At 67.2% G+C, this 458,979-nt stretch carries 421 protein-coding genes and 6 pseudogenes (2 of these 427 cut by a window edge); 204 read left to right on the top strand and 223 right to left on the bottom strand.

The window, feature by feature from the left end:
* The 4 genes from CJ179_RS17370 to CJ179_RS17355 form a co-directional block, all read right to left on the bottom strand.
* Nucleotides 1-676 carry the 5' portion of a LacI family DNA-binding transcriptional regulator gene (locus CJ179_RS17370; RefSeq protein ID WP_072946328.1) on the bottom strand. It extends 338 nt beyond the left edge of the window, so only the first 676 of its 1,014 coding nucleotides appear in the window; it begins with the start codon at nt 674-676; its stop codon lies off the left edge, out of view.
* A 101-nt stretch (nt 677-777) separates the two neighbouring features.
* Nucleotides 778-1,830 carry an alcohol dehydrogenase catalytic domain-containing protein gene (locus tag CJ179_RS17365; RefSeq protein ID WP_095862725.1) on the bottom strand — a complete coding sequence of 351 codons (1,053 nt, stop codon included), beginning with the start codon at nt 1,828-1,830 and terminating at the stop codon, nt 778-780.
* Complete coding sequence (locus CJ179_RS17360) at nt 1,827-2,855, bottom strand: Gfo/Idh/MocA family protein (protein ID WP_072946330.1); 1,029 nt, start codon at nt 2,853-2,855, stop codon at nt 1,827-1,829. Before CJ179_RS17360 ends, CJ179_RS17365 begins: the two co-directional genes overlap by 4 nt.
* Nucleotides 2,852-4,204, bottom strand: a complete 1,353-nt coding sequence (locus CJ179_RS17355; RefSeq protein WP_072946331.1) for an MFS transporter — start codon at nt 4,202-4,204, stop codon at nt 2,852-2,854. The genes CJ179_RS17360 and CJ179_RS17355 overlap by 4 nt, the downstream gene beginning before the upstream one ends.
* Before the next feature lie 380 nt (nt 4,205-4,584).
* On the opposite strand from CJ179_RS17355, the gene CJ179_RS17350 reads away from it, so the two are divergent.
* Nucleotides 4,585-5,637: a Dyp-type peroxidase gene (locus tag CJ179_RS17350; RefSeq protein ID WP_072946332.1), complete on the top strand. Its 1,053-nt coding sequence runs from the start codon at nt 4,585-4,587 to the stop codon at nt 5,635-5,637.
* A complete protein-coding gene (locus CJ179_RS17345) occupies nt 5,634-6,440 on the top strand; it encodes a family 1 encapsulin nanocompartment shell protein (RefSeq protein ID WP_072946333.1) in 807 nt (268 codons plus the stop codon). Before CJ179_RS17350 ends, CJ179_RS17345 begins: the two co-directional genes overlap by 4 nt.
* A 17-nt stretch (nt 6,441-6,457) precedes the next feature.
* Here CJ179_RS17345 and CJ179_RS17340 read toward each other — a convergent pair whose 3' ends face one another.
* The 4 genes from CJ179_RS17340 to CJ179_RS17325 are packed head-to-tail and all read right to left on the bottom strand — an operon-like array spanning nt 6,458 to nt 10,193.
* On the bottom strand, nt 6,458-7,792 hold the full coding sequence (locus CJ179_RS17340; RefSeq protein WP_095862359.1) for a hypothetical protein: 1,335 nt from the start codon (nt 7,790-7,792) through the stop codon (nt 6,458-6,460).
* Nucleotides 7,789-8,151, bottom strand: coding sequence for a hypothetical protein (locus CJ179_RS17335; RefSeq protein WP_095862358.1), 363 nt, complete (start codon nt 8,149-8,151; stop codon nt 7,789-7,791). The genes CJ179_RS17340 and CJ179_RS17335 overlap by 4 nt, the downstream gene beginning before the upstream one ends.
* On the bottom strand, nt 8,152-8,346 hold the full coding sequence (locus CJ179_RS17330; RefSeq protein ID WP_095862357.1) for a hypothetical protein: 195 nt from the start codon (nt 8,344-8,346) through the stop codon (nt 8,152-8,154).
* The gene (locus CJ179_RS17325; protein WP_095862356.1) at nt 8,343-10,193 is read right to left on the bottom strand and encodes a hypothetical protein; all 1,851 of its coding nucleotides are present in this window, start codon (nt 10,191-10,193) and stop codon (nt 8,343-8,345) included. The genes CJ179_RS17330 and CJ179_RS17325 overlap by 4 nt, the downstream gene beginning before the upstream one ends.
* A gap of 263 nt (nt 10,194-10,456) precedes the next feature.
* Here CJ179_RS17325 and CJ179_RS17320 point away from each other — a divergent pair, with 263 nt between their 5' ends.
* Nucleotides 10,457-10,969: a CGNR zinc finger domain-containing protein gene (locus CJ179_RS17320; RefSeq protein WP_095862355.1), complete on the top strand. Its 513-nt coding sequence runs from the start codon at nt 10,457-10,459 to the stop codon at nt 10,967-10,969.
* A 40-nt stretch (nt 10,970-11,009) separates the two neighbouring features.
* Here CJ179_RS17320 and CJ179_RS17315 read toward each other — a convergent pair whose 3' ends face one another.
* The gene (locus CJ179_RS17315; RefSeq protein ID WP_095862354.1) at nt 11,010-12,203 is read right to left on the bottom strand and encodes an LLM class flavin-dependent oxidoreductase; all 1,194 of its coding nucleotides are present in this window, start codon (nt 12,201-12,203) and stop codon (nt 11,010-11,012) included.
* Nucleotides 12,204-12,338: 135 nt separating this feature from the next.
* Between CJ179_RS17315 and CJ179_RS17310 the strand changes: the two genes are divergently transcribed.
* The 3 genes from CJ179_RS17310 (at nt 12,339) to CJ179_RS17300 (ending at nt 16,131) form a co-directional block, all read left to right on the top strand.
* Nucleotides 12,339-13,664, top strand: a complete 1,326-nt coding sequence (locus tag CJ179_RS17310; protein WP_072946340.1) for an MFS transporter — start codon at nt 12,339-12,341, stop codon at nt 13,662-13,664.
* A 107-nt stretch (nt 13,665-13,771) separates the two neighbouring features.
* Complete coding sequence (locus CJ179_RS17305; RefSeq protein WP_095862353.1) at nt 13,772-14,479, top strand: TetR/AcrR family transcriptional regulator; 708 nt, start codon at nt 13,772-13,774, stop codon at nt 14,477-14,479.
* A complete protein-coding gene (locus CJ179_RS17300) occupies nt 14,476-16,131 on the top strand; it encodes an FAD-binding dehydrogenase (protein WP_095862352.1) in 1,656 nt (551 codons plus the stop codon). Before CJ179_RS17305 ends, CJ179_RS17300 begins: the two co-directional genes overlap by 4 nt.
* A gap of 43 nt (nt 16,132-16,174) precedes the next feature.
* Here the strand turns inward: CJ179_RS17300 and sfnG are convergent, their stop codons facing one another.
* Nucleotides 16,175-17,290, bottom strand: a complete 1,116-nt coding sequence (gene sfnG, locus CJ179_RS17295; RefSeq protein WP_072946416.1) for a dimethylsulfone monooxygenase SfnG — start codon at nt 17,288-17,290, stop codon at nt 16,175-16,177.
* Nucleotides 17,291-17,390: 100 nt separating this feature from the next.
* On the opposite strand from sfnG, the gene CJ179_RS17290 reads away from it, so the two are divergent.
* The 3 genes from CJ179_RS17290 to CJ179_RS17280 all read left to right on the top strand — a co-directional run bounded on the left by CJ179_RS17290 (nt 17,391) and on the right by CJ179_RS17280 (nt 21,167).
* Nucleotides 17,391-18,656, top strand: coding sequence for an acyl-CoA dehydrogenase family protein (locus tag CJ179_RS17290; RefSeq protein WP_095862351.1), 1,266 nt, complete (start codon nt 17,391-17,393; stop codon nt 18,654-18,656).
* Nucleotides 18,653-19,876 (top strand): acyl-CoA dehydrogenase family protein, encoded by a 1,224-nt coding sequence (locus CJ179_RS17285; protein WP_095862350.1) that lies wholly within the window; start codon nt 18,653-18,655, stop codon nt 19,874-19,876. The genes CJ179_RS17290 and CJ179_RS17285 overlap by 4 nt, the downstream gene beginning before the upstream one ends.
* A gap of 79 nt (nt 19,877-19,955) precedes the next feature.
* On the top strand, nt 19,956-21,167 hold the full coding sequence (locus CJ179_RS17280) for an SfnB family sulfur acquisition oxidoreductase (RefSeq protein ID WP_095862349.1): 1,212 nt from the start codon (nt 19,956-19,958) through the stop codon (nt 21,165-21,167).
* A gap of 60 nt (nt 21,168-21,227) precedes the next feature.
* On the opposite strand, the gene CJ179_RS17275 is transcribed toward CJ179_RS17280, so the two are convergent.
* On the bottom strand, nt 21,228-22,700 hold the full coding sequence (locus CJ179_RS17275; RefSeq protein WP_072946346.1) for a DUF4185 domain-containing protein: 1,473 nt from the start codon (nt 22,698-22,700) through the stop codon (nt 21,228-21,230).
* Between the two features lie 220 nt (nt 22,701-22,920).
* Nucleotides 22,921-23,970 (bottom strand): AraC family transcriptional regulator, encoded by a 1,050-nt coding sequence (locus tag CJ179_RS17270; RefSeq protein WP_095862348.1) that lies wholly within the window; start codon nt 23,968-23,970, stop codon nt 22,921-22,923.
* A gap of 138 nt (nt 23,971-24,108) precedes the next feature.
* Here CJ179_RS17270 and CJ179_RS17265 point away from each other — a divergent pair.
* From CJ179_RS17265 to CJ179_RS17245, 5 genes and pseudogenes are all read left to right on the top strand, one after another.
* Nucleotides 24,109-25,163 (top strand): annotated as a pseudogene (locus CJ179_RS17265) (3-keto-5-aminohexanoate cleavage protein).
* 14 nt (nt 25,164-25,177) lie between these two features.
* Nucleotides 25,178-25,798, top strand: coding sequence for a carboxymuconolactone decarboxylase family protein (locus CJ179_RS52740; protein WP_072946348.1), 621 nt, complete (start codon nt 25,178-25,180; stop codon nt 25,796-25,798).
* 58 nt (nt 25,799-25,856) lie between these two features.
* A complete protein-coding gene (locus CJ179_RS17255) occupies nt 25,857-27,254 on the top strand; it encodes an MFS transporter (RefSeq protein ID WP_083395771.1) in 1,398 nt (465 codons plus the stop codon).
* Between the two features lie 14 nt (nt 27,255-27,268).
* A complete protein-coding gene (locus CJ179_RS17250) occupies nt 27,269-28,792 on the top strand; it encodes a long-chain fatty acid--CoA ligase (protein WP_095862347.1) in 1,524 nt (507 codons plus the stop codon).
* A gap of 17 nt (nt 28,793-28,809) precedes the next feature.
* The gene (locus tag CJ179_RS17245; RefSeq protein ID WP_072946349.1) at nt 28,810-29,634 is read left to right on the top strand and encodes an SDR family NAD(P)-dependent oxidoreductase; all 825 of its coding nucleotides are present in this window, start codon (nt 28,810-28,812) and stop codon (nt 29,632-29,634) included.
* Here CJ179_RS17245 and CJ179_RS17240 read toward each other — a convergent pair.
* Nucleotides 29,606-30,397: an MFS transporter gene (locus CJ179_RS17240; RefSeq protein ID WP_257015588.1), complete on the bottom strand. Its 792-nt coding sequence runs from the start codon at nt 30,395-30,397 to the stop codon at nt 29,606-29,608. The genes CJ179_RS17245 and CJ179_RS17240 overlap by 29 nt on opposite strands.
* Before the next feature lie 80 nt (nt 30,398-30,477).
* Between CJ179_RS17240 and CJ179_RS17235 the strand changes: the two genes are divergently transcribed.
* Nucleotides 30,478-30,792 carry a helix-turn-helix transcriptional regulator gene (locus tag CJ179_RS17235; RefSeq protein ID WP_095862346.1) on the top strand — a complete coding sequence of 105 codons (315 nt, stop codon included), beginning with the start codon at nt 30,478-30,480 and terminating at the stop codon, nt 30,790-30,792.
* A 33-nt stretch (nt 30,793-30,825) separates the two neighbouring features.
* On the opposite strand, the gene CJ179_RS17230 is transcribed toward CJ179_RS17235, so the two are convergent.
* From CJ179_RS17230 to CJ179_RS17220, 3 genes are all read right to left on the bottom strand, one after another.
* Nucleotides 30,826-31,905: a VIT1/CCC1 family protein gene (locus tag CJ179_RS17230; protein ID WP_095862345.1), complete on the bottom strand. Its 1,080-nt coding sequence runs from the start codon at nt 31,903-31,905 to the stop codon at nt 30,826-30,828.
* Nucleotides 31,906-31,973: 68 nt separating this feature from the next.
* Nucleotides 31,974-32,642 carry a vancomycin high temperature exclusion protein gene (locus CJ179_RS17225; RefSeq protein ID WP_072946351.1) on the bottom strand — a complete coding sequence of 223 codons (669 nt, stop codon included), beginning with the start codon at nt 32,640-32,642 and terminating at the stop codon, nt 31,974-31,976.
* Between the two features lie 20 nt (nt 32,643-32,662).
* The gene (locus tag CJ179_RS17220; RefSeq protein ID WP_095862344.1) at nt 32,663-33,697 is read right to left on the bottom strand and encodes a hypothetical protein; all 1,035 of its coding nucleotides are present in this window, start codon (nt 33,695-33,697) and stop codon (nt 32,663-32,665) included.
* Between the two features lie 97 nt (nt 33,698-33,794).
* Between CJ179_RS17220 and CJ179_RS17215 the strand changes: the two genes are divergently transcribed.
* Both CJ179_RS17215 and CJ179_RS17210 read left to right on the top strand, forming a co-directional pair.
* Entirely contained in the window at nt 33,795-34,394 is a 600-nt protein-coding gene (locus CJ179_RS17215; protein WP_095862343.1) for a TetR/AcrR family transcriptional regulator, read from the top strand.
* A 5-nt stretch (nt 34,395-34,399) separates the two neighbouring features.
* The gene (locus CJ179_RS17210) at nt 34,400-34,792 is read left to right on the top strand and encodes a hypothetical protein (RefSeq protein ID WP_257015587.1); all 393 of its coding nucleotides are present in this window, start codon (nt 34,400-34,402) and stop codon (nt 34,790-34,792) included.
* A 6-nt stretch (nt 34,793-34,798) separates the two neighbouring features.
* On the opposite strand, the gene CJ179_RS17205 is transcribed toward CJ179_RS17210, so the two are convergent.
* Nucleotides 34,799-36,211 carry an FUSC family protein gene (locus CJ179_RS17205; protein WP_095862341.1) on the bottom strand — a complete coding sequence of 471 codons (1,413 nt, stop codon included), beginning with the start codon at nt 36,209-36,211 and terminating at the stop codon, nt 34,799-34,801.
* 66 nt (nt 36,212-36,277) lie between these two features.
* Here CJ179_RS17205 and CJ179_RS17200 point away from each other — a divergent pair, with 66 nt between their 5' ends.
* Nucleotides 36,278-36,802: a MarR family winged helix-turn-helix transcriptional regulator gene (locus tag CJ179_RS17200; RefSeq protein ID WP_072946355.1), complete on the top strand. Its 525-nt coding sequence runs from the start codon at nt 36,278-36,280 to the stop codon at nt 36,800-36,802.
* A gap of 6 nt (nt 36,803-36,808) precedes the next feature.
* Here the strand turns inward: CJ179_RS17200 and CJ179_RS17195 are convergent, their stop codons facing one another.
* Nucleotides 36,809-37,864, bottom strand: a complete 1,056-nt coding sequence (locus CJ179_RS17195; protein ID WP_373560144.1) for an SDR family oxidoreductase — start codon at nt 37,862-37,864, stop codon at nt 36,809-36,811.
* A 91-nt stretch (nt 37,865-37,955) separates the two neighbouring features.
* Between CJ179_RS17195 and CJ179_RS17190 the strand changes: the two genes are divergently transcribed.
* The gene (locus CJ179_RS17190; protein ID WP_095862339.1) at nt 37,956-38,273 is read left to right on the top strand and encodes a helix-turn-helix transcriptional regulator; all 318 of its coding nucleotides are present in this window, start codon (nt 37,956-37,958) and stop codon (nt 38,271-38,273) included.
* 4 nt (nt 38,274-38,277) lie between these two features.
* Here the strand turns inward: CJ179_RS17190 and CJ179_RS17185 are convergent, their stop codons facing one another.
* Complete coding sequence (locus CJ179_RS17185; protein ID WP_095862338.1) at nt 38,278-38,751, bottom strand: hypothetical protein; 474 nt, start codon at nt 38,749-38,751, stop codon at nt 38,278-38,280.
* 62 nt (nt 38,752-38,813) lie between these two features.
* Nucleotides 38,814-39,629, bottom strand: a complete 816-nt coding sequence (locus CJ179_RS17180; protein WP_095862337.1) for a DUF72 domain-containing protein — start codon at nt 39,627-39,629, stop codon at nt 38,814-38,816.
* Nucleotides 39,630-39,712: 83 nt separating this feature from the next.
* Between CJ179_RS17180 and CJ179_RS17175 the strand changes: the two genes are divergently transcribed.
* The 3 genes from CJ179_RS17175 (at nt 39,713) to CJ179_RS17160 (ending at nt 42,649) form a co-directional block, all read left to right on the top strand.
* Complete coding sequence (locus CJ179_RS17175) at nt 39,713-40,033, top strand: GYD domain-containing protein (RefSeq protein ID WP_072946360.1); 321 nt, start codon at nt 39,713-39,715, stop codon at nt 40,031-40,033.
* A 237-nt stretch (nt 40,034-40,270) separates the two neighbouring features.
* Complete coding sequence (locus tag CJ179_RS17165) at nt 40,271-41,125, top strand: LLM class F420-dependent oxidoreductase (RefSeq protein WP_095862335.1); 855 nt, start codon at nt 40,271-40,273, stop codon at nt 41,123-41,125.
* A 117-nt stretch (nt 41,126-41,242) separates the two neighbouring features.
* Nucleotides 41,243-42,649: an AarF/ABC1/UbiB kinase family protein gene (locus CJ179_RS17160; protein ID WP_095862334.1), complete on the top strand. Its 1,407-nt coding sequence runs from the start codon at nt 41,243-41,245 to the stop codon at nt 42,647-42,649.
* A 14-nt stretch (nt 42,650-42,663) separates the two neighbouring features.
* Here the strand turns inward: CJ179_RS17160 and CJ179_RS17155 are convergent, their stop codons facing one another.
* From CJ179_RS17155 to CJ179_RS17120, 8 genes are all read right to left on the bottom strand, one after another.
* Complete coding sequence (locus CJ179_RS17155; protein WP_095862333.1) at nt 42,664-43,911, bottom strand: VWA domain-containing protein; 1,248 nt, start codon at nt 43,909-43,911, stop codon at nt 42,664-42,666.
* Between the two features lie 7 nt (nt 43,912-43,918).
* Nucleotides 43,919-45,493 (bottom strand): TerD family protein, encoded by a 1,575-nt coding sequence (locus tag CJ179_RS17150; protein ID WP_072946364.1) that lies wholly within the window; start codon nt 45,491-45,493, stop codon nt 43,919-43,921.
* Between the two features lie 9 nt (nt 45,494-45,502).
* On the bottom strand, nt 45,503-46,744 hold the full coding sequence (locus tag CJ179_RS17145) for a TerD family protein (protein ID WP_072946365.1): 1,242 nt from the start codon (nt 46,742-46,744) through the stop codon (nt 45,503-45,505).
* Between the two features lie 62 nt (nt 46,745-46,806).
* Nucleotides 46,807-47,685 (bottom strand): HAD family hydrolase, encoded by an 879-nt coding sequence (locus tag CJ179_RS17140; RefSeq protein ID WP_095862332.1) that lies wholly within the window; start codon nt 47,683-47,685, stop codon nt 46,807-46,809.
* Complete coding sequence (locus tag CJ179_RS17135) at nt 47,682-48,791, bottom strand: cysteine protease StiP family protein (RefSeq protein ID WP_095862331.1); 1,110 nt, start codon at nt 48,789-48,791, stop codon at nt 47,682-47,684. The genes CJ179_RS17140 and CJ179_RS17135 overlap by 4 nt, the downstream gene beginning before the upstream one ends.
* On the bottom strand, nt 48,788-50,071 hold the full coding sequence (locus tag CJ179_RS17130; protein ID WP_095862330.1) for a phosphoribosyltransferase family protein: 1,284 nt from the start codon (nt 50,069-50,071) through the stop codon (nt 48,788-48,790). Before CJ179_RS17130 ends, CJ179_RS17135 begins: the two co-directional genes overlap by 4 nt.
* Nucleotides 50,068-51,267, bottom strand: a complete 1,200-nt coding sequence (locus CJ179_RS17125) for an HpcH/HpaI aldolase/citrate lyase family protein (protein ID WP_072946369.1) — start codon at nt 51,265-51,267, stop codon at nt 50,068-50,070. The genes CJ179_RS17130 and CJ179_RS17125 overlap by 4 nt, the downstream gene beginning before the upstream one ends.
* Before the next feature lie 12 nt (nt 51,268-51,279).
* Nucleotides 51,280-52,401 carry a hypothetical protein gene (locus tag CJ179_RS17120; protein ID WP_072946370.1) on the bottom strand — a complete coding sequence of 374 codons (1,122 nt, stop codon included), beginning with the start codon at nt 52,399-52,401 and terminating at the stop codon, nt 51,280-51,282.
* Between the two features lie 258 nt (nt 52,402-52,659).
* On the opposite strand from CJ179_RS17120, the gene CJ179_RS17115 reads away from it, so the two are divergent.
* The 6 genes from CJ179_RS17115 (at nt 52,660) to CJ179_RS17090 (ending at nt 57,001) form a co-directional block, all read left to right on the top strand.
* On the top strand, nt 52,660-53,235 hold the full coding sequence (locus CJ179_RS17115; RefSeq protein ID WP_072946371.1) for a TerD family protein: 576 nt from the start codon (nt 52,660-52,662) through the stop codon (nt 53,233-53,235).
* A 117-nt stretch (nt 53,236-53,352) separates the two neighbouring features.
* Nucleotides 53,353-54,495: a DUF475 domain-containing protein gene (locus CJ179_RS17110; RefSeq protein WP_072946372.1), complete on the top strand. Its 1,143-nt coding sequence runs from the start codon at nt 53,353-53,355 to the stop codon at nt 54,493-54,495.
* A gap of 79 nt (nt 54,496-54,574) precedes the next feature.
* Nucleotides 54,575-55,198 carry an AIM24 family protein gene (locus tag CJ179_RS17105; RefSeq protein ID WP_072946373.1) on the top strand — a complete coding sequence of 208 codons (624 nt, stop codon included), beginning with the start codon at nt 54,575-54,577 and terminating at the stop codon, nt 55,196-55,198.
* Nucleotides 55,199-55,203: 5 nt separating this feature from the next.
* A complete protein-coding gene (locus tag CJ179_RS17100; protein WP_072946374.1) occupies nt 55,204-55,905 on the top strand; it encodes an AIM24 family protein in 702 nt (233 codons plus the stop codon).
* Complete coding sequence (locus tag CJ179_RS17095) at nt 55,902-56,657, top strand: AIM24 family protein (RefSeq protein ID WP_012689382.1); 756 nt, start codon at nt 55,902-55,904, stop codon at nt 56,655-56,657. Before CJ179_RS17100 ends, CJ179_RS17095 begins: the two co-directional genes overlap by 4 nt.
* Before the next feature lie 110 nt (nt 56,658-56,767).
* Nucleotides 56,768-57,001, top strand: coding sequence for a hypothetical protein (locus CJ179_RS17090; protein WP_095862329.1), 234 nt, complete (start codon nt 56,768-56,770; stop codon nt 56,999-57,001).
* A 159-nt stretch (nt 57,002-57,160) separates the two neighbouring features.
* Here CJ179_RS17090 and CJ179_RS17085 read toward each other — a convergent pair whose 3' ends face one another.
* A complete protein-coding gene (locus CJ179_RS17085; protein ID WP_072946377.1) occupies nt 57,161-57,643 on the bottom strand; it encodes a hypothetical protein in 483 nt (160 codons plus the stop codon).
* A gap of 53 nt (nt 57,644-57,696) precedes the next feature.
* Nucleotides 57,697-58,146 carry a PPOX class F420-dependent oxidoreductase gene (locus CJ179_RS17080; RefSeq protein WP_095862328.1) on the bottom strand — a complete coding sequence of 150 codons (450 nt, stop codon included), beginning with the start codon at nt 58,144-58,146 and terminating at the stop codon, nt 57,697-57,699.
* 239 nt (nt 58,147-58,385) lie between these two features.
* Here CJ179_RS17080 and CJ179_RS17070 point away from each other — a divergent pair, with 239 nt between their 5' ends.
* Nucleotides 58,386-59,726, top strand: a complete 1,341-nt coding sequence (locus CJ179_RS17070; protein WP_072946379.1) for a TrkA family potassium uptake protein — start codon at nt 58,386-58,388, stop codon at nt 59,724-59,726.
* Nucleotides 59,727-59,730: 4 nt separating this feature from the next.
* On the opposite strand, the gene CJ179_RS17065 is transcribed toward CJ179_RS17070, so the two are convergent.
* From CJ179_RS17065 to CJ179_RS17055, 3 genes are read right to left on the bottom strand one after another with little or no spacing between them, the layout of a single operon-like run.
* Complete coding sequence (locus tag CJ179_RS17065) at nt 59,731-60,135, bottom strand: RidA family protein (protein ID WP_005251231.1); 405 nt, start codon at nt 60,133-60,135, stop codon at nt 59,731-59,733.
* A 46-nt stretch (nt 60,136-60,181) separates the two neighbouring features.
* Entirely contained in the window at nt 60,182-60,931 is a 750-nt protein-coding gene (locus CJ179_RS17060; protein ID WP_072946380.1) for an IclR family transcriptional regulator, read from the bottom strand.
* Between the two features lie 3 nt (nt 60,932-60,934).
* A complete protein-coding gene (locus CJ179_RS17055) occupies nt 60,935-61,939 on the bottom strand; it encodes a sugar kinase (protein WP_143051451.1) in 1,005 nt (334 codons plus the stop codon).
* Nucleotides 61,940-62,159: 220 nt separating this feature from the next.
* On the opposite strand from CJ179_RS17055, the gene CJ179_RS17050 reads away from it, so the two are divergent.
* From CJ179_RS17050 to CJ179_RS17035, 4 genes are read left to right on the top strand one after another with little or no spacing between them, the layout of a single operon-like run.
* Complete coding sequence (locus CJ179_RS17050) at nt 62,160-63,482, top strand: amino acid deaminase (protein WP_095862326.1); 1,323 nt, start codon at nt 62,160-62,162, stop codon at nt 63,480-63,482.
* Between the two features lie 22 nt (nt 63,483-63,504).
* Nucleotides 63,505-65,124 carry an amidohydrolase family protein gene (locus CJ179_RS17045; protein WP_072946382.1) on the top strand — a complete coding sequence of 540 codons (1,620 nt, stop codon included), beginning with the start codon at nt 63,505-63,507 and terminating at the stop codon, nt 65,122-65,124.
* The gene (locus CJ179_RS17040; protein ID WP_095862325.1) at nt 65,121-65,750 is read left to right on the top strand and encodes a bifunctional 4-hydroxy-2-oxoglutarate aldolase/2-dehydro-3-deoxy-phosphogluconate aldolase; all 630 of its coding nucleotides are present in this window, start codon (nt 65,121-65,123) and stop codon (nt 65,748-65,750) included. The genes CJ179_RS17045 and CJ179_RS17040 overlap by 4 nt, the downstream gene beginning before the upstream one ends.
* 29 nt (nt 65,751-65,779) lie before the next feature.
* Nucleotides 65,780-67,171 (top strand): GntP family permease, encoded by a 1,392-nt coding sequence (locus CJ179_RS17035; RefSeq protein WP_095862324.1) that lies wholly within the window; start codon nt 65,780-65,782, stop codon nt 67,169-67,171.
* Here the strand turns inward: CJ179_RS17035 and CJ179_RS17030 are convergent.
* Nucleotides 67,168-68,019 (bottom strand): spermidine synthase, encoded by an 852-nt coding sequence (locus CJ179_RS17030; protein ID WP_095862323.1) that lies wholly within the window; start codon nt 68,017-68,019, stop codon nt 67,168-67,170. The two genes, CJ179_RS17035 and CJ179_RS17030, sit on opposite strands and share 4 nt — an antisense overlap.
* A gap of 120 nt (nt 68,020-68,139) precedes the next feature.
* On the opposite strand from CJ179_RS17030, the gene CJ179_RS17025 reads away from it, so the two are divergent.
* Together CJ179_RS17025 and CJ179_RS17020 are read left to right on the top strand one after the other, a co-directional pair.
* Nucleotides 68,140-68,466, top strand: coding sequence for a hypothetical protein (locus tag CJ179_RS17025; RefSeq protein WP_072946386.1), 327 nt, complete (start codon nt 68,140-68,142; stop codon nt 68,464-68,466).
* Between the two features lie 170 nt (nt 68,467-68,636).
* On the top strand, nt 68,637-69,302 hold the full coding sequence (locus tag CJ179_RS17020) for a TetR/AcrR family transcriptional regulator (RefSeq protein ID WP_072946387.1): 666 nt from the start codon (nt 68,637-68,639) through the stop codon (nt 69,300-69,302).
* 105 nt (nt 69,303-69,407) lie between these two features.
* Here CJ179_RS17020 and CJ179_RS17015 read toward each other — a convergent pair whose 3' ends face one another.
* Nucleotides 69,408-71,030 (bottom strand): transposase, encoded by a 1,623-nt coding sequence (locus CJ179_RS17015; RefSeq protein WP_095862724.1) that lies wholly within the window; start codon nt 71,028-71,030, stop codon nt 69,408-69,410.
* A gap of 117 nt (nt 71,031-71,147) precedes the next feature.
* A complete protein-coding gene (locus CJ179_RS17010; protein ID WP_095862322.1) occupies nt 71,148-72,224 on the bottom strand; it encodes a sorbosone dehydrogenase family protein in 1,077 nt (358 codons plus the stop codon).
* A gap of 97 nt (nt 72,225-72,321) precedes the next feature.
* Here CJ179_RS17010 and CJ179_RS17005 point away from each other — a divergent pair, with 97 nt between their 5' ends.
* The gene (locus CJ179_RS17005) at nt 72,322-73,722 is read left to right on the top strand and encodes a DUF2252 domain-containing protein (RefSeq protein WP_179377606.1); all 1,401 of its coding nucleotides are present in this window, start codon (nt 72,322-72,324) and stop codon (nt 73,720-73,722) included.
* Between the two features lie 42 nt (nt 73,723-73,764).
* Nucleotides 73,765-74,544 (top strand): IclR family transcriptional regulator C-terminal domain-containing protein, encoded by a 780-nt coding sequence (locus tag CJ179_RS17000; RefSeq protein WP_072946423.1) that lies wholly within the window; start codon nt 73,765-73,767, stop codon nt 74,542-74,544.
* Nucleotides 74,545-74,548: 4 nt separating this feature from the next.
* Here the strand turns inward: CJ179_RS17000 and CJ179_RS16995 are convergent, their stop codons facing one another.
* Both CJ179_RS16995 and shiA read right to left on the bottom strand, forming a co-directional pair.
* Entirely contained in the window at nt 74,549-75,427 is an 879-nt protein-coding gene (locus CJ179_RS16995) for a shikimate dehydrogenase (protein WP_095862320.1), read from the bottom strand.
* A 25-nt stretch (nt 75,428-75,452) separates the two neighbouring features.
* On the bottom strand, nt 75,453-76,808 hold the full coding sequence (gene shiA, locus CJ179_RS16990) for a shikimate transporter (protein WP_072946391.1): 1,356 nt from the start codon (nt 76,806-76,808) through the stop codon (nt 75,453-75,455).
* 257 nt (nt 76,809-77,065) lie between these two features.
* Here shiA and CJ179_RS16985 point away from each other — a divergent pair, with 257 nt between their 5' ends.
* A complete protein-coding gene (locus CJ179_RS16985; RefSeq protein WP_072946392.1) occupies nt 77,066-78,484 on the top strand; it encodes an amino acid permease in 1,419 nt (472 codons plus the stop codon).
* Nucleotides 78,485-78,592: 108 nt separating this feature from the next.
* A complete protein-coding gene (locus tag CJ179_RS16980; RefSeq protein ID WP_072946393.1) occupies nt 78,593-79,570 on the top strand; it encodes a Gfo/Idh/MocA family protein in 978 nt (325 codons plus the stop codon).
* A 10-nt stretch (nt 79,571-79,580) separates the two neighbouring features.
* Here CJ179_RS16980 and CJ179_RS16975 read toward each other — a convergent pair whose 3' ends face one another.
* The 7 genes from CJ179_RS16975 to CJ179_RS16945 all read right to left on the bottom strand — a co-directional run bounded on the left by CJ179_RS16975 (nt 79,581) and on the right by CJ179_RS16945 (nt 89,680).
* The gene (locus CJ179_RS16975; RefSeq protein ID WP_095862319.1) at nt 79,581-81,116 is read right to left on the bottom strand and encodes a phospholipase C; all 1,536 of its coding nucleotides are present in this window, start codon (nt 81,114-81,116) and stop codon (nt 79,581-79,583) included.
* 56 nt (nt 81,117-81,172) lie between these two features.
* A complete protein-coding gene (locus CJ179_RS16970) occupies nt 81,173-82,039 on the bottom strand; it encodes a TauD/TfdA family dioxygenase (RefSeq protein WP_072946395.1) in 867 nt (288 codons plus the stop codon).
* 272 nt (nt 82,040-82,311) lie between these two features.
* Nucleotides 82,312-83,073: an SDR family NAD(P)-dependent oxidoreductase gene (locus tag CJ179_RS16965; protein ID WP_072946396.1), complete on the bottom strand. Its 762-nt coding sequence runs from the start codon at nt 83,071-83,073 to the stop codon at nt 82,312-82,314.
* Nucleotides 83,073-83,555 (bottom strand): nuclear transport factor 2 family protein, encoded by a 483-nt coding sequence (locus CJ179_RS16960; RefSeq protein WP_072946397.1) that lies wholly within the window; start codon nt 83,553-83,555, stop codon nt 83,073-83,075. The genes CJ179_RS16965 and CJ179_RS16960 overlap by 1 nt, the downstream gene beginning before the upstream one ends.
* Before the next feature lie 43 nt (nt 83,556-83,598).
* Entirely contained in the window at nt 83,599-86,313 is a 2,715-nt protein-coding gene (locus tag CJ179_RS16955) for a glucosidase (protein WP_095862318.1), read from the bottom strand.
* Nucleotides 86,310-87,839, bottom strand: a complete 1,530-nt coding sequence (locus CJ179_RS16950; RefSeq protein WP_083395768.1) for an alpha-amylase family glycosyl hydrolase — start codon at nt 87,837-87,839, stop codon at nt 86,310-86,312. The genes CJ179_RS16955 and CJ179_RS16950 overlap by 4 nt, the downstream gene beginning before the upstream one ends.
* A complete protein-coding gene (locus CJ179_RS16945) occupies nt 87,836-89,680 on the bottom strand; it encodes a glycoside hydrolase family 15 protein (protein WP_255315003.1) in 1,845 nt (614 codons plus the stop codon). The genes CJ179_RS16950 and CJ179_RS16945 overlap by 4 nt, the downstream gene beginning before the upstream one ends.
* 463 nt (nt 89,681-90,143) lie before the next feature.
* Between CJ179_RS16945 and CJ179_RS16940 the strand changes: the two genes are divergently transcribed.
* Nucleotides 90,144-91,643, top strand: a complete 1,500-nt coding sequence (locus tag CJ179_RS16940) for an MFS transporter (RefSeq protein ID WP_095862317.1) — start codon at nt 90,144-90,146, stop codon at nt 91,641-91,643.
* Nucleotides 91,644-91,709: 66 nt separating this feature from the next.
* Here the strand turns inward: CJ179_RS16940 and CJ179_RS16935 are convergent, their stop codons facing one another.
* The 5 genes from CJ179_RS16935 to CJ179_RS16915 form a co-directional block, all read right to left on the bottom strand.
* Nucleotides 91,710-92,540: a mycofactocin-coupled SDR family oxidoreductase gene (locus CJ179_RS16935; RefSeq protein ID WP_095862316.1), complete on the bottom strand. Its 831-nt coding sequence runs from the start codon at nt 92,538-92,540 to the stop codon at nt 91,710-91,712.
* A gap of 2 nt (nt 92,541-92,542) precedes the next feature.
* Nucleotides 92,543-93,343 carry a mycofactocin-coupled SDR family oxidoreductase gene (locus CJ179_RS16930; protein WP_072946402.1) on the bottom strand — a complete coding sequence of 267 codons (801 nt, stop codon included), beginning with the start codon at nt 93,341-93,343 and terminating at the stop codon, nt 92,543-92,545.
* Between the two features lie 12 nt (nt 93,344-93,355).
* A complete protein-coding gene (locus tag CJ179_RS16925) occupies nt 93,356-93,610 on the bottom strand; it encodes a hypothetical protein (RefSeq protein ID WP_072946403.1) in 255 nt (84 codons plus the stop codon).
* On the bottom strand, nt 93,611-95,287 hold the full coding sequence (locus CJ179_RS16920) for an FAD-binding protein (RefSeq protein ID WP_095862315.1): 1,677 nt from the start codon (nt 95,285-95,287) through the stop codon (nt 93,611-93,613).
* A gap of 115 nt (nt 95,288-95,402) precedes the next feature.
* On the bottom strand, nt 95,403-95,921 hold the full coding sequence (locus CJ179_RS16915; protein ID WP_072946405.1) for a flavin reductase family protein: 519 nt from the start codon (nt 95,919-95,921) through the stop codon (nt 95,403-95,405).
* Between the two features lie 129 nt (nt 95,922-96,050).
* Between CJ179_RS16915 and CJ179_RS16910 the strand changes: the two genes are divergently transcribed.
* Nucleotides 96,051-96,788: a PadR family transcriptional regulator gene (locus CJ179_RS16910; RefSeq protein WP_095862314.1), complete on the top strand. Its 738-nt coding sequence runs from the start codon at nt 96,051-96,053 to the stop codon at nt 96,786-96,788.
* On the opposite strand, the gene CJ179_RS16905 is transcribed toward CJ179_RS16910, so the two are convergent.
* The 5 genes from CJ179_RS16905 to CJ179_RS16885 form a co-directional block, all read right to left on the bottom strand.
* Nucleotides 96,785-97,738, bottom strand: coding sequence for an alpha/beta hydrolase (locus tag CJ179_RS16905; protein WP_072946407.1), 954 nt, complete (start codon nt 97,736-97,738; stop codon nt 96,785-96,787). The genes CJ179_RS16910 and CJ179_RS16905 overlap by 4 nt on opposite strands.
* A 20-nt stretch (nt 97,739-97,758) precedes the next feature.
* A complete protein-coding gene (locus CJ179_RS16900) occupies nt 97,759-98,550 on the bottom strand; it encodes an IclR family transcriptional regulator (RefSeq protein ID WP_072946408.1) in 792 nt (263 codons plus the stop codon).
* 171 nt (nt 98,551-98,721) lie between these two features.
* Nucleotides 98,722-99,627, bottom strand: a complete 906-nt coding sequence (gene bphC / locus CJ179_RS16895; protein ID WP_095862313.1) for a biphenyl-2,3-diol 1,2-dioxygenase — start codon at nt 99,625-99,627, stop codon at nt 98,722-98,724.
* A 37-nt stretch (nt 99,628-99,664) separates the two neighbouring features.
* Nucleotides 99,665-100,846, bottom strand: a complete 1,182-nt coding sequence (locus tag CJ179_RS16890) for an acyl-CoA dehydrogenase family protein (protein ID WP_095862312.1) — start codon at nt 100,844-100,846, stop codon at nt 99,665-99,667.
* Between the two features lie 28 nt (nt 100,847-100,874).
* On the bottom strand, nt 100,875-102,035 hold the full coding sequence (locus CJ179_RS16885) for a Rieske 2Fe-2S domain-containing protein (protein WP_072946411.1): 1,161 nt from the start codon (nt 102,033-102,035) through the stop codon (nt 100,875-100,877).
* 227 nt (nt 102,036-102,262) lie between these two features.
* On the opposite strand from CJ179_RS16885, the gene CJ179_RS16880 reads away from it, so the two are divergent.
* Nucleotides 102,263-102,769 (top strand): hypothetical protein, encoded by a 507-nt coding sequence (locus CJ179_RS16880; RefSeq protein WP_095862311.1) that lies wholly within the window; start codon nt 102,263-102,265, stop codon nt 102,767-102,769.
* A 71-nt stretch (nt 102,770-102,840) separates the two neighbouring features.
* Here the strand turns inward: CJ179_RS16880 and CJ179_RS16875 are convergent, their stop codons facing one another.
* From CJ179_RS16875 to CJ179_RS16865, 3 genes are all read right to left on the bottom strand, one after another.
* Nucleotides 102,841-104,463: an NAD(P)/FAD-dependent oxidoreductase gene (locus CJ179_RS16875; RefSeq protein ID WP_179377620.1), complete on the bottom strand. Its 1,623-nt coding sequence runs from the start codon at nt 104,461-104,463 to the stop codon at nt 102,841-102,843.
* A gap of 155 nt (nt 104,464-104,618) precedes the next feature.
* Nucleotides 104,619-105,401: an RsiV family protein gene (locus CJ179_RS16870; RefSeq protein ID WP_095862309.1), complete on the bottom strand. Its 783-nt coding sequence runs from the start codon at nt 105,399-105,401 to the stop codon at nt 104,619-104,621.
* Between the two features lie 29 nt (nt 105,402-105,430).
* The gene (locus CJ179_RS16865) at nt 105,431-109,957 is read right to left on the bottom strand and encodes a non-ribosomal peptide synthetase (protein WP_095862308.1); all 4,527 of its coding nucleotides are present in this window, start codon (nt 109,955-109,957) and stop codon (nt 105,431-105,433) included.
* Between the two features lie 198 nt (nt 109,958-110,155).
* On the opposite strand from CJ179_RS16865, the gene CJ179_RS16860 reads away from it, so the two are divergent.
* Nucleotides 110,156-111,139 carry an LLM class F420-dependent oxidoreductase gene (locus CJ179_RS16860; RefSeq protein ID WP_072948110.1) on the top strand — a complete coding sequence of 328 codons (984 nt, stop codon included), beginning with the start codon at nt 110,156-110,158 and terminating at the stop codon, nt 111,137-111,139.
* 98 nt (nt 111,140-111,237) lie between these two features.
* A complete protein-coding gene (locus CJ179_RS16855; protein ID WP_095862723.1) occupies nt 111,238-112,233 on the top strand; it encodes an LLM class flavin-dependent oxidoreductase in 996 nt (331 codons plus the stop codon).
* A gap of 43 nt (nt 112,234-112,276) precedes the next feature.
* On the opposite strand, the gene CJ179_RS16850 is transcribed toward CJ179_RS16855, so the two are convergent.
* From CJ179_RS16850 to CJ179_RS16825, 6 genes are all read right to left on the bottom strand, one after another.
* Nucleotides 112,277-113,386 carry an NDMA-dependent alcohol dehydrogenase gene (locus CJ179_RS16850; protein WP_095862307.1) on the bottom strand — a complete coding sequence of 370 codons (1,110 nt, stop codon included), beginning with the start codon at nt 113,384-113,386 and terminating at the stop codon, nt 112,277-112,279.
* Nucleotides 113,387-113,410: 24 nt separating this feature from the next.
* Nucleotides 113,411-114,919, bottom strand: a complete 1,509-nt coding sequence (locus CJ179_RS16845; RefSeq protein ID WP_072948104.1) for an aldehyde dehydrogenase family protein — start codon at nt 114,917-114,919, stop codon at nt 113,411-113,413.
* Nucleotides 114,920-115,035: 116 nt separating this feature from the next.
* Complete coding sequence (locus CJ179_RS16840) at nt 115,036-116,673, bottom strand: sigma-54-dependent Fis family transcriptional regulator (protein WP_095862722.1); 1,638 nt, start codon at nt 116,671-116,673, stop codon at nt 115,036-115,038.
* A gap of 175 nt (nt 116,674-116,848) precedes the next feature.
* Nucleotides 116,849-117,991 carry a lipase family protein gene (locus CJ179_RS16835; RefSeq protein WP_095862306.1) on the bottom strand — a complete coding sequence of 381 codons (1,143 nt, stop codon included), beginning with the start codon at nt 117,989-117,991 and terminating at the stop codon, nt 116,849-116,851.
* An 84-nt stretch (nt 117,992-118,075) separates the two neighbouring features.
* Nucleotides 118,076-119,404: an MFS transporter gene (locus tag CJ179_RS16830; RefSeq protein ID WP_095862305.1), complete on the bottom strand. Its 1,329-nt coding sequence runs from the start codon at nt 119,402-119,404 to the stop codon at nt 118,076-118,078.
* Complete coding sequence (locus CJ179_RS16825) at nt 119,401-120,654, bottom strand: M20 family metallopeptidase (protein WP_072948096.1); 1,254 nt, start codon at nt 120,652-120,654, stop codon at nt 119,401-119,403. Before CJ179_RS16825 ends, CJ179_RS16830 begins: the two co-directional genes overlap by 4 nt.
* A gap of 128 nt (nt 120,655-120,782) precedes the next feature.
* On the opposite strand from CJ179_RS16825, the gene CJ179_RS16820 reads away from it, so the two are divergent.
* Both CJ179_RS16820 and CJ179_RS16815 read left to right on the top strand, forming a co-directional pair.
* A complete protein-coding gene (locus tag CJ179_RS16820) occupies nt 120,783-121,802 on the top strand; it encodes an Lrp/AsnC family transcriptional regulator (RefSeq protein ID WP_072948094.1) in 1,020 nt (339 codons plus the stop codon).
* A gap of 52 nt (nt 121,803-121,854) precedes the next feature.
* The gene (locus CJ179_RS16815) at nt 121,855-122,385 is read left to right on the top strand and encodes a DinB family protein (RefSeq protein ID WP_095862304.1); all 531 of its coding nucleotides are present in this window, start codon (nt 121,855-121,857) and stop codon (nt 122,383-122,385) included.
* A gap of 1 nt (nt 122,386) precedes the next feature.
* On the opposite strand, the gene CJ179_RS16810 is transcribed toward CJ179_RS16815, so the two are convergent.
* Nucleotides 122,387-123,148, bottom strand: a complete 762-nt coding sequence (locus tag CJ179_RS16810) for a class I SAM-dependent methyltransferase (RefSeq protein WP_095862303.1) — start codon at nt 123,146-123,148, stop codon at nt 122,387-122,389.
* 83 nt (nt 123,149-123,231) lie between these two features.
* Between CJ179_RS16810 and CJ179_RS16805 the strand changes: the two genes are divergently transcribed.
* Entirely contained in the window at nt 123,232-123,573 is a 342-nt protein-coding gene (locus tag CJ179_RS16805) for a TraR/DksA C4-type zinc finger protein (protein ID WP_095862302.1), read from the top strand.
* Here CJ179_RS16805 and CJ179_RS16800 read toward each other — a convergent pair.
* Nucleotides 123,570-123,842: an ANTAR domain-containing protein gene (locus tag CJ179_RS16800; protein WP_072948135.1), complete on the bottom strand. Its 273-nt coding sequence runs from the start codon at nt 123,840-123,842 to the stop codon at nt 123,570-123,572. The two genes, CJ179_RS16805 and CJ179_RS16800, sit on opposite strands and share 4 nt — an antisense overlap.
* 217 nt (nt 123,843-124,059) lie before the next feature.
* Between CJ179_RS16800 and CJ179_RS16795 the strand changes: the two genes are divergently transcribed.
* The 4 genes from CJ179_RS16795 to CJ179_RS16780 all read left to right on the top strand — a co-directional run bounded on the left by CJ179_RS16795 (nt 124,060) and on the right by CJ179_RS16780 (nt 127,500).
* The gene (locus CJ179_RS16795) at nt 124,060-124,542 is read left to right on the top strand and encodes a DUF4440 domain-containing protein (protein WP_095862301.1); all 483 of its coding nucleotides are present in this window, start codon (nt 124,060-124,062) and stop codon (nt 124,540-124,542) included.
* A 159-nt stretch (nt 124,543-124,701) separates the two neighbouring features.
* Nucleotides 124,702-124,920 (top strand): ferredoxin, encoded by a 219-nt coding sequence (locus tag CJ179_RS16790; protein WP_072948084.1) that lies wholly within the window; start codon nt 124,702-124,704, stop codon nt 124,918-124,920.
* On the top strand, nt 124,910-126,274 hold the full coding sequence (locus CJ179_RS16785; RefSeq protein WP_095862300.1) for an NAD(P)/FAD-dependent oxidoreductase: 1,365 nt from the start codon (nt 124,910-124,912) through the stop codon (nt 126,272-126,274). Before CJ179_RS16790 ends, CJ179_RS16785 begins: the two co-directional genes overlap by 11 nt.
* 14 nt (nt 126,275-126,288) lie before the next feature.
* Nucleotides 126,289-127,500, top strand: coding sequence for a cytochrome P450 (locus CJ179_RS16780; protein WP_095862299.1), 1,212 nt, complete (start codon nt 126,289-126,291; stop codon nt 127,498-127,500).
* Here the strand turns inward: CJ179_RS16780 and CJ179_RS16775 are convergent.
* Both CJ179_RS16775 and CJ179_RS16770 read right to left on the bottom strand, forming a co-directional pair.
* On the bottom strand, nt 127,397-128,938 hold the full coding sequence (locus tag CJ179_RS16775; protein ID WP_257015581.1) for an HNH endonuclease signature motif containing protein: 1,542 nt from the start codon (nt 128,936-128,938) through the stop codon (nt 127,397-127,399). The genes CJ179_RS16780 and CJ179_RS16775 overlap by 104 nt on opposite strands.
* Before the next feature lie 32 nt (nt 128,939-128,970).
* Nucleotides 128,971-129,918, bottom strand: a complete 948-nt coding sequence (locus tag CJ179_RS16770; protein ID WP_095862298.1) for an AraC family transcriptional regulator — start codon at nt 129,916-129,918, stop codon at nt 128,971-128,973.
* 241 nt (nt 129,919-130,159) lie between these two features.
* Here CJ179_RS16770 and CJ179_RS16765 point away from each other — a divergent pair, with 241 nt between their 5' ends.
* From CJ179_RS16765 to CJ179_RS16750, 4 genes are all read left to right on the top strand, one after another.
* Nucleotides 130,160-130,732, top strand: coding sequence for a flavin reductase family protein (locus CJ179_RS16765; RefSeq protein ID WP_072948073.1), 573 nt, complete (start codon nt 130,160-130,162; stop codon nt 130,730-130,732).
* 21 nt (nt 130,733-130,753) lie between these two features.
* Nucleotides 130,754-132,370, top strand: a complete 1,617-nt coding sequence (locus CJ179_RS16760; RefSeq protein WP_072948070.1) for a 4-hydroxyphenylacetate 3-hydroxylase family protein — start codon at nt 130,754-130,756, stop codon at nt 132,368-132,370.
* A gap of 22 nt (nt 132,371-132,392) precedes the next feature.
* On the top strand, nt 132,393-133,241 hold the full coding sequence (gene catA / locus CJ179_RS16755; RefSeq protein ID WP_095862297.1) for a catechol 1,2-dioxygenase: 849 nt from the start codon (nt 132,393-132,395) through the stop codon (nt 133,239-133,241).
* A 73-nt stretch (nt 133,242-133,314) separates the two neighbouring features.
* Entirely contained in the window at nt 133,315-134,109 is a 795-nt protein-coding gene (locus tag CJ179_RS16750) for an alpha/beta fold hydrolase (protein WP_095862296.1), read from the top strand.
* A gap of 4 nt (nt 134,110-134,113) precedes the next feature.
* Here CJ179_RS16750 and CJ179_RS16745 read toward each other — a convergent pair whose 3' ends face one another.
* The 6 genes from CJ179_RS16745 to CJ179_RS16720 all read right to left on the bottom strand — a co-directional run bounded on the left by CJ179_RS16745 (nt 134,114) and on the right by CJ179_RS16720 (nt 140,597).
* Nucleotides 134,114-135,349, bottom strand: a complete 1,236-nt coding sequence (locus CJ179_RS16745; RefSeq protein ID WP_095862295.1) for an acetyl-CoA C-acetyltransferase — start codon at nt 135,347-135,349, stop codon at nt 134,114-134,116.
* Nucleotides 135,342-137,048, bottom strand: coding sequence for an AMP-binding protein (locus tag CJ179_RS16740; protein ID WP_095862294.1), 1,707 nt, complete (start codon nt 137,046-137,048; stop codon nt 135,342-135,344). The genes CJ179_RS16745 and CJ179_RS16740 overlap by 8 nt, the downstream gene beginning before the upstream one ends.
* Complete coding sequence (locus tag CJ179_RS16735) at nt 137,045-137,893, bottom strand: alpha/beta fold hydrolase (RefSeq protein WP_095862293.1); 849 nt, start codon at nt 137,891-137,893, stop codon at nt 137,045-137,047. The genes CJ179_RS16740 and CJ179_RS16735 overlap by 4 nt, the downstream gene beginning before the upstream one ends.
* Nucleotides 137,890-138,693, bottom strand: a complete 804-nt coding sequence (locus CJ179_RS16730; RefSeq protein WP_095862292.1) for a hypothetical protein — start codon at nt 138,691-138,693, stop codon at nt 137,890-137,892. The genes CJ179_RS16735 and CJ179_RS16730 overlap by 4 nt, the downstream gene beginning before the upstream one ends.
* Nucleotides 138,690-139,883: an acyl-CoA dehydrogenase family protein gene (locus CJ179_RS16725; RefSeq protein ID WP_095862291.1), complete on the bottom strand. Its 1,194-nt coding sequence runs from the start codon at nt 139,881-139,883 to the stop codon at nt 138,690-138,692. The genes CJ179_RS16730 and CJ179_RS16725 overlap by 4 nt, the downstream gene beginning before the upstream one ends.
* Nucleotides 139,884-140,015: 132 nt before the next feature.
* On the bottom strand, nt 140,016-140,597 hold the full coding sequence (locus tag CJ179_RS16720; RefSeq protein WP_095862290.1) for a TetR/AcrR family transcriptional regulator: 582 nt from the start codon (nt 140,595-140,597) through the stop codon (nt 140,016-140,018).
* Between the two features lie 227 nt (nt 140,598-140,824).
* Here CJ179_RS16720 and CJ179_RS16715 point away from each other — a divergent pair, with 227 nt between their 5' ends.
* From CJ179_RS16715 to CJ179_RS16685, 7 genes are all read left to right on the top strand, one after another.
* A complete protein-coding gene (locus tag CJ179_RS16715; RefSeq protein WP_095862720.1) occupies nt 140,825-141,304 on the top strand; it encodes a nuclear transport factor 2 family protein in 480 nt (159 codons plus the stop codon).
* On the top strand, nt 141,301-141,648 hold the full coding sequence (locus CJ179_RS16710) for a DUF485 domain-containing protein (protein WP_095862289.1): 348 nt from the start codon (nt 141,301-141,303) through the stop codon (nt 141,646-141,648). Before CJ179_RS16715 ends, CJ179_RS16710 begins: the two co-directional genes overlap by 4 nt.
* Nucleotides 141,645-143,249 carry a cation acetate symporter gene (locus tag CJ179_RS16705; RefSeq protein ID WP_095862288.1) on the top strand — a complete coding sequence of 535 codons (1,605 nt, stop codon included), beginning with the start codon at nt 141,645-141,647 and terminating at the stop codon, nt 143,247-143,249. Before CJ179_RS16710 ends, CJ179_RS16705 begins: the two co-directional genes overlap by 4 nt.
* Nucleotides 143,250-143,391: 142 nt before the next feature.
* Nucleotides 143,392-143,862 (top strand): nuclear transport factor 2 family protein, encoded by a 471-nt coding sequence (locus CJ179_RS16700; protein ID WP_095862287.1) that lies wholly within the window; start codon nt 143,392-143,394, stop codon nt 143,860-143,862.
* A 20-nt stretch (nt 143,863-143,882) separates the two neighbouring features.
* A complete protein-coding gene (locus CJ179_RS16695) occupies nt 143,883-144,455 on the top strand; it encodes a TetR/AcrR family transcriptional regulator (RefSeq protein ID WP_095862286.1) in 573 nt (190 codons plus the stop codon).
* Nucleotides 144,456-144,496: 41 nt separating this feature from the next.
* Entirely contained in the window at nt 144,497-144,820 is a 324-nt protein-coding gene (locus tag CJ179_RS16690) for a putative quinol monooxygenase (RefSeq protein WP_095862285.1), read from the top strand.
* Nucleotides 144,821-144,872: 52 nt separating this feature from the next.
* Nucleotides 144,873-145,571, top strand: a complete 699-nt coding sequence (locus CJ179_RS16685; RefSeq protein WP_095862284.1) for an HAD family hydrolase — start codon at nt 144,873-144,875, stop codon at nt 145,569-145,571.
* Between the two features lie 32 nt (nt 145,572-145,603).
* Here the strand turns inward: CJ179_RS16685 and CJ179_RS16680 are convergent, their stop codons facing one another.
* Nucleotides 145,604-146,677 carry a diacylglycerol kinase gene (locus CJ179_RS16680; protein ID WP_072948030.1) on the bottom strand — a complete coding sequence of 358 codons (1,074 nt, stop codon included), beginning with the start codon at nt 146,675-146,677 and terminating at the stop codon, nt 145,604-145,606.
* A gap of 107 nt (nt 146,678-146,784) precedes the next feature.
* Here CJ179_RS16680 and CJ179_RS16675 point away from each other — a divergent pair, with 107 nt between their 5' ends.
* The 7 genes and pseudogenes from CJ179_RS16675 (at nt 146,785) to CJ179_RS16645 (ending at nt 151,859) form a co-directional block, all read left to right on the top strand.
* Nucleotides 146,785-147,669 carry an aminoglycoside phosphotransferase family protein gene (locus tag CJ179_RS16675; RefSeq protein WP_179377605.1) on the top strand — a complete coding sequence of 295 codons (885 nt, stop codon included), beginning with the start codon at nt 146,785-146,787 and terminating at the stop codon, nt 147,667-147,669.
* An 89-nt stretch (nt 147,670-147,758) separates the two neighbouring features.
* Nucleotides 147,759-148,109 carry a YrdB family protein gene (locus CJ179_RS16670; RefSeq protein ID WP_095862283.1) on the top strand — a complete coding sequence of 117 codons (351 nt, stop codon included), beginning with the start codon at nt 147,759-147,761 and terminating at the stop codon, nt 148,107-148,109.
* Nucleotides 148,110-148,377: 268 nt separating this feature from the next.
* A complete protein-coding gene (locus CJ179_RS16665) occupies nt 148,378-149,610 on the top strand; it encodes an alkane 1-monooxygenase (protein WP_095862718.1) in 1,233 nt (410 codons plus the stop codon).
* Nucleotides 149,610-149,777 carry a rubredoxin gene (locus CJ179_RS16660; protein ID WP_072948026.1) on the top strand — a complete coding sequence of 56 codons (168 nt, stop codon included), beginning with the start codon at nt 149,610-149,612 and terminating at the stop codon, nt 149,775-149,777. Before CJ179_RS16665 ends, CJ179_RS16660 begins: the two co-directional genes overlap by 1 nt.
* A gap of 1 nt (nt 149,778) precedes the next feature.
* On the top strand, nt 149,779-149,964 hold the full coding sequence (locus CJ179_RS16655; RefSeq protein ID WP_012689462.1) for a rubredoxin: 186 nt from the start codon (nt 149,779-149,781) through the stop codon (nt 149,962-149,964).
* A complete protein-coding gene (locus CJ179_RS16650; protein ID WP_095862282.1) occupies nt 149,961-151,223 on the top strand; it encodes an NAD(P)/FAD-dependent oxidoreductase in 1,263 nt (420 codons plus the stop codon). Before CJ179_RS16655 ends, CJ179_RS16650 begins: the two co-directional genes overlap by 4 nt.
* Nucleotides 151,224-151,233: 10 nt before the next feature.
* Nucleotides 151,234-151,859, top strand: a pseudogene (locus CJ179_RS16645) (TetR family transcriptional regulator).
* A gap of 32 nt (nt 151,860-151,891) precedes the next feature.
* Here CJ179_RS16645 and CJ179_RS16640 read toward each other — a convergent pair.
* The 3 genes from CJ179_RS16640 to CJ179_RS16630 all read right to left on the bottom strand — a co-directional run bounded on the left by CJ179_RS16640 (nt 151,892) and on the right by CJ179_RS16630 (nt 155,982).
* Complete coding sequence (locus tag CJ179_RS16640; RefSeq protein ID WP_072948020.1) at nt 151,892-153,070, bottom strand: 4-hydroxybenzoate 3-monooxygenase; 1,179 nt, start codon at nt 153,068-153,070, stop codon at nt 151,892-151,894.
* Nucleotides 153,071-153,161: 91 nt separating this feature from the next.
* Complete coding sequence (locus tag CJ179_RS16635) at nt 153,162-153,899, bottom strand: IclR family transcriptional regulator (RefSeq protein WP_095862281.1); 738 nt, start codon at nt 153,897-153,899, stop codon at nt 153,162-153,164.
* A 16-nt stretch (nt 153,900-153,915) separates the two neighbouring features.
* A complete protein-coding gene (locus tag CJ179_RS16630; RefSeq protein ID WP_072948014.1) occupies nt 153,916-155,982 on the bottom strand; it encodes an acyltransferase family protein in 2,067 nt (688 codons plus the stop codon).
* Between the two features lie 230 nt (nt 155,983-156,212).
* Here CJ179_RS16630 and CJ179_RS16625 point away from each other — a divergent pair, with 230 nt between their 5' ends.
* From CJ179_RS16625 to CJ179_RS16615, 3 genes are all read left to right on the top strand, one after another.
* Nucleotides 156,213-157,490 (top strand): aromatic acid/H+ symport family MFS transporter, encoded by a 1,278-nt coding sequence (locus tag CJ179_RS16625; protein WP_072948011.1) that lies wholly within the window; start codon nt 156,213-156,215, stop codon nt 157,488-157,490.
* 90 nt (nt 157,491-157,580) lie between these two features.
* Nucleotides 157,581-158,054 (top strand): VOC family protein, encoded by a 474-nt coding sequence (locus CJ179_RS16620; protein WP_095862280.1) that lies wholly within the window; start codon nt 157,581-157,583, stop codon nt 158,052-158,054.
* 25 nt (nt 158,055-158,079) lie between these two features.
* A complete protein-coding gene (locus CJ179_RS16615) occupies nt 158,080-158,472 on the top strand; it encodes a VOC family protein (RefSeq protein ID WP_095862717.1) in 393 nt (130 codons plus the stop codon).
* On the opposite strand, the gene aztA is transcribed toward CJ179_RS16615, so the two are convergent.
* On the bottom strand, nt 158,453-159,088 hold the full coding sequence (aztA, locus tag CJ179_RS16610) for a zinc ABC transporter ATP-binding protein AztA (protein ID WP_095862279.1): 636 nt from the start codon (nt 159,086-159,088) through the stop codon (nt 158,453-158,455). The genes CJ179_RS16615 and aztA overlap by 20 nt on opposite strands.
* A gap of 18 nt (nt 159,089-159,106) precedes the next feature.
* Between aztA and aztB the strand changes: the two genes are divergently transcribed.
* The 4 genes from aztB (at nt 159,107) to aztD (ending at nt 163,417) form a co-directional block, all read left to right on the top strand.
* Nucleotides 159,107-159,961 carry a zinc ABC transporter permease AztB gene (gene aztB, locus CJ179_RS16605; protein ID WP_095862278.1) on the top strand — a complete coding sequence of 285 codons (855 nt, stop codon included), beginning with the start codon at nt 159,107-159,109 and terminating at the stop codon, nt 159,959-159,961.
* Between the two features lie 12 nt (nt 159,962-159,973).
* Entirely contained in the window at nt 159,974-161,236 is a 1,263-nt protein-coding gene (locus CJ179_RS16600) for an ABC transporter (protein WP_095862277.1), read from the top strand.
* 5 nt (nt 161,237-161,241) lie between these two features.
* Nucleotides 161,242-162,153, top strand: coding sequence for a zinc ABC transporter substrate-binding protein AztC (aztC, locus tag CJ179_RS16595; RefSeq protein ID WP_095862276.1), 912 nt, complete (start codon nt 161,242-161,244; stop codon nt 162,151-162,153).
* A 76-nt stretch (nt 162,154-162,229) separates the two neighbouring features.
* A complete protein-coding gene (gene aztD / locus CJ179_RS16590) occupies nt 162,230-163,417 on the top strand; it encodes a zinc metallochaperone AztD (RefSeq protein ID WP_095862275.1) in 1,188 nt (395 codons plus the stop codon).
* A gap of 9 nt (nt 163,418-163,426) precedes the next feature.
* Here the strand turns inward: aztD and CJ179_RS16585 are convergent, their stop codons facing one another.
* Both CJ179_RS16585 and CJ179_RS16580 read right to left on the bottom strand, forming a co-directional pair.
* Nucleotides 163,427-163,846, bottom strand: a complete 420-nt coding sequence (locus tag CJ179_RS16585; RefSeq protein ID WP_095862716.1) for a carboxymuconolactone decarboxylase family protein — start codon at nt 163,844-163,846, stop codon at nt 163,427-163,429.
* A gap of 43 nt (nt 163,847-163,889) precedes the next feature.
* Entirely contained in the window at nt 163,890-164,630 is a 741-nt protein-coding gene (locus tag CJ179_RS16580) for a hypothetical protein (RefSeq protein ID WP_257015577.1), read from the bottom strand.
* Between the two features lie 233 nt (nt 164,631-164,863).
* Between CJ179_RS16580 and CJ179_RS52735 the strand changes: the two genes are divergently transcribed.
* From CJ179_RS52735 to CJ179_RS16550, 4 genes and pseudogenes are all read left to right on the top strand, one after another.
* Nucleotides 164,864-165,073 carry a hypothetical protein gene (locus tag CJ179_RS52735; protein WP_143548908.1) on the top strand — a complete coding sequence of 70 codons (210 nt, stop codon included), beginning with the start codon at nt 164,864-164,866 and terminating at the stop codon, nt 165,071-165,073.
* Nucleotides 165,074-165,250: 177 nt separating this feature from the next.
* A complete protein-coding gene (locus tag CJ179_RS54025) occupies nt 165,251-165,511 on the top strand; it encodes a hypothetical protein (protein ID WP_373560149.1) in 261 nt (86 codons plus the stop codon).
* 8 nt (nt 165,512-165,519) lie between these two features.
* Entirely contained in the window at nt 165,520-166,524 is a 1,005-nt protein-coding gene (locus tag CJ179_RS16560) for a transposase (RefSeq protein WP_257015576.1), read from the top strand.
* 580 nt (nt 166,525-167,104) lie between these two features.
* Nucleotides 167,105-167,977: pseudogene (locus tag CJ179_RS16550) on the top strand (SDR family oxidoreductase); the annotation flags it as partial.
* Here the strand turns inward: CJ179_RS16550 and CJ179_RS16545 are convergent.
* Nucleotides 167,956-168,558 (bottom strand): lipocalin family protein, encoded by a 603-nt coding sequence (locus tag CJ179_RS16545; protein WP_072948124.1) that lies wholly within the window; start codon nt 168,556-168,558, stop codon nt 167,956-167,958. The pseudogene CJ179_RS16550 and the gene CJ179_RS16545 sit on opposite strands and share 22 nt — an antisense overlap.
* Nucleotides 168,559-168,765: 207 nt before the next feature.
* On the opposite strand from CJ179_RS16545, the gene CJ179_RS16540 reads away from it, so the two are divergent.
* The gene (locus CJ179_RS16540) at nt 168,766-169,431 is read left to right on the top strand and encodes a fasciclin domain-containing protein (protein WP_095862715.1); all 666 of its coding nucleotides are present in this window, start codon (nt 168,766-168,768) and stop codon (nt 169,429-169,431) included.
* A 29-nt stretch (nt 169,432-169,460) separates the two neighbouring features.
* Here the strand turns inward: CJ179_RS16540 and CJ179_RS16535 are convergent, their stop codons facing one another.
* Nucleotides 169,461-170,528 carry an IS110 family transposase gene (locus CJ179_RS16535; protein WP_143548907.1) on the bottom strand — a complete coding sequence of 356 codons (1,068 nt, stop codon included), beginning with the start codon at nt 170,526-170,528 and terminating at the stop codon, nt 169,461-169,463.
* Between the two features lie 312 nt (nt 170,529-170,840).
* Here CJ179_RS16535 and CJ179_RS16530 point away from each other — a divergent pair, with 312 nt between their 5' ends.
* The 8 genes from CJ179_RS16530 (at nt 170,841) to CJ179_RS16495 (ending at nt 178,466) form a co-directional block, all read left to right on the top strand.
* Nucleotides 170,841-171,488, top strand: a complete 648-nt coding sequence (locus CJ179_RS16530) for an alpha/beta fold hydrolase (protein WP_072947968.1) — start codon at nt 170,841-170,843, stop codon at nt 171,486-171,488.
* Nucleotides 171,481-172,824 carry an NAD(P)/FAD-dependent oxidoreductase gene (locus CJ179_RS16525; protein ID WP_095862274.1) on the top strand — a complete coding sequence of 448 codons (1,344 nt, stop codon included), beginning with the start codon at nt 171,481-171,483 and terminating at the stop codon, nt 172,822-172,824. Before CJ179_RS16530 ends, CJ179_RS16525 begins: the two co-directional genes overlap by 8 nt.
* Nucleotides 172,821-173,561, top strand: coding sequence for a DUF1365 domain-containing protein (locus CJ179_RS16520; protein ID WP_072947963.1), 741 nt, complete (start codon nt 172,821-172,823; stop codon nt 173,559-173,561). Before CJ179_RS16525 ends, CJ179_RS16520 begins: the two co-directional genes overlap by 4 nt.
* On the top strand, nt 173,558-174,961 hold the full coding sequence (locus CJ179_RS16515; protein ID WP_083395765.1) for a class I SAM-dependent methyltransferase: 1,404 nt from the start codon (nt 173,558-173,560) through the stop codon (nt 174,959-174,961). The genes CJ179_RS16520 and CJ179_RS16515 overlap by 4 nt, the downstream gene beginning before the upstream one ends.
* Nucleotides 174,958-176,262 carry a cyclopropane-fatty-acyl-phospholipid synthase family protein gene (locus CJ179_RS16510; RefSeq protein WP_072947960.1) on the top strand — a complete coding sequence of 435 codons (1,305 nt, stop codon included), beginning with the start codon at nt 174,958-174,960 and terminating at the stop codon, nt 176,260-176,262. The genes CJ179_RS16515 and CJ179_RS16510 overlap by 4 nt, the downstream gene beginning before the upstream one ends.
* On the top strand, nt 176,259-177,059 hold the full coding sequence (locus CJ179_RS16505; protein WP_095862273.1) for a DUF1295 domain-containing protein: 801 nt from the start codon (nt 176,259-176,261) through the stop codon (nt 177,057-177,059). Before CJ179_RS16510 ends, CJ179_RS16505 begins: the two co-directional genes overlap by 4 nt.
* Nucleotides 177,060-177,157: 98 nt before the next feature.
* On the top strand, nt 177,158-177,736 hold the full coding sequence (locus CJ179_RS16500; RefSeq protein ID WP_072947955.1) for a sigma-70 family RNA polymerase sigma factor: 579 nt from the start codon (nt 177,158-177,160) through the stop codon (nt 177,734-177,736).
* Nucleotides 177,729-178,466, top strand: a complete 738-nt coding sequence (locus CJ179_RS16495) for an anti-sigma factor domain-containing protein (protein WP_072947952.1) — start codon at nt 177,729-177,731, stop codon at nt 178,464-178,466. The genes CJ179_RS16500 and CJ179_RS16495 overlap by 8 nt, the downstream gene beginning before the upstream one ends.
* Before the next feature lie 50 nt (nt 178,467-178,516).
* Here the strand turns inward: CJ179_RS16495 and CJ179_RS16490 are convergent, their stop codons facing one another.
* The 15 genes from CJ179_RS16490 to dctA all read right to left on the bottom strand — a co-directional run bounded on the left by CJ179_RS16490 (nt 178,517) and on the right by dctA (nt 198,912).
* Nucleotides 178,517-180,697, bottom strand: coding sequence for a malate synthase G (locus CJ179_RS16490; RefSeq protein ID WP_095862713.1), 2,181 nt, complete (start codon nt 180,695-180,697; stop codon nt 178,517-178,519).
* Between the two features lie 134 nt (nt 180,698-180,831).
* A complete protein-coding gene (gene pyk, locus CJ179_RS16485; RefSeq protein WP_095862272.1) occupies nt 180,832-182,304 on the bottom strand; it encodes a pyruvate kinase in 1,473 nt (490 codons plus the stop codon).
* A gap of 18 nt (nt 182,305-182,322) precedes the next feature.
* Nucleotides 182,323-185,166, bottom strand: coding sequence for a pyruvate dehydrogenase (acetyl-transferring), homodimeric type (gene aceE / locus CJ179_RS16480; RefSeq protein WP_095862271.1), 2,844 nt, complete (start codon nt 185,164-185,166; stop codon nt 182,323-182,325).
* 60 nt (nt 185,167-185,226) lie between these two features.
* Nucleotides 185,227-185,952 carry an aspartate/glutamate racemase family protein gene (locus CJ179_RS16475; RefSeq protein WP_072951021.1) on the bottom strand — a complete coding sequence of 242 codons (726 nt, stop codon included), beginning with the start codon at nt 185,950-185,952 and terminating at the stop codon, nt 185,227-185,229.
* 12 nt (nt 185,953-185,964) lie between these two features.
* Entirely contained in the window at nt 185,965-187,488 is a 1,524-nt protein-coding gene (locus tag CJ179_RS16470; RefSeq protein ID WP_072951018.1) for an NCS1 family nucleobase:cation symporter-1, read from the bottom strand.
* 206 nt (nt 187,489-187,694) lie between these two features.
* Nucleotides 187,695-189,038: an allantoinase AllB gene (gene allB / locus CJ179_RS16465; protein ID WP_095862270.1), complete on the bottom strand. Its 1,344-nt coding sequence runs from the start codon at nt 189,036-189,038 to the stop codon at nt 187,695-187,697.
* A complete protein-coding gene (locus CJ179_RS16460) occupies nt 189,031-190,428 on the bottom strand; it encodes an NAD-dependent malic enzyme (protein WP_072951014.1) in 1,398 nt (465 codons plus the stop codon). Before CJ179_RS16460 ends, allB begins: the two co-directional genes overlap by 8 nt.
* A 44-nt stretch (nt 190,429-190,472) precedes the next feature.
* Nucleotides 190,473-191,525 carry an allantoicase gene (gene alc, locus CJ179_RS16455; protein WP_095862269.1) on the bottom strand — a complete coding sequence of 351 codons (1,053 nt, stop codon included), beginning with the start codon at nt 191,523-191,525 and terminating at the stop codon, nt 190,473-190,475.
* Nucleotides 191,522-192,673: a glycerate kinase gene (locus tag CJ179_RS16450; protein WP_095862268.1), complete on the bottom strand. Its 1,152-nt coding sequence runs from the start codon at nt 192,671-192,673 to the stop codon at nt 191,522-191,524. The genes alc and CJ179_RS16450 overlap by 4 nt, the downstream gene beginning before the upstream one ends.
* Nucleotides 192,674-192,681: 8 nt before the next feature.
* Nucleotides 192,682-194,487: a glyoxylate carboligase gene (gene gcl / locus CJ179_RS16445; protein ID WP_095862267.1), complete on the bottom strand. Its 1,806-nt coding sequence runs from the start codon at nt 194,485-194,487 to the stop codon at nt 192,682-192,684.
* Between the two features lie 36 nt (nt 194,488-194,523).
* Complete coding sequence (locus CJ179_RS16440) at nt 194,524-195,408, bottom strand: 2-hydroxy-3-oxopropionate reductase (protein ID WP_095862266.1); 885 nt, start codon at nt 195,406-195,408, stop codon at nt 194,524-194,526.
* A 35-nt stretch (nt 195,409-195,443) separates the two neighbouring features.
* Entirely contained in the window at nt 195,444-196,265 is an 822-nt protein-coding gene (locus CJ179_RS16435; protein WP_095862265.1) for a hydroxypyruvate isomerase family protein, read from the bottom strand.
* Nucleotides 196,266-196,291: 26 nt separating this feature from the next.
* Nucleotides 196,292-196,699, bottom strand: a complete 408-nt coding sequence (locus CJ179_RS16430; protein ID WP_072951000.1) for a gamma-glutamylcyclotransferase — start codon at nt 196,697-196,699, stop codon at nt 196,292-196,294.
* A gap of 4 nt (nt 196,700-196,703) precedes the next feature.
* Nucleotides 196,704-197,486 carry an MTAP family purine nucleoside phosphorylase gene (locus tag CJ179_RS16425; RefSeq protein ID WP_072950998.1) on the bottom strand — a complete coding sequence of 261 codons (783 nt, stop codon included), beginning with the start codon at nt 197,484-197,486 and terminating at the stop codon, nt 196,704-196,706.
* The gene (gene dctA / locus CJ179_RS16420; RefSeq protein ID WP_095862264.1) at nt 197,479-198,912 is read right to left on the bottom strand and encodes a C4-dicarboxylate transporter DctA; all 1,434 of its coding nucleotides are present in this window, start codon (nt 198,910-198,912) and stop codon (nt 197,479-197,481) included. Before dctA ends, CJ179_RS16425 begins: the two co-directional genes overlap by 8 nt.
* A 226-nt stretch (nt 198,913-199,138) precedes the next feature.
* Between dctA and CJ179_RS16415 the strand changes: the two genes are divergently transcribed.
* The 4 genes from CJ179_RS16415 to CJ179_RS16400 all read left to right on the top strand — a co-directional run bounded on the left by CJ179_RS16415 (nt 199,139) and on the right by CJ179_RS16400 (nt 202,010).
* Complete coding sequence (locus tag CJ179_RS16415) at nt 199,139-199,909, top strand: IclR family transcriptional regulator (protein WP_072950995.1); 771 nt, start codon at nt 199,139-199,141, stop codon at nt 199,907-199,909.
* Between the two features lie 60 nt (nt 199,910-199,969).
* Nucleotides 199,970-200,185 (top strand): hypothetical protein, encoded by a 216-nt coding sequence (locus CJ179_RS16410; protein ID WP_087558768.1) that lies wholly within the window; start codon nt 199,970-199,972, stop codon nt 200,183-200,185.
* Nucleotides 200,182-200,673: a Clp protease N-terminal domain-containing protein gene (locus CJ179_RS16405; RefSeq protein ID WP_095862263.1), complete on the top strand. Its 492-nt coding sequence runs from the start codon at nt 200,182-200,184 to the stop codon at nt 200,671-200,673. The genes CJ179_RS16410 and CJ179_RS16405 overlap by 4 nt, the downstream gene beginning before the upstream one ends.
* 101 nt (nt 200,674-200,774) lie before the next feature.
* Nucleotides 200,775-202,010, top strand: a complete 1,236-nt coding sequence (locus tag CJ179_RS16400; protein ID WP_072951023.1) for a LuxR C-terminal-related transcriptional regulator — start codon at nt 200,775-200,777, stop codon at nt 202,008-202,010.
* A gap of 47 nt (nt 202,011-202,057) precedes the next feature.
* On the opposite strand, the gene fdhD is transcribed toward CJ179_RS16400, so the two are convergent.
* The 4 genes from fdhD to CJ179_RS16380 form a co-directional block, all read right to left on the bottom strand.
* Nucleotides 202,058-202,879 carry a formate dehydrogenase accessory sulfurtransferase FdhD gene (fdhD, locus tag CJ179_RS16395; RefSeq protein ID WP_095862262.1) on the bottom strand — a complete coding sequence of 274 codons (822 nt, stop codon included), beginning with the start codon at nt 202,877-202,879 and terminating at the stop codon, nt 202,058-202,060.
* 3 nt (nt 202,880-202,882) lie between these two features.
* Nucleotides 202,883-205,207 carry an FdhF/YdeP family oxidoreductase gene (locus CJ179_RS16390; protein ID WP_095862261.1) on the bottom strand — a complete coding sequence of 775 codons (2,325 nt, stop codon included), beginning with the start codon at nt 205,205-205,207 and terminating at the stop codon, nt 202,883-202,885.
* Between the two features lie 112 nt (nt 205,208-205,319).
* Entirely contained in the window at nt 205,320-205,952 is a 633-nt protein-coding gene (locus CJ179_RS16385) for an MBL fold metallo-hydrolase (RefSeq protein ID WP_095862260.1), read from the bottom strand.
* Nucleotides 205,949-207,034, bottom strand: coding sequence for an S-(hydroxymethyl)mycothiol dehydrogenase (locus tag CJ179_RS16380; protein WP_095862259.1), 1,086 nt, complete (start codon nt 207,032-207,034; stop codon nt 205,949-205,951). The genes CJ179_RS16385 and CJ179_RS16380 overlap by 4 nt, the downstream gene beginning before the upstream one ends.
* 317 nt (nt 207,035-207,351) lie before the next feature.
* Between CJ179_RS16380 and CJ179_RS16375 the strand changes: the two genes are divergently transcribed.
* The 5 genes from CJ179_RS16375 (at nt 207,352) to CJ179_RS16355 (ending at nt 212,337) form a co-directional block, all read left to right on the top strand.
* A complete protein-coding gene (locus CJ179_RS16375) occupies nt 207,352-208,848 on the top strand; it encodes an aromatic amino acid ammonia-lyase (RefSeq protein ID WP_072937265.1) in 1,497 nt (498 codons plus the stop codon).
* A 66-nt stretch (nt 208,849-208,914) separates the two neighbouring features.
* Nucleotides 208,915-210,024, top strand: coding sequence for an ABC transporter ATP-binding protein (locus tag CJ179_RS16370; RefSeq protein ID WP_095862258.1), 1,110 nt, complete (start codon nt 208,915-208,917; stop codon nt 210,022-210,024).
* Entirely contained in the window at nt 210,021-210,671 is a 651-nt protein-coding gene (locus tag CJ179_RS16365; protein ID WP_072937263.1) for an ABC transporter permease, read from the top strand. Before CJ179_RS16370 ends, CJ179_RS16365 begins: the two co-directional genes overlap by 4 nt.
* Nucleotides 210,668-211,417 (top strand): ABC transporter permease, encoded by a 750-nt coding sequence (locus CJ179_RS16360; protein ID WP_072937262.1) that lies wholly within the window; start codon nt 210,668-210,670, stop codon nt 211,415-211,417. Before CJ179_RS16365 ends, CJ179_RS16360 begins: the two co-directional genes overlap by 4 nt.
* An 11-nt stretch (nt 211,418-211,428) precedes the next feature.
* Nucleotides 211,429-212,337: an ABC transporter substrate-binding protein gene (locus CJ179_RS16355; RefSeq protein WP_072937261.1), complete on the top strand. Its 909-nt coding sequence runs from the start codon at nt 211,429-211,431 to the stop codon at nt 212,335-212,337.
* A 12-nt stretch (nt 212,338-212,349) separates the two neighbouring features.
* Here CJ179_RS16355 and CJ179_RS16350 read toward each other — a convergent pair whose 3' ends face one another.
* Both CJ179_RS16350 and CJ179_RS16345 read right to left on the bottom strand, forming a co-directional pair.
* Nucleotides 212,350-213,489: a serine hydrolase domain-containing protein gene (locus CJ179_RS16350; RefSeq protein ID WP_072937286.1), complete on the bottom strand. Its 1,140-nt coding sequence runs from the start codon at nt 213,487-213,489 to the stop codon at nt 212,350-212,352.
* A gap of 118 nt (nt 213,490-213,607) precedes the next feature.
* The gene (locus CJ179_RS16345; RefSeq protein WP_095862257.1) at nt 213,608-215,386 is read right to left on the bottom strand and encodes a CocE/NonD family hydrolase; all 1,779 of its coding nucleotides are present in this window, start codon (nt 215,384-215,386) and stop codon (nt 213,608-213,610) included.
* A gap of 166 nt (nt 215,387-215,552) precedes the next feature.
* Here CJ179_RS16345 and CJ179_RS16340 point away from each other — a divergent pair, with 166 nt between their 5' ends.
* Both CJ179_RS16340 and CJ179_RS16335 read left to right on the top strand, forming a co-directional pair.
* Nucleotides 215,553-216,227: a GntR family transcriptional regulator gene (locus CJ179_RS16340; protein WP_095862256.1), complete on the top strand. Its 675-nt coding sequence runs from the start codon at nt 215,553-215,555 to the stop codon at nt 216,225-216,227.
* A gap of 292 nt (nt 216,228-216,519) precedes the next feature.
* Nucleotides 216,520-217,587 carry an IS110 family transposase gene (locus tag CJ179_RS16335; RefSeq protein WP_143548906.1) on the top strand — a complete coding sequence of 356 codons (1,068 nt, stop codon included), beginning with the start codon at nt 216,520-216,522 and terminating at the stop codon, nt 217,585-217,587.
* 14 nt (nt 217,588-217,601) lie between these two features.
* On the opposite strand, the gene CJ179_RS16330 is transcribed toward CJ179_RS16335, so the two are convergent.
* From CJ179_RS16330 to CJ179_RS16315, 4 genes are all read right to left on the bottom strand, one after another.
* Complete coding sequence (locus CJ179_RS16330) at nt 217,602-218,060, bottom strand: hypothetical protein (RefSeq protein WP_095862255.1); 459 nt, start codon at nt 218,058-218,060, stop codon at nt 217,602-217,604.
* Nucleotides 218,061-218,065: 5 nt separating this feature from the next.
* Nucleotides 218,066-220,012 carry a primary-amine oxidase gene (locus tag CJ179_RS16325; RefSeq protein WP_095862254.1) on the bottom strand — a complete coding sequence of 649 codons (1,947 nt, stop codon included), beginning with the start codon at nt 220,010-220,012 and terminating at the stop codon, nt 218,066-218,068.
* On the bottom strand, nt 220,009-221,499 hold the full coding sequence (locus CJ179_RS16320; RefSeq protein WP_072937256.1) for an APC family permease: 1,491 nt from the start codon (nt 221,497-221,499) through the stop codon (nt 220,009-220,011). The genes CJ179_RS16325 and CJ179_RS16320 overlap by 4 nt, the downstream gene beginning before the upstream one ends.
* Before the next feature lie 169 nt (nt 221,500-221,668).
* Nucleotides 221,669-223,174 carry an aldehyde dehydrogenase family protein gene (locus CJ179_RS16315; protein ID WP_072937285.1) on the bottom strand — a complete coding sequence of 502 codons (1,506 nt, stop codon included), beginning with the start codon at nt 223,172-223,174 and terminating at the stop codon, nt 221,669-221,671.
* A 419-nt stretch (nt 223,175-223,593) separates the two neighbouring features.
* On the opposite strand from CJ179_RS16315, the gene CJ179_RS16310 reads away from it, so the two are divergent.
* Both CJ179_RS16310 and CJ179_RS16305 read left to right on the top strand, forming a co-directional pair.
* Nucleotides 223,594-225,048: an APC family permease gene (locus tag CJ179_RS16310; protein WP_179377604.1), complete on the top strand. Its 1,455-nt coding sequence runs from the start codon at nt 223,594-223,596 to the stop codon at nt 225,046-225,048.
* The gene (locus tag CJ179_RS16305; protein ID WP_095862711.1) at nt 225,045-225,800 is read left to right on the top strand and encodes an IclR family transcriptional regulator; all 756 of its coding nucleotides are present in this window, start codon (nt 225,045-225,047) and stop codon (nt 225,798-225,800) included. The genes CJ179_RS16310 and CJ179_RS16305 overlap by 4 nt, the downstream gene beginning before the upstream one ends.
* Before the next feature lie 2 nt (nt 225,801-225,802).
* On the opposite strand, the gene CJ179_RS16300 is transcribed toward CJ179_RS16305, so the two are convergent.
* Nucleotides 225,803-226,663, bottom strand: a complete 861-nt coding sequence (locus CJ179_RS16300) for an SDR family oxidoreductase (protein WP_095862252.1) — start codon at nt 226,661-226,663, stop codon at nt 225,803-225,805.
* 153 nt (nt 226,664-226,816) lie between these two features.
* Between CJ179_RS16300 and CJ179_RS16295 the strand changes: the two genes are divergently transcribed.
* The 3 genes from CJ179_RS16295 to CJ179_RS16285 all read left to right on the top strand — a co-directional run bounded on the left by CJ179_RS16295 (nt 226,817) and on the right by CJ179_RS16285 (nt 229,799).
* Complete coding sequence (locus CJ179_RS16295) at nt 226,817-227,674, top strand: SGNH/GDSL hydrolase family protein (RefSeq protein WP_095862251.1); 858 nt, start codon at nt 226,817-226,819, stop codon at nt 227,672-227,674.
* Between the two features lie 201 nt (nt 227,675-227,875).
* The gene (locus CJ179_RS16290; protein WP_095862250.1) at nt 227,876-228,181 is read left to right on the top strand and encodes a WhiB family transcriptional regulator; all 306 of its coding nucleotides are present in this window, start codon (nt 227,876-227,878) and stop codon (nt 228,179-228,181) included.
* A gap of 178 nt (nt 228,182-228,359) precedes the next feature.
* On the top strand, nt 228,360-229,799 hold the full coding sequence (locus CJ179_RS16285; protein WP_095862249.1) for an amino acid permease: 1,440 nt from the start codon (nt 228,360-228,362) through the stop codon (nt 229,797-229,799).
* 79 nt (nt 229,800-229,878) lie between these two features.
* Here the strand turns inward: CJ179_RS16285 and CJ179_RS16280 are convergent, their stop codons facing one another.
* Nucleotides 229,879-231,348, bottom strand: a complete 1,470-nt coding sequence (locus CJ179_RS16280) for a PucR family transcriptional regulator (protein ID WP_072937250.1) — start codon at nt 231,346-231,348, stop codon at nt 229,879-229,881.
* 131 nt (nt 231,349-231,479) lie between these two features.
* Between CJ179_RS16280 and CJ179_RS16275 the strand changes: the two genes are divergently transcribed.
* From CJ179_RS16275 to CJ179_RS16260, 4 genes are all read left to right on the top strand, one after another.
* Nucleotides 231,480-232,892 carry an FAD-binding oxidoreductase gene (locus tag CJ179_RS16275; protein ID WP_095862248.1) on the top strand — a complete coding sequence of 471 codons (1,413 nt, stop codon included), beginning with the start codon at nt 231,480-231,482 and terminating at the stop codon, nt 232,890-232,892.
* A 37-nt stretch (nt 232,893-232,929) separates the two neighbouring features.
* The gene (locus tag CJ179_RS16270; protein ID WP_095862247.1) at nt 232,930-233,277 is read left to right on the top strand and encodes a cupin domain-containing protein; all 348 of its coding nucleotides are present in this window, start codon (nt 232,930-232,932) and stop codon (nt 233,275-233,277) included.
* A gap of 35 nt (nt 233,278-233,312) precedes the next feature.
* Nucleotides 233,313-234,806 (top strand): CoA-acylating methylmalonate-semialdehyde dehydrogenase, encoded by a 1,494-nt coding sequence (locus CJ179_RS16265; protein ID WP_095862246.1) that lies wholly within the window; start codon nt 233,313-233,315, stop codon nt 234,804-234,806.
* A 93-nt stretch (nt 234,807-234,899) separates the two neighbouring features.
* Nucleotides 234,900-235,292: a tautomerase family protein gene (locus CJ179_RS16260; protein WP_072937246.1), complete on the top strand. Its 393-nt coding sequence runs from the start codon at nt 234,900-234,902 to the stop codon at nt 235,290-235,292.
* A gap of 166 nt (nt 235,293-235,458) precedes the next feature.
* Here the strand turns inward: CJ179_RS16260 and CJ179_RS16255 are convergent, their stop codons facing one another.
* On the bottom strand, nt 235,459-235,743 hold the full coding sequence (locus tag CJ179_RS16255; RefSeq protein ID WP_095862245.1) for a hypothetical protein: 285 nt from the start codon (nt 235,741-235,743) through the stop codon (nt 235,459-235,461).
* A gap of 289 nt (nt 235,744-236,032) precedes the next feature.
* On the opposite strand from CJ179_RS16255, the gene CJ179_RS16250 reads away from it, so the two are divergent.
* Nucleotides 236,033-236,728, top strand: coding sequence for a response regulator transcription factor (locus tag CJ179_RS16250; protein WP_095862244.1), 696 nt, complete (start codon nt 236,033-236,035; stop codon nt 236,726-236,728).
* Here the strand turns inward: CJ179_RS16250 and CJ179_RS16245 are convergent.
* Nucleotides 236,706-237,125, bottom strand: a complete 420-nt coding sequence (locus tag CJ179_RS16245) for a LytTR family DNA-binding domain-containing protein (RefSeq protein ID WP_095862243.1) — start codon at nt 237,123-237,125, stop codon at nt 236,706-236,708. The genes CJ179_RS16250 and CJ179_RS16245 overlap by 23 nt on opposite strands.
* A 54-nt stretch (nt 237,126-237,179) precedes the next feature.
* Nucleotides 237,180-238,721, bottom strand: a complete 1,542-nt coding sequence (locus tag CJ179_RS16240; RefSeq protein ID WP_095862242.1) for a DUF4118 domain-containing protein — start codon at nt 238,719-238,721, stop codon at nt 237,180-237,182.
* Nucleotides 238,722-238,977: 256 nt separating this feature from the next.
* Between CJ179_RS16240 and CJ179_RS16235 the strand changes: the two genes are divergently transcribed.
* The 3 genes from CJ179_RS16235 to CJ179_RS16225 all read left to right on the top strand — a co-directional run bounded on the left by CJ179_RS16235 (nt 238,978) and on the right by CJ179_RS16225 (nt 239,865).
* Nucleotides 238,978-239,211: a hypothetical protein gene (locus tag CJ179_RS16235; protein WP_095862241.1), complete on the top strand. Its 234-nt coding sequence runs from the start codon at nt 238,978-238,980 to the stop codon at nt 239,209-239,211.
* 151 nt (nt 239,212-239,362) lie between these two features.
* Nucleotides 239,363-239,611 carry a type II toxin-antitoxin system Phd/YefM family antitoxin gene (locus CJ179_RS16230; protein WP_072937240.1) on the top strand — a complete coding sequence of 83 codons (249 nt, stop codon included), beginning with the start codon at nt 239,363-239,365 and terminating at the stop codon, nt 239,609-239,611.
* Nucleotides 239,608-239,865: a Txe/YoeB family addiction module toxin gene (locus CJ179_RS16225; RefSeq protein WP_072937239.1), complete on the top strand. Its 258-nt coding sequence runs from the start codon at nt 239,608-239,610 to the stop codon at nt 239,863-239,865. The genes CJ179_RS16230 and CJ179_RS16225 overlap by 4 nt, the downstream gene beginning before the upstream one ends.
* Here the strand turns inward: CJ179_RS16225 and CJ179_RS16220 are convergent.
* The 8 genes from CJ179_RS16220 to CJ179_RS16185 form a co-directional block, all read right to left on the bottom strand.
* Nucleotides 239,862-240,461, bottom strand: coding sequence for a hypothetical protein (locus CJ179_RS16220; RefSeq protein WP_072937238.1), 600 nt, complete (start codon nt 240,459-240,461; stop codon nt 239,862-239,864). The two genes, CJ179_RS16225 and CJ179_RS16220, sit on opposite strands and share 4 nt — an antisense overlap.
* Nucleotides 240,458-241,120 carry a TetR/AcrR family transcriptional regulator gene (locus tag CJ179_RS16215; protein ID WP_095862240.1) on the bottom strand — a complete coding sequence of 221 codons (663 nt, stop codon included), beginning with the start codon at nt 241,118-241,120 and terminating at the stop codon, nt 240,458-240,460. Before CJ179_RS16215 ends, CJ179_RS16220 begins: the two co-directional genes overlap by 4 nt.
* 89 nt (nt 241,121-241,209) lie before the next feature.
* Entirely contained in the window at nt 241,210-242,352 is a 1,143-nt protein-coding gene (locus CJ179_RS16210) for an acyl-CoA dehydrogenase family protein (RefSeq protein ID WP_072937236.1), read from the bottom strand.
* A gap of 12 nt (nt 242,353-242,364) precedes the next feature.
* Complete coding sequence (locus tag CJ179_RS16205) at nt 242,365-243,558, bottom strand: acyl-CoA dehydrogenase (protein ID WP_095862239.1); 1,194 nt, start codon at nt 243,556-243,558, stop codon at nt 242,365-242,367.
* A gap of 11 nt (nt 243,559-243,569) precedes the next feature.
* The gene (locus CJ179_RS16200; RefSeq protein WP_095862238.1) at nt 243,570-245,249 is read right to left on the bottom strand and encodes a class I adenylate-forming enzyme family protein; all 1,680 of its coding nucleotides are present in this window, start codon (nt 245,247-245,249) and stop codon (nt 243,570-243,572) included.
* 25 nt (nt 245,250-245,274) lie between these two features.
* Nucleotides 245,275-246,009 carry an SDR family NAD(P)-dependent oxidoreductase gene (locus CJ179_RS16195; protein WP_072937233.1) on the bottom strand — a complete coding sequence of 245 codons (735 nt, stop codon included), beginning with the start codon at nt 246,007-246,009 and terminating at the stop codon, nt 245,275-245,277.
* Nucleotides 246,010-246,040: 31 nt separating this feature from the next.
* Nucleotides 246,041-246,835 (bottom strand): enoyl-CoA hydratase-related protein, encoded by a 795-nt coding sequence (locus CJ179_RS16190; protein WP_072937232.1) that lies wholly within the window; start codon nt 246,833-246,835, stop codon nt 246,041-246,043.
* A gap of 123 nt (nt 246,836-246,958) precedes the next feature.
* On the bottom strand, nt 246,959-248,110 hold the full coding sequence (locus tag CJ179_RS16185; RefSeq protein ID WP_095862237.1) for an acyl-CoA dehydrogenase family protein: 1,152 nt from the start codon (nt 248,108-248,110) through the stop codon (nt 246,959-246,961).
* A 153-nt stretch (nt 248,111-248,263) separates the two neighbouring features.
* Between CJ179_RS16185 and CJ179_RS16180 the strand changes: the two genes are divergently transcribed.
* On the top strand, nt 248,264-249,214 hold the full coding sequence (locus CJ179_RS16180; RefSeq protein WP_095862236.1) for a hypothetical protein: 951 nt from the start codon (nt 248,264-248,266) through the stop codon (nt 249,212-249,214).
* A gap of 161 nt (nt 249,215-249,375) precedes the next feature.
* Nucleotides 249,376-249,987, top strand: a complete 612-nt coding sequence (locus tag CJ179_RS16175) for a TetR/AcrR family transcriptional regulator (RefSeq protein ID WP_012689589.1) — start codon at nt 249,376-249,378, stop codon at nt 249,985-249,987.
* A gap of 284 nt (nt 249,988-250,271) precedes the next feature.
* Here CJ179_RS16175 and CJ179_RS16165 read toward each other — a convergent pair whose 3' ends face one another.
* From CJ179_RS16165 to CJ179_RS16135, 7 genes are all read right to left on the bottom strand, one after another.
* Nucleotides 250,272-251,435 carry a thiolase family protein gene (locus tag CJ179_RS16165; protein WP_095862234.1) on the bottom strand — a complete coding sequence of 388 codons (1,164 nt, stop codon included), beginning with the start codon at nt 251,433-251,435 and terminating at the stop codon, nt 250,272-250,274.
* Between the two features lie 30 nt (nt 251,436-251,465).
* Nucleotides 251,466-252,245, bottom strand: coding sequence for a crotonase/enoyl-CoA hydratase family protein (locus tag CJ179_RS16160; RefSeq protein WP_095862233.1), 780 nt, complete (start codon nt 252,243-252,245; stop codon nt 251,466-251,468).
* Nucleotides 252,242-253,006: an SDR family NAD(P)-dependent oxidoreductase gene (locus tag CJ179_RS16155; protein WP_095862232.1), complete on the bottom strand. Its 765-nt coding sequence runs from the start codon at nt 253,004-253,006 to the stop codon at nt 252,242-252,244. Before CJ179_RS16155 ends, CJ179_RS16160 begins: the two co-directional genes overlap by 4 nt.
* A 62-nt stretch (nt 253,007-253,068) precedes the next feature.
* Nucleotides 253,069-254,217, bottom strand: a complete 1,149-nt coding sequence (locus tag CJ179_RS16150; protein WP_095862231.1) for an acyl-CoA dehydrogenase family protein — start codon at nt 254,215-254,217, stop codon at nt 253,069-253,071.
* A gap of 47 nt (nt 254,218-254,264) precedes the next feature.
* Entirely contained in the window at nt 254,265-255,455 is a 1,191-nt protein-coding gene (locus CJ179_RS16145) for a CaiB/BaiF CoA-transferase family protein (RefSeq protein ID WP_179377603.1), read from the bottom strand.
* Nucleotides 255,452-256,771: an MFS transporter gene (locus tag CJ179_RS16140; RefSeq protein WP_095862710.1), complete on the bottom strand. Its 1,320-nt coding sequence runs from the start codon at nt 256,769-256,771 to the stop codon at nt 255,452-255,454. The genes CJ179_RS16145 and CJ179_RS16140 overlap by 4 nt, the downstream gene beginning before the upstream one ends.
* A 185-nt stretch (nt 256,772-256,956) precedes the next feature.
* On the bottom strand, nt 256,957-257,958 hold the full coding sequence (locus tag CJ179_RS16135; RefSeq protein WP_095862230.1) for a LysR family transcriptional regulator: 1,002 nt from the start codon (nt 257,956-257,958) through the stop codon (nt 256,957-256,959).
* A 119-nt stretch (nt 257,959-258,077) separates the two neighbouring features.
* On the opposite strand from CJ179_RS16135, the gene CJ179_RS16130 reads away from it, so the two are divergent.
* On the top strand, nt 258,078-258,734 hold the full coding sequence (locus tag CJ179_RS16130; RefSeq protein WP_095862708.1) for a histidine phosphatase family protein: 657 nt from the start codon (nt 258,078-258,080) through the stop codon (nt 258,732-258,734).
* Here the strand turns inward: CJ179_RS16130 and CJ179_RS16125 are convergent.
* The 15 genes from CJ179_RS16125 to CJ179_RS16055 all read right to left on the bottom strand — a co-directional run bounded on the left by CJ179_RS16125 (nt 258,721) and on the right by CJ179_RS16055 (nt 277,564).
* Nucleotides 258,721-261,438 (bottom strand): LuxR family transcriptional regulator, encoded by a 2,718-nt coding sequence (locus tag CJ179_RS16125; protein ID WP_179377602.1) that lies wholly within the window; start codon nt 261,436-261,438, stop codon nt 258,721-258,723. The genes CJ179_RS16130 and CJ179_RS16125 overlap by 14 nt on opposite strands.
* A 5-nt stretch (nt 261,439-261,443) precedes the next feature.
* Nucleotides 261,444-262,661, bottom strand: a complete 1,218-nt coding sequence (locus CJ179_RS16120; protein WP_257015569.1) for a cytochrome P450 — start codon at nt 262,659-262,661, stop codon at nt 261,444-261,446.
* Nucleotides 262,662-262,671: 10 nt separating this feature from the next.
* Nucleotides 262,672-263,688, bottom strand: coding sequence for a PDR/VanB family oxidoreductase (locus CJ179_RS16115; protein ID WP_095862227.1), 1,017 nt, complete (start codon nt 263,686-263,688; stop codon nt 262,672-262,674).
* 213 nt (nt 263,689-263,901) lie between these two features.
* Nucleotides 263,902-265,131, bottom strand: a complete 1,230-nt coding sequence (locus CJ179_RS16110; protein ID WP_095862226.1) for an acyl-CoA dehydrogenase family protein — start codon at nt 265,129-265,131, stop codon at nt 263,902-263,904.
* Nucleotides 265,132-266,205, bottom strand: a complete 1,074-nt coding sequence (locus CJ179_RS16105) for a phosphotransferase family protein (protein WP_095862225.1) — start codon at nt 266,203-266,205, stop codon at nt 265,132-265,134. It abuts the gene before it with no gap.
* Nucleotides 266,206-266,213: 8 nt separating this feature from the next.
* Nucleotides 266,214-267,260: an ABC transporter substrate-binding protein gene (locus CJ179_RS16100; protein WP_179377601.1), complete on the bottom strand. Its 1,047-nt coding sequence runs from the start codon at nt 267,258-267,260 to the stop codon at nt 266,214-266,216.
* Nucleotides 267,261-267,404: 144 nt separating this feature from the next.
* Entirely contained in the window at nt 267,405-268,403 is a 999-nt protein-coding gene (locus CJ179_RS16095) for an NADPH:quinone oxidoreductase family protein (RefSeq protein ID WP_095862223.1), read from the bottom strand.
* A 20-nt stretch (nt 268,404-268,423) separates the two neighbouring features.
* The gene (locus CJ179_RS16090) at nt 268,424-268,645 is read right to left on the bottom strand and encodes a biotin/lipoyl-binding carrier protein (protein WP_072937218.1); all 222 of its coding nucleotides are present in this window, start codon (nt 268,643-268,645) and stop codon (nt 268,424-268,426) included.
* Nucleotide 268,646: 1 nt separating this feature from the next.
* Nucleotides 268,647-270,023, bottom strand: coding sequence for an acetyl/propionyl/methylcrotonyl-CoA carboxylase subunit alpha (locus CJ179_RS16085; protein WP_095862222.1), 1,377 nt, complete (start codon nt 270,021-270,023; stop codon nt 268,647-268,649).
* 10 nt (nt 270,024-270,033) lie between these two features.
* A complete protein-coding gene (locus CJ179_RS16080; RefSeq protein WP_095862707.1) occupies nt 270,034-271,572 on the bottom strand; it encodes an acyl-CoA carboxylase subunit beta in 1,539 nt (512 codons plus the stop codon).
* A 23-nt stretch (nt 271,573-271,595) separates the two neighbouring features.
* Nucleotides 271,596-273,815, bottom strand: coding sequence for an acetate--CoA ligase family protein (locus tag CJ179_RS16075; protein ID WP_257015568.1), 2,220 nt, complete (start codon nt 273,813-273,815; stop codon nt 271,596-271,598).
* A 161-nt stretch (nt 273,816-273,976) separates the two neighbouring features.
* Nucleotides 273,977-274,879 carry a LysR family transcriptional regulator gene (locus tag CJ179_RS16070; protein WP_072937215.1) on the bottom strand — a complete coding sequence of 301 codons (903 nt, stop codon included), beginning with the start codon at nt 274,877-274,879 and terminating at the stop codon, nt 273,977-273,979.
* A gap of 123 nt (nt 274,880-275,002) precedes the next feature.
* Nucleotides 275,003-275,818 (bottom strand): SDR family NAD(P)-dependent oxidoreductase, encoded by an 816-nt coding sequence (locus CJ179_RS16065; RefSeq protein WP_072937214.1) that lies wholly within the window; start codon nt 275,816-275,818, stop codon nt 275,003-275,005.
* Nucleotides 275,819-275,822: 4 nt separating this feature from the next.
* Nucleotides 275,823-276,692 carry an ABC transporter permease gene (locus tag CJ179_RS16060; protein ID WP_072937213.1) on the bottom strand — a complete coding sequence of 290 codons (870 nt, stop codon included), beginning with the start codon at nt 276,690-276,692 and terminating at the stop codon, nt 275,823-275,825.
* Between the two features lie 41 nt (nt 276,693-276,733).
* Complete coding sequence (locus CJ179_RS16055; RefSeq protein ID WP_167372202.1) at nt 276,734-277,564, bottom strand: SDR family NAD(P)-dependent oxidoreductase; 831 nt, start codon at nt 277,562-277,564, stop codon at nt 276,734-276,736.
* 472 nt (nt 277,565-278,036) lie between these two features.
* On the opposite strand from CJ179_RS16055, the gene CJ179_RS16050 reads away from it, so the two are divergent.
* The 6 genes from CJ179_RS16050 (at nt 278,037) to CJ179_RS16025 (ending at nt 286,620) form a co-directional block, all read left to right on the top strand.
* Nucleotides 278,037-278,783, top strand: coding sequence for an ABC transporter ATP-binding protein (locus CJ179_RS16050; RefSeq protein WP_167372201.1), 747 nt, complete (start codon nt 278,037-278,039; stop codon nt 278,781-278,783).
* On the top strand, nt 278,776-279,582 hold the full coding sequence (locus tag CJ179_RS16045) for an alpha/beta fold hydrolase (RefSeq protein ID WP_072937211.1): 807 nt from the start codon (nt 278,776-278,778) through the stop codon (nt 279,580-279,582). Before CJ179_RS16050 ends, CJ179_RS16045 begins: the two co-directional genes overlap by 8 nt.
* Before the next feature lie 49 nt (nt 279,583-279,631).
* Nucleotides 279,632-281,536, top strand: a complete 1,905-nt coding sequence (locus tag CJ179_RS16040) for an NAD(P)/FAD-dependent oxidoreductase (RefSeq protein ID WP_072937210.1) — start codon at nt 279,632-279,634, stop codon at nt 281,534-281,536.
* A 47-nt stretch (nt 281,537-281,583) separates the two neighbouring features.
* Entirely contained in the window at nt 281,584-282,426 is an 843-nt protein-coding gene (locus CJ179_RS51375) for an alpha/beta fold hydrolase (protein WP_179377600.1), read from the top strand.
* Entirely contained in the window at nt 282,426-283,160 is a 735-nt protein-coding gene (locus CJ179_RS16030) for an SDR family NAD(P)-dependent oxidoreductase (RefSeq protein ID WP_072937208.1), read from the top strand. The genes CJ179_RS51375 and CJ179_RS16030 overlap by 1 nt, the downstream gene beginning before the upstream one ends.
* Nucleotides 283,161-283,326: 166 nt before the next feature.
* Entirely contained in the window at nt 283,327-286,620 is a 3,294-nt protein-coding gene (locus CJ179_RS16025) for a protein kinase (protein ID WP_072937207.1), read from the top strand.
* On the opposite strand, the gene CJ179_RS16020 is transcribed toward CJ179_RS16025, so the two are convergent.
* Nucleotides 286,591-287,463, bottom strand: coding sequence for an oxygenase MpaB family protein (locus tag CJ179_RS16020; protein ID WP_095862219.1), 873 nt, complete (start codon nt 287,461-287,463; stop codon nt 286,591-286,593). The two genes, CJ179_RS16025 and CJ179_RS16020, sit on opposite strands and share 30 nt — an antisense overlap.
* 128 nt (nt 287,464-287,591) lie before the next feature.
* Here CJ179_RS16020 and CJ179_RS16015 point away from each other — a divergent pair, with 128 nt between their 5' ends.
* Nucleotides 287,592-288,242 carry a TetR/AcrR family transcriptional regulator gene (locus CJ179_RS16015; protein ID WP_072937205.1) on the top strand — a complete coding sequence of 217 codons (651 nt, stop codon included), beginning with the start codon at nt 287,592-287,594 and terminating at the stop codon, nt 288,240-288,242.
* 80 nt (nt 288,243-288,322) lie between these two features.
* Here the strand turns inward: CJ179_RS16015 and CJ179_RS16010 are convergent, their stop codons facing one another.
* Both CJ179_RS16010 and CJ179_RS16005 read right to left on the bottom strand, forming a co-directional pair.
* Nucleotides 288,323-290,014, bottom strand: coding sequence for an IS1634 family transposase (locus tag CJ179_RS16010; protein ID WP_095862218.1), 1,692 nt, complete (start codon nt 290,012-290,014; stop codon nt 288,323-288,325).
* 122 nt (nt 290,015-290,136) lie between these two features.
* The gene (locus CJ179_RS16005) at nt 290,137-290,601 is read right to left on the bottom strand and encodes a DUF6069 family protein (RefSeq protein WP_095862217.1); all 465 of its coding nucleotides are present in this window, start codon (nt 290,599-290,601) and stop codon (nt 290,137-290,139) included.
* Between the two features lie 181 nt (nt 290,602-290,782).
* Here CJ179_RS16005 and CJ179_RS16000 point away from each other — a divergent pair, with 181 nt between their 5' ends.
* A complete protein-coding gene (locus CJ179_RS16000) occupies nt 290,783-291,322 on the top strand; it encodes a nitroreductase family deazaflavin-dependent oxidoreductase (protein WP_373560143.1) in 540 nt (179 codons plus the stop codon).
* On the opposite strand, the gene CJ179_RS15995 is transcribed toward CJ179_RS16000, so the two are convergent.
* On the bottom strand, nt 291,300-291,866 hold the full coding sequence (locus CJ179_RS15995; RefSeq protein ID WP_095862215.1) for a TetR/AcrR family transcriptional regulator: 567 nt from the start codon (nt 291,864-291,866) through the stop codon (nt 291,300-291,302). The two genes, CJ179_RS16000 and CJ179_RS15995, sit on opposite strands and share 23 nt — an antisense overlap.
* Nucleotides 291,867-292,113: 247 nt before the next feature.
* Here CJ179_RS15995 and CJ179_RS15990 point away from each other — a divergent pair, with 247 nt between their 5' ends.
* From CJ179_RS15990 to CJ179_RS15975, 4 genes and pseudogenes are all read left to right on the top strand, one after another.
* Nucleotides 292,114-293,352 carry a cytochrome P450 gene (locus tag CJ179_RS15990; RefSeq protein WP_095862214.1) on the top strand — a complete coding sequence of 413 codons (1,239 nt, stop codon included), beginning with the start codon at nt 292,114-292,116 and terminating at the stop codon, nt 293,350-293,352.
* Between the two features lie 26 nt (nt 293,353-293,378).
* Complete coding sequence (locus tag CJ179_RS15985) at nt 293,379-294,005, top strand: TetR/AcrR family transcriptional regulator (protein WP_095862213.1); 627 nt, start codon at nt 293,379-293,381, stop codon at nt 294,003-294,005.
* Between the two features lie 33 nt (nt 294,006-294,038).
* Nucleotides 294,039-295,748 carry an AMP-binding protein gene (locus tag CJ179_RS15980; protein WP_095862212.1) on the top strand — a complete coding sequence of 570 codons (1,710 nt, stop codon included), beginning with the start codon at nt 294,039-294,041 and terminating at the stop codon, nt 295,746-295,748.
* Nucleotides 295,745-298,967, top strand: a pseudogene (locus CJ179_RS15975) (carboxyl transferase domain-containing protein). Before CJ179_RS15980 ends, CJ179_RS15975 begins: the two are co-directional and overlap by 4 nt.
* A gap of 32 nt (nt 298,968-298,999) precedes the next feature.
* On the opposite strand, the gene CJ179_RS15970 reads toward CJ179_RS15975, so the two are convergent.
* From CJ179_RS15970 to CJ179_RS15925, 10 genes are all read right to left on the bottom strand, one after another.
* Complete coding sequence (locus CJ179_RS15970; protein ID WP_072937278.1) at nt 299,000-299,983, bottom strand: MDR family oxidoreductase; 984 nt, start codon at nt 299,981-299,983, stop codon at nt 299,000-299,002.
* An 88-nt stretch (nt 299,984-300,071) separates the two neighbouring features.
* Complete coding sequence (locus CJ179_RS15965) at nt 300,072-301,142, bottom strand: L-idonate 5-dehydrogenase (protein ID WP_095862211.1); 1,071 nt, start codon at nt 301,140-301,142, stop codon at nt 300,072-300,074.
* Nucleotides 301,143-301,177: 35 nt separating this feature from the next.
* Nucleotides 301,178-302,116 (bottom strand): sugar kinase, encoded by a 939-nt coding sequence (locus CJ179_RS15960; protein WP_095862210.1) that lies wholly within the window; start codon nt 302,114-302,116, stop codon nt 301,178-301,180.
* Nucleotides 302,116-302,730 (bottom strand): bifunctional 4-hydroxy-2-oxoglutarate aldolase/2-dehydro-3-deoxy-phosphogluconate aldolase, encoded by a 615-nt coding sequence (locus tag CJ179_RS15955; protein WP_095862209.1) that lies wholly within the window; start codon nt 302,728-302,730, stop codon nt 302,116-302,118. Before CJ179_RS15955 ends, CJ179_RS15960 begins: the two co-directional genes overlap by 1 nt.
* Nucleotides 302,727-304,106 carry an MFS transporter gene (locus CJ179_RS15950; RefSeq protein ID WP_095862706.1) on the bottom strand — a complete coding sequence of 460 codons (1,380 nt, stop codon included), beginning with the start codon at nt 304,104-304,106 and terminating at the stop codon, nt 302,727-302,729. The genes CJ179_RS15955 and CJ179_RS15950 overlap by 4 nt, the downstream gene beginning before the upstream one ends.
* 50 nt (nt 304,107-304,156) lie before the next feature.
* Nucleotides 304,157-305,689: a mannitol dehydrogenase family protein gene (locus CJ179_RS15945; protein WP_072937194.1), complete on the bottom strand. Its 1,533-nt coding sequence runs from the start codon at nt 305,687-305,689 to the stop codon at nt 304,157-304,159.
* A 5-nt stretch (nt 305,690-305,694) separates the two neighbouring features.
* On the bottom strand, nt 305,695-306,912 hold the full coding sequence (gene manD, locus CJ179_RS15940; RefSeq protein ID WP_095862208.1) for a D-mannonate dehydratase ManD: 1,218 nt from the start codon (nt 306,910-306,912) through the stop codon (nt 305,695-305,697).
* On the bottom strand, nt 306,909-307,913 hold the full coding sequence (locus tag CJ179_RS15935; protein ID WP_072937192.1) for a 2-hydroxyacid dehydrogenase: 1,005 nt from the start codon (nt 307,911-307,913) through the stop codon (nt 306,909-306,911). Before CJ179_RS15935 ends, manD begins: the two co-directional genes overlap by 4 nt.
* Entirely contained in the window at nt 307,914-308,930 is a 1,017-nt protein-coding gene (locus CJ179_RS15930) for a LacI family DNA-binding transcriptional regulator (RefSeq protein ID WP_095862207.1), read from the bottom strand.
* A gap of 113 nt (nt 308,931-309,043) precedes the next feature.
* Complete coding sequence (locus CJ179_RS15925; RefSeq protein ID WP_072937190.1) at nt 309,044-310,018, bottom strand: LLM class flavin-dependent oxidoreductase; 975 nt, start codon at nt 310,016-310,018, stop codon at nt 309,044-309,046.
* A 141-nt stretch (nt 310,019-310,159) separates the two neighbouring features.
* Between CJ179_RS15925 and CJ179_RS15920 the strand changes: the two genes are divergently transcribed.
* Nucleotides 310,160-311,287 carry a nitric oxide synthase oxygenase gene (locus CJ179_RS15920; protein ID WP_095862206.1) on the top strand — a complete coding sequence of 376 codons (1,128 nt, stop codon included), beginning with the start codon at nt 310,160-310,162 and terminating at the stop codon, nt 311,285-311,287.
* Here CJ179_RS15920 and CJ179_RS15915 read toward each other — a convergent pair.
* Nucleotides 311,275-311,745, bottom strand: a complete 471-nt coding sequence (locus CJ179_RS15915; protein ID WP_072937188.1) for a group II truncated hemoglobin — start codon at nt 311,743-311,745, stop codon at nt 311,275-311,277. The two genes, CJ179_RS15920 and CJ179_RS15915, sit on opposite strands and share 13 nt — an antisense overlap.
* Nucleotides 311,746-311,815: 70 nt before the next feature.
* Between CJ179_RS15915 and CJ179_RS15910 the strand changes: the two genes are divergently transcribed.
* Nucleotides 311,816-312,394 (top strand): TetR/AcrR family transcriptional regulator, encoded by a 579-nt coding sequence (locus tag CJ179_RS15910; RefSeq protein WP_095862205.1) that lies wholly within the window; start codon nt 311,816-311,818, stop codon nt 312,392-312,394.
* A gap of 7 nt (nt 312,395-312,401) precedes the next feature.
* Here CJ179_RS15910 and CJ179_RS15905 read toward each other — a convergent pair whose 3' ends face one another.
* Both CJ179_RS15905 and CJ179_RS15900 read right to left on the bottom strand, forming a co-directional pair.
* Entirely contained in the window at nt 312,402-313,814 is a 1,413-nt protein-coding gene (locus tag CJ179_RS15905; protein ID WP_095862204.1) for an MFS transporter, read from the bottom strand.
* Nucleotides 313,811-314,266 carry a MarR family winged helix-turn-helix transcriptional regulator gene (locus tag CJ179_RS15900; protein WP_095862203.1) on the bottom strand — a complete coding sequence of 152 codons (456 nt, stop codon included), beginning with the start codon at nt 314,264-314,266 and terminating at the stop codon, nt 313,811-313,813. Before CJ179_RS15900 ends, CJ179_RS15905 begins: the two co-directional genes overlap by 4 nt.
* Nucleotides 314,267-314,516: 250 nt before the next feature.
* Here CJ179_RS15900 and CJ179_RS15895 point away from each other — a divergent pair, with 250 nt between their 5' ends.
* Both CJ179_RS15895 and CJ179_RS15890 read left to right on the top strand, forming a co-directional pair.
* Nucleotides 314,517-315,713 carry an Ig-like domain-containing protein gene (locus tag CJ179_RS15895; RefSeq protein ID WP_072937277.1) on the top strand — a complete coding sequence of 399 codons (1,197 nt, stop codon included), beginning with the start codon at nt 314,517-314,519 and terminating at the stop codon, nt 315,711-315,713.
* A 9-nt stretch (nt 315,714-315,722) separates the two neighbouring features.
* Nucleotides 315,723-317,132 carry an FAD-binding oxidoreductase gene (locus tag CJ179_RS15890; RefSeq protein ID WP_095862202.1) on the top strand — a complete coding sequence of 470 codons (1,410 nt, stop codon included), beginning with the start codon at nt 315,723-315,725 and terminating at the stop codon, nt 317,130-317,132.
* Between the two features lie 12 nt (nt 317,133-317,144).
* On the opposite strand, the gene CJ179_RS52730 is transcribed toward CJ179_RS15890, so the two are convergent.
* Nucleotides 317,145-317,402 (bottom strand): lipase family protein, encoded by a 258-nt coding sequence (locus CJ179_RS52730; RefSeq protein ID WP_257015559.1) that lies wholly within the window; start codon nt 317,400-317,402, stop codon nt 317,145-317,147.
* Nucleotides 317,403-317,565: 163 nt separating this feature from the next.
* Between CJ179_RS52730 and CJ179_RS15880 the strand changes: the two genes are divergently transcribed.
* From CJ179_RS15880 to CJ179_RS15850, 7 genes are all read left to right on the top strand, one after another.
* Complete coding sequence (locus tag CJ179_RS15880; protein ID WP_095862201.1) at nt 317,566-318,546, top strand: zinc-binding dehydrogenase; 981 nt, start codon at nt 317,566-317,568, stop codon at nt 318,544-318,546.
* A gap of 54 nt (nt 318,547-318,600) precedes the next feature.
* Nucleotides 318,601-319,131, top strand: coding sequence for a MarR family winged helix-turn-helix transcriptional regulator (locus CJ179_RS15875; RefSeq protein WP_072937181.1), 531 nt, complete (start codon nt 318,601-318,603; stop codon nt 319,129-319,131).
* A gap of 225 nt (nt 319,132-319,356) precedes the next feature.
* Nucleotides 319,357-320,511: an acyl-CoA dehydrogenase family protein gene (locus CJ179_RS15870; RefSeq protein WP_095862200.1), complete on the top strand. Its 1,155-nt coding sequence runs from the start codon at nt 319,357-319,359 to the stop codon at nt 320,509-320,511.
* Nucleotides 320,512-320,537: 26 nt separating this feature from the next.
* On the top strand, nt 320,538-321,335 hold the full coding sequence (locus tag CJ179_RS15865; RefSeq protein WP_095862199.1) for an SDR family NAD(P)-dependent oxidoreductase: 798 nt from the start codon (nt 320,538-320,540) through the stop codon (nt 321,333-321,335).
* 153 nt (nt 321,336-321,488) lie between these two features.
* Nucleotides 321,489-322,811: a cytochrome P450 gene (locus tag CJ179_RS15860; RefSeq protein WP_095862198.1), complete on the top strand. Its 1,323-nt coding sequence runs from the start codon at nt 321,489-321,491 to the stop codon at nt 322,809-322,811.
* 68 nt (nt 322,812-322,879) lie between these two features.
* Nucleotides 322,880-323,197 (top strand): 2Fe-2S iron-sulfur cluster-binding protein, encoded by a 318-nt coding sequence (locus CJ179_RS15855; protein WP_095862197.1) that lies wholly within the window; start codon nt 322,880-322,882, stop codon nt 323,195-323,197.
* Nucleotides 323,198-323,201: 4 nt separating this feature from the next.
* The gene (locus CJ179_RS15850; protein WP_241031339.1) at nt 323,202-323,627 is read left to right on the top strand and encodes a DUF2834 domain-containing protein; all 426 of its coding nucleotides are present in this window, start codon (nt 323,202-323,204) and stop codon (nt 323,625-323,627) included.
* A gap of 63 nt (nt 323,628-323,690) precedes the next feature.
* Here the strand turns inward: CJ179_RS15850 and CJ179_RS15845 are convergent, their stop codons facing one another.
* Nucleotides 323,691-325,004, bottom strand: a complete 1,314-nt coding sequence (locus CJ179_RS15845; RefSeq protein ID WP_095862196.1) for an NlpC/P60 family protein — start codon at nt 325,002-325,004, stop codon at nt 323,691-323,693.
* A gap of 366 nt (nt 325,005-325,370) precedes the next feature.
* Between CJ179_RS15845 and CJ179_RS15840 the strand changes: the two genes are divergently transcribed.
* The 14 genes from CJ179_RS15840 to CJ179_RS15775 all read left to right on the top strand — a co-directional run bounded on the left by CJ179_RS15840 (nt 325,371) and on the right by CJ179_RS15775 (nt 340,815).
* Nucleotides 325,371-326,474 carry an NAD(P)-dependent alcohol dehydrogenase gene (locus CJ179_RS15840; protein WP_095862195.1) on the top strand — a complete coding sequence of 368 codons (1,104 nt, stop codon included), beginning with the start codon at nt 325,371-325,373 and terminating at the stop codon, nt 326,472-326,474.
* A 52-nt stretch (nt 326,475-326,526) separates the two neighbouring features.
* Nucleotides 326,527-327,321: an ABC transporter permease gene (locus CJ179_RS15835; RefSeq protein WP_095862194.1), complete on the top strand. Its 795-nt coding sequence runs from the start codon at nt 326,527-326,529 to the stop codon at nt 327,319-327,321.
* 141 nt (nt 327,322-327,462) lie between these two features.
* Complete coding sequence (locus tag CJ179_RS15830) at nt 327,463-328,239, top strand: ABC transporter permease (protein WP_095862193.1); 777 nt, start codon at nt 327,463-327,465, stop codon at nt 328,237-328,239.
* Between the two features lies 1 nt (nt 328,240).
* Nucleotides 328,241-329,404: an MCE family protein gene (locus CJ179_RS15825; protein WP_095862192.1), complete on the top strand. Its 1,164-nt coding sequence runs from the start codon at nt 328,241-328,243 to the stop codon at nt 329,402-329,404.
* Entirely contained in the window at nt 329,404-330,405 is a 1,002-nt protein-coding gene (locus CJ179_RS15820) for an MCE family protein (protein WP_095862191.1), read from the top strand. Before CJ179_RS15825 ends, CJ179_RS15820 begins: the two co-directional genes overlap by 1 nt.
* The gene (locus CJ179_RS15815; protein WP_095862190.1) at nt 330,405-331,406 is read left to right on the top strand and encodes an MCE family protein; all 1,002 of its coding nucleotides are present in this window, start codon (nt 330,405-330,407) and stop codon (nt 331,404-331,406) included. Before CJ179_RS15820 ends, CJ179_RS15815 begins: the two co-directional genes overlap by 1 nt.
* A 17-nt stretch (nt 331,407-331,423) precedes the next feature.
* Nucleotides 331,424-332,614 carry an MCE family protein gene (locus CJ179_RS15810; RefSeq protein ID WP_257015556.1) on the top strand — a complete coding sequence of 397 codons (1,191 nt, stop codon included), beginning with the start codon at nt 331,424-331,426 and terminating at the stop codon, nt 332,612-332,614.
* Nucleotides 332,611-333,750 (top strand): MCE family protein, encoded by a 1,140-nt coding sequence (locus CJ179_RS15805; protein ID WP_095862188.1) that lies wholly within the window; start codon nt 332,611-332,613, stop codon nt 333,748-333,750. The genes CJ179_RS15810 and CJ179_RS15805 overlap by 4 nt, the downstream gene beginning before the upstream one ends.
* Entirely contained in the window at nt 333,750-335,237 is a 1,488-nt protein-coding gene (locus tag CJ179_RS15800; protein WP_095862187.1) for an MCE family protein, read from the top strand. Before CJ179_RS15805 ends, CJ179_RS15800 begins: the two co-directional genes overlap by 1 nt.
* Nucleotides 335,213-335,809 carry a hypothetical protein gene (locus CJ179_RS15795; RefSeq protein ID WP_095862186.1) on the top strand — a complete coding sequence of 199 codons (597 nt, stop codon included), beginning with the start codon at nt 335,213-335,215 and terminating at the stop codon, nt 335,807-335,809. The genes CJ179_RS15800 and CJ179_RS15795 overlap by 25 nt, the downstream gene beginning before the upstream one ends.
* Nucleotides 335,806-336,342, top strand: a complete 537-nt coding sequence (locus tag CJ179_RS15790) for a hypothetical protein (RefSeq protein WP_072937166.1) — start codon at nt 335,806-335,808, stop codon at nt 336,340-336,342. Before CJ179_RS15795 ends, CJ179_RS15790 begins: the two co-directional genes overlap by 4 nt.
* Before the next feature lie 56 nt (nt 336,343-336,398).
* Nucleotides 336,399-337,439, top strand: coding sequence for an ABC transporter ATP-binding protein (locus tag CJ179_RS15785; protein ID WP_095862185.1), 1,041 nt, complete (start codon nt 336,399-336,401; stop codon nt 337,437-337,439).
* 61 nt (nt 337,440-337,500) lie between these two features.
* Nucleotides 337,501-338,946, top strand: coding sequence for an aldehyde dehydrogenase (locus CJ179_RS15780; RefSeq protein WP_072937164.1), 1,446 nt, complete (start codon nt 337,501-337,503; stop codon nt 338,944-338,946).
* A 201-nt stretch (nt 338,947-339,147) separates the two neighbouring features.
* Nucleotides 339,148-340,815, top strand: a complete 1,668-nt coding sequence (locus CJ179_RS15775) for an AMP-binding protein (protein WP_095862184.1) — start codon at nt 339,148-339,150, stop codon at nt 340,813-340,815.
* 123 nt (nt 340,816-340,938) lie between these two features.
* Here the strand turns inward: CJ179_RS15775 and CJ179_RS53775 are convergent, their stop codons facing one another.
* The 4 genes from CJ179_RS53775 to CJ179_RS15755 form a co-directional block, all read right to left on the bottom strand.
* Entirely contained in the window at nt 340,939-342,087 is a 1,149-nt protein-coding gene (locus tag CJ179_RS53775) for a LuxR C-terminal-related transcriptional regulator (protein ID WP_095862183.1), read from the bottom strand.
* Nucleotides 342,084-343,214, bottom strand: a complete 1,131-nt coding sequence (locus tag CJ179_RS15765) for a helix-turn-helix transcriptional regulator (protein WP_095862182.1) — start codon at nt 343,212-343,214, stop codon at nt 342,084-342,086. The genes CJ179_RS53775 and CJ179_RS15765 overlap by 4 nt, the downstream gene beginning before the upstream one ends.
* Nucleotides 343,215-343,371: 157 nt before the next feature.
* Entirely contained in the window at nt 343,372-344,436 is a 1,065-nt protein-coding gene (locus tag CJ179_RS15760; RefSeq protein WP_095862181.1) for an extradiol ring-cleavage dioxygenase, read from the bottom strand.
* 118 nt (nt 344,437-344,554) lie between these two features.
* Nucleotides 344,555-345,370 (bottom strand): IclR family transcriptional regulator, encoded by an 816-nt coding sequence (locus CJ179_RS15755; protein WP_072937160.1) that lies wholly within the window; start codon nt 345,368-345,370, stop codon nt 344,555-344,557.
* A 224-nt stretch (nt 345,371-345,594) separates the two neighbouring features.
* Between CJ179_RS15755 and CJ179_RS15750 the strand changes: the two genes are divergently transcribed.
* From CJ179_RS15750 to CJ179_RS15710, 9 genes are all read left to right on the top strand, one after another.
* Nucleotides 345,595-346,662, top strand: a complete 1,068-nt coding sequence (locus CJ179_RS15750) for an amidohydrolase family protein (protein ID WP_072937159.1) — start codon at nt 345,595-345,597, stop codon at nt 346,660-346,662.
* Nucleotides 346,646-347,629, top strand: coding sequence for an alpha/beta fold hydrolase (locus CJ179_RS15745; RefSeq protein ID WP_072937158.1), 984 nt, complete (start codon nt 346,646-346,648; stop codon nt 347,627-347,629). The genes CJ179_RS15750 and CJ179_RS15745 overlap by 17 nt, the downstream gene beginning before the upstream one ends.
* A gap of 17 nt (nt 347,630-347,646) precedes the next feature.
* Nucleotides 347,647-348,969, top strand: coding sequence for an MFS transporter (locus tag CJ179_RS15740; protein WP_083395754.1), 1,323 nt, complete (start codon nt 347,647-347,649; stop codon nt 348,967-348,969).
* Nucleotides 348,970-349,063: 94 nt separating this feature from the next.
* Nucleotides 349,064-350,260 (top strand): NAD(P)/FAD-dependent oxidoreductase, encoded by a 1,197-nt coding sequence (locus CJ179_RS15735; protein WP_095862180.1) that lies wholly within the window; start codon nt 349,064-349,066, stop codon nt 350,258-350,260.
* 11 nt (nt 350,261-350,271) lie between these two features.
* Nucleotides 350,272-350,550 (top strand): hypothetical protein, encoded by a 279-nt coding sequence (locus tag CJ179_RS15730; protein WP_072937155.1) that lies wholly within the window; start codon nt 350,272-350,274, stop codon nt 350,548-350,550.
* 46 nt (nt 350,551-350,596) lie between these two features.
* Nucleotides 350,597-351,910, top strand: coding sequence for a Rieske 2Fe-2S domain-containing protein (locus tag CJ179_RS15725; RefSeq protein ID WP_095862179.1), 1,314 nt, complete (start codon nt 350,597-350,599; stop codon nt 351,908-351,910).
* Between the two features lie 50 nt (nt 351,911-351,960).
* Complete coding sequence (locus CJ179_RS15720; RefSeq protein ID WP_095862178.1) at nt 351,961-352,464, top strand: aromatic-ring-hydroxylating dioxygenase subunit beta; 504 nt, start codon at nt 351,961-351,963, stop codon at nt 352,462-352,464.
* 44 nt (nt 352,465-352,508) lie between these two features.
* A complete protein-coding gene (locus CJ179_RS15715; RefSeq protein ID WP_095862177.1) occupies nt 352,509-352,844 on the top strand; it encodes a non-heme iron oxygenase ferredoxin subunit in 336 nt (111 codons plus the stop codon).
* Nucleotides 352,845-352,889: 45 nt separating this feature from the next.
* On the top strand, nt 352,890-353,672 hold the full coding sequence (locus CJ179_RS15710; protein WP_095862176.1) for an SDR family NAD(P)-dependent oxidoreductase: 783 nt from the start codon (nt 352,890-352,892) through the stop codon (nt 353,670-353,672).
* A 224-nt stretch (nt 353,673-353,896) separates the two neighbouring features.
* On the opposite strand, the gene CJ179_RS15705 is transcribed toward CJ179_RS15710, so the two are convergent.
* The 5 genes from CJ179_RS15705 to CJ179_RS15685 form a co-directional block, all read right to left on the bottom strand.
* Nucleotides 353,897-354,853, bottom strand: a complete 957-nt coding sequence (locus tag CJ179_RS15705) for an alcohol dehydrogenase catalytic domain-containing protein (RefSeq protein ID WP_257015662.1) — start codon at nt 354,851-354,853, stop codon at nt 353,897-353,899.
* Between the two features lie 55 nt (nt 354,854-354,908).
* Nucleotides 354,909-355,748: a mycofactocin-coupled SDR family oxidoreductase gene (locus CJ179_RS15700; RefSeq protein ID WP_095862175.1), complete on the bottom strand. Its 840-nt coding sequence runs from the start codon at nt 355,746-355,748 to the stop codon at nt 354,909-354,911.
* A gap of 60 nt (nt 355,749-355,808) precedes the next feature.
* Complete coding sequence (locus CJ179_RS15695) at nt 355,809-356,186, bottom strand: nuclear transport factor 2 family protein (RefSeq protein ID WP_095862174.1); 378 nt, start codon at nt 356,184-356,186, stop codon at nt 355,809-355,811.
* Between the two features lie 24 nt (nt 356,187-356,210).
* Nucleotides 356,211-357,803, bottom strand: a complete 1,593-nt coding sequence (locus tag CJ179_RS15690; protein WP_095862173.1) for an FAD-dependent oxidoreductase — start codon at nt 357,801-357,803, stop codon at nt 356,211-356,213.
* 304 nt (nt 357,804-358,107) lie between these two features.
* Nucleotides 358,108-359,394 carry a CdaR family transcriptional regulator gene (locus tag CJ179_RS15685; protein ID WP_095862172.1) on the bottom strand — a complete coding sequence of 429 codons (1,287 nt, stop codon included), beginning with the start codon at nt 359,392-359,394 and terminating at the stop codon, nt 358,108-358,110.
* A 247-nt stretch (nt 359,395-359,641) separates the two neighbouring features.
* Between CJ179_RS15685 and CJ179_RS15680 the strand changes: the two genes are divergently transcribed.
* The 4 genes from CJ179_RS15680 (at nt 359,642) to CJ179_RS15665 (ending at nt 364,942) form a co-directional block, all read left to right on the top strand.
* The gene (locus CJ179_RS15680; RefSeq protein WP_072937134.1) at nt 359,642-360,214 is read left to right on the top strand and encodes a VOC family protein; all 573 of its coding nucleotides are present in this window, start codon (nt 359,642-359,644) and stop codon (nt 360,212-360,214) included.
* A 64-nt stretch (nt 360,215-360,278) separates the two neighbouring features.
* Entirely contained in the window at nt 360,279-361,169 is an 891-nt protein-coding gene (locus tag CJ179_RS15675) for a fumarylacetoacetate hydrolase family protein (RefSeq protein WP_095862171.1), read from the top strand.
* Nucleotides 361,162-362,928 (top strand): FAD-dependent monooxygenase, encoded by a 1,767-nt coding sequence (locus tag CJ179_RS15670; RefSeq protein ID WP_095862170.1) that lies wholly within the window; start codon nt 361,162-361,164, stop codon nt 362,926-362,928. Before CJ179_RS15675 ends, CJ179_RS15670 begins: the two co-directional genes overlap by 8 nt.
* A gap of 31 nt (nt 362,929-362,959) precedes the next feature.
* A complete protein-coding gene (locus tag CJ179_RS15665) occupies nt 362,960-364,942 on the top strand; it encodes an acetoacetate--CoA ligase (RefSeq protein WP_072937131.1) in 1,983 nt (660 codons plus the stop codon).
* A 216-nt stretch (nt 364,943-365,158) separates the two neighbouring features.
* Here CJ179_RS15665 and CJ179_RS15660 read toward each other — a convergent pair whose 3' ends face one another.
* From CJ179_RS15660 to CJ179_RS52720, 3 genes are all read right to left on the bottom strand, one after another.
* Nucleotides 365,159-365,707 (bottom strand): RES family NAD+ phosphorylase, encoded by a 549-nt coding sequence (locus tag CJ179_RS15660; protein ID WP_241031343.1) that lies wholly within the window; start codon nt 365,705-365,707, stop codon nt 365,159-365,161.
* Between the two features lie 65 nt (nt 365,708-365,772).
* The gene (locus tag CJ179_RS15655) at nt 365,773-366,297 is read right to left on the bottom strand and encodes a hypothetical protein (protein ID WP_095862169.1); all 525 of its coding nucleotides are present in this window, start codon (nt 366,295-366,297) and stop codon (nt 365,773-365,775) included.
* 814 nt (nt 366,298-367,111) lie between these two features.
* On the bottom strand, nt 367,112-367,240 hold the full coding sequence (locus tag CJ179_RS52720; RefSeq protein ID WP_257015552.1) for a hypothetical protein: 129 nt from the start codon (nt 367,238-367,240) through the stop codon (nt 367,112-367,114).
* A gap of 108 nt (nt 367,241-367,348) precedes the next feature.
* Here CJ179_RS52720 and CJ179_RS15650 point away from each other — a divergent pair, with 108 nt between their 5' ends.
* Nucleotides 367,349-367,594, top strand: coding sequence for a hypothetical protein (locus CJ179_RS15650; protein WP_143548905.1), 246 nt, complete (start codon nt 367,349-367,351; stop codon nt 367,592-367,594).
* A gap of 376 nt (nt 367,595-367,970) precedes the next feature.
* On the opposite strand, the gene CJ179_RS15645 is transcribed toward CJ179_RS15650, so the two are convergent.
* The gene (locus CJ179_RS15645) at nt 367,971-368,348 is read right to left on the bottom strand and encodes a serine recombinase (protein ID WP_095862168.1); all 378 of its coding nucleotides are present in this window, start codon (nt 368,346-368,348) and stop codon (nt 367,971-367,973) included.
* A gap of 319 nt (nt 368,349-368,667) precedes the next feature.
* Between CJ179_RS15645 and CJ179_RS52715 the strand changes: the two genes are divergently transcribed.
* The 4 genes from CJ179_RS52715 (at nt 368,668) to CJ179_RS15625 (ending at nt 372,755) form a co-directional block, all read left to right on the top strand.
* Nucleotides 368,668-368,790: a hypothetical protein gene (locus tag CJ179_RS52715; protein ID WP_009476095.1), complete on the top strand. Its 123-nt coding sequence runs from the start codon at nt 368,668-368,670 to the stop codon at nt 368,788-368,790.
* A gap of 992 nt (nt 368,791-369,782) precedes the next feature.
* Nucleotides 369,783-370,703 carry an LLM class flavin-dependent oxidoreductase gene (locus CJ179_RS15635; RefSeq protein WP_095862167.1) on the top strand — a complete coding sequence of 307 codons (921 nt, stop codon included), beginning with the start codon at nt 369,783-369,785 and terminating at the stop codon, nt 370,701-370,703.
* A gap of 7 nt (nt 370,704-370,710) precedes the next feature.
* Nucleotides 370,711-372,045 (top strand): CdaR family transcriptional regulator, encoded by a 1,335-nt coding sequence (locus tag CJ179_RS15630; protein ID WP_095862166.1) that lies wholly within the window; start codon nt 370,711-370,713, stop codon nt 372,043-372,045.
* A complete protein-coding gene (locus tag CJ179_RS15625) occupies nt 372,042-372,755 on the top strand; it encodes an SDR family NAD(P)-dependent oxidoreductase (RefSeq protein WP_072937124.1) in 714 nt (237 codons plus the stop codon). The genes CJ179_RS15630 and CJ179_RS15625 overlap by 4 nt, the downstream gene beginning before the upstream one ends.
* 13 nt (nt 372,756-372,768) lie before the next feature.
* On the opposite strand, the gene CJ179_RS15620 is transcribed toward CJ179_RS15625, so the two are convergent.
* The gene (locus CJ179_RS15620; protein WP_095862165.1) at nt 372,769-373,566 is read right to left on the bottom strand and encodes an SDR family NAD(P)-dependent oxidoreductase; all 798 of its coding nucleotides are present in this window, start codon (nt 373,564-373,566) and stop codon (nt 372,769-372,771) included.
* 122 nt (nt 373,567-373,688) lie between these two features.
* Between CJ179_RS15620 and CJ179_RS15615 the strand changes: the two genes are divergently transcribed.
* On the top strand, nt 373,689-374,729 hold the full coding sequence (locus CJ179_RS15615) for a phosphotransferase family protein (RefSeq protein WP_095862702.1): 1,041 nt from the start codon (nt 373,689-373,691) through the stop codon (nt 374,727-374,729).
* A 10-nt stretch (nt 374,730-374,739) separates the two neighbouring features.
* Here the strand turns inward: CJ179_RS15615 and CJ179_RS15610 are convergent, their stop codons facing one another.
* Together CJ179_RS15610 and CJ179_RS15605 are read right to left on the bottom strand one after the other, a co-directional pair.
* Nucleotides 374,740-375,756 (bottom strand): NADPH:quinone oxidoreductase family protein, encoded by a 1,017-nt coding sequence (locus CJ179_RS15610; protein ID WP_095862164.1) that lies wholly within the window; start codon nt 375,754-375,756, stop codon nt 374,740-374,742.
* A gap of 20 nt (nt 375,757-375,776) precedes the next feature.
* A complete protein-coding gene (locus tag CJ179_RS15605; RefSeq protein WP_095862701.1) occupies nt 375,777-376,229 on the bottom strand; it encodes a MaoC family dehydratase in 453 nt (150 codons plus the stop codon).
* 151 nt (nt 376,230-376,380) lie between these two features.
* Here CJ179_RS15605 and CJ179_RS15600 point away from each other — a divergent pair, with 151 nt between their 5' ends.
* From CJ179_RS15600 to CJ179_RS15590, 3 genes are all read left to right on the top strand, one after another.
* On the top strand, nt 376,381-377,622 hold the full coding sequence (locus CJ179_RS15600; protein ID WP_072937121.1) for an acyl-CoA dehydrogenase family protein: 1,242 nt from the start codon (nt 376,381-376,383) through the stop codon (nt 377,620-377,622).
* 129 nt (nt 377,623-377,751) lie between these two features.
* Nucleotides 377,752-379,050: an MFS transporter gene (locus tag CJ179_RS15595; protein WP_072937120.1), complete on the top strand. Its 1,299-nt coding sequence runs from the start codon at nt 377,752-377,754 to the stop codon at nt 379,048-379,050.
* A 28-nt stretch (nt 379,051-379,078) separates the two neighbouring features.
* On the top strand, nt 379,079-380,095 hold the full coding sequence (locus CJ179_RS15590) for a hypothetical protein (protein ID WP_095862163.1): 1,017 nt from the start codon (nt 379,079-379,081) through the stop codon (nt 380,093-380,095).
* Between the two features lie 82 nt (nt 380,096-380,177).
* On the opposite strand, the gene CJ179_RS15585 is transcribed toward CJ179_RS15590, so the two are convergent.
* Nucleotides 380,178-380,726, bottom strand: a complete 549-nt coding sequence (locus CJ179_RS15585; RefSeq protein WP_072937118.1) for a TetR/AcrR family transcriptional regulator — start codon at nt 380,724-380,726, stop codon at nt 380,178-380,180.
* Nucleotides 380,727-380,771: 45 nt separating this feature from the next.
* On the opposite strand from CJ179_RS15585, the gene CJ179_RS15580 reads away from it, so the two are divergent.
* The gene (locus tag CJ179_RS15580; RefSeq protein ID WP_095862162.1) at nt 380,772-381,293 is read left to right on the top strand and encodes a thioesterase family protein; all 522 of its coding nucleotides are present in this window, start codon (nt 380,772-380,774) and stop codon (nt 381,291-381,293) included.
* Between the two features lie 127 nt (nt 381,294-381,420).
* On the opposite strand, the gene CJ179_RS15575 is transcribed toward CJ179_RS15580, so the two are convergent.
* From CJ179_RS15575 to CJ179_RS15555, 5 genes are all read right to left on the bottom strand, one after another.
* A complete protein-coding gene (locus CJ179_RS15575) occupies nt 381,421-382,215 on the bottom strand; it encodes an IclR family transcriptional regulator (RefSeq protein WP_095862161.1) in 795 nt (264 codons plus the stop codon).
* A 76-nt stretch (nt 382,216-382,291) separates the two neighbouring features.
* Nucleotides 382,292-383,305: a hypothetical protein gene (locus CJ179_RS15570; protein WP_095862160.1), complete on the bottom strand. Its 1,014-nt coding sequence runs from the start codon at nt 383,303-383,305 to the stop codon at nt 382,292-382,294.
* A gap of 31 nt (nt 383,306-383,336) precedes the next feature.
* Nucleotides 383,337-384,644, bottom strand: a complete 1,308-nt coding sequence (locus tag CJ179_RS15565; protein WP_095862159.1) for an MFS transporter — start codon at nt 384,642-384,644, stop codon at nt 383,337-383,339.
* Nucleotides 384,645-384,680: 36 nt separating this feature from the next.
* On the bottom strand, nt 384,681-385,226 hold the full coding sequence (locus CJ179_RS15560; protein ID WP_095862158.1) for a hypothetical protein: 546 nt from the start codon (nt 385,224-385,226) through the stop codon (nt 384,681-384,683).
* Nucleotides 385,226-386,470, bottom strand: coding sequence for a phosphotransferase family protein (locus CJ179_RS15555; RefSeq protein WP_095862157.1), 1,245 nt, complete (start codon nt 386,468-386,470; stop codon nt 385,226-385,228). The genes CJ179_RS15560 and CJ179_RS15555 overlap by 1 nt, the downstream gene beginning before the upstream one ends.
* Nucleotides 386,471-386,822: 352 nt before the next feature.
* Here CJ179_RS15555 and CJ179_RS15550 point away from each other — a divergent pair, with 352 nt between their 5' ends.
* The 4 genes from CJ179_RS15550 (at nt 386,823) to CJ179_RS15535 (ending at nt 390,688) form a co-directional block, all read left to right on the top strand.
* The gene (locus CJ179_RS15550) at nt 386,823-387,617 is read left to right on the top strand and encodes an enoyl-CoA hydratase-related protein (protein WP_072937114.1); all 795 of its coding nucleotides are present in this window, start codon (nt 386,823-386,825) and stop codon (nt 387,615-387,617) included.
* Between the two features lie 89 nt (nt 387,618-387,706).
* A complete protein-coding gene (locus CJ179_RS15545; protein WP_095862156.1) occupies nt 387,707-388,843 on the top strand; it encodes an acyl-CoA dehydrogenase family protein in 1,137 nt (378 codons plus the stop codon).
* Nucleotides 388,844-388,872: 29 nt separating this feature from the next.
* A complete protein-coding gene (locus tag CJ179_RS15540) occupies nt 388,873-389,769 on the top strand; it encodes an SDR family oxidoreductase (RefSeq protein ID WP_095862155.1) in 897 nt (298 codons plus the stop codon).
* 100 nt (nt 389,770-389,869) lie between these two features.
* A complete protein-coding gene (locus tag CJ179_RS15535) occupies nt 389,870-390,688 on the top strand; it encodes a PaaI family thioesterase (protein WP_095862154.1) in 819 nt (272 codons plus the stop codon).
* 266 nt (nt 390,689-390,954) lie between these two features.
* Here CJ179_RS15535 and CJ179_RS52710 read toward each other — a convergent pair.
* The 4 genes and pseudogenes from CJ179_RS52710 to CJ179_RS15515 form a co-directional block, all read right to left on the bottom strand.
* A pseudogene (locus tag CJ179_RS52710) lies at nt 390,955-391,088 on the bottom strand (4-hydroxy-2-oxovalerate aldolase); the annotation flags it as partial.
* A gap of 19 nt (nt 391,089-391,107) precedes the next feature.
* Nucleotides 391,108-392,595, bottom strand: coding sequence for an FAD-dependent tricarballylate dehydrogenase TcuA (gene tcuA, locus CJ179_RS15525; protein WP_095862153.1), 1,488 nt, complete (start codon nt 392,593-392,595; stop codon nt 391,108-391,110).
* Nucleotides 392,596-392,668: 73 nt separating this feature from the next.
* Nucleotides 392,669-393,838, bottom strand: a complete 1,170-nt coding sequence (locus CJ179_RS15520; protein WP_095862152.1) for a hydroxylase — start codon at nt 393,836-393,838, stop codon at nt 392,669-392,671.
* A gap of 25 nt (nt 393,839-393,863) precedes the next feature.
* A complete protein-coding gene (locus tag CJ179_RS15515) occupies nt 393,864-394,769 on the bottom strand; it encodes a VOC family protein (protein ID WP_095862151.1) in 906 nt (301 codons plus the stop codon).
* A 307-nt stretch (nt 394,770-395,076) separates the two neighbouring features.
* Here CJ179_RS15515 and CJ179_RS15510 point away from each other — a divergent pair, with 307 nt between their 5' ends.
* On the top strand, nt 395,077-395,949 hold the full coding sequence (locus tag CJ179_RS15510) for an alpha/beta fold hydrolase (protein WP_095862150.1): 873 nt from the start codon (nt 395,077-395,079) through the stop codon (nt 395,947-395,949).
* Nucleotides 395,950-396,056: 107 nt separating this feature from the next.
* Here the strand turns inward: CJ179_RS15510 and CJ179_RS15505 are convergent, their stop codons facing one another.
* Entirely contained in the window at nt 396,057-397,034 is a 978-nt protein-coding gene (locus CJ179_RS15505) for an IclR family transcriptional regulator (RefSeq protein ID WP_143548904.1), read from the bottom strand.
* Nucleotides 397,035-397,154: 120 nt separating this feature from the next.
* Here CJ179_RS15505 and CJ179_RS15500 point away from each other — a divergent pair, with 120 nt between their 5' ends.
* Both CJ179_RS15500 and CJ179_RS15495 read left to right on the top strand, forming a co-directional pair.
* Nucleotides 397,155-398,366: a flavin reductase gene (locus CJ179_RS15500; RefSeq protein WP_306454244.1), complete on the top strand. Its 1,212-nt coding sequence runs from the start codon at nt 397,155-397,157 to the stop codon at nt 398,364-398,366.
* A gap of 35 nt (nt 398,367-398,401) precedes the next feature.
* Nucleotides 398,402-399,781, top strand: coding sequence for an SLC13 family permease (locus CJ179_RS15495; protein ID WP_095862147.1), 1,380 nt, complete (start codon nt 398,402-398,404; stop codon nt 399,779-399,781).
* 78 nt (nt 399,782-399,859) lie between these two features.
* Here CJ179_RS15495 and CJ179_RS15490 read toward each other — a convergent pair whose 3' ends face one another.
* The 10 genes from CJ179_RS15490 to CJ179_RS15445 form a co-directional block, all read right to left on the bottom strand.
* Nucleotides 399,860-400,894, bottom strand: a complete 1,035-nt coding sequence (locus CJ179_RS15490; RefSeq protein WP_095862146.1) for a phosphotransferase family protein — start codon at nt 400,892-400,894, stop codon at nt 399,860-399,862.
* Between the two features lie 36 nt (nt 400,895-400,930).
* Nucleotides 400,931-401,782 (bottom strand): enoyl-CoA hydratase/isomerase family protein, encoded by an 852-nt coding sequence (locus CJ179_RS15485; RefSeq protein WP_095862700.1) that lies wholly within the window; start codon nt 401,780-401,782, stop codon nt 400,931-400,933.
* A gap of 5 nt (nt 401,783-401,787) precedes the next feature.
* Nucleotides 401,788-402,597, bottom strand: coding sequence for an enoyl-CoA hydratase/isomerase family protein (locus CJ179_RS15480; RefSeq protein WP_095862145.1), 810 nt, complete (start codon nt 402,595-402,597; stop codon nt 401,788-401,790).
* A gap of 84 nt (nt 402,598-402,681) precedes the next feature.
* Nucleotides 402,682-403,872 (bottom strand): CaiB/BaiF CoA-transferase family protein, encoded by a 1,191-nt coding sequence (locus CJ179_RS15475; RefSeq protein WP_095862144.1) that lies wholly within the window; start codon nt 403,870-403,872, stop codon nt 402,682-402,684.
* Nucleotides 403,873-404,844, bottom strand: coding sequence for an EamA family transporter (locus CJ179_RS15470; protein WP_095862143.1), 972 nt, complete (start codon nt 404,842-404,844; stop codon nt 403,873-403,875).
* A gap of 5 nt (nt 404,845-404,849) precedes the next feature.
* The gene (locus CJ179_RS15465; RefSeq protein WP_072937270.1) at nt 404,850-405,635 is read right to left on the bottom strand and encodes an enoyl-CoA hydratase-related protein; all 786 of its coding nucleotides are present in this window, start codon (nt 405,633-405,635) and stop codon (nt 404,850-404,852) included.
* A 116-nt stretch (nt 405,636-405,751) separates the two neighbouring features.
* The gene (gene menB / locus CJ179_RS15460; protein ID WP_095862142.1) at nt 405,752-406,609 is read right to left on the bottom strand and encodes a 1,4-dihydroxy-2-naphthoyl-CoA synthase; all 858 of its coding nucleotides are present in this window, start codon (nt 406,607-406,609) and stop codon (nt 405,752-405,754) included.
* A gap of 172 nt (nt 406,610-406,781) precedes the next feature.
* A complete protein-coding gene (locus CJ179_RS15455; protein WP_095862141.1) occupies nt 406,782-407,297 on the bottom strand; it encodes a hypothetical protein in 516 nt (171 codons plus the stop codon).
* A 10-nt stretch (nt 407,298-407,307) separates the two neighbouring features.
* Nucleotides 407,308-408,483 (bottom strand): phosphotransferase family protein, encoded by a 1,176-nt coding sequence (locus CJ179_RS15450; protein WP_179377597.1) that lies wholly within the window; start codon nt 408,481-408,483, stop codon nt 407,308-407,310.
* A gap of 4 nt (nt 408,484-408,487) precedes the next feature.
* Nucleotides 408,488-409,639, bottom strand: a complete 1,152-nt coding sequence (locus CJ179_RS15445; protein ID WP_095862139.1) for an NAD(P)-dependent alcohol dehydrogenase — start codon at nt 409,637-409,639, stop codon at nt 408,488-408,490.
* A 479-nt stretch (nt 409,640-410,118) separates the two neighbouring features.
* Here CJ179_RS15445 and CJ179_RS15440 point away from each other — a divergent pair, with 479 nt between their 5' ends.
* The 6 genes from CJ179_RS15440 to CJ179_RS15415 all read left to right on the top strand — a co-directional run bounded on the left by CJ179_RS15440 (nt 410,119) and on the right by CJ179_RS15415 (nt 416,595).
* Nucleotides 410,119-411,111: a hypothetical protein gene (locus tag CJ179_RS15440; RefSeq protein WP_095862138.1), complete on the top strand. Its 993-nt coding sequence runs from the start codon at nt 410,119-410,121 to the stop codon at nt 411,109-411,111.
* A 1-nt stretch (nt 411,112) separates the two neighbouring features.
* Nucleotides 411,113-412,351: a phosphotransferase family protein gene (locus CJ179_RS15435; RefSeq protein ID WP_095862137.1), complete on the top strand. Its 1,239-nt coding sequence runs from the start codon at nt 411,113-411,115 to the stop codon at nt 412,349-412,351.
* Complete coding sequence (locus CJ179_RS15430) at nt 412,351-412,875, top strand: hypothetical protein (RefSeq protein ID WP_095862136.1); 525 nt, start codon at nt 412,351-412,353, stop codon at nt 412,873-412,875. The genes CJ179_RS15435 and CJ179_RS15430 overlap by 1 nt, the downstream gene beginning before the upstream one ends.
* 26 nt (nt 412,876-412,901) lie before the next feature.
* Complete coding sequence (locus CJ179_RS15425; RefSeq protein WP_095862135.1) at nt 412,902-414,350, top strand: aldehyde dehydrogenase; 1,449 nt, start codon at nt 412,902-412,904, stop codon at nt 414,348-414,350.
* 110 nt (nt 414,351-414,460) lie between these two features.
* Nucleotides 414,461-415,534 (top strand): LuxR C-terminal-related transcriptional regulator, encoded by a 1,074-nt coding sequence (locus tag CJ179_RS15420; RefSeq protein WP_095862134.1) that lies wholly within the window; start codon nt 414,461-414,463, stop codon nt 415,532-415,534.
* Nucleotides 415,531-416,595, top strand: a complete 1,065-nt coding sequence (locus tag CJ179_RS15415) for a helix-turn-helix transcriptional regulator (protein ID WP_095862133.1) — start codon at nt 415,531-415,533, stop codon at nt 416,593-416,595. Before CJ179_RS15420 ends, CJ179_RS15415 begins: the two co-directional genes overlap by 4 nt.
* An 82-nt stretch (nt 416,596-416,677) precedes the next feature.
* Here CJ179_RS15415 and CJ179_RS15410 read toward each other — a convergent pair whose 3' ends face one another.
* From CJ179_RS15410 to CJ179_RS15380, 7 genes are all read right to left on the bottom strand, one after another.
* Entirely contained in the window at nt 416,678-417,436 is a 759-nt protein-coding gene (locus CJ179_RS15410; RefSeq protein WP_072937269.1) for an SDR family NAD(P)-dependent oxidoreductase, read from the bottom strand.
* Nucleotides 417,437-417,474: 38 nt separating this feature from the next.
* A complete protein-coding gene (locus CJ179_RS15405) occupies nt 417,475-418,398 on the bottom strand; it encodes a hydroxymethylglutaryl-CoA lyase (RefSeq protein WP_072937104.1) in 924 nt (307 codons plus the stop codon).
* 19 nt (nt 418,399-418,417) lie between these two features.
* A complete protein-coding gene (locus tag CJ179_RS15400; RefSeq protein WP_072937103.1) occupies nt 418,418-419,656 on the bottom strand; it encodes an acetyl-CoA hydrolase/transferase family protein in 1,239 nt (412 codons plus the stop codon).
* Nucleotides 419,656-420,849, bottom strand: coding sequence for a thiolase family protein (locus tag CJ179_RS15395; protein WP_095862132.1), 1,194 nt, complete (start codon nt 420,847-420,849; stop codon nt 419,656-419,658). The genes CJ179_RS15400 and CJ179_RS15395 overlap by 1 nt, the downstream gene beginning before the upstream one ends.
* Nucleotides 420,849-421,598, bottom strand: coding sequence for an SDR family NAD(P)-dependent oxidoreductase (locus CJ179_RS15390; protein WP_095862131.1), 750 nt, complete (start codon nt 421,596-421,598; stop codon nt 420,849-420,851). The genes CJ179_RS15395 and CJ179_RS15390 overlap by 1 nt, the downstream gene beginning before the upstream one ends.
* Entirely contained in the window at nt 421,598-422,764 is a 1,167-nt protein-coding gene (locus CJ179_RS15385; protein ID WP_005250871.1) for an acyl-CoA dehydrogenase family protein, read from the bottom strand. Before CJ179_RS15385 ends, CJ179_RS15390 begins: the two co-directional genes overlap by 1 nt.
* 72 nt (nt 422,765-422,836) lie before the next feature.
* Complete coding sequence (locus tag CJ179_RS15380; protein ID WP_095862130.1) at nt 422,837-423,916, bottom strand: acyl-CoA dehydrogenase family protein; 1,080 nt, start codon at nt 423,914-423,916, stop codon at nt 422,837-422,839.
* Nucleotides 423,917-424,033: 117 nt separating this feature from the next.
* On the opposite strand from CJ179_RS15380, the gene CJ179_RS15375 reads away from it, so the two are divergent.
* A complete protein-coding gene (locus tag CJ179_RS15375) occupies nt 424,034-424,795 on the top strand; it encodes a FadR/GntR family transcriptional regulator (RefSeq protein WP_174705440.1) in 762 nt (253 codons plus the stop codon).
* 65 nt (nt 424,796-424,860) lie between these two features.
* Here the strand turns inward: CJ179_RS15375 and CJ179_RS15370 are convergent, their stop codons facing one another.
* Complete coding sequence (locus CJ179_RS15370) at nt 424,861-426,816, bottom strand: AMP-binding protein (RefSeq protein ID WP_095862129.1); 1,956 nt, start codon at nt 426,814-426,816, stop codon at nt 424,861-424,863.
* A 2-nt stretch (nt 426,817-426,818) separates the two neighbouring features.
* Nucleotides 426,819-427,994: an acyl-CoA dehydrogenase family protein gene (locus tag CJ179_RS15365; RefSeq protein ID WP_072937097.1), complete on the bottom strand. Its 1,176-nt coding sequence runs from the start codon at nt 427,992-427,994 to the stop codon at nt 426,819-426,821.
* Between the two features lie 62 nt (nt 427,995-428,056).
* Here CJ179_RS15365 and CJ179_RS15360 point away from each other — a divergent pair, with 62 nt between their 5' ends.
* Both CJ179_RS15360 and CJ179_RS15355 read left to right on the top strand, forming a co-directional pair.
* Nucleotides 428,057-428,509 carry a MaoC family dehydratase N-terminal domain-containing protein gene (locus tag CJ179_RS15360; protein WP_095862128.1) on the top strand — a complete coding sequence of 151 codons (453 nt, stop codon included), beginning with the start codon at nt 428,057-428,059 and terminating at the stop codon, nt 428,507-428,509.
* Nucleotides 428,506-428,922, top strand: a complete 417-nt coding sequence (locus tag CJ179_RS15355) for a MaoC/PaaZ C-terminal domain-containing protein (protein WP_095862127.1) — start codon at nt 428,506-428,508, stop codon at nt 428,920-428,922. The genes CJ179_RS15360 and CJ179_RS15355 overlap by 4 nt, the downstream gene beginning before the upstream one ends.
* A 64-nt stretch (nt 428,923-428,986) precedes the next feature.
* On the opposite strand, the gene CJ179_RS15350 is transcribed toward CJ179_RS15355, so the two are convergent.
* Complete coding sequence (locus CJ179_RS15350) at nt 428,987-430,669, bottom strand: AMP-binding protein (RefSeq protein ID WP_095862126.1); 1,683 nt, start codon at nt 430,667-430,669, stop codon at nt 428,987-428,989.
* A 108-nt stretch (nt 430,670-430,777) separates the two neighbouring features.
* The gene (locus CJ179_RS15345; protein ID WP_072937093.1) at nt 430,778-431,557 is read right to left on the bottom strand and encodes an enoyl-CoA hydratase/isomerase family protein; all 780 of its coding nucleotides are present in this window, start codon (nt 431,555-431,557) and stop codon (nt 430,778-430,780) included.
* Between the two features lie 249 nt (nt 431,558-431,806).
* Here CJ179_RS15345 and CJ179_RS15340 point away from each other — a divergent pair, with 249 nt between their 5' ends.
* On the top strand, nt 431,807-432,931 hold the full coding sequence (locus tag CJ179_RS15340) for a LuxR C-terminal-related transcriptional regulator (RefSeq protein ID WP_095862125.1): 1,125 nt from the start codon (nt 431,807-431,809) through the stop codon (nt 432,929-432,931).
* Entirely contained in the window at nt 432,924-433,895 is a 972-nt protein-coding gene (locus CJ179_RS15335) for a LuxR C-terminal-related transcriptional regulator (RefSeq protein ID WP_179377596.1), read from the top strand. Before CJ179_RS15340 ends, CJ179_RS15335 begins: the two co-directional genes overlap by 8 nt.
* A gap of 20 nt (nt 433,896-433,915) precedes the next feature.
* Here CJ179_RS15335 and CJ179_RS15330 read toward each other — a convergent pair whose 3' ends face one another.
* Nucleotides 433,916-434,236, bottom strand: coding sequence for a 2Fe-2S iron-sulfur cluster-binding protein (locus tag CJ179_RS15330; protein ID WP_095862124.1), 321 nt, complete (start codon nt 434,234-434,236; stop codon nt 433,916-433,918).
* Between the two features lie 335 nt (nt 434,237-434,571).
* On the opposite strand from CJ179_RS15330, the gene CJ179_RS15325 reads away from it, so the two are divergent.
* The 4 genes from CJ179_RS15325 to CJ179_RS15310 are packed head-to-tail and all read left to right on the top strand — an operon-like array spanning nt 434,572 to nt 439,769.
* Nucleotides 434,572-435,894 carry a cytochrome P450 gene (locus CJ179_RS15325; RefSeq protein ID WP_095862123.1) on the top strand — a complete coding sequence of 441 codons (1,323 nt, stop codon included), beginning with the start codon at nt 434,572-434,574 and terminating at the stop codon, nt 435,892-435,894.
* Between the two features lie 4 nt (nt 435,895-435,898).
* On the top strand, nt 435,899-437,128 hold the full coding sequence (locus CJ179_RS15320) for an NAD(P)/FAD-dependent oxidoreductase (RefSeq protein WP_095862122.1): 1,230 nt from the start codon (nt 435,899-435,901) through the stop codon (nt 437,126-437,128).
* A 59-nt stretch (nt 437,129-437,187) separates the two neighbouring features.
* Nucleotides 437,188-438,294 carry an NAD(P)-dependent alcohol dehydrogenase gene (locus CJ179_RS15315; protein WP_095862121.1) on the top strand — a complete coding sequence of 369 codons (1,107 nt, stop codon included), beginning with the start codon at nt 437,188-437,190 and terminating at the stop codon, nt 438,292-438,294.
* Between the two features lie 38 nt (nt 438,295-438,332).
* The gene (locus tag CJ179_RS15310) at nt 438,333-439,769 is read left to right on the top strand and encodes an aldehyde dehydrogenase (RefSeq protein ID WP_095862120.1); all 1,437 of its coding nucleotides are present in this window, start codon (nt 438,333-438,335) and stop codon (nt 439,767-439,769) included.
* Nucleotides 439,770-439,927: 158 nt separating this feature from the next.
* On the opposite strand, the gene CJ179_RS15305 is transcribed toward CJ179_RS15310, so the two are convergent.
* The 11 genes from CJ179_RS15305 to CJ179_RS15255 form a co-directional block, all read right to left on the bottom strand.
* Nucleotides 439,928-440,758: a 5'/3'-nucleotidase SurE gene (locus CJ179_RS15305; protein ID WP_072937087.1), complete on the bottom strand. Its 831-nt coding sequence runs from the start codon at nt 440,756-440,758 to the stop codon at nt 439,928-439,930.
* Complete coding sequence (locus CJ179_RS15300; RefSeq protein WP_143051446.1) at nt 440,755-441,300, bottom strand: hypothetical protein; 546 nt, start codon at nt 441,298-441,300, stop codon at nt 440,755-440,757. Before CJ179_RS15300 ends, CJ179_RS15305 begins: the two co-directional genes overlap by 4 nt.
* A complete protein-coding gene (locus tag CJ179_RS15295; protein ID WP_072937085.1) occupies nt 441,297-442,529 on the bottom strand; it encodes a phosphotransferase family protein in 1,233 nt (410 codons plus the stop codon). The genes CJ179_RS15300 and CJ179_RS15295 overlap by 4 nt, the downstream gene beginning before the upstream one ends.
* A complete protein-coding gene (locus CJ179_RS15290; RefSeq protein WP_095862119.1) occupies nt 442,526-443,524 on the bottom strand; it encodes a hypothetical protein in 999 nt (332 codons plus the stop codon). Before CJ179_RS15290 ends, CJ179_RS15295 begins: the two co-directional genes overlap by 4 nt.
* A 47-nt stretch (nt 443,525-443,571) precedes the next feature.
* A complete protein-coding gene (locus CJ179_RS15285; RefSeq protein WP_072937083.1) occupies nt 443,572-444,330 on the bottom strand; it encodes an ABC transporter ATP-binding protein in 759 nt (252 codons plus the stop codon).
* Entirely contained in the window at nt 444,299-445,945 is a 1,647-nt protein-coding gene (locus tag CJ179_RS15280) for an ATP-binding cassette domain-containing protein (RefSeq protein WP_072937082.1), read from the bottom strand. Before CJ179_RS15280 ends, CJ179_RS15285 begins: the two co-directional genes overlap by 32 nt.
* Before the next feature lie 7 nt (nt 445,946-445,952).
* The gene (locus tag CJ179_RS15275) at nt 445,953-446,843 is read right to left on the bottom strand and encodes a branched-chain amino acid ABC transporter permease (RefSeq protein ID WP_095862118.1); all 891 of its coding nucleotides are present in this window, start codon (nt 446,841-446,843) and stop codon (nt 445,953-445,955) included.
* Between the two features lie 4 nt (nt 446,844-446,847).
* Nucleotides 446,848-447,957: an ABC transporter substrate-binding protein gene (locus CJ179_RS15270; protein WP_179377595.1), complete on the bottom strand. Its 1,110-nt coding sequence runs from the start codon at nt 447,955-447,957 to the stop codon at nt 446,848-446,850.
* A gap of 216 nt (nt 447,958-448,173) precedes the next feature.
* A complete protein-coding gene (locus CJ179_RS15265; protein ID WP_143051445.1) occupies nt 448,174-449,520 on the bottom strand; it encodes a CdaR family transcriptional regulator in 1,347 nt (448 codons plus the stop codon).
* Nucleotides 449,521-449,571: 51 nt separating this feature from the next.
* Nucleotides 449,572-450,462, bottom strand: a complete 891-nt coding sequence (locus CJ179_RS15260) for a PaaX family transcriptional regulator C-terminal domain-containing protein (protein ID WP_072937078.1) — start codon at nt 450,460-450,462, stop codon at nt 449,572-449,574.
* A gap of 59 nt (nt 450,463-450,521) precedes the next feature.
* Nucleotides 450,522-451,619 carry a CaiB/BaiF CoA-transferase family protein gene (locus CJ179_RS15255; RefSeq protein ID WP_072937077.1) on the bottom strand — a complete coding sequence of 366 codons (1,098 nt, stop codon included), beginning with the start codon at nt 451,617-451,619 and terminating at the stop codon, nt 450,522-450,524.
* Nucleotides 451,620-451,780: 161 nt separating this feature from the next.
* Between CJ179_RS15255 and CJ179_RS15250 the strand changes: the two genes are divergently transcribed.
* The 6 genes and pseudogenes from CJ179_RS15250 to CJ179_RS52160 form a co-directional block, all read left to right on the top strand.
* Nucleotides 451,781-452,953, top strand: a complete 1,173-nt coding sequence (locus tag CJ179_RS15250) for a 2-hydroxyacyl-CoA dehydratase subunit D (RefSeq protein ID WP_072937076.1) — start codon at nt 451,781-451,783, stop codon at nt 452,951-452,953.
* A 28-nt stretch (nt 452,954-452,981) separates the two neighbouring features.
* Nucleotides 452,982-454,322, top strand: a complete 1,341-nt coding sequence (locus CJ179_RS15245) for a 2-hydroxyacyl-CoA dehydratase subunit D (RefSeq protein WP_072937075.1) — start codon at nt 452,982-452,984, stop codon at nt 454,320-454,322.
* Nucleotides 454,323-455,300 (top strand): acyl-CoA dehydratase activase, encoded by a 978-nt coding sequence (locus CJ179_RS15240; protein ID WP_072937074.1) that lies wholly within the window; start codon nt 454,323-454,325, stop codon nt 455,298-455,300. It begins immediately after the preceding gene.
* Nucleotides 455,297-456,097, top strand: a complete 801-nt coding sequence (locus CJ179_RS15235) for an SDR family NAD(P)-dependent oxidoreductase (RefSeq protein WP_095862116.1) — start codon at nt 455,297-455,299, stop codon at nt 456,095-456,097. The genes CJ179_RS15240 and CJ179_RS15235 overlap by 4 nt, the downstream gene beginning before the upstream one ends.
* A gap of 189 nt (nt 456,098-456,286) precedes the next feature.
* On the top strand, nt 456,287-457,936 hold the full coding sequence (locus CJ179_RS15230; RefSeq protein WP_095862115.1) for an AMP-binding protein: 1,650 nt from the start codon (nt 456,287-456,289) through the stop codon (nt 457,934-457,936).
* A 45-nt stretch (nt 457,937-457,981) separates the two neighbouring features.
* Nucleotides 457,982-458,262, top strand: a pseudogene (locus CJ179_RS52160) (HIT family protein); the annotation flags it as partial.
* Between the two features lie 210 nt (nt 458,263-458,472).
* Here the strand turns inward: CJ179_RS52160 and CJ179_RS15220 are convergent.
* Nucleotides 458,473-458,979: the end of an acyl-CoA dehydrogenase family protein gene (locus CJ179_RS15220; RefSeq protein ID WP_095862114.1), read on the bottom strand. Its footprint extends 654 nt past the window's final position; 507 of the gene's 1,161 nt are visible here — the last part of the coding sequence; the start codon falls outside the window, past its right edge — the gene reads right to left on this strand; the stop codon is at nt 458,473-458,475.

Genomic DNA, 458,979 nt, shown 5'->3' with positions numbered 1-458,979 from the left:
TCCCGTCCGACGGCACCGCCGTCGCCTCGATCCCGAGCACCTTCGCCATTTCGATGGCCCGCCACCGCTCGCGGTTCTGCCAGGCCAGGTCCGAACCCTTGACGTAGACGATCCGGCGGTGGCCGAGCTTCGCGAGGTGCCCGCACAGCTCCATCATCGGGGTGAAGTTGTCGACCGCGACCATGGGGAGATCGACCCCCAGCTCCACCCGGTTGACGAGCAGGACGGGCGTCGACTGCCTGGCGAGTTCCTTCAGCCCGCTCGTCGGAATCCTCGACGAGAGCAGCACGAGACCGTCGACCTGGCCGAGCAGGTCGAGCGCGGTGGCGAGTTCGTCGGCCGCGTCACCGGAGTAGTCGGCGACGAGCATGCGGTATCCGTCGGCGGTGGCGCCGTGGTGCATCTGTTTGACGACGTCGAAGAAGTACGCGTTGGCCAGGTCGGGCAGGATCACGCCCATGTTTCTCAGCGACCCGAGGACGAGTCCGCGGGCGGCGCTGCTGGGCCGGTAGGACAGCTCGTCGGCGACCTTGTGCACCCGGGCCGCGAGGTCCGGGGTCACCGACGAGCTGCCGCTCATGACGCGGGAGACGGTGGCGATCGAGACGCCGGCGGCCTTCGCTACGGTGTTGATCGTGACGCGACGGCTCGCGGGCACTCGGGTCTGATCCGCCATCGTTGCCTCTGCATCTCTCGTCGCCATTGCCTCCGTCCACCCAGTGAAGGGTGGAAACGCTTACAGCGTAGCGCGAAGGCGGCCCCGGATCACGCGGACGCTCACTCCCCGTGCAACAACGCGCGCGTTCCGAGCAGTTTCCGCGACGTCAGCAGCACCTTGACGTGCCTGCTGCCGTTCGATTCGAGCTCCTCGACCGCGCGGCCGAACTCGTCCAGCGCGAACGTCGCGGTGTGCAGCGGCGACGCGTCCACCTGCCCCGACTCGAGCAGTTCGGCCGCGTCGACGAAGTCCTGCCGCACATAGTTCCGGCAGGCCACGACGGACAGTTCGCGGGCGTAGAGCGCGCTGTAGTCGAGCGTCAGTTCGTGCCCGGGTTTCGCGGACGCGATCGCCACGTACCGGCCGCCCGGAGCGAGGACCCGCAGCGCCAGCCGAGCGGATTCCTGGGAGCACACCGTGTCGTAGACGAGGTCGACCGATTCCGTCCGGTCCCGGAGCCAGCCCTCGAGCGCGTCGCCCGACTCCGTCGTGAAATCGCTCATCCCGCATGCCAGGGCGGGCCGCTCCCGTTCGGTGTAGCGATCGACGCCGAGCACCCGGACGCCCCGGCTCCGGGCCACCAGCGTGGTCGCGAGACCGATCGCCCCGGTCCCGACGACCAGCGCGGTGTCCCCCGCCGACACGCCGCCGCGGCGGACGACGTGAACGCCGACCGCGAGCGGTTCGACGAGGGCCCCGAAACGGTCCAGCACCGCGTCGCTGACGGGCACGCACTGCGTCTCGGGGACGACGAATTCCTCACTGAAACACCCGCGCGGATCGGACAGCCCGAACACCCGGATACTCGGGCAGTTGTTGATCCTGCCGTCGCGGCAGGCGCGGCATCGGCCGCATCCCGTCGTCGGGTAGACCATCACCGGCTGCCCGACCGTGAGACTCGTTCCCGGGCCCACCCGCGACACACGTCCGGCGCATTCGTGGCCCAGCACCGTGGGGTACGCGGCGACGGCGTTCCGGCCACGCAGATGCGACAGGTCGCCGCCGCAGATCCCCGCCGAGTCGAGAGCGACGAGCACCTCCCCCTCACCGGGTTCCGCGACGTCACCGCGGTCGAGACGATAGGAGTTCGGACCGTCGACCCGAATACTCAAGACTGACATGCACTTTCCCTTTCCTCGGAGACGATTTCCGGTGTCGTGCCGGCAGCGGCGGACCGGTAGGCGGCGTCGATCACCGACTGCACGCGCAACCCGGACCGGGCGTCGGACAGCGGCGCTGCCCCTGCCGCCCAACTGGTGAAGACGTCCTCGTACAACGACCGGAACCACGCCGACATCGACAACGGGTCGGGTCCGGACGCGTCGACGGTCCCATCGACGAGGGTGCGGGCACCGTCGCCGATCCGGACGAGCGAATCGCCCACCAGCCGAAGCTGTCCCGCGTCGCCGAAGAGGTGGATCGTCTCGGCCCCGCCCGGCCAGGCCGCCGTGCTCGCCGTCACCGACGCCGCATGTGTGCCCTGGTCGATCAGCAGGTGGATCGTGTCCTCGGCCTCGAGCCGCCCACGGCTGGTCGAGGACGCGGCCACGACACTGCGCGCCGGTCCGGTCAGCGACAGGTAGAGGTCGAGGGTGTGGATGGCCTGGGTGATCAGCGCTCCGCCGCCGTCGCGGTCCCAGGTGCCGCGCCCGGCCTCGGCGTAGTAGGAGTCCGGCCGCCACAGCGGGACGGTGACGGTCGCCGAGCGGAGCGTGCCGATCGCGCCGTCGGCGAGCAGTTGCCGTGCGCGGACGGCCGCCTCCTTGTAGCGGTGTTGCAGCGTGACCGCGGCCCGGACACCGGCCCGCTCCGCGACGTCCACGATCGCCTGCGCATCAGGCAGCGAGGCCGCCAACGGTTTGTCGATCACCAGGTCCAGACCGCGTTCGGCCAGCGCCGACGCGACCGCGAGGTGACTCGAGGGCGGCGTGACCACCACCGCCGTGTCGGCGTCCAGGGCCGCTGCCGCGTCGAGACTCGGGAGGATCCGCGCCTCCGGTGCCAGCCGGTGGGCGGCGGCCGCCCTCGTCTCGTCGCGCGTCACCACACCGACCACGTCGGCGCCGACCGCCCGCAGGGCCGTGAGGTGCGCGGCGCTCGCGAGACCGGCGCCGACCACCACGACACGACGGGTCACGATGCCGCCTCGACGTGGGTGCGCGCACCCACGCTCCGGCCGAGAGTCTCGGGGAGCAGGGCGATGCCGATCAGACCCACCACGCTCAGGCCCATGAGGTAGCTCGCGACGAGCCAGGGTGTTCCGCCCGCGACGGCGACGAGGGCCGTGGCGACCAGCGGGATCGTGCCGCCGACCACCGCGGCGGGGATCTCCCGGGAGATCGCGATACCGCTCCAGCGGATCTTGGTGGGGAACAGTTCGGAGAGCAGCGCGCCGCCCGGGCCCGACGTCGTGCCCTGGACGAGGCAGATACCGAGGATCAGCGCCAGCCCGACCATCCACGGCGACCGGGTGTCCAGCATCATGAACATCGGGAACGGGAAGACGATGCCGAAGACCGCGCCGGACAACAGGACCGGCTTGCGGCCGATCCGGTCGGCCAGGCGGCCGAAGCCGAGGATGACGGGGATGGCACAGAACTCGGCGACGATCAATCCGATCAGGGCCTGGGTGGAATCGACCCCCAGGGTCTTGGTCACGAACGACAGCGCGAAGACCTGCATGACGTAGGCCCACGGAATCACGAAGCTGAACAGGGCGAGTCCGCACAGGATCTGCCGCCAGTGGTTGCGGACCGCCTCGACCAGCGGTGCACGGTCGACCTCACCGTGCTGGGCGGCCTCCTCGAACACCGCCGTCTCGTTCACCTTCAGTCGCAGGTAGCCGGCGACGAGAACGATGACGGCACTGGCCAGGAACGGAATACGCCAGCCCCAGGACAGGAAGAGGTCGTCGGGCATCAGCGTGAGCAACGCGAAGATCGCGGTGGCGCCGCCGGTTCCGACGTAGATCGCGGCGCCTGGATACGCACTGGAGAGGGCTCGCCGGGAACTGTCGGTGGATTCGGTGACCATCGTGATCGCCCCGGCGAACTCGGCGCCCGCGCCTGCGCCCTGGAACAGGCGGAGGACGATCAGGAGAATCGGCGCCCAGATGCCGATCGCGTCCGCGGTGGGCAGTGCCCCGATCAGCGTCGTCGAGGCGCCCATCACGAGCAGGGTCATGAGGAGCATCGGCTTGCGGCCGATCCGGTCACCGAAGTGCGCGAAGACCAGCCCACCGATCGGGCGGGCGCCGAGGCCGACGGCGAACGTCCCGAAGGCGGCCATCGTGCCGGCGAGGGATCCCGCCCCGGGGAAGTAGAGGGGCCCGAAGACGAGGGCGGCCGCGAGACCGTAGAGCGTGAAGTCGTACCACTCGATCACGGTTCCCGCCGCGCTCGCCTTGATCACCCGGCGGCGTTGCTGTCCCGCCGACCCGTGCGGCACCGCGGTCGACCGCTCGGTGCCGAGTTCGGTCATGCCCATCGAGAACTCCTGACTGTGGAAAGGAACTGCCGGAACCCGACTACTATGACTCACGTCACCGAGTTTGTAAACGCTTTCTCAGCTCCGGCGGCGCAATTCCCGTTCACACAGTTCACAGCAATATGACCGATGTTTCCCGGCTACATGCGGGTAGATACCGCTTTCATTTCCGGTCGCGGGCCGGAACCGGCCTCGCGTTCAGGTGGGAGGCGTCGACCTTCTCCGGCGCGAGGTAGCACTCGGAGTCACCGCCGACAGATTCCGGAGGTCCGCGGCGGCGCGCGGGCCGATCGAATGGAACCTGGCGGTCCGAAACGGTTAGATGGGACCTGAGGTTCCGGACAGTGCAGCGTCGTACGTCGGAGTGAACGGAGACACAGATGCCAGGCCCAGTCGCGAGATTGGCACCCCAAGCAGTCCTCACTCCGCCCAGCCCTGCCGCCCTGTTCCTGGTGCTCCTCGCCGGCCCCTCCGACGAAGACCGCGCGACGGTGTGCGACGTGATCTCCGGCATCGACGGACCGCTCAAGGCCGTGGGATTCCGCGAACTCGCCGGCTCCCTGTCCTGCGTGGTCGGTGTCGGCGCGGAGTTCTGGGACCGCGTGAGCGCGTCGTCGAAGCCGGCCCACCTGCACCCGTTCGTCACACTGTCCGGACCGGCCCACAGCGCGCCCTCCACACCCGGTGACGTGCTGTTCCACATCAAAGCCTCGCGCAAGGACCTGTGCTTCGAACTGGGCCGCCAGATCGTCTCCGCGCTGGGGTCCGCCGCCACCGTCGTCGACGAGGTGCACGGCTTCCGCTACTTCGATTCCCGCGATCTCCTCGGATTCGTCGACGGCACCGAGAATCCCACCGAAGACGACGCATCCGACGCTGCGCTGATCGGCGACGAGGACCCCGACTTCCGGGGCGGCAGTTACGTGATCGTGCAGAAGTACCTGCACGACATGGGTGGGTGGAGCACGCTGAGCACCGAGGAACAGGAACGGGTCATCGGGCGCACCAAGCTCGACAACATCGAACTCGACGACGACGTCCAGCCGAGCAATTCGCACGTCACCCTCAACAGCATCGTCGACGAAGACGGCGTCGAGCACGAGATCCTGCGGGACAACATGGCATTCGGCAGCCTCGGCGAGGCCGAGTACGGGACCTACTTCATCGGGTACGCGAAGGACCCCGCCGTCACCGAGTTGATGCTGCGAAGAATGTTTCTCGGTGAGCCGCCCGGAAACTACGACCGCATCCTCGACTTCTCGACGGCGGCCACCGGCACGTTGTTCTTCGTGCCGAGCCGGGACGTGCTCGAATCGCTCGGCGACGCACCGGCCGTCGCGGAGTCGGCGCCCGAAGACCCGGTCGAGCCCGCCGCGGCCGACCCGTACGACCTGTCCCTGAAAATCGGTGGTCTCAAAGGAGTATCGCAATGAGTGATTCGAGCAATCTGCACCGCAACCTGGCACCCGTCACCGAGGCGGCCTGGCAGCAGATCGGCGAAGAGGCCACCCGCACGTTCAAGCGCCACGTCGCGGGCCGGCGCGTGGTCGACGTCGCGGGACCGTTCGGATACTCCTATTCGGCCCACAACCTCGGCCGGGTCAACCCGATCAAGACTTCCGACAGCAGGATCCGCGCCCAGCAGCGGCAGGTCGACCCGCTCGTCGAACTCCGGTTCCCGTTCACCCTGAGCCGCGCCGAGGTCGACGACGTAGCCCGCGGTTCCCTCGACTCCGACTGGCAGCCCGTCAAGGACGCCGCGAAGGCGGTCGCGTTCGCGGAAGACCAGTCGATCTTCCAGGGATTCGACGAGGCGGGCATCCGCGGACTCGGACCGTCCAGCGACAACCCGGTTCTCAGCCTGCCGGAGGATCCGCTGCTGATCCCCGACGCCGTCGCCTCCGCGCTGTCGGCGCTGCGACTCGCCGGAGTCGAGGGACCGTACTCGGTGGTGCTCGACGCCGACGCGTACACCGCGGTCAGCGAGACCCGCGACGAGGGACATCCGGTGTTCCACCACCTGCGCGACCTGGTCACCGGGGACATCATCTGGGCACCCGCGATCAGCGGTGGATACGTGCTGTCCACGCGTGGTGGCGACAACCAGCTGACCCTCGGCACGGACCTGTCGATCGGCTACGACAGCCACACCGCCGACGAAGTCACGCTCTACCTCGAGGAGACGTTCACGTTCGCCTCGCTCACCGCGGAGGCGGCAGTCGTCCTCGCACGCTGACGCACACTGGGGGGCCGTCAGCCACCGAACAGCAGGTACAGCCCACCGAACGTGTAGGTGACCATGGTGAGCAGCAGTGCCAGCTGCCCGGTCAGCTGATGGCCCCGCGGCAGGAGCCTCATGGATTTGTCGTGCGCCGCAATCACTCCCAGCACGTGCCCGGCGAGGACGAACAGCACCTTGATCGACGCCGAGGCGGCGGGGTGCTCGGACAGCACGTACCAGGCCTCGGCGTCGCCGAGTCCCAGCAGGTTCCAGCCCCGCCCCATCGGGTCGGCCAGCAGGATCACCGTCGCCTGCCCCTTCTCCACCAGATACGTCAGATAGTGCGCGAAGACGTAGCCGATGACGATCGGGATCAGCGAATGCGACAGCTGCCCCGGGAGAGCGGCGCGCTGCTCGGGCCGCAGTCCCCCGGTGGCCCGCGAGGCCACCCAGAACGACACCCCGACGAAGCCGACGAAGACCAGGAGCCCGGCCGTGCGCACGAGGGTGGCGCCGATCGGGGAACCGATCCCGTCCACCAGACGCGACCACCAGAGGAACGCGGAGAAACTGTCGAAGGCAGTGGACCCCAGCAGGGTTGCCGTCAATGCGACCGAGCCGGCCCGGACGGGCATCGACCCCAGGTGGTCCAGCGGGTTGCGCAGCACGATCCGTCCGCTCGGCCGGTCCCGGCTCAGCGGAGACAGCCGCGACGCCAGCGTGCTGTACACCTCGAACGGATCGCCCCGCTCGCACCAGCGCTCGCCGCACAGAAACGCCCCGGCCGTCGCGACCACGACGTACACGAGCAGCCACGTGCGCACCGCGGCCACGGAACCCGGGTCGCCGGAGGCGAGTTCGAGCCAGACGAAGGCGAACAGTCCCGCGACCGCGGGCCGGTAACCCCACGAGTTGCGGTACCGCGCATCATTTTCCGCCGGTGAGCGGCCGATCGCCGCGCACACCGACCGGTGCACGGTGCGGACCGGAGACAGCACCCGCCAGACCGGCCCGAACGCCAGCGACGCCGCGACCAGCCCCACCCAGAGCAGCACGTAGAACACGCCCCGCAGTGCGTTCTCCGACGACGCCGACGGTCCGAAGAAGGCGGCGAGGGCCACCCACACCGCGAACACCACACCGGCCGCGGCCAGCACGTTCCGCGTGACCGGCGCGTCGGCGAACCGGGTCACCCAGCGGGGCAGCTCGCGCCCCGGGTTGTCCGGATCCAGCTTCGGGGTGCGCCACGCGAACGCCAGCACAACGAAGGAGACGGTGAGCGCCCAACTCGCCCCGACCAGCGCATACGTGAACGGGATGGGAAGGTCGGTGGATCCGCCGAGCCCGTGCGCGAGAACAGCGGTCATGGACGCACGAGCAGGGTGGCCACCGTCTTACCCGTGTCGTGCAATTCCACCGCCACCTGACCCGGAACATCAACGGAGAACTGGGTTTCCTGCGTTCCGGGGTGAATCTCGAACGAGTGCTCCGGAACGGCGTGCACGTGCAACTCGTCGTCGGCGTCGCTGTCGATCCGCACCGTGACGGTCTCCCCCACCGTCGCCTCGATGCGTTCGTTGCCCGGTGTGACCGTGCCGTTCTCGATCACGACGTCGATCACGACGCCGTCCTCCGTGGCCGGTGTGTCGTCGTCGCCTCCGCAGCCCGATACCAGGGCGACGACGACAGCGGGTATCACTACAATTCCGGCCCACCGCCTGATCACCTAGTTCTCCTCTTCGTTCGCGCTCGGACCGTGCTTCGCGTTCTCGGCATTCTCGGCGGCTTCCGCCTTGCGGTCCCGGACCGCCAGGTAGATGACCAGTCCGGCCACCAGGAACGCCGGGACGAACGCCGGAATCGCCAGCAGCACCGAATGATCGGCGAGGTAGACGACGTCCGGATCGTGCACCGGGTTCATGTCACCGTCACGTCCTCGCGGGTGCCGGTGGCCGCCTGCCCCTGCGTGTACTTGCTGATCCGGCCCGCTCCCCACGCCAGCGCGGTGATCAGCGCCAGGGTGCACACGAGCACCACCAGCGATGCTGCGCCGAACAGCCAGGACGGGTGGTCGAAGTTCCGCTCCCGCTGCAGGATGGTGATCTCCGGGACGAAGTCGCGGGTCGAGGACGCGACTGCGGGCAGTTCCTCCGCGCCGATGCCCGGGTCGCTGGGCAGGTAGATCGGGACGGCCGTCATCGTGCGCCCGTCCTGCACGCGCAGCAACGTCTTCCATGTTCCGTGAACCGGGACCGGCTCGTGCGTCCGGTAGGTGCCGGGACCGGTGCGTTCGAGCCGGTCGACCGTGAAACCGTTGCCCAGTCCGGGGCCGCCCTGCCAGGACAGGATGGACACCCACGCCGGATCGTCGCTCGCGAGATCGGGTGGGTCGATGCGCACCTCCGCGTCGACCATGCGGCCGCCGTCCGGGGTGGCCTCCGTGAGAGCGATCGCCGCGGTGGCGTTGTCCGGGACCGTGGCGACGAGGCCGTTGGCCGTGGCGCCGGCGATCACCACGACGGTGGCGACGACGATGGTGCGGCTGATCGCCGGGCGCGGAAGCCCCTCGGATCGTAGCACCCGCCCGAGCAGGGCGCCGCAGGCTCCGGCCGCGATGGCGACGGGCACGGCCATGGCCAGGGCCTCCGGCCACATGCTGGTGGGCCAGGGGTAGATGTACACGGCGTCGATCCATAGCGACTCGAGCCACAGCCCGACCGTCGCGACGAGGAGTCCGCCGACGGCACCGAACGCCACCCGATTCTTGATCAGCGGTGTCAGAGCGAGCAATTCGATCACCACCGCGGCGCCGAGGCACAGTTCGAACACGTTGGTGGGGGCACCGAGAACCGGTCCGACGATCAGCGCCGTGATGGCGCGCACGACGCCCGCCACCGCCACGGCCACGATCGCCGCGAACGGTCCGAGAACGATGCGCGCCGCCACCAGGGTGAAGGCGGCCGCTCCGGCGATCATCATCGGTTGCAGGACGAGCCGGAACTGCTCGACGCTGAAGTCGTATTCGATCTGAAAGACGGACAGGCCGATGAGCAGGCCGCCGAACGTGCCGCACCGCAGGAACCAGATGAGCCTGCTGTCCGGCTTGACCTCCCCGGGGGTCGCCATCCGGCCCTCGTAGTCCAGGAGCAGGACGCCGATCAGCGACAGTCCCGCACCGCCGATCAGCATCAGGTGCGTCGGTCCCCACAGCGTGACGTCCTGACCGAAGATCCGGTGCCAGACGTCGTCGAGCGGGAACCCTATGAGGGCATACAGACCCGCTCCGGCCACGAGGACGCCGCCGACCGGGACGTACCAGGTGCGGGTGATCTTGATCGCCGCCGGACCGGGTTTCTCGTCGCGCGGCAGGATCATCGCCAGCATTCCGGTGATGAACAGCAGGAACAGCCCGACGAGGATGAAGTAGTGCGCGGGGTTCGCGAGCGGCCCGTCGTCGCGGCCCCGCCCGATGTGCAGGCTGACGTCCCAGATGAAACCGAAGAACGCCGTCAGGATGGTCCCGACGAACGTCACCAGGGGCAGGGCCACCCACGGGGGCCGGTCGAGTGCGCGCGACGCCGCGTCGGCAGTCGTCTGCAGCCACGTGATCTTGCGTGTGCGATGCAGGTACGCGATCCACAGCAGACCCACGGTGATGATCGCCGTCGCCACCGTGATTCCGATGATCTGGTCGAATGCCGCACCGCCACCCTCTCCGCCCGACTGGGCGAGAATGAGTGAACTCGGAGTAACAGTAACTTGGCTCACGGGGTGATTATGTGCGCCTCGTGCCGAAAATGCCAGACCCTCGACCCGGAAACCCGCGGACCGTATGCAAATCTATTCAGATCTGCGATCGAACGTAGATACGGCTAGATTCCCCTAGCGATGCCTCGACCAGCGACAACTGCCACCGGCCGCACGCGCAGCCGAGGTAGGTGACCACGCCCGTGCTCGTTCGATGCCGGGATACTTCCTGCCAGTCGTGTTCGTGATGTTCGCTCATGCACCCAGCGTGATGTAATGACATTGTGCATCTCAACCCTTACGGGGAGTATGCGGTCACGCTCGCCGCCGACCTCGCGAATCACCCGCCCGCCTCGACCGGCGAACTCGTCGGCCGATGCGTCGACGCCGGCATCGTCGTCGACTTCCCCGTCACCGACGCCGACCTCGCCGACGTGCTCGCCATGCTCGATCGGTGGTCGGCGATCGCCGACGCCACGAGCGACGAAACCCGGGCCGAACAGGTCAACCTCCTGCTCACGAAGGCGTCCGCCTACCCGCGGCTGACCAACCACGCCGGCGACGGCTGGCACCTCCACTACCGCGACGACCAGCAGTCCCTCGCCGGCGTCCTCGAGGCACTGTTCTCCGTCGGCACCGCGCTGCACCTCGTCGGCCGCGGCATGCATCGTCTCGGCCGCTGCGCGCTCGAGGAGTGCACCGCCATCTACGCCGACACCTCGCGCAACGGCCGTCAACGGTACTGCTCACCCAAGTGCGCGAACCGGGACGCCGTACGACGTCACCGGGCGCGCTGACTCGTGTGCGAGATCCTCCCCGTGTACTCCCGCTTCTCGACTACCGACTCGAGGACAGGAACGCCGTCGACCCCGACAGATCGCCGGGACGGTGGGTGCGGGACTGCACCAGCCCGCGGCGTTCGAGGATCGGCCGCACCCCTTCGCCGAAGTTGAAGGCCTCTTCGAGGTGCGGGTAGCCGGAGAGGACGAAGTGGTCGAGTCCGAGCGCCGCGTACTCGGCGATGCGGTCGGCGACCTCCTCGTGGGAGCCGACCAGCGCGGTGCCCGCGCCGCCGCGGACCAGGCCGACCCCGGACCACAGGTTCGGGGCCACCTCGAGGGCGCGTGCGCCGGCGTCCTTCGAGTAGGCGCTCCCACCGCTGCGCAAATAGGCGGCACCGCCGCCGTGCAGTTCGCGCATGCGCCGCTGGCCCTCGGAACCCGAGCGGGCCAGGCTCTGCTGCGCCTGCTCGACGGTTGCCGGGTCGAGAGCGGACAGCAGGCGGTCGGCCTCGGCCCACGCCTCCTCGGACGTGTCGCGGCTGATCACGTGCAGCCGGATGCCGTAGTCGAGGGTGCGGCCCTGGACGTCGGCGAGGTCGCGGATCCAGGCGATCTTCCCGGCGACGGCACTCGGCGGCTCGCCCCAGGTGAGGTAGGTGTCGGCGAACTGGGACGCGACGGTGCCCGCCGCCGGCGACGACCCGCCGAAGAAGATCGGCGGCACCGGGTCGGGGATGCGCTGCAACTGGGCGTTCTCCACCCGGATGTACTCGCCCGCGTAGTCGACCGGTCCGGTTCCCTCCCACAGCTTTCGGATGACGTCGAGGAACTCGCCGCAGCGGGCGTAGCGCTGGTTCTTGTCGAGGTAGTCGCCGTAGGTGCGCTGCTCGTGGTCCTCACCGCCGGTGACGACGTTGAGCAACAGCCGCCCCTGCGACTGCCACTGGAACGTCGCCGCCATCTGCGCTGCCAGGGTGGGGCTGAGCAGTCCGGGGCGCAGCGCGACCAGGAACTTCAGCGTCTCGGTGGTCTCCAGCATCATGGCCGTGGTGAGCCAGGCGTCCTCGCACCACGCACCGGTGGGCGTCAGGACCGATTCGAAACCGTTCGACTCCGCCGCTGCGCCGATCTGATTGAGGTATCGCAGCGTCGCGGGACGGTCTCCTGCCATGGAACTCCCGTGACCACCCGCCATCAGGTTGCGGGAATCACCGTAGGTGGGAAGGAACCAGTGGAAATGCAGAGACACGCGCGATCCTCTTGTCGACGACAGATGGGCAGCGCAGGCCAGTTCATCAACGACGGAGCCGGGCCGCGAGGGTTTCGATCACCGTGATTCAGAGTAGTGCTCGACCGCAGCCGGCAAGGTTACGGTCGCCGCGCTATGACTACGCTGTCCGACGCCCCGTACACATCCTCGAACGAATCCGACCTCGAACGGCGCAAGCGGCTCCGTACCGTCGTCGCCGCCAGCCTGCTGGGGACGACTGTCGAGTGGTACGACTTCTTCCTCTACGCGACGGCCGCCAGCCTGGTCTTCAACCAGCTGTTCTTCCCCGATCAGAGTTCGTTCGTCGGCACCATGCTGGCGTTCGCCACGTTCGCGGTCGGTTTCGTGGTCCGGCCGATCGGCGGAGTCGTCTTCGGCCACATCGGCGACCGCATCGGACGGAAGAAGACGCTCGCACTCACCATGTTCATCATGGGCGTCGCCACTGCCCTGATGGGTGTGCTGCCGACGGCCGCACAGGTCGGGGTGATCGCGCCGATCCTGCTGCTCCTGCTGCGCATCCTGCAGGGATTCGCACTGGGCGGCGAATGGGCGGGCGCCGTGCTCCTCGCCGTCGAACACAGCCCCGCGAAGAAGCGCGGCATCTTCGGCAGCATCCCCCAGATCGGCCTGGCGCTGGGCCTGGCCCTGGGCACCGGCGTCTTCGCCGCACTGCAGGTGATCTTCGACGACGGCCAGTTCCTCACCTACGGATGGCGAATTGCCTTCCTGCTGAGCCTGATCCTCGTCTTCGTCGGATTCGTGGTCCGCCTGAAGGTCGAGGAGACTCCCGCGTTCCAGGAGGTTCACGACCTCTCGAAGCGCTCCTCCGCTCCGCTGAAGGATGTGTTCCGCGGCCGGGTGCGCCGGGGCACCGTCCTCGGCCTGCTCTCGCGTTGGGGCGAGGGCGCCGCGTTCAACACCTGGGGCGTCTTCGCGATCACCTACGCCACCAAGAACCTGGAATTCGCCAAGATTCCCGTCCTCCTCGTCGTCACCGTCGCCGCGACGGTCATGGCGGTGCTCCTGCCCTTCTCCGGCCTGCTGGTCGACCGGTACGGGGCCAAGCGGATCTACCTCATCGGGATCGGGGCCTACGGACTCGCGGTCTTCCCCGCGTTCGCCCTGTTCGGGACGGAGAATCTGGTCCTGTTCGGCGTCGCGATGGTGCTGGTGTTCGGCGTCATCCATGCCCTCTTCTACGGCGCGCAGGGCACGCTGTACGCGAGCCTGTACCCCACCGAGATCCGCTACACCGGACTGTCCGTCGTGTATCAGTTCTCCGGGATCTACGCGTCGGGCGTCACGCCGATGATCCTCACCGCCCTCATCGCGGTCGGGGGCGGAACCCCCTGGCTGGCCTGCGGCTACCTCGCCGCCACCTCGGTCGTCAGCGTCGTGGCGACCGCCCTGATCCGAAAGCAGGACCTCTACCTCTGAGACCGCCCAACTTTCCGAACGGGCTCTGACGGCCATGTTCGATACACCAGTGTATCCGATACGCTAGTGTATCGACGGTTGCTGTCGACCCGATCGGAGGAGAGGCCATGCCGACGTCACCGGCGCACTCCTCCGAGCCTGCCACCAGCACACCCCGGAAGGTGACGAAACGGCGCGGCCAGACTCGGCGGCGACTGCTCGACGCCGCCGTCGAGGTGTTCGCCGAAAACGGGTTCGGACGGTCGACGGTCGAGCAGATCTGCGAACGCGGCGGCTATACCCGCGGCGCCTTCTACTCCAACTTCGCGTCGCTGGACGAGATGTTCTTCGCCATGTGGGAACAGCGCTCCAGCGCGATGCTCGCGCAGATCCGGCTGGCCGCCGACTCGTCGAGCATCGACCTCTCCGGGCTCACGCCTGCCGAAAAACTGCGCGCCGGCACCGAACTGGTGCTCGGCGTCGTCCCCGTCGACGACCAGTGGTACCGGATCAACGCGGAATTCACCGCCCACGCCCTGCGCAACCCGTCGCTGAAGAAGGCACTCGCAGCCCGCGAAGACACGATTCTCGACACCATCGTGCCCATCCTCGAGAAAGCTCTGCACAGACTCGGGCGCCGCATCGCCGGCGATCCCCGGGTGCTCGGCCGCGCGCTCGTGGCGCTGCACGACGGCACCAGCGTCCAGTGCCTGATCGAGGACGAGAACGCCGCCGCCCGGGAACTGCGCCTCGAACTGTTCACCCGAGTCGTAACCGCCTACACCGAACCCGACACCACCCACACCCACACACACCGGAAAGAGGGGTCCTCGTGACCGAACAGGCTGATGTGATCGTCGTCGGCGCCGGACTGGCCGGACTCGTCGCCACCTACGAGATGGTCAAGGCCGGCCGGAAAGTCCTCGTCGTCGACCAGGAGAGTTCGGCGAACCTCGGCGGCCAGGCCTTCTGGTCGCTCGGCGGCCTGTTCCTCGTCGACAGCCCCGAACAGCGGCGCCTCGGCATCAAGGACTCGTACGAACTGGCGATCCAGGACTGGATGGGCACCGCCGCCTTCGACCGCGAGCGCGAAGACCAGTGGCCGCGGCTGTGGGCGCAGGCGTACGTCGAATTCGCGGCCGGCGAGAAGCGGCAGTACCTCCACGACCTCGGACTGCGCCTGATGCCGAACGTCGGGTGGGCCGAACGCGGACGCGGATCCGCTCTCGGGCAGGGCAATTCCGTTCCGCGTTTCCACATCACCTGGGGTACCGGCCCGGGTGTCGTCGAGGTCTTCCTCACCCGCGTCGTCGCCGCGTCGAAGCGGGGACTCGTCACGTTCAAGCACCGTCACCAGGTCGACGAGATCGTCGTCACCGACGGCGCCGCCACCGGTGTGCGCGGCACCGTCCTCGAACCGTCCACCGAGGCACGCGGTGTGAAGAGTTCGCGAACCGCGGTCGGGGAGTTCGAATTCTCCGCGCAGGCCGTGGTCGTCACGTCCGGCGGCATCGGCGGGAACCCCGAACTGGTCAAGAAGAATTGGCCCGCACGACTCGGCAAGGCCCCCGAGAACATGCTCGCCGGTGTCCCCGCGCACGTCGACGGCCGCATGCTCGAGATCACCGAGAACGCCGGCGGCAACATCGTCAACCGCGACCGCATGTGGCACTACACCGAGGGCATCCAGAACTGGGACCCGATCTGGCCCAACCACGGCATCCGCATCATCCCCGGCCCGTCGTCGATGTGGTTCGACGGCAACGGCAACCGCCTGCCCAGCCCCAACTTCCCCGGTTTCGACACCATGGGCACCCTCGAGCACATCATGAACAGCGGCCACCACCACACCTGGTTCGTCCTCGACCAGAAGATCATCGAGAAGGAATTCGCGCTGTCGGGGTCCGAGCAGAACCCCGACATCACCGGCCGCGATTTCAAACTCCTCGCCGAACGACTCAAGAAGGGCGCCCCCGGCCCCGTCGAGGCGTTCAAGCAGCACGGCGCCGACTTCGTCGTCCGCGACAACCTCCGCGACCTCGTCGACGGCATGAACGCCCTCACCCCCGACGCACCGCTGAAGTACGAGGACCTCGAACGCGAAATCGTGGCCCGCGACCGGGAGGTGAAGAACTCCTACACCAAGGACTTCCAGGTCATGGCGATCCGCAACGCCCGGAACCTGCTGGCCGACAAGATCACCCGCGTCGTGAGCCCGCACGAGTTGCTCGACCCCAAGAACGGTCCCCTCATCGCGGTCCGGCTGCACCTGCTCACCCGCAAGACCCTCGGCGGCCTCGAGACCAACCTCGACTCGCAGGTGATCCGGCCCGACGGCGCCCCGTTCGAGGGCCTCTACGCCGCCGGTGAGGTCGCCGGATTCGGTGGTGGCGGCGTCCACGGGTACAGCGCACTCGAGGGCACCTTCCTCGGTGGCTGCATCTTCTCCGGCCGGGCCGCAGGTCGCGCGCTGGCCCGCCGGCTGTAGGCTGCTCCGCCGCCCGTGCGTGCGTAACGAGTCCCTGAACTCCTTAACCACTCACGGGCGCAAGCCTCTCGGACGCCTCCAGTTCGCGGACCAGCGGCAGGACGTTGGCCCCGAAGTATTCGATCTCCTCCTGGAAGTGCAGGAAACCGCCCAGGATGAGGTCGACTCCGCGACGGCGGTATTCGACGATGCGCTCGGCGACCTGCTCCGGCGTGCCGATCAGCTGTGTGCGGAAGCCGTCGTTGTACTGGACGAGATCCTCGAACGTGGAGTCCGCCCACATTCCCGACTTGTCGGCGGTGGACGCGCCCGCCTGCTGGACGGCGGACCGGAAGCCCTCGACCGCGGGCTTGTTGGCCTTCTCGATGATTTCGCGGAGGGTGTCGCGGGCCTCCTTCTCGGTGTCGCGGGCGATGATGAACCCGTTGAGCCCGAACTTCACTTCCCGGTCGTGTTCGCGCGCCACCCGTCGTACGTCGTCGATCTGTTCGGTGATGCCGTCGTAGTCCTTGCCGTTGCTGAAGTACCAGTCGGAGTACCGGCCCGCGTTCTGTCTCGCGGCGGCGGAGTTGCCGCCCTGGAACAGTTCGGGGTTCGGGCGGTCGGGCGTATTCAGCGGTTTCGGCTTGAGCGTGAAGTCGTGGATGCGGTAGAAGTCGCCGCGGAAGTCGACGTCGTCCTCGGTCCAGATCTTGCGGAGCACCTGCAGGAACTCGGCGCTGCGCCGGTACCGCTCGTCGTGCTCGAGCCACGGCTCCCCGAGGTGGGTGAACTCGTCCTTGAACCAGCCGCTCACGACGTTGACGGCGAACCGGCCGTTCGACAGGTGGTCGGCGGTGGCTCCCAATTTCGCCAGCACGGCGGGCTGCCACAGACCGGGGTGGACTGCGGCGATCACCTTCAGCCGCTCGGTGGCGAGCAGGAGCGCGAGGCTGAAGCTCGTCGACTCGTGCTGGAATTCGGCCCCGTAGCTGGCCTCGTACCGGACCTGGCTGAGCGCGTACTCGAACCCGTTGTTCTCGGCGGTCTGGGCGAGTTTCTTGTTGTACTCGTAGTCCCAGCTGGTGCGCTGTTCGATGTCGGACGTGACCAGCCCGCCACTGACGTTGGGCACCCAGTAGGCGAACTTGATCTGCTCAGCGATGTGTTCGGTTGACATACCCAGCATGGAACCCGCCGGCCCGGCAGACGCCCACCCTTCCAATCAGCGCGCGTCCAACCCTTCACCGGGCTCGCGGGACCGTGTGAGGTTCGACGGCATGACAGCCGTACAGGAACGAAGAGCTGCACAGCCCATCGCGAGCGAGACCGACTACGACACGCTCGCCGCCCGGTTCCGCCCCCTCTTCGCCGACATCGCCGAAGGTGTGGTGGAACGCGAACGCGACCACGTCCTCCCCTACGAGCAGATCGACGCCCTGAAGAAGGCCGGTTTCGGGGCGGTGCGCGTGCCGACATCCCACGGCGGGTCGGGCGCGAGCATCCCCCAGCTGTTCCGGCTGCTCGTCGAACTGTCCGCGGCGGATTCCAACGTCACGCAGGCCCTGCGCGGACATTTCGCGTTCGTCGAGGACCGCCTCGTCGCCGCCGACGGTCCCGACCGCGACACGTGGCTTCGGAGATTCGCGGACGGTCAACTGGTCGGCAACGCGTGGACCGAGATCGGCGACGTTCCGCTCGGCGAGGCGAACACCAAGGTGTCCCCCGTCCCCGGTGAGGCCCACTTCTTCGCGAACGGGACGAAGTACTACAGCACCGGTTCGATCTTCGCCGACTGGATCGACCTGTACTCGCAGCGCACCGACACCGGCGCGTTCGTGATCGCCGCGGTCGAGGCGCGTCAGCCTGCCGTCACGCACAGCGACGACTGGAACGGTTTCGGCCAGCAGACCACCGGTTCGGGCACGTCGACGTACGAGAACGCGATCGTCCAGCCGGAGAACATCTTCGACTTCTCCACCCGGTTCAAGTATCAGACCGCGTTCTACCAGTTGTTCCACCTCGCCACGCTCGCGGGCATCGCGCGGGCGGCGACGGACGCGATCGCCCGCCGGGTGGCGGCCCGCACCCGCACGTTCAGCCACGGCAACGCCCCCACCTATGCGCAGGACGCGCAGATCCAGCAGGTGGTGGGCGAGGTGTCGGCCGCGGCGCATGCCGCCGAGGCGATTGCGCTGCACGCGGCGGAACCCGCCCAGTGGGCGTACGAGGCCGCGTTCACCGGCAGCCCGGACGAGGAGAAGTCAGCCAACATCGCCGCCGAGATCGCGTCGGCCCAGGGCCAGATCTCCGCCACCGCGCTCGTCGTCCCCGCCACCGCCACGATCTTCGACGCACTCGGCGCGTCCGGGGTCAGCCGCGACTGGGACCTCGACCGCTTCTGGCGGAATGCACGCACCGTCGCCAGCCACAACCCCGTGGTGTTCAAGGCCAAGGTGGTCGGCGACTACGAGATCAACGGAACCGAACCCGTCTACGTGTGGGCCATCGGCACCGCACCGAGCGCAGAGGGAGACAAGGCATGACCGTCATCACCGAACAGAAGATCTGGTCGGACGCCCCGGCCACCGCCGACGGCTGGATCGCGCGTGCGCGTGAGGTGAGCGCGATCCTCGCGCGCGACGCCGTCGAACGCGACCGCGCCGGCGGTGCACCGTTCGACGAAGTCCGGCTCCTCAAGGACAGCGGGCTCGTCACCCTGCTCGGGCCCACCGAATTCGGTGGCGCCGGACAGCCGTGGGAGACCGCCTACCAGGTGGTCCGCGAGATCGCGCGCGGCGACGGCTCCCTCGGACAGTTGCTCGGCTACCACTACCTGTGGGCGTGGGCCGTGCGACTCGTGGGCACCGCACCGCAGATCGGGGCCGTCGAGGAGTTGTACACGAGCAACCGCTTCCTGTTCGGCGGGGCGGTCAACCCGCGCGACACCGACCTCACGATCGTCGACCGCGGGGACACGCTCGTCTACAACGGGGTGAAGTCGTTCTCGACGGGCGGCCGTGCCACCGACCTCACCGTGCTCGAGGGCATCATCGAGGGCACGGCCACGCACGTGTTCGCGATCGTGCCGACGGCGCAGGACGGCATCGTGTTCCGGGGTGACTGGGACAATCTCGGGCAACGCCTCACCGACTCCGGCACGGTCGAGATCAACGACGTCGAAGTGGACTGGTCGGGGGCGGCCGGGTTCGTGGACAAGGAGTTCCAGCCGCTGGTCTACAACACGCTGAACTTCCCCGCGCTCGAGATCGTGTTCGCCAACTTCTACGTCGGCATCGCCCGCGGCGCACTCGACACCGCGGCCGAATACACCCGGACCCGGACCCGTCCGTGGCCGTACGGCGGTGACGACAAGGAACTGGCGACCGACGAGTGGTACCTGCGCGAGGGCTACGGCGACCTGCAGTCGAAGCTGTGGGCGGCGGAGGCGTTCGTCGATCAGGTGAACCGCGAGGCGAACGCGGTACTGCACGACGCGCGGGAGAACCTCACCGAACAGGCGCGCGGGGACCTCGCCGTCCGTATCGCCGCCGCCAAGATCCGCGCCGCCGACGTCGCCCTCGAGATCGGCACCAAGGTGTTCGAACTGACCGGTGCACGTGCCACGTCCAACACGGTGGGTCTCGACATCTTCTGGCGGAACGTGCGGACGCACACCCTGCACGATCCCGTCGCGTACAAGCGGCGCGAGGTGGGCGGCCACCTGCTGGCCGGCGAACTTCCCGAACCCACCTGGTACACATAACGATTCCGAACCCCGAGTCCGGCCACCCGTCGACGGTGGCCGGATTCGGTGCGTCCGCACCACCGACCCACGGAGAACCATGACCGCCGTCCAGAACGCCCACCGCATCAGCGACGAGGCCGAAGCCCTCACCGTCGCCGCCGATCTCGCCGCACACCTCGCCGAGGAGGCGGCAGCGCGCGATTCCGGGCGACAGCTGCCGCACGAACAGGTGCGGGCGCTCGCCGCGTCCGGACTGCTCGCGCTCGGCGTTCCCCGCGAGCACGGCGGCATCGACGCGCGGACCGAAACCCTCGCCGAGGTGTTCCGGCTTCTCGCCGAGGGCGATCCGAGCATCGCCCAGATCCCGCACAGCCACTACACGTTCCTCGAGGTGCTGCGGCATCAGGGCACACCGGCGCAGCAGGAGTTCTTCTACTCCGAGGTGCTCGCGGGGCGCCAGTTCGCCAACGCCCAGAGCGAGCGCGGAACGAAGACCATCGACATCGACGCCACGACCCTCACCGAACAGGACGGGGATTTCGTCGTCGACGGCCGCAAGTACTACAGCACGGGCGCGCTGTTCGCCGACTGGATCGCGGTGCGGGCCACGGTCCCCGAGAAGACGACGCCGGCGGGGAAACCCGCGAAGGCCGTCGCCTACCTGCCGCGGACCGCCGCCGGACTGTCGATCGTCGACGACTGGGACGGCATGGGGCAGAAGACCACCGCGAGCGGAACCGTCACCCTCGACGCCGTCCGGGTGCCCGCGTTCCACGTCGTGCCGTTCTCCCCCATCTTCGACGCACCGACCACGTACGGCTCGCAGGCGCAGATCCTGCACGCCGCCATCGACGCCGGGATCGCCGCGGCCGCGTTGAACGAGGGCGTGCGCGCCGCCCGCCGGGCGAGGCCCTACTTCGAGGCAGGCGTCACCGACGCCGTCGACGATCCCCTGCTGATCCAACTGGCCGGAGAGGCCGCGGTCGGCGTCCGGTCCGCGGCGGCACTGCTCCGGGAGGGTGCCCGCAGCATCGACGCGGCGCGGCGGAATCTGACCGAGCAGACCGCCGCCGTCGCCTCGATCGACGCCGCCGCGGCCAAGGTCGCGGCCGCACGCGCGTCACTCGAGGCGTCGAGCGTGCTGTTCGAACTGGGCGGCACCCGCAGTGCGTCGGACACGTCCAACCTGTCGCGGTATTGGCGCGACGCCCGCACCCACACCCTGCACGACCCCACACGGTGGAAGATCCAGCACATCGGCCGGTGGACGCTGTCGGGCACCGTCCCGCCCCGGCACGGCCTGCTGTAGGCGGCTCCGCCGCCCGTGCGCCTTTCTGGTTGCGGGAGCTACCAAAAAGGCGCACGGGTGCTACGCGCCTAGATCCGCCTTCATCAGGAAGACGTTGTAGTCCGACCAGGTCGACATGGTGAAGTACAGTTCGTCGCCGCTGGACCACGGGTGGATGAAGCCGCCGTACAGTTCCGGGTATTCGGCGGCGCTGACCATCGGCGCCCCGCCGGACCAGGCGCCCTGCGGCGAGTCGGACTCACGGAGCACGATGGCCGCCTTGGACGTGTCGAGGTAGGTCATCTGCCACTTGCCGGTGGCTTCCTCGTAGCGCACGGACAGTTCGGCGGCGGGGGCGTCCACGATCGGCGTCGCCTCCGTGTAGCCACCGACCGGCGTCCAATTACCGTTCTGCCAGTACTGGTACGCGGACGTGTTGAGCACGTCGGCGGCCGGGACACGCGCCAGACCGATGGCGCCGAGCCTCGTGTTGGGGGTGCCGAACATGTACACGAAGTCGCCGGCGGGGACCATCGACGCGACCTGGAACTTGGTGACCCCGAAGATGTTGTCCCACTTCGCGTACGGGTCCTTGGTCCACGTCGATCCGCCGTCGTCGGAGTAAGCGATGCCGCCGTAGTTCGTCCACCACGTGGCGGGGATGCTGTTCCAGGTGCGGATCGACATGTAGCTCATGTATTGCCGATTCCCGACGGCGAAACCGGACGTCGGGATCGTGGTGATCTCGATGTTGTCGAGTTTGCGGCTGTCGAGCAGTTCCGCCGCGTGGCACCGGCTGTCCTGGACCATGCTGTCGAGGCTCATGCCATCGGACAGGTTGCGGTCGGAGCTGAAACCGAGGACGTTGCTGCGCCAGTCGTCGCCCTGGCCGCCGGGCGGCTGGAATCCCTTGCCGACGGTGTCACCGAACGCGACGGCGACCTGGTCGGGGGCGCTCTCCCAGATGATGCCGAGGTCGGTGCCGTTGACCTGGTAGCGCTTGTCGGTGCGGCTGACCGAGCCGGCGCCGGTCACCTTCGCCACGCGGGTCACGTCGCCGATCTTCGGGGTGGCCGGGGCCGCGCGGCGCGGTGCCTCCTCGGTCGCGGGGTGGACGAGGGGCGGCGGCGGGGGCAATTGGATGTCGGCGCCCGGCACGGGAATGCCGAAGTGGAAGGGCGTGAACTTCACGCTGACGTCCGGGATGTTCAGCTCGCTCGACAGGTTTCCCGGGGCATGGTCGGTCTCGTCGGTGAGATCGGGGCACGGATCGGTGCACGTGTCGGCGGGCAACGCCTGCGAGACGCGGACGGGGTCCGTGACCGGGGCGGGATAGGGCACCGTCGTGATCTTCGGGTACGGGATCGGGATCTCGAGCTTGTCCGGGATGAGCGAGTGCGTCTCGTTCGACACCTCGCTCGCGCAGGGTCCGCTGCCCGGAAGGCCGTTGGATACCCGCTCGGGTTCCGCGACGGCGGCGTTCTGGTTGGAGTAGGCGATCATGCCTGAACCGATCGCCACAGCCGCGACCGACGCGACCCACCTCTTCGACATTCCCCGACCCCTCCGTCAACTCCGGCCACACCCGGCGAGGGGAACATAACATCGCCCTTCTACGCTCGCCGGTTACCACACGCCATACCTGGCGGTAACATTTGCGTCCCGATCCGGAAACCGCTGTGACTCCATCCCCGGGTGCACGTTCACCGCGCCGCGATCCGCCCGAAGCCACTGCGGTTCAGTGGCTTCGGGAGTTCTCCTCCGGTGTCCGACATCACTGCCCGCCCGCGGGTGACCCGTCGTCCCGACGACCGCGGCGCCATTTCAGCGGCGGGATGTCGTGCCAACGCCGGAACGCGCGGCTGAACGCACTCTGGTTCCGGTACCCGAGCAGCCGGCTCACCTCGACGAGCGGCAGGTCCGTCTGGGACAGGAACTGTTCCGCGAGGTCGCGGCGGGTCTGATCGACCACCGCCTCGAACGTCGTTCCCGCGCGGGCGAGGTGCCGATACAGGGTGATGCGGTGGACGGAGAACAGCTGCGCCACCTGGTCGACGCTGCAGTCTCCGGCGTGCAGTGATTCCTCGACGGCCCGGCGAACCTGGCCCACAACGTCCTTCCCCGTCCCGGTCTGCAACTGCTGCAGATGCCCGTGGAAGAAGCGCTGCAGGGTGGGATCGGTTCCCGAGACCGGCTGCTGCAGCACTTCTTCCGGAAACAGCACCTCGTGCCGCGGTTCGTCGAAATGGATTGGTGCACCGAAGAATCGGCGATAGACGTCGGACGACGCCGGCTCACGGTACGAGATGCGGACCAACGTCGGCCGCCACGGCCGTGCGAGAAGGATTTCGAGGATCTTCACGTAGGCCGCGAGATACGCCGTCAGCAATTGCTCGCGCCCCGGGAACAGGCCGTCGAGAGTGAGCGACAGGCCGGCGTAGCCGCGCTCGACGGTCAGCGCCACGGTGATCCCCCGGTACCAGATGGGGCTGAACCGGGCCACCGCGTCGAGGGCCTGCCCGACAGTGTCGGCATTCGTGACGAGGAATCGCAGCGGCCCGGTGTTCTCGAGCGACGCGAACTGCCCCAGCAGCAGCCCGAGGTGGTCACAGCCCGTCTCGATCGCCGCGGCGTGCAGGATCCGGCCGTGTGTCTCGATCGGCAGCGACCGCAGGGGTTGCCCGGTCAGGAGTTCCGCGGTGACGCCGTACGACTCGAGCAGGGGCCACGCGTCCGCGCCGAAACTGCCCATCACCTTCGGCAGGTTGGCGAGCGCGCCCACGGGAATCGACCGGGCCCGCAGGCCCGTGTTCTCACCGGCCATGACTGCCCGTTCGCCAGCTGCAACGCATAGGTAAATAGTAGTTACGTAGAGATAAATAGTCAGGTGTGATGCGCATTACCTTGAGTTCTCGACAGGGCAGACGAGCAGGAGATCTGCCCCTGAACCCGAGGGATGAACATGCACTTTCTCGACGACAGCCTGTACCCCGAAAACCAGGAGAAGCTGGTCATCCAGGTCGCGCCGTACGGTCCGCAGTGGCTGCCGAGCGACTCCGACGACATCGCGGTCACCATGGACGCCCAGATCCAGAAGGCCGTCGACTGTTTCAATGCCGGCGCCTCCGTGCTGCACGTCCACGTCCGTGAGGAAGACGGCAAGGGCTCCAAGAAGCTGTCCAAGTTCAACGAGATGCTGGGCCTGCTCCGCGAGGCGGTCCCGGAGATGGTCCTCCAGGTGGGCGGATCGATCTCCTTCGCACCCGAGAACGAGGGCCAGGCCGCCACGTGGCTCGACTACGACACCCGCCACATGCTGGCCGAGCTGGACCGGCGCCCGACCAGGTGACCGTCGCCGTCAACACCAGCCAGATGAACATCGTCGAACTGCTCACCGAGGACGACGTCCAGGGCACGATCCTGGAGAACCCTCAGTACGTCCAGGCGTACACCGAGATGGTGTCGGACGCGCGCCCCTCCTTCTACATCGAACACCTCGAACGGCTGGCCAAGTCGGGGATCCAGCCCCACTTCATGCTCGGCCACGTCCACCAGCTCGAGTCGGTGGAACGGCTCATCCGGAAGGGTCTGTACCAGGGCCCGCTGATCCTCAACTACGTGGCGATCGGCGGCGGCGCGGCCGGGTTCAACCCGGCCGACCTCATGGAGTTCGTCCGCCGCACCCCCGACGGAGCCGTGCTCACGGTGGAGAGCGCGATGCGTGCGGTGCTGCCGATGAACGCGATGGCCATCGCGATGGGGCTGCACGTCCGGGTCGGCATCGAGGACAACCTGTGGGGCCGCAAGGGCGAACGCATCACGTCGGTGGAGCAGATCGAGCAGACCGTGCGCCTCGCCCGCGAACTCGGTCGTGACATCGCCGACGGCACGGAGGCCCGCAGGATCTACAAGATCGGCGAGACCTACGGCAGCACCGACGAGACGATCGCGAAGCTGGGCATGGCCCCGAACCGGCGCGTCGGCCAGCGGGGCTTCACCGTCCCCGGCGTCGCCTGAATCAGTAGGCAGCAATGGATCATTCCACGCTCGACCCGAAGCTTGCCGCCTTCGTCCGACTGAAGATCGACGTGTCGGCCACGCACCTGTACGCGCCCGGCGTCCGCAGGCACATCAAGACCGCGATCGAACTCGGCGCCACCCGCGAGGAACTGCTCGAGGTGATCAAGCTGTCGGCGGTGATCGGGATCCACTCCTGCGCAACCGGTGTGCCGATCCTGGCCCAGGAACTCGTCCACGCCGGTCGCCAGTCGGCTCCCCCGGAATCGACGCACCCGACACCCGTCTGCGACGGGCTGCGGGCACAGAACCAGTTCAATCCGCTGTGGGAAACCCTCTACAACTGGGACCGGGTCTGGCTCGAGAAGTTCCTCGCGATGGGCGCCGGCATCTGGCGCGACAACATCCTTCCCCCACTGTGGATCGAATTGCTCTGCATCGCCGGCGATGCCGCGCTGACCCACATGTACTCCCCGGGCACACGCAGGCACATCGCGACCGCGCTCGCGCTCGGCGCCGACCGCGCACAAATCGACGAGGTCCTGCGGATCGTCGCCGAGCAGGGCCAGGAGTCCTACGAATTCGCCCTGCCGATCCTGGAGCAGGAACTGCGCAACCAGGCCGTCGGCGTCTGACACGCCCACCGCCGTCCCCTCCCGACGCGCACGATTCCGTGCCAGTGAAAGAGACACCATGAGAATCACACGAACCCGCGGCGGTGCCGCCGCGAGCACGGAGTCGTGCGCCCCGGGCAGGGGTGACGGCCCACCGGCGACGAAGGCCGAACTCGACCGGCTGTACCGCAAGATCGCATTCCGCCTCCTGCCCTTCCTCTTCGTCGCCTACATCGTCAATTCGATCGACAGGGTGAATATCTCGTTCGCCAAACTCCGCATGATGGACGACCTCGGGCTCAGCACCGCCACCTACGGACTGGGCGCGTCGCTGTTCTTCGTCGGATACGTCCTGTTCGAGGTGCCGAGCAACCTCTACATGCAGCGCATCGGCGCCCGGGCGACCGTCATGCGCATCATGATCCTGTGGGGCCTGATCACGGTGGCCACCGGTTTCGTCACCGCCCCCACCCAGCTGTACATTCTCCGATTCCTGCTCGGTGCGGCCGAGGCCGGCTTCTTCCCCTGCATCATCCTGTACCTGACGTATTGGTTCCCGGCAGCGCGACGGGGCCGGATCACGTCGATGTTCGTCCTCGCCGTCCCCGCCGCCGGGATCCTCAGCGGACCCCTCGCCACCTGGATCATGAACACGTTCGACGGTGCGCACGGCCTGCACGGCTGGCAGGTGCTGTTCGTCTACGAGGGCATCCCGGCTGCGCTGCTCGGCGTCCTCGCCTGGTTCCTCCTGCCCGACGGGCCCGCCGACGCCAAATGGCTCACCCCGCGTGAACGAGACGTCACGGCAAGCGAACTCGTTACCGAGAACACCGCCCGGCACGCCGGCGAGCCAGCCGGTAGCGTTCTGCGCCGGCTCCTGACGGACCGGCGGGTGTACATCGCGGGCTTCGTGTTCTTCGCCATGTACGCGGGGTTCAGCGTGTTCTCGTACTGGACTCCCACCATCCTCGAGGGGCTCGGTGTCACCGACCTCACGACGATCGGCACCCTGAGCACGCTGCCCGCCGCGGGTGCCGTGATCGGAATGATCGTCAACGGCCGGAGTTCCGACCGCCGCCTGGAACGCCGGTTCCACGTCGCGGTGCCCCTGGTGGTCGCCGGATTCTGCTTCGCGGCCCTGCCACTGACCCAGACGAGTGTCCTGTGGTCGATGGCTCTCCTCACGGTGGCCGCCATGATGTGCTTCGGCACCCTGCCGGTGTTCTGGACGGTGCCGCCGTCGTACCTGTCCGCGGCCACCGCGGCCGGCGGGATCGCGCTCATCAGCAGCATCGGCGGTGTGGCCGCTTTCGTCACCCCCAACGTCATCGGGCAGATCACCACGGCGACGGGGAACCTCTACGACGCCCTGCTCGTCATCGCGGCCCTGCTGATGGTCGCCGCCGTCGTCATGGTGAAGGGAATCCCTGTCACCGTCCTGAAGGAGCACCGCTCCGCCGCCCCCTCCGAACTGTGAAAGGTCCGATTTCCATGCCTGTCTCGGCGCCCCATGCCACTCTCTCGCTGGCGGCGATCGTCGCCGAGTCCGCCCGGAAGTACCCGCACGACGTAGCCGTCGTCGACGGCGATACCCGGCTGACGTACCGGGACCTGTGGGACCGTGCCCGCCGGGTGGCCGCCGCCCTGCACGAGCAGGGGGTGCGGCCGGGTGACCGGGTCGCGCTGATGATCGGCAACGTCGCCGAGTTCCCGGTCGTGTACTTCGGAATCCTCGCTGCGGGAGCGGTGGTCGTCCCCGTCCACCTCCTCCTCACCGCCACCGAGGTGGCGTACGTGCTGCGCGACAGCGAAGCGAAGCTGATCGTCTGCCACGGCCCGACCACCGAGGTGGCCATCCTCGCCGCCGACGAGGCCGGCGTGGCGGTCGCGGCGGGTGGTGCGCTCTCCGAAGGAGGCACGGCCACAGTCGGTTACGAGTCTCGATCGCCCGAGGATGCCGCCGTCGTCTTCTACACCAGCGGCACGACGGGCGCGCCGAAGGGCGCGGTCCTCACCCACCTCAACATGGTCCTGAACGCCACGGTGTCGGCACTCGACGCGAACGACGTCCGCAAGTCGGACATCGTGCTCGGCTGCCTTCCGCTGTTCCACGCGTTCGGCCAGACGGCCACCATGAACGCCGCCTTTCGGATGGGGGCGACGATCGTCCTGCTGCCCCGCTTCTCCGGCGACACCGCGATCGAGATGATGGTCCGGAAAGGCGTCGACGTCTTCCACGGGGTGCAGACGATGTACATCGCACTGCTCGACGCCGCTCGGGCCGCGGACTGCGCCCTCCCGTCGCTGCGCACCTGCATCTCGGGTGGCGCGTCGCTGCCCGTGAACGTGCTCGACGAGTTCGCCGCCACGTTCGCGACGACCGTGTACGAGGGGTACGGTCTGTCGGAGACGGCGCCGGTGGCGTGCGCGAACCAGGCCGCGTTCGGCACCCGGCCGGGAACAGTCGGCAGGCCGGTGTGGGGTGTGGACGTCGAGATCGCCGACCCCGAACGGGAACTCACCGTCGAACTGCTTCCCGACGGCGAGGTCGGGGAAATCGTCATCCGCGGGCACAACATCTTCGCCGGATACCTGAACCGCCCGGACGCGACCGCCGAGGCCGTCGTCGACGGCTGGTTCCGCACCGGCGATCTCGGGACGAAGGACGCCGAGGGCTTCGTCACCGTCGTCGACCGCAAGAAGGACGTGATCATCCGCGGCGGATTCAACGTCTACCCCCGCGAGGTCGAGGATGTTCTCTCGGCACATCCCGCCGTGTCGCAGGTCGCGGTGATCGGCCTGCCCGACGCCACCCGCGGCGAAGAGGTCTGCGCGGTGGTCGTCCCGGCGGATCCGACCGCCGGAATCGATCCGACGACGTTGATCGAATGGAGCAGATCCCGTCTCGCGAAGCACAAGTACCCGCGACAGGTGCACGTCGTGGACGTGCTGCCGACGGGACCGAGTCACAAGGTACTGAAACGAGAGCTGCGCGAGACGTTCTCGCGCTCCTGACCCACGAGGAGAAGAACATGCGGATGAAGGACAAAGTGGCCGTGGTGACCGGCGCCGGACCGGGCCTGGGCAAGGCGATCGCCGTCACCCTGGCCCACGAGGGCGCGAAGGTCGTCATCTGCGATGTCAGCGACGCATCGTTGGACGAGGCCCGTCGCGAGATCGAGGAAGCCGGTGGCACCTGCCTCGCCGTGCGCTGCGACGTGTCGTCGAGTGCGGAGGTCCACGACCTGTTCGCGGCCGCGGTCGAGCAGTTCGGCACCGTGCACGCGCTCGTCAACAATGCCGCGCTGACGCCCAACCGGCCGATCGACACCGAGCGTCGCAACACGCTCTACGCCTACCTGCAGACCCCGGTGGAACGCGACTCGCTCCGGTTCACCAGCGAGATCACCGACGAAGAATGGTTGCGGTACTGGGACGTCAACGTGCACGGCGTGTTCTACTGCACCCGTGAGGCGCTGCGACTGATGGAACCGCAGCGGTACGGGCGCATCGTCAACATCGCGTCGATCGCAGGCATCTCGGCGCGCAGTGCGCACAGTCCGCACTACAGCGCCACCAAGGGCGCGGTGGTCGCGTTCACCCGCTCCGTGGCGTTGGAGGTGGCAGGCGCGAACATCTTCGTCAACGCGATGGCGCCCGGCGGCGTCGCGACGCCCGCCTTCAACGGCTACCTCGAGCAGATCGGCGAGACCGGCCGCAACCGGCTCTGGCAGAGTTGCCCGGCGGGGCGCTTCGGGTCGGTCGACGAATACGCCTCCACGGTGCTGCATCTCGCGAGCGACGAGCACTACCTCGTCGGGCAGGCCATCAGCCCGAACGGCGGCTCCGCGATCTGATCGCGCTCGCCCCGGGTCGCAGCAGCACCACGATGAGACCCGACAACCCGGCGACGACGACGGCCAGCACGACGAGCGTCGTGTGGAACGCGCTGTCGTAGGCGTCGACCGCGGTCAGCCCTTCGTCGACGCGGCGGGTGGCGAGGCCGGTGAGCAGCGCCGCGTACACGGCCACCGCGAGGGCCTCGCTGCCCAGCCGCATCGTGTTCACCACCCCCGCAGCCATACCCGCCTTTTCCTCGGGGACGAGTGCGAGTGCCTGACCGTCGACGAGACCGGCGGACAGTCCCATGCCGGATCCCGCGAGCAGCAGCGGCACCGCGATGACCGCGACCACCGTGTCGGGGCCCGCCAGCAGCAGCCCCAGGTCGCCGGCGATCAACGCTCCCAGGCTGATCCAGATCACGACGAGCGGGTTCACCCCGGCGCCGACGGCGCGGCCCGCCGCGAGCGGGCCCACCACGACCGGAATCGTGAGGAGCACGGTCACGAGGCCCGCCTTCGCCGAAGACTGTCCGGCCACGTACTGGAGGAAGGTCGGGAAGTAGGTGAGCAGCGTGACGAAGCCGAACGACGCTGCCACCGGAACGAGGCACAGTGCCATGAACCGCGGGTGGGTGAGCAATTCGAGATCCAGCAGCGGGGCCGGGCCTCGCGATTCTACGCGGGCGAACCCGGTAAGCAGCGCGACGGCGAGTACGAACGACGCCACGACTTCCGGGCTGCCCCAGCCCCAGGGCCCGCCCTGGACGATGCCCACCATCGCGGCGAGCAGATCCGTGAGGTTCGATGCAAGGCGAACCTTCGGTCTGGTGGTCGAAGACCCGAACCTGGAGGTGCGCGGTGCCCGACGCCGAGGGACATCCCGCAGTCGACGAGATCGAACTGGTCTCCGTGCTCGCCGCACTCGCCGACCCCCTGCGACTGGAGGTCGTGCAGAAGCTCCTGGTCGAGGCCGAAGGCGCGGAACGTCACTGCACGTCGTTCGGGCTGCCCGTGTCCAAGTCGACCCGCAGCCACCACTTCAAGGTCCTGCGCGAGGCGGGGCTGATCAAGCAGGTCGACCGCGGCAATTCCCGGATGGCACAGCTGCGCAGATCCGACATCGACGCCCGCTTCCCGGGGCTCCTCGACGCCGTGGTGACCGCACCCGCCTGAGCGGATTCCACACCCGTGGTGATGATGACGTTCTCAGGCGCCGGTTCCGAACAGCATGCCCAGCACGTAGGTGGCGGCGGCTGCGCCGTACCCGATTGCCAGCTGGCGTAGCGCCCGTTTGACCGGGGGTCCACCCGACAGCAACCCCACCACCAGGCCGGTTCCGAGCAGCGCGACGCCGACGAGCGCGGCGGCGACCACGAGCGCGGCGGTCCCTTCCATCCCGAAGAGATACGGCAGCACGGGGATCACCGCACCGGACGCGAAGAAGCAGAAACTCGCCGCCGCCGCACCTAGTCCGGTGCCGATGGCCTCGTGCTGGTCGACGGCCTCCGAACCCGAAACAGCCTCGGGCTGAACAGCTCTCTTCAACACGTCGGCGGCGCGTTTCTCGGCGTCTTCGGCGGGCATGCCCCGCGCCCGGTACACGAGTGCGAGTTCGTTCGCGTCGACATCGAGGAGCGGCACCGCCGCGCGGGCCCCCTCCCCCGGCGCCGACGCCTCGAGCAGTTCGCGCTGCGACCGCACGGACACGTACTCACCCGCACCCATCGACAACGCGCCCGCGAGCAGACCGGCGAGCCCGGTCAGCAGCACGATGTGATTGTCGACGCCGCTGCCGCTGATGCCGAGCACGAGGGCGAGATTGCTGACCAGGCCGTCGTTGGCACCGAACACGGCAGCACGAAACGTGCCGGACAGACGATTTCGCCCACGGGCCGCCAGCGCCCGCACCACTTCTTCGTGGATGCGCTCGTCCGCGCCCATGGCGACGGTGGCGTCGACGTCGGTCAGGTATGGCGACCGGGTCTCCGCGCGTTGCGCGAGGGCGAGCACGAACACCGATCCGAACCGCCGGGCCAGCACTCCGAGGATGCGCGTGCGGACGTCACCGCGAACGGGTTTGCCGACGTGCTCGCCGAGCAGTGCACGCCAGTGCGCCTCGTGCCGTCCCTCGGCGTCGGCGAGCGCCAGCAGAATCTCGCGTTCCTCACCGGTGCGGCGTTTCGCGAGATCGCGGTAGACGGCGGCCTCGGCGCGTTCGTCGGCGAGGTAGCGACGCCACTTCCGGACCTCGCGCGGACCGGGATCCGGTCGTGCACCCGCAACCATCGTGAGCCTCCCGATCGTCGACGGGTCGAAGCCTACCGACGCGACTACTGCACCGCGGCGGTTCGAGGTCAGTCCCCGGCGGCGAGGGCCTTGCCGAGCGAGTCCTCGGGTTCGGAGACCACCACCGGATCGCGCCGGGACAGCAGGTCGAGGACGGCCTTGGGCCGGGCCAGCGATTCGCGCACGGTGTTCCTGGCCATCGTGATCGGGCGGCATTCGCACCCGGCGTTGACGCCGGCGACATCGATCCCGGCGCCGCGGCACAGCGCGACCGCGCGGGGGACGTGGAAACCCTGAGTGACGATCAGCGCCTTGGTCACTCCGTATGTCTGGACGGCCCGAGCGCACGTGTCGTAGGTGTCGAGCCCGTACCGGTCGCCGACGATCCGGCTGCGGTCGATGCCCTTCTCGACCAGGTATTCCGTCATCGCCGCGATCTCGTCGCCGGACCTGCCCGCGCCGTCGCCCGAGACGAGCACCGCCCGCGCCCGCCCGTCCTGCACGAGGCGGACGGCGACGTCGAGGCGCCCGGCCAGATACTCCCGGGGTTTGCCGTCGCGTACCTGCGCACCGAGAACGATGACCACCGGGGCTTCGGGTGCGCCCTCGACGTCGTAGACGTGCCCCTCGGCCTCGCGCGAGATCCACACCGTCGAGGCCGCGACGACGAGGACCGCGAGCGCGCCGAGGCCCGCTCCGATGCCGACCAGTCGGCGGACGATCCGTCGTTCCCCCATGCCGCCATCAAACCACAGGGTCAGGCGACGGCCGGCTCTTGCGGGGCGCGCCGCTCACGCAGTCCGGATACCAGGCACAGTCCGAGCCCGAACAGGATCCAGCAGGTCAGCACGAGCAGGCCCGCGCCGGCTCCGTGTCCGTCGAAGAACGCCGTCGACCGCACCACGGTTCCCGCCGCTCCGGGCGGCAGGAGCTGACCGAACGCGCCCCACCCCGAGGGCAGCCACGCCGGGGAGGTCGCCAGTCCCGACAGCGGGTTGGCGAGGAACATCATCGTCACCGCTCCGAGCGCGAACCCCGCGATGCCCAGAACGGATTCGAGTCCGAGGACGGTCAGGGAAATGGCGGCGATCCCGAGGATGACGGCACCGGACGTCGTCCAGTAGTCGCCGTCGACGCTTCCGAGACCGAACTGCAGAATTGCGGTCAGCGCCAGTCCGGCGCTCACGGCGAAGAGCACCGCCCCCGCCACCCTGCTCGTGACGCTGTGCGGAAACAGTCGCACCAGCACGATCGCGGGGATCATGCCGCCGAAGACCAGCGGAAGCGCCATGCCGCCGAGGCCGGCCCCGGCAGGGTCGTCAGCCGTCAACGGAACGACGTCCTCGACCGGAACAGGCTGTCCCGCAGTCGCGCTCATACCCGCCGCGAGACCGTTCATCGTCTGCGCGATGGGCGCCCCGCCTGCGCCGGCGGACAGGACCTTCATGCCCTCCGGTGTCGCGACGATTCCGCCGACCACCTCCCGGTGCTCGATCGCCGTCCGGACCGCCTCGGCGTCCGCGAACCGCTCGGTGGCGAAGACCCCCGGGCGGCCCGCGTCGAGTGCGGCATCGATCCGGGTGACGGCCGCGTCGGGCCCGGCGACGCCCAGCCGCAGGTCGTGCGGGCCGCTGTGGACGGCGGGCAGCGCGAACGCCAGCAGCATCACGGCGATCACGGCGGTGAGTCCCAGCACGACGGCGATCATTTTCACCGGATCGGACGGGCCGTTGCTCGCCTGCCCGGCGGGTTCGATGCGCGGGTCGAGTGTCCCGGTATCCGCAACGCTCATCGGACTCCCCTTCAACTAAGTGGAGGAAATTCCTCCATTACTTGTGGAGAATATTCCTCCGGTTATGCTGGGTTGTCAAACGAGAGAGGTGCCCCCGATGCGAGCCGACGCGCTGGAACGCCGCAATACCCTGATCAAGGCAGCCCGGGCGGTGTTCGCCGACCGCGGGCACGACGCGCCGCTCGACGCCATCGCCGCGCACGCCGGCGTCGGAATCGCCACCCTCTACCGGAATTTTCCGAGCCGGGACGACCTCGCCCACGCCGTCGCCCGCACGACGCTCACCGAGGTCCGCGAACTCGCAGCCCGTGCGCTGGACGAGTGCGCCGACGACCCCGAGGCGGCATGGCGACGGTTCGTCGACGCGGTGGTCGATCTGCGGATGGGAGCGTTGGTGCCCGCGCTGGTCAACAGCCTCGACGAACTACCGCCCGACGTGCGCGACACGCGGGAGCAGACGAAGGCGTCGGTCACCGAGCTCATTCACCGGCTCCAGGAGTTCGGGCTCATCCGCGAGGACGTCGTGCCGCTCGAGATCATCATGGGGATCGCGATGCTCACCCGGCCGCACGTGCTGATGTTCGAGGACACGACGGCCAATCTCGTTCCGCGGCTGATCACGGTGTTCCTCGCGGGGTTGCGCCCGGACGGGTCACCGCTGCCGCCGCCGATCCCCCCGGACGCGGATGTACTGTGACGAACATGCAGCAAGGGGGGCCTCTGCCACAACCATGGAATCATCCACGCACCGGTGACGAACACCGCCCGTCACTGAACGGCTGGGACGTGGCGGTGTCGGCGGCAGCGATCGTCGTTGCGGTCGCGGTCGCCAGCATCTCCGCGGTCGCGGCGTTCTTCTGGCTGCTGTTCCTGGACTACTGCCCGCCCGAATCCTGCAGCGCCGAGAACGCGTGGATCGCGGTGTGCGTCGCACTCGCGGTCGCGGCACTGGTGACCGTGATGGGCGGCGCGGTCACGATCGCCCGCATCGCGCGCCGCACGCTCGCGTGGCCGGTGGCGTGCGGGACCCTCGTCCTCTGCGCGGGCGCATGCGCGATCGGATTCGCCGGTTACGTTTCCGCGACGGGAATCTGAGCGCCCTCAGGCCACGTGATGGTGGTCCGTCCGGCTGATCGCGACGGCCGAGACGATCACACCGACCACCACACCGACGAGCGTGTCGACGACGCGGCTCACCGCGATGTCCGGCGCCACCGCCGAGCCGAGACCCGTCAGCAGCAACGCCATGGGAGTGATGGCGACGGACGCGAACGCGTAGTTCTTGATGACCACCAGTTCGGTCACGGTCTGCAGCACCACGATCACCACGACGGTCTGCCAGTACCCCATCGCCGCGGCGATCAGCCCGGCGGCGAGGACGGCGCCCGCCACGTTGCCGACGAGACGTTGAATTCCCCGCTGCACCGTCTGACTGAAGTTGAACCCCTGCATCGCGGCCATCGCACCCATCGACGCCCACAGCGGATGTTCCAATCCCACTGCCACACAGATCCATCCGGCCAGCGCGGCAGCGGCGGCGATGCGGGCGGCATTGACGATCCCCTCACGCGACCGCAGCCCCCGGACACCTTCCGCGAGGAAGCCGACCGGCTTCGGCAGCGCCGCGGCCTCCGCAGCGAAAGACGGAAGGTCGCTGCGGCGCTTCACCTTACGAAGCTCCGACTCGTGGTCGACGAGCGCACGCAGGGTGTCGTGGTCACGCTCGTGCGCCCACCGATCGACCACTGTGTCCGCTTCGGCGAGGAGCGCGAACAACTGGTGGGAGTGACCGTCCCGGCCCCGGCCGCTGTGCGCGATCACGTCTCGCGCGTTGTCGATGGCCTTGCGGGCGGCCGCGATCGCGGAGACGTCGTGCGCACGTTCCAGCTTTGCGACGGCGGCGAGCGCCCGCGCCGCCGCCAGTCGCGCGGGACCGAGGGGAACGAACAGGCAGGGGGTCATGGCGGCGATCCAGCCCACGACGACACCGGTCGCCACGGCCACGACTGCCGGCCCGAGATCGGCGAGCCGCGTCGAGTACCCGGCCGCCGCGGTGGCCGCGAAGATCAGGATGACGGGACCGGGGCCGGCGATCCGGAACGCCGCCAGCAGCCATGCGGCGATCCCCGACGCCACGGCCATGAGCGCTATCTGCAGCCAGAGGGACAGTCCGGCCGCACCGAGGAGTGCTCCCCCGGCGACGAAGACGACGAGTGCGACACCGACGAGACCCGTCTTGCGGGCGAGCCGCGGGTACGGCTCGTATCGGCCGAATGCGGCGGTCAGCGCACCCAGCGCCGCGAAGCCGGCGAGGTTGCCGTGCCCGAGCAGGCCGCCGATCACCAGCACCAGAGCCGTCGCCGCACCCACCCGCAGAGCGGGAGCGATGGTGGCGTCCGCGGTCCGGACCTCGAACGCCCGGCGCCACGTCGACGGCGCCACCGAGTGGGCCAGCGCCCCACGGGAGTGATGGAGCCGGCTGAGGTCGGGTGCGTATCGAGGAGAAGCCTGCATGACCTCAGCGTACCGTATACTTCACTAGTAAAATAGTTGTGAAATAGTGTGAAGTTGATCGCTACGATGGTTTTCATGAGCCCTGCCCCACGTCCGGATGAGGATTTCACCGATCGCGTACGACGCGAATGGGCGGAGACCCATCCCGACGTGGACACGTCACCGATCGAGGTGATGGGTCGCATCACCCGGATCGGATCCCAGGCCCTGCAGCAACTCGACCGTGCCCTCGACGCGAGCGGGGTCTCGAGGGCCGAGTTCGACGTCCTGTGCGTGCTCGCCCGGAGCGATCGACCCCTGCGGGCCAGCGAGGTCACCGCCGTGACCATGCTCAGCGGCGCCTCCACCACCAAGCACGTCGACCGCCTGGGCAGGCTGGGGTTGGTGGAACGGCTGCCCTTCGAACGGGACGGCCGGGTCGTGCTGCTCCATCTGACCGAGGCCGGACGCGCCCTCGTCGACACCGAATTCCCGCAGCGCGTCGAACGCGACCGGCAATTCCTCGAGGGACTGGACGAGGACGAATGCGCGGTGCTGGCGGGTCTGCTCCGGCGGATCGCCGCCAACGTCGAATCCGGACTGCGCCCGTAGTCCGTGTCAGGGAATGATCTTCCGCGCCCGCAGGTCGCGGAAGATGTCGAGGAACATCTGCTCGGTCTCGACGTGACGGTGGAAACCGAACCTGCGCGCCTTCGACCCGTCCGCGATGACGTCGTAGTCCCAGCCGAAGACGAAGTCGCCGAACGCCCACGACGACACGTCCGAGTACGGCGTCGGCGCCAGTCCGTGCTTCGCGACCAGGTCGTTCCACACCCGTTCCTTGTCGGCCATGACGACGTCCATCGACATCGGCAGCGGCGGCGCGACGTCCAGTTCGAAGAAGTCGGCGATCTTCGGCAGCATCTCGTCCCAGCGGAACAGATCGCCATTGTTGATGTTGAAAGCCTGATTCGCGCACTCGGGCGTGGTCGCGGCCCAGACGGTCGCCTCTGCCAGCAGTCCGGCATCGGTCATCTCGATCAGACTCGTGTACGCGCCGGGCCTGCCCGGAAAGCGCAGCGGCACTCCGAGTTCCTTCGACATCGTGGCGTAGACGGCGATCACGAGCGCGAGGTTCATCGGGTTCCCGAGCGCGAATCCGCACACGACCGAGGGTCGGATCGCGGACCACGTCCAGCTCTTGCCGCGCTGACGGTCCTCGAGGAACTGCTGCTGATCGACGTTGAACTCGGGCGGCATGTGCGGCGGATCGCTCTCGCGCGCCGGCGTCTTGAACGGCCCGAGATGGGCGCCGTAGACCTTGTAGCCCTGCATCAGACTGATGTGCTCGAGCCCGGCGGCCACGGGTTCGAGCGCGTTCACCGTGTTGACGAGCATCGCGACGTTGGGCGCGACGAGCTCAGCCCACGACGAACGGTCCTGGTAGGCGGCGTAGAAGATGTGGGTCGCGTCGCGGAGTTCGGCCAGCTTCTCGGCGGCGTCACGCTCGTCGAGCAGATCGACCGCGATGTGCCGCACCCGGTCGGTGTCGGGTCCGCCTCGGCGCGACAGTCCGACGATCTCCCAGTCTCCGGTCGCCTCGAGGTGCTCGATCAGATTGCCGCCGATCACCCCGCGCGCACCGACGACCACTGCCACTCTGCGCTTCGACATCACTCGACTCCTATCGGTATATCGCGAAGTTGCGATATACCGAGTCAAGCACATATATCGAAAAATCGCGATATGACGGTACGATGGGCCTGTGAGCGAACTTCCGGACCCGACCGACCTGGCCCTGGTCTTCAAAGCGCTGTCGAACCCGACCCGCGTGCGCATCCTGCAGTGGTTGAAGGAGCCCGACAGCTTTCCCCCACAACTCGAACCCGCGGAAGAGGTGGGCGTATGCCTGAAGCACATTCAGGCGAGAGCCGAGGTCTCCCAGTCGACGGCCTCGCAGTACATGGCCGCCCTACAGAGCGCCGGACTGGTCACCAGCCATCGGATCGGCCAGTGGACCCACTACCGCCGCAACGAGGACCGGATCGCCCGGCTCGCCGACCACATCCGCACCGAACTCTGACGCCTCAGGGCATCTCCACGGTCTCGGCGCGCGCGATCTCGTCGAGCGCCCGGCGGACGTAACCGTCGGCGGGAACCTCAGCCGCACTCAGCAGATCGGCGATCACCAGGATCGCGGCCTCCACCGCACGCTCCGGTCTGCGCGGGTTCTCCTCGACATCTGCTACACCGAGGGCACCGGTCAGCACGGTGACCAGCGAGTCGACGTCGACGGCCGGAAACCAGAGTGCCGCCGCCCGCGCGCAGCGGGTGAGCACGTCCTGCACGTCCTCCCCCGTCAGACCGTCCGGGTGCAACGTCTCGAGGAGTTCCTGGATCACCCCCGCCAGCACCGCACCGACCTGCTCCGCAGGCAGGGCCGCCAATTCCTCCGTCGCCTCGGTCAGCGCCGCTGCATCCGACGCACGCGCCGCGACGATGGCGGCATCCAGCGCTTCGGCGATGTCACGCGCGACAGCGGGCCAGTGAGTGGGCCACATCCGGTAGATCCTCTTCTCGTATCCGTCGATCAGGCACTCACTGTGCCACGAGGCACCGACAGTCAGCGCAGCCGCTCGATCAGCCGGAGCGCGTCGAACGGGGCGTACCCCTTCATGTCGTTGTCGAAGTAGGCGAAACAGTCGAGCCCCTGCCCGCGCCACCGCTCGATCTTTCGCGCCCACTCGTCGAGGGCCTCGTCGGTGTATCCGCTCGCATACAGTTCCTTGTCACCGTGCAACCGCAGGTAGACGAAATCGCTCGTGACCGCCTCCATGAACGGGTACCGGCCCGCCGTGTCGGCGACGACGAACGCGACGTCGTGCGCGCGAAGCAACTCCTTCGCCTCCTCCGCCTCGAAGCTGTGGTGGCGAACCTCGAGCGCATGACGGACGGGGCGGTCGGCGTCGGTTTCGGTCCACGTCCGGTCTTCGGCGAGTTTGTCGTCGTGCCGCGCGGCGACTGTCGCGGCCTCCGCGGTCGTCCGCGGCAACTGGTCCAGGAACGCTGCGAGGCTCGCCGCGTCGAACGCGAGCGTCGGGGGCAGTTGCCACAGCAGCGGTCCGAGCTTGGGGCCCAGCGCGAGCACCCCGGAGGCGAGGAAGTTCGCCAGCGCCGCCTCGACACCGACCAGCCGCTTCATGTGCGTGATGTAGCGCCCGCCCTTGACGGCGAACACGAAATCGTCCGGCGTCTCGTCACGCCATTTCGCATAACTCGTCGGCCGTTGCAACGCATAGAAGGAACCGTTGATCTCGATGGACGTCAAACGCCCCGCGGCGTAGGCCAACTCCCTGCGATGCGCGAGGCCTTCCGGGTAGAAGTCGCCGCGCCACCCGGGATACGTCCAGCCGGAAATACCTACGCGGGCCTGCGCCATCTCCCGACCCTAGCGCCGGAACCTATTGCATGTGGCCCGTCCCGGGAGAACCATGAGAAGACCCCACAATCGAGGAGGCACCGATGCCGAGATACCTCTGGCAGGTCACGTACTCACCCGAAGGCGCGAAAGGACTGCTCACCGAAGGCGGCACCGCACGACGCGACGCGATCACCCAGATGGTCGAAAGCGTCGGGGGCACAGTCGAATCCTGCTACTTCGCACTGGGTGGCCGGGATCTGTTCGTGATCGGTGACGTGCCCGACGACGTGGCCGCCGCCGCGCTCGGCATCCGCACCACCGCCTCCGGGGCGGCACGGTCGGAATCGGTGGTGCTGTTGACACCGGAGCAGGTGGACGACGCGGTGCGCCGCGACGCCCAATACCGGGCGCCCGGCAGCTGATCGACCTCACCGCCTGCGGCGGCGAATATCGTTCTGCAGGATGATGTGCGGCCGCGGAGTCGGCCGATACCGTCGAGCCACGTCTGCCGACCAGACCTACTCGACCACGGTGAACCCGTTCACCACCGACTCCGTTCGCCGTGCCCTGTGCGCGCCGAGCGCGCTGCTGTTCCGGTCGTGGCTCCACCAGATCCGAGATGCCGGAATGAATGTCCGCGAGCGAAGGTTGCACGCCACATGACGGATACCTCAGGAGAAACCCCGCAGCTCGGACAGTTCGGCGTCTGGCGTCACGCCGGCGGATTGGCACCCGAAGTGGGTGTCGCGATCGAATCGGCAGGTTACGGCGCGATCTGGATCGGCGGCTCGCCGCCGGCCGACCTCGACGTCGCCGAACGCCTGCTCGACGCGACGTCCACCATCACCGTCGCGACCGGCATCGTGAACATCTGGACCGCACCCGCCGACGAGATCGCGACCTCCTTCCACCGGCTCGAGGCCCGTCATCCGGGGCGCTTCCTCCTCGGCATCGGCGTCGGCCATCCCGAACAACCCGGCCTGAACTACAGCAAGCCGTACGCCGCGCTCGTGGAGTATCTCGACGTCCTGGACGCCGCCGGGGTCCCGGCGGGGCGACGCGTGCTCGCCGCGCTCGGCCCGAAGGTGCTCGAGCTGTCGGCGGCCCGCGCCGCAGGCGCCCACCCGTACCTGACCACTCCGCAGCACACCCGGGAAGCGCGTGAGCTGCTCGGCCCCGGTGCGGTGATCGCACCGGAGCAGAAGGTCGTGCTGGACACCGATTCGGAACGGGCGCGCCCCGTCGGACGTGCGGCGGTCGAGAATCCGTACCTGCACCTGCGCAATTACGTCAACAACCTGAAGCGGCTCGGGTACACCGACGAGCAGATCGCGAACGGCGGCAGCGACGAGCTGATCGACGCCCTCGCCGCCCACGGCGACGCCCCCTATATCGCCGGCCGCCTCCGCGAACATCTGGACGCGGGCGCCGATCACGTCGCGATCCAGGTGCTGCCCGCCGGTGACGATCCCATCCCTGCGCTGCGGGAACTCGCGGGCGCGCTGGGACTCTGAGTTCTGCTAACGAAATAGTGTGATGGCGGGTACCGCATACTGAAAAGCGTTCGCCGAAACGGTCGGGGTATGGTCCCCTTCTGAACGGCAGGCAGGACTGAACGCAAGGTAGGAACTGTGCACGAGCCAACGCCACGTCCGGTCGGCCCATACGCTTCGGGGCCGCCACCTGCAGCCCTGACCGTGCATTCGGCGACTCTCGACCGGTTCCGCGCGGCGGAGTTGTGGCGGGCGCTGGTCATCGGCGTGGTCGTCGTCGCCTACACACTGCTCGCGCTCGTCACCTGGCCCGTCCGGCGTCGCGGCCGCACCCTCGCGGACGCGGCGTCGGAAGGCCTGGTCAACGGATTCGAGGTGCTCGGCCCGACGTTCGTCAAGGTCGGGCAGCTGATGGCGTCGTCCTCCGGCGTGTTCCCCGCCCCGCTGGCCAACGCCTGCCTGCGATGTCTCGACGACGTGCCGCCGGTGTCCGCGCAGGAAGCCCGCCGGGTGATCGAGGCAGACCTGGGACATCCCGTCGACGCGCTGTTCGCGTCGTTCGACGACGTCCCCCTCGCCGCCGCCTCCGTCGCACAGGTGCACGGCTGCGTGCTCCCCGACGGCCGGGAAGCCGTCATCAAGGTGCAGCGCCCCGACATCTTCCGTCGCATGGTGGTGGACCTGCGCACCGCGTACTGGGGTGCGCGGATCCTCGAGAAACTCTTCGAGTTCTTCCGCATCGCCAACGCCACCGCCATCATCCGCGATCTCCACGCGGCCACGATGACCGAACTCAACAGCGCGGTGGAAGCCGACCGGCAGGCCCGGTTCAGGACGAACATCGGGGCCTTCGGCGACAACAAGGGCGTCACCACCCCGGAGGTGTACTGGGACTACTGCGGTCCCCACGTCATCTGCATGGAACGCATGTACGGGCTGCCGCTCGACCGGTTCCCCGACCTCGTCCACATGGACACCCGCATGCTGATCCGCCGCGGTGTCAAGGTGTGGATCGAGTCGGTCATCCTGCACGGCCCGTTCCACGGCGACGTGCACGCCGGGAACCTGTGGGTCCTCGACGACGGGCGCATCGCGATGCTCGACTTCGGCATCGTCGGTGAGCTACCCGAATCGTGGCGGCAGATCCTGCGCGACATGTTCTACGCGACCCTGATCGACGGCGACTTCTCCCGGATGGCCCGCGGAATCCGCAGCCTCGGCTACGCGCAGGACAACGACGCCACCGACGACGAGATCGGCCTCCAGGTGGCCGCCGCCCTCGCCCCCCTGCTGGGCCGGGACCTCGGCGAGCTGCGGCTCAGCGAACTCATCATGGCGCTGATCGGCATCGGCAAGAAATGGGACGTCGCCAGCCCGGAGGAACTCGTCCTGTTCGGGAAGCAACTCGGCTACTTCGAGCGCTACGCCACCGAACTCGCGCCCGGCTGGGTTATCGGACAGGACTTGTTCCTGTTCCGCAACGTCTTCCCGGACGCCGTCGCCGCGAAGGCCCGCGAACTCGGAGTGGAACTACCCGACGAGTGACTCGTGTCGTTGCGTCACCCGACTACACCCGCCGACTTCGCGGCGCGCAGCCAGTCGGGGAACTCGCTGAGCAGGCGGCGGTACAGTTCGGCGTCGTCGATCCTGTCGAGGTCGTCGACGGCGAAAAACCCGGCGTTGTCGAGGGTCCGCCCGTCGAGGGTGTCGAGTTTCTCGAGCAGTCCGTAGTCGGCGCGGCCGATTCCGACGAACTGCCAGAACGCGGGCAGACTCGACGCCCGGCGCATGAGTTCGCTGATCTTGGCGCGCTGCTGGAATCCGCCGTCGGTGAAGAACAGCACGAGGGTGGGGGTCCCGCCCCGCGGCGGCAGACTGGAGACGATGTCGGTCATGATCGGCAGTTCGTCGTTGTAGCCGCCGATCGCCTTGTAGTCGATTCCGCCGTGGACGCCGCCGAGATGCAGGAACGTGTCGCACCAACTGTCGACCTCGTGGACGGCGATGTCGGGCAGGCGCGCGAAGTTCTTGGCGTAGAGATACGGTTCGAGGCGACCGTCGTCGTCGATCTGCGTGGCCACCGGCACCATCCGCTCGACCACCCGGTTGATCGCCCGGGTCGAATACTGACGCCGCATGCTGCCCGTCTTGTCGATCACCAGAACGACCCGGGCGCGCGTCTCACCTGCACCCTTGTGCAGCAACACCTTCGCGACTTCACGCTTGCGCATGTCGAGCTTCTGCCGCTTCTCGAACGTCAGACCCAGCTCGTCCGGCACCGTTCGCACGGCAACATCGTCGGCGGAGTCGGAATCCTTCACGTCGACGCCGTGCTCGGTGACGAGGACAGCGAGCCCGCCGTCCCACCCGGCCGAGACGTTGCGCACCTTCCATCCGGAACCACGCCGATACACCTCGACGAGTACGGCGGCGCGCTCGGTGCTCAGCCCGGACGCGTCCGCCCCCAGCGACACTCCGGAGTTCTCGATCACAACGCCCAACCCGACGCGATCGGCGAGACTGCCGGGCACCGAGTCGTCGAGGGCGACGGCGATACTGAGCTTGTCGATGTCGGCGGGCACCGCCGCGAGATCGAGGTCGACGCCGTCTGCCGCTGCCAACCGCACGGCCCCCTCGGGTGAACTGGGGTTGTTGAAGAAGACGAAATCCCCGTCGGACCGAACCCGTCCGTTCGCGCCGAGTTGGAAGACCATCAGGTCGACCTCGCCTCGGCGGGCACCGGCGACCGCGACACTCGTCGGCGAACAGACGATCTCGACGTTCTCGCCGCGCGCAAGACGTGTCACGGTGCACTCACCTTTCGTGGCCGGTCAGCGAATCCAGCACCGACGCCCGGTGGAGGGGGTGGTCCGGGAGCCGGTCGGGGGTCAGGATCCAGTCGTTGCCGGTCCACGGGTCGGAGACGGTGAGGACCCCCGACGTCGGAACCTGCTGGGCGATGCGTTCGAGCACCGCGACTCCCGGATCCGAAGCGGCGCCGGCGCTGTCACCGACGATGATCAGCGACGTTCCGACCGCGGGACCGTGGTCGGCGAGGTGCACGATGCGGGCGGCGTCCTCCGCGCCGTACCCGTGCGGGAAGTCGCCGAGGATCACCAGCCGCGGTTCCGGCAGGGTGCCCCGGATTCCGCTGCGGGCCGCCATCTCTGCGAGGTCGACACTCTCGGACAGCGCGGTGAGCCGGGCGGTGATGTCGGAGGCCGCGGACACGACGGGCGAGGCCAGGAGCGCCCCGAGGGGGTCGGTGAACGTGCGCAGCGAGCCGCTGAGGTCGACGACCTCCAGCCGCCCCGCCGCCGCGGGCGATGCCACCAGCATGCGCGCGGCCAGCGCCGCGACCACCGGTGCGGCCTCGGCCGGTTCGCCGACGATCCACAGAGGACGCCCCAGCGGGTAGTGGACGCAGAACGGAACCCGCAGTTCGCCGAGGTCGGGTGCGGACAACTCACCGAGCCTCAGGCCGTCCGGCACGGCGCTGCTCGTGACTGGGTTCGTCCACGCGGCGGATTCGAACGTCGCCAGCGACCGCGGCAGCAGCGGGTCGATGACGCGGAGTTCCTCGGCCAGTTGCGAAGTCTCGCCGTCGAATTTGCGTTGTGCCTCGGCGACGAGGGCGTCGGACCGCTCCTGCGCCCTGGCCTGCGACTGCGCGACCGCCGGACTGTTGCGGGTGGACGGGTCGGCCACCGACGCGGACAGTTCGTCGTCCAGCCGCGCCTGCGCGTAGTCGCGGGAGGACCGGAACGAGGCCGCCGACCGGGCGGCGTCCTCGAAGATCATCCACGCTCTCTCGAACGAGTGGGCCGGGTCGAGCGGGATGCCCGCCGGGCCGGCCGTCGCCGGAACCTCCTCGGCGACAGCATTCGCGGGTTCGTCCACGTCGACGCCGTGCCTGGTGACGAGTTCGGCGAGGCCGCCGTCGTATCCCTGCCCGACGGCACGGACCTTCCAGTCGGTGCCGCGGCGGTAGATCTCCAGGCAGATCGCGGCAGCCTCGGAGCCGACCAGAGGGACGTCGAAAACGACCACGGTAAGGCCGCTTTCATCGGTGAGCGTGGCCGACAGGCCCTCGCGGGCCAGCGTCGCCGGACCGGTCGGGGATGCCGGATCGACACTGACCACGCAGAGCACGCCCGCCGCGGCGGCGTCCACCTCGTCCATGTGCAGCCGGACCGTTCCATCCGCGTCGAGTTCCACGCCGGCGGCGCGCCGCTGGTTGTAGAACACGAAATAGTCCGAGGACAGCGCGCGGAGATCGCCGTCGACGATCAACGCCGAGACATCGACCGGTGTCGCGCCGACCGCGCGGAAACGCAGTACGCGCGACGGCAGCGGGGCGTTCTGCCCCGGAACGAGGTAGACCGTCACCAACCGCCCCTAGACGCCGAGGAACCGGGCGAGTTGAGGCGCGGCCTCACCGGCGTGCTTGGCCTGGATGCCCTCACCGATGGCCTGCAGCTTCCATTCGCCGCCCACCCGGTACACCTTGGCCATCACCATTCCCGTGAACGGCATCCCGCCCTGCAGCGTGAACCGGGCGAGTTCGGCGTTCGACGTGGTGTCCACCAGGCGGCAGAACGCGTTCTTCACCTGCTCGAACGTGTGCCCCCGGTACGACGTCACGATGAACACGATGGTCGAGACGTGCGGCGGAATGCGGGTGAGATCCACGAGGATCACCTCGTCGTCGCCCGCGCCCTCGCCGGTGAGGTTGTCGCCCTGGTGCCGGATCGACCCGTCCTTCGACGTCAGCTGACCGTAGTAGGCGACGTCGACCATGTTGTTGTCCGCGAACAGGACCGCCGACGCGTCGAGGTCGACGTTGGCGGAACGGTTTCCGAACATGCCGCGCTTCTCGATCGGATCCCAGCCGAGTCCCATCTGGATGTACGTCAGCGCGACGCCACCGTCCTTGCGGAGCGTGACCTTCTGGCCCTTGCTCAGGCTGACCGGCCGCGACTTGGTGAGACTGACCTCGGCCGGAGCGGCGGGGGCAGCAGGAGCCGGGGGTGCAGGCGGTGCCACCGGTGCGGCGGCCGGCGGCGGGTAGGCAGCAGCGGGGGCGGCCTGCGGTGCCGGCGGCTGCTGGACCGGGGCGGCCGCGGGTGCGGGTGCGTCGTCGACGGACACGCCGTGATCGGTGACGAGTGCGGCGAACCCGCCGGCGTAACCCTGCCCGACGGCCCGCACCTTCCAGGCGCCCTGGCGTCGGTACAGCTCGAGCGCGATGACGATCGACTCGGAGTTCAGTCCGTCGATCCGGTACTCGTACAGCGCGTTTCCGGCGCCGTCGGCGACCCGGGCCGTCGGCGGCGCGGAGCGGCCGAAGTTGCTGGTGGCGTCGTCGAGGGTGATGACCGCGCGCACCTGGGCGATGTCGGCGGGCACCGCGCCGAGGGACACCTTCAGCGACGCCGCCTGTCCGGGGGCCCCGGGCACGAGTTGCACACCGGGACCGGACGGCTGGTTGAAGAAGACGAAGTCGGCGTCCGAGCGGACCTTCCCCGAGTCCGTGACGAGCAGCGCGGACAGGTCGGCGGCGGCCGTCAGCTCCAGGGAGACGATGACGTCGTCGACGCTCAGTGGGCCGTTCTGGCCCTTGGCTAGCGGAGTGGACACTGCGGTGGTTCCTTCACTGTGGGAGCGTCGGGTTTGTCCCGTTTGGCCTGTTTGCCTACAACCTACAAAAGAGCGCCGGTGGCCGTCGTCCCCGCACCCCGCCCGACGCGGTCCGCGAACCAGCGCAGGATCTCCTCACCGGCGGCGATCCCGCTGCTTCCGGTCACGGACAGGGTCGGATGCTGCCAGCCGAGCGTTTCGAGTTCGCCGTGCCGGGGGCGGATGGCGGCGTCGGCGGCACTGAGCATGTTGGCGTCGAGCGCCCCGTCCCCCGCCGCGAGCACGGGCGCTTCCGGCTCGAGAACTCCGTCGTCGACGAGCCTCGACCGGACCTCCGCCACCGCACGGCTCTTGCACACCGCGTCGGGCATCGTGTAGATCTTGCGGCCCTGGCGGGACGCTCCCCAGCCCCGGTCGACGCACCAGTCGTTCCACTCCTCCACGAAGCCGGCCGGCATCGCGTCGAGGTCCACGACCAGGTAGGAGAACAACTCGTCGGCCACCCGGGACGACCGCACCCAGCTGTCGTCGATGCGACGACTCAGCTCGGCGCCGACCTCCACAAGAGAGGCTCCACCGTCGGCGATCGCGATGTCGACGCCCGACCGCCAGCCCGCATCGGGGACGCCGTCGACGAGGATGTTCCCGCCGTTGGTGGTGATCGCGTACCGCCACGGCGCCCCCGGCAGGTCGATGCGCTCGAACTGCGCGACGGTGCGCGTGGTGGTGGGCACGACCACCGCGGACGCGGTGAGCGTGCGCAGCATGGCCTCGGCGGCCGACGTGACGTAGGACAGCGGTTTGCCGTCGTACACCTCGACGCACAGAAGGTTCTCGTCGCCGGGCCGCTCGGCCACGTCGCTCTCGGTGACGGCGAGTTCCATCGCCGCGCGCGAGTAGATCATGGTGCGGTCGAGGTCGGTCGCGATCAGCGCGGTCATGTCACATCCTTGATCAGGCCCATGCACGAATACGCCAGGCCGGGAACCTCTTCGACGGGAACCGAACGCGCGGCGGCGAGTAGCCGGATGTGTGCGTGCTCGGGGGCGTCGAGGTCGCGGACGAGCACCCGCCACGGCACCCGGCGCAGCAGCACCCGCGTGGTTTCGCCGACGCCGGGCTTCACGAAGTTCACAGTCGAGATTCCGTACTGCTCCCGGACCGCCTCGACGGACTTCCAGCCGTCCCAGGTGGGTGTCCGGTCCGACCGCAGCAGTTCCTCGACGTCGCCGGGTACGTGCTCGCGCACGTCCGCGAAGGACGCGCTGACGGAGTCGAGGAGGTGATTGGACACGTCCTCGCCCGCGAGGTGCGCGTAGAACTTGGCGCCGTGGAAGTCGCCGGGGCCGATCAGCGTGTCGTTGAGGACGGTGCGCGACACCAGACCCGACACGGTGGAGTTCAGGCACGCCGACGCGATCAGGAAGTCGTCGCGGGTGCCGAACGTGCGGACGCAATGCCCGGGATCCGCGAGGACGGCGAGGTCGTCGTCGAACTCGGCGCCACCGGCATCGCGGTAGTCGGCAAGTGCCTGCGACAACTCGCGGGCGATGGCGCCCTTGCCCGTCCAGCCGTCGACGAACACCACGTTCTTCGAGTCGTGACGACGCGCAAGGTAGTCGAGCGCGACGGCGTCGATCCCCCGGTCCCGAACAATGGAGACGGCGTAGTGCGGCAGCGTCAACCCGTGGACGTCCCGCGCCCAGCGGCGCATGAGCACACCCACCGGGGTTCCCGCACGTGCCAGGGACACGAGGGTGACGTCGTGGCCGCGCTCGGCCAGCACGAGGTCGGTGACCGTCCCCACGGCCCGCGCCAGCCGGATGGAGCTGTCCTGCAGCACCTTCTCGAACAGCTCGCGGTACTCCGCGTCGGGCTGGTATTCGATGGGCAGCGTCTCCGCGTAGTGGGCTGCACCCGACTGGATGCGGCGCTCCCGCTCGGCGACATCGGCTTCCAGATCGACGTGCGACAGGTCCGTGAGTAGCCAGCCCACCTCGTCGGCGGCGTACGAACCGAATGCCGGACCGGTCAGCGGCGCCGTCACGTCGACGCTCCCGCACGTGCGGCCCGCAGCGACCGCGGGTCGGCGCCGGACACGACGGCCAGCAGCACATCGGTTCCCGCCGCGGTGAGGACGTCGAGGAGTCCGCCGCGCGCGGTGAGCCGGTCGGTGTCGGCGGCGGCGTCGATCACCGCGACCACGACGGCGTCCTCGTCCGGCCACTGCGCGTTGTAGACGAACCGCGGCTGTTCTTCCCCGTCCTCGGGGGCGGTGAAGCGGAATCCGCGGCGCAGCGGGTATCCCGGCTGGTCGAGCACGTAGGCGGGCGACCGGGACGTCGTCTGGAATCGAACCCGGAACCCGGATGCGGCGAGCGTGTCCGCGAGACGCAGCGGAAGGTACATCAGCTCTTCGTGTCCGACGACGATCACCGGACGCTGCGGGTCGAGCCGATCACCGAGCGCGGCGGCCGCCGACGCGACGGCCGCATCGAACCCCTCGGTGTCTTCCCGCAGGAAGCCGTGACGCCCGCCCTCCGGAACTGCCGCGGGCCAGGGAATGTCGGCCCGCTCCACGGTCCCGGTCCGCGCGCCGACAGGGTTGAGCACGGGATCCGGAAGCGCACCAACACTGTCGGTCAGCCCGTCGGGAAGCTCGGTGCGCCCCAGCGCCAGACTCACGCTGTCGATCTGCACCCCGAGTTCGGCGGCGGCGGCATCGACGGCGTCCCGGTGGCCCTGGTCGCGCATGTCGACGAGCGACGCCACGACGTACCGGCTGCGCGGGTTCTGCCGGTGCAGCGCGCGGATCGCGTCGACCGCGGTGGCGCCCGTGGAGATCTCGTCGTCCACGAGGACGAGCGGACGATCGCCCGCGAACAACTCGACGGACGTCGGCTGCAGCTGATGGCTGGTCGCGTGCGAGTGCCCCTCCTCGAACCCGGCGGACGTCCCGATCTCGGGGACGTCCCGGCGCGTGGAGTGCAGGTAGCACCGGGCGCGCAGCCGCGCGGCGACGCAATGGCCCAGACCTGTTGCGGTCTCCGCGAACCCGAGCACGACGGGGTCCGCATCCGGTCCGAGGACATCGGCGACCAGATCACCGAGGCGGTCGCCGGCGCCGATCACCGCAGTCGGGTCGGTGGGCACGTGCTTGCCGAGGACCGTCGAGACGAGCAGGTGGGCACGTCGAGGGTTGCGCCGCAGACCCGGCTCGACGAGTTCGGGGATCGTCAGCCCCGAACTCGAATCCACGTGGGCGAGCGTCAACCCCAGATGCTCCGTGGCCCAGGGCACCGCGCGGACGGCGGTGGGTGAACTCATCGGACGGCCAGTGCGGTCAGCAGATCCACGAACGTGATTCCTTCGTTGGTCACGCCGAACACCTTCGCCCGGACGAGTGTCTTCTCGGCCCAGCTGCGGTGCGGGCGCATTTCGTTCATCTTGTTGCGGTACCCCGACGCCTGGACGCCGCCGACGCCCTCGGCGCCGAGAATGTCGAGCGCGTCGTGGTACTCCTCGTGCGTCACCGCGGACAGCGCGTGCACGGCCGCGACGTGCGTCGGGTGGATGACCGTCTTGCCCTGGATGCCGTTGGCGCGGTCGAGGGCGATCTCCCGGAGCAGACCGTCCAGGTCCCGGCTGACCAGCTGCTGGCGGAACCGCACCTCGTCGTGTTCCTCGAACGGCGTGGCGCGCAGGGTCGGCCGGAACATCCGCTCGTGATCGGCGAAGTACTCCCACACCGGACCGGTGATGACGTGCCCGGTCTCGTCGGCGCGGCCCAGGAAATTCACGATGCCGGCGATCGCGTCCGCGACCACCCGCACGTCGTAGATCGTCAGGTCGCGGTCGCGGCGGATGCCGAACGTGGCACACATGTCGGTGGCGCCGATGCGCACGGCGAGAATCCGCTCGCGGTGTTCGACGAGCAGTGCGCCGATCTTCGCGAGTTCGTCGTCGCGGGACTCGCGGTGCACCAGAGCAGGCGATTCGAGCACCGGCATCGCATACAACTGCTTGCCGAGCCGCTCCGACGCCGCGGCCAGCTCGTCGAGGAACGCACCGCCCGTCGCACTTCCGAACTTGGGAAATACGAACCCGGACAACACCTCGACGCCTGTGGTCAGCAGGTCGGCGATCCGCCGAAGGTCCTCGGCGGCCCGCACCCGGACGAACAACTGCATCCGCGCACCACCGTGGACCGCGAGCCGATCGAGGGCGTCGACGGCATTGAGCAGCGCCGCTTCCACCTGGTCGTCGGCCACCGCGTCCTCGAGGTCCAGGACCATCGAGCAGACCCCGTCACCGGACCGGCGCAGGATGGTGTCCGCGAGGTCGGACCTCGTCGCAGGCACGTACAGCGTCGCGCCCAGCGCGACGGCCAGCACCGTTCGATCCTCGTCCGGCCCGAGCGCCTGCGGAGCGTGCAGGAACAGCCGGCCGTGCGTCTCGGTATCGAGGTGGTGGAAATGCCGAACGTGCCGCACCGCCGGCATGGTCTCTTCGCTAATGCTCATCGTCCCCCCGTGTCATCGCTGCGCTGTGTGTCCTCTCATCTTCTGAACCACCTCGGCAATGAACGCCGACACGGCATCGAGCTGGGTGACGTACGCCCAGTAGTCGGGATGCCGCCCGGTCAGTGTCCCTGCAATTCGGTCAATTCGCTCGAGCTGAGCGTCGAGGACCGACCCCCATTCCCTCACGAGCCCACGATTGACAGCCAACATCTGGGCGTCGCGGAGGCGAAATCTGATCTCGTTCTCCTTCGCCCGCGGGTTCTCCCGGACCTCCCGGAGCAACAGCAGACGATCGGTGACGCCGTCGACGTTCGCCTCCGCGTCGACGAGATGGGTCCGCGCCGCGGCCGTCAGATCCAGCGCTCCCTCGGGGTTTCCCGCGGTCAGAGCCTTCTGCGCCTGCTGCAGATCGGTCTGCGCCTGCTCGATGTGCGTGCGGCTCTCGCGGTCGTTGTGGACGAGATCCGCCGAACTGGCCGCGTTGAATTCGCGGAGCAGGGCCGAGTAGGCGGGCGCGAGCCGTTCGGCCCGAGTCTGCACCGCGGCGATCCTCGTCGACACCGACGACACGGCGTGCGCGGCATCCCGCTCCTTGGACGGAGCCGCGGCCAGCGCCTTCTCGAGCGCCGCCGCCTCCTCCCGCACCCGCGCCGCCGCGGCGCGGACCGGGTTGGCGCCGCGGGCACCCTGCAGCGCCACGACCGCGGCATCGAGTGCGGCTCCCCGGTCGCGCACCGACGGGTAGCCGGCGTAGGCGGCGCCCTCGGTCTGCACCCGGCGCTGCGCCGCAGCGGCGACCTGCAGTGCCTGCTGGGCAACCTGGGGTACGGCCGCCAGCATCGCGGTCGACTCCTCGAGATGGCCGCGATGTGTGCGATAGAACTCGTCGAGGGTCTGCGTCGCCGCCACCAACTGCCGCGTCACCTGCTCGTACGCGGCGGCGGCCGCCGGCGTCTCCACGTTCTCGAACCGGTCTTCCGCCGCGAGGTACGCCGTCGCGGCCTGGTAGCACCCGTCGCGGACCGGTTCCCACGCCCGGCGGATTCCGCGTTCCGGAGTCAGCTCTGCGGAGGCGTCCACGGCCGCGGCGGCAATGCTCTGCCGGTTGTCCATATCGAGAAACGCTGCGACCATCGTGTCGTGGGCGCGACGAGCCGAGTCGTCGCCCCGGGCTCTTCCTCGGAAGCGTCCCGCCCATCCGCTCGTCACGCCCTGAATCGTACTGGTCGGGGCGACAACTCCGAGTGGACCGGAATTGCCTGTGCACAAACCTGTGGACAGATCGACGGATGGGACAAGTCGGACAAATTCATTATCGTGGTGTCGCACGACGAACTCGGAACTTCGACAGCTGTCGAGGGTCCACCCACCTCCTCTCGAAAGGACCCCTGAATGGGCGTCAGCTTGACCAAGGGCGGCAATGTTTCTCTCACGAAGGAGGCGCCGAACCTGACGGCGGTGGCTGTCGGACTCGGATGGGATGCCCGCTCGACCACCGGCACCGACTTCGACCTCGACGCCAGCGCCATCGGTGCGGGTGCCGACAAGAAGGTCGTGTCGGACCAGCACTTCGTGTTCTTCAACAACCTGCGCTCGCCCGACGGCTCGATCGAGCACGTCGGCGACAACACCACCGGTGAGGGCGAGGGCGACGACGAGGTCATCAACGTCAACCTGGCGGCGGTCCCCGCGAACATCGAGAGCATCCTGTTCCCCGTCTCGATCTACGACGCGGAAACGCGTTCGCAGTCGTTCGGCCAGGTCCGCAACGCGTACATCCGCGTCGTCGACCAGGCCAACGGCAACGAGCTCGCCCGCTACGACCTGTCCGAGGACGCGTCGACCGAAACCGCTATGGTTTTCGGCGAGCTGTACCGCCACGGCGCGGAGTGGAAGTTCCGTGCCATCGGCCAGGGCTACGCGTCCGGGCTGGCCGGTATCGCCCGCGACTACGGCGTCAACGTCTGACAGTCGTTTCGTTCTTCAGCCGGGGGAGGGTTTCACGGCACCGACGTGAAACCCTCCCCCGGTGTTCGTCCCCTGCAGTAACCACCCTGCATGCCCACTAGAGAAAGGCCACGCTTCGTGGTTCTGCGAATATTCGGTCTCTCCTTCGCCGTGACGGTGATCTCCCTCATCATCGCCGCGATCTACGGGGGCCCCCAGGCCGTCCTCCTCGTGGTGATCCTCTCGATCCTCGAGATCTCGCTGTCCTTCGACAACGCCGTCATCAACGCCACCGTCCTGCGCCGCATGAGCGAGTTCTGGCAGAAGATCTTCCTCACCGTCGGCATCGTCATCGCGGTGTTCGGCATGCGCCTGGTCTTCCCCCTCGTCATCGTCTGGCTGGCCTCCGGCCTCGGTCCCGTCGCCGCCCTCGACCTGGCCCTCAACCCGCCCGCCGACGGCGCCGCGTACTTCCCCGACGGCAGCGCCAGCTACGAAACCCTGCTCACCGACGCGCACCCGCAGATCGCGGCGTTCGGCGGTATGTTCCTGCTGATGCTGTTCCTCGGCTTCATCCTCGAAGAGCGCGAGATCACCTGGCTGTCCTGGCTGGAGAAGCCCCTCGCCCGCGCGGGCAAGCTCGACCAGCTGGCCGTCATCCTCGCCGGCGTCCTGCTGCTGATCACCGCCGCCTACATCGCCCCCGAGGACACCGTGTCCACGGTGATGATCGCCGGCGTCCTGGGCATGGTCACCTACATCGCCGTCAACGGTCTGGGTGAACTGTTCAACACCCCCGAGGAAGACGAGGACGGCGAACCGATCGAAGGATCCACCGGTGGCCCGACCGCGCTGGCCAAGGCCACCGGCAAGGCCGGGTTCTTCCTCTTCCTCTACCTCGAGGTCCTCGACGCGTCGTTCTCCTTCGACGGTGTCATCGGCGCCTTCGCAATCACGTCCGACCCGATCATCATCGCCCTCGGCCTCGGCTTCGTCGGCGCGATGTTCGTCCGTTCCATCACCGTGTTCCTGGTCCGCAAGGGCACGCTCTCGGACTACGTGTACCTCGAGCACGGCGCCCACTGGGCCATCGGCGCACTGGCCGTGATCCTGCTGGTGTCCATCGGCTACCACGTCAACGAGAACGTCACCGGCCTCGTCGGTGTCGCCCTCATCGGCGCCGCGTTCATCTCCAGCATCGTCCGCAACCGCAAGGCCGCCGCGGCGGTCGGCGAAGCGGCAGACGACGTGGACGAGCAGAACCCGGTGTCCGTCGGCTAGGTTCTGCCTGTACTCACATCCAGCGGCAGTGCACGTGACTCGGTCACGGGCACTGCCGCTCGACACTGGAAAGGGCACCATGGGGCGGCTGCTCGGCAAGTCGAAGAAGGTGGTGGAGGCGCAGCTCGCCGGAACCACCATCCGGGCGATTCAGGGTTCGATGATCGCCTACGAGGGCAATGTCAGTTTCAAGTCGGCAGGCTTCGGTGGCGGCGACGGTGTCCTCGCCGGGATGAAGCGGCGTGCCACAGGCGAGGCGCTGTCGCTGATGGAGTGCTCCGGCCACGGTGTCGTGTATCTCGCCGTGGGCGGACAGTACGTCTCGGTCGTCGACCTGGCGAACGAGACCCTGCAGGTCGAATCGCAGCAACTTCTCGCGCTGAGCGGCAACCTGAACACCAACGTCACGTTCACCGGACTGCGCGGCGGGGTCGGCGGTCAGGGCCTGTTCACCACGACCGTCTCCGGTCAGGGTCAGGTGGCCCTGCTGTCGGCGGGCGGACCGCTCATCCACCTCGAGGTGTCGCCGCAGTACCCCCTCGTAGTCGATCCCGACGCGTTCGTCTCGGCGCGCGGGCAGGTGACGCAGTCGTTCGTGACCGACGTGTCGTGGCGCAACGCCGTCGGCCAGGGCAACGGTGAGGCCTTTTCCCTCAAGTGGGACGGTCACGGCGTCGTCTCCATCCAACCGGCAGAGCGGTGAGCCCCATGGTCTTCTCGAAAGTGAACTCGAAGGTCGTCAAGGTCGACGTCGGCGCCGCAGGCGGTGTGGTGGCCCGCACCGGCGCGATGCTGTTCTACACCGGTCAGGTCCAGTTCTCTCCGCACCAGGTGCCCGGTTCCCAGTCGATGGCGGGCATGGGTGGATTCACCCGGATGGCCGGACGCATGATGCAGGGCGAGCACGAACGCACGATGCTGGCGCAGGGGCAGGGCGAGGTGCACTACGGCCACGCCGGGCTCGAGGTGCACGTCGTCGACATGTCGCAGGGCGGCACCCTGTGCGTCGAGGCGTCCCGGCTCCTCGCCCACAACGCGGGACTGCAGAGTTCAGTGGTCTCGGTGGTGAGTCAGGGCGGCGGTGGCGGCGGGCGCGGCATGCTCGGCGCGCTGCGCGGCGCGGCGGCAGGAGCCCTGTCCGGCACCGGAATGTTCACGACGCAGCTGTCCGGGTACGGGTCGGCGGTCCTGCTCGCGCACGGCGGCTTCATCGAACTCCCGGTGGGCGGACCGAATCCGGTGTTCGTCGACCCCGACGCGTTCGTCGGCACGTACGGGAGCGTCCAGGTAGAACTGAAATCCGCCGTCGGCTGGCGCGAGGCCATGGGCCGCGGCGTCGGGGAAGCGATGCAACTGCAGTGCACCGGTCAGGGAATCGTCTACGTTCAGGCCTCGGAGGAGAAACTGTGACCGCCATCCACAATCCGTCGACGCTGGGCGCCAGCGACAACATTCCCGACAACAGCTACGCGTTCTGCATCGACCTCACCGCGCCCTGGTTCATCCGCAAGGGTGCGATGATCGCGTACTACGGCCAGATGCAGTTCCAGGCGCTGACCCACGGATTGCACGGCGCCGCACTGCACATGGTCGCCAACCAGTTCTCGGCGCCGCTGTACATGGGCGACTACGCGGTGGCCGAAGGATTCGGGAAACTGATCATCGGCGACCGTGGATACGACATCAACTCGTACGACCTCGACGACGGAAACCTCACGATCCGGGCATCGAATCTCCTTGCGTTCGAACCGGGTCTGTCGCTGAACCAGTCCATCGTGCCGGGATTCCTGACCCTCATCGGGACCGGGAAGTTCCTGGCGTCGTCCAACGGTCCGGTGATGTTCGCGGAACCGCCGCTGCGGATCGACCCCGAGGCGCTCGTCGGGTGGGCCGACTGCCCGTCCCCGAGCCACCATTACGACCAGGGATGGATCAGCAACTTCCTCGCGGCGGGCGCCCACATGATGGGCATCAACTCCGGGGAGGAGCGGCAGTTCGACTTCACCGGCGCCGGAACGGTTCTGATCCAGTCCAGCGAGAAGGTCCTCAGCGACACCCATGTCGTGCGCAGCATCGAGGGCCAGATCCACGGGATCACGCCGAGCGGTCTGCAGCGACTCAACGGGGTGATCGCCGCCAAGCTGGCGGAGCAGCCTCGCTGACGTGCAGGAGATTGCCAGGCTGAGCGAAGAGTTGTGGCAGGGACGGGGAGCAATCTGATCTGTGTCAGGAAGTTCTGACACCGCATCCGATACGTTCCAGGAGGAACCGCATGAAGTCCGTCGTGACCAAGGCCGTCGCAACCGGTGGTATCGCCCTCGCAGCCCTCGGCATCGGAGCCGGCGTTGCCAGCGCCGACCCGGTGGGCCACAACCCCGCCCCCGCCCAGCAGCAGCAGCAGGCACCGCAGCCCCAGCCGCAGCAGCAGCACGCTCCGCAGCAGCAGGCACCGGCGCCGAGCCCGCACGGATTCTGGTTCTTCGGCACCTGGGTTCCGCTGCCCTGATCTGCGTTTCCTCACAGGGCGAAGGTGCCCTTCGACGCTCCCACGGCGCCGAAGGGCACCTTCGTATTTCTACCGGCCGTATTTCTACCGGCCGTATTTCTACCGGCCGTATTTCTACCGGCCGTATTTCTACCGGCCGTATTTCTACCGGCCGTAGTGCTACCGGGTGGGCCGCATACTCGGATTGGGGCCGAGTGTGATCGTCCGGGTCCTCGGCAGCAGCCCGATCTCCTTCCACCCCGCGGTCAGCGTGATGGTTCCCGATTCCGGGTAGTCGCTGATCCAGTAGTGCGGCGCGGAGTGATATTCGGACGCGTCCGCGGCCGCGGTCGTCGACGTCGAATGCGGGTGCCGGGCGTCGGCGACGCCCTCGAGGTCGTCGACCCGGACGTTCACCGCGAGATACGACCAGCGCGCCGAGGGGTCGTCGGGATCGTCGAGCGGACGCGTCTCGTGACGCGCAAGATCAGCGGATCTGCCTCTCGCCGTCAGCTCGATGCGCAGCAGCATGCCCTTCGGGTGGGCGACGACCTCCGACAGACGCAGGCTCACATCGCGGCTCGTCACGAGCTCGACCGGCCCGTGGACCACGATTCCCTCCGTGGCAGGCGGTGGTGCCGCCGGCCACCGCCTCTTGCGCACGACTCAATCGTCCCACCGCCTCCGATCCGCTGCCACAGCTACGTTCCGCGCACTCAGGGCAGCTGGGCCATGCCGTACACATTCGTCGCGCGGACCCGGAGCACCTGCCTGCGCTCGGACACCATTGCGCGGCGGAAATCTTCCCAGTCGTCGTGCTCTTTCCCCGCTGCCTGCCGGAACACCTCGACGAGTTCGTCCGCCGCCGCGTCGTGCGGGTCCGTCACCACCGCGCTCAGTTCCGCGTCGCCCTCCACCACCGCGTAACTCCAGAAGTCGGTCGCGCTGACGTGCAGCGACACCCGGGGGTCGCGCGCGGCGTTGCGGGTCTTGGCCCGATCCGCCGTCACCGACACCCGCGCCGTCTGCGTGTCGGGATCCCAGGCATAGATCACGTTCGACAATTGGGGGCGTCCGTCGCGTTTGACCGTCGCGAGGACGGCCCGGTTGTGTGTGGCGACGAGGTCGAGAAGTGGACGCCGGTCGTCTTTCGCATCGAGGGTCATGTCTCACCCAACCACGGTCGCCGAGGCGGTGTTCCCGGCGGCCCTCGGCGGCCTCGTCCGGATCGGTGTGATCGGACTCGTCTGGCGATCCAGGGCGCTCCTACCGACGAGTAGGGTGGATGTATCGCAAACTCATTGGCCGATAACGTGTTCCGGCTACTCGTTGGTAGACGTTCTCGTGTGGGATCTGTGGCTTTTCTCGGGTACGCTCTCGTGATCCCGAGCCGGAAGGACCACACGTGAACGACTCATATCTCGTCATCGGCGAAACCACCGTGGCCCGACGGGTCTGTGCATCCCTTCGCGAAAGGGACTTCGACGTCCGCCATCTCGTCGCCCCCGACGACGACGAACTGCGCCTGGCGATGGCGGACGAACCGCGCGGGATGGCGATCCTGGTGCGCGACGACGTCGTCGCTCTGCGGTACGCGCTGGCCGCCGCGCACATCTCGGCGTCGATTCCGTTGGTGGTGACGATCTTCGACCGCACGGTCGCGGACCAGCTGTCCCACCTGCTCCCGCAGTGCACGGTGACGTCACCGGCAGACCTCGCAGCGCCGACGCTCGCCGGTCCGTGCCTGGACCCCGAACTCGTCGCGGCCCGGCACGCGGGCGAGCACATGCTGACGGTCCGGACGATCGACGGCCACCCCGAGGCTGCGCACGTCGACCTGCCCCGGCGGAACTGGTGGCGCACGGTGGCGACCGGCGCGACGGGTCTGCTGCGGTCGCACGATATCGGTACGCGCATCCTGCTCGGTGGGCTCGCCGGACTCCTCGCCGTCCTGTTCGCCGACTGGCTGTGGCTGATCCTCGGTCAGCACGTGGCGCCGCTCGACGCGTTCAACGAAGCGGTCCGCGTGGTGACCACCGTGGGCCCGGGAGCCGACACCCACGGCAGCCCCGCCTACGCCGTGTTCGCGTCGGTGGCGATGCTCTTCACCGTGGTGTTCACCGCCATGTTCACCGCCGGAATCATCGAGCGCCTGCTCGGCCCCCGGCTCGTCGGCCTGGTGGGCAGCCGGGTCCTGCCCCGGTCGGGCCACGTCATCGTCGTGGGTCTCGGCCAGGTCGGCCTCCGGTTGTGCCGGGAACTTCAGGCGCTCGGGGTCGCGGTGGTGGGGGTCGAGCGCGACCCCCACGCCAAGAACCTCCGACTCGTGCGGTCGATGAACATCCCGACGGTCGTGGGGCACGGTGGCGACCGCGAACTCCTCGAACGGCTGGGTGTGCGCCGCGCGCTGGCGCTGGCCGCGGTCGGCTCCGACGACCTCGACAACATCGCCGTGTCCGTGGCAGCGCAGGCCCTGTCCCCCGGACTGCGACTGGTCCTGCGGGCCGGTGAGCAGGAGGCCATCGCGGAGACGAGGTCGCTGCTGCGGCTCGGGATCATCCGCGACGTCACCAGCCTCAGCGCCACGTACGTGGTGGCCGAGCTGATCGGCCTGCATCCGCAGGGCGTCGTGGCGGACGGCAGCCACCTCTACCTGGAGGTGGCGACGGCGGACACGTCCGAGCCTGTCTTCACGGAGCTGCCCGTGTCGCCGCGGATGAGCTGCCGCCACCTCGTCACCGCGTAGCGACCTAGCCGGTCACGGCCAGCGCGTCGATCTCGACGAGCATGACCTCGTGCGGGAGGTCGACGAAAACCGTGGTGCGGCACGGCAGCTGACCGCTCGGGACGTTCTCCGCGATGAACTCGCCGTACACGTCGTTCATCGCCGCGAAGTCGTCCCGGGTGGTGAGGTAGACACGGAACATCAGCACGTCTTCCACGCTCGCACCGCCGGCCTCGAGGATCGCCTTGACGTTCTCGAGGGTGCGACGGGTCTGCTCGCGCACGTCGCCTTCGGCGATGTACTTGTTCGTGACGGGGTCCATCGGGCCCTGCCCCGACACCTGGAGCATGTTGCCCTTCTTGATGCCCTGGCTGAACGTGTGCGCGGGGGCGGGGGCGCCTTCGGTGCGGATGACGGTGGTGTCGGACATATCGATACTCCTGTGTGTCGTTACTTTTCGGGTGGACGGGGGACGGTCAGGGCTGGGCGCGGTATCCGCAGTCTCGGGAGATCCGCGCCCCCACGGCCTGGAGGGGTTCGAGCAGGTCGAGGACGCGTTCGTAGCTGAGAACGACGTCGGGCACCGAGACCGAGACGGCGGCGACGACGCGACCGGACGCGCCACGAATGGGCACTCCGATGCAGTTGACGGACGGCTCGTTCTCCTCCTGATCGTGCGCCCAGCCCTGCTCTCGGACCATACGGATCTCGTCGAGGTAGCGTTCGGGCGTCGTGATCGTGTTGGCGGTGCGGGAGGAGAAGTCCATCGAGTCGACGACGGTCCGCAGTTCCGAATCCGGCAGGTCGGCGAGAATCACCTTCGCGACGGCGGTCGAATTGAGATTGGCGCGCAGCCCGATTCGCGAGTACATCCGAATCTGATCGTGTGATTCGAGTTTGTCGATGTACACCACGTCGCCGCCCTCCATCGCCGCGAGGTGCGTGGTGCGCCCGTACTCGCGGTTGAACGCGACGAGGTGCGGTGACGCGATGCGCCGCACCTCCCGCTGATCGGTGGCCTGTGCGGCGAGTTCGAAGATGCGGGAACCGAGGTGGTACTGGTTGCTGTTGTCGCGGAACGTGAACCGCTCGTCGGACAGCGTCCGCAGCAGCCGCAGCACGGTGGTCTTGTGGACTCCGGTCGATTCGGCCAGCTGGTCGAGGTTGGCGGGGCCGTTGCCGAGTTGCACCAGCAGGTGCAGGGCGCGGGAGACACTCTGACTCATCGTTCACTCCACTTTCACGAGAGAGAAGCCGTCGGCGGTGACGCTCGTTGCCGCCCAGTCCGATTCGGAACAGCGCAGCATCGCGTCGAGCAGTGCGGCGGGCGGCGGGGGCGCCGAGTCGGCGGCGACGGTCAGGGTGGCGGCGGCACCGATGTGCCCGCGGCGCAGGCAGCGCGCCTGATCCTCGCCGCGCACCACACCACTGAGATATCCGGCGGCGAAGGCATCGCCCGCGCCGACGGGTTCGATGACGTCCACGCGGAGTGCGGGAACGGCGATGCTGCGACCACTCCGGTCGACGGCCAGGGCCCGGTGCGCGCCGTCCTTGACGACGACGGTGGCGGGCGCGGGCAGGATCAGCCGCAACTCGTGCGGATCCGCGGTGCCCAGCACGCGCAGGGCCTCGTCGGCGCCGACGAGCACCAGATCGGCGAGATTCGCCAGTTCCACGACCATCCGCGGATCGCCGTCCGGCCACAGTTGCTCACGCCAGTTGACGTCGAAGCTGACGACACCGGAGATCCCCGGCCTGTCGCGGAGCAGTCTCCGCATCAGGGCGAGGCACGAATCGGACAGGGCCGGTGTGATTCCGCTGCAGTGGACCACGGCGGCGCGGCCGAACAGTTCCGCGACCGCCGGCCGGTCGAGGAATCCGGGGTCCATCGCCGACGCCGCCGAACCCGCTCGGGAGTACAGGCTGTCGGTCCGCGGCTCACCGTGCTCGTCGAGGGCGGTGGTCTTCGAGTAGTGACCGGTGGGCCGCTCGGGGTCGATCTCGATCGCGCGGACGTCGACGCCCCGCGCCCGCAGTTCGGTGCGGATGAGGGTGCCGAACTCGTCGTCGCCGAGTCGTCCGACCCAGGCGGCCGGGACACCGAGCGCGGCGAGACCCGCAGCGACGTTCGCCTCCGCGCCTGCGAGGTGGAGTGTCGAGTCCGGGGCCACCAGCACCATCGCCTCACCGAGGCACGCGACACCGGACTCGGGGGTGGGGGTCGATTCCTGCACTTCTTACCTCTGCGACTGCTCGGACCGGCACGGGATTGGGTTTCGAGAGCCCTCGCCGCGGTGATGCATGCCGCATCGGACCGTTGACGATGACCCAGGCCAATGCTAGACATAGGAGACGCAAAAACGCAATCAACGTTGCATACAGCGCAACGTAGCACTTCACGGCCCTTCTTCTGATGACGGCCAGCCCCACAGAACCCGAACGACAGGATCGACGATGACGATCAGCGGAACGGACGCACTCGATTCCGGTGCCTTGGCGGAGCTCGACGAGCTGCGCCTGTCCGACGTGGACAAAGCCCTCCCCTCCGCGGCGAACGGCCATACCAAGGCCGAGTTCCTCGCCACCCGGCCGAGGCTGTCCGCCTTCAGCACGCCCGTGATGGTCCTCGACGAGACGGCCATCGCCGGCAACCTCGACACGATGGCGGCCTGGTGCGAGGCGCACGGAGTCGATCTCGCTCCGCACGGAAAGACGACGATGTCTCCGGTGCTGTGGGACCGGCAGATCCGCAGCGGCGCGTGGGGGATCACGCTGGCGAACTTCGGTCAGCTGCGGGTGGCGGTGCGATTCGGCGCGCGCCGGGTGCAGATCGCGAACTCGCTCGTCGACCCGACCGCCCTGCTGTGGCTGGCCCAGCAGATGGAAGCCGACCCGGAACTCGAAGTCCTGATGTGGGCCGACTCCCCGCAGACGGTCGACGCGATGACCGCGGCGCTGGCCGGCGTCACCGTGGTCCGGCCGCTGCCCGTGCTCGTCGAACTCGGCGGAGCGGGAGGCCGCACCGGCGCCCGGTCGGTGGCCGAGGCCGTGGCGGTCGCCGAACGTATCGGGGAAAGCCCCGCACTGCGGTTGGCCGGCGTCTCCGGTTACGAGGGGGCGCTCGCCCACGACGCGTCCGAGGAGTCCCTCGCCCGGGTCCGGGCGTACCTCCGGTCGATGGCCGAACTGCACCGCCGGCTCGAGGACGAGGGGCGCTACCCGGAAGGTCAGGACGTCTACGTGACCGCAGGCGGCAGTGCCTATTTCGACGTGGTCGCCGAGGTGCTCGCCGAACTCGCGGGCGGCAGAACCAAAGTGGTGGTCCGCGCCGGCGCGTACATCATCCACGACGACGGCTTCTACACCGGGATCACCCCGTTCGCCCGCGGCGGAGACGAGCAGGAACGCCGCCTCACGTCCGCGATGCACACGTGGGCCCGGGTCGTCTCCCGCCCCGAGCCGGGCCTCGCCCTGCTCGACGCAGGCAAGCGCGACGTCCCGTTCGACGAGGGACTCCCCACCGCGCAGGCCGTCGCCGGCGCGCTCGGGGCGGCGCCGCAACCCCTCGTCGGCGCCGAAGTGACCGCCGTCAACGACCAGCACGCGTTCCTCCGGCTCGATCCCGCACGGCCCGAACACGATCTGCGCGTCGGCGACGTCGTCCGGCTCGGTCTCTCCCACCCGTGCACCGCGTTCGACAAGTGGCGGTGGATACCCGTCGTCGGTGACGACTCCGACGATCCCGTCGTCGTCGACCTGATCCGCACCTTCTTCTGATCCCCCGCCGAGGACTCACACCATGACCACTCTGATCCGTTCCGCCACCGTCGTCGACGGGTCGGAGGCGCCGAGGTACCGCGCCGACGTGCTCGTCGACGGCGACCGGATCGCCGACATCCGGCCCGAGGCAGACCACTCCGCGACCGCACTCCCCGCCGCGGATCGTGTGATCGACGCCGACGGCCTGGTGCTCGCGCCCGGCTTCATCGACATGCACGCCCACTCTGACCTGCAGATCCTGCTGAATCCCGAGCACCCGTCGCGGATCACGCAGGGGGTCACCACCGAGGTACTCGGCCAGGACGGACTGTCCTACGCACCCGTCACCGACGACGTGCTCGCCGTGGTCCGGCGCAAGATCGCCGGATGGAACACCGATCCCGAGGGCTTCGACTTCTCCTGGCGGAGCGTGGGCGAGTACCTCGACAGGCTCGATCGCGGGATCGCCACCAACGTCGCGTATCTCGTCCCGCACGGGGTGGTCCGGGCGCTGGTGGTGGGCTGGGACGATCGTCCGGCGACACGGCCCGAGATCGAGGAGATGCAGCGGATCGTGGCGCAGTCCATGGTGGAGGGCGCCGTCGGGTTGTCCGCGGGGCTGACCTACACGCCGGGGATGTACGCGGACAACGAGGAGTTGCTGGCACTGTGCCGGACCGTCGCCGAATACGGCGGCTACTTCTCCCCGCACCACCGGTCGTACGGCGCCGGTGCCATGGAGGCCTACGCCGAAATGGTGGATCTGACGTCGCGGGCCGGGTGCGCACTGCACCTCGCCCACGCCACGCTGAACTTCGGACCCAACAAGGGCCGCGCCCCGGAACTGCTCGCCCTGCTCGACGCGGCCGAGTCCGCCGGCGCGGACATCAGCCTCGACACCTACCCGTATCTTCCCGGCGCCACCACACTGTCGGCGATCCTGCCGAGCTGGGCGTCGGCGGGCAGCATGGAGCAGACCCTCGACCGGCTCCGGGATCCGGTTGCGCTCGAACGCATCCGGGAGCATCTCGAGGTCACCGGATCCGACGGCTGCCACGGCGTGATCGCCGAGTGGCACACCCTCGAGATCAGCGGCGTGCAGAATCCCGAACTCGACGCCTACGTCGGGAAGACCGTCGCGGACATCGCCGTCGCCGAGAATCGCGACCCCTTCGACGTGTGCATCGACATCCTGGTCCGCGACCAACTCGGCAGCGGCATCCTGCAACACGTCGGCCACGAGGAGAACGTGCGCGCGATCATGCAGCACCCCCGGCACACCGGCGGCAGCGACGGACTGCTGGTCGGCGCGAAACCGCACCCCCGCGGGTGGGGAACGTTCGCACGCTACCTCGGGCACTACAGCCGCGACCTCGGCCTGATGTCCCTCGAGGAATGCGTCGGTCACCTCAGCGGCCGCGCCGCGACCCGGTTGCGGCTCGTCGACCGCGGATACGTCCGCCGCGGCTACGCCGCCGACCTCGTGCTCTTCGATCCGGACACGGTCGGCGACACCGCGACCTACGCCCGGCCGCGTCAGGCTGCGGCCGGTTTCTCTCACGTATTCGTTCGTGGCCGCCTCGCCCTCGAGGACGGCCGCCTCACCGGCGCGACCGCCGGAAGATCGTTGCGCCGCGAACAAGGAGGAGCAGTCCGATGACCGAGATCGACATCCTGCGTGCCGACCGGGTACTGACGGTGGTGCGTGCGGAGACCATCCCCGACGCCACCGACCTGTGCCATGCGCTCGCCGAGGGCGGAATCCGGACGGTCGAGTTGACATTCACCACCCCCGACGTGCTCCACCACCTCGGCCGCGCCGCCGACGCCGCCGCAGCGGCGGGCAGCATTCTCGGCGTCGGGACCGTGATGACGGGCGATCAGGCCGCGGCCGCGATCGACGCCGGCGCCCGGTTCCTCGTCACCCCCGGTATCCGCCCGGACGTCGCGAAAGTCGCTACGGGACGGTCGATTCCCGTCTTCCTCGGCGCGTTCACCCCCACCGAGGTGGCGATGGCCGTCGACCTCGGATCCGCCGCGGTCAAGATCTTCCCCGCCAAGCGGCTCGGCCCCCGCTACCTCTCCGACCTGCACGGCCCGTATCCCGGCGTGGAACTCCTGCCGTCGGGCGGGATCAACGATTCCAACGCCCGCGAGTTCCTCGACGCCGGCGCACTCGCCGTGTGCGCGGGCACCAGCGTCGTCCCACCGTCCAGTGTCGCGGCAGGCAACTGGACCGACATCACCGACCGCGCCCGCGCGTTCGTCACCGCGCTCTCGGCCTGAGCACCCTTCCCCTTCTCCCTGGAGACGCAATGACGTCGTTCGTCGACTGGCTGCAGCACGACACAGCCGGACTCCTCACTCTCGCAGCGATATCCATCGCCGTGCTGCTGGTCCTCATCATCAAACTCAAGCTCGAGCCGTTCATCGCGCTGATCGTCGTCGGCGTCGGCGTCGCTCTCATCGCGGGAGTGTCGGTGGTCGAACTGGTGGGCACCCCGACGTCGGCGGCCGACTCCATTCTGGAGAAGGGCTTCGGCGGGATCCTCGGGCACATCACCCCGATCATCGGCCTCGGCACCGTCCTCGGCGCGATGATGGAACGCTCGGGTGGCGCCGACGTGCTGACGGAGCGTCTTCTGAAGTTGTTCGGGCCCAAGGGCGCACCGCTGGCGATGGGTGTCACCGGTCTCGTACTCGGCATCCCCGTCTTCTTCGACATCGGCATCTTCATCCTCGCCCCGCTGGTGTACGTGGCGGCCAAGCGCGGCGGTAAGTCGCTGGTGCTGTACGCGATGCCGATGCTCGCCGGCCTGTCCATGACCCACGCGTTCCTGCCCCCGCACCCGGGCCCCGTCGCCGCGGCCGGTCTGCTGCACGTCGACATGGGCTGGATCATCATCATGGGCCTCGCCTGTGGCATCCCCGCCTGGTTCGTCAGCGGCGTGGTCTGGGGTAGCTGGATCGGCAAGCGCGTGATCATCGAGGTCCCCGACGAGTTCATCCCGGAGGAGAAGGAAGCCGACAAGAACCCGCCGCCACTCTGGCTGATCTCGTTCATCATCCTGGTGCCGATGGTGCTGATCCTCGGCGCGACGGTCGGCAACGTGGTCCTCGAGGAAGGCTCGACGCTGCTGTCGGTCCTCATCTTCCTCGGCACCCCCACGATCGCGCTGACCATCGCCGTCCTGCTGGCGCTGTACCTGCTGGGGACCCGGCGCGGGATCACGGCGCAGGAGATCGGTGCGATGTCTGCGGCGGCGCTGAAGCCGGTCGGCATGATCCTGCTGGTCGTCGGTGCCGGTGCGTTCTTCGGCGCGGTCCTGCGGGCCACCGGAGTCGGACAGGCCCTGGCCGACTCGATGGACGCGCTCGGTCTCCCGGTCATCCTGTCCGCGTACCTGATCAGCTGCGCACTCCGCATCGCCCAGGGTTCGGCGACCGTCGCCATCGTCACCACCGCAGGCGTCATCGAACCGTCGGTCGCGGCCGGGAACTACTCGTCCGCGCAGATCGCCCTGATCGTGATCGCCGTGTCGGCCGGATCCATCATCGCCAGCCACGTCAACGACGGCGGATTCTGGATCGTGTCACGGTATTTCAACATGTCGGTGAAAGACACCCTGAAGACGTGGACGGTGCTCGAAACCATCCTGTCGGTGGTGGGCTTCGCGATGGCCTCGCTGATCTGGGTGCTCGTCTAGGTGCCGGAATCCGCGTCGCGCAGCACCCGGGCGGCTCCGGCGAACGTCCGCACCTGCCGGTCGTCCCAGACATGGGCAGGCACACCACCACCCAGCAGTGTGCGGACGAGGGCCGGGTCGTCGCCGATCGGCACGTCGCTGCCCGCGATCACGATGTTGCCGTAGCGGCGTCCCTTGAGCATCGCGGGATCGGCGATGATCGTGGTGTGCGGGAACACGCTGCCGATGGTCGCCGCCTCCCGGCGCGCGAGGACGAGGTCGCGGGTGTCGCCGCAGTTCACCACGTAGATGCCGCCGGGTGCCAGCACCCGCCGCACGTGCCCGGTGAACTCCGTGGTCGTCAACGGTGCCGGAGTCGTGTTGCCGGCGAACACGTCGCGAACGATCAGGTCGCGGCTCGACTCCGTCAACGTCTCGGTGACCGCCCGCGCCTCCCCCACCCGCAGTCGCAGCAGTGGGGCCCGCGGCAGGTCGAACCATTCACGGACCAGTTCGGCGAGCTTGCCGTCGAGTTCGACCACCACCTGCCGGGCGTCCGGATAGCGGGCGGCGAGATGTCGGGCGAGCGAGCAGGCGCCGCCCCCGAGGTGCAGGGCACGCACCCGCCGATCCGTTCCCCAGTGCGAGGCGACCAGTTCGGCGATCCACCGCATGTACTCGAAATCCAGATACGTGGGGTCCGACAGGTCGATGTGGGAACTCTCGACGCCGTTCACCTTCAGCACCCAGCCGTGCGGGTTGAGGTTGTCCACGGCGAGTTCGCACGTCCCCGTGTCGATCGGGTACACACCGGGGACCGGACCCCCGTCGGATGTCCCGGCAGCCCGACCGCCGCGCTGCCTGCCCATCGTCCGTCTTCCCTACTGCTCGCGCCGCCCGCTCGCGTCTGCTGCGAGAATCGTCCTCCCACGATACCGGTCCGACACGCGGGTGCCCTACCGTGGAGACGCGCACGAGAAGGGAAGACGATGGAACCTCAGGAAGTCGACTTCGCGCACACCGAGGGCGCGGCGAAGCGGCGACGAGAGAAGGCGATGGGACTCGCGCGGTACGTGTGGGATCGCGGGATCAGCGGTCAAGAACTGCTCGACCTGACCGACAGCACGCTGCGCAAACTCGCCCGGGCGGCCGAGACGAACCCGCCGAGCACCATGGAAACCTGGCTCACCGTCGTCGAACTGCTCGATCAGAAGACGGCGTGGGCGCAGCGCCACCCCGACCATCCCGCCGCCACCCCGGCACACCGCGACGAGAAGATCATGTGGGTCACGCCGCCGGTCCAACCCTGGACCTGAACCGCTAGATCTCGCGCCGGCGTTCCCCTGCCTCACCTCACCCCTCCCCCTCCCCTCCCCTCCCCTCCCCTCCCGGACGAACGGGACGCTCGTTCGATCGAACGCAACGAGCGTCCCGTTCGTCGCGGCGGGCAAGGCGGCTGGGTGGAGGTTGATGGCAGGCTAGAGGTGTGAGCACCTCGGACTCGGTCGGCGGTGCCCGGGTGGGAAAACGCACCGGGCGTCCCCGATCGCTGTCCGAGGACGACATCGTGCAGGCGGCCCTCGCCGACAACCTCAGCACCCTGACGATGCCCGCGGTGGCGCGCCGGCTGGGGGTCAGCCACTCCACGATCTACCGCTACTTTCCCGACCGCGAGGCGCTGCTGCGGGCGTGCGTCGATCACGTGGCCCGGTCGATGGACTGGCCCGACCCCGAGTTGGACTGGCGGGAACTGCTTCTCGCGTTCGCGGACCGGTTGTGGGCGAGCTTCGAACGGTACCCGGGGCTGGCGCAGGTGGAGTTGACCGTCCCCGGCACACCGTCCGGGGTGGTGGACTGCATCGAAACACTCGTGCTGTCGCTGCACCGGCAGGGATTCTCCACACGGGACGCGTTGCTGGTCGTCGATTTCGTCGCCGAACTGACCATGACGCAGTTCTCGATGATGGGCGGTCTGGACGACACCGTCAGCCCAACCGATTCGCGGACCGCCCGGGAGGCGTATCAGGACAGCTGGGGCGGCTCGCCGGTGCTGGCGCAGGCCCTCGGCGACGAATCGACGTGGCAGGACCGCGGCTGGATGGAGGACAAACTCGCCCTCGTGCTGGACGGTCTTGCGCTCCGCCGCCTGTGAGTACTTGTCAACGTCCTGGGGGATGTTGCGGAATTGAGTGAGGGTGGTGTGGCCCTCTCGTGGCTTGTGGCGGGTGCCGGTGCGGGCGGGGGTGGCCCCGCCTGGTCAGGTGGTGGCCGGGAGGGTGTGTCCTGCGGTCAGGTGGGTGAGGATCTTGCCGATGTTGTGGACCGCGGCGTGGAAGGCCCATTCGCTGCGGGCCCGGTCGAGGCCGCGGCTGGTGAACCGGCGGAATCCGAGGTTGTGTTTGGCGTGCCCGAACACGGTTTCGGCGATGGGTGAGCGTTGGCGGTAGGTGGCGATGCCGGCCTCGGTGCGCAGTCGGTGGGTCATCGCTGCGATCGGATCGGCGTGTGGTGGTGGGGATCCGGTGACCGGGTTCTCGGCCGCCGCGGTTTCGAGATCACGGGCTTTGCCGGTGGCGATCAACCGGTCCGGGCCCGGGGCGGTCAGATTCTCGCGGGAACAGTAGCCGGCGTCGAAGAGCATCACCCCGATCAACTCCTCCGGAGCCGGAGCCGGAGCCGGAGCGGGGGCGGGGTTCGGGTTGGTGTGGCGGCGGGTGGTGTCGATCAGTTGCGCGGCCTTACCGGCCTTGTCGACCATCTCGGGGAAGTAGTCGTAGTCGGCGGGGCCGGTCCCGACCCCGGTGGCCAGGATCACCCCGTCCACGCTGGTGAAGGCCTGGCAGTTGTAGCCCTGCAGCCAGCCGCCGCCGCGTAGCGGCTGCAGCCGCGAGTCGGGGTCGGTGGTGTTGCGGCGACGCTGCCCGGCGGTGGCATCGCGTGCGGCCTGCTTGCGCAGGGCGGTGTCGAGTTCGGTGCGCCGCCGCCGGACCAGGTGGTGCTCGTCGACCGGTTTCGGGACGAACCCGCCCCGGGCCCCGGACGCGGTGCGCTCCTCGAATCGGTCGAGCACCGCCTGCTGGGCGGTGACCGCCTGGGCCAGTCGCCGCTCGGCGGCGGCGACCTCGGCCCCGACCGGGACCCGGCCCATCACCGTCTGGCCGGCGTCGAGCCGGGCCAGGTAGTGCCGTGACTTCCCGTCCCGCTCGGCCTGCTCGGCCCGCTTGTCCGCGTCGAGCTGCGCCAACGCCTCCGCGATCCGCGCCGACCGGGTGCCCGGATCGGCCAACTCCGCCGGCACCTGGCCCGGGCCCGGATCGTCCTCGCCGTAGAGGTCGTCCTCGGCATCATCGGTGGCCGCGTGCGCCGCCGCGGCGGCCGCGGCGATCCGCGCGGCCTCGGCGGCGGCGGCCTTGCGGAGCCCGGCCTCGGTGCGGTTGGCGTCCTTCGAGGCGTTCGAGGCGATCTTCACCCCGTCCAACGCGATCGTTTCGAGCCGCCCCAACCCCAGCGACGCCGCCAGGATCAGGACCTGCGTGAACAGGTCCTGACAGGCGGTGTGATTGTCCTTGCGGAACCGGGAGATCGTCACGTGGTCGGGGGTGTCGCCGGCGCAGATCACCCGGTAGGACACCACCTCGGTGCAGGCCCGCTCGATCTGCCGGGAGGACCGCATCCCCCGTGACCACGCCCAGATCAGCAGGGTCACCAGCATGTCCGGGTCGTACCCGGCCCGGCCGGCGCCCCCGGTGCGACGAGAAGCGTGGAACGCCGAGGTGTCGAGGTGCTCGTCGACGATCTCGATCACCGTCCACACCGGATGCGTGGGCGGCACCCACTCCCGCATGTCCGGCGGCAACAGGAACTGCTGATCACGATTCACCGGTCGATATCCCTTGGCCACCAACACATTATCCAGGAAACCCCAGGTCAGACCATGGTGACACGCGGACACCCCGACCCGGAATTTTGCAACAGCCCCCCTGCGGTTGACAAGTACTCACGGGATCTCCAGTATTTGATCGTCGGACGCTCCCGGATCGCCGCGGCCGTCGCGGTTGCTGGTGCTGAACCAGACGGTGCCGTCCGGTGTCGCGACGACGGTCCGCAGCCGCCCGTATTCGCCCTCGAACAACGACTGCGGTTCACCGACCGCACCGTCTGCGCCCACCGGGATCCGCCACAGCCGTTCGCCGCGCAGCGCCGCGACCCACAGCGCGCCGTCGTGGAACGCGAGACCAGACGGGGACGCCTCGCCGGTGGACCATTGGATCACCGGGTCGACGAAGCCCGCCTCGCCTGCCCGTCCCTCGACCTCCGGCCATCCATAATTGGCGCCGGGTTCGATCAGGTTCAGCTCGTCCCAGGTGTTCGCGCCGAACTCGGTGGCCCACAGCCTGCCTGCGTCGTCCCACGCCAGGCCCTGCACGTTGCGGTGCCCGAGCGACCACACGGGCGATCCGAGAGTCGGATTGTCGGCCGGGATCGATCCGTCGGGGTCGATGCGCAGGATCTTCCCGCCGAGCGACGACGGGTCTTGGGCGCGCGGCCTGTCGCCGGCTTCACCGGTGGCGACGTACAGCTTGCCGTCCGGGCCGAACGCGATCCGGCCGCCGTCGTGGATCGATCCGGCGGGGATGCCGGTGAGGATCGGGGCCGGCTCGCCGAGGCTGTTGCCGTCGAAGCGCAGGGAGACCACCCGGTTGTCGTCACCGGTGGTCAGGTACGCGTAGATCGTCCGATCCCTCGCGTAGTTCGGCGAGACGGCCAGGCCCAGCAGTCCCGATTCGCCCTGCGCCGACACACCGGGCACCTCGCCGATCACGGTGGCGCTCCCGTCCGCCTGCAGGTGCCGGATGGCGCCGCTGTCCCGTTCCGCGATCAGCGCCGTCCCGTCCGGCAGAAACGCTATCCCCCACGGCACGTCGAGGTCGGACGCCACGACGGCCGGCGCGGCTGCGGACGGCGCGGCGGCCGCGCTGGTCGGCGACACCTGCGCCGAACTCCCCTCGGACTGGCAGGCCGCGCACGCGACAACCAGCAGCGCCGCGGTGGCCGCGAAAAGTCGCTGTCCCATGGATGTCCTCCCGTCGCGCGACCGCACCCTGTCCATACTCCCCCACCGCGCAGCGCAAAGCGTCCTCCCGAGCGCGTCCGGTGCCTAGACTCGAACCATGGCCACGTCTTCCCGAGCCGGTAGGACCACGGTGATCGATGCCCGACGTTCGGCCGGTAAGGCCGCACGCGAAACACTCTCCCGCAAAGCGCAGGGTGCATTCGCCCTTCCCGAGCGCGACCCGGTGGCGGTGATCGAAGAGCAGAACACCACCCGGCTGCAGACCCTCGTGCCGATCCGGGTCGGACGGATGCTCGAATCACCGTTCGCTATGTACCGCGGGTCGGCCGCGATGATGGCACACGATCTCGCCGACTTACCGGTCACCGGCTGCCAGGTCATCGCCTCGGGCGACGCGCACCTCGCCAACTTCGGGCTGTTCGCCTCACCGGAACGCCGGATGCTGTTCGACCTCAACGACTTCGACGAGTCCTACCCGGCGCCGTGGGAGTGGGATGTGCGCCGCCTCGCCGCGAGCGTGTGGATCCACGGACGCGCCAACTCGTACACCGAGGCGCAGTGCGCCGACGCCACGGGCGCAGCCGTCCGCGCGTACCGCAACACTTTGAGTGCACTGTTTCAGCTGACCGCCACGGAGCGGTACTACTTCCAGGAGGAGACGGACGTCCTCGAGCACGACCCGCGCGCGCAGAAGCAGCGGATCCGCGCGATCGCCGAGAAGGCACGCAAACGGACGTCCGAACAGGTCCTCCGGAAGCTGACCACCATGGAGGAGGACGGCAAGCCCCACATCGTCGACCAGTTCCCCGTCATCCGACATTCGACGAAATACGACCTGGACCGCATCACCGAGTTGTACCTTCTGTACCTCGACACCCTGCGCGCGGACATTCGACTGTTGCTGACGCAGTACGAAGTGGTCGATTATGCGATGCGCATCGTGGGCGTGGGCAGCGTCGGGACCCGCTGCTGGTTGCTGCTGCTGCAGGGGCCGGCCGGCGAGCCGCTCTTCCTGCAGGCCAAGGAAGCACCGCGGTCGGTTCTGGAGACGCACGGGAAGGTCGCGACCGCACCGGACTCGATCATTCGTGCGGTCGCGAAGAACGGTCAGGGTTCCCGGGTCGTCGGCGCGCAGCGCATCCTCCAGGCGCAGTCGGACCCGTTTCTGGGGTGGGTGCGCGGCGTCGAGGGCGACGACGGACTTCGGCGCGACTTCTACCTGCGGCAGTTCCGCGACATGAAGGGGTCCGTCGACCTGCAGACCCTGGAACCGGCGCAGTCCATGAAATATGCAGCACTGTGCGGCACGATGCTCGCCCGTGCGCACAGCCAGAGCCCCGGATCAGCCTTCGTCGCCGGGTATCTCGGCAACGGGGAATCGTTCGACCTGGCGATCACCGCCTGGGCCCGACTGTATGCGGACCAGTCCGAGAAGGATTACGACGCGCTGCGGGCGGCGGTGAAGTCGGGGCGGCTTCCCGCGGAGACCGGTCTGTAGACCGGTACCATGACGGCGTGTGCGAAACAGGTGGCTGCTGAGGTGGCCGAGCAGCCGGCATCGGGTGAACGGTACTTCCTCGAGTCACTGGACCGCGGACTGAGCGTCCTCGAATGTTTCGACGAGCAGCACCGGGAGCGCACGCTGAGCGAGGTGGCGCAGAGCGTCGGGATCACCCGCTCCACGGCGCGCCGCATTCTGCTCACCTTGGTGGACAAGGGTTTCCTGCGTCTCGACGGCCGTAACTTCTCGCTCACGCCCCGGGTGCTGCGGTTCGGTTTCTCGTATCTTGCCGCGCTGCGACTGCCGCAGGTCGCCGATCCGCACATCGAGGCTCTCGCGAAGGAACTGGGCGAGACCATCTCCGTCACCATCCTCGACGGCCCCGACGTGGTGTACGTGGCGCGGGTCCGCTCACCCCGGATCATCCGCATCTCCATCACGGTGGGCATGCGGTTCCCCGCGTACGCGACGTCCACGGGGCGGGTGCTGCTGGCGGGACTGTCGGCCGACGCTCTCGGCGACTACCTGAAGACCACCACGTTCCAGTCGTTCACCCCGCAGACGATCTCGGACGTCGACCAGCTGCGCACCGCGGTCGGGCAGGTCGCCAGGGACGGCTGGTCGATGTCGGAGAACGAACTCGAGGTCGGCATCCGCGGCGCGGCCGTTCCCATCCGCGATCGGACGGGCGCCGTGGTCGCCGCCCTCAACTCCTCGCTGCAGGGCACCCAGTACACGCGCTCCGACGTCGAGGCGACGGTGGTGCCGAAACTCGTCGCGACGGCGGAGCGGATCGGTTCCGACCTGTCGCTGGGCTGACCGCCTACGCGGCGCGCCGGGACTGCTGGTCGACGAGCATCAGCACGTGCGCGTACATGCGCTCGAAATCCGGTGTGACACCGGTGAACAGCTGGAACGCGTCGGCGGCCTGAAAGACGTTCATACCGGCGCCGCCGAGGGTGGGCGCACCGAGCGCGCGGGCCGCCCGGATCAACGGCGTCTCGATCGGCCGGTAGATCACGTCGGCGACCCAGAGGTCGGGGCGCAGCAGTTCCACGGGCACGGGGGTGCCGGGGAATCCGACCATGCCGATGGGTGTGGCGTTGATCAGACCGGACGCCTCCGCGAGCGGCCCGGCGATCTCCGACGCCGGAACCGCGTCGACGACGCTGCCGGGAAACAACTTTCGCATCGTGTCCCGGCAGTGCTCGGCACGATCGGGATCGACATCCGTCACGGTGAGGTGCCCGGCGCCCCGGGTGAGCGCCGAGTAGGCAACGGCGACCCCGGCGCCGCCTGCCCCGATCTGCACAACCCGGTCGAGGCTCGCACCCGGCAGTTCGCGGCCCAGGCTGCTGCCGAACCCGGTCCAGTCCGTGTTGTGCCCGACGGCCCTGCCCGCGGTGAACACCACCGTGTTGACGGCCTCGAGTCGCGCGGCGTCCGGCGACAATTCGTCGAGGTACGCCATCACCTGCTGCTTGTACGGGTGGGTGACGTTGAGCCCGTCGAACCCCCACTGCCGTGCCAGGTCGATGATGCCCTCGACGGTGGCCGCCGCCCCGTGCAGACGCTCGAGGTCGAGGAGCCGGTACACGTAGTTCATCCCCTGCGCGTGCCCCTCGGCCTCGTGCAGTGCGGGCGAGAACGAACCGTCGATCCCGTCTCCGATGAGTCCGCAGAGCACCGACTGTGCAGCCATGACCGTCGTCTCCTCGTCTACCGGCTCAGTGCGCGTTCTCGAGCTTCGCGGCCGTGGCGGCGTCCGCCACGTCAGCAGCCGAATCGGGTTGCAGTCGCCACGCGATCAGGGCGCTGGCGACGCAGCCGCCTGCCAGGTACACGGCCACCAGGTGCCAGGACCCGCCGCTCGCGGTGACCAGGGCCGCCGCGATGAACGGGGTGAAGCCGCCGCCGATCGCGCTGGCCACCTGGTACCCGACGCCCGCACCGCTGTACCGGTACTCCGCTCCGAACATCTCGGTGAACAGCGGCTGCTGCACGCTGACGACCATGTCGTGGGAGATGTTGACCAGCAGCACGGCCAGGATGACGGTGCCGATCATCGACCCGTGCTCGAGGAAGATGAAGAACGGGAACGCGCACACCGCGCCGATCAGTGCGCCGAGGATGTAGACGCGGCGCCGGCCGTGCTTGTCGGACAGCCAGGCGAACAGCGGGATGGTGCCGATACCCACGGCGCCGACGAGCAGACCGACGTTGAGCATGAAGTTGCGCTCCATCCCCAGTTCCTGCGTGGAGTAGCTGAGCGCGAACGTGGTGACGATGTACATGGAGAACAGTTCGGCGAAACGCAGGCCGATGATCTGGAGGAACGCCTTCGGGTGGTTACGCAGTGCCTCCACGAGCGGGATCCGCTTCTTCTCCTCCGGGCTCTCCTCTTCGACCTTCTCGACCTTCTCGACGAATTCGGGGCTCTCCTGCACTCCAGCGCGGATCCACAGACCGATTCCGACCAGGACGACGCTGGCGACGAACGGAACACGCCAACCCCACTGGCTGAACGCGTCCTCGGTGGTCAGGTTGCTCATGAGCATGACGAATCCGGTGGCGAGGATGAGTCCGACCGAGTACCCGACCTGCACTCCGCTGCTGTAGAACGCCTTCTTCTTCGGCGGCGCGCTCTCGACGGCCATCAGCGCGGCCCCACCCCACTCGCCGCCGACGGCGAAGCCCTGGATGGCGCGCAGCGTGACGAGCAGCACCGGCGCCCACCAGCCGATCGACGCGAAGGACGGCAGCAGTCCGATCAGCGCGGTACTCGTGCCCATGATCAGCACGGTGAGGATCAGCATCCGCTTGCGTCCGATGCGGTCGCCGTAGTGGCCGAACACCACGCCGCCGAGCGGGCGGAACAGGAATCCGACGCCGAACGTCGCGAACGCGGCGAGGGTTCCGATCGCCGGGCTGACGTTCGGGAAGAACTCCGAGTTGAACACCAGTGCCGCGACCAGCCCGTAGAGCAGGAAGTCGTACCAGTCGATGACCGCGCCGACGAAGCTGCTCAGCGCTGCTCTTCGCGCCTGCTTCTCGGCCGCCGGGGTGAAGGCGTGATCGCTCATTCCGATGTCCCGTCTACGTTGATGCCGGACCCAGTGTGTTCGTATGCCGAACGCGTGTCCGCTGGTTGAATAATGTGACGGTAGCCATAGCGTTTCCGCCTTGTCAAGGCCGCATAGATGCGTGGTACTGCCGATTCGTCTATCCCGGCCGCTCCAAATTCACCGAATCGGCGGTTCCGCGGCCGTCGCGACTCGTCCACACTTTCTCGAATCAGCGACCCACATCACATCCGGAGTAGCGCCGAAGGGATTTCTCCATGTCAGGAACCACCGATCCGCAACTTCAGCACACACTGAAGAAGCGGCACCTCTCGATGATCGCTATCGCGGGGGTGATCGGAGCAGGCCTCTTCGTGGGCTCCGGGGTCGCGATCCGCGAGACGGGCCCCGGCGTTCTGGTCGCCTACGCACTCGCAGGCATCGTCGTCATCCTCGTGATGCGCATGCTCGGCGAGATGTCGACCGCCAACCCCGAGACCGGTTCGTTCTCCGCGTACGCGGACCAGGCGATCGGCCGATGGGCGGGATTCAGCATCGGCTGGCTCTACGCGTGGTTCTGGATCATCGTCCTCGGCATCGAGGCGACAGCGGGCGCCGTCATCATGAACCGGTGGATCCCCGACGTCCCGCAGTGGAGTTGGGCACTGATCCTGATGGTGCTGCTCACGCTGACGAACATCGCGTCCGTGAAGTCGTTCGGCGAGTTCGAATTCTGGTTCGCGTCGATCAAGGTCGCGGCGATCGTCATCTTCCTGGGACTCGGCATCCTCGCGATCTGCGGATTCCTGCCCGGTGTCGAAGCACCCGGACTCACCAACCTCACCGGTCACGGCGGGTTCTTCCCCAACGGGGCAGGTGCCGTCTTCGCGGCGGTACTCGTGGTCGTGTTCTCCTTCTTCGGCGCCGAGATCGCCACCATCGCGGCCGGTGAATCCGCGAACCCCGTCGCGGCGGTGCGCAACGCCGTGCGGTCCGTCGTGTGGCGCATCCTCATCTTCTACATCGGGTCCATCGCCATCGTCGTGACGCTGCTCCCCTGGGACGACGCCTCCGTCGCGCTGAGCCCATACGTCGCGGTCATGGATTCGTTCGGCATCCCGGCGGCAGGCAACATCATGGACGTCGTCGTGCTCACGTCCGTGCTGTCCTGCCTGAACTCCGGCCTGTACACGGCGAGCCGCATGATCTTCTCGCTCTCCCGCCGCGGCGACGCCCCGGCCTCGTTGTCGGAGATCGGCTCGTCCGGCGTTCCGCGCCAGGCCGTGCTCGTCTCGACGGTCGTGGGGTTCCTGACAGTGGGCCTCAACTTCCTGTACCCGGACACCGTGTTCCTGTTCCTCGTCAACTCCTCGGGCGCGATCGCCCTGTTCGTGTGGCTGGCGATCTCGGTGTCGCAGCTGCGCATGCGGCGCCGGCTCGAGGCCGAGGGCAAGGACCTCACGCTGAAGATGTGGCTGTTCCCGTATCTGACGTGGTGCACCATCGCCGCCATCATCGCGCTCTGCATCGGCATGCTCGTGCTGCCGGAGACCAGGAGCCAGATGTACGTCTCGATGGGCCTCGCCGTCGTGGTGGTCGGAATCGGGATCTACCGTCAGCGGACCCGTCAGGCCGGCGACGCGGCTCCGGATCCCACGACCTCCGGCGAAGAAACGGTCGACGCCCTCCGCCCCTGAGCCCGGTCCCGCATGTTCGTATAACGAACAGTAGTGCGCTCACTGAACTCGGCGTACAGTCCGCCGAGGGAAGGCCGGACCCACCGGCCCCAGGAAGGACCGAAGCTCATGAGGTGGGCGATTCTCGGCGCGAGCAACATCGCTGCCACCCGCGTGCTCCCCGCGCTGCGCGAGTGCGGGGAGACCGCGGCAGTCGTGCTCAGCGGTGACGCGGCGCGCGCAGAGGACTACCGGCGGACCCACGACATCGAGTCCGCCACCGACGACCTGCGCGAGGCGGTGGGCGGGGACGTCCAGGCCGCCTACATCTCCTCCACGAACGACAAGCACTTCGACCACGCCATGGCCGCGATCGACGCGGGTCTGCACGTGCTGTGCGAGAAGCCGCTCTCGTTCGACGTCACTCAGGCACAGAAGATGGTCGACGCGGCCGCGGCCGCGGGGGTCGTGTTCGCGACGAACCATCACCTCCGCACCCACCCCGTTCATCGAGCGGCGCGGAAGATGCTGGCGGAGGGCGCGATCGGCGACATCCTCTCCGTGCGCGTGAGCAACACGATCCTGCTGCGCCAGGCCCTGCGTGGGTGGCGCCTCGACGGCGTGGGCGGCGGCGTCGTCCTCGACCTCGCGGTGCACGACATCGACACGCTCCGCTTCGTGACCGGGATGGAACCGACCACGGTGACGGCGGTGGGGGTGTGCCAGGGGCTCAGTGACGGTCCGGCGGATGCCGCGATGACGAGCGGCGTCCTCGGCACGAACACCCTGTTCTCCCTCCACGACGCGTACACGGTCCCCGGTGGCGTCACCGGATTCGAGATCCACGGGAAGTCGGGCACTCTCGTCGCCACCGACTGCATGCGCCCCGATCCCACCGGGACGCTGCGCATGATCACGAACGGGCAGGACACGGCCGTCCCGCTCGAGGCCGTCGACAACCTCTACGCACCGGGGATCCGGGCGTTCGTCGACGCCGTCCGCGGGGACGGTGAACCCGTGGCGACGGGACACGACGGACTGCGTTCGGTGACCGCCGCGCTGGCGATCCTGCAGTCGATCGACGAGGGCCGGACGGTCCGACTCTGAGCGCAGGTTGCTACATGATCAGCCCGCTGGGCCGACGCCGCAGCGGCGACGGTTCCTGCACGGGCATCTGGTTCGGCGGAACCGGGTAGGGCGCACCGGCGTTGAGCGTCCCCGCGGCCACGTTCGGCCCGCACTGCGCGATCGCCGCCTGCAGGCGTGGCCCGGGGTCGGTCATCGCGGGAACACCGGAGTTCGGTGCCGACGAGAAGTCGAACGCGGACGTCATGTCGCCGACGGCGCCGCGGCGCCAGTCGGTGAGGTTGGGGACGGGCACGCCGAACCGCTTCTCCAGCAGCCGCAGCTGCGACGTGTGGTCGAACGTGTCGGACGCGACGAGGCCGCCGCGGCTGTACGGCGAGATGATCAGCGACGGTACCCGGAAACCGAGGCCGATCGGACCCGGATTGTTCTCGCTCTCCGACACCGTGTTCAACGGGACCGTCAGGTATTCGCCCGGGGTGCCCGGCGGCGGGGTGGGCGGGGTGACGTGGTCGAAGAAGCCGCCGTTCTCGTCGTAACTGATGATCAGCGCCGTCTTCTCCCAGATCGCCGGGTTGGACGTGAGGATGTCGAGCACCTCGACGATCCCGACCGCACCCGCGGCCGGGGGCAGCGCCGGGTGCTCGCACGTGAAGATGTTGGGGACGATCCAGGACACCGCGGGCAGGGTGCCGTTCGCGACGTCGGCCCGGAAGTCGTTCGGGTACGTCGGATCGAGGCCGCGGCGAGCGAGTTCCGAATTCGGGTCGCTATATTGCGTGAAGCAGCCGAGCATCCCGTCGAGCGCGACACTCGACACCGGCCCGAGGTCCTTGTTCGCGTACACCTTCCAGCTGACGCCGGCCTCCTGCAGGTTCTCCGGATAGGTGCGCCAGGAGTAGGCGAACCTCGGGATCACGGTCGGCGTCTCGACGAGCGGACCGCCCGCCAGCCCGTCCGGGTCGATCGTTCCCGTCATCCAGTAGAGCCGGTTCGGGTCCGTCGGCCCGAGCACGGAGCAGAAGTAGTGGTCGCAGATCGTGAAGGCGTCGGCGAGGTCGTAGTGCACCGGGATGTCGGCCCGCGTGTAGTAGCCCATCGTGGCGGGACCGTTGAGCGGCCCCTCGTGCGCGATGTGCACCGGCATCCACCGGTCCATCGCGCCGCCGTTCCACGCGTCGTGCTGCGGACCCCACGAATGGGTGGGGTCGTTGATGCATTCGCCGTCGAGGTGCGTGCCCTGCGTGGTGTCGAGCCGGAACGGGTTGAGAAACCCGGTCGGCGTCGGCCCGACGCCCGGCGTCCAGCCGTACTGCTGCCACGCCGGCGACGGGTCGTCGAAGCCGCGCACCCCCGACAGCGTGCCGTAATAGTGGTCGAACGAGCGGTTCTCCTGCATGAGGTAGACGAAGTGCTCGATGTCGTTCAGCGACCCGCTGCCACCCGGATCCTGCGCGTACGCCCGGTCGATCACCGGGCCCGCCCACGAACTGAGGAATGCGGCGCCGCCTGCCGCTGCGGCGGAGGCGAGGAACTTGCGTCGTGAGATGTCCGATGCCGGGGTCACGGATCGTGACGCTAGTCGCTGCGGACGCCGCCCGCCCGGTGAATGCGCACGTTGCCCTACTGCGGGCCCACCGGCACATCGCCTTCCAGCGTGATGCGGTGCATGACGCGGTGCTGGGTTCCGTAGTCGCGGTTCGCGTAGTGCGCGGTACTGCGGTTGTCCCACAGCACGAGGTCGCCGAGGCGCCAGCGGTGCCGCACGACGTGCTCCGGTTTGGTGAGGTGGGCGTACAGGAAGTCGAGGATCCCCCGGCTCTCCGCCTCGGAGACTCCGGCGATGTGGGACGTGAAGCCCGGGTTCACGAAGATGCCCTTGCGGCCCGTTTCCGGGTGAACCCGCACGACGGGATGCTCGACGGGCACGAGTGCGGTGACTTCCTCACCGTCCCAGACGTTTCCCTTGCCGCCGCGCTTCTGCGCGAGGTAGTACCCGAATTCGCGGTTGCCGTCGTGGACCGCGGTCAGCTGGTCGATCATCTGCCGGATCGGCAGCGACAGCGACTCGTACGCCAGTTGGCTGTCGGCCCAGTTGGTGTCGCCGCCGTGCGGTGGGAGGACGACGGGACGGAGGATCGACCCGAGCGGCGGCCGCTTCATGAACGTGACGTCGGTGTGCCACACGTCGGCGAAACCGTTGTCCTGGCTGTCGAGCGCGTACACCTCCCGGGCCACGTTGCCGCTGTCGTGGACGGGGTGGCCCGCGGTAAGCCGACCGAGCCGGCGACCGAACTCGATGTGGCCCGAGTCGTCGAGCGACTGGCCCCGCAGGACCAGCACCTTGTGCTCGGTCAGCGCCGAACGGATCGCGGCCACCTCGGCGTCGGTGGCGGACGCGACGTCCAGTCCGATGATCTCGGCCCCGAACGAGGGGCCGAACTTGTCGAGCGTCAGCGACGCTGTCCTGGTTTCGAATGCAGTGCTCATGATGTCTTTCCGCGAAGGTGGATCGTGCCTGGGTACGGGAGCACCGGCCCGGACCTGCGAACGCGGAGGATGCGTGAGGAATTACCGGATGCCGGAGCCTACCGAGGAATGGACAGCACGCGGTACGCGCGCCGGGGCCATCAGCAACAACAGATGTTGGCGCACGTACGGCACAGGTCGACGGTCAGGCGTCGCACCAGGTGAGTCGTATGCACGAAGCAATTCCTACCGGATGGGAGGGAAATGAGCAAGCTCGCGGCAATCGCGTGCGATCAGCTCCAGCGCGCCTGACCGCCGTCGAGCGGGATGGTGGCCCCCGACAGGTAACCGGCGTCGGGACCCACGAGGAAGACGACGGCGCGCCCGATGTCGCGTTCGCAATCACCGATCCGGCCGAGCGGAATCGACTTCACGAACTCGGCGGCCTCCTCCGGATTGGTCTCCGTCCACCACTTCAGCCCCGGGGACAGCGCGTGCGGCGCAATGGCGTTGACGCGGATGCCGTCCGGGCCCCATTCGCTGGCCGCGGTCCGGGTGAGCGAGCGCATCGCCTCCTTGGTGGCCGCGTACAGCCCGTAACCGCTCGTGTCCCAGCGCACCGCCGACGAGCTGACGAGATTGATGATCGAGCCGCCGCCGCGCGCCTTCAGGTGCGGGTAACACAGCTGCATCAGGAACAGGGTGGCCACCGGGCCGACGGCCATCGCGCGGTCGAGAAGCTTCGGCGTGATCTCCAGGAGCGGTCCGAGCGCGCTCGCGTTGGCGTTGTTGACGAGGATGTCGATCCCGCCGAACACCTCCACGACGCGGTCGACCATCGGTGCCAGCTGATCGCGTTTGCTGACGTCGCAGACGATCGGCTCGGCCACGCCGCCAAAGTCGGCGATGGCGGCGCACGTGTCGACGAGTTTCGCCTCCGTGCGCCCGACCACCGCGATCCGCGCACCCTCCTTGGCCAGCGCGAACGCCATCCCGGCGCCCACGCCCTGCCCGGCGCCGGTGATCAGTGCGACCTTGCCGTCCAATGTCCCCATCACGAGTCCCCTCGGTCCGATTGCGCGTCGGCTGCCCACCGGTTGGCCGTCAGCCGGAAGCTGGGAATGTCGGACAGCGACATCACCGCCTCGTACGTCCGCTCGTATCCGGTGTGGGCGATCCGCCATCGACCGTCCGGCCCGCGGACGTAGCGGTCGGAGTAGAACGCCGCCCCCCGCAGCACCATGTCGTGCTCCGGGATCAGCACGGTGTCGGAGAGGAACCACCGCCCCGTCGCCGTGTCGCCGTCGACGTCGATCTCCGGGTGACCGCAGTGATGCTCGGTGATGGTCTGCGGCCCCAGATTCGACTTCATGAACGCGACCAGGGCGTCCCGCGACTCGAACGCGAGATGCTCGCCGTAGTTCGCGGTCGCGTCGGGAAGGAGCGTGTCGGCGAACTCGTCCCAGCACTTCGTGTCCAGGGCCCGCAGATACGTGTACTTGAGCCTGCTGATCGCGGCGACGGCCTCGAGATCCACGGCATTCACCCTTCGTCCACCCCCGAAACTGACACCTGTTCTATCACGGATCGGCAGGATTGGCGTCGGATCCGACGATCCATGCGCTACGACCGGGCGGGTCGAGGATCAGATCGGCCACAAGCGCAGTCCAGCCGGTTTGGTGGGACGCGCCGAGACCGGCACCGTTGTCGCCGTGGAAGTACTCGTAGAACAGATGGTTGTACTTCCATGCGGGGTCGGTCTGGAGTAGTTTCTCGCCGCCGTTCACCGGCCGGTTCCCTTCGGCGTCCGGCAGCCAGATGCCGACGAGGCGGTCGGCTAGGTCGTCGGCGACCTGCCGGAGGGTGAGGCGTCGCCCCGAACCGGTGGGGTAGTCGATGGTGAAGTCGTCACCGAAGAACTGTGCGTACTGCAGCAACGCCCGGATCACGAGGTAGTTGACGGGGAACCAGACGGGGCCCCGCCAGTTCGAGTTGCCGCCGTACATCGAAGTGCGGGACTCGGCCGGCTGGTAGTCGATCACCGCGTCCGGTGTGCCCGGCAGGGTGTATGGCGACTCGAACTGCTTGGACAGCGAGCGCAGCCCGTGCGGTGAGAGGAAGGCGTCCTCGTCGAAGAGTGTCGCGAGCACGGTTCGAAGCTGCTGCTCCGTCAGCAGCGACAGCAGCAGTCGGCGCTCGGTGTCGGCGGTCCGCACCCGCCACGACTGATCCGAGCCCGTTCCCTTCGCGCGCACCATACGAGCGAAGCGCTTGCTCAGCCGTTGCGCCCGTTCCGAATTGCGCTCGGGAACAGACACAGCCACCAGGACCGGTATCACGCCGACCAGAGTCTGCACCCGGATCGGCGTGGCGTTACCACCGGCGTCGACGAGCCGATCGTAGAAGAATCCATCGTTCGGGTCGTACAGCCCCGACTCGTCGAGCGCCGCCGTGATCAACGCGAACTGCTCCAGGAACTTGACGACCATGTCCTCGTAGACATCGTTGTCGTCGGCCAGGGTCAGGGCGAGAACGAGCATGGCGGCGGAGTAATAGGCCAGCCACCCCGTCCCGTCGGCCTGTTCCAGCCGTACCCCCGGAGGGAGGTGGGAGCGGTCCAGGGGACTGATGTTGTCGAGCCCGAGGAAGCCGCCGCCGATGAGGTTGTTCCCGTCGGGGTCCTGGCGGTTGAGCCACCACGTGAAGTTGAGCAGGAGTTTCTGGAAGACACGTTCGAGGAACTCGACGTCCTCACCGCCGTCGATGAGGAATACCCGCAGTGCGGCCAGGGCGTGCACCGGCGGGTTCACGTCGTCGAAGCTCCATTCGTAGGCGGGGAGGGCGCCGTTGGGGTGGAGGAACCACTCTTTGAGCAGCACGATGAGCTGGTACTTGGCGAAGGCGGGATCGAGATGTGCCCAGGGGACCGTGTGGAATGCGAGGTCCCACGCGGCGAACCAGGGGTATTCCCACAGGTCGGGCATCGCCAGGAGGTCGAACGAGTCGAGGTGCCGCCACCCGGTGTTGCGACCGCTGCGGTGTCCCGGCGGTGGAGCCGGTTCGGCGGGATCGCCGTCGAGCCAGGTCGTCATCCGATACGGGTACATCTGCTTGCTCCAGATCAGACCGGCGCACGACTGCCGGAGGATCCGCATGCGTTCGGGATCGATGTCGCTCGGGGCGAGGGTGCGGTAGAACTCGTCGGCGTCCGCGTGCCGGCGGGCGAGGACGTTGTCGAACGCGGTCGTCGACCATATCGTCGATTGTGGTGCAGAGCCGGTCGGCTCGGGCCGCCACAGGCGCAGTCGCAGCTCCACGGTTTCCCCGGCGGCAACCGTCAGGTGATAGCGCCACGCCGCCTTCGTTCCCCGTAGGTCGGGGTTGACGGTGTCTGCGCCGGCGACGATGTGGTCGTTGATGCCGTCCTTCGGGAACGGGCTGATCGGTGCCGCACCGAACAGCCGGGCGGTGTTGGTTTCGTTGTCGCAGAACAAGGGTTCGGGCCGCGTCCCGTCGCTCGCGGGGGCCGCCTCGAGCCGATAGCCGCGCAGGCGCGGGTGATCGACGACGACGGCGTCCCCGTCGAGGGACAGGCCGGGGATCTCGGCGCTCCCGGACGAACGCCACGTGTTGCGGAACCATGCCGTGGGGAGGACGTCGATGTCGGCCTCTTCGGGTCCGTGGTTCCGGACAGTGATGCGGGCCAGCACTTCGGTGGGACCGGCCTTCGCGTACGTGACGTCGACGACCCAGAAGCGACCGTCGTCGAACACCCCGGTGTCGAGCAGTTCGAACTCGAATTCGCCGCGGCCGCGGCGTGCGTTCTCGTCGACCAGCTGCTGATAGGGGAACTCGGCCTGCGGATAGTGGTATCGCCACTGCAGGAGTGCGTGACTCGGAAGGCCCTCGAGGTACCACCAGTACTCCTTGGCGTCCTCACCGTGGTTGCCCTGCGGGCCCGTGAGACCGAACATCCGTTCCTTGAGGATCGGATCGGCGCCGTTCCACAGCGTGAGCGCCAGGCACAGGTCGTGGTGGATGTCGGACAGCCCGGCCATGCCGTCCTCGTTCCATCGGTAGGCGCGTGAACGGGCGTGGTCGTGGGGGAAATACTCCCAGGCGTCGCCGCTGTCGCTGTAGTCCTCGCGCACGGTGCCCCACGCCCTCTCCGACAGGTAGGGACCCCACTCATACCACGGGTTCGCCGCGAACAGGTCGTCCTCGGCACGGCCGGTGGCCTCGGCGAGGCGGGCGTGTTCCGCCGTGGTGCGTCCGTCGGATGCATGCTTGCTCATGTGTGCTCCTCTGCGGAGTCGATACGGAAAAGGTGCCACTGCCACGGACCGAGCTCGACGTACAGACCGTCGCAGAGGTCGGTGCCGGCACGGTCGAAGACCGCGTCGTGGGTGGGGTCGACGAGCCGGCAAGGCACGCCGCGCAGGTCGTGCCACGGCACGCGCACGTAGCCGATCGCGGTGTCGGGGCCCAGGTTCACCACGACCAGCCATCGACGGTCGCCGTCCCAGCACCACGCGACCAGATCCTCGGTGCGGTCGTTGCCAGGGCTGCCCGAGCGGTCGCACAGCTGCCACACGCCGGTGCGGAACGTGTTGTCGCCGAGTGCCGTCAGCAGCGAGCGGTAGAACAGGGACCGGTCGGTGTCGACGGGCTCCGTGGGGAAGCGCCCGAGGAAGACCGGCAGCCGTGCGCGTCGGCCCTCCATCTGGCCGTCGTGCACGAGACGCGCCCCGGTCTGGGTGAGTGTCGCCACCGCTGCAGCGTTCTCCCGTGCCGGGTCGAATACCGTCGCTGCCCTTGGCTCGTCATGATTTTCGATGAACCGCACCAGCTTCTCCTGGTAGTCGCGGTCGGCGAGGAGATGGCCGCCCACCTGCTCGGCATCCCCCTGGACCAGGCGGTCGTAGAGGCGCTTGTCGTAGCAGAAGTCGAAGCCCTGCTGTTGCAGCGCCCACTCCAGGTCCCAGTACGCTTCGGCGATGAAATGGAACGTCGGATGGCTCTCGCGCACCGCGGGAATCACAGTCGGCCAGTAGTCGTCGGCGGGAGCGTCGCCTGCCCGGGCGCCCCACGTTCGGCCGAACGTGTCGTTCATCATGAGCATCGCCATGTCGCATCGGACGCCGTCGCACTGCTCTGCGATCCGGCGGAGCGTGTCCACCACCGCCGACCGCAGGTCCGGGGAGAAGGCGTTGAGCTGCACGACATCGGGCCACGCCGGGAAGTAGGGATCCCGCCCGTTGGCCAGCACCCGGCCGGCGACATCGACGAACGACGTGGCGTCGTGTCGGAGATCCGCCGCGGTGCCCTGGACGAAACGCTCGGGATGAGTTGTCGTCCAGGGGTGGTCGGGTGCCACATGGTTCGGGACGAAGTCCAGGATCAGGCCGAGTCCCCGCCTCGCGAGGGCTGCCCGCGCCGCCGCGAGACCCGCCCGACCGCCCAGATTCGAGTCGACCTCGTAGTCACGGATGCAGTACGGCGATCCGACGACGTCGGACGGTGTGTAGTCGTCGAGCGTCGCCTCGAATGCGGAAACGAGTTCGCCGTCGGCCAACGCGATGGTCACACCCGCCGGGCTGCGCTCCCATACGCCCATCAGCCACACCGCGTCGAAACCGAGGTCCGCGATGGCGTCCCAGTGCTCGTCGGGCACGCTCCCGAGGTCGATGCGACGACCGGTGTCGGTGCTCAACCGGTTCAACCACGGCCAGGTGTTGATCTCGTACAGGAAGGGATGAGTCGCCGATCGCCAGCGCGAAGCCGCGGGCCCGCCTTCCTCGTGTGTGACATTCACGATCATGCCGGTGTCATCCTGCGCGTCGAAACACCTAGTGGATCGGAATCGGCCACTTGTGCGCCGCCTTCGGCACCGGCAATGGCATACGCCGCGCCGATGAGCGTGAGATGGCTGAACGCCTGGGGAAAGTTGCCGACCTGCCGGCGCCGGCGGACGTCGTACTCCTCCGCAAGCAGGCCCAGGTCGTTGCACAGGGCAATGAGCCGCTCGAACAGGGCCCGGGCGTGTTCGGTCCGCCCGTTCAAGGCCAGCGCGCTGACCAACCAGAACGAGCATGCCAGGAACTGCCCTTCGTCGCCGGCCAATCCGTCGTCGGTCTGCGCCGTCGAGTAGCGCGAGACGAACCCGTCGCGGCCGAGCCCACGGGTGATCGCGTCGATCGTTCCGCTCACGCGGGCATCCGAACCGGGCAGGAAGCCGACGAGCGGAATGGTGAGCACGCTCGCGTCGAGCTCCTCGGACCCGTAATACTGCGTGAAAGTGTTTCGCTGCCTGTCGAACCCATGGGCGCAGACATCGCGGTGAATTTCGTCGCGTACCTGCCTCCAACGCTCGATGGGGGCAGGGAGTTCGAACCGTTCGGCCAGGCGCACGGCTCGGTCGAAGACCACCCAGGCCATCACTTTGGAGTGGGTGAAATGCCGGCGAGGCCCGCGGGTCTCCCAGATGCCGTCGTCGGGTTCGCGCCAAATGGTTTCGATGTGCTCGATGAGCTTTTGCCAGCGCGGCCACCGCCGGGGGTCGATCCGGCCGAGGATCTCCGCACCGGCGAAGAGCATGCCGACGACCTCGCCGTAGACGTCGAGCTGGAACTGCTCGGATGCCGCGTTGCCGACTCGGACCGGCCGGGAGTCTTCATAGCCGGGGAAGCCGACGAGTTCGAATTCGGTGAGGCGCCGCTCCCCGCTGATTCCGTACATGATCTGAATCTTCGTCGGATCGCCGGTGCCGACGCGCGTGAGGAAATCCCGGAAGGCGAGCGCCTCGTCGGTATACCCGGCGGCGAGCAACGCCTCGAGGGCGAGCGCGGAGTCACGCAGCCAGCAGTAGCGGTAGTCCCAGTTGCGCACTCCCCCGACGTCCTCGGGCAGGGAGGTCGTGGGCGCGGCGACCATACCGCCAGTTTTTTCGTAGGTCATGGCCTTGAGCGCGATCAGGGAGGTCAGCACCTGATCGCGGTAGGGGCCCGAGTACACGCAGCGCCCACTCCACTCTCGCCACCACGCCTCGGTGCGGGCCAGCGCCGAGTCGGCGTCCTCCATCGTCGGCGCGTCTTCGAAGGAGGAGTGCCAGCACAGAGCGAACCGGGCACGGCCACCCTCGGTGACGACGAACCTGGCGCCGACCGTCCCCTTGTTGATCTGCAGGGGCACGGGTGTGCAGAGGCGGAAGGCGTCCGGTCCTGCGGTGGCGCGGATTCCGTCCGGTTCCGGCTCCACCCACGGGGCAATGGTCCCGTAGTCGGGGCGAATCACCAGTTCCATCTTCATCGGCACCCGGCCGCGCACACCTTGGACGATTCGCATCACCCGGGGTGGACCGTCGCCGCGCCGCGGCATGAAGTCGATGATGCGCACCATGCCGTCGGCGGTCTCGAAATCCGATTCGAGCACCAGCGTCCCCGGACGGTAGCGGCGAGCACTGACCCGCGCCTCGCCGACCGGGGACAGGCTCCAGCGGCCGTGCCGTTCGTCCCCGACCAGGGCGGCGAAGCACGACGCGGAATCGAAGCGAGGCAGACACAGCCAGTCGATGGCGCCATCGCGGCCCACCAGAGCGGCTGTCTGTAGATCTCCGATGAGTCCGTAATCCTCGATACGCATAACCGATCTCCCCATCCTCAGATGTTTCCTGCATGGTCGAAAAGAGTTGCCGTACTGTTTACTTGGTGTTCATCGACACGGTCGCGACACTCATGAAAGGTCCGCCGGATTCGACCTCGACGCGGCCCAGAGCCATCGCGGTCCCTTGTGCCACAACTTGTTTGACCGACAACTCCTCGGACATGGAGTTCCCTTCCCAGGACGAGCGAGAAATGGCCTTCGGGGCAAGTGTCCTCCGAACGAGTAGGCAATGGAGGTGAATTCACCACCCCGCAACATTGTTGCGGGGCCGAACCCGGGAACAACGGTCGCTGGGCCGCCGGCGTCGATTTCACTGGCCGACCAACTCGTCCGGCGGTAACATCACTCCATCACTCAACGTCTGATTCCCTGAGCACGGCGCGTATTCACGCGTAGGCGCACACTGCATGAGGCTGTGCGCCGGGAGACGAAGTCACGGCCGCCAACCCGGAACAGGTGCGAGATGGCTCCACGAAACGAGGCAGGTCACCGCTCGGCCGCTCTCCGCCGGGTTCTGATCCCGCTGGCGCTGGCCCAGTTCATCTGCAGCTTCGCCGGCTCCAACATGAACGTGATGATCAACGACATCAGCGAAGACCTGGACACCAGCGTGCAAGGTGTGCAGGTTGCGATCACCATCTTCCTGTTGGTGATGGCGGCACTGATGATCCCCGGCGGCAAGCTGACCGACAAGTACGGGCGGAAGCGTTGTTTCACCGTCGGCCTGGTCATCTACGGAGTCGGTGCCGTGATGAGCGCAGCAGCCCCCGGCCTGGGCATTCTCATCCTCGGCAATTCGATCCTCGAAGGAGTGGGCACGGCCCTGCTGATCCCACCCGTCTACATCCTCACCACGCTGTTGTTCACCGAGGTCACCTCGCGAGCCCGCGCCTTCGGTGCGATCAGCGCGATGGGAGGCATCGGCGCGGCCGCCGGGCCGCTGATCGGCGGCCTCATCACCTCGGCGATCAGCTGGCGGGCGGCATTCGTGTTCCAGGCCCTGGTCATCGCGATCATCGTGGTGCTGGCGCGGAACATCACCGATCCGCTACCGCCGGACCGCACACGTCCGTTCGACACCGGCGGGGCGATCCTCTCGGCGGTCGGCCTCGTCCTGATCGTCACCGGAATCCTCGCCGCGGACAACAACGCCTGGTTGATGATCACCCTCATCATTGCGGGCGCCCTGGTGCTGGTGTGGTTCTTACGCTCGGTGCGGGCCAAGGAACGCGCCGGCACGGAACCGATGCTGTCGACGGCGCTGTTCCGCAACCGCACTTCCAATCTGGGCCTGGTCACCCAGAACACTCAGTGGCTGCTGCTCACCGGAGTGTCATTCGTGGTCGCGGCCTACCTCCAGGTCGTGCGCGACTACGACGCGGTCGAGACCGGCGTCATCTTCACCGCGGAAACGGCCGGTCTGCTGGCGGCCTCCCTCGCTGCCGAACGGTTCGCGAAGCGGCACGCGCAGCGCACCCTGATCCTCGCCGGCTTCCTCGTCGTGATCGGCGGGACAACCGTGCTGCTGGCCCTGGTGAGTCGCACCCCGAACGTCTGGGCGTTCGCGCCGGGACTGCTGCTGATCGGACTGGGTCTCGGTGTCATGCTCACCCCGTCGGTCAACATCGTGCAGTCGGCCTTCGGCGAGCACCAGCAGGGCGAAATTTCCGGCCTGTCACGGAGCGTGTCGAATCTCGGCTCGTCCCTCGGCGCCGCGATCGCCGGCACTGTCCTCGTCGCCGGAATCACCTCCACCCCCGAGCGGTCGTACGCGCTCGCCATGGTCGTCCTGGCGGCGGTCGGCTTGGTCGGGCTCGTCGCGGCCACGTTCCTGCCCCGCACCGGGTCGCCGTCGGGCCCGGCGCAGCAGGCCATCTCGTCGGTGCAGACCGAATTCACGGCTCCGCCCCACAAGGATGTGAGTTCTCCGTTCCGGCGGCCGTGGCGAAAGCCTCGTCGGTGACGATCCCGGTCGCCGGTTCGGCCGGCGTCGCGACTGAGTGTTACCGGCTGACGCTGCCCGCGACAATCATCTGCTGACGCTGCCCGCGTCGACCGGCAGGGCGACCGCCGTGATGTACCGCGCCTCGTCCGAGGCCAGGAACAGCGCGGCGTTGGCCACGTCGACCGGCTCGATCCACGGAATCGGCAGCATGTTCATCGTCACCGCGGCCGCCGCGAACTCCTCCCGGGTGGGGTGCTCGAGGTCGGGCCGGAACGCCCGCCGCACCATGTCGTTCTGGATCATGTCCGTGTCGACGTTGGTGGGATGCACGCTGTTGACCCGCACCCGGTGCGGCGCGAGTTCCTTGGCCAGCGACCGCATCAGGCCCACCACCCCGTGCTTGGCCGCGGTGTAATGGGCGACGCCGACGAGACCGCGCAGGCCGGCGATGGAGCTCGTCAGGACCATCGCCCCGCCGCCGCGCTCGATCAGGTGCGGGGCCGCCGCCTTGCACGTCTGCCACACCCCCGTCAGATTGACGTCGAGCATCGTCTGCCACGTCTCGGAGTCGAGCTCCAGCGCGGCGCCCGAGGACGTGATGCCCGCCGTGGCGCACACGAAGTCCAGCCCGCCCAGTTCCCCGGCCGCCGCCGTCACCGCATCCGCGAGCGCCGTTCCGTCACGCACGTCCACCTGCGCAGTCACGATCCGGCGGCCCGTGTCCCGGACCAGTTTCGCGGTCACCTCGAGATCCTCCGGGCTCGCCGGTGGCGTCACCACCGTGCCGACCGGCCCGCACAGGTCGACGGCCACGACGTCCGCGCCCTCCTGTGCGAATCGCAGTGCCTGCGCCCGGCCGATCCCGCGTGCGGCACCGGTGACCAGGACGACTCTTCCGTTCACTCGACCTGTCATCTCTACACCTTCTGGGTCAGTCCGGCGTCGACCACGAGTTGTGTGCCGGTGATGTATCGCGATTCGTCCGAGGCCAGGAACAGCAGCGCATTGCTGACGTCCCGCGAGTCCAGCCACGGAACGGGCAGCATGTGGTTGGCCGCGAGGACGGGGACGACGTCCTCCCGGGACGGGTTCTCGAGGTCCGGCCGCAGCCGTGCCATCGTCTCGGGGTTCAGGGTCATGCGGGTGCCGACGGCACCGGGGTGCAGCACGTTGACCCGGATGAACTGCGGTCCGAGTTCGGTGGCGAGGGTCCGGGCCAACCCGACCACCGCGGTCTTGGACGCCGAATAGTGGGCGGCCCCGGCCACCGCCTTGATGCCTGCGGTCGAACTGACGATCACGACGGAACCGCCGCCGTCGCGCATCGCCGGGACCGCGGCGGTCGCCGTGTTCCAGACGCCGGTGAGGTTGACGTCGAGCGATCGGTGCCAGATCTCGTCGTCGATCGTCCAGGCCGGGCCGGGGTTGTCGCAGACACCCGCGTTCGCGACGACGACGTCGAGGGGTCCCAGCTCCGCGACTCCGGCGTCGACGGCCGCCCGCAGCGCCGCCGGGTCCCGCACATCGGCGTGGGCGACGACCGCTCGGCGTCCGAGTTCGACGACCAGCCTTCGGGTTTCGTCGAGATCGGCTGCGGCCGACGGAAGGTCGACGGCGATTACGTCGGCGCCCTCCTCCGCGAGCCGGACCGCGTGACTGCGTCCCATGCCGTTTCCGGCACCGGTGATGAAGGCGACCTTGCCTGCCATCCGTGACATCGGTTGTCCCCTCTAGTCCAGGCGGCCGGGGGTCGGGTAGCTGCGCAGGGAGATCCCCACCCGCCCGTCCTCCACCGCGTCGTCGATCGATCCGCGCAGCGCACCGCAGGTGGGGACGAACATCGAGTGCTCACCCTCCTGCGCACGCAGAGCGAATTCCGGGCAGGTCTGCTCGGCGTCGCCCAGCCACTGCACGCTCGTGTGCGCCTCGCTGTATTTCTCCACGAGCACCGCGTTACCGCAGCGCCGGCATTCGACGGGAAGCACTCAGCTCACCGCCCCTGCACTGGCTGCGGCGTGGCGTGCCCCGACCCAGCCGAACACCATCGCGGGGCCGATCGTCGCGCCGGCGCCCGCGTAATCGTTGCCCATCACGGACGCCGACGTGTTTCCGGTGGCGTACAGCCCGGGGATCGGTTCGCCGTTGCCGCTCAGCACCTGGCTGTGCTCATTGCACACGAGCCCGCCCTTGGTACCGAGGTCGCCGGCCTCCATCCGCACCGCGTAGTACGGGGCCTTGTCCACCTCGTCCAGGGTCGGGTTGGGCAGTCGCGGGTCGCCGTAGTAGCGGTCGTAGGCGCTGTCGCCGCGACCGAAATCGGCGTCGACACCTGCCCGGGCGAACCCGTTGAACCTTGTGATCTCGGCGGACAGCGCGTCGGCGGGCACGCTCATCTGTTGCGCCAGTTCCCCGAGGGTCTCCGCACGCAGCATCAGGCCCGTCTCGAACCATTCCGCCGGGAACTTCTGCCCGGGCATCACCCCGCCGAACTGGTAGCGGCTCTTCGCCTTCGAGTCGAATACGAACCACACCGGGTCGTGACCGCCTGCGATCTGGTCGTGGACGAACGACACGTACGGGGATGCCTCGTTGGTGAACCGCTTGCCGTTCTGGTCGACGATCAGCGACGGCGGGATCGACCGCTCCGACACCAGGACGTGCATGATTCCGTCCGGGCGCCGGAACGACGGCATCCACCAGGCGTCGTCCATCAGGTCGAGGGCGGCGCCGACCTGCTCACCGGCCACGATTCCGTCACCGGTGTTGTCGGGTGAGCCGGCGCTGTAGTTGTCCTTGCCGCCCTCCCGGAGGTACCGCTTCCGCATCTCCTCGCTCTGCTCGAATCCGCCGGTGGCCATCATGACGCCGCGGCGGGCGCGGATGCGCAGTTCCCGCGTCCCGGACTCGACGACCGCGCCCGTGACGGCCCCGGACTCGTCCGTGATCAGCCCCTTCAGTGGGGAGTTCAGCCACAGCGGGACGCCGGCCTCCTGAAGGCTGAGCCGCAGCCTGCCGACGAGGGCCTGCCCCAGGGTCTCCATCCGCCTGCGCCGCACCATCGCCACCACCGAACGCCAGCCGACGCCCAGCGCGGTCCGGCGTCCGGCCCAGGTGCGGAAGAACATGTTGAGGTGCCGGAACTCGGTGGACGTCATGTAGAGCCCGCCCGGCATAGCGAGGGAGTTCGGGCGCTGCAGCTCGCGGTCGGCGCCGAGCTGGTTCATGTCGAACGGCAGCGGTTCGACCGTCCGCCCCTTCGGCCGTCCGCCCACGTTCTCCGGGTGGTAGTCGGAATAGTCCTCGCACCAGGAGAACCGGAGATGCGGGCAGTGCTGTTCGAAGAACTGCATCATCGCCGGGCCCTGCTCGATGTACGCGTCGAGGCGTTCGGCGGGCACGCTGTCGCCGACGATCGACTCCAGGTACTTCCGGACGTCGCCGGGGTCGTCGGCGCGGCCTTCACGGACGAGGATCGGCGAGTTGGGGATCCACAGGGCGCCGCCGGACAGTGCCGTCGAACCGCCGTACACCGCGGACTTTTCGACGACGAGGGTGTCGAGCCCCCGCTCGGCGCCGGCAAGTGCGGCGGTCATGCCGCCCGCACCGCTGCCGATCACCAGGAGATCGACCTCCCGGTCCCAGTTCTGCTCGTCTACGCTCATCGTGCACACCTTCCGAAGTGGTCTCGATCACACCCTGCTGGTGTCAATTGCTTTTTCCCACAGCCCTTCCCGCGGAGTGGGAGACAGCGGCACCGCCGCCGAGCGGGAGACAGAGCTAGGTGGCGGCGGTGAAGATGCCGAGCCCGCCGCGGTACACCAGGAGCGGCGGCACATCCCTGAGCACGTCCAGTCCGGTCACGCGTGCGACGACGATCGTGTGGTCTCCGGCGTCGTGCTCGAATTCGACGGTAGCCTGCACCCGGGCCAGCACTCCGTCCAGCGCCGGGGCGCCGTTGCCGGCGTGCGACCACCCGACTCCAGCGAACTTGTCGGCGCCGCTGGTCGCGAACGTGCCGCAGACGTCCCGCTGATCGTGAGCGAGGACGTTGACGCAGACGTGTTCGCTCGCCCGCAGCCGCGGCCAGCTGGTCGACGTCCGTGCGGGGCTGAACGACACGTACGGCGGGTCCAGCGACAGCGACACGAACGACTGGCATGTGAAGCCGTGCGGATTCTCGCCGTCGTGTGCGGTGATCACCGTGACGCCGGTGCAGAAGTGCCCGAGCACCGACTTGAGGTCGGCAGGGTCGATGCGACGTGCCACCGGCGGCACGGGTTCTTCGGTTCGGGTCATCGTGTCTCCTCGGATCGACGGGTTGCGTTCAGCCTGGCCGCGGCTCCTGCAGGCGGGAAATGCCCCGTCCCGCCCAGCGGCAGGGTTTCACGTGTCCGACCGGCGGCGCACGGTTGATAGGCTCGGGAAATGCCTTCGTCCGACCCCACCCAGAGCTCCGGGTTCGCCGGCCTCCGATCCACGAGCTGGCCGGTGCTCGGCATCCTGTCGTTCGGCGAGGAACTGTCCGGCTACGACCTCAAGAAGTGGGCCTCGTACAGCGTGCGCTTCTTCTACTGGAGCCCGTCGTTCAGTCAGGTGTACTCGGAGCTGAAGAAGCTGGAAGACGCGGGATACGTGACGTCGCGAACCGTCGTGGACGACGAGGCGCGGGTGAAACCCAAGCGGCTGTACAAGATCACGGACGCGGGCATGACCGTCATGCGCAGCTGGGCGCGGGAGGCGCCGATCGATCCGCCCGTCCTCAAGCACGGGGTGATGCTGCGCATGTGGCTCGGCCACCTCACGGAGCCGGAGCAGCTCAAAGATGCCCTGAAGGAGCACATCTCGTATGTGGAGGGGATGAGCAGGCAGGCCGCGCTCGACGCCCGCGATTCGGACGTCGAACCCACGTGGGCGTTCGCGCACATGGTCAACAAGTGGTCCGAGCGCTACTACGCCGCCGAGAGCGAACTCGCGAAGCAGATGCTCGCCGACATCGACGAGGCCGTCGAACGGATGCACGGTGAGGGGACGCCGGAACATCCCGGTGTGCCGAAACCGACCGCATCACCGTCGATCCGGCGCTCCCGCGAGGCCCAGCAGGAGTACCAGGCCGCCATGAAGGCGGCGCGGGACTCCGGCGACGAGGCCGAGACGGAGAACTAGTCGGACGGGGTGCGCACGCGTTCGGCCACCAGATTCCGGAGCCGGGGCCACAGCGCCCGGCGTTCGGTCTGCGCCGCGGTCATCGCGTCGATCGTCAGGAATCCGTGGAACATTCCCCGGACCCGCTCGAGCTGTACCGGAACACCGGCGTCGGCGAGCGCCGCGGCGTACTTCTCCCCCTCGTACCGCAGCGGATCGCGTTCGGCGGTGATCACGATTGCGGGTGGGAGCCCGCCGAGGTCCTCGGCCCGGACCGGGGCGGCGTAGGCGGGTACGGCCTCGCGGTGCGTCGGCAGGTACTGATCCCAATACCATTGCATCGCAGCGCGGGTGAGGAAGTGATCCTCCGCGAACTCGTCGTAGGACTCGGTGTCGAAGGCCGGTTCGATGACGGGGTAGATCAGGAGCTGTCCGGCGACGGCAGGGCCCTGCCGGTCTCGGGCCATCAGCGCGGCGACGGCCGCGAGGTTGCCGCCGCTGCTGTCGCCGGCGACGAGCAGACGGTCCGGATCGGCGCCGAACTCGTGGGCGTGCTGCGCGACCCAGCGCGTCGCAGCGTAGGCGTCGTCCGCCGCGGCGGGCCATTGCGATTCCGGGGCCAGGCGGTAGTCGACGGAGACGACGACGGCGCCGATCCCGTTGCACATGGCGCGGCAGAAGCCGTCGTGACTGTCGAGGTCGCAGATCACGAACCCGCCGCCGTGGAAGAAGACGACGACAGGAAGGGGTCCCGCGGAGTTCCCCGCGGGCGAATAGATCCGTACCGCAATCGATCCGGCACCGCCGGGGATCTCCCGGTCGCGCACCTCACCGACCGGTTCGGGGTCGGCGACGGCCTTACGTCCCGCCTTCGTCTCCGCCCGCGCCTGGGCGCCCGTCATGGTTTCCACCCGGGGAAAGTTCTCGTTCAGTCCCCGCAGGATGGTCTCGGCCTGCTCGTCGAGCGGCATTCGTGCTCCTTCGTCCCGCCTCAGGCGGAGTATCGGTCGGCGCGTCCGGCGCCCGGTGTCGCGGTCGACATGTAGTTGCGCCAGGCGCCCTTGGCGGACATGCGAATCGGTGCGGTCAGACGGTGATCGAGCTTGATCTGACTGCTCGGACCGCACACGGAGATGGCCGCCACCACGTTGTCCTCGGTGCCCACCGGCACGGCGACGCAGCTGACGCCCACGAGATCCTCTTCCCGGTCGTAGGCCGCCCCGCGTTCGCGGGTCTTCTGCAACTCGGCGCGGAACGCGGCAGGTGAGTCGATGCTGAATCGTGTGCTGCGGGGCAGACCGGCCTCGACGACACGGTCGACCACGGACTCGGGCGAATGGGCCAGCAGCACCTTGCCGACGCTCGTGCAGTGCGCGGGCTGGCGGCCGCCGACGCGGGACGGCAGCCCGACGCCGAACCGTCCGGCGATCTTCTCCAGGTAGACGACGTCGATTCCCTCGAGCACCGCGAGGTGCACGGCGTGCCCGGTGAGCCGGTGCAGTTCGTGCAGGAACGGCAGCGCGGCCCGGTGCAGACGGTCCTGGTGCACGGCCAGCGACCCGAGTTCGAACAGCCGCATGCCGAGTTCGTAGTCCCGGCCCTCCCGGCGGAGCCACCGCAGCTGGACGAGACGCTCGAGCATTCGGTGCGCGGAGGATCGCGGGAGCCCCGTGCGGCGCACGATCTGCGCGAGCGTGAGCCTGCCCGGGCCGTCGAAGGCGTCGAGGAGAAGGGCGGCGCGATCGAGGCCGGCGGTGGGTGTGGGGCTGAGTGTCGTCGTCATGGGGACCTCCGTAGCGGCGCTGCTCGGTGCGGCGCCGCGTTGTGTGACTGGCGACACTTACTATAAATAGGCATATACCTATTTGCAATAGTGGGTGGCGGAACGGCCCCGAACAGCCGAAAGGCCCGGTGCACGCATCGAGTGGATACGCACACCGGGCCCGGACACCCCTTACATCGCCGCCAGCGGCTCACTCCCCGACCAGTCGTGGCCCCAGTAGCTGTCGGCGGTGATCTCCTCCGCGGAGTAGTACGTCTCGTCCACCTTCATGCCGTCGGTGCCGAACTCGATGTCCCAGCCGCCGGGGGCACGCACGTAGAACGACACCATCTTGTCGTTGGTGTGGCGGCCGAGCGTCGAGGAGACGGAGAACCCGTCCTTGACGACGCGGTCGAGGGCCTGCCCGACGGCGTCGAGCGTGTCGACCTCCACCATGATGTGCACCAGACCCGGCGCGCCGCCGTGCGGTGCGGGGCAGAGGGCCAGGCTGTGGTGCCGCTCGTTGACGCCCATGAAGCGCACCCGCATCGGACCGAACTCCGGCGGCGCCGGGATGCGGAACGCGCCGCGCGGCAGGAAGCCGAGCACCTCGGTGTAGAAGTCGAACGCCCCGCCGAAGTCCATCACCGGCAGCACGACGTGGCCGAGGCCCTGCGCCCCCGTCACGAACTTCGCGCCGAACGGGGTGACCACCGGGCTGTGGTCGAGGACGGCGCCGTGGAAGATCTCGATCGTCGCGCCCGTCGGGTCCTGGAACGTGACGACCTCCTCGACGCGGCGCGCGTCGGCCTCTTCCACCGACAGCGGCTTGACGGCGATGCCCGCGCCCTCGACGGCCTCCTGGACGCGGACCAGGCCCGCATGGTCACGGACCTCCCACCCGATGGTGACCACCTCGTCCGACTCGCCCGGCACGATCACGATGCGGGCAGCGCGCTCGTCCATGCGCAGGTACAGGGCATCCTCGTCCGGGCCCGACCCCTCGGCGAATCCGAGGACGTCGAACGCGAACGTGCGCCACCGCTCCAGGTCGTTGGTCTGGATCTTGACGTAGCCCAGGCCCTTGATGTCTGTCATGTGTTGTCCTTCTGGTGTTTTCGTGTTCGGACGGCGGTCAGATCATCGACTTGAGGTTGTCGGCCGGGTCGAGGCCGAGGGAACTGAGCGCCGATGCGTGGTACACGGTGCTCGGCACGTGGATCGCGTGCGCGAGGCCGGCGTGCGCGTCCCGCCAGTACCGCTGCAGGGGCTTGTCCATGCGCAGCGCGTTGCCGCCCGAGCGGGCGAAGATCTGGTCGACGGCGGTGACCGCCCGCCACGCGGCCCGCACCTGGGTGCGGCGTCCGGCGGCGCGGTCCTCGAACGTGACCTCCTTGCCCGACTCGACGAGGTCCCAGATCCTGTCGACGTTGGCGAGCAGTTCCTGGCGGGCGGCGTTGATGTCGGCCGCGGCCTCACCCACGGCGAACAGCACGTAGGGGTCGTCCTTGATCGCGGTGCCCTGCGCGCCGACGCGGTCGCGCTGGTAGTCGAGGTGGGCGGCCAGGGCGCCCTCGGCGATTCCCACCACGGCGGAGGAGATCCCGAGCGGGAACATCGTCGACCACGGCATGTTGTACAGCGTCTCGGTGCGGCCGAACTTCTGCACCGCGGTGCCGTTCATGACCTCGTCGGCGTCCATCACCCGGTAGTCGGGGACGAAGGCGTTCCGGACGATGATGTCCTTGGAACCGGTGCCCTTGAGCCCGACCACGTTCCACGAGTCCTCGACGATCTCGTAGTCGCTGCGCGGCAGGATCATGTGCAGCATCTTCGGCGGCAGCGCCATGGCGCCGTCCTTGTCGCCGAGCATCGCGCCGAGGAAGATCCAGTCGCAGTGGTCGGTGCCCGAGGAGAACTGCCAGCGTCCGCTGAAGAGGTACCCGCCGTCGACAGGGGTCGCGATCCCGGTCGGCGCGTACGGCGAGGCCATCCAGGTGTCGTTGTCGGCCGCCCACACCTCCTCCTGCACCTTCGGGTCGGCGAACGCCAACTGCCAGGGGTGCACGCCGACGATGCCGCACACCCAGCCGGTTGCCGGGTCGAGGGAGGCCGCGGCCATCACCGTCTCCGCGAACTCGCGCGGGTGAGCCTCGTGGCCGCCGTACTTGCCGGGCTGGAGCAGCTTGATCGGTCCGGCCTCGCGGAGCTTCTTCGCCGTGTCGTCGGGCAGCCTGCCGATCCGCTCGGCCTCGGGAGCCTGATCGCGGAGCTGATCCGCGATCGCCATGATGTTGTCGAGAACCTCGTGGGTCATCTGTCGTGTCCTTCTTTTGCGAGCGGGCTCAGGCGTTGGTGTCGAGCGGCACGACGCCGTTGGCGAGGTTGTCGGCAACCTCCGCCTCCCAGCTCTGCACCGCCCTGGTGGTGTCGATCTCGAATTCGAAGCGCTTCGTCATGTCTTCGGTGATGTCCTCGACGTCGACGTAGAACTGCTGGTACCAGCGGCGCAGCTGGTACACCGGCCCGTCCTCCTCCGACAGCAGCGGGTTGTCGATGCGCGACTTGTTCAGCCAGATGTCGACGTCCTGCTTGAACCCGAGCTCCACGCCCTCCGCGAACTGGGCCGCCATACCGTTCGCCACCTCGTCCGACAGCCCCTCGGGCTTCTTCACCATGGCGCCCCACTGCAGGACGAATGAATCGGCGCTGACCGGGTAGTGGCAGTTGATCAGCACCGTCTCGATCATCATGCCGTTCGCCTCGCTCCACAGCTTGTCGATCATGTAGGACGGGCCGAAGTACGACGCGTCCGAGCGCAGCGTCGAATTGGGGTCGTCGTAGCTGGTGCCCACCGAGATGTCGTGGCGGGGCGTCGACTGCATGTACTGGGTGGCCACGTGCCCCTCGAACACGTTCTTGAAGTAGCGCGGGAACGAGAAGTGGACGTAGTAGAAGTGCGCCATGTCGACCACGTTGTCGACGATCTCGCGGCAGTGCGAACCCTCGACGAGCAGCGAATTCCAGGTCCAGTCGGTCCATTCCGAAGAACCGAATCCCTCGATCTCGGGAATCGTCACGTCGGCGGGCGGCGGGTTGCCCTGCGGGTCGTTCCAGACGTAGAGCTGGCCGTTGCGCTCGATGGTCGTCCAGGCCCGGGTCCGCGCCAGCGGCGGGACGCGCCGCGCATACGGGATTCCCGTGCACTTGCCGTTGCCGCCCCAGCGCCAGTCGTGGAACGGGCAGGCGATGGAGTCGCCCTTCACGGTGCCGTGCGCCAGGTTGCCACCCATGTGGCGGCAGTAGGCGTCGAGCACGCTCAGGGTGCCGTCCGACGTCTCGAACACCACCAGCGACGTGCCGAACGCATCGATCTGATGCGGGGCGCCGTCCCTGAAGGTCTTCGCCAGACCCAGGCAATGCCACCCGCGCGCGAAACGCGTTGGTGCCGATCCCACTTCGATCATCCGGACTTCGTCGCCGTCAACGGCACTGTTGCGCGCCATGTCTACCTCCGCCTCGCTGTACGTCAAGAACACCCTCGGGGTGTGGTGTAGCTCATAGTCGGCGCATGCGGCGCGCAGCGGTACCCGACTCTCCCACTGAGCGAGAGGCTTTCGTATCAGCCCGTCTCGGCGGGTTTTCGGCGTCCCGATCACAGGGACCCACACCCCCCGTTTCCCCGCCGCGGCGACTACCGTGCGGATCACATACCCGGAAATTGGGAGGACCGATGGCCGCACTCATCTTTTCGCAGCCGCACACAGCAGAGATTCGCCGGCTGTGCGCCGACGCCGTCCCGAGCGGGGTGATCGTCGCACCCCAGCCGGGGGCGGCCGTCGAGCAGGACTTCCTCCTCCTGCGACCGCGCCGGACGCCGGACGACGCGCTGACGGCACAGGTCCGCAGGGTGGGCGACCACGACCTGCTGGTCCGCTTCCACAACCGCGACGAGCAGTTGGTCTTCGAGTTCTGGACGAACAGCTTCACCGGCGCCGCGACACCGGACGACCGGTCGGCAGATCTGCTCGAGCGCCACTGCGCCGAGCAGTTCCCCGGAACGCTCCGCAGGTTCCGCACCCGCATCCGGCGGGCCGTGCCGTCCGATGCGGACTTCACGTCCTCGCTGCAGCAGACGTACGTCCAGGACGGCGTGCGCATGACCGACGTCACCGTCACCTGCACGCTCGACGGCGACGTGCTCGCCCGGGCCTGGGCCACGTACGCGCAGCCCGACTGAGCTGCTCATTTTCCCACGAATTGGTCAGCCGCACAGGCAATTGCCTGTGCGGCTGACCAATATCTGGGCAACTACCCCACCGGGTCTGCCAGCCGCGTCCGGGACCGGCTGAACTCGAACCCGCGGAACCCCTCCTCCGCGACGTCCGCGCAGATCCGCCCATACGCGCCGAAGCCCCCGATGTACGGCATGAACACGCGGGGTTTGCCCGGAATGTTGGCGCCCATGTACCAGGAGTTCGCCAGCGGGAACAGGGTTTGCGCGGCAAGCTCGCGGCAGTGCTCCACCCACTGCTCGGTGGCCGGGACCGATGCCTCGACCGCGTCGTAGTCCTTCTCCCACAGGTGCTCGATGCAGTCCGCGATCCAGTCGACGTGCTGCTCGGCGCCGAGCACCATGTTTGCCAGCACCGATGGGCTGCCCGGCCCCGTCACGACGAACAGGTTCGGAAATCCCGGAACACCCAGACCGAGATAGGTTTTCGGTCCCTCACTCCAGTACTCGGCGAGGGACACGCCGTCCCGGCCGACGATCCGCATGCGGTCGAGGGCTCCGGTCATGGCGTCGAATCCGGTGGCGAACACCAGCGTGTCGAGGCCGTAGTCGGCGTCGGCGGTGGTGATCCCCGACGGGGTGATCGACTCGATCGGCGCCGCCTTCAGATCCACCAGGGTGACGTTCGGCCGGTTGTACGTTTCGAAATAGTGGGTGTCGGTGACGATCCGCTTGGTCCCGATGGGGTGATCGTTCGGGATCAGCTTGTCCGCGACCGCGGGGTCGTCGACGAGGCGGCGGATCTTGTTCTCCGCGAACTCCCGCGCGGTCGCGTTCGCGGCCTCGGTCTTCGTCTGGTCCGGAAAGGTTTTCGCGAACAGCACCCCGCCGAGCTTCCATCGCGTCTCGTAGGCGTCGCGGCGTTCCTCCTCGGACACCTCCAGCGCCGACTTCGGGTGCGCGTTGTACGGCGACCCGCCCCCGCTCTCCCGCGACAGCCGCCTGCGCTCGTCGTATCCCGCCTTGATCGCGCGCCGCATCTCGTCGTCCCACATCTCGTTGCCCGCGGGGACGCTGTAATTGGCGCTGCGCTGGAACACGTACAGGTGATCCGCCTGCTCGGCGATGACGGGAATCGACTGGATTCCCGAGGAACCGGTGCCGATGATCCCGACCCGGCGGCCGGTGAAGTCGACCCCCTCGTGCGGCCAGTGGCCGGTGTGATGCGTGTCGCCGGTGAAGGATTCGCGTCCCGGGATGTTCGGCATGTTCGCGGTGGACAAGGCACCGGTCGCGAAGATGCAGTACCGGGCGGACAGGACGTCGCCGCGGTCGGTGCGCACCTCCCACCGCAGCGTGTCCTCGTCCAGTTCCGCGGACGTCACGCGGGTGCCGAACAGGAAACGGTCGCGGAGATCGAACCGGTCGGCGACGTGATCGATGTACGCCAGGATCTCGGGCTGGGTGGCGTACTTCTCGCTCCAGTCCCACTCCTGCTCGAGTTCCCGCGAGAACGAGTACGAGTAGTCGACGCTTTCCACGTCGCACCGGGCGCCGGGGTAGCGGTTCCAGAACCACGTTCCGCCGACGCCGTCCGCGGCCTCGACACCCTGGACCGTCAGACCCAGGCTCCGCAGTTTGTGGACGGCGTACAGACCCGCGAATCCCGCGCCGACGACGACCGCGTCCACGTCGCCGATCCGATTCGCCCGAGCATCAACTTCGGTGCGTGCACTCACGGGCGCGCTCCTCTCCCATTCGACAGACACATTTCGGCAGCAAGGCCTGTCTGGGACGGTAGGTCGGAGCACCCGGGCAGCTACAGGTTCGTTCCCGGTGAGCGGTCGGGCAGCGCCTAACTCGACACGACGGGAGCCAGTTCGGGGTCGATCACGTCCGCGAGGTCGTCCCACGGCACGGTGACGGTGACGAGCCCGATGGCGTGCGGCCCCACCTGGTAGTCGTTGAAGTGGATCTCCATGCCCGCCGGGGTGGCCAGCCAGTTGGCGAAGTTCGCCTCGGTCGGCTCGATGCCCGATCGCTCGAAGTCCGGTCCGGCGACCGTCTCGGGGAGGAGGCGCGCGGAACTGTCCGACAGCGCCTGCAGCCCGGCAGGCAGGTCGGGGAAGAGGTCGCCCAGCGTGATCGGTGCGGCCGTATCGGCATTCACCACCACCGTCGCGACGATCGGCGTGGGATGCGCCCCGGGCGGATCGGCGTTCCAGGACGTCACGAGCAGCCCGCTGATCACGTGCTCACCGATGTGCGCCACGCTGTGTTCCTGGCTGCTCAGCGTGAACGCGTCGGTGCCCCAGCCGTCGATCTGGTCCTGGAGCGCGGCGCGCATCGATTCGTTGAACTCGGCGGTGACCGCCGGGTCGCCGCCCTCGATCTGCGGGATGAGCACGTCGTAGCGGACGCGTCCGGTGGAACCGGTGACCTGCAGTTCGGACTCCGTGTAGGGCACCCCCGCGGGTGTCGCCGGACCGGTCGCCGGGTCGGTCGTGGACGGACCCGCGTCGGACACGGTCGACGGCTCGCTCACCGCCGTGCCCGACGGGTCGGAGCAGGCGGCGGGCGCGAGGAGCACCGCGCCACCGAGCAATGACACCAGAATCGATCTCCGGAAGCCTCTCATCAGGCATCTCTACCACGTCCGATGCCCGGTCACCTACCGATCGGGTCGACGACGGTGTGCAGCAGGTCGACGAACCCCTGTGCGGTGGATGCATCGTAGAGGTCGGCGGAATACACCAGTTCGGCGTCGATCCCGGCGGGCCTCCCGTCGACGTCGTGACGTTCGGTGAAGTGGAAGTGCAGATCGCACTTCGCGATGTCGAGCGGACGCGGAGTGACCTCGAAGTCGAGCCCGGACACGTTCAGGGCGGCGGGAGCGAAGTTGTTCAGCGACAGCGCAACCTGGAACAGCGGGTGCAGGGACGGCGACCGAGGCGGGTCGAGTACCTGAACGAGTCGTTCGAACTGCACATCGGCATTCGCCAGAGCGCGAAGCTCCACGCCGCGGGATCCTTCGACGATGTCGCACAGCGTCATGCTCGGGTCGACCCGGGTACGCAGAACCAGCGTGTTGACGAACATGCCCACCACGTCGTCGAGCGCCGGGTCTCCCCGACCCGCGATCGGAGTGCCGATCGCGATGTCGGGATCTCCGCTGAGGCGGGCGAGCAGGATCGCCACTGCCGCCCTGAGCGCCGTGAACAGGCTGGCGTGGTGCTCGTGCGCGGTGGCCAGCAGGCCTCGATGCGCATGCTCGTCGAGCGAGAACGGAAGCCGCCCCGCCCGGTAGGTCCACCGCTCCGGCCGGGGGCGATCGGTGGGCAGCGCAAGCTCCCCACGCAGCCCCGACAGTTCCTTCGCCCAGTGGGCGATCTGCTTCGACGCGACACTCGCCGGGTCGTCCTCGTCGCCCAGCAGCGCCCGCCGCCACACGGTGTAGTCCGCGTACGTCGCGGTCGGCGGCTCCCAGCCGGGCGCCCTGCCCGCGGACCGGGCACCGTAGGCGTCCGCGAGATCCCGTGCCAGCGGCGCGAGCGACCAGCCGTCCGCGGCGATGTGGTGGACGACGCACGCCAGCAGGTGGTCGCGGTCGCCGAGCCGGAACAGCCGGGCGCGCAGCGGCGGATCCCGCCGCACATCGAATCCCGCGGACAGCAGGTTCGACGTCCGGGCTTCCGCTTCCGCCGCGCCGGTCACCACCGGGCTGAGGTCGGGCATCGCGTCGGCCACGTCGAGCACACGCTGGTACGGCCCCGACGGCGAGTCGGGGAACACGGTCCTCAGTGACCGGTGCCTGCCGAGGACGTCCGCCATCGCCGAGCGCAGGGCATCGACGTCGAACTCGCCGCGCACGCGCACGGTGAAGGGGATGTTGTGGAGAGCGGGTTCCACGACGGTGCGGTCGATGAAGAATTGCGACGGGGACAGCGGCACGAGGGCGGGCAGAGGTGTGGCACCCAGCTTCGGTCCGCGCTGCGGGCGGATGGCCGGCGAGTGTGCGCAGGCCTCCGCCACCGTCACAGCCAGTGCAGCGACCGTCGGTGCGTCGAAGAGGTCGCGCACGCCCATGCTGGTGCCGAGTTCGGCGTTGATCCGCGCGACCACCCTGATCGCCGACAGCGAGTCGCCGCTGAGGTCGAAGAACGAATCGTCGGCGCCTACCGCGTCCACACCGAGAACCTGGGCGAACACTCGCGCGACCCGACGCTCGGCCGGCGTCTCGGGGTCACGATGAGGCACCGAGTCCGAGCCGAACTCCGGCAGCGGCAGCGCTGCCCGGTCGAGTTTCCCCGTCGGTGTCAACGGGATCGAATTCAGGAGCATGATCGATTTCGGAACCATGTAGTCGGGCAGGAATCGTGCCAGCTGCGCTGTCAGCATTTCACGATCGATCGAGGCGCCCGGCTCGGCCATGATGTAGGACACCAGGTTCGGGTTTCCGGCCGAGTTCCGGTGCAGCACCGTCGCCGCGAACGTGACGCCCGGTTGCGCGGTCAGCGTGGCGTCGATCTCGCCGAGCTCGACACGGAATCCGCGGATCTTGATCTGGTCGTCCGCCCTGTCCAGGAACTCGAGGGTCCCGGTCGCCGTCCACCGGACGACGTCCCCGGTGCGGAACATCCGGGATCCTCGGCGGCCGAACGGGTCGGCGACGAACCGTGCCGCTGTCAGACCGTGGCGCCGGTGATAGCCACGCGCGAGTGCCGGGGTGGCGAGGTAGAGCTCACCGACGGCGCCCGGAGGAAGCGGACGCAGGCGGTGATCCAGAACCACCGCGTCCACGCCGCGCATCAGGGAGCCGATCGTCATTCGCTCGTCCGGTGAGATCGGATCGGTGAGGGTGACGCTGCACGTCGTCTCCGTCGGACCGTACGCGTTGCGCATGTCCTGTCTGCCGGCCCACCGCCGCACCAACTCCTGCGGGCACGCTTCCCCTCCGACCAGCACCAACTCCAGTTCGTTCGTCGCGCCGGGGTCGATCGCGGCCAGTGCGGACGGCGTCGTCAGGAGGTGCGTGACGTGTTCGTCGCGCAACAGTCGCGACAGCTCGTCACCGCCGAACACGCCGGGCGGGGTCACGACGAGCGTCGCGCCGCCGATACAGGCCGCGAGTACTTCGACCAGCGCCGTGTCGAAACTCGGTGAGGCGAAGTGCAGGATCCGCGAGCGCGCGGACACTGCATATTTGTCCCGGATTTCCTGCGCCAGGTTGGCGAGACCCCGGTGGGTGACGACGACCCCCTTCGGTGTTCCGGTCGAGCCGGACGTGTAGATCAGATACGCGGGATGGTCCACGAGCAGAGGGCGTGTGCGTTCCGCATCGGGGAGGGTTTCTTCACAGAGGCTGTCGAGTTCGTCGACATCGGCGGTCAGCCACGCGATGGCACCGGGCAGACGGGCGCGCTTCGAGCGGACCGTCAGCCCGACCGTCGCGCCGCAATCGTCGAGGGTGTACGCGATGCGAGCGCGCGGATGCGAGGGATCGATCGGGACATAGGCCGCACCGGCCTTCGCGACCGCCCACAGCGCCAGCACCGACTCGATCGACCGTGGGACGGAGACCGCGACGACGTCCTCGGGTCCGATGCCCCGAACTGCCAGAACGCGGGCCAACCGGGTGGCGAGTCGGTCCAGGTCGCCGTACGACAGTGTGCGTCCCCGGTCGGTGATCGCGATCGCTTCCGGGTCGTTCGCGACGGCTCCCGTCAGGAGACGGTCGAGCGTGACAGGGTCCGTATCCGGAAGACCCCGCGCGGGAGCGAATTCCGCGCGTTCAACCGCGAAGAAGACGTCGAGGTCGGCAACCCGTGCGTCCGACTCGGCCGATGCGGTGAAGCGGTCGAGAAACGCGAGGAAACGCGAGTGGTGTCCGGTCAGTTCGGCGTCGTCGTACAGTGCCGGATTTCCCTCGAAATCGATGCGGGCGGCGGCTCCGTCGGACCCGGGGTAGATGTTGACGGCGAGGTCCGCGACGGGACCGGTGGTGAGTACCCGGACCGTCCCGTGGACGGCGCCCAGCGTGATCTCCTTGGTGAACATCATGACGTTGACCACCGGCCCGAAATGCAGGAGTTCGACCCCACCCGAGGCGAGGTCCCGGCCGATGTCCTCGCGGCGGTAGCGTTGACGGCGCAGTGCCGCCGTCAACGCCGCCTCGGCCGTGTCGACCGCACGACTCACGGTCGCAGAGCCGATTCCGTTCAACCGCAACGGGATCACATTGGAGACCGAGCCGCCGGCATGCCTGAGGCAGGCCGTCGTCCGCGCCGACACGGGCAGGGACAGGACCACGTCGTCGGCGCCGGTCATCCTGGCGAGATAGGACGCGAAGGCGGCGACGGTCACGGCCGTCGGATTCCGCACACCGCCGCTCGCAGGCGTGTGCCCCGTCGCTGTCCGGGCGTCGACCTCCGGTCGTGCCGCGCGGCCGCTCAGGCTGAGGACCGAAGCCGGCCCGCTGCCCTGTTCTCGCCAAAAGTCGCGGTCGCGGGCGAACCGGGTGGAGGCGCGGTAGGTCGCGTCTTCCCGCACGAGACGTTCCGGTCCCTCGATCCGGCAATCCGGGGGCTCCGTGCCCTCGACCGCGGCGACGTACAGTTCGGCCGTGCGGCTCATCAGCATCATCGCGGCGTACCCGTCCGACACGATGTGGTGGGCGCGGGAATACCAATAGTAGTGATCGTCGCCCAGCCGCAGAATGTGCGAGACCAGGAGCGGACCGTCGTACATGTCGGTGCGTGCGGTCCGGTCGTTCCGCATCCAGCGGTGCGCTGCTTCGACGGGATCCACCTCGCCGCGCAGGTCGGTGGCGGGCACCCGATCGTCGACGGTCGGATCCACGACCTGATGCGGCTGTCCGTCGATGTCCACCAGGCGCACCGATCCCCAGCCGAATTCGCGGTTCGCGCGACGGGTGGCGTCGCGGAGAGCACCCAGTTCGACCGGCCCGTTCAGCTCGACGTAGTGGGCGATGACGTACGGGACCTCCGGCGTGAGCTGTTGCGCGAACCAGATGGATCGCTGCGCTGCGGTCAGCGGAAAGGCGCCGACGGTCGAACGCGTCGGCTGCGCGAGCGGACGTTCCAGGACGGCCACGTGCGGCCGGACGGGCGTGGGCCTCTCCGGGCAGGCGCATGCCGTGCCACCGGATTGCTGCGAATCGAAATACATGTTCAACTCCCCCCTCGGGCTCTGCTCTGCCTACTCCGCCTCCCCACCGCGCAGAATTGTCGCGGATGGCGGATCGGCGACGGATACGGCACTACCGTCAGCGTGCACCACCCACAGGTGGCGTAACAGGGACCCCAGGGTGATCACTTCCTACCCTCGAAATAAAAGAGGTGCCCCAGCCGGCATCCGAGTAGCGTCGATCGGGTGACTATTCGCCTTGGATACCAGATGCCGAATTTCAGTTACTCCACCCCGGTCGCGGACCTGTTTCCGACCGTGATCGCACAGGCCCGTGAGGCCGAATCCGCGGGCTTCGACACCGCATTCGTGATGGATCACTTCTATCAGCTGCCCGGCCTCGGTGAGCCCGACGAACCGATGCTCGAGGCGTACACCGCGCTCGGCGCCCTCGCCACGGCCACCGAGAACATTCAGCTGTCCGCCCTCGTCACCGGCAACACGTACCGCAACCCACCCATGCTCGCGAAGGCGGTGACCACCCTGGACGTCGCCAGCGGCGGACGCGCCGTCCTCGGGATCGGGGCCGGCTGGTTCGAACTCGAGCACCAGCAGTACGGCTACGAGTTCGGCACGTTCACCGACCGGTTCGAACGGCTCGACGAGGCGCTGCAGATCATCGCGCCGATGCTGCACGGTCAGCGCCCGACGTTCGACGGCAAGTGGTACCACGTCGAGAACGCGATCAACGAGCCGCGGATCCGCGACGACCTGCCGATCATGCTCGGTGGTGGCGGGGAGAAGAAGACGTTCGGTCTCGCCGCCCGGTTCGCCGATCACCTGAACATCATCTGCAACGCGAGCGAGTTGCCGCGCAAGCTCGAAGCCCTCGACGCGCGCTGTTCGGAGATCGGCCGCGACCGGTCCACGCTGGAGACCAGCTATCTGGCCTTCGTCATCATCGACGAGGACGGCGACCGCGCCCGCCAACTCCAGCACGAGTTCCTGCTCGCGCGGGGCGTCGACCTGTCGAAGGCGTCGGACGAGGAACGCGCCGCCGCCACCGACCGGCAGTTCTGCGGCGCCCCCGACGAGGTGGCCGAGCAGCTGAAGACCCGGGTCCTCGATCCGGGAATCGACGGCGTCGTCCTCAATCTCGTCGCCAACGGGCACGAACCCGGCATCGTGGAACTCACCGGCCGCACGTTGCGACCACTCGTCGAGGCCTGACACCGGCCAGGAATACGCGCACTGCCCCCGCGGTTGTACCCGGAGGTAGTGCGCGAGGCTAACCTCTCGCACCTCGGTGACGAAAGGTGAAGAAGCCCGTGAGTGCTGTTCTGTCGATTCTGGATCTGGCCTACATCCGCGAGGGCGACACGGCGCGGGACAGTTTCGACGCGAGCGTGAAACTGGCGCAACTCGCGGAGACCCGCGGGTACCGCCGCATCTGGTACGCCGAGCACCACAACATGCCGTCGATCGGCTCCTCGGCGACGAGCGTCCTCATCGCGCACGTCGCCGCGCACACCCAGAACATCCGGCTCGGCGCCGGTGGCATCATGCTGCCCAACCACGCGCCGCTGACGATCGCCGAGCAGTTCGGCACCCTCGCGACCCTGCACCCCGGCCGCATCGACCTCGGACTCGGCCGCGCCCCCGGCAGCGACCAGAAGACGATGTACGCACTGCGCCGCGACGCGGCGTCCGCGGACCGGTTCCCGCAGGACGTGCTGGAACTCCAGGCGTACCTCAAAGGCGTGTCACGGGTGCCCGGCGTCGATGCGATTCCCGGCAAGGGCACCAACGTTCCCCTGTACATCCTCGGATCCTCGCTGTTCGGCGCGCAGCTCGCCGCGAAATTCGGCCTGCCCTACGCCAACGCGTCCCACTTCTCCCCCGACTCGCTCGTGGACGCCGTCACGCTGTACCGGGAACGGTTCGAACCGTCCGAGGAGCTGTCCGAGCCGTACGTGATCGCCGGCGTCAACGCCATCGCCGCGGACACCACCGAGGACGCGCACCGGCAGTTCGAGGCCTCGCTGCGGCGACGGGTGGTGCAAATGGTTGGACGCGGTCAGAAGTTCACACCCGAGGAGGTCGACCTCATCATGACGTCCCCGGCGGGTCAGCAGGTCGCGCAGATGGTGCGGTACTCGGCTGTCGGCACACCCACCGAGGTCAAGACGTACCTCGACGAGTTCGCCGAGCACGCACAGGCCGACGAGCTGATCGTCGCCTCCCACGCCGAGAACACCGAGTCCTGGCTGAAGACGTACGACCTGCTCGCCGACGTGTGGCGCTCCGCACCCGTGCGCGGGTAACGAGTCTCCGGACTCGTTTGCCGCGCACGGGCGGCGAAGCCGCCTACGCGTGGACGATCACGCCACGCAGGTTCTTTCCGTCCCGCAGATCCTGGTAGCCCTCGTTCACCTGCTCGAGCGTGTACTTGGTGGTGATCAGCTCGTCGAGCTTGAGCTGACCCGCGTCGTACAGCCGCAGCAGGCGGACGATGTCGTACTGCGGATTGGCCGAGCCGAACAGTGAACCCTTGATCGTCTTCTGGTTCAGGGTCAGGTCGGTTCCCGAGATGTGCACCGTGAGCTTCGCGGGGTCGGCGAGGCCGGTGATGACGACGGTGCCGCCCTTACCGATGACGGCGGTCGCGTTCTGCACCACCTCTTCGTCGACGGTGCCCACCAGGATGAGGGCCTGATCGGCGCCCTGGCCCCAGGTCAGTTCGTTGACCTTCTCCGCCGCGGTTGCGGCGTCGGCGAACGCGTGGGTGGCGCCGAACTTCAGGGCGGCCTCCCGCTTCATCGCCACCGGGTCCACCACCACGACGTACTTGGCGCCGGCGCTGACCGCGCCCTGCACGGCGTTGATGCCGAGTCCGCCGATGCCGTAGATGACGACGGTGTCACCGGCGCGCACGCCGCCGGCGTACACCGCGGTGCCCCAACCGGACGGCACACCGCAGCCGACGAGGACGGCGGTCTCCAGCGGAAGCCAGTCGTCCACCTTGACCACCGAGTGCTGCGAGATCGTGGCCCGCTCCGCGAACGTACCGAGCATGCACATGGCGCCGAAATCCTGCTTGCCCGAGTGGAACCGGAACGAACCGTCCGGCATCGAACCCTCGAGGATGGTGGCACCCATGTCGCACAGGTTCTGACGGCCCGTGGCGCAGTAACGACACGTGCCGCAGTTCGGGATGAAGCTGCAGACCACGTGGTCGCCGGGCTTCACCTTGGTGACACCGGGGCCGACTTCCTCGATGATGCCGGACCCCTCGTGCCCGCCGACGATGGGGAAACGCGGCGGCAGATCGCCGTCGGTGAGGTGCAGGTCGGAGTGGCACAGGCCTGCCGCGACGTACTTGATGAGCACTTCGCCGGGACCCGGACCGTCCAGCTCGAGTTCCACGATTTCGAACGGCTTGTGCGTTTCGAACAGAACCGCTGCTTTGGTCTTCATGTCTTTCTCCTCGTTGAGTGACGGTCAGAGTGCGATGTTGACGGCTTTGGTCTGGGTGTAGAGGTCGATGGCGGTGGCCCCGAGCTCACGCCCCCACCCGGACTGCTTGTAGCCACCGAACGGCATGGCGGTGTCGAACCCGTTGTACTGGTTGATCCACACCGAACCGGCCTTGAGCTGGCGGGCCGTGAGGTGCGCCTTGGACAGGTCCTTGGTCCAGATTCCGGCGGCGAGGCCGTAGATGCTGCTGTTCGCCGCCTTCGCGACGCCCTCCTCCGCGTTGAAGGGCAGCGCGGCGACGACCGGGCCGAAGATCTCTTCCTCGACGATGCTGAATTCGGGCTTCACGTCGACGAACACCGTCGGCTCGACGTAGAAGCCGGTGTCGCCCCAGCGCTTTCCGCCGGTGAGGGCGCGGGCGCCGTCGGCGAGTCCGGCGGCCAGATAGCCAGTGACCTTGTCGAACTGTTCCTGCGACACGAGCGGTCCGAGCTGGGTGGTGGGGTCGAGTCCGGGGCCGATCTTGACCTGGCTCGCGGCCTCGGCGACCGCGGCGGTGAAGTCGTCGAAGATGCTGTCCTCGACGAACATCCGGGTTCCTGCGACGCAGCACTGGCCGTGGTTGAACAGCCAGGCGTTGAGCGATCCGGTGACGGCGGCGTCGAAGTCCGCGTCCGCGAACACGACGTTGGCGCTCTTGCCGCCGAGTTCGAGCGACACCTTCTTCAGGTTGCCGCGGGCGGCGTCGACGATCTTCTTCCCGACCTCGGTGGAGCCGGTGAACGCGATCTTGTCGACGTCGTCGTGAGCCGACAGCGCGGCCCCGGCGTCGCCGAAGCCGGTGACGATGTTGACGACGCCGGGCGGGAAGCCGGCCTCCTCGAACACCTCACCGAGCAGGATCGCGGTGAGCGGGGTCTGCTCCGCGGGCTTGAGGATCACCGTGTTGCCCGCCGCGAGCGCGGGGGCCAGCTTGAACGCGGCCATCAGCAGCGGGAAGTTCCAGGGAACGATCAGTCCACAGACGCCGACGGGCTCACGAAGCGTGTACGCGTGGAACTGGCCGCCGGGGACGAACGGCATGCTCACGTTGACCGTGCTGCCCTCGATCTTGGTGGCCCAGCCCGCGAAGTAGCGGAAGATGTCGGCCGACCAGGCGACGTCGACGGCCGCGGCGATGCCCGCCGACTTGCCGTTGTCCAGCGCCTCGAGCTGACCGAATTCCTCGGCGCGCTCGGAGAGGATGTCGCCGACCCGCCAGATGAGGCGTTCGCGCTCGTTGGGCTTCATGGTGGACCACGGGCCCTCGTCGAACGCCGTGCGTGCGGCCCGGACTGCACGGTCGACGTCCTCGGCGCCACCGCGTGCGACGGTGGTCAGCACCTGCCCGTTGGCGGGGTCGATGGTCTCGAACGTCTCGCCGCTGGCCGATTCCACCCACTGCCCGCCGACGAGGAATCGCTTGGTGCCGGACAGAAAGTTCCGTACCGACGGCAAGAGTTCCGCTTGGCTGGGTTCGATCGTCGCTGTCATCAAAACCTCCGAAGTTGTGAATGTGACGTGGCTCATAGTGCACTGATTGCCATATCACTAACTGTCCTGACTTCGGACACCTCCGGACGGTCGCGGATCGGTGGATGAAACTGCAGCTAGACGGTGATATCGAGGGCCCGCATCCGGACGTAGAGCGTGCTGCGGCTGATGCCCAGCGCGGCCGCGGCGTGCACCTTGTTGCCGCCACTTTCCTGCAGTGCGTCGACGATGGCCTGGCGTTCGGCGCGTTCGCGGCCCGCCAGCCGGGACACCCGCGGCGGCGTCCGATACTGGTCGGGCAGATCCGCGACAGCGAGGTGCGCACTGGTGCGCCCGCGCGCGGCCGCCTGCAACACGACGGACAGTTCCGCGATGTTGCCCGGCCAGTCGCGGGCGATCAGAGCGTCCAGCGCGCTCGCCGAGAGCCGGAGGCCCGGTTCGACGGAATCGAGGACCGCCTGCGCGATGTCCGCGAACTCGCGAGTGCGTTGCCGCAGCGGCGGCAGCACCACCTGTCCGGGGCACCGGCCTGCCAGACCGGCCACTCCCGGCGGCAGGTCACCGAGCGGCGAACTGGTCATCACGATCCGGGGACCCACGTCGGCCGCCAGCATCTTCACGACCAGCGGCAGCATCGATTCGGGCAGCAACTGCACCTCTTCGATCGCCAGGACCGCGGAAGGTCCCGCCACCAGGGCGAGCAGTCGATCGATCCAGGCCTCGGCGCCGTCGAGAGCGATCGTGGCAGCGTCCATACATACGAGCGACGGGTCGCCGGCCAGATCGCGGACCGCCGTGGTCCTGCCGGTTCCCGGTTCGCCGCTGATCACCACCGGATCCCGGGTCTCGCGCAGCCGCGACAACTCCGACCTGCTGCGTTCGACGACGGAACTCGACGGCGACTTGCCGCGCCGGATGGGGGTGCTCGTCCGGCGGTCTGGGCGGACGACGAACACCGCGCCGCCGTCGGTGCCCGCCACGTGGTCGGCCCGGACCAACGCCGGTTCGCCCGAGGACAATCGGATCCGCACCGTCTTCGACTGCTCCGGGCGCAGGTCCGCGGCAAGCCCCCGCAGCGTCGCGTGATCGGACACCTGGAGCAGGTCGAGCGCGACCCGGTTGCTGAGCAGGATGTCCTCGCCGATCGCGGTGACCGCCATCTGATTCTGCGGCGACACCCGCTGGAACGCGTCCACGAGCCGCTGCTGCGACACCCGGGACCCCTCGAGCAGCCGTCGCTCGATGTCGCCGGCCGCGCGGGCCAGGAACGGGGCGAACAGCGGGTTGGCCCGCGACGCGACGCCCGTCATGTCGAGGATGCCCTCGACGCGGCGCGTCACCGGATGCACGATCGGGTGTCCGTAACAGCTGAGGTCCTTGAACCGGTCGAGGTAGTGCTCCTCGCCGTGGATCACGACTCCGCGCCGGACTTCCAGCGGCGTCCCCAGCGCGGTGGTCCCGACGCAGTCCTCGCCGAACCTCGATCCCAGCACCGCCCCGGCGCCGTCGATCAGGCGCTCGAGTTTGCGGCCGTCGAACAGCCGGGCGACGATGCGGCAGTCGCGGTCGGCGAGCAGGACACAGAAACCGGTGCCCTGGATCTGCTGTTCCATCTCGTCGAGGACGGGCCGGGCCGCCTGCAGCAGCCGACTGGACTTGTCCAGGTCGGGGCAGGGATCATCGCTCGGCGTCGACGTCGGTTCCAGCCCGCTGAGCGCCGAACGCTTCCAGGACAATGCGATCTCCGGCCGCATCGCCGCGTGCCCGGTCGTGCCGCCAAACTCCAACCTCGACTCCTTGCCGCGCGCGGATCCGGTCGTGCACCGGTGCACGACTCACATCCGAACGTACCCACACCGTGTGACCCACGCCATAGTGCCCGCGGGCGCGGCGGGCAACTGTCCGGATTCTGGACAGTGCCCCGATCGATCAGCCGAACAGGCCCCGCACGAACGGGATGGTGTCGGCCTGCGAATCGACGAGCGTGCCGCTGTGGTCGGTGGGATACGTCGTGAACGTGACCGGTTCACCGTTCGCGGTGAGCGCGGCGACCAGCGAGAACGCCGACGGCGCGGGCACGTCGATGTCGGTGAGCCCCTGCCCGATGAACAGGGGACGGTCGTATCCGCTCGTCGGGACGCCCATGTAGTCCACGAGCAGGCCGTGGAAGTTCGGGATCTGGTTCAACGGCTTGCTGAACAGGTCGCCGACCACCACCCCTTCCACGGCGTCGTGAAGTTCGTTGACGCACAGTTGTTCCGCAGCGTCCACGTAGTGCGCGCCGAGGGGTGTGAGATACGAGTCGAGGTCGATTTCGGGGTGCGCCGACCGCAGTCCCGCGAGGATGTAGAACAGGTACGACGTGAGGCCGGCAGGGATCGCCGTGGGTGGCACCCCCGGCCCGAGCGGCAGCAGTGCCAGTTCGATGTTCGCGGGAACGCCCGTTCCCACGGCCCCGCGGTAGTCCAGCGTCTCCCCGCCGAACTCGGTGGCGTAGCGGGCGGTGGTGATCGCGGCCCCACCACCCTGCGACTGTCCGACGACCACCCACTTGTTCGACAGGGACTCGTCGACGGTGCGGGCGGCCTTCACCGAGTCGACGACGCTGTGCGCCTCGACCTTTCCGTCGAGATAGGGCATCACACCGGGTGTGCCGAGGCCGACGTAATCGGTGGAGACGACGGCGTATCCCTGCTCGAGCCAGCGTCCGAGGTACGGGTAGTCACGCTCGGGGAGCGCAGGACCGACGAGCGAGGGCGCGCAGTCGTCCGCGAGTCCGGACGTGCCGTGCGCCCACGCGACCACCGGCCAGCCCCCGTCGGGCGCGTCCCCCGGTGGCACGTACACGGCACCGCTGCTGAGTGCGGGACCTCCGTCGGACCCGATCGACCAGTACGTGATTCGCTGTGCGTCGGCGGTACCGGGGATCCAGAGGTCGGCGGGCAGCGGCTCGACGTCCACGACGCTCCCCGGCGTGCGGTCGGCCTCGTCGGCGAACGCGGCCGGGGAGACGAGGCACGTGCCGGCGACCGTCAGGGAGGCGATCGCGACGGTTGCCGCGGCTCGCGCCATACGTACCGAGTGTGTCTTCACCGCTTCAAGATCCCACACGTGAGCGGCAAAGCGTGCCGGAGCACTCTTTGCCGCTCACGTGGGCTAGTGCTGGGCGGCCAGATCCCGTCCCCTGGTTTCCGGGATCGTGACCAGCGCGACGGTCGAGACCGCGATGAGCGCGAGGGCGTACCACTCGAACAGTTCCGGCGACCCACGGTCGGCGAAGAACGTCTGGACGTACGCCGCCGTCCCGCCGATCGCCGCCACCCCGATCGAGTACGGCACCCCGACACCGGCGGCGCGCAGCCCGGTCGGGAAGAGTTCGGCCATCATCGCCGGCATGACCGACAGGAGCGCGCCCATCACGAACAGGGCGATCGCCATCGCGAAGAACAGGGTGAGCGCACTGTGCCCGATCATGGCGTTGAGCGGAAACAGCAGGGCCGCGATGCCGAGGTTGCCGATGTACAGCACCGGTTTGCGTCCGATCCGGTCCGACACCGCACCCCAGAAGGGCAGCGACGCAATCAGTACGAGGTTCGCGCCGACCCCCGCCCACAGTGCGCCGGACGGATCGATACCCCGGACCGTGATCGCGTACGCCGGCGCCGACACCGCCCACACGTAGTAGACGACGGTGCCGCCGACCGTGAAGAACAGGATTTGGAACACCTGCCGCCGATGCGCCACGAACAGTTGCCACATCGACTGCCTCGCAGTGTCCTCACCCGACTCCTCGTAGACCTCGGTCTCGCTCATCCGGGACCGCATCCACAGCACGAACAGGCCGAGCACGCCGCCCAGCAGGAACGGCACCCGCCAACCCCAGTCGGCCATCTGCTCCGAACTCAGTGTTGTCGTGAGCAATGCGCCGAGCAGCGTGCCCACCACTACTCCGGTGGTGTTGGAGATGTAGATGAGGCTGGACCAGAGTCCGCGCCGCGCCGTCGGCGCGAATTCCACGATGTAGGTCTGTGCGGACGGTAATTCGCCGCCGTGCGCGACGCCCTGCGCGAGACGCGCCACGACGAGGACCACCGCCGCCGCGACACCGATCGTCTGATGGGTCGGGGTCAGGCCGATGACCAGGCTGCCGATCGCGGCGAGGCCGACGGCGAGCGTCATGGACAGCTTGCGTCCCCGGCGGTCCGACAGCCAGCCGAACAGCAGACCGCCGAACGGCCTGGCAACGAATCCGACGGCGAAGACGCCGAACGACGCCAGCAGGTCGGAGACGGCGGACCCGGTGTGGAAGAACTGCGGGGCGAAGAACGCGGCGAACGTGGCGTAGACGGTCCAGTCGAAGTACTCGATCCCGTTGCCCGTGCCCACGCCGACGATCGCGCGAGCCTTCTCCCAGCGCTCGGACCGCTGACGGACGGTGGGCTGGCCTGCGTTTACGGACCCGCTTTCGGTAGCGATCCCGGTCATCGTGCGTCACCTCCGGCCGCGGCATTCTCGAGCCGGGCATCGCCGGACTGCGCCTTTTCCAGACGTCGAACGGCCAGCCCAGCGTAGATGGTGGCGGCGTCCGCGAGCACCGCGTCGTCGAATTGCGCCCGCGGCGAATGGTTCATGGGAGCCGCAGCGGGATCGGCGCCGGGCATGCACGCGCCCAGCCCGATGAACGCGCCGGGCACCTCCTGCAGGACGTAGGAGAAGTCCTCGGACCCGGCCATCGGATGCGTGACCGTCTCGTAGCGGTCCTCGCCCATGAGGTCGCTGACGACTTCGGCGCCGAACGCGACCTCGTCCACGTCGTTGATCGTCATCGGGAACTCCGGGGCCACGTCGACCTCGACGTCGACGCGTTGCGCGGACGCGACCCCCTCGAGCACCCTGCGCAGCGCTCCCGGCACCTTCTCGTACGTGGCGGGCGAATAGCACCGGACGGTCGCCTCGAACCGCGCATCGTCGGGAATGATGTTGTGCCGCGATCCGGCCCGCACGTTCGCGACGGTCACGACGACGGGGTCGAACACGTCGAACGTCCGGGTGATCATGGTCTGCAGCGACGTGATCATCTCGGCCATCGCGGTGATCGGATCCCGGGCGGTCGACGGGGACGAGCCGTGGCCACCCGCCCCGCGCACCGTCACGGTCAGTTTGTACGACGCCGCGAGCAGGGTGCCCGCCTTGGAGAAGAAGCGGCCCTGCGGCTTCTGGCAGGAGAAGACGTGCATGCCGTACGCGGTGTTCGCGCGCCGACCGGACGCGTCGAGGACGCCCTCGTCGACCATCACCTTGGCGCCGTCCCACCCCTCCTCGCCGGGCTGGAACATCAGGACGACGTCGCCCGCCAACCGGTCGCGGTGCCGGCTGAGCAGTTGCGCGGCCCCGACGAGCGCCGCGGTGTGCAGGTCGTGCCCGCATCCGTGCATGGCGCCGTTCTGCGCCGCGAAGTCGAGTCCGGTCTGTTCGGTGACCGGCAGTCCGTCCATGTCGGCGCGCAGCAGCACCGTCGGCGCGGCGCCCGCCGAGCGTCGGCCACCCCGGAGCACCGCGGTCACGGACGTCGTGCGGGTTCCCGTCGAGATCTCGAGCGGCAGTCCGTCCAACGCCGCGAGGACCGTTTCCTGCGTGCGCGGCAGGTCCAGACCGACCTCGGGTTCGCGGTGCAGTACACGCCGCAACTGCGCGAGGTCGCCCTGCAGAGCGCGGGCGTCGTCCAAGAGATCCATTGCTCTCCCTTATGTCGGTGGTCACGTTCGGGACCGAATGCGTCGGTGGTCATATGCTGTGAGCCACGGAACGACGGACCACCGATAACGTCGAAAACGATCATTCTCACCGAATCAGAAAGAGCTTTATGAGCGAGATGCTGACCGAATCCGAGCTTTCGCTCATTCACGCCCTGCAAATCCGTCCCCGGGCGACGTGGGCCGAGCTGGCCCCGATCCTCCGCGCGACGTCCGCGACCCTCGCACGGCGGTGGGAATCGGTCACCGAGCGCGGACTGGCCTGGATCACCGCCTATCCCGCACCGATGACGGGTGCGGGGGCGTTCACCGCGATGATCGAGGTGACGTGCGACCTCGCCGGCACGAAGGCACTGGTCGAGGCGCTCACCCGGGACCCGCGGGTGTCGTCGATCGAGCATGCGGCGCGTGGCCGGGACCTCATCCTGACCGTGCAGACGGGGTCGTTGCACGAGTTGTCGGACCTGGTGCTCGAGGAGTTGCCCCGCCACCCGAGCGTCAATTCGACCCGGACGCACACGTGCACCGCACTCCACGCGGAGGGCAGCCGGTGGCGCCTCGACTCCCTGGACACGGCGCAGTCCGCCGCGATCGCGGCACTGGAGAACACCCCTCTGCAGTCCGGATCGAGCCGGCCGGAGAGCCTGACGGACGAGGTCGCCCGCGCGCTCGTCCGCGAACTCACCCGGAACGGCCGGGCGTCCGCGCGCGAGATCGCCGCGGTGATCGACCGGCCCGCGTCCTCGGTGCGCAGGCAACTCGCCGGGTTGCTGCGCTCCCGCACGGTGGTGCTGCGCTGCGACGTCGCCCAGAACGCGACGCGGTGGCCCATCACCGTCACGTGGTGGTGCCGCCTGCCCGTGCGCGCGCACCGCGACGTCGTGGAGGTCGTCAACACCCGCCCCGAACTGCGCTTGTGCATGTCGATGACCGGACCCGCGAACTTCCTCGTCAGCATGTGGGTGTCTTCACTGCCCGACCTGCTGCGGGTGCAGGAGTGGCTGGAGACCCGCGCCCCCAGCCTCGAGATCATCGACTCCTCGGTGACGCTCCGGTCCCGGAAGCGGATGGGGTGGGAACTCGACACCCACGGCCGAGCGACCGGTTATGTCACCGCGCATGGCGGCTGACCGCTACGGTCGAATGCGCCATCATCGGACCGGCTGGAGCAGGTGATCCCCCGTGACCTCTACCGCGAAAACGTCGACTACCGGCGAGCGTGCCGACTTGCTGGAGTCGCTGGCGAAGCACCGGTACCTGCTCCGCCACACCGTCCGCGACCTCACCGACGAGCAGGCGGCCCGGCGCCCGACGGCGAGCGTGCTGTGCCTGGGCGGACTCGTCAAACACGTGTCGGACACCGAACGGGTGTGGGCCGATTTCATCGTGCGCGGCACGGACGCCGTCCGCGGCGGCCCCGTGGACGGCACCGGCACCGGCAATCGCGAGAAGGAATTCACCCTTCGCGCCGACGAGACCCTGGCCGGCGTCCTCGACCGTTACGCGAAGGTGGCGCACCGGACCGACGAGATCGTGGCCGCGCTGCCCGACCTCGACATCTCGCATCCGCTGCCGAAGGCGCCGTGGTTCGAACCGGGATCGCGCTGGTCCGCGCGCCGGGTGCTGCTCCACATCATCGGTGAAACGGCCCAGCACGCCGGGCACGCCGACATCCTCCGGGAGGCTCTCGACGGGTCGAAGACGATGGGCTGAGTCAGCCACGTTTGCGGGCCTCGATGAGGAACCGGGTCGAATGGGCCACAAACGGGCCGTCCGCCTCGATCCGGTCGTGGAGTTCCCGCAGACGGTCGCGGTACTGCGCGGCGGTGAAGCCGGGCACCATCCAGATCACCTTGCGCAGGAAGTAGACGACGGCGCCGATGTCGAAGAACTCGATCCGCAGAGATTCGAAACGGAGATCGACGACCTCGAGTCCCGCGGCTTCCGCATCCGCGCACTCGTCCTCGTAGTGGCGGCCGCGGCGCACGTTCTCGGGTTGCGGCCCCAGGAAGTACTCGACGAGTTCGAAGACGCTCGCGTGCCCGACGTGCTGGGAGAAGTACGTGCCTCCGGGTTGCAGGACGCGGGCGATCTCGTCCCACCACACCGTGGCCGGGTGCCTGCTGGTCACCAGGTCGAAGGCGCCCTCGGCGAACGGCAGCGGCGGCTCGTCCGCGTCGGCCACCACGACCGCACCGAGCGGATGCAGTAGCGCCGTGGCCTTCGCGACGTTCGGCGGCCACGATTCCGTCGCCACCATCACGCGAGGCATCGTCGCGGCGCCGGCGAGGACCTCCCCGCCCCCGGTCTGGATGTCCAGAGCGGCGTTCGCGCGCCCGAGCCGTTCACCCATCAGGCGCTGATACCCCCACGACGGCCGCTGTTCGGTGGCCCGGCCGTCGAGCCAGGAGAAATCCCAGCCGTCCACCGAGACGGATTCCGCCTCGGCCACCAGATCCTCGAATGTGCGCGCCATGCCGGGAAGCCTGACAGAAAGATCCGGATCGATCGAGCGGATTATCGGGGAAGCACCGGGCAGTCATCGATGTTGACCCAGACATGACCGTCCCGGAGCAGCGCACCCGAATCGCCGAGGAACGCGCCGACGCCGAGCGTCGCATCGCGTCGCTGACCGGGCGTTTCACCGCGATCGTGGAGGGTTCGGAATTCACCACGGACGACGACGAACACGATCCGGAGGGCTCGACCATCGCGTTCGAACGGGCCCAGGTGTCGGCGCTGCTGGCCGACGCCCGGCGCGAGGTCGAGGATCTGGCGGCGGCGCAGCAGCGGCTCGACAGCGGGACGTACGGCCTCTGCATCCGGTGCGGCCGGCCGATCGCCGAGATTCGGCTCGACGCGCTCCCCGCCGCCCAGACGTGTATCGACTGCGCCGGTTAGGGCAGAAAGGCTCCCCACTCGCGCGCAGCCACGTCGCGGGCCCGGCGGTGGTCGTCGGCCTCGGGACGGATCCCGTCGGCGAGGTCGGCGAGGGCTTCGGCCAGATCGCCGACATCGACCTGATGCCGCATGGAGGAGTCGAGGAGTTCGTCGAAGGCCTGGTCCGCGCTGTACGAGCTTCCGCGCGCGGTGGTCAGGATCTGAATTGCAGCGTCCAATGCGGACAGGTGCCGTGTCGCGCGGGTGTCGCGGTGAGCTTCGATCGTCAATATTCCGCCTCTGAGGTGTCGCCACTGGGCGTTGCCGGTCTGGTGTGACCACATCACATCACGATCCGGTGGTCTACGTTGCCGAATCGAGACCGTGTCCGAAAGTTGTTTCTCGACAGGAGGATACGAACTCCGGCAAGATACTTGTAACTCTCGTTACTACTCCCTGGTTCTACCCGTCGGTAGGGGACGGACGGTGCCACCGAACGGAGGCCGGATGGGCGCACGGCGCTTTCCTGCGGTCGCCGTTCTCGTCCTCGCGGCGGCCTCGGGTTGCGCCGACGAATACGCCGCGTCGCCGGAACCAGGCCGAGACGAGGCATCGATCGTGGACGCCCTGAATCAGTGGCCGCGCGACTTCGCGAACAAGGACGTGGCTGCGGTCTGCTCGCTGTTCGCCCCGGACGTCGTCGTGATCTACCCCGGCACCGAGGACCGCAACTACGACGCCACGTGCGCGCAGTTTCGGCAGGTACTCACCGTCCCCGACCGGACGTTCACCTATGCGGCGCCCGAGATCGCCGAAGTGCTCGTCGACGGCGACCTCGCCGCGGTGCGCCTGGTGTGGCCGCTCACCGTCACCGACGCTTCGGGCACTGTACTCGAGAGTGTCCGCGAATCGGGTGTCGACGTGTTCCGCCGCCAGCCGGACGGCAGCTGGAAGATCCACGTGTCGCACGCCTTCCCGTTGACCGAATAGCGCATTTCTGAATGGCTCCAGAACAGCGGATCGAAACCGAGCAGACCGGCCATTCCGGAATACTGGTTTTCGGGTGGAGGTCTCCGCCCGACGCGATCGGACGGCCGTGCGCCGCGCAGTCCCTGTGGACCCGTGTGACCAGAACTGTTCAGAATCGGGATGATTGACGTGAAACTCGTCGTCGACCTCAATCGGTGCCAGGGTTACGCGCAGTGCGTGTTCCTCGCACCCGACGTCTTCACTCTGCACGGCGAAGAGGCCCTCCTCTACGACGCGGGCCCCGCCGACGGCGAACGCGACCACGTGTCGCAGGCCGCCGCGGCCTGCCCGGTGCACGCCATCACCACGGACATCCCCACCCACCACGATGGGGAATGACGTGCGGATCGTCATCGTCGGCGCGTCGCTCGCCGGGGTGCGCGCCGCGGAGGCGCTACGGGCGCAGGGCTTCGACGGTTCGCTGACTCTGATCGGCGACGAACCCTACGAACCGTACGACCGGCCGCCGCTGTCGAAGGCCGTGCTCCTCGGGATCATGCCGCCCGAACACTCGGCGCTCCCCTACCATCCCGACCTCGACGCGAAGTGGCTGCTCGGCGTGCGGGCCACCACCCTCGATCTGGAGAACAACCGGGTGGTGCTCAGCGACGGCGACACCGTCGAGTTCGACAAGGTGCTGATCGCGACCGGTGTCCGCGCCCGGCCGTGGTCGAACTCGTCCGAGGCGGCACTCGACGGCGTCTTCACCGTCCGCACCTGCGACGACTCCCGCCGACTGAGCGAGCGACTGTCTGCCGGACCGCGCCACGTCCTGGTGATCGGCGCCGGCTTCACCGGTTCGGAGATCGCGTCGGTGTGCCGGGAGCGCGGGCTGTCCGTGACGGTCACCGAACGCGGCCCGGCACCGCTGGTCGGTGCGCTCGGCGGGGTGGTGGCGGCGGTCGCCGCCGACATGCAACGCGACCACGGCGTCGACCTGCGCACCGGGGTCACGGTGACCGGACTCGACGGCGACAGCGACGGACGGCTGTGCCGCGCGCACCTCTCGGACGGGACCGCACTCGACGTCGACGTCGCGATCGTCGCGCAGGGCAGCATCCGCAACACCGACTGGCTGTTCGGCTCCGGCCTCGCCGCCGGGCCCCGCGGGGTCACGTGCGACGCCGGCTGCCGGGCATTCGATATCAACGGCATCGTCACCGACAACGTGTTCGTCGCCGGGGACGTTGCGCGGCAACCGCATCCGCTCTACGACTACCAGTTGCTGGCACTGGAGCACTGGGGCAACGCGATCGGCCAGGCAGAGGTGGCGGCGCACAACATGATCCACGACGGCCTCCGCCGGCGACCGCACCTGGAGATTCCGGCGTTCTGGTCCAGCCAGTTCGGCGTCAACATCAAGTCCGTCGGCATCCCCACCTACTCCGATCAGGTGGTGATCACCCAGGGTTCGGTCGCCGACCGGCGCTTCGTGGCGGCGTACGGCTTCCGTGGTCGCGTCACCGCGGCGGTGGCGTTCAATCAGGGGAAGTGGCTCGACTTCTATCGGGGGCTGATCGAGTCGGCGGCGGAGTTCCCACCGGACTTCGACGTCATGGACCGGGCGGAGCCGTTCGAGGTGCGGCCGTCCGAGTTGCCGGACCCGGCCGTACTCAGCCACGGCCCGACCGTCGCGGTGACCGGTCATCTGCCCACCGAACGTCGTGTCGAGTTCGTCTCGCTACCGAAGTAACAGGGAGAGTGTCCATGTCGCGTGCTCAGTTGTTCGAGCGGATCACCGACCAGGCGAACCGGCCGAATCCGTATCCGCTGTACGAGGAACTTCGTGAGACGCGGGTGGCGCCACAGGATAACGGTTCCTTCCTCGTGGGCCGGTACTACGACGTGATGGCGCTTCTGCACGATCCGAGGATCAGCTCCGACCTGCACAACCGGGGGCCGGGGCTTCCCGGGGCGGATCGTGCCGGCGACGGGCCGGAGTCCTTCCTCAAACTCGATCCGCCCGAGCACGATCGGTTGCGCCGATTGACGACGCGACAGTTCGGTCCGCCGCACAGCCCCGACCGGATCGACTCCATGCGTGGCGAACTCGCAGAACTCGTCACGAGCCTCGTCGACGGGCTCGACGGGAAGGGTCGCATCGACATCGTCGACGACTTCGCGTACCCCTTCCCCGTCTCCGTCATCTGCCGTCTGCTCGGGGTGCCTCATGAGGAGGAACCCCGGTTCCACGTCTGGGCCGACGCGTTGGTGGCGGCCATCGACCCGCGGCGCAACAGCGCCGACAACGAGCAGGTGAAGGCGGCGCAGCAGGCCCAGATGGAAATGGCCATGTTCATGGCCGGTCTCATCGAGGACCGTCGCCGCAGTCCCGGCGACGACATGCTGTCGGGGCTGGCCAACGACTCGGGGCCCGACGGCCAGTTGAACACCGTCGAGTTGGTCACCAACTCCATCCTGCTGTTCATCGCCGGGCACGAAACGACCGTCAACCTCATCACCAACGGCATGCTGACCCTGCTGCGCAATCCCGACGTTCTCGCGCGGCTTCGCGCGGAACCGGAGTTGATGCCGCAGGCCGTGGAGGAATTGCTCCGCTTCGAACCGCCCGTGCACCTGCTGGGCCAGCGAACGCCGATCGTCGACATCGAGATCGACGGCGTCACCGTTCCGAAGGGGTCGCCGCTCGTCCTGGCCTTGGCGTCGGCCAATCGCGATCCCGAACGCTTCATCGACGCCGACCGGTTCGTCCCCGACCGCGAGGACAACCAGCACGTGGGTCTGGGCAGCGGCATCCACAGTTGCTTCGGCGCTCCCCTCGCCCGCCTCGAAGGGCAGATGGCGCTCGCCGAACTCATCCGCCGCCTCCCGAATCCGCGGCTCGTCGAGGATCCGCCGCCCTACCGGCCCAACCCGGTACTGCGGGGTCCCCGGCACCTGTTGGTGGACTGTGGGTGACAGGGGCTGACCGGCTCCCCCGCGCATGCGCGATCAACTCACCAGGATGATGCCGGTGGTTGATGCGCGGTCTTCGGGTGGGGTCGATGTGCGGCGGTGGGATCCATTCGGTCCGGCCCGCGTGAGTGGAATGCGCGGGCGCGGACCTCGTCGCCCAGCCGGCCGGTCCGTCGTTGACCTGGGCATGGCATGCGTCGCAGACCAGGGCCAGACCTTCGATGTCGGTGCGCCCGCCTTTGTGCCAGTCCGTGACATGGTGCACCGCACACAGACTCGCCGGCGCCGAACACCCCGGCCGGGTGCAGCCCCCGTCTGCCGCGATCAGCGCGAGCCGCTGGTCGGCACTGGCCAGACGACGCCGTCGACCCAGGTGCAACGGACGACCCGCATGGTCGAACAGTGCGAGCACCGGATGCGCTTTCTCTGCCAGGGCCAGTGCGTCCTCGATCGGGAGCAGGCCGCCGGTGGCCGTCGTGGCCAGCCCGCCGGTCGCCTTCTCCAACTGCTCGAGGGTCATGGTGACGATCACCGTCGTCGGCAGACCCCGGTGCCGGCCGAGCACCCCCGACTCGAGCAGCGTCCGGAACACCGCGCTGAACGCGTCGTGATTGCGCTGCGCCGCGGTGCGGGTATCGCGTGCGGCCGCGGCAGCCAGCACGTCACGATCGATCGCCGGGTTCTCGCCGTCGCCGGCCGGTGAGTCGGGATCGTCCGGGTTGTTCATTCCGGGTCGCGCCCACTTGGCGAGGATCGGATCGAGCATCGCCCGTGCGACGGGATCGAGTTCACCGGAGATTCTCGACATCAGTTCGGTGTCCTGCCGACCGATCGAAATGCCACGCCGGCGTTTCCGGTCGCGGTCGTCGCCGAGACTCCCGTCCGGATTCAGGTACGCCAGCAGCCGGTGCCCGGCCTGCTCCACGTCCTCAGGAGTTGCGCTTCGCGCCAAGGTGGCCAGGACGGCCTCGGCGTCGGCTACCGCGTCGTTGTCGACGGCGTGGGGAATCTTGCGCATCACTTTCGCGATCGCCCGCACATGATCCGCTCCGATGTCGCCATCACTCTGTGCCGCAGCGGTTTCCGGCAAGACGGGTGGCATCGGATCGCCCGCCAGGGTGTGCCACACCCCCAGCTCACGGGCGGCGGTGACCCGGGCGGACGCGTCCGCGCCCGAGATCCGGAGCGCCTCGATCAGCAGCTTCTTCGGCGAGGTATACCCCAGACTCGCCGGGACGGAGCGCTCCACGGTCTCCACCACCAATCGGTGGGAGACCGCCTCCGTGCGGCGAAGGGACTGCTCCACCCCGCGCATCACCTCGACCACCTCGCCGTCCGACAGCTCGGTCAAGCCTGCATCGAGCAACCCGTCCACCGCGGCAGCGAGCATCGACAGATGCTCCGCCACCCGGCTCCCCACCGACCCCCCAGTCGAACTCATGTGCGAATACTATCGCGAGGGTCCGACAAGTTTCAGAGGCCGCGGTCCCGCAGCGACTCGGACGGCGTCACACCGTACTTGCGGCGGTAGGCGGCGGCGAATCTGCCGGTGTGCATGATCCCCCAGCGGGTGGCGGCTTCGGAAACGGTTGCACAGGAAGCGCTTCCGGTCAGATCGGCGTGCACACGTTCGAGGCGCACGTCGACGAGGAACTCCATCGGCGTCATGCCCACGTATTCGCGGAACCCCTGCTGCATGCGCCGGACGCTCACGCCGACGAGTTCGGCCATCTCGCCCGCCGTCCAGGGGCGTGCCGGATCCTCATGGATCGCGTCGATGACCCGCTTGACGATGCGGGGGCGGATTCCCGACGAGCCGGTGTCGTCGTCCGGCATCGCGGTGAGCACGAGAGCGGTGGTCAGGGCACCACACAATTGCTGCGACACCATCTCACTGCGCAGGAGGACGCTGTCGTGCAATGCCTGGTCGGCGATGGAACGGACGAGTCTGAGCCACTCCGCTCCGGCGCCCGCGCGCAGGTCGAGTTGCCGCGGCAACACCTGACCCGGCCTGGCGAGCACGCGGTCCATCTCCCTCTGCAGGTAGCCCCGGTCCACCTTGAAGCCGATGATCTCGCAGGAACTGCTCCAGTTGGTGATCACGGTCCGGGTGTCGGGCGGACAGATTGTCGCCAGTCCCGGCGTCGACGTCACTTCCATGCCGCCGGTGACGGACACGATGTGACCGGTCAGGGGGATGTTGATGCCGTACGCGCCGGGATGGTCGGACTCGATGGCCACGGCTGCCCCGAATCCGATCCGGGCAAGCCGCGACGCCCCCACGTCGGACGATTCCAACGACGACCGCGCGGCGTTGTCACGCGACAGCGGACGCAGTTCGTGGGGGAAGTACGCGTCCGCAACCACCTCGTGAACCTCGTCCCAGTCGGTGAAACCGGGGCCCTCCAGCTGTCCTCGCATACGTACGTCCAGACCTCTCACCTCGCGCTTCGGCGGCGTTCGAGCAACTCCCGACCCTAGCATCGCCTGTGACTCACGTCACTGCAAGGCCCTGCGCCGCACCTCCGCCAATCCCGTTTCGCGTTCCGGATCGGCGGTTCGCAATGCGGATCGACGGACTGTGATGCCCGTCATACGTTGTGCAGGTGCCCCCAAACGCAGGGGTGATCGCACGAATCGTGCAGAAAGGCGGTCACGAAAAATGGATCAGCGCACTCTCCGTAACATTTTCGGTCAGTTCGCCAGTGGCGTCACCGTGATCACGTGCGCCAACTCCGACGGCGAGCCGCACGGGGCCACCGTCACCGCGTTCACTGCGATCTCGATCGAACCTCGGCTGTGCCAGGTGACGTTGACCCGGAAATCGAAGGCGTGCAGCTACCTGAGTGACGCGCCGTTCGCGGTGAACATTCTGGCCGCCGATCAGCTCGATACCGCCATGCATTTCGCAGGCAAACCACAACGGACGGAACCGGTGTGGGACGACTCCGGCATCGCTCCCGCACTGTCCGGCAACGCGGCGACGCTGACCTGCGCACCCTGGGCCTCCTACGATGGCGGCGATCACATCATCTTCATCGGGGAGATCGTCGACGCCTCTGTCGACTCGGCCAAGGACCCACTGCTGTTCTACCGCAGTACCTTCCACGATCTCGGCGCCGCGTCCGGCACCACGGCGTGGAACGGCTGCCTCGACGACCCCCACAGCGGATGGTTCGACGCCGCCGCGTCCTTCACGCCCCTCCACTTGCAGCTCGCCCAGGCTGCCTCGTAATCCTGACGAAAGGAAAACACCATGACCACCACCGAAGCTGCCCCCGAGAACGCCGTCGACCGTAGCAAGGTCAATGTCGCTGCGGACTGCGAGGCGAACCGCACCGCGAACTTCGCGTCGCGCCCGATGACGGGTGACGAGTACATCGAGTCGCTGCGCGACGACCGGGAGATCTACCTGCACGGCGAGCGTGTCAAGGATGTCACGACGCATCCGGCGTTCCGCAACCCGATCCGGATGACCGCCCGCCTGTACGACGCGATGCACACCGGCGAGCACGTCGAGACCCTGACGACCCCCACCGACACCGGCAACGGCGGGGTGACGATGCCCTTCTTCCGGGCGTCCAAGAACTCGGACGACCTGCTGAAGGACCGCGACGCGATCGCCACCTGGGCACGGATGACGTACGGCTGGATGGGCCGCAGCCCCGACTACAAGGCGTCGTTCCTCGGCACCCTGCATGCGAACAAGGAGCTGTATTCGCCGTTCCAGGCCAACGCCGAACGCTGGTACAAGGAATCGCAGGAGAAGGTCCTGTACTGGAACCACGCGATCATCAACCCCCCGGTGGACCGGCAGCTTCCCCCGGACGAGGTCGGCGACGTGTTCATGAAGGTGGAAAAGGAAACCGACGCCGGCCTGATCGTCTCCGGCGCCAAGGTGGTGGCCACCGGTTCGGCGATCACCAACTACAACTTCATCGCGCACTACGGGCTGCCGATCAAGAAGAAGCAATTCGCCCTGATCTGCACCGTCCCGATGGACGCCCCGGGGGTGAAGCTGATCTGCCGCACGTCCTACACCCAGCAGGCCGCGGTGATGGGCAGCCCGTTCGACTACCCGCTGTCGTCGCGGATGGACGAGAACGACACCATCTTCGTCTTCGACAAGGTGCTGGTGCCGTGGGAGAACGTCTTCATGTACGGCGATGTGGACAAGATCAATGCCTTCTTCCCGCAGTCGGGGTTCCTGCCGCGCTTCACCCTGCAGGGGTGCACGCGGCTGGCCGTGAAGCTCGATTTCATCGCCGGTCTTCTGATGAAGGCCCTCGACGCCACCGGAGCGGGCGGGTTCCGCGGCGTGCAGACCCGCGTCGGTGAGGTGATCGGCTGGCGAAACCTGTTCTGGTCACTCACCGAATCGATGATCCGCGACCCCGAGCCGTGGGTGGGAGACACCGTCATCCCCAAGCTCGAATACGGCCTCACGTACCGGATGTTCATGCAGCAGGGGTACCCGCGGATCAAGGAGATCATCGAGCAGGACGTCGCGTCGGGCCTGATCTACCTGCCGTCGTCGTCGGCGGACTTCAAGAGCCCCGAGGTCCGGCCGTACCTGGACAAGTACGTCCGCGGCTCCGAGGGCATGCCCGCCGTCGAGCGGGTGAAGATCATGAAGGCCCTGTGGGATTCGGTGGGCAGCGAGTTCGGTGGCCGCCACGAGCTGTACGAGCGCAACTACGCCGGCAACCACGAGGGTGTGAAGGCGGAACTGCTGATGTTCGCGGAGAACCGGGGAACGGTCAGTTCGATGAAGGGTCTGGCCGAGCAATGCCTTGCCGAGTACGACCTCGACGGCTGGACCGTGCCCGACCTCATCGGCAACGACGACGTCTCCTACTTCGGCCGCAGCTAGCCCCTCGAGACCAGGAGAATCCATGACCACCATCGAAAGCCCCACCGCGGTCGGCTCCGGCAACGCCGCCACCGACAAGTTCAAGGGCGCCAGATTCACCGCCGACACTTCGCCGGAACGCCTGTCCGCCATCGCCACCGAGGCGCTCGCCGGGTTCGGCGCGCTGATCCGAAAGCACGCCGTCACCTACCCGGAGTACCGCGTCCTCAAGCAGTGGCTCATCGACGTCGGCGAGGGTGGCGAATGGCCGCTACTCCTCGACGTGTTCGTCGAGCACGAGATCGAGGAGGTGAACTCCCGGAACTTCCAGGGCACCAAGGGGAGCATCGAGGGACCGTACTACGTGCCCGGTGCGCCCGAACTCCCCGCGCGGTGCGCCCTTCCGATGCGCGACGAGGATCGGGCTCACACCGCGCTCGTTCTCCGGGGCCAGGTCACCGACCTGGACGGCACGGGGCTCGGCGGCGCCATTATCGAGCTGTGGCATGCCGACGACGAGGGCTATTACTCGCAGTTCGCTCCCCACCTGCCCAAATGGAACCTGCGCGGAACCATCGTCACCGACGCGGAGGGTCGGTACGAGATCACCACCATCGAGCCTGCGCCGTACCAGATCCCGACCGACGGCCCCACCGGGCAATTCATCGACTCCGCCGGCTGGCACCCGTGGCGTCCGGCGCACCTGCACCTGCGGGTGACCTCCCCGGGCAAGCAGCCGATCATCACGCAGCTGTATTTCGCGGGTGGCGACTGGATCGATGACGACGTCGCCGGCGCGACGAAACCCGAGCTCCTCCTCGATCCGCAGCTCGACGACACCGGGCGTAAGGTCGTCACCTACGACTTCGCGCTCGATCCCGCCGTGGATTGAGCCACGGCCCATTCCCCCGGGCGACGCGAGAGATCGCGTCGCCCGGGGTCTCGACGTTTGTGGAGGAATCAACATGGCGAACACATCCGAAGCGCGGACGACGGAATTCGTGCACACCGCGTCGGCCGTGATCGAGGTCGTCGTCGAGGGCATCGGCCCCTCGGTGATCCTGCTGCCCTCGCTCGGCCGCGAGTCGTACGACTATGACGACGTCGCGAGTGGGCTCGCGCGCAACGGGTTCCGGGTCTCCCGTCCGCAACCGCGCGGCATCGGCCGAAGCACCGGTCCGCTGGAGGACATCACGCTGCACGACCTGGCCGCCGACGTCGGAGCGGTGATCGAGACACAGGACAACGGCGCGGCCGTCGTCGTCGGTCACGCCTACGGGCACTACGTCGCACGAATGCTCGCCGCCGACCGGCCCGACCTGGTGCGCGGCGTCGTCGTCGCGGCGGCGGGCGCCCGCAACTACCCGGCCGCGCTCACCGAATTGGCGGTGAAGTGCGCCGATCCCTCACTTCCCGACGCGGAGCGGATCGGCTACCTGCAGACCGGATTCTTCGCGCCGGGCAACGATCCGACGGAATGGCTCAGCGGCTGGTATCCGGAGGTGTCGAAGCGGCAGCTCGCAGCGTCGGCCGCCACACCCAAGGACGAATGGTGGGCGGTCGCGCACCAGCCGATCTTGGACCTGCAGTCCGCTCTCGACCCGTTCCGCCCACGCGAGACGGCGAACGAATTGCGGGACCGGTTCGGCGAATTGGTCACCGTGAGCGTCGTCCCGAACGCGAGCCATGCGCTGATGCCGGAAGCGCCCGCACAGGTTGTGCGGGCGCTCACCGACTGGATTCGGGGTCTCGACAGCTGAGGGGTCAGATCCTCTCGAAGATCGCGGTCAGCCCCTGGCCGCCGCCGATGCACATCGTCTCGAGACCGTAACGGACTCCACGACGGTCCATCTCGCGCAGAAGCGTGGTGAGGATCCGCACTCCCGTAGCGCCGACGGGATGCCCGAGCGAGATTCCCGAACCGTTGACGTTGGTGCGGTCGAAATCCTGTGCACCGAAATTCCATTCACGGGTGACGGCCAGCGCCTGCGCTGCAAAGGCCTCGTTCAGTTCGATGAGGTCGATGTCGGCGAGCGTCAGCCCGGCGCGCTTCAGGGCCCGTTCGGTGGACGGCACCGGTCCGATGCCCATCTCGGACGGCTCCACACCCGCCACCGCCCAGGTGACCAGGCGGGCGAGCGGCCGGAGACCGAGACGCTCCGCCTGCGCCCGGGTGGTGACGAGACATGCTGCCGCACCGTCGTTCTGTCCGCTGGCGTTGCCTGCAGTGACGGTCGCGTCGGGGTCGGTGACGCCCATGATTGGCCGTAGACGCGCGAGTGACTCGATCGTCGTGTCGGCGCGGGGATGCTCGTCCCGGTCGACGAGCCGCGGATCACCCTTGCGGACCGGGACTTCCACCGGCACAATCTCCTGCGCGAACTTTCCCGAGTCGATGGCGGCGACCGCCCGCTGATGGGAACTCACCGCGAGTTCGTCCTGTTCCCGGCGGCTGATCCGGTACTTGCGGCGCAGGTTCTCCGCCGTCTCGAGCATGCCGCCGGGCACCGGATAGTTGCGTCCGCCGGCGGTGACACGTCCGCGGGCGAGCCGGTCGTGGAGCGCTGCCGGGGCGCCCTTGGCTCCCCAGCGCATCGACTCGGTGTAGTACTCGGCGCGGCTCATCGACTCCACGCCACCGGCGATCACCAGTTCGGCGACCCCCGTCTGTACCCGCATCGCCGCGTCGAGCACGGCCTGCAGACCCGATCCGCAGCGGCGGTCGAGTTGCTGACCGGGAACCGTCACCGGCAGGCCCGCATCGAGGGCCACGACGCGGCCGATGGCGGGTGCCTCGCCGTTCGGGTAGCACTGACCGAAGATCACGTCGTCGATGCTGCCCGGATCCACTCCGGTGCGGTCGAGCAGTTCGGACACCACACGGGCGCCGAGGTCGGCGGCGGGAACGTCCGTGAACTGGCCGCCGTATCTGCCGACGGGGGTGCGGAGGGGCTCACAGACGACGACATCGGTCGCCTGGGCGTTCGAGTTTTCAGGCACTGCGGAAATCCCTTTCGTGATCGGTCCAGCGCTGCGCCCATTCGCGCAGTTCGACCGCTCGGATCTTGGCCCCGTTACCGCCCACGGTGGTCGGCATTTCCTCGATCATGTGCACGGCGGCCGGAACCTTGAACGCCGCCAACGACTCTGCGCACCACGACTTGAGTTCGGCGGCGTCGACGTCGGCGTTCTCGGCCGGGACGACGAACGCGACGGCTTCGGTGTATCCGCCGGTGCCGGTGACTCCGACGACCTTCGTGAGGTGGACGCCGTCGTGTTCGGCGATCCGGTGCTCGATCTCGGCCGGATCCACCAGGAATCCGCGCAGCCGGAGCACATCCCCCATCCGGCATACATACGTATAGCCGCCGTCTCCGGTCGCGACGGCGAGGTCGCCGCTGCGGAACCAGCCGTCCGACGTGAATGCTCGCGCGGCCGCATCCGGATTGCCGAGGTACGCGTCGACTACGTTCGGTCCGCGCACCTGAAGCTCGCCTTGCTCGCCGTCGGGGAGAACGGAATCGTCCAGTGGGTCGGCGATCCTGATCTCGATGGCGGGTTCCACCGGACGCCCGCCGCCGTTCCAGCGCACGGCTTCCGGATCGGTGACATCCCACAGCAGCATCAGGGCGAACACCTCGGAGGACCCGAAGACGCCCGTGGTGACGGCGTCGAATTCGTCCCGGACCCATGCGGCCACCTCGTGTGAACGGCCGAGGAAGTCGGCGATCCCGAGCCGCTTCAACGAAGAAAGGTCGGCGCGGTCACCCCCGTGCCACGTGTCGAGGAGGCGGGTGAAGAGGTCGTCGCCGCCGACCACGTGTGTCACCTTCAGCGACTGCATGCGGCCCAGCGTGGCCGCGGCCTCGAAGACGGGCTCCATCAGCAGGGCGCCACCGCCGGCGAGAGTCGCCAGGGCCGTGCTGAATCCGAACACTCCCGACACCGGCAGCACGCAGAGCGTGACGTCGCCGGGCTCGACGTCGAGGACGACGGCGTCGGCGCGGGCGTGCCGGACCACCGCGGATTCCCGATGGGCCGCGAGTTTCGGAACGCCGGTGGAGCCGGACGTGGTGAACGCGACCGCGAGCGGGTCGCCGGGGTCCGCCCGCTCGCCCGCGGCGGTCGTGGTGGCCATGTCGGGTGTCTCCGGCACCCGAACACCGCCGGTGTCCGCGCTGCCCGCGGTCCAGGCGCCGCCGCCGAGGTCGAACCGCGTCGGATCGGGAGCCTCGCCCCCGGCCGCCGGGCCGCGCACCACCGCGACCGCCGGTGCCGGAAGGTCGACGGACTGCTGCGCCTCGCCGAGTCGCCCGAACAAGTCGAGGCCGTGGAAGTGGTCGGCCACGGCCACGACCGCGGGTCGCGCGGAGGTGAGGATGTGCGCGATCTCGTGTGTGTTGTACCGGGTGTTGACGCCGATGACGTGTGCGCCGACGGCCGACGAGGCGAGCTGCCAGACGATGGCATCGGACCAGTTCGGCAACAGCACAGCCACGCACTGTCCGCGGCGCACACCGACCCTCGAGAGTTCCGATTTCAGTGCCTCGACGCGGTCGCGGAGGTCGGCGCGGCCCGAGACGATCGGTTCGCCGTCGACGACGTCGATCGTGGCGGGGGCCGTCGGGTCGGCCGTCACGAGTTCGTCGAGCAGCGCCGCGAGAGTGTCACGGCGCGTGGCCGTGTCGTGCGCCGTCACGAGAGCACCGCCGCGGTGCGCAGTTCCGTCAGCCAGCCGTCCGCCACCGACGCGAAATCGTCGATCTCCTCCATGGGGTAGTGGCCGATGTCGTCGAGCAGGGTGAACGTCGCCGATCCCGGCCGGGCGGCCTCGATTCTCGCTGCGGCCTGCTCGACGAGTCCGGCCCGGATCCACGGGTCCTGCGCTCCGGCGACGAGCCTGATGGGGCAGGTGATGTCGGCGAGACGGTCCCGCACGTCGTGCGTTCCCCAGGCGATGAGGTCCGAGGACGAGATCTCCGGATCCTCGCGCTTGTGCATCGTGGCGATCAGGCGTGCCTGCGCTTCGGGCACGGACCGCCCGATGGACGCCAGGGTGCCCAGGTACGTGCGGTCGGCGCGGCTGGGTCCGGCGACGTCCTCGAGTTCGCGGCGCAATCCGCCGACGTTGACGCGGCCAGGACCTGCCTCGGCCTCCATCGCGATCGCCCCGGCCAGCGGCCGCGACGGGCGGGTCGCGAGTTCGAGTGTCAGCTTGCCCCCGATGGAACATCCCATGACGAACGGCCGTTCGACGGCGAGGGCGTCGAGGACCTTCCCGAGCCAGTCCGCGAACACCACGATGCTGGTGATCGGGCCGTCGACCGCGGGCTCGGAACGCCCGTGGCCCGGAAGGTCGGGGACGATCACCCGGTAGCCACGGTCTGCCAGTGCGGACGCGGCGTGGCGCCACTGGACTCCGCTCTGCCCCGCGGTGTGCAGGCACAGGACGGTGGGTGTTTCGATGTCCCGACGATTGTCGGGAGTGACGATTTCGACGAAGCCGAGCGCGCCGTCGATTTCCAGGTACCGGGCCTCGATCACGACTGGGCCTCCCTTCCGCACGTGAGTGGCAAAGTGTGCCCCGACACGCTTTGCCACTCACGTGCGGCGGCGCGGGCATGGGCGATGACGATGTCGAGCGGCTTGGTGAGTCGCAGGTACTCGTACCCGTCGCCGCTGGAGGAGAATTCACCGCTGATCGCGCGGCGCATGAAGTCGTTGTGTTCGGCGACCACCAGGTCGACCCACGTCACGGCCGGGATGACGAGCGTGAACGTGGCCCCACCCGGGACGCGGCGCGCGACGTCGATGATCCGGCCGCGGTAGATCCGCAGGTGCACCTCGCGGGACCCGCCCGAGGCGTCGGTGCAGCGCAGGCCCACCGTGCCGTCCCACGTCGCCAGCGAGGACGCGAAGGCAGGATCGGCGGAGAGCGATTCGCGGAGAACCTCTCCCCAGGCGGGGGTGCAGAAGTCCACCGCCGGGTCGTATCGAACTCCGGCGGGGTCGGGCAGGCGCCACGTCTCGATACCCTGCTCGCGGACCGACCCGCCGTCGTCGACGAGCCGCACGTGGCGGTCGAGAACCGCTCCGTCCGCCGACTGTTCGACCCGGGTGACGACGGATTCGACGCGGACGACGTCGTCATCCGTCACCGCAGACTGCGAATTCCATTGCAGCCCGGTACGTGTGGCTGCGACCGCCGGTCGTGGGGCGAGCAGCCCCGCCACGGCGATTCCCGTCAACGATGCTTCCGGCAAGGCCAGTGCGAGTTCGGAGACTCGCCGGGCGTCGCTCACAGCGCGATCGCCGACGGCGATGCTTGTGATGAGTGTGCTCATTCGGCAGCCCTTCCCAGGAGTTCGTCGGAGATGATCCGCATCTGGATCTCGCTGGTGCCCTCGAAGATCTTCGTCAACCGGGCATCGCGCCAGTGCCGCTCCACCTGGAAGTCGGTGGTATACCCGGCACCGCCGTGAATCTGCACCGCCTCACTGGTCACCCGCTCGGCCATCTCCGTGGCCACCAGCTTGCACATCGACGCCTCCAACGAACACCGACGGCCGGTATCGATATCGGTGGCCACCGCATACATCAACTGCCGCGCCGCCTCGATGTCGGCGGCCATCGTCGCGATCTTGAACCGCAGATGCTGGAAGTCGGCCAACTCGTGCCCGAACTGACGGCGGGTGTGCAGGTACGCGATCGAATCCTCCAACGCACCCCGAGCCAGACCGATCGCCCGCGCCGCGGTGTGCGCCCGCCCGACCTCCAGACCGGAGACCGCCAGGTAGAAACCCTTGCCCTCCTCGCCGAGCATCGCGGACGCGGGCACCCGGAAGCCGTCGAACGACAACTCCCACGTGCTCCACCCGAAATACCCGATCTTGCGGATCTTCGTCCCGCTGATCCCTTCGGGGAAGCCTCCGCGCTGCTTGTCGATCAGGAACGCGCTGATCCCGCGGTGCGGTTTCGCCGGATCCTTGTTCGGGTCGGTGCGCGCGAACAACACCAGGTAGTCGGCCTCGTCGGCGTAGGTGCACCACATCTTCGTGCCACTGACCACCCAGTCGTCGCCGTCGCGGGTCGCGCGGCAGGAGATGTTCGCGACGTCCGAGCCGGCCTCGGCCTCGGACAGGGCGTACGCGCCGAGGTACTCACCGCGGGCCACCTTCGGCAGCAGCGCCGCCTCCTGCTCCGCGGTGAAGCCGCCGCCCATCCCGTTGCCGCGGGCCAGCAGCCCGGACACACTCATCCACGCCCGCGACAACTCCTCCGCGACCAGGCAGTACTCGAACACGCCCAAGCCCAGACCGCCGTGCTCCTCGGGGATCATGATCCCGAAGAACCCGACCTCGGCCATCGCCTTCTTCAACGTGTCCGGGATCGTGCCCTGCACCGGATCCAACTCGTTCGCGACCGGCAGCACCTGCGTCATCGCGAACTCGCGAGCCAGGTCCCGGATCGCCAGGCGGTCCTCGGTGAGATACCGCGGTGAATCTGTCCGCGGCTGCGACGGCCGATGCGTCATGGATACTCCTCCACTCGAACTACGGGGCGCGTGAAACGGGGAACTCGCGGTTCCGCACTCGAATCACATTAACGCTTGTTCACCCAGTAGAGCACGCCCGGGAGCGCACCGTCAATGCCGAACCCGCCCGATTCAGGCGGGGCGGTACCCCACCAGGTTGAGCGCGTAGACGCCGTACGAATCCGCTACCGCCTGCGCGGACAGGGGGCCGTCCGGCCGGTACCAGAGCGCGATGCCTGCACACATGGTCAGTACGGCGGTCACTGCCTGGTGGACGTGCGGGACGTCGAAGTCACCGCCCGCTACCCCCGCCTCGGCGATGGTGACGAACAGGTGCTCCTGGGCGTCGCGCGAGCCCACCACCCGTTTGCGATCCACCTCGTCGAGATATCGCAGTTCGGTGTTGGCCACCAGGCACGCACGCTGGTTGCGTGCGGTGTACAGCGAATGCGCGACCACCGCGGCCGTCCACTGCTCAGCGGGCGCGGCACCCGCCTTGCGCAGGGCGTTCCGGGTGGCGGTGAACTGCTCGTCGCTGGCCGCGCGCAGGATCTCGACGAGAAGTTCGTCCTTGTTGTCGAAGTGGTTGTAGACGTTGGCGGCGCTGCACCCGGCGCGTTTGGCGATGGTGCGCATGGTCGCGGCGTGGAAGCCGGCGGTGTAGAACTCCTCCAGCGCTGCGTCCAGAATCCGCTGCCTGACGTGGGGAATCACCGCACTGCTTGACCGAGTGTTCACCCCCCGGAGGGTAGAGGCATCGCGGTGAACGAGCAACGATCCGGCCGGAAATCGCAGTTCAGCAACCCTCAGTGGGAGGGAATCGCGTGAACGACGCTCGGCCTTGACCCGCGACACAACGTCGATTATGGTCCCCATCACATGAACGGTCGTTAATGACTGCTTCGCACATTCCGCACATCGCACCGTGGAGGTATGCCGCCTTGAGCACCCTCGAAGAACGAATTGGCCGTCTGGAAGACCTGGAGGCCATCCGATACCTCGATGCGCAGTACTGCCGCCATCTCGACGACGGCAACTGGGACGCCCTGATGGACCTGTTCACCGACGACGGCGAATTCGACGGGCTGTCCAACCCGAAGGGCAAGAGCGAGATGCGGGAGTTCTTCGCCGGACTCGCCCCCGGTGGGCTCACCGCGTTCTGGCACTTCATCACCAACCTGGAGGTCGATCTCGACGGCGACCGCGCCACCGTCCGCTCGTTCCTGTGGCAGCCGTGCGTGACCGACGGCACCGCCTCGATTGCCGCCGGCCGCTACACGGACGAAGCGGTGAGAGTCGACGGTCGCTGGTTGTATCGCGTCAAGCAGGTTCGTTTCCACTACTTCGGGCCGCTGGCCGAGGGCTGGGACGAGAACCGGTTCGCCCTGGATTCGGCACGGCGCGCGGCGGTGAACGCATGACCACCGAGTCGCCCACTACCGCGTCGAGAGCATGGTCGCCGATCCTCGCGCTGCCGGAGTTCGTCGAACTGCGGCGTCGGCGGCGTGCCGTCACCACCGCACTCGGCCTGATCGCCATCGCGATGTTCGCGGGCTTCCTCGCCGGATTCGCCTACTTCCCCGAGTTCCTGGGCCACAACACGGCATTCGGCATTCCGCTGTCGCTGTGGGTGGTGTTCTCCCAGTTCGCCGGCACCTGGGTGCTGGTGTACGCGTACTTCCGACTCTCCCGCACCTACATCCAACCCGCCGCCGATGCCGCCGTCCTGGCCATCGCACAACGTGATCAGGAGCATGCGTCATGACCGGCGACGCCGATTTCCTCGCCATCGGCATCTGTGCCGCCGTCATCTCCCTCACCCTGTGGGTGACGTTCGCCGCGTCGCGCCGAAGCCGCAGCGCCACCGGATTCTTCGCCGCGGGCCGCTCGATCACCGGGTGGCAGAACGGTTTCGCGATCGCCGGTGAGTTCATCTCCGCGGGCAGTTTCCTCGGGACCACGGGATTGATCTTCTACAAGGGCGTCGACGGTGCCGTCATTCTCTGCACGTCGGTGGTCTCGTTCCTCCCCGTCCTCTTCCTCCTCGCCGAGAAGATGCGCAACGTCGGAAAGTTCACTCTCGCCGACGTTCTGGTGTTCCGGACCGGTGCACGACGGGTCCGGGTGGTGGTCGCGCTCAGTACCATCGTCACCGGCACGTTCGTGCTGCTCGCCCAACTCGTGGCGGCGGGCGTCCTACTCGAATCAGTCTCGGGGATTCCGTTCGGCCTGTCCGTCGTGGTGGCCGGTTCACTCATGGGCATCTATGTCTTCGTCGGCGGCATGCTCGCGACCACGTGGGTTCAGGTGATCAAATCGTCCATCCTGTCGATCCTGGCGATCGTGGTGTGCCTGGGAATCCTGGCGAAGTTCGGTTTCAGCGTCCCCGGCATGCTCGGGGCGGCCACGTCGAACGCCGCCGCCGGTGACGCGATCCTCTCGCCGGGCCTGATCTTCGGGCAGACCGGTGCGATCAACCTGATCTCGTACTCACTGGCGTTCGCGCTCGGCACGGCCGGCATGGCGCACATCCTCATTCGCTTCTTCACCGTCCCCGAGGCCGCGACCGCGCGGAAGTCGCTCGGCTGGACCGTCGCGCTGTGCAGCGTCTTCTACCTGATCGTCATCGTGATGGGCTTCGGCACCGCAGCGCTCCTCGGCCCGGACGGGGCGGATCGTGTCGGCGCAGGCGGCAACCTCGCGGCACCCACACTGGTCACGGAACTCGGCGGCGGCGTCGGCACCATCGGCGGTTCCATCGCACTGGCCATGGTGGCGGCCGTGGCATTCGCGAGCATCGTCGCCGTCGTCGCGGGCGTGGTGATCTCGGCGGCGGGAACGTTCGCCCACGACGTGTGGCCCACCCTCACCCGCCGGAAGTCCTCCGACGCCGGCACGGAGACGGCGGATGCCCGCGAGGCGAAGGTCGCCCGGTACGCGGCGGTCGCGTTCAGCGTCCTCGCAATCGGACTGACGATGGCAATCGGCGACACCACGAACATCACCTACTTCATGGGAATGGCCTTCATGGTCGCGGGCAGTGCGCACCTGCCGAGCCTGCTGCTCAGCCTGGGCTGGCGCCGGTTCAACAGCACGGGCGCAGTGTGGGGCATCTCGGTGGGATTGACCTCCACCGTGGTCAGCCTGATGTTCACGGAGGCGCTCTGGCTGGGTAGTGGACCGGCACCGCTGACCATTCAGTTGCCGGTGATCATCACAATGCCGCTCGGGCTGGCCACGGCCGTGATCGGCTCGCTCGCCGCCGAACGCCGTCACGGACGGTCGGCGGACCGGGACGAGAAGTTCGCCGAAATGCTGGTGCGTGCCGAAACCGGTATCGGCGCGGAACTCGCCGAGAAGCACTAGGTTTCACGCTCGGCCGATGCCCTCGCCAAGCCGGCGGGGGCATCGGCCGTGAAGCGTGCCCGGCACGACCCTGGACAGCGCTTGTACCTATCGGTACAGTCTGTACCGAAAGGTACAGGACCTCCCCGAAGGAGCGCACCCCATGTCAATTCGCCCACCCGCCCCACCGTTCACACTCGACACCGCGATCGCGAAGGTTCGCGCCGCCGAGGACGGCTGGAATTCCCGCGATCCCGAGAAGGTCGCGCAGGCGTACACCGAGGACAGTTGGTGGCGCAATCGGTCCACCTTTCTGCAGGGACGCCGCGAGATCGTCGACTTCCTCGCCGGGAAATGGGACCGCGAGCTGGAATACCGTCTGATCAAGGAGCTGTGGGCGCACGACGGGAATCGGATCGCGGTCCGGTTCGCGTACGAGTTCCACGACAATGACGGGCAGTGGTTCCGCGCGTACGGCAACGAGAACTGGCAGTTCGACGACAACGGGCTGATGCGGTGGCGCCACGCCAGCATCAACGACGTGCCGATCGACGAATCCGACCGCAAGTTCTTCTGGGACATGTCCGGCGTGCGACCGTCGGATCATCCCGGGCTGAGCGATCTCGGCCTCTGACCGGCACACGAGGAGTAGTCATGCCACGAGCAGTAGCCGAGCGCGGCGACGTCGTCCCCGTGCTGGCGGAGGTGTTCCGATCCCACGGGTTCGACGGCGCGAGTCTGGCCGTCATCACCGAACACACCGGACTCGGCAAAGGCAGCCTGTACAACTTCTTCCCCCGCGGAAAGGACGAGATGGCCGAGGCCGTCCTCGACGAGGTCGACGCTTGGTTCCAGGCCGCCGTCTACCGGCCGCTGCGTGGGTCCGAGCCCGCCGCCGCCCGTCTCGATCGGATGTTCGACGAGGTCGAGACATACTTCCGGTCGGGTCGCCGAATCTGCCTGTTCGGCGCGTTCGCGCTCGGCCTCGAACGCGACCGCTTCGCCGACCGGGTCCGCGCCTACTTCACCGACTGGGTCGATTCGCTCGCGGGTGCCCTCTCCGACGCCGGCCACGGCAGGCAGTCGCGGCCACTTGCCGAGGAGGTCGTCGCGGGGATCCAGGGCGCGCTGATCCTGGCGCGTGCCCTGGACGACCCCGACAGCTTCACGCGCATCCTCACCCGGCTTCGCCGCGCGGTCGCGGATTCGACGCAATCGCGCGCGTAGGATTCGACCCGGAATACGGAAACTCGAGAGGTGAGGCAGCCGTGATTTTCATCGTCGTCAACTTCACCGTGAAACCGGACCACGCCGACGGCTGGCTCGACCTGGTGCAGCCGTTCACCGACGCGACCCGGAACGAACCGGGCAACCTGTGGTTCTACTGGTCGCGCGCGGTGGAGGATCCGAACCTGTACGTCCTCGTCGAAGCGTTCCGCGACGACGACGCCGCCGCCGCCCACGTGCAGAGCGAGCATTTCCGGAACGCGCTGCGCGAACTGAAGCCCGCCCTCGCACAGACGCCGCGGATCATCAACACCACGATCGACGGCACCGAGTGGTCGCTGATGGGTGAACTCGAAGTCGACTGACCCCGTCCGGCTTCACCCTGAAGTCGCGTGCACCGCGCGTTAGCCTGAACACGTGGCTTCCGATCTCACCGAACTCGACGCAGTGATCTTCGACTTCTCCGGCACGCTGTTCCGGTTGGAGGAGGACGACAGCTGGATGGCCGACCTCACCGACCACGAAGGTGAACCGTTCGACCTCCACCAGCAGGCCGAGTTGATGCGGCGCATGACGGCGCCGGTCGGTCAGACCGTCGAGATGGACGCCGCCGAGCACCACGCGTGGACCAACCGGGACCTCGACCCTCGGTTCCACCGGCAGGCGTACCTCGACGTTCTGCGCAAGTCCGGGGTCGCGCACGAGGTCCAGGCGGTCGGGCTGTACGAGCGGCTGATCGACCCGGGATGCTGGAGCGCATACCCCGATACCGCGGAAGTCCTTGCGTCACTGAGGGACCGCGGAATCAAGGTGGCGGTGCTGAGCAACATCGCATTCGACATCCGGCCCGCGTTCGCGGATCTGGGAGTCGAGCATCTCGTCGACGAGTTCGTGCTGTCGTTCGAGGTGGGTGCGATCAAACCGGACCCGAAGATCTTCGAGCACGCCCTCGCCGCACTCGGTTCCGCACCCGAACGGACTCTGATGATCGGCGACAGCGAGGAAGCCGACGGTGCCGCGCGAAAGGTGGGCTGCGCGTTCGCACTCGTCGAACCCGTTTCCATCGCCGAGCGCCCGGACGGTCTCCGAACTGCCCTCAGTGCCTTCGGCCTGTGAGTACTTGTTAACCACGGGCGGTTAACAAGTACTCACGGGTGCGAAGCGCGACCGGTGACGAGGGGCAGGTCGAGTGCGGTCACCAGCCCGGGCTTCGCCTCGACCACTGCGGGCACCGAATTCACCAGCCGCATCGCGGTGACGATCATCCCCGACACGTTGTGGTCGCCGTGCTCGCCGTGGTGGTTGAACTCGACGGACATCACGGGCTCGCCCGTGATGTCGATGCGGTAGCACCCGTCGCCGCGAGTGGGCTTCGGCCAGTCGGGTTTCTGTTCGGGGTGGGTGCGGGTGACGTGCTCGAGGACCACGCGCGGCACCCCGTCGACCGTGCCGACGACTTCGAACCGCACCGCCGCCGCAGTTCCCTTCGCGATGTGGCACGACAGAATGTCGAGGTCGTCGTCGGCGGGGATGCGTTCGAATTTCTCCACCAGCGGTTCGTCGAGTGTGAGGCCCAGTCCCGCGGCGATCTGGCGGACGACGCTCCCCCACGCCAGCGACAGCACGCCCGGCTGGAACAGCATCGGCGTCTCCTCGACGGGTTTGCCGAAGCCGAAGATCTCGCTCATCACCACCGGCTGGTAGTAGGTGGAGTAATCGGCGATCTCGGAGCACCGCACCTCGTCGATCCGCTGCGACAGGCTGGTCATGGCCAGCGGGAGAACGTCGTTCGCGAACCCGGGGTCGATACCGTTCACGTGGAGGCTCGCGCCTCCCTGTTCGCCGGCGCGGCGGATGCGGTCGACGAGTTCGTCCGGCACCACCCCGATCGGGTACTGCAACAGAACGGGTCCCGAAGACACGACGTTGATGCCCGCCTCGAGGAACGCGATCAGGTCCTCGATGGCGTCGAAGATGCGGTCGTCCGTCATCGCGGTGTGCACGATGCAGTCCGGTTTCAGTGCGAGAAGTGCCGCCCTGTCTTCGGTCGCCTTGACGCCGAGTTCTCTTCCGAGGCCCGCCAGTTCCCCGGCGTCCTTCCCGACCTTCTCGGGGTTGGACACCCACACGCCGACCAGTTCGAGGTCGTCGCGGGCGTCGATGCCTGCGATGGCGTGACGCCCGACCGTACCGGTGGACCATTCGACGACGCGGTAGCTCATGAGTTCTCTCTCCGAGTTTCAGAAGTAGTACCCCTCCCGCGAATGTAACAGGTTCTAGTTTGCGCCGGTGCGCGATTGCAGAACAGTTCGCGAGGCACAATGCGGGTGTGCCAGATCTGGAACTGCCGACGAACCTCGTGCGAGAGATGGCCGAGTTCGACTCCCCCGACGCGCCGCGCCGAACGTGGCTGGCCGACCTCCCTGCCGTCGTCGAAACGGTGAGTCGGGAGTGGTCACTGGACGTCGGTCGCCCGTTCCAACCCGGCGGCGTGACGTCCTGGACGGCGCCCGCACGCACAATCGCCGGCGAACGCGTGGTGCTGAAGATCGGCTGGCGACACGACGAGGCACTGCACGAGGCGGACGGACTCGCGGCATGGAACGGTGGCGGCGCCGTCCGACTGCTCGACTACCGCGTGCTCGACCACACCACGGCCTTGCTCCTCGAATCCTGCGAACCCGGCACCCCGCTGTCCGACGTCCGGCCGCCCGAGGCACAGGACGTCGTGATTGCCGGGTTGCTGCGCAGGCTGTGGATCGAACCAGCCGCCGACAACCCGTTCCGCCCGCTTGCCGGCATGTGCGACGTGTGGGCCGACGAGTTCGAGGAGAAGCTCGCCCGCGCACCACGCCTGGATCCGGGCCTCGCGCGAACCGGCATGGAACTGTTCCGCGAACTACCGCGGACGGCAACGCAGTCGCGGCTGCTGTGCACGGACCTTCACCCCGACAACGTGCTGTCCGCCGCGCGTGAGCCGTGGCTGATGATCGATCCCAAACCGCATGTCGGGGATCCGACGTACGACGTGCTGCAGCACATGCTCGACCATGTCGACCGCCTCGCCGCCGACCCCGTCGGACTCTCGAACCGGATGGCCGGCCTGCTCGACCTCGACTGCGAGCGGCTACGCCTGTGGCTATTCGCACGCTGCGTGGAGGGTTCGATCGACGAGCCCCGGCTCTCCCGCGTCGCCGTCATGCTTCGCCTGTGAGTACTTGTTAACCGCCCGTGGTTAATAACTACTCACGGGCCCCGATCTGCACCAGCCTCGCTTCCACCGCACGCATCTAAGCTGGATCGATGAGCGAAGCCGGCGCGCAACGAGTGGGCGCTCTCGACGTCGTGGCGTTCGCCTGTGAGATCGCGATGCTGGTCCTGCTCGCCGTCGCGGGGTGGTCGCTCGCGAACTCGACGGTCGTGCAGGTGGCACTCGCGGTGCTCCTCCCGGGGGCAGCGGCCGTGATCTGGGGTGTCGCGATGGCCCCGAAATCGACCCGACGACTACCCAACCCAGCGCGACTGGTCGCCCAGACCGTACTGTTCGCGGCGACCGGCGTGCTCGTCGCATTCGCCGGTCACCAATGGTGGGGGCTGGCCTTCGCCGTCGTGGCGACGGCGACGTTCGCGGCGCGCTCGCGCACGCCGGAGTAGAGGACTACCAGCGGTACCCGAGCAGGCCGAGAACGAATTCGAGCCAGTCGGGCAGTCCCGGGTCGCGGAACATCGAGTGCCTCCTCCGCACGGCGAAACAGTGTCGCACTTTCTATCGGCCGGGGTGACCCCGGTGTTAGAGCGCCGCCCATGTCGGGATTTACAAATAGCTAGTTTTGTCTAGACCCTGGATCGAAGTCCGTGTACTGTCCAACTGAGAGTGAGCTGGTTCATACCGCGACAGCTACTGGACGAGGAGGTTCGGACCGTGACGACGTCGGATATCGGCAGGACGACAGAGGAAGCACCCCCGGACGCTTGGCGCGACCGCAAGCGCTACCTGTGGCTGATGGGGTTGATACCCCCGACCGCGCTGTTCCTCGCCGCAGGGCTCGTGTGGGCCTTCAACCAACTCGGATGGTCGGCGGCGGCTCCGGTGTGGTGGTGGATCGGCGCGCTGTTGCTGTTCATCGTGCTCCCGGTCCTCGACAGGTTCTTCGGACCCGACGGCAAGAACCCGCCCGAGGAAGTGATGGAACAGCTCGAGAACGACAGGTACTACCGGTACTGCACGTACGTGTTCATCCCGTTCCAGCTGGCGAGCCTGGTGTTCGCGTGCTACCTCTGGTCGGCGGACAGCCTGTCCTGGCTCGGCATCGACGGCGGCCTCGGGCTGTGGTCGAAGATCGGTGTCGCGTTCAGCGTCGCCGTCATGGGCGGCATCGGCATCAACACCGCCCACGAGATGGGCCACAAGAAGACCGACCTCGAACGCTGGCTGGCCAAGATCACTCTCGCGCAGACCTTCTACGGCCATTTCTACATCGAGCACAACCGCGGCCACCACGTCCGGGTCGCGACACCCGAGGACCCGGCGAGTTCACGTTTCGGAGAAAGCTTCTGGGCGTTCCTGCCCCGCAGCGTGTGGGGAAGCCTGAAGTCGTCGTGGGAGCTCGAGAAGACTCGAATGCAACGACTCGGCAAGAGCACGTGGAGCATTCACAACGACGTTCTCAATGCGTGGCTCATGTCGGTGGTGCTGTTCGGCGCGCTCACCGCGATATTCGGTCCGGTCGTCATCCCGTTCCTGATCATCCAGGCCGTCTACGGTTTCTCGCTCCTCGAAACGGTCAACTACCTCGAGCACTACGGCCTGATGCGTCAGAAGACGGCCCGCGGCCGCTACGAGCGCTGCGCACCCGCGCACAGCTGGAACTCCGACCACATCGTGACCAACATCTTCCTGTACCACCTGCAGCGCCACAGTGACCACCACGCGAACCCGACGCGGCGGTACCAGACGCTGCGGAGCATGGACGGCGCCCCCAACCTGCCCAGCGGTTACGCCAGCATGATCACGCTCGCGTACTTCCCGCCGCTGTGGCGCAAGGTGATGGACCACCGGGTGCTCGACCACTACGACGGCGACATCACCCGCGTGAACATCCAACCCGGTAAGCGCGAGAAGGTTCTGGCCAAGTACGACGGCGGAGTTCGGTGATGGCCGCCTACCGGTGCCCGGTCTGCGACTACGTCTACGACGAAGCGTCCGGCGCACCCCGTGAAGGATTCCCCGCCGGCACCCCGTGGGCCGATGTGCCCGACGACTGGTGCTGCCCCGATTGCGGGGTCCGCGAGAAGATCGATTTCGAAACGAAGGTGGCATGACATGAGTACCGATTTCAAGCTTTTTCGCTGCGCCCAGTGCGGATTCGAGTACGACGAGGCCGAGGGCTGGCCGGAGGACGGTATCGAGCCAGGCACCCGGTGGGACGACATCCCCGACGACTGGTCGTGCCCCGACTGCGGGGCCGCCAAGGCCGATTTCGACATGGTCGAGGTCAGCCGGGCATGAGTCCTTCCACGGAACTGTCGACGGTCGTCATCGTCGGGTCCGGCATCGCCGGGGCGAGCGCCGCGCAGACGCTCCGCTCTGAAGGTTTCACCGGGCGCGTCGTCCTGATCGGCGACGAACCCGCGCCGCCGTACCGACGTCCGACGGTGTCGAAGGATCTCCTGTCGGGTGCCACGGCGGCGGAGAAGACGGCACTGAGGCCCGACTCGTTCTGGAAAGAACAAGACATCGAATTGGTCACCGGTGCAACGGCAGTCGAACTCGACGCACGACGGAAGGTGCTGACACTCTCGTCCGGCGAGACACTGCACTTCAGTGCACTGCTGCTCGCGACGGGCGGCCGGGCGCGCCGACTCGACGGCGTCTCCGGTGCGGACGTCTTCACCCTTCGGTCGATGGTCGATGCGGATTCGCTTCGGGAGTCGATTCGGCGCACCGGTTCGCTCCTCGTGATCGGCGGGGGTCTCATCGGATGCGAGGTCGCCGCGACGGCGCGGTCGCTGGGCGCGGACGTCACCGTTCTCGAACGGGACGCGTCGCTCCTCAGTCGCATCGTGCCCCCGGACGTCTCGACGATGATCGCCTCGCTGCACTCCGAGAACGACGTCGACGTCTGCACGAACGTCACGCTCGCCTCGCTGGACGTGGGCGACGACGGCGCCGCCCTGGCCACCGCGGCCGATGGTCGCACCTGGAGTGCCGGGACCGTCCTCGTGTCGGTCGGCACCGTCCCCGAGGTGTCGCTGGCCGTCGCGGCGGGACTGCGGGTCCACAACGGCATCACCGTCGACGGACTGTTCCGCACGTCGGCCGACGGCGTGTTCGCCGCCGGCGACGCCGCCAACATTCCCGGGGCGCGCGGCGACGAGCGGTATCGCTCCGAACACTGGAACGGCGCTCAGGCACAAGGGATTGCCGCCACGCACTCCATCCTCGGCAATCCCACACCGTTCACGGACGTTCCGTGGGGGTGGTCCACGCAGTACGGCCACACCGTGCAATTCGCAGGCGCAACCCGTGTCGACGACGACTACGTGGTCCGCGGTTCGATCGCGGATCGCGATTTCACGGCGGTCGCGGTGCGCGAGGACACCCCGGTCGGGGCCATCGCCGTCGGCCGTCCGAAAGACCTCCGGACCGTGCGCACGATGATCGCCCGGGGCGGCACGGTCGACCGCGTCGCGTTGGCTGACGAGTCGGTCGCCCTGGCGGACGTGCTCGCCGCCGAGCGGGAAGGCTTGGCAACACCCGCCCGCTAACATCGACCTCATGTCCGCACACGACCGCGCCGAACGACAGAGCCGGTACCGGGTCGCCGCGACGTCGCTGATGCGGGAGACGACCCTCGATGCGCTGCGGGAACTTCTCCTCGAACGTCCGTGGCCGACGATCACCATGACCGACGTCGCGGTCGCCGCCGGCATGAGCAGGCAGACGATCTACAAGGAGTTCCGCTCGCGGCGCGGCCTGGCGGAGGGATACGCCCTTCGGCTGACCGACAGCCTCGTCACCGTCATCGAGTCCGCGTTGTACGACAACCCCGACGACGTGACAACCGCTCTGCGGCAAGGCTATGCGACGTTCTTCGCACTCAGCGGCGCCGATCCCCTGGTGTTGTCGCTGCACCAGGGGCAGGCGCCCGAGGATCTGCTGCGCCTGATCACCACGGACAGCGACATCATCATCCGGCCCGCGGCCGAGCGGCTCGCCGAGACGTTGCAGCGGTCGTGGGTGAACGCCTCCCCCGAAGACGCGGACATCCTCGCACACGCCATCGTCCGGCTTGCCTTGAGTTTCATAGCCAACCCGCCGGAAGACACCGCGACGGCATCGGCGAACACGGCCCGGCTCTTTGCCCCCTTCTTGCGGCTCCGCCACCCGTGAGTACTTATTAACCGCCCCACGTTAATAAGTACTCACGGGTGCGTCAGCGCAAAGGAGTGCCGACGTAGTTCTCCGCGATGAGGGTGCGACCGGCGGCGGAGCGGGTGACCATGTCGAGTTCGGCGACCTGCCGCTTGTGGCCGAAGCCGGTGTCGTCGGGGAGGCGGTGCAGCATCGAGGACATCCACCAGGAGAAGTGCTGGGTTCGCCATACGCGCGGGAGGACGCTGTCGGTGTAGCCCTCGAGTCCGGCGCGGCTGCGGGTGGCGAAGTACTCGGACATCGCCTCGGACAGGAAGTAGACGTCGGCGATGGCGAGGTTCATGCCCTTCGCGCCGGTGGGGGGCACGGTGTGGGCGGCGTCGCCGGCGAGGAAGAGGTTGCCGTGCTGCATGGGTTCGCACACGAAGCTGCGGAACTGGAGGATCGACTTCTGGAAGATCTTGCCGTCCTTGATCTCTGCGCCTTCGCCGTCGACGCGGGCGTGCAGTTCGGACCAGATGCGGTCGTCGGACCAGTTGTCGACGGAGTCGTCGGGGTCGACCTGCAGGTAGTGCCGCTGGACGTCGGGGGTGCGGGTGCTGATGAGGGCGAAGCCGCGCGGGTGGTTGGCGTAGATCAGTTCCTCGGAGGACGGCGGGGCCTCGGCGAGGATGCCGAACCAGGCGAACGGGTACTGCCGGAAGTGGTCGGTGCGCACGGTGGTTTCGGGGATGAGGCCGCGGGTCGTGGTCCGCGAGCCGTCGCAGCCGGCGACGAGTGCGCACGTCAGGGTTTGCTCGTTGCCGTCGGCGTCGACGTACGTGATCTTCGGGTTGTCGGTGGTGTGGCCGTGCACCTGTACGTCGGAGACGCCGAAGCGGATGTCGCCGTCGTCTTCGAGACGCCGGGCGATGAGGTCCTTGAGGACCTCGTGCTGCGGGTAGACGGTGACGGCGCGGCCGCCCGTCAGTTCGTCGAAGTCGATGCGGTGGCCGCGGCCGCCGAAGCGCAGTTCGATGCCGTGGTGGGTGAGTCCTTCACGCTTGACGCGGTCGCCGAGTCCGGTGTCGACCATGAGGTCGACGGTGTTCTGCTCGAGCACACCGGCCCGGATGGTGCCCTCCACATCCTCGCGGGTGCGGCTTTCGAGCACGACGGAATCGATGCCCTTCAGGTGCAGGAGATGGGAGAGCATCAGTCCTGCGGGGCCCCCGCCGACGATCCCGACCTGTGTGTTCATGAGCAGACTCCTCGCGTAGTTCGTGACACCAGTCACTGTCCTTCGAAGAAACGGCCAGCAACACCCCCACTTTCACTGAGTGAAAGACGAGCTACGCGACGCCACGGGAAATGCCCCGCGCCGCCGCCCGCACGGCCGGGATCAGGGGCGCGGGATCCTTTTCCGCCGGAACCACGACGGAGACGGCGGCCACCACCTCCCCCGTCGACCGCGACACCGGCGCGGCCACGGCGAGCGTTCCGATGTTGAGGTGTTCGCGGCACGTGACCCACCCGGTCCGGCGGATGTCGTCGAGGGTGCTGCGCAGCCGATGTTCGGTGGTGATGGTCGACGGGGTGAAGCGTTCGAGGCCCGCCGCGAGGACCCCGTCGAGCAGGTCCTTGCCGCCGAACGCCAGCAGCACGAGACCGCCGCTCGACGCGTGCAGCGGCAGCCGGCCACCGGCCCTGCCGACGACGGTCACGGCCCCGCGCGCCGACAACCGCTCGATGTACAGCGCCTCGAGATCTTCCCGGACCACGAGCTGCACGTTCTCGCGTGTCGCCTCGTACAGGTCCTCGAGATACGGCAACGCCACCTGCCGCAGCCCGTGGGCGCGGGGCGCGAGCGCACCCAACTCCCACAGCCGCACCCCGATCTCGTAGTGCCCGTCGTCGACGCGTTCGAGCGCGCCGTTGGCGACGAGCTGACGGCACAGCCGGTGCACGGTGGGCAGCGGCAGCCCGGTGCGACGGCTCAGCTCCGACTGCGACAGCCGCGGACGTTCCGACGTGAACGACCCCAGCACCAGGAAGGCCCGTCCCAGCATGCTGCGGTCGTCTTCGGACATGCCGTCAGTATCCCGGTCACCACCAGCGGGTGGCCATGCCGACCTGCCGGTCCAGTTCGGGGGCGAGGCTCCGGACATACGTCGCCGAGAGGTGGTGCGAATCGTGGTAGACGAGGATGTTTCCCTGCACCGCACGGCAGATCGCCACGTCACAGACGGCGTCGGTGAGGTCGAGCGGATGCACCGACGGCAGGTCGCGGGCCGCCTCGACCGTCGGGTTGTCCGGGGCCAGCACGTCGTCGCGGGGCAGTCCGCAACTGTCGGCGTCGCCACCGTCGGCCAGGCAGTCGACCGCCGAATACGGGACGCCGTCGTGGTGCAGCCACGGGGTGTCGCGAATGCCGAGGAACGGGAGCCCGAAATCGGCGAGCCGCTCCCACAGGCCCACGTAGTCGGTGGGGGTGACGTCGCCGGCCCCCTCCTCGTTGGGACGCGAGGACGTCGAGAACACCCAGTCCGGCCGGTGGTCACGCAGCCGGTCCAGGACGTCGCGGGACCAGTCGCCGCAGTCGGGATACGGCTCGCCGGCGAGCAGCGGGACGTCCGCGACGGTCAGCGGGCACCCCATCTTCAGATACGTCTCGACACGGATGCCGCGCTGCTGCCCGATGCGGTCGAGCGCGGGCATCCAGTGCTCGGCGTGGGAACTGCCCACCACGGCGATCGTCCGATCGGCGGTGACGTCGCCGTACACGCAGGTCACGACGTCGCGGGTGCTCAGATCGGAGATACAGCCGTCGACGGTCGGCGGCGGAAGATCTCCCGGCGCCTCGAGCAGGGTGGGCCGCATGTCGGTGCGCGGCGCGAACGCGCCATCGGTCAGCGACGCCGCGCCCGGGTACAGCCACGGGTCCAGCTCGCCGACCCGCGCGGTGGTCTCCGGGTTGCGGACCAGATACACGTTCCAGCCGGACGCCGCGCCGACCACGGCAACGCCGAGGATCGCGATCAGCGCGGTGAGCGCCCGACCCGGACGGGCCGACCCCGTCTGGAAGCGCGCTTCGATCAGCCGCTGGGTGAGCCACGCCAGCACCAGCGACACGAGGATCACCGCGAGTCCGCCGAGCGCTCCGACCGCGGGCCGCTCCCGCCACGTGAGGTAGAAGATGAGGATCGGCCAGTGCCACAGGTACAGCGAATAGGCCAGGCCACCGAGTTCGACGAACGGCCGGGACGCCAGCATCCTCACGACCCCCGGCTGGTCGGACCGGCCGGTTCCGGCGAGGATCAGCGCGACCGCAGCGCCCACCGGGATCAGGGCCGCCGGTCCGGGGAACAGCGCGGCGCCGTCGACGAGGAATCCGCACCCGAGCACGACGGCGAACCCCGACACCGCGAGAGCCACCCGCCACCCGCGGGGCAGGTCGACCCGGTGCACGACGAGCGCGAGCAGTGCGCCCGCGAGCAACTCCCACAGTCGCGCGAACGTGTCGAAGTACGCCCACGACTGGCGGTCCTGCGACAGCGTCGCGGCGTAGCCGAACGACACCAGGAACCCCGCACCGAGGATGCCGCCGAGCAGGGGACGCACGAGACCGGTCCGGCGCCGGCACGTCCAGGCCACTCCCGCGACCACCGCGAGCGCGAGCACGTAGAACTGCCCCTGCACGGACATCGACCACAGGTGCTGCAGCGGACTGACGGACGCGTCGGCGGCGGCGTAGTCGGATGCGGTCCGGGCCAGTTGCCAGTTCTGCACGTACAGCAGCGACGCGAGGAGTTGATCGGCGATCCCGGACCACTGTGTGAAGGGCCGCTGCACGACAGTGACGACGGCCGTCGCGGCCGTCACCACCACCAGTGCGGGCAGCAGCCGCCGGGCCGTGCGCCGCAGGACGGCCGGGATCGACGGACCGGAGTTCGCACCCACTCGGCGCACGAGCATGCCGGTGAAGAAGAAGCCGGAGAGCACCAGGAAGATGTCGACGCCGCCGGACACCCGCCCGAACCACACGTGATAGACGACGACCAGGGCGATCGCGATGCCGCGCAGTCCGTCGAGGTCGTACCGGTAGCCGCCGGCCGTCGACGGTGACGCGGCGGCGCGCGGACGGCTGGTAGCCACCTGGTGGTTGGTTCTCACAGTCCGTCCTGGCTCATCGACTCGGTACCCGGTCGATTATCCACACGGGGTTTACCAAGCCTTGACCAACCGGCGGTGATTTTGGGCGCACGCCCAGGTCGGCGGACCGCCCACATGTGGAGTGGCCATGTTTGACAGGCAACTATGGCGCGCCACACAATGAGTGCGCCTACAGAACTAGGGTTCGCATCGCGAACACCCTGCGGAGATCACCGAATGTCGAGGACATCATGACCACTTCCCAACGAAGCGCCGCCCGCGCCTCCACCGCCCTCTGGGTCGCGCCCCTCTGCTGGGTGGCCGTGCTGCTCGACGGGTTCGACCTGGTCGTCCTCGGTGCCGTCATCCCCTCGCTCCGCGAGTACAGCGACTGGAATCTGTCGACGGGCGCGATCACGTTCATCTCGACGTTCGGCCTGGTCGGCATGACCATCGGCGCGCTCGTCATCGGCACGCTCACCGACGTCATCGGACGCAGGCGCGCCCTGCTGTACGCGGTGGCGGCGTTCTCGATCCTCACTCTCCTCTGCGCGGTCGCGCCTAACCCGTTCCTGTTCGGACTGTTCCGCTTCCTCGCCGGTGTCGGCCTCGGCGGCGCGCTGCCGACCGCGCTCGCCCTCGTCAACGAATTCTCGAAGAAGCAGGGCGGCGGATCCGCGTCGACGCTGCTGATGACCGGATACCACGTGGGTGCCGTCGCGACGGCGGCGCTGGCGATCGTCCTGATCGAACCGTTCGGCTGGCGTTCGATGTTCGTCGTCGGCGCCCTTCCCGCGGTGGTCCTGATCCCGCTGATGCTCCGCCACCTCCCCGAGTCCCCCTCGTACCTGCTGTCGCACGGCAAGCGCGCCGAGGCGGAGGCCATCGCGAAGCAGTACGGCCTGGAACTGGAAGCGGCCCCCGCCGCCGACGCTCCCGTCGCGGCGTCGGCGAACCCGGTGCGCGCCCTGTTCTCGCGGCCGTTCCTGCGCAACAGCATCGCCATCTGGGTCACCTCGTTCATGGGACTTCTGCTCGTCTATGGCCTCAACACGTGGCTGCCGACGATCATGCGCGAGGCGGGTTACGACCTCGGCGCGTCGCTGACGTTCCTGCTGATCCTCAACGCCGGCGCGGTGGTCGGACTGCTGATCGCGGGCGGCGTCGCCAACAAGATCGGTCCGCGCACCGCGGCCATCATCTGGTTCGCGGGCGCCGCGGTGTTCCTCGCCCTGCTCAGCGTCAAGGTGTCGTTCGGCATCTACGCCCTGGTGTTCCTCGCAGGCTGCTTCGTGTTCAGCGCACAGGTTCTCGTCTACGCCTTCACGAGCGCCAACCACCCGCCGCAGATCCGCGCGACCGCCCTCGGCTGGTCGGCGGGTGTCGGCCGGGTGGGCGCGATCTGCGGCCCGATCCTCGGCGGTGTCCTGCTGGGCGCCGGCTACGCGGTCCCGTGGGGGTTCTATGCCTTCGCCCTGGTCGGGCTGCTCGGAGCGATCGCCATCTCGTCCACCCGGACGGTGCACTGAACTCCTGACAGCGGTCCGATGAGTTTCGGGCGCAGGCGCGGTCTATATCGGCGAGGATGAACCGACGAGGACCCGCGAGAGGAATGCGCCATGAAACCCATCACCCCCTGTCTCTGGTTCGACACTCGAGGCGAAGAGGCCGCGAAGTTCTACACCTCCCTGTTCCCGAACTCGCGGATCACGGAGGTCACCCACTACGGTCCGAACACTCCCGGCCCGGAGGGACAGGTGCTGACCGTGTCCTTCGAGATCAACGGACAACCGTTCATCGCGCTCAACGGCGGCCCGCAGTTCACGTTCGACGAGGCCATCTCCTTCGAGATCCTGTGTGCCGACCAGGAAGAAGTGGACCGGTACTGGGACGCCTTCACCGACGGCGGCGAGGAGAGCCAATGCGGTTGGGTCAAGGACCGTTTCGGCGTGTCCTGGCAGGTGGTCCCGGAGCGGCTGTACGAACTCATGCGCGACCCCGACGACGCGAAGGTGCAGCGTGCCATGCAGGCGATGCTGAAGATGCGCAAACTCGACGTCGCCGAACTCGAGAAGGCAGCCGAGCAGGCGTGACGCCTACCGACGGGAGGTGGACGGCATGACCGAAGACGGCAAGACCCACATCAACGGGGTGCACACGGTGGCGGTTCCCGTGACCGATCAGGATCGGTCGCTCGAATTTTATGTGGGCACACTCGGTTTCGAGCGTCGCATGGATGCGGAGTTCAGCCCCGGTCAGCGGTGGGTGGAGGTGGCGCCGCCGGGTTCGGCCACGTCGATCGCGCTCGTGCCGACCCGTGACGGTGTCCCGGTGGGCGTCGAGACCGGCATCCGGCTCACCACCTCGGACGCCGACGCCGACCATGCCACCCTGTCGGCGAGCGGCGTCGACGTGGATGCGGAGGTCCTGCGGATGGGCGACTACGTGCCGCCCATGTTCTACTTCCGCGATCCGGACGGCAACAAACTCGTCATCGTCGAAGTGGGGTGAGCGGCATCCCCGCCGACAGGGTCAGCACCTGATCGGCGCGTTCCGCGTCGCCGGAGTCGTGCGTGGCCGTCACGACGATCGCACCCCGCGCGGCCTCTTCGCCGACGACGTCGCCGATCACCGCGCGGGCGTGCGCGTCGAGTCCGGTGGTCGGCTCGTCGAGGAGCAGCAGGTCGCCGCGTTGCACGAGTGCCTGCGCGAGCAGGGCGCGTTGACGCTGCCCGCCCGAGAGCGCGCCGATCGGCCGCGCGCCGAGATCCGCGAGACCCAGCCTGCTCAGCGCCCCGTCGACGGCGTCGCGGTCGCCGGGGGTGAGCCGCCGCCACAATCCGCGCCGTTGCCAGGCGCCCATGGCCACCACCTCACGCACGGTCAGCGGTAGCTGTTCGCTCACCGCATGTCGTTGCGGCACATACGCCGTGCGCAGCCCGTCCGTGCCGTCGATCCGCCCCGACGTGACACGCGCGATGCCGGCGAGGCACTGCAGGAGCGTCGACTTCCCCGAACCGTTGTGCCCCACCACGGCCGTGACGGTGCCCGGTGTGAGGCACACACTCACACCGTTCAACGCCGGGGTCACTCCGTATCGGACCGCGATTTCGCTTACGACAATCATTATCGTTAGATTAGCAGAGTGGAATGGCTACTCGACCCCCTGACGGTGTCCTTCATCCAGCGCGCCCTGCTCGCGGGCATGCTGGTGTCCGTCCTCTGCGGACTCGTCGGCACGTGGGTCGTGTTGCGGGGCATGGCCTTCATGAGCGAGGCCATCTCGCACGGCATGCTGCCCGGCGTGGCAGTCGCCTATCTCGCGGGCGCCAATCTCCTCGTCGGCGCGGCCGCCAGCGCGGTCGTCATGATTCTCGGCGTCGCGTGGGTGTCGAAGAACTCGCGACTGTCCGAGGACACCGGGATCGGCCTGCTTTTCGTCGGCATGCTCGCACTGGGTGTCGTGATCGTCTCGCGCGCACGATCGTTCGCGGTCGATCTCACCGCCTTCCTCTTCGGTGACGTCCTGTCCGCGACGCGCGGCGACCTGATCTGGCTCGCCGCGGCGGCCGCGGTCGCCGGGATCGTCTCGGTGATCGCGTACCGCCCGTTCGTCGCCCTCGTCTTCGACGAACGCAAGGCCCACACCCTGGGGCTGCGGCCCCGGTGGGCGCACCTCGCCCTGCTCGCGCTGGTGGTCCTCGCCGTGGTCGCGTCGTTCCGCATCGTCGGCACCCTGCTCGTGTTCGGACTCCTCGTCGCGCCGTCGGCCACCGCGGCGCTGTTCGGCAGGTCGATCGGCGCCACGATGGCCATTGCCGTACTGCTCGGCTGGTCCGCGACGCTCACAGGACTGATCGTGTCGTGGAACGCCGACACCGCCGCGGGCGCGACGATCGCCGGGCTCGCCGTTCTCCAATTCTTCGTCGCCGCCGTCATCCGGTCGGCATCGCGACGACTCCGACCTGCCATGTCACCCACTCCGATACCCGTTCGATAGATTGAGCCCCGAATGCCGAACACGACCCTCGCCCGCGCAGCGATTGCCGCGGTCGCCGCGCTGACCGTCGGCGCCTGCGCGTCCCCACCGGAGGAGGCGGCCTCCCCCGGCGGCCGGACCCAGCCGGGTAGCGACCTCGCCGCCGAGGCGGGATCCACCGAGGTGGAGGGGCCGGAACCCCGGCTCGTCGTGTCGGACGCCGACTCCGGCCGCGTGACCGTCCTCGACCTCGCGACCGCCGAGACGCTCCATTCGTTCGAGTTCGACAACCCGGCACACGTGACGACGGTGAAGGACCGCTACGCGTTCGCCGTCGACGGCACCGGCGGCGCCGTGCACGTCGTGGACGCCGGCACCTGGACCATCGACCACGGTGACCACACCCACTCGTACACCAAGGACCCGGTCGAACTCGGCGTTCTCGAGGGCGACGGCCCCGGGCGCGTGATCGAGGGCGACGACAAGGTCGCGACGTTCTTCGACGGCGACGGCGTTGCCCGCGTGATCGACTTCGCCGCGCTCCGCAAGGACAGCATCGACGTCGGCACGGTCGTCCGGGCCGACGCCCCGCACCACGGAGTCGCCCTGCCGATCGCCGACGGATTCGTGGTCTCACACTCGGCCGCGACCGGAACCGGCGCGCTCGAATTGCACACCGCAGACGGTGCGGTCCCGCAACGCTTCGACACCGCCTGCCCGAACCTGAACGGCGCGGCCGTATCCGACACGCATGTGCTGGTTGCGTGCGAGGACGGACTGTTCCTCTCGACCACCGGCGACGACACCTGGACGTCGGAGAAGGTTGCGTACCCGGCGGGCATCGGCGCCGCCACCCGTCCCACCGCGCTCCGCGGACACGACGGCCTGCCGCTTCACGTCGCCACCGCGGGGCCGGCCGCCACCAACGACGGGCTGCTGGTCTTCGATGCGCGCACCCGCGCGTGGGCGCACGTCCGGACCCCGGACCGGGCGCTGGACGTCGCGCTCGCGGGCGACGGACGCTCGGTGTTCGCCGTCCTCGCCGACGGCACCTTCCGCGTATACGACGCGCAGTCCGGCGCGGAGACCGCGTCGTCCCGCGTCCTGGCACACCCCTACGACCCGAGCCAGGCATCCTCGACCCCACCGGTGATCGTCGTCGGTGGCACCCGCGCGTACGTGTCGGATCCCGCGTCGAAGTCGGTGGCCGAGATCGACTTCCGGGACAATGCCCGGGTCGCGCGAATCCTCGACGTCAGCGTCTCGGCGTCCACCCTCGGCGTGGTCGGGCTGTGACGAGGATGCGGCGCCTGCTGCCGCTGGCCCTCCTGACCGCACTCGCGGCGCTGCCGGTGACCGCGTGCACGCCGGGCTCGTCCGACGGGCCCGTCGTCGTGGTGACCACGAACATTCTGGGTGACGTGGTGCAGAACGTCGTCGGCGACCGGGCCGACGTGACGGTGCTGATGCCGAGGGGCGCCGATCCCCATTCGTTCGAGATCTCCGCCTCGGATGCCGCGCGGGTGGAACGCGCCGACCTCCTCGTGTCGAACGGGCTCGGCCTCGAGGAGGGAATCGGCAAGACCGTCGACGCCGCGCGCGCGGAGGGAGTCCCGATCCTGCAGATCGGTGAGGCCGTGCGGCCGATCGAGTATCGCTCCGGAAAGTCCTCGGGCACCATGGATCCGCACGTCTGGACCGATCCTGACCGCATGCGGGACACGGTCGCCCTGATCCGCGACGCGGTGATCGAACACGTGCCGGACATCGACGCGGATGCCGTCCGCACGAACGCGGACGGCTACGCCCAGGAACTCGCGGAACTCACCGCCCGAATGACGGACAGGTTCGCGACCGTCCCGCCCGATCGACGCAAACTGGTGACCAACCATCACGTGTTCGGCTATCTGGCACAGCGTTTCGGCTTCGACACGATCGGGGCGGTGATTCCCAGCGGGACCACCCTGGCGTCGCCCAGCGCGTCGGACCTGTCGGACCTGGCCGCGACCGTCACGGCGGCGAGAGTGCCCGCGATCTTCGTCGACTCCTCCCAGCCCGATCGACTCGCACAGGTGCTGGCGTCGGAAGCACGCGTTCCGGTGGACGTGGTCTCGCTGTTCACGGAATCACTGGGTGAACCCGGCTCGGCGGCAGGCACGTACATCGAGATGATGGATTCCAATTCCCTGGCGATCGCGCAGGGGTTGTCGTAGTCGATGCATCGCCACATGCACACTTACGACTTTGACAACCGTTTGCAAAAAGGGTTACTTCTCATGGGTGACCCTTATGCGTAGACCCCGACCCACCGCCGTTGCCGCCGTGGCACTCTCGGCGGCACTTCTCACGTCCTGCTCCACCGACTCCGGCGCGGCCGAAGCGACCACCACCGACTCGGCCACGCCACGCCTGGCACTGAGCTACGACGGCGGGGTGCTCGTCCTCGACGCGCAGAGCCTCGACGTGGTCGGCTCGGCCGAGGTGGACGGCTTCACCCGGCTCAACCCCGCCGGCGACGACCGGCACGTGCTGATCAGCACCGGCAACAGTTTCACCGCCTTCGACACCGGAACCTGGACCGACGGCGGCAGCCACTACACCGCCGCACCCGCACTCACCGACGTCGCGTTCGAGGCGAAGACGCCCGGGCACGTTGTCCGGCACGACGGCAAGACCGTGCTGTTCGACGACGGCACCGGACTGGTGCGCGTGTTCGACCCGGCCGCACTCGCCCAGGGCACCCCGGACACCACCGAGTTCACGACCCCGGAAGCACATCACGGTGTGGCCGTGGAACTCTCCGACGGCAGCCTGCTCACCACCGTCGGCAACGAAGACGAGCGCACCGGCATCGTCGTACTCGACCGCGACCGTAAGGAGATCGCGCGCAACGAGGACTGCCCCGGCGTGCACGGGGAGGCCGTCGCCGCCGACGAGACAGTGGTCGTGGGATGCCAGAACGGCCTGCTGATCTACCGGGACGGCGTCATCACCAAGGTGACGAGCCCCGACCCTTACGGGCGCATCGGCAACCAGGCGGGCGACGAGAACTCCCCGATCCTGCTGGGCGACTACAAGACCGACCCGGACGCCGAACTCGAACGCCCCGAACGGGTCTCCCTCACCGACACCGCAACGGGACAGCTCACCCTCGTCGAGCTGGGCACCAGCTACACGTTCCGGTCACTCGGGCGCGCCCCGCACGGTGAGGCCCTCGTCCTCGGCACCGACGGCGCCCTGCACGTGATCGACCCGAACACCAAGGCCGTGAGCGGCACCGTCGACGTCCTCGATCCGTGGACCGAGCCGGACCAGTGGCAGTCGCCGCGTCCCGCGCTGTACGTGCAGGACCACACGGCCTACGTGACCGATCCCGCGAACAAGAAGATCCACACGATCGACCTCGACACCTGGTCCGTGTCCGGACACGCCGATCTGCCGGAGACCCCGAACGAGATCACCGGTGTGACAGGCTGAGTCGGGTCGTCAGTCCTGGGATTCGAGCGGTCCCAGTTCCGCGTCGAGCGCCTCCTGCACTACGGCCATCGCCGACAGACCGGCGGGGGCCCCGCAGTAGGCGCTCGCGTGGATCACCGCTTCGACGATCTCGGTGCGGGTCAGACCGTTGCGCAGTGCACCCCGCACGTGGCCCTTCAGCTCACCGTGCGCCCGCAGCGCGATGAGCATGCCGAGGTTGAGGAGGCTGCGGCTGCGACGGTCCAGCCCCGGCCGATTCCACACGGCGTCCCAGACGTGCTCGGTGACGAATTCCTGCAACTGCTCACTGTCGGTCCCCGCGGTCCGGGTGAGCGCCCGCTCGACGAAGTCGTGACCCATCACCTCACGCCGCACCGTCAGACCCGCCTCGACGGCCGGGCTCCGCTTGCCGGTTTCTTCACTGGTCATGGGTTCACTCCTGTTCACGGCGTCCGCGTATTCAGGGGTCACTCTACGAGTCGACTCGATCGGAGTGGACGACCGAGGTGACGCCGCGGGCGGAGTACGCGTGCGGGAGGTGCTCGAGCCCACCCTCGTACCGCAGTCTGCGCGGCAGGAGTCCGTCGGCGGGGTTGACGGTCGCGCGAGTCCGCGATCCGGCGACCCACGACCGCCGGCGTCCGGGCCGCGACACGGGCGCGGTCGCGTCACCCACCCTGACCACGTGCGGCGTGCCGCCGAACCGGATCCGCGCATAGCCGAGCGCGACTGCCAGGGCGTCGTGCACCCCGGCCGCCGTCGCAAGACCGCGCTTCCCGGTGCTCAGCCCGTGCCCGGGGAGATCCGCGACGACGACGTTCACGCCGCTCTCCGCCAACTCCACGGCGAGCGGAGTGAGATACCGCGCGTGGAGTCCGGGCGGCGCGGGCAGCACCACGGTGGCTGCGCCGCTCGACACCACGGTGGCTGCGCCGCCCGACCGTGCCGCGTGGACCTCGGCGTGCACGGCTCCGGTGGCCGCGGGAATCTGGACGTGTTCGAGGCCGCGGCCGTCGACTCCGACGAATTCGGACGCCGGCTCCAGCGCGGCCTCGCAGGCGATGCGGCGTTCCAGGGCATCCTCTCTGCGCAACAGGGGTTTCCCCTGCAGCAGGATCATGACGGCCGCCGACTCCCGGGCAGTCAGCGTCGGCGCCCAGCCGGTCGCCTCGGTGAGGCGCGTCGAATCGACGACGGTCTCGCCCGCCGTCACCCACTGTCCGGAGTAGATATCGCAGAGACACCGTTGACTGGCTGGTTGGTGGTGGATCAGCAGATGTACGTGATCGGCGTCGCCGTTGCACTCGCTCAGCGGTCACACCGAACTTGTCACACCCCTCTGCCATGATCTCCTCACAGTGAGTGAGCATCGGATCAGAGCGCCTCGCCGATACTCTTTGGACCACAAAATATTCGACCCGGCGCGCGGTGAAGGGGGGTGCGGGTGTGAAACGGGTGGTGAAGATCAAACTCGCACCCACCGACACGCAGGCGCGTGCCCTGCACGAGACTCTGGTGTTGTGTAACACCGCCGCCGACGTGGTGTCGCGAGTCGCGCAGGCGGTCGAGGATCGCCGAGGCCACCGGTTCCGGCGGCCCGACCTCGACACGGCGCTGCGCCACCAACTCGGCCGGTTCAGGACGGACGAGGGGTAGCGTGCCCCGCGTCGTACGCCGCCACGACCCGCTTCGGGGCGGTGAGACGCCACGCCTCCTGGATCGACGTCGTCCTCGTTCGCGATCACCACCTCGTGCGCTTCCGGCAACGCCAGCATCATCGCGCGCACGTCGTGTTCGGTGGGCGACCAACCGACGTTCCGGGTGCGCAAGAAGATGTTCGGCCTCGTCGGGTACGGCGCGCCCACCGTCTGCCTCAAGGCGACGAAGGAAACGCAGGCCGCGCTGCTGCAGGAGGATCCCGACGTGTTCCTGGTCGCACCGTTCTTCGGACGGTGGGCCCCGATCACCGACAGCCCGGACCGCGGCACGCTCAGACGAAGGCGAACTCGTCGCCGGCGTGGAACTTGGCGAGCGATTCGGAGACCGACCGCCGCGACGGCGGATGGAAGGCGAACGCGTGCACGGCGGCGGTGAGGTAACCGATGTCGGAGGACTTGGCGTTGGGGCTGTCGGCGCAACCAGCGGTCCGCACGATCAAGAAGGTCGCGGACGCCTACGCGACGCGAGCCGCGAACCTCGCAGCCGGGAATTACGGCCCGCGTGGCGGCAAGCGCGCCACGGATATCGCCGCCACGGCGATCGGGTTCCGCGCGTTGGCGGCGCAACCGTTCGATGATCGGTGCCTCTCCTGGCAACAGCAGGATTCGACGATCAGTATCTGGACGAGCGAAGGCCGACTCAAGGCGGTGCGGTACGTGTGCGCGCCGTGGCAGCGCGAACTGCTGGAGCACCGTTGCGGTGAAACAGATCTCGTGTTCCGCGACAACATGTGGTTCCTCTACGCGGCTGTCGACGTCCCGACACCCGAACCGGTGGTGGTCCAGGAGTTCCTCGGCGTCGATCTGGGGATCGTAAATCTCGCGGTGACCTCCGATGACACTGCTGCGTCGGCGGACTGGTCCGGTGGGGCGGTCACGGCGCGCCGCACCAAGTACGCGCGGACCCGGCGGGCCCTGCAGAAGGTCGGGTCGAAGTCGGCGAAGCGGAAGCTGCGACGGCGTCGTGACAAGGAGCATCGGTACGCCACCGATATCAACCATCAGATTTCGAAGACCATTGTTGCTCAGGCGCAACGCACCGGTCGTGGGATTGTCCTGGAAGACCTTTCCGGGATCCGCGAGCGGGTACGGCTGGCCAAGGCTCAGCGGCAACAACTGCACTCGTGGGCGTATGCACAGTTGCGGGACTTCGTGACCTACAAAGCCGTGTCGGCGGGCGTTCCCCTGGTGGTGATCGATCCACGTAACACCTCGCGGACGTGCTATCCGTGCGGACACGTCGACAAGGCGAACCGGACCACACAGGATCGGTTCGTGTGCCGGATGTGCGGGCATGCCGATCAGGCAGATCACAATGCCGCGTTGAACATCGCCTACCGCGGGTATGTCCAGTACACGATTACGACGCGAAGTCATCGGGCCGTCTAATCAACCGGCCTACAGTCGGCGGGTCCCTGACAGCCAGTCAGGGGCGCGACTGGCAAATCCGGCCCGGCAGGGCCGGATACGTTGATAGCCATCGATACCAATCTCCTCGCGGTGTGCACGATCGGGATACCTCCATTGGTCCGGAGCGTCGCCGATCCGATTTGGTGACCGACGCCGACCAGGCAGGTCTGATAGGCCATCGCTCGTGCCCCTGTGGATATTTCGGAATATCCGGATTGAAAACAATTCGAGGAGTGTCATGACCGCATTGATGGCCCGTGAACACGCAGCGCTGACGTCCTTTCTGCTCGACCTCGCCACCTACCTTGACGAGTCACACCTGCTCACCCTCGACAGCAGAGACAGCGGAGCGATCGGTCGCTTCGGGGCTCAGGCGGCACCGCACTGGCCATCTCCAAAGAATCCGGCGGGCTGGGGCCGTGCGAGTGCAGCGGGCGATCGGGAGCAGGGTCACCCTCATTGGGCGCGGCCACCACCATGCACCATGTGTCGCTCGCCACCCTCAACGGTTCGCGCAGGAAGCAATGGACGAGGACCGATCCTCGCCGGTGCCGAAAGCGACCGCACGTTCGACATCGGTGGCCCCGACGTCCTCCGCTACGGCGAGATGATGCAGACGTACGCCGAGGTCGCCGGTCTGCGTCAGCGTCGCATCCTCGTCCTCCCGGTGCTGACCCCGAAACTCGCGGGCCTGTGGATCGGTCTGGTCACCCCGATCCCCCGCTCACTCGGGCGGGCCCTGATCGAATCACTCCACAACGACGCCGTCGCAGGCGAGCACGACATCGACGACGTGATCCCGCCGCCGAAGGCCGGCCTGACGACGTACCGGGACGCTGTCCGATTGGCGTTGCGGCGCATCGACAACGGCGAGGTGGAGACGACGTGGGCCAGTGCGTCCCCGGTCGGCGCCCCCTCCGATCCGTTGCCGTCCGATCCCGACTGGGCCGGTGAGGTCGTCTACACCGACGAACGCACCAAGGGCTGCGACGCCGACGCCGCAACGCTGTGGACCGTCGTCGAGAGCATCGGCGGCGAGAACGGCTGGTACTCCTTCCCACTCGCGTGGTCCGTGCGCGGCTGGCTCGACCGCGTCGTCGGCGGCGTCGGGCTCACGCGGGGACGCCGGAACCCGAAGCAGCTCAACACCGGTGACCCCCTGGACTTCTGGCGGGTCGAACGCATCGACCGGGGGTCGCTGCTCCGGCTGCGCGCCGAGATGCGGGCACCGGGCGGGGCGTGGCTCGAATGGACCGTCCACAGTGTCGATCCCGACCGGTCCCGGCTCGATCAGCGCGCCATCTTCTTCCCGAAAGGGTTGGCCGGGCGGCTGTACTGGTACTCGATCCTGCCGTTCCACGGAATCATCTTCAAAGGCATGATGGAGAACATCACCGGGTCGGCGGCCCGTCAGACCGTGCAGAGCGGCTGAATCCCCTCTCTGCCACCGGTGGTCGGGGACGTCAGCAACAGGCACGAGTTGTAGCCCCGCGATTCCACCACCTGCCGGATCTGCTGCCACCCCGCGTCGTCGACCGCCGGAGTGCGGGAGAGCACGAAACCCGACACCCGTGCCGGGTCACCGACCAGCGCCCACGAATAGTCGTCGGCGATGTAGGTGACCACATAGTTGGTGGGACCGTCCGCCGCACTCTGGAACGGCACGTCCGGGAAACTCACGTGGAGTTGCGCATTGGTGACCGGATCGTTGACGCGCGCGTTGCCCGTGATCCCGTTCGTCCCACCCGCCCACGTGGTGCACCTGTTGGCGACGCTGACGTTCGACGGGTCGATCAGTCCGTACGTCGCCCTCGTGTCCCGCGCGCAGTCGAGATTGAACGGCTGTGGCACAGCGGCCAACTGATACCACGTGCCCAGGTACCTCTGGACGTCGAGGGATGGTACGGGGGCGAGCGCACCCGGTTGAGCGTGTGCGGGGCCGGCCGCCAGCAGCACAGCCGCGGCGGCGGCCGACAGCGCGGCGGCGATCCCACGGACCTTCGACGGTGTCATCTCGAATCCTTTCAACATCATGCGGTCGACGAAAACGGGCAGCCGAAACAGAGGGCCGGCGCAGCACCCTCTCTCGGGGTATTCGATGCCCATTCCGGATCGGATGGGTCGCTGCGAGAGAACTTTCGACCCATCCGTTCCGAAGACCGCTCCGAATGCCTGTCGATGGTGCTCCCCCGCACTCACACCGGAGAGAGGCAATTTCTGATGAAGATCACCACACGAGTCCTGGCAGTCGCCGCGAGCACGTCCCTGGTCCTGCTGGGCGCGGCGTGTTCGTCGGACGACAGCGGCTCGTCCAGCAGCGGCTCCGCTTCGGAGGCGATGACGTCCGAGTCGATGTCGTCCGGTTCGATGACCTCGTCCGCGATGGCCGATCCCGCCGCCAACCTGGTCGGCCCGGGCTGCGCCGAGTACGCGAAGACGGTTCCGGACGGCGCAGGTTCGGTCAGCGGAATGGCGCAGGATCCGGTCGCGACGGCCGCGTCCAACAACCCCCTGCTCACCACGCTCACCGCCGCGGTGTCCGGTCAGCTCAACCCGCAGGTCAACCTCGTCGACACGCTGAACAGCGGGCAGTTCACGGTCTTCGCGCCGGTGGATGCCGCGTTCGCGAAGGTCGACCCGGCCACGATCGAGACCCTCAAGACCGACCCGGCCCTGCTCACCAAGGTCCTGACGTACCACGTGGTCCCCGGCCAGATCGCGCCGAGTGACATCGCCGGCGAGCACACGACCGTCGAGGGCGGCACGGTCACCGTCACCGGTTCGGGTGACGACCTGAAGGTCAACGACGCAGGCGTCATCTGCGGCGGCGTCCAGACCGCCAACGCCACGGTGTACCTGGTCGACTCCGTCCTGATGCCCCAGTAGGCACCCCCCACGTGATGCTCCTATGAGTGTCAACCCGGGTTTGCGGGGTTGAGGAGGGCGAAGATTTCTCGGGCGACGGCTCGTTTGAGGCAGCGGATGATGTCGCGTTTGCTTTTGCTTTGGGCGAGTCGTTTGTCCCGGTAGGCGCGGGTGCGGTCGTCGTACTTGAGTCTGGAGAGCACGATCACGTGCAGTGCCCGGTTGGCTTGCCGGTCACCGCCCCGGTTGAGGCGGTGCCGGGTCGTCTGCCCGGACGACGCCGGGATCGGGGCGACCCCGCAGAGGTTCGCGAAGGCACCCTCGGAGGTGATGCGGCCCGGGTTGTCGCCGGCGGTGATCAGCAGCTGGGCGGCGGTCTCGACACCGACGCCGCACCGTTCGAGCAGCCGTGGTGCGGTGTGGGCGACCAGGGCCGCGATGTTCGTGCGCAGGGCCCGACCCTCGGCGGTGAGGGCGCGGATCCGGCGGGCGAGGGACCGCAACGCCGTCTTGACGGCCGCGGTCAGGTCGCCGGGGACGATCGGGCCGGGACGCAGCGCGGCACAGGCGGCGAACAGGGCGGGGTCGGACAGCCCGCGCAGGGCGGCGCGGAGGGGTTCGGGTGCGTTCACGATCATCGCCTTGAGGGTGGTGATCGCCTCGGCCCGGGACTTGATCACGCTGCGGCGGGCGTTGTGCAGGAACCGGATTGCCTCGACGTCCCCGCCGTGGGTCTTGGGGACGGTGGTGGCGCGTCCGGTCAGGGCCGCGGTGGCGGCGGCGTAGGCGTCGAGCGGGTCGGATTTGCCGTGCCGCCGTCGGGAACGACGGTCGGGGCGGTCGACCTCGACGACGGTGAGGCCGGCGTCGTGCAACACGTGGGTGAGGCCGGCGCCGTAGCTGCCGGTGCCCTCGACACCGACGGAGGCGATGATGCCGGTGCCGGCGAGCCAGCTCAGGAGTTGGTGGTAGCCGGCGTCGGGGGCGGGGAACTCGCGGTCGGCGAGGGGGCGACCGAGGTGGTCGACGATCGCGGCGTGGTGGGTGTGTTTGTGGGTGTCGACGCCGGCGTGGATGGTCAGGCTGACATCCGGCGGGGTTTCGGTCATGCTGGTCATGGCTGTCCCTTTCATCTGGTGGCCACGCACCGGTCGGGAACGGCGGACAACTCAGTGATGGGACTTGTCGAAGTCAGGCTCCTATCAGGTCACTCCGCCCGACCGGCCGCGTGTGTTCGTCGACGCGGTCGGTCGACACATCACGTGAAGGACAGTCCTTGCGGGCGTCAGAGTGGCAACGAGTCAGACCGGCCGCGTCAACGAACCCAACCAGTATCACTGAGTGGGAAAGCGTGGTCCGGCACGCTTTCCCACTCACGTGCGGGTGCGGGGTCCGCCCATCCGATGCACAGTCAGCTCCGAATAATTGATATGGAGAGAGGCTCACCCACCGCCCCGGCGTACGTGCTCGTGCTGCCCGGCGGCAAACCACGCAGTCAGGACCCGTCACGCTGCTGGCACCTGTCTAACCTGCGCATGATCTGGTTGGCCCGGTCCCTGAGGTCGACGCTCGGACCCCACGGCATCGCCGTGCAACGGCTGCAGTACCGGGTCCGCGGATGGAACGCCCCCGAGGCCAGCCCGTTGCACGACGCCCGGATAGCCCTCGAGCGGGCCCGACTGCGGTTCGGGGACGTCCCCGTCGCCGTCGTCGGGCATTCGATGGGCGGCCGCGTCGCCGCGCACCTCGCCGACCTCGACAACGTCCGGGCGATCGCCGCCCTCGCACCCTGGTGGCCCGAATCCGACGCCGATCTGGTGCCTGCCGACCGCAGCCTGATGGTCGCGCACGGAACCGCCGACCGCTGGACGGACCCCGTCGCCTCCCGGATCCAGACCGAACAGGCACTGGCGCGCGGAGTGAACGCCTCCTGGCATCCGCTCTCCGGAGCCGGCCATTTCATGCTCACCCGGCCGTGGTGGTGGCATCGCATCACCGCCGATTTCGTTCTCGACGCCTTCGCCGCGGAAGGCGTCGTCCCCGCACCGACAGACCGGAAGGCAGGTCGCCATGCATGATTCGGAGAAGCTCGGACGCAGGAACGTCGCCGTGATCGGCAGCGGCGTCGCGGGGTTGACCGCCGCCTACGTTCTGTCCCGCCACGACCGCGTCACCCTCTACGAGTCCGACGCCCGTCTCGGCGGCCACGCCCACACTCACCACCTGACGCTGGACTCGGGTGTGGAGGTGGACGTCGACACCGGCTTCATCGTGCACAACGACCGCACCTACCCCACCCTGCTGCGCCTGTTCGCCGAACTCGACGTGGCCACCCAGGATTCCGACATGTCGATGTCGATCCGATCCGATGCGAGCGGGCTCGAGTACGCGGGCGCGAAGGGCCTCCGCGGACTGTTCCCGACCGCCCGCAACCTGGCCCGGCCACGTTACTGGCGCATGCTCGGCGAGGTGCTCCGGTTCCACCGCCGTGCCCGGACCGTGCTCGACACCCCGGCCGGCGAGTCCGGCGCGCAGGAACCGCTGGGCGAATTCCTGGCCCGCAACGGTTTCAGCCCGTACTTCGTCGAAAACTTCATGACCCCGCTCGTCGCGGCCGTGTGGTCGTGCGATCCCGCGACCGCCGCGCGCTACCCGGCCCGCTACCTGTTCACCTTCCTCGACCACCACGGAATGCTCACCGTCTTCGGCTCACCCACCTGGCGCACCGTGACCGGCGGGTCCGCCCGCTACGTCGAGAAGGTGGCGGCACACGTCGACGAGATTCTTCTCGAAACCCCGGTGCAGCAGGTGGAGCGCACCCCGGACGGCGGCACGTGCGTCGTCGACGGCCGCGGCGACGTCCGGTACTTCGACGCCGTGGTGATCGCCGTTCACCCCCGCCGGGCGCTCGCCATGCTCGGCGACGCCTCCGATCTCGAGGCGGAGATCCTGGGCGCCATGCCGTATTCGGTGAACCACGCGCAGTTGCACACCGACGTGTCGCTGCTGCCCCGCGCCGAGCACGCCCGGGCCTCCTGGAACTACCTGACTCCCGCCGACGACAAGGACGACGCGGCGGGCGTCGTCGTCACCTACGACATGACCCGGCTCATGCGCCTCGACACGGTGCGCGACCGGCGGTTCCTCGTCACGCTCGGCGGGAAGCACCTCGTCGACCCGTCGAAGGTCGTCGCGGAGATGACGTACGAACATCCCGTCTACACCCCCGAATCCGTCGCGGCGCAGTCGCGGTTGCACGAACTCGGCTCCGGCACGTTCGCTTTCGCCGGCGCCTACCACGGCTGGGGGTTCCACGAGGACGGGGCGCTCTCGGGACTGCGCGCCGCCGAACGCATCGGCCGCTCGTGGGATGCGCAGACGGCACGACCCCACGAACGGGAGACGGTGTCGTGACCGCGCCGGCAATCTACTCGACGAGGATCCGGCACACGCGCATCGAACCGGTCCGCAACAGCTTCGACTACACGAGCTACAGCTGGTACGTCGACGTGGACGCCCTTCCTCGCCTCCCGCGGTGGCTCGGACCGTTCGCCCGCTTCCGCGCCGAGGACCACCTCGAACCGGATCCGGCCGCCGCCACGGACACGCTGCGCAGCAGGGTGGATGCGTTCCTCGCCGGACAGGGAGTCGACCTCTGCGGGGGCCGGGTGACGGCCCTTCTCAACGCGCGGGTGCTCGGCTACGTGTTCAACCCGCTCAGCGTGTACTGGTGCCACGACGCCGACGGCAGCCTGAGATGCGTGATCGCCGAGGTGCACAACACGTACGGTCAGCGGCACAGCTACCTGATCCGGCCCGACGGCGACGACCGCGCCGAGGTGGACAAGCAGTTCTACGTCTCACCGTTCAACGACGTGAGCGGTCGTTACACCATGCGGTTCCCCGAACCCGGCGACACCCTCTCCCTGAACGTGGTTCTCCACCGCGACGGGCACGGACCGTTCACCGCGACGGTGCGGGGGACGCGGCAACCGGCCACGAGCCGGACGGTTCTGAGGACTCAACTGCGCACTCCCCTGGCACCTCTCGTGGTGTCGGCTCGTATCCGCATCCAGGGAATCACGTTGTGGGCCCGTGGACTTCCCGTCATGGCCCGGCCCGACGGCCGTCAGAAGGAGACAGTTCAGTGAGAAGGAACAAGGACACCGACACGGACGGGTCGCCTGCCGTGAGCACGGCCGGTGAGGGGTTCGTCGACGAGGAGTTCACCGGCGAGGACCCGGGGATCGACAACCGGATCTGGCCCGGGCTGGCCGACGTGCCGACCGGTGTGCGTGCCGCGGCGTCGGCGAAGGTCGCCGACCGCCTGTTCCGCCGCGCGGCCGCCGACCTCGACGTCCGCATCGAGTATCCCGACGGCACCCTGGTGGGGGCACGCCGGGAGCAGGAGATCCTGCCCCGCATGATCATCCGCAATCCCGACGCATTCGCCCGGCGGGTCGGGACGGGGGGACTGATCGGATTCGGCGAGTCCTACATGGCCGGCGACTGGACGTCACCGGATCTCGCCGCGGTGCTCAGCGTGTTCGCCTCCCGGATGGCGACGCTCATTCCTCGCCCACTGCAGCGGTTGCGCGCACTGTATGTCGCCAAACACCCGGCGCAGGAACGTAACACCGAGCAGAACACCCGCTCCAATATCTCCCGGCACTACGACCTGTCCAACGAGATGTTCGAGACGTTCCTCGACGAGACGCTGACGTACTCGAGCGCGCTGTTCTCGTCGACGCCGACGCGTGTGGGGCAGGTCCGGGACGTGACCGTCCTGCGGGCACCCGTCCCGCAGGTCACCCCGAAGTGGGACGACTTCGCGGACGCGCAGCGCCGCAAGATCGATCGGCTGCTCGACGAGGCCGGTGTCGGCGCGGGCACCCGGTTGCTCGAGATCGGGACCGGCTGGGGAGAGTTGTGCATCCGGGCGGCGGAACGCGGCGCCGTGGTCCGCTCCGTGACGCTGTCCAGCGAACAGCAGAGCCTGGCCCGCCGGCGTGTCGCAGAGGCCGGACACTCGGACGCCGTGCAGATCGACCTGCTCGACTACCGCAACGTCGACGGCGAATACGACGCCATCGTCTCCGTCGAGATGATCGAAGCCGTCGGGCACCAGTACTGGGCCACCTACTTCCGGGTACTCGACAAGCTCCTCGCCTCGGGCGGAAGGGTTGCGCTGCAGGCGATCACCATGCCGCACGATCGGATGCTCCAGACCCGCAACACCTACACCTGGGTGCACAAGTACATCTTCCCCGGCGGGTTCCTCCCGTCGACCGAGGCGATCGAATCCGTCACCGCCGAACACACCGGGCTGCGGGTGCGGGAACGCCTGAGCATGGGACAGCACTACGCGGAGACGCTGCGGCTGTGGAAGGAGCGGTTCGCCGCGCACAGCACGCAGGCGGAGGAACTCGGATTCGACGAGACGTTCCGCCGGATGTGGCATTTCTACCTCTGCTACTCAGAAGCCGGGTTCCGCTCCGGCTACATCGACGTCCAGCAGCTCGTCCTCGACAAGACGGGAGCACGACCGTGACCGTGGCCGCCGAACTCGACAAGGCGTTGCGTCCGCTCGTCCGCGGCGAACTGCCCGTGCACCTGACCGCGTGGGACGGCAGCACCGCCGGCCCGGCGACGGCGCCGAAGGTGGTGCTGCGCAGTCCCGACGCCCTGCGCCGATTGCTGTGGAACCCGGGCGAACTCGGGGCAGCGCAGGCCTACGTGACGGGTGAGATCGACGTCGAGGGCGACCTGAGCGAGGCCCTGGCACACGTGTGGGCGGTGGCCCGCGAGCGCGGGCTGAGCGGAGTGCGGCCGAGCCCGTCGACGATCGCGAAGGTGCTGCGCGTCGCCGCGAAACTGGGTGTCGTGGGCGGCCCCCTCCCCGCACCCGCCACGCAGGCGAACATCCGCGGCCGGCTGCACAGCCTGCTGCGCGACCGCGCAGCGATCAGCCACCACTACGACCTCTCCAACGATTTCTACTCGTTGATCCTGGACCCGCAGATGGCCTACTCCTGCGCGTACTTCACCCGGAATGCGCCGGGCGCACCGCAGGATCCGGACTACCGGCTCGAGGACGCACAGCGGGACAAGCTGGACCTGGTGTGCCGCAAGATCGGGCTCGAACCCGGCATGCGGTTGCTCGACGTCGGCTGCGGATGGGGGTCGCTGAGCCTGCACGCCGCATCCGCGTACGGTGCCCGGGTCGTCGGGGTCACGATCTCCCGGGAGCAGAAGGCCTTTATCGACGAGCGGATCACCGAACGCGGGTTGCAGGACCGCGTCGAGATCCGACTGCAGGACTACCGGGAGGTCCCCGACGGGCCGTTCGACGCCGTCGCCTCCCTCGAAATGGGTGAGCACGTGGGCGAGAAGAACTACGCCCGGTACGCGCAGGCCCTCTACGACAACGCGAAGCCCGGTGCGCGGGTGCTGATCCAGCAGATGTCGCGCACCGGACGCCATCCCGGCGGCGGCCCGTTCATCGAGTCGTTCATAGCTCCCGACATGACCATGCGTCCGGTCGGCGAGAGCGTCGCGTACCTCGAACGAGCCGGGCTCGAGGTGCGCGACGTGCATGGCCTTCGCGAGCACTACGTCTGGACCGTCGACGCGTGGCTGGAGCAGTTCGAGTCCCGCTGGGACGACGTCGTCGCGATGGTCGGGCTGGAGATGGCCCGGGTGTGGCGGCTGTACCTCGTCGGCGGCGGGATGAGCTTCGCGCAGGGCCGCATGGGCGTCGATCAGATCCTGGCCGTGAAGCCGACCGCGGCGGGCCGGTCGCTGATGCCCGCGGTGCGGGTCGATTCCACAGGTTCCGGCGTGCTCCGATGAACGGGTTCGACTGGTCGGGTTTCGGCGCCGTCACCGCGGCGAGCCTGCTGGTGCTCGCAATCCTGCAGGCCGCGACGTTCCTCGTCGGCCGCCGGATCGGGCGCTACAACGTCGTCGACGTGACGTGGGGCCTCGGTTTCGTCCTGGTGGCGTTCGTGGCCGCCGTCCTCGGCGACGGCGACGCGCTGCGCCGGTGGCTGGTGTTCGTGCTCGTCGCGGTGTGGGGTCTGCGGCTGACCTGGCACATGTACACGAAGTCCGCCGGGAAGGGCGAGGACCCGCGGTACGAGGAGATGCTCGACCGGGCCGGCGGCGCGTCGCCGGGCGTCGTCATCAGGAAGATCTTCCTCACCCAGGGACTCGCGCAGTGGTTCGTCTCGCTGCCGCTGCAGGTGTCGGCCGTGCTCGGTCCGGCATCTGGAGTCGGCGCGGTGGCGGTGGTGCTCGGTGTCCTCCTGTGGGTGATCGGCGTCGTGTTCGAATCGGTCGGCGACCACCAGTTGAAGACGTTCAAGGCCGACCCGTCCCACAAGGGCGAGATCATGGACGTCGGCCTGTGGGCGTGGACGCGGCACCCGAACTACTTCGGCGACTCCTGCGTGTGGTGGGGGCTGTGGCTGATCGCGGCAAGCGTGTGGCCCGGCGCCGTCACCGTGCTGTCCCCCGTGGTCATGACGTATTTCCTGGTGTTCGCGACGGGTGCGCGGCTGCTCGAGAAGTCGATGTCGCAGCGTCCCGGCTACCCCGAATACCAGCAGCGAACCAGTTACTTCCTTCCCCTGCCGCCGAAGCGGTGAGCACCGTGCCGGCATCGCTCGCCCCTCCCCAGGTCCTGTCCTGGTCACACCGGCCGCAACCTGCTATTAGGCTGTGGATCGATGAACGGAATGGGCCGATGACCGGCGTCGACAGGGACACGGAGAACGTGACGCTGACGACATTGCTGGCGCGTATCTCGCGCGGCGAGCGGGATGCGTTCAGCGACTTCTACGAACGCACCAGCGCGCGGGTGTACGGCATGGTGCTGCGGGTGCTGCGCGATCCCGGATACAGCGAGGAAACCACCCAGGAGGTGTACCTGCAGGTCTGGAACAACGCGGCGAAATTCGATCCGAAGCAGGGGTCGCCGCTGTCGTGGCTGATCACCCTCGCCCACCGCCGCGCCGTCGACCGGGTGCGGTCCGAGCAGTCCGGATCCGAACGGGAAGCCGCCTACGGCGCCTCGAGTTGGTACGGACCGTTCGACGCGGTGTCGGAGGAAGTCACCCGGCGGGGCGACACCAGCGACGTCGTCGACTGCCTCGGCACGCTCACCGAAGTCCAGCAGCGAACCGTGGTCCTCGCGTATTACGGGGGGCTGACCTACCGGGAAGTGTCGGAGCGGTTGTCCGTGGCGCTTCCCACGGTGAAATCACGAATTCGAGACGGATTGATCAGGCTCAAGCAATGTCTGGGGGTGCAGTTCGATGGATGAGTCCCAGCACGACATCCTCGACCTCGCTCAGGTGTATGCACTCGACGCCGTCGACGATCAGCAGCGCCGAGAGATCGACACCGCGCTCCAGGGCGCACCGCCCCACCTTCGTCTGGAGTTCGACAACGCGGTGCGCGGGGTGCGCGAGACGATGGCCGCCCAGTCCGCGTCCACCGCGGTCGAACCGCCCGACTACCTGCTCGGGCGCATCCTCGATGCCCTGCCCGGCACTGCCTCGGCACCCGCGCCGGTGGCGCTGGACGAGGTTCGTGCGCGCCGGCGCAGGCGTCTCCTCGGCGCTCTGGGTGCGGCGGCCGCCGTGGTCGTCCTCGCCGTCGGTGGCATCACCGTCGCCCAGCAGTTGCAGAGCGACGAAACCCAACCCGTTCCCGCGCAGATCCTCGCGGCCGACGACGTCCGCACCGCGGCAGCGCCGATCGCCGGCGGCGGTTCGGCCACCGTCGTGTACTCCAAGGACGTCGACGCCGGACTGCTGGTCATGAACGACGTCCCACCGCCTGAGCCCGGTTCGGTCTATCAGATGTGGCTGCTCGGACCGTCGCACGAACCGGTGTCCGCCGGGATCATGGAGGCCGACGACGTGTCACCGTCGACGACCGCGGTCGTGAACGACATCGACCAGTCCACGGCACTCGGATTCAGTGTGGAACCGCCCGGCGGTTCGACCCAGCCCACCGGCGACATCTTCGCGACGGTGAACCTCACCTGACACGTGAGCGGCAAAGCGTGCGCGAGCACACTTCGCCGCTCACGTGGGGGTCAGGCGTTGGCGGCTTTGTATTCGCGGCGGCGGCGGTGCAGGATCGGTTCGGTGTAGCCGGAGGGCTGCGCGGTGCCGTCGAGGATGAGTTCCTTGGCGGCCTGGAACGCGATGTTGGTGTCGAAGTTAGGGGCCAGCGGCCGGTAGGTGGGGTCGTCCTGGTTCTGCCGGTCCACCACCGGCGCCATCCGTTGCAGCGAGGCCACGACCTGGTCGGCGGTGACGACGCCGTGCCGGATCCAGTTCGCCAGCAACTGGCTGGAGATGCGGAGGGTGGCGCGGTCCTCCATCAGGGCGACGTCGTGGATGTCGGGGACCTTGGAGCAGCCGACGCCGGCGTCGATCCACCGGACCACGTAGCCGAGGATGGACTGGCAGTTGTTGTCGAGTTCCTGCTGCTTCTGCTCGTCGGTCCAGTCGGTGTGCGGGGCCAGGGGGATGGTGAGGATCTGCTCGAGGGTGGCCCGCGGGGCCCCCTTCAACCGGTCCTGGACGGCGAACACGTCGACCTGGTGGTAGTGGGTGGCGTGCAGGGTGGCCCCGGTCGGCGACGGCACCCACGCGGTGTTCGCGCCGGCCTTCGGGTGGCCGATCTTCTGCTCGAGCATCTCGGCCATCAGTTCGGTCATCGCCCACATGCCCTTGCCGATCTGCGCCTTGCCCTGCAGGCCGGCGGCCAGGCCGACATCGACGTTCCAGTCCTCGTAGGCGGTGATCCAGGTCTGCTGCTTCATCTCGGCCTTGCGGATCATCGGCCCGGCCTCCATCGAGGTGTGGATCTCGTCGCCGGTGCGGTCGAGGAACCCGGTGTTGATGAACACCACCCGCTCGCGGGCCTCGTGGATGCAGGCGGCGAGGTTGACGGTGGTGCGCCGCTCCTCGTCCATGATCCCCACCTTCAACGTGTTGGCGGGCAGGTTCAGGACCTGTTCGACGCGGCCGAACAGGTCGGTGGTGAACGCGACCTCGTCGGGGCCGTGCTGTTTGGGTTTGACGATGTAGATCGACCCGGTGCGGGAGTTGACCAGCGGCCCCGACGCCTCCGACGTGCCGAGCCCGTGGACGGCGCAGAGGGAGGTGAGCAGGGCGTCGAGGATGCCCTCGGGGATTTCGGTGCCGTCCGGGTGCAGGATCGCCGGGGTGGTCATCAGGTGCCCGACGTTGCGGACGAACAGCAGCGACCGCCCGTGCAACGTGAGGTGCGTGCCGTCGGGGGCGGTGTAGGTGCGGTCCGGGTTCAGCCGGCGGGTGAACGACTTCCCGCCCTTGGTCATCTCCTCGGTCAGATCACCCCGGTTCAGGCCGAGCCAGTTGCGGTAGCCGATGACCTTGTCGTCGGCGTCGACGGCGGCGACGGAGTCCTCGAAGTCCATGATGGTGGTGACCGCGGACTCGAGCACCACGTCCTTGATCCCGGCCCGGTCGGTGGACCCGATCGGGGAGCTGGGGTCGATCTGGATTTCGGCGTGCAGGCCGTGGTTGCGCAGCAGCACCCCGGTCGGGGTGGCCGGGTCGCCGAGGTAGCCGACGAACTTGCCCGGCTCGGCCAGCCCGGTGATCGTGCCGTCCGCCAACTCCACCCGCAGGGTGTCCCCGTCGACGGTGTAGCCGGTGGCGTCGGCGTGCGAGCCCTCGGTGAGGGGGGCGGCGGTGTCGAGGAACGTGCGGGCCCAGGCGATGACCCGGTCGCCGCGGACCGTGTTGTACGAGGTGCCCGGCTCGGCGCCGCCATCCGTGGGGATGGCGTTGGTGCCGTACAGGGCGTCGTACAGCGACCCCCAGCGGGCGTTGGAGGCGTTCAGGGCGAAGCGGGCGTTGAGGACCGGGACCACCAGCTGCGGGCCGGCGGTCGAGGTGATCTCGGCGTCCACGTTCGCCGTGGACACCGCGAACGGGGCCGGCGCCGGCACCAGGTAGCCGATCGAGGTCAGGAACTGCTGGTACTCGGCCGGGTCGGGGGCGCCGGTGTGGTCGCGGTGCCACCGGTCGATCCGCGCCTGCAGATCGTCGCGGGTGGCGAGCAGGGCCCGGTTCTTCGGCGCCAGGTCCTCGATCACCTTCACCGCACCCGACCAGAACCCGTCGACGTCGATCCCGGTCCCCGGCAACGCCTCCTCGTTCACGAAGTCGTAGAGCACCTTCGCGACCTGCAGACCGCCGACCTCAACACGCTCAGTCATGAAATGACTCACCTTCCGCACTTGGCAAACTTCCACGATGCGAAAACACAGTTTCGTATCTTGACATAGAGAAAACCGTGTCCATCGAGTTCTGTCAATAGCGGACGGCCGTACGGTTACAACGTCACATCCGTTCAGTGGTCTTCCTCGCCGATTCGGTGGACGTGGATCAGGTTGGTCGAACCGACGGTGCCCGGCGGCGATCCCGCGACGATGACGACGAGATCGCCCCGCTGGTACCTGCCCAGGCCGAGGAGCGCGTGGTCGACCTGGTGGATCATTTCGTCGGTCGACGCGACGGGGTCGACGAGGAACGTCTCGGTCCCCCACGTCAGCGCGAGTTGAGCGCGCACTGCCGGGAGCGGAGTGAACGCCAGCAGCGGCAGCGGTGTGTGCAGGCGCGCCATCCGGCGCACCGTGTCACCTGATTGGGTGAACGCGACGAGCGCCGCGGCGCCCAATCGTTCCCCGATGTCGCGGGCCGCATAGGACAGGACTCCGCCCTTCGTGCGGGGTACGTGCCCCAGCGGCGGAACGTGCGTGGACCTCTCCTCCACCGCGCTGATGATGCGGCCCATGGTGCGGACCGTCTCCATCACATGCTTGCCGACGGACGTTTCGCCCGACAGCATCACGGCGTCGGCACCGTCGAGAACGGCATTGGCCACGTCGGACGCCTCGGCGCGGGTCGGCCGCGAATTCTCGATCATCGATTCCAGCATCTGCGTCGCGACGATCACGGGCTTCGCGTTCTCGCGGGCGACCTGGATGGCCCGCTTCTGCGCGAGCGGCACCTGTTCGAGGGGCAACTCCACACCCAGATCGCCGCGGGCGACCATCACCGCGTCGAACGCCAACACGATCGCCTCGAGGTTGTCGATCGCCTCCGGTTTCTCGAGTTTCGCGATCACGGGGACCCTGCGGCCGACCCGGTCCATCACGGCATGGACGAGTTCGATGTCCGCCGCCGACCGCACGAACGACAGCGCGATGAGGTCGACACCGAGACCCAGCGCGAACTCGAGGTCGGCGATGTCCTTGTCCGACAGCGCCGGAACCGACACATTCATCCCCGGCAACGACACACCCTTGTTGTTGCTGACCGGACCGCCCTCGGTGACCCGGCACACCACGTCGTTGCCGTCGACGCCGGTGACGATCAGTCCGATCTTGCCGTCGTCGACGAGCAACCGGTCGCCCGGCCTGGCGTCCTCGGCCAACTGCTTGTAGGTGGTCGACACGCGATCGTGGGTGCCCTCGCACTCGTCGACGGTGATCCGCACGAGGTTGCCGTCGGCCCAGTCGGTGCGGCCCTCCGCGAAGCGTCCCAATCTGATCTTGGGCCCCTGGAGGTCGGCCAGGATGCCCACCGCCCGGCCGGTGCGTTCGGATGCGTCGCGCACCCGGTTGTAGTTCGCCTCGTGATCGGCATGGTCGCCGTGGCTGAAGTTGAGCCGGGCGATGTCCATTCCGCAGTCGACGAGTTCGCGTATGCGATCGCCGGTTGCCGTCGCGGGCCCGAGGGTGCACACGATCTTCGCGCGCCGGGCCGACGCGGCATCCTGCCGGCCGGCTACCAGGAGATCTTCGGAAACTGTTGCTGTCATCGGATTTTCGATTCCGTTCTAGGCACTGCCGGTGTCGGCGTAGGAGACGGCGGCGGCGCGGACGTCGTCGATGCGGTACTTCGTGGCGGCTTCGACGGCCTTGGAGCGGTCGAGGGTGCCTTCGCCGGCGAGGGCGGACAGGACGGCGACGACGATGGATTCGGCGTCGACGTTGAAGTACCGGCGGGCGGCGGGGCGGGTGTCGGAGAACCCGAACCCGTCGGTGCCGAGGGTGGTGTACGAGCCGGGGACCCACTGGCGGATCTGGTCGGCGACGGCGCGCATCCAGTCCGAGGCCGCCACGAACGGGCCGGCCGCATCCGACAGCGCCTGGGTGACGTAGGGCAGCGGGGCGTCGGTGCCCGGGTCCCGCAGCGCCTGGCGTTCGGATTCGATGCCGTCGCGGCGCAGTTCACCCCAGGAGGTGACCGACCACACGTCGGCGGCCACACCCCACTCGTCGGCGAGCAGTTCCTGGGCCCGCAGGCCCTCGGGCATGGTGACACCGGAGACCAGGATCTGCGCCCTAGGCATGGAGCCTGCGGAGTGCCGGTGTTGAGGCGCGGAGCCGCCCGAGGCCTGGGACTTCTTGAACAGGTACAGGCCCTTGAGCAGGCCGTCGACGTTCAGGTCGGCGGGTTCGGCGGGCTGGGAGTAGGGCTCGTTGTAGAGGGTGATGTAGTAGAAGATGTCCTCACCACCGAACCCGTCCACCCCGTCGGTGCCGCCGTACATCCGGCGCAGCCCGTCCTTGACGATGTGCGCGATCTCGTAGGAGAACGCCGGATCGTAGGCCACCGCCGCCGGGTTGGTCGAGGCCAGCAGCAGCGAGTGCCCGTCGGCGTGCTGCAACCCTTCCCCGGTCAGGGTGGTGCGGCCGGCGGTGGCACCGAGCACGAACCCGCGGGCCATCTGATCGGCCGCCGCCCACAGGCCGTCGCCGGTGCGCTGGAACCCGAACATCGAGTAGAAGATGTACAGCGGGATCATCGGCTCACCGTGCGTGGCATAGGAGGTGCCGACCGCGGTGAACGAGGCCGTCGAGCCGGCCTCGTTGATGCCCTCGTGCAGGATCTGCCCGATCTCGGACTCCTTGTACGCCAGCATCAGCTCCGCATCCACCGCCGTGTACAGCTGCCCGTTGCGGTTGTAGATCTTGAGCGAGGGGAACCAGGAGTCCATCCCGAAGGTGCGGGCCTCGTCCGGGATGATCGGCACGATCCGCTTCCCGATCTCCTTGTCCCGCAACAGCTCCTTCATGATCCGCACCAACGCCATGGTGGTCGCGACCTGCTGCTTACCGGACCCCTTGCGGACCACGTCGTAGGTGGAGTCCGCCGGCTGCGGCAACGGCGCCGCCGTGGTCCGCCGCTGCGGCAGGAACCCGCCCAGCGCCTTGCGGCGGTCCAGCATGTACTGGATCTCCGGGGCATCGGGGCCGGGGTGGTAGTACGGCGGCATCTTCGGGTTCTTCTCCAACTCGGCGTCGGAGATCGGGATCCGCTGCAGGTCCCGGAAATTCTTCAGATCATCGAGGGTCAGCTTCTTCATCTGGTGGGTGGCGTTGCGGCCCTCGAAATGCTTACCCAACGTGTAGCCCTTGATGGTGTGCGCCAGGATCACCGTCGGCTGCCCCTTGTGCGCCATCGCCGCCGCGTACGCGGCGTAGATCTTGCGGTAGTCGTGGCCGCCGCGTTTGAGGTTCCAGATGTCCTGATCGGAGAGGTTCGCGACCAGCTCCTTCGTCCGCGGGTCCCGGCCGAAGAAGTGCTCCCGCACATACCCGCCGTCGTTCGCCTTGTACGTCTGGTAGTCGCCGTCCGGGGTGACGTTCATCAAATTGACCAGGGCGCCGTCCCGGTCCGCGTGCAGCAGGGCATCCCACTCGCGGCCCCAGACCACCTTGATCACGTTCCAGCCGGCGCCGCGGAAGAACGACTCCAACTCCTGGATGATCTTGCCGTTGCCGCGGACCGGGCCGTCGAGGCGCTGCAGGTTGCAGTTCACCACAAACGTCAAATTGTCCAGGCCCTCGGTGGCCGCCACGTGGGCGAGGCCGCGGGATTCGGGTTCGTCCATCTCCCCGTCACCCAGGAACGCCCACACGTGCTGGTCGGCGGTGTCCTTGATGCCGCGGTCGTGCAGGTAGTGGTTGAACCTGGCCTGGTAGATGGCGTTCATCGGGCCCAACCCCATCGACACCGTCGGGAACTCCCAGAAATCGGGCAGCAACCGCGGGTGCGGGTACGACGGCAACCCGCCGCCGGAGTCGGTGTGCGAGTGTTCCTGCCGGAACCCGTCCATCCGCTCCGCCGGGATCCGCCCCTCCAAAAACGCGCGCGCATAAATACCCGGGGAGGCGTGGCCCTGGATGAAGATCTGATCCCCACCGCCGGGATGGTCCTTGCCGCGGAAGAAGTGATTGAACCCCACCTCGTACAGCGCCGCGGAGGAGGCGTAGGTGGAGATGTGGCCACCGACACCCACCCCGGGGCGCTGCGCGCGGGTCACCATCACCGCCGCGTTCCACCGGATGAACGCCCGATACCGGCGCTCGACCTCCTCGTCGCCGGGGAACCACGGCTCGTTCTCCGTCGGGATGGTGTTCACATAATCGGTCGACGTCAACGCCGGCAGAGCGACGTGCTTCTCCCCGGCCCGCTCGAGCATCCGCAACATCAGATACCGGGCACGAGTCGGACCGGACCGGTCCAACAAACCATCGAACGATTCCAACCACTCCGTGGTCTCATCCGGATCGATATCCGGCAGATACGACGCAACACCCTCACGGATGACGTGGGAGCCCGCGCGGGGGCGGTCGGCGGAGGTGGTGGTCTGTTCGAGCAAGGGATACTCCATCGTTGCGGGCGCGGGGTCGGGCGCCTGTGTGTCCGCCCGGGGTGAGGGCGGTGTGAATGACTAGGGCTTCGCGAGCGGCCATCCCGTGATCCGCTTGGGACGCGGGGGCGCGTACGTGCGCACCTTCGAGGTCGAGAGTCCCAACCCTACAAGAGATTCCGCCAATTTCACAGCGGCACTGACTCCGTCGACCACGGGAACACCGGTGCGCTCACGGATTTTGTCGTCGAGTCCGGCCATGCCGCCGCAGCCGAGGCAGATCACCTCGGCCTTGTCTTCACGCACGGCGGCTTCGGCTTCGTCGACGATCGCCTCGATCGTGCGTTCGGGGTCGGTTTCCAGTGCGAGGACGGGCAGACCGCTGGCGCGCACGCTCGCGCACTTGGCGTCGAGACCCGCGAGCCGGAGCCGGTCTTCGATGAGCGGCACGGTTCGGTCGAGGGTGGTGACCACGGAGTACTTGTGCCCCAGCATCATCGCGATGCTCGCGGAGGCCTCGGTGATGTCGACGACGGGGACGTCGAGCAGTTCCTGCAGACCCTCCCTGCCGTGTTCGCCGTATCCGGCCTGGATCACCGCATCGTAGGGTTCGGGGTACGACCGCACCCGGTCCATCACCGCGATCGCGGCGAGGTAGCTCTCGAAGTTCCCTTCGACGGATTCGGCACCGATCTCCGGTGTGAGCCCGACGATCTCGGTTCCGGGTGCTGCCGCGGCCTCGGCCTGCTTGGCGATGGCGTCGGTGATGGACGTGGTGGTGTTGACGTTGACGACGAGAATGCGCATCGAAATCTCCTGTCAGTGGTCGCCGTGGCCGCTGTCCACGGCGATCGACTCGCCGGAAGCGTCCACGTAGTGCCGGGTCCGGTCGCCGACGACGGCGTAGATGGCTGCCGCGAGACCTGCTCCGATGAACCACGAGAAGGGGGCGACGAGATGGAAGGCGGGGACGATCGCGAACAGGGTGCTGACCACGGCGGCGGGAACGAGGGCATAGATCGCCCGCAGATTGAATCCCTTGCGGTAGTAATAGGTTCCGGTGGGGCTGTCCGAGTAGAGGGCGGGGACGTCGACCTTGGTGCGGCGGATGAACCAGTAGTCGACGAAGATGATGCCGAACAGGGGTCCGAGGACGGCGCCGAGGCCACCGAGGAAGTAGTTGATCACCACCGGGCTGTCGTAGAGGTTCCAGGGCAGCAGGACCACGCCGATGCAGGCGCTGATGATGCCGGCCTTCCGGAAGCTGATCTTCTCGGGGGCGAGGTTCGACAGGACGTACGACGGTGCGACGAAGTTCGCCATGACGTTGACGGCCATCGTGACGATGACGAGCGCGAGGCAGGCCAGCGACAGGAACAGGGTGTTCGGGATCGCGGCGACGATGTCGGTGGGGCTGTCGATGATCGTCCCGTCGATCTGGAACTGGGCGCCGCACAGGATGAACGCGATGACGGCGAACGCGAGGACGTTGACGAACAGGCCCCAGAAGTTGCCGCGCACGACGGCGGTCTTCGACGGGGAGCGTCGCGAGAAGTCGCAGAAGTTGAGGATCAGGGTGCCGTAGATCGACATCCACAGGGCCGCGCCCGCGAAGACCTGCCGCCACATCTCCCCGCCGGATGCGGGCTTGTCGGACGCCCAGGCGACGGAGAAGTCGGTGCGGAACAGCATCCACAGCGCCAGGGAGCCGACGGTGACCAGGATCAGCGGGCCGGCCAGGCTCTCGAATTTGCGCACGGCCTCCATCCCGTAGACGAGGACGACGATCTGGATCGCCCAGATCCCGATGAAGCAGATCCATCCGAGGCTGGACAGTCCGAGGATCGAGTTCTGATCGAATCGGCCGAGGGACGGCGCCACGGCGACGAGGAAGATCCGGAAGACGATCGACGCGAGGTAGGTCTGGATTCCGAACCAGACGATCGCGATGATCGCGCGGACGACCGCGGGGATCTGGGCCCCGCGGATGCCGAAGCTGATCCGGCTCATCACGGGAAACGGCACGCCCGTCTTCTGCCCCATGAATCCGGCGTAGGTCATGGCGACGCAGACGATGACCGCGCCGATCATAAGCGACAGGATCATGTGGCCGCCGCCGAGTCCGAGCGCGAACAGGCCGATGGCGAACGAGTAGTTGGCGATGTTGTGGACGTCGTTGGTCCACAGCGTGAAGATGCTGTAAGAACCCCAGCGACGGCCTGCGGCCTTCGTCGGTGCCAGGTCCGCGTTGTAGAGTTTCGGACTCGTCGTCGTGTGACGGCCGGCGGCGGCAGTGTGGTCGACGGTGGTGGTGTGCCGCGAGACTGTGTCGTCTATGAGCATGTGCCTGTCCTTGCGTGGCGGCGAACTAACTTCCGTATCACGGAAAGCTTGTTCCATTGGTCCCTCCAAGTGTGAGCCAGGCAACAGTGGCCGGTCAATGATTTCCGCAGGATATATCTTGGTGCCGCACCGCCCCGAACACGACAAACCCGCTGTCGCACTGGATATTTCGCTCCAGTGCGACAGCGGGCGGGGTCGCGGCGGGGTCAGGCCAGTCCGCGACTGAGCAGCCGTCCGCGGGGTGCCTCGTCGAGGTCGATCCGTTTTCCGGCCAGCCAGGTGCTGCGCACGACGCCGGCGAGGGCACGGCGGTCGTACGCGGAGACGGGATTCTTGTGCTGCAGGGCGGCCACGTCGACGACGAAGGCCTCCTCCGGCGCGAACACCGCGAAATCCGCCGCGTACCCGAGCGCGATGTGCCCTTTCGTGTTCAGCCCGACCTGCTCGGCGGGGTTCTCCGCCATCCACCGGACCACGTCGTTCAGGGTGTGCCCGCGACGCTTGGCCTCCGACCACACCGCGGACAGCGACACCTGCAGCGACGCGATGCCGCCCCACGCGACCCCGAAGTCGCCGATGTCGAATCGTTTGAGGTCCACCGTGCACGGGGAGTGGTCGGTGACGACGCAGTCGATCACACCGTCGGCGAGGCCCTGCCACAGCAGTTCCCGGTTCCCGGCTTCACGGATCGGCGGGCAGCACTTGAATTGCGTTGCTCCCGAGGGAATTTCCTCGGAGACGAACGACAGGTAGTGCGGGCACGTCTCCACCGTGAGCTTCACGCCGTCCTTGCGGGCCGACGCGATCATCGGCAGCGCGTCGGAGCTCGACAGGTGCAGGATGTGCACCCGGCACCCCGTCCACCGGGTCAGCTCGATGACCTCCGCGATGGCGAGATTCTCGGCGCCCCGCGGCCGCGAGTCGAGGAAGTCGGCATAGTTCTCGCCGCCCGGTGACGTCGCGCGGTCGATCGCGTGTGCGTCCTCCGCGTGCACGATCATCATCGCGCCGAAACTCGCGATCTCCTTCAGCGCCAGTTCGAGCTCCGCCGGATCCAACGGCGGGAACTCGTCGACGCCGGAGTGCAGCAGGAAGCATTTGAACCCGAACACGCCCGCGTCGTGCAGGGCACGCAGGTCCGGGACGTTGCCCGGCACGGCGCCGCCCCAGAACCCGACGTCGACGTAGGCCTGATCGGACGCGACCCGGCGTTTGACGTCCAGGGCCGCGGCGTCGACGGTCGGCGGGATGCTGTTGAGCGGCATGTCGACGATCGTGGTCACCCCGCCGGCGGCCGCGGCGCGGGTCGCGCTCGCGAAACCCTCCCATTCGGTGCGGCCCGGCTCGTTGACGTGCACGTGGGTGTCGACGAGACCGGGTATCAGCACTTCGTCGTCGCCCAGTTCGACGACGACCTCGGCGTCGAGTTGGGCCCCGTACGGTTCGATGACGACGATCCGGCCGTCGCGCACGCCCACACTGCGCGCGACCTCCCCTGCCGAGGTGATCACCCGCGGGGCACGGAACAGCAGATCGAGCGGATCAGACATCGTCGTCACGACCTGCGCCGGCGACACCACGCACCGCTGCCGCCACGGCCGGGGCGACGGCCGCGTCGAACACGCTCGGCACGATGTAGGTGGGGTTGAGCTCCGACGGGGACACCGAATCGGAGATCGCCCGGGCGGCGGCGATGAGCATGTCGTCGGTGATCTCGACGGCGTGGGCGTCGAGCAGACCCCGAAACACGCCCGGGAATGCGAGCACGTTGTTGATCTGGTTCGGGAAGTCGGACCGACCGGTCGCGACGACGGCAGCGTGCTGTCCGGCGGCGACGGGATCGACCTCGGGGACCGGATTCGCGAGGGCGAACACGATCGAGTCGGGACCCATCGTCGCGATGTCGTCGCCCGTCAGGATGTCCGGTGCCGACACACCGATGAACACGTCGGCACCGGCGAGGGCATCCTGCAGCGACCCGGACCGGGCCTCGGGATTGGTGTTGTTCGCGATCCACGAGCGGAACGAGTCGGACGTGTCGTCGGGCGAGAGGATCCCGTTCCGACCGCACGCCACGATGTTCGTCGCCCCCTGCGCGACCAGCAGGCGGATGATCGCGTGCCCGGCGGCGCCGACACCGGAGACCACGATCTTCACTGTGTCGAGGCTCTTCTCGACCACGCGCAGCGCATTGGTGAGTGCGGCGAGGACCACGATGGCCGTGCCGTGCTGGTCGTCGTGGAACACCGGGATGTCCAGCATGTCGCGGAGCCGGGCCTCGATCTCGAAGCAGCGCGGGGCGGAGATGTCCTCCAGGTTGATTCCGCCGTACACCGGGGCGAGGGCCCGGACGATTTCGACGATCGCGTCCGCGTCCTGGGTGTCCAGGCACACCGGCCACGCGTCGACGTCCGCGAACTGCTTGAACAGGGCCGCCTTGCCCTCCATCACGGGAATCGACGCGGCGGCACCGATGTTGCCCAGCCCCAGCACCGCCGAACCGTCGGAGACGACCGCCACGGTGTTGCGCTTGATCGTCAGTCGTCGTACGTCCTCGGGGTTCTCGGCGATCGCGGTGCAGACCCGGGCGACACCGGGGGTGTACGCGCGGGACAGGTCGTCGCGGTGCTTGAGCGGAACCTTCGGCACCACTTCGAGTTTCCCGCCGAGGTGCAGCAGGAACGTGCGGTCGCTGACCTTGCCCACCACGACGCCGGGCACGTCCGCGATCGCGGACGCGATCTGCTCGGCGTGCTCGACGTCGGACGCGTCGCAGGTCACGTCGATGACCATGTGGTCGGGGTGGCTCTCGACCACGTCCAACGCGGTCATGGCGCCCTTCACGGAGGCCACCGCCCCCGCGAGGGTCGACGTGGTGCCTGCGCCGACCGGGGCCGTGACGCGAACGGTGATGGAGTAACCGGGACTGGGGTTGGGCATGGGTGTTTCCTCGGGTTCGTCGAAGGAGTAGGGAGTGCGCTCGATCAGCGGGGCGCCTGGTCGGCGACGAGTGCCTGATGGGTCTGCGGAAGCGCGTCCCACCAGGTGCGTCGCGTCTCCGCCAGTGCCGTCTCGTCGAGATCGCCGAACAGCCGCAGCCGGGACAGGCCACCGTCGGGGTAGACGTCGAGTCGCAGGTGGGTGGCCGCGGCGGCGTCCAGAACGAACCGGTGCCGGGTGTCGGGTTGCACGGCGGTCCGCGGCAGCAGTTCCGTCCAGGCGCCCTCGTCCGCGATGTCGGCGGTGCGCGCGTCGGCGGTGCTCAGCCGCACCCAGCCCGGCGCGTTCCCGACGTAGTAGCTGGTGTCGATCTCGACGTGCCGGGGGCGACCAGCCGCGGCGAGCGAGAACACGGCGAAGTCGTTGCCGCCCCCGCGCCGCCGGGAGTTCTCCCAGCCCTCCCCCATGTTCCGGGCCCGGCCGGGAAGGATGATGTTGGCGGGCGACGCGTAGAACGCGTCCGAGCAGCCGACGAGGCGGCCACCGTTCTCCGCGGCCAGCAGGTCCACGGTCCCGTCCAGGAACCGGGGGTCGGGCACGACCTCACCGTGTACACGCAGACGCGCGACGCCGCCGTCGGGGTAGATCGAGAGGCGTACGTGCGTCCAGCGGTGCCGGTCGGCGACCGCGTACGTGTTCTCCTTGTGTCCCTCGGCCGGGGACTTCTCGACGATGGTCTGCCAGTCCGCCTTCATGACGTCCTCGATGGACGGATAGCCCTCGATCGACGCCGCCTCGATGGAGACGAAGGGCGGGTAGTTGCCCTTGAAGTGCGCGGTGTCCACGACGACGCCGTGGATGACGCCTGCGGAACCGAGGCGGACGATCGCGTAGTCGTGGCCGTCGTCGCGGCGGCGGCGGGTCTCCCAGCCGTCGTAGACCTTGCCCTTGTGCCCGAAGTCCGCGGGGTCGAAGAACGGGGCCTCCGCCTTGATGAGGTTCTCCCGCTGCGCGAACAGTTCGTCGTTGGCGGCGGAGACGCTCCCGCCGAGGGCTCGCGAGGCGAGGTCGGGCAGGGCGGTGAAATCGGAAGTCATGATTCTCCTCGTGTGCTGAGTGTTGCGAGTTCGTCGGACGATGCGGCGATCGTGCGGCCGATCCGGCGCAGGAGTTCCGCGGCATGTCCGATCGATCGGTGAAGGTCCGGTTCCAGGTCCGCGAGCGCGTAGGCCGCGGAGATGCCGGAGCTGTGTAATTGTGCGTCGCTGAGCTGGTTTCGGCCGCAGACGGCGAGGACGGGGATTCCCGCCCTCCGTGCCTCGGTCGCGACGCCGATCGGGGCCTTGCCGTGCAGGCTCTGCTCGTCCAGCGACCCCTCGCCGGTGATGACGAGGTCGGCGGCGGCGAGTCGCCCGCGGAAGTCGACGAGGCCGAGGACCGTGTCGATGCCGGGCCGGATGTCCGCACCCAGAACCGAGATCGCGCCGAACGCCGCCCCGCCCGCGGCGCCCGCCCCCGCGGCCCGGCTGTCGTCGCGGCCCGTCGCGGCGCGCACGACCTGAGCCCACCGGGTCATCGCGTCCTCCAGAACGACGAGTTGTCCGGCCGCTGCGCCTTTCTGGCCCGCGTACACGGCGGTGGCGCCGCTCGGGCCGAGGAGCGGGTTGTCGACGTCGCAGGCGAGCCGGAAGTGCGCCGCCCGCGCCGCCGGGTGCAGACCGGTGAGGTCGACCCGGGCGGCGTGGCGCAGTGCCGCCCCGCCGGGTGCGACGTCCCTGCCCTCGGCGTCGAGAACACGCACGCCGAGAGCCTGCAACAAGCCGGCACCGCCGTCGGTTGACGCGCTGCCCCCGAGACCGACGATGATCTCGCGGGCTCCCCCCTCCAGCGCGTGCCTGACGACGGTGCCGAGTCCGAATGTACTGGCACCCAGTGGGTCCGGAGCACCGCCGGGGAGCAGGACCAGGCCCACCGCCGACGCCAGCTCCACCACCGCGGTCGATTCGCGCACCGCGTACGACGAGGTCACGGGCAGCCCCGTCGGTCCCGTCGTGTCGACCGGTACCGGGGTCCATCCCGCGGCGACGGCGGCCGCGACCGTGCCGTCGCCGCCGTCCGCCACCGGAACGCGATCGATCACCCAGGACGGTGCACCGGCGACGAGCCCGTCGGCGAGAGCGTCCGCGACCTCCGCCGCGGTGAGGGACCCTTTGAACTTGTCGGGTGCGACCAGTACACCTGTCACGGTGTCCCCTAGTCCAGCAGCATGAGGGCCGTGGGGGCGTGCTCCCAGCTCTCCGCCAGATCCTCGAACTCCGCGACGTTGTCGAGTTCGGTGCCCATCGCGATGTTGGTGACGCGCTCGAGGAAGACCTCGACCACCACCGGGACCTTGTGCTCGCGGGCGAGTTCACGGGCCTTCTCGAGGGCGCCGGCGATCTCGCCGGGCTCGGTGACCCGCAGGGCCTTGCAGCCCAGCCCCTCGGCGACCTTGACGTGGTCGACGCCGTACCCCTTCGGCACCGCGGGCAGCGTCTCGTGCTCGCTCCGCTCCTGGGTGTTGATGTTGTCGAAGCCCAGTTGCACGCAGAAGTCCATGTCGAACGCGCGCTGCGCCTGACGGATCAGTCCCAGGTAGGAGTTGTTCACCACCACGTGGATGTACGGCAGGTTGAACTGCGCACCCACCGCCAGTTCTTCGATCATGAACTGGAAGTCGTAGTCGCCCGACAGCGCCACCACCGACGTCTCCGGCTCTGCGGCAACCACTCCGAGTGCCGCCGGGATGGTCCAGCCGAGCGGACCGGCCTGCCCGCAGTTGATCCAGTTGCGGGCCTTGTACACGTGCAGGAACTGGCCGCCGGCGATCTGCGAGAGTCCGATCGTGCTGACGTACCTCGTGTCGCGGCCGAAGACGCGGTTCATCTCCTCGTACACCCGCTGCGGTTTGACGGGCACGTCGTCGAAGTGGGTCTTGCGTTGCATGGTCCGCTTCCGGGTGGCGCAGTCCTCCACCCAGGTGCTGCGGTCCGCCAGTGTTCCGGCGGCCTTGCGCTCCTTCGCGATGGCGACGAACTGTTCCAGCGCCGCCTTGGCATCGGAGACGATCCCGTAGTCGGGTGCGAACACGCGACCGATCTGGGTGGGCTCGATGTCGACGTGAACGAACTTGCGTCCCTTGCGGTAGGTGTCGAGGCCGCCCGTGTGCCGGTTGGCCCAGCGGTTGCCGATGCCGAGGACGAAGTCGGACGCCAGCATGGTGGCGTTGCCGTACCGGTGCGCGGTCTGCAGTCCGACCATGCCGGCCGCGAGACGGTGATCGTCCGGGATCGTGCCCCAGCCCATCAGCGTCGGCACCACCGGAACGTCCAGCAGTTCGGCCAGTTCCACGAGCAGGTCCGAGGCGTCGGCGTTGATGATGCCGCCGCCCGCGACGATCAGCGGGCGGTCGGCGGCACCCAGCATGTCGAGCGCCTTCTCCGCCTGCGCACGGGACGCGGCCGGCTTGTACACGGGCAGCGGCTGATACGTGTCGGGATCGAACTCGATCTCCGCCAACTGCACGTCGATCGGCAGGTCGATGAGCACCGGCCCCGGCCTACCGGACCGCATGAGGTGAAATGCCTGCGCGAACGCCCCCGGAACCTGGGCCGGCTCGAGCACAGTCATCGCCATCTTCGTGACCGGGCCTGCGATCGACGCGATGTCGACGGCCTGGAAGTCTTCCTTGTGCAGGCGCGCGACCGGGGCCTGCCCGGTGATCGCGAGGATCGGGATCGAGTCCGCCATCGCCGAGTACAGGCCGGTGATCATGTCGGTGCCTGCGGGCCCGGAGGTGCCGATGCAGATCCCGATGTTCCCGGCCTTGGCCCGGGTGAATCCCTCGGCCATGTGCGAGGCACCCTCGACGTGGCGGGCGAGGATGTGCTTGATCCCGCCGTGATCACGCATAGCCGAGTAGAACGGGTTGATCGCCGCACCGGGGAGGCCGAACGCCTGGGTGGCGCCTTCGAGTTCCAGAATCTTGACCGCTGCGTCAGCGGCGCGCATACGAGGCATATCACTTCTCCATCGAGGATTACGAGTTGAAACGGGTCACAGGGAGGGGCGGCCGGACAGCCGCTCCACTCCACGCAGCAGTCCCGAATGGTCCAGGCCGCCATCACCGTTCGCACGGGCGGAAGCCATCAGCTGGGCGACGACCGCGCCGAGCGGTGTCACGACACCGGCCTCACGGGCCGCGCTGGTCACGATGCCGAGGTCCTTGTGGTGCAGGTCGATGCGGAATCCGGGTTCGAACGACCGGTCCAGCATCTTCTGCGCCTTCTGGTTGAGGACGGCCGATCCGGCCAGCCCGCCACCGAGCACCTCCACGGCGGCCGCGGTGTCGACACCGTAGGCCTCGAGGAAGATGATCGCCTCGGCGAGGAGTTGGATGTTGCCGGCGACGATCAGCTGGTTCGCGGCCTTCACCGTCTGCCCGGAGCCGTTCGGGCCCACGTGGACCACGGTCTTCCCGACGACGTCGAGAATCGGCCTGGCCGACTCGAAGTCTTCCGGGGCGCCGCCGACCATGATCGACAGTGCGGCGTTGACCGCACCGGCCTCACCGCCCGAGACCGGGGCGTCCACCAGCCGGAAGCCACGCTCGGCCGCCTGCGCGGCGAGCGCGGTGGTGACGTCGGGCCGGATGCTGGAGAAGTCGATGATCAGGGCGCCGGCCGGGGCGTGCGCGAACACACCGTCCTCACCGGCGAGTACGGCCTGCACGTCGGGCGAGTCGGGGACCATGACGGCCACGACGTCGGCACCGGCGACGGCCTTGGCGATGGAGTCGGCCGCGGTGCCTCCGGCCTCGACGAGTGCCGCGGTGCGCTCGGGCGAGCGGTTGTATCCGACCACCTGGTGGCCGGCCTTGGTGAGATGAACGGCCATGGGGCTGCCCATGATTCCGAGTCCGATGAATGCGATTGTGCTCACGAGTCTCCTCGATTCCGTCGAAGTGTGGTGGTGTGTCAGCGGCCGGCGCGGGTCGCGCGCTGCTCACGGGGCAGCCAGTCGAACGTGTCCGGCCGAGTCGCCTTGTATTCGAGGCCGACGTAGCCGCGGTAACCGTGTCCGGCCAGTCGCTTCAGGTAGCCGTCGATGTCGAGGGTTCCGGTGCCGGGTTCGCCGCGCCCCGGCGCATCCGCGATCTGCACGTGCCCGATCCGGTCGGCGTAGGTGTCGATCGCGGCGCCGACATCGTCGCCGTTGACCTCGAGGTGGTAGAGGTCCGCGAGGAGCCGGAGCGAATCGACACCGTGCTCGGCCTTCACCCGGTCGATCACGGCGATCGCCTCGGCCGCGGTCTTCAGCGGGTACGCCGGTGTGCCACTGACCGGTTCGACGAGCACGACCGCACCGATACGATCTGCTGCCTTGCCCGCCTGAGCGAGGTTCTCGGTGGCCGTGTCGTCCTGAATCTTCGGATCCGTACCGTCGATACGATTACCATACAGGGCGTTGAAAGCTTTGGTGCCCAGCCGTTCTCCGATTCCGACGGTGACGTCGATGTTGTCACGGAACGCCGACACCTGCGCCGGGTCGGACAGCAGTCCGCGATCCCCCGCCGGCATGTTGCCCGCTGCGAAGTTCAATCCGGTGAGCTGCACTCCGGCGTTCTCGACCGCGGCCACGAAGGCGTCGACGTCGCTGTCCTTCGGTACGGCGGTGTCGAACGGCCACCAGAATTCGACGGCGTCGAATCCGGCGTCCCGGGCGGCCTGCGGGCGCTGCAGGAGCGGCACGTCGGTGAGCAGGATCGAGCAGTTCAGGGTGTAGGCAATGTTGTCCATCGGCTGTTCTTTCGCTTTCGGGGTGTTCAGGAGACGGTGGTGTTGTCGGGCTCGGGCAGGCCGCGGTAGCGTCGCCAGCCGCCGTGATCGGTAATCTCGGTGAGCTCGCCGGCCTTACTCTCGAGCAGACCCGGTCGCAGCCCCACTGCGAGAACCGAACGGCCGTCGGACAGTTCGATCACGGTGAGCTCGAGTTCCTCGGGCTCCTCGGGGAGGAAGTCGGTGCGGATGTCGCCGATCGGCACGTCGTAGAGTTCGCCCTCGATCGAGGCGCCTCCGGTCTCCGTCAGGAGAAGGGCAGGAAATTCGTCGCGTACGGAGAAGAATCGGTAGTTCGGCGCGGTCCGTACCGTGCCGAGGAACGTGTGCGCAGACACGTTGTGATGCAGGTTTCCGCCACGCATCGCTCCACCGTTGCAGAACAATTCGGCCATCTTGTCAGCTCCTTCTTCCGTGGGCAGTTGCCGTCGTTTCCGGCTTGTCTGCCAGTTCGATCGCGACCTGAAGCAGTGCTTCGCGCAGTCGCTTGGTGTTGGCGTCGAGTCCTTCGCGCACCAGATCCTGGGTGACCGGCCACGGGGTGTCGCTGATGACGTCGTGATCGGTGACCAGGGCGATGCAGGTGTAGGACATGCCGAGTTCCCGGGCCAGTGCCGCTTCGGGATACGGGGTCATGCTGATCAGGTCCCAGCCCTGGGCCGCGTACCAGCGGGATTCGGCGCGAGTCGAGAACCGGGGGCCGCGGATCGCGACCATCACGCCGCCGTCGTTGACGACCCAGCCGCTCCTGCGGAGCGTCGAGACCACGGCCTGCCGTCCGCGGACGCAGAACGGGTCCGCGAAGGAGATGTGGACGTCGTCGTCGTGGAACGTGTCGTCGGTGCGGCCGGTGCGGTCGACCAACTGGTCGGGGACGACGACCGATCCGACACCGATCGCCGGTCGCAGCGAGCCGGAGGGGGTGGGAGCGAGGATGGTCCGGACGCCCAGGCTGTGCAATGCCCAGATGTTGGCGCGGGCGTTGATCCGGTGCGGCGGGATGTTGCGGTGCCGCCCGGTGCGGGTCAGGTAGGCGAGCCGGCGGCCCCCGGAGGATCCCAGGACGATGTTGTCGGAGGTGGGACCGTACGGGGTGTCGACCGAGACCTGCTCGGCGTCGTCGAGCAGACCGTGATAGCCCCAGGTACCGAGGAGCCCGACGGTGGGCTGGGTGTCAGGCATGGTGGTTCACCGTTCCTTCCGGGGTCCTGTTCACGGTCAGCGCTTCGGGCTTCTCGATCGCCGGCTGGGCCGGTGTGGTCGCGAGGTGTTCGTGCCCGGGGTGGGGGTGGGCGACGACGTCGTCCGGGTCGTCGGGCGTGACCGTCCCGTCGAGAACCGCCCGCATCTTGTCCTTGTCGAGCAGGCCCTCCCAGTTCGCGACCACGAACGTGGCCATGCAGTTGCCGAACAGGTTGGTGAAGACCCGCATGGAGTCCATCAACCGGTCGGCGCCCAGGAGCAGCGCGACTGCGGCCACGGGGAAGGCGCCGATCGCGGCGGCGGTGGCCGAGAGTGCGACGAACGCGGAGCCCGGCACGCCTGCCATGCCCTTCGAGCTGAGGATGAGGATGCCCATGATGGCGAGCTGCTCCCCGAACCCGAGGTCGACGCCCACCGCCTGCGCGAGGAACATCATCGCGAGCGACAGGTAGATGGCGGCACCGTCGAGGTTGAACGAGTAGCCGGTGGGAATCACCAGTCCGACGACGGCGCGGTCGCAGCCGGCGTTGTCGAGCTTCTTGATGATGCGGGGCATGACGGCCTCGGACGACCCCGTGCCCAGCGCGAGCATGAACTCTTCTCGGCAGTACTTGACGAACTTCCAGGGATTGACGCCGGTCAGGAGCCTGACAACGGTGGCGAGGACGACGATGAAGACCAGGGCCGCGCCATACGCCGCGAGCACCAGGATCCCGAAGGACTTGAGTGAACCGGCACCGTAGTTGCCGACGGTGTAGGCCATCGCACCGAATGCGCCGAGCGGCGCCAGGTACATGATGTAGCCGACGATGCGGAAGATGACGTGCAGCGACTGGTCGATCACGTCCATCAGGACCGGCGGGGCGGACTCGCTGTAGGACGCGAGAGCGACGCCGAAGAGGATCGAGAACAGCAGCACCTGGAGCAGGCTGTTCGTGGCGAACGCGTCGAACACACTGGTCGGGATGATGTGCATGACGAACTCGACGCCGCCGGGCATGTGACCGCCCTGCGTCTTCTCGTCCAGCGCGGAGGTGTCCAGCGTGGACGGGTCGATATTGAGGCCACTGCCCGGCTGCACGAGGTTGCCGACCAGCAGGCCGAGCCCCAGCGCGCAGATCGTCGCGCCCATGAACCAGAGCAGTGCTTTGGCGCCGATCTGGCCGAGCGCCTTCATGCTGCCGACCTTCGCGATGCCGGTGACGATCACCAGGAAGATCAGCGGGGCGACCACCATTTTGATGAGCTTGATGAAGCCCTCGCCCAGTGGCGCCAGGTGATGCGAAAACTCGGGGAACAGGATGCCGGTGGCGATGCCCAGGGCAATTCCGATCAGGACCTGGACGAACAGCGATCTGTACCAACGCTGCTTCTTGGGTTTTGCAGCGATTTCGACTTCAGACACGGGGCCCTCCCTCGGGGCTTGGTGTTTTCCATATTATGGAAGTTGTATTTCGTATCTCGATATAGTGAACGCCGTCACACCGTGTTTTGTCAACCGATGTAGCGAAGGAATCGGCGCGATCCACCACAACCGCGCTATCGTCATACGGAGCGCCCTTTCCGCCTGACGGAAAGAATCGGGGGCTTCCGGGGAGGCACCCCGAGGCAGTCAGAGGATGGAGCCAGACATGACGAACGGTCAGAACGCGGCCGGCGGCGTGCAGTCGGTCGAGCGTGCATTCGACATACTCGAGATCATGGCGAGCGCCGGCGGGTCCATCGGCGTCAGCGAACTCGCCGAACTGGCCGGACTCCCCCTCCCGACGATCCACCGGCTCATCCGCACACTGATGAACCGCGGGTACGTGCGGCAACTGCCCACCCGCCGGTACGCGCTCGGCCCCAAGCTCATTCGGCTCGGCGAGAGCGCCACCCAGCTGATCGGCGCGTGGTCGCGGCCGCACCTGTCCGAACTGGTGCGAGGCACCGGCGAGACCGCGAACATGGCCGTCCTCGACGGCACCATGGCCGTCTACGTCGCGCAGGTGCCGTCCGAACACGCGATGCGCATGTTCACCGAGGTCGGCCGCCGTGTGTACCCGCACTGCACCGGTGTCGGCAAGGCCATCCTCATGCAACTGTCGAACGACGCCGTGCGCTCACTGGTCGGCCGGACCGGCATGACGACCTACACCGAGAACTCGCTGACGGACCCCGACCTGCTGATCGCCGATCTGGAACTGAGCAGGAACCGCGGATTCGCCATCGACGAGGGCGAGCAGGAGATCGGCGTCCGCTGCTTCTCGGTGCCGGTGCCGAACGCCCCGACGCCTACCGCCATCTCCGTCTCCGGGCCCGCGGCCCGCGTCACCCTCGAGTCGGCCGACCACATCGTGCCGCTGCTCAAGCGCGTCGCGAAGGAACTCGGCACCGAGTTCGACAAGAACGCGGCGCTCTAGGTGCACCCTTCCATCAACAAAGGTTGACGAGGTTCGCCTCATCAACTTAAGTTGATACCTGTGAGTGACGATCCGAACCCGGCCACCGCGTTCGCTGCCGTCGTCGCGCTGCGGCGGCAGGCCGATCAGCTCGAGCGTGACGCCGTCGCCGACGCACTGTCCGCCGGCTGGACGTGGGCGGACATCGGTCAGGCGCTCGGCGTCTCGGGTCAGGCGGCGCACAAACGCCTCGGCCCGGGGCGATCCGCCGACAAGAAGACGAGGGGACCACGATGAAATTCACCCGGGCATGGCGCGACATGCGCACGATGAAAACCCTGTTCTCCGAAACGGAGGCCGAAGCCGACCGGCTCGGCGACCGCGAGCCCGGCCTCGAACACCTGCTCCTCGCGTCGTTCGCGCTGCCGGACGGAACAACGAGCCGGGTGTTCGACCGTCTCGGATCGAACCGGGACGTGCTGCGCGAGGCGATCATTCACGTGCACGGCGAGGCCCTCGCGGCGGCAGGCATGACCGACACGGGCGCCGCCACCAGCGCGCTCAGCCGCCCCCGCACCGGTCCGCTGCGGCTGACCGAACCGGCCCAGGGCGCGTTCCGCAACGCGGTGGCTCTCGCGAAATCGGAGCGCAGACCGATCGTCGGCGCCGACATCGTCGCGGCCGTGGCCACGATCACCCACGGCACCGCGGCGCGGGCACTGGAATCGCTGGGGCTCGTCCGGTCCGCAGTCGTCGACGCCGCGCGGTCGGAGCCGGCACGATGACCGGACAGCCCAGGATCGGTGTTCGCCGTCTGCGCGGATAGGCTCGACACGTGGTTCTTCCCAGCGCGACTTCGGTGTCACCGGCAGATGTTCTCGGTTCCATGCGGGACGTCATCGACGGTCCCCTGCCCGACATCGCCGTCCGCTTCTCCAAGTTCCTCGCCGACATCTGGCCGCACACCGCGCTGGTGATCTTCACCCGGGAATGCACGGGGCGTCCCCGCAAGGTCAGCGGCGACCCCGCGGTGGTCGAACGGGTCACCATCGCCGAATTGGACGCGTTGCGCACCCGCATGACGGAAGGCACGCCGTTCGACGACCAGACCGTGGTGGCCGGCTCGAAGCGGAAGGTGTGGGCGCTGCTCGACGCGACCGGAACCCTGCTCGTCGTTCTGCCGAAGCCGCGGCAGCAGATCCGGGAGGTCCCGCTGGTGGCGGGCGCCTTCGGTGTCGTCGCCGTGTCGATCCGGCATCAGGTCGCGCAGGCGAGCCCGGCGTACCTGGCGGAGTCGCGGGCCGCGTCGAGCGAGCGGGCCAGGACCATCGTGGAGTTGACGGACCTGCACGCCGCGACACTCGAATCCATCCTGTCGACACTGCGGTCCAAGGACCTCGACGACCGTCGGTCGCGGATCACGGCGAGCGAGACGGCGTCGTCGGCGCTGATCACTCTGCGGTCGGCTGGCGAGTCCGACCGCATCCTCGCGGAGGAAGCCGTCACGACGGCGTTCGCCCGGTTGCAGGGCGAACTGCGACCGCTGCTGCAGCACCGTCCCGTGCGGGTCGATTACGTCGATCCGCCGGTGGACGGTCGCGCGCTGCCCGGTGAGGTGGCCAGCGCCGCGCGCGCGGTCGTGCGCAGCGCCGTCCTGGCGTTCGCGACCCAGTCCACCCTCGAGCGCATCCGCATCGCCTGGGACTGCGACGGCTCCAACCTCCTGGTCGAGGTACGCGACGACGCCGAGGGCGGACTCGACACCGACGCACTGGTGCGGCAACTCTCCGGCCGGGTGCACACGCTCGGTGGCCGGATCGACGTCGAGTCGGTCGACGGGTGGGGGTCCCGGGTGGCGGTCGCGATCCCCCTCGACGTCCCCGCGGCCCGACCGGACGAACAGCAACTCGGCGACCTCAACCCCCGCGAACTCGAGGTCCTTGGCCACCTGGCCACGGGCAAGAGGAACAAGGCGATCGCCGACAGCCTCGGCATCAGTGAGAGCACGGTCAAGTTCCACGTCGCGGGTGTGCTGAAGAAACTCGGGGTGGCGTCCCGGGGCGAGGCGGGCGCGATCGCCCTCGAGGCCGGCGTCCGCGCCGATACCACCGGCAGGCATTGACCCCAGGTGAGTGGCGCGGTGTGTGGGAGCACGCTGTGCCACTCACCTCAGGTGATGCGGTCGGGGTGGGTGTAGAGGTTCATGGTGGTGCCGCGCAGGAACCCGATGAGGGTCAGGCCGGTGTCGTGGGCGAGGTCGATCGCCAGCGACGACGGCGCGGACACCGCCGCCAGGATCGGAATCCCGGCCATCACCGCCTTCTGCGCCAACTCGAACGACGCCCGACCCGACACCAGCAGCACCGTCCCCCGCAACGGGATGCGGTCCTGCTCGGTGGCCCACCCGATCAGCTTGTCGACCGCGTTGTGCCGGCCGACGTCCTCCCTGACCGCGAGCAGCTCCCCCGTGCGCGTGAACAACCCCGCCGCGTGCAGACCCCCGGTGGTGTCGAACACCTTCTGCGCCGCCCGCAACCGGTCGGGGAGTTCCACGATGGTGGCCGAATCGACCCGCACCGTGTCCGCCGCCGGGGAATGCTTCGTGCGTTGCCGGATCGCGTCCAGGGACGCCTTCCCACACACCCCACACGAGGACGTGGTGTAGAAGTTGCGTTCGATCCCGGTGTCGGGGAGGAACACCCCGGGTGCCAGATCCACGTCGAGGACGTTGTAGGTGTTGACGCCGTGCTCGTCGACGCTGTTGCAGTACCGGATCGACGCGATGTCCGCGCGGCCGGCGATGATGCCCTCGGTCAGCAAAAACCCCTGCGCCAACTCCACATCCGAACCCGGGGTCCGCATCGTCACCGCCAACGGGGTGCCGTTCACCCGGATCTCGAGGGGTTCCTCCACCACCACGGTATCCGGGCGGGTCGAGTGCCGGGTGTCGGTGATCCGGGTGACCGGGGTCCGGGTCGTCACCCGCCCCACCGGTCAGCCCCGCCTCTCGAGGCGGATCGTGACCGCCTTCGACACCGGCGTGTTCGACTTTTTCGCGACGTGATCGAGCGGGATCAGCGGATTCGTCTCCGGATAATAGGCGGCCACATTCCCGACCGGGGTCGGGTACGGCACCAACCGGAAATCCTCCGCCCGCCGCTCCTCCACACTGCCGTCCGGGGTTTCCCATTCGGAGACCAGGTCCACCCGATCCCCATCGGCGTACCCGAGGGCGGTGATGTCGAGTTCGTTGATGAACAGCACCCGCCGTCCGCCCTTCACCCCGCGGTAGCGGTCGTCGAGACCGTAGATGGTGGTGTTGTACTGATCATGCGACCGCATCGTCTGCAGGATCAGCCTGCCCGCCGGCACCGGCACCCAGCACAGGTCGTTGACGACGAAATTCGCCTTCCCCGTCTCGGTGTCGAACCGGCGCTCGTCGCGCGGGGGGTGCGGCAACCCGAACCCGTCCGGCCCGCGCACCTTGGTGTTGAAATCCTCGAACCCCGGGATCACCCGGGCGATACTGTCGCGGATCCGGTCGTAGTCGGCGGTGAACGCCGCCCACGGCACCGCATGCCCCGGCCCGAACAACGCCTGCGCGATCCCGCACACGATCGACACCTCACTGCGCAGATGTGTGCTCGCGGGGGTGAGGCCGCCGCGGGAGAGGTGCACCATCGACATCGAATCCTCGACCGTCACCTGCTGCTTGCGACCGTTCTGCACGTCCTTGTCGGTGCGCCCGAGCGAGGGCAGAATCAGCGCGGCCCGCCCGGTCACCAGGTGCGAGCGGTTCAGTTTCGTCGACACCTGCACCGTCAACGCACACCGGCGTAGCGCCGCCTCGGTGGTCTCGGTGTCCGGGGTCGCGGAGACGAAATTGCCGCCCATCCCGACGAACACCGACGCCGTCCCGTCCCGCATCGCCCGGATCGAATCGACGGCATCCAGACCGTGCGTGCGCGGGGACCGGATCCCGAACTCCGCATCCAACGCCGCCAGGAACGCTTCGGGCATCTTCTCCCAGATCCCCATCGTCCGGTCCCCCTGCACGTTGGAGTGCCCGCGCACCGGACACACCCCCGCCCCGGGTTTGCCGATCATCCCCTGCAACAGCAGCAGGTTCACCGCGTCCTGGATGGTCGCCACCCCATGCGTCTGCTGCGTCAATCCCATCGCCCAGCAGATGATGGTCTTCTTCGATCCGATCAACGCGTCCGCCGTGGCCCGGATCTGGTCGAGCGTCAACCCGGTCGCCGCCACCACCGTCCCCAGATCGACCCGCCGCAGGTGTGCCGCGCACGCCTCGAACCCGGCGGTGTGCCGGTCGATGAACTCCCGGTCCAGGACGGTGCCCGGTGCCGCGTCTTCGGCCTCGAGCAGCAACCGGCCCAAACCCTGGAACAGGGCCTGATCGCCGCCGATCCGGATCTGCAGGAACTCGTCCGCAATGGCCACCCCGTCACCGACCACGCCGTGCACCTTCTGCGGGTCCTTGAACCGCAACAACCCCGCCTCCGGCAACGGGTTGATCGCAATCACCCTCGCCCCATTCGCCTTCGCCTTCTCCAACGTCGAGAGCATCCGCGGATGATTCGTCCCCGGATTCTGGCCGGCGATCAGGATCAGATCCGCGTTCTCCAGGTCGGGGACCGACACCGACCCCTTCCCGATCCCGATCGTCTCCACCAACGCACTACCCGACGATTCGTGGCACATGTTCGAACAATCCGGCAGATTGTTCGTCCCGAACGCCCGGATCATCAACTGATACACGAACGCCGCCTCATTACTGGTGCGCCCGGACGTGTAGAACACCGCCTCATCCGGCGACCCCAGACCCCGCAGCTCGCCGGCGATCAACGCGAACGCCGCATCCCACCCGATCGGCTCGTAATGCGTGGCCCCCGGCAGCAGCACCATCGGATGCGTCAGCCGGCCCTGCTGCCCCAACCAGAACTCGGTGCGACCCAACAACTCCGCCACCGAATGGGTGGCGAAGAACTCCGGGGTCACCGTCCGGGTCGTCGCCTCCTCCGCGACCGCCTTCGCCCCGTTCTCACAGAACTCCGCATGCTTACGGTGCCCCGGAGTCTCCGGCCACGCACACCCCGGACAGTCGAACCCGTGCCGCTGATTCAGCCGGAAGAAGGTCCGCGCCGTGCGCACCGGACCCATCTGCTCCAAACCACGCTTGAGCGAAACCAACACCGCAGGAACACCCGCCGCATAGGACTTCTCGTGCGTGACGACGACATCGTCCTCGTCGAAGGTGTACCTGTCGGTGGCCTCGGGGCGGTCGGTGGTGTCGGTCATCGAATCAGCGTCCTCAGGGTGTGCCGGTATTTCTCAGCGTTCTCGGTGTTTCTCAGCGTTCTCGGTGTTTCTCAGTGTTCTCGGTGTTTCTCAGTGTCGTTCTCGGTGTTTCTCAGTGTCCTCGGGCAATCCACTCGGCGAGATGCGGGGCCTCGGTACCGATCGTGGTCCCGTCCCCGTGCCCGGTATGGACGAGCGTGTCCTCGGGCAACGCGAACAACCGGTCCCGGATCGACCCGATGATCGTCGGGAAATCCGAGAACGACCGACCCGTCGCACCCGGACCACCCGAGAACAGGGTGTCGCCGGAGAACAACGCCCCGACCTCCGGCAGAGACAAGCACACCGACCCCGGCGAATGCCCCGGCGCATGGATCACCCGGATCTCGGTACCCGCGATCGCGATCCGCTGCCCGTCCTCGAGGTTCCAGTACTTGCCGTCGGGGTGGCTCATCTTCCACAACACGTCATCACCCGGATGCAGCAACACCGGGGCGTGCAACCGCTCGGCCAGCTCCGGGGCGACGGTGACGTGATCGTTGTGCCCGTGCGTGCAGATCACCGCGTTCACGTGCCGGCCCCCGACCGCGTCGACGATCGGCTGCGCACTGTGGGCGGCGTCCACGATCACCACGTCGGTGTCGTCCCCGATCAGCCAGATGTTGTTGTCGACACTCCACTCCCCACCGTCGAGGGCGAAGGTTCCCTCGGTGACGACCCGCTCGATCCGCAACCGCCCGCTCACAGCACGACCACCGAACGCAGCACCTCACCGGCGTGCATCCGGTGAAACGCCTCCTCGACCTCGTCGATCTTGATCCGCTCGGTGACGAACTTCTCCAACGGCAGCCGGCCCTGCTGGAACAGATCCACCAGCATCGGGAAGTCGCGTTCGGGCAGGCAGTCGCCGTACCACGACGACTTCAGGGATCCGCCGCGGGAGAAGAAATCGATCAACGGCATCTCCAACCGCATGTCCGGGGTCGGGACCCCGACCAGCACCACGGTGCCGGCCAGGTCGCGGGCGTAGAACGCCTGCTTCCACGTCTCCGGACGCCCGACCGCGTCGATCACCACATCCGCACCGAAACCGCCGGTCAGCTCCCGCACCGCCTCTACCGCGTCCACCTCGCCGCCGTTGACCGTGTGCGTCGCACCCAGATCCTTCGCCCACTCGAGCTTCTTCTCGTCCCGGTCGATCGCGATGATCTTGTTCGCCCCGGCCAGCCGGGCACCCATGATCGCCGCATCACCGACCCCGCCGCAGCCGATGACGGCGACGGTGTCGCCGCGGCCCACGTTGCCGGTGTTCACCGCCGCACCGAGGCCGGCCATCACCCCGCAGCCGAGCAGCCCGACGACCGCCGGGTCCGCGGACGGGTCCACCTTCGTGCACTGTCCGGCGTGGACGAGGGTCTTGTCGGCGAACGCGCCGATCCCCAGCGCCGGGGTCAGTTCGGTGCCGTCCTCGAGCGTCATCCTCTGCGCCGCGTTGTGAGTGTCGAAACAGTACTGCGGGCGACCACGCTTACACGCCCGGCACTGCCCACACACCGCCCGCCAGTTCAGCACCACGAAATCGCCGACCGCCACCGACGTCACACCCTCGCCGACACTCTCCACGATCCCGGACGCCTCGTGCCCGAGCAGGAACGGGAACTCGTCATTGATCCCACCATCGCGGTAGGTCAGATCCGTGTGGCACACACCGCACGCCGCGATATCCACCACCACCTCACCCGGACCCGGATCCGGAATATTCACGGTCGCGATCTCCACGGGGGCACCCTTGGAGCGGGCGATGACGCCTCGTACCTGCTGCGGCATTGGACTCATTCCTTCGGTCGATCAGTCAGAGCGGGATCGATGCATGGACATATATGCACCTCTCCCGAGACCCTACGTTCCGGACGATCACAGAGGGACTGATCGAAGTGAGAGGTCGACCTAGCCGGAATGCCAGCCCCTCGGGAAGGGGTTGCGAACCTGTCGATCGCCGGAAACCGACGGTTGACAGGGTGCGGTATATACAGGACTATACATCTCGAACGAGTGAGGCAGACCACACTGAACGCAGACGCCGGACGACGTCGTCCGCACCCGCCTCGTGAGTACCCGCACACCGCATCGATCACGGAGTTCCGATGACCCCGAAAGATCCCCGCCCGACGGAGGAACCGCACCCGCCCGTTCCGGTGCTGCTCGACGGCTCCCAGCTCACCGTCGATCAGCTGACGACTCTGGCCCGGGAGCCGGTCGTCGTCGCGCCCGACCCCGCAGCACTCGACCACGCACGCCGTTCCTGGGAGACCGCGGTGCGCATCGCCGCGCGCCAGCCGATCTACGGACGCACCACGGGGGTCGGCGGAAACCGGGACACCTCCGTCTCGGACGGTGTCGAACAGGACCTCCGACTGCTCCGCAGCCACGCCACCGGCTCGGGTCCGTCGCTGCCGGACCACGTCGTCCGCGCCGCGATGATCATTCGGGTCAACCAGATCCTCAACGGCGGATCCGGTCTGCACCCCGACATCGTGACGGCGCTGATCGATGCCGTCGCCGCGGACGAACTGCCCGCCGTGCACGCTCGTGGGGCCATCGGCACCGGCGACCTCAGCGCGTTCTCCGAGATCGCGCTCGGACTGATGGGCGAGACACCGCTGCGGGACGGCCGGGTCGTGCCCCGGTGGACGGCGCATCAGGGTGATGCGCTCCCCTTGATCTCGACGAACGCGATGACCGTCGCGCTCGCCGCCACGGCCACCGACAGCGTGGCGAACTGGCTGGAGCATTCGCTGATCGTCGGCGTGCTGTCGCTGCTGGCGACGCGCAGTTCCGTCGAGCCGTTCGCCGCACGGGTGCAGGCGGCCCGCAGGCACCTCGGCCAGGAGGAGGTGGCGGGCCGGGTCCGGGAACTCCTCGCCGACCACGACGTCCGGGCCGCCCGGGTGCAGGACTCCTACGGGTTCCGCGCCCTCCCCCAGATCCTCGGCGCCACCTGGCAGGCGCTGCAACGACTGCGGGGGACCCTCGCGATCGAGATGAACTCGTCCTCCGAGAACCCGCTCATCTCGGTCGAGGACGACGCCGTGTTCCACAACGGCAACTTCCACGGGATGCCGATCGCCCTCGCTGTGGACGAGGCGAAACTCGCGCTGTCGAGCGCGGCGTTGCTGTCGCAGTGCAGGTTGGCCAACCTGTCGGATCCGGCGGTCACCGGCCTGCGGCCGTTCCTGGCCGACGGTCCGGCAGGCAGCAGCGGCACCATGCTGCTGGAGTACACGACGTCCGCGGCCATCGCGGAGATCCGGATGGCCGCCGCGCCGGGTTCCCTCGGGCACACGGTCATCTCCCGCGGCACCGAGGACCACGCGAGTTTCGCGTCCCAGGCCGCCACCCAGCTCACCGACATCCTCGCGCAGTCACGCATCGTTCTTGCGTGCGAACTGATCTCGGCGGTGCGGGCGCTCGGCCAGCAGCACCGCGACCTGGACACGGACACCGAACTCGGTGCCTACCTGCACCGTGCGCGCACGTGCCTGGACCCCCGGACCACCGACCGCCCCCTGAGCGACGACCTGAAAGCTGCGGTGAAGTTCCTGGAACAGTTGCCGAATCCGGAGAAAGACACAGCTCGGTAGAGCAGTCCCACCGACACCGAACTTCCGGGCGCCTCACCTCCCGGACTACACGAAAGTAGCACGCGGATGATCACATTCGACAAAGTCACCAAGGCGTACCCGGACGGCACGACAGCGGTGAACGAACTGGACCTCGAGTGCCCCAGCGGCAAGATCACGGCCCTCGTCGGTCCGTCGGGCTGCGGCAAGACGACGTCGTTGCGCATGATCAACAGGTTGATCGAACCGACGTCCGGAACCATCTCCCTCGACGGCGAGTCCACCGCGGACATGGACCCGGCGCTGCTGCGCCGGCGGATCGGGTACGTCATCCAGCACGCCGGACTGTTCCCGCATCGCACCATCGTGGACAACGTCGCGACGATGCCGAAGCTGCTGGGGAAGACGAAGAAGGAGGCCCGGACGAGGGCCATGGAACTGCTCGAGACGGTCGGTCTGGCCGCGCATTTCGCGGACCGGTATCCGTGGCAGCTCTCGGGCGGGCAGCAGCAGCGAGTCGGGGTCGCGCGCGCACTGGCCGCGGATCCGGCGTTCATGCTGATGGACGAGCCGTTCAGTGCCGTCGACCCGGTGGTCCGGAGCCAGCTGCAGGACGAATTCCTCCGACTGCAGAAGGAGATCGGGAAGACGATCATCATCGTCACCCACGACATCGACGAAGCGCTCAAACTCGGTGACCAGGTGGTCGTGTTGCGGACCGGCGGAGTCCTGGCGCAGGCGGCCACTCCGCTGGAGTTGCTGACCGAGCCCGCCGACGAGTTCGTCGCCGATTTCGTCGGACGCGACCGCGGCTACCGGTCGCTGGGTTTCGCGAATCTCGACGGACGCGTGGAGACGGTCGCCGAACCCGTTGCTCGTCTGGGTGATTCGGCGGGCGAGGCCCTCGCGCGGACGTCCGACGACTGGCTTCTCGTCGTCGACCCGGCGAACAAGCCGATCGGGTGGGTTCAGCCGTCGAAGGTCGTCGGCAGCATTCGCCCGGACGACGTGAATCTCAGCGGCACGGTCGCCGATGCGCACGGAACGATGCGGGCGCTGCTCGACGCCGCCCTGTCCGCACCCAGCAAGCGGGGTGTGGTCGTCGACGGCGACGGGGTGCTCGTGGGCACCGTGACGGCACACGCGGCCGTGGCGGCGATCGAGTCAGCGGATCTCGCGGGGGCGGTGGCCCGATGAACTTCGAATGGCTGGGTCGCCAGTCCGACCGCATCGTCGAACTCGTCGGCTGGCACATCCTGCTCTCCCTTGTCCCGATCGTCGTCGGCGTGATCGTCGCGTTGCCCATCGGCTGGCTCGCCCACCGCAATCGCCGGATCAACCCGTACGTGGTGGGGACCGCCGGCCTGCTCTACACGATCCCGTCGCTCGCCCTGTTCGTCCTGCTGCCGCCGATCCTCGGGACGAAGATCCTCGATCCGATGAACATCATTGTCGCGCTGACGATCTACACCGTCGCCATGCTGGTTCGCGTCGTCGCCGACGCCCTCGACTCGGTGCCCCAGGAAACCGTGCTCGCCGCGACGGCGATGGGCTACCGGCCGTATCAGACCCTGCTCAAAGTTCAGCTCCCGGTAGGTGTTCCCGTCATCTGCGCGGGCCTGCGGGTGGCCGTGGTGTCGAACGTCAGCCTGGTCTCGCTCGCCGCTCTGCTCGGGATCCCGCAGATCGGTTCGCTGTTCACCCAGGGCTTCCAGTTGCGTTTCTACACACCCATCATCGCCGGTATCGCGCTCAGCCTGCTGCTGGCCCTGGTTCTCGACCTCCTCATCGTGCTCGCTAACCGGTTACTCACCCCGTGGACCCCGAAGGTGGTCACCTCATGATCGACTTCCTGCTGGACGGTGCTCATTGGACAGGGCCCGAAGGCATTCCGGCCCTGCTCCTCCAGCACCTGATGTACACGTTCCTCGCCCTGTTCGCCGCCGCGCTGATCGCCGTTCCTCTCGGCCTGTACATCGGGCACACCGGGCGCGGGTCCGTCGTCGTCGCCGGTCTGGCCAACTCGCTGCGCGCCCTCCCGACCATCGGGTTGCTGATCCTGCTGGTGCTCGTCATCGCGCCGTCGTTCTCGAGTAAGCTGGCCTACCTGATTCCGAGCCTGATCGTGCTGGTACTGCTGGCCATTCCGCCGATCCTCACCAACACGTACGCGGGCATCCGCTCCGTCGACCCGGCCGCCGTGGACGCGGCCCGGGGAATGGGGTTCCGGTCGATGCGCATCCTCACCGAGGTGGAGTTGCCCTGCGCGCTGCCGTTGATGCTGTCGGGTGTCCGCAGCGCCGTGCTGCAGATCGTCTCGACGGCGACCGTCGCCGCCTACATTTCGCTCGGCGGCCTGGGACGACTCCTCATCGACGGCAAGGCGCAGAGCGACTACGCGCAGATGGCGGCGGGAGCGGTCCTCGTGTCGCTCCTCGCACTCGCCTTCGATCTCGCGATCGGGTTCCTCACGGTGCGGGTCGTCTCGCCCGGCCTCACCCGGCGGGTGCGCAGCGGCAAGCGCTCCGCCTCCGAAGACACCGCGGTCGCGGCCCGTCCCACGTCCGTACCCGAGCCCTCGCTGACCTGAAGGACATCACCATGAAGAAGGCATTGATCGTCGCGCTGGCAGGCGCCACCCTGATGTCGTTGACGGCTTGCGGGATCGGCAAGGATCCCCTCGCGGCCGACGGCGGCGGGAGCAGCGAGGGCGCCATCGTCGTCGGTTCCGCGGACTTTCCCGAAAGCCAGCTGATCGCCACCATCTACGCGGAAGCGTTGCGTGCGAACGGCATCGACGTGACGGAGAAGCTGAACATCGGAAGCCGGGAAGTGTACGTACCGGCCATCCGGGACGGCTCCATCGACCTGCTGCCCGAATACTCGGGCGCGTTGCTCCAGTATCTCGACAGCGCGACCACCGCGACGGCGTCGGACGAGGTGACCGAGGAGATCAAGGCGAAGCTCCCCGCCGGGCTCATTGCGCTGGAACCGTCGCCCGCCGAGGACAAGGACGTTCTCGCGGTGCGGCAGGAGACCGCGGACGAGTACTCGCTCGAGACGATCGAGGACCTCGTTCCCCACGCCGGCGAACTGACCCTCGGCGGCCCGCCCGAATGGAAGACCCGCGAGAACGGCGTCGCCGGCCTGAAGGACAGGTACGGGTTGACGTTCAAGGAGTTCCTGGCACTGGACGCCGGCGGGCCTCTCACGCTCAACGCCCTGCTCAGCGGTCAGATCGAGGTCGCGGACGTGTTCAGCACCGACCCGGCGATGCGTTCGGAGAACCTCGTGGCCCTCGAGGACACCAAGCACCTGTTCCTGGCGGAGAACATCACCCCGATCATCAACGAGAACAAGGCCGGCGACGACGTCCGCGCCGTGCTGGCGGACGTGTCGGCGGCGTTGACGACCGAGGATCTCATCGCGATGAATGAGCGGGTGGCCGACCTCGAGGACATGGGCGACATCGCCCGGGAGTGGCTGCAGGACAAGGGTCTGGCATCCTGATCCTCCCCCGCGTCAGCCCAGTGCGTCGAACGTCGCCGTCGCGTACTGGGCGGTGCGGTCGGACCCGAGCAGTCCCGGACCCATCTTGTTCATCACATACGTCATGGTCATCCGGCGTTCGGTGTCGACGACGACCTGCGAACCGCCCCAGCCACCCCAGAAGCAGATCCGCCCTTCGGGGACGAACGGCACCGACACGGGTGTCGGCAATCCGTAGCCGACGCCGAACCGGATCGGCTGCCCCAGCGCCAGATCCACGCCGTTCGACTGCTCCTCGAAGATGAGGGAGATGGTGTCCGGCGACAGCAGGCGGACGCCGTCGAGTTCGCCGCCGCAGGCCACCACGGACTGGATCCGGGCGAGTGACCGGGCGTTGCCCTGACCGCCGGCCGCGCCGTTCTCGGCCCTGCGCCACGCGTCGGACCAGGACGCGGAGGCGTCCGGTCCGGGCCCGGTGAACGTCCTGACGATGACGCTGGCGGGGTCGAGGGACGCCAGGTCGATCGGCAGCGGCGGCGGCGGGACCACGTTCGACACCCGGCCGAACTCCGACGGGTCCAATCCGATGTGGAAGTCGGCCGCCAGCGGTCCGGCGATCTCCTCGGCCACGAAACGGCCCAGGGTGCGTCCGTCGACCCGTCGGACGACCTCGCCGATCAGGTGACCGTAGTTCAGTGCGTGGTATCCGGACGCCGTGCCCGGCTCCCACCACGGCGCCTGGGCGGCAAGTCGTTTCGTCGATTCGGCGAGGTCGAACGTGTCCTCGACCGTGATCGGCTGATCCCACCCCGACACCCCCGAGGTGTGCGAGAGGAGATGCCGGACCTCGACGCGCTCCTTGCCGGCGGCCGCGAACTCGGGCCAGTACTTCGCGACGGGCGCGTACACGTCCAGCAGACCGCGGTCGACGAGCATCAGCGCGGCGAGAGCGGTCACCGTCTTGGTGCACGACCACACGTTGGTGAGGGTGTCGCGTCCCCATTCGGCGGTGTGATCGGGATCGGACCATCCGCCCCACATGTCGACCACCGGGTGTCCGTCGAGGGTCACGACGATCGACGCGCCGAGCTCCTCACCGGAGTCGAGATTGTCCTTCAGTGCGTCCTGCAACGCCGCGAAGCGCTGGTCGCACACTCCTCCGAGCTCGGTCACCTGCGGTTCCTCTCCACCGGCCGACGTCATATTGATATTGACATCGGATTCAATTGAGGGTTCCCAGTGTGATCCCGAGGCGGTGTGATGTCAATCACGTGCTGCTCGGGGCTCGTTTTCAGCCCGTCACCGGCAGCACCAGCGCCTGCCCCGGGTCGCCCGCGGCGATGGTGACCTGATGCGGCACCAGCCCGCCGCGGAAGCTCTGATCGCCGCCGGCCACCACGAGGCGAACACGGTGCCCCTCACCGAAGCGATGGACGATCGCCGGCATCACGACCCGCACGGGCTCGCCGGGTGCCACCATCCGCACCGGCGCGACCTGCCCGTTGATCAGCGTCTCGGTGCCGTCGGGAGCCACGTCGTACAGCTTGGCGAAGACCACCACCGCGTCTTCGACACCGGTGACCGCGGGTGCGGCCGCGACCCGGACGTCGAGCAGGGGCGCTCCGACCACGTCCAACGGGGCATCGAGGATCCCCGACGACCACTCGGCCTCGGTTCCGGGCTCGACACTCTGCGGGACCGGGGCGTTCGGCCTCGTGTCCGGTGCCTCGCGGTCGGTGGGGAGTCCGCCGGGCAGCGTGTTCAGCGTCTGGGCGCCGGCCACGATGCGGTCGCGGCGGTCGGTCAGTGCGCCGTCACCGGAGAGGTAGAGCGAATAGTCCTGACCCACCGAGACGTCCGAGGATTCGGCGTACGCGGGTGTGGCGTTGCCGGTGTAGTCGACCCAGTTGCGGAAGTAGCTGAATACCGGCCCGGTGTCCGCCCCGCTGTCCCGCAGGTAGTGGTCGAACCAGTCGATGATCCGGCCCGCCTCGTACTGGGTGTCGGGGTTGGGGTCCTTCATGTTGATCTCGCCCTCGGCGGGAGTCAGGTTGGAATGCCCCCAGCTGTGCCAGATCATCTTCACGTCGTTGCCCTGTGCCTGCAGCGTCTCGAAGGTGGCCTTCGACTCGTTGAGGTCGAACAGCGTGTCCTGCTGACCCTGCAGCAGCAGCACCGGGATCTTCACGCGATGGGCGTACGACACCACGGAGGACTGTCGCAGGAAGTCGACGGACGCCGGGTCCGGGAAACCCTGCACCGCGGACTGTGCCAGCGCGGGGCATGCGGGATCGGCGAAGTTGGGGCACCCCAGGGCCCGCACCGGGTCCTGCGCGTAGCCCTCCGCGCGGGGGTTGGTAACACCGACGGCCCCGAACGTCAGCGACCACACCACCTTCGATGCCCCGGGAACCGACGTGCTGACCCCGGACGTCTGGTCGATGCTGTTGGGCGCGAGCGAGTAGCTGAGGTCGTTCCAGGTGATCATCGGGATGATCGTGTCGATCCGTGGGTCCACCGACGCCGCGGCGAACTGCACCGCCCCGCCGTAGGACCCACCGATCATCCCCACCCGCGGATCGTTCGCCTCGGCCGTGCCGTGGTGGGCCGTCGCGTCCTGCACCACGTAGTCGAGACCCGCAACGGGAACGGTGTGCGCGGGATCGACGAACGCAGTCCCGTCGCGTCCGCCGAGGAAGCTCACCAGTTCACTCGCCGCAACTCCGTCGTACTCGGGGTTGTCCATGTGGATCTTGCAGCCCGAACCGCCGAAGCCCAGCCCGGAATAGGCGAGCACCGCGTAGCCCCGCGAGGCGAGGAACGAGCCGATACCGGCCTGATCGTTCTTGGAACCGCCGAAGCCGTTGGTGGTGAGGACGGCGGGGACGCGATTCGACGCCGACGCCGCATCCGGTTTGTACACGTCGCCGATCACGTCGCACGGTACGTCGCGGTTCGGTCCGACAAAGACCTGGAAATGGAGCGTCGTCTTCGTGAACCCGCCCGCGTCGGCGGTCGCCGGAGCGGCTGCCGCGATCGGTGTCAGGACGGTGGCCGCGGCCACCGCCATCGTCAGCGTCGATCTGCCCACCCTGCGATTCACAGCCCACCCGCCATCCGTCACGCCGTCCGGAGAACCTCCGAAGAGCGTAAACGCTCTGGAACTGTGACCAACTCGGATTGCCGGTATGTCGCGACACCCGAGCGACCGTGCCGTTTATATTTGAGTCGTGGCAATGTCCAAGCGCGCCGAAACGTCACTGTTGACCGACCAGGTCTACGACATGATCCACGAGTCGATCATGAACGGTGATCTGCCTGCCGGTGCCCGCCTGCGAGTGCGAGATCTCGCCGAACAGGTGGGAACCAGCGTGATGCCGGTGCGCGAGGCGATCCGCCGGCTCGAGGAAGCCGGGTTGGCCGAGCGATCACCGCACAAGGGGGCAGTGGTCAAGGGCCTCACCCTCGCCGAGTTGGTGCACGTCTACGACGTGCGCCGGTTGCTCGAGGTGGAGGCCGCCCGGCTCGGCGCCCAGCGAATCAGCGCTGCGGACAGTACCCGGATGCAGGACGAGTTCGCTTTCATGCGCACCGCCCTCGACGAGCGGCGTGTGGTGGCCTATCTCGACCACGACGAGGCGCTGCTGACGATCCTGTACGAGGCCGCCGAGAATCCCGTGCTGGTCGACACGATCCGCACGCTGTGGCAGCGTTGCCGGGCGTACAAGATCGTCGGCGCCGAGGGCACCGTCGACACGACCGAGGACGACTCGCTGTGGAAGTACCAGCAGCGTCTCGTCGAGGCCGCCCGGGAGCACGACGACGCCGCGGCCGCCGCGGTCAACAACGATTCGCTCCTGGACGCGACCGCGCGGATCAAGGCGCAACTCGCGCAGCAGGACGCCGGCTAGACACTCACCCGTGGCCTGACGCGACCACGCCCATGTGAGTGGCAAAGCGTGCCGGGGGACGCTTTGCCACTCAGTGATACTGGTTGGGTTCGTTGACGCGGCCGGTCTGACTCGTTGCCACTCTGACGCCCGCAAGGACTGTCCTTCACGTGATGTGTCGACCGACCGCGTCGACGAACACACGCGGCCGGTCGGGCGGAGTGACCTGATAGGAGCCTGACTTCGACAAGTCCCATCACTGAGTTGTCCGCCGTCCCGACCGGTGCGTGGCCACCAGATGAAAGGGACAGCCATGACCAGCATGACCGAAACCCCGCCGGATGTCAGCCTGACCATCCACGCCGGCGTCGACACCCACAAACACACCCACCACGCCGCGATCGTCGACCACCTCGGTCGCCCCCTCGCCGACCGCGAGTTCCCCGCCACCGACGCCGGCTACCACCAACTCCTGAGCTGGCTCGCCGGCACCGGCATCATCGCCTCCGTCGGTGTCGAGGGCACCGGCAGCTACGGCGCCGGCCTCACCCACGTGTTGCACGACGCCGGTCTCACCGTCGTCGAGGTCGACCGCCCCGACCGTCGTTCCCGACGGCGGCACGGCAAAACCGACCCGCTCGACGCCTACGCCGCCGCCACCGCGGCCCTGACCGGACGCGCCACCACCGTCCCCAAGACCCACGGCGGGGACGTCGAGGCAATCCGGTTCCTGCACAACGCCCGCCGCAGCGTGATCAAGTCCCGGGCCGAGGCGATCACCACCCTCAAGGCGATGATCGTGAACGCACCCGAACCCCTCCGCGCCGCCCTGCGCGGGCTGTCCGACCCCGCCCTGTTCGCCGCCTGTGCCGCGCTGCGTCCCGGCCCGATCGTCCCCGGCGACCTGACCGCGGCCGCCAAGACGGCGTTGCGGTCCCTCGCCCGCCGGATCCGCGCCCTCACCGCCGAGGGTCGGGCCCTGCGCACGAACATCGCGGCCCTGGTCGCCCACACCGCACCACGGCTGCTCGAACGGTGCGGCGTCGGTGTCGAGACCGCCGCCCAGCTGCTGATCACCGCCGGCGACAACCCGGGCCGCATCACCTCCGAGGGTGCCTTCGCGAACCTCTGCGGGGTCGCCCCGATCCCGGCGTCGTCCGGGCAGACGACCCGGCACCGCCTCAACCGGGGCGGTGACCGGCAAGCCAACCGGGCACTGCACGTGATCGTGCTCTCCAGACTCAAGTACGACGACCGCACCCGCGCCTACCGGGACAAACGACTCGCCCAAAGCAAAAGCAAACGCGACATCATCCGCTGCCTCAAACGAGCCGTCGCCCGAGAAATCTTCGCCCTCCTCAACCCCGCAAACCCGGGTTGACACTCATAGGAGCATCACGTGGGGGGTTGGTCGAGCCGGCTGCGGTAGAAGAGCACCGTCACGGCGACCACCGCTTCGAGCGCGGCCGTCGCGAGGGCCGCCGCCATCGGAGTCGACATCGCATGCGCCGTCGGCGCCGAGGCCGCCGCATGCATCGCGTGCCCGTGGTGGCCGCCACCCGAACCGGGACTCATCACGGTGAGGTGCAGTGCAATCATCCCGACGTTCATCATCGCGACCAGCCCCCAGTCCCGCTGCGAACCCCGCATCCACAGGTGCCCCGCGCAATACAGACATCCGAGGATCATCGCGACGGTCACCACCCCGACCATCGGCGACGCCGCCGCATGCTCACCGAGCGTCGCGGCGTGGAGCCCTGCCGTGGCGATCGCGAGGGCCGCGGCCGCCCGCCGCCACCAGAGGCTGGTGCGGCGGGCGGCCGTGGAGAAGGCCGTGGAGAAGACGGTGGTCACGACGTCTAGCCTTCGCAGCAGTGCTTCGCGGTGCTCGCCGGCAGGTCGAGCGCGGGATTGCGGTCGAAGAACCCGACGGGCTTGAGCTTGAACCCGGCGTAGTCGACGGGCATGACCGGCCAGTCCTCGGGCCGGGGGAAGTGCGTCAGCCCGAACGTGTGCCACAGCACCAGGTCTTCGCCGTCGATGTCCCGGTTGCCCGCCACGAACGAGGGCAGACCGGCCTGGCCCGGGTGCTGGTTGACGAAGTCGCCTGCGGGATAGCGCTCGGACTCGTCGTACTGCGTGACCCACAGGTGTTTGGTCGCGAACGCGGCGCGGGCGGCGATCGAACTCGACGGGTCTGCCAGGAGCACCGGCTGTCCTTCGGGGTGCAGCGCATACCCGACGTCCTGACCCAGGCGGTTCTGCTTGGTGGGATTGGTGATGTGCCAGACCCTGGCCTTGAGGTTGTCGGCGGTGCGCTGCCCCTCGGATTCGGTGGTCAGCTTCGTCTTCTGGCAGCGGAAGGCATTGCCCCACGGGTTCTCCGGTCCCATCGGGACGGGCACGGCATCCACCTCCTCGACCGTGTTCACGTTACCGTCGACGGCCATGTCGAGTCGAGCGGAGAAGAGGTGCTGGTGGAACGGGGCGCCGAGCCCGGGTGCCATCTGGGTGGAGAATCCGTCCGCGCCGCGGTACGCGGACGTGAAGACGATTCCAGTGGCCTTCGCCTCGAGTTCGATGGTGCCGTCCAGGTAGAGGTACCAGTAGAACCCGTAGTCGTAATTGCCGATGGTGAGGAAGAACGAGATGACCAGGCGGCGCGAGCGGCGGGTCTCGGTCATGCCGTTGAACATGTCGGTGTGCTTCCACAGGACGCCGTAGTCCTCCTCGTGGAGGCAGATCGCGTTCTTCATCACCCGCGGGTCGCCGGTCTCGTCGGCGATGGTGACGTCGAAGTACTGGATCTCACCGAGGCAGTCGCAGCCGAGTTCGAGCGAGTTGGTGTACCGGCCGAACAGGTACTCACCCTGGTCGAAGTAGTTCTGCCAGTATCGGACCGGGGAGGGGTCGGCGTACGGAACCACCATCTCGGCGATCGACGCGCGGTAGATCACGGGCCGTTCGACTCCCCCGTCGTCGAACGAGAGCTGGTGCAGTGTCAGTCCCTCACGCACATCGAATCCGAAGCGGAACTTCCAGTCGGCCCAGGTGATCTCGTTGCCGTCGACGGAAAAGCTGGCACCCTCGGGCTGCGTGATCTCGATCGGCTTGAGATCGGTGCGGGTGGGTGTCGCGTGCGGTTCGGCGTTCCATTCGCCGCGCTCGGCCGGCACCGGCAGCTCGATCTCGTCGACCACCTTCACGACGCGACGCTCGGTGAGGTCGACGTAGGCCACCACCCCGTCGATGGGGTGCGCCCACGGCAGGTCCGCCTTGTCCTCCTGGTGGAAGGCGAGGACGCGGACGATGCGGTGCCCGACCTCGTCCTCGTGGCCGAACACACCGGCCGACAGGGGAACCGCCCGGACCTTCGACGGTTCGATGTCGCGCTTCGCCATCGCCGCGAGCCAGTCGGCGCTGCCGAGCAGGAAGGCTTCGATGTCCTCGAACTCCTCGTCGAGGATCGGGACGTGACCGTCGGTGGCGGAATCGACGGTGGTCGAGCTGATCACACGGTTCTCCGTCACGGACACGACGAGGTCGGTGCCGATGCCGGTGGACCGGTCGAGCAGCAGGATCCGGGCGCGCCGCTCGATCGGGTCGCCGGGGGTGAACGCGAGGACCGTGGACTTGTGCGGCTCGGCGAGCGCGACGAACACGAAGCGCACGTTCTCGCCGATCAGTCCCTCGTCCGTGAGCAGTGCTTTCGCCGAGCGGATCTCATCCGCGGTCAGCGGAGTGAGCGGGTGATCCGGGGCGGCGGACCCCACGGTGGCGCGGGTCTCGGTGGTTGCGGTACTCATCGTGCGATCTCCTTGTCGATGACGGTGTCGTTCGTGTGATGCTGCGGTAGTGCGGTGTCGTGTCGTGCGGCGTGGGGCCGGAGCACTGCGACGGCTGCTCCGCCGGCGAAGGTTCCGACGAGCAGGACCCCGATGACGGCGGCGAGCGTGCTCGATCCGCCGACGAGAAGGGGAAGGTTGGCGACGGTCATGATCAGCAGCCCGGCCAGACCGACGAGTCCGAGCAGCGGTGCGATCACCGTGTTCCACAGCCGCCGGTCCACCCGGGTCCGGCCGAAGTAGACGAGGACGGCCACGGACGTCAGGGTCATCAGGGCGACGATGCCGACCGAGGACACACCGGCGAACCAGGCGAAGACCTCGGTCACCGGGTCGAGTCCGGCGACGGCGGACGCGAGGATCAGCACGAGAGCGGACACCGTCTGCACGACCGACGCGATGTACGGCGACGCATGCTTGTCGTGCGAACGGCCGCAGCCGGCGGGCAGGGCGGCACTGTTCCCGAGGGAGAAGATGTACCGGGAGAGCACGTTGTGGAAGGACAGCAGCGCGGCGAACAGGCTCGTGATCAGGAAGATCTGGACGAGGTCGCCGGCGATCGCACCGACGTAGCGGGTGGCGGTCTCGGTGATCATGCCCTCGGGGTTCTCGGTGGCGATGGCCACCGCGCCCTCGTCGCCCCACGCGCTGACCATCGCCCAGCTCGACAATGCGTAGAAGCCGCCGATGACCAGCAACGCGAGGTAGGTCGCCCGGGGAATGGTGCGGCCCGGATCGCGGGCCTCGTCACGGAAGACGGCGGTGGCCTCGAATCCGATGTACCCGGCGATGGCGAAGATCAGGGCGATGCCGGGTGCCCCGGAGAAGAACTCGCCCGGGTGAAATGCCGCCGTGGAGAATCCCTCGTCACCGCCGCCGCGGAGGATGACGGCGGCGTCGATGACGAGGACGATCCCGACCTCGCAGACAAGCAGGACGCCCAGCACCTTGCCGGACAGGTCGATGTGCCGGTATCCGAGGATCGCGACGACGGCGGTCACGGCCAGGGCCCACACGTACCAGGGAAGTTCGGGACCGCCGTGCGCGGTGACGAAATCGTTGACGGCGGCCCCGATGTATCCGTAGACCGCGCCCTGGACGGCGGTGTACGACAGCAGCGCGAGAAACGCGGAGCCGAGACCGGCATGCCTGCCCAGGCCCTGCGTGATGTAGGTGTAGAACGCGCCGGCGCCGGGGAGGTGCTTGGCCATCGCGGTGAATCCGACGGCGAAGAACAGCAACACCACCGTGCAGACCAGGTACGACGCCGGATAGGCGGCGCCGTTACCCGCCGAGATCCCCAGCGGGACGGTGCCGGCGATTACGGTCAACGGGGCCGCCGCTGCGACGACCATGAACACGATGGCACCGGGACCGAGGGTGCCTGCCAGTCTGCGAGACGCGCCGTCGCTGACTGCACTCGGGTGCGGTGAGGCGTTGGTTGTCATGGCTTCCTTCGACTTTCACGAGGAGAGGGTCTGCGTGGATGCTCCGCGGTGAGCTCCGGAACGAGCATGCGGCTGCGGGTTGTCGGCGCGGTTGCCGAAGCGTCACGGTTCGTCGACGGCAAATGAGAACGCATGCAGGGGTGTTCTCATTCGGCTCCGGTCACGGTCTCTAGAGCGCGATGTTGACGGACTTGCTCTGGGTGTACTCGGCGATGGCGCCCTCACCGAGTTCGCGTCCCCACCCGGACTGCTTGTAGCCGCCGAACGGGAGCGCCGTGTCGAACGCATTGTGGCAGTTCACCCACACGGTGCCCGCCTTGATCTCGGCGGCCACCTCGTGGGCGCGGGACACGTCCCGGGTCCACACGCTGGCGGCGAGGCCGTAGGGGGTGTCGTTGGCGGCTGCGCGGACGCCTTCCTCCCGGTTGAACGGCACCGCGACGGCGACCGGTCCGAAGATCTCCTCCTGGTACACGCTGAAGTCGCGGTTCACGTCGACCAGCAGGGTGGGCTCGACGTAGAAACCGGTGTCGCCGTGCCGCCGCCCGCCGGAGAGGGCGCGGGCGCCGTCGGCGAGTCCGGCGTCGATGTAGCCGGTGACCTTGCCCAATTGCTCCCCGGAGATCAGCGGGCCGATGTCGTTGGTCGGGTCGAGCCCGGGGCCGATCTTCTGCGACTTCGCGAAATCGGCTACCCCGGATGTGAATTCGTCGAAGATCCGATCCTCGACGAGCAGCCGCGTTCCAGCCGTGCAGGCCTGCCCGTGGTTGAACAGGAATCCGCTCGCCACGCCCGGGATCGCGGCCTCGAGGTCCGCATCGGAGAACACGACCTGCGGGCTCTTGCCACCGAGTTCGAGGGACACCTTCTTGAGGTTCCCCGACGCGGCATTGACGATCTTCTTTCCGACCTCGGTGGAGCCGGTGAACGCGACCTTGTCGACGTCGTCGTGACCGGACAGCGCCGCGCCGATGTCGCCGAACCCGGTGAGCACGTTGAACACGCCGTCCGGGACGCCGGCCTCGGCGATCACCTCGGCGAGGAGCAGCGCGGTGAGCGGGGTCTGCTCCGCGGGCTTGAGGATCATGGTGTTCGCGCAGGTCAGCGCGGGCGCCACCTTGAACGCGGCCATCACCAGCGGGAAGTTCCAGGGGATGATCTGCGCGCACACGCCGACCGGTTCGCGGGTGGTGAAGGCGTGGAAGCGGGCGCCGGGCGCCCACGGCACCGACACCGGGATGGTGCGGCCCTCGATCTTGGTTGCCCAGCCGGCGTAGTAGAAGAAGATCTCCGCCGCCCACGTCACGTCGACGGCCTTGGCCACCGCCACCGACTTGCCGTTGTCGATCGACTCGAGCTGCGCGAACTGATCCGCGCGGGCGAGGATTCCCTCGCCGATCTTCCAGAGGATCCGCTGACGTTCCGCAGGGGTGAGCGAGCGCCACGGCCCGGACTCGAACGCCCGCCGGGCCACCGCAACCGCCCGGTCCACGTCTTCGATGCCGGCGTGCGGCACTGTCGTGATCACCTGTCCGGTGGCGGGATCGACCGTCTCGAACGTCCTGCCCGACGCGGAGTCCACCCATCGGCCGTCGACGAACATGCGCTTCGGGGACGAAACGAAGTCGACGACCCGGGGGTCGAGTCCGGCTGGGGTGTGAACGACTGCAGTCATCATGTCCTCTTCGATGGAGTGAATGAATCTGTGAATGAATCCGGCTTCTGCAGAACACTTTTGGCGGGAGTTTTCGCCTCGTCGTGCTGCGGCCTGAACCCACGATAAACCCGGGATGTGTCGCCGGTCACTACTAAATCCGGATGGGAATCAGCGACTGCGGCATTCTCATTCGACTTTTCCGGCCGCGGCGGTGGCGATTCTCATTCCGGCTTTTCGGGTCGGTGCAGCTGATCCACCATGTGCGGCGTCGCAGGCCCCGGAATCGGGAACGAATTCCCCGGCCATTCTCATTCGAGGTGACCGAAAATTAATTCCGATCGGCGCATCACGCTCGACTCCTGCGCTAGCGTGCAACTCATGCAGCCCGGCGTCGATCACGCGCGGGCAGGCGAGAAAGTGTGGAGAGCAGGTGCGTGGTGTCCGGTACACCCAGAATCAGAAGTAGATCACCGGTCGCCGGTCTCGAGCGCGCGCGCCTGAGTTTCGTCCAGGTGCTCGGGCAGTCCGTGTCCGCGGTCGCACCGTCGGCCGTGATGGTCACGCTGCCCGCTCTCGTCATCCCCGACGCCGGCCGGGCGACCATCGCGGTGTTCGTCGCCGCGGCGATTCTGATGACGGCGGTCGGCTACTGCGTCGGACAGTTCGCGACTCGGATGGTGGCCGTCAGCGGTCTCTACAGCTACATCGTGAAGGGGCTCGGGGCGGTGCCCGGTTTCGGCGGCGGCTGGTCGCTGCTCGTCGGCTACGCGGCCGCCGCCATGGCGAGCACGCTCGGCGCCGCGAGTTACCTCGCGGCGCTGCTCGGCCGAGTGGGGCTTCCGACGGGGTCGACGCTCATCGCGGTCCTCGCGGCGATCGTCGGACTGCTCGCCCTGATGCTGATGATCCGGGGGGTGAAGTTGTCGGCGCGGATCATGCTCGCCATCGAGGTCTTCGCCATCGTCGCCGCCTCCGCCGCGCTCGTGGTCGCGTTCGTCCAATCCGTCCGGGAGGGCGCGACCCCGTCCGCGGGCGGCGCGAAATCGGGGTCCGCGGTCGGGTTCGCCGTACTGCTCGCGATTACGTCGTTCGTCGGATTCGAGAGCGCGGGCACGGTGGCGCGCGAAGCCCGCAACCCGTTCGTCACCGTTCCGCGCGCCATCCGGTGGACCCCGATCGCCCTGGGCGTCCTGTACGTGTTCGCGGCCGCCCTGCAATTGCCGGAGCCGGTGCGGCAGGGAGTCGACTCACTGCCGATCGTCCTCACGTTGCCCGACCCGTCCGGCGCCGGTTCGTCGGCGCTGTCGATCGTCATGGAACTCGGCATCACCGCCTCCTGGTTCGCCTGCGTCCTCGGTTCGACGACCGCACTGTCTCGAACGCTGTTCGCGATGGGCCGCGAAGGGGTGGTTCCGATCGTGTTCGGCCGGACGCACGACCGGTTCCACACCCCCCACGTGGCGCTGGCGGTCGCGATGCCGGTGATCGTCGCCGTCCCCGTCCTCTACCTGTTCGTCAGCGGTTCGAGCCGCGACGTCCTGATCGGGCTGCTCGCCGTGTCCGCCCACGGCTACGTCCTCGCGTACGTCCTGCTGTGCGTCGCGACGCCGGCGTTCCTGCGGCGGATCGGCGAACTGACCCGGCTCCCGCTGGTCATCGGCGCGCTGGCGGCGACGGCGATGGTCGCACTGGTCGGGTGGGCGGCGTTCTCGCGGACGTATGTCGCGGGCGCGGCGACCGCGGTCTACGTGCTTCTGATGCTCCTCGGCGCCGCGGTGTTCGCGATCCGCGCCAGGCGATCCCCCGGAATCGGAGAACGGATGGGTGTGTACGACGAGGCCGTGGCCGACGACCTGCTGGGCCGCTACCGCCCGTGGGAGGTCCGCCGGTGAACGCCGACGACAGGGCCCTGTCGGGGCGGCAGCCGAAGGCCGTCACCAGCGCGCTGCAGGTGCTCGAGGAAGTGGCCCGCGCCGGTTCGGGTGTCACGGCGAAGGACATCGCGGCCCGCCTGTCGATGCCGTCGGCGACCACGTACCGGCTGCTCAACATCCTCGTCGGCGAAGGCTATGTAGTGCGGCTCCCCGACCTGTCGGGGTTCGCCCTGGGCCAGAAGATCGGGGTCCTCGTCGACGCCGCCGTGGTGCCCACCGTGTGTGCGGCGGCGCGGGAGGTCCTCGCCGAGCTTCGACTGTCGGTGCGGTTCGGGGTCCACCTCTTCTACTACACCAACGTCGCCGTCCGCACCGCCGACGCCGACCCCGAATACCCGCCGCCAGAGGACGAGTCGTTCCTCAACCAGCACCTCTACGCGTGTGCGGTCGGCAAGCTTCTCCTCGCGGAGAAGGCGGAACTCGAATCCGTGATTCCCCGCTGGGAGCCGCGCGCGCTGACGGCCCGCACGATCGTCGCGCGGAGTGAACTGCTCGCGAATCTGGACCTGATCCGAAGCCAGGGGTTCGCCACCCAACTCGCGGAGTTGCGAGACGCATCGGCGTGCGTCGCCGTCCCCGTCCGGTCCGGAACGGGGGCACTCGTCGGCAGTCTGGCACTGTCGGGGCACGTCGATCACGAACACCTCATGCTGCGGCATGTCCCGTCACTGCGGGAGCACGCGGAACGGCTCGCCCCGCTGATGGCCTGACGTCACGTCGTCTGCGACTGCCGGGCGAGGCGACGGTCGTAGTCGGCCCGTCCGACGGGGTCGACGGCGGTGAGCGCGCGCCGGTCGTCGACGAGTCGGCGACCGAGGTCGAGGAGGCTCTCCGGGACCACGGCGTCGATCAGATCCCACCCGGCGAGGTAGCGGGGCACCGCCGTTTCGGCGCGACGATGGTCGAGTGTCCGAACGATGGCGTCCGCCACGTCCTCGGGGTCGACGGTCGGCATCCCACCGCCCAGCGGCACCCCCGACGACAGCCCGGTGCGGACCGCGCTGGGAAGAATCGTGCTCACGCTGACACCGGCCGGAGCGAACTCGGCCCGGACGGCGGCGGACAGTCCGACCGCCCCGAACTTGCTGGCGTTGTAGACGGCCATCCCGGGCACGGGCAGTTTGCCGGCCATCGATGCGACGTTCACGATGTGGCCACGCCCGCGCTCGACCATCCCGGGCAACACCGTTCGCATGCCGTGCAGCGGTCCCCACACGTTGACGTTCATCGTCATCCGGCTGGTCTCGTCGGATTCCTCGAGGAACCCACCGAGCGGCATGACGCCGGCGTTGTTGACCAGCACGTCGATGCGACCGCAGTCCGCGAGCACGTCGTCGGCGAACCGCCGCCACGACTCCGCGGAAGCGACGTCCACCGTGTACGCGCGGGCGCCGATCGCCGCAGCCGCCTCGTCGGCGACCGCGCGATCGAGATCACCGATGCACACGGTCGCGCCCCTGGCCGCGAACAGTTCCGCAGTGGCGCGGCCGATGCCCCTCCCTCCCCCGGTCACGACGACGACCGCGCCGTCCGGGTCGATCTCGGGGTAATTCCGTCCGCTGAAGATTCCCATGGTTTCGGAGACTATCAGTATCTGAGTTACGTCGGTAGCCCGAATTTCTCCGAGTCCGTCGAAGTCAGGCGATATCCTGCGGGCGGAAATAAGATGAGTGATGACGAAAAACCCGCCGGGCCCGCACGATCCGGTCGTCCTCGAAGCGGTCCCGTGAAGCCGGGCCTGCCCTCCGCCCTCGTCGCGTGCGCGGTGGCGCTCGCGCTCCCGTGGTCGCATCCGGCCGTGGCCGACGCCGCGCCGGACCCCGCCGTCCGGTACGTCGCGTTGGGGGATTCGCGAGCCACCGGGTCGCCTCAGGATCTGCTGTCGATTCGGGACGGGTGCTTCCGCACGTCCGACGCGTACCCGCAGATCGTCGCCGACACCCTGAGGGCGGAATCCTATGTCAGCCGGGCGTGCGCAGGCGCGAAGACCGAGAACATCACGACAACACCGCAATTCACAGTGACCGGCCCGCAGCCACCGCAGATCGGGGCGCTCCAGCCGGACACGACGCTCGTCACCGTCAGCATCGGCGGAAACGACATCGCGTGGTCGTCGCTGGTCGAGCCCTGCTACACGCCCGCCCCGGGATTCGACGCGAAATGTCGCTCCGACGCCACCACGGCCCGGCGCATGACCGACGCCCTCGCCGCGCTCGGCCCGAAGGTGTCCGCAACCCTGGCTGCCATCGCCACGAAGTCCCCCGCAGCAACTGTGCTCCTGGTGGGGCACGGCGGCATCTTCGGCGACCGCGGCTGCTGGCCCTACGTCCCCACGAGCGACGCCGACGCCGCCTTCGTCGTGCAGTTCTTCGTGCGAATGAACGCCGTTCTCGCCAACGCGGCACGCGCGAACGGCGCCCGGTTCGTCGACGTGGCCGCCGCCGCGGTGGGGCACGACGCGTGCGCCGGACCCGATCGACGCTGGTTCGAGGGCCTCGTCCCCCGGTCGTTCACGATGCCCCTGCACCCCACCCACGAAGGGCACAGAGCGATGGCCTCGCTCGTCGTCGCGGCCCTTCCCTGACCCGCGGGCGTCGGCGCGCAGGCACTGCTGGACGCCCGACCTAGTGGCACACCCGGGTGCTCATCCGGTATACCCTTCAAACGGGTCGTACGGTTTGTTATCCGGCAACGGCCGTAACCGATACCGACGCTCACATAAAGAAAAACGACATCTGTTTCCCGAAACGTGGGTCGTCCACGGGCCGGGAACGGAAGGACCGCAGTGCTGTTGGCAGAAACGTCAGAAATGCGGGCCCCCGCGGCCGCACCCCACCACGAGGAGTGGCGAGAGGTAGCCGCATGCCGCGGAGTCGCATCATCGGTGTTTTTCTCCCCCGATGGCGAACGCGGTCGCGCCCGGGCCCGCCGCGAGGCGAACGCCCGGCAGATCTGCGAAGACTGCCCGGTCGTCGCCCAGTGCCGCGACCACGCCCTCACAGCGGACGAACCGTACGGAATCTGGGGAGGCATGACCGAGGCCGACCGCCGACGCCACGCCCGGCGAACCCGGACCGGCGAGCGCCGCTGACCTGGTCAGCCGCGTTTCGGGCACGGCTCTTCATCACATTGTATGAACCGGCACCCCCACGGTTGTCGTGATGGCGCATGGTGGGCGCGCAACCACACGAGCAGGGTGACTCCCATCACAAGCGTGGTCCCGCCCCCGCGATCGTCGACGGATGCGGACACCTGATGAAGGGAATGCCATGGGTACGGTTCCGGACGGAGCGCATCAGCTCAAACCCGGCCTCAAGCAGCGGCACCTCACGATGCTGTCGCTCGGCGGCGTCATCGGTGCGGGGTTGTTCGTCGGCTCGAGTGCGATCATCAACCAGGCCGGTCCGCTTGCGTTCATCACGTATGGCATCACGGGACTGATCGTGTTGCTGGTCATGCGCATGCTCGGGGAAATGGCTTCTGCCAAAACCTGTTCCGGATCGTTCACCGATTATGCGCGGATGGCGTGGGGTGAGTGGGCAGGATTCTCGACGGGGTGGCTCTATTGGTATTTCTGGGTCATCGTCGTCGGATTCGAGGCCGTCGTCGGCGGTCAGATGATCAACAAATGGATCCCGTCGATACCGGTATGGGCGATTGCGCTCGTACTGATGATGGTCATGACCGCCGTCAATCTCCTGTCGGTCGGCGCTTTCGGTGAGGCGGAATACTGGTTCGCCAGCATCAAAGTCGTCGCCATCGTCGCCTTCATCACCGTCGCCGCCCTCTTCGTTTTCGGACTCTGGCCCGGCGCAAGCATCGACTTCGGCAACCTCACCGATCACGGTGGATTGCTGCCGAACGGGTTGGCCACCCTGTTCGTCGGCGTGGTGGTGGTCATCTTCTCCATGACCGGAGTCGAGGTCGTCACGATCGCGGCAGCCGAATCGGCGGAGCCGGCGAAATCGATCCGCAAGGCCGTCAATTCGGTGGTGTTCCGCATCCTCGCCTTCTTCGTCATCTCGACATTCCTGATCGCCGTGATCGTGCCGTGGGACTCGGTCGTTCCGGGGGAATCGCCGTTCGTCGCCGCCCTGGACCGGATCGGCATTCCGGGTACGGCGGACCTGCTCAACCTCGTCATCCTGGTCGCGGTGCTCTCCGTCCTGAACTCCGGTCTCTACACGTCCTCGCGGCTGCTGTTCGTCATGGGCGGACGCGGCGACGCTCCGGCGTGGATGACCTCGACCAACAAGCGGGGTGTCCCGGTGAAGGGAATCCTCTCGTGCACGGTGGTCGGCTACGGATGTGTGGTGCTCGCGGCCCTGTTCCCGGACACGGTGTTCCTGTTCCTGATCAACGCCTCCGGTGCGGTGTTCCTGTTCGTGTACTTCATGATCTGCATCTCCGAATTGCGGTTGCGCAGGCGGTGGGAGAAGGAAGACCCGAGCCTGCTCCAGTTCCGGATGTGGCTGTACCCGGGCCTGCCGATCCTGGTCACGACAGCGATCGTCGCGGTGCTGGTCAGCATGGGATTCCGGGAAGCCAACCGGATCGAGCTGATGCAGGGAGTCGCCGTCTGGGTGGTGCTGACGATCGTCTACGTCCTGAGGAAGCGACTGGGTGGGCGCGGTTCCGGAGGATCTTCTTCGCTGGACTCCCCGGGCGCCGACAACGAGCGACCCGCGACTCCCCAACCGACCTCGTAAAACGCGGGAATACCCGTCACAGTGCTGCTGCCACCCCAGGGTGGTAGCAGCACTTCGCGTTCCGGGAAGGCATGCCGGCTCACTCGATCAGTTCGTCCAGTGTCAGTTTGGTTCGGTCGGCGCCGGACAGCGCGAGCCAGAACATCGCCGACCCTTCCGTGGAGGTGGGTTTCAGGCCGGTGAGCTGTTCGACGCGGCGCAGCCGGTACACGAGGGTCTGCCTGTGGATCTTCAGTTCGTCGGCACTCTTCTGCCAGGCGCCGTCGTTGCGGAGGAACACCCGGACCGAGCTGACGAGGTCGCCCTCGCTGGTTCTGTCGTGGAGGATCAGCGGGCCGAGGATGTCGCGCACCAGTCGGCGAGTGTCTTCCACACTGCGTGGCAAGAAACCGATCTCGTCGTCGTCTTCGCCGTAGACGTTGACGGTCAGCCCCTGTTCGTGAGCACGGGCCACAGCGAGTTGGGCTTGCCGGGCGGCTTCGGCGACGTCGGAGTTGGCGGTGAGGGTGGTGCTGACCCCGACGGCACATCCGCGCCCCAGCTTCGAACCGATCGTCGACAGCAGATCCAGGTCTCGTGGTACCAGCCCGATCAGCATCGCCGTGCGGGGCAGCAGCAACGGCGCGTACTCGTGAAGGCACACCTGCCGATGAATCGTCTCGTGGTGCAAGGCATCTCCGTCGGGGGTACTCCAGCATGCGACGACGACGGCATTCGTCATTCCACGGTGACGTAGTTCCGGCCAGACTGCGGCGGCGGTGATGGTGTCGTCCAGCAGGCCCAGCAGCAGGTCCTGTCCGGAGGCGCGGAGCCGGTCACGTTGCGCGGCATCGTGTTCGAGTTCCAGGGCGATCAGCCCACCGAGGTGTTGGAGCAACGGCCGGTCGTTGACGGGCAGCCGGCCGGCGCCGGCCGACAGCACCACCGCCCCTGCGCCCGGGATGGGAATTTCCACGCGGCCGGCCGGTTCGTCCGGCCGGTTGTCACGCTGGTGCAGCGCGAGTCGGCCGCTGACCACGACTTCACCGGCGTCGTGGTCCCGGACCTCGAGCGCCCACCCGGTGGTGCCCTCGAGCGCGGAGATCCGGTCGGCGAACGTGCCCCTGGCGTGCAGCGCCTGCCAGTACACGTCGTAGAGGCGTGTGATCGTCGTCAAGCGTTGGCGTTCGGATTCGACGGCACTTTCGATGACGGTCCGTGCCAACGTGACGAACTGCAAGTCGAAGCTCGCGGACAGCACGGGAAAGCCGCGTCGGTCGGCCACCGTGAGCAGTTCGGCGGTCACATCCGGGGTGCCGGGGCCGCGCGCGATCACCAGGGCGCTGACCTGGCTGTCGATCAGGTGCGCCATCCACTCGGACTGCTCCGCGGGGCCGTCGGGAAGCCCGCCGCCGGTCGTCATGACCAGGTCACCGCTTTCGAACCACAGCCACGGATCGGGAAGGTCGCACGCGTGCGCCCAGGTCACCAGTCTCGCGCCACCGCTCTCGCCGGCGAGATACCGCAATCCGAGCGACGGGATCGCGGTCAGTTGATCGACGGAGATCACCGGTCCTCACCTCCTCATACAAACGTACAGCCGGCGGTCGGATGTCTGTGAATCCGGAGTATGTCGGGGCTCACATGCTGACACGACACTGGACACCGACGCACGAAACGAATGACGGCTGGAGGCTCTAGATGGTAGTCAGCAATGCCCGCGCTGGTGGGCGCGACGTGTCAGGTGCCGCACACGGTACACCCCTGTGGCGCGAGGATCGAGAGTTCGCTCCCCGACGGCCCGCGTTGCCCGGGAACGTCACCGCCGATGTCGCCATCGTCGGTGCCGGGTTCACCGGGTTGTGGGCGGCCTACTACCTGCTGCAGGCGGATCCGTCGCTGAAAGTCGTTCTTCTCGAACGCGAATTCGCCGGGTTCGGGGCGTCCGGGCGCAACGGCGGGTGGGCGTCGTCGATCTTCCCGGTCTCCCTCGCCCGCGTCGAACAGCTGTATTCGCACCGCGCCGCCCTGGATCTGCAGGCCGCGATGAACGACACGGTCTCCGAGATCGGCCGGGTCGTCGGCGACGAGGGCATCGACTGCGAATACGCCCGCGACGGGTTCGTCTCCCTCGCGCGGAGCGAGGCGCAGTGGGCGCGGGCGAAGGCGACCGTGGCCGGTGCCGAGAAGTTCGGCACCCGCGGCCAGTGGCAACTGCTCGATTCCGCTGCGGCGCAGGAGAAAATCAACGCCACCGACGTCCTCGGCGGCATCTACACCGGGCACTGTGCACTGCTGCACCCGGACAAACTCGTGCGTGGGCTCGCCGGCTGGGTCGAGGAACACGGCGCAGTCATCTACGAGGACACCGCGGTCGACGAGATCGGCAAGGGCATCGTCTGGACCGAACACGGTTCGGTCACCGCCTCCGTCGTCATCCGCGCGACCGAGGCATTCACCCCCGAATTTCCGGCGTACCGGCGCAACGTGGCACCGCTGTACTCACTGGTCGTCGCCACCGCGCCCCTGCCCCAGGGGCTTCGCGAGGACCTGGGTCTCGACGGACGCACCGCGTTCAACGACATGCGCAACCTCCGGATCTATGCGCACCCGACCAGCGACGGCCGCTTGCTGTTCGGCGGCCGCGGCGCGCCGTATCACTTCGGGTCCAAGATCGATTCGTCCTTCGACGTGGACGAGAAGATTCACGACAAGATCATCGACACGATGCACGAGTTCTTCCCGGCGCTGGCGGAAGTGCCGATCACCCACCGGTGGGGCGGCCCGCTCGGTGTTCCGCGCGACTGGTTCCCGTCGGTCGGCTACGACCAGAACAACAAGACGGCCTGGGCCGGACCGTACGTCGGTGACGGTGTCGCGACCAGCAACCTCGCCGGCCGCATCCTGCGCAACCTCATCCTCGACAAGCGCGACGACCTGAATTCGCTCCCCGTGGTCAACCACCGCTCGCCGAAGTGGGAAGTCGAGCCGTTCCGGTGGTTCGGAGTCAATGCCGGACTGCGCGCCGCCGCGACCGCCGACCTCGAGGAGCGGGTGACCAACAAGCCGTCCAAGGTTTCCGCGCTGCTGGAGAAGCTCACCGGCGCCCACTGACCATCGATACTGCAGAACACTTCTTGGAGAAATCACCATGACATCACTGATCCACTTGCCCGCCAGCACAGTTCAAGGCGAGCTGACCCCCGCAGGGCAGCGGCCCGGAGCAGACAGCGGCGACCCGCAACTCGGCACGCTGCCCCTCGACGGCGGCACCGACGCCCAGATCGGGATCTGGGAATGCCGGCCGGGTGGTTGGCCGGTAGTCGACCGGCCGAACACCGAGACCTGCTACATCATTTCGGGCAAGGCGACGCTGATCGACGACGAAACCGGTACCGCGGTGGAAGTCTCGGCGGGCGACTTCCTCGTCCTGCCTCCGGGGTGGTCCGGGCGCTGGGATGTCACCGACACCGTGCGCAAGGCATACGCGATCTTCTGATCCGGTCTCCCACCGACCTCCTCGAAAGGACACCCATGACCACCACGATTCCCCATTGGTTCGACAACAAGACCTTCCCCGGCACCAGCGGCAACACCGCCCCCGTCACCAACCCGGCCACCGGCGCCGTCACCGGACAGGTCGCCCTGGCCAGCGTCGAGGACGCCCGCGCCGTCATCGACGCCGCAGCCGCCGCCTTCCCCGCCTGGCGCGACACCTCCCTGGCCAAGCGGACGCAGATCATCTTCAAGTTCCGGGAACTGCTCAACGAGCGCAAGGGCGAACTCGCCGAGATCATCACCTCCGAACACGGCAAGGTCGTCTCCGACGCCCTCGGCGAAGTCTCCCGCGGCCAGGAGGTCGTCGAATTCGCCTGCGGCATCGCCCACCTGCTCAAAGGCGGCATGACCGAAAACGCCTCCACCAACGTCGACGTCTCCTCCCTCCGCCAACCCGTCGGCCCCGTCGGGATCATCTCCCCCTTCAACTTCCCCGCCATGGTCCCGATGTGGTTCTTCCCCATCGCCATCGCCGCCGGTAACACGGTGGTGTTGAAGCCGTCCGAGAAGGACCCCACCGCCGCCATCTGGATGGCCGAACTCTGGGCCGAAGCCGGCCTCCCGGCCGGGGTGTTCAACGTCCTGCAGGGCGACAAGACCTCCGTCGACGAACTCCTCACCAACCCCGCAATCAAGGCCATCAGCTTCGTCGGCTCCACCCCCATCGCCCAGTACGTCTACGCCACCGGCACCGCCCACGGCAAACGCGTCCAAGCCCTCGGCGGCGCCAAGAACCACGCCATCGTCCTGCCCGACGCCGACCTCGACCTCGCCGCCGACGCCATGGTCAACGCCGGCTTCGGATCCGCCGGCGAACGGTGCATGGCGATCTCCGCCCTCGTCGCCGTCGGCGACATCGCCGACGAACTCGTCGCGAAAATCACCGAACGCACCAACACCCTCAAGACCGGTGACGGCACCCGCGATTCCGACATGGGACCGCTCGTGACGAAGGTGCACCGCGACAAGGTCGCCTCCTACATCGACGCCGGCGAAAACGACGGCGCCACCATCGTCGTCGACGGCCGCACCGTGCAGCCCGACGGCGGCGAGGACGGGTTCTGGCTCGGACCCACCCTGATCGACCACGTCACCACCGACATGTCCGTGTACACCGACGAGATCTTCGGACCCGTCCTCTCCGTGATCCGGGTCGACTCCTACGACGAAGCCCTCGAACTGGTGAACTCCAGCCAGTTCGGCAACGGCACCGCCATCTTCACCAACGACGGCGGCGCCGCCCGCCGATTCCAGAACGAGGTCGAGGTCGGCATGGTCGGCATCAACGTCCCCATCCCCGTCCCGATGGCCTACTACTCCTTCGGGGGCTGGAAGAACTCCCTGTTCGGCGACACCCACGCCCACGGCGCCGAAGGCGTGCACTTCTTCACCCGCGGTAAGGTCGTCACCACCCGCTGGCTCGACCCCAGCCACGGCGGCCTCAACCTCGGCTTCCCCCAGAACAACTAAACCCCCACCACATCACCTGTGCGGGGTGCGGATCTCGGACCGCACCCCGCACAGGCCCCCACTCACCACTCCCCCACACTCGAGGAACACGTCATGCCTCTCGTCCACATCCACGTCATCGAAAACAGGCGCACACCCGAGCAACTTCGCCACGTTGCGGACGTCGTGCAGAACGTGATGCTCGAACACTTCGCCGCACCCGATCGAGACCGCTACCAACTCATCACCGAACACAAGCCGGGCCAGATCATCGCCGAGGACACCGGACTGGGGTTCGAACGCACCGACGACATCGTCGTCGTGCAGATCGCTCAACAGGGCAGAAGCGTGGACCAGAAGACGGCGATGTACCGGGCACTGGCCGACCGACTTCACATCGAGACCAGTCTCGCACCAACCGATGTGATCGTCTCGGTCGTCGAGAACACGCGCGATGACTGGTCTTTCGGCAACGGAATCGCCCAATTCGTAGAAGGCCACCTCTGACCACACACACTGCAGTCGCTGAGCGGCACGCCAGGAGAACGGACATCGACATGATCGGCTGGACACCCCCGCCGCCCGCTCGATCGATCCTTCGACACCGGCGAGCCTCCGCCATCAGTGCATGCGACGCCTGGCAGCGTCCGCTAGTTGACCCGACGCCGACGAGCTAGAACATGCCGTGGCCCCCGAAACCACCGAAGTGTCCGAAACCACCGAAGCCACCGAGGAACGGGCCGGCCTCCGGTCGTTGGGACCCGTAGGTTCCGGGCCAGCCCCAGGGGAAGCCCGACTGCGGCACGTCGGTCACGGGCCCCTCATCTGGCACGACCCGTGCGACGGGCGTAGCGGCGCTGTCGGTTACTGTTGCCGCGGAAGCAGTTCCGGCGCCGAGGGCGATCAGGGGTGCGATTGCGGCTGCGGCGACCGCCGCGCGGATTGCGAACTTGTACATTGTTCTCACCTTTCGTTTTCTGGAGCTGTGATCGGGTTGATGATCGAACGACCATTGATGTAAATTTTCGTCCGAACACGGCCCAGAGTCGCCACAGCCAGCGGGTGTTTGCAGGTGCTACCAGCCGTAATCTCGGTCTTCCAGGTAGCTGCAATGCCATTACCGGCCGGCGTGTGCAAGACCGCATTGTGGCGTATCGACGGGGTGCCGATGACGTACTCTCGAAGTCGATCACTTCGACGGTGATCGGGCGCTTTCTCACGGACGACGCGGAAACTCGGGGTCGACGATGGCCGAATTCCATCCTCCGGCGGCGCGGTCCGATCCGGCGACGCCACGGGTGCGGGTGCTGCTGGCCGAGGACGACGTCCTGCTCCGCGAGGGTGTGGCGAGCCTGCTCGCCCGCTCCGGCTTCGATGTTATGGGGCAGGCCGGCGACGCAACCACCCTCCTCGAACTGGTCCGGAAGCGAACGCCCGACCTGGTGGTGGTCGACATCCGGATGCCACCGACCCACACCACCGAAGGCCTCGACGCAGCCCGGGAGATTCGCGAACACTTCCCCGAGGTCGGCATCCTGGTGCTGTCGGCGCACGCCGATGTCGAGCACGCGATGGAACTACTGGCCAGCGGCCGCGGAATCGGCTACCTGCTCAAGAGCCGCATCACCGACGTCGACGATTTCATCGACACCCTGCAGCGCATCGCCGCGGGGGCGTCCGTCGTCGACCCGGCGCTGGTGCAGGAGTTGGTGTCCGCCCGTCGGCGCAACGACCCGCTCGCGGCGCTCAGCGCGCGGGAGCGGGAGGTTCTGGCCCTCATGGCGGAAGGACGTTCCAATGCCGGCATTGCCCGCCGGCTGTGGGTCACCGAAGGAACCGTCGAGAAGCACGTGCGCAGCATCCTGACCAAACTGAACCTCCCGGAGACCGGCGACGATCACCGACGGGTTCTCGCGGTCGTCACCTTTCTCGAGGCTCGCTGACCGGAGCCACGCGGTCCCGTTCAGCGCGGAGCAGATCCCGGATTGCATCGGACGACAGTTCGGTCTTCGACACGAATCCCACCGCAGGGCTCCCGGAGACCAGGTCGGCCAGGTCTTGCTCGGCGTGCGTGGAAATCAGGATCACCGCTGCTGCGAACGACTCGTCGAGTCGCTGCGCGAGGTCGAATCCGCACTCCGCGCCGAGTTCGACGTCGACCAGAATGACGTCGGGCTGCAGTTCCGCGGCCGTCCGCACCGCGTCGGCGGTGTTCGATACTGTGCCGACCACGGGGATGCCCTGCTGCTCGAGGAGTCGCCGAGCAGTGTCCAGAAAACACGGGCTGTCATCGACGATCAGGCACCGTGGACGATCGTGCTGCAACACCATGCCCTCCATCGTCGACCCGATCCTCCCGCCGACGCATTCCCGCTAGCAGGAAAATCCCCTCGTTCACTCGCCGGCGACCGGGATCGTGATGTCCAGCGTGGTGCCGTGACCCGGCGGACTCGTGATCCGCAGGTGGCCGCCGAGGGCCTCGACCCGGTCCTGCAATCCGAGGAGCCCGGAGCCCGCGGCGGACGAGGCACCGCCGACGCCGTCGTCCCGGATCACGAGGTGAAGGATGCCGTCCTGCGTCCCCAGCGACACAGACACCTCGGAGGCTCGCGCGTGCTTGGCGGCATTGGTGAGCGCCTCGGCGACCACATAGTAGGCGGCTACCTCGACCGATTCCGCGAAGCGATCCTCGATTGCGACGTCGAGGGTGACGGGGACCGCCGAGCGACGCGCCAGCGTCCGCACCGCCGATCCCAGCCCTCCCTTCGACAGGATCGCCGGGTGGATTCCGTGTGAGAGTTCGCGCAGATCCTCCGACACCCCCTTCAGCCCCGACGCGATGGCCGACAGCTGCTCCTTCACGTCCACCCATTCGGCAGGCACCGATGCCTCCGTCATCCGCACCTCGAGCCCCAGCGACACCAGTCGCTGCTGAGCCCCGTCGTGCAGATCGCGTTCCAGGCGACGCCTGGCCTCGTCGGAGGCCGCGACGATCCTCGCGCGCGACGCAAGCAGTTCGGCACGGGTCACAGCATTGGCGATCGCGGTCGCGACGAGATCGGCGAAGTCACCGAGCCGCGCCTCGGTGTCCGGTGGCAGCGGCTCGGCGCACCGCGATCCGACGATCGCCGCACCCCACACCCGGGAGTCCACGACGATCGGGACTCCCACGATCGATCCGAAGCCCCCCTCCCGAATGCGGGTCGCGACTTCCCCACCGACGTGTTCGTGGTTGTCGATCCTGGCGGCACGGCCGGTGCGGAGAACGATCGCCCCGACGTCGTCGCCCTCCATCGGGATTCTGTCTCCGGTGTCGGACATCCCCGTGACCCCCGGCTCGTATCGAACGGCGACCAACGTCCCCGTACCGTCCCCGTCGTTGCGAAGGAGTACGGCGTTGACCACGTGCAGCCAGAGCGTGAGTTCCTCGGCGACAGCTGTGAAGACTTCCGGTGGGCTCACTCCACGCGCCGCCAGTGTTGCCACTCGGCGCAGTGCGGCCTGATGTGCGGCGAGGACACCGAGTTCGTCACGGCTGACCTCGGCCTCGCGCCGGCGCAGGACCGCCTCGGCGGTGCGCAACCTGGCTTGACCGGCCATCAGGTTGGCCACCAGCGCGACGGGCAGGAAGACCAGGATGGCCACCCAGTCGCCGGGTTTGGTCGGAAGCAGGGATCCCGCCACCTGGAGGTGGAAGTAGACGTAGACGACTGCACTGACCAACGTCGTCATCACCGACAGCACGAATCCCCAGCGAGCCGAGACCACCAGGACTCCGAGCAGGAACACCGCGCCGAAGGCGTTCTGCGGCGCGACCGTGTCGAGCTGATGCACCACAGCGGTTTCCACGGTAATCACGGTGGCGGCGACCACGATACCCAGCCACAGAGGAGGGCTGGTCGGGCGCACCAGGAGCGCTATCAGACGCGCAGGCATCTCTCGCGCGTCCGCATCGACAGCCCCGAAGTGGGACGCCGCGTCGCGCCGCGACAGCGCTCCGATTGACCGCCGTGACCACTTTCGCGTCATCGTGCTTGCTCGGATCAGTCGTGGAGTTCTCGGACAGACCTCGATGTGCATCATATCGAGGTGACCCTCCCCGTCTCGACGGCTTGCTCCCGTTGGTCGGCTGACACCGGCCGATGTCGCTACGCTGGGCACAGGCCGATGCAGTAGACCTTGGGAGGACGCGGTGGTAGCCGTACGGATACAGGTGGGTGATCTGGTGCAGGCGTCCGGTCACGCCGGCCCCTGGCTGGTCGTCGAGGTCAGCAAGGGCATGGCTTCGCTCCAGCATCCCGACGGGCACAGACTGTCGGTCCGGACGACGATGCTGTCGGTGGTGCACAAGGCGACGAGCCCGGCGGGCGAGGTCGAACCGCCCGCCCGCGATCAGCCGGGAGAGGCACCCACCCTCTTCGACTAGATCACGAACGATTTCGTGTCCACACATGACGTCGTTCACGCCTCCATTACGTACCAGATCAAGTACGTATATGGTACCCTGGCAGCGTCGGGCATCGCTTGCCCACGGCAGGTGCGGCCCCGCCTGCGATGCGAGGAAAAGAAGGTGACCCATGTCCGCTATTACCGCCACTGACGCCCGGAAAAATCTGTTCGGCTTGGTCAGCCAGGTGAACGAGGACCACACCCCGGTGGAGATCGTGTCGAAGAACGGCAACGCAGTCCTGATCTCGAAGGACGACTACGACTCCATCATGGAGACCGCCTACCTGTTGTCCAGCCCGGCGAACGCTCGCCGGCTGCTCCGCAGCCTGGAGGCGACCCGGCGCGGTGAATACACCGACAGGGAACTGATCGAGTGAACACCGCCTTCACCGACGACGGCTGGGACGACTACACGTACTGGCTGACCAACGATCGGAAGGTTCTCGCCAAGATCAACGCGCTGATCAAGGACATCAAACGGTCGCCCTACCAGGGGATCGGAAAACCCGAACGGCTCCGCCACATGGAAGACAACGTGTGGTCGCGGCGCATCACCCACGAGCATCGCCTGGTGTACGTGATCGTCGACGACACTGTCGTCATACAGCAGGCCCGCTACCACTACGACTAGTCGACGATCGTCGTGACGATCGTCGTGACCGCCGGGGTCCGCGGGGTCGAGCCGAACCCGAATCGGACGGGCGGATCGACCGGTGTCAGGGCGCCGAGGTTCTCGCCGCACCAGGTGGCGGACATTCCGGCCAGCCGCCGCTGGTCGACGGCTCCGTAGAACTCGCGACGCCCGTTGCCCGCGGTGCCACGGGTGCGCACACCGCGGAGAACGACGCGGGCGATCGGGTCGCTGACCGAGCAGAACCACGGCGCACCCGCGACGGTCCGCGGCACCAGATTCAGCAGGTGTCCGAGCAGGGTGCGGGCCCCGACCTCGAACCGCACGTGCAGGTCGCCGGCCTGAACCGCCCGACTGTCGCCGGACCTCGTGTAGTGAACGGGTGTGATCACCGTCCGGTCGAAGGTGTACGTCGCGGTGACGAAATCGCGGACGGCGTCCGACGGCGCGAGGAGCACCCGCAGGCCGTCGGCGTGTTCGACCATGACATCCGTGAACTCACCGAGCGGCGATCGGGACCAGTGGCCGACGACGATGCGGACTCCCGACCCGGTGCCCACGCCGGTGATCTCACCGTCGAAACGCCATCGGGTCATTCGGTCAGGTGCCGGTACGCTGCGGCGCTCCGATCCGACAGGACGGTGCGGAGAATGAATCGTGTTTGCGCCGTGATGTATTGGTCGACGGTGTAGCGGGACGCGAAATGCCAGTGCTTGAGCGCCCACCCGTGCGCGAGCATCATCATGTCGAACGTCGTCAGGTCGACGTCGAGGTCGCCGGCGATCCCGGATGCGATCGCGGCTTCGAGGGCATTGTGGAGCGGTGTGGACGTCGCCACCTCGAGTTCCTTGATCCGCTCGCGCCCCTCCTGGTCGAGGGTCCGGCTCTCCCGGTACGTCAGCACGACGGCGTCCAGATTCTCGTCGACGATCTCGACGAACCGCCGGAACCCGGCGGCCAGCCGCTCGATGGGGTCGGTTCCCGCGGCATCCATCGCGGGCTCGAGCTGATCACGGAACGCGTCGAGGATGTCGACGATCGTGGCGAGGAGGATGTCTTCCTTGCCGCCGAAGTACTTGTAGATCAGCCCCACACTCACCTGCGCCTCGTCGGCGAGCGCCTGCATGGACATCTGATGGAACCCGGTCCGCTGCATCACCGTGACGGCGGCGTCGAGCACCTGACGTCGACGCGAGCTGACGCGGACGGCGCGGACCGCCTCGTCGAGTGGAAGGGCGGACGTGTCCTTCGCCATGACAGATGACCTCTCCTTGGTGGCAGAACCTGCGGTGAATGGGTATTCACAGTATCCCGCGCGGGATCGGAACCGCAGTCCGGTCCGGGTCAGATACCGAGATCCTTCGCGACGATCGTCTTCATGATCTCGGTGGTGCCGCCGTAGATGGTCTGGATCCGCGCGTCCACGAACGCGCGCGCCACCGCATATTCGCGCATGTAGCCGTATCCGCCGTGGAGTTGCAGGCACCGGTCGGCGACGCGGACCTGCAGTTCGGTGGTCCACCACTTGAGCCGCGCCGCACGGGCCGCGGTCAGGTCTCCGCGGACGTGCTGGCGGATGCAGTCGTCGAGGTAGGTGCGGGCCAGGTCGAGTTCCGTGGCCACTTCCGCGAGAACGAATTGGGTGTTCTGGAATCCGGCGATCGGCTGTCCGAAGGCGCTGCGCTCCTTCACGTACGCCAGGGTCTGCTCGAGGACTCCTTCGGCGGCCGCGACGGCGCCGACGGACAGGGACAGCCGCTCCTGCGGCAGGTTGTGGACGAGCTGATAGAAGCCCTGCCCCTCCTCCCCGAGCAGGTTGGCCACCGGAACGCGCATGTCGGTGAACGTCAGCTCGCTGGTGTCCTGAGCGTGCAGCCCGATCTTCTCCAGGTTGCGGCCACGGGAGAACCCGGGCGTGTCCGACTCGACGACGAGCAGCGACAGCCCCTTGTGCTTGTCCGGCGACGTGCGCACGGCAACGACGAAGAGCGTGCCGTTCTGGCCGTTGGAGATGAACGTCTTGCTGCCGTTCACCACGTAGTGCTCGCCGTCGCGGACCGCCGTGGTGCGGATGCCGGTGAGGTCGCTTCCGGTGCCCGGCTCGGTCATCGCGATGCCGAGAATCGTCTCCCCGGTGACGGTTCCCGGAAGCCACCGGGCCTTCTGTTCCTCGGTCGTCATGTCCGTCAGGTACGGCAGCACGACGTCGTTCTGGAGGGAGAACGCGATACCCGCGGATGCGGCACCCGCACGGTTGACCTCGTCGACGACGATCGCGTTGTAGCGGAAGTCCTCGACGCCGGGACCTCCGTACGCCTCGGGGACCGGGAAGCCGAGCAGCCCCTGCTTACCCGCTTCGGTGAACAGTGCCGGGTCGAGACAGCTTTCGTTCTCCCACTGCTCGTGCCGCGGGACGATTCGCTCGCGAACGAAGCTGCGGACGCTGTCCCGGAACTGCTGGTGCTCGGATTCGTATTCGATGGTCATGGTGTTCGTCTCCTATCCGCGGAACGCGTTCTCGCCGGTGAAGGCCTGCCCGAGAACCAGCTGATGCATCTCGGGTGTCCCCTCGTAGGTCAGGACCGATTCGAGGTTGACCATGTGCCGGATGACGGGGAACTCCAAGGAGATTCCGTTGCCGCCCAGGATGGTGCGCGCCGTGCGGCAGATCTCGATGGCCTCACGCGTGTTGTTGAGTTTGCCGAAGCTGACCTGGTCCGGTCGCAGCCCGGCCGTGTCCTTCAGCCTGCCGAGGTGCAGCGACAACAGCTGCCCCTTGTGCAGTTCCACCGCCATGTCGGCCAACTTGGCCTGCGTGAGCTGGAATCCGCCGATGGGTCGTCCGAACTGGGCGCGGTCCTTCGAGTACTGCAGGGCAGCCTCCCACGCGGACCGCGCCGCGCCCATCGCACCCCACACGATGCCGTAGCGCGCCTCGGACAGGCTGCTGAGCGGGGCGCGCACGCCACGGGCGCCGGGGAGCATCGCCGATTCGGGCAGTCGGACGTCGTCCAGCACCAGTTCGCTGGTGACCGAGGCGCGCAACGACATCTTGTGCTTGATCACGGGCGCGCTGAAACCCGGGGTGTCGGTCGGAACGATGAATCCGCGGACCCCGTCGTCGGTGGCCGCCCACACCACCGCGACGTCGGCGATGCTGCCGTTGGTGATCCACATCTTGCGGCCGCTGAGGATCCAGTCCGAGCCGTCCCGCTTGGCACGCGTCGACATCGACGCCGGGTCGGAGCCCGCGTCCGGTTCGGTGAGACCGAAGCAGCCGATGATCTCACCGGCCGCCATGCCGGGCAGCCATTGATTCTTCTGCTCCTCGGAGCCGTTGTTCCAGATCGAGAACATGGCCAGGGAGCCCTGCACCGACACGAGGGAGCGGATGCCGGAGTCGCAGGCCTCGAGTTCGAGGCAGGCGAGACCGTAGTGGACGGCCGACGATCCGCCGCACCCGTAGCCCTCGAGGTGCATCCCGAGGACGCCGAGTTTCCCGAATTCCTTCGCCAGTTCGCGGACTCCCGGCAGTTCGCCGGCCTCGAACCAGTCGGCGACGTGCGGTGTGACGTGCTCGGCGCAGAATTTCCGGACGGTGTCGCGCACGGCGAGTTCGTCGTCCGAGTACAGCGTGTCGATGTCGAGTGGGTCGACGGCGCTGAAGGGCCGCGGATGGGAATGGGTGGTCATGACGGTGTCCTTTACGAGCCGATGGTGTGGGATCCGCGGGCGGCCGGGGTGACGAATGCCCCGCTCTCGAACTCCCTGCGCGCGGTGTCGGTTGCCTTGTAGTGCAGCTTCTTTCCCGTCGCCGACACGGGGAGCGATTCGACGAAGCGGTACGCACGGGGGCGCTTGAACTGCGACAGCATCGGATGCCTGCGACAGAAGTCGTCCAGTTCTTCGGCGGACGGGACCGGTGCGGTGGCGACGACGTACGCGACGACGACCTGCCCCCACTTGTCGTCCGGAACACCGACGACGAGCGAATCCGTCACCGACGCGTGCTCGTTCAGCGCTTCCTCGATCTGCACCGGGTGGACGTTCTCGCCGCCGGACAGGAGCATGTCGTCCTTGCGTCCGACGATCGTCACGAACTCCTTCTCGTCCCAGGTGGCGAGGTCGCCGATGTGCAGCCAGCCGTTCCGGAACTTCTGCTTCTCCTGCTCCGGGGCATCGAAATAGGCGTTGGCGCCTTTCGGGGAGCGGACGATGACCTCGCCGATCTCGGTTCCGTCCCTCGCGACCGTCTCGTGCGCGTCGGCGAGGCGGTCGTCGAACAACTTGACCACGGCGACGTCGTCGTCGATGCAGGCCCGCCCCGCGGACCCGGCCATGTCCGGCAGATCCGTGGGCCGCAGGAAGGTGTTCCAGAAACCTTCGGTGCTGCCGTAGCCGTTGAAGATGCGCGGATTCAGCACCTTCTGGTAGTGCAGCGCCGCCTCCCGCTCGAGGGGCGCACCCATCGTGACGATGCCTTTCAGGGTGGACAGGTCGCGGGGCTTGTCCACCTGGGCACGCGCGAGCATCGCCAGGTTGGTCGGGGCGCCGATCAGGAACGTCAGCCCGTACTCCTCGACGTGGTCGAGCGTGACGTCGGCGTCGAAGCTGCGCAGCGCCACCAGCGACGCACCGAGATAGAACGTGGGATTCGGTCCGGCGCAGTACAGCCCACCGCGGTGGAACCACGGCGTCATGTTCAGCGTCTTGTCTTCCGCCGTCAGCGGGAAGTGCATGATCACGTCGTGGGCGCTGAAGATCTCGATCATGCTGTTGAGCGGGACGCCCTTCGGCATGCCGGTCGTTCCCGACGTGAACAGCCGGGTGGTCTCGTCCCACACCGTGCGAGTCACGTCCGGCGGCGACGCCGACTCGGCGACGAGGTCGTCGAACCGGATCACCTCGAAGCCGTTACTCGGCACGGGCTCTCCCGGACCGACGGCGACGACGAGCGCGGGCTTGTGCGTGGAGCGCGCCAGCGCGTCCCGCACCATCTCGCCGATCTCGGTGTCGTAGACGAACACCGTGGGACGGTTCGCGTCGAGGACGAACGCCGTCTCGCCGGACGCGAGGCGGAAGTTCATCGGCGATCCGACTGCCCCGCAGGCCTGCCCGGCCAGGTACAGCTGGGCGAACTCGGGGCCGTTGAACAACTGGTAGGCCACGACGTCGCCGGGACCCACACCGGCGCGGGCGAGGCCGGTGGCGAGCCGGTCGACCCGGTCGCCGAGTTCGGCGTACGTCCAGCTCTCGCCGGTCGACGGGGACTGCATCGCGAGTCGATCGGCGTACCGGTGCGTGTTGCGCCGGAAGCCGTTCAGATAGGTGAAGTCGTGCTCGAAGTACTGACGATAGGCGTGGGCATCGTATGCGTACGTCATGATGAGTCCTCCGTCCCGGCGCCGGTCAGCCGGCCATGGTGAGGCCACCGCTGACGCTGATCACCTGGCCGGTGATGAACGATGCGGATTCGGACGCGAGGAACACGACCGGCGCCGCAACCTCCTCCGGGCGCGCGAGCCTGCGGAACGGAATAGCCTTGACCAGAGCCTCTTTCAGCTTCTCCGCCTGCGCCTGGAACAGCGGCGTGTCGGTCGGGCCGGGGCACACGCAGTTGACGTTGATCCCGTGCCGGGCCATCTCCCGCGCCAGCGACTTCGACAGGGCGATCACACCGCCCTTCGCACCCGCGTAGATGCTCTCCCCCGCACTACCGACGCGGCCGGCATCGCTGGCGAGGTTGACGACCCGCCCACCGTTACCCGCGTCCACCATGCCGGGGAGGAAGGCGCTGCACATGTGCACGGGCCCGAGGTAGTTGATGGCGACGACCTTCTCGGCGAATTCGGTGGTGGCGTTGAGGAACTGGTCGGTGCGGTCCCATCCCGCCGCGTTGACGAGGATGTTCGCGACCCCCACCTCGGCCGTCACCCGGTCGCGCAGGGCGTCGACCTGCGTCCGGTCGGCGACGTCGACGGTCATCGGAAAAAGCAGGTCGGGCCGTTCCGCCGCGGTCTTCTCCGCGGCCTGCAGGTCGAGGTCGGCGACGACCACCCGGTCGCCCTGCTCGGCGAGTGCGAGCGCGATGGCGCGGCCGATGCCGGATCCTGCGCCGGTGACCACTGCGATGTTGTTGCTCATGGTGTGTTTCCCCTTCCCGTGTGTGTCGGACTCAGGCGTTCACGTACTTGTTGAACTCGGGCTTGCGCTTCTCCGCGAACGCCGTCGCCCCCTCGAGACCCTCGGGTGAATGCGTGAACAGGTCGAGCGCAGACATCGCGAGGTTGCTCAGTCCGGCCTGGTGGTCGGTGTCGGCGTTGAACGACTGCTTCAGGAAACGCAGGGTGGTGGGGCTCTTCTCGGCGATCTCCGCGGCGACGGCCTTCGCCTCGTCGAGCAACCGGTCCGCGGGGACGACCCAGTTGACCAGACCCCAGCGTTCGGCGGTGACGGCGTCGTACTGACGGCAGAGGTACCAGATCTCGCGGGCCCGCTTCTCACCGACGACTCGCGCCAGGAACGCCGAGCCGAAGCCCGCGTCGAACGAGCCCACACGCGGTCCCGCCTGGCCGAACTTCGCGGTCTCGGACGCGATGGTGAGGTCGCAGAGAACGTGGAGCACGTGGCCGCCGCCGACGGCGATGCCGTTGACCGCCGCGATGACGGGCTTGGGGACGTCGCGGATGAGTTTGTGCAGGTTGCCGATCTCGAACATGCCGCTCTCGGTGGGGCCGTAGTCGCCGGTCTCCGCTCGCTGCTTGACGTCGCCGCCCGTGCAGAACGCCTTCTCCCCCGCACCGGTGAGGATGATCGCCTGCACCGTGTCGTCGGCCCATGCCGAGCGGAACGCCTTGATCAGTTCCTCGACGGTCTTACCGCGAAATGCGTTGTAGCGCGCGGGGCGGTTGATCGTGACGACCGCCGCCGGGCCGTCGACCTCGTAGGTGATGTCTTCGTAGTCGGTCACGGTGATTCCTTTCCGGGAAGCCGGTAATGAGAGTGGGTTCAAAGATTGTGAACATTGATTCGGTACAAATGAACGTACATTCACTGCGCGGAGTGTGTCAAGGGTCACGCAGCCCTGCCACCGCTAGAGGAAGGCGCTGATCCCGGTCTCCGCCCGGCCGATCAGCAACTTCTGGATCTGGCTCGTGCCCTCGTACAGCGTCATCACCCGCGCATCGCGCATGTACTTGGCGACGGGGTACTCGTCGACGTAGCCGTACCCGCCGAACAGCTGGATCGCGTTGTTGGCGGCACGAACCGCGGCCTCACTGCAGAAGTACTTCGCCTTCGACGCGGCTGTCCCGAACGGCTCCCCGCGCTCGATCAGGTCGGCCGCCCGCCAGGTGAGCAGCCTCCCGGCGTCGGCGTCGACGGACATGTCGGCGATCAGGTCCTGCACGAGTTGGAACGACGCGAGCGGACGGTCGAACTGCGTGCGCTCGCGGGCGTAGTCGACGGCCGCCTCGAGGCAGCCCTGGACGATCCCCACGCATCCGGCGCCCACCGAGACGCGCCCCTTGTCCAGCGAGTGCATCGCGATGGAGAAGCCCTGCCCCTCCGATCCGAGGAGGCAACTCGCCGGCACCCGCACGTCGGTGAACGACAACTCGGCGGTCGCCTGCCCGCGGAGTCCGAGCTTCCCGTGGATCTCGCGGGATTCGAAACCGGGGGTGTCCGTCGGAACCAGGAAAGCCGAAACACCCTTGGGCCCCGGACCTCCGGTGCGCGCGAACACCAGGCACACCTTGGCCCACGTGCCGTTGGTGATGAAGATCTTGGAACCATTGATGACGTACTCGTCGCCGCTGCGCACCGCCTTGGTCTTCAGATTTCCGGGGTCCGACCCGTTGTCGGGCTCGGTGAGACCGAAACAGGCGAGCGCCTCACCGGACGCGATGCGGGGCAGCCATTCGTGTTTCTGCTCCTCGGTGCCGTGCGAGAGGATCACCTTCCCCACCAGCCCCATCGACACCGACACGATGCCCCGGACCGCGGAGTCCGCCCGGCCGAGTTCCTCCATCCCGAGGCAGTACGTGATGTAGTCGCCGCCCAGCCCGCCGTACTCCTCGGGAATGGTCATGCCGAAGAAGCCGATGTCGGCCAGTTTCCCGATGATCGCGGTGTCCACCGACTCGGCGCGGTCCCATTCGGCGCGGTGCGGGACGACCTCCTTGTTCAGAAAGTCGCGGGCCAGCTGCCGGAACTCCTTCTGCTCCTCGGTCAGTGTCAGGTCCATGGAATGCTCCTCGATGCCGCAGTGAATGAATAGTCATTAAATGTGAGCAACCGCTCACGACAAATGAAGCATTATTCATTTCCTAGGAGTCGTCAACCCTCGGGGAGCGCGAAGGTCTGGCCCGGTGCCGCGTCGCCTGGGTAGGCTCGGGACATGCCGATCACCTGGTCGGACGATGTCGACGAGGTCATCCGCGACGACCTCACCAGCGGGTTCGCGTACGTCACGCCCGCGGGAGGCGCGGTGGTGGCCGCGGTGGCGCCCTTCGGGCTGCGCGATCACGAGCGGGGCACCGTCGGATTCACCACCTCGCTGGGCTTCGGCCGCAAGCTCGAACGCATCAAGGCGGAACCGCGGGTGGCGCTCGCCTTCCATGCGCGCGAGCACGGAATCGGCGACGGCACCAACCGGCGCTACGTGCTCGTGCAGGGAGACGCGACGTTCGATCCCAGCCCCGACCGGAACGTCCTCGACGCCATCGGCGAGCGCTCGGTCCCCTACACGGGAGAGCCGCGGCGCGGCGCATTCTGGGACCGCTGGCTCAGCGCCTACTACACCGACCGGGTGCTGGTGACGGTCGCGGTGACGCGGGTGACCGCCTGGCCCGACCTGCGCACGACCGGCCAGCACGAGGTCTACGGCGCACCGCTCCCCGACGCCGACGCGGCGCCACAGGCGCCGCCGAAGAAGGGCACCGCGCCGCGGGTGGATGCGGTGAAGACCGGTGAGCGCGCCCGGAAGCTGCCGCACGTGCTGCTCGCCTACCGCGAGGCGGACGGCTATCCGACCGTCGTGCCGGTCGACGTGAACTCGGCGAGCAACGAGGGCGTGCGTTTGAGGGTCCCTGCCGGGGTGCCGCAGGGCGGTCGTCGCGCCGGACTGCTCGCCCACGCGTACCGGCCCCAGCTCGTCGGCCTCGAGTCGCGTCAGAACACCGGCTGGCTCGAGGTCACCGGCACCGAGGCGGTGTACGCACCGCACACGCAGGCCGGGTTCACCGCGCCGCCGAACAAGACGATCCTGCTCCTGGCCAACGGATTCCTGGCCCGCCGTGGCCTCGCGAAGGCCCGGAAGGAAGGCCGCACCCAGGCCCTGGGCCGATGAGCCGGACGACGCCGCGGTTCGCGTAGCGACTCGGCCCGTTCACGTGGTTCACCACTGCCGGGTCGGTCACGGTATTCTCAGCTGAACCGAACCTTCGGTCGGCTCCTGTGGATGACGGCGCACCGATGCGATGGAGTTCTGCACCTGGAAGGATTGCGCGCATGACTACGGCACGCCCCGCACGGAAGACCGGTTCGCCCGGACGGCCCGGCTACGACCTCGACTCGCTGCTCGCTGTCGCGGTCAAGGTGTTCAACGACAAGGGCTACGACGGCACCAGTATGGAGGTGCTGGCCCAGCGCCTGGGAATCACGAAGTCGTCGATCTATCACCACGTGTCCGGGAAGTCGGAGCTCCTCGAACTGGCGCTGTCGCGCGCGCTCAACGCGCTCTTCGCGGTCACCACCGAGGAGAAGGCGACGAGCGGCCGGTACATCGACCGCCTCGAGTACCTCGTCCGCCGCAGTGTCGAGGTACTCGCCGCCGAACTCCCGTACGTCACGCTCCTGCTGCGCGTCCGGGGCAACACCGCGGTGGAACGTCGCGCACTCGCCCGCCGCCGCGAGTTCGACGCCTTCGTCAGCGACCTCGTGGTCGCGGCGGCGGAAGAGGGCGACCTGCGGCCCGGAATCGATCCCGCACTCACCAGCCGGCTCGTGTTCGGCACGGTCAACTCGCTGATCGAGTGGTACCGCCCCCGCACCGGTGGGACGGTCGCCGACCTCGCCGACGCCGTCGTCGAGCTGACGTTCGACGGGCTGCGCCGCGCCTGAGCGAGACGTCACTGGTGCGCCCTACGACGAGAGGCTGGACCTCGATCGAATCGTCCACCGTCTTGCCCGTTCGGACAGTTGGGTGCGCAGCCGCGCTCGGACATCGGCAGGCACTTCTCCTGCAGCGACACTCTCCAGAATCGTCGACAGTCTCCGGTCGAATCCGGGTGTCGTCATACCGAACCCGATCCAGATCTCGTCGGGAGGTGGACCACCGTAGGGCAGCCACCGGCACGCGAACTCGAGGATGGCTGCGTCCACCCTCTCCAACCCGCTAGCCACGGTCAGACCGTGACGGCGAGGTTTTCGAAGATGGTGGCATTGGCCATGCCGCCGCCTTCGCACATCGTCTGCAGTCCGTAGCGGACGCCCTCGGCGCGCAGGTGATGCACGAGGGTGGTGGCGAGCCGGGCCCCGGATCCGCCGAGCGGATGCCCGAGAGCGATCGCTCCGCCGAGCGCGTTGACCCGTTCGTCCGGTGCCCCGGTCGCCCGCAGCCAGGCGCCGACGACGCTGGCGAAGGCCTCGTTGACCTCGAAGGCTCCGATGTCGTCGAGGGTCAGGCCTGCGCGGGCGAGCACCCGCGCGGTGGCGGGGATGGGTCCGGCCAGCATCGCGACCGGGTCGTCGCCGACGACGGTTGCGGTGTGTACCCGAGCCAGCGGGGTCAGTCCGAGGTCGCGGGCCCGGTCGCCGGACATCACCAGCAGTGCTGCGGCGCCGTCGGAGATCTGTGAGGCGTTGCCCGCGGTGATGCGGCCGTCCTCGCCGAAAGCCGGCTCCAACTGGGCGAGCTTCTCGAGGGTCGTGGTTCGGCGGATCCCCTCGTCGGCGTCGAGTTTCGTTCCGTCCGGCAGGGTCACCGGCACGATCTCGCCGGCGAATCGGCCTTCGTCGACCGCCGCGGCGGCGCGCTGATGTGAGCGCAGGCTGTACTCGTCGAGCCAGCCGCGGCTCAGTTCGTACCGGTCGGCGAGGATCTCGGCGCCGCGGCCCTGGTTGAACTCGATGCCGTCGTAGCGTCGCCGAATCGCCTCGCTGTTCGGGTCACCGAGGCCGACGCGCCGCGCCGATCCCATCGGGATGCGGGTCATCGACTCGACGCCGCCCGCGACGACGATGTCGTACTGGCCCGCGATCACTCCCGCCGCGGCGAAATGCAGTGCCTGCTGGCTCGATCCGCACTGCCGCTCGATCGTGGTGCCGGGAACCGACTCGGGCCATCCGGCGGCCAGCACCGCGTTGCGTGCAATGTTGCCGGCCTGCTCACCGACCTGTCCGACGCATCCCCACACGACGTCGTCGACCGACGCGGCGTCGACCCCGGCCCGGTCGAGCAGCGCGGTCAGGACGGTCGCGGACAGGTCGACGGGGTGGACCTCAGCGAGGCCGCCCTTGCGGCGGCCGATGGGGCTCCGTACGGCCTCGACGATGACTGCATCACGCATGGTGTGTTCCTGTTCTCTCGTTCTCGGTGATCACGTCGCGGTCCAGACCGGGGCGCGGCGTTCGGTGAAGGCGGCGGCGCCCTCGCGGGCGTCGTCGGAGTCGAAGACCGGCATCACGATCTGCCGGGTCCGCTCGAACATCTCCGCGTGCGGCCAGCCGGGAGACTCGTCGATGACCCGCTTGCTGGCCCGGACTGCGAGCGGCCCGTTGCCGGCGATCTCGTCGGCGAGTTCGAGCGCCGCCGCCAACACCTCGCCCTCGGGGGCCAGCCGGTTGACCAGCCCCAGCGGGTGCAGTTGCGCGGCGGTCACGGTCTTGCCGGTGAGCACCATCTCCAGCGCCACCGCTCGCGGCAGCCGTGCGGGCAGCCGGGTCAACCCGCCCGCGGCGGCGGCCAGGCCGCGGCGGACCTCGGGCAGGCCGAACGTCGCGGTCGGCGCGGCGACGACGAGGTCCGCCGCCAGGACGATCTCGAAACCGCCCGCGAGCGCGGGACCGTCGACGGCGGCGATCAGGGGCTTGGCGGGCGGCGCCTCCACCAGCCCGGCGAATCCGCGACCCTCGACGCGTGGGCTCTCACCCCGCAGGAAGGCCTTGAGATCCATTCCTGCGCAGAAGTATCCGCCGGCTCCGGTGAGCACACCCACTCGCAGCTGCGGATCGGAGTCCAGCAGTTGAACCGCCTCGGCGACGGCCTCCGCGACCGCACGGTCCACCGCGTTGCGGGCCTGCGGTCGGTTCAGCGTGATGACCAGCACCGGCCCCACCCGTTCCGTCAGCACGACCGGTGCGGGCGCCTCTGCGGTCACCTCGGTGCCATCCGGATCGCACCGTCGAGGCGGATCGTCTCCCCGTTGAGCATCCCGTTCTCGATGATGTGCTCGGCCAGCGCGGCGAACTCGGACGGCTCGCCGAGCCGCTGCGGATGCGGAACCGAGGCCGCCAGCGCGTCCCGGATGTCGTCGCGCGCATTGAGCAGGAGGGGTGTCGCGAACACGCCGGGCGCGATGGTGCACACCCGGATCCCGACGCCGGCGAGGTCGCGGGCGGCGGGCAGTGTCATCCCCACGATTCCCGCCTTGGACGTCGCATAGTTGATCTGCCCGATCTGGCCCTCGTACGCGGCGACGGACGCGGTCAGGACACATACGCCGCGGTCGCCGCCCCGCAATTCGTTCGCGGCCATCGCCTCGGCCGCGAACCGCAGCACGTTGAACGTCCCGATCACGTTGAGCCGGATCACCGACTCGAAAGGCTCGAGGTCGGCGGCCTTGCGGTCCTTGGTGAGCACGCGCATCGGCCGTCCGCGGCCTGCGCAGTGCACGACGGCCCGCACCGGGCCGCGCTCGGCCGCGGCGGCGAAGGCCGCGGCCACCGCGTCGCCGTCGGTCACGTCGGTCGGTACGAACCGTGCGGCGGGCCCGAGCGCCGCGGCCTGCTCTGCCCCCGGCGAACCGGGGAGATCGAGCAGGGTGACGGTGGCGCCGGACTCGACCAGCCGGGTGGCGGTGGCGAGTCCGAGTCCGGATGCTCCGCCCGTGACGACGGCGTTGATGTCCTTGATCTGCATGGATGAACCTTCGATGTGGCCGGGCCCCAGTGGTGCCCGGAATGGTGTGGAGTGCGAGATGCCTAGAGCCCCATCGACTTCGAGATGACACTCTTCATGACTTCGCTGGTGCCGCCGAAGATCCGGGTGACGCGGGCATCGGCGTACAGTCGCGCGATCGGGTACTCGGTCATGTAGCCGTAGCCACCGTGCACCTGCAGGCACTTGTCGATGACCCGGGCCTGCACCTCGGTGCAGAACAGCTTCACCTTGGCCGCGTCGGCGGGAGTGAGGGTGTCGGCGTCCAGGGCGATCAGCGCCTGGTCGACCAGGGCCTGCCCGGCCTGCAACTCGGTCGCGCACTCGGCGAGTACGAACTTCGTGTTCTGGAAGCCGGCGAGCGGCTTACCGAACACCATCCGCTCCTTGGCGTACGCGATCGCCAGGTCCACCGCGGCGGTGGCCGTGGCCTGCGCGGTGATCGCGATCGACAGCCGCTCCTGCGGCAGGTTGTGGGCCAGCATCTTGAAGGCGGCGCCCTCCTCGCCGAGCAGGTTGGCCGCGGGCACCCGGACGTTGTCGAAGGTGAGTTCGGCGGTGTCGCTCGACTTCATCCCGATCTTGTGCAGGTTGCGACCGCGAGTGAACCCGGGCATGCCGGATTCGACCACCAGCAGCGACAGACCGCTGCGGCGATTCTCGGGATCCTTCGAGGTCCTCGCGACCACGATCACGAGGTCGGCGTTGATGCCGCCGGTGATGAACGTCTTGTTCCCGTTGAGGACGTAGTCGTCACCGTCGCGGACGGCGGTGGTGGTGACACCGGCGAGGTCGGAGCCGATGCCGGGTTCGGTCATCGCGATCGCGCTGACGAGCGCACCGTCGGCGAAGCCGGGGAACCAGCGGTCGCGTTGTTCCTCATCGGCGTATTCGAGAAAGTACGGGAGCACGGTGTTCAAGTGCACCTGAAAGCCCCCGAGAGAGGCTGCCGCGTAACCGATTTCCTCATACACGACGGTGTTGAACAGGAAGCTGTCGATGCCGCCGCCGCCGTACTGCTCGGGCACCTGCAGTCCGTTGATGCCGAGTGCCGCGGTCTTGGTGTAGAAGTCGCGGGGGATGCAGCCGGCCGCCTCCCAGTCGGGCAGGTTCGGGACGATCTCCTTGGCGATGAACTGGCGGACCACGTCACGGAAGGCATGGTGGTCGTCGGTGAAGATGGTGCGTTGCATGGTGATTCCTTCGAAAATGGGTCGACGGTGAGTGCCGTCGACGGATTTCAGCGGCCGAGCGCGACGACGCCGTCGGCTGCCAGCGCATCGAGCGCGTCGGTCGGGTAACCGAGTTCGGCGATCACTTCGGCGGTGTGCTGCCCCAGGTCGGGCGCACCTGCCGTCGGGAGCTTCGGGACACTCTCGAGGTGCCACGGCGTGCCGAGTGCGGTCGCAGGCACGCCGTCGGGGCGGCTGACCTCGATGAAGAGCCCGGAGGCCTGGACGTCGGGACTGCGCATCGCCTCGGGATAGGTGTTGATCCGCCCGGCGACGACACCGTTGGCGGCGAGCACGTCCATCGCCTCGTCGCTCGTCATGGTCGCGAACGCGGCGCGCAACTCGGTGAGCAGGGCGGGGCGGTTGCGGACCCGGCTCTCGTTGTCGGCGAACCGGGCGTCGTCGGCGAGTTCCGCCCGGCCCAGCAGTCGGCACAGTCGCCGGAAGTGGACCTCGGAGTAGGCGGAGACCACGACACTGCCGTCGCTGGTGGGCATGATGTCGGCGGCCGGGGCGACCGTCGGCTGACCGTTGCCCATGCGCCGTGGTTCGTTGCCGGTGGCGAGGTAGGCGCCCCAGTTCGGGGCCTGCAGATGAATGGCGACCTCGAGCAGCGACACCTCGACGGTGTCGCCCTCGCCGGTGCGCAGGCGCCTGATGTACGCGCCGAGGATTGCCTGGGCACAGACGTAACCGGTGGCGGCGTCGACGATCTGGGCACCGACCTTCTGCGGCTCGCCGTCGTGCTCGCCGGTCACCCACATCAGGCCGCTCTCCGCCTGCGCGGCGATGTCGAGGCCGGCACGATTCCTGGACGGTCCGTGCAAGCCGAACCCGCTCACCGTCGCGTACACGAGGTGCGGATGCGCGGCGCGCATCTCCTCCGCGCCCAGACCGAGCTTGTCCATCACCCCGGGGCGCAGATTCTGCACCACGATGTCGGCGCCGGCGATCAGACGGCGGGCGATCTCCTGACCGCGCGGGTCCTTGAGGTCGAGCGCGATTGCCCGCTTGCCGCGGTTGTAGTTCTCCACCATGGCTTTACCGTGCGCGCCGATTTCACGTGCGGACTCGCCGTGCACCGGTTCGACCTTGATCACGTCGGCGCCGAGGTCCACCAGGACCTGGGTGGCGGCGGGGGCAGCGATGAATTGACCGAAGTCGATGACGCGGACGCCGTCGAGGGGCTTGTCGATCATGCGGTCTCCTCGGCACGCCGGCGGATGAGGGTGATGTCACGTTCGGGGTTGACCAGGAACACCGCGATCGCACTACCGACGATCATCAGGATCCCGCTGATCAGGAAGCCGGTGCCGTAGCCGGAGATCTTGTCGGCCGCCCGGCCGACCGAGAAACCGAGTACGAGTGGTGCGACCATGCCGGAGATACTCGACACAGCGCCGAGGCCACCGAGGACCATGCCGCGTTTACGGGACTGCACGACGTCGGCGATTGCCGTCAACGCCACGCCGTACGCCGCGGTGTTGAGCGAGAAGGCCAGAGACACGAGCAGGATCTGCAGCAGTCCGGCCGACACGATGGTGAACCCGACCATGGTGATGCCGGCGCCGGCGATCAGGCCGGCCGACAGGTAGCCGCGCGCAACCTTCCGGGAGACGCCGCGGGAGACGAGGCGATTCGAGAACCATCCGGCAGCGATCGCACCGACCGCCGCGAGTCCGTAGGGAAGCATGACCAGCCGACCGGTGGTCAGGGTGTCGTAGCCGAGACCGTCTTCCAGGTAGACGGGGAGCCAGGACACCTTGAGCGTGGTGGACCAGTACGAGCAGAACATCAACAGCGCGATCCCGATCACGGTCCCGGTGCGCAGGATCGTCCGGTACGGGGCGTCGACGGTGTCGACGACGGTTGCGGTTGCCTGGGCCGGCTCGGCGGCCTCGCCGGGTGCGCCGCGTCCGAGGAGGATCCAGGCGACCACCCAGACCAGACCGACCGTGATCAGGAGGTAGAACGCGGCGTGCCAGTCCCAGCGGACGATGATCCAGGTCAGCACGGGTGCAGCGATGAGGACGCCGAGCGAGGATCCGGCGGTGACGAAGCTGCTCGGCAGGGCACGCTTCTCCGGCGGGAACCAGGAGTGAACGGCGTGGTTGGCGAGGGCGAAGGCCGGGCCCTCGGCGAACCCGAGGACGAGCCGGCAGGCCACCAGGACGCCGAAGGTCACGGTGCCGGTCAGGGGCACCATGGTGGCTACCCAGAGCAGCATCAGTCCGGCCAGCAGCCATCGGATACTCACCCTGGACGACAGCCAGCCGAAGAACAGGGCGCCGGCGGCGAACAGCCAGAAGAAGCTGCTCTGGATCATGCCGAACTGTTGCGGCGTCAGGCCCAGATCCTTCTGGATCTGGACGCCGGCGAACGCGATGACGGACTTGTCCGCGAAATTGATGAGCATGAACACGACGAGCAGTCCGGTAATCATCCAGGCGCGCCGGGTCAGCACCGATCTGGTACGCCGGGACGGTGCGGTGGTCGGCGTCGATACTTGAGTCATAGGGCCTCTTCGGAAACGAACCGTCGCGACGTGTCTGCGTGGCGTGAACCAGTCCGGACGGATCTCGAATGCGACCTTCGATCGATCCGGATCCCGTCGCAACGGTGTGATCAGGTACACACCATTGAAGTCCCGAGTATCGATCGGGTCAAAGACCAGAAAGGTAGGAGAAATACTGCAATTGCCTATGAGTTCGTGGCACGCGCGTTGTCGTCGCGAATCCGGCGGTCGAACTCGGCCCGCGTCAGCTTCGCGGCCTCCACGAGGGAAACACCGGAGGACATGAGCGCGGCGATGGACGTGGCGAACTCCTCGAACGACGCACGGGCGCAGGCCAGGAACTCCGTGGACGCGTGGGTCATCCGGCCGGGACGGCGGACCACGCCCATGCGGCGGGTGAGCCGCGGCGAGAGTTCACGCACCACCCCGCCGCGCAGCATCGCGTCGAGTCCGCTGCGCAGGGCCACGATCGACACCCCGCCGCCCGCGAGAACGATCGGGAGCACGGCACCACGCTGACGCACCTCCACCGCGACGTCGGGTTCGACGCCGCGCCGCCGTAGCGAGCGGTCGATGAAATCCCGCGTCGCCGTGCCTTTTTCGCCCATGACGAACGGAACACGGGTCAACGCCTCGATCGGCACCGGGTCCGGCCACCGGGCGTCGGTGCCGGGCGGACACACCAGGACGAGCTGCTGATCGATGAGCTCCTCTCCGACGAGGTCCTCGGTCGGGAGGGGCAGCGCGAGAATGCCCAGCTCGCACGCCCCCGACCGGACCAGCGACACGATATCGGCGGTCTCGTCCCGTTCCTCGATGTGGAACCGCACGTCGGGGTACTGCCGGCGGAACTTGGCGACCCACACCGACAGCGGATCCGAGGACAGGTCCGAGAGCGAGGCGATGTCGATCCGGCCGCCGCGCATCGCCCCGACGTCGCGCACGGCGTTCTCGGCCGATTCCACCTCCCGCAGGATGCTGCGTGCCGGGCCGACGAGCGCCTCACCGGCAGGCGATAGCACGAGGCCACGGCCGACGCGATGGAACAACTCGACGCCCAGGTCCTTCTCGAGCTTGCGCACCGCCTGCGACAGCGAAGGCTGCGCCACGCGCAACTGCGCTGCGGCGCGGGTGACCCCGCCGCAGTCGACTACAGCGAGGAAGTACTCCATCTGCCGCATGTCCATGCTCTGAATCTAGAGGTACCGGCACCGCGGCGGAGGGCCGATAGGGATCTCCCGACAGTGTGCGGCGACCGGCCGAGAAGGGTATGCCGCCGGTGGTCGGGTGAACTACCGTGCGCCGCATGAGTGTTGTCCTTCTGGTCCGTCACGGACAAGCATCCTTCGGCACCGACGACTACGACCGCCTGTCGCCACGCGGCCGAGAACAGAGTCGCGCCCTCGGCACCGAACTGAATCGTCGCGGCATCGCTCCCGCCCGCACAGTCACCGGAAACATGAAACGCCAACGAGAGACGGCTCAGGAGGCAAGCACGGCCGCCGCCTGGCACACGACGGACCCCGACATCGATCCGGGTTGGGACGAGTTCGACGCGAGCGACCTACTGGCTGCGAGCGGTGAGCACGATCCGCGGGCGAAGACGGATTCGCGCGCCTTCCAGCGGCTGCTCGAGCGGGCGTCCACACGGTGGTCGTCCGGTGACCACGACGCCGACTACGCCGAGACGTTCGGTGCGTTCACGGCCCGGGTCGACGCGTCCCTCGACCGCGTTGCCGAAGGGCTCGAACGCGGACAGACCGGTGTCGTCTTCTCCAGCGCCGGCGCGATCGCCTGGGTGACTGCCCGGCTGCTGGGGGGCGGCTTCCCGCAATGGCTCGCCCTGAACAGAGTCGCGGTCAATTCCGGCGTCACCAAGATCGTGATCGGCTCGTCGGGAACGTCCCTCGTGGCGTTCAACGAGCACGGTCATCTCCCGGACCCTTGGGTCACCTACCGGTGAGACTGTCCGCCCGTTCATGGGCCACGATCAGCTCGACCCGCGAGTTGTAGCCGGTTTTCTTGTAGAGGCGGGTGAGGTAGGCCTCGACGGTCTTGCTGCTGTAGTGGAGAACCTCGGCGATCTCCCGGTTGCTGAGGCCGTCTCGGACCAGCGTGACGAGTTGACGCTCCACATCGGTGAGAGGTCCGGGTGCCCCCGACTTGTCGGCACGTCGGTCGAGGACGAGACCGCGCGACCTGCCGGCGGCCTCGACCCGCTTCAGCCACAGCGTCGCGTCCATCTCCTTGAACAATGCCCAGGCGGCCTCGAGGTGATCGGCGACGTCCCGGCCGACGACGCCCAGCGCATGGTGGGCCTGCGCCGCGATGAAGTGCATACCCTGCTCCTCGGCCTCGAGAAACACTTCACGTGCGCGGTCCACGTCACCGAAGCTGCGGGCATGGCCGATGCCGGATGCCATCCGGGCCTTGGGCGAACCGATGTCCTCCGCAAGGCGGCAGAACTCGTCCGCGACGTGCCGAGCGGCCTCGACCTCTCCCGACGCCAGGTAGCCCTCGACCAGACTCGTGTGGGTGATGGTCCCGACCTCGTTCCAGCCGCGGATTCCCGCTTCCGACCGCAGTCGCTCCAGGACCGGCATGGCGTCCTCGAACCGGGATCTCGACACCTCGACCGACGCCTGCACTGCCTGCCAGATCGCGAAGTCGATCCGGCAGGGGGCCGGCGGCTTCGTCGCTGCCAGGACGGACGCCGCACGCCGGAAATCACCTCGGCCCGTGAGGATCTGCACCTCCACGCCACGCAGGCGAGCCAGAGTGCGGCGCATACCTGAATATTCGAGGTGGACTGCCTCCCGGGCAATCGTCTCGGACGCCGCGGTCCATTCGCCGGCCGTGAACTCGGCGAGGGCGCGAGCGAGTACGGCTTGCCCGCCCAGGTTTCCGAATCCGGCGAGTCCGGCGGCTTCACCCGCCTTCGTCAGCAGCGCGTTCGCGCGACCGGTCGCGCCTGCCGTTGCGGCGTGGTGCGCTGCCGACTCCAACGCACCGGTGCGCGTGCCCACCGGGAGTTCCCGCTCGTCGGTCCCGAGCATCGCGAGCTGGTCGACAGCCTCGAGTGCGTTCGGGAACGTCCCGACGGAGGCTTCGACCTGACCGAGGTACGTGTAGGCGATCACCTGGTCCGCCGGCGTCGACTCACGCACCTGTGACCACGCTGTCGCGGCCAGGACGCGCGCCTGATCCGTGTCACCGAGGCGCGCCGCCATCGCCGCGCGTTGCGCGAGGTAGGGCGTCGGGTCTCTCGCCTGCCCCGCCTCGGCGACCAGTAGGTCTGCAGCACTCTGCGGATCGCCCATCGCGCTGTGGCAGTGCACGATCGTCGCCACGGTGCGGTCGCGGGAACGGCCCGCCTCGAGAAGTCCGAGCGCTTTTCTGCCGGCTTCGATGGCCAGGGCCGGCCGCGCACCCTTCCAGTACGCCGCGGACTGCCTGCGGAGTATCTCGCCGGCGGCGGCGTCCGCGCGTGGCAGCAGATCGAGCGCCCGGCCGTACCATCGGGCAGCCGCGCGCGGCGACGTGCGCAGCGCTCGATCGGCGGCACGCAACGCCACCGTGACCGCGACCATGTCGCCGCGCGCCGCGCCCTCGGTGGCGTGCCGGGCGCGCTCGAGGGCCGGCATGCCCAGCTCGCTGTCGGTGCCCTCGATCCGCGCAGCAATCGCAGCATGGACGCGGCGGCGCTCGGCCGGACCGATCTCGCCATAGAGCAGCTCACCGATCAGTGGGTGGCCGAATTCGTACCGCCCGGACCCCGTTGCCAACAGCGCACCGCTCGCGACCAGTGAGTCGAAGGCGGCCCGGACCTCGCCCAGCGACCTCTCGGCCAGTTCGGCGAGGAGCGGAAGGTAGTCCAGATCCACCCGTCCGAACACCGCGACCAGACGACCCAGTGCGCGGACGGCGTGGTCCCGGGGAAACAGCCGGTGGAGCAACGCCGCAGGGCGCGGGAACTGGGGCGGGGAATCATCGACCAGGTAGCCTATTCCCTGTTCGATGCGGAGTGCGCCCGCAGTGTGCAACGCGTTCACCGTTTCTCGGACCAGCAGCGCGTTCCCCCGCGTCCGCCCGGTCAGATACCCGGTCAGTCGCTTGTCGGGCACGGCGCCGAGGACCGACTCGACCAGTCCGCCGAGGGCCTGCCCCTCGACTGGCCGAACCTCGAGAACCGTCCGCGCCTGTTCGCTCACGAGGGGGCCGATCGTCGCGAAGAGACGTTCGCCGGTCATCCACGGCCGAGTCCGCGAGGCGAAGATCACGAGGAGCGGGCGGCCCGCCAGATGCCGAGCGGCGAGGGTCACGGCGACGAGACTGTCTTCGTCCGCCAGGTGCGCGTCGTCCACGACCACGACCACGGGCGACGAATCCGTCATCGACTGCAACAGCGCCGTCACACCACTCGGATCGCTCGACACCGTGCTGTGGCCGAGGACTCCCACGAGAGTGCGCACCGTCGCGTACGGGATGTCGCGGTCGTACTCGTGCGCCGCGGCGTACAAGCACGTCCATCCACGCCTGCGGGCCGCGTCGAGCGTGCTCCGCAGGAGGTGTGTCTTGCCGGTGCCGGCCTCACCGTGAATCAGGTACGTCGAACCGGCACCGGCACTCAATCGTTCTAGGGCGCAGTCGAACACGAACTCGTTCACAACAACTAGGCGAGACTCAGCCGAAGCGGCATGGCCTTCCATCCTCGCAGCGTGTTGTTGTGATAGCGACGTACGGGTGCCGCAAGTTCGATGCACGTCACACGGGTCACGAGAACCTCGAGCAGGCACTCGGCCTGCAGACGCGCCGCGTGCTGGCCGACGCACTGGTGGATCCCCATCCCGAAGGCCACGTGCCCCGAGGGATCACGCGAGAGGTCGAACCGATCAGGGTTGTCCCACCGGCGCGGGTCACGATTCGCAGCGGCGTAGCACAGCAGCACCCTCGTCTCGGCCGGTATGACGGTCCCGGAGATCTCGACGTCGGCCGACGTCTTGCGGAACAACATCTGGACCGGCGACTCCCAGCGCAGCGCCTCGTCGAAGGCGACTCGGGCGAGGTTGGGGTTCTGCCGAAGAGCCGCCCACTGATCGGGATGTGTGGCGAATCCATAGAGCATCGCGGAGAGACCGTAGACGGTCGTGTCGACACCTGCCGACAACAGCGAACGCGTGAGGAGCGGCGCCAGTTCGTGCATGATGTCGCCGCGGTCGGCGGCCGCCCAGATCTCGCTGCCGAATCCTTCGGGTTTCAGGGACTCCCGGGCACACTTCGCAGTGGCCCATTCCGCCAGTGCCTCGCTCCGGCATTCCCCCTGCAGTACCCGTTCGTTTCGCGGCCCCAGGGCATTGAAGATGTGATCTGCGTAGGGAACGAGATTCTCCCGCTGCTCCTCGTCGATGCCGGACGCGTCGGGAAAGAAGTTCACCGGAAACACGGCCGCGATGTCGTTGTATCCGTCGATCTCGATCGCGTCCCCGGCAGCCGTGCCGCCGAGCAGGTTGTCGATCAGCGTCTCGGCCTGCCGTGTGCAGGCGTCCTTCATCGCACGCAATGCTCGTGCGGACAGAATCGACTGCAGCACCTCGCGGGGTGCGTCGTGCTCGGGCGGATCGGTCTGAAGTAGTCCCCGGGCCCGCCACGGCTCGTTCAGGCCGACTCCGGAACCGGAGGTCATGCCCTGCCAGTTCGAGAGCGCGCTGTGGACTTCGTCGTAACGCCCGACGGCGTGGACGTTGTACCGGGGCAGGAAGACGACAGGCCCGGATTCACGCAGTCGCTCCTGGAACGGCAGCGGGTTCTCGAGGGTCTCCGACGAGAAGGGGTCGTCGTCGAGGGACGGGGCTGTCGAGCCCTGCCGTCCGGTGGTATCCGTAATCGACACTGTCAACCTCCTATAGATCCAGCACGAGTCGTTCGGTGATCGAACGTGACACACAGACGAACATCCGGTCTCCCTTGGCGCGCTCCGCATCACTCAGGAGTGAATCCCGATGATCGGGAACACCGCCCACGACACCGACTTCACATGTGCCGCAGACTCCCTCGTTGCACGAAGACAACACCGGGATGCCGGCGGCGTCCAGGGCCTCGAGAACCGTCTGTTCGGTACCGACGGTGACGGTCCTGCCGGAGTGGGACAGTTCGATCGTGAAGGGTTCGGTGCGGACCGGTGGCGGCTGGGAAGGCGCAACGAACCGCTCGAACCGGACGGCCCACCCGGGCCAGTTCGTGGTGGCGGATTCGACCGCCGCCAGCAGGGGCTCGGGTCCGCAGCAGTAGACCTTGGCCCCCTCCGTCGGCTTGTCGAGGAAATCGAGCGGCAGATGACCCGATTCGTCCTGCGGCCACACCGTGACGCGGTCTCCGTATCGAGCCAGTTCTCCGAGAAAGGCCATGGAGCGACGCGACCGACCGCCGTAGAGCAGGTGCCAGTCGATTCCCAGCTTCTCGGCTGCGGCAATCATCGTCATGATCGGGGTGATCCCGATGCCGCCGGCGATGAATTCGTATCGGCTCGCCTGAGCCAGACCGAAATTGTTCCGCGGGGTGCCGACACTGAGCATGTCCCCGACGGCCAGATTCTCGTGAATGAACTGCGACCCGCCCTGGGAGTTCGGCTCCCGCAACACGGCGACCTCGTAGGCGGAGGCATCCCACCGGTCGCCGCACAACGAATATTGCCGCACCTGGGAACCACCGTCCGCGGTCGGCATGACCAGGTCGATGTGCGCGCCGGGCGTCCAATGCGGGAGCCGCCCACCGGACGGCTCCTCGAGCCGCAGTTTCACGACGCCGTCTGCCACGACGTCCTTCCGCGCGACCTCGAGCGTCTGGTTTCCGGGTCGCCGCGTGACCGGCGATGCGGGCGAGGACGAGTCGACACCATGCTGAGCAAGATGATTTGGCACGTCATGATCATGCGCGGGTCCTGCTGGTGAGATCAATGTCTCACTCACTATCAAGGCGATAGCCACAGTCGCCTGCCGAACGGGCCCTACACACGACAGTGTCCCCCTCACCTGGGTTACAGGTCAGGGGGACACGGGTGGGACGTCACGGCGAAACCGACTCGCTTCGTGGGCGAGCGGGCCGAACGAACTCAGCAGAGGCCGACCGAGGGGTCAGGCACTGCGTCGTGCGGCCTGGCGGCGAAGTTCATTGCGCGCCAGCGCGTTCTTGTGCACCTCGTCGGGTCCGTCCGCGAACCGCAGCGTGCGAACATACGCGGCTGCCGGAGCGAGGAAGAAGTCCTGTGAGAGTCCGCCGGCGCCGTGGACCTGGATTGCCTTGTCGATGATCCATTCGACGGTCGACGGAGTGGCGATCTTGATTGCCTGGATCTCGGTGTGTGCGCCCTTGTTGCCCACCGTGTCCATCAGCCAGGCCGTCTTGAGGACCAGCAGGCGCAACTGCTCGAGGCGGACCCGCGATTCGGCGATCCAGTCGCGAATCACGCCCTGTTGGCTGAGTGGCTTGCCAAACGCCACGCGTTCGTCGGCCCGCTCACACATGAGCTTGATCGCCCGCTCCGCAATACCGATGGCGCGCATGCAGTGATGGATCCGGCCGGGTCCCAGCCTGGCCTGGGCGATCCCGAAGCCGTCGCCCTCGTTGCCGATGAGATTGGCAACCGGAACCCGCACGTCGGTGAACTCGATCTCGGCATGTCCACCGCTGTGATGGTCGTCGTACCCCAGGACCTTCATCGCGCGCGTGATGTGGACGCCGGGGGTGTCCCGCGGTACCAGGATCATGCTCTGCTGGCGATGCCTGTCGGCCGACGGATCCGTCTTGCCCATCACGATCAGGATCTTGGCGTTGGGATTCATCGCACCGCTGATGTACCACTTGCGGCCGTTGATCACGTAGTCGCCGCCGTCGCGAACGATACTGGTGGAGATGTTGGTGGCGTCCGAGGACGCGACGTCGGGCTCGGTCATGGCGAAGGCCGAACGGATCTCGGCCTCGAGCAACGGGGTGAGCCACTCCTTCTTCTGCTGCTCGGTGCCGAACATCGACAGCAGTTCCATGTTGCCGGTGTCCGGGGCCGAACAGTTCAGCGCGGCGGGAGCGAGGAGCTTGCTGCGGCCGGTGATCTCGGCGAGCGGCGCGTACTGCACGTTCGTCAGCCCGGCACCCTCGGCCCCGGGGAGGAAGAGGTTCCACAGCCCACGGCTGCGTGCCTCCGCTCTCAGCTTCTGCAGGATGGGAGACTCCGACCACGCGAAGCGGTCCTCGAGGCCGTCCAGCTCGTCCAGGTACGCCGCCTCGGCCGGGTAGACGTGCCCGTACATGAAATCGACGAGTTCCTTGCGCAACCCGTCGGTCCGGGCGTCTGTCGAGAATTCCATCTACTTGTGCTCCTTCAGTGAGTCGAGCCCGAGTTCGAGCAGCAACGGCACAGTGCTGCCGCTGTCCTCGAAACCCGCACCCACGGTTTGACGATTGATGTGTCGATACCGGACGCCCTCGGAGATCGCGGCGAGCTTGAAGCAGGCCAGACCGAGGTGGAAGCCGAATCCCTCCAGTTCGCGACCGCTCTCGGCTTCATAGTGTTCGATGATCTGTTGCTCGGTGAGGTATCCGGGTGCCAGCGTCGCGTCGTACTTGGCCGGTTCCGTCGAATCCCGTTCGGACACGAGCTTCGCTCGCCGCTGATAGGTGAGCATCAAGGCCAGGTCCAGAAGCGGGTCACCCAGCGTCGCCAGCTCCCAGTCGATGACCGCGGCAGGCATGTCGTCGGCGCCGACGAGCACGTTGTCCAAGCGGAAATCACCGTGGACGATGCCCGCGGCCGACGTCGTGGGGACGGCCGCGACGAGTGCCGTGTAGAGCTCGTCGGCGCCGGGGAGATCGCGGGTGTAGGACGCGTCCAGCTGCGTCTTCCAGCGTTTCACCTGCCGTCCCAGGAAGCCTTCGGGGCGACCGAAGTCGTTCAGGCCCACCTCTCGCGGTTCTACCCGGTGCAGCTTTGCGAGTGTGCGTACCAGCTCGACGGAGACGGCTCGGGTTCGAGCCGCGCCGAGTGGCCTGAGCTCGTCCGCGTACCGATAGGGCACGCCCTCGATCCGCTCCATGAGGTAGAAGTCAGTGCCGAGAACGTCCTTGTCGTCGCAGTAGGCGATCATCGCCGGCACGGGGACGTCGGTGGTTCGAAGTGCGCCGGCCATTCGGTACTCCCGGCGCATGTCGTGAGCCGTCGCCATGACCTCGCCCAGTGGCGCACGACGCACGATCCACTGGTTTTCACCGTCGGAGAGGTCGTAGGTCAGATTCGATTTCCCACCCTCGATCAGCCGGGCCGACAGTTCCCCTGCCACCAGGCCCGGTCGCTCCCCGGCCAGCCAGTCGGTGATTCGATCGAGATCCAGCCCGGGCGGGGATTGGGGACGCGTCGGGACGGCACCTGTCTGTGTGTACTCCATGTGAGACCTCACGCCCGTGCGAAGGCGGGGACTATCTGCTCGTAGCTGATAGCGCCTTCCTTCGCGTTTCCGAAGCGGACGGCAAGGTCGATCATGTGGTCGACCTGATCCTTGGGCGCCTTGAACATCGGTTGCAATTTCGGCGCCACATCCTGCGCGTAGTGCTCGATGTAGGCCTTGGCGATTTCGGGTGCGTTGCCGTCGAAGGTGCCGGAGTTCAGGATTTCCGCTGCTTCGTCCTTGTGGGAGAGCATCCATTCGCTGCCCTCTGACTGTGCTCGAAGCCAGTTCTTCAGCACGTCCTCGTGCTCCTCGGCAAAACTTTCGCTGGTGGAAATACAGACCACGGCCTGGTTGCGCAACGTCTCGGGCATCGACGGCCTGCCGAAGTCGAGCAGCACCGATCCGCCTGTCTCCCGGGCGATGAACAGCCCCGAGCTCCATTGGACCGAGACGTAGCCGTCGAGTCGCCCGGCTTTCATGTTCGGGATCGCCGAGGCAGACGGGCCGACCGCCAGATGGGTGACGTCGGAGGATTGCATACCGGCCAGCTCCAGAGCGAGGTCCAGTTGCAGATCACCGCCCGCGCCAATGGCGCTCACCCCGATCGACTTGCCTTTCAGCGACTGCATCTTCTCTTCGAAGGTAGCGTCTTCGCCGGGCCAATTGCCGTTCGGGCCGACGACGATCCCGTAGGTGGTGGACACGTTCTTCAGACCGATGATGACCGGTCGCTTGCCCTGTGTGCTGTTGGCGTGGGCACCCATCAGCAGCAAGGTGTCGGAGCTGTAGCCGTTGACAGCACCTGCGGAGACGAGCTGTAGCGCCTGCACACCGCTCTGCGGGGTGATGAACTTCGGAACGTTGAGGTTGTTCCTGGCGAAGTCGTTGTTGGCGAGATTCACCGCATCGAGGAGAAAGGTGTCACCCGGAAACGACCCGATGGTGAACTTGGCGGCCTGGCCCGAGGCACCCGCGCCCAGTCCACCCCCGCAGGCCGCCAGCAACGAGGTGGCGCCGACCGCCGCCGTGCCGAGACCGAGATACTTCAACATCGACCTTCTCGAGATGTTGCTGTCCAATGCCCGCAGTTCTCCGAAGGGCGAGTCACCTTGCTTCGACCCAAACATTCGTACTCCTAGTGATTAGTGCATGCCTGGTGGCCTGACGATGTGCTGCCCCCGGTTTCCGCAAACTGGCTACCGGCCGATCCCGTTGTGCTCCATCACCACTCGGCCGACGGTCTTTCCGTCCCCCAGGCTCTGCAGGGCCGCAGGCACCCCGTCCATCGAGACCCGTTGACTGACGAAGGGATCGATGGCTCCGGAGTCTGCCAACGTGCACAGTTCCTGGTGGCATCGATCGACCGCGCCGGGATTCTTCGTGTTGTAGAGCCCCCAGTGAATTCCCAGGATCGAGTAGTTCTTGACCAGCGCGTGGTTGAGCGCCGCGGTCTGGATCTCGCCGCCCGCGAAGCCGACGACCAGAATCCGCCCCTCGAACGCAATGCATTTGGTCGAACGGTGGTAGACGTCGCCTCCCACCGGGTCGTAGATGACGTCGGCGCCTCTGCCTTCGGTGAATTCCTTGACGACCCCGACGAAGTCCTCCTGCCGGCGGTCGACGACGACATCGGCACCGAGCTGCCTGGCGTAGGCGGCCTTCTCCTCGCCGCCCACGACACCGACGACCCGGGCACCGGCGGCCTTGCCGAGCTGGATGGCCGCGCTGCCGACACCGCCGGCGGCCGCGTGAACCAGGAGGGTCTCCCCCTCTCGAATCCTGGCCAGCCGATGGAGTCCGAACCAGCCGGTCTGATACCCGATGAACAGGCAGGAGGCCTGCGCGTCGTCGAGTGAGGCCGGCGCCGGATGGGTCGTGCTCTGGTCCATCAAGGCGTACTCGGCGAATCCGCCGTAGGGAAGAGTGGTCAGGCCCAGAACACGGTCGCCTACCACTGCCCGTACGACGTCCGGCCCGACCGCGACGACCTCGCCGCAGACTTCACGTCCGGGGGTGAAGGGCAGGTCGGGGCGCACCTGGTACTTGCCACGGCACATCAGCACGTCCGGGAAATTGGCTGCGCCCGCCAGGACACGCACGAGGACCTGCCCTGCACCAGGTTCGGGAACATGACCTTCGACGAGTTGCACGACGTCGATCGGCTCGCCGAGCTGGGTGACCGACCAGGATTTCATGCGTTGGGGAATCGATGTGCTCATGCTGTCTCGAATTCGACGAGGGGCTGACCGGACGCGACGCTGTCACCCTCGGCGACGTGGACTGCCACGATCGTGCCTGCATCTTCGGCGAGGATCGGGATCTCCATCTTCATGGCTTCGAGGATCATCAACGTCGCCTCCTCCTCCACTCGGTCACCCGGTGCGACGAGGATCTTCCACACGTTGGCACCCATATCCGACTCGATCGTCTCTGACATCTCACGCACTCCTTCTGGCCAAGTTCTTTTGTCTCTGTTGGATCTTCTCGACCACACCGGTGTCGTAACGCCCGCTCGTGAATTCTTCCGAGCCGAGCACGTGTTCGAGGAAAGGCTTGTTGGTGACGAGCCCCTCGATCACGAACTCCCTGCAGGCCTCGAGGGCGCGGGCGTGCGCCTCCTCACGGGTCGCGCCGAACGCGCAGACCTTGGCCAGCAACGAGTCGAAGTGCGGCGTCACCTCGGTGCCCGCCGTGTAGCCCGAGTCGACCCGGATACCGGGCCCGGTCGGCTCCTGCCACACGTCGATCGGCCCCGGGCGCGGGAAGAACCTCTTGGGGTCTTCCGCGCAGATCCGCAACTCGATCGCGTGACCGCGCGAAACGGGGGCGAAACCCGGTGTGGTGGTGCCCGACTCCGCGATGCTCAACTGCTGCTCGACCAGATCGACACCGTGAGTGAGTTCGGTGATCGGGTGCTCGACCTGGATGCGGGTGTTCATCTCGAGGAACACGAAGTCGCCGGTGACGGAGTCGAGCAGGAATTCCACCGTACCTGCATTCCGATAGCCCACGGCCTGGGCGGCCGCAATCGAACTCTCGACGAGGCGCTCTCGCAGGGCCGGATCCAGGTGCGGGGCCGGGCTCTCCTCGATCAGCTTCTGGTGACGCCGTTGCGTCGAGCAATCCCGTTCTCCCAGAGCGACGATCGAACCGTCCTCCAGACCCAGGATCTGGATCTCGACGTGCCGCGCGGACGACACGTACCGTTCGACGAATACCCGATCGGAACCGAAGCTCCGCGCCGCCATCGACTTGGTGTTCTCGAACGCCTTGCGCAGGCCTTCTTCGTCGTGAGCAACGGCCATGCCGATTCCGCCGCCGCCGGCGGATGCCTTGACCATCACCGGATATCCGAGACGTTCGGCCTCCGCGACGGCTTCGTCGCCCGTTTCGAGCGCTGCGCCGACGTCACCGCTGATCGGCACACCGGCAGCAGCCACGACCCGGCGCGACTCGACCTTGTCACCCATCACCTCGATGACCTCGGCGCTCGGGCCGACCCACGTCAGTCCGGACTGGGCCACCAGTCGGGCGAAGTCGGCGTTCTCGGCCAGGAATCCGTAGCCCGGATGCACGGCGGTCGCACCGGCTTGCTGTGCGATTCGCACGATCTGAGCGCCGTCGAGGTACGCCTGCACCGGCGTGTCGCCCTCGAGCTGAACGGCGTGGTCGGCCTCACCGATGTAGGGCAGGTCCGCATCGACCTTGTGGTAGACGGCGACTGTGCGGACACCGAGCTTGCCGGCGGTCGCGATGATCCGCCGGGCGATCTCGCCGCGATTCGCGACCAGCAGGCAATCTGGAAATGAGTTCATCACATCGTCCTCAGTAACTCGTCGGCCAGGCGCGCAGCAGGTGCTCGCCGATGCCGTTGGTCCGGGCTCGGTAGTGGTCTTTCAGCGCGCCGAGGATGAAGTCACGGGTCTCGGCGGGATCGATGACCTGTTCGACGCCGAAGACGCGTGCGACGTCGTACGCGGTAGTCCCCTTCGCCATCTCGGCGAGGCGCTGCGCATAGAGCTCGGGGTCGGACTCCGCGTCGACTCCGTGGACGACCGACACCGCCGACGTGGGATCCATGAAGCTCACCTCCGTCGACCACCAGCCTGCAGTCGTGTCGGCGGTCAGTCCGCCACCCATGTTGATGTAGGCCTGGCCGTAGTTCTTGCGAAGCGTGACAGCGATCTTCGGCACGGTCACCAAGGACAAGGCGTTCATCCAGTTGATGACCTTGCCTGCGATCTTGTTCCGCTCGGCTTCCAATCCGATCAGGAATCCCGGCTGGTCGACGAGGAACACGACGGGAATGTTGTAGGAGTCGCAGAGAACCAGGAAGCTGGTCGCCTTGTCACACGCCGGACCGTCGAGCGCCCCGCCCTTGAACATCGGGTTGTTGGCGATGATGCCGACGCTCTGTCCACCGATCCGGACCAGCGAGGTGTCCAGGCTCTTGCCGTAACGGGCCTTGATCGGGAACACCGAACCGGTGTCGGCGACGATCTCGATGACCTTGCGTACGTCGTAGGTCTGGGTGCGGGCCTGGGGAACGATGTCGTGGAGTTCGGCGGCACGCTCACCCGATCCACTCGGGATCGGCGCGACCGGCGGTGTCTCACCGTTGTGCGAAGGCAGGTACGAGAGGAACCGGCGGATCAGTTCGATCGCTTCCTCGTCGGTGTCGGCGACGGCATCGGCGTAGCCGGTGACCTCCGCATGAACCTTCCAGCCTCCGAGCTCCTGGGCGTCGACTTGCTGACCGGTGGCGCGGCTGACCAGTCCGGGGCTCGACACCGCCAGGACACTCCCCTTGCGGAAGACCGCGAAGTCGGCGGACACGGTGTGCCACGCGGCCGATCCGAAGCAGTATCCGAATGCGGCCGATGCCCAGGGACTTTCGCGCTGCCGGAGGAACCGCTTCTTGCTGTTGGCGGCACCCATTCCGGTCCCGCCCATCGCGTCCGGCATCCGGACCCCGGTGGACTCCGACAGGTAGACGAGCGGCATCCCGACCTGAACGACGAGTTCCTTGAAATGGGACATCTTCTTGTTGCTCACCGGACTGCTCGACGACCCCTTGACGGTGAAGTCGTAGGCGATGACGGCTGCGCGCCGGCCGTCGACCTCACCGGTTCCGGTCACCTTGCCGTCCGCGGGAGTTTTGTCGCGATCGGCGTCGACGGCCGAGGTCGTGAACAACCCGCTTTCCCGGAAGGTTCCGGGGTCGAGCATCAACGCAATCCTCTCGCGGGCGTTGAGTTTGCCCTCGGCGCGCCGCTGCTCCAGCTTCTTCGGGCCACCCATCGCCAGCGCGGCTGCGCGGCGTTCTTCGTGCTCCTGCTCGCGGCTGAGCGTGGGTTCAGCCATCACTGTGTCCTGTGACATCTCTACTACCTTCCGTCTGCGTCGCGTGACGCCTGGTATGTCCGCTGTCCCTGCTCGAGAACCGCCCGTGCGGCGAGGGCCGCGTCCTCGAAGGCCGGAAAGACCGGGATTCCGCGTGTGCGGGCGCGGTGCGCGTACGTCGTGATCAATGCCTCCGTGTCTGCGCTGCCGTCGGTCTTGAGCACGAGAAGTTGGTGGGTGTTCGACGTGGCTTCGTCGCGGGCGCCTGCGATCGAGTCGATGACGGTGCCGGTCACGTCGCCGTGGGTTTCACCGAGGTTGCGCTGGATGATGCCCACATTGAGGTGGGAGATCAGCACTGCCGGCTCACTACCGGCGAGCACCACCGCGAGAACGTCCTTCGCGATCGCACCGTTCTTGACGGCGAGCGTCCCCGCGGGCACGTCGATCGGGTTGCGCAGTCCGTTGCCCGGCGGCAGGCCCAGGCCGTCCAGTTCCTCGACCACGGAATCGGCGAGCGGCGGTGTGGCCAATCCCTGCCGCTCGAGTGCGTCGGCGCCGAGGACGCTCGCGCCGCCGCCGTTGCCGAACAGAACGGCATCGCGACCGTTCGGCTTGACCGTGAGGTCGAGGGTGGACAGGGCGTGCAGGGCCGTCGCGAAGTCCTCGAGTGAATCGACGAGTGTCATTCCGGCCTGCCGCGCGATCGCGGGCCACAGTCGGTGATTTCCCGCGAGGGCACCGGTGTGGCTGGTCGCCGCCCGCGAGCCTTCGCTGGTTCGGCCACCGGCGAGAAGCACTACCGGCTTGCGCATTTCGGACCGGGTCAGCACATCGAGCACCTCGCGTGCCGCCGCCAGCGACTCGAGGTACAGGCCGATGACACGGACCTCGTCGTTCCGCAGGGCGGATTCGACGAGCTCTGCAGCGGTGACGTCTACGCCGTTCCCGATGCTGACCACGCTGTGAAAGTCGATGCCGCGCAACGATCCGACGCGGAGGATGTCGACACTCAGCCCGCCGCTCTGCGAGACCACAGCCGTCGTTCCCGGTGTCAGGGGAGCTTCGGGCACGAACGAGAGCCGACCGGCCGAGGCGTGCGTGCCCAGGCAGTTCGGGCCGATCAGCCGAATGCCCGCGTCGCGGACGGTCTGGACCAGGGTCGCCTCGAGATCTTTTCCTTCTTCGACCTCACCGAAGCCGCTGGAGATCACCTGGGCAAACCGAACTCGGCCGGCGCCTCGGCTCAGCGCCTCGCTGACACGGGTCGCAGGCAGCGCCACGAACGCGTAGTCGATCGGTTGATCGACCTCGGCCAGCGACCGCACGGTGGGAAGTCCTTCGATGCTGTCCGCGGTCGGGTGGATCGGCACGATGGTGCCGTCGAAGCCGCCGCTCAGAATGTTCCGGATGAACCGGTTCGCGAGATTCGGCCGCTGACCGCTCGCGCCGAGGACGGCGATCCTGCGCGGATGGAACAGCGGCGTGAAATCGGTGGCGCGGCCGTCATCACGGTCCCCGGGTGCCGATCCGGTGTCTTCCACCGGACCGACGACGAAACGCGCGTCCACGGCCACTGCGCGTGTTCCGGACACGATGACCGGGTTCAGGTCGATCTCGATCACGTCGTCCGGCAGCGACTGCAGCAGACCGTTCGGCCCGGCGAGTCGCGAGATCAGTGTCACCAAGGCAGGAATGTCTGCCTTCTCCCCACCGCGGGCTCCGTCGAGCACCTTCATGCCGCGCAGTTCGTGCAGCATATCGAGAATCTGTTCGTTCGCGAGCGGCGCGAGACCGAACGCAACATCCTCGAAGACCTCGACCAGTACGCCGCCGAGGCCCACCATCACGGTCCAGCCCAGCCCCGGAGCCCGAACTGCTCCCACGATCACCTCGTGACCGGACGGGACCATTTCCTCGACGAGGAGGCCGTCCAAGCGGTGCCCGGCGGCGGCCAGTTGCTCGCCCATCCGTGCAGCGACCTCGTCGATCTCGTCGCGGCGCACCCCCACCCGCACGCCGCCGGCGTCGGACTTGTGGACGAGCGTGGACGAGATGGCCTTGACCACCAACGGCTCGCGAATGTCGTCGGAAATCATCTGGCCGACAGCAATTTCGATGCCCCGGGGGGTGTCGATCCCGAAGGCGGAGAGCAGGGATTTACCTTCCGCCTCCGTAAACATCGCCGATTCTCTTTCCCGTGCAACGGAAATGAGTTCGGCGACTGCGTCCCGGGTGCATGGCTGTGCTGTATCGACTGACACCTGAAGTTCCTCACTGAACGTCGGATCCGGCGGCGATCTCGCTCGCTCGGCACGTATTCAGTGTGGTCAGCCGCACAGGGCTTGGGAAGGTCCGCAGCGTTGGCGGGGTGATACGGGTGCGCTATCGGACCGTCGCGACCGTGTCCCGGTCGACGGCGCCGTCAGTAATTCTTGGCAGATTCCCGCAACAACCCCAGGAATGCCTGCACCGCAGACGTCCGCGCTTCGTCATTCCTGACGATCGCGGAGATGCGGGCATGGGCCCACTCGAAGGGAAGGGGCACGAGCGCGACGCCGTTGCCGCTCACCGTCGAGCTGAGAAGTGTATTCGCCATGCAGATCCCGACGCCGGCGCGCACCATGTTCTGCGACGCTTCGGCGTTGTTGGTGGCGTAGACGATCCTGGCTTCGATTCCGTCGAGTAGCTGCTCGAAGGCGGTACGGAGGATGCTGGTCTCCGCCGGGAAGATCAGCGGCTCGCCCTCCAGGTCGGCGGCCTCGAAGCCGTCCTTGCTGGCGAGGCGATGGTTCTCCGGGACCGCCAGCACCAGTCGGCCGGAGATCAAGTCGACGTGGTGCAGCAGAGCCTGCTCCGCCGGAATCAGATCGATTCCGGCCAGACGCGTCACCAGGCCCACGTCGAAATGGCCGCTGAGGACGCCGCGGCTCACCATTCTCGACGGACCTTCCTCCACCTCGAAACGCACATTGGGAAAGTCGCTCAACAGGCGCTTGACCACCCCGGGAAGGATCGTCTGAGATCCCGCGGGCACCGTGCCCAGGCGGACGGTGCCGAGTTTCAGGCCGCCGATGGCGCTGGCCTCCTCGCGCATCAGGTGTTCGGCCTGAACGGCGGCGACCACGTGCGGCAGGATCCGTTCGGCCGCGTACGTCGGTCGTACTCCCTTGGCACCGCGAACCACGAGCACGACGCCGAGGTCCTCCTCGAGCCGCTGCACCTGGTTGGTGATCGTCGGCTGAGAGATGTCGAGTTCCTTGGCGGCCTGACGGAACGATCCGGTCCGAAGCGCTGCTTCCAGATATCGCAACTGCTCGAATCTCATCGGTCTCCCTCGGTGCTGCTATGCGACGTGGCCCACATTACAGCTCGCCGGGGGCTCTCCGAACTCAGCGTCGCCCTGTTCGCAGCACTCGACACGAAACCGCGAGCGGACCGACCCGGCCGGTCAGTTCACCAGGTCGTCGAGGCCCGTCGAGTCCCGCGACAGAGAGCCGCCCTCGACGGGAATCGTTGTACCCGTGATGTATCCCGCGGCGGGAGAGAGAAGGAACGCGACGGTGGCGGCGATCTCGAAGGGCTGACCGAGTCTCCCGAGCATGGGCCGTCCGGCCAGGATCCGGGAATCGTTCAGGCTTCGCGGGGTCGCGGCAACGCGTGGCGAGAGGAAGAGGCCCGGGGCGACCACGTTGACGCGAACACCGCGGGGTCCGTGCTCGGCGGCCAACTCCTTGGACCACACTTCGAGTGCCGCCTTGGCGGGGCCGTAGCCGGGTGCCGTTCGACCGCCGTGAGAACCCATCACACTCGAGACGTGGACGATCGCGCCGTGGCTGATCAGCGGGGACAGCCGGCGCGCAGACAGAAAGGCGTGGGCCAGGTTCACCCGGAAGTCCTGATCCCAATCCGCCAGTCCGTAGTCGGCGATCTGCTTGCGATGCATCCGGCCGATGACGTCCACGTAGCCGTTGATCTGTCCGAACTCGGCGATGGCACCGGCCGCCGCGATGTCGATGCCCTCTTCGGTGGTCACGTCCGCGACCACCGACGGCATCCGCAACGAGCCGGCGACGGCGTCGACGTCGTCACCATTGACGTCGACGCACAGAACGCGGCCGCCCAGGGCGACGATCGTCCTGCTGACGTGCTCACCGATCCCGCCGCCTGCGCCGAGGACGACGTAGGAATTGCCGTCCAGCCGGAACAGACTGTGGTGATCGATCGTCTCGGCGAGAAGTGGCTGATCGGGGTCGTCGATCTTCACCGACTCACCTCGTCCACTTGGTGACCAGCTTCTGCAGGCCGGAGATCGAGACGTCCAGGACCATGGACAGCAATCCCATGGCGATCAGGATCGCGAAGGTTTCCGCGACCTGGAAATTGTTGGTCACGACGACGAGGCGCTGCCCCAGGCCGGTGTAGGCGCCGACCATTTCCGACACCACGGCGCCGAGCACCGAGTAGACCGCGCCGAGCCTCAGGCCGCCGACGATGGCAGGCAGAGCCGCGGGAATCTCGATCTTGAAGAAGCGCTGGGTCCGCGTCATGCCCAGCGACTTGGTCAACTGAGCGATGTCGTGGTCGATGCTCTTCATCGCACCCATCGTGCTGGTCATCAGGACGAAGAACACGACGCTGAAGGCGACGAGGGCCTTCGGTCCGAAACCCAGGCCGAACCAGAGGATGAAGATCGGTGCCAGCGCGGGCCGCGGAAGGCTGTTCATCAAGGTCAGGAAAGGTGAGGCAGCGGTGTGGAGGACCTGGACGCGGGCGAAGACGACACCTGCGAGGATGCCGGCGATCGCACCGGTCACCAGCCCTACCATCGCCCCGCTGAACGTCGCCGTCACATCGGTCCAGAAGACGCCGTCGCTCAGCTGGTCGATGAACGCTCGCGCGACATCGAGAGGGGCGGAGATCATCATCGGGTCGACGATCATGTTTCCGGAGACATAGGCCCAGACGGCGACGAAGAGTGCGAGTGCACCCACCCGAAGCGACCAGACGAGGATCTTCTCGTTGCGCCGGGCGCGACGCCGCTCCACGAGGATCGTGTTGTCGATATCCGCCGGTTCGTCGTTGTTCGCGACTCCGCCGATCGACGCGACCGTGCGGGGCGCTTCAGTGATGGATTCCATGCCGGGACCTTCCCTTCGAGTCTTCTGGACAGCTGTGTGGGTCAGGCATCGAGCGGTCCTCGGACGAGCTCGACGTCGGCGGCCGAGGAGGTGTGGGGGCCGCCGGTGACCTGCAGGACGGTTCCCGTGATGAAGCTTGCGGCGTCGGAACACAGGTACAGGCACGCATCGGCGACTTCTTCCGGCCTTCCGACGCGTCCGAGTGCGAGGTAGCGGCCGAACTTCTGCTCGGTTTCGGGAGACGCGAAACGAGACGCCGGCGTCAGAGTGGCGCCGGGTTCGACGCAGTTGACTCGAATGCCACGATCCGCCCATTCCCAGGCCATCGTCTTCGTCAGCGAGGCGAGCCCCGCTTTGGCTGCCGCGTAGGCGCCGCGGAGCGGGTGTGCGTGGTTGGCCGATCCGGATCCGACGTTGATGACGTTTCCGCCGCCCTGACGTTCGAAGACCGGCAGGCATGCGCGGGCCGTGTGGAAGGCCCCGCTGAGATTGGTATCGATCGTCGCGTTCCAGGCATTGACCGACAGGTCCTCGAGGCGCGACGCGAAGTTGCCGCCGGCATTGTTGATCAGGACGTCGATCCTCCCGAACTGTTCGAGAGCGGTCCGGACGAGATCTTCGGCAGTCTTCGGCTCGCGGATGTTGCCGGCGACGAGAGCTGCCTTTCGCCCGAGCGCTTCGACGCTCTCGACTCTTGCCTGGAGCGTTTCGGCGTTGCGCCCGTGCAGGATCAGATCTGCTCCCGCTTCCGCGAACTTGTCGGCGAGCGCCGACCCGATGCCTCCGGAAGCGCCCGTCACTATGACGACCTGGTCCGTGAAGTCGAAAGTGGTCTGACCCACCTTGTTGATGGTGGCGGCTTCTCTGGTCACCTGACGTCCTCCTCGTGATTCGCACCCTGTGTGGGCAGCTTGTGACGCACTGGGAGCCGTTCCCGGCAAGGTGCGTTCGAGTTAGCGTCGTGCCATTCGAGGCCGTGGACAATGACTGAATCGCTATCAAGGCGATAGCCCCCGAGCGGGCCTCTTGTCCTTGACACCGTCGCCGACGTGTTCAACGATTCATAGGCCGATAGGGTGATATTCACCACAGGGTCATGCAGTCCGGATCCACCGCGGATTTTGTGCCGATTCAGCAGATCGTCCGGCACGGGAGGCAGCGATCGGTCGGCCCCGCACACACATCATCGGATTGACGGTGTCCGATTCATCCCTACGGTCAAACAGTGAGAGTGAGAATCTTGTGACTGGTCTAGCTGAAACTCCGACGAGGCCCACTACCGCCAAGGGGGTCTCGGTCGAGTTCGAAAATGTCCGCCACGCGTTCCTCCACGGCAATCGACCGGTGCGCGTGCTGGACGACTTCAACCTCCGCATCGAGCCGTCCGAGTTCGTCAGCATCGTCGGTCCGTCGGGCTGCGGGAAGACCACGGCGCTCGGCATGGTCGGCAACCTCCTGAAGCCGCGCAGTGGAACCGTTCGCATCGACGGCGCGGAGGTGAGGCCCGGCAGCAATGACGCGGCCTTCCTCTTTGCGCGTGATGCGCTCCTTCCGTGGCGACGGGTCCGCAGCAACGTCGAACTCGGCATGGAGGTCCGGGGCGTTCCCAAGGCGGAACGACGCGAGCGCGCCGAGGAATGGCTTCGTCGTGTTCGTCTGCACGAGTTCGCCGACTCGGACGTTCTCCACCTGTCGCAGGGCATGCGCCAGCGCGTTGCGATCGCCCGCACCCTGGTCCAGAGCCCCGGCGTCCTTCTGATGGACGAGCCGTTCGCAGCGTTGGACGCCCAGACCCGCGCAATCCAGCAGGAGGAGTTCCTCCGGCTGTGGGAGGCCGAGCGACCGACGGTCATCTTCGTCACCCACGACCTCGAGGAGGCCATCCTGCTCAGCGACCGCGTCATCCTGATGGCCAGCAGGCCGGGCCGCATGGTGGTCGACATGAAGATCGAGCTCGAGCGGCCGCGACATCAGGAGATGCGCAGGTCCTCCGATCTCTTCAAATCCTATTTCCACGATATGTCCGCCCGGCTTCGGGCTGAAGTCGATCTCGCCGAACAGCGGATGATGGAAGAAAACCAGAATGACTGAAACTCTGCAGACTGCGACTACCGCCGATGGCGCCACCATCGCCTATCAGCAATTCGGCCGAGGGCCACGCCTGATCACGTGCCTGCACTCCCTGGCGTTGGACGGATCCTGGTATGCGCCTTTGGCCGAGGCTCTCGGAGACGACTACCGTCTGCTCGCGCCGGATTTCCGCGGGCACGGCATGACTGCGCGCGGAGGATCTGCCATCACTCTCGGTCTCATTGCCGGGGACGTCGCCGCGATGTGGGACACCGAGAACGTCGAGAGCTCGGTGGTGTTGGGAATCTCCTTGGGAGGCATGGTCGCTCAGGCGGTGTCGGGCAGCTTCCCGAACCGGGTCGACGCGCAGATCCTGATGGCCACCCGAGGCGCCTATGATGAGGAGGCCATTCGCGGAACTTCGGCCCGCGCGGCTGAGGTTCGTGCACCGAACGGCCTCGAGCAAGCCGAGGAGATGACCATGCATCGCTGGTTCGGCGACGCATCGCGAAACGAGGCAGACCCGTTGGTTCGGAAAGCTCGCGAACAGTTCCGGAACGCCGGCGGCAACACCATCGGCGCCTATTTCGACGCCATGACCGAGGTCGGCACGTTTCACACCGATTCACCGCCCCCGACCCTCGTGGTCGGCGGCGACGACGACCGAAGCACCCCTCGTGCCGTGATCGAACAGCTCGCAGCGTCCATCACGGGTGCCGAACTGCGCTTCGCCGAGGGCGGACACCTCGCCGCCTTCGACAACCCCCGCGAAGTCGCCGCCACGGTGCGACCTTTCCTCGAGGGCCTCGACTGCTGGTAGCCACTCGGCCCACGTGCACACTGGTTCCACATACTGCTACGGAGACGACATGGATTTCACGCTCGATCGCGCGATGACAGAGGATGAGCTTCGCGCACACCTCGATTCGGCCCTCACGCCCGCGCTCCTGATGTTGACGGCCCACGTCACGGGTGACGCCGGCGTACTGCGTACGGAATGGAAGCCCAACCGGGCGACGTTGCCTGCCAGTGGACTCGCACCCGAGACCGACGCGGAGATCAGAGCCTTCTGTCTGAAGCGCCTCGCACCGTACCTCTCCTCGCAGCGGGACTGGGCTGCACTGCCCGACGATTCCCTGCGTGAGTCGATGTGCACCTGGTTGATGGACGAGAACATCGAGGACGCCCAGGCTCTGGCCGCGGTGGCCTTCACACCCGACGACAGCGATCCTCGCGGGCCGGAGTGGAATCTCGACGAGATCGCTCCCGACAGCGGCCTGAGTGCCGTGGTGATCGGCGCCGGATTCTCCGGTCTCCTTGCCGGACTTCGACTGAAGCAAGCAGGTGTGCCCTTCACGATCCTCGAGAAGAGCACGAATGTCGGTGGCACGTGGTACGAGAACAGCTACCCGGATTGCCGGACCGACGTCCGCAGCCACATCTACACGTACTCGTTCGTTCCGCACGACTGGGTCACGCACTTCGGCCGCCAGCAGGCCATCCACGAGTACCTGTACAACTTTGCGGCGAAGAACGGCCTCCTGGAGCACATCTCGTTCGGCACCGAAGTAACCGCGACCCGGTGGGACGAGAGCACCAGCACCTGGACGATCGACACCCGCACGTCCGACGGCGTCGTCGGCTCAGCCGAAGCTCAGATCGTCGTCAGCGCTGTGGGACAACTGAACCGGCCGATGATCCCCGCCGTCGACGGCCTCGACACCTTCACCGGCCCGGTAATGCACTCCGCACAATGGGACCACAGCATCGATTTCGCCGGCAAACGCGTCGTCGTGATCGGGACCGGCGCCAGCGCACTGCAATTCGCTCCGGCGGTCGCGAAGGAAGCGGAGCACGTCACGATCTTCCAGAGGAGTGCCCCCTGGTTGCGGTCGACGCCGGTGCTCCGGCAGGAGATCGACCCCGGCGAGCGCCGGCTCCTCACGAATCTGAAGCACTACCGCGCCTACTACCGTTTCTCCATCTTCCTTCCCCGCCTCATCGGCAACCTCCCGGCCGCAACGGTCGATCCGGACTTTCCGCCGACCGAGGTCTCGGTGTCCGCGGCCAACGAGGCCCTTCGTGTCGAACTGACCGACTATCTCACCGAACAGGCCGGCGACCGACTCGATCTGCTCGAGCAGATCATGCCCGACTACCCGCCCGCCGCGAAGAGAATCATCTGCGACGACGGCACATGGGTCGCCACCCTCAAGCGGGACAACGTGCGCCTGGTCAGCCAGGCCGTGCAACGGATCGACAAGGACGGTGTCTGGATCGGTGACGAGCACGTCCCCGCCGACATCATCCTGTTCGGAACCGGCTTCAAGGCTTCGGAATTCCTCGTCCCCATGACGGTGACGGGCATCGGCGGACAGGACCTGCACCAAACCTGGGGTATCGACGCCAGCGCCTACCTCGGCATCACGCTGCCCGGCTACCCCAACTTCTTCTGCATGTACGGCCCGAACACCAACACCGTCATCCACGGCAACCTGGTGTTCTTCCTCGAGTGCCAAGCCGCGTACATCATCAGCGCGGTCCAGATGCTGGCCAAGGGCGGCCACCGTTCGATGGCCCTTCGACCGGACGTGTTCACCGAGTACACCGACGAGGTCACCAAGGAGAGCGCCAAGCGCACCTGGGGCTGGTCGAAGACCCACAGCTGGTATCAGAACGCCGCCGGGCGGTCCACCATCATGTGGCCACTCCCGGCCCGGCAGTACTTCGAGCGCACCAGCGCGGTGCACGGCGAGGACTACCACATCCACTGACCCGCACGACGTCATCATCCGCATTTTTCATTTCACCGGAGGCTACTTTGATCACCGAGACGACGGCAGTTGTCGCCAACCTCGAAACCCGCTACCTGACGGGCGGTCCGGAAGACGGCGTCCCCGTCGTGTTCCTGCACGACGGCGCGTGGGGCGGCAGCGCCGACGTGACGTGGGGGCAGGTCCTGCCCCTGGCCGCAGAGAAATACCGGGTCATCGCCCCGGACTTCCTCGGTTACGGCGGATCCGCCAAGTCCGTTCGCCTGGATGTCTCGCCGTTCGCTTTCCGGATCCGGCACGTCTTCGCCTTGCTCGACCATCTCGGCATCGACGGTCCGGTGCACCTGGTCGGAAACTCGTTCGGTGGATCGGTGGGTCTGCGGGCGCTGGCCGACGGTGACTATCGATCCCGGATCGCCTCGGTCACCACACTCAGTGGCACCGGCGGCCCCTGGAAAGCGCCGGACATGGGCAAGCTGCGCGACTTCGACGGTTCGGTTGCCGGTATCGAGGCGTTCGTCGACCTGCTGTGCGACGACTTCTCCGGCAGGGCCGGACAGGTGGACGCCCGGTACAGGTGGGCCGTCGCGCCCGGTCACTTCGGGTGCATGAGCGCTCCGCATCTGCCGGTACCCGAGGCGTTGCGGAAGGAGCGCCCAGCCGATCCCTACCCCGCCACACTTGCCGGTGTTCAGACCCCCGTGCTGCTCCTCGAGTGCTCCGAGGACGTGCTGCTCGAGGCGGGGTGGAGCAAACACCTCCAGGCCGAACTCCAGAATTCCCGCGCCATGGTCCTGCCCTACCGGCACTGCCCGAACATCACCCATCCGAAGGAGACGTGGGCCGTGATCGGCGAGTTCCTCGACAGCTGCACCGGCGGTACGAACTGATGCCGACCCCGGGCGGCAATGCCGCGACCGCGTCCACCGTGGGTTCGCTCGTTCTCACCGGCGGATCGTCCGGAATCGGCGCCGGGTTGGCGAGCGATCTGGCAGGCGAGTGGGACATCACCGTCGTCGATCGGGATCTGCCGGAAACGCCTGCCCCCGGCGTGACGTACCTCCAGGGCGACATCACCACCGACGATGCGGTCGACACGGTTCGCAAGTCCCTGACCGAGAACGGCCGGGCAACGATCGACGGCATCGTCCACTGCGCGGGCATCGGCGCATTCGGCCCCTTCATGGAGATGCCGAAGTCCGAGTGGGAACGGGTGCTTCTGGTCAACCTTCACGGAACACTCAATTTCGTCCAGGGCGTCGCCGACATGGTCGCAGACGGCGGCAGAATCGTCCTGTTCTCGTCCGGGACGGTCTTCAAGGCCCCGGCGAGCGCAGCGGCGTACGCGGCCTCCAAGGCCGGCGTGATCGGCTTTGCCCGCAGCCTCGCCGCGGAACTCGGAGCCAGGAACATCACGGTCAACGTGATCGCCCCCGGTTTGGTGCTGACCCCACTCTCGACGGCGATCGCCGCAGGTGAAGAGGCCAACATCAGCACGCGAGCGATCAAACGACCCGCAACGGTCGAGGACTTCATCGGCCCGACCCGATTCTTCCTCTCCCCCGGCTCCTCCTTCGTCACCGGGCAGACGCTCGTCGTCGACGGAGGTTCGATCCGCCGTTAGGCGGCGCCGCCCTGACCGCCACCGGTCGCCTGCTCGACGGCCGCGTGACCGAATTCCGGATCGTCTCGGTCCGCGGCCCGGGCGGCGGCGATAGTCTGGGAAGGGTCGTCGAGAGGTAGGCGGATGACACCACGGTTCCCGGGGCGGCACAGGGGCGGATAGCGCGTTGGCAACCGACGGCGATCCGCTCCGCACACAGCGCGATACCGACACCGCGACGACGGATGAACTGCGCGCGGCCGGGTTCGACGATGCCCGGGAGATTGGGCGTGGGGGCTTCGGCGTGGTGTACCGCTGCACTCAGTCCGCTCTGGAGCGCGCCGTGGCCGTGAAGGTTCTCAGCGGCGACCTCGACGACGAGAGCCGGGCCAGGTTCCTCCGTGAGCAGCGGGCGATGGGCAGGCTGACCGGGCACCCGAACGTCGTGAGTGTGCTCGAGGTCGGCGTCACGCCGAGCGGGCGTCCGTTCCTGGTGATGCCCTACCATCCGCAGGACTCCCTCGACGCGCGGATTCGCAGGCACGGCCCGCTCACCGTCACCGAGGCGTTGCGGTTGGGAGTGAAGATCGCCGGCGCACTCGAGACCGCGCACCGGTTCGGCATCGTGCACCGCGACGTCAAACCCAGCAACATCCTGCTCACCGACTACGACGAACCGGCGCTGACGGACTTCGGCATCGCGCACATCACCGGCGGTTTCCAGACCGCAACCGGAACTATCACCGGATCACCCGCGTTCACCGCCCCGGAGGTCCTCGAGGGCGACACCCCGAGTCCGTCCTCGGACGTGTACGGCCTCGGGGCGACACTGTTCGCCGCGCTGACCGGACACGCGGCATTCGAGCGCCGGAGCGGTGAACAGGTGGTGGCGCAGTTCCTGCGGATCACCACGCAACCGGCGCCGGACCTCCGTGAGTCCGGTTTCGAAGCCGACGTGGCCGCCATGCTGGAACAGGCCATGTCGCGAGACTCGCGCGAGCGCCCGTCCGCGGCGATGCTGGGTGAAACGCTGCAGGACATTCAATTTCGCCGCGGTGTCCCCGTCGACGCGATGGCGCTGGGCCCGGATCCCGACGCGGACCGAGCGCCGGAGCGCTCCGCACGACCGCCGACAGGACGATCATCCACCGGTTCCTCGGGATCGCCGACCGACGGGAGCCTTCCGCTGGACTTGACGAGCTTCGTCGGCCGGCGAAAAGAGCTCGCCGAGGCCAAGAAACTGCTCTCGGCGTCACGGCTGGTCACGTTGACCGGAATCGGCGGTGTCGGCAAGACCCGACTGGCACTGCGCGTCGCGACCAACATCCGGCGGGCATTCGACGACGGGGTCCGGATGGTCGAATTGGGCGAATTGCGCGACGGATCGTTGCTGGGAGAAGTCGTGGCGGCCGGGCTGGGATTGCGGCAGCGGTCGCCGAGACCGCTGCAGACCCTCATGGAGTTCCTGGAGCCGCGCGACATGCTGCTGGTCCTCGACAACTGCGAGCAGGTGGTGGATGCGGCGGCAGACCTGACGGAGACCGTGCTGCGTACCTGCCCCGGCCTGCGGATTCTCGCGACCAGTCGCGAAACCCTGGACGTCGCGGGGGAAGCCGCCCTGCGCGTTCGTCCACTGACGCTTCCGGATTCGGACAAGGAGCCGTCGCTGAAGAGTCTGCCCGGGTACGACGCAGTGACGCTGTTCGCCGAACGGGCCGCCACGGCGGTACCCGGCTTCGAGGTCACCGAAGACAATGCCGCCACCGTCGCCCGGATCTGCATCCGGCTGGACGGCCTGCCCCTGGCCATCGAATTGGCGGCGGCGAGGCTGCGCTCGATGTCGCCGGAACAGATCCTGCAGCGGTTGACCAACCGGTACGAGTTGCTGACCCGCGGAAGCCGGAGTGCACCGACCAGGCAGCAGACGCTGCGGTGGAGCATCGACTGGAGCTACGACCTGTGTCTCCCCGCCGAGCAGCAGCTGTGGTCGCGGCTGTCGGTCTTCGCCGGCAGCTTCGAACTGGACGCCGCCGAGGAGGTGACCATGTACGACGCCGAACCGGCCGGTCTCATCGATCTCGTCGCGTCGCTCGTGGACAAGTCGATCCTCATCCGCGAGGGATCGGGGGCGGTGGTGCGATTCCGGATGCTCGAAACGCTGCGCGAGTACGGCCGGGAGAAACTCGAACAGGACGGCACCCTCCCGGACCTCCGGCGGCGGCATCACAGCTGGTACCGGCAATTCGCCCTCCAGGCCGAATCCGAATGGATCGGCCCCCGGCAGGTCGCCTGGCTCGCCCGGCTCGCCCGTGAACAACCCAACCTGCGCGAAGCGATGGAGTACGGCCTGTCCACGGCTGCCGACTCGGCCGAGGCGGGGCTGGAGATCGCGACCGCTCTGTATCCGTTCTGGGTTTCGCGTGGGCTGCTCCGCGAGGGACGCCGCTGGCTCGACCGCGCACTGGCACAGGAGGGAGGACACGACACCGCACTCCGGGTCAAGGCGTTGCATTCGGCCAGCGTCCTCGCCAGCCGGCACGAAGACCTGGAGCGGGCAGCCGAACTGATCGACGAGGGGCGTGTGCTTGCCGAGACCCGGGGCAGTGCACTCGATCGCGCCCTCATGCTTCAAGCCGACGGAGCGCACGCACTGCACGGCGGCAACCCGGAGCACGCCGTGAGCTCGTTCACCGGGGCTCTCGAGGTGTTACGCGGCGAGCGCAACCTCCTTGCACACGTCACGGCCCTGCATGCGCTCGGATTGGCTCACGAGATACTCGGGCACGCCGAGGCCGCCACCGGCTGTCTCGACGAGGCGATCCGGATTACCGAATCACACGGTGAATCGGTGTACCTGGGCCGCTCGTCCCTGACCCTCGGGCTGGTGATGTGGCGGGAGGGCGACCGTGATCGCGCGGTGCTGCTGCTCCGAAAGGGACTCGAGCTGGCCCGCGCGGTCGACGATCCGTTCGGAGCCACCTGGTGCCTCGAAATTCTCGCCTGGATCTCGACCCGCGAGAACGATTTCCACCGCGCCGCCGTCCTGCTGGCAGCGGCCGAGATGCTTCGACGGAGGGTGGGCACCTCCATCGTTCAGATCCCCGACTTGACCGAATCTCACAAGGAATGCGAGCTCGTCACGCGGCGCTCGCTCGGTGCCCGCGCGTTCGAGACCGCGTCCCGCGAGGGCGAGGCGCTGGGCTTCACCGCCGCCGCCTCGTATGCCCTGGGCGAAACTCTCCCCGCAGCGCCGCGGCGCGGCGATCCGGCGGCGGCACTGACCAAGCGCGAACGCCAGGTCGCCGACCTGGTCGCGCAGGGTCTGACCAACAAGGCGATCGCCGCCCGCCTCGTGATCTCTCAACGCACCGCGCAGGGTCACGTCGAGCACGTCCTCTCGAAACTCGGATTCTCATCCCGGGCTCAGATCGCGGCCTGGGTCACGGAACTGTCAGCCGACCCGGGCGGCCCGAAACCCTGATGCCGTTCCGTCGCACGCTCTTCGGGCGATGGGAGTCAGCCGCCACCGCTCGGGCAGGATCCGGAAACCGAACCGCACGACGCCTCCGAATCGGCGGAGCCTGCGCTCGTCGGCGGCGGACCACTCCCAGCCGAGCTTGTCGCGCGCGACGGGAGGCAGCGTTCCCCGGGCGATCCAGACGAGCAGCCGTCCGAGCGCGGGACCGACGAGACGCCACACCACCTCGGGGATGCGATCGTCGGGGCGTGGCATCGACAGTCCATTCAGAAGCCGCGACCTGCGCACCGTCTCGGTCTTCTCCAGGACGGTGCCGACCATCTCGTTCCAGTAGTCCACGAAATCGGCGTACGTCTCGGGCAAGTGGGTGGCCGACACCCCGTACAGCGCGTACCACTGCTTCGACTCCTGATACAACTGTTCCTTCTCGCCGGCGGTGAGCGGTTCACCGAAGTATTCGGCGACCACGTACTGGGTGCCGAGGAACGTGGCGTGTGCCCAGAAGTACGGACCCGGGTTCAGTGCGTGGTACCGCCGGCCGTCGTCCGTGGTGCCCTTGATGTCCTTGTGCATGTCGCGGATCATCTGGGCCTCCGCGCCCGTCGGATCGTAGAGCGCCCGGATGATCGGCCCCGCGGAACGGGCGAGCCGGGCGAGTTCGTTGTCGAAGACGGTCGAGTGCTGCACGAGGGCGGTGTCGATGACGGGATGCATCACCTGCAGCGTGCCCGACCACGAGATGAGCAGCGCGGTTCGCCAGTCGCCGAACCGGTGCCACGTCAGCGAATCGGGTCCGAGCGCAGGCGCAGTCGAACGACGGTGGGGCGGAAGCTCTGTGGTGGTCATGGCGATCTCCTGATGCCGCTGGATGTAGAACGTGGTGCATTCAGGATGACTGTTGACATCACCTGATGTCAACAGTCGGTGCGCGAGGGCCCCCCGATCGACACCGGGATCGGTGAGACGATGACGGAATGAGCGACAGCGAGAACCCTCGTGGAGCGCCGCGCAGATGGCGCGGCCAGGAGCCGGACGACCGCCGCGCGGCGAGGCGCGCGGCGCTGATCGAGGCCGGCCTCCAGATCATGGGAACCGAGGGCACAGCGGCCACGACGATGCGCGCGACCTGCCGTCAGGCGAGCCTCACCGAGCGCTACTTCTACGAGAGTTTCGACAATCGGGAGGCGCTACTCGTCGCCCTCCTCGACCACGTCGTCCTGGGCGCGAGGGACACCCTGCTCGGGGCACTCGAGACGGCCCCGGAAGATCCGGGCCGACTCGTCCGCCACGTCGTGAAGGCGTTCACCGGCTACATCGCCGAGGACCGGCGGCGGGGACGCATCATGTTCGTCGAGTCGCAGTCCGTGTCGGAACTGGCGCAGCGCGGCGAACAACTCGTTGCCGAGTTCACCACCCCCATGGCCGCGGCACTGAAAATGCTGGGTGCCGACGGCGCACCCCGCGACGCCGTCAACACCCAGCTGAACGCGATTGCCTTGTTCGGGGCGATCGCCTTCCTGTATCAGCGCTGGCTCACCGGCAGCCCGAAGATCTCACAGAAGCGGATCGTCGAGCACATCGCACTCACCATCGAGGCGCACGTGCCGGTGAACAGCACCCCCTAGCGGGAGTTTCCGAGATTTGAGGCCGGGTCGGGGTGATTTCGCTGGTGGGCGCCGGTTTTCGGGTTGTGGGGGTGTATGACCTAAGTGGTGGGGGTGTAGCGGTCGAGGTCGAAGATGTGTGCGAGTTCGTTCTGGGTGGTGGTGGTTTCGGTGAGCATGCGCCGGGCCTTGGGGCGGCCGCCGGTGGAGGGGTAGATCAGGACGGTCTCCTCGATCCCGGCCAGGGCGGCGAGGAGTTGGCGCACCGACAGGTGGTGGCCGTGGGTGTCAGCTTCGCGGCGCATCAGGTGGGCGATCTGCAGGGCCAGCACGCAGGTGAAGGTGTGCACGGTGATGGTGTGGTCGGTGAAGTGGTGCATCGGGGAGAAGGACACCTCGTGGGGGTCCTTGAGTTGCCGGAATCCGAATTCGGCGTCGGATTGGGAGCGGTAGCCGTCGATCACCTCGGCGATGGTCCAGTCCTGACGGTCGGTGATCAGGATCCGTTTACCGAAGATTCTCTGCGTCAACTTGTTTCGGGCGTCGGTGTCGACGGCCCAGGTGAGCCGGAACTCGGCCGGGGTGTCCCCGTCCAGTTGCCAGGTGAGGATCTGCGCGCCCCAGGTGTCGGAGCAGATGTGTGCGATCGCGGCTTCGACCTGGTTGCGGTCGCGGCGGCTGTGTCCGCGGGCGAGGGTGGCGGCGAGTTCGTCGAGTTTGCGCCCGGCGGCGGCCAGGGTTTGCGTCAGGCCCCGGTCCTGGGCGTCGTGCAGGGTCGGGCTGTGGGTGAGGATCACCCGCTGGTCGAGGCCGTAGACCTGTTTGCGGGTGTGTAGTGCGGTGAGCCCGGCGAAGCGGTCGCCAGGCACCGGGCGGCGGCGGGAGGCCGGGAGATCGAGGAGGTCGGGGTGATCGCTGGGCGGGGTGGATCCGACGTAGTGCAGTCCGGCCCCGGTCAGGTGCGCGAAGTTCGCGGCCGAGTTCTGGCCGGCGTCGAAGACGACGGTGATGGTGCCGGTGTCGGTGCCCAACGCCCGGTAGCGGGCGGTGAGGGTGTCGATCATGGCCGGGAACTGGGTGACGTCGGGTTTGTTGCCCGGGTACGCGTGCCAGGTCAGTGGGATCCCGCCGTCCCGGGTGATCACCAGCCCGAGCCCGACCAGGCGCAGGTCGGTGCGTTTCTGTTTCGCCTTGCCGCGTTGGGCGATCGGCGCCTTGGTGTTGACGGAGGCGATGTAGGTGGCGAAGTTGGTCATGTCCAACGCCAGCGCGGTGGTGTCGAGCCCGAAGTCGGTGATCATCGCGGCGGTGATCGTCTGGGAGATCTGCTCGAGTTGACCGGGGGTCACCGCGTGCATCGCGTCCCAGAAGCGGCGGTGGTCGAGGTCGGTGGCGCGGATCTTGGTGAAGCGGTCCGCGGCGGTATGCGCCCACCAGTCGGCGATCCGCGCCTTCGAGCACGGGGCGGTGATCCGGTTGCACACCGCGACCGCCAGGTAGGTGCCGATCGAGCAGGGAGCACCGGCCACCCGCCCGCCGGTGATCTCATCGATCACGCCGATCACGTTGAGGCGCTGACACATCGACCAGACCGCGGCGACGTCCCCGAACGCGAGATGGCGGGTGCGCTGCGGCATCACCGCCGTGTCCCCGGCATCGAATGCCGCGGCCACGTCCGCCGCCGAGCCCAGGTACCGCTCGGAGATCATCTTCGGTTTGCCGTCCACCCGTGCCATCGTGCGCAGGTACCAGTACGTCTTGCCGTTGACCTTCTTCGAATACAGGCTGGACATACTTTAGGTCATACATGAATCCGGGTCGGCGATCAATCACCGAAACGGCGTGTCACCAGGACAAACTCACAACCGGCTCAAACCGGGAACCCCCACGCAGCCTCACATCTCGGAAACTCCCGCTAGACCTGCGCGCGGACCAGCGGACGCCGCATCGCTTCGAGGCCGACGACGATCACCACGGCGATCACCACGTGCATGGCGGCCAGTGCGATGGTGCTGGCCGTGTCGAAGTCCGCTTGAACTGTGAGCGCGATCGTCGCCAGCGGCAGCAGCGCGCCGATCACTTCCGCAGGCCGGATGACGGCCACCCATTTGAGTGAGATGAGCGCGGCCAGCGTCATCCCGATCAACGTCGGAACCACCGTCAGGATGACGACGCCTCCGGGAGCGACACTGCTGGTCGTGCCCGCATCGGTCATCTCGAACGACCCGCCGGCGGCGAGGCCGAGCAGCCAGATGACCAGGTTCGGGACGAGCGCTCCGATGACGGTCGCGGCGACCGCCCAGGCCCGGCTCAGTTCGAGCGTCGCCGGGTTGATCCGTGAGGTCGTGGTTGCAGAAATCGTGGCTCCGGTGTCGGACATGATCTGTACTCCCCTGTCGAGTGGCTCGAATTGCTACTGACCGATCCTGCAACCTCAACCGTTGTTCGGGTCAAGGCGTGAAATCGAGGTCTTTTCGGTGGGACCTGACCATTAGACCCGCGGGATGCGCAAAATTCATCGCGATCGGCCCGAACCGCCCACCTGAGGGAAGATGGCCACCATGAACGCCGCCCCCATACCCCCTGACCGATCGCGCGCGCCCCGCAACCCGCTCCGCATCCTTGCGCGGTGGCTGGGCACCCGGGAATGGGTGATGCGGATGGCGCCGGTGATCATCTGGCTGGAGTCACACCTGCGCGCGTGGACCGGGAACCGCGTGAGCCTCATCGGCATCGCCGGCCTGCAGTCCGTGCAGGTGACGGTCCCGGGACGCAAGAGCGGCACCCCGCGGACGACGGCGCTGCTGTGCATTCCATACGGCGACGGATACGTCGTCACCGGTTCCAACTGGGGTCGCCCCGAGCACCCGGCATGGTCGGCGAATCTGCGCGCAGCCGACGAGGCGCTCGTCAAGGCCGGGGCACGGGAGTCCCGGATGCGCGTCCAGATGGTCACGGGCGACGAACGCGAGAACCTGTGGAAATTCGTCGTCGACTACTGGCCCGGCTACCGCATGGAGCACCGGCGGTCCGGGGGACGCGAGTTCCGGCTCTTCGTGCTCGAGCCCACCCGATCGGCTACGACGCCGCGCGAATCCTGAAGATCGGCTCCACGAAGCGTTCGACGGTCCGCCGCTCGGCGGCCGCGTCGGGCAGCGGCCACGTCAACAGCGCCAGGACGACGCGCACGATCCATCCCGCAGCCTCCTCGTCGGGCGCGATGCGGGTGAGCGAGATCGCCACCCGGCCGAGTTCGGGTGCGCGGGCCAGGTACTCGTCCGTACTCCTCGGATGCGCCCCGGTGAACCACTGCACCAGGGTCGGCTCCCCGCGGATCGCCACCAGCGAGGCGAGGATCGCCTCCACGATCCGCTCCGAGTCCTCGAACGGTTCCAGCGCCTGCTCGACGTGGTCGGCCACGAAGTCGGCAGCGCGGGACATCACGGCCTCGACGAGCGTGCGCTTGCCGCCGGCGTACCGGTAGAGCGTGGCGCGTGAACACCCGGCACGGGCGGCGACCTCGTCCACACTCACCCCGTCGATGCCCTGTTCGCGAACGAGGTCGGCAGCGGCGGCGAGAATCCTCTCGACCGCGAGCACCCGCCTGCTGCCTCCGGTCAACCAGTCTGCCTGCTCCGTGCCCACGGCACCTCCAGAAACGTCCTTGCCATTTTGTCTCACGATGAGACGGATACGTGCCAATTCTATAACGTGTTCCTCTCCGATAGGGCCGTGATCAGGATCGACGAAGCCGGATCATCGAGCACTGAGACACCGGCAGAACGGCGTGCTGATCAGCAGAATCCCACCTTGCTCGCAGTCCTTGACAGCACCCGGCTCCGACGCGAACTGTGGTGATGTGCAACAAGTTCTCGATGACAAGGAGTCTTCGATGGCCCACTCGCCGACCCACGGAATCGACATCTTCGATCCCACCCACCTCGACGACCCGAACGAGCTGTATCGGATTCTCCGCGAGCACTCCCCCGTCCATCGCGTCGAAGGCACCGACTTCTTCCTCGTGTCCACGTGGGACCTCGTGACAGAGGCGGCGAACCGCACCGACGACTTCTCCTCGCACCTCACCGGCGTGCTGGTGCAGCAACCGTCGGGGCCGCCCACGACGTTCGACATGGACGGCGGCGGTCAGGCGATTCACGTGCTCGCCACCGCCGACGACCCGACGCACCTGCACCACCGCAAGCTGGTGCTGCCCACGCTCGGCCGCCGCATCCGCGCGCTGACGCCCACCGTGCAGTCGCTCGTCGACACCCTGTGGGACGAGGGGCTGCGGGACGGGCGGATCGACTGGGCGGCCGAGATGGCCGACCGCCTGCCGCTGACGATGGTGGCGCATCTCATCGGGCTGCCGGAGCCGGACGTTCCCCAGCTGCTCGCCTGGGCGTACGACAGCACGGAGATGCTGGGCGGGATCGTCGACGCGGGTCGCCTCGGCCGGCTGGTCGCCTCCGTGGCCGAACTGGCCGCGCACCTGCGGGCCGAACTCGTGCGGGCGAGGTCGCATCCGTCGGAGGATCTACTGGGCGTCCTCGCACACGCCTGCAATGACGGAGACCTGTCCGAGGACGTCGCGACGCTCGTCCTGCTCCAGCTCGTCGGCGCCGGCGGCGAATCGACCGCGGGCCTGATCGCGAACGCCGCCCGCCTCCTGGCCACCCACCCCGGAGTGCAGACCCGGCTCCGGCACGAACCCGCGCTCGTCGCCGCGTTCCTCGACGAGGCACTGCGCCTCGAATCCCCGTTCCGCGGACATCACCGGCACGTGGTCGCCGACACGACCCTCGGCGGCGTCGACCTGCCCGCGGGTAGCCACCTGCTCCTGCTGTGGGGCGCGGCCAACCGGGATCCGGCCGCGTTCGAAAGGCCGGACGAGATCGTGCTCGACCGGCCGCACATCCGCTCCCATCTCGCGTTCGGCAAGGGCGTCCACTTCTGCGTCGGATCGGCGCTCGCCCGCATGGAGGCACTCGCCGCCACCACCACACTGCTCGCGCGCACCGACCAGTTCTCCCTCGCCGACGACGCCGAGACACGTTGGCTCCCCAGCGTCCTCGTGCGCCGCCACAGCGCACTCCCGCTGCGGATCAGGTCGTCGTCGAGCCTCGATTGACATTGACGTCAATATCAACCCATACTGTGACCGTGACCACAAGCGAGGCTCAGGAGCGGGCACGGTCGGCGCGTAAGGACAACGACGGTCCCCGCCGCCGCGAACTCCTCCGCGCCGCGAGCGCCTGCTTCGCCGAACTCGGGTACGACCGGACGACCGTCGAGGTGATCACCACCCGGGCGGAAGTGTCACGGGCGACGTTCTACGCGTACTTCTCCTCGAAGGACGAGGTGTTCCACGCCGTCGCCGCCGACGTCTGCGAGGAGTTCCTCGAGTCGCAGCACGTCGAAGGACCGGCGAGCGAGGACCTGCGAGAGGTGCTGCGCACCACCACGAAAGCGTTCGTGGAGGCCGTGTATGCCAACGGACGCGTCCTCGAACTGATCAGGCACCGCGCGCGGCTCGACCCCGAGGTCGGCCGAAGCTGGTCCACCGTGCAGACCCGGCTCATCCGCCGCTACACCCGGTTCATCGAACGCATCAACGCCACCTGCGACGTCACGCCGTGCGCGCCGCCCGCCCGCATCGCGCAGACCCTCGCCGACGCCCAACTCGCGGGCGCCGCCCGGCTGGTGGACGCGACGGCCCGCGAACAACGCCGGTACACCGCCGACCTGACCGCGATCTCCGAAAGACTCATCGGCTTCGCCTAGCAACGACCATCCGCACAGAATCGGGAGTTCGGTATGCCCACTTCGCCTTCGAGTGACCCCGCGACCCTGGAATCGGCCCTCGCCGAGATACGAGAACTCCAGGACGCCGCGTGGCCACCGCAGGTACCGCGGACAGTCGAGTACCCGATCGAGGGCCGCACCGTGATCGACTATCTCCGGCACTGGGCGACGGCACGACCGCAGACGGTCGCGATCGACTTCTACGGTCGCGCCATCACCTACGCGGAACTCGACGACCTGTCCGACCGCTTCGCCGGCTGGCTGCTGCAGCGGGGCGTGGCCGCCGGCGACCGCGTCGGCGTCCATCTCACCAACTGTCCGCAGTTCCACATCGCGATGCTGGGGATCCTGAAGATCGGTGCGGTCCACGTCCCGATCAACCCGCTGTTCCGCGAACACGAACTCGCGTACGAACTCGGTGACGCCGGCGTGGAGATTCTGCTGACCCAGGATTCCTTCGCGGACATGGTCGAATCCGTGCGTGGCGAGTCGGCTCTGCGGCACGTCGCGGTCACCGCCCTGTCGGACCTGCTGCCCGCCGAACCCAGCGTCGCACCGCCGTTCCCCACCGCGTCCGGAGCCACCGACTGGGCGGGGATCATGGAATCCCCTCGCGCCGATCCGATCCCGATGGATCCCGACGCGCTCGCGACACTGAACTACACCGGCGGCACCACCGGGATGCCGAAGGGCTGCAAACACACTCAGGCGCACATGGTGTACACCGCCGCCACCGCGACACTGGCCGGGGGCAGGCAGGTGGGCGAGGCTCCCCCGGTGGTCCTCGGGTTCCTGCCCATCTTCTGGATCGCCGGCGAGGACTTCGGCATCCTGTACCCCCTGATCAACGGCGGCACCGTCGTGCTGCTCACCCGATGGGACCCGGAAGCCGCGGCGACCCTCGTCGAACGGCGTGGTGTGACGTCGATGGTCGGCACCGTCGACAACTACGTGGAACTGATGGATCTGCCCGGCTTCGCCGAGCGGGACTTCTCCACCCTCGGCAACGCGATGGCCGTGTCGTTCGTGCTCAAACTCGACCCCGAGATCCGCGGCCGATGGCGCGACGCGACCGGACACGTGCTCCGGGAGGCCAGTTACGGCATGACGGAGACGCACACCGCCGACACCATCACGCTCGGTTTCCAGACCGACGACGAGGATCTGCTCAGCGAACCCGTGTTCTGCGGGCTGCCGGTTCCGGGGACCGATGTGCTGGTCGTCGACGACGCCGGGGTTCCGGTGCCGGTGGGGCAACCCGGGCAGATCATCGTCCGCAGTCCGTCGCTGCTCACCGGCTACTACGGCAAACCCGACGCCACCGCCGACGCACTCCGCGGCGGATGGCTCCAGACCGGTGACATCGGAAAGCTGAACGGCAAAGGCGCACTGCACTATCTGGCCCGCAATAAGGAGATGATCAAGACCAACGGGATGAGCGTGTTCCCCTCGGAGGTGGAGGCACTGCTCATGCTGCATCCGGCGATTCAGTCGGCCGCGGTGGTCCCGAAGCCCGATCCGGGCAAGGGGCAGGTGCCGTTCGCGTTCGTCCAGCTCCTGCCCGACCGTCAGGTGTCGGGTGAGGAACTGCGGGAGTGGGCCGCCCGGAACATGGCCACCTACAAGGTGCCCACCGTCGAGGTGCTCGACGCACTACCCATGACGGCGACGGGGAAGGTCCGCAAGGCCGACCTGTTCGCCCTGGCCGAGGAGTACAAGTGACCCTGCTGGTCGCCAATCGCGGCGAGATCGCGCTGCGCATCATCCGCTCGGCGGAGGAGATGTCGGTCGACACCGTCGCCGTGTATGCGGAGGACGACGCCGACAGCCCCCACGTGCGCGCGGCGACCGAGGCGGTCGCGCTGCGCGGCTCGGGACCGTCCGCGTACCTGGACGCTCGCGCCCTCCTCGACGCGGCCGCCGAGTTCGGCGCGACGGCGGTGCATCCCGGTTACGGGTTCCTCAGCGAGAACGCCGATTTCGCCCGCGCCTGCGGCGAGGCCGGACTCACGTTCGTGGGTCCGAGCCCGGAGGTGCTCGACATCTTCGGCGACAAGTCGTCGGCACGCGAGGCCGCCGTGGCCGCGAAGGTGCCGGTGCTCGCCGCGACCCACGGTCCCACCGACCTGGACGGCGTCCGCGCGTTCTTCGCGGAACATTCGGGCGGCATCATGATCAAGGCACTCGCGGGCGGCGGCGGCCGCGGCATCCGCGCCGTCCGCAGCGCGGACCGGATCGACGAGGCCTACCGGGCGTGCGCGGCGGAGGCGGAACTCGGGTTCGGCAATCCCGCACTGTTCGCCGAGGCGCTGCTCGAGGGCGCCCGGCACATCGAGGTGCAGGTGGTCGCGGCACCGCAGGCGAGCGTGACGCGGGCACTCGCCGTCGGCGACCGCGACTGCAGCGTGCAGCGCCGCCACCAGAAACTCGTCGAGATCGCACCCGCGCAGGGGCTCGACCCCGGACTGCGCAGCGAACTGCACGAGGCCGCGGCGCGGCTGTGTGCCAGTGTCGGCTACCGGGGACTCGCCACCGTCGAATTCCTGGTGTCCCCGGACGGATTCGTGTTCCTGGAGGTCAATCCGCGGATTCAGGTGGAACACACGGTCACCGAGGAGGTGACGGGGATCGACCTCGTCGCCGTGCAGATCGACATCGCTCGGGGAGCTGACTTCGCGGAACTGGCGCTGCCGGACGGGGTCGGCGCCGTCGGGCTCGACACGTCGGGCACACCGGCCGTCGCGCACGGGATCGCCGTCCAGTCCCGGGTGAACATGGAGACGATGCGCCCCGACGGTCAGGCCGTTCCCGCCGCGGGCACGCTGTCCGTGTTCTCCCCGCCGACGGGACCGGGGGTGCGCGTCGACACCTACGGGCGGCCGGGACTGTCGCCGAGCCCGCGGTACGACTCGCTCCTCGCGAAGGTGATCGTTCATTCCCGCGGGCAGTCGTTCGCGGCCGCGGCACGCAAGGCGGACGCGGCGCTCGCCGAATTCGTCGTCGACGGCGTCCCCACCAACATCGGCTTTCTCCGGGCGATTCTCACGGATCCCGGCTTCGCCGACGGCGTCGTCGGCACCGACTACCTCGCCGAGCGGATGGGTGCCCTCGTCGACGCCGCGCACGTGCATCATCCGGCGGAGGTCGCATCGGACACGCTCGAGTTGCGCGCCGGCGAGGACGTGCTGCGCGCGCACCTGGCCGGGACGGTCGTGGAGTCGGCCACCGAGGGGGCCGCCGTGACGCCGGGGGCGCACCTCGTGGTGCTCGAGGCCATGAAGATGCAGCACGTGATCGCCGCCCCCGCGGGGTCGGTGGTCGAGCGCAATCTGGTGTCCCGCGGGCAGACCGTGAACGCCGGCGATCCGCTGGTCGTGATCCGACGCACCGGATCCGAGGCCGACGGTGCCGCCGACAGCGCAACCGACCTGGATCGTGAGCGCGCCGACCTCGCGGAGATCCGGCAGCGGCACGAGGTCACACTCGACGCCGCCCGTCCCGGCGCGATCGCGAAGCGGACGAAACTCGGCCGCCGCAGCGCGCGAGCGAACATCGACGATCTGGTCGACCCCGGCAGCTTCGTCGAATACGGGCCCCTGGTTCTCGCCGCGCAGCGCAGCCGCCGCTCCGAGCAGGACCTGATCGAGAACACCCCGGCCGACGGTCTCGTCGCCGGGCTCGCCACCGTCAACGGCGACGTCTTCGGTCCGCGCGATTCCCAGACGGTGGTGCTGTCGTACGACTACACCGTGCTCGCCGGAACCCAGGGCATGCGCAACCACGCGAAGACGGACCGGGTGATCGAACTCGCCGGCCGCAAGCAGGTTCCGGTCGTCCTGTTCGCCGAGGGCGGCGGCGGACGTCCCGGCGACACCGACGCCGGACCGGTAGCAGGTCTGGACCTGAACACCTTTCGGTCGCTGGCGGCGCTGAACGGCAAGGTGCCGCTGGTGTCGATCGTGTCCGGCCGCTGCTTCGCGGGCAACGCCGCCCTGGCGGGCGTCTGCGACGTCCTCATCGCCGCACCCGAACGCGAACATCGGCATGGGCGGGCCCGCGATGGTGGAGGGCGGCGGGCTCGGCGTGTACCGGCCCGAAGACATCGGTCCCGTCGACGTGCAGCGGCGCAACGGCGTTATCGATCTGCTCGCCAGGGACGAGGCGCACGCCGTCGAGCTGGCGAAGAAGTACCTGTCGTACTTCCAGGGGCCGCTCACCCAGTGGGAAGCGCCCGACGAGAGGCTGGCCCGCCACGTCGTCCCGGAGAACCGGTTGCGCGCCTACGACGTGCGCAGTGCCGTGGAATCCATCGCCGATGTCGGCTCGGTCCTCGAACTGCGCCGAGACCACGGCGTCGGCATCGTCACCGCACTCGTCCGGGTGGAGGGAGCGCCGTACGGCCTCGTCGCGAACAGCAGCCACCACCTCGGCGGCGCGATCGACGCTGTCGCAGCAGCCAAGATGGCGCATTTCCTGGAGCTGTGCGAGTCGTTCGGGCTACCCGTCGTCGCGCTCTGCGACACACCGGGATTCATGGTCGGGCCCGATTCGGAGAAGGAGGCCACGGTCCGGCGGTTCAGCAAGCTGTTCATCGCGGGCGCGCGGATGACGGTGCCCTACGGCACCGTCATCCTGCGCAAGGGGTACGGACTCGGCGCCATGGCCATGGCGGGCGGGTCCTTCCACGCATCCGAGTTCACGGTCGCGTGGCCGACCGGCGAGATCGGGGCCATGGGGCTCGAAGGCGCGGTGCGCCTCGGGTTCCGGAAGGAGCTCGAGGCCCTCGACGACCCGGCCGAACGGGACGCGGCGTTCGCGGAACTCGTCGATGCCGCCTACCAGCACGGGAAGGCCCTGAACGCGGCGACGATCTTCGAACTCGACGACGTGATCGATCCTGCCGATACCCGTGCCTGGATCGTGCGCCTCCGGCGCCCGTGAGTACTTGTTAACCGCCGGACGTTAATAAGTACTCACAGGCGCGTCAGCGCACGACCCGACCACGTACCCGCCCGCACCTGATCGATCACCGACACGACGTCGGCAATCGGGACCTCGTGCGTGATCGACTCGAGGCGGCTGGGTGCGAGGTCGGAGGCGAGGCGGCCCCACAGTCGGCGCCGCTGGTCGATCGGGTACTGCACCGAGTCGATGCCGAGCAGGCTGACGCCGCGCAGGATGAACGGCAGGACCGTGGTCTCCAACTTCGGTCCGCCGGTCAGTCCACTGGCCGCCACGGCACCGCCGTATTCGATGGTGCTGAGCACGTGGGCGAGGGTGGCGCCGCCGACACAGTCGACTGCGGCAGCCCACTGAGCCTTGCCGAGGGGACGCGGTTTCGTGTCGGGTTCGGGGAGGCGTCCGATCACCTTGCTCGCGCCCAGCTGGGTGAGCAGTTCCGCCTTCTCCGGCTTTCCGCTCGACGCGACCACCTCGAAGCCGGCCGCCGACAGCAGGTCGACGGCGACGGTGCCGACGCCGCCGCTCGCACCGGTCACCAGGACCGGGCCGTGGCCCGGCTCGACGCCGCGGGACTGCAGTGCCTCCACGCTCATCGCAGCCGTGAAACCGGCGGTCCCGATCGCGGCGGCGGTGCGGGTGGACATGCCGTCGAGTTTCACCACCCAGTCGGCCGGGACGCGGGCGAACTGCGCGTACCCGCCGTGCCGGGCCGTTCCGATGTCGTAACCGTGAGCGACGACCTTGTCACCGACCGCGAACTCCGGCGACTGCGACTCGGCGACGATGCCTGCGACGTCGATGCCGGGGACGATGGGGTATTCGCGGACCACTCCGCCCTTCGGTGTCAGCGCCAGCGCATCCTTGAAGTTCACGCTGGAGTACTCGACCTGGATCGTGACCTCGCCCTGTGGCAGGAACGATTCGTCGACCGTCTCCTCGGAGAGGCCGATGGCGCCCTCGTTCTCGCGAGCGATCCAGGCGGTGAATTCCTTCATCAGCTTGCTCTCCTGACCTCGGGGGTGCGTCGAGACCATCATGCGACAACTGTGCCGCGTCGACGATGCCGGGGCGAGGATTCCGGGATCAGAACCTGAGGAGAACCTTGCTCGACGACGACGCGTCCTTGGCCGACGCGAACGCGGTGAGCGCATCGGCTACGTCGTACTCGGCCGTGATGATCGGATCGACCGCCAGCGAGCCATCGGCGAGAGTGGCCACGACCTCGTCGATCTCGTCGTTGAACCGGAACGAACCGATCAGGTCCAGTTCCCGGGTGATCGCGATCGAGACGGGTACCGGCTGATCACCGGAGGGAAGCAGTCCGACCATCACGACCCGGCCGCCGCGCGCGGTCCCGTGGATCGCCGACGACAGACCGCGGTGGTTGCCGGAGCATTCGATGGTCACGTCTGCTCCGACCGCCGCGACCGCGCCGGCGTCGGTGGCCGTGAGGGTCACGTCCGCGCCAACGTCGCGCGCGATCTGCAGCGGGTACTCGTGCATGTCCACCGCCGTGATCTTCCCGGCGCCCGCTCGCTTCAGTACCGCCACCACGAGCGCCCCGATGGGTCCGGCGCCGATGACGAGGACCGACCGATCCTTCACCTCCCCTGCCCGCGCGACCGCGTGCCACGCCACGCTCGCCGGCTCGGCCAAGGAGGCGAGCCGCAGATCGAGCCCGGACGGGAGGACCCGCAGCATGCGGGTCGGGACGGCGACGTGGCTGACGAACAACCCGTCCGTGTGCGGAAAGTGCGCCGCACTGCCCAGGTACGTGCATCCGGGGGAAATGTTGGGGCGGTCGGCCGGATACGTCGCGCTGTCGCCGCCGGGTGTCGCGGGATGGATGGTGACGGGTGCGCCGGGACGGGGACCGCTGCCGTCCGTCGCGCCGATCAGCACTGTGCCCGACGCCTCGTGCCCGAGCCGCATCGGTGCGCGGAGGATCGACTCGCCTGCGGCGCCGTGCTGCCAGTAGTGGAGGTCGGATCCGCAGATTCCGCCGTAGGCGATGCGGATCACCGCCTCGTCCGGCTTCGGTGCGGCGATAGGCACGTCCTCGACGCGCAGGTCGTTCGCGCCGTGGGCGACGACCGCCTGCGCATGCGTCGGAATCTCGATCGTTTCCGTGCCGGTGGTCTCGGTGGTGTTCATCGGTGAAGTCCAGTTCTGTGGGAGATGGGAGCTTGTCATCTGGTGACGGGTTCGGCGGTCGTGAGGAGTCCGAGTTCGTCCCTGCGCGGCATACCCTCCCAGTCGCCGGACACGGTGCACGCGAAAGCCCCCACGGTCACCGCGGTTCCCAGACGGTCGCCGGGTGACTCTCCCGCGAGGCGGTCCGCGATGTATCCGGCAACGAAACCGTCTCCGGCCCCGACGGAGTCGACGACGTTCACCGGCACCGCCGGCAGGGAGAACGTCTCGCCGTCGACCATCGCCAGGCACCCCTGGTCTCCCAGTTTCAGGATGCTTTCGCGGGGACCCAGGTCGCGGACACGCGCGACGAGTTCTGCGGGGTCGCCGTCACCCACCGCGATCGCGGCCTCGTCCTCACCGGCGAAGACGATGTCCGACAACGCTATCAGCTCGCGGAAGACGGGACCCGCTTCTTCCGGCGACCACAGCGCACGGCGGTAGTTGAGATCGAACGACACCGGAATGCCCAGTGCGCGTGCCCGTTCGACGCAGTACAGAGTGGTCTTCCTGGCGCTGTCGGACAGGGCCGGGGTGATGCCGGTGACATGCAGCAGCGACGCCGACTCGAGGCGGTCGTCCGCGATGTCCGACATCGTGAGCCGCGACCCTGCGCTGCCGGTCCGGTAGTACCAGACGCGGGTGGCGGTGGCGGTTCGCCGCTCCTTCACCATCAGCCCGGTCGGGGCGTCCGGATCGCGGATGACGTCGGCGGTGATTCCCTCGGCCCGGAGTTCACGCTCGACCAGGTCACCCAGGCTGTCCTGGCCGACGCGCCCGACCCAGGCGACGTCCACGCCGAGCCGTCGTAGCGCGATCGCGAAGTTCGTTTCGGCCCCGCCGATTCCCAGGTGCAGCGTCGAGGTGTGGGCGAGTGCACCGGTGTCCGCCGCTCGGGTGAGTGCCATCGTTTCGCCGAACGTCAGTACCGTCATCACGCGACCGCCGGTTCTGCGACGACGCCCGCGAGGCGCCGGCATCGTTCGGCCAGCTGACCGAGGTCCCCGCCGCGGAGTGCGTCCCCGATCAGGGGGCCGCCGAGGCTGACCGCCGCCGCACCGGCGGCGATCCACACGGGGACGTCCTCGATGCTCACCCCGCCCGAGGGGACGACCTGGATGTCGGGGAAGGGCCCGCGCAGATGCGCGATGTACTCCGGGCCGACCACCGATGCCGGGAACAACTTCACTGCGGTCGCACCCGCGTTCCATCCGTTCCACAGCTCGGTCGGGGTGAATCCGCCCGGGTAGATCCGGACACCCGCACGCACGGCCGTGGCGATGACGTCGAGGTTGGTGGTCGGTGTCACGAGGAAGTCGGCACCCACGTCGAGGGCGGCGCGCGCCTGGTCGACGGTGGTGACCGTGCCGACCCCGATCTCGGCGCCGTCCGGTGCGTCGCGCCGGATGCTGCGCAGAGACTCGAGGGTGCCCGGCGTGCTCATCGTCAGCTCGACGGCCCGCACCCCGTTCTCGGCGAGGACGGTCACGACGGGGGCGTACCGGTCGGCGTGCGCGGCGCGCAGCACTGCGATGACGGAGGAGGTCATGCCGCCGTCACCTCACGATCGGTGGCGTTGGCGGCCAGCGTGAGGTCGCGGTCGCGAGTTTCCGGTGCCATCGTCGAGGCGATCAGAACCGTCACGGCCATCACGATCATGTAGACCGCGACGGGGATCCAGGAGCCGGAGAAGGCCGTGACGAGGGCCGCGCAAATCAGTGGCGCGACACCGCCGCCGAAGATCGACGCGAATTCACGTCCGAGCGTGACGCCGGCGTAGCGGTAGCGGGAGCCGAAGATTTCCGGGAAGTAGCTCATCGTGACACCGACCGCGCCCTGGCAGGCCAGGATGAAGCCGACGATCATCGCCATCGTGATCAACAGGTGCGAGCCGGTGTTCAGAGCCAGGAAGGTCGGCACCGGCAGGATGATCAGAGCGATCACGATCGAGATGTACACCGGCTTGCGGCCCACCCGATCGGACAGCCGACCGAACCCATAGGCCGCGATGCCGCCGCAGATGGCCCCGACCAGCAGCACCTTGGGAATGAACGTGGGGTCGACGTGCACGTCGTTCTTGAGGTACGACGCCATGAACACCTGGTACGTGTACGACTGCGCGCTGATGCCGATCGTCATGAACATGACGATGAACAGCGGCTTCTTGCCGTTCGCGAAGATCTCCTTCACGGGTGTCTTCGGAACGTGGTGCTGCTCCTTGAGTTCCTGGAACACCGGGCTCTCGTTGAGCTTGCGACGGATGACGAACGCGGCGACAGTCACGAGCAGACTGCTGATGAAGACGAGCCGCCAGCCCCAGGACATGAGCTGCTCCTCCGGCAGGAGCTGCGCGGCGATCCACGCGACTGCGCCGAGCGCCGTGCCCAGCGCGGCCCCGGTCATCACCAGCGCGGCGAGCCGGCCTCTCCTGCCTATCTGCGCTGTCTCCGTCAGAAGGGTTGCACCACCGGACTGTTCGGCGCCCGCGCCGAATCCCTGGAAGAATCGGCACGCGACGAGGAGAGCGGGTGCGAGCAGCCCGACCTGACTGTAGGTGGGCAGCAGACCGATACCCAGTGTCGCGCCGCCCATCAGCATCAGGGTCGCGACGAGCACCCATTTGCGGCCGAGACGCTCACCGTAGCGTGAGAAGAACAGGCCGCCGAGTGGTCGGGCGAGGAACCCGACGGCGTAGGCGCTGAAGCTCGCGAGGATGCCCGCCGCGGGCGAGATGTTCGGAAAGAACAGTGTGTTGAAGATCAGCGCCGAGGCGGTGCCGTAGATGACGAAGTCGTACTGCTCGAGGGTGGTGCCGATGAGTCCCGCCCACGCCGCCCGGCGGACTGCGGCCGGGTCTGCCTGGGGTGTACCGCCTGCGCGGCCGGGTGTTTCCGGGTTCACCGTGGGGTCGAGTGTAGTGTCCATGGATTCCTCCATTGGTGGTTCCCGGAAAGTCCGGGCAGGGGGTGAGAGAGTCAGATGGTCGCCCTGGACTGCAGCGTGAGCGCGCCGGAGTCCGGGACCGGGGCGGATGCTTCACCGGCGGCGACAGCCGGCCCGTGGCGGACGATGATGTCGACGAAGTCGGCAATCCGCGAGACGAACTCGGTGTGCGCAGCGAGAACGCTGGGAAACAGGCCTCCGTCGACGAAGACGGAGCGAACGAATTCTGTAGTGGAAGCGGCGTTGTCGGCCATTCCTGCCAGGCGCGGTCGAGCGGGGTCGGTCATGGATCGTGCGTGTGGGCCGGGGTCGAATCCAGGCAGCGGGGCGATGCAGGCGAGATACGCCGCCACGGTCAGAGCAAGGAACTGCGGGACGTCACCGCGGCCGAGGTGTTCGAGCGCGGGGATCGGGATACGCTGCGCCAATTTGACCGATCCGTCGGAGCCGACCTGCGAGGTGCGGTGTCCCAGAGCGGTATTGGACCAGCGCGAAAAGAGTTGCCGGATGTAGTCGTCCGTGTCGACCGCTTCGGGAACAGTGACTGTCGGCAGGTATTCGTCGCACAGGATGCGGCGCGCCGCGTCCTCGACGAACGGTCGTGCCACGGACTCGGGGATGGTGGCACACCCGTCGAGTGCGCCGAGGTACGCGATGAGCGAATGCGTCCCGTTGAGCAGCCGGACCTTCATCAGCTCGTACGGCTCGACGTCGTCGGTGAACAGTGCGCCGCCGTGCTCCCAGGCGGGACGGCCGGCGGCGAACTTCTCCTCCATCACCCACATCGTGAACGGTTCGGCGGGGACGGCGATCGTGTCCCGCACGCCGAGGTGCGTCAGGGCCGTCTCGTTGTATCGGTCCGAACTGGACGGCACGATGCGGTCCACCATCGAATTGGGGAACGCCACGGACGCATCCATCCAGGTCAGTACCTCGTCACGGAGGGGTGCCCTGAAGGTGCCGACGAACTCGCGCACGAGCCGTTCGGTCTGCCGCCCGTTTGCCAGCAGGTTGTCGCAGCTGAGGATGGTGATCGGGGTGCCGTGTGTGCTCGCCCGCAGGGCCAGTGCGCGGGCGATCTGTCCGATCGTCGTGCGCGGCGTCGAGGCCTCGGCGAGATCACGCCGGACAGCGTCGGAGTCGAGGTCGAGGGATCCGGTCTCGGGAGACACGGTGTACCCGTGTTCGGTCACGGTGATCGTCACGATCTTCGTTGCCGGATCCGCGATCGCGTGAACGACGGACTCCGGATCGTGTTCGGCCACCAGGGTCCCGGTGTGGGAGCCGGGAACTCTGACACGCGATCCACCGGGCGAGATCTCGACGACGCTGTAGAGCAGATCCTGCGCCGTCATCGCATCGGCGACGGCGCTCGACCGGCTCGCCACACCGAGGATCCCCCACGGCCCGGGTTCGCGTTCCATTGCCAGCGCGGTGTAGACGGCCTGGTGGGCACGGTGGAAGTTGCCGAGCCCCAGGTGCACGATCCCGGTGCCTTCCGGCACCCGCCGGTGGATCAGTGCCGCGGCGGAAACGTTTCGGCGTGAGAGTGGGTGTTCGGTCATGCGCGTCACCAATCCGTCATGGAGCCGTCGCGGCGCCGGGCGACCGGGAGGTAGGCCTGCTCGTAGGGATACTTCGCCGCGAGTTCCTCGTTCATCGTCACTCCGACACCCGGTGCGTCACCGGGGGTGAGATGGCCGTCCGCGAACGACCACGCGTGCGGGAAGACCTCACTGACGAGCGGGTCGTAGCCCATGTATTCCTGAATTCCGAAGTTCGGCGTCGCCAGTCCGAGCTGCAGGCTCGCGCCCAGGGAGATCGGCGAGACGTCCGACGGCCCGTGAGGTCCGCCTCGCACCTGATACACCTCGGCGAGCGCAAATATCTTGCGGACGTGGCTGATTCCGCCGGCGTGGACGACCGCCACGCGAATGAAGTCGATCAGTTGTTCGGTGATCAGGTGCTGGCAATCCCAGATCGTGTTGAAGACCTCGCCGATCGCCAGCGGCGTCGTGGTGTGGTTGCGCACCAGACGCAACGCGTCCTGGTTCTCTGCCGGCGTGACGTCCTCGAGCCAGAACAGATTCACCGGCTCGAGCGATTTGCCGAGCCGCGCGGCCTGCTGCGGGGTGAGTCGATGGTGGGCGTCGTGCAGCAACTTGAGGTCGGGGCCGACATGATCCCGGACCGCCGCGAGGACCCCGGGCACATGATTGAGGTAGGCGTCCGTGTCCCATACCTCTTCGACCGGGAGTGCGCCGCGGCTCGCGGGCTCGTATCCCGCAGCCCCCTTGTGCACACCGTAGACCGAATCGAGTCCGGGCACCCCGGACTGCACACGAATCGCCTGAAAGCCCTTCTCCCGCTTGGCGTCGACGGAGTCGAGCAGCGCGGGCACGTCCCACCCGGTGGCGTGGGTGTACGACAGGACGCGGTCACGCACGGCACCGCCGAGCAACTGGTAGACGGGCTGGCCGAGCGTCTTGCCCTTGATGTCCCAGAGCGCCACGTCGACCGCGCCGATCGCGGCCATCGTGACCGGCCCGCGGCGCCAGTACACCCCACGGTAGAGGTACTGCCAGGTGTCCTCGATCCGCGTCGCGTCCCGTCCGATCAGCAAGGGCGCGACGTGGTCTCGCAGATACGACACGACGGACAGTTCGCGGCCGTTCAGTGTCGCGTCACCGTAACCGACGACGCCGTCGGCGGTGGTGATCTTCAGGGTGACGAAGTTGCGGGTGGGGCTGCAGACCAGCACGTCCGCGGAGATGATCTTGTCGGTCATGCCCGTGATCCTTTCGCTCCGACCGCGGGAGCAACGACGTTGCGCAACTGCTCCCCGCGTGCGAGTCGGGTGATGTTGTCGGTGATGTCGTCGACGCGGCCGAGAAACGTCTGCCGCGACACCCCGGAAGAATGCGGCGTCATCATGATGTTGGGGAGTTCGGAGAACGGGAGGGCACTGGGCGCACCTCGACCGTCGGCTCCGGGATAGTCGTACCAGACGTCGATGGCCGCAGCCGCGATGGTCGACGAGGACAGCGCGTCGAACAGTGCCTGCTCCTGGACGAGAGGCCCGCGGCCCACGTTGACCAGCACACCGTCGCTGCCCAGCGCACGCAATTCGTCGGCGCCGATCATGCCCCGCGTCCGGTCGTCGAGCGGTGCGGACACCACGACGACATCGGATTCGGCGAGGAGACGCCCGAGCTGGGACACGTCGGCCGCCCAGTCCAACCCCTCACCCGTCGCATCGACGTTGCCGCGGCCGGTCACGGCCGCTCCTGTCGCGCCGAATGCCCGGAACAGATTCCACGCGGCGTTGCCGATGTGGCCGAAACCCACGAAACCCACCCGCGCACCCTGCAGTGAATTCGACTGTGTGAGGCGGTCGTCGTAGACCGACGTCGCCCACACCCCGCGCCGCAGGGCCGCGTCCTGGGCGACGAAGCCGCGCCGAAGCATCACTGCGGCCGCCACGACGTATTCCGCGATCGACTTCTCGTGGTGGAAGGTGTTCGCCACCAGCACGTCGGGGGCCAGGGCGCCGAACGAGATGTTGTCCGTGCCGGCGCCGGCGACGTGCACGAGCCGCAGCGTGGTCGCGGACGACGCCATCGACGGCGTGAACTTTCCCCCGACATACACGTCGGCGTCACGCAGATCTTCGATCAGGGCAGCCTCGTCGAAGCTGCCGTGCCAGGACAGTTGCGATCCTGTGGGAACCGCGGCATCGAACCGCGCCCGGTGTGGGATCAGATTACTGTCGGCAACAACGATTTTCATCTAGCGGCTCTCTTTTCCGGGGCGAAACACCCGATCGTGCGCCGGTCCGGCCGACGCACGGACGACAAGTTGTGTGGGGAGGTGAACTTCGCGGACGTCGGAATCCGGTTCGCCGGCGCGCTGGTACACCAGGTCGAGACTCAGCACGCCGGCTCTCGCCATGGGCACGTTGACACTCGTGAGCGCGGGGTTGGCGAGCTCGGCCAGCGGTGAGTCGTCGATGCCGACGACGCTCAGGTCGTCGGGAACCGAAAAGCCCATTGCGCGGACGCCGTTCATCACACCGATCGCCATCGGATCGTTGTGTGTGATCACGGCACTCGCACCGGTCGCGATCACGCTCGCGGCCGCGGCATGACCACCCGCGAGGGTCTCCTGCTGCCAGCCGAGCAGGCTCAGCTGCACATCGCGGGACTTGCAGAATTCCTCGACCGCGGCGACGCGGCGCTGATTCGACCAGGACTGCGGCGAGCCCTGAACGTAGGCGAGGTGTTCGTGCCCGAGGGCGACGAGGTAGTCGATGGTCTGACGAAGACCGTCCTCGGAATCCGCCACGATGCAATCGCATTCGGGCGAAGACCGGTTGACGAGCACCAGTGGGGTGTCGCCGGCAAGCTGCACGATGTCGGAGGCGGGCAGTCGCGGCGCGCAGACGACGAGTGCGTCGACACGACCCTGCAATTCGCCGAGGACCTCGCGCTCACGATCCGCGCTGCCGTCCGTGTCGGTGAGGAGCACGGTCTGCCGCCGGTGCCACCCCTGAGCCTGCGCCGCCTTCACGAAACTCGCGAACACCGTGTGCCCGATGTCGGGCACCACGACAGCGACGGTGGTCGCCGTCGGCCTCACCGCGTCGTTGCGCGTCGGCGACGCAGCCCGGTAGCCGATCTCGTCGGCGACCGCGATGATCCGCGCGAGAGTGTCCGGTCCGATCCGGTCCGGTGCACTGAACGCCCGCGATGCGGTGGACAGGGATACCCCTGCGCGTTGAGCGACCTCGGTCAAGGTGGGTGCCACGGTGCTACCGCCTCGCTGTTCGTTGTGACTGCCGACACACACTATCCACCCGCTTGCGCAAGATTGTCAAGACTTGCGCAAGGCTTGCGGCAACTGTTGTGTGTCGTGCGCGGTCACACGTCCAGGAGTGACAACAGCCGATCGGATTCGAACAGCGCGTCCCGGTCGAACGTGGACGTCGAGGCCAGGAGTTCGTCGGCGCCGGTGCGCGCCCTCAGCGCGTCGAGCGCGACCTTCACCTGCTCGGCGTCGCCGTGGATCGACGACGCGATCGTGGCGTCGACCTGTTCGCGCAGCCGCGGGGTCCAGGGCTGAGTGCGTATGTCCGCGACCGATTCGAGCGGCGGAAATTCGCCGGTCCGGCTCGATTGCGCCAGCGCCCACGCCTCCGGGAGCAGCAGTTCACGGGCCCGGTCGTCGTTCTCGGCGATCATGACCTCGAGCGAGATCATCACGTACGGGGCCCGGTGAACGGCGGATGGGACGAAGCTGTCGCGGTACCGGTCGAGTTCCGGGACGCGCGCGCCCGACCCTTGAAGGATCGGCCCGCCGACCACCACCGGCAGACCGGCCTTCGCGGCGAAGTCGAGTCCGCGGCGAGTCGCGAGAACGAACATCGACGGGGGGCTCGCCACCTGGGGCCGGGCCGTCACGGTGCCCTTGCCCTCGAGGTAGTTCCGCACCTCGTCGAGGTCGTCCGCGAACGTGTCGGGGGCGTTGCGGTCGCGTCGCAGCGCCTCCCGCACCGGCTTGGTGAATCCCAGGGACCGCCCGACCCCCAGGTCGATGCGGCCCGGGTACACGGCCTCGAGCATCAGGAATTGTTCGGCCACCACCAGCGGCTGGTGGTTCGGCAGCATCACACCACCCGAGCCCAACCGGATCCGGCTGGTGCGGGCGCCGAGGGCCGCGAGCAGCACAGGCGGCGACCCGCTCGCGATGCCCGGCACGGCGTGGTGCTCGGCCACCCAGAACCGCTCGAATCCGAGGTGTTCGGCGTGCACCGCCCGCTCGATCGTCCCGGTCAGCGCGGCAGAGTCGGGCGCACCGCGGCGCGTGCGGGACCGGTCCAGAATCGAGAGCTTCACCTCCGGGGGAACCGCCGTCCTGCCGCCGGTATTTCCTCACCCCGTCCGCACTCGGTGGACGAGTGTGCCCGCTTCGCTGACATACTGACCGCCGCAGGATCCACGATCGCCGGGAGGTCAATGGTGAGCAGCACAGGGACTATGTCGTACTCGCTGGATGTCACGTCGCGGTCCGCAGCGCAGATGCGGGAGTGCGCAGAGTTCTTCAGCGAGCCCGAGCTGGCCCATCTGCCCACCGCCCGCCTCGCGGACGCACTGGAGTCGCTGGCCGAGGCGGGCCGCTACGAGCACACCGTGGAGGAACTGGAAGTCGGCTCGCAGCTGGCGTGGCGCAATCACGCCCGCTGCGTCGGTCGCAAGCACTGGCGCACGCTGAAGCTGATCGATGCCCGCCACGCCACCACCGCGGACGAGATTGCGGAGGCGTGCTGGGAGCACCTGCGGGTCGCGACGAACGGCGGCGCGCTGCGCTCGGTCATCACGGTCGGTCCCCTACCGCTGGCGGACGGACGCGAGTACAAGATCGTCAGCCCGCAACTGATCCGGTACGCCGGCTACCGCCACGCGGACGGGACGGTGACCGGGGACCCCGCCCAGGTCGGAATCACCGAGGCGGTGACGAAGATGGGGTGGCGGGGCGCAGGCACGCCGTTCGACGTGCTGCCGCTGCTGGTGAGCACCCCCGACGAGACGCTGCGCTGGTACGAGATTCCATCCGAGCTGGTGCTCGAGGTCGAGATCGAGCACCCCGACTACGCCTGGTTCGCCGATTTCGGTCTCAAATGGCATGCCGTGCCCGCCGTGTCGAACATGAGCTTCTCCGTCGGCGGGCTGACGTATCCGCTGGCGCCGTTCAGTGGGTGGTACGTGAGCACGGAGGTCGGGGCCCGCAACTTCAGCGACCGGGACCGGTACGACATGCTGCCCGCCATCGCCGAAAAGCTGTGCCTGGACACGACGTCGGAGCGGACGCTCTGGCGCGACCGGGCACTGGTCGAACTGAACCGCGCCGTGATCCACAGTTACCGGCAGTCCGGGGTGCACATGGTCGATCATCACACCGTCGCCAAGCAGTTCATCAGCCATGTCGAACGCGAGGAATCGCTGGGCCGGAAGTGCCCCACCGACTGGTCGTGGATCAACCCACCGATGTCGGCAGCGCTCACCCCGACGTTCCACCGACTCTACGACGCGCCCGACATGGACCTCCGCCCCAACTTTCTCCCGGCCGCCAGCTCGGGTTGCCCGATCTCCGATCAGCCGCGGTAGGGCGGGGCGACGCCCCAACCCCAGTGCGGGACGGGTGCGTGCTCGACCACCTCGGCTCCCGGACTCGAATTCTGCAGGGCGAGCCGGGTCCCCCACTCGACGTATGCCATGAAGGCGGAGCGGAATTCGGGGTCGGACGGCAGGGCCGCGTCGTCGGCGGCGAGACTCATGGTCGCGGCGAAGCGGTGCCGCTGTTGCGGGCTGATGGCGAGACCGATGTGGTGCCGCAGCATGCGTTCGTAGCCGCCGAGGTGTTCGGTGTATCCCGGCGGGCCGCCGAACACCTCGCACCACCACAGGGTGACGTTGCGGCGATGCTCCTCGTGCACGCCGCCGGGGAACATCGGCGACAGCAGTTCGTCGCGCTCCACCCGGTCGTAGAAGGCGTCGATCAGCCGCCGGAACGACTGCTCACCGCCCGCCCATTCGTACAGGGACGGGGTGTCCTGATCACTCATGCGAGCTCCCGATTTCCGTCGTCTCTCCATTACAATACACATCAGTATTGGATTGAAAAGAGGTTCGAGCATGAGTGTGGCCGGGCGCAGTCGCGACACCGACATCGACACCCGGGTCCTGAGAGTTGCGGGCCGGCAACTGTCCCGGGCCGGATACGACGCGATGTCGCTCGCCGCGATCGCGGCGGAGGCGGGCACCACCCGCCAGGCGCTGTACCGCCGGTGGGCGACGAAGGCGGAGTTGGCCGCGGCCGTCGTGGCGCAGTTGGCCGACGAGGAGACCGGCCGGTCGTCGGCGGACCCGTTCGGTGATCTGGTTCGCGAACTGGCCGACTTCCAGCGCGGGGTGTCGCGCACCGGCCGGCTGTCACTGGTCGGGACGATGCTCCAGGACACGACGGACGGTGACGTCCGCGCGCAGTACCGTGCCCGGGTGGTGGCACCGCGCCGGCGCCGTATCCGCGCCATCCTGGATCGTGCCGCGGAGCTGAAGATGATCGACGCCGACGCCGATCTCGAGGTCGCCGTCACGATGACCACGGGCAGTTGGTACGGCCGCGCCCTGGCCGGCGATCCGCCCCCCGCGGACTGGCCTGCCCGGACCGCCGCGCTGATCTGGCGGGCAGTCGGAGGAACGGTTCCCTCCTGAGCGATTCCTACGCAGCAGACCGGCGGTCGCCCATGTTCCGCGACATCAGGACCCCGGCGAGGAGGAGAACACCCGCGATCGCGATGAACCATCCCGTGCGGTGCAGTCCGTCGTCGCCGATGACGTGACCGGCGGTGGTCTGCAGCACGACGGCCGACAGGTTCGCCCCGATGTACTGCACGGTGCGGTACATCCCGATCGCCGTGCCCACTTCCTCGACGGACGTGACCGAGCTGATCAGATTCTGGTTTCCGATGTTGTTGAATCCGTTGGGGATTCCCAGCACTGCCGCCACCATGAGCAGCACGACGATCGGGGCGGTGCTGCTCTCCACCGAGGCCAGGAGCACCCCGCCCACAAGCAGCGCACACGTCCCGACGGTGAGCGTTCGGCGTACCCCGTGCCGCCGGTACGTCCGGGACGCGAGCAGTGTGGAGCCGATACCGACGACGGCGACGGGAAGCATCGTCAGCCCCGCCTCAGTGGCGCCCATTCCCCGGGAGTACTGCAACCACTGCGGGATTCCGAAGAAGACGCAGTAGAAGGCCGTGTAGGTGAGGAGGGTCCGCGCGAGGGTCGCGCTGAGCGCCCGGTTCCGGGCCAGTGCCCGAACGTCGATGAACGGTTCATCCGCCCGACGTTCCCACTGGACGAACAGCGCCAGCACCAGCGCCCACACGGGGATCAGCCACCACACCGGGTCGGTGGTGATCGACAGCAGGAACAGCATCGTGGACGAGACGAGCGCGAGAAACAGCAGGACTCCCACGACGTCGAGTGCGTGCACCAGTTGCCGTCGACTGACCGACATGCCGCCGACGAAACCGACGTTCGCGAACTTCGTGACCGCGACGGCGCTGAACGCGACGATCGGGAGGTTGATCCACATGATCGACTGCCAGCCGAACGCACCCACCAGCAGTCCGCCGAGCGTCGGGCCGAGTGCCACGACTCCCTGGCTGCAGATCGCGAGGGTCGTGATCGCGGTGCGCGGTTGCGCACCGTGCCGTTCCGCGTACCCGCGAATCATCGTCATCGCGTTGGGATACTGGGTGGCGGTTCCGATTCCGACGAGGATGCGGGAGAAGATCAGCCAGCCGACCGTGGGTGCGAGCAGACCGGCCACGGAGCCCAGCGCCACCAGTGCGAGGCCCCCGAGGTACACCTTCCGGGCGCCGAGGAGGGCGCCGAGCTTCCCCGCCATCGGCGCGGTGACGGCGGTGGCGATGTAGAGCGCGGAGATCACCCAGGTGATGCCGGACGAGGAGCCGAACTGGGCGGCGATGCCGACGATCGCCACCGCGATCATCGACGAGTTCAGGGGTTGGAGAATGCTCCCGGTGGCGACGGATCCGCTGACCCGGAACGGTACGGACGGCGACTTCTGCGCGACAGCGGTGTCGGCGACGGTCGCGCTCACGAGTTCATCAGTGACTCCCGCTGCGGCGCCGACTCGGGGGTTGCTGCGAGTCGGCGGAGTAGCCGTCCGGCGATGAAGAGGAGGTCGCGTTCGGCGTCGGTGCATTCGGTGGCGAGCGCCGCCGAGAGCCATTCGCTCCGCCGCGAGCGGTCGGCGGTGAGGGTTTGCAATCCCAGCGCGGTGATCGCGACGATGCTCGCCCGGGCATCCTGGGGGTCCACGGTGCGGGATACCATGCCGGAGTCTTCGAGGATCGAGACGGTCCGCGCGATGGACTGCGGCGCCACCTGCTCGAGATCGGCGAGGGCACGGGCGCTCATCGGACCTTCCCGGTCGAGATGCGCGAGGGCCTGCAGCTGCGAGGGCGTGAGCAGGTGCCCGGACCGCTGGGTCCGGATGCGCCGGGTGAACATGACGACATCCTCACGGAGTCGATCAGCCTTCTCGTCCATGTATTCGCCTCTCGTTCGCCGGAGCAATTTCATTAGCCAGTCTAGCTGTTTTATTTCTCAAGGTCAATCGTCATGTTGCGCCAACTACGTGCGCATACAGTCAGAAATATTGCCAGCACAGCTGTCTAAATCGTCGTGAGTGGACGGATTCACCCAGGTCGGGCAGGGTCGGCGGGTGTCTGACAGGAAACTCCGAGGCGATCGCTGGCAGTATGAGGACGGCGAAACGCTGATCGAGATCCGAAAGAAGGTGGTCGTGACTCTCCGCACACGGACAGCCGGCATCGTTGCAGTGGTGGCCCTGACGTTCCTGGCCACGGCATGCACCATCGGAGACACCGGCACCTCGGAACCCCCGACCACCACCCAGGCCGCGCCCGCCTCGATTGCCGTTCCCGCGGCCGCCGGCGCGCCGATCAACCCGACCACCCCGATCGTGGTCACCGCCACGGGAGGCCGGCTGACCACCGTGACGGTCACGAATCCCGCGGACGCCGGCGCACCGGTCTCAGGCGCCCTCGCCCCCGACGGCACGAGTTGGACGAGCACCGCGCCCCTCGGATACGGGTCCACGTACACGGTCGTCGCCGACGCGGCGAACCCCGACGGCGCCCCCGTCGAGCAGACGTTCACGGTGACGACGATGACCCCCGATTCCACCGCGTACGCGAACGTCGTCCCGGCACCCGAGGTCGTCGCGGACACGGGCATCGGCGTCGGCCAGCCCATGGTGTTCCAGTTCACCGCTCCGGTCGCCAACAAGGCCGCGGTGCAGGAGCGACTGCACGTGACGACAACACCGCCGCAGCCCGGGGCCTGGTACTGGACCGACGACCAGAACGCGCACTATCGCGCCGCAAACTATTGGGCGCCGGGAACCAAGATCCACATCGAGGCGGACGTGTTCGGCGTCGACCTGGGCGACGGCGTCTTCGGTGCCGAGAACAATGCCGCCGACTACACCGTGCACGACTCGTGGGTCGCCAAGGCGGACGGTGCCAGCGAGGTGCTCACCGTGTTCCACAACGGTGTTCAGGAAACCTCGATGCCGATGAGCCTCGGCTCCCCCGACCACCCCTCGCACGAGGGCCCGCATGTGGTCTCCGACAGGCAGCAGAGCATCATCATGGACTCCTGCACGTACGGCGTCTGTGCCGGCGACCCCGACTACTACCGCGAGAAGGTCGACCTGAACCTCCGCATCTCGAACGACGGCGAGTTCGTCCACTCGGCGCCGTGGTCGGTGGGCGATCAGGGCAACAGCAACGTCTCCCACGGCTGCGTGAACCTGGCTCCCGCCAACGCCCAGTGGATGTTCGACCATTTCGGTATCGGCGACGTCGTCGAGATCACCAACTCGGGCGGGCCGATCCTGCCCGTGTGGGACACGTACGGGGACTGGGAAGTTCCGTGGGCCGAGTGGCAGGCAGGTAACGCAACCGGATAGGAGGCGCTCGTGAGTTCACCATCCGCGGAATGTGTCGCGCAGCTGAAGGCGGTGCTCCCGCACCGGGTTCATCTGCCGGACACCGACGACTACCGCGCGGCACTGGGCAGAGTGTTCTTTCCCGACGCCGCGAGACGCCGACCGTCCTGCGTCGTCGAACCGGAGTCCGTGGAGGACGTCTCCACTGTCATGCGGGTTGCGCATCGGACGGGCGGCACCGTCACCGTCCGCGGCGGCGGGCTGAGTTCGAACTGTGTCGCCGACGACGCCGTCATGCTCGACTTGTCTGCCCAGATGAACACGGCGCGGCCCGAGGACGACCGAGTGGTCGTCGCCGGCGGCGCCACCGTGGGAACCATGCTGGACACCCTCGCCTCCTCCGGCCGGGTGGTGCCGGTCGGGATCGTCGGACATGCGGGCTTCGGTCTGGTCACCCGCGGCGGCGTCGGCTACCTCACCCGCAGTCTCGGGCTGACGCTCGATCAGCTGCTCGAGGTCGAACTCGTGCTGCCCTCCGGCGAAGTCGTCCACCTGTCCGAGGCCAGCACCGGCGACGAGGCCGATCTGTGGTGGGCGGTCCGGGGTTGCGCACCGTGCTTCGGTGTCGTCACGTCGGCGGTGCTGCGCACCCATCCGCAGGGTCCGGTGTGGGTCGATCGAATGGTGCTCGGACTCGAAGCGCTCGCCACCTATTTCCGTGTCGCCCCGACGCTTCCGCGTGACACGACGATGGGCGCGGTGCTCGGTTACAGCGCACTGTCCGCCGACGAACCCGTCCTGTTCGTGTACACCGCGTGCGCGAGCCAGGACGCATCCGACATCGACCGCGCCCGGGCCGCCGCCACCTCGGTCGCCGCCGTGTCGGGCAGCGTGCTGTACCGGTCCGAGACGACGGGCAACTACCTCGATGGGCTACCCGAATTCGCGCCACCCGGAGCCGACGGCGAAGAACCGGAACCGATCCGGCTTCCCCAACCGGGTGACCACCGGGGGTCGTTCTTCGGGAAGGCCGTCTTCACCGGACCGACCCTCGACTCCCACCTCGCGGAAGCCCTGGCCACCCAGATCCGCGGGGCGCCGACGCGGGAATGTCGAATCGACTTCCAGCACACCGGCGGTGCACTCGCCGATGTGGGTAACGGCGACACCGCCTTCTGGGGTCGCGGCGGCGAATGGAACATCCCGCTCAACGCCATCTGGTCCGACCCCTACGACGGCGCCGCCTGCCTGTCCTGGGCGGGCGGCACCCTCGACGCGCTCGCACCCCACACCACCGGCGTCTACAGCGTCGAAGTCCGGCCCGGATTCCCCGAGACGGGCGCCGAGATCGACGCTGCCTACGGCGGAAACCTGCGGCGACTGCGCGAACTGCGGCAAAGGCACGATCCGATGGGGGTGCTGACGCACTACCCGCTCTGAGATTCGCAGATGTCACACGCAATCGTCGACGGCAGCCCGGCCGGCGAAACGTGCTGCAAGAAAGTCGATCGCACCCGGCGCGCCGGAGACCAAGGTGGTGTTGTGACTCGGCACATGCGGGCTCAGTCCACTCGGCCCGAACTGGAGGGCAGCGCGGATGCCGTCGAGAACCGCGTAGCCGGCCTGTGGTCCGGCGAGGAATTCGGATTCCGGTCCTTCGTAGTCGGCGGTGACGACCGCCCAACCACGGGATAGCAGATACGCGATCATCAACGACTCTGATGCGGTCGAGCGACTTGTACAGCAGCTGCCAGGAATCGACCGGGATCGGCACACTCCGTCCCGTCACCGCCGCGACCAGAAGGCGCAACCACCGCCGAATGCGCACGAAAAACATGCTACCGTGCGAATGGTACGACCGAAAGGACTTTTTGTGGACGCCGTCGTGTTGCGAGAATTCGGGGAGCCGGATGTCTTGAAGGTGGAGTCGATTTCCGACCCCGTGGCGAGCTCGGGTTGGGTCACCGTCCGCCTGAGGGCGGCCGCGCTCAACTGGCACGACGTCCTCGTCCGCCAGGGCAGGTATTCGTCACCGCTGCCGCACGTACTCGGCGCCGACGGCGCAGGCATTCGCAGCGACACGGGCGAGGAGGTTCTCGTCCTCCCGTCGCTGTGGTGGGGAGATCGCGACGCCGCGCCGAGCGCACAGTGGGAGATCCTCGGCGATCACCAGCGAGGCACCTATGCCGAGTTGGTGCGCGTTCCCGCAGACTGCGTCGCCCCCAAACCACGCGGGCTCAGCTGGGAGCAGGCCGCCGCACTGCCCCTCGTCGGACTCACCACCTACCGCGCCCTGTTCACGCGTGGCCGCCTCCGCGCCGGCGAGAACGTGCTCGTCCTGGGTGCAGGCGGCGGCGTCGCGACCATGGCCGTCATGCTGGCTTCCTCAGTAGGAGCGAACGTCACCGTCACGTCCTCCACGGCGGCCAAGATCGCGCAGGCACAGGAACTCGGCGCCGCGAACGGTGTGCTCTACACCGACCCCGAATGGCCGGACGAGGCTCGCCGACTCACCCCGGACGGTCAGGGATTCGACCTCGTCCTGGATTCGGTGGGGACCTGGGAGCAGTCCATCGCCGCACTGCGGCCGGGTGGCCGCCTGGTCGTGCTGGGCGCGTCGCGCAGCGAGCTCGCCACCCTGGACGTCCGACCTTTCTACTTCGGTCAGTACGAACTGATCGGGACCACGATGGGCAGTCCCGGGGACTTCGCGGGGCTGTTGACGTTGCTGGACACCGAATCCGTCCCACCCGTGCCCATCAGCGCGATCTTCCCCCTCGCCGAGGCGGCGGCCGCACACAAACACCTCGAACAGGGAAGCGGGTTCGGGAAGGTCGTTCTCTCGCACGGGTGACCGCGGTTCTATGATCTACCTCGACGCGGTTCGGTGACGACGAGAGGACGCCCAGTGGCGAGTGAACTCCCGACGCCGGCTGACGACGAGCGCCACGACGTGGTCGACTGGATGCGAGCCGAATGGTCCCAGCGGCGTGATTCGGCCGATCTGGAGTTCGGAACCACGATGGCGTTGCTCCGCACGCACCAGTGGATCGTGCGCGCCATGGACCAGGAACTGCGTTCACTTCGACTGTCGCGCAACGCCTATCTCATTCTCACGTCGCTGCAACTGTCGGAGCAGCGCACTCGCACGCTCGGCAAGTTGAGCAAGTACCTCATGGTCCACCCCACCACCGTGTCGATGGCGGTCGACCAACTCGTCAAGGCGGGCCTCGTCGAACGCAAAGCCCACGCGACGGATCGCCGCACCGTTCTCGCAACCCTCACCCCGGCCGGCCTGGAGGTGGTCGAGGATGCGAACGATCGCCTCGCCGCAGTGCGCTTCGGCCTTGCGCCCGTCGACACCGACACCCTGGAAGCGTTGATCGAACAACTGCAACAGGTACGTCGCGCCGTCGGTGACGTCGAAACCGGGGACTGAGAACCGCCGGAGACCCTCTCGCGGTTGAGGTGCCGGACCCGGGCGCCGCATCTCCCACGTAGACATCTACCCGGCACATCTCTTGCCTCATTAGCTTTGACGCCCTACTATTCAAACCTAGAATAGTTCTCACGGGACGAGGAACGGGCCGTCCGGCTTCTCAGTGCACGACAACGCCCCCTCGCCGTGATCCCCCAGCCGAGTCACGCACAGGAGCACACTCCGATGGTTTCATTCGCATTCACCGACGAACACGAAGAGTTCCGAAAGACGCTGGCCACGTTCAGCGACCGAGTTCTACTTCCCGGCTACCGCGATCGAGCCGCGTCAACGGACTTCCCTTTCGACATTCTGAAGAGGATCGGCGACCTCGGATTGCTGGGCATCGGCCTGCCCGAACAGTACGGCGGCACGGGCACCGAAGACCCCGTCCTCCTCGGGATCGCCACCGAGACCCTGGCCTACGGCGACGTGAACATGGCGTCGGCACCCGTCCAGATCGGGTTGGTCGCCTCTCAACTGGCGCTGTGCCGGGACGAGATCCAGGAGCGCTACCTCCCTCCCCTCATCAACGGGGAGCAGACCATCGCCATCGCGTTGACCGAACCGGGCTCGGGCTCCGATGCGAGTGCACTGACCACCACCGCAACGGCGGTAGAGGGCGGATGGCGCCTCAACGGCGAGAAGACGGCCATCTCCTGGGCGATGAATGCCACTGCGGCACTTGTCTACGCGCGAGAGCCCGGATCCAGCCGTGCCCGGGGTGTCAGTTGCTTCGTCGTGCCGCTCGACGCGGACGGGGTCAGCGTCAGCCACATGCCCGGCATGGGCTGCCTGCCCTTGGGGTGGGGAAGCATTCATCTGTCCGACGTCTTCGTTCCCGAGTCGCATCTCGTCGGCGAACTCGGCAAGGGCTTTCACTCGGTCATGGACCACTTCGACTTCAGTCGTGCGGCTCTCGGACTGATGTGCCTCGGCGCCGCGAAACAGAGTCTGGAGGAAGCCGCCGCGTACGCGCAGCAACGGGAGACGTTCGGGCAGCCGCTCTCCGAGCACCAGGGACTCGCGTTCCAATTCGCCGAGCACGCCACCTATTTAGAAGGCGCTCGCTGGATCTGCTACCGGGCGCTGTGGCTCCGGGAAACCGCCCAGCCGCACACCGCCCTGGCGTCGATGAGCAAGTGGTGGCCTCCCGTCGTGGCCAAGAACGCGATCGAGTTCGCCATGCGCGTACACGGAAACCTCGGGTACTCGACCGAATCGCCTCTGCAGCAACGCTACCGCGACGTCACCGCGTACCTCGTCGCGGACGGCACAGCCGAGATCCAGAAACGCATCATCGCGAAGGACATCTTCGCCCGCGGCACAGTATCTCTCTGACCCCCATCACCCTGAAGGAGCTCACCATGGGAACGCATGAAATCTCACCGCCGAAAGAACTGAAGGACAGCAGCGGACTGATCGTCGGTGGCACGGCAGGGATCGGGCTCGCGACCGCCGTCGGCCTCGCTCAGGCCGGCGCACCGCGCATCATGGTCGTCGGACGCAGCACGGAACGCGGACACACTGCCGTCGATCGCATCTCGTCCGCCAACTCGTCGTGCGAGGTGTCCTTCCTTTCCGCCGACGCGACCACCGCCGACGGCGCCGCCCATATCGCGTCCGAAGCCGAGCGGATTCTGGGCGGCGTGGACATCCTGGTATCCACGACAGCCGCCGACGTCCGGCCGGAACTGTTCGCGAACATTCCCACCGGCGACATCGCGCGCATCTTCAACCAACTCGCGCTCCCGTGCATGTATCTCGCGAGCGAAATCGTTCCCCACATGACGGCACGGAAGGGCGGCGTCATCATCAACGTCGCATCGGACGCAGCCAAGACCGCGACGCCCGGCGAGTCCGTGATCGGGGCGGCGAAGGCCGCGATCGTCATGTTCACCCGCACACTGGCCATCGAAGCCAAACGCAGCGGAATCCGCGTGAACGTCCTGACGCCGTCGCTGGTCGCCGGCACCGGGTCTACCGAACGCATCACCTCCGACGGGTTCAGTGCCAAACTGTTCGCCAAGGCAGCACAGCAGGCCCACCTCGGCGTCCCCGAATCCGAGGACCTCGCTGCGCTCGCCGTCTTCCTCGCCTCCCCCGCCGCGCGCCGGCTGACCGGACAGGCGATCAGCGTCAACGGGGGAATCTCGGCGGCCTGAGAACTGCCTCCGAATCGGGGGCGAAACCCCTCGTCTGGGTGACGCATGGGTGCCGTTCATGCATGAGACTCGAGTCACAGCATGAACGGACACCGCGCGACAGCGCCGGTACGTCCCGGCGCTGTTCAGCCCACACCAGAGAGAAGGTTGATCATGACGACGGTCGAATCCGCCAACACCACAACAATTCCCGATGAGATAGCACGGCAGATCGTTCTCGCCGAGGGACACACCGACGACGCGAAGCTGTACGACGCCTACCGGTGGCTGCGCGAGAACCGGCCGCTCGGGCAGGCACGCGTTGAGGGATACGACCCGCTCTGGCTGGTCAGTAAGCACGCCGATCTGATGGAGATCGAGCGACAGCCGCAGATCTTCAGCGCCGGCGGCGGCGAGGACAAGGGCTCGCACAACCCCATTCTCGCCAACCAGGCCGGAGACGAGTTCACGAAGAAACTCACCGGCGGAAGTCTTCGCATCCTGGACGCGTTGCCCTACCTCGATCCCCCGGAGCACTCCACCGTCAAGGATGTTGCGTTCGACTGGTTCCGGCCGGCCAACCTCAAGAAATGGGAGGACCGCATCCGCGAGACGGCGAAGGAATCCGTCGATCGGCTCGTGTCCGGGAGCCAGGACCTCGACGCCGTACAGGAATTCGCGGTGTTCTTCCCGCTGCACGTCATCATGTCGCTGTTCGGTGTGCCGGTCGAAGACGAGCCGCGCATGATGGCACTGACACAGGACCTGTTCGGGGTCGCCGACCCGGATGCGACACGTGAGGACATCGAGAGCCTGTCTCCCGATGCCGCCGCCCAGCAGTGGGCAGCGGCGATCTCCGACTTCTACGCCTACTTCGATGTTCTCGTCGAAAGCAGGCGAGCAGAACCACGCGACGATCTGGCGACTCTCATCGCGGTCGCGAAGGATGCCGACGGCGAGTACTTCCCCAAGACGTTCGCCTACGGGTGGTTCGTCGCCATCGCCACCGCCGGCCACGACACCACGGCGAGCACCCTTGCGGGTTGCCTGCAGCAGTTGGCCGCACGTCCCGACATCCTCGAGCAGGTGCAGGGAGACCTCGATCTGGTTCCCCACCTGGTGAACGAAGCGTTGCGGATCGTGTCTCCGGTGAAACAGTTCACCCGAGTCGCACTCACCGATTACGAACTCCGTGGGAGTTCGATCAAGGCCGGCGACCGACTGATGCTGCTGTTCCAGTCCGGTAACCGCGACGCCGACGTGTTCGACAACCCGGACACCTTCGACATCGACCGGCGTCCGAACAAGCAGATCGCGTTCGGCTACGGACCGCACATGTGCATCGGCCAGCATCTCGCCAAGCTCGAAATGAAGGTCATGCTCGAGGAACTGCTGCCCAAGCTTCGTCGCGTCGAGGTGACCGGCGAACCCAAGATGATCCAGACCAACTTCGTCGGCGGATTGCGGCACCTCCCCGTCCACCTGACGTTCGCCTGACCAGGTGGTGTGCCGAGACAAGATGATATTCGGCGCACCACCTTCGAGTGAGAAAGTGCCCTCAGCGCATGACGAAAGTTACCTATCACCTGCCGGACGGGTCGACGGAGCACGTCGATGTCGAACCCGGTGAAACGCTCATGAACGCAGCGCTCCGCAACAACCTCCCCGGCATCGTCGCCGAATGCGGCGGCAGTTGCGCCTGCGCTACGTGTCACGTCCACCTCCCGAAGCAGTACACCCGCTTCTTCGCCGAACCGACGGACGAGGAGACGGATCTGATCGCCTATCTGGACGCCGCGGACGACGATTCTCGTCTGTCCTGCCAACTCGTCGTCGCCGACAGCGAGGCCGAGATCCACGTTCGCGTCGCAGACAGCAGGTGACGTCGTGACCACGCAGATGCGCGGAAATACCGCAATGAATGCCCGTCACGCCTTCTACGTCGTCGCCGGGATCGCTGCGCTACTCCTGACCTGGCCATTCGCGTTCGACTGGATCGGCGACGGCGGAAACATCTTCAACCCGGTCGAATTCTTCGGAGACGGTATCGAGCCGGGCGGCACCGCCGCGTTCCTGAGCATCGACATGCTGATCGCCTGGACGGTCTTCATCGTCTGGGTGCTCACGGACACCGCACGGATCGGCATGGGCCGGAAGTGGGGCGTGGTCTTCGTGCTCTTGTCCTACATCGGCGTCTCCATGGCATTCCCGTTCTATCTCGTTGCACGAGAGCGATTCCTGGCGCACGCGGCCGGCGGTCGACCGGACGCGAAGACACCGGAGAACCCGGCGTCCCGTGTCGGGCGCGGCTAGCAACCGACCGAGGCCCCTACGTCGAGCGCTGCTCGGCGTGGGGGCCTCGTGCCGTTCGGCCTTCTACGACACCACTCGCCGCGCCTTCATGCCCTCGAAGACCGGTGCGATCCGAACGACGTCGCCTGTCGTCGGCGCATGCACCATCTGACCGTTTCCCAGATAGATCGCGACGTGGCCGGGCCCTCCCGGGCCCCAGTTGCCGAACAGCAGATCGCCCGGCCTCGCGCCGTCCAGCGGGACCTCGACACCGACGTTCCACTGGGTCTCCGACGTGCGTGGGAGGATGAGGCCGGCGGTTGCGTCGTACACGGCGTAGGACGTCAGACCGGAACAGTCGAACCCTCCGGAGGACGGGCCCTTCACGCTGCCGCCACCCCACACGTACGGCAAGCCGAGATACCGAATTGCCGCCTGCACGATGAGACCACCCACACCTCCCGAATCACTGTGCAGGAGTTGTAGAACCGACGCGAACCGCCCCTCCGACTCACGGATCTTCGCGACGTACGGCCGGGTCTGGTTCTCGTAGTCGTCAGTCCCTCTGGGCATTCCCCCGAATTGGCGTACCGCTCCTATCTCCGCGTTGTATCCGGCGAGAGTCAGGTCAAGGGTATCGCCGGATACGAGCCCCTCGGCCTTCCATTCACCGATCTGGCTGTACATGTCGCACAGCAGGTTCCCGGACGCCATCACCGAATCGGCCACTCCGAGAACGTCCGACATTCCGTCGCCGTCGGCGTCCTTGCCGTATCGCGCCCAGGTGGCCGGCATGAACTGTCCGGGTCCACGTGCACCCGCCGGCGAGGCCGGCGACGTGGCACCGTACCGAAATCCGTTCTCGACGGAATACAGCGCTGCGAGAACGGGCGCGGTGATTCCCTCGCAGATTCCACCCGCCTTCGTGAACCAGGGGACGAACACGGCGATCGAGCCGATCGGCATCGGACCGGCTGCGACGCTGCTGACAACGTCACCTTCCTCGCGCGGAATTGTTTCCGGCACAGTACTGTCGGCAGCAATCGGCTCCTCTGCGGGCCCGACCACCTCGGGCTCTTCGGATGCCCCCGGCAGCGACTCGTCGATTTCGGGATCAGGAGGAACCGCGATGACGGGTGACGGCAGAAACGGTGCCACCGCACTCTGGGCCGTCTCGGCAGCCGTGTCGACTGCCTGCCGAGCGGGCTCGCGGGAATTCTCGGGTAGCAATTCGATGTAGTCGTCGATTGTCACGTCGACGGCCTTCGCCTGATCCGCCACCGCGTAAATCTGCTGCATCGCGAAATCTTGTGCCGCATCGGGCATATCGGTGCCCTGGACGATGCCGCCGATTGCGGCGGCGACCCCCATGATGAGCGCCGAAGGATCAACAGACACTGGTTCCTCCTGAGATGGGACATCGATCGAGTTGATCGCGGAATGTGATTCAAGTCTCTCTTCATGCGTGCACTCGACGCGTCACACCAAGGGGTGTTTTCGGTACTTCGTCGGGGGCATCGGGTTCCCGCGGCGCGCAGACTGCCGACCCTGCGTCGACTCCGCCACACGAGCCTCGACTCCGTGTGGCGAATTTTCACAGGAAGACAGGACCTCTCGGGTGCCGTAGTCCCATCGGGGGTAAAAGGGGGGAGATTGGAGCGAACTTGCCGCTCATCCCTGTTTTCAGGGCTTGTGATCTACCTAACATCGCACCTGAGCAAGTGATGCCCGTCCTCGGGCGAACACCTGAAATGAGGAGCAGTCGTGCAGATCACCGCCGCCGTAGTCCACGAAGTCGCGGGCGACTTCGCCATCGAGACCGTGTCTCTGAGCGAACCCACGGAACACGAAGTCCTCGTCGAGATCGCCGGCGTCGGTCTCTGCCACACCGATCTGGCCGTCAAGGAGGGCCATCTCCCGTTCCCCCTTCCGGGCGTCGTCGGCCACGAAGGTAGCGGGACGGTCGTGAGGGTCGGATCCGGAGTCACCAAGGTCGCTGCAGGCGACAAGGTCGCGATCAGCTTCAACAGTTGCGGCCAGTGTGCCCACTGTGGGAAGGGCGAGCCTGCGTACTGCCACAATTTCATGGCGTTCAACTTCGGTGGTGTGCGCCCGGACGGCAGTTCGGCACTCACCGCGGGGGACGCCACGCTCGGCGGCAACTTCTTCGGGCAGTCCTCCCTCGCGACACATGCCATCGCTCATGAACGCAACGTCGTGAAGGTCGCGGACGATGCCCCTCTCGAACTCGTCGGTCCGCTCGGCTGCGGAATCCAGACCGGCGCAGGCGCGGTGTTGAACTCTCTCGACGTCGCTCCAGGATCTTCACTGGTCGTCGTCGGCGCGGGTTCGGTCGGCCTGGCGGCTGTGCTTGCTGCCGTGGTCCGCGAGGTCGGCGTGATCATCGTCGTCGAACCTCACGAGTCGCGGCGCGAGCTCGCGCTGTCTCTCGGCGCGACCCACGTCGTCGATCCTGCGGACGGTGACCTCTCCGAACAGATTCGGGCAGTGGTGCCCGACGGCATCGACTACGCGATCGACACGACGGCTCTCTTGCCCGTGCTGGACCAGATCCTGCAGTCACTGGGTGTCCGGGGCACCCTCGGCCTCATCGGGGTCCCCGCCGACCCGACCGCCACAATCCCGATCGGCATGATGTCGACGCAGCTCTTCGGTCTGACGATCCGCGGGATCGTCGAGGGGGATGCCGACCCCGACACGTTCATTCCGCACCTTCTCGATCTGCACCGTCAGGGCAGGTTCCCGTTCGACAAGTTGATCACGACAATGCCGTTCTCACAGATCAACGAAGCTGTGGCCGTCCAGCGTCGAGGTGACGCGGTGAAGGTCGTCCTCGTCCACGAATGATGACCGACTCCGCCGTATCGGATACTCCGGAAACAGTGAGAAAGGCCGTTCGATGTCAGTAGATCTGGAAGCCCGCCCGTCGAGGGCGAGCGCTGTCAAGAAGGGCATTCAGGTCGCGCCGACTGCGGTGGGCGCGTTCTACGCGACGTCGATGGAGACGTTCCGATGCATGTTCAAGCGCCCCTTCCACGCTCGCGAGTTCGTTCAGCAGGCATGGTTCATTGCGGGTGTGTCGATCATGCCGGCGCTGCTGATGGCGATTCCCTTCTGCATGATGTTCGTCTACCAGATCAATATTCTGCTGGCCGAGATCGGAGCCGTCGACCTCAGCGGGGCCGGCGCCGGTGTCGCGATCATCCGTGAAATCGGTCCGGTGGTCACGGTTCTCGTGGTTGCCGGCGCCGGTTCGACCGCGATCTGCGCCGATCTGGGATCGCGCACGATTCGCGAGGAAATCGACGCGATGAAGGTGTTGGGAATCGACCCGATTCAGCGTTTGTGTGTACCGAGGGTGCTGGCGTCGACTCTCATCGGAATGTTTCTCAACGGTCTGGTGTCTGCCGTCGGACTGGTGGGCGGTTACTTCGCGACGGTCTACATGCAGGGTGCGTCGCCGGGGCAATACGTCACGGCCATCTCGATCCTCACGGGACTGCCCGATTTCCTTGTCAGTGAGGTGAAGGCGGCGGTGTTCGGCATGCTTGCCGGTCTCGTCGCGTGTCATCTGGGACTCAACGCGAAAGGCGGACCCAAGGGAGTGGGAGACGCCGTGAACCAGACCGTCGTATTCAGCTTCCTGCTGCTCTTCCTCGCGAACTCGGTTATCACCACTCTTGCGCTGCACTGACAGCGCTCAACACCTAGCCGCACAGTCGGCTGTCAACGGGAGAATTCTGTGTCGAAAGCTACTCGGGCCGCCCCGGCGAGACCGCACGTTGCCGGGCTCGCGCTCCGCGCGGTCGGTGCACCTGTTGGTCATCTGGAGGAGATGGGCAGGCAGCTCCACTTCTACAGCCACGCCGTCACCTCCATCCCGCACACGGTTCGGCGTTACCGCAAGGAGACGATCCGACTGCTCGCCGAGGTCAGCATGGGTACCGGTGCCCTTGCGGTGATCGGGGGAACCCTGGTGGTCATCTCGCTTCTCACCACCGCGGTCGGCTACGAGGTGGGCCAGCAGGGAGCGACGTCGATGGGCCGCATCGGAATCGGTGCGCTGTCCGGATTCATCTCGGCATTCTTCAATACCCGCGAGGCGATTCCCGTCATCGCCGGCATCGCGCTGACCGCGACGGTCGGTGCGGGTTTCACCGCTCAACTCGGTGCGATGCGGGTGAGCGAAGAGATCGACGCCATGGAGACCATGTCGATCCCGTCGCTCCCCTATCTGGTGAGCACTCGCGTCACCGCCGGGGTCATCGCGGTGATTCCGCTGTATGCCGTGGCGTTGTTCGTCGGGTACGTCGCCACGCAATTGGTCACCGAGTATCTCGGTGAGGCGAGCGGAACGTACCAGCACTATTTCAACGTCTTCCTCGTGCCGAGTGATGTCGCGTGGTCGATGGTGAAGGTGCTCGCGATGTCGGTCGTGGTGATGTGTGTGCACTGCTACCACGGCTACAACGCGAAGGGCGGGCCGGCGGGAGTCGGTGTCGCGGTCGGACGTGCGGTACGCACATCCCTGATCTCGATCATGGTCATCGACCTTCTCATCGGAATCGCCGTCTACGGTGGCTCCGCAGGCGCCGTGAAAGTGTCGGGCTGACATGGGTGGCCATATCGAAGAGCGGAGCCGCCGCGTCTACGCGCTCCTGGGTGGGTGTCTGATCGCGTTGATGGCAATCGCGACCGCAGCGTCAGTCGGCATCTACCGCGGATTGTTCCATTCGACCGTCCCGGTCACGCTGTACTCGGTGCGGTCAGGGCTGATGCTCGAGCCCGGCTCGGACATCAAGATGCGCGATGTCGTCGTCGGCCGGGTGTCGAAGGTACAACTGGTCGACGACCGGGCCGAGATCACCATGGACATCGACGAGAGCCGAACGTCGACGATCCCGGAGAACATCACGGCCGTGATCGATCCGACCACGTTGTTCGGACGCAAGTTCGTCACGCTCGTCCAGCCGGAACATCCCTCGAGCACAATGGTGTCGGCGGGCTCTGTGGTTCAGGGCACCGGCGTGGCCACCGAGGTGAACGATCTCCTCGACTCGCTGGTGACGGTGCTGCGGACCGTGGAACCGCAGAAGGTCAACGCGACGTTGAGTGCGTTGTCGACCTCGTTGCAGGGCCGCGGCGACCAACTCGGGGACATGATGGTCGAGCTCGACGCCTACTTGTCCGAGTTCAACGGCAGCCTTCCCACGTTGCAGCGGGATCTGGTCAAGGGTGCGGAGGTCTCCGATGTCCTCGCCGATGCCGCTCCGGAGCTGCTGCGGACCGTCGATCATGTGAGTACGACCGGTGACACGGTGACCGAACGGGAACAGCAGTTGAGCGCTTTCCTGCTCAGTTTCAGCGGTTTCGGCAACAGCGGGCGGAGCTTCTTCGAGGCTTCCGGTGACCCGTTGGAGAAGTCCCTCGATTCGCTGGAGCCGACGACGGCGCTGCTCGCCCAGCATGCGCCGATGTTCCCGTGCTTCCTGGCGAGCATGGATCAGACCAACAGGTACCTGGAGCGCACCGTCGGCGGTAGCGATCAGGCCGGGCTGAACATCCTCGGCACTCTGCTGATGGGCGATCCGCCTTACACGTACCCGGAGAATGCGCCGAAGAACGGTGCTGACGGCCCGCCGCGGTGCTACGACCCCGCGCAGGCCCCCGGCCATACCGATTTCGACGACGGCAGCAAGGCCTACCAGCCCGCGCACGGAATCGAAGATCTGATCGGCAACCCGTTCGCGCAGTTCATGTTCGGAGGTGTTCGCTGATGACGAAGGCACCGGGAATCAAGTTGCTGATCTTCGTCCTGGTCACGTCGTTGACGGGATTCGGTGTGGCGACGGTGGTGGGCAACATGCGCTTCGGCAGCACGAACACCTATCAGGCCGTGTTCTCGAATGCGTCCGGGCTGGGCCACGGGGAAGACATCAAGGTCGGTGGTGTGCCGATGGGAAAGGTGACAGAGGTGGAGTTGGCCGGAGACGGCACGGCAGTGGTGTCGTTCTCCCTCTCCACGGAACGCCCCCTGACGGCGGGGACGACGGCGCGGATCAAGTACAAGAACCTGATCGGTGACCGCTACGTGGAGCTCTCGAACGGACCTGGCGCGATCGGAGCGCTCGACGGCCCGATCCCCCTCGAGCAGACGACGCCGGCGCTCGACCTCGACCAGGTGGTCAACGGATTCCGTCCTCTCCTACAGGGTCTCGACCCGGATCAGACAAATCAACTGTCCGCTTCTCTGATCGAGGTACTGAACGGTCAGGAAGCGAGTATAGGGAGTCTGGTGGCCCAAATCGGAACCCTGAGCAACACATTGGCGGACCGGGATCAAGCGATCGGTCAGGTGGTGAGCAATTTCAACACCGTTGTCGGGACCGTGAACAATCGCGGTGACCAGTTCTCCGCACTGATCGACCACCTCCAACGTCTGGTCGCGGGTCTCGACGGCGACCGTGACCTGATCACCAATTCCCTGGTGAACATCGACCATGTCACGGACAGTCTCGCAGGAGTTCTCGACCAGAATCGCCCGGCGATCGCGCAGGACGTGGTTGCGCTGGGCGATCTCGCGGGCAACCTCGACGCGAATACCGACACCCTGAACATGGTGCTGTCCACGCTGCCCGAGAACTACCGCCTCATCGGCCGCGTCGCGGGTTACGGAAGTTTCGTGAACTTCTTCGTCTGCGGTCTCGCTGTCAAGTACGCGCCCGGGCCCGGTGGACTCACACCGATGTTCAAGGCCCCCGCAGAAAGGTGCCAGTGATGGCTCAGAAGTCCTTCCTCGAGCGCGATGCGTTCCGCATGGGCCTGATCGGAACAGCCGTGCTGATCGGAGTCCTGTTTCTTGCGCTCAACTTCAACTCGATACCCGGTGTCAACAGGGCCACGACCTACCATGCCGAGTTCGCCGATGCCAGCGGCCTCGCGGTGGGTGATACCACGCAGATCGCCGGTGTGAAAGTCGGAGAGGTGAAGAAGCTTTCGATCGCCGATGGAAGAGTCGACGTGGAATTCGATGTGGACGGCGGTGCGGTCGGGCTCGGTGAGGACACGACGGCGGCGATCAAGGTCGAAACTGCGCTCGGTCGGCGGTACGTGGAGATCACTCCGGGACGCCATGGCGAGCTCGCCGACGACGCCACCATTCCGCTGGCCCACACCAGCTCCGGATACGACATCACCCGGGCGCTCGAGGAGGTCACCGACAAGGTGTCGGAGACCGACACCGTCAACCTGTCCGGCGCACTCGAGCAGGTCTCCTCGGTCGAAGACGAGCTTCCGCCTGACCTGCGGTCCTCTCTCGACGGCCTGTCCCGCCTGTCCGACACGGTGGCGAGCCGCGACGACGAACTGCGTCAGCTGCTCTCAGGCGCCGCCGACGTGTCCCGGATCCTCGCGGACCGAGACGTGCAGGTCGCCACGCTGTTCGGCCAAGGGCAGTCGCTCTTCACCGCACTGAACAGCCGGGCAGACACCATCCATCGCGTGCTCGTGCAGTCACGGCAGGTGGCCGACGCCCTCACCGGGCTTTCCCGCGACAACGCAGCAACACTCGGACCCACTCTCGATCAGTTGAAGACTCTGGTGGCCACATTGAACAGCAATTACGACAACATCAACGCATCGCTGACCGGCCTCGAACGGTTCGCGAAGCAGGTCGGCGAGGCGGTGGGCAGTGGTCCGTTCTTCGGGGTGCTCCTCCACAACATCGTTCCCGCCAACCTCTCCGGGCAGCTTCCCGGAAGCTTCGGGGGGCCGCGCTGATGGCATCGGTACGTGAGATGGCACGGGCAGTGCCGGCGAGACTGCTCGCCGTGGTGATCGCGGTCGCCCTCGTCGGGTTGCTGACCGCCGCCTGGATCGAAAATCACTCCGTCAACCACGTCACGGCGTATTTCCGGAACACCACCGGCATGTACGTCGGGGACCGGGTGATGATTCTCGGTGTCGAGGTCGGCCGCATCACGACGATCGAGCCGGACGGTGAACGGGTCCGAGTGGAGTTCGACTACGACAACGAGTACGACGTCCCCGCCGACGCGAAGGCGGCGGTCGTCGCCCCGACCTTGGTCACCGGCCGCTACATCCAGCTCGCACCCGCGTACTCGGGTGGACCGACCCTCGCGGACGGCGAAGAGATCCCCCTCGACCGAACAGCCGTCCCGGTCGAGTTCGACGAGATCAAGAAGCAGGTGGTCAAGCTCAGCGAGGACGCCGGACGCACTCCGGAGCATCCGGACGGTTCGCTCAATCGCTTCGTCAGCAGTACCGCTCGGACACTGGACGGCACGGGCACAGCGCTCCACGACTCCCTCATCCACCTCTCGGACGCCGCCACCATCCTGAACGCGAGCGGCGAGGACCTGTTCGGCACTGTCGAGAACCTTCAGAAGTTCACCACCGCGCTCGCGGCCAGCGATCAGCAGATCCGGGCATTCAGTGGCGAACTCGCGAACGTCTCGGGGCTGCTCAACGACAACCGGACCGAACTCGACGCGGTGCTGAGCAGCATGGTGACTACCTTTCAGGAAGTCACGAAGTTCATCGAGGACAATCGTGGGGCGCTGGTCGACAATGTCGGGCAGCTCGAAGAGATCACCCGGTTGCTCGTCGACCGCCAGGACACCCTGATGTCGATCCTGCACTCCGGACCGACGGCACTGTCCGACTTCTACAACATCTACGATTCCGACGCGAACTCGCTCACGGGCGCACTCGCGGTGCCCGAAATGCCGGACCCACGCTCGCTCATCTGTGCACTCTTGACCACGGTCGATGCTCCGGGCGACGAATGCAACACGGCTGCCGGCGCTTTCGCGGCGCCCTTGGCCAACGCCGCGGTGCGGCAGGCGTCACCGGTCACCGCCCCGCGTCCCCCGGGGGTCACGCCGGGTACTCCCGTACCGAATGATCCCGTCGCCTCCATCACCCAAAGTCTGCAGAACCTCATTCTCCCGGAGGGACCACGATGACGAACTCTCTGCGAAGATCGGCGCTCACAGCAACCATGCTCGTCGGTGTCGTCGCCGCGGCGGCAGGGTGCCGATTCGACGGAATCAATTCGATCGGGCTGCCCGGCAACGCGGTCGGAGGCGACGCCCACGAGGTGACAGTCGAGCTGGCGGACATCCAGAACCTGGTCGGCAACTCACCGGTGAAGGCCGGCAACGTCATCGTGGGAAACATCAGCCACATCACGGGCGACAACTGGGGCGCCAAGCTGACCCTCGAGCTCGACCCGGATGCAGAAATCCCCGCAAACGTCAGCGCCAAGCTCGCCCAAACCAGTGTGCTGGGCTCCCAGTACCTCGAGCTCACCGTGCCGCCCGGTACGGAGGGGGTCGGCAGACTCGCCGACGGCGACGTGATCCCCCTCGCCCGCACCAGCCAGTACCCGTCCACCGAGGAAGTGCTCTCGGCACTCGCGCTCGTCCTCAACGGAAGTGGATTGCAACAGATTCGCACCGTGACCTCCGAGCTCAACCGCGTTCTGGGTGGCCGGGAGGAATCGCTGCGCAGCCTGTTCGGCAACCTCGAAGAGTTCGTCGGTGGTGTCGACCGACAGCGCGACGACATCGTCCGGGCGATCGACGGACTGGACCGTCTCGGCGCGGAACTCGCCAGTCAGAATGAGACGATCGATCGGGGAATCACGTCGATCCAACCGGCCCTGCAGGTACTCGACGAACAGCAGAAACAACTCACCACGATGCTGAACGACGTGGGACGGTTCGGCGAGGTGGCCACCGAAGTACTCGAGAGCAGCCGCGACGACCTCGACGCCAATCTGCGGTCGCTGCAGCCGGTGTTGTCGCAGCTCGCTGCGGCCGGCGACCACCTCCCGGAAGCGTTGAAGATCGCCGGAACGATCCCGTTCCCGGTGACGACCACCCAGCGCGCCGTCAGGGGCGACTACATGAATCTCTTCCTCACCCTCGACGTCAGCGCCGAGACGGTCGGCGGCAAGGTCCTCGGCAGCATCCCCCTCGACGAACTGGCGGGACTGAACCCTGCCCGCCAAGCCGTGGATCCTCTCCTGGCACCCACCGGTGCAACGACATCCGGCCGGCCCGCGACGTCCGCACCGCAGAACGGAGCACCACGCTGATGAGATCGAAACTCGTTCGCTTCCAACTCATCGTGTTCACCGTGGTGGCAGTTCTCGCCGTCGGCAACGCCGCGGTCAACTACCTCGGGTTGAAGAGGGTCACCGGGATCGGGATGTACACGATCACGGCCGAATTCGATCGCGCCGGAGGCCTCTACGTCAACTCCCTCGTTACCTACCGCGGCGTCGACGTCGGCGTCGTGAAGTCGATCGACCTGGGCCCCGATCGGGCGTCGGCGGAATTGCAGCTGGATTCCGACTTCGCGATTCCCCGGAACAGCCAGGCATTCGTCCGCAGTGTCTCGGCCATCGGCGAGCAGTATCTCGACGTGGTTCCGGCATCCTCCGAAGGTCCCTTCCTCGCGGATGGTGACGTGATCACGAAGGAGAACACCGAAATCCCGGTGCCTGCCTCCGAGGTCGTCGACAAGGTGAACGTGCTCCTGTCGGAACTGCCCAAGGACGACCTCCGAGTCACCGTCGACGAGGCCTACACCGCATTCGACGGCGCCGGACCTGCCTTGTCGCGACTCATCGACTCCTCGCGTCCTTTGATCGAACTCGCGCAGGCGAAGATCGGCACCACGAGGACCCTCCTCGACGACGCCGAACCCGTCCTCGGGGCCGGAATCGACTCGCGAGCAGACATTGCGAGCTTCGCCCACGATCTCTCCTCGTTCTCCGAGCAGTTGGTGATGAGCGACGCGCAGGTCCGCGGTGTGCTGGACAACGGATCACAGTTCTTCGACACGGTCAGCGGCACACTCGACGACGTCCGCCCCACCGTTCCGCTGCTGCTGGCGAACCTCCAAACGGTCGGTGAGGTCGTGCGAGTGAGCATCCCGGGTATCGAGCAGATCCTGGTGATCTACCCGGCCGTGTCGGCATCGATCAACTACATGCACCGGGGAGTCCAGGGCGACGACCGGGTGTACGGTCAGGGCGCCCTCGACGTCAAGCTCGGCAACTCCGCGAACCCGCTCCCCTGCACCGAGGGTTACCAGGAAACCCAGCGGCGCGACCCCAGCGATCTCAGCGCGATCCCCGCACCGGAGAATTCCTACTGCAAGCTGCCGCAGGCCGACCCTCGGGTCGCACGAGGGGCACGGAACATCCCCTGCGCGACGAATCCCGCGGTGCGCACCGCCGAGATCGCGGACTGCCCGGGCGGTCTGCCGTCCACGTGGCCGGACATGCTTGCCCGGCCGGGACAACCGTATTCGCCGCCGCCGGTGGATACCGGCGGTCCGAGCACGGGACCGATCTCGACCCCGCCGAGCCCGGACGCCACCGAACCCGGAACCGTCACACCGGCCTCGTGGTCGAACCGACAAGAATTGGGGAGCGGCGCCGGCACTCTCAGCGTTCCCTATGACCCGGTTACCGGAAATTTCCGGGCACCGAACGGCGATCTCTACTCGATCGCCGGCGTTTCCGCACCACACCCGAAGGAGGAATCGACATGGCAGGCACTTCTGCTCCGGTAGAGGTCGAACCCCGCCTCGACCAGCCCGGCCCCGACCGACCCGGGGACGAGGCCCCAGCGGCGACACCCGACTCCGAGGAGCGGTCACCGACGCGCGGATTCCTCATCGGCCTGGCCACGACCGCGGTGATCGCGATCGCCGCCGTCGTCGTCGGCGGCGTCTCGTGGACCAACCTACGCACCGAACAGACCGCACAGTCCCGAGACGAGCAGGTCCTCGAGACGGCACGGCAGGTGGCGGTCAACCTCGTGACACTGCGGCACCAGAGCGTCGACGAAGATATCCAACGCGTCGCGGACGGCACCACAGGACCGTTCCGGGACCAATTCACCAGCGCATCGGGCAGTTTCGGTGACGTATTGAACCAGGGCCAGGTCGAGTCGACCGGTGAAGTAAAGGAAGCCGGTCTCGTCGAGGCCGACGACGACCACGCCGTGGTCCTCGCCGCCGTGACGTCCACGGTCAAGAACACCGAGGCACCCGACGGCGAGATCCGCGTCTACCGCATGAAGGTCTCGCTCGATTCGGTGGACGGCAACTGGCTCGTCTCGGATGTGGAGTTCGTAGCATGAGAAACACACTTACCCGGATACCCGAGGCCATCGCCACCTGGTCCTACGCGCGGCGGCGGGCCACCCGCTACCTCGCCGTGCTTCTCGCAGGCGGACTCGTCGCGGTCGCGGTCGCGGTCGCGGTCACCCTCCAGGTCCACGATCACCACCAGATCAACAGCGCGGAGGCACAGGCGCGTGAACGCGCCACTCAACTGGTCGCCGACGTGTTGTCCTACGACTTCAACACCATCGACACGCATTTCACCGACGTACTTCCCAGTCTCGGTGGCGATCTGCGCGGCCAGTTCGACAGTGTCGGCAAAGAGGTCATCATTCCGTCGGCGAAACAGCGCCAGGTCGTCACCTCTGCGACCGTCGTCGAATCCTCCGTCGTGGCCGCGTCGGAAGACGCGGTGACTCTGCTGTTCTTCGTCAACCAGTCGACCACCAGCACCGACAGCGCCGCACCGAAGTTGGACGGAAGTCGCGTGCGGGTCGGCATGACCGAGCAGGAGGGTACGTGGGTCATGACGGAGATGACTCCGGTCTGACCGTTTCCCCGAAACACGGGGATCAGTCGATGTTTTCGCAATCGTAGGAGGTAAAAGTGGGTGTCGAGGTATCCGTCGAGGGACTGACCAAGTCGTTCGGCTCGCAGAGGATCTGGCAGGACGTCACGTTGACCCTGCCCACCGGCGAGGTCAGCGCATTGCTCGGCCCGTCCGGAACGGGCAAATCGGTGTTCCTGAAATCGCTGATCGGTCTGCTCCGCCCCGAGCAGGGCTCGATCGTGATCGACGGCACCAACATTCTCGAATGCTCGTCCAAGGAACTCTACGAGATCCGCAAGCTGTTCGGGGTGCTGTTCCAGGACGGTGCGTTGTTCGGCTCGATGAACCTGTACGACAACGTGGCCTTCCCGCTGCGCGAGCACACCAAGAAGTCCGAGTCGGACGTCCGCAAGATCGTGATGGAGAAGATGGAACTCGTCGGCCTGCTCGGGGCCGAGGACAAACTGCCCGGGGAGATCTCCGGTGGCATGCGCAAGCGGGCCGGCCTGGCCCGGGCGCTGGTGCTGGACCCGCAGATCATCCTCGTCGACGAACCCGACTCCGGCCTGGACCCGGTCCGCACCACCTACATCAGCCAGACGCTGATCGACATCAACGCCGAAATCGACGCGACGATCCTGATCGTCTCGCACAACATCAACCTCGCGCGGACGGTGCCGGACAACATCGGCATGCTGTTCCGCCGACAACTGGTGATGTTCGGACCCCGCGAGGTGCTGCTCACCAGCGACCAGCCGGTGGTCAAACAGTTCCTCAACGGCACCATGATCGGCCCGATCGGGATGTCCGAGGAGAAAGACGAGGCCACCATGGCCGCCGAGCAAGCCATGGTCGACGCCGGACACCACGCCGGTGGTGTCGACGACGTCGAGGGCATCGTCCCGCAGATGAAGGCCACCCCGGGGATGCCGTTCCGGCAGGCCGTCGCCCGCCGGCAGGAACGCGTCCGCGACATCTTGCACACCCTGCCGGAGAACGCGCAGGTCGCCATCCAGGACAGCTTCGAGGAGAGCTTCGGCCCCTACGACGACACCGAGGATTTCTCGATATACGAGGAGCCCCTCGAATCCGTGTGATCCATCTTCCCGGTTCACGACTCGGCAACAAGAACAGCCAGATCAACGAGAGGAACCCGTCATGACGACGAACAACAACGCCTTCTTCATCGGAGGCGAATGGCATGCGCCCGCCTCGAGTGGCGTGATCACGGTGGTATCGCCCAACGACGAACAGGTGGTGGGCCACACCCCCGATGGCGCCGAACCCGACATGGACGCCGCCGTCGACGCGGCACGCCGGGCATTCGACGATCCGACCGGTTGGTCGCAGTGGGAACCGGCTCGGCGAGCGCAGGCACTGGGACGCCTTGCAGATGCGCTCGACAAACGCGCACCGGAGATGGTCCAGGCGGTGAGCTCACAGAACGGCATGCCCGTCGCGGTCGCAGAGAAGCTGGAAGCCGTATTCCCGCAGGTTCTGCTGCGCTACTACGCCGGATTGATCGAGAACGACTCCTTCGAGGAGACACGGCCGGGTCTGCTCGGCGGATCGACTCTCGTGACCAAGACCCCGATCGGGGTCGTCGGCGCGATCGTCCCGTGGAACTTCCCGCAGGCACTCGCCGCGTTCAAATACGCTCCCGCTCTGGCTGCCGGGTGCACGATCGTCATCAAGCCGTCCCCGGAGACGGTCCTCGACAGCTACGTTCTCGCGGAAGCGGTCGAAGAGGCAGCCCTGCCGGCGGGCGTGATCAATATCGTGCCCGGCGGTCGCGAACTGGGCGCGTACCTGGTCTCGCATCCCGGCATCGACAAGGTGGCGTTCACTGGGTCGTCGACTGCCGGCCGCAACATCGCCGAGGCCTGCGGCCGACTGCTCCGGCCGGTCACGCTGGAACTCGGTGGAAAGTCGGCGGCGATCATCCTCGACGACGCGAATCTGGATCTCGCCACCGTCGGCGAACAGCTGTTCGGGGCGACCATGCTGAACAACGGCCAGGTCTGCTACCTCGGCACCCGCATCCTGGCACCACAGTCGCGCTACCAGGAAGTGGTCGACACGTTCAGTGCTCTGGCCGGGTCACTGACCGTAGGAAGTTCCCTCGACCCCGCCACGATGATCGGACCGATGGCCAGCGCCCGGCAGCGCGACAGGGTCGAGTCCTACATCGCGAAGGGCAGAGGCGAGGGTGCCCGCATCACGGTCGGTGGTGGACGCCCCGCGGACCTCGAGAAGGGATGGTTCGTGGAACCGACCATCTTCGCGGACGTCGACAACAACTACACGATCGCCCAGGAGGAGATCTTCGGACCCGTGCTGTCGATCATTTCTTATCGGGACGACGAGGACGCTGTCCGCATCGCCAACGACAGCGACTTCGGTCTCGGCGGCACCGTCTTCACCGCCGATCACGACCACGGAGTCGCCGTCGCCCGGCGCATCCAGACGGGAACCGTCGGCATCAACGGCTACCTTCCCGATCCGACGGCGCCGTTCGGTGGTGTCAAGGCCAGTGGCCTCGGACGCGAATTGGGTCCGGAGGCCCTGTCCGCCTATCTCGTGCCGAAGTCGATCTACCTGTAAGGGCGAGTGCGGGTGCGGCACTCGGGGCGCACCCGCATCGCTCCGCGGACCACTCATCCCCATGGGGCATTTCCCTCCCCCCGAAGGATGAGAACGCGTCCGATTCGCACCTTTTACCCCCTCTCGGTCGGCATTATGGTTCGACCAAACACTGTGGCCTGTCCCCTGTCGGGAGAGGCACCTGAAAGCAAGGATCCGCACATGGATGTCATGGAACACGCGGGAGCGATTCTCCCCGAGGACCGCTACAGTGCGAGCACCCTCGAGGCGTTCCGATCGAACGGGTACTGGCGCGACGAGAGCCTGACCCAATACGTGGACCGGTGGGCGGACACCGACCCGGACTTCGTCGCCGTCACCGACGGCTACGGAACTCTCACGCGCGGTGAACTTCGAGCGCAGGCGTACCGTCTCGCGGCCTCCCTGCAGACGCTCGGCGTCGAACGGGGTGACCGCGTTCAGGTCCAGTTGCCGAACTGGAACGAGTTCGTCGTCATCTACGTGGCGCTCGCCCGGATCGGCGCCGTCCTCGTGCCCACCATGCCGGTGTACCGGCACGACGAGGTGCGCTACGTACTGGAGCACTCCGGAGCCAAGATCTCCTTCGTCACCGAGGAATTCCGCAAGTTCCGGTACACGGATATGCTCGCCGAGGTGCGTAAGGACGTACCCGGACTCGAACAGGTCGTCGTCGTGCGTGGGACGGCGGGCGCCGGCACGATCGCCTTCGATGACCTGATTGCCGGCGACCATGTACCCGGCGACGACGAACTCGGACCACCACCGCCCGCGGATGCCGCCCACGCCATCATCTACACCTCGGGAACCGAGTCGCGGCCGAAAGGCTGCCAACATACCTTCAACACACTGTCTTTCACCGCCCATGGACTCGGCGGGCAGGTGATGGGGCTGAACCCCGACGACGTGATGTTCATGCCCTCTCCCGTCACCCACGCGACAGGACTGGCCGTGGGAGTGGCGACTCCGTTGATCCTCGGAAGCGGGATCCACCTTCTCGACGTGTGGGAGCCCAACGAGGGACTCCGGCGTATCGCGGAATTCAAGACGACAGTGAGCATGGCCGCGACACCATTCCTCCAGATGGCACTCGGGGCCATCGAAGCCGGTGCCGACCACGACGTCAGCGCGATGCGACTCTGGGTCAGCGCCGGCGCACCGATACCCGAGACCCTTCTTCGGAAATGGAAGACGGCACTACCTGACTGCACACTCTTACCGGTATACGGCAGTAGCGAAGGACTACTGGTGACGGCAGTGCGTGTCGACGACCCGCTCGAGAAGGTGCTCTCCTCAGACGGGCGTGCGTTCGATGGTGTCGGTCTCGAGATCCGCGACGAGGAAGGCACCACCGTACCGGCCGGCGAGGAAGGCCAGATCTTCTACGGAGGACCGGGCATCTTCCTCGGGTACTGGCGCGACCCCGAACGCACGACCGCGTCGGTCGACGCACGTGGCTTCCTCTCCTCAGGTGATCTCGGCCGCGTCGACAAAGACGGCTATCTGCGGGTCACGGGACGAATCAAGGACCTCATCATCCGCGGCGGCATGAACATCTCGGCGCGGGAAGTGGAGGAGCACCTCCTGGCGCACCCGCGTATCACCGCAGCTGCAGCTGTGTCGATGCCCGACGCGCGTCTCGGCGAGAAGGTATGCGCCTTCGTCGTTGCCAACGGCCCCGCACCAACTCTGGACGAAATCGCCGACTTCCTGCGAATCGAGCGCAAGGCCATGGTGCAGAAGATTCCCGAGAAGCTGGTAGTCGTCGATCAACTCCCCACCACCGCGACCGGCAAGATCCAGAAGTTCCTTCTCCGCAAGCAAGCGGCCGAAGCGGTTGCCGGCGACTAGATCCCGACCAGGACACAGGACCGCCCCCCTCGCCGAGGCAAGGGGGGCGGTATTCGTGCATGTGGTGAGCCCGTCACCCACCGAGATGGTCTGAGTGCGCGCGTGAGACTTTCGTGGCCCCTGTCACCGTTGGCCGGTCATCGCCAGATAGCGGTAGATCGCCTCGGACCGGTTCATCGCGCCCAGCTTGCGAAGTATCTTCTTGACGTGCGTCTTCACCGTGAAGATGCTGATGACGAGTTCGTTCGCGATCTCGGCGTTCGATGCGCCCCGGATCAGCAACGTGAACACCTCGCGCTCACGCGTCGTCAGCGATTCCAGCGCGGCGGGATTCAGATCGTCGTAGGGCGTACCGGGCAACGCCGAGACCTGCTCGGCCGAGGTCTCGTCGAGGAAACTGACGTCCGCATGTTCGAGAAGCTCGGCTTCGCGGGCTTCCTGTTGCAGGCGTTGGACGATCACATCCTTCTGTTCACTGAGGCGGTCGGCCAGCATCGCCCGTTCGAACAACGTCCCGAAACCGCGGGCATATGCCCCGAGCATGTCCCGGACCACAACGTTCACCGGGTCCCCGGAAGGTCGACTGCCGTGCACGAGACCGATGACACCGGTCGACACGGTAATCGGGGCAACCACATAGGAGTCGGCGGCGAGCATCTGCACGACCTCGGCACTCGGCCGGACGTCGGCGTTCGGCCCGGCGAGTACCGCGGATCTGGTCTTACACGCCCGGCTCTCGGCTGATTCGAAACCGAGGGGTAATGCCTGCAGGGAACTCAGGACCTCGTCCGACCTCGTCGAGCTGTGGAGCTCGAGCGCCGTCCACGAGCCGTTGTGCACCTCGGACAGGAGAATTCGGTCGAGTCGCGCTGCGTTCGCAGCCTCGAAGCAGATTCTTTTGCGAAGACCGGCAACGGATTCCGAGCCCCGTAAACGCCGGATCGCGCTGGCGAACTCGGCGGGTTGCACGACGTGCCCCGGACCCTCGCGCATTGTGCGAATCCGCGTGCGCGTGTTCTGAAGGTCGACAATGAGGCGACCGAGCGCTCGTTGCTGCTCGGGGCCGAGCGCGGGGAACGTCGCAAGTGCCGATTCCGTGGCCTCGTCGAGGAGCGCCATCTGGGTGCCGAGCGAGACAACGCGGATCTCGTGGGAGCGGGGGCCGACGCCGTACTCGTCGCGCAACCTTTCGAGGAGAACGATGACCGCGTGCGACAACTCGCGGTCGGTCGTCGACCTGACGGTCGCTCGCCCCTCCGTCTTCCCTGTCATCTCGCTCGGCGCGCCTGACTCGAGTAGAGGGCCGTCGCCGCGGCACGAGTCGGTGCGTGCAGCTTCTTGAGCACGGCTTTCACATGCGATTTCACGGTGCCCTCGGAGATGACCAGTGCCTGCGCAATCTGATTGTTGGTGGCCCCGGTTGCCAGGTGGGACAGGATCTCGCGCTCCCGGACGGTCAGCACGCTGTTGATCTCGAGCGCCCGGTTCTCCCCGGGCTCATCCGTGGAGCCCTCGACCGGTGCGGCGGCCTGATGAGAGAGAACCGCATCCACCTTCGAGATCCGGTCCAGCATCGTCTGGGTTGCGTCGAACGACTCCTCCACCCGGGCACGCTGCAGTTGAATTCGGTGCTTCAGCACCGCCTGCTCGTACACGATGGCCAGAATGGTCGCGAAGGTGTCCAACCGATCCCGGTCGTCGGGATCGAGAACATGCTCCGACCCTGGCCGGTCGGCGTGGAGCAGTCCGATGACCTTACCTGCGGACATGACCGGCGCCGCGACGTATGCCGACGTCCGAGATCGGCTGACGATCTCCTTGTGTGTGCGGTCGTCGTCAGCCGGGGCGGCGACCAGCGCGGGAACCCGGCGTCGGACCAGCTCGGTTTCCAGAGGCGCTTCAGCCAGGGACAACACCGCGGAGTCGACGTAGTCGGAGAAGTCGAGAGGCGAGCCGTCGAGCTCGGGCCGCAGATAGAGGCGGCGGGGCTGCCACAGAGAGCCGGACACAGCTGAGACCATCGAGCGCGCGAAGGGCAATTGTGTACACACCACCTCCGGTGCCGCCTCGATGATCTGTCGCGGGGAAAGTCCCCGAAGCGTCACCGCGGCGTCGTGCACCTCGCCCAGCTCCGCGATCCGGCGAATCGCCTCGGTTCTCGCCAGCTGCTCCTGAACACGTTCGATGTCGACGAGAACCCGGCAAGCGTCTCCGATATCGATCTCGGCGAGCTGCCCATCGGTCAGCGCTTCAACGAGGCGACCCCTTGCCGCTGCAAGAGACACCGACAACGTGGGAGAGCCGACGTCCGGGTTGTGCTGGTGGTCGACCAGTAGCTTCCTTGCCCTGCCGATACAGTCGGCTGCTTGGTGCTCGAGATCCGCGTGATCAGGATCCATTGACGTCTTCGTCCGGCTCACCTTCTCGTCACACCTCCGGCCGCATCGGCACACCACTCGACATGATTGTTGTGACTGGCATCACTCTGCAGTGTAGCCCGATCGCCCAGCTATCGTCCAATGGTATGACCGATCAGCTGATCGCGGGTACGCTGATCTACCCCGAGTACACGGCAAATGCCTTGTTGGAGTTGAAGACGTCGGTCACCACGAGGTCCGACCAGTCTCGGCGCAGGCCGAGCTCCTCGACCGCACCGAGCATGCAGAACCAGTTGAGAATTTCGTGCTGGCCGGCGTCGACAACTTCTGCGCTGGTGTAGTTGCGCATCAGCCCGAAGTCGTCCTCGAGCAGCGCCTTGTAGATACGCAGGTCGGCTTCGGTATCGGGACGCATATGCCACAGCTTGTCGGCGAGGAAGGCGTGCGACCAACTCGAGGAGGCGACGAACGCCACCCTGAGATCACGGTCGCGGAAATGTTGCGCGACCGCCCGACCGACTTGGAAACACCGGGCCGGCGTCGGACCCGAGGGGTCGAGAACCTCCGATTCGATGTCGGCGAATCGCGCCAATCCACCTTTGCGCGCGATGGCATGCTGCCCATAGCAATTGACCGTCATCGGGATGAAGGGATATGACATCTCGGCGCCGGCGTCGGCGTAGTCGAGGAACAATTGCGTATTCAGGATCGCGTGCGGAAAATGTGCGGCGGTGCGCTTCTTGTACGAGTAGGCCATGTCGAATCCGCGCTCGATCAGGCCGTCGGCGAGTTTCCTGGCCCCCGACGCGTCACCATGCATCACGATCTCGAAATCGTCCGGCTTCCCCCAGAAGTTCGGACTGCCTCGCTCGTTCATCACCTCGAAGGCGGGCACCTCGAGGTCTCCGTAGGCGAGCACGCAGAACGGTGGCACCACCTCCTCGCGAAAATTCTCGTACTGGTCGTCGCCCCACACCACGACGACGTCGGGGGCGAACTCGTCGACCGCGTCACGCACCCGAGTCAGATTCGCCACCAGCTCCGCACGATGCGCCGATGCGGCGGCGGTTCCACCGTCGTCGGACCACTCGCGACGCATACGGTCCGGCCAGTGGGCCGGGTCCTTCTCCTCGTCGGGGATGTCCGGGTCGGTGAGAGTCCATCGCAGCAGACCTGCCATGTGCTCGTCGGTTCCCGCCAACAGCGGGTAGTGGGTCATGCCGAGAGCGAGGAAGTCTCCCATTGGCCGTCCTTTCTGAGGTGGCGCCTCGGCGCCGTCACACGCGCCGGGGGTATCGCTCCCCATCGTGTGACGTGCGCGCGCCACACGCACAGCAAGTTCCAGTGCCCGGAACGCGGCGTCAGTCGTCGAACGGAAAGAGATCGGCCCTACCCTGGGCGAGCATCTGGGTGGTGTCACGGCAGATGCGGTGAGCAGTCAGTTTGACGGCGTTGATCACCGACTCCGAGACCTCCTTCGCCGAGTCGAACTGAACGGCGACAGCACCCATCGGCCGGCCCTTGATCAGCACCGGCGCGGCGATGTTGCCCAAGCCCAGAACCACCCCGTCCTTCTGCACGGCAACTCCCGCCACTCGAACGTGCTTCAACTCGTGGCGAATTCGGACCGGGTCCGTGATCGACTTCGGCGTCAGTCCTACCAGAGGTCCGGCCAGCAGTTCGGTGAGCTCCTCTTCACGCAGATGCGCCATCATCGCCCGGCCCATCGCGGACAGGTGCGCGGGGATCCGGGTGCCCACCTCCCCGATGGGTCGCGCGTGGTTCACCGCGAACAGCGCCTGCAGCACGACGACTTCGTTGCCCCTGAGGACGCCGAAGTGCACGGATTCCTTCGACCAGGCCTGCAACTGCGCCAAGTGCGGCAGCGCAACCTCGCGCATTCCGTCCACCGGCATGGACGAAACCAGCCGCAACAGCCGGATACCGAGCCGGTACCCGGCACCGTGTTCCTCTATCACCGCCAGCTCACCCAACCGCTGCAGCAATCTGTGCACCGTCGACTTGGGCAGGCCCGTCTTCCTGCTGATCTGTGTCAGGGTCAGAACCCGATCGCGCTCGTTGAACGCATCGATGATCGAGAACGCCTTCGCCAGGATCGAAGGCGGTGAGCTCCCCGCACCGCCGGTGTCGTGCTTGTCTTCTTCCATCTGCATCATCCGGGCCTCCGCAATCTTCACTCCGCCGACCCCGCGGAAAACTACTGTAACGGCGGTCACAGCGCGCTGACATTCAGGGTACGTGCCCGCCGATCGGTTCCAGCCCCCGGAACTACAGCGGCCGCAGCCGCACCGAGCCCCTAACGTTCCCTCCGTCCGGCTTGCCCGACGACGCGGGCAGGCCGGACGGAACACGCCACGGATGCGCGCGAAAGGAGACCCTCGTGGTTCCACCCGGCACCATCGATGTGCATGCGCACTACTTCCCCCGGGACGCACCCCCTGCCGACGTCATCGCAGGTTTTCCGCGAGCACCCCGATTGGTGCTCGATTCTCCCGCGGAGGGACGGCTCGTCCGCGGATCCGAAGACTTCCGCGCCGTCCGGCGCGCTCTCTGGGATGTGCCGGCGCGCTTGGAGGACATGGATCGCGCGGGCGTCGGGGTTCAGGCGATTTCTCCTGTTCCGGTCACCCTGGAGTACGGCGCCGCGCCGGCACCCTTCGCCGCGTACTGCCGGTGGATCAATGAGTCCACCGCCCGCGCAGTGGAAGACGGCGATGGCAGGCTCATCGGAATCGGAACAGTTCCCCTCTTGTCTCCCCGGGACTGCCTATCCGAACTTCACTACCTGTCCACAGTTCTGGGACTGCGGGCGATCGAGATCGGCACACGGATCAACGGGATGGAATTGGACGACCCGGCACTCGAGTACTTCTTCGATGCGGTCGACGGTCTCGGACTCGCGGTAATGGTCCATCCCGTCGACGGAGGCGGTGGCGCGGTGCGCCGTTCGGGGTTCACTTACGACTTCGGACTGGGGATGCCCTCAGATACCGCGTTGGCGGCTACCGCGCTTGTCTTCGGCGGGGTGCTGGACCGTCATCGACGACTACGCATCGCCATGGTCCACGGGTGCGGCACCTTTCCCTGGGCATACCCGAGACTGCGCCTCGGCGCCCACTTGGCCGCCACACACGTCCCAGACGATCTGGATCGCCTCGTATCACGTCTCTACGCAGACACATTGGTCTTCGACCCGGGACTCCTGCCTGCGTTGGTACACCGCTTCGGCCCGAACCAGATCCTGCTCGGCAGCGACCACCCCTTCATTCCGGGACAACCTGGAGATGGACTGGCGGACTTGAACTCTGTGGCACAGCATTTGCCGCCCGGCACCGTGCCGAGAATCCTCCGCGAGAATGCGCTTGAATTTCTCGGACTGGCATCCGGCGCACTCGTCACCGACCACTTCTCACCGATAAAGGAAGATCACCATGGCACTCACTGCTGAAAATCTCGTCGACGTTCCCGGCTTGGCCAGCCGTTGGGTCCGACTGGCGAACGGCGCCCGCGCCCACTACATGACCGCCGGCACGTCGGGCCCCGCCGTGATCCTGCTCCACGGCGGATTGCCCGGCTCCTCAGGCCTCGCGGGATGGCGCTTCATGGCCCCCTACCTCGGCGAAAACGGTTTCCGCGTCTATTGCCCCGACATGCCCGGATTCGGCCTGTCCGATACTCGTGCGGAGTATTGGCCGGACGGCATGGAGTCCTTCGTCGACTTCATCGACCAGTTCGCCACCGCACTGTGCCTCGACGAGTTCCACCTCGCAGGAAACTCCATGGGCTGCATGAACACGGTCAATTACACGGTTGCACACCCGGACAAGGTCAAGAGCTTCATTCTGATCGCGGGAGATGTCGGCGACGTCGTCCCGGAGCACTTGACCCCGCCGGCGGGCGAGTTCCGTCTCACCGCCTACGACGGCACACGCGAGGGAATGCGCACGATGATGGAGGCGATCATCCATCGCGGTGAGGCCATCAGTGAAGATCTGATCGACATGCGCTACCTCTCCGCGAGAGACCGGATGGACGCGCACGCGAAGTTCTGGCCCACTCTCCTGCAGTACCGGCGGATCACGGACTGGACGGACGAGAATCGCGCCGCCCGTTTGGTCACCAAGGGGCGCCTCGACCGGTTGAGCACTCCGGGGCTCTACCTCTACGGACGCCAGGACATCCTGACACCGGTCGAGTGGGGGTACGTCCAGGAAGACCACCTGCCCAACGTGCAATTCTTCTATCCCGACGAGTGTGGCCACCAGGGCCAGACCGACCGACCGGACCTGTTCAACCCGGTCTTCCTCGAATTCTTCCGCGACGGGAGGGTTTCCGGAGATCTCGCCGACGCCGCCGGCGTCTCCGATCGCCGACCCGAACTGCCACTGATCGATCGCTCCCTGGTCTCTGCTTGATTCTCCGATGACAACCGATGGCCGACGCCGGAATCCACGATTCGGCGTCGGCCATCGGTTGTTTCCGCCTCCGCCAATCCAGGAAGTGTCCGATGCCCCGACCGCAGTCCGTGCCGGCCGAAATCTCACCACCTGCTCCGGCAAGATCGCTGCGAGCCGGGCATCGCGACCGGAACTGGTTCTCACTCTGTGCGGCAATGTTCGTGGTCGCGTGGGGCGGCAATCAGTTCACTCCGCTGCTGACCATGTACCGGGCGGAGCGCGGGTTCAGCGAACTCGCCGTGAACACACTGCTGTTCGCGTATGTCATCGGCCTGATCCCCTCGCTCCTCCTCGCGCATCGGCTGGCGGCCCGCTGGGGCACCCGCACTCCCCTCGTTCTCGCCGTACCCGTCAGCGCGCTGGGTTCGATACTGGTCGCAGCCGGGTCACACTACCCCGCACTGATGTTCGCCGGGCGAATGTCGACCGGCATGGCTCTGGGGATCGGAATGGTGGTCGGCGGGCTGGCGCTCGACTCGCTGACCACTTCACCCGGCCGTGCTCCACGAGCGTCGGCAATGAGTCTGACGAGCGGCTTCGCGATGGGTGCAGGTGCCGCGGGCGCCCTCGCCCAGTGGGCGCCCGCACCGACCACCGCGGCTTTTCTGCTGCACGGGGTTCTCTGTGTAGCTGCCGCCCTGCTGATCGCGCGAACGACGACGAACAGCCCGGTGCGGGCTCGGCCAGAACCGTTGGAGAGGAATCGAATACTTCTTCCCCGCGCATTCCACCTCCTGGTGATACCCGCGGCACCGTGGATCTTCGGCGCCCTCGGCATCGCGTACGCGGTGCTCCCGCCCATCGTGGCGCCTCAGCTGGAAGGCTTCGACACGGCGTTCTCCGGTCTGCTGTGTCTACTGAGTTTGGGACTGGGCTTCGTCGCGCAGCGACTCGTCGGGCGCACGGCGGGACGATCGGGCCCGGCCCGCGGGATCGGACTGACACTCTTCGTGGCCGGCACGCTCGCCGCCGCCTTTGCCGCCGCAACCGCGTCGATCTGGCTGGTCGTGGTTGCGGCATCCGTGCTGGGCGTCGGATACGGATTGACGTTGGTCGGGTGCTTGCGTGACTGCGAGCGATTGGCCCCGCCCGGCCGGCTGGGGACGATGACCGGCCGGGTCTACTGCCTGGGTTACCTGGGGTTCGGACTACCGACGGCGATCGCCTGGCTGCACAGTTCCTATGCGATCGGCACGCCTGCAACATTGCTGGGCGTGGCGTCGGCAGCCGTCGCCGCCAACGTCGCAGGTGCCGCCATTCTGCGGATCCTGTCGCGGACGCGCGCCAGTCGACGCTAGCCGGGCTACATGCTCGCCGACTCGTCACCAATTCGCGGTTCCAGCGGCCGGAACTGCACACCACCTGGGCGTGATACGTGGCTACGTTTCGACTATGTCCTTCCTGATCGTCGGCGCCTCGGTTGCAGGCACCAGAACAGCAATCGCATTGCGGCAGCGCGGTTTCGCCGGGCGCATCGTGCTCCTGGAGAGCGAGGAGCACTGGCCGTACGACAAACCCCCTCTGTCCAAGGACCTCCTGGCCGAGGGGCACGCCCCGGATGTTCCGCGGCTCCTCACACCGGAGCTCGCAGCGGAGTTCGACCTCGACGTCCGGCTGGGCGTGCGAGCCACCGCTCTGGACCCGGTACGGAGGGTAGTGATCGCCCACACCGGTGAGCAGTTCTCGTACGAGCAGTTGGTGATCGCTACCGGTGCTCACGCACGGTCCCTCCCCATTCCTGCCGTGCCGGCGGGGGTTCACACGCTGCGCACGCTCGACGACGCTACGGCTCTGCGAGAAGCTCTCACCGGCAGACCGCGGGTGGCTGTGGTTGGCGCAGGCTTCATCGGCGCCGAATTCGCCTCCGCGGCGCGGGGGCGCGGCCTCGACGTCACCCTGATCGAGGCACTCGAGATCCCGATGAGTCAGGTTCTCGGCGACGAGGTCGGACGCGAGATCGCGTCGATCCACACACTCGGCGGTGCCCAGCTCATCACCGGAGCGCGGGTGGAACGTTTCCGGGGCAGTGAGCACGTCGAGGGCGTCGTCCTTGCCGACGGAAGCGAGGTACCGGCGGACCTCGTCGTCGTCGGCGTCGGCGCAGTACCCAACACCCGGTGGCTCGAGAACAGCGGGCTTCCCGTCGACGGCGGGGTGCACTGCACTGACCGCTTCGAGGTCGAGGGATTCCCGTCGATCTTCGCCATCGGCGACCTCGCCCTGCGTCGGCATCCGCTGCTGGGTATCCGGGCGCGGATCGAGCACTGGACCAGTGCCGGCGAACAGGCCGATGCGGTCGCCGCGATCGTGACCGGTGCAGAACCCCCTGCACCGCAGCTTCCGTACGTGTGGTCGGACCAGTACGGCTCCCGGATCCAGATAGTCGGGAGGCCCTCGCTCGGTGAACTCGCCCATCGCGAGGGGGCGATCGCGGAGGGCCGCTTCCGTGCCGTCTACACCGACGCCGACCACAACCCGATCGCCCAGGTCAGCGTCAACGACCCCAGAGCAGTCGCTGCGTTCCGCAAGAACCACCGTCGCGGCGGGAGTCTCGCGGACCTCGTCGGCGGCCAGATACCCGCCCGATAAGGAAGGCACCCATGCGTCAGATCCAGCATTTCAAGGGGGGTCCGGACAAGATCCTCCACATCGAAACCGAGGGCTGCAAGATCAACGTGATCATCGGGACCCACGACCTCAGCAACGAAGTCTTCACCACCGTGGAAATCCTGCCCGCCGAACCGGACGACGACGGACGGAACTGGATGGCAATCGGCCCCACCGCCGTGCTGGTCGTCCCGGCCACCGGCTCCGATCCCGACAGTTGGCTCTTCCGGGACATCACCACAACCGATCCCCGCGTCGCCGACCACCACTAACTCACGCCGCCGGCGCGGCCCGCACTCACCAGAACGGATCAGCCCCATGACCGCAGAGCAATTCATCATCGACGACCGCGAGAACAGCCTTTTCCGGGTCAACCGTGAAGCCTTCACTTCCGAGGACGTGTTGCAGCGCGAACGAAAAGAGATCTTCGACAAGACGTGGCTGTACGTCGGACACGAGTCCGAGATTCCCGGCAAGAACGACTTCCAGACCCGGGACGTCGGCGGCCGACCGGTGATCTTCAACCGGGACCGGCACGGTGACGTCCGGGTGCTGCTCAACACCTGCCTGCACCGCGGATCCTCCGTCTGCCGGCACAGCTCCGGCAATGCGAAGATCTTCACCTGCTTCTACCACGGCTGGGCGTACCGGAACTCGGGCGAGTTGGTCAATGTGCCCGGCAACGAGGACTACAAGAGCGAGCCGGCTGCCGTGTACAAGGGCCTGCAGTCTCCGGCGCAGGTGGACTCCTACCGGGGGCTCTACTTCGTGAACTTCGATCCCGACGCGCCTGATCTGCTGACGTACCTCGGCGACGCCCGCTATTTCATCGATCTGGCAGCCGATCAGTCCCCCGAAGGCGTCGCGATCCTGGAGGGAACCCACAAGTACTCACTGAAGGCCAACTGGAAGCTCCTCGTCGAGAACAGCATCGACGGGTATCACGCCAAGTCCGTTCACCACACCTACTTCGAAATGATGATGGAACTCGGTGCCACACCACCGATGCTGGGCAAGGAGACCGTCAACGGTGTGGCACCGGCCGGTATGGGAACCGAATTCCCTAACGGGCACGCCACATTGATGTATCCGGCCAACGGACTTCCCCTGGCCACCGACAGTGTCAAGCAGACCCTCGCCGGCCTGCGGTCGCAAGCCGAACAGTCCTTCGGTGAGAACTATGCCAACGCGATGTTCGGCCTCGCGCGAAATTCGGTGTTCTTCCCCAGCCTCATCCTGATCGATCTCAGCTTCGGATTGACGCTGCGCACATTCCACCCGGTGAGCCCATCGGAAACGCTCGTCACCGGTTGGCAGATCATCCCCAAGGGTGTCGACGAGGAGTTCGTCAGATACCGCATCAACAATGCACTCACCTTCTGGGGGCCGGCCGGCCTCGCGACCCCCGACGACGTCGAGGCCCTCGAACAGGCCCAGAAGGGGTTCGGCGCACGCGGCGAGGTCGGCTGGTCCGACGTGTCGAAGGGAATGGGCAAGCCCGTGCCGGCGGCCAACGACGAACTGCAGATGCGGTCCTGGTGGCGGGAATGGAACCGGCGCATCACCGGACAGCAACTCCCCGCCGAAGGCACGTCGTTCGTTCCCTTCGACAAGCAGGCTGCCGATGCCTGACCTCGTTCGATAAGCCGCACATCCGCCAGTCACCTCAGAAGGACACCCCCATGACTTCCGTGTCAGAGACACCCACCATCACGACGCGTAGCGCGGTCGAGGAATTCCTGTTCCACGAAGCCGGCCTGATCGACGAATGGCGGCTCGAGGAGTGGCTCGACCTGTTCACACTCGATTGCACGTACGAAGTACCCGCCACGGACCGGCCGGACGCGGACCCCGGTCTCACGTGGTCACTCATCCACGACGGCCGCACCATGCTCGAGCAGAGGGTGATTCGCCTCAAGAAGCCGGAGGCGCACGCCGAATTTCCCCATTCACAGACCAGTCGAATCATCGGCAACGTGCGAATCCTGACACAGAACAACGAGTCGATCTCCGTCACAGCCAATTTCATCATCAACCGCGCGAAAGCCGGCAAGTTCGACACGTATGTCGGCCGCTACGACTACGACCTGGCACCTCGAGGTTCCTCCTTCCTGATCCGCAGGAAGCGGGCCGTTCTCGCTCACGACATGCTCGATCCCCAGGGCAAGATCAGCTTCATCATCTGAACTGTCACCGCGCACCGTATCCGCGCATCACGAGAGGACCGACCATGGCACCGGAAATATCAACCGCAGCACTGATCTTCGCGTGCAACGAGGAACATCTGGCCGACGGCGAAACCCTACGCTTGGAGGCGGATGGCGGGATCGCCGTCTATCGCGTCGACGGCGAGTTCTACGCGACCTCCGACTCCTGCAGTCACGAGAAGTGGTCGCTGGGCGAGGAGGGCGAACTCGAGGGCCACGAGGTGCTCTGCACACTCCACATGGCCCGGTTCGACGTCCGCACCGGAGCACCCCTGTGCTTTCCCGCGGTGCTGGCGTTGACGAAGTATCGGACCGTGTTGAGCGACGGCCGGGTGTACGTAGCACCGAACGAAGACTGAACACTCTCGCGTCCAGCATATTCCAGAGGAAGGCAGCAGCACCACATGAACAGATTCAAAGGCCGGACTGCGGTTGTCACCGGGGCCGGCAGCGGCATCGGCCGCGCCATCGCCGTGCGACTCGCCGACGAAGGGGCGGACCTCGTCCTCGGAGACATCAGTGCCGACGCGGTGGAGGCGGTGGCCGAGCACCTTCGCCCCGGCAACGCGGCGTCCGTGACCACAATCGTCGGAGACCTCTCACAACGTGAGGACGCCGCCGACCTCATCCGACGGACTGTCACGGAACGCGGCGCGGTAGACGTGCTGGTGAACTGCGCGGGCGGTGGCGTCATCCTTCCCACGTTCGACCACACCGAGGAGACCTTGCGGGCCACCATCGACCGCAATCTCTGGACGACCCTGTACACCACACTCGAGGCGCTGCCCCACATGGTGGACGCCGGTTACGGCCGGATCGTGCACATAGGAGCGGAATCCGTGCGCAACGGTCTGTACCGGCACGCGATCTACAACGCCGCCAAGGGCGGGGTCCATGCGTTCGGTACCGGACTCGCACGAGAGTTCGCGCATTCCGGAATCACCGTGAACACGGTCGCCCCCGCGTGGATCGAGACACCAGAGGCCGCAGCCAAATTGGCGTCCGCGACCCCCGAAGCGAAGGAGGACATGGCGGTCTTCGGCGCCCAGATGCGCAACCTCATTCCGATGAACCGCCCCGGGACCGTCGAGGAAGTCGCAGCCACAGTAGCCTTCGTCGCTTCCGAAGAAGCGTCCTACGTAACCGGTCAGGTGATCAGCGTGAACGGTGGCAGTTCGATGCTCTAGACGGAGCACGACGTCGAGGCGGCGAATCCCTGCTCGAGGTCGTGCTCTCGAATGCCTCCGGCGTTTCGATCAATCCACCATTCACCGACAACGTGACGGCGTGGAACCATCGCTGACGAGATCGGTGGAAAGCCGCCGCCACGTAGTCGAACGTTCTGGCCGCGTTGGCGACAGTGTCAGACGCATACACTCTGCCAGTATGGAGTGCGGTGGCACTCCCTGTGTCAGTCGAAGAGCGCGACGAGTCGCTTCCCACCGACTTCGCCGCGAGCCAACTGCTCGAGGCCCGTATCGATCTCGGTGAATCCGATCGACTGCGTCGAGATTGCCAGATCCCCGGACGCGATGAACTTCAAGACTTCGACGGTATCGGCGGGCGTTCCTCCGATCGACCCACGCAGCTCCACCTCCTTCATGGTCAGAAGATGGGTGTTGATGGTCGCTTCGGCTCGGCCGAGACCGACCTGGACGACGCGGCCGCCGCTATTGACCACTTCGATTGCACCGGCGGTGGTAGTCCCGAAGCCCGCGAAGTCGACGATCAGGTCGAGTTCGAACGCCGCGAGGTCCTTGACGTCGTCGACAACCTGCTTCACGCCGCGTTCGATTCCGGCCGCGTGTACCTGGGGATTGATCTCCGCTGCGTAGACTTCACCGCCACCGAGCACCGCCAACCGTGCGGCGGTCATTCCGAGTCCGCCGAGACCGATGATGCCCACTCTCGTACCGGGTTTCAGGCCGCCGCGCGCGAAGACCGCGTGATACGACGTCATGCCGGCATCGGTAGCAGCAGCTGCCTGCTCGAACGGCACGGTGGCTGGGAGGGGGATGATCTCGCCGGCCGGCGCCAGCGTCTTTTCTGCGTACGCACCGTGGCGTCCGACCCCGATGTTCTTCTGTCCGAGAACTCCGCTTTTGCCGTCTCCCATGGCGCTGACTGCGACACGGTCTCCGATCGAGACCGTCTCGACTCGGTCGCCGACAGCGGAGACAACTCCGGCAGCTTCGTGTCCGAGGATGATGGGGGTGAAGCCGAGGATCTCGGCCATCGTCCCGTCTGTGATGCCCACGTCTGTGTGGCATAGGCCGACCGCTTTGAGATCCACCACAACCTCGCCGGGACCCGGGATTGGATCCGGGACATCGACAAGTTCGATCGGTGACCCGACACCGTTGAACATCCACGCTTTCACTCTGAACTCTCCTGACTTGCGCATAGCCGATCGGTAGCTGGATTTACTTGATCAGGAAGCCGGCGTCGACGGGCAGAGTGATTCCCGTGACGTAGCGGGACTCGTCCGAGGCGAGATAGAGAACTGCGTTGCTGATGTCGACCGGATCGACCCACGGAATAGGCAAGACGTTCGCCGCACGGTAGTTGGAATCCGGCTTCTCTGCATCGGCGCGGCTGGGGTGCTCGAGGTGCGGCAGGAAGAGCTTCATGATCGTCTCGTTCTGGATCATCGGGGTGTCGACGTTGGTCGGAAGAACCGAATTGACTCTGATGAATTGCGGTCCGAGTTCCAGGGCGAGCGATTTCATCAGACCCAGGACGCCGTGTTTTGCAGCGACATAGTGACCCAGGTTCTGCACCCCGGCCGCTCCGGCGGCGGAGCTGGTCAACACAATCGAGCCACCACGACCACCAGCGACGATATGAGGTACGGCAGCGTTGATGGTGTGGAATACACCGGTCAGGTCGATGTCGATGACGTCCTGCCAGGTTTGTTCCGGGAGGCCCACAAGCGGTCCCGTCGACGCGATGCCTGCATTCGCGGAGACGATATCGAGGCGGCCGAGTTCGGCGACACCCTCCGCCACGGCGCTCTCGAGAGCGGAACGGTCGCGGACGTCAGCCTTGATCGCGACGATCCTGCGGTCGAGTTTTTCGACCAGAACGACAGTTTCCTGCAAGTCCTCTTCGGTGCCCATCGTGTGGTCGGCACTCGCGACCTGATCGCAGATGTCGATCGCAATGATATCTGCGCCTTCCTCGGCGAGCCGCAGAGCGTGGCTGCGACCTTGTCCGCGCGCCGCTCCGGTGATCAGCGCGACCTTGCCTTCTACTCGTCCCATCGATCTCTCCTGTCGGTGATGTGGTGTTAGGGGGTCGAATGTGAGAATCCGAGTGCGGGCTCAGCTCAATCGGCTGGTGTCGACATACACACGCCAGCTCGCGATGTCGGCGCCGGCGAACTCGAGGAACGACGAGCCCTTGACCTTGACCTCGTTGCCGTCGGGGAAGACGTAGGACACGGTGATTTCCACGGCAACGGTGTTTTTCGTCGTGTCGACGACGAGGTTGTCGAGTTGATGCAGGACGGCCTTGAAGTTGCCTTTCCAGGCGGACACGAAGGCGCCGATGGCCTCGACTCCCGCGACCGGGTCCACGTCGTTGAAGCCGAAGACCGCGTCCGCAGTAAGGCAACGCTGGAAGACTCCGGGGTCGTTGGCGTCGACCTCACGGTAGAACACACGGGTGGTCGAATCGAGGTCGATCGTTGTCTGGGTCATGTTCTTTCCTTGCCTTCGAAGGGGTCAGACCTTGGTGATGTGCCGAGCCGCGAGGTACGCGGAGCATTGGATGAATCCGATGGTGTGCCCGCCGGCCCAGTAGGCCTCGCCGGACGGTGTTGCAGCGCAGTTCCCGACGGCGTAGAGGCCCGTGATCGGTGTGCTGTCGGGTCGGACGACTTGGCAGTTCTTGTCGACGCGCGGCCCGCCGGCAGTATCGATGAGAGCCGGCCCCAGGATGGTGGCGTAGTAGGGCCCCTGGTCGGCGAGCGGGGCCATCATCGGATTCGGTCCCGCCCCCACACCGAAATAGGCGCTCAGGGCCTGCTCGATCGGCGTCGAACCGCGGCCGAAGTCGTGATCGATGCCTTCTGCGGACATCTCGGCCCACCGGTTGACGGTGCCGGTGAGTGTGGCACCGAAATCCGTGTCCAACTCGATCGGGCCGGTATATTCGCGCAGCGTCTCGAGCCGTTCCGCGATTCCCTTTTCGAGGTCCGCCAACGAGTCGGCCTTGATGACCCAGTAGTCGTCCTCACCCTGAGGTGGGATGGGGTTGCCGAAGCCCTCTCCGCCGAATCGCCGGGCAGGGTCGTCCCAGATTGCGATGAGCGGGTTGTTCGGGTAGGTGCCTTGCTGGCTGTCCCAGTCGAAGAACGCCCGCGCGAAGTCGTGGTATGGCACCTTCTCGCTGATGACGCGCTTGCCGAACCGGTTGACGATGATCATCGAGTCGCCCGGAATCATGAACGAGCCGCGGACGGCCACCGGGTCCTTCTGGAGGCGCTCGAGGACCATCGGGGCTCGCATGCCCACGTTCAAATTTGCCAGATCGGCGCCGACCTCGCGTGCGATTGCGAGAAGGTCGCCGGTGTTCGTCCGAGCCGCACAACCACCGACGTAGGAATGGTCCAAGAAGCGCAGACGCAATTCCGGGTCCTGGGTGAAACCGCCGGTGGCGCAGATTACTCCGCGGCGTGTCCGGATGCGGATTGTCCGTCCTGCCGACTCGACGACGGCACCGATGATCGCACCGGTCGCGTCCTGAACGAGCTCGACCACACGGGAATCTGTGCGAACAGGGACGTTGGCACGTTCACAAGCCCGAGCCAGAGTTTCGATCAGGATCGATCCGCCGGTGGGCCCACCTTCGCTTTCTTCCGGGAACAGCACGCGGCCTGTCGGAGCCGCGTCCTCGGGAAGGTGCGCGTAGTAGTCGGGGAAGTCTGCAGCATGCCCGAACTTCAGCCCCGCGAGGTTCTCGTACGCTTCGGCCGCATCCGAGGCGTTGTCGTAGAAGGCCGTCAGGCCGTCGTACTCCCACTCGGGCAAACCCAGGGTGGGATGGTCGGGGTTGTACAGTCTGGGGCGCGACAGCTTCGCCATATACCGGAGGGCATCGTCGCGCGGATCCGTGCGTCCGGTGGCGCGCAGATACTTGTTGTTCGGAATCCACATGTAAGCAGCGGATTTCGCGGTAGTTCCACCGATGACGGAAGCCTTCTCGACGACGGTGACGTCGGCGCCGCCCGCCGCGGCGATCACGGCAGAACCCAGACCTCCGATTCCACTTCCCGCGACCAGAACATCTACGGTTTCGTCCCACTCGTGATTCATAACCAGCCTTTCACAGCATCAGTTCCGGAACGGCATCCTCAGCAGGACGGTGCAGCGGCGGAAGACGTGCCGATATTCCTAGACTTCGGTCGACGAAAGTTGCGTCAAAACATCACAATTCAAAGCTCATCGGCAGTGCAGGGCGCAGCGAGCATCCGGTTCCACCCGCACACACTGTGTGGTGTGTGCCACAATTACAGCCCAAGGGTGGCGGGGTTCGCACTGGGATAGAGCCCAGCGTTCTCGCCCGGCATTGGTCCAGAGACCAACATCGGCGCGAACTCACATCGCCTGGACCGCTGGTTCAGGCGTCGGGCCGGGACGTGGTGCCACCTCGGAGCCATTCGTGGACCCTGAGTGCGGCCCGCAGGTTGGTGGTCGAGGCTCCAGGTGGATGTTCACACAGGCTCAATGCCTTATGGACTCGATACGTGACCGTGTTCTTGGAAATATGTTCGGCAGCAGCGACTTTGGCCAGGCTGTGATCCATGTCGAGATAGCGAATGAGGGTCGATCGCAGATCGGCAGTCCGGGCGTCGTCGTCGGCGAGGGGGCCGAGCAGGCGACTGGCGAATCCGGCGGCGGCATCTGGTTCGGCGAGGAGAAGCACTTCGAGGGCGAAATCTTCGTGCGTGCACGTGGTGCGCGGCTGATCGGCGCGAAGACGCACTATCCGCTCCACTGCCCTGGCCTCCATGTGACTGCGCCGAAAGCCATCCACTCCGGATCCCAGTTGGCCGACGACGACGGAGATGTCACCGAATTCCGGCAAAGGCCCTCGGAGGACATGCCCTTGATCCGGGGAGACCGCACCCCACGCCCATATCGTCTGAAGCCCCACGGGAATCACCAGCGTGGCTGTAGGAATTCCCCAGTGCCGCAACACAGGGTCGACGATGCTTCGCAGATCGTGACCCGCGTGCGGCCCGCTCCACGCGATGATCGCCAGATGGTGTCCGCCGAGCGGGTATCCCAGCACCTCGTCTGCGCGAGAAGGGTCGACGGGTTCGGCCTCGACGATCTTCTTGACGAAATCGAGTCGAGCGGCAGAGACCCCGGCCGCCCAGGCGCTCCGCTCCTCGAGAAAGGTAGTGGCAGCGACTCCGGTGAACTGGTCCAAGACCTCGAAGAGCAGCACCGAGACCCGCCGCAACTCAGCGCTGCTCTCCGCCGGCGGGATCAACCGGAGGGCCGCATCGAGGATGGCGGCTGCGAGAACGGCGTACCCGACTCGGATCGAGCCGAGAAGATCATTGAGTTCCAGGCCTCGGCGGGCGAAGTCCACCGCAACCTCCTCGACCTCGGCACTCGCCAGGGAGGTATCGGGTTCACCGAGGCCGGCGACCAATGTCAGGGCCCGTAGTGCTGTCGACGTCGTCGCCCTGCGCACGGCACTGGGCTGTGAGGCTCCTTCCCGAAGGATCGGCATTTCCCGCGAGATCCTGGTCGCGATATCCTCGCCTACCTCGACAGCCCAGGTCACAGCGCCGTCGCCCAAGGTGGAGCGGATGCGATCCGCGTCGGGACTGAGCCATTCGCGTTCGGATTGCCGGGCGCGGGTGCCCGCGAGTTCGTGAGTCCAGTGCGGCACTCGACATCCTTCCACTCTGCCCCCGACCACTACGATCCGCCCGAATTGGGCTCGAACCCAAATTCCTCGAGTGTTCCTGGTCCTCAGCCAGTAGCAACACGCGCTGAAATTGAATGAAATTGTGTCATCGATCAGTGACGGGCACCACAGCACCGGGTCTCTCGGACATGGCGTTCACCCGGTGTCGTCAACACATGTTTCGCATTACACCACCCATGAGTGACCCGTGGACACAAAGGAGTCAACGATGACCGCCACCCCCAAGTTCGCGCACGTCGTGCTGCAGACCAGCCGGTTCGAGGAGATGCGCGACTGGTACTGCACCGTGCTGGACGCGCACGTGGTCTACGAAGGGCACGGTTTGTGCTTCATCACCTTCGACGAGGAACACCACCGGGTCGCGCTGCTGGGCGCACCGGTGCAGCTCGAACCGAGGAACCCGGGCGCGTCGGGTATGCATCACACCGCCTACACGTTCGACACTCTCGATGATCTGCTCGATCGCTACGACTCCCTGAAGGAGCGGGGGATCGAGCCGAAAGTGCCGATCCAGCACGGGGTGACGACGTCGCTGTACTACCAGGATCCGGACGGCAACTTCGTGGAACTCCAGATCGACAACTTCACCACCCCGGACGAGGCAACGGCCTACATGAACGGCCCGGAGTACGGCAACAACCCGGTCGGAGTGTCGTTCGTACCGGAGTTGATGCGGGAAGCACTCGTGAACGGCACCCCGATCTCGCAGATCACCACCCACTCCTGGGCCCTGCAGACCAGCCCCGACCTGCCCGACCCGATGGCGGCGTTGACCAGCTGACCCCACTCGAACTCACGCTCGGCTCGGCACAGCGGCAATTCTCTTTCACCGAAGGACAATCTTCATGCGTGTAGCAAACCAAGCCGGCCTGCTCCAGGTCGTGGCGGACGGCGTTGCCGTCGACGTCGAGACGGCCAGCGGGGGCCGCTTTTCCGCCGAGCCCCAGCAGATTTTCGACCGGTGGGACGAGTTCACCGCCTGGTCACGCACCGCGGACCTGGCGGACGGGGTACCGGTGGACGAGTCGAAGCTGGGCGCTCCGGTTCCCCGGCCCGGCCAGATCTTTGCCGTCGGCGTCAACTACGCCGATCACGTCGAGGAATCCGGGCTCACACTGCCCGACGCCCCGTTCGTGTTCACCAAGTTCCCCGCGTCGATCGCCGGGCCGTACGACACCATCGAACACCCCGGTGGCTCGGTGGATTTCGAGGTCGAACTCGTGGCGGTCATCGGCAAGGAAGCCCGAAACGTGCCCGCCTCCCAGGGCTGGGACCACGTGGCGGGGCTGACCCTCGGCCAGGACCTGTCCGAGCGGGACCTGCAGCTGTCCGGTCCCCCGCCACAGCAGTTCAACCTCGGCAAGTCCTTCGCCGGATTCGCCCCGATCGGACCCCTGCTCGTGACGCCCGACGAATTCGGCGACCCCGACGACATCGAGATCAGCACGGTCCTCTCCGGCGAGCTCATGCAGAAGTCGCGGACCCGGCACCTGATCTTCCCGATCCCGGTCCTCGTGTCCTACCTGTCCTCGATTCTGCCGCTGCGCCCCGGCGACCTCATCTTCACCGGCACCCCCTCGGGGATCGGCTTCACCCGCGATCCCCAACGGCTCATCGGTTTCGACGACGAACTCGTCAGCCGCGCCGAAGGCATCGGCGAGATGCGGCACCGCTTCGCCGCCACCGACCGTCCGCACCCCCTCACCACTCTTTCCAGGAGCACACACCATGTCTGACATCACCGTCCCCGTACTCGTCGTCGGTGGAGGCGGGTGCGGATTGACCACCTCGATCCTCCTCTCCGAGCACGGCATCGATCACCATCTCGTCGAGCGGCACACCGGCACCTCCCACCTGCCGAAGGCCCACTACCTCAACCAGCGCACGATGGAGGTGCTGCGCCAGGTCGGCGTCGCGGACTCGATCTACGAAGTGGGCACCCCGCCGAGGAAGATGGGCAAGACCCGATGGGTGACCTCTCTCGGGGGTGACGGCGAACTCGACGGCCGCACCCTGTTCACGCTGGAGTCGTTCGGCGGCGGACGGCTCGAGAGTGCGTACGCAGTCGACAGCCCGTGCCCGTCCAGCAACTACCCCCAGATCCGTCTCGAACGGCTGCTCCGGCAGCATGCGGAGGACCGGGCACCGGGCTCGATACACTTCGGTCGTGAGCTGGTCTCGTTCGAGCAGGACGACGACGGTGTGCACGCGGTCATCGTGAACCGGGAAACGCAGGAGACCTACACCGTCCACGCCCAGTACATGGTTGCCGCGGACGGCGGCAAGACCGTCGGCCCCGAACTCGGAATCACGATGGAGGGCCCGAGCGGCATCCTGGACATGGTCAGCACCCATTTCACCGCGGACCTGTCGCAGTGGTGGGAAGACGACGTCCTGATCACCTGGCTCCTCAACCCCGAGGGCGCCGGGTCCTGGAGCAGCGGCGCCATGGCCGCGATGGGGCCGACCTGGGGCAAACATTCGGAAGAATTCGTCCTCCACTTCACCTTCCGGCCCGACGATCCCGCTCGCTTCGACGAAGACGCGATCGTTCCCCGGATCCGCGAACTACTCAAGCTGCCCGACCTGGAGATGACGGTCCACAAGGTCAGCCACTGGATCCTCGAAGGTGTGCTCGCCGACAAGTACCAGGTGGGCCGCATCTTCCTCGCCGGCGACGCCGCACACCGACACCCGCCGACCACGGGACTGGGTCTGAACACCGCCGTCCAGGACGCCCACAACCTGGCGTGGAAGCTGGCTGCGGTCCTGAAAGGGGACGCCGCCCCTACCCTGCTCGACACCTACGAGCCCGAACGTCGCCTTGTCGGGATGCGCAATGTCGACTGGGCCATGTTCACCTTCCTCAATCACATGGTCATCGACGCGGGTCTCGGCCTGATCCCCGGGCAGCCCGTCGAGGCTCAGGTCCAGGTGTTCCGGGACTTTTTCTCCGACACCCCGATGGGTGAAACCCGCCGTGCGCGTGCAGCCGAGGTGATCAGTACCCAGCGCACCGAATTCCAGGCTCACGATCTCGAGATCGGCTTCTCCTACCCGGAAGGGGCACTCGTCCCGGACGGCACCGAGGCACCGCCGCGTGACCCGATGGGGCACACGTACTACCCCACCACCCGTCCCGGGCACCGACTGCCCCACGCGTGGATCGAACACGACGGCAGGCAGATCTCCACCCACGACCTCACCGGGAACAACGCTCACTTCGTGCTCATCACTGCTACGGACGGTGCCGCATGGTCCGACGCCGCCCGACTCGCCATGGACAAGTTCGGTGTCCAGATCAAGGTCGCGCAGATCGGCGACGGCACCGACTACACCGACCCCACCGGCCGGTGGAGCGAACTCCGCCAGATCGACGACACCGGGGCGATCCTGGTCCGTCCGGACAACCACGTCGCCTGGCGCAGCACCGGCACCGCCGCCGACCCCGCCGACGAGCTCACCCGCGCACTCGGCACCGTGCTCTCACGCTGACGGCGGGACCCACCGGAAAGGACGCACGACTATGACCACGCCAGGACGTGAAGTGCTGTGGACGCCGCCGCCCGGGCGGGTCTCGGCCTCGAACATCATCCGGTACCAACGCTGGCTCGCTACCGAGAAGAATGTCCCCACCGACGATTTCGATTCGCTCTGGTGCTGGTCGATCAGTGACCTCGACAAGTTCTGGCTCTCGATCTGGGAGTATTTCGACGTGATCGCCTCGGCGCCGCCGCAAACGGTGCTCGCCGACCCGCGGATGCCCGGTGCCCGGTGGTTCCCGGGCACTCGGCTGAACTGGGCGGAGAACCTCCTCCGTCACGTCGACGAGCCCGGGCCGGCGATCATCTCGGTAAACGAGACGGGCACGACCGGGGAACTATCGCGGGCCGAGCTGGTCGCGCAGGTCGCCAACCTCGCCGCGCACTTCCGCGAGATCGGAGTGCGTTCCGGCGACCGGGTCGCCGCGGTCTTACCGAACATCGCCCCCACCGTCGTCGCGGTGCTGGCCGCAGCCAGCATCGGTGCGGTGTGGTCCTGCTGCGCACCGGATTTCGGCGTCAAAGGGCTGGTCGACCGGTTCGCGCAGATCGAGCCGACCGTGCTGATCGGGGTGGACGGCTACCAATTCAACGGCAAGCGCATCGACCGCCGCGACGTCTTCTCCGCACTGCTGGAACAGCTCCCAACCGTGCGGCACACCATCATGGTCCGCAACCTCGGCCTCGAGGGGCGGCTCCCGCCCGAGGTCGCCGATTACGCCGACCTCGTCGTCGGGGACGCCGCACCACAGTACGAGCAGGTGCCGTTCGATCACCCGTTGTGGATCCTCTACAGTTCCGGCACCACCGGCCTCCCCAAGGGCATCGTCCACTCGCACGGCGGAATCCTGCTCGAATCCCTCAAGGCCAACGCGCTGCACTATGACCTCGGCCCCGCCGATCGGGTGTTCATCGCCGCGAGCACCGCCTGGGTGGTGTGGAACATGCTGGTCGACGTCCTGGCGGTCGGCGCCACCGTGATCACCTACGACGGCAGCCCCACCTACGGCCGGCCAGACCACCAATTCGAGGTCTGCGCCCGCTACGGGGCAACGAGATTCGGCACCGGCGCGGCCTACCTGACGCTGTGCGAAAAGGGCGGCACCCAGCCCGGTACCGATTTCGACCTGTCGAGGTTGCGGTCGATCATGTCGACCGGTTCGCCGCTACCGGACACCACCTGGCGGTGGGTCTACGACGCAGTCAGCGCGGACGTGCACCTGGGGTCGGACAGCGGCGGCACCGACGTGGCCACCGGATTCATCGGCGCCAACCCGATCTCCCCTGTTCGCGTCGGGGAACTCCAAGGCCCCTACCTGGGGGTCGATGTGCAGGCCTGGAACGAGGCCGGTCAGGCGGTCGTCGGCGAGGTCGGGGAAATGGTGATCGCCGCACCGATGCCGTCGATGCCGATCTACTTCTGGAACGATCCCGACGGAAACCGCTACCGGGAAGCCTATTTCGATGTTTATCCCGGGGTATGGCGGCACGGCGACTGGATCAGCATGGAAGCCGACGGCGGTTGCGTGGTCCACGGTCGGTCGGACTCGACAATCAACCGCGGCGGTGTCCGGATGGGGTCGGCGGATATCTATCAAGCCGTCGAAACGCTTCCCGAGATCGCCGAGGCACTGGTGATCGGCGCCGAGTTACCCCACGGGGGCTATCACATGCCGCTGTTCGTGGTGCTGCGCGAAGGATTTGACCTCGACGAGGCTCTCGTGGAGAAGATTCGCACCTCGATCCGCCGTCAGACCTCGCCCCGGCACGTTCCGGACGAGATCATCGATGTTCCTGCAGTTCCCACCACCCGCACCGGCAAGCGGCTCGAGATTCCCGTCAAGAAGCTGATCCAGGGAGTGGCTCCCGAGACCGCGATCAACCGCGCCACCGTCGCCGACGCCGCCGCCCTCGACTGGTACATCGACTATGCCGAACGCTTTCACAGCAACAGCGAGGGTGGCTGACTTGCTCAGGGAGCGATAGTCCCCTCGGAACTGCCCTGTTGCACCCCCGCAGCTTCGTCGCAAACCAAAGAGAAACAATGAACAACGCCCTGTCAGTCGATCACGGGACCGCGGCCCCCTCGCAGCACGGGCCACGGACGCGGCGCTTCCACGCACGGCTGCTGTGTCCGGCACTCGACGCGCGACACATCGCCCTACCGAGCCGGCCCTGGATCGTCAGGTTGGCGGATCGAGGACCCGGACCGACCGCGGAAGCGGCTGTACCGCAATATCACAACGCCTCGCCGCCGCCATGAAAGACTCCGGGCGCGGGTCCACAGGCCAGGACACCTCACCGGCCGGACCGAACACTGCGGCCGCATTCGCCGCCGGGCCCGTGGTGAACCGCGTCTGATACCGGATGCCGTCGAACTCGACATCGAACGCCGCCGCCCACGACCGGGGAACGTCGTACGGTGTCATCGAACACAACTCCCGGGTGAGCCCGAACGCGGCAGCCGCGTCAGCGCAGGTGTCGGCGAGGTCATGGGTGCCCGGTACCCGGAGAGTCGACAGTGCCCGCTCGGCCGCGAAGTCGTGGGCGATCACCCCGAGCGATGCCAACGCCTCCCCCACCGTCTCCCGGATCGCCGTCGCCTCATCGAATGCGACGTAACACGTACCCCGCGGCGCGGACAGATCGAATCGTCCGCCACCCGAAGAGGAGAACCACCACGGCCCATTCGAGACCCGGTGACCACGCTTGACCTGCCGCCTCCCAGTCAACCGCCAACCAGGAAACCCGGTGAGCGTGCGTGGTCCGGGCGCCCGAAGAGCAACGTCCTCACGGGTCACACCGCCCACCGCTGCACGTCCGCGCGGGCCGCCGCCAGGACCGGGTCGACCCGGCCGCCCTCGGCCAACCAGCCCGCCGCGGTCTTACCGCCGAACGCATCCTGCGGTGCCCGCAGCCACAGCGCACACGTCCACGGGTCCGCCCCCGCACGCAGGACACGCCACACCTGCACCAGCGTCGGATCCACGGTGCCGCTGCTGGTGAACTGCCACACCGGATAGACCCACTGCCCCTCTTCGAGTTGGCAGGCGATCACCGCGTTGGTAGCGACCCTCTTGCTCACCGCCTGCCGACTGACATTCCACCAGCGAGTCAGCCCGGCCGTATCGTAAAACGGGCCCACGACCTGGTCATAGACATGATGGGTGGGAAGCGCAGCCGACATCGCATCAGCGATCGCCTGCACGTCCGCGAACGCGTCGGTGGGCACACCGGCCGCAGCGGCCGCAGCGAACGTGCGGTGCACACGCTGCGACAGCTCCTCCATCAATCGCTTCTCCTGCTCCACCAGCGACGTCATCACACCCGCCCTTTCGCGTCAACCTTGTCAACCATAATGCTGCCTTATGTCGTCAACCACGTCAACCAGAGAGTCGGCCCGATCACACCTCCCCGATCTACAGTCAAATGCGGACGTCGATCTCATCGCCGCCGATCGTCGACCTCGACAGAGCGTTCCCCTCGACCTCGTCGAGGAGCCGGTCCCGGCCGGTCCCTCCGTGTGACCGAGGTTTCCTTGCGGATGCCGCATCCGGCGGGGCGCTCCGGGCACCACACTCTGCGGGGCTCGTTCCGGCGTCGCGATTGCAGCGGTGGCGTCGACGATCAGAGACGGCAAACGCGCCGACTTCCCCTGACGACGCGTGCTGGAGGGTCGATGGTTCACCTTGCAGGTTAGAAGCAACCGCCACCGCGCACTCGCGGCTTGAAACATCACGAGTCGAACGTGACTCATACACCACAAACTTGATCCCAAACCCGGCTACGCCGCCTCGATCAGTCCTCTAGCGAGACGAATCTGCACCCCCGATACCGAGTTGATCGACAACATGAAGGCACTCGATTCTGCCGTGAAGGCCGTCGCACCGGATCTGTCCGAGTTGCCCGGCATCGGATTCGTCATTTGCGACCTCCGCGCTAATCGCATGGCCTCATCCCGACCGTGCCCGTTCGAGCCGCGGTCGCAGCCGCCACCGGGACCGGCGTTGTCACGCAGGTCGATAGGTTCGTGGGCCGGCACGGGATCCGCGGCAGCGCCCGTACCAGACCCACCCCCATCGCAGGATCGCTCACCTCTGCCCTTCCCGACCCCCGGCGAGCTTGACCGAGTTTGATCAGCCGTCGACGTGGAACACCGCACGTCGACCGCGGTCGGCGGAACGGCGCAACGCGGCCTGGATGACGGCGGTGCCACCGATTCCGCCGGCGAGGACAAGGAGCAGTAGAGCGACATTGAGATTCACGGGACAAGTCCTCCTCGGGATGGGCCAGGTGTGGCGGCCGGTGCGGATCGTGATGCGGTAGAGCTCAGTTCGCGCCCAGTCGGCAGCGAGGGCAAAGGGGTGTCGGCGTTGTCGTCAGCGAACATCACGGCGAGTCGGGCCTTGATCTCCGCGGTGCTGATCGACCCGGCACCGGTGAGGGTCGACGATCTCCTGCGGTCGGATGTCACACTCATGATGGACGATTCCTGCCTTCGTCTAGAAATCAATTGGTTGGCTCCGAGTGCACTCGGCCAGATCACGGACGGGCATGCAGTCACCCCACGAGAAGACCGCGAAGTCATCGCCGACCGCTACACCCTCACCAGCAAATAACGTGCCCATCGACGAGCCATGCGAACGGCGACGGGCCGGCGAAACTGTGAGTCACACTGCCCGCCATCGACCAATCCGTCCAGCACCCACGCTACGACCTCCGGAGCACTCTGTCATCCATTAGGAAATCATCGAATTCTCCTATCGTTCAGTTTTTTTCGCTGATGGTCCCCTGCCGGCCGTCGCCGATGTGGTCGAACCTTCGCGCCGCAGAGTGCGCGTACGCGGACACCTACCTCGGGGGACGCCACCGGACTGGGTGACCTCGTCGGTGTCGGCGCAGTGTGCCCGACGACGGTGCAGACTCCAACGGTTCCGAATTCAACCCCAGGCTCACGAACTCAACGTCGAGTGACCGGTCGAGCCATTCTCTCGTTCACTTCACGGCCGCCGTCGTCGCGGATGTCTCTGCGAGCGGGGCCGGTAGACGCTGGCGCAACTTCGCTTCGTGAGCGTCGATCGTGGACCTCAACGATTTGCCTGCCTTGGCCACCCGGCGTCCGGCGACAGTCAGCATCGGTCGTGGAATCCCGATACCCATTACCGGGACGCCTGTCACAAAGTTCTCCTTGAAGAGAAACATCGAGGCGTCGACCACTTCGTCATGGGTGAGCGCCGAGGCCACCCACCCGACCTCCGCTCCGATGGCATCCGCGTCCAGAATCGGGCTGCGATAACCCTCCGTTGTCTTCGCAAGAAGCCAACGCAGAACAGCGTCGCGAACCGCCCACTGACGATCGGTAGCTGCACTCACATTTCAGTCCTCCAAATAGATTCCACTAACGCTGCCCTGCACCATAGCCATCGGTGAGAAATAAGCAAGCTCCGTGAAATTTCCTGCGCGCCTTGCACCTCGGAAGCTCCCGACTGGTGTTTCACGACGACCGGACCGGACAAAAGGGGGGGGTAGCGCATCTCGGACCGGGGAACCGCCCGCCGAGGCGCCACCCGACCCCTCGTCACGACCCGGCATCACCGAGCCGCCTCGCATTTCGGCCGCTGAACTGGACTTATTTCTTTTGTTGGGTATGGTCGAGGTCAGTTCGCGGTTGCCGATTCGGAAAGGACCGACAATGGCCGACAAGTCCGCCGTCAAGAGTTCGAAACAGTCCGCACGTGCCCTCAAGGAGCGCCGGGCGGAGAAGCGAGAGAAGGCCCTCGAGTCCACTCAACTCATCCGAAAGCGGAAGAGCTGATGCGACACTGGCGTCAACACCGCATCCCGCCATCTTCTTCGCTGCCTGAGGATTGATGATGTTGCCGCGGGAACACGGCCAACACCCCTGACCCGCGCCCACATCAGAAGTAACGGCTTCGGAAAGGAACGGCCCGGAACGTGGAAATATTGCCGACTGCACTCACTTCCATTTTTTACAGCAGCGAAAAGTCTCACAAGACCTGACGAGTTCAATGGAAGCACGCCGCAGGTTTTCGGTTTTCCCTGCGTGTGACCACCTGATCGGGGGGCCAACTTCCGGCCTCTGGCACGTCGTCCCGGCCTCTCCGTGGCCGGGACGACGTGTTTTCCGAAGTAGTTCGGGTGAGCGAGACAAGGCTACTCACACAACGCCATCCGGAGTTCCAGACCCGTCGAGAATTGATGGAACAGAAATGAATCGTCCTGGAATCGCCACCCCTCGGCCGGACCCGACTTCACTGTCGCCGAGGAGACGACGGGCCCCACGCACAGTTGCCGGCGTTCCGACACATCGTCGATCGCAGCAGTCCCCCGATAGCGTTCGGCCTCGCACCCGATGGACAGCGCGCACCTGACAGCCCGCAACGCCCGTACGTCGGCCCCCGGCCACCTGCCTGTCGCTGTGGGAAGTACCCGGCAACGGACTGGTAGTGGCCTGCGAGGAACTCACCCCCGACCGCGCCGGCAGCCTGATCGACCGAACAATGACCCGCTCCGCGACGGCGGCAGCCGAGAATTCTGGGCCGCCAAAGCCGGCGCCCGGTCGATGCTCGTGGACCGATGATATGGGCACGCCGAACCGAACCCCGCCAGTCTCATTCGTTCGATTGCCGACACCACAAGATGTCGCCGCGATGAACTGCTGCGCCGAGCAAACCGCTGACGGCTGGGTGATCAACGGCCAGAAGACGTGGTGGGGCCTGCCCCGCCCCTTGCCATCGCCCCGCCGATAAGTTTATGGTCAGTCCATTCGCATGAAAGGAGATCAGGGTGTCGATCAGAGTGGGATTGTCGGTCACGGACGCACTCCTCGTCCCGAAACCCGCGGATCGGCGACTGCTCCTCGATTCCGCGGCGGAGGCGGGTCTCGACCACATCACCGTCGGCGACCACATAAGCTTCCACGGCGGAACCGGGTTCGACGGCATGGTCTCGGCCACGTCCGTCCTGTCCAGCCACGACACGTTGTCGGTGATCATCGGCGTCTACCTGCTCGGACTGCGGCACCCGATGCTCGCCGCGCGCCAGATCGCGACGCTGTCGCAGATCGCACCCGGACGGCTGGTCCTCGGTGCCGGCGTCGGCGGTGAGGACCGCTCCGAGATCTCGAACAGTGGGGTCGACCCCAGCACCCGCGGCCGTCGCCTGGACGAGACGCTCGAGGTTTTGCGCGCCGTGCTCACCGGCGAGGAGGTGACCCATCATGGTGAGTTCTTCACCCTCGACCGGGCACGCATCCTGCCTGCGCCGCAGCCGGCGGTGCCGATTCTGGTCGGTGGCCGTGGCGAATCCGCCATCCGCCGCACCGCCCGCTACGGCGACGGCTGGCTCGGAATCTTCTGCACACCTCGACGGTTCGCCGAGACTCGGTCCGCGATCCTCGAGGCCGCCGCGCAGGAGAATCGGGCACCCGACTCGTTCGGCGTCAACGTCTGGTGCGGGCTCGACAAGGATGCCGCGGTCGCGGACCGGCTCGTCGGCGAGAAGATGCAGGCGTTGTATCAGTTGCCGCGCGACAAGTTCCGTCATCTGGCCCCCGCCGGAACACCCGAGCAGGTCGCCGAGTGGCTGAACTCGTTCGTCGAAGCAGGTGCAGACAACATCACCCTGGTGCCGGCGACGACGTCGATGGAGTCGGCCATCGAGCACGCGGCGTCAGTCCGCACACTTCTGCTCACCCATCACCGCTGACCGTGTGATGTCCACCTCCGACGAAGGCGCCGGTCGTAAGCACCTTCCACTCAGCGCGTTGGACGAGCTTCTCGACGACGCCGCGGTGGCCGTCGACTGCCTGTCCGCGATCGTCCGGGTCTGTTCGGAGGCCACCGGCAAAGCCGTCACCCTCTTCGACCGCCAGGGACACATCGTCGCGTCCTCCCGGCCCGATGCCGGCAGGCAGACGACGTTCCCACCACTGCGCGAGATCGTGCGCGAGCACACGATCACCCCGACCAGCGCGGAACCCGTGCTGTTGCCCGCCGAACTCGGCACCGGGTTGTCGCGGCGCAAGATCCTCAGCGCGATCGTCGAACGCGGCGAACACCTCGGATGGCTCGTCGTCGACGAACAACCCACGCCGTTCCATCCCACGGACGAGTACGTGACCCTCCGCTGTGCCCGCCGCATCGGCGCGCAGGTCCTCACGCAGCGTCGCATCACCCGGGTCGCCTGGAATGCGCGGTCCGCACTCGCCCGCCAACTCGTTCGCGGCTCCGGCGCCTGGGCCGATCTCGCGGCCGGTGCCGAATACCTCGGCGTGAACGTCCACGCCCGCCGGTCCCTGGTGTATGTCCGCGAATCCGACGGAACACCCGAGGATCTCGACCGCTCCCTCGCCGAGCACACCGAGCGTGCTCTCGGCATGGAGGTGTTGTCGACTCGGGGTTCGGAGGGAATCCTCCTGCTCATCGAGGCACCGGAGCACGTCGCGTCCCCGACCGTCGTCCGGCGCATCACCGCGACCCTCGAGGCGGCGGCCGCCGAACTGAGCCCGACGGGAGGTCTGATCGCCGGGGTGTCATCCGTGTACGAACCCGATTCGTTCACCCGCGCCTACCGCGAGGCACGGGAGGTGGTGCGCTGCATCGACCGTTTCACCCACGGAACGGGGCATCGCGTTCTCGCCGTCGACGATCTGGGACCGGCCCGGCTCTTCCTCGCGAACGGCGAGATCTCCGCCATCCGGCACTACATCGACGACATGCTCGGCCCCCTCCTCGATGACGACGCGACGTCGACCGAACTGATTCGCACCCTGGCAGTCTGGTTCGAGCAGAATCGCGGCATGCGCCGCACCGCCACGCGTCTGGGTGTGCACGAGAACACGGTGCGCCTCCGGTTGTCGCGAGTGCACGCCCTCACCGGCCTCGACGTCACCGGTGACGCGTCTCATCAACTGAGCATCCATACCGCGCTTCTCGTCCTCCGACTTCGCGACCATCCGGCCTTCCACGTCGAAAACCGCTGCGCCGAAGCGGAATACGACGACACTGGACGCATCGATGCACTGCCCGACGAACGGAGATCCGCATGACCGACCCGCACCGCCGCAAGGCACTGGTAACCGGTGCCGCACGCGAGGGCGGTATCGGTAAGGCCATCGTCGCCCGACTCGAAGCCGACGGGATGGAGGTGGTCACGCTCGACCGTGCACCCGGGTGCACGTACCAGGCCGACATGTCCGCCGACGAACTGCCGCCCCTCGACGACATCGACGTCTACGTGGCCAATGCGGGTCTGACGACGATGTTCGGCGCCGCACACAGTCTGTCGATCGACAAGTGGCGAAAAGACCTCGAGGTCAACCTCACCGGGACCTTCCGAGTGCTGCAGCAATGCCTGCCGGGGATGCGCGAACGGGAATACGGCCGCGTGGTCGTCATCTCCAGTACCGCAGGCACGCAGGGCATGCCGGCCCAGGTGTCGTACAGCACCACGAAGGCCGGCCTGCTCGGTCTGGTCAAGACGGTGGCGGCCGAGAACGTCGCCCTCGGCATCACCGCCAACGCCGTCCTGCCCGGGATGACGGCCAGCTCCGGCATCCTGTCCATGCCTCAGGACATCCAGGACGCGTGGCTCGCGTCGATGCCCAACGGATTCGTCGACCCGGCCGACATCGCGGATGCCGTCGCGTTCTTCGCCTCCCCCACCGCTCGCAGCGTCACCGGCCAGTTCCTCACCGTCGACGCCGGCGACGGCCTCAACACCCGCACGGTCACCTCCTCGGTGGCGCAGCACCGATAGCGTCCGCGCGTGCTCAGTTCACCAGCACGCCGCCGTCGACGGGAAGACTCACCCCGGTCAGATACGCGGACGCGTCGCTCGCCAGGAACACCACCACCGCGGCGATGTCCTCGGGATCGCCGATGCGTCCGAGGGGTATCCGCGCGTCGATGATCTTGCGCTTGTAGTTCTCGCTGTAGTGCGCCGTCGCCTCGGACGGAAAGACACCCGGCAGAATGGCATTCACCCGGATTCCGCTCGGACCGAGTTGCGCGGCGAGGTCGCGGCTCAGCCCGAGAACGGCCGCCTTGCTCGCGCTGTACGCGGCGGCGGGCATCTTCGCCGTCGTGAGAGCCATGACGCTGGAGACGTTCACGATCGAACTGCCGCGGCCCATCACCCGCGCGCACGCCTGAATCATCCAGTAGGAGCCGTGCACGTTGACGTCGACGACGGACCGGAAGTGGTCGGGCGGATCCTCCGTCACGGGGTGGTATTCACCGCCGGTGCCCGCGTTGTTGACGAGGACGTCCACCCGCCCGAATGCCTCGACGGCGGCTTCGACGAGGCGGTCGCACTGGTCCGCCTGCGTCACGTCGGTCTCCACCGCCACCACGCGGGGGTTGTACTTCCGCACCTGCTCCGCGGTGTCGGCCAGTTTGTCGCCACGCCGCGCCCCGAGGACGACGTCGGCACCCGCGCGTGCCAGGGCGATCGCGTAGGCCACACCGAGACCGGACGACGCCCCGGTCACCACCGCGACCTTGCCGTGCAACGAGAACCGCTCCAGCCCAGCATCGTTCCGGGACCGATATCCGCTGATCGATGTCATAGGCAAGCTATACCACGCACCGGAGATCATCCGAAGCAACCACCGAGGGACCACTGTGGATTTCTTCAGTGACAGCGACGCGCGTGTTTGCGGTGCCGGCCGACCGGCCCGATCGTGGAGACGTGACGGAATTCGACGTGAACACGCTGACCACACGGGCGACGGCGGCCGCGGATCGCCGATGGCCGGGAGCCGCGATATCGGCGCCCTCGGCGCTGCCGGGTGGCGTGTCGAGCCTGACCTACCGGGCCGTGCTCAGCCGCCCCGGCCTGCCCGACGCGGGCATCGTCCTGAAGATGGCACCCCCCGGACTGGAACCGGTCCGCAACCGCGACGTGCTCCGGCAGGCGCGGATCATCCGTCTCCTCGGCGCGGCGCCCGGCGTCCGGGTGCCGTCGATCCTCCTCGAGGAGAACGGAACACCCGAACGGCCACCGTTCTTCGGCATGACCCTCGTCGACGGACAGTCCTACGAACCGCTCCTCGACGAAGCCGGCTCCCCACCGTCCGCCGACACGGTTGCCGTCCGCGCTCTCCGAGCCGCCGGGATGCTCGCACGGATGCAGAACCTCGATCCCGTCGCGCTGGGAGTCGGGGACGAACCGGTCGTCACCGTCGCGGAGGAACTCGCGCGTTGGCAGCGCCTGCTCGACACCGTCGACGATGACATCGCGCCTCGGCACGCCGAACTGCACGCCGCGCTGACGGACCGCATCCCCGCACCGGTCGCTCCCACCCTGCTGCACGGCGACTACCGACTCGCGAACATGCTGTTCGCCGGCGACGACCTCGCCGCGATCATCGACTGGGAGATCTGGTCCGTCGGCGACCCCCGCACCGATCTGGCGTGGTTGCTGATGCACACCGACCCCGCGCACCGGTTCCGGCGGTCCCGTCCGGCGGCCGACGTCGCGGCGGGAACCGGGATGCCGTCGCGCGGCGAACTCCTCGCCGCCTACCGCGCCGAGCGTGACGGGCCGATTCCCGACCTGGACTGGTTCCTGGCCTACTGCTACTACAAGACGGCGTCGACGATGTCGGTCTTCGTCAAGCGCAACCGGAGGCGCCCCGACCCGGACCCCGCCCTGGTCGTCGCCGCGGAGAGCCTCCCTGACGTCGTCGAACGAGGGCTGGCCGTCCTCGGCACGCCGGCGGTTCCCTGAGTCCGTGCCGTCAGGCCGACGGCACCACTTCCGTAACACCGCGAGGTACCACCTCGACCACGACCTTCCCGATCGCGGCGCGGTCATCGAGCGCACGCAGTGCGGCCGCCGACTGTTCGAGCGGGAACGTGGCCCCGACATACGGCCGTATCCGTCCCTCGGCGGCCAGTGACTCGACGGCGTCCCGGACCATCCGCAAAGTCCCGGGATACTCGGTTTCCATGTTGTCCATGGTGATTCCCGTGACGGTGAGATTGCGGTGGAGCAGACGGTTGACCTTGACGGTGGGAATCGAGCCGCCGGTGAATCCGACGACGACGAGTCGCCCGCCCTGGCGCAGTGCGCGGAGCGAGTCGGTGAACCGGTCGCCGCCCACCGGGTCGATCACCACGTGCACGCCGCGCCCGTCGGTGAGGTCGCGCACCTCGTCGAGCCACGGCCCGTCCGACCGCACCACCGCGTGCGCGCCGTGGTGGCGCGCGACCTGCTCCTTCCGGTCGCTGGACACGACCGCGATCGCCTTCACCCCGAACGTGTCCGCGAGGTCGAGCGCCGCGGTACCCACCCCACCCGCCGCGCCGTGGACGAGCACGTACTCGCCCGGCCGAACCTGCGCCCGGTGCAGCGCGTACCAGGACGTCGAGTAGTTCATGTAGAGCGCCGCGCCTTCGACGAACGACATCGACGGCGGGATCTTCACCGTGTACTCGGGCAGTGCCAGGGCCCGCTCGGCGAGCGCGCCGTGCCACACGATTCCGCCGACCCGGTCGCCCGGCCGGAGGTCGGTGCCGACCGGTGCCTCGACCACGACACCCGCGAACTCGCTGCCACACACGTACGGTGTGGGCACGCCGTTCTGGTATTTCCCCCAGGTCTGCAGGGGGTCGATGAACGAGAGGCCGGCGGCGTGCACGTCGACGAGTAGTCGCTGTCCGTCCGCCCGGGGGTGGGCGCCGTGCGGTTCGGGTACCTCTGCCAACGTCGCGGCCTCCGGGCCGGTCAGTTCCTCGACGACGACTGCGCGCATGGACGTCACTCTCCTCGTATTCAGTGGAAGTAGGCCACGACCGCGTCCGCGACGCAGGCGGGTTTGTCGTGACCCTCGATCTGGAAGGTCTGCCGGATCGTGAACCGATATCCGCCGTCGATCGGTCGCGCATCCTGCAGTCGCGCCGTCATGCGGATCCGCGAACCGACCGGGACGGGGTTCAGGAACCGCACCGTGTCGAAGCCGTAGTTGAGTCCCAGCGAGTGCCCGTTCATCTCGAAGACCTCGTAGAGAAACTTCGGCCCGAGCGAGAGCGTGTACATTCCGTGGGCGATCGTGCCGCCGAATCCGGCCTCCCGGCCCCGCTCGGGGTCGACGTGGATCCGCTCGAAGTCCTCGGTGTCGTGCGCGAACGCCGTGATGCGGTTCTGGGTCACGTCGTACCAGTCCGTCGTGCCGAGGTCGGTGCCGACCCGCGCAACCAACTCGTCGATCCCGTTCAGCTTCAGCATGGCCGCATGCAACCACGGCGACCGCGCGCACCACAGGAACCGTCGATTCGGCACTGGAGAAATCAACAGTGCGGCGCGGCGGCCTCGTGGCCGTGGGTGCCGCCGCTCCCTACCGTCCGATGCATCAGGAAACCGAAGCGGAGGACGCCCTATGGACTGGACCATTCCCGACGATGTGCAGCAGTTCGTCACCGACCTCGACGCGTTCATCGATCGCGAGATCACCCCGCTCGAGGCCAAGCACCCGCAGTTCTTCGACCACCGCCGCGAGTACGCGCGCACCGATTGGGAACGGGACGGGTTCCCCAAGCAGGAGTGGCGCGAGTTGCTGCTCGAGGCGCGGCGCCGATCCGACGCCGCCGGGTTCTTCCGGTTCCCGTTGCCCCGGGCGCTCGGCGGCAACGACGGGAGCAACCTCGCGATGGCCGTCGTGCGCGAGCACCTCCTCACCCGGGGCTCCGGTCTGCACTTCCCGCACGCCGACGAGGCATCGGTGGTCGCGAACCTCCCCCTTGCGCTCGTGCTGCACGAATACGGCACCGACGAACAGCGGGAGCAGTACCTCGAACCACTGATCCGCGGCGACATCGAGATCGCGTTCGGTCTCACCGAGCCCGGGCACGGCAGCGACGCGACGTACCTGGAAACGACGGCCCGGCGTGACGGCGACGACTGGATCATCAACGGGGCGAAGCGCTTCAACAGCCTTGTCGACTGCTCCGAGGTCGACCTCGTGTTCGCGCGCACGTCCGGGCAGGCCGGCAAGGCCGACGGGATCACCGCATTCCTGGTACCGACGGACGCGCCCGGGTTCTCCGTTCCGTTCAACCACTGGACGTTCAACATGCCCAGCGACCATTCGGAAGTCCATCTCGACGACGTGCGGGTCCCGGCGAGCGCAGTGGTCGGGGAGGTCGGCCGCGGCCTCGACTGCGCGCAGCTGTTCGTCCACGAGAACCGGATCCGGCAGGCGGCGTCGTCGCTCGGTGCGGCGCAGTACTGCATCGACCAGAGCGTGAAGTACGCGCAGGAGCGGGTCGTCTTCGGGAAGCCGCTGCACGAGCACCAGGGAATCCAGTGGCAACTGGTGGAACTCCAGACCGATGCGGAACTGATCCGCAACACGATCTACAAGACCGCGGCAATGATGGACGAGCTCGGGAAGACGGCCGTCACCGACAAGGTGGCGATGGTGAACCTGCGCAGCAACCAGCTCGCCTGCCGCGCCGCCGATCGCGCGATCCAGATCCACGGCGGCGTCGGATACTCCCGCCACAAGCAGTTCGAGCACATCTACCGCCACCACCGCCGCTACCGCATCACCGAGGGCACGGACGAGCTGCAGCTGCGCCGGATCGCGAGCAGGATCTTCGACTTCTCGTCCCATCGCTAGTCACCCTTTTGGACTGTCCTTTACTTTGGCCTGTCCATATGGTGTTATCTGTGACGGAGGCCACTCACCGTGGATCCCCTGCGCGGCATCGCCGCCCCCGACTACCGATATCAATCGACAGGAGCTTCCATGAGCGCAGTCGGCACGACTGGGTTGCAGGCGCCCACGCGGCATCTGAACCGCTGGTGGTATGTCGTTACCGGTTTCATGACACTGCTGTTCGGCACGACAGCGGTCAACGTTCTGTTCAACATCCTGGGCAAGCCCATGACCCAGGAGTTCGGCTGGGAACGCAGCGTCATCAGCAACGGCCTGTCCATCGAAACGGTGCTGGTGGGCATCAGCATCGTCATCCTGGGCTTCCTCATCGACCGGTACGGACCCAAGATCCCCTCGGTCCCGATGTCACTGGCGTTCGGAATCGGCCTGATGCTGATGTCCGCACTGCCGAACAATCAACTCGTCTTCTACCTGCTCTGTGTGGTGATCGGCGCCGGAGCGGGCGCCGTGAACCCGGTCGCGCACTCGACCGTGGTGAGTGCGTGGTTCCAGGACCGGCGCGGCATGGCGCTGGGCATTCTCATGGCCGGCCTCGGCTCCTGCGGTGTACTGATGCCGTATCTAGCCAACTGGATGCTCGGCATCGGCGGATGGCGCTTGGCGTTCCTGGTCATCGGCGCCCTGTGCACGGTCATCCCGGCCGCCGTCTACGCCTTCGTCACCCGGATGCCGGCCGAACACGAGGCCGAGCGCATGGCCGCGCGCCTACAAGGCCGGATGGCCGGGGAGTCCCTCCTCACCGTGGCCCGGAAGTACCGGCAGTTCTGGCTGCTCTCCATCGCCATCTTCCTGGTGTCGTCGGCAACCTTCGGGTTGATGTCGCAGATCGTGCCCATGACCACCGACAAGGGCATCAGCCAGGGCACCGCCGTCTCGATCCTGTCCGTCCTCAGCCTGGCGTCGGTTTCCGCCCGCCTGCTGGTCGGCTACCTGTTGGACCGGTTCTACGCCCCCGCCATCGGCTCGATCATCTTCGCGTTGTGCGCGGTCGGCGTCTTCCTGATGATCACGTCGTCGCAGACCGGCCTGCTGTTCGTCGGCGCCGTCCTGATCGGTCTCGGCCTGGGATCCGAGGGTGATCTCGCCGCCTACATGGTGAGCCGATACTTCCCCAAGCACTCCTACGGCCGGGTGCTGGGATTCATCTACTTCCTCTACGCGCAGGGTTCGGCGTTCGGCATCTTCCTGCTCGGACAGGTCTACAGCGCCACCGGTTCCTACCGTGCCGGAGCGCTGCCGATCATCGTGCTGGTCGGTGTCGGGATCGTCTGCCTGCTGCTGATGGGGTCCTACCGCTTTACCCTCGATCACAAGGAGGTCGACGCTGTCGACGAGACATCGGCGCCGAAGTCGCCGGTCTCCAGTTGATACCCACCGTCGACCAGAAGGAGTACGCATGACCGACGGATTCCACGACGCCCTGGTAACCCGGGCCACTGCTGACATGCCGGAGAGGTTCTTCGACCGGTTCATGTTCAACCTTCATCCGGACGGCGCCGCCGCGCCGTCGGTGATCCTCGGCGCCGGGGTCTATCCACCGCGGAACGTCGTGGACGGTTTCGTCGTCCTCACCACGGAGACCGAGCAGCGCAACCTGCGCTTCTCCACCGAGCACGACGCGACCGACGCCGCCTCCGTCGGGCCGCTGAAGTGGGAGACGCTCGAGGACAACACGACCTGGCGAATCCAGCTGGGTGAGAACAAAACCGGACTGGAACTGGACCTGGTCTGGCGCGCCCGGGCACCGTATTGGCTCGGATCGGTGGATGTGGAGAACACCGACGGAAACGTCACGTCGTTCGACCATCTCTTCCAGCCCGGCCGCTACGAAGGCACTCTCACCCTCGACGGGTCCGCCACCGACGTCGGCGGGTGGTACGGCCTGCGGGACCGCTCCCGCGGGGTGCGGACCATGTCCGGCGGACAGGGCCTGCACATCTGGTACCAGGCGCAGTTCCCGGACCGCACGTTCGGGTTCCTGCTCGTCGAGGACCGTCGAGGTGGCCGAATTCTGCTGGAAGGCGCCGTCATGCACGACGACGGCCGACTCGACGACATCACCGACGTCCGGCACGACCTGGCATTCGCCGCGGGCAACGACCTCACCGGGGGGACGATCGTGGTCGTGACGGCCGGCGGCGCGACCTACCGCATCGGTGCGGACGCCTCCGCAGGCGGTGGCTACATGGCGGGCGGTGGCTACGGCGGACACCACGGCAAGGTCCGTGGCCGCGACTTCCAGGAGTTCGACGTCTATCCGCTCGACGGATCCGTGGGGCCGACGACCCTCGACTCGGCCCTGACCGACCGGTGCTGCACGTTCGAGTGGAACGGGCAGACCGGCTACGGAATCTTCGAGTTCGCCCTGTCGCGGTCGTCGTCCTACACGTACCGCTCCAGCATCGCGACCTAGCCCGAAGCTGACTCTGCCCCTGCATCTACCGATAGGTGCAGGGGCAGAGTGCTATTACCGGTGTGCTGTTACCGGTGTGCTGTTACCGGAAAGCGTCCAGGCCCTCGCTCGCCATCCGCACCATGTGATCGGCGAGCCCGGCGGTGCGGGTCACCTTGGCGGGCCAGTACGCGATCGAGAAGATCATGCCCAGGCAGGACTGGGTGGCCACCGAAACCTCTGCCGGCGACGCGGCGGGGATCGACCGCGCCACCGCGGCCTCCCACCCCTGGACGTACTGCTTGCGCCGGCGGTTGATCGCCTTCCGCCACGGATCGACCAGCGACCGGTCTTCACGCTGGCTGACGTTCACGAGATGGCGGTGCCGGGCAGCATAGAGGGCGTGGTGTCGGATCATCCGCTGGAGATCGAGATCCGCGTCCTCGTGCACCGGTTCGGTGGCGCCGATCAACTCGTCCATCGCCTCGTCGAACAGGGTGGCCAGAATCTCGTCCTTGCCTGAGAAATGACGATAGATGGCAGGACCGCTCAGACCGGCACGGGAGCCCAGCTCATCGACACTCGTTCCGTGAAAGCCTTTTTCGTAGAACAGCTCTGCGGCGGTGTCGAGGATCTTCCTGTTCCGGTCCACAGCTGCATTCTAGCACTCGGTGATAACGATCGTTATTATGGACCGATGACGTCACCAGCCGAAATCCCCTCATACCTCCAGGTGGTTGCACTGCCCCGCGAGTGCGGGCCCGTGCTCGTTCCGTCCGCCTACGAGGACGAGAACGGCCACATGAACATCCGCCACTATTTCGACCTCGAGGCGCAGGCGATCGCGGAAGTGTTCGATCGGATGGGCATTACCGACGACTACCGCGCCACCCGTGGCCAGGGCTTCTTCACCGCCGAGCACCACATCCGCTACTACGCGGAGGTCCACGTCGGCGACCGCGTGTCGGTGCACGCGCGGATAAGCGAACGCTCGGACAAGGTCGTCCACGCCATGGCGTTCCTCGTCGACGACACCACCGAACGCCTCGCGAGCACACTCGAGGTCACCGCGACCCACGTCGACCTCACCAGCCGCCGGGTCGTGCCCTTCGCCGGCGACGTCGCCGGTGCGGTTGACCGGGAACTCGCCCGCACCGACGTCGACTGGCCCGCCCCCGTCTGCGGTGCGATGGGCGTCCGCGCCAGGGCCGCGCGGTGACGGCGTCGGACTGACGGCTTCCACCAGCCCTTGACGCTCACCTTCTCGGTTCCCGCACTCGCTACGGCGGCCGAGAAGGTGCGCGTGTGCGGAAAAGTAGTGCCGGATGCCGTCAACGCGGCCCGACTCACGTGGCGTCGGACGACCTCAGGTCACGAATGCGAGACTCGATTCCCGCTGCTGTTCTGCGCATCTGGCTGACCAGTCCCGACTCCAGGCTGGCATGAAACCTGGTTGTCGGCATCGCCACGACCAGGGCGCCCAGAGCGACACCCTCGCCGTTGCGCAGACAGACCGCCACGGAGGACAAGCCGACCTCGACCGCATCCACCGCTGTTGCGTACCCCTTCTCGGACACAGCCCGCAATTCCCTCTGCAACAAAGCGAATTCCGCAGGCGACAGCCGGTCGGCCGAGAGTGCGTACTCCGACCGATACAGATCCGCGAGCGCACTGTCGTCGAGTTGCGCGAGCAGCACCCGGCCGCCGGCCGACGTTCGTGCGGGCGGAACATGACCCTGCCGATTACCGACCCTGAGCAGTTTCTCCGACTCGACGGCTCCGATCACCCGGGACTCGACGCCGGTCCGAACGACGAGATTCACCGTCTCCCCCGTCAGCGAAGCCAATTCGTGCATCGAGTCGAGGCACGCATCGCGGAACACCCGGGTCCAGGACGACCCGGTGGGTCCGACCCCGATCGACGGCCCCGGGAGGTACCTCCGCGACTCGTCCTGCACGACGAAGCCGTGGTAGATCAGCATGGCCAGCAACCGGTGAGCGGTCGACTCCGCCACCCCGATCTCTTCGGCGGCGTCCTTCAACCGGAGGCTGCCGTGGTCGCGGACTGCGTTCAGCAGCAGAAGCGCGTTGTGCACGGACTCGATCATGTAAGTCGGCTTACTGATCGGCCTCGTCTTCATACCGGGATGATAGTCCGACCCGGCAGTATCCGAAAAGGATGTCCGGCAACGCGCTCCCCCGCTCACATCACGCCGGTCAGACGGAGACAAGTCCGCGAGTGTCGGCCTGGAACCGACCGAAGTTCCTGTTCAACTCGGACAGGTGCCGAGTACTCATGACGACCCCGTACCCGTCCCGGCCCTCGCACGTCCACCGCATCAGGGCGTTGTGCACCATAGCGGTCGGCGCCGCGATCCAGGGAGCCCCGACGTTGGGCGTGGCCTGGAGCCGGAACTTCTTCCCGCGCACATCGGTGACCGTCATGTCGATGCCGGTACACACCATTCCCAGGTGAGTGCTGGTCATCTCCAATTCGTCGGTGAGCCCGTAGACTTCACCGTCGTCCATCACGTATCCGTGCGAGAGTTGGAACGCGTCCGGGTTTGCCGCCTCGGGATTCCAAGGACAGATCATGTGGAAGGCGAGGTCCTCACCGAAGGTCGCGGAGACGATATGGTTCGGCTTCCCTGCCTTCATCGGGTCACGCGGCCCCCAACTCCGGTCCATCCGCTCGATGGAGTCCACGACGTACTCGCGGCCGCGAACGATCATCGTCCCGGTCGCATGCCCGGTGGCGTCCCCGTGCCCGACGGACTTGTGCGCTCCCGACTCGAGGTCGGCATGGATATCGGGAGCCGCGCCGGCCTGCGGGCTGTGCTGTGGATCATGAATGTCGAACGGGTCCATGAGATTCACCCAGTCGACGTGGATCTCGGTGCCGTCGTCGGCGACGTAGTCGATGCGGAACTTGCGCGGTGCGTCCACGGCATCGATCGACAGCCCGATCGGCGATTCGATCCGCGTGAAGGATGCCGGCGCAGGGAGATGCGGATTCTCGTTGTAGTGCAACAGTTCCGCGCGCGTGTCGGTGAGCGAACCGCAGACCATGATCTGGTTCCACATCACCCCGAGACTGGGGCGCACATTCGTGTAAATCAGGGTGTAGAGATTCGCCTCCGGTATGACGATCGGAAACAGGATCGTCTCGACCCACAGATGGTCGGCCTCAGGGGGATTCTGGTACTCGAAATGCTCGGCGTCGAATGCCATTGTTCTCATTCCTCAGTTCTGAGTGGTTGGTCTAGTGGGCTCGGGATCGTGCAACCGTGCGCGCCGCGAAAATGCCGGCGATCACGGTGAGTGCCACGACGGCCATCGCATAGAAGGCCGGGACGGTCGAGCCGCCGAGTCCGGCGAGTGCCGCCAGGATGATGGGGGTGGGGCCGGCGAAGAGAGTTGTCGACATCTGCCACCCGAGAGACAAACCCGTGTACCGGGTGTCGGTCTCGAACATCTCGGACAGCAAGGGTGTCACCGCCGCGATGTTCGCCGCGACGACGGGCGTGACGACCACCATCGCGGCGACCGCGAGTGGCAGCACCCCGCTCGACAGCATCACGAGGGACGGGTAGATCAGCACGATCAACGTGGCCGACGAGACGAGCAGCTGCGGGATCCGCCCCACTCGGTCGGACAGCCGGGCAAAGGGCAGCACCGCAGCGCAATACGCCACCAGACCGACGAACGTGATCAACTGTGCATCAGCGACGGAGAAGTCAGTGAACTGCTTCAGCGCGGACGGCATGTAGATGAAGTACAACGCCATCATGCACGAGTTGGTCGCCGCGATGCCGATACCGATGAGAACCGAACGGTAGTCCCGTCGCAGCGTCGTGAGCAGCGGTGACTTCTGCACCCGCCCCTCCCGGGAGAGGGCGGTGAACGCCGGGGTCTCCTCGAGCCTGTAACGGATGTACAGGCCGATCAGCCCCAGTGGCAGCGACAGCAGCAGCGGCAACCGCCAACCCCACGACGACATCGACTCGGGCGACAGGGTGCGGGTCAGCAACATCGCCGTTCCCGATCCGAACAGCATCGCGCCGCCGACGGTCAGCGAGATGAATCCGACGAAGAAGCCCCGCCGGGCCGGTGGCGCGAACTCCGCGATGAGCGACGTCGCCCCGCCGTACTCGCCTCCCGCGGAGACTCCCTGCACGAGACGCAGCACCGTCAGGAGAACCGGTGCGGCAAGACCGATCTGGTAGTACGTGGGCAGCACTCCGATGCCCGCCGTGGCGAGCGTCATCAGGGTGATGACGACGGAGAGGACCGTTCGCCTGCCGTACCGGTCACCCAACGGCGCGAAGATCACCGCACCGAGGGGGCGTGCCATGAAGCTGGCGGCAAAGGCACCGAAGGTCAGCAACAGGCTGACGAACGAGTTTCCGGTGGGAAAGAAGGCTTGCGCGATGTACGTCGCCACGTAGCCGTAGATGACGAAATCGTAGTACTCGACAAAGGTTCCGAAACTGGCGGCGGAGATCGCGCGCCGACGCACGGCTGTCGAGACCGTACTGTCGGGGGCGGTGGTGATCACCTCGGATGACATGTTTTCTCCTGATCCATGAGGCAGACGGTGCGTTGGCTAGTGCGCGCGGGTGGCGGTCTGGGCTCCGAGCAGAGAGCGGAGCGGCGGGACCGTATGCGGGTCCGGATCGACACCCTGAGGGAGGAACCACGACCGCTGCAACTCGACGAGTGGTCGTGAGTGTTGGAGCACGATGCGGCTGACCTCGGCGCCCGTGTCCGGGTCGGTGGTGCGCGCCGATCGGACGATCCCGGCAATCGCACGTGTCAACTCGTCCGTGGCCCGGTCGAGTTGTCCGTACTCCGGAACGGCGAGCAGATCGGTGCGGCGCGCATTCTCGAGTGCGTCCGCGAGCAGTGACCGGGCAGCGTGATCGACCTTCTCGTGGTCGCTGAGCCGTTCAGCGAGAGCGAGATACGTTCGGAACTCGTACTGCTTCCGCGGATACTCGTGGTGTGCGCGGTCGCGGTAGAAGTCGAGGACACCGGCGATGACCCTCACCTGCTCTGCGGCCAGCGAGTTCGATTCGCCCAGCGCCGGTGTCACCGTCATGCGGAGGGAGCGGGCGGCAGCGTCGAACGCGTTCGCGGATTTGTTCACCATTACAGAACCTCCTCGAGATCCTGGCCGAGTTGATGGGCCATCAGATATCCGGTCGCCTCGAGTCCCGTCAGCAGAACGTCCTGGTGGGTCTTCCCCAGCTTCGAGACGCGGTAGGCCGAGCCCAGCGCGGTGACGACGGACTGGTATTCGTTCAGAATCCGGTAGAACGTCAGTTTCTCCGGATCGACGGTCAGGCCGGACGCCTGCTCGTACATCTCGAAGAAGACGGCGGTCGGCAGCAGTCCGGTCGCGAGGAATTCGGAACCGTCCTCCGACGGATGGCCGAACGGGTACAGCGTCGCCCATGCCAGGTCGCGGTGGCGGTCGCCGAGGAAGCTGCGCTCCCAGTCGAGAATGGCCGTGATGGATCCGGTGTCCTCGTCGAACAGGAAATTTCCGCCCCGGTAGTCGCCGTGGACGAGACTGACACGGTCGAGAACAGGCAGGTTGTCCTCCAACCAACCCGCCGCCACATCGAGCAGCGGAAAGTCTTCGCCACGGTCCTCCTCCCACACCCGCCTCGCCCGATTCAACTGCCACAGTGCGCTCTCGGTACCGGCTACAGCGGGCTTCTCGTAGTGATCCAGCTTTGCCGCCGTCACGTCGAGCGTGTGAATGCGTGCCAGGAGATCGACGAACTGCGGCGCCAGGACTTCTCGGAGTTCGGGACCGAAGTTGATCCCGATGCCGGCGATCCGGCTCTGGGCGCGGCTGGGCTTCGCGGATCCGTGCACCCACGTATAGACGAGCGCCGGCTCCGGGAACCACCTGCCGTCCTCGTCGACCCACCGGACCGTCGGCACGGGCACCGTTCCGGCGAGGGCGTTGATCACCTCGAATTCCCGCATCCGGCTGGTGGCGTTCAGGGACTCGGGCGGCTCCATGCGCAGGACCAGATCCTCGGTCACCTCACCGGCTACGGAGTCGTCGTAGCGCAGCGTGAAACCCATCTGAATCTTCGACGCCCCACCTGTCAGCCACCGCGCGTTTCGGACCTCGAACCGCGAAGACGACAGTACGTCCCTCAGCATGTTCTCGAGCGCCGCGGTGAGAAGGTCCAGATCGAAGCTGCGATAACCCTGGCCCGCCCGCCGCTCCATCTTGCGGGTCAGCATCCGGTCGTATTCGGTTTCGGTGGGGAACCGCGCGCGAATCCCCTCGATGACGTCCGGCGTGGGCTCGTCTCGATCGGAGTCTGCGATCAGTCCGGGTATCTGCCGATCCCGTTGGATGGTTGCACTCATGATTTCCTCATCACGCTCTTGGCGGGTCACGCCGTGACCGGAGCGCTACAGCACGGCTCTCCGGGAGATTGGGGCTTGCGAGTCGGGTGGTCGTCACCTCGACGACCCGAACACTAATGTGACCGGGCACACACGTACAGAAGGTTCTGCTGTGCAGAGGATGGGGACGCGACGACCAGGCCTCGGACGAATACTGCAGACCTTCGCTCCGATATCACTGCAGGTCACAGCGTTCTTCACCGTCGCTCTTGAAAACGCTCGTTATCAGCGCTACGTTCGTCATAAGGTAAGACCAAAACAACTTCGCGGGTGGCTCACGCTCCGCGGGCAGCATGAAAGGACCAACAGGTCGATGAGTGACTTCACGGATGTGACGTACGAGGTCGAGGACGGACTCGCCTGGATCACGATCAACCGGCCCGAGCGGTACAACGCGTTCCGCGCGCGGACGGTCGACGAGTTGGTGAAGTCGTTCAAGAAGGCGTGGGGCAGCTCCGAGGTCGGGGCGATCGCGCTCACCGGCGCCGGGGAGAAGGCGTTCTGCTCGGGTGGCGACCAGAAGCAGCGGATGGAGACCGGCGACTACGGCCCGTCCGACAGCGGCCTGTTCGAGGTCGAGGCTCTGCACCGTGTGATCCGCGACGTGCCCAAGCCCGTGATCGCCGCGGTCAACGGTGTCGCGGTCGGTGGCGGGCACGTGCTGCACCTGCTGTGCGATCTGTCCATCGCCGCCGAGCACGCGATTTTCGGGCAGAACGGGCCGCGCGTGGGATCGTTCGACGCCGGCCTCGGCACCGGCTACCTGGCGCGGGCCATCGGCGAGAAGCGGGCGCGTGAGATCTGGTTCCTGTGCCGCCGCTACAGCGCCGAGCAGGCTCTCGACTGGGGATTGGTCAACAAGGTGGTGCCCGGTGACCAGTTGCGGGCCGAGGTTCGGGCGTGGGCAGACGAGATCCTGCAGCTGTCGCCGACGTCGCTGAAGGTGCTCAAGCAGTCACTCAACGCCGACACCGAGCACTTCATCGCACAGGGCAACATGGCGTACTCCACGCTCAAGCTGTTCGGTGAGTCCGCCGAGGCCATCGAGGGAATCAGCGCGTTCAACGAGAAGCGCAAGCCCGACTTCTCCAAGTTCCGCGGGGCCTGACGGATCGGGGAGGCGGGGCGTACGCGCCTCGCCTCCCGCCCGCCGCGTCGACCGAAGCCCACCCCTCACGCGAGAGAGCATCCGCCGCTATGCGTTTCACTAGAGAGCAACGAGAGTTCGCGGTCGCCGTCCGCGAGTTCTGCGCCGCCGAATGCAAGACCCTCCAGCAACGCGACCTGCTGACCGAGGGCGGCACCCTGGCGAACAGCCCCCTCATCCTCGACAAGTTCGCCGGCCTCGGCTGGCTCGCCGTCTCGCTGCCGGAGGAGTACGGCGGTGGCGGCGCCGGAATGGTCGAGGAATGCATTTTCCTCGAGGAATCCGCCCGCGGCCTCGCACCTATCATCGCCTACTCCACCGGTCTCACCGCCGCGCAGACTTATCTTCGCTACGGCACCGAGGAGCAGAAACGCACCATCGTCGGCAACATGGCGGCGGGCAAGCTCGAGGCGATCGCCCTCAGCGAGCCCGGCGCCGGCTCCGATCTCGGGGGCGTCCGGATCAAGGCGGAACTGGTCGACGACCACTACGTGATCAACGGGCAGAAGACGTGGATCTCCGCGGCCCACATCGCCGAGCACATCCTCCTCCTGGCCCGGACCGACACGACCGGCAACAAGCACCAGGGCCTGACCCTGTTCATGGTGCCGGCCGATGCGCCGGGGCTCGAGATTCACGAGATCAAGACCATGGAGGCCCGGACCTGCAACGACCTGTACTTCACCGACGTCGCGGTCCCGGCGAGCGCGGTCGTCGGCACACCGAACCAGGCGTGGCGCCACCTCATGCGCGGACTGAGCGTCGAACGCCTCATCATCGCGACGATGGCACTGGGCGGCGCCCAACGTTCGCTCGACGACCTGATCGCGTTCGTCACCGAGCGTGAACAGTTCGGCCAGAAGATCAGCAGCTTCCAGGCCATCCGGCACCGGATCGCGGACCTCGCGACCGACATCGCCTTCGCGAAGTCCTTCGTGTACGAGGTCGCCGAGCGGATCGATGCCGGCGAGGAAGACAACCTCAACCGCGAGGGCTCGATGGCCAAGCTGAAATGTACCGAGATCGCGAAGAAGACCGCACTCGAGGCGATGCAGATGATGGGCGGCTACGGCTACACCCGCGAGTACGGCATGGAGGAGCAGGTTCGCCGTTCTCTGGCACCACCGATCTACGGCGGCACCAACGAGATTCAGCGCGAGATCATCAGCAAGAGCCTGGGCCTGTAGCCCTCGTTCCCCATCGTAAGGACCATCGCATGACCACCTCTCCCTTCACCTCCGACGCCCTCGCGGGCAAGCGCGTCCTCATCACCGGCGGGGGCACCGGACTCGGCCGCGGCGTCGCGCGCCACCTCGTGGACCACGGCGCCGAAGTCCACCTGTGGGGCCGCCGTCCCGCCGTACTCGAGGAAGCCGCGGCGGAGGCGTCCGTGTCCCGGCCGGGTTCGGTCCACTGGCAGACCGTCGACGTGCGCAAAGCAGATCTCGTGTCGGCCGCGATGGACGAGATCTGGACGCTCCACGGTCCGCTCACCGGCGTGATCAACAACGCCGCCGCGAACTTCATCGCCCCCACCGAATCGCTCAGCCCGCGTGCCTTCGAAGCCGTCACCTCCACGGTGATGAACGGGTCGTTCAACACCACCCACGCCGCGGGCCGCCGCTGGATCGAAGGCGGGACCAAGGGCGTCGTCCTGTCGACGCTCACTACCTGGGTCTGGAGCGGATCCGCGTTCGTCGTCCCGTCCGCGATGGCGAAAGCAGCCGTGCACTCGATGACGATGTCGCTCGCCGTCGAATGGGCGCGTTACGGCATCCGCCTCAACGCGCTCGCCCCGGGACCGATCCCGACCGACTACGCGTGGGAGATGCTCAACCCGACCGAAAAGAGTGCAGTCGGCGCGACCCAGGCCGACCAGGTGCCGATGGGCCGGATGGGCACGATGGAGGAACTCGCCAACCTCACCATCTTCCTGCTGTCGGACGCCTGCGACTACCTCACCGGCCAGACCATCGCCATGGATGGCGGCCAGATGCTCGCCGGCCCCGGCACTTTCGCCGGCCTGACATCGATGAGCAACGAAGACTGGGCCACCGCCCGGGAAAAGAGCAAGGCCGCCAGCGAAGCCGCGAAGTCGCAGCGCGGAGTCTGACCCCTCACAGACCGGGCCTGCCAGTCGGTGACGACAAGTCCCGGCCGGCAGGCCCTTCTCATGTGCGCCCGTAGTCCGCGCCGTATCCGCCGAAAGAGACATGACAACCGACAATCTCCAGGCACTTCCGTTCATCTCGGCGGGTGCCGAAGCACTGTTCCGTGTGGCTCCCGTGATCGGCGACGCCACGCGTGGCAAGTCTCAGATGCAGACCGGACCGTGGATGTCCGACGAACGCGGCCTTCCGTGCCGCGGCGCTCTCGGCGTCCTGATGGACGACGTTTCGGGATACCCGATCGCCGCCCGCGCCCCGGCCGGACATTGGGCCGTCACGACTGAACTTCACCTCGACTTCTCACGAAACCCGGCGCTCGACGGTTCGATCCTCCATGCGGAGAGCCGAGTCGTCACGTCCGACGCGGATGGCGGCCTTGCAACCGGCCGGGTCGTCGACGAGTCCGGGCGGGCAGTGGCCATCGCCAGCGCCCGGCTCCGGTTCGTCGCCGCGGAGATGCCGACGGCAACCGCTCCCGATGACCGACCCCCTGTCGGACCGAGCGCATCCTCGATCGTCGAACTGCTCGGCGCCCACCACCGACGGGACAACGCCGCCGCAGGGCTGGAACTGGAAGCCGCGGAATCGCACTGCAATCCGCTCGGCAACGTCCACGGCGGCATACTCCTGTGCGCCTCCGAGATCGCCGGCCACTCCGCCGTGACACCGGAGGCGGAGTTCCAGACGACCTCGATCGCCATGGCGTTCGTGCGCCCCTGCCCGGGCACCGAGCCGCTCACCTTCGCTCCCCGGGTGATCTACCGTGGCCGCAGCTTCGCCGTCGTCCAGGTCGCCGCGCGCAATCAAGCCGGAAAGACCTGCACCACAGCGACGGTCACGTGCCATCGCACGCAACCGCTCTGACTTCCTGCCGCACGCATGGGCCTTTCAGCTGAAGAAGATGCGACGGAAAAATACTCGCTCCGCCTCGATGGGCAGTCCCGAATTCGTAACAGCCGAGTTCAACCCGAATCTTCGTCGGCTCCCTGTTCCCAAGCAACAAACTTCGGCGGGAACGTGACAACGACGTGCGGCCGGCGCCCCGACGTGTCGAGCCGCCCGAATGCCTGACACTTCCTCGGCAGCGTCTTGCATGGCGAACAGGGTCTCTGTTGTGCTGTCAGTCCCGCTGGTCCGTGACCACGATGACGGAGGTGCCCGGCCAAGGAGGCGTCGATCCTTGTGACGCCTTCCTCGACCTCAACGATGGAATTGGCGACCGACATCGACAGGTTCTCGTTGGGGCGTGGATGCCGATCTCCGTGAGCTGAGTGCTGTCGACCTCAGCGTGGTGAGCGTGCAGTGTCCGCTGAGTGGTAGCCGGCGATCCGACCGAACACCGATCCGTTGGTCAGTCCGGACCCACCGGGGTAGTTGAAGTAGAAGATGCCACCCACCAGCTCGCCGGCTGCGTAGAGACCCGGCATCGGGTTCATGTCGGTGTCAAGCACCTGGGCGTCTTTGTTGATCCGCAGGCCACCGAAGGTGAACGTGATACCGCAGGTGACCTGGTACGCCTCGAACGGACCTTCGTCGAGGGTGTTAGCCCAGTTGGTCTTGTTCACCGGTAGGCCACTGGTGGAGCGACCGTCCTTGACGTTCGGGTTGAACTCGGTGTTCGTGTCGACCGCGGCGTTGTAGGCCTGGAGCTCGGCAAGGAAGCCGTCAGGATCGACACCCTCGAGCTTCCCGGCCAGTGCTTCGAGTGTGGGCGCGGTGACCTTGGTGACCTCGCGGATCCGGTACTCGTCACGGAGAAGGTGAGTCACCTTCTGGTCGAAGATCTGCCAGGCGAACTGGTTGGGCTGCTCGAGGATCCGGCGTCCGTACTTGGCGTAGGTGTAGTTGCGGAAGTCAGCGCCTTCGTCGACGAAGCGCTGGCCGTGGGCGTTGACGAGAATGCCGAACGGGTAGCTGTGTTTCTGGAAACCGTCACCGACGGCGAGGTCGCCGAACTCTGGGGCGTTGCGTTCCCAGCCAACGGCATGGCAACCCGACCAGTTGCCTGTCGGGCTCGCACCGATGTCGAGGGCCATCTTGTGGCCGTCGCCGGTGTTGAACATGGTGCCGCGAACCTTGGCCAGGTCCCACGACGGGCCGAGGTAGCGGGTGCGCCATTCCGTGTTGGCCTGGAATCCGCCGCTGGCGAGGATGACCGCGTCGGCCTCTTCGTTGCGGGTCACGCCGTCCTGAGAGACGGTCACGCCGGTGATGCCCTCGTCGCCGTGGATGAGCGAGACAACGCGGGCACCGTACTCGATCTTGATGCCCTCGCGATCGGCAGCTTTGGTGAGATACTCGACCAGTCCGGGTCCGCCGCCGTTGACCTCGACGGTCAGTCCGCCCCAGAACTTGAACCTCCCATCCACCTTGAATGCCTGGCGTCCGTAGATCGGCATGAACTTCACACCCTGGTCCTTCATCCAGGACAGGGTCGGGTAGCTCTGGTCGACGAGGATGCCGGCGAGGTCGGGGTCTGTGCGGTACTCGGTGACCCGCGCGAGGTCGTCGAGGAAATTCTCGGTGGTGTACGAGCCGAAGTCGGTGTTGGCGGCATCGTCGTCGGTCAGGTCGGGCATCAGTTCACGCAGGTCGTCGACGCCGTTGTAGGCGACGCGCATGGCGCCGGCGGTGAAGGCGGTGTTGCCGCCGCGGCGGGTCTTGTCGGCGCGTTCGAGAACGAGGACCTCCGCGCCTCGTTCGCGTGCGGCCAACGCTGCGCAGAGTGCCGCATTTCCGGCTCCGACGACGATCACCCGGCGTGTAGACATGGATCAACCTCTCGATGAGATAGTTATGGAATATTGTTGTTGCGAAATGTGATTCGAAATCGGCTACTGATGTTCAGTAACGGGCGGTCGGCGGCAATTCGTGCCCGAACAGATTGAGCCCGTACTGGACATACGTTGGGGCTGTCGTATTCATCATGTGATTCATCGCTGCGTGGGCGTCCCGCCACATCCTCTGGATGGGGTGCGAGGTATGCAGTGCCGCACCACCGGTGTTGACGAACAGACGGTCAGCGGCCTGCACTGCACGGGCACTGGCGTTCACTTGGTTGCGGCGCACCTCGATCCGGAGATCCTTCGAGATCGTCTCGCCCTGTGCAGCGAGGTCGTAGACGCGGTCGATGTCCCAGAGAAAGTGCTGGATGGACGCCTGAATGTCGGCGGCGGCCTCGCCGAGCACGGCGAGACTGTTCGGGTCTTGGCTGGTGCTCCCCGACAGCCGCGACACCCGCTGGCGGCTGTGATCGATGTACGCCTGCAGCACGCCCTGGCAGATCGCCAGTGTGCCCGCGGTGATCGCGCCGGAGAACATGGTCTGCCGGGGGATCGAATACAGCGGGTTGTCCAGGCCAATGGCCCGAGCGGCGGTACCCGCGATGATCTCCTCCTGGTCGATGACGCGGTGCGCCGGCACGAAGGCGTCTCGGACGATCAGGTCCTTGGATCCGGTGCCACGCAGTCCCATGACCTCCCAGGAGTCGGGGACGATCTCGTAATCGCCTCGGGGAAGACAGAAATGACGAGTGCCTGCTCCGTCAGGCTTGCCCTCGGCGTCGAGGACCAAGCCGCCGATCATCACCCACTGGCACTGATCCGTGCCGGATGAGAACGACCACCGTCCGTTGAAGATGTATCCGCCGTCGACCGGCTTGGCCCGGCCCATCGGCGCGTACGGCGAGGCCACCCAGGTGTCCTCGTTTTCACCCCACACCTCCTCTTGAAGCTGCGGGTCCGTCTGCGCCAGCTCGTGCGCGTGTACGCCGACGACACCGGCTACCCAGCCGGTGGACGAGCATCGACTGCCCAGTTCGATCAGTGTCTCGAAAAAGTCGCGGGGGTGACACTCGTATCCGCCGTATCGCTTGGGCTGGAGCATGCGCATCACTCCGGTAGAGCGCAGCTTTGCCGCGACTTCGTCGGTGATCTGTCCCGCTGCCTCGTTTTCGGCGGCGTGGTCGCGCCAGAAGTCGGACAGTTCCAGCACGCGGGCCTTTACCTCGAACATCAGTTGCCTTTCGTTGATTCTCTAGCTAGTCGACGTCGGCCGCGGGAAGGAGGTTCGCCACCGGTTCGGCTCGTCGGTGCCCCCAGTAGTGCGCGTCGTTGTAGCGGGCCGGCCGCCACGTTTCATCGACAAGCGTTCCGCCGGTGCCGTATTCGAGTCCGAATCCGGACGGAGTTCGGACGTAGAACGAAAGCATGTCGTCGTTGGTGTGTTTCCCGAAGGTGGTGATCAGTGGTGCTTCACCATCGAGGACCTTGTCGTATGCGCGGCCTACCACGTCGAGATCGGTCACCTCGAGCATCAAATGGCCGACACCCGGCTCGACCCCGTCGAGTTGGGCGAAAGCGAACGAGTGATGTCGCGCATTGCAGCGCAGGAAGAGCAATTCGGCTTGGCGCTTCGGGGAGTCGACCAGGTCGGTGAACTTCATGCCCAGTACGTCGACGTAGAGGTGCCAGTAGGCGTCTCGGTCGCTGACGATTTGCAGTAAGTGGCCGAGCCCGTGCTCGCCGGCAACGAAGGAGGCGCCGTTCGGGGAGGCGAATCGCTCCAAGGATTCGGTCAGACCGTAAAAGATTTCGAGCGAGGCGAGGCCGTCGGGATCGACGAACGAGAAGAGTTCGATGACACCGCGGTTGCGGGCGTGGTCCTTCGATCCCATGGTTGTCACGTAGCCTTCTGCTTCCAAACGTGCTTGCAGGGCTTGTAGTTCCTGAGGGCCTGAGACCTCCCATCCGATCACCGCGATTCTATCGCGGGTGGATCGTCGGACCTCGACGCGATAAATCTTGTTGTCGATCCGAAAACGGAGAAAGCCGTCGAACTCGTCGGCGATCTGCATGCCGCAAAGCGAATTCCCGAAGCGCTTCCACTCGTCATACTGTGTCGTCTCGATGACGACGTAGCCCAGTGCCTTCACACTCGGATCCATCGGGTCCCCCTTCTTGATCGGGGCGGCGGCGCAGTCGTCAGCTGCGCTTTCGCTTGCTGGGTGCCCCGCGGGTCAAGCGGCTCGCGATAAGCGGAGCACCGCCTGCACGAGCCGATGACGGCCGGGACACGAGCCATCCTGCGGCCTGGCCCACGAGAGAGCCAGCATTGTGTTCCAAAGCCTGAAACTTTCGATCAACGGCCAGATTGTTCCAAACCTCGGAAACCGAGGATGGTGCTCGAGGGAGGCGGTGCGGCACTCTGCGCGGTGAGAGCAATTCGCCGCGTTATTTCAAGAAGGGTGCATCATGATTCCGTTCACCGAGGAGGCGACCAGCCGGTTCGTTGACACACCCAGTGGGACATTGCACTACCACGAGTACGGGGAAGGGCATCCGGTCGTGTTTCTGCACGGATCGGGTCCCGGGGCGACCGGATGGAGCAACTTCTCGGAGAACATCAGGGCCCTCGGTGCCCACTTCCGGTGCTTGGCGGTGGACATGCCCGGGTGGGGGCGCTCCGCCGCGGTCGGTCCGGAGGATCGGTGCCATCACCGAACCGCGGTCGAGTTCCTCGATGCACTCGGCATCGATTCCGCCGCGTTCATCGGCAACTCCATGGGCGGTGCGACCTGCCTCAAGGTTGCAGCTACCGCACCCGAGCGCGTGACGCACCTGGTCACCATGGGTGCCGGAGGAGGGGGCGCGAAGCTGTTCGGGCCCGGTGACGGACCGACCGAGGGACTGAAGGTCCTCCAGCGGGCCTACCGAGATCCGTCTCCGGAATCGATGCGCGCCCTCGTCGACATCATGACCTACGACCCCGCGCACGCCGGCGACGCGCTTGCCGAAGAGCGATCTCGGAACGCGAAGAGCAACCCGGAGCATCTGGCCAACTTCATCTCGGGTATCGGCAAGGACCGACCGCACCGTGCCACCGATGCCGAACTCGCCACTATTTCGGTGCCGTCGTTGATCATTCACGGGCGAGATGACCGTGTTGTGCACTGGGAAAACGGACTGAAGCTGTGCACCACCATCCCCGACTCGCGCCTGGTGATGATCAATCGATGTGGGCACTGGGCCCAGATCGAGCACGCCGACGAGTTCAACCAACTGGTCTCCGGCTTTGTGGGTGCGAAGACGGTCGAGTTGCCCCGCGAAGATGTTCTCAGCCGATGACCTGCTGACTTCCGGACAGAGGACCAGGTGACCCGACGATAGATCCATCGTCGGGTCACACCGATGTCTACAGGTGGACCACACCGAACCCGCCGGTGGACCGTCGACTATGGGTTCGGAGGAGCATCGTCGTCTTCTTCCTCCTCTGCGGACACCAGCATGTCCGACAACAATCGTGCGTACCGGACAACCCGCTTGGAAAGCTTCGCTTCATCGAAGGAATGGCTTCGTACGGACACCGAGAGCGCCCCGACCGGGCGCTGGCCGCGCATCACGGGCGCTCCGACGCAGCTCACGCCCAGGATCGTTTCTTCCAGGTCGACGGTGTAACCCATGGCGCTGGTCCGGGCCAGCTGGTCGACCAGAAGTTGGGGGGCAACCTTGGAGTTCCTGGTCAGACGGGGGAACGGTGTTGCCGGTACCGCCCGTCGACCTTCCTTACGTATCTGTTCGGCCAACAGTGCCTTGCCCAATGCGGTGGTGGTGATCGGCAGGCGCGCGCCGATCCGAGTGGGGATTGCCACCGAATCCAAGCCGTAGATCTTCTGCGCGATCATGACCTCATTGCCGCGCCTCACGCCGAAGTGGATCACCCCACGTGTCTCCACGTACAACTCGGTCATCAGAGGTAACGCCAGCGCAGGCGGTCCATCCATCCGGCCGAGAATCGAGCTCTGGGCGAGTTCGAAGATCTGCCAGCTCGGCCGGTACTTGAGTCCGTCTCGTTCGAGCATGCCGCTCGCCACCAGGTGTGAGAGCAGCCGATAGGTCGTCGACTTCGGTAGCCCGTTGGCCTCGGCTACCTCGGTGACTCCGAGGGAGGCAAGTTCGCCACGGAAGGAGTCCAGGACGCTGACGGCTTTCTCCACCGAGGTCATCTCGACCATGTCCAAGGGCACGCCGGCGCGAGGGTCCGGACCGGGCCGACCCGGGTCGGTCGGTTCTCCCCAACCTGGATTCCACGGGTAGCTGCGATTGTGGGACATCTTTGTCCTTCCCGACTCGACGAGCGGGCCTTCAAGAAAGTAGTTCAGGGGTACCTGAATATAGGACACAGCATTTCGGTTGAAGAGGCTCGGGCGCAAGCCTCAAAGTTTTTTCCACCCTTTGAAACCCGGTGGTGGTCAGGCTCACATTTACGCCCCTAGTGTTGCGCAGCAGACCGCAGGGCCGAACGAGAGCCGCGGGTAACGAAGGGGATCGACGTGGTCGAAGCGGATGACTTTCGGGAAGTGCTCGGTCACCACCCGACAGGCGTTTCACTCGTGACGAGCTTGTCCGAAGACGGTGACCCCATCGGCATGGTTGTCGGGACGTTCAGCTCGGTCTCGATGGACCCACCCTTGGTGTCCTTCATGCCGATGAAGTCCTCCTACACATGGTCGAGGATGAAGCCGGCCAAACGCTTCTGCATCAACATCTTGGCCGCAGACCAGCAGCAGCGCTGCGGCGAATTCATGAGAGCTTCTGCAGAACAACGATTTTCGAACTGGCGGTGGGACCCCTCACCGCACGGGCTCCCGATTCTCAGCGATGTCATCGCATGGATCGACTGCGGCGTCGTCGACGAAGTGGAGGCGGGCGATCACTGGATCGTCCTCGGTAAGGTCGAGTCCCTCGGTGTGTCCAGATCCGTACCGCCGCTCCTGCACTTCCAGGGTGGCTACGGACGATTCGCGCCCAAGTCTCTCGTTTCGATCCCCGATCACGACATCAGGTTCGGTGTCCGCGACGCCGAGCTCGCCCGCCCGGTGCTCGAGCGCCTCGCCGACGCACACGACGCCGAATGCTCCAGCATCGTCACCATCGGCAACGAAGCCGTGGCCGTCGTCGGCGCAGCTACCGGCCCCAACGTGTCCAACGCCCGCAGGCTCGGCCTTCGGATGCCGCTGGTACCGCCGGTCGGCGACGTGTTCGCCGCGTTCAACTCCCAAGACTTCGCCGACCGCTGGATCGACAGACGGACAGACCGCAGCGAAGCAACCGCGCGGCGACTCCTTGACAGGCTTCGCCTGGTCCAGGACCAGGGGTGGTCGGCGTCAGCGACGGCAAGCGGAATCTACAGCGACCTGGCCCTTCATCAGGCCTTCCGTAACTTCACCACCGGAACCTACACACCGGCCGAGGAGCGGAAAATCCTCTCGGCCGTCGCGAAGTCGACCGAGTACTACTCACCCGACCCGATCACACGCCGATCGCTCTACACCGTCGGATCCCTCGTCGTTCCCGTCCATCACGAGGACGGGCGCGTGCGTTCTGCACTGCGGCTCGGCCAGCTCAACAAGTCCATGACCGGTGCAGAGCTGTTCGCGCTGGCCGACGAGCTCATGGAAGCCGCCCGAGAAATCCAAGCGATCTACCGAACACACGACGGTGCCGGGACGTCCGATCTGCAGGTCGAAATCATCTCGCACTGACGCAACCCGCCCTTCTCCGACTCGAGGAACGAACAATGGGTATTCAAATATTCTCTCTGCTGGTACTGGGTGCAATCATCCTGATCGGCACCTGGAAGACCATTCATATCGGGGTCCTGGCCCTGGTAGCCGCCTTCGGGGTGGGCGTACTCTTGGCCGGCCAATCGATAAAGGAGGTCATGTCGGGATTTCCGGTCAGCCTGCTCATCCTGCTTGTCGGAATTACGTATCTTTTCGCGATCGTGAGAGATTCCGGCGTGATCGATTGGATCGTCCAAAAGACCCTCGCTCTGGTCGGCGGACATGTCTTCGCAATCCCCTGGGTGTTCTTCTTCCTTGCTGCCATCCTCGGTTCCATGGGCTCCTCGCTGACCTCCCTCGCCTTGGCGCCGATAGCCATGATCTTCGCGGGAAAGCACAAACTGCATCCCCTGCTGATGGCGTTGACAATCGTCCTCGGCGGAGGAGCCGGGGGCTTCGCTCCTACCTCGTTGTTCGGAATCATCGCCAACGGAGTTGCAGCCGACAACGGCATCGAGCCCCAACCGTGGCTGCTGTTCGGCGCTGCCTTCGGGATCAATCTGGCACTCTTCGCAGCCGCGTTCGTTGCGCTGGGACTGCGACATCGGGAGAAGACGGCGACGGCGCCGGGCGACCAAGGTGGGGCGGTCCCGACGTGGCCTCTCGGCGGGCCGCTAAGTTCACCCGGAGGAACAGGTGCGTCCGCATCGCAACCCGATCGTGCACCGACAGCCGTCGCCACCGCTACGCCGGAACGGGCCGACGACGACATCAGCGTCACCAAGCTTTCCCGGTATCAGCTCGTGTGCCTGTTCGCGGTCGCGGCGTTGATGGGGCTCGTCATCCTGTTCATGTTCCTGGACATCGAATCCGATGTCGGGGTTCTCGCCCTTGCGCTGGCTCTGATCATTTCGATGCTCGACCCGACGCGGACGCGAGAGGCCGTCAAGGGCATCGATTGGTCGACGATCCTCCTGGTTGGAGGGATTCTGACCTACGTCAGCGTGATGCAGAGGATCGGGACGGTCGAACTTCTCGGACACGCCGCCGAGTCGGTCGGATCCCCGCTGCTCGCCGCCTTCGCTCTGTGCCTCGTTGCGGCCTTCGTCTCCGCGTTCGCATCGACCACGGGCATCCTCGGTGCGCTGATCCCCCTGGCGGTACCGGTGATCGCGATCGGTGGGCTTCCCGGGTTCGGTCTGATTGCCGCCATAGCCATCTCTTCCAACCTGGTGGACAGCACGCCCTTCTCCTCACCTGGAGCAACGTGCATCGCCAACGCCGAGCCGGGCCAGCGGGCCAAGCTGACCAAGCTGATGCTTGCCTGGGGATTCACCATGATCATCGCCGGTCCCATCATCACGATCTCCGCGTTCGTGGTTCCGGGCATGTGACGAGACCTCAGGTGCGCTGGCCCGGGTCGCGAAACAGAACAACGCCCCCGACCGCACGGTCGCTGGTCACCCTCGTCGTCAGACCACCGACGGCGCCAATCCCGCCGTCCGGTGTGCGGCGTCGAGGAAGGAGCGCACCAGTGCCTCGTCTCGGTAGTACTGGTCGCCGACGCCGGCGACGGCGCGGCGCCGCCCGTATTCGTACAGGACCGCCAGTTTCCACAGGGCCAGTGCCGTGTACCAATTCAGGTTCGACAGGTCGGCGCCGGTGGCGGCCGCGTACCGCTGAGCCAGTTCGTCCCGGGTCGGGTATCCGTCCTCGAGGACGGCCGTACCGAGGTCCTCGGTCGGTGTGCGTTCCTCCCCCTCGACGGGATACGACGCGAGGAAATAGCCGAGATCGAACAGCGGGTCGCCGATCGTCGCGAGCTCCCAGTCCAGCACTGCGGCAATGCGTCCCGGCGAGTCGGGAGCAAGGATGACGTTGCCGATGCGGTAGTCGTTGTGGATGATCGCCGCACCCGATTCGGCAGGCACGTTGGCGCCGAGCCACGCGTCGATGTCCGCGAACTCCGGCGGCGGTGTCCCGTCCTCGGCCGCGACCAGCCTGCCCATGCGGCGCAGGTGACGTTCGTTGAATCCTTCCGGGCGGCCCAGGTCGCCCAGGCCGGCGGCCTGCCAGTCCACCGCGTGCAGTGCGGCGAGCGTGTCGATCAACGCCTCCCCGATCCGGCGGCGGTCTGCCGGCGCGCTCAGCGCGGACGGGGTCTCGGTGGTGACCACCGGTCCGGCGACGTAGTCCATCACGTAGAACGGGACGTCGAGCACCTCACCGGTCTGGCCGACGGCGAGGACGTCCGCCACCGGCACGCCGCTGCCGGCGAGGCCGCCGACGAGACGGGCCTCCCGCAGCATGTCGTGGGCGCCCGGTGGAATCGGCGGAGGCGGCGGGCGGCGGACGATCACCTGACGGACCCCGTCGGACACGAGGAACGTCAGGTTGGAATGTCCGTCACCGATCCCCGCGGTCGTGAGCGGACCCTCGGTGATCCCGCGCTCGCGCAGGAACGCTTCCAGCGCACCGAGCGTGTCGGGAGTCCATTCCCAGGTCATGCGCTCGCCTCCATCCGTGTCGTCATTCGTTGATTCCTACTGCCCGGTGAAGCGCGGCGCCCGCTTCTCCTTGAACGCCGCGAGCGCCTCCGGCATGTCGGCGCACCGGGTGAGCAGCGCCTGTCCCCGGTTCTCCAACTCGAGCGCCGCCGCGTACGACGTCACTTCCTGGTTCCGTTGCAGCGCACGCTTCGACATCCGGACGCCGCCCGGTGAATTCGATGCGATCGCCTCGGCCACCGCGACTGCCCCGTCGAACAGGTCCTCGCTCGGCACCACCCGGTTCGCCAGCCCGATTCGGGCGGCTTCCTCCGCACCGACGAAACGCGCGGTGTAGGCGATCTCCGCCGCCCGACCGGGCCCGACGAGCCGGGTGAGCTGCCACGACGTGCCAAGTTCCCCGACGGACAATCCGACCTTGACGAACGCCGCGTTGAACTTTGCGGTGGGCGCCACGAGCCGGATGTCGCAGGCGAGCGCGAGCGACAGCCCGCCCCCGGACGCCGCACCGTGAATCGCGGCGATCACCGGGAAAGGCAGGTGGTGCAGCGCCGCGAGGCCACCGGTCGCGGTCTCCTGGAACCTGAGGAATTCACGCACACCCATTTCGGTGATCACGCTGATCTCGTCCAGGTCGAAGCCCGCGCAGAACACGCGATCGCCCGCACCGCGGATGATCAGCGCCCGCGCGTCCGTGTCGCGCAGGGCGTATGCGACGGTGTTGAACTCCTCGAACATCTTCACGACCATCGAGTTCATCCGCTCGGGCCGATTGATCGTGAGGACGACGATCTTGCCGTCGAGCACCTCGAGGGTGAGGGTCTCCAGCTGCGGCGGCTCGTAGTTGCTCAGCACCGCCGTATTCTCCCGCACTTCGGTCTGCGTCATCTGGCTCACCTTCCCGTGAACTTCGGGCTGCGCTTCTCTTTGAACGCGGCCAGCGCCTCGGGCATGTCGTCGCCACGAGTGAGCAGCGCCTGACCGCGGTTCTCGAGTTCGAGCGCCGCCGCATACGAGGACACTTCCATGTTCGCGTGGAGTGCACGCTTCGACAGCTGGACTCCGGCAGGCGAATTCGCGCTGATCAGGCGGGCCATCGCGAGCGCCTCGTCGAGCAGCGACTCGGCGGGCACGACCGCGTTGAGCAGTCCGAGGGACTCCGCCTCGACTGCTTCGATGAAGCGGCCGGTGTAAGCGAACTCCGCGGCGCGCGCCGGACCGATGAGCTTGGGCAGGTGCCACGACGCCCCCAGGTCGCCGGCCGACAGTCCGATCCGCACGAACGCCGCGTTGAACCGTGCCGCCGGCGAACCGATCCGGATGTCGGCGGCGAGGGACAGGGACAGCCCGCCACCGGCGGCCGCACCGTTGACTGCGGCGATCACCGGGACCCGGATGCTGCGGATCGCCGAGAGAGCCCGCGCGGCCAGTTCCTGCTGGTCCAGCATGCCCATCGGCGTCATCGACGACAAACCGTCGGCGTCGTCGAGGTCGAATCCGCCGCAGAACGCCTTGCCTGCGCCGGTGAGGATCACGACGCGGAGGTCGTGTTCGTGATCCAGTTGCAGCGCAACCCTCTCGAGTTCGACGAACATGGTGTTCGTCATCGAGTTCATTCGTTCGGGGCGATTCAACGTCACGACGGCGATGCCGGGTTCCGGCCGGTCGAGCGTGAACGTCTCCCATGTCGTGGGCTCGGTCACGAGGTCACTCCTTCTCAGTTCGGCGATCCCAGGTGGTCGCCGCAAGTTTTTTGGTGGTGGTCCGGACGCCGATGGTCCGGCAGGTCAGGTCTCCGCGGCGGCCTCGCGCACAGCACCCGAGCGCAGCCACTCGGCGGCACGGCCGGGGTCGATCCCCCAGTCGGTCAGGATCTCGGTGGTGTGTTCGCCCGGCATCGGCGGACGGCGATCTACTGCGGCCGCGGTGCGGCTGAAGCGCGGCGCCGGCGCCGGTTGGACGAGACCGTCGACGTCGACGAATGCCTTTCGGGCGACATGATGCGGGTGCGACGGCGCCTCGTCGACCTCGAGAACAGGCGATATACAGGGTGTGAGCCCCTCGCCCGCCTCGAGCCAGTCTGCGAGCGTGCGGCCGCGCACGGCGTCCGCGAAGATCTTCTTCACCTGCGGCCACTGCGAGCGGTCATTCTGCTCCGGAAGATCGCCGGGCAACTCCAGCAGCGCAACGAGGTCGGCGTAGAAATGCGGTTCCATCGCCCCGACGGCCAACCACTTACCGTCCGCGGTCTCGTAGGCGTCATAGTAGGGCGCACCGCTGTCGACGATGTTGGTGCCGCGTTCAGGGTTCCACGTTCCCGTCTGCGCGAACCCGAAGAAGGGTGTCGCAAGGAGTGCGGACCCCTCGACCATCGAGGCGTCGACCACCTGTCCGAGTCCCGAGCGCTGCCTCTCGAACAGCGCCGACAGGACGCCCATCGCGAGAAGCATTCCCCCGCCGCCGAAGTCGCCGATCAGACTGAGCGGCGGGGTGGGCGGTTGGCCGTGGCGTCCGATCAACGACAGGGCACCACTGAGCGCGACGTAATTGATGTCGTGGCCGACGTGCTGAGCGAGCGGTCCGTCCTGACCGAAACCGGTCATGCGGCCGTAGATCAGCCCGGGATTACGTGCGGCGCAGTCGTCCGGTCCGATGCCGAGTCGCTCAGCGACCCCCGGTCGGAAGCCCTCGATCAAGATGTCTGCGTCCGCTACGAGAGAGAGCACCACCGCGGCGCCGTCCGGATGCTTGAGGTCGACGGCGAGCGAGCGACGTCCGCGGTGCAGCAATTCCGTCCGGAAGTCAGCATTCGGCCCCACCAGTCCCGAACCCGTGGCGCGATCCACTCGAATCACGTCGGCGCCCAGATCGGCAAGGAGCATGGCGCAGAACGGACCCGGCCCGATCGAACCGATTTCGATCACCTTCAAGCCCGACAGCGGCCCGGTGAACGAGCGTTTCGAGTCGTCCCGCACCATCTACCCACCTCCTGTCGATCTTTGGTCTGATAATAATACCTTGGAATCGTTCACGGAGGAATACCCCCGACGCCGCGGCCCGGCGTGTGCACTGACGACCAGTACGACCGAAAGCAGTACGACCGCTCCCCCGATGACGAGGACGGGCGTGACGGGCTCGGACAGGACCACCGACCCGAGCGCCACGGCCACCACCGGATTCACATACGTATGGGTGGCGACCAGCGACAGCGGGGCGTGATGCAGCAGCCACGCGTACGCGGTGAAGCCGACGATCGAGCCGAAGACCACGAGGTAGCCGAACGCGCCCCACGCGCGGAGTCCGATGTCACCGTGCAGCCGTTCCCCTGTCGGTACCGACGCGAGCGTCATGGCCGCACCGGCCGCCAGAAGCTGGTACGTCGCACTGACATACACGTCACGAGGCAGCCAGATTCGGGGCTTGATCCACGACCCGAACGACCAGGACACACTGGACAACACGATGACCGCCACGCCGACGAGCGGGAGTCCCGAGTGTTCACCACCGTGCGGCAGCACCAGGACTGCGAGACCGACCAGCCCCACACCGACGCCGGCCAATTCGAGAACCCGTGGACGGTCACCGGACAGCGTGCGGTAGATGCAGATCCACAGCGGCACCATGGCCACGAGGAGCGCCGTCACCCCGGAGGGCACGCCGTGCAGTTGGCCGACCGAGGTCAGGCCGTTTCCGCAGGCGAGTAGCAGCACGCCCAGGAACGAAGCGCCTGCCGCTTCCCGCCAGGTGAGGCGCAGCCGCCGCCGGCCACCGCGACAGGCCAGGAAGGCGGCCATCAGCAGAGCGGCAAGGAGGAACCGCGCACCCATCGAGCCGAGCGGAGGGACCTCGTCGATCACCAGGCGGATCGCGAGATAGATCGATCCCCAGATCACATAGACGAGGAAAAGGGCCAGCGCGATCGCACCCCTCCCGGCACGCCCCGACGTCACGACGCTCAGGAGAATCGCGGAGCGCGCTTCTCGAGGAAGGCGGTGATGCCCTCCTTCGCCTCTCCGTTCTCGAACAGGTCCTGCTCCTGGGCGACCTCGAACCGGAAGCCCTCCTCGAGCGGGGTGTCGAACGACGCGTCGACCGTGCGGATGACGGCGCGCTGCGCGGGCAGCGACATCGTGCACAGCTCGGCCGCGAGCGCCTGCGCTGCATCGGTGGCGGTACCGGCGTCGACGAGTCGGTCGATCAGTCCGATCGCATGCGCCTCGGCGGCGAGGACCTGCCGGGCACTCAGCATGATGTCCAGGGCGCGACCACGACCCACGAGACGCGGAAGTCGCTGCGTCCCACCGGCTCCGGGGATGAGGCCGAGCTTGACTTCGGGCAGCCCGAACTTCGCGTCCGCCCCGCCGACCCGCAGGGTGCAGGCCATTGCCAGTTCGAGGCCGCCGCCGAGTGCGAGGCCGTCCACCGCGGCGATCGAGATGCGGTCGGCGGACGCGAGTCGGTCGAGCGCCCCACGGAGTCGATCGCCGTACGCGGTGAAGGACTCCGCGTCCACGGACGACATGTGCTTGATGTCGGCGCCGGCGGCGAAGAAGCCCGGAATGTCCGAGCGGACGACGATCACCTTCACCGATCCATCGGCGTCGGCTGCGTCGAGCGCCGCGTTCAGGCCGTCGATGATCGGCAGCCCGAGCGCGTTCGCCGGCCTGCGTTGCAGCGTGATCGTCATGACGCCGGCGTCGACGTCGCTCCACGCGACTGCGGGCGTTGCGGTTTCCGACATGCACACCATCCTGTTCGGTCCAGTCCCATGTGAGCGGCGAAGTGTGCGCGGGCACACTTTGCCACTCACCTGAGGTATTGACCCAACCATACTAATTGTCGGACCGAAATGGAAGATCAGGGCCGCCGCGGGAACTTCTCGAACTCGGGGCGTCGCTTCGCCTTGTACGCCTCGCGCCCTTCCTTCGCCTCCTCGGTCGAGTAGAACAGCAAATTCGCGTCGTGAGCGAGCTGCTGAATGCCGGCCATCCCGTCCTCGGCGGCATTGAAGCTCGCCTTCATCAGGCGCAGCGCGAACGGCGACAGCTGGAGCATCTCGCGGCACCACTGCACGGTTTCCCGTTCCAGGTCGGCGAGCGGGACGACGGTGTTGACCAGCCCCATCTCGCGCGCCTGCTGTGCGTCGTACTGACGGCACAGGAACCAGATCTCCTTGGCCTTCTTCACCCCGACGAGTTCGGCGAGCAATCCCGCACCGTAGCCGCCGTCGAACGACCCGACCTTCGGACCGACCTGACCGAACCGGGCATTGTCCGCCGCGATGGACAGGTCGCAGACCAGGTGCAGGATGTGCCCGCCGCCGATCGCGTAACCGGCGACCATGGCGACCACCGGCTTCGGCAGGCGCCGGATCTGGATCTGCAGGTCGGTGACGTGGAAACGGCCGACACTTCCCGCCTTGCCCGGTTCGGTGAGGTAGCCGGTGTCGCCGCGCACGCGCTGGTCGCCACCCGAGCAGAACGCGTCGGGACCCTCACCGGTCAGCACGATGACGCCGACCGAGGAGTCCTCACGGGCATCGACCAGAGCCCCGGAGATTTCCATCAGCGTCTGCGGCCGGAACGCGTTGCGCACCTCCGGCCGGCAGATCGTGATCTTCGCGATCCCGTCGCCGCTGTGCTCGTATCGGATGTCCTCGAATTCACCGACTGCCGTCCAGGACACGAAATCCGTTGTATCACCGTTGTTCGTCATGAAGCGATCATAGGCACACGTGCAAACGATCGTTATCGCTCGCGGGCCTCACGAGCGCATCACCCTTCCGCCTCGAACCGGGCGTTCGATCCGGAAGTGGAGCTCTGCGATACCGGGCGCATAGTAAATGATCAGAGCGATCGCGGGAAGGATCGTCGGCGTACCATTCGGATCAGAATTGCACGGGTTGCTGGGCCTCCAGCACCTCGGCGATGCTCTGTGCGACTCCTTGTGGGAATCCGGTCATCCGGCACCATGCGAGTTCTCGCTCGCTCTGGCGCCGGGCCACCTCGGCAACAGCGCGACTCGCCGTTTCGCCCGCCGACCCGGACGCCGCAAGGCTCCCGTAGGTGCGCTCCACGAGCGATTTCATCCGGCGTACCTGAGCGCGCAGCCGCACAAGATCCTCTGGCGGTTCGGCTGATTCGGCGATGAGCTCTCGGGCCTCGCCTCCGCTCCCCGCGGGGACGAATTCGACGAGCATAGCCAGGAGCGCCCGATTTTCGGCGTGCTCGGCACACTCGTAACGGTGCTCGGATGCGTGCACATCGAGGATCCAGTCGAGGCAGGCGAGCACGAGTCCGGCCTGCTCGGCGGCGAACGACTCACTCGGATCCAGTGCCGGTAGAACCGTTTTCGCGATCGTATTGCGTACAGCGCCGACCTGCTGGGCAACGGTGGGAATCATGGGTGGCCTCCTAATACTTGCCGACGATGGTGAGGAGCTGGTCCAGGTAGAAGGCTCCCAAACCTCCAAGGAAGGTCTGCATCGCATCCAGGTGGGTCATTCGCTCGACCGCGTTACGGGGACCTGTGCCGATCAGGGCGACCGCGGCCCAGTACATATTGACGACGGTGTAGTACTCCAGACGTTCGAGATCCACGGGCAGGCCGGACACTTTCTCGTATTCGGCGATCATGTCGCTGCGGGTGACGAGCGCCGAGCAGTAGAACTCGCCGGTCTCGGAATCGTGCTCACCCCAGCCCTCCATCATCGCGTAGGCAAGATCGTGATGACGGTCGCCGAGATACGTGAGTTCCCAGTCCAGGAGCGCTGTGATCGTCCCCGACTCCTCATCGAAGAGAAAGTTGCCGTTGCGGTAGTCCCCGTGCACGACGGAGACGTGGTCGACCACCGGACGGCGGTCCCACAGCCACTGCCTGGTCAACGCGATCACCGGGTGCGCCTCGAAGGAATCCTCCTGCCACGCCCGGTCCCAGGCCGCGAGTCTCCAATCGACAGCGTCGGTCGTGCCGACCCGGGGACGCTCGAACGATTCGAGTCGGTGCGCGGTCCAGTCGAACCGGTGCAGTTCGGCGAGGTGCCGGACGAACTGGGGCCCGAGGACGGAACGTAGTCGCGGCCCGTAGGTGGTCCCGAGTCCGGACGCAGTCTTCACCGCGTCCCGCGCACTGGCCGAACCACTGACGTATCCGCAGATCATCGACGGGGCGCCGAGTTCTCCCGATTCCTCGGTTGCCCAGAACACCGGCGGGACGGGCAGGGCTCCGTCCAGCATCCGCAACACCTCGAACTCGCGCAGTCGGGGCGTCTCGACCATCGACGCGGGCGGATCCATGCGCAGGACCATGCGATCATGGCGGGGTTGTCCGTCCAGCTCCCAGTCCAGGTCGAAGACGAATTGTTCCTTCGAAGCGCCGCCCGCAAGTCTGGCCACGTTGTCGATCCGGAACTGCCCGCCGAGCCGACCGGACAAGAACTGGGACAGATTGTCCTGCACGGCGTCCAGGCGAGGTTGTTCGTGAAACACCGTCCCTCGACGCTCCATCTTCCGGCGCAGCGTGTCGTCGATCGTGGGCTCCACGCGCACGGCGGAGCGGGGTGTCCGCTCGAATCCTCCGGAGGTCGTCATGGTGTCAGGCTCCCGTCTCACGCGCGGACGAGACCGAGTCGGTGTCATCGTGGACGAGGATCACCTTCGCGACCTCGCCGCGCGCCTGGGCCTGCACCGCATTGTCGATGTCGGTGAACGGAAACGTCCCGACGAGCTTGTCGAACGGGAACTCACCCGCCCGAAACAGGTCGAGCAGGTAGGGAATGAACGTCCGCGGATCGCTGTCGCCCTCCGTGATACCCCGAACCGTCAGGCCGGCGACCATAGCCGGAACGATTGGCAGGGGAACGGTGGCCGCCATGTCGTGCGGGACCCCGACGAGGCCGAGGGTCCCGAGCGGCGCGAGCGCGCGCAGAGCTTCTTCGAGGACCGACTGAGCCCCCGTTGTGTCGAAGGCGTAATCGACACCTTGGCTTGCCACAGCATGCACCTGATCCTCGAGCGGACCGGTCGCCGGGTCCAGCGTCGTGGTCGCCCCCAACTCCTCGGCGAGTGCCCGGCGCCTCGGGTCCGGGTCGGAGATGATGATGGGTGTGCAACCGCGGACCCGGGCTGCCATCACCGCCGCCAGGCCGACCGGACCGGCCCCGAGGACGAGGAGAGACTCCCCCTCCCTGCAGTCCATGCTGTTGAATACGGCGCCGGCACCGGTCTGGATGCCGCATCCCAGCGGACCGACGAGTTCGATCGGTACGTCGGCGGCAACCCTGACCACGTTGCGCTCCGCGGCGAGCGCGTGTGTTGCGAAGGACGACTGACCGAAAAAGGAGGCGGTGACCGGCGCGCCGTCACGGCTGATGGTGGTGGTGCCGTCCTCTCGCAGGCCTCCACCGTAGTTGCGCGCGCCAAACTCGAGGCAGTAGGCCGGCCGGCCGGCCTCGCACGGGCGGCAACGCCCGCACGACGCGAACGACAGGGCTACGTGGTCACCGCGGGCCACCGACGTCACTCCGTCCCCGACCTCGACGACGATCCCGCTGCCCTCGTGTCCCAGGACCATCGGATAGCTGAGGCCGAAGAATCCGTCACGGGCCGCGATATCCGTGTGGCACAACCCCATTCCCTTGATCTCGACAAGCACCTCACCGGGGCCTGTAGAGGCGAGCAGGACCTGCTCCAGGTTGAAGGAGCCACCGGTATCGGTGACCACCGCGGCAGTGATCGAACGTGGCATGGGAATGATCCTTTCGTCGTCGGCCAGGCACACCGGCGGGATCTCCGGATGAGAGCTCTCATGGTGTGGAACCGCGCCGTAGTCGGTGCGAAACAGCGGACATCCGATGCGGTTCGGCGCCGCATGCGGGGGTCCGACAGTGGAATGGGAGAAGAACCGCGGTCGAGGCCCGCGGGCGTAGGTCCACAAGGTAGTGACAACGACCACAGCAGTCAACCATCGGCAGGGCCGGACGACCCTCCCCCGGCGGCCTGTGCGTATCTGCGCGTTGCCGATCCGGTGATGCACCGGGATGCCCCCTTCTCCAGATCGTGCCCGAGACGCCTCTCCCATCGGGGGGAGGTTCGGGGTAGTTCGGAGGGATAAGACGACTTCGGACTACTCACAGGCACGGACTGTTCGCAAGATGTGAGGAGTGTCGTGCGCCACACCTCACGTGGACATTGCATCCGTGGACACTGCATCAAAGGAGCCAACCCATGATCGAAACCCATGACTGCGACTTTCACCGTCGCGACCCGGACGATTGGACCTGGACGGAGACCACCGCCCTGATCTTCAGCGTTCCCGAGGCCGGCATTCTCGGCAACGCGTACGTCCTTGCACGTCCGAACCTCGGTGTGGCCTTGTCGTCTGTCTGTCTCGTCCAGGGAATCTGCAGCGACGCGTCCCAGATCGATTTCAACGATTGTCAGGTCCACCTACCGTGCCCCAGCTCCTTCACGGATTTCAGCCTCCCGAACGGTTTGAGCGTGAAGGTCTCGAACGCGCCCCGTGACTACCACTTCCGCTACGAGCATGTCCTCGGCAACTGCTCGTTCGATCTGACCTTCGAGGCGCTGCATCATCCCTTCGACATGCACGATCCGGCACAGAATGCGCTCCTGTCGAAAGCCGACTCGGTGGCCACGCTCGACGAGATGGGCGATGGCTGGGCAACAGGACATTTCGAGGCCAAGGGCCACATCACCGGTGAGCTGGAACTGCGGGGCAAGCGATACACGGTCGACTGCTACGAAGGCATGGACCACAGCTGGGGGCCACGACGGGACGTCGGAACCTGGGCGGTGTCCTGGATTTCCGTGAATTTCGGTCCGGAGCTGGCGATGCACCTCGCTGTCGACATGACGATCGAACAAGGCGAAGTTCACTACCGGAAGTTGCGATTCGGATTTGTCACCGAACACGGACAGACGCGAAGCCTCGTGTCCGCCGAGGTCGAGGCGACCCGTGTGGACATGCTCACCATGTCGAACCGCATCAAGGTGCGAGACGACCAGGGCAGGGAGTGGGAATTCTTCGGAAATGCTGTCGCGGCGCACCCGTGGCACGCGTTCAACCCGCGCGACGTCGCCTACCAGAGCCTCCACCGATATGAACACGACGGACGGGTCGGTTACGGCGAAATGGCGGACATCTTCGGCCTCGACTACCTCTCCGAGCGGATGTCCAGGCACGGAAGGAAGGGATGACATGACCACCACCGGACGGAGCGGCCTCCTCACCGCCGCGGACTTTGACTCGCGTGACAATCCGCCACGCGAGTTCATCGACGAGATGCGAAGCCGCTATCCCGTGGACAGCGAGCTCGATCGCATGTTGGTGCGCAAGCTCGAGCGCCGGACGAGTGCCCCGTATCAGCGCATCAGTCTCGACAACTTCGTCACGTGTCTGGATGGGCTGCTGCGCGAAAGCATCGCAGGCAGCTACGAGATTTCCGATGCGCGTTGGCTTTCGGGTGGCGCATCGAAAATGCAGATGGGATTCGATCTGCGGTGGGACGATCCGGACCGCGGCCTCGTGACCGACAGATTGGTCGTGCGGATGGACCCTTCGGAGTCACTCAATGCCACGAGCCGCCGGCAGGAGGCCGAGATCCTCGGCGCGGTCCGGGGTGCCGTGCCGGTGCCCCGGGTCTTCTGGCTCGACGCGGACGCGCGGTGGTTTCCCGAACCCGCACTCGTCTACGAGTTCGTTCCCGGCGTGACGAAACCCCGAACCACGGGTACGGGAGCGGTGAGTGGGCTCGGCACCGTGTTCGGGCCTGCGCTCCGAGAGACGCTCGGCCACCAGTTCATCGAGCATCTGGCGGCCCTCCACACGTTGGACGTGGACCGCCTCGGCCTGGAGAGTTTCGACAGGCCCCTGCCCGGGACGACTCGAGCAGCCGAATGGAAACTGAATCAGTACCGCCGGGTGTGGGAAGAGGATCGCGGCGAGGACCATCCGCTCATGGACGTGGCCGCCGGCTGGCTGAAGCGCAACCTTCCCACCGTCGATCGTGTGAGCGTCGTGCACGGAGACTTCCGGAGCGGAAACTTCCTCTTCGACGAGGAAACCGACACGATCACGGCGTGGCTCGACTGGGAATACTGCCATCTCGGCGACCGGCACCGAGACCTCGCATGGGCGACCGACGCCACGTTCGGTCACGTCGATTCCGAGACCGGCGAGTACCTGGTCTGCGGTCTGTTCACCGAGCAGGAGTTCCTGCAGCGCTATGAAAAGGCATCCGGCCTCGTAGTCGACCCCCGGCGTCTCGCCTATTACAAGGTGTCGAACACCTACCAGCTGATTGTTGCCACTCTCGCAACGGCCTACCGGGTGACCCGACTGGGGAAGACCCATCAGGACGTCCTCCTGACCTGGGTCAAGGGCATGGTGCCCGTTCTCTCGCAACAACTCGTCGACCTCCTGGAGGGGCAACTCTGATGGCCGATCACTCCGAGAATTTCCTGCGTGCGGTCATCAAATCGTTGCGCGACGTCGTCGGCCCAGCCGTGGACGCGGGCGATCCCATGGCCCAGGAACAGCTTGCGCTGTCGATCAGTACCCTCGAATTCCTCCAGAGCCGACTGCCACGCCTGCACGCGCGGGCGGTCTTCGAACTCGAACACCACCTTCGTCTGGCGAAAGACGTTCTCGCCGAACTACGCGGCGCGGAAGCAGCGCAAGACCTCGCGAAATCGGTGGAATACGGCGATCAAGTCATTGCCGTACCCGGAGTCGACGACAGCGTTCTGACGCGCGCGACGGCGGCAATCGCTGCGAACCTGCGGGCGCTACTGGATGCGGATATCGAAGAGTCTGCCCGTGCTCGTGCCGAACGCACGATTATTGCGGCCATGGCGGAACGGATCACCTTCGAACGTGCATGGTATCTGCCCATGGGGTTCGACCCGAGCCCGTTGTCGGCGCCGGCGCTCGACGACGTTCTACCTGTCCACGCCGGATAGACAACCGAACCCGAGAGGCCACAGCCATGACATTCGACTACTCAACTCTGTACATCGGCGGAAAGTGGATCGAACCGGCCACGACAGCCACGATCGCCGTCCACTCTCCGACGACGGAACAACTGATCGGTTCTGTGCCGGACGGAGCCGAAGCCGACATCGACCGCGCCGTCGCGGCCGCCCGGGCGGCGTTCGACGACCCCGTGGGGTGGGCGACGTGGAGTCCGTCCGAGCGTGCAGACGTGATCGAGCGTTTTGCACTCGAACTCGAGTCCCGGAGCGAAGAGACGGCGCGGCGCGTCAGCTCCCAGAACGGAATGCCGATCGGACTTGCCCGGCAGTTCGAAGGCGCATTTCCCGCAGTAATGCTGAGGTACTTCGCCGATCTGGCGTCCACCAGCCCGCAGGACGAGATTCGACCTGGCTTGCTGGGAGGATCCACGCTGGTTTCGCGGCTGCCCGTCGGCGTGGTCGGAGCGATCGTGCCCTGGAACGTGCCCCAGGCGATTTCCTTCCTCAAGCTCGCACCTGCCCTGGCGGCCGGATGCACCGTGGTGCTCAAGCCCGCCCCGGAAACGGTGCTCGACGCATTTCTCATGGCCGAGTCGGCCGAAGCCGCGGGACTACCACCCGGGGTGCTGAACGTCGTTCCTGCCGGCCGCGAAGTGGGCGCCTATCTCGTCTCGCACCCAGGCGTGGACAAGGTGTCGTTCACCGGATCAACTGCTGCCGGCCGGGGCGTCGCCGAGGCTTGTGGCCGGCTTCTCCGTCCGGTCACGCTCGAACTCGGCGGAAAGTCGGCCGCGGTCGTGCTCGACGACGCCGACCTCGATTCCACGATCGAGAAGTTCATCGGGGCCACGATGATCAACAACGGTCAGATCTGCTGGCTCAACACTCGGATCCTCGCACCGAAGTCTCGTTACCAGGAGATTCTCGACACCGTCACCGACATCATCGCGTCCCTGACCGTCGGTGATCCACTCAGCGACTCGACCCAGGTGGGTCCGCTCGTGTCGGCACGACAGCGGCAGCGCGTGGAGGGCTACATCGCGAAGGGACTCGCAGACGGTGCTCGCCTGACCACGGGTGGCGGGCGTCCCTCGGGGGACGGCTGGTTCGTCGAACCCACGGTGTTCGCCGATGTCGATCCGCGAGCAGTGATCGCGCAGGAAGAAATCTTCGGCCCGGTGCTTTCGGTGATCCCGTACACGGATGAGACGCAGGCGATCGCTATCGCGAACGACAGCGAGTACGGCCTGGGCGGAACCGTGTGGACCGCGGATCCCGACCGCGGCACGGCTGTTGCGCGCCGAATTCATTCCGGGACAGTGGGTATCAATGGTTATGCCAATGATCCGACCGCGCCGTTCGGTGGAATCAAGAACAGCGGCCTCGGCCGTGAGCTGGGCCCGGAAGGCCTTGCCGGTTATCAATACCCCATGAGCATCTACCTCGATGCCGGGACCGCCTGAACCACCCCTTGTCCATTTGGTCCAACCATCTTAAGCTCAACCGAGAACGTCAGCGGCACAGCGCCTGGCCGGCCCGATCCGGGCTCAGCTCGATCGGCATGTAGTGCCGCGTGAGAAAGGGTGACGACGGGTTGCGCGAACGGACTGAAGAGGTGGCGCCGACCGAGCGTGTTCGTCTCGGCCGGCGCACTACCTCACCGATCGACGTCCTCGATCGACTGTCCGGCGATGTCGCCGACGCGATCGAGCAGGGCCTTCTGGAGTCCGAGGAACTGTCGGACATCGGCCGACTCCTCGTCCGATTGGAAGCATCGCGACTGTCCCGTGGGGATCAACGCGCCCGTCACTTCGAGGACACCGCGGGAAAGATCCGCGACTTGATCGCGTCGCCTCCCCGCGACGGGACCATGATCGAACTCCTCGAAACGAACTTCACTCCGGCATGTACCGCATTGGGATTTCGGAGGTCGCTGCTCTCGACTGTCGAGAACGGCACGTGGCAGCCCGAATTCTTGCACGTCGACAACGCTCTCTCCGATTCTCACGCGCCCTTGAAGCACTACCTCGGGCAGAACGTCATCGATCTCGTCTCCGCTCCACTGGAGGCCGACGCCATTCGACGGCAGATTCCCCATCTGGTGATCTCGCCGCATACCCATCAGTTGACGTACAAGCCCCTGATGACGGTCTCGGACTCACAAGGGTATGCGGTCGCTCCACTCGTCTCACGGGCCCGTGTCATCGGCATGATCCACGTGGACCAGTTCGACGAGGAGGCCACACGTGCCGACCTCGAAAAGGTGACATTCCTGTCGGAGATGATGGGTATGGTCGCGGAACGCATCATTCAGAATCGCCGCCTCGCGTCGCTCATGGAACGTGTCGCGAACATCGTCGCGTACTCCGAAAACCTGATGGCGGGTCACGCAGACATCGATGTGCTCGACAGCCGCGGCTCCGTTTCGTCGTCGAGGACGAGTGAATTGCTCACACCACGTCAGCATCAAGTTCTCGGCGATCTCGCGGCCGGACTCTCGAATGCGGAGATCGCCCGAAAGCTCGGCGTATCGGAAGGCACCGTCAAGTCCCACGTCAAGCAAATCTTCCACAAACTGGGCGTGCACACCCGGGCAGCCGCTTCCGCTGCCTATCGTTCGGACCGCACGGCGGGCTCGGCACAATGACGACGAAGAACGACGGAATCCCGGATCCTAGCGTCCGCACACTCCGCCAACTGTTCGACGACGGACAAATCGCCCTCGAGATGTCCCGGCGGGAGCGCGCGACGAGCGCCGACGCAATCGACGACAGGGTTCGGTTCGGCCACTTCGCGGCGCGGATCGAGGATGCCGTCACCGAGGTACTCGACGGTATTCACACCGTGCCGGCCGAGGCGCGCCCATCCGTCGCCGCGCTCGTCGTGCGGTCTCTTCGACTCCTCCAGTCGTTGTCGTCGGAGGCGGACGACATCGAGTTCGGCTTGTACAAGTCCCTGTCGCTCGTGGCCCAGACATTGCGGCGCACAGAGCAGTTCGCCGATGGGCTGGACTTCGTCTGCCAACAGCTGAATGTCGTGACAGGAGGGCCCGTCCTGTGCTCCCGGGTGGTCGACGACCAATGGAGAGTCGTCGCCTCGAGCGGTGTCGCATCGTCGGTCGTCGGGTCGTCCGTGCTGCTCGCCACCGGCTCGGCGGAGCACCTCGCCCTTACGGAACGACGGCCGACGCCGTCGATTCGACCGGCTCAGCAAGCCGGGGGTGTAGTTGAGAACGCACTCGGCACCGACTCGTACATCGTTGCGCCCCTGGTATCGAGCCGAAATACATATGGCCTGATCCACTGTGGCTTCACCGGACCGGACCCGACTTCGATGTGTGCCTTTCTGTCGCTGCTGGGAGAGCTCGTCACTCTGGCGTGGACCAACCGCAGCAACGACGCGGAATTCGACGAGTTCGAGTCCCGCGTGCGCCGAGAATTCGAGCCCCACTCCGCGCACCGGGACGTGCCCGGCCGTCGAGCCGGAGAGCAGGTCGCTCTCACACGCCGGGAACGTGAAGTGCTGCAGTTGGTGCTTCACGGTGTTTCCAATGCGAGAATCGCGACCACGCTGTTCATCTCGGTGGAAACGGTGAAGTCCCACGTGAAGAACGTCCTGCGGAAATGCGGGGCGGTGAACCGCTCCGAACTCATCGCACAATTTCCCGCCGGCGGTGCACGTATCGGCGCGATTCGCACGAGTGCGTAGTCGCACCCTCGAGGAAACTCGTCACGCGACATAACGAACGCGCGGCCGGATCGCTCCGGGCCGCGCGTTCGGGATGATGCCGTCAGGACATCGTCAGACCACCGCTGACGGACAGGGTCTGTCCGGTGACGAATTCTGCTGCATCGGAGGCGAAGTACGCCACCGCGGCACCGATGTCCTCCGCCTTGCCGAGTCGCTTCATCGGCACGGCGCGGGTCATGCCTCCGATCACCTTGTCGGCCTCCTGACCCGAGCTGTCGGCGAACTTGCGGAGCGCCGGGGTGTCGGTCGGGCCGGGGCACACGGTGTTCGCGGTGACGCCCTTGGTCGCGATTTCACGGGCGAGGGTCTTGGTGAAGGCGATGATGCCGCCCTTGGCGCCCGAGTAGACGGCCTCGAGCGACGAGCCGACGCGGCCGGCGTCCGAACCGATGTTGATGACCCGGCCGAAGCCGCGCTCCACCATGCCCGGGACGGTCGCCTGGATGACCCGCAGCTGGCCCTTGAAGTTGATGTCGAGGATCCGGTCCCAGAACGCCTCGTCGGTCTTCAGGAACGGCATGAAGTCGTCCCAGCCGGCGTTGTTGACGACGATCTCGACCGGGCCGAACTGCTCGGCGACCTGCTTCACCGCGGCCTGCACGGACGCGGTGTCGGTGACGTCGACGGGCACGGCGATCGCCTGGCCGCCGGCGTCGCGGATTCCGGCGGCGGTCTCCTCGGCGACCTCCAGGTTGAGGTCGGCCACCGCGACGCGGAAGCCCGCTGCCCCGAGGGCGTCGGAGATGCCCTTGCCGATGCCCTGTGCACCGCCGGTTACGAATGCGACTCGATTACTCATGTTCTTCTCCGTCTTGTGGTGTTCGTGGGGGAAAGCGGTCAGCGCGTGCTCGCGGCCCATTCGATGGGGCCCGCGACGATCGAGTGACTGGTGAGTTTGCGGCCGAGCACTGTCTGAGCTTCGCGCGCGGCCTCGATGACCCGCGGAAGGTCGAGACCCGTCTCGACTCCCATCTCGTGGAACATGCTCACCAGATCCTCGGTGGCGATATTGCCCGTCGAGCCTGCCGGAACGGGGCAGCCGCCCAGCTCTCCGAAGCTCGATTCGAAGCTCGCGCAACCTGCTTCGAGTGCAGCGTACGCGTTGGCGAGGCCCTGGCCACGCGTGTTGTGGAAGTGCGCGGTGACCTCCACGCCGGGCAGCCGGTCGAGCGCCGCGGCGAAGAATTCCGACGCGTATGCCGGGTTGCACATGCCTGTGGTGTCGCCGAATCCGATCTCGGTGGCGCCGGCCTCGGCGAACCGTTCGGCCAGGTCCAGCACGCGTCCCAACTCGACCTTGCCCTCGAACGGGCAGCCGAACGACGTCGCGATCACCGCGGCGCAGTCGAGGCCCTCGGCGACGATCCGCTTGGCCATGACGTCGTTGTCGGCCATCGTCTCGTCGACGGTGCGGTTGACGTTCTTCTTGTTGTGGGTCTCCGACGCGCTGACGAAGATTGCGACCTCGTGGAACTTGTCGCGCACCTTCAGTGCGTTGTCGAGGCCCTTGCTGTTGGGGACGAGCACCATCAGTTTGGTGTCGTCGGGCACCTCGATGCGCTCGAGGACCTCGACGCCGTCGGCCAACTGCGGGATCACGTCCGGCCGCACGAAACTGGCGACCTCGATCCGGGTGAACCCTGCCCGCCCGAGGGCGTTGATCAACCGCACCTTGTCGTCGGTCGGGATGTGCTCCGGTTCGTTCTGGAAGCCGTCACGCGGTCCGACCTCCCGGATCTGGACCCGCTGCGGACGTGCCATGGCGTTGACTCCTTTCCCCTCACTCCGTTGCGGATGCAAGGTCGTACTCCTCGAGATCGAATTCCAGCCTTTCGCGGTGCTCGGGTGCCGCCACGGCGATCATGCGCCGCGCACGCTCGCCCAGGGAACATCCGCGCAGTGCCGCGGCACCGTGTTCGGTGACCACGAAGTCCACGTCGGCGCGGGCGGTGGTGACCGCGCCGTATTCCAAAGCAGTCTTGATCGTCGACTCCCCTCGCGAATCCGCGCGCATCGCGATGATCGAGCGGCCGCCGGTCATCGCCGCGGCCCGGGAGAAATCCACCTGACCCCCGACGGCACCGGCGTAGGTCGTGTTGCGCAGTTCCGCGCCGACCTGCCCGGTCAGGTCCACCTCGATCGCCGAGTTGATCGACACGAACGATCGCAGCTGCGAGAGAACCTGCGGCGCATGGGTATAGCTCGCCGGGCGGAAGGCCACCGGAAGACCGGGCAGCCGGTCGTACAGTGCCGCCGTTCCGAGCGCGGCGCCCGTCACGTGCAGCCCCGGATCGATCTCCTTGCGCGCCCCGGTCAGCACGCCCCGGTCGATCAGTCGGAGCGCCGCGTCGGAGATCATGCCGGAATGCATCCCGAGGTCCTTGTGTCCCTCGAGAGCGGTGAGGACGGCGGCGGGCAGCGTCCCGACGCCGATCTGGATCGTGTCTCCGTCCGCCACGAGATCGGCGACGTTCCGCGCGATCGCCCGTTCCACCGCGGCGGGCTCACGGTCCGGCGCCTCGAGCAACGGCCGGTCGGTTTCCATTACCGCGGCGAACCGCGACAACGGAATTCGTGGTGCGCCCAGCGTGACGGGCATACGCCGGTTGATCTCGGCGATGAGAACCGGGGTGTGGTCGAGGGCGTCCGCGATGTAGTCGACACCGACCCCGAGCGAGCAGTTCCCGGCCGAGTCCGGCGGTGACACCTGCACGAACCCGACGTCGCACGGGAGCCGCCGTTCGGCGAACAGCCGCGGCAGTGCCCCGTAATGGCAGGGCACGACCTCGAGTCGGGCGAGGCGGCGGAGTTCGCCGAGGCCACCGTAGGAGACGACGGAGAGTTCGTCGGGCAGTTCGCTCGTCAACCGCCGATTCCAGGTCAGTCCCACGAATGCCCGGACCGGGCCGATCGACGAAACCTGGTCGAGCAGGGCGTGGACGAGCGGGGTGGGTTCCGCGCTCGTCTGGCTCCACCAGATTCCGTCGCCGGGCCGGATGTGCGGCGTCAGGTCGATCATCAGTCGATCCGCTGGATCAGGGTCGCCGTTCCCAGGCCGCCGCCGCAGCACATGGTCACCAGACCGATTTCGGCGTCACGCCGCTCGAGTTCCGCGACGATGGTGGCGATGAGCCGGGCACCGGTCGCGCCGACGGGGTGACCGAGCGCGATCGCACCGCCGTTGACGTTGACCCGGTCCATGTCGGGCTTCAGTTCCCGCTCCCAGGCCAGAACGACCGAGCTGAACGCCTCGTTGACCTCGAAGAGATCGATGTCGTTCATGCTCATTCCGTTGCGGTCGAGCAACTTCCGGGTGGCCGGGATCGGACCGGTCAGCATGATGATCGGGTCCACCCCGACGGTCGTCTGATCGAGAATCCGGGCCCGGGCCCGCAGTCCGTGCGCATCGACGGCCTCGCGGGAAGCGAGCAGCACACCGGCCGCCCCGTCCGAGATCGGCGACGAACTGCCCGCCGTGATCCGGCCGTTCTCCCGGAACACCGTCTTCAGCCCGGCCAGGCTGTCCAGGCTCGTGCCGGGGCGGATGGTCTGGTCGGTGGACCGGGTCTCGCCCGCGAGTTCGAGGGGGATCATCTCGGCGTCGAAACGGCCCGCCTCGATGGCCTCGGTCGCCAGACGATGGGAGCGGACGGCGAACTCGTCCATCTCCTGCCGGGAGATCTCCCACCGGTCCGCGATGAGTTCGGCACTCTCGCCCTGGTTCACGAAGTCGTACCGGTCGCGCAGCGCTTCCGGCCACGGGTCGCCGTACAGTTCGGAGATCTTGGCCGGTGAGTTCATCGGCACGTGGCCCATGTGTTCGACACCGCCGGCCACGACGACGTCGTGGGTGCCGGAGCCGACCAGGGCGGCGCCCATCTCGACAGCCGTCTGGGCGGATCCACAGCGGCGGTCCAGGACGACGGCCGGGACCTCCGGCGGGTAGCCGACCTGCAACCAGGCGTTGCGGCCGATGTTGCGGGACTGCTCGCCGAACGGTGCGGTGCACCCGATCACGAGGTCCTCGACCGTCGCCGGAGCCAGCCCGCTGCGGCGGATCAGTTCCGTGTACACCGCGCCGAGCATGTCGTTGGGATGGGTGTCGCGGAACCAGCCGCGGTCGGGGTGCGACTTGCCCATGGGGGTGCGCGCTGCTTCCGCGATGATCACCTCGCGGGCGGAGCGCTGGAAGGGGTTGCGCTTCTCGGCCATCAGATCACCGTCCCGCCGTCGACGGGCAGCACCTGGCCCGTGATGTATGCCGCGCCGTCGGACGCGAAGAACACGAAGCTGGACGAGATCTCGTCCGGTTCCGCCCAGCGGCCCAACGGGATCCGCGCGAGCGTCTTGGCGGCGAGCTTTTCGTTGCTCCGGATGTTCTCCGTCATCTTGGTGGCGGCGAGCGGCGCAATCGCGTTGACCGTCACCTGCTTCTTGGCGAGTTCCCGCGCCAGCGACTTCGTGAGACCGATGATGCCCGCCTTCGCGGCACCGTAGTTGGCCTGCCCGATGGTGCCCACCAGGCCGGCCGCGGAGGTCACGTTGATGATGCGCCCACTGCCGTCGGTGGGCAGGTACGGGAGGACGGCCTTGCTGCAGACGAAACTGCCGACGAGGTGAATGTCGACGATGCGGCGGAAGTCGTCTTCTTCGAGGTTCGGGAACATTGCGGGCGCGATGGCGCCGGCGTTGTTGACCAGGATGTTGAGCGTGCCGCCGTTCAGGGCGGCGGCCTGCTCCGCCGCCGCGGCGGCCGCGTCGCCGTCGCGGACGTCGAGGGCCGCGGACTTCGCCGAACCGCCGGCCGCGGTGATCTCCGCGGCCACGGCCGCAGCGGCCTCGCCGTCGACGTCGGTGACGAGCACGGCCGCACCGGCTCGCGCGTAGGCCTGCGCGACCGAGGCACCGATGCCGCTGCCGGCACCGGTCACGAGGGCGGATTTTCCGGTGAGTTCGAACATCAGTAGCTCCTGGGAAGGCCGAGGACGTGCTCGCCGAGGTAGTTGAGAACCATCTCCTGGCTGAGCGGGGCGATCTTGGTCAGGCGGGCTTCGCGGAAGTACCGGGCCACGTGGTACTCCTCCGAGTAGCCCATGCCGCCGTGGGTCTGCAGGGCGCGGTCCGCGGCCTGGAAACCGGCGTCGGCGCACAGGTACTTGGCCATGTTGGCCTCGCGGGCGCAGGGCTTCCCGTTGTCGTAGAGCCACGTCGCCTTGCGCAGGACGAGTTCCGCGGCGTCGAGTCGGGCCAGCGAATCGGCGAGTGGGAACTGCAGTCCCTGATTCATGCCGATGGGGCGGCCGAACACCTCACGTTCGTTGGCGTACTGGACGCCGCGGCGCAGGGCGGCCCGGCCGATGCCGAGGGCCTCCGAGGCGACGAGCATGCGCTCCGGGTTGAGGCCGTCGAGGATGTACTTGAAGCCCTTGCCTTCCTCGCCGACGCGGTCCTCGACGGGGATCTCGAGGTTGTCGATGAACAATTCGTTCGACGTGACCGCGTTGCGCCCCATCTTCTTGATCGGGCGGATGTCGACCTTCGAGCGGTCCAGGTCGGTGAGGAACAGCGTCAGACCGTCCGTCTTCTTCTTCGCGTCCTCGAACTTCGTGGTGCGGGTGAGGAGAAGGATCTTCTCCGACTCCATCGCCTTGGAGATCCAGACCTTGCGGCCGTTGACGATGTACTTGTCGCCCTCACGCCGCGCGAAGGTGGTGATCCTGGTGGTGTCGAGGCCGGCGCCGGGCTCGGTGACACCGAAGCAGACGTGCAGGTCGCCGTCGACGATCCGCGGAAGGGTGCGCTGCTTGAGTTCCTCGGAGCCGTGCACGATCACCGGGTGCATTCCGAAGATCGACAGGTGCATCGAACTCGCGCCGTTCATGCCGGCGCCGGAAGCGGCGACTTCCTCCAGCAGGATCGAGGCCTCGGTGATTCCCATACCGTGCCCGCCGTAGGCCTCCGGTGTGGTGATGCCGAGCCAGCCGCCCTTGGCGAACGCGTCGTAGAACTCGGTGGGGAACTCGTGCTCGCTGTCCTTCTCCACCCAGTACTGCTCGTCGAACTTGCCGGCCAGCTCTCGCACCGCATCTCGGATCGTCGCCTGATCCTCGGTCAGATCAAAGTCCACAGCACGTCCCGTCGTCGTTGGTTCCGTTTGGACTTAAGTTACTAAAGGACAGACCAAAAAGTCAACGGCCGATCACCCGGCGGCGGGCAGGAGGGGCAGATCCCGCGCCAGGCGCTCGTTCCACACGCCCGGGCCCCCGAACAACTTCTCGTCGAGCTTGGCGCGCTTGTAGTAGAGGTGCAGGTCGTGTTCCCACGTGTAGCCGATCGCGCCGTGCATCACGAGGGCGCTGTCAGCCGCCTGCACCGCATTTCGCGGCACCTGAGCCTTGGCGACCGCGGCGTGGATCGCACGGTCGGCGAGGCCGAGATCGACCGAGGCCGCGGCGTAGTAGGCGATGGAACGTCCCGCCTCGACGGAGACGAGAATGCCTGCCGCAGCGTGCTTCACAGCCTGGAACGACCCGATCGGGACGCCGAACTGGTGGCGTTGCTTGCTGTAATCCACCGCGAGCCGCAGCATGCGGTCCATCGCCCCGAGCGAGTCCGCGGCCACGAGCACGGCCGCCCGCAGTCCGGCGTCCTCGAGCGTGGTGGCCGCGTCGACGTCGAGGCGCTGTCCGGCGGCGTTGTCGAACCGGACGTCCGCGGCCGCACGGGACGGGTCGAGGAGGTGCCGCGGTTCGACCGCGACGCCGGGGTCGTCGACGCGCGCGAGGTACAGGGCGGCGGTTCCGTCGGGGTCCGTCGCGGGGACGACCAGCAGTTTCGCCCGTTCGGCGCCGAGCACCGTCGCGACGCGACCGGTCAGTGCGCCGGTCTCGTCGGCGCGTACCGAGTCGGCGACGCCGAACGGTCGGGTCGCGTCGACGGCAACGGCGGCGAAGCCACCTCCGGCCAGCACGTCGGCGGCGATGTCGGCGGGCAGCATGGGTGCCGCGAGAACCGACGCGGTCCAGGCACTCGACGGAGCGGCGTACCGGCCCAGCGCCTCGGCAGTCAATGCCAGTTCGAGCAGACCACCGCCCTGACCGCCGATTTTCTCGTCGAGACCGGCGGAGAACCAGCCCTCCTCGACGAATTTCTGCTCGAATTCGGCAGGATCTCCCGATTCACCCCACTTGCGGACATTCGCCGGAGCGGCGAACCGTCCGAGCCAGCCGTCGAGGGCTTCGGTGAACATTTCCTGCTCTTCTGACAGTTCCCAGCGCATACAACTGGTCCTCTCGATGAGACGAAGAATAGGCTGCAAGACAAGTGCAGCGAGAACCCAATGGTATATTAGGTCTGACCGTTAGACCAGAGAGGGCGGGGAGCCATGCCACCAGCCGTGCCGAACACCACCCGGAACGGACGTTCCTCCATTCAGTTGACACCGATGGAGGTACCGAAGGCGTCGGACGTCCTTGCCAACGAACTGCGCGAGCGCATTCTCAGCGGGGACTACGTCGAGGGCACACCGCTGCCACCGGAGCGCGAACTCGTCGTCCAGACGAAGATGAGCCGCACCACGGTGCGCGAGGCCCTGCGCATCCTCGAAGTACAGGGACTCGTCCGCATCAAGGCGGGCCGGGCCGGTGGCGCCTTCGTTCAGCGACCGGGTGAACAGTCCATGGCCGACACGGTGGCACTGCTCATCCGTGGTCGTCAGATCCGCCTCGCCGCACTGCTCGAGACCCGCGAGGCGATCGAACCGTTCTGCGCACAACTCGCCGCCCGCCATCGCACCGACGAGGATCTCGCCCGACTGGACGCCGCCAACGACGACATCGCCGGAGCAGGCGACAAACTCGACGACTTCCTTCAGGCGAACATCGATTGGCACGTCGCCGTCGCGAGCGCCAGCCACAACGAACTGTTGTCAGGTCTCATGATCTCGCTCTCGCGGGCCATCTACGCCGCGACCGAGAACGAAGGATTCATCGACGACAAGGTTCGCGAGATCACCGTCAAGGCGCACCGCTCGGTGACCAGGGCAATTCGCGAGAAGGACGCCGAGGCCGCGGTACGACGCATGAGCAGGCACGTCCACTCGTACGCCGAGTCGATCAAGGACTTCGAGCAGCGCACCGACATTCCCCTCGACGAATAGCTTTTCCGTCTTCCTGCTTCGACGACGAAGGCCCCACACCGTGCGGTGTGGGGCCTTCGTTGTACTCACGACGCTGCGTTGCTTGCCCCCGCCACCACTGCGCGGATCTCGTCGACGGCCTCCGGGTTCTCGGCACCCGACAGGTCCCCGGGATCGATGTCGAGCGCGGCGGCCCGCACCGCTCGGCGCAGGATCTTCGCCGACCGGGTCTTCGGCAGGCGCGACACCCGGTGAACAGCGCTCGGCGCGAACGGTTTCCCGAGTTCCGCGGCAACGCTGGCGACGAGTTCGGCCGAGATGTCCGTCGTGTCGGTGTCCGCGCGGGGAACCCAGAACGCCCAGACCGCCTCGCCCTTCTTCGGGTCGGGGACACCGACCGCCGCCGCCTCCGACACCGCCGGGTGCGCCGTCAGTACGGCCTCGACCTCCGCGGGCGCGAGACGCTTTCCCGCCACGTTCATGACGTCGTCCGATCGGCCGCGGATGTACCACTGACCGTCGTCGTCGACGAGGGCGTAGTCGCCGTGCCGCCACATGCCGGGGAACGTGGACCAATACGCCTCCAGGTAGCGTTCCTCGTCCTTCCACACCCCGCGCGTCATCGACGGCCACGGTTGCCTGCAGACGAGTTCGCCCTGTTCCCCGCGCAAGGAGCGTCCCGCGTCGTCGACGACGTCGACGTCCATACCCAGGGACGGACCGCCCAGCGAGCAGCTGTGGATCGGCTCCACCGGATACGGCGCAAGGAACGAGCCGCCGACCTCGGTGCCGCCGGAGAAGTTGATGATCGGCACCCGGCCGCCGAACACGTCCCGCGCGAGCCACTCGTACGAGTCCGGGTCCCACGGCTCGCCGGTGGACCCGATCGTGTGCACGGAGGACAGGTCGTACCGTGCCGCGACGTCCGTGTCCCGTCCGCGCAGGGTACGGATCAGCGTCGGTGAGACACCGAGCATCGTCACCCGGTGACGCTGTGCGAGCTGCCACAACCGGTCGGTGTCCGGCACGTCCGGCGAACCTTCGTACAGCACGAGGGTTCCACCGTTGGCGTGGGTGCCGATGATCGACAGCGGGCCCATGATCCAGCCCATGTCGGTGATCCAGCAGAACACGCCGCCGGGCTTCAGATCGAACGAGTACGCGACCTCGCTGGCCGTCTTCACGAGGAACCCGGCGTGGGTGTGGACGGCACCCTTCGGCTTGCCGGTGGTACCGGACGTGTACGCCAGCGCGAACGGCTCGCCCGCGTCCATCGCCTCCACCGGGCCCGGGTCACCGGCGTTGCCGAGGAGCTTGCCCCAGGAGATGTCGCGATCCGTGGAATCGACTGAGACGCCGATGTTCTCGACCACGACGACCGACTGCACCGTCGGGCACGAGGCCAGCGCGTCGTCGAGGGCCGGTTTCATCGTGACGGACTTGCGCCGGCGGACCGTTCCGTCCGCGACGATCACCACCTTGGCGTCCGCGTCCTGGATGCGGGACGCGATCGCGCTCGGAGCGAACCCGGAGAACAGCGGAACCAGCACCGCACCGAGCCGCGCGACGGCATACACCGACACGACCGCCTCGGGGATCATCGGCAGGTAGAGGGCGACGGCGTCGCCCTTGCCGACGCCGAGTTCCCGCAGTCCGGCCGCGGCCCGCTCGACGTCCGCCGCGAGTTCGCGATACGAGAGGCTGCGGACCGTGCCGTCCTCGGCCTCGTGCGCGACGGCCGTCCGGTCGGCGACCGCGGGATCGGCGAGCCACCGCTCCAGACACGCGTCGACGACGTTGGACGTGCCCCCGACGAACCACTCCGGGTACTCGATTCCGCGTGAGGTGTCGAGCACCTCGCGGTACGGCGATCGGAACGGCAGACCGAGGTCGCGGACCACGGCATCCCAGTACCACCGCACGTCGGCGACGGAGCGGGCGCGGAGTTCACCCAGGCCCGAGAGTCCGTGGGCGCGGGCGAGCCGGGTGACGTTGGCGTTCTCGACGTACTCGTCGGTGGGGCGCCAGGTGTAGTCGGACACGGTCAGCTCCTAGGCATTTCGAGCATGCGCTCGGCGACGATGTTGCGCTGGATGAAGGTGGAACCGCCGGCGATGGCGGTGCCGCGGGCCTGATATGCGAGCCGTTGCCACCGCGCCGTCTTCTGCGGCTCGTCGTCGAGGGCGAATTGCCCGCCCACCGGCTCGAGGGACAGCCGGAAGTCGGCGAGTTCCTCGACGAGGGGGCAGAAGAACAGCTTGCCGATGGACGTGACCGGCCCCGGTGGGCCGTCGTTGGCCGCGAGGGTGATGACGCGCTGACCGATGAGGTAGTGCACGAGGGCCCGGCCGTAGAGATCGGCGACCTTCTGCCGGATCACCGGGTCCTCGCCGAGCGGACGACCGGCGTCGTCGGTCATTCCCGCGATGTCGGAGACGATGTCGTCGACGGCACGCTTGGTGTTGACGCGGCCCGTCGCGATCGCCACCCGCTCGTAGGCGAGCGTGCCCATCGCGACCTTCCAGCCGCCGTCGACCTCGCCGACGACGAGGTCGTCGGGGATGAACACGTCGTCGAGGAATACCTCGTTGAACTCCGCCTCGCCGAGCATGTGCGCGAGCGGTCGCACGGTGATTCCCTCACTGTCCATCGGGACGAGGAAGTACGTGATGCCCTTGTGCCGCGGACCGCCACCGGTGCGGGCGAGCAGGATGGCGTGGGCGGCGATGTGCGCGCGGCTGGTCCAGATCTTCTGCCCGTTGACCTTCCAGCCCCCGTCCACCTTGGTGGCTTTGGTGCGGAGGGAGGCGAGGTCGGACCCGGCATCCGGCTCCGAGAACAGCTGGCACCAGATCTCGTCACCGGCCAGGATCGGTCGAAGGAACCGTTCCTTCTGTGCGGGTGTCCCGAAGTCGATGATGGTCGGGCCGGCGAAGTCCTCACCGATGGTGTTGAGGCGCTCGGGTGCGCCCACCCGGTCCATCTCCTCGGTGAAGATGGCCTTGCGGATCGGGTCGGCGGCCTGGCCGCCGTACTCCTCCGGCCACGACATCCCGCCGTAGCCGGCGTCGAAGAGCAGCCGCTGCCATTGCTGCCAGAACGGCACCTTGTCGACCAGATCGACCGGTTCCGGCCACGGCAGCGTCGGGACCGCTTTTTCGGCCCACTCCCGGACTTCTGCACGGAATGTGGCCTCGTCTGGGGAATCAGCGAGCTCCATTGCACCCTCCTCACGAATTTAGGCTCAATGATACTATAGGTCAGTCCAAAAAGGAGGCCCGGATGTCCGACCCACTCCCTGCCGGCGTCGTCGACCGCGTCGAATACGACGTCGAACGCGGCAAGATCCGCGAATTCACGCGCGCCACGTTCACCACCGATCCCGTCCACACGGATCCGGCCGTCGCGCGCGACGCCGGATTCCCCGACGTGCCGGCCACTCTCACGCACACGGTCGTCGCCGGACACCAGCGCGACCAGCGCGCGTTCGTCGACTCGCTGGGCCTGGCCCTCGCCCGGGTGGTGGTCGGTTCGGTCACGTGGACGTACCTGCGACCGCTCACCGCCGGCGACCACGTGGTCGGCACCCGCCGCGTCGTGGCCGACGAGCTGCGAGAAGGCAAGCGCGGCGGGACGATGCGCGTCGTGACCCTCGAGACCGAGTACGTCGACACCGGCGGCGAGCCCGTGGTCCGGCTCGAGGAAGTCCTGATCGAACGAGGAGAGCAGCGATGAGAACACCGGCGAAGGTACGCGTCGGCGATACTCCGGACGTCCGGGTGGTCGGTCCGGTGACCCAGACCGACATCGTCCGGTTCGCCGGGGCGGGAGGCGATTTCAACCCCTTGCACCACGATCCCGGCTTCGTGGCCACGTCGGGCTTTCCGGGCGTCATCGCGATGGGTCAGATGCAGGCCGGGATCCTGGCCGGATGGCTGTCCGACACGTTCGGTGTCGAGCATGTGCGCTCCTTCGGAGTCCGGTTCGTCGCTCCGGCCTTCCTCGGCGACACACTGACCCTGGGTGGCACGGTGGTGTCGATCGACGAGACCGAGGGCGAGTCGCTCGCAACGCTCGATCTCGTCGCCTCCGGAGACAAGGGCCCGGTGGTCACCGGATCGGCGACGGTCGTGGTGGCCTCGACCTGATCACCCTTGTCGAACAATGCGAAAGGGGGCGAAGCCGATCGGCTTCGCCCCCTTCCTTGTTCGATCAGCTGACGGCCTGTGCCCGTTCCCGGTCGGCCTCGATCTTCGCCGCGATCTGGGCGCGCAACACGTTCTTCTGGATCTTGCCCGTGGCCGTCGTCGGCAGCGCCTCGACGATCTCCAGCCGCTCCGGAACCTTCTGGATCGCCACCCCCTGCTCGAGCAGGTAGGCCTTGATCTTCTCGAGCGTGACGTCGCCGTACCCGGGCGCGGCGACGAGGTAGAGGCACACCGCCTCCCCGAGGCGCTCGTCCGGCATCGCGACCGCCGCGACACCGCGGACGGCGGGATGAGCGGCCAGGAGGTCTTCGACCTGACGCACACTGATGTTCATGCCGCCGCGGATCACGATGTCCTTGGTCCGGCCGGTGACCCGCACGTAGCCGTCCTCGTCCATCCGGCCGAGATCACCGGAGAGGGAGTAGCCGTCGGGGGTGAACAGCTTGGCCGTCTCCTCGGGATTGTGGAGATACCCGAGCATGTGCATGGCGCCCTTGTAGGCGACGTCGCCCTCCTCGCCGCGCGGAACCTCGTTACCGAGTTCGTCGACGATCTTGACCGACTGCATCGGAAGCGGACGACCGTCCGAGGTGAGCGACCGCTCGGGCTCGTCGTCGACCGTGCACATGGTGGTCGTGACATTCTCGGAACGGCCGTACAGGCTGAGCACCTGCAGGCCGGGGAACAATTCGGCCGCCTTGGTGACGAAGCTGGCGGGGATCGGGGCGCCGGCCGCCACCCACAACCGCATGCTGCCGATGTCGTGCACGGCGGGGTCGTAGACGTCCATGACCATCTGCAGGAACGTCGTGGCACTCACCGCGACCGTGCAGCCGCGTTCCTTGATCTGTTCCATGCCCCGGACCGGCTCCCACACCTCGATGAGATGCGACGCCGCCCCGTGCATGAGCGGGAGGACGATGCTGGTGACCAGGCCGGTGGTGTGGGTGATCGGCGAGGGGCCGAACTGCACGTCGTCGGGCGTGTACGCGAACCCCTTGGCCAGTAGACGGGATCCGCAGGCGAACGTGTTGAACGTGTGGATGCAGCCCTTGGGACGGGACGTGGTGCCGCTGCTGTAGACGATGACGAACGGCTCGTCCGGACCGACACCGGGCCCGAGTTCATCGATCGCCTCGTCGGGGCCGATGTCCGCGAACAGCGACTCGAACGACACCGCACGATGCGGGAGTTCGCCGCTCCCGCGGACGACGACGACATCCTCGAGCGACTCGACGGCACCCAGGATGTCGGTGTACATGCCGGCGTAGTCGAACTTCTTGAAACTCTGCGGCGTAATCGCCAGCCGCACACCGGCGTTACCGAGGATGTACTCGACGTCGTCGCGGCGGTAGATCGGCATGATCGGCACCAGGACGGCGCCCAGTCGCGACAGCGCGACGGCGATGATCGCGAATTCGATCCAGTTCGGAACCTGCACGGACACGCGGTCGCCGGCGGCGATACCGTGGCGCCGAAGGCCCACCGCAAGACTCAGCGCCTTGTCGCGCAACTCCCGGAAGGTGATGCCGCCGCTGGTGTCGTCGGTCAGGAAGACACGGTCGCCCCGCTCGGCGACCTGAGCCTCGAGCATGTCGAAGAAGGTGTCGCGGTGCCACTGCCCGGTGGCATAGAACTCTCGGATCTGTTCGTCCGAATAGCGATCGGTGACCGATGCGAACGCCATGGGAAGCCTTCCTCTGTGCGCAGATGTGAAGAGGGAATAGAACACTCTGTGTTGGCCCTCACAATATAATGGTTAGACCGAAACCGCAACGAGTTCCCGGGCCGGCGATCACCGCATGCTCCATACGGGAGAACGCTTTTCGCGAAACGCGGTGACGCCCTCGACGATGTCCTCGGTCGTGAACGCGAGAGCGAGCTGAGACTGCAGCGCCGTGAGTGCATCCGGCAGCGACATGTCCCGGGTGTTGTTGATCGCCTCCTTGCCCAGACGCATGAGCAGCGGCGATTTGCCCGCGAGCCGCCGCGCCCACGCGCGGACCTCCGTCTCGAAGTCGTCGTCCGGGATCACGCGGTTCACCAGCCCCAGTTCGAGTGCGTCCGTGGCCGTGATGAGCTCGCCGTACATCATCAGCTCGTTCGCCTTGAGTCGCCCGACGTTCCGGTAGATGAGGGCGGAAATCATGAACGGGAAGACGCCGACGTTGATTTCCGGGCACCCGAACCGGACCGACTCCTTGGCGAGCACGAAATCGCACGCCAGCGCGAGACCGAACGCACCGGCCAGCACGTCGCCGCCCGCCGCGCAGATCACCGGCTTCCCGAGACCGCCGATGAGCTGATACAGCCGCGGGAAGCGATCCAGACCGGCGTATTTGACGATCGTGGGCGTCTCGCTCGCGAACGCCTTGAGGTCGCCGCCCGCCGAGAAGATCTTCTCGTGCGAGGACGCGAGCACGACAACCCGCACGTCGTCGTCCCCGCGCGCACGTTCGAGTGCGGCGAGCAGCTCGTCGAGCACGTCGTCGGACAGCGCGTTGCGGGTCTCGGGGCGATCGAGAGTGAGGACGGCGATGTGCTCGTCGACGTCGTATCGCACGGGGTGCGCCATAGGGCCGATCCTTTCAATTTTGGTCTTACCATTCGACCCTAGTATGACGACGGTATCCGCGACAAGAACCTGTCCGCATCACTTTCGCGGAACGCGTGACGTATTTGGACTGACCATATACATTGAAGTGAGGTCGCTGACGGCGCGGAAACGTCGCAGGTGGCACCTCCTATACTGTGCGGTACGTCACAGGAATGGGCGACGGTGTCGTCGTCATCCGTGCGGCGGCCGCGGCGCAAGGAGTGGTGAGTGGTCATTTCGACGAGTTCGTTCGAGCTTGCCGAGCAGGCAGTCGCAGAGTTGCAGGAGCTTCTCGGGAGCGAGCCGAACCTGATCCGGCTGGCGGACGGCGAGCCCGATCTCACCGTGATCCGTGCGTTCGCGGCCCGGAAGCTGCGTGAAGGTGTCGCCTCCCCCGAGCACACGCTGCGCCTCGCGGAACTCGTGACGCGACTCGACGCCGCGAGCCGCGACGACATCGCGCGCCGACTGCGCGTGCACACTGCCCAGTTCGAGGCATTACAGCGGGTCGTGCGTGCGCTCGACACCGGCTCGGACCGCATCGCCGAAGTCGTGACACAGGAACTGTGCACGAGCCTGGGATACGGCAAGGCGATGTTCTCCGTGGTCCGCGGATCCACCTGGTCTCCCGTCGCACTAGCCGTCAACCCCGAACTGACAGGGGACTTCCACGAACTCATCACGGCCATTGACGGACGCGAGATCTCGCTGCGCGAGGCCCCCCGCGAGGCCGAACTCGTCCGGCGCCGCCGGCCCTACGCGGTGGACGCCGCCGACACCTACCGGCATACGTACCGACCCCTCATCGACCTGTCGCGGCCCGCCGGATACCTCGCGGTTCCCATCGTCGTCGACGCCCGCGCGGTGGCGATGATCCACGTCGACCGCCAGAGCGACAGCCTGTCCGACACCGACGTCCACATCGTCGGAGTACTGGCGGGCGCGTGCGCCTCGTCGAAGGAACGCGCCGACCTGCGTCGCCAGATCCACACCCGCAACGAGCACGTCGACGCCGAGATCCAGCGGCTCACCCAGGCACTGCGACACCTCGAGCAGCCCCTGACGATGCCGGAACTCACCACGTGCGACCTCCCCCGCTCCGGCGCGCACAGCGGGGAAGACACGTCGCAGGCGCCGGTCGTGCCCCGCGCGCACACCTTGACCGCTCGCGAGCGCGAGGTGCTCACACTGATGGCGACGGGAGCGACCAATGCGGCCATCTCCCGTCGCCTGTGCATTTCCGACGGCACCGTCAAATCCCATGTCCAGCGGATCTTCAAGAAACTCGGCGTCTCGACGCGGGCCGAGGTGGCGGCGCTGTGCGCCAACGCCAAGACGGTGTCCGGTGACTGACGCGCCCCACCTCGACGAGAACACCACGGACACCGAACTCGATCGCGCCATCGCGGACGTCCTGACCGAGATGCGGGTGGCCGGCCCGGCACAGTCGACCGAACTCGGGAGACGCCTCGTCGACCTCCTCGACCGCAGAAACGCCGCCGACGCGAACCGGACCGCCGAGATCGGTGCGATCGCGACGGGCATCGATCGCGCCGTCCGAGCACTGGACGACGCCGCGTCGAGCGCGGAACTGATGCGGCGCGCGTGCGAACGTGTCGCGGAATTGTGCTCTGCGAAAAGCGTTGTCCTGTCCCGCCTCGACGGGGACCGGATCGTTCCCGTGACCTGGTTCAGCGCAGACCGCGGCACGATGCCGTCACCACCGGCCGAATTCGACGTCGCGGACGGTTCGCCGGAGGAACAGGCGCTCGCGACGAACACGGTCAGAGTCGGCACCCACGTCCCCGCCGCACTGCAAGAACTGCTGGGCGCCAACGGTTTCACCACCGTTCCGGTCGTGGTCGGTGGCGGCGCCGCCGCGCTCGTGCACATCGACACACCTGTGGACGACACCCGCCGCCGCGCACTGGGGGTGTTCGCCGAAGTGCTCGGCGGGTGCTTCGAGCGAGTCGGCCTGGAATCCCGCCGTGAGCGCCAGAACGCGCTCCTGCACGACAGCGCCCGGCGATGGGCCGGCGACACCGACGTCGACACGGCGCCTCCCCTCGGCGCATCCGAACTCGCCCCGGCGCAGGCCGACCGCGACGCCGCCGAGCAGCGCCTGCTCGACCCCCTGACCGACCGCGAATCCGACGTCGTCCGATTGATTCTCACCGGGGCGTCGAACTCGGCGATCGCCGAGGAACTGGTCATCACCGTCGACACGGTCAAGTCGCACGTGAAACGCATCCTCCGGAAACTCGGTGCCACCAACCGTGCCGAACTGATCGCGAAGTATCAGTCCGGCACCCGGTGACGCGGCCGGTGGAAGGCCCCTCAGGCGTCCGAGGACGGCACGGTCACGGTGACGGTGTCCACGTCCGGCGTGAGCACGAGCTGGCAGGCGAGACGCGAGCACGGCTGGACACCGTCGAGGAATTCGAGGAGGTCCTGTTCCTCCAACGTCGGTTCGCCGAACGCCGCGCTGGAATCGTCGCCCAGGTACACGTGGCAGGTGGCGCACGAGCAGCTACCGCCGCATTCGGCGACGATGCCGGGAAGGTTGTTGCGGACCGACCCGTCCATCACGCTCTGGCCGGCGGGAACGTCGACGGACGACGTCGAGCCGTCCGGAAGCTGGTACACGACGGTGGGCATGGTGATCTCCTTCAGGTTGACCGGTGAACATCTGCGCGACCGTCGTGCTCAGCGAAGGTCCGGCCGCGTTCTCGGTTACCGAAAATTGTGTCGCCGATCACTGGCCGGGCACATCACCACTTCGACTGATTACCCCCCTCCCGTGGGGTGATCCTTGCCCCGCCGACCCCGATGTGCGCTGGGGTGACCGGGCACACATCCCCCGTTAGGTGGACAACTTTCGATCAATGGTGTGATGCCCCTCACTCTCGTGGCTGACAGGCTGAAGTCACTCCAGTCGGCGAGGGCGCCGCGACGTTCGGCGCCGCACCACACTGCACCACGAAGGGGAATCGATGAGCACTACAGAGCAGGTCACGGAACTTATTCCGGACACCGTCGCCCGTCAGATCGTTCTACCCGAGGGACACCGGGACAACGACGCACTGTTCGAGGCCTACCGCTGGCTGCGCGAGAACAATCCCCTCGGCCGTGCCGTGGTGGAGGGGTACGACCCCATCTGGCTGGTGAGCAAGCACGCCGACATCATGGAGATCGAGCGTCAGCCCGACATCTTCACCAGTGCGGGCGCCGAGGACAAGGGCTCCGTCAACCCGATCCTGGCGAACCAGGCCGGCGATCAGTTCACCAAGAGCATCAACAACGGCAGCCTCCGCATCCTCGAGACTCTCACCTACCTCGACCCGCCGGAGCACACCGCGATCAAGGACATCGCGCTGGACTGGTTCCGGCCCACCAACCTCGCCCAGTGGGAAGCGACCATCCGCGACCTCGCGAAGGCTGCCGTCGCCCGGCTTCTGAAGACGGACGGCCGGATCGACTTCGTCAAGGACTTCGCCCTCCACTACCCCCTGCACGTCATCATGAGCCTGTTCGGGGTGCCGGAATCGGACGAGCCCCGCATGATGGCCCTCACGCAGGAGTTCTTCGGCACGGCCGATCCCGATGCCGCGCGGGAGGACGTCGAACCGCTCACCCCGGACGCCGCCGCGAAGCAGTGGGTGGCCACGATTCAGGACTTCTACGCCTACTTCGAAAGGCTGCTGCAGGACCGGCGGGCCAACCCCCGCGACGATCTCGCGACCATCATCTCGGTGGCACGCAACGAGAGTGGCGAGTACTACCCGAACGAGGTGGCCTACGGCTATTTCATCGCCATCGCCACCGCGGGTCACGACACCACCTCGAGCACCCTCGCCGGCGGCATGCTCGAACTCGGCCGCAACCCGGAGCTCCTCGCGAAGGCCAAGGCCGATCCGGCGCTCGCCCCGCACATCGTCAACGAATCGCTGCGCTGGGCCTCGCCGGTGAAGCACTTCATGCGTCAGGCGACGCAGGACTACACACTCCGCGGCCGCGACATCAAGAAGGGCGACCGCTTCATGCTGCTGTACCAGTCGGGCAACCGCGACGCGGACGTCATCCCGGACCCCGACACCTTCGACATCACCCGCAGGCCCAACAAGCACATCGCCTTCGGTTACGGCCCGCACATGTGCATCGGCCAGCACCTGGCGAAGCTCGAACTGCGGATCATGTTCGAGGAACTGCTCCCCCACATCGAGTCCCTCGAACTCGCCGACGACACGAAGATGATCCAGACCAACTTCGTCGGCGGGCTCAAGAACATGCCCGTCCAGATCGCGTTCACCCGGTAACACCATGGTCACGTCACATGCGTCACCCACCGTGGTGATCGTCGGGGCCGGGCACGCCGGCGGCACTCTCGCCGGCATGCTGCGGCAGCAGAAGTTCGGCGGTCGCATCGTCCTGTGCGGGGACGAGACCCATCCGCCCTATCACCGCCCGCCGCTGTCGAAGAAATACGCCGACGACGGGTTCGTGCAGTGGCTCAAACCGGAATCGTTCTACGCCGACAACGAGATCGACACGCTGCTCGGTGATCCGGTCAGCCGCATCGACCGGGACGCGCGAACCGCGACGACCGTATCCGGAACGGTGCTGGAGTACACGACACTCGTGCTCGCGACGGGCGCCGCGCCGCGGACGCTGTCGCTCCCGGGAAGCGATCTCGAGGGTGTGCTCAGCCTCCGCACCCTCGCCGACGCCACGATGCTCCGCGAGGCCGTGCACTCCGGATCGGCGCTCGCCATCATCGGCGGTGGGTACGTGGGACTCGAGGTCGCGGCGTCGGCCCGCGCCCGCGGATGCGACGTCACGGTGATCGAACGGGAGGACCGGGTGCTGGCCCGGGTGGCGAGCCGGGAACTGTCGACGGCACTCACCGACTTCCACCGGAACCGCGGCACCCGTATTCTCACCGGGGCCGAGGTCCGGGGAATCACCGGCTCCGACGGCCGCGTCGCCGGGATCGAACTCGGTGATGGAACCGAAATCGCCTGCGACGTCGTCCTGGTCGGGGTCGGTGCCATCCCGAACGACGCGCTGGCACGCGAGTCCGGCCTCGAGTGCCTCGCCGGAATCGTCGTCGACGGGTCGGCCCACACCAGCGATCCGCACGTTCTCGCGATCGGGGACGTGACCTATCGACTGCACGACACGCTCGGGAAGATGGTGCGGCTGGAAAGCATTCCGAGTGCGGTCGAGCAGGCGAAGCAGGCGGCGGCGGTCATCATGGGCGCCCCGCTCCCACCGCACGAGGTGCCGTGGTTCTGGTCGGATCAGTTCGATCTGAAGATGAAGATGGCGGGCATGATCGGGCCGGACACGCAGCCGATCCTGCGTGGCGACGCCTCCGCCACCTCGTTCGCACTGTTCCATCTCGACAGCGACGGGATACCGGTGGCCGTCGAGACCGTGAATGCCGCAGGCGAATTCATGGCCGGAAAGAAGTTCATCGGAAATCGCACCAAGGTCGACCGCACCGCCCTCGCCGATCCCGCGACGCCGTTGCGGGAAGCCGCTCTCTGAGCATTCGATCCACGCCGGTCCTTCTCGGGCCGGCCCCCACAGACATGGAGTCATTGACGATGGAAGCACTCGCAGCAGTCGCGAGAGAACCCCACACCGAGTTCTCGCTCGAAACGATCACCATCGACGGACCGAAGGCCGGCGAGGTACTCGTCGAAATCGAAGCGGTCGGCATCTGCCACACCGACCTCGCCGCGCGCGACGGCGCCCTCCCCACGGCGCTGCCCGCCGTCCTCGGCCACGAAGGCTGCGGCTTCGTCCGCGCAGTCGGCGACGGTGTCACCAAGGTCGCCGCCGGCGACCGTGTCGCCATCACCTTCAACAGCTGCGGAACCTGCCCCTCCTGCACCACCGGGGCCCCTTCCTACTGCCACCAGTTCATGCACCTCGCCTACGACGGAGTCCGCGAAGACGGTACCGGTCCGCTGTCGACCACCGACGGCGAGTCCCTGACCGGCCTGTTCTTCGGGCAGTCCTCGTTCGCCACCTACAGCCTCGCGTTCGAACGCAACGTCGTGAAGGTTCCCGCCGACGTTCCCGCCGAACTTCTGGCTCCGCTCGGCTGCGGAATCCAGACCGGCGCCGGCGCCGTCATGCGCTCCCTCGACTGCCGACCCGGATCCGCGATCCTCGTCGCCGGCGCCGGATCGGTCGGACTGGCCGCCGTCATGGGTGCCGTCGTGCAGGGCGCCGCCACGATCATCGCCGTCGAACCGCACCAGTCGCGCCGCGACCTCGCCCTCGAACTCGGCGCCACCCATGTCATCGACCCCGGTGCCGGTCCGCTGGCCGAGCAGGTCCGCGCGATCATCCCCGCCGGCGTCGACTACGCGATCGACACCTCCGGCGTCCCCGCCGTCATCGAATCACTCGTCGGCGCCATGACCTTCCACGGCAAGATCGGACTCATCGGCGTCCCCGCCGACCCCGCAGCCTCGGTGCCGCTCAACATCATCAACTCCCTCGCCATGGGGCTGACTATTACCGGAATCATCGAGGGCGACAGCGTCCCCGACGAGTTCATCCCCGAACTCGTCGAGCTGTACAAGGCCGGGAAGTTCCCGCTCGACAAACTCGTCACCACCTTCCCCTTCGCGAAGATCAACGACGCGATCGACGCCCAGCACCGCGGCGAAGTCCTCAAACCCGTGCTCCTGCACGACTGACGACCCCACCACCGAACCTTTCTGAGAAGGACACCCCGATGACGATCGACTACCCCGATCTCTACATCCGCGGCGGATGGACCCGGCCCGCCGGCGACTCGACGATCCCGGTCATCTCCCCCACCACCGAGCAGCGCATCGGCTCCGTGCCGGAGGGCACCGAAACCGACATCGACGACGCCGTCGACGCCGCCCGCGCCGCGCTCACCGAGTGGGCGTCGTGGACCGCGGCCCAACGCGCCGAGGTGCTGAACCGGTTCGCCGACGAACTCGAATCCCGCGCCGAGGACACCTCCACCCGGGTCAGCAGCCAGAACGGCATGCCCATCACCCTCGCCCGGCAGTTCGAGGGCGGGTTCCCACCCGTCCTGCTGCGCTACTACGCCGACATGGCGGCGAAGCAGGAAGACGAGATCCGGCCCGGCATGCTCGGCGGCTCCACACTCGTCACCCGCTCCCCGATCGGTGTGGTCGGCGCCATCGTCCCGTGGAACGTGCCGCAGGCCATCACATTCCTCAAACTCGCCCCCGCCCTCGCCGCCGGCTGCACCGTCGTCCTCAAACCGTCCCCCGAAACCGTGCTCGACGCGTTCCTGATGGCCGAAGCCGCCATCGCCGCCGGACTCCCCGCCGGTGTGGTCAACATCGTCCCCGGTGGACGCGACCTCGGCGCCTACCTCGTCGCCCACCCCGGGATCGACAAGGTCTCCTTCACCGGCTCCACCGGCGCCGGACGCGCCATCGGCCGCACCTGCGGCGAACTGCTGCGCCCCGTCACCCTCGAACTCGGCGGAAAGTCCGCCGCCGTCGTCCTCGACGACGCCGACCTCGCCGCGAACATCGAATCGTTCTACGCCGCCACCCTGCTCAACAACGGGCAGATCTGCTGGCTCGGCACCCGCGTCCTCGCACCCCGCTCCCGCTACGACGAGATCGTCGACACCATCACCGACCTCGCCAAGGGCCTGTCGGTCGGCGACCCGCTGTCCGACACGACCCAGATGGGACCGCTCGTGTCGTCCCGGCAACGCGACCGGGTGGAGGGATACATCGAGAAAGGCCGCTCGGACGGCGGCCGCGTCACCACCGGCGGCCGCAGACCCGCCGACGCCGAATACGGATGGTTCGTCGAACCCACCGTCTTCGCCGACGTCGAGACCGGCCACACGATCGCCCAGGAGGAAATCTTCGGGCCCGTCCTGTCGGTCATCCCCTACACCGACGAGACCGAAGCCGTCACGATCGCCAACCACTCCGACTACGGCCTCGGCGGCTCCATCTGGACCGCCGACCCCGAACGCGGCGCCCAATTCGCCCGGGGCATCGCCAGCGGAACAGTCGGAATCAACGGCTACTCCAACGATCCGACCGCCCCCTTCGGCGGCATCAAGAACAGCGGCCTCGGCCGCGAACTCGGACCCGAGGGCCTCGCGAGCTACCAGCAGCTCAAGAGCATCTACCTCGACGTGCGATGACCCCCCGGGTGCGGCCGTGCGACACCACGCACGGCCGCACCCACTTCCACACGAGAGAGCGGAAGACGCCGGCGACCAACGAAGAACTCGCCATGCTCGACTTCGCGGTCACATGGGCACCCTTCGGCGGCGGCTCGACGAACTGTGCACCGTGAAACTCACACCCGCGCGCCCCGACAGGCGGAGGTCGTATTCGCGCGTTCGCACGATGCACTAGCGAGGATCCAACGCCGCTCGATGGCTGCCACGACACGGCTTTCGGCATTCGTGTCCGTCCTCCAGGGGAGTGCGAGCACCGTAACCGAAATCAGGCCACAGGCGACGAGGTCAGCGTCCGATCGGTCGTCGTAAGGCGGCGGATTCCGCCGCCTGCGCAGCGCGAGACTATTGCCTTCGAAGTCGAAGGCGACGTCATCGCAACTCACGGTGCCTGGATCGGCGAAACGCAGGCCTCTCAGTTCCTGGAACGGAAGCGCGGGCACGTTCACGTTCACCGCGACCGGTGGCAGCCCGGCATCAACCAGTCCGCCGATGACACTTGTGGCTACCCGACTGGTCGTGTCAAGACCGAGCACCGAGTGCGCTTCGGTGCTGAATGCCGCAGCACAGACGTCGAGGGATGCGGCCGTGAGCACGGCGCCGACCGTCCCCGAATGCAGTACGAGCCGCCCGGTGTTGAAGCCTGGATTAATCCCCGACACAACTAGATTCGGCTTCCACCCGAATGCCCCGCTGCAGGCGGCCCGGACCCCGAGCGCAGGTGGCGCGTCCACGGAATAGGCTTCGATTCCAGCGAAACATTCGTCGCCGGGCACCGACACCGTCACGCGATTCCTGTCCCGGATCACGCCGAGGCTGGCCGCGCTGCCGCTGGACTCGGCGCTGGGAGCGACGACCACGAGTTCGCGGCCGCCGCCCCCAGCTGCGGCAGCGAGTGCCGCCAGTCCGGCCGCCTCGATGCCGTCGTCATTTGTGACGAGGATTCTCATCGGGCGTCAGAGGAGGCACGGCCGAGGAGTTCCTCCAACTGGGGAACCGATCCGGGATCTGGTTCGAACCCGAACGGGAGATACCACGCACTTTCCATCTCGACCAAAGGCTCGATTCCCCCGATCACTCTGGTGCTGATACGTTCACGGACGTCTTCAGGCGCCTGCCGGGCGGTTCTGAGGACACCGCGCACGACCACCCAGAGTTTCTGCGAGGACGCGCGCAGATCCTGGGTATGTGCGTCCGCATCGGCGTGGACGGATCGCGCATCGGATACGGCGCGGGTGAGTCGGTCGCCGACATCCGGGGAGATCAGCGCGGCGTCGTCGAGAAGGGCCTGTGCGATGTCCATCTGGCGGCCCAGTTCGTAGCGTTGCCGGGCATGGATGTCGTACACGCGGGTCCGCAGGAATTCGAGGAAATCGATCGTCAGTCGAAGCTGCTCGACTGCCTGCGGATCCAGCGGGTCGACCGCCGGCGCGACGGTGTCACGCAGCGACTTGATCGCAGCACGGAGGGTGTTCTCACTGTGGTCCATCATGTGTTCTTCCCCTTCAGGAGCGTGATGAGTTGGCGAGAGATCACCGGGACCAGTCCCTCCACACGGGTGAGCAGGATGTCCTGGTGTGACTTCCCCAGCCGGGCGATGCGGTAGGAGGACGCCATCGTCGACACGATGATGGTGAAGCAGTTCAGGATCTGGTAGAACCGCAGCCGCTCCGGATCGACGGTGAGACCGGAGACCTCGGTGTATCGATCGAAGAACTCGTCCAGAGGGATGAGGCCACACACGAAATAGCGGCCGTCGGCGTCGTAATGGCCCATCGTGGGGAGAGTGATCCACGCCAGGTCACGGTGCCGGTCACCGATGAGGCCACGCTCCCAGTCCAGCCAACCCAGGATCCGACCGGATTCCTCGTCGAAAAGGAAGTTACCGCTCCGGAAGTCGCCGTGGACGACACCGGCGACATCCAGGGTGGGAAGATTGCTCAGCAACCAGTTCGCCGTGATCTCCATGAGCGGGGAATCCTCGCCCCGGTCCTCTTCCCAACAGCGCAGCGCATGGTGGACCATCCATTCCGCCGACTCGGTGGAACCGGTGCGGGGAACCTGCAGATGAGTGAGCGACCGGTCCGAGACATCGGTGTTGTGGATCTTGGACAGGTGGTCGAGGTACTGAGGTGCCAGCACCCTCCGGTGGTCCGGCCCGAAATCCGTACCGAGACCACTGATCCGCCCGGTCCCCGTGGCCCGAGGTTTGGTGACCCCCTCCACGAACTCGTAGATCAGCGCCGGTTCCGGAAACCATTCCCCCTCGGCGTCGAGGAAATGCGGTCTCGGCACCGGGATCACACCGTTCATGAGAGTCAACAATTCGTGCTCTCGAGCGCGGCTCGTCGCATTCGATCCCTCACTGGGGTCCATCCGAAGCACGAGATGTTCCGACCGACGGCGCCCCGCGGGATCGTCACAGTCGAGTGTGAAACCGATCTGGATCTTCGACACTCCCCCGGTGAACCAGTGCAGATCTCGTATCTCGAAGTTGGACGAACCGAGTTCGTGGCCGAGAAACTCGTCGAGGATCTTGGCCATCTCGGCGAGATCCGGGCGGCGATACGACGGGCCTTTGCGGCGGCTCATCTTGCGTGTGAGCATCGTGTCGACCTCTCGCTCCGTCGGGTACTCCCGACGGACTGCGTCGATGAAATCCGGCGAGGGGTCGTCGCGGTCGTCGAAGTCGAGACCCCACGTCAGGTCGTGATCGTTCATGCGTTCAGCCCCCGTGCACGGCCGTGGCTGGACATCCGCTCTGCCAGATAGTCCAACCCGTAGATGTCGGCCATCTCCCCGTATCCCACCTTGTCACCCCAGTGGTAGCGGAAGACCCCCTGATAACTGACGTGGGAGGGGTTGAAGTTGTACCAGGGGTGGCTCGAGATCGCCGTGCCGAAGAACTCGTACTCCTTTCCTCGCGCATCGGTGATCCGGATGTGATTGTTGATTGCCAGGAGTTGCGTGTGTTCGGCTCGGATGTCGGCGTCCACCACAGGATGGACCTCACCGTTCTCCACGACGAAACCGAATCGGAGTTTCTCGTATCTGACCTGACCGTCCCGCAGGTCGATCAGGACGGCGAGGTGAACGGCCAGTTCCGGCCCGAAGTTCACCGATACCCACGCCACCGAGCGGGTACCTGTCTCCGTACGGGGGCCCCAGCTGTGGTCCATCCCGTCGTAGCAATCAACCTTGTATTTCTTGCCGCGCAGCTCGAGGTTTCCGGTGATGTGCCCCTTCACCTCGAAATGGCCGTTCTCCCATTCGTCACCGTGTCGACTGTCCCCCGTACTCCGGTCCGCCGCGAGGAGCGGATTCTGCTCGGGATCGCCCGGATCGAACGGCTCGTGCAATGCCCGGAACGACAGGTCCAGTGAGCACGCACCCAGTGCGTTCTCGTAGCTGACGTCGTACTCCTTGGGTGTCGGAGCGTTCACGCTGAGCCCGTTCCCCAGCGTGAATTTGGCGAAGGATTCGGGACAGGGCAGGTGCACCTGCGGATCGGTGAATGCGATCTCGTACGGCTGTGTGCAGAATCCCTTGCCGATGAGGATCGACGACGTGGCAATTCCGACATTCGGGCGGGCGAGAACGTACACATTGCCGAAGATGCCCTCGTCGGGGATGGCGAATGGCAGGAACATCGTCTCGGTCCAGGTCCGATCGTCCGGGTCCCTGGGATGAAACTCGGAGTCTGCATCTGTGATCATCGTGGTTCTCCTCGATAGGTGCGGTTGTGGAATGGATAGCGTTGGAACTAGGCCGTTTCCGGCACACCGGCAGTCCGGCCGGTGCCGAGATACGCTTCGGCGATCAAGGATTCGTCCATCTGGGAGCTCGGCCCGACGAAGCCCAGCCGGCCACGGGACAGGACCGCTGCGCGGTCGGCGACTCGGAGCGCGATCTGGCTCTGCTCGGCGAGGAGGACGGCTGCCCCACCGAGTGCGTCCCGGTGTTCGCCGAGGAATTCGTAGATCACCTCGACCATGACCGGGGCCAGCCCCATGCTGGGCTCGTCGAGCAGCAGCACCGCGGGTCGCGCCATCAGCGCCCGTCCGATCGCAACCATCTGCTGCTCGCCGCCGCTGAGTAGGCCGGAGGGAGTATTGCGCAAGCGCGCGAGGGGCGGGAAGAGTTCGTGGACACGGTCTATCGAGGCTTCGATTTCCCGTCGGGGGCAGCGTCCCGCTGCATGTGCCGCGAGCTGCAGGTTCTCCCGGACGGTCAGTGGCGCCACGACCTGGCGGCCCTCGGGGACATGGACGATCCCGGCGCGGGTGATCCGGTGCGTCGGAGTGGAGGAGATGTCCCGTCCGCCGAAGCGAATCTTGCCGTTGCCCTTACGGGCCTGATTGGTGATTCCGCGGAGCAACGTCGACTTGCCTGCCCCGTTCGGACCTATGAGAGCGAGGGTCTCCCCCGCGTACAGTGTCAGCGTCACATCCGTGACCGCAGATACGTGCCCGTAGGAGATGCTGACATCCTCAAGCGAGAGAACCGGATCCGATGTAGGCACGGATGACCTCCTTGGAATCGAGTACGTTGTCGGGTTTGCCTTCGGCGATTTTCCTGCCGAAGTCCAATACGACGAGCCGATCGCAGAAGGAACGCATCATCGCCACGTCGTGCTCCACCACGATCACAGCGACGCCACCCGATCTGATGTCCGAGATCGTGTCGAACACGTCTTGCCGCTCAGTGGGATTCATACCTGCAGTTGGTTCGTCGAGCAGTAGTACGCGGGGCTCTCGCGCAAGGGCACGCGCGATCTCCACCCGTCGTCGCACCCCGTACGGCAGGCTGCCCACCGGGATGTCGGCGGCCCAGTCGAGACGATTTTCGGTGAGCAGATTTCGGGTCCGCTCGTGCACATCGACGCCCGGACGCCGCGCGATGCCCAGCCGGACGTTGGTCGACACAGTCTCCTCGTCCATCAGTCGGATGTTCTGGAAAGTCCTGGCGAGCCCGGACTGAGCCGTGACGTGTGGGTGACCCCAGAGTTCGGAGAAGTCGTGCTCGAGCAAGGTGCCGGTTCCGCTCTCCGGACGATAGACGCCGGACAACACGTTCAGGAGAGTCGTCTTTCCCGACCCGTTCGGGCCGATGATGCCGAGTACCTCCCCGGATCGTGCTTCGACACTGACAGCGTCCAGCGCGCGCAGGCCCCCGAATGACATGACCACATCCCGGATCTCGAGGACGGTATCGCCTGCGGGCCCGTCGTCCCGCAGGAGTGGGAACACCCGCTCCGCGGATGTCTCGTCCGCGCTGTCCGGTGGGGAGGGACTGCTGCGGACCGGCCACCACGAGCGGAGACTCCCGAGGATTCCGCTCGGCGCAAAGGCGACGATCAGCACGATCAGCACGCCGTTGACCAGTGCCTCATACGAAGCAAGACCGGTCAAGGCGACGGGCAGGCCGATGATGACGAGGGCACCGACGAGCGAGCCGGTGACGAACACCGTCCCTCCGATGACCACTATTGCAAGTAGCTGGGTGAGTAGTTCGAAGCTGAACTGGCCCGGTTCCACGAAGCCCGACATATGGACGTGGAGGGCGCCGGCGGCTCCCGCAAGGATCCCCGAGAGCGCAAACAACGCGGTCCGGTATCGGACGACGTCGACTCCCTGGTGGCTCGCCATGAGGGAGTCCTCCCGCATGGCACTGATCGCGAGCCCGAATCGCGAACGCTTCAGTGCGATGAGACCCGCAACGGCGACGACGACCACGATGCAGATCACGAGATCGGTCGTGGTCCGTGGGATGCCCACCTTGCCCTGTGCGCCCCCGGTCAGTGGCAGATTCAGCACCGCCACCCGCACGATTTCCGCGAACGCGATGCTCGCGATGGCCAGGTAGATGCCGTTGAGCCGGTGCAACAGACCGGCCAGCAGCAGGGCGACGAATCCGGATGCGAGCGTCCCCCCGATGAGAGAGACCACGAACGGGGCCCCTGCGTCGACGGAAAGTACAGCCGAGACATATGCCCCGACAGCCATCAAACCGACTTGGGGCACAGCGAAGATTCCGGCGCTGAGCACAACATAGAGCGACAGGGCAACGAGTGAGAGGACGATTCCGTCCCTGATCACGAAGTCGTACGCACCGAAGATCGAAAAGAACTCTGTCATGGTCGTGTCACACCCTTGTCAGTTCTGCGCGGGTCCGGAACAGACCTTCGGGCCTCAGAGCGAGGAAGAGGAGCATCAAGACGAAGACGACGAGATCGCGATAGGTGCTCGACAGGTACCCCGTCGCATAGGTGGACGCGATCCCGATGACCAGACCGCCGACGAGCATGCCGCCGACACTGCCGAAGCCGCCGACCACCATGGCTCCGAGCGCGATCACCAGGTAGGTCGAGCCGAGTCCGGCATCGATGACGTTGAACGCGATGGCGACGAACGACGCGGCGACACCTGCCATGGCGCCTGACGCGAAGAACACTCCGGCGCTGACGCGATCCACGTTGACGCCGAGGATCGCGGCGGTGTCCTTGTCGAAAGCGACGGTGCGGATCTCCCGGCCGAGCTCCGTTCGGGCGAGTAGCCAACTCGTCACGGCCACGATGACGAGCACCAGGCACACCATTATCAAGTGCAGGGTGGTGATCCGAACCGGGCCGATCGACAGAGGTGCACTGGTGAACGCGTCGGCGTTCATTCGCACGACGGCACCGTCGAGGTGGTGGTGTGCCAGCTCGACGAGCACGATGAGGCCGCCCATCGAGGAGATGAAGGCGGCCATCTCGCCGCCCCGGCGATGAAGGACCCGGCGGATCAGCAGGAAGTAGGCCAGCACGTTGAGTAATCCCGCCAGCACCGCGACGACCGGCAAGGCCGCCAGGAGGGACCAGCCGAGTCGTGATGTGAGCTCCCAGGCGAAGATTGCTCCCCAGGTGAACACCGCTGCATGCGCGACGTGGAAGATCCGGAGGTTTGCCATCACCAGACCGAAACCCGATGCATAGAGCGCATATACGCTGCCGAGAACGATCCCGTTGACGGTTTGCTGAAGCAGGAAGTCCATGGATTCACCCGTCCGATCCGGCGAGGACCATGGCTCCTCCGTCTGCGAACGTGGCCATGACCCCGCTCGAGATCGCGAGACCGTCCGCAGTCATTTCGAGCCCGAGAATCCCGTGTTCTCGCACCAGGTCCGAAGTCGAGGCAGCGGGAAGGAGATCACGCAGAGCACTACCGTCAACGGTTCCACTCTTCTCTGCCTGGATCACGGCGGCCACTGTCGTCCAGCCGACCTGATAACCCAGGGCACCGTAGGCAGTGGGGACCTCACCGTACTTCTCCGTGTACCGTCCTTCGAAGGCGGTGGGATTGGTTCCGCCAGGAGCCCACACCTGCGGAAACTCGAAGCCTCGGGCCGAGTCCCGGGCCACCGTGTAGGTTTCACCGCTGATCGCAACCGTTCCGATCAGTTTCACGTGCTCGAATTCACCGGCGTTCTTCATCTGGAGGATGAGATTTCCGGCCTGGGCCGGGAGGACCGACAGAACCACGGCATCGAGGCGATCCCGCCTGAGATTCGCCAGCACAGCGGAGAAGTCGGTGTCCTGGGACGAAACCTCCTGCCGAGATGCAAATCCGGCCGGTAGCCCCTTCTCGGTTGCCTCCGCCAGAGTGGTGAAGGATGGATTGTCGCCGGCCACAACCAGACCGATACGGGTGTGGCCCTCCTCGGCCAGGCGACTGCCGACCGACATCGTGGGGGTGCTCAGATCGGTGAATCGGAATGAGTACCCGCCCGAGTTCTCCAATGCGCTCCCGGCCCCGCTGACCAGGGTGATCCGGTCTTCGTTCGCCAGGGGCGCCACCGCTTGACCGAGTGGGCTCTGCGAGTCCTGGACAACGAGTGGCACACTCTGTTGACGGAGTTTGTTGTACCCGGTTACCGCTGATGGTACGGCCGATTTGGCATCCTCGGTGAGGACCTCTATCGATACACCGGACTCGTCCAGTATCGGTTCGGCCTCGTGCAGAGCGAGTTCGAATCCTCGCTCGAAGGGCTTGCCGAACGACATCGCCGCGTCACCCGTGAGATTGGCGAGGAGCCCAATCCGGACGGCACCAGAGTTGTCACCGGCCGGGCCGCCACATCCGGTGAGTGCCAGAAGCGCAGCAACCATCGCGGCTGCACCCGCTAGTCGTCGCTTTCTCGTCCAGTTGACGGATCGCATAGGGACTCCTTGCTATTCGTACTCCGAAGCATGTGAGTTGGAACACGCTGGGCGCCAGTTAATGCCGTCGTCGATTCGAAGGTCAAGAACTTCGGCCCGGACTCACGTCGCCGCATTGGAGAAGTCGACAAGGAGGGGTTCAGCTCCCTCGAATCTGCCCCACGTTCAACGCGCTACCCGGCCGAAACCCGGCACCGCGTGGTGACCCTGCAGTCGGAGAATCAACAGTGCAGTCTGGGCACTGAGCTGATCGTTCGAGTTTGCGGCCACGTCGAGACCGGTGATGTCGTGCACCCGCCCCAGTCGGTGTCGCACAGTATTTTCGTGCACATCCAACCGCACTGCGGTGTCACGCACACTCCGTCCACTGTCGAAGAACTCCTGCAGGGTACGGAGAAGGTCGTTGTTCGACACTCCCCCCGCAAGTAAATCCCCGAGAACGTCGTACACGTACATCCGAACGGACTGTTCGTTGCTGTTCGCTACGAGTAATCGTGCAGGCCCGAGTTCGTCACAGGCGATGGCGCGGTTCGATTCCGAGGGGTATCGGTCAAGGCACCGGGCAGCCTCGAATGCCTCCCGGTATGCCCGTCGGAGCTGACCGGGCCGGGTCACCGACGAGATGCCCGCAACGGCAAATCGGTCACCCATCCGGTCGAGGCCCTTGTTGACTGCCGCCTTGCAGCGCGCGATCACCGTCGCATTCCCGACCCCTGCCGGCGCCTCGATCGAGAGGATGACGCCCTCGGTGCCACGAATCGTGAGGATGTCGACGTCGAGATCTTCGGAGATCAGATCACCGAGGCGGCCCGCATCGACTGCCGAACCCGACGACCGGCCCCGCTCCAGGACGAACGCGATGACCCGGTCCGCGGCCAGATCGACGCCGAGGTACTCCGCGCAAGCCCGAAGATCTGCATCGTAGGTAGTCGACCGAACCATCTGCCGCGCCAGGTTCGCACGTGCATTCCAGGCCACGCGGGCGATCCGCCGCTGGGAGACGAACTCGGCCGTCAGGTGGACCACTGCCCGGTCCACGGCCCACTGCACATGTGCAACGGACACGGATCCTTCGATCGGGGTGACTACCCATCCGAAGAGGTGGTCGCCGTCGACAACCGAACCGAGCATGTAGTCGCGGCCACCCGTCCGCCCACCATCCACTCGCACAACGCCGGCAGCCGCGCCGGCGGCTACCGGTCCTTCCGGCGACTCGAGCCGCTCCAGCGTGGGGATCGCGGTAGACGAAGCACCCGGAGGGACGGCCCGGCTGATCACCTGCCCGGCGGGACCTATCAGGAATACCGTTGCCTCCAGCATGTCGGACAGAGCGCTGATCAGGCAGGACAGCGTCCCGACCGCTGCCGCGCGGTCGGCAAGCGTGGTTTCCAGTCTCAGTTTCCAGGACAACGAGGCCGGCGTCTCCTCTCGGGAATCGGCAGCCGACTCCGGCTCGCCGCCCGGCCGTAATGCGGACGACCCGTTCCCTGCCTGCTTCGCCCTGTGTGCCACAGACCACACTGTAAATTATTGGACCGAACATGGGAAGGTCCCCGAAACCGCTTACGGCACCTGAGCGGCGGGTACGTCGAGACCGGCGATCCGACGCCACTGCGCGTGGGCGGTGGGGGTCCACTCCGCGCGCAGGTCTCGCAGGCGCCGCGCGGCCTTCAGCCCGCGCCAGTCCGGCAGCAGCACCTCGGGGAGCCGCGGATCCATGTAGGGCATGCGCCGTAGCGCGTCCGCGAGTTGGAGGTGCGCGAACAGCAACTCGTCGCCCGGTTGGAAGGTTCGCGCATCGAAGCGGTCGAGCAGTTCGTCGTACTCCTTCTCGGCGGCCTCCAGATCCCATGAACGGCGGACGAGTTCGCTCTCGGGAATCCCGGGCACGGCGAGCGTCCCGACGAACGAGACCGTATTGGCGGTCAATCCGAGAGACTCGATGGTTCGTTCCGCTTCCGCGGCACGGTCGACGTGGGGAGTGACCCAGACGCCGGGTGTCGGATTCCCGAACCCGGCCCACCGCAGCGCGGCATAGAGCTTCTTGCGGGTCGAGCGGTGAGACTCCGGAATCGGCACGTTCACGACGAGCCACCTGCCGTCCCACTGCGTGGTGTCCACGTCGGTGGAGAAGACACGAAGTTCACCCTCGGTGAAGAGCCGATGCGCCTTGTCCGTCAACGTCCACTGCGTTTCGCGTCCGTTCCGGCCGGCGGCGATCAGACCTGCGGAACCTGTGCGCGCGATCGCCTGCCGGGCGGCATGCTCCCCGTACCCGAGCCCTTTGAGGACGTAGAGAAGCGCGGCCGTCCGCACCGGCTGTCCGTACGGTTCGACGAGTTCGCCGAGCACGGTGACGAGGACCGACCGCGCGCTTCCGGTCGACGCCACTTCCTTGTCGGGGGTGGACTCCGGTTTCGAGTCGGACGGCTTCGAGTCAGACATAAGTGCCATCGTCGCGCATCACGTCAGCCCGTTGCCACAACACCCCTCGAGGCCCCGGTCAGCGATCGTCATTCGACACCCCAGTCCCGGAAGACCGCCTCGGTGTCGGCGCCGGGTGTGCGGGGCGACGCATAGGTTGCGGGTGGTGCCTCGGCGAAGCGTGGCGCCGCCGCCGGCTGACGCTGACCGAACGCGGTCACGACCGTGTTGCGCGCGGCGATGTGCGGGTGATCCGGCACCTCGGCGAGGGCCAGCACCGGCGTCACGCACGCGTCGAGGTGCGCGAACGCCTGCACCCACTCCTCTCGGCTCCGCGTGACGAAGACGTCGGCGAAGGTCTTCCGGAGCGCCGACCATGCCGACTCGTCGTACTGGTCCGGCAGACCCGCGGGGTCGAGTTCGAGTCCCGTCAGTAGCTGCGCGTAGAAGACCGGCTCGACTGCGCCGACCGCGATGTACCGACCGTCGGCGCACTCGTACGTGTCGTAGAAGGGCGCCCCGCCGTCGATGACGTTGGTCCCGCGCCGATCGGACCAGAGCCCGTTCTCGGTGAGTGTCCAGAACATCGTCATGAGCGCACTCACCCCGTCGACCATCGCGACATCGACCACGTCTCCGACACCGGTCTGTTCCCTCGCGTAGAGGGCGCCGAGAATGCCGGTGACCGCCGGCATCGAACCGCCGCCCAGGTCGGCGACCAGGTTGAGCGGTGCGAGTGGCCTCTCACCGTCCCGTCCGATGGCGTTCAGCGCACCGGTGAGCGCGAGGTAGTTGATGTCGTGCCCGGCATAGGGCGCGAGCGGGCCGTCCTGGCCCCACCCGGTGATCCTGGCGTACACGAGCCGAGGGTTCCGCTGACGGCACACGTCGGGACCGATGCCCAGTCGCTCCGCCGCACCCGGCCGGTAGCCCTCGATGAGGACGTCGGCCTTGTCGACGAGCTTCAGGATCCTTGCCAGGTCGGCGGGATCCTTCAGGTCGGCACTCACCGAGCGCCGATTACGCAGTCCCGCATCCTTGTCCACGGGCAGCAACTGCGTCACACCCCCCGGACGCTCGATTCGCACGACCTCGGCGCCGAGGTCCGCGAGCTGCATCGCGGCGTGGGGCGACGGGCCGATCCCGGCGAGTTCGACGACCCGCAATCCATCGAGCACATGTTTCATCAGGAGCCTCCGAACAACGGACGGCGTGGGTTCTCCCCACAACCAATGTTTGACAACTATGGATACTATCTATCCAATAACGTAATATCTCAAGTCAGGTCGCCGCGGCGCAGTTCGTCAGTCGCCGCGGTGTATCCGTCCACCAAGTCGAAGGGCTGGATGTGAACGAACTGGATCCGACCGTCATGTCGTCGCTGCGAGCGGCGGCCGATGACCCGGTCACTTACGCGCAGGCATGGAAAACGAAGAACGGAAACCGCGTGATCGGTTCCTTTCCGATGAACTTTCCTTCCGAGATCGTGCACGCCGCCGGTGCGTTGCCGGTGATCGTCCAGGAAAGCCGCACCCCGATCACGGAGGGCCGCAACCTGCTTGCCGAGTTCTACTGCGGCTACACGCGGAGCGTCGCCGATCAGGCCGCAGTCGGTGAACTCGACGTCTTCGACGGCTTCGTCGCCGCCGATCACTGCGTGCAACTCCTCGGCGCCGTCGACGTGATCCGCTGGGCGCGGCCGGAGAAACCGGTGCACTTCGCGCAGTTCACCAGCGCGATGGACGATCCGTGGACCAAGCCGCGGGTCGCGGGCCGTGTGCACGAACTCAAGCACGAGATCGAGGGGGTCGTCGGGACGACGATCACGGACGAGTCGCTCGCCGAGAGCATTCGGCTGTTCAACACGAATCGTCGCCTGCTCCGGGAACTCTACGACCTGCGGCGCACCGGCCGTGCGCGTATCACCGCGAGCGACATGCAGGTATTGGTGAAGTCGAGCATGGTGATGGACATCGATGAACACAACGCCGCCCTGAACGGTCTTCTCGTCCGACTCGATCCGAATGCCGACGCACCCGGCGATCTGGTGCGGTTGCATCTCTCCGGTCACTTCTGCCACGCCCCGCGCCCCGAGGTCCTCGATGTGATCGAGGAATCCGGAGTGATCGTCGTCGACGACGACCTGTACACCGGCTTCCGGTACATCTCGACCGACGTACCCGAGCACGGCGACCCGCTGGAGGCGCTGTCGGTGTGGTACCTGGACCGTAACGACAACGCCCCGTGCCCGACACGGGTCACCGTCGGGGTCGACTGGGACACCTACCTGATCGACTCACTCGAGAGGAGCCGCTCGAACGGTGTCGTCGTCTTGATGGCGAAGTTCTGCGAACCCCACATGCTCTACTACCCGGAGTTACGCAAGGCGCTCGACGCGCGCGGGATACCGCTGCTGCTCCTCGAGACCGAGCACGAAGGCAACCCCGTCGAGACACTCCGCACCAAGATCGAGACCTTCGTGGAGCGCATTCGCCGTCAGCTCGCACCCGTCCCGTCCTGAATTCGACTTTCACTCAGAGGAGTTCGCCATGGCGATCGAAGAGATCAGCAAGGAAAAGACCCGCCGCTTGTCGAGTACGCGGGCCGGCGGCAAGTTGGTGGCCGACTATTGGGAGAACATCTTCACCGCCAAGGAGCGCGGGAAGCACGTCGTCTGGTACAACGGCGCCGCACTGAACCCGCTGTTCCAGGCCGCGGGCCTGGAGTGGTGCCACGGCGAGGCGTTCGCCGCCCGACTGGCCGCCCAGCACCTCGAAGGGCCCGCCCAGGCTGCCGGCGCCGAGTACGGCTACATCGGTGAGCTCTGCTCCTATGCGCGAACACATCTCGGCTGCGCGGTGCTGACGCACCAAACCGCCGCAGACCGGGAGACCGGCGTGGTCGGCATGGTCGACCAGCAGGAACTGGCGAGCAAACTGCCTGCCCCGGATTTCTTCGTCAACGGCTACGCCGGATGTAGCACCGGTCAGCAATGGGACGCGATGACCTACCGGGTATTCGATCGCAAGCTCCCGCTGTTCAACGTCTCGATCCCCATGCTGTGGGGCAACAAACCCGACGCCGGGTACATGCGGGGCGAGGAGTGGACCGAGGTGAGCAAGTACGTCGAGGGGCAGCTGCGCGAGCTCATCACCTTCCTCGAATACCAGACCGGGAGACCGTTCGACTGGGATGGACTCAGCGAGAGCATGTCCTACATCAAACGGGCCTCCGAGCTGCGCCTCGAAGGAATGGCGCTCTGCACGCAGGCACCCACGCCTGCGACCTACTGGGACTGGGTCGCGAGCATCGCCCCGATCAACTTCCTGCCCGGCAATCAGGCGCTGGTCGACTACTTCGCCGGCGTGAAGGCCGAAATTCAGCAGCGGGTCACCGACGGGGTCAGCGCGGTCGCGGACGAACGCTACCGCGTGTACTTCGACGGCATCATGAACTGGAACAAGCTCGGCTTCCTCACCCGGAAGTTCGCGGAATACGACGTCGCCGTCGTCGCCGGCCGCTACACCCACGAATCCTTCTGGCAGGAGCCGCAGCTCATCGACGTGGACAACCCGCTCCTGGGCATGGCGCAGCACTACCTGCTCTGCCCACTGAACCACGGATTGAAGAACCTGCAGGAACTCCTGCTCCGCCGGCTGGACGAATACGCGATCGACGGGATCGCGTTCCACTCGACGCGGACGTGCCGGGCGATGACCAACCCGCAGACGATGCTCGCCCGCGCTGCCGAGACGGAGCGCGGCGTCAAGTCGTTCTTCTTCGAAGGCGACGTCGCCGACGCGTCGTTCTACAACGACGAACTGTTCGACAGTCGACTGGAGGCGATGCTCGAGGCCATCGACGTACAACGGATGAAGTCCGTGATCTAGATGGCCGCCACCTCCGCAGACAAGACAACGCCGGGTTGGTTCGTCATGGGCGTGGACCTCGGGTCCACCACGGCGAAGGCCGCCGTCGTGGACCAGGACGGCGCCCTGCGCGGATCGAGTGTCGTCCAGATGGGAGCCGTGAGCCGCGAAGCGGTCGCGCGCGCAATGGACGGGGCGATGGCGGCCGCCGGTGTCGCGCAATCCGACATCCGGCGGACCATCAGCACCGGCTACGGGCGGAAACTGGTCCCCGGGGCGAACCGGACGTTCACCGAAATCACCTGCCACGCCCGCGGCGCCGCAGCCCTGCACCCGGGTGTGCGGCTGGTGATCGACATCGGCGGACAGGACAGCAAGGCCATCATCGTCGACGACGACGGCCTCGTGGAACGGTTCGCCATGAACGACCGGTGCGCGAGCGGGACCGGCCGCTTCTTCGACGTGCTCGCGCGGGCACTGGAAGTCGACATCGACGCAGTCGGCGAACTCGCGCTCGCCGGTTCCGAGGGCCTCGAGGTCAGCAGTATGTGCGCCACGTTCGCGGAGACCGAGGTGATCTCACTACTGGCGCAGGGCCGCGAGAAGGCGGACATCGCCGCGTCCGTGCACAAAGCGGTCGCGGCGCGCACACTCGGACTGGTGGCACAGGTCGGCAAGGCGACACCGACGGTGATGACGGGCGGAGTGGCGAAGAACCCGGCCGCCCGGCTTCACGTCTCGCGGGCGCTGGGCCACCCGGTGGAACTACTCGATCAGCCACAGATCGCGGGCGCGTACGGCGCCGGACTGCTGGCCCGCGACGACTACGCGGGCACCGCTCAGGCGCCGACGTCGTCCGACGCCGCCACCGAAGAACAATTCCGGGCGAGCCTGTCGGGCGGAACGCCGCACTGCCAGGACTGCGACGGCAGGCCCGGCCATTCCCATTCGGGCACCGGCGAACCGGTGCCCCTCGAACTGCAGAGGAACATCCGATGACAACAGACACACCCGAAGTCTGGGTACCGGACCTGTCCGAGGCGACCGTCTACATCGTGGGTGGGACGAGCGGAGTAGGCCTGCAGGTCGCCCGCCAGTTGGTCCGGGCCGGCACCCAGCGCATCGGTCTGGTCGGCCGCAACACCGAACGCGGCGAGAAGGCAGCGGCGGAGATTCGAACACTCGCTTCCGGTGTCTGGGCCTTCTTCGCGGCGGGCGATGTGAACGACCCCGCCGAGGCCGCGCGGGTGACCGAGGAACTGTCGGCCTCGCTGGGACCGGCCGACATCCTGATCAACAGCACGGTCAGCGCGTTCACGCCCCAGCTGTTTCACGACACGCTCCCCGAAGATGTGCCCGCTATCCTGCTGCAGCAGGCGCTCGGCCCGATCAATATGTGCCGAACCGTACTTCCACACATGCGGGCGAAGCACGGCGGCGCGATCGTGAACATAGCTTCCGACGCGGCGAAACATCCGACCCCGGGAGAATCCGTCATCGGCGCGGCCATGGCGGCCATCGTGATGTTCTCCAAAACCCTTGCGATGGAGGCCAAGCGCGACGGCATCCGCGTCAACGCGGTGACGCCGTCGCTCATCCGGGACACCGGCGCCTACGACCGGGTCATGGCCGAGCCGTTCAGCGCCAAGCTCTTCGCGAAGGCCGCCGGACTGGCGTCACTGGGGGTCGCCGAGCCGGTCGACGTGGCGGACCTCGTGTTGTTTCTGTGCAGCCCTCAGGCCCGTCGGATCACCGGGCAAGCGGTCAGCCCGAATGGTGGCATCTCGGCAGGGTGAGGGATCGAGTGCCGCGCCTCAGCTCGTCCACACTATTTTGACGGATTCATAGCGATCAGCTCCACATATGTATTACATTGCGTGGTGACTGAGACACCGCCTCACAGCCGACTCCGGCTTCCTCGTCACGAGCACCTCTCGCTCCACCAACTCCCCCCACCCCGCACAGTCCGAAGGCAGGATTGCATCATGCCCCTCGAAAAGTCTCTCTGGCCGGCGACACCGAGCTCAGGCGTCCGCGACATCACCGTCGGCGACCTGCTGCGAGAGGCCGCGTCGGCGGAACCCGACCGCCTCGCCCTGGTCGACGGAACTCCCGATCCAGCCGATCGGCGAGAGTGGACCTACCGTCAACTCCTCGCCGACACCGAGATGGTAGCCAGAGCACTGCTGGCCCACTTCGCGCCCGGAGACCGGATCGCAATCTGGGCGCCCAACAGTGCAGAGTGGGTAATCCTCCAGCAAGCGATCGCGATGGCCGGGATGGTGGTGGTGGGCGTGAACCCCGCTTACCGCGCCCACGAACTCGAGTACATCCTCCGCCAGTCCCGCTCGGTCGGACTCTTCTACCGGGATACCTATCGCGGCGCGGACCTCACGGCACTTCTGGCGGAAGTACGGCCGTCGCTCCCCGAACTCCGCATGGTGATCGCACCCAGCGAGTGGCGGTCCTTCATCGCGACCGGCGATCCGGCAATGAAGTTTCCCGCTGTCGCACCCACCGCCCCCGTGCAGATTCAATACACCTCCGGAACCACCGGTTTCCCCAAAGGTGCACTCCTGCATCACAAAGGAATCGTCAACGAAGCCACGTTCGTGTTCGAGCGGGCCGGGCTGGTGGACCACGTCGTCTGCGTCAACGCAATGCCGATGTACCACATCGGGGGCGGTGCCGTCACCGAACTCGGGACGTTCGCGGCACACGGGACCTATGTGGTGCTACCCGGCTTCGACGCCGCGCTCATGCTCGAGATGCTCGAGGCCTACCGCGGAACGCACTCGCTGATGGTTCCGACGATGCTCATCGCGCTTCTCGAGCACCCGGACCGCGGAACACGCGACCTGTCGAGCCTCCACACCGTACTGTCCGGTGCGGCAGCAGTTCCCCAGGCACTCGTCGAACGGGTGCTCGACGAACTCGACTGCCAAGTCACGATCCTGTTCGGGCAGAGCGAGATGCACGGCGTCATCAGCCAGACCCGAGTCACCGACGATCCGGCCGATCAGGCCACCACGGTGGGACAGCCGCTGCCGGAACTGGAAGTGAAGATCATCGACCCCGTCTCCCAGGAGATTGTCCCGATCGGTGAACAGGGTGAAATATGCTGTCGCGGCTACCAGACGATGCTCGGCTATTCCGAGATGCCGGACGAAACCGCCGCCACCATCGACGCCGACGGATGGCTGCACATGGGTGATCTCGCGACGATGGACGAACGAGGCTTCCTCCGCATCACCGGCCGCCTCAAGGACATGATCATTCGAGGCGGCCTGAACATCTATCCGCGCGAAATCGAAGAACTGCTGTTCCGCCACGACGACGTGGCCGAAGTTGCGATCGTCGGGGTTCCGGACACCCGATGGGGCGAGCAGATCGGCGCCGTCGTACGACCGGCGGACCCCGCCAATCCACCCGACCCGACCGAATTGAAAGCCTGGTGTCGCGACCGAATCGCCGCCCACAAGACGCCGTCGCTGTGGTACTTCACCGACACACTCCCCATGACACCGTCCGGGAAGATCCAGAAATTCCGTGTGCAGCAGGAAATTGCGTCCGGAGCGCTCACGGCTGCACGCCTCGACAATAGGTCTGTGCCGGAGCAACTCTCGAACAACTGAGAACACAGCTTCGCCATACCTGCCCTTTCTGGAGAGTGGAAGGACGAGGACGTCGACGGCGAACGGTGGGCGAAGGTAATGAACGTTGCCCGCATCGTCGAATGCAGGCCGTCCGGCCTGCATTCGACGCACCCCGCGCGGGCCTGCTGATAGCGGGGCTCGAGGTCTCCCACTTGCACGTCCATGTCTTCCCTGCATACGACCTGGACGACTTCAACATCAGCAACGCCAAGCCGAACCCCTAACCGGAGTCCCTCAACGAGGCGGCAACCAAGCTCAGGACGAGCCTCCGCGACCTCGGCCACACAGACACCGTCGCAGCATAAGGAAATTCGTTCTCCCTGACCGCCTACCGCTGACACGGTAGCTCCACCCAGTGGGTCGCCACCTGATATCTACGCCGGTTTGTCAAGGGCGCAGGGGCATCGATTGGGCCGGTTGCTACCTTCTGCCAGGTGAGGCCGCTGAGGTCCTGGGTTGTGGGGCCCTCGTGCCATACCGTTCGTCATCTGTGTCGTATCTCCGTGGTCCGGCGATCAGAGGGTACGGGCGATCAGTGTCTTCATGATTTCGTTGGTGCCGCCGTAGATCTTCTGCACACGGGCAGCAGCATACATACGGGCGATCGGGTACTCGATGATGTAGCCGTATCCTCCGAACATCTGTAGGCAGCGGTCGATGATGTCACACTGCTTGTCCGAGACCCACAGTTTGGCCATCGAGGCGGTAGCCGCATCGAGTGCTCCTGCGAGGTACTGCTCGATGCAGTAGTCGACCAGGGTTTTGCCCGCGAGTATCTCTGATGTGCACTCTGCCAGTACGAACTGAGTGTTCTGGAAGTCGAGGACTCGCGATCCGAAGACCTTGCGGTCCTTTACGTAGTCAAGGGTAGTGAGGACGGCGGCCTCTGCCATCGCGATGCCGCTGATGGCGATGCTCAGGCGTTCGCGGGGCAGTAGTCGCATCAGCTGGGTGAATCCTTGTCCTTCCTCACCACCGAGGAGGTTTGCTGCCGGAACCCGCATGTCGGTGAAGGACAATTC

Origin of the sequence: Rhodococcus sp. ACS1, assembly GCF_002300155.1 — a bacterium.
GTDB lineage: Bacteria > Actinomycetota > Actinomycetes > Mycobacteriales > Mycobacteriaceae > Rhodococcus_F > Rhodococcus_F koreensis.
This window is presented reverse-complemented; position numbering and strand designations above follow the sequence as displayed.

Excerpts from the sequence above, each read along its gene's own strand:
- CJ179_RS17355 (WP_072946331.1), bottom strand. The coding sequence starts at position 4,204 with ATGGGCATGACCGAACTCGGCACCGAGCGGTCGACCGCGGTGCCGCAC.
- CJ179_RS17350 (WP_072946332.1), top strand. The coding sequence starts at position 4,585 with ATGCCAGGCCCAGTCGCGAGATTGGCACCCCAAGCAGTCCTCACTCCG.
- CJ179_RS17345 (WP_072946333.1), top strand. The coding sequence starts at position 5,634 with ATGAGTGATTCGAGCAATCTGCACCGCAACCTGGCACCCGTCACCGAG.
- CJ179_RS17340 (WP_095862359.1), bottom strand. The coding sequence starts at position 7,792 with ATGACCGCTGTTCTCGCGCACGGGCTCGGCGGATCCACCGACCTTCCC.
- CJ179_RS17330 (WP_095862357.1), bottom strand. The coding sequence starts at position 8,346 with ATGAACCCGGTGCACGATCCGGACGTCGTCTACCTCGCCGATCATTCG.
- CJ179_RS17310 (WP_072946340.1), top strand. The coding sequence starts at position 12,339 with ATGACTACGCTGTCCGACGCCCCGTACACATCCTCGAACGAATCCGAC.
- CJ179_RS17305 (WP_095862353.1), top strand. The coding sequence starts at position 13,772 with ATGCCGACGTCACCGGCGCACTCCTCCGAGCCTGCCACCAGCACACCC.
- sfnG (WP_072946416.1), bottom strand. The coding sequence starts at position 17,290 with ATGTCAACCGAACACATCGCTGAGCAGATCAAGTTCGCCTACTGGGTG.
- CJ179_RS17290 (WP_095862351.1), top strand. The coding sequence starts at position 17,391 with ATGACAGCCGTACAGGAACGAAGAGCTGCACAGCCCATCGCGAGCGAG.
- CJ179_RS17285 (WP_095862350.1), top strand. The coding sequence starts at position 18,653 with ATGACCGTCATCACCGAACAGAAGATCTGGTCGGACGCCCCGGCCACC.
- CJ179_RS17280 (WP_095862349.1), top strand. The coding sequence starts at position 19,956 with ATGACCGCCGTCCAGAACGCCCACCGCATCAGCGACGAGGCCGAAGCC.
- CJ179_RS17275 (WP_072946346.1), bottom strand. The coding sequence starts at position 22,700 with ATGTCGAAGAGGTGGGTCGCGTCGGTCGCGGCTGTGGCGATCGGTTCA.
- CJ179_RS17270 (WP_095862348.1), bottom strand. The coding sequence starts at position 23,970 with ATGGCCGGTGAGAACACGGGCCTGCGGGCCCGGTCGATTCCCGTGGGC.
- CJ179_RS52740 (WP_072946348.1), top strand. The coding sequence starts at position 25,178 with ATGGATCATTCCACGCTCGACCCGAAGCTTGCCGCCTTCGTCCGACTG.
- CJ179_RS17255 (WP_083395771.1), top strand. The coding sequence starts at position 25,857 with ATGAGAATCACACGAACCCGCGGCGGTGCCGCCGCGAGCACGGAGTCG.
- CJ179_RS17250 (WP_095862347.1), top strand. The coding sequence starts at position 27,269 with ATGCCTGTCTCGGCGCCCCATGCCACTCTCTCGCTGGCGGCGATCGTC.
- CJ179_RS17245 (WP_072946349.1), top strand. The coding sequence starts at position 28,810 with ATGCGGATGAAGGACAAAGTGGCCGTGGTGACCGGCGCCGGACCGGGC.
- CJ179_RS17240 (WP_257015588.1), bottom strand. The coding sequence starts at position 30,397 with ATGGTGGGCATCGTCCAGGGCGGGCCCTGGGGCTGGGGCAGCCCGGAA.
- CJ179_RS17230 (WP_095862345.1), bottom strand. The coding sequence starts at position 31,905 with ATGGTTGCGGGTGCACGACCGGATCCCGGTCCGCGCGAGGTCCGGAAG.
- CJ179_RS17225 (WP_072946351.1), bottom strand. The coding sequence starts at position 32,642 with ATGGGGGAACGACGGATCGTCCGCCGACTGGTCGGCATCGGAGCGGGC.
- CJ179_RS17220 (WP_095862344.1), bottom strand. The coding sequence starts at position 33,697 with ATGAGCGTTGCGGATACCGGGACACTCGACCCGCGCATCGAACCCGCC.
- CJ179_RS17215 (WP_095862343.1), top strand. The coding sequence starts at position 33,795 with ATGCGAGCCGACGCGCTGGAACGCCGCAATACCCTGATCAAGGCAGCC.
- CJ179_RS17210 (WP_257015587.1), top strand. The coding sequence starts at position 34,400 with ATGCAGCAAGGGGGGCCTCTGCCACAACCATGGAATCATCCACGCACC.
- CJ179_RS17205 (WP_095862341.1), bottom strand. The coding sequence starts at position 36,211 with ATGCAGGCTTCTCCTCGATACGCACCCGACCTCAGCCGGCTCCATCAC.
- CJ179_RS17200 (WP_072946355.1), top strand. The coding sequence starts at position 36,278 with ATGGTTTTCATGAGCCCTGCCCCACGTCCGGATGAGGATTTCACCGAT.
- CJ179_RS17195 (WP_373560144.1), bottom strand. The coding sequence starts at position 37,864 with ATGTCGAAGCGCAGAGTGGCAGTGGTCGTCGGTGCGCGCGGGGTGATC.
- CJ179_RS17185 (WP_095862338.1), bottom strand. The coding sequence starts at position 38,751 with ATGTGGCCCACTCACTGGCCCGCTGTCGCGCGTGACATCGCCGAAGCG.
- CJ179_RS17180 (WP_095862337.1), bottom strand. The coding sequence starts at position 39,629 with ATGGCGCAGGCCCGCGTAGGTATTTCCGGCTGGACGTATCCCGGGTGG.
- CJ179_RS17175 (WP_072946360.1), top strand. The coding sequence starts at position 39,713 with ATGCCGAGATACCTCTGGCAGGTCACGTACTCACCCGAAGGCGCGAAA.
- CJ179_RS17165 (WP_095862335.1), top strand. The coding sequence starts at position 40,271 with ATGACGGATACCTCAGGAGAAACCCCGCAGCTCGGACAGTTCGGCGTC.
- CJ179_RS17140 (WP_095862332.1), bottom strand. The coding sequence starts at position 47,685 with ATGACCGCGCTGATCGCGACCGACCTCGACCGCACCATGATCTACTCG.
- CJ179_RS17130 (WP_095862330.1), bottom strand. The coding sequence starts at position 50,071 with ATGAGTTCACCCACCGCCGTCCGCGCGGTGCCCTGGGCCACGGAGCAT.
- CJ179_RS17125 (WP_072946369.1), bottom strand. The coding sequence starts at position 51,267 with ATGAGCATTAGCGAAGAGACCATGCCGGCGGTGCGGCACGTTCGGCAT.
- CJ179_RS17120 (WP_072946370.1), bottom strand. The coding sequence starts at position 52,401 with ATGGTCGCAGCGTTTCTCGATATGGACAACCGGCAGAGCATTGCCGCC.
- CJ179_RS17115 (WP_072946371.1), top strand. The coding sequence starts at position 52,660 with ATGGGCGTCAGCTTGACCAAGGGCGGCAATGTTTCTCTCACGAAGGAG.
- CJ179_RS17105 (WP_072946373.1), top strand. The coding sequence starts at position 54,575 with ATGGGGCGGCTGCTCGGCAAGTCGAAGAAGGTGGTGGAGGCGCAGCTC.
- CJ179_RS17100 (WP_072946374.1), top strand. The coding sequence starts at position 55,204 with ATGGTCTTCTCGAAAGTGAACTCGAAGGTCGTCAAGGTCGACGTCGGC.
- CJ179_RS17090 (WP_095862329.1), top strand. The coding sequence starts at position 56,768 with ATGAAGTCCGTCGTGACCAAGGCCGTCGCAACCGGTGGTATCGCCCTC.
- CJ179_RS17080 (WP_095862328.1), bottom strand. The coding sequence starts at position 58,146 with ATGACCCTCGATGCGAAAGACGACCGGCGTCCACTTCTCGACCTCGTC.
- CJ179_RS17065 (WP_005251231.1), bottom strand. The coding sequence starts at position 60,135 with ATGTCCGACACCACCGTCATCCGCACCGAAGGCGCCCCCGCCCCCGCG.
- CJ179_RS17060 (WP_072946380.1), bottom strand. The coding sequence starts at position 60,931 with ATGAGTCAGAGTGTCTCCCGCGCCCTGCACCTGCTGGTGCAACTCGGC.
- CJ179_RS17050 (WP_095862326.1), top strand. The coding sequence starts at position 62,160 with ATGACGATCAGCGGAACGGACGCACTCGATTCCGGTGCCTTGGCGGAG.
- CJ179_RS17045 (WP_072946382.1), top strand. The coding sequence starts at position 63,505 with ATGACCACTCTGATCCGTTCCGCCACCGTCGTCGACGGGTCGGAGGCG.
- CJ179_RS17040 (WP_095862325.1), top strand. The coding sequence starts at position 65,121 with ATGACCGAGATCGACATCCTGCGTGCCGACCGGGTACTGACGGTGGTG.
- CJ179_RS17035 (WP_095862324.1), top strand. The coding sequence starts at position 65,780 with ATGACGTCGTTCGTCGACTGGCTGCAGCACGACACAGCCGGACTCCTC.
- CJ179_RS17030 (WP_095862323.1), bottom strand. The coding sequence starts at position 68,019 with ATGGGCAGGCAGCGCGGCGGTCGGGCTGCCGGGACATCCGACGGGGGT.
- CJ179_RS17025 (WP_072946386.1), top strand. The coding sequence starts at position 68,140 with ATGGAACCTCAGGAAGTCGACTTCGCGCACACCGAGGGCGCGGCGAAG.
- CJ179_RS17010 (WP_095862322.1), bottom strand. The coding sequence starts at position 72,224 with ATGGGACAGCGACTTTTCGCGGCCACCGCGGCGCTGCTGGTTGTCGCG.
- CJ179_RS17005 (WP_179377606.1), top strand. The coding sequence starts at position 72,322 with ATGGCCACGTCTTCCCGAGCCGGTAGGACCACGGTGATCGATGCCCGA.
- CJ179_RS16995 (WP_095862320.1), bottom strand. The coding sequence starts at position 75,427 with ATGGCTGCACAGTCGGTGCTCTGCGGACTCATCGGAGACGGGATCGAC.
- shiA (WP_072946391.1), bottom strand. The coding sequence starts at position 76,808 with ATGAGCGATCACGCCTTCACCCCGGCGGCCGAGAAGCAGGCGCGAAGA.
- CJ179_RS16985 (WP_072946392.1), top strand. The coding sequence starts at position 77,066 with ATGTCAGGAACCACCGATCCGCAACTTCAGCACACACTGAAGAAGCGG.
- CJ179_RS16980 (WP_072946393.1), top strand. The coding sequence starts at position 78,593 with ATGAGGTGGGCGATTCTCGGCGCGAGCAACATCGCTGCCACCCGCGTG.
- CJ179_RS16970 (WP_072946395.1), bottom strand. The coding sequence starts at position 82,039 with ATGAGCACTGCATTCGAAACCAGGACAGCGTCGCTGACGCTCGACAAG.
- CJ179_RS16965 (WP_072946396.1), bottom strand. The coding sequence starts at position 83,073 with ATGGGGACATTGGACGGCAAGGTCGCACTGATCACCGGCGCCGGGCAG.
- CJ179_RS16955 (WP_095862318.1), bottom strand. The coding sequence starts at position 86,313 with ATGAGCAAGCATGCATCCGACGGACGCACCACGGCGGAACACGCCCGC.
- CJ179_RS16950 (WP_083395768.1), bottom strand. The coding sequence starts at position 87,839 with ATGATCGTGAATGTCACACACGAGGAAGGCGGGCCCGCGGCTTCGCGC.
- CJ179_RS16940 (WP_095862317.1), top strand. The coding sequence starts at position 90,144 with ATGGCTCCACGAAACGAGGCAGGTCACCGCTCGGCCGCTCTCCGCCGG.
- CJ179_RS16935 (WP_095862316.1), bottom strand. The coding sequence starts at position 92,540 with ATGACAGGTCGAGTGAACGGAAGAGTCGTCCTGGTCACCGGTGCCGCA.
- CJ179_RS16930 (WP_072946402.1), bottom strand. The coding sequence starts at position 93,343 with ATGTCACGGATGGCAGGCAAGGTCGCCTTCATCACCGGTGCCGGAAAC.
- CJ179_RS16920 (WP_095862315.1), bottom strand. The coding sequence starts at position 95,287 with ATGAGCGTAGACGAGCAGAACTGGGACCGGGAGGTCGATCTCCTGGTG.
- CJ179_RS16915 (WP_072946405.1), bottom strand. The coding sequence starts at position 95,921 with ATGACCCGAACCGAAGAACCCGTGCCGCCGGTGGCACGTCGCATCGAC.
- CJ179_RS16910 (WP_095862314.1), top strand. The coding sequence starts at position 96,051 with ATGCCTTCGTCCGACCCCACCCAGAGCTCCGGGTTCGCCGGCCTCCGA.
- CJ179_RS16905 (WP_072946407.1), bottom strand. The coding sequence starts at position 97,738 with ATGCCGCTCGACGAGCAGGCCGAGACCATCCTGCGGGGACTGAACGAG.
- CJ179_RS16900 (WP_072946408.1), bottom strand. The coding sequence starts at position 98,550 with ATGACGACGACACTCAGCCCCACACCCACCGCCGGCCTCGATCGCGCC.
- bphC (WP_095862313.1), bottom strand. The coding sequence starts at position 99,627 with ATGACAGACATCAAGGGCCTGGGCTACGTCAAGATCCAGACCAACGAC.
- CJ179_RS16890 (WP_095862312.1), bottom strand. The coding sequence starts at position 100,846 with ATGACCCACGAGGTTCTCGACAACATCATGGCGATCGCGGATCAGCTC.
- CJ179_RS16885 (WP_072946411.1), bottom strand. The coding sequence starts at position 102,035 with ATGGCGCGCAACAGTGCCGTTGACGGCGACGAAGTCCGGATGATCGAA.
- CJ179_RS16880 (WP_095862311.1), top strand. The coding sequence starts at position 102,263 with ATGGCCGCACTCATCTTTTCGCAGCCGCACACAGCAGAGATTCGCCGG.
- CJ179_RS16870 (WP_095862309.1), bottom strand. The coding sequence starts at position 105,401 with ATGAGAGGCTTCCGGAGATCGATTCTGGTGTCATTGCTCGGTGGCGCG.
- CJ179_RS16850 (WP_095862307.1), bottom strand. The coding sequence starts at position 113,386 with ATGAAGACCAAAGCAGCGGTTCTGTTCGAAACGCACAAGCCGTTCGAA.
- CJ179_RS16845 (WP_072948104.1), bottom strand. The coding sequence starts at position 114,919 with ATGACAGCGACGATCGAACCCAGCCAAGCGGAACTCTTGCCGTCGGTA.
- CJ179_RS16840 (WP_095862722.1), bottom strand. The coding sequence starts at position 116,673 with ATGCGGCCGGAGATCGCATTGTCCTGGAAGCGTTCGGCGCTCAGCGGG.
- CJ179_RS16835 (WP_095862306.1), bottom strand. The coding sequence starts at position 117,991 with ATGGCGCGAGCCGCGGCAACCGTCGCGATCGCCTCCCTGACGGTCGCC.
- CJ179_RS16830 (WP_095862305.1), bottom strand. The coding sequence starts at position 119,404 with ATGACCGGGATCGCTACCGAAAGCGGGTCCGTAAACGCAGGCCAGCCC.
- CJ179_RS16825 (WP_072948096.1), bottom strand. The coding sequence starts at position 120,654 with ATGGATCTCTTGGACGACGCCCGCGCTCTGCAGGGCGACCTCGCGCAG.
- CJ179_RS16820 (WP_072948094.1), top strand. The coding sequence starts at position 120,783 with ATGAGCGAGATGCTGACCGAATCCGAGCTTTCGCTCATTCACGCCCTG.
- CJ179_RS16810 (WP_095862303.1), bottom strand. The coding sequence starts at position 123,148 with ATGGCGCGCACATTCGAGGATCTGGTGGCCGAGGCGGAATCCGTCTCG.
- CJ179_RS16805 (WP_095862302.1), top strand. The coding sequence starts at position 123,232 with ATGACCGTCCCGGAGCAGCGCACCCGAATCGCCGAGGAACGCGCCGAC.
- CJ179_RS16795 (WP_095862301.1), top strand. The coding sequence starts at position 124,060 with ATGGGCGCACGGCGCTTTCCTGCGGTCGCCGTTCTCGTCCTCGCGGCG.
- CJ179_RS16790 (WP_072948084.1), top strand. The coding sequence starts at position 124,702 with ATGATTGACGTGAAACTCGTCGTCGACCTCAATCGGTGCCAGGGTTAC.
- CJ179_RS16785 (WP_095862300.1), top strand. The coding sequence starts at position 124,910 with ATGGGGAATGACGTGCGGATCGTCATCGTCGGCGCGTCGCTCGCCGGG.
- CJ179_RS16780 (WP_095862299.1), top strand. The coding sequence starts at position 126,289 with ATGTCGCGTGCTCAGTTGTTCGAGCGGATCACCGACCAGGCGAACCGG.
- CJ179_RS16775 (WP_257015581.1), bottom strand. The coding sequence starts at position 128,938 with ATGAGTTCGACTGGGGGGTCGGTGGGGAGCCGGGTGGCGGAGCATCTG.
- CJ179_RS16770 (WP_095862298.1), bottom strand. The coding sequence starts at position 129,918 with ATGCGAGGACAGCTGGAGGGCCCCGGTTTCACCGACTGGGACGAGGTT.
- CJ179_RS16765 (WP_072948073.1), top strand. The coding sequence starts at position 130,160 with ATGGATCAGCGCACTCTCCGTAACATTTTCGGTCAGTTCGCCAGTGGC.
- CJ179_RS16760 (WP_072948070.1), top strand. The coding sequence starts at position 130,754 with ATGACCACCACCGAAGCTGCCCCCGAGAACGCCGTCGACCGTAGCAAG.
- catA (WP_095862297.1), top strand. The coding sequence starts at position 132,393 with ATGACCACCATCGAAAGCCCCACCGCGGTCGGCTCCGGCAACGCCGCC.
- CJ179_RS16750 (WP_095862296.1), top strand. The coding sequence starts at position 133,315 with ATGGCGAACACATCCGAAGCGCGGACGACGGAATTCGTGCACACCGCG.
- CJ179_RS16730 (WP_095862292.1), bottom strand. The coding sequence starts at position 138,693 with ATGAGCACACTCATCACAAGCATCGCCGTCGGCGATCGCGCTGTGAGC.
- CJ179_RS16725 (WP_095862291.1), bottom strand. The coding sequence starts at position 139,883 with ATGACGCATCGGCCGTCGCAGCCGCGGACAGATTCACCGCGGTATCTC.
- CJ179_RS16710 (WP_095862289.1), top strand. The coding sequence starts at position 141,301 with ATGACCACCGAGTCGCCCACTACCGCGTCGAGAGCATGGTCGCCGATC.
- CJ179_RS16705 (WP_095862288.1), top strand. The coding sequence starts at position 141,645 with ATGACCGGCGACGCCGATTTCCTCGCCATCGGCATCTGTGCCGCCGTC.
- CJ179_RS16700 (WP_095862287.1), top strand. The coding sequence starts at position 143,392 with ATGTCAATTCGCCCACCCGCCCCACCGTTCACACTCGACACCGCGATC.
- CJ179_RS16695 (WP_095862286.1), top strand. The coding sequence starts at position 143,883 with ATGCCACGAGCAGTAGCCGAGCGCGGCGACGTCGTCCCCGTGCTGGCG.
- CJ179_RS16680 (WP_072948030.1), bottom strand. The coding sequence starts at position 146,677 with ATGAGCTACCGCGTCGTCGAATGGTCCACCGGTACGGTCGGGCGTCAC.
- CJ179_RS16670 (WP_095862283.1), top strand. The coding sequence starts at position 147,759 with ATGAGCGAAGCCGGCGCGCAACGAGTGGGCGCTCTCGACGTCGTGGCG.
- CJ179_RS16660 (WP_072948026.1), top strand. The coding sequence starts at position 149,610 with ATGGCCGCCTACCGGTGCCCGGTCTGCGACTACGTCTACGACGAAGCG.
- CJ179_RS16655 (WP_012689462.1), top strand. The coding sequence starts at position 149,779 with ATGAGTACCGATTTCAAGCTTTTTCGCTGCGCCCAGTGCGGATTCGAG.
- CJ179_RS16650 (WP_095862282.1), top strand. The coding sequence starts at position 149,961 with ATGAGTCCTTCCACGGAACTGTCGACGGTCGTCATCGTCGGGTCCGGC.
- CJ179_RS16640 (WP_072948020.1), bottom strand. The coding sequence starts at position 153,070 with ATGAACACACAGGTCGGGATCGTCGGCGGGGGCCCCGCAGGACTGATG.
- CJ179_RS16635 (WP_095862281.1), bottom strand. The coding sequence starts at position 153,899 with ATGTCCGAAGACGACCGCAGCATGCTGGGACGGGCCTTCCTGGTGCTG.
- CJ179_RS16625 (WP_072948011.1), top strand. The coding sequence starts at position 156,213 with ATGACCACTTCCCAACGAAGCGCCGCCCGCGCCTCCACCGCCCTCTGG.
- CJ179_RS16620 (WP_095862280.1), top strand. The coding sequence starts at position 157,581 with ATGAAACCCATCACCCCCTGTCTCTGGTTCGACACTCGAGGCGAAGAG.
- CJ179_RS16615 (WP_095862717.1), top strand. The coding sequence starts at position 158,080 with ATGACCGAAGACGGCAAGACCCACATCAACGGGGTGCACACGGTGGCG.
- aztA (WP_095862279.1), bottom strand. The coding sequence starts at position 159,088 with ATGATTGTCGTAAGCGAAATCGCGGTCCGATACGGAGTGACCCCGGCG.
- CJ179_RS16600 (WP_095862277.1), top strand. The coding sequence starts at position 159,974 with ATGCCGAACACGACCCTCGCCCGCGCAGCGATTGCCGCGGTCGCCGCG.
- aztC (WP_095862276.1), top strand. The coding sequence starts at position 161,242 with ATGCGGCGCCTGCTGCCGCTGGCCCTCCTGACCGCACTCGCGGCGCTG.
- aztD (WP_095862275.1), top strand. The coding sequence starts at position 162,230 with ATGCGTAGACCCCGACCCACCGCCGTTGCCGCCGTGGCACTCTCGGCG.
- CJ179_RS16585 (WP_095862716.1), bottom strand. The coding sequence starts at position 163,846 with ATGACCAGTGAAGAAACCGGCAAGCGGAGCCCGGCCGTCGAGGCGGGT.
- CJ179_RS54025 (WP_373560149.1), top strand. The coding sequence starts at position 165,251 with ATGTTCGGCCTCGTCGGGTACGGCGCGCCCACCGTCTGCCTCAAGGCG.
- CJ179_RS16560 (WP_257015576.1), top strand. The coding sequence starts at position 165,520 with ATGTCGGAGGACTTGGCGTTGGGGCTGTCGGCGCAACCAGCGGTCCGC.
- CJ179_RS16545 (WP_072948124.1), bottom strand. The coding sequence starts at position 168,558 with ATGACACCGTCGAAGGTCCGTGGGATCGCCGCCGCGCTGTCGGCCGCC.
- CJ179_RS16540 (WP_095862715.1), top strand. The coding sequence starts at position 168,766 with ATGAAGATCACCACACGAGTCCTGGCAGTCGCCGCGAGCACGTCCCTG.
- CJ179_RS16535 (WP_143548907.1), bottom strand. The coding sequence starts at position 170,528 with ATGACCAGCATGACCGAAACCCCGCCGGATGTCAGCCTGACCATCCAC.
- CJ179_RS16530 (WP_072947968.1), top strand. The coding sequence starts at position 170,841 with ATGGAGAGAGGCTCACCCACCGCCCCGGCGTACGTGCTCGTGCTGCCC.
- CJ179_RS16525 (WP_095862274.1), top strand. The coding sequence starts at position 171,481 with ATGCATGATTCGGAGAAGCTCGGACGCAGGAACGTCGCCGTGATCGGC.
- CJ179_RS16505 (WP_095862273.1), top strand. The coding sequence starts at position 176,259 with ATGAACGGGTTCGACTGGTCGGGTTTCGGCGCCGTCACCGCGGCGAGC.
- CJ179_RS16500 (WP_072947955.1), top strand. The coding sequence starts at position 177,158 with ATGACCGGCGTCGACAGGGACACGGAGAACGTGACGCTGACGACATTG.
- CJ179_RS16495 (WP_072947952.1), top strand. The coding sequence starts at position 177,729 with ATGGATGAGTCCCAGCACGACATCCTCGACCTCGCTCAGGTGTATGCA.
- CJ179_RS16490 (WP_095862713.1), bottom strand. The coding sequence starts at position 180,697 with ATGACTGAGCGTGTTGAGGTCGGCGGTCTGCAGGTCGCGAAGGTGCTC.
- pyk (WP_095862272.1), bottom strand. The coding sequence starts at position 182,304 with ATGACAGCAACAGTTTCCGAAGATCTCCTGGTAGCCGGCCGGCAGGAT.
- aceE (WP_095862271.1), bottom strand. The coding sequence starts at position 185,166 with ATGGAGTATCCCTTGCTCGAACAGACCACCACCTCCGCCGACCGCCCC.
- CJ179_RS16475 (WP_072951021.1), bottom strand. The coding sequence starts at position 185,952 with ATGCGCATTCTCGTCGTCAACGTCAACACCACCACGTCCATCACCGAC.
- CJ179_RS16470 (WP_072951018.1), bottom strand. The coding sequence starts at position 187,488 with ATGCTCATAGACGACACAGTCTCGCGGCACACCACCACCGTCGACCAC.
- allB (WP_095862270.1), bottom strand. The coding sequence starts at position 189,038 with ATGTCTGATCCGCTCGATCTGCTGTTCCGTGCCCCGCGGGTGATCACC.
- CJ179_RS16460 (WP_072951014.1), bottom strand. The coding sequence starts at position 190,428 with ATGCCCAACCCCAGTCCCGGTTACTCCATCACCGTTCGCGTCACGGCC.
- alc (WP_095862269.1), bottom strand. The coding sequence starts at position 191,525 with ATGACTTCCGATTTCACCGCCCTGCCCGACCTCGCCTCGCGAGCCCTC.
- gcl (WP_095862267.1), bottom strand. The coding sequence starts at position 194,487 with ATGCCTCGTATGCGCGCCGCTGACGCAGCGGTCAAGATTCTGGAACTC.
- CJ179_RS16435 (WP_095862265.1), bottom strand. The coding sequence starts at position 196,265 with ATGGACAACATTGCCTACACCCTGAACTGCTCGATCCTGCTCACCGAC.
- CJ179_RS16430 (WP_072951000.1), bottom strand. The coding sequence starts at position 196,699 with ATGGCCGAATTGTTCTGCAACGGTGGAGCGATGCGTGGCGGAAACCTG.
- CJ179_RS16425 (WP_072950998.1), bottom strand. The coding sequence starts at position 197,486 with ATGCCTGACACCCAGCCCACCGTCGGGCTCCTCGGTACCTGGGGCTAT.
- CJ179_RS16415 (WP_072950995.1), top strand. The coding sequence starts at position 199,139 with ATGACGAACGGTCAGAACGCGGCCGGCGGCGTGCAGTCGGTCGAGCGT.
- CJ179_RS16405 (WP_095862263.1), top strand. The coding sequence starts at position 200,182 with ATGAAATTCACCCGGGCATGGCGCGACATGCGCACGATGAAAACCCTG.
- CJ179_RS16400 (WP_072951023.1), top strand. The coding sequence starts at position 200,775 with ATGCGGGACGTCATCGACGGTCCCCTGCCCGACATCGCCGTCCGCTTC.
- CJ179_RS16390 (WP_095862261.1), bottom strand. The coding sequence starts at position 205,207 with ATGACCGACACCACCGACCGCCCCGAGGCCACCGACAGGTACACCTTC.
- CJ179_RS16380 (WP_095862259.1), bottom strand. The coding sequence starts at position 207,034 with ATGCCGCAGCAGGTACGAGGCGTCATCGCCCGCTCCAAGGGTGCCCCC.
- CJ179_RS16375 (WP_072937265.1), top strand. The coding sequence starts at position 207,352 with ATGACCCCGAAAGATCCCCGCCCGACGGAGGAACCGCACCCGCCCGTT.
- CJ179_RS16370 (WP_095862258.1), top strand. The coding sequence starts at position 208,915 with ATGATCACATTCGACAAAGTCACCAAGGCGTACCCGGACGGCACGACA.
- CJ179_RS16365 (WP_072937263.1), top strand. The coding sequence starts at position 210,021 with ATGAACTTCGAATGGCTGGGTCGCCAGTCCGACCGCATCGTCGAACTC.
- CJ179_RS16360 (WP_072937262.1), top strand. The coding sequence starts at position 210,668 with ATGATCGACTTCCTGCTGGACGGTGCTCATTGGACAGGGCCCGAAGGC.
- CJ179_RS16355 (WP_072937261.1), top strand. The coding sequence starts at position 211,429 with ATGAAGAAGGCATTGATCGTCGCGCTGGCAGGCGCCACCCTGATGTCG.
- CJ179_RS16345 (WP_095862257.1), bottom strand. The coding sequence starts at position 215,386 with ATGGCGGTGGCCGCGGCCACCGTCCTGACACCGATCGCGGCAGCCGCT.
- CJ179_RS16340 (WP_095862256.1), top strand. The coding sequence starts at position 215,553 with ATGTCCAAGCGCGCCGAAACGTCACTGTTGACCGACCAGGTCTACGAC.
- CJ179_RS16335 (WP_143548906.1), top strand. The coding sequence starts at position 216,520 with ATGACCAGCATGACCGAAACCCCGCCGGATGTCAGCCTGACCATCCAC.
- CJ179_RS16325 (WP_095862254.1), bottom strand. The coding sequence starts at position 220,012 with ATGAGTACCGCAACCACCGAGACCCGCGCCACCGTGGGGTCCGCCGCC.
- CJ179_RS16320 (WP_072937256.1), bottom strand. The coding sequence starts at position 221,499 with ATGACAACCAACGCCTCACCGCACCCGAGTGCAGTCAGCGACGGCGCG.
- CJ179_RS16315 (WP_072937285.1), bottom strand. The coding sequence starts at position 223,174 with ATGACTGCAGTCGTTCACACCCCAGCCGGACTCGACCCCCGGGTCGTC.
- CJ179_RS16300 (WP_095862252.1), bottom strand. The coding sequence starts at position 226,663 with ATGGGAATCTTCAGCGGACGGAATTACCCCGAGATCGACCCGGACGGC.
- CJ179_RS16285 (WP_095862249.1), top strand. The coding sequence starts at position 228,360 with ATGGGTACGGTTCCGGACGGAGCGCATCAGCTCAAACCCGGCCTCAAG.
- CJ179_RS16275 (WP_095862248.1), top strand. The coding sequence starts at position 231,480 with ATGGTAGTCAGCAATGCCCGCGCTGGTGGGCGCGACGTGTCAGGTGCC.
- CJ179_RS16270 (WP_095862247.1), top strand. The coding sequence starts at position 232,930 with ATGACATCACTGATCCACTTGCCCGCCAGCACAGTTCAAGGCGAGCTG.
- CJ179_RS16265 (WP_095862246.1), top strand. The coding sequence starts at position 233,313 with ATGACCACCACGATTCCCCATTGGTTCGACAACAAGACCTTCCCCGGC.
- CJ179_RS16260 (WP_072937246.1), top strand. The coding sequence starts at position 234,900 with ATGCCTCTCGTCCACATCCACGTCATCGAAAACAGGCGCACACCCGAG.
- CJ179_RS16255 (WP_095862245.1), bottom strand. The coding sequence starts at position 235,743 with ATGTACAAGTTCGCAATCCGCGCGGCGGTCGCCGCAGCCGCAATCGCA.
- CJ179_RS16250 (WP_095862244.1), top strand. The coding sequence starts at position 236,033 with ATGGCCGAATTCCATCCTCCGGCGGCGCGGTCCGATCCGGCGACGCCA.
- CJ179_RS16245 (WP_095862243.1), bottom strand. The coding sequence starts at position 237,125 with ATGGAGGGCATGGTGTTGCAGCACGATCGTCCACGGTGCCTGATCGTC.
- CJ179_RS16240 (WP_095862242.1), bottom strand. The coding sequence starts at position 238,721 with ATGCCTGCGCGTCTGATAGCGCTCCTGGTGCGCCCGACCAGCCCTCCT.
- CJ179_RS16230 (WP_072937240.1), top strand. The coding sequence starts at position 239,363 with ATGTCCGCTATTACCGCCACTGACGCCCGGAAAAATCTGTTCGGCTTG.
- CJ179_RS16220 (WP_072937238.1), bottom strand. The coding sequence starts at position 240,461 with ATGACCCGATGGCGTTTCGACGGTGAGATCACCGGCGTGGGCACCGGG.
- CJ179_RS16215 (WP_095862240.1), bottom strand. The coding sequence starts at position 241,120 with ATGGCGAAGGACACGTCCGCCCTTCCACTCGACGAGGCGGTCCGCGCC.
- CJ179_RS16210 (WP_072937236.1), bottom strand. The coding sequence starts at position 242,352 with ATGACCATCGAATACGAATCCGAGCACCAGCAGTTCCGGGACAGCGTC.
- CJ179_RS16205 (WP_095862239.1), bottom strand. The coding sequence starts at position 243,558 with ATGACCACCCATTCCCATCCGCGGCCCTTCAGCGCCGTCGACCCACTC.
- CJ179_RS16200 (WP_095862238.1), bottom strand. The coding sequence starts at position 245,249 with ATGACGTACGCATACGATGCCCACGCCTATCGTCAGTACTTCGAGCAC.
- CJ179_RS16195 (WP_072937233.1), bottom strand. The coding sequence starts at position 246,009 with ATGAGCAACAACATCGCAGTGGTCACCGGCGCAGGATCCGGCATCGGC.
- CJ179_RS16185 (WP_095862237.1), bottom strand. The coding sequence starts at position 248,110 with ATGGACCTGACACTGACCGAGGAGCAGAAGGAGTTCCGGCAGCTGGCC.
- CJ179_RS16180 (WP_095862236.1), top strand. The coding sequence starts at position 248,264 with ATGCCGATCACCTGGTCGGACGATGTCGACGAGGTCATCCGCGACGAC.
- CJ179_RS16175 (WP_012689589.1), top strand. The coding sequence starts at position 249,376 with ATGACTACGGCACGCCCCGCACGGAAGACCGGTTCGCCCGGACGGCCC.
- CJ179_RS16165 (WP_095862234.1), bottom strand. The coding sequence starts at position 251,435 with ATGCGTGATGCAGTCATCGTCGAGGCCGTACGGAGCCCCATCGGCCGC.
- CJ179_RS16155 (WP_095862232.1), bottom strand. The coding sequence starts at position 253,006 with ATGCAGATCAAGGACATCAACGCCGTCGTCACGGGCGGAGCATCCGGA.
- CJ179_RS16150 (WP_095862231.1), bottom strand. The coding sequence starts at position 254,217 with ATGCAACGCACCATCTTCACCGACGACCACCATGCCTTCCGTGACGTG.
- CJ179_RS16145 (WP_179377603.1), bottom strand. The coding sequence starts at position 255,455 with ATGATCGACAAGCCCCTCGACGGCGTCCGCGTCATCGACTTCGGTCAA.
- CJ179_RS16140 (WP_095862710.1), bottom strand. The coding sequence starts at position 256,771 with ATGACTCAAGTATCGACGCCGACCACCGCACCGTCCCGGCGTACCAGA.
- CJ179_RS16135 (WP_095862230.1), bottom strand. The coding sequence starts at position 257,958 with ATGGACATGCGGCAGATGGAGTACTTCCTCGCTGTAGTCGACTGCGGC.
- CJ179_RS16130 (WP_095862708.1), top strand. The coding sequence starts at position 258,078 with ATGAGTGTTGTCCTTCTGGTCCGTCACGGACAAGCATCCTTCGGCACC.
- CJ179_RS16110 (WP_095862226.1), bottom strand. The coding sequence starts at position 265,131 with ATGGAATTCTCGACAGACGCCCGGACCGACGGGTTGCGCAAGGAACTC.
- CJ179_RS16105 (WP_095862225.1), bottom strand. The coding sequence starts at position 266,205 with ATGGAGTACACACAGACAGGTGCCGTCCCGACGCGTCCCCAATCCCCG.
- CJ179_RS16100 (WP_179377601.1), bottom strand. The coding sequence starts at position 267,260 with ATGTTGAAGTATCTCGGTCTCGGCACGGCGGCGGTCGGCGCCACCTCG.
- CJ179_RS16095 (WP_095862223.1), bottom strand. The coding sequence starts at position 268,403 with ATGAAATCCTGGTCGGTCACCCAGCTCGGCGAGCCGATCGACGTCGTG.
- CJ179_RS16090 (WP_072937218.1), bottom strand. The coding sequence starts at position 268,645 with ATGTCAGAGACGATCGAGTCGGATATGGGTGCCAACGTGTGGAAGATC.
- CJ179_RS16085 (WP_095862222.1), bottom strand. The coding sequence starts at position 270,023 with ATGAACTCATTTCCAGATTGCCTGCTGGTCGCGAATCGCGGCGAGATC.
- CJ179_RS16080 (WP_095862707.1), bottom strand. The coding sequence starts at position 271,572 with ATGGCTGAACCCACGCTCAGCCGCGAGCAGGAGCACGAAGAACGCCGC.
- CJ179_RS16070 (WP_072937215.1), bottom strand. The coding sequence starts at position 274,879 with ATGAGATTCGAGCAGTTGCGATATCTGGAAGCAGCGCTTCGGACCGGA.
- CJ179_RS16060 (WP_072937213.1), bottom strand. The coding sequence starts at position 276,692 with ATGGAATCCATCACTGAAGCGCCCCGCACGGTCGCGTCGATCGGCGGA.
- CJ179_RS16045 (WP_072937211.1), top strand. The coding sequence starts at position 278,776 with ATGACTGAAACTCTGCAGACTGCGACTACCGCCGATGGCGCCACCATC.
- CJ179_RS16040 (WP_072937210.1), top strand. The coding sequence starts at position 279,632 with ATGGATTTCACGCTCGATCGCGCGATGACAGAGGATGAGCTTCGCGCA.
- CJ179_RS16030 (WP_072937208.1), top strand. The coding sequence starts at position 282,426 with ATGCCGACCCCGGGCGGCAATGCCGCGACCGCGTCCACCGTGGGTTCG.
- CJ179_RS16020 (WP_095862219.1), bottom strand. The coding sequence starts at position 287,463 with ATGACCACCACAGAGCTTCCGCCCCACCGTCGTTCGACTGCGCCTGCG.
- CJ179_RS16015 (WP_072937205.1), top strand. The coding sequence starts at position 287,592 with ATGAGCGACAGCGAGAACCCTCGTGGAGCGCCGCGCAGATGGCGCGGC.
- CJ179_RS16010 (WP_095862218.1), bottom strand. The coding sequence starts at position 290,014 with ATGTCCAGCCTGTATTCGAAGAAGGTCAACGGCAAGACGTACTGGTAC.
- CJ179_RS16005 (WP_095862217.1), bottom strand. The coding sequence starts at position 290,601 with ATGTCCGACACCGGAGCCACGATTTCTGCAACCACGACCTCACGGATC.
- CJ179_RS16000 (WP_373560143.1), top strand. The coding sequence starts at position 290,783 with ATGAACGCCGCCCCCATACCCCCTGACCGATCGCGCGCGCCCCGCAAC.
- CJ179_RS15990 (WP_095862214.1), top strand. The coding sequence starts at position 292,114 with ATGGCCCACTCGCCGACCCACGGAATCGACATCTTCGATCCCACCCAC.
- CJ179_RS15980 (WP_095862212.1), top strand. The coding sequence starts at position 294,039 with ATGCCCACTTCGCCTTCGAGTGACCCCGCGACCCTGGAATCGGCCCTC.
- CJ179_RS15970 (WP_072937278.1), bottom strand. The coding sequence starts at position 299,983 with ATGAAGGAATTCACCGCCTGGATCGCTCGCGAGAACGAGGGCGCCATC.
- CJ179_RS15965 (WP_095862211.1), bottom strand. The coding sequence starts at position 301,142 with ATGAACACCACCGAGACCACCGGCACGGAAACGATCGAGATTCCGACG.
- CJ179_RS15960 (WP_095862210.1), bottom strand. The coding sequence starts at position 302,116 with ATGACGGTACTGACGTTCGGCGAAACGATGGCACTCACCCGAGCGGCG.
- CJ179_RS15955 (WP_095862209.1), bottom strand. The coding sequence starts at position 302,730 with ATGACCTCCTCCGTCATCGCAGTGCTGCGCGCCGCGCACGCCGACCGG.
- CJ179_RS15950 (WP_095862706.1), bottom strand. The coding sequence starts at position 304,106 with ATGGACACTACACTCGACCCCACGGTGAACCCGGAAACACCCGGCCGC.
- CJ179_RS15945 (WP_072937194.1), bottom strand. The coding sequence starts at position 305,689 with ATGACCGAACACCCACTCTCACGCCGAAACGTTTCCGCCGCGGCACTG.
- manD (WP_095862208.1), bottom strand. The coding sequence starts at position 306,912 with ATGACCGACAAGATCATCTCCGCGGACGTGCTGGTCTGCAGCCCCACC.
- CJ179_RS15935 (WP_072937192.1), bottom strand. The coding sequence starts at position 307,913 with ATGAAAATCGTTGTTGCCGACAGTAATCTGATCCCACACCGGGCGCGG.
- CJ179_RS15920 (WP_095862206.1), top strand. The coding sequence starts at position 310,160 with ATGTCGTACTCGCTGGATGTCACGTCGCGGTCCGCAGCGCAGATGCGG.
- CJ179_RS15915 (WP_072937188.1), bottom strand. The coding sequence starts at position 311,745 with ATGAGTGATCAGGACACCCCGTCCCTGTACGAATGGGCGGGCGGTGAG.
- CJ179_RS15910 (WP_095862205.1), top strand. The coding sequence starts at position 311,816 with ATGAGTGTGGCCGGGCGCAGTCGCGACACCGACATCGACACCCGGGTC.
- CJ179_RS15900 (WP_095862203.1), bottom strand. The coding sequence starts at position 314,266 with ATGGACGAGAAGGCTGATCGACTCCGTGAGGATGTCGTCATGTTCACC.
- CJ179_RS52730 (WP_257015559.1), bottom strand. The coding sequence starts at position 317,402 with ATGATCGCGTATCTGCTATCCCGTGGTTGGGCGGTCGTCACCGCCGAC.
- CJ179_RS15870 (WP_095862200.1), top strand. The coding sequence starts at position 319,357 with ATGGTTTCATTCGCATTCACCGACGAACACGAAGAGTTCCGAAAGACG.
- CJ179_RS15865 (WP_095862199.1), top strand. The coding sequence starts at position 320,538 with ATGGGAACGCATGAAATCTCACCGCCGAAAGAACTGAAGGACAGCAGC.
- CJ179_RS15860 (WP_095862198.1), top strand. The coding sequence starts at position 321,489 with ATGACGACGGTCGAATCCGCCAACACCACAACAATTCCCGATGAGATA.
- CJ179_RS15855 (WP_095862197.1), top strand. The coding sequence starts at position 322,880 with ATGACGAAAGTTACCTATCACCTGCCGGACGGGTCGACGGAGCACGTC.
- CJ179_RS15835 (WP_095862194.1), top strand. The coding sequence starts at position 326,527 with ATGTCAGTAGATCTGGAAGCCCGCCCGTCGAGGGCGAGCGCTGTCAAG.
- CJ179_RS15830 (WP_095862193.1), top strand. The coding sequence starts at position 327,463 with ATGGGCAGGCAGCTCCACTTCTACAGCCACGCCGTCACCTCCATCCCG.
- CJ179_RS15825 (WP_095862192.1), top strand. The coding sequence starts at position 328,241 with ATGGGTGGCCATATCGAAGAGCGGAGCCGCCGCGTCTACGCGCTCCTG.
- CJ179_RS15820 (WP_095862191.1), top strand. The coding sequence starts at position 329,404 with ATGACGAAGGCACCGGGAATCAAGTTGCTGATCTTCGTCCTGGTCACG.
- CJ179_RS15815 (WP_095862190.1), top strand. The coding sequence starts at position 330,405 with ATGGCTCAGAAGTCCTTCCTCGAGCGCGATGCGTTCCGCATGGGCCTG.
- CJ179_RS15810 (WP_257015556.1), top strand. The coding sequence starts at position 331,424 with ATGGCACGGGCAGTGCCGGCGAGACTGCTCGCCGTGGTGATCGCGGTC.
- CJ179_RS15805 (WP_095862188.1), top strand. The coding sequence starts at position 332,611 with ATGACGAACTCTCTGCGAAGATCGGCGCTCACAGCAACCATGCTCGTC.
- CJ179_RS15800 (WP_095862187.1), top strand. The coding sequence starts at position 333,750 with ATGAGATCGAAACTCGTTCGCTTCCAACTCATCGTGTTCACCGTGGTG.
- CJ179_RS15795 (WP_095862186.1), top strand. The coding sequence starts at position 335,213 with ATGGCAGGCACTTCTGCTCCGGTAGAGGTCGAACCCCGCCTCGACCAG.
- CJ179_RS15790 (WP_072937166.1), top strand. The coding sequence starts at position 335,806 with ATGAGAAACACACTTACCCGGATACCCGAGGCCATCGCCACCTGGTCC.
- CJ179_RS15780 (WP_072937164.1), top strand. The coding sequence starts at position 337,501 with ATGACGACGAACAACAACGCCTTCTTCATCGGAGGCGAATGGCATGCG.
- CJ179_RS15775 (WP_095862184.1), top strand. The coding sequence starts at position 339,148 with ATGGATGTCATGGAACACGCGGGAGCGATTCTCCCCGAGGACCGCTAC.
- CJ179_RS53775 (WP_095862183.1), bottom strand. The coding sequence starts at position 342,087 with ATGACAGGGAAGACGGAGGGGCGAGCGACCGTCAGGTCGACGACCGAC.
- CJ179_RS15765 (WP_095862182.1), bottom strand. The coding sequence starts at position 343,214 with ATGGATCCTGATCACGCGGATCTCGAGCACCAAGCAGCCGACTGTATC.
- CJ179_RS15760 (WP_095862181.1), bottom strand. The coding sequence starts at position 344,436 with ATGGGAGACTTCCTCGCTCTCGGCATGACCCACTACCCGCTGTTGGCG.
- CJ179_RS15755 (WP_072937160.1), bottom strand. The coding sequence starts at position 345,370 with ATGATGCAGATGGAAGAAGACAAGCACGACACCGGCGGTGCGGGGAGC.
- CJ179_RS15745 (WP_072937158.1), top strand. The coding sequence starts at position 346,646 with ATGGCACTCACTGCTGAAAATCTCGTCGACGTTCCCGGCTTGGCCAGC.
- CJ179_RS15740 (WP_083395754.1), top strand. The coding sequence starts at position 347,647 with ATGGCCGACGCCGGAATCCACGATTCGGCGTCGGCCATCGGTTGTTTC.
- CJ179_RS15735 (WP_095862180.1), top strand. The coding sequence starts at position 349,064 with ATGTCCTTCCTGATCGTCGGCGCCTCGGTTGCAGGCACCAGAACAGCA.
- CJ179_RS15730 (WP_072937155.1), top strand. The coding sequence starts at position 350,272 with ATGCGTCAGATCCAGCATTTCAAGGGGGGTCCGGACAAGATCCTCCAC.
- CJ179_RS15725 (WP_095862179.1), top strand. The coding sequence starts at position 350,597 with ATGACCGCAGAGCAATTCATCATCGACGACCGCGAGAACAGCCTTTTC.
- CJ179_RS15720 (WP_095862178.1), top strand. The coding sequence starts at position 351,961 with ATGACTTCCGTGTCAGAGACACCCACCATCACGACGCGTAGCGCGGTC.
- CJ179_RS15715 (WP_095862177.1), top strand. The coding sequence starts at position 352,509 with ATGGCACCGGAAATATCAACCGCAGCACTGATCTTCGCGTGCAACGAG.
- CJ179_RS15710 (WP_095862176.1), top strand. The coding sequence starts at position 352,890 with ATGAACAGATTCAAAGGCCGGACTGCGGTTGTCACCGGGGCCGGCAGC.
- CJ179_RS15705 (WP_257015662.1), bottom strand. The coding sequence starts at position 354,853 with ATGTTCAACGGTGTCGGGTCACCGATCGAACTTGTCGATGTCCCGGAT.
- CJ179_RS15700 (WP_095862175.1), bottom strand. The coding sequence starts at position 355,748 with ATGGGACGAGTAGAAGGCAAGGTCGCGCTGATCACCGGAGCGGCGCGC.
- CJ179_RS15695 (WP_095862174.1), bottom strand. The coding sequence starts at position 356,186 with ATGACCCAGACAACGATCGACCTCGATTCGACCACCCGTGTGTTCTAC.
- CJ179_RS15690 (WP_095862173.1), bottom strand. The coding sequence starts at position 357,803 with ATGAATCACGAGTGGGACGAAACCGTAGATGTTCTGGTCGCGGGAAGT.
- CJ179_RS15680 (WP_072937134.1), top strand. The coding sequence starts at position 359,642 with ATGACCGCCACCCCCAAGTTCGCGCACGTCGTGCTGCAGACCAGCCGG.
- CJ179_RS15675 (WP_095862171.1), top strand. The coding sequence starts at position 360,279 with ATGCGTGTAGCAAACCAAGCCGGCCTGCTCCAGGTCGTGGCGGACGGC.
- CJ179_RS15670 (WP_095862170.1), top strand. The coding sequence starts at position 361,162 with ATGTCTGACATCACCGTCCCCGTACTCGTCGTCGGTGGAGGCGGGTGC.
- CJ179_RS15665 (WP_072937131.1), top strand. The coding sequence starts at position 362,960 with ATGACCACGCCAGGACGTGAAGTGCTGTGGACGCCGCCGCCCGGGCGG.
- CJ179_RS15655 (WP_095862169.1), bottom strand. The coding sequence starts at position 366,297 with ATGACGTCGCTGGTGGAGCAGGAGAAGCGATTGATGGAGGAGCTGTCG.
- CJ179_RS52715 (WP_009476095.1), top strand. The coding sequence starts at position 368,668 with ATGGCCGACAAGTCCGCCGTCAAGAGTTCGAAACAGTCCGCACGTGCC.
- CJ179_RS15630 (WP_095862166.1), top strand. The coding sequence starts at position 370,711 with ATGTCCACCTCCGACGAAGGCGCCGGTCGTAAGCACCTTCCACTCAGC.
- CJ179_RS15625 (WP_072937124.1), top strand. The coding sequence starts at position 372,042 with ATGACCGACCCGCACCGCCGCAAGGCACTGGTAACCGGTGCCGCACGC.
- CJ179_RS15620 (WP_095862165.1), bottom strand. The coding sequence starts at position 373,566 with ATGACATCGATCAGCGGATATCGGTCCCGGAACGATGCTGGGCTGGAG.
- CJ179_RS15610 (WP_095862164.1), bottom strand. The coding sequence starts at position 375,756 with ATGCGCGCAGTCGTCGTCGAGGAACTGACCGGCCCGGAGGCCGCGACG.
- CJ179_RS15605 (WP_095862701.1), bottom strand. The coding sequence starts at position 376,229 with ATGCTGAAGCTGAACGGGATCGACGAGTTGGTTGCGCGGGTCGGCACC.
- CJ179_RS15600 (WP_072937121.1), top strand. The coding sequence starts at position 376,381 with ATGGACTGGACCATTCCCGACGATGTGCAGCAGTTCGTCACCGACCTC.
- CJ179_RS15595 (WP_072937120.1), top strand. The coding sequence starts at position 377,752 with ATGAGCGCAGTCGGCACGACTGGGTTGCAGGCGCCCACGCGGCATCTG.
- CJ179_RS15590 (WP_095862163.1), top strand. The coding sequence starts at position 379,079 with ATGACCGACGGATTCCACGACGCCCTGGTAACCCGGGCCACTGCTGAC.
- CJ179_RS15580 (WP_095862162.1), top strand. The coding sequence starts at position 380,772 with ATGACGTCACCAGCCGAAATCCCCTCATACCTCCAGGTGGTTGCACTG.
- CJ179_RS15575 (WP_095862161.1), bottom strand. The coding sequence starts at position 382,215 with ATGAAGACGAGGCCGATCAGTAAGCCGACTTACATGATCGAGTCCGTG.
- CJ179_RS15570 (WP_095862160.1), bottom strand. The coding sequence starts at position 383,305 with ATGGCATTCGACGCCGAGCATTTCGAGTACCAGAATCCCCCTGAGGCC.
- CJ179_RS15565 (WP_095862159.1), bottom strand. The coding sequence starts at position 384,644 with ATGTCATCCGAGGTGATCACCACCGCCCCCGACAGTACGGTCTCGACA.
- CJ179_RS15560 (WP_095862158.1), bottom strand. The coding sequence starts at position 385,226 with ATGGTGAACAAATCCGCGAACGCGTTCGACGCTGCCGCCCGCTCCCTC.
- CJ179_RS15555 (WP_095862157.1), bottom strand. The coding sequence starts at position 386,470 with ATGAGTGCAACCATCCAACGGGATCGGCAGATACCCGGACTGATCGCA.
- CJ179_RS15550 (WP_072937114.1), top strand. The coding sequence starts at position 386,823 with ATGAGTGACTTCACGGATGTGACGTACGAGGTCGAGGACGGACTCGCC.
- CJ179_RS15545 (WP_095862156.1), top strand. The coding sequence starts at position 387,707 with ATGCGTTTCACTAGAGAGCAACGAGAGTTCGCGGTCGCCGTCCGCGAG.
- CJ179_RS15540 (WP_095862155.1), top strand. The coding sequence starts at position 388,873 with ATGACCACCTCTCCCTTCACCTCCGACGCCCTCGCGGGCAAGCGCGTC.
- CJ179_RS15535 (WP_095862154.1), top strand. The coding sequence starts at position 389,870 with ATGACAACCGACAATCTCCAGGCACTTCCGTTCATCTCGGCGGGTGCC.
- tcuA (WP_095862153.1), bottom strand. The coding sequence starts at position 392,595 with ATGTCTACACGCCGGGTGATCGTCGTCGGAGCCGGAAATGCGGCACTC.
- CJ179_RS15520 (WP_095862152.1), bottom strand. The coding sequence starts at position 393,838 with ATGTTCGAGGTAAAGGCCCGCGTGCTGGAACTGTCCGACTTCTGGCGC.
- CJ179_RS15515 (WP_095862151.1), bottom strand. The coding sequence starts at position 394,769 with ATGGATCCGAGTGTGAAGGCACTGGGCTACGTCGTCATCGAGACGACA.
- CJ179_RS15510 (WP_095862150.1), top strand. The coding sequence starts at position 395,077 with ATGATTCCGTTCACCGAGGAGGCGACCAGCCGGTTCGTTGACACACCC.
- CJ179_RS15495 (WP_095862147.1), top strand. The coding sequence starts at position 398,402 with ATGGGTATTCAAATATTCTCTCTGCTGGTACTGGGTGCAATCATCCTG.
- CJ179_RS15490 (WP_095862146.1), bottom strand. The coding sequence starts at position 400,894 with ATGACCTGGGAATGGACTCCCGACACGCTCGGTGCGCTGGAAGCGTTC.
- CJ179_RS15485 (WP_095862700.1), bottom strand. The coding sequence starts at position 401,782 with ATGACGCAGACCGAAGTGCGGGAGAATACGGCGGTGCTGAGCAACTAC.
- CJ179_RS15475 (WP_095862144.1), bottom strand. The coding sequence starts at position 403,872 with ATGGTGCGGGACGACTCGAAACGCTCGTTCACCGGGCCGCTGTCGGGC.
- CJ179_RS15465 (WP_072937270.1), bottom strand. The coding sequence starts at position 405,635 with ATGTCGGAAACCGCAACGCCCGCAGTCGCGTGGAGCGACGTCGACGCC.
- menB (WP_095862142.1), bottom strand. The coding sequence starts at position 406,609 with ATGACGAACAACGGTGATACAACGGATTTCGTGTCCTGGACGGCAGTC.
- CJ179_RS15455 (WP_095862141.1), bottom strand. The coding sequence starts at position 407,297 with ATGATTCCCACCGTTGCCCAGCAGGTCGGCGCTGTACGCAATACGATC.
- CJ179_RS15450 (WP_179377597.1), bottom strand. The coding sequence starts at position 408,483 with ATGACGACCTCCGGAGGATTCGAGCGGACACCCCGCTCCGCCGTGCGC.
- CJ179_RS15445 (WP_095862139.1), bottom strand. The coding sequence starts at position 409,639 with ATGCCACGTTCGATCACTGCCGCGGTGGTCACCGATACCGGTGGCTCC.
- CJ179_RS15440 (WP_095862138.1), top strand. The coding sequence starts at position 410,119 with ATGATCGAAACCCATGACTGCGACTTTCACCGTCGCGACCCGGACGAT.
- CJ179_RS15435 (WP_095862137.1), top strand. The coding sequence starts at position 411,113 with ATGACCACCACCGGACGGAGCGGCCTCCTCACCGCCGCGGACTTTGAC.
- CJ179_RS15430 (WP_095862136.1), top strand. The coding sequence starts at position 412,351 with ATGGCCGATCACTCCGAGAATTTCCTGCGTGCGGTCATCAAATCGTTG.
- CJ179_RS15425 (WP_095862135.1), top strand. The coding sequence starts at position 412,902 with ATGACATTCGACTACTCAACTCTGTACATCGGCGGAAAGTGGATCGAA.
- CJ179_RS15415 (WP_095862133.1), top strand. The coding sequence starts at position 415,531 with ATGACGACGAAGAACGACGGAATCCCGGATCCTAGCGTCCGCACACTC.
- CJ179_RS15410 (WP_072937269.1), bottom strand. The coding sequence starts at position 417,436 with ATGAGTAATCGAGTCGCATTCGTAACCGGCGGTGCACAGGGCATCGGC.
- CJ179_RS15405 (WP_072937104.1), bottom strand. The coding sequence starts at position 418,398 with ATGGCACGTCCGCAGCGGGTCCAGATCCGGGAGGTCGGACCGCGTGAC.
- CJ179_RS15400 (WP_072937103.1), bottom strand. The coding sequence starts at position 419,656 with ATGATCGACCTGACGCCGCACATCCGGCCCGGCGACGGAATCTGGTGG.
- CJ179_RS15395 (WP_095862132.1), bottom strand. The coding sequence starts at position 420,849 with ATGGCCGAGAAGCGCAACCCCTTCCAGCGCTCCGCCCGCGAGGTGATC.
- CJ179_RS15390 (WP_095862131.1), bottom strand. The coding sequence starts at position 421,598 with ATGTTCGAACTCACCGGAAAATCCGCCCTCGTGACCGGTGCCGGCAGC.
- CJ179_RS15380 (WP_095862130.1), bottom strand. The coding sequence starts at position 423,916 with ATGCGCTGGGAACTGTCAGAAGAGCAGGAAATGTTCACCGAAGCCCTC.
- CJ179_RS15365 (WP_072937097.1), bottom strand. The coding sequence starts at position 427,994 with ATGGAGCTCGCTGATTCCCCAGACGAGGCCACATTCCGTGCAGAAGTC.
- CJ179_RS15360 (WP_095862128.1), top strand. The coding sequence starts at position 428,057 with ATGTCCGACCCACTCCCTGCCGGCGTCGTCGACCGCGTCGAATACGAC.
- CJ179_RS15355 (WP_095862127.1), top strand. The coding sequence starts at position 428,506 with ATGAGAACACCGGCGAAGGTACGCGTCGGCGATACTCCGGACGTCCGG.
- CJ179_RS15350 (WP_095862126.1), bottom strand. The coding sequence starts at position 430,669 with ATGGCGTTCGCATCGGTCACCGATCGCTATTCGGACGAACAGATCCGA.
- CJ179_RS15345 (WP_072937093.1), bottom strand. The coding sequence starts at position 431,557 with ATGGCGCACCCCGTGCGATACGACGTCGACGAGCACATCGCCGTCCTC.
- CJ179_RS15330 (WP_095862124.1), bottom strand. The coding sequence starts at position 434,236 with ATGCCCACCGTCGTGTACCAGCTTCCGGACGGCTCGACGTCGTCCGTC.
- CJ179_RS15325 (WP_095862123.1), top strand. The coding sequence starts at position 434,572 with ATGAGCACTACAGAGCAGGTCACGGAACTTATTCCGGACACCGTCGCC.
- CJ179_RS15320 (WP_095862122.1), top strand. The coding sequence starts at position 435,899 with ATGGTCACGTCACATGCGTCACCCACCGTGGTGATCGTCGGGGCCGGG.
- CJ179_RS15315 (WP_095862121.1), top strand. The coding sequence starts at position 437,188 with ATGGAAGCACTCGCAGCAGTCGCGAGAGAACCCCACACCGAGTTCTCG.
- CJ179_RS15310 (WP_095862120.1), top strand. The coding sequence starts at position 438,333 with ATGACGATCGACTACCCCGATCTCTACATCCGCGGCGGATGGACCCGG.
- CJ179_RS15305 (WP_072937087.1), bottom strand. The coding sequence starts at position 440,758 with ATGAGAATCCTCGTCACAAATGACGACGGCATCGAGGCGGCCGGACTG.
- CJ179_RS15300 (WP_143051446.1), bottom strand. The coding sequence starts at position 441,300 with ATGATGGACCACAGTGAGAACACCCTCCGTGCTGCGATCAAGTCGCTG.
- CJ179_RS15295 (WP_072937085.1), bottom strand. The coding sequence starts at position 442,529 with ATGAACGATCACGACCTGACGTGGGGTCTCGACTTCGACGACCGCGAC.
- CJ179_RS15290 (WP_095862119.1), bottom strand. The coding sequence starts at position 443,524 with ATGATCACAGATGCAGACTCCGAGTTTCATCCCAGGGACCCGGACGAT.
- CJ179_RS15280 (WP_072937082.1), bottom strand. The coding sequence starts at position 445,945 with ATGACAGAGTTCTTTTCGATCTTCGGTGCGTACGACTTCGTGATCAGG.
- CJ179_RS15275 (WP_095862118.1), bottom strand. The coding sequence starts at position 446,843 with ATGGACTTCCTGCTTCAGCAAACCGTCAACGGGATCGTTCTCGGCAGC.
- CJ179_RS15270 (WP_179377595.1), bottom strand. The coding sequence starts at position 447,957 with ATGGTTGCTGCGCTTCTGGCACTCACCGGATGTGGCGGCCCGGCCGGT.
- CJ179_RS15260 (WP_072937078.1), bottom strand. The coding sequence starts at position 450,462 with ATGGCACTTATGTCTGACTCGAAGCCGTCCGACTCGAAACCGGAGTCC.
- CJ179_RS15255 (WP_072937077.1), bottom strand. The coding sequence starts at position 451,619 with ATGAAACATGTGCTCGATGGATTGCGGGTCGTCGAACTCGCCGGGATC.
- CJ179_RS15245 (WP_072937075.1), top strand. The coding sequence starts at position 452,982 with ATGGCGATCGAAGAGATCAGCAAGGAAAAGACCCGCCGCTTGTCGAGT.
- CJ179_RS15240 (WP_072937074.1), top strand. The coding sequence starts at position 454,323 with ATGGCCGCCACCTCCGCAGACAAGACAACGCCGGGTTGGTTCGTCATG.
- CJ179_RS15235 (WP_095862116.1), top strand. The coding sequence starts at position 455,297 with ATGACAACAGACACACCCGAAGTCTGGGTACCGGACCTGTCCGAGGCG.
- CJ179_RS15230 (WP_095862115.1), top strand. The coding sequence starts at position 456,287 with ATGCCCCTCGAAAAGTCTCTCTGGCCGGCGACACCGAGCTCAGGCGTC.